The sequence below is a fragment of the Sedimentibacter sp. genome (assembly GCF_038562225.1).
GTDB lineage: Bacteria > Bacillota > Clostridia > Tissierellales > Sedimentibacteraceae > Sedimentibacter.
In genome coordinates this window covers 169,232-630,604 of sequence record NZ_JBCFAS010000001.1, presented here as the reverse complement: position 1 = coordinate 630,604, position 461,373 = coordinate 169,232, and the positions used below count along the sequence as shown (strand labels likewise).

The following is a 461,373-nucleotide window of genomic DNA, read 5'->3' as shown; positions in this document are numbered from 1 at the left end:
CTTGCAAATTAACAAGAATAATGTTAAAATTTTTGAAATTAACAAAAAAAGATGTTTAAAAGTTAAATATAATCTGATATAATCGATTTGTTTGATTATTAAATATTCTTTTATATAACTCTTTTATATAAATTAATAAAAACAAGAGGTGATAATTATGAGCACAAAATTGTTCACATTCAAAGGCGGAGTACATCCCCCTCAAAACAAGATAACGCAAAATGTGCCGATTGAAGATGCAGTTGATCCTAAAATTGTTGTAATCCCATTATCACAGCACATAGGAGCACCATGCGATCCGTTGGTTGCTGTAGGAGATACAGTAAAAGTTGGACAAAAGATAGGCGAATCAAAAGCCTTTGTTTCAGTACCAGTACATTCAAGCGTGTCTGGAACAGTTAAAAAAATTGAACAGCATCAGGTTCCGGGAGGTTCTAAAGTTAATTGCATAATTATAGAATCTGACGGACAGTTCACTGTTCATGAATCCGTACAGCCAAAAGGAAATCCGGATAATCTTACAAAAGAAGAAATTTTGTCAATCATTAAGGAAGCCGGCATGGCTGGTATGGGAGGAGCTGCTTTCCCTACACACGTTAAGCTGAGCCCTCCGAAAGACAAGGTTATCGATGTTCTTCTTGTAAACGGAGCCGAATGCGAGCCTTACCTTACTGCAGACCACAGAATAATGCTCGAAAAACCTGAGTATGTAATTCTGGGAATCAAAGCTGTCAAGAAAGCTCTTGGCGTTGAAAAATGCTACATTGCAATAGAAAAAAACAAGCCTGACGCAATCGAAACGCTGCAGAAATTAACTGCCGGCGAAGAAGGCATAGAGGTTGCTCCCATGGAAGTTAAATATCCTCAGGGAGATGAAAAGAGAATAATCAATGCAATCACAGGAAGAATAGTGCCATCAGGCGGACTTCCAATGGAAGTAGGATGCGTGGTGGAAAATGTCGGAACAGTTGCAACAATCGGTAGTGTGTTTGAGACCGGCATGCCGGCTATACAAAGAGTTGTAACCGTATCCGGAAGCGCAGTTAAGAATCCGAAGAACATTTATGTAAGAATAGGAACTTTGTTCAAGGATGTCATTGAACAGTGCGGCGGTTATTCAGAAGAGCCTGGAAAAATACTGAACGGCGGACCTATGATGGGTATTGCTCAATTTACGGATGAGGTTCCGGTTGTAAAAGGAACATCGGGTATATTGGTCTTCAATAAAAAGGATTCAGAAATTCCTGAACCATCGAACTGCATCATGTGCGGAAGATGCGTTGACGCATGTCCTGTCCATTTGCAGCCATACAAGATAAGCAGATATTCAATTCTCAGAGATTTTGACAATTCAGACAAATATCATGCTGCAGATTGTATCGAGTGCGGCGGTTGTTCGTATGTGTGTCCTTCAAAGAGACCTTTGAAGGAAACCATCAGCGTTGCAAAAAAAGAAATATTAACGAGACGCAAAAAGGCAAAATAGGAGGAATTACAGATGGAAAATATGTTGATTGGTTCATCGTCACCTCATATTAGATCAGATGAAACAACACAAAAGTTAATGCTTGATGTTATAATAGCTTTGACACCTGCTTTGGCAGCAAGTATATTTTATTTTGGATTTAATTCATTGATATTAGTGGTGGCTTCTGTTATATCAGCAGTAGTTACAGAATATGTTTGTGAAAAAATTATGAAAAAGCCTGCTACGGTTACTGATCTCAGTGCTGTGGTTACAGGAATGTTGCTGGCTTTTAACCTTCCTTCAACCGCTCCGTGGTGGTTGGCTGTTATCGGTTCTGCTTTTGCAATAGCAATAGTAAAACAAATTTTTGGCGGAATCGGATTTAACTTCCTGAATCCGGCATTGGCTGGAAGAGCTTTCTTAGTTGCATCATGGTCATTGCACATGACAGGAGGGTTCATAAACCCGGCTACAGATGCAGTTGCTTCAGCAACTCCCTTGGCAATAATGAAAGGTACGGCAACAGGCCAGCTCCCAAGAATAGTGGACATGCTGCTTGGAAATATTCCGGGAGTATTAGGCGAAACTTCAGCATTACTTCTTATCTTAGGCGGTATATATTTAATATACAGAGGAACTATAAAGTGGATTATTCCGGTGTTTTACATTGGTACAGTTGCTGTAATTGCTCTTGTTGTTGACGGAGGAAGCATGTTGTTTTACCACCTGTTCGGAGGCGGATTGATGCTGGGAGCTTTCTTCATGGCTACAGACTATGCCACAAGCCCGGTTACTGACAAAGGCAAAATCATATACGCAGTAGGAGCCGGTGTTTTAACCATGTTGATCAGAAAAATCGGCGGGTATCCGGAAGGGGTAAGTTATTCAATACTTCTTATGAATGTCTTGACTCCATTGATTAATAAATATGTTGCACCTAAAGTATTTGGAGTAGCAGGGGGTGTGAAAAATGAAAAATAATATAGTAAGACTAGGCGGAATATTATGTATAATCTCTGCCGTGGCAGCAGGTGTGCTGGCTTTGGCAAATGATTTTACGAAGGATAAAATAGCTGAAGCTGAAGCAAAAGCTGCAATGGATCCTGCAGTGCTGGAAGCTGTTATGCCGGGTTCAGTGATGTTTGAAGTTTATGATGCTGCTTTGACAGAAACCATAAAATCAGAAAATGCAAAATTTGTTGAGCTGTACAAGGCTGTTGACGGTTCAGGCAATGAGCTTGGATATGTTGTGAGAACTCTCAGTACGGTAGCCGGTTACGGCGGGGACATGGAATTATTTGTGGGTTTCACGTCTGATGCTAAGATTTCCGGTATGAATGTCATAGCACATTCTGAAACTTCAGGTCTTGGTTCGAGAACAACGGAACCGGAATTCCAGAAACAGTTTTTGGGAGCAGATGCAAGTGCTGAAATTACAAGCTTCGATGCAATCGCAGGCGTAACGAAGTCATCAAACTCCTTCGCAAGCGCACTTAACAATGCAATCAAAGTCTTCAATCAGTACGTGAATAAATAGGAGGTAAAAATGGATAAGGTAAAAGTTTTTAAAAACGGTCTTTTAAAAGAAAATCCTATTTTTGTTCAGTTGCTTGGAATGTGTTCTGCCCTTGCCATAACAACATCGGCTTTCAATGGAATAGGAATGGGTGTTGCAGTTACGGTCGTATTGATTGGCTCTAACGTAGTTATTTCTTTATTGAGAAAGGTTATACCGGACGAAGTTCGTATACCTGCATTTATTATAGTAATCGCCACATTTGTTACTATCATAGATTTGTTCATGCATGCTTACACCTTCGAGCTTTACAAGGCTCTGGGAGTTTTTATACCTTTGATTGTTGTTAACTGTATAATTCTTGGAAGAGCAGAGTCGTTTGCTTCAAAAAACGGTATAGTTGATTCAGCTCTTGACGGATTAGGCATGGGACTAGGTTACACATTTGCTATTACTTTATTAAGCTCTATAAGAGAATTCTTAGGTAATGGTACGATTTTCGGCGCCCAGATTATGGGAGAGTCATTCGAGCCTATGATGATAATGGTTCAGCCTCCGGGAGCGTTTATAGCGCTTGGATTGCTGATAGGTCTTGTTAATTACCTGACAAGAAAAAAGAAAGCTTAGGAGGTAGTGTAAATGGAATTGTTCAGTTTATTTATAACTTCGTTTATCGTTAATAACATTATATTTATGCAATTTTTGGGAGTTTGTCCCTTCCTGGGAGTTTCCAAGAAAATTGAGACAGCTGCCGGAATGGGTATAGCGGTTATATTTGTTATCACGTTGTCCGCTATAATCACTTACCTGGTTCAGATAGCTATACTGGTGCCATTAGAACTGGAATATCTTCAAACAATAGCATTTATCCTTATAATTGCTGCATTGGTTCAGTTTGTTGAGATGTTTCTTAAAAAATCAAGCCCTGGATTGTACCAGGCTCTGGGCGTTTATTTGCCGCTGATAACTACAAACTGTGCTGTATTGGGTGTTGCAATAAACAACATTACACTGGAATACAACTTCATCCAGGCTATAATATATTCTGTTGCTACATCTTCAGGATTTTTACTGGCTATAGTTTTGTTTGCAGGTGTAAGGGAAAAAATTGATTCTGCGGATGTTCCGGAAGCATTGAAGGGTTCACCTATTGCTTTAGTTGCTGCAGGTTTGATGTCTATTGCATTCCTTGGCTTCTCAGGATTACAATTATAGAAGGAGGAATAATAAATAATGGTAGTAATAAGCGCAGTAGGCGTGTTAGGCGGAATGGGAATACTGGCAGGTGCTTTGCTTGCAGTTGCTTCCAAAGTCTTCCACGTTGAAGTTGATAAAAAAATCATAGAAATCAGAAATGCACTTCCCGGTGCCAACTGCGGAGCCTGCGGTTTCCCGGGATGTGATGGAATGGCTAACGCCATAGCAGAAGGAAGAGCACCTGCCAACGGATGTCCTGTTGCCAACAGTGATGCTCACGCCAAGATTGCCGAAATAATGGGTGTAAATGCAGAATCTTCAGAAAAGAAAGTAGCACACGTTATGTGCCAGGGCTGTGATTCTGTAGCGAAACAAAAATATGAATACAATGGTGTTCAGGACTGCAAGGCAGCAGCAGCGGTAATGGGCGGAAACAAGTCATGCGACAAAGGCTGTCTGGGATTCGGAAACTGTAAGGTAGTATGTGCTTTTGATGCTATTGAAATAGTCGACGGACTGGCAGTAATAAATAAGGATAAATGTACTTCATGCGGAAAGTGCATCGAAGAATGTCCGAAAGCTGTAATAGAGCTTGTTCCATACAAAAATAACGTGATAGTGGGCTGCCACAACAAGGACTTCGGAAAGGCAGTAAAGGATGTGTGTACAGTAGGATGCATCGGCTGCAAGATCTGCGAAAAGAACTGCGCATTTGATGCAATTCACGTAACAGATAACCTGGCCAAGGTTGATTACGACAAGTGCACGCACTGCATGGTCTGCGTTGAAAAATGTCCTACAAAGGCAATTCAAGGTGACCTTCTTGCCAGAAAGAAAGCCTTCATTGTTGAGGAAGGCTGCATCGGATGTACAATTTGCGCCAAGAACTGTCCTGTAGGAGCAATAGAAGGTGAACTTAAAAAAGCTCACAAGGTTGACCCTGACAAGTGCATAGGCTGCAATGTTTGTGCAGCAAAATGTCCTAAGAAAACAATAGAAATGAAATAGAGAAAAGCTGCACCTGCTTAAGGTGCAGCTTTTTTGCGCTTGTTATTATTTTAATTACTTTGACAAACAACGGAATAAAAACTATAATGTAATTGTTATTTTTTATGATTAATAAGAGGAATGTACGATGGATACTATAAAGAAAATAGAGAACGAATTAATGGGAAAGAGCATTGAACTATCTTCTCTTGATAAGGACAAAACTGTGCTGATTGTTGTGGACATGGTAAACGGTTTCGTTTATTCGGGTCCATTGTCTTCAGACAGGGTTGCTTCGGTTGCAGCCAATATTTCAGCATTGAATGAAAAGACTTCGGGGTGCAGGAAAGTTTTCTTCCTGGACAGCCATGAGGAAGGAGCAAAGGAATTCGGAAGTTTTCCTGTCCATTGCCTGAAGGGAAGTGAGGAAGCCCGTCTCATACCTGAACTGGATACGGATTATTCAAGGGGGCCAGGCATAGTCCACATTGAGAAGAACAGCACAAACGGTTTCAACACGGAGGAATTCAGAAAGTGGCTTGATGAAAACCTTGACAAAACAGACAATTACATTGTAACCGGATGTGTGACCGACATTTGCGTGCTTCAGTTTGCGCTCAGCCTGAAAGCGTACTTCAATCAGGTTAATAAGAACAAGAGAATTGTGGTGCCTTCAAACTGTGTGGAAACATACGATGGCGGTTCCCATGACGGATACCTCATGAATTTATTTGCACTTTACAATATGCACACCAGCGGCATAGAGATAGTTGATAAAATTAACTAAGGAGAATTACAATGTATTATAATAATTTTGGGGACAGGAAATTATCTATGCTTATGGATTTTTACGAATTGACCATGGCAAACGGATATTTTTCAAACGGTATGAAAGACGATATCGTTTATTTTGACATTTTCTTCAGAAAAAATCCGGATGGTGCCGGATTTTCAATTGTGGCAGGACTTGAGCAGGTAATTCAGTACATTAAGGAACTTAAGTTCAACGACCATGACATTGAATATCTCAGAGGCAAAAACTTGTTCAGCGAAGAATTTCTCAGGTATCTGAAGGAATTTAAGTTTTCCGGCGACATATATGCCATTCCGGAAGGTACTCCCGTATTCCCCAATGAACCTCTTGTGACAGTGAGGGCTAAATCCATTGATGCCCAGCTTATTGAAACCATGCTTCTTTTGACAATAAACCACCAAAGTCTAATTGCAACCAAAGCAAACCGTGTGGTCAGGGCGGCAAATGGAAGGCCTGTAATGGAATTCGGAGCAAGAAGGAGCCAGGGTTATGACGGTGCCATTTACGGAGCAAGGGCAGCGTACATCGGCGGAGTTGTGGGAACTGCAACGACATTGGCTGATGAAGCCTTTGGAGTTCCGGCTCTTGGAACCATGGCACACTCCTGGGTGCAGATGTTTGAAAGCGAATATGAAGCTTTCAAGGTTTATGCAGAAAATTATCCGGACAGCTGCACTTTATTAATAGATACCTACAATGTAATCAAGAGCGGAATACCAAATGCCATAAGAATATCAAAGGAAATTCTGGAACCCATGGGAAAGAGACTAAAGGGCGTCAGAATTGACTCGGGCGACATAGCATACCTCAGCAAGAAATGCAGAAAAATGTTAAATGATGCAAATCTTCACGACTGCACAATTGTGGCCTCTAACAGTCTTGATGAGTTCATCATCGAGGACCTGCTGGACCAGGGAGCAAAGGTGGATTCCTTCGGGGTTGGAGAAAGGCTTATAACTGCCAAGTCAGAGCCGGTGTTCGGGTGTGTCTACAAACTTGTGGCCATTGAAAAGGACGGACAGATTATTCCAAAGATCAAGCTTTCTGAAAACGAAGAAAAGATCACAAATCCGGGATATAAAAAGGTCTGGAGGCTTTATGACAGAAAGGCCGACAATCCAATAGCAGACGTGGTGGCACTGTCACACGAAATTATTGATGATACCCAGCCATACACCATTTTCGACGAGATTCACGTCTGGAAGAAGAAAAAGGTTACAAAGTTTTATGCAAAGAACCTTCAGGTGCCTGTATTCATCAACGGTGAATGCGTGTATGAAAGCCCAAGCCTTGATGAAATAAGACACTACTGCAGGCAGGAGGTCGACAAGCTTTGGTGCGAGGTTAAAAGGTTCATAAATCCTCACTCTTACTACGTGGACCTTTCTGCGGAACTATGGAACTGCAAGCAGAATTTAATAAGCCAGTACAGCTTTAAATAAAGGGCAAAGCCCTTTTTTTTTTTGACTTAATCAGGATTTACAATTAATGCTGGACAAATTATGCAATTTTAAATAAAATATCATTACTTCACAACAATAAAAAGACGGAGGACATATGAAGGCGTATATGAATATTCCCAGGATTGGCATGCGAAACATAAAGACTGCCTTGTCGGTTTTTTTGTGTCTTTGGCTGTACCAGTTACTAGGAAGGGAAAACCCGGTGCTGGCGTGTGTGGCTGCGGTAATCTGCATGCAGAACACCATAGTCGATTCCCTGGAGAAGGGGATATCGAGAATTGCGGGTACTGTTATGGGAGGCCTTGTAGGCATATTAGTACTGTTCATTGTCAGCGATGTGTTCGTGGTCAGCGAAGACATGATGTTTTTTGTAATTCCCCTGGGAATAGTACTATTGATCGAACTGTGCGTCGTATTCAATCAGAAGCAGGCCGTTGTCATAAGCTGTGTGGTCTACCTGACCATCCTCATTTCAAAAAACAGAGATGGAGGATATGTGCTGTACACGGTCAACAGGGTGATTGACACCTGCATAGGAATATTTATTGCCCTTTTGGTCAACAAATATATTGTGATGCCCAAATGGCTGAAGAAGTATCTGGAACTTTTCAATACGGGATCATCTGTAAAACCAGAGGCAGAAAATGCTGACGCAGCCAAGGAAAAAGCTGATTACGGAACCGAGGGCTTACATGAAGGCAGAAATGAAAGAAATGATTAGATATTTGGATTAAAATGCGGGATAAAAATATATAATTTATTATTGACAACAACCTTTCATTACTGTAATGTATGTTATTGTTACAAAGCATAAAAACGTGGACGACTTCATAAAATTTATAAACATCGCATTATAATAATATGAGGAGGTTATCCGGGTGGGAGCAAATATTGGAGTGGTGCTGGCTTATTCAGCCGGCATAATGTTGATTTTCATGGTGTCTTGGTTATTTGTAAAGCCCATTAAGTTTTTAGGCAGACTATTATTGAATTCTTTATTGGGAGCATTGGTCTTGATTGTTTTCAACTATTTTGGACAATTTACGGGAGTCTGTATAGGAGTTAATGAAGCAACGGCACTGACCATAGGATTATTAGGCATTCCGGGGTTTATTGCCTTGCTGGTACTCAAAATTCTTGTTTGACTATAAACCACGTATTTTAACGTAATTCAGAAGTTTTTGTTGGACAATGTCCTGACGCTGTTATATAATATGATTGTCACGAGATGGAATTCTGGTGCAGTCATATGAACGGAAGGTGATTGTATGTGGATAGAATACATGTTACTGTTTTCTATTGCAGCGACGGTTTTTTCCATTATGGTTGTATTAACAGTTGAAACAGTGCATACTACAAAAAGAATATCTAGAAAGAGAAACAACACAATCAAATAAACTGCAAAAGCAGTTATATTATAAAAAGAGGAGATGAGCACTAATCCCAATATACAGGCGTAAATACAAATTTATGTGAGTATAAATTATTTTTTAACAAGTAATTTTAACGGGAGATTAACAATGAAGAAACTGAACATTATTTCGGGGATTAAACAGTATCGAAGCGAAGTAGATACAAATTTTCACATGCCTGGTCATAAAGGTAAAACAGGAATATTGGAAGAAATTGGCAATAATTTAAATTTTTATGACATTACAGAAACATTAGGTACAGATAATTTACATTACCCGACAGGATTTTTAAAGGATGCTATGGAATATATCAGAGAGTCCTATGGCGCCAAAAAATCATATATGGTTGTCAACGGAACATCCTGCGGAATCATATCGGCAATAATGGCATGTACTAACCCTGGAGATAAAATTCTTGTGCAGAGAGACTGCCACAAGTCTGTTTATAATGCTTGTATATTAGGAGATTTAAAATTATTTTATTTATATCCTGAATTCAATAAGAAGCATGGTTTAAACTTCAGCATAAGTCTTGAAAAGCTGGAGCAGATGTTGATAGACAACCCTGATATAAAGATGGTTGTACTGACATATCCTACTTTCTACGGAATTTGCTTTGATGTGAAAAAGGCTGCTGAAATTGCTCATAAGTATGGAAAAATACTGATGATCGACGAAGCTCACGGATCACACCTGCATTTCTGCAAGGATTTGCTTCCGCCATCAGCTGAAAGCTCAGGTGCCGACATAGTGACACAAAGCACGCACAAGACTCTGCCATGCATGACTCAGGGATCCATACTTCACATATGCTCAGATAAGGTTGATTTGAACAACATTGAGACAATGCTGAGAATGCTTCAGACAACTTCTCCTTCATACGTTCTTATGGCATCCATAGAAAATTCCGTTCATTGGATGAATGAAAACGGAGAGGAAAGACTTAAGAGAAACATCGAAGTATTCAAGAGAAGAACGCTGGAACTGAGAAACATGGGTATAAATGTATTAGAAGACGACTTCCTTATCGGAGAAGGCTGCTATGACTTTGACGCAACACGTGCGGTAATAAGCATGAGCGAGCTGGGTGTTACCGGAACGGAGCTGCAGGAAATATTAAGGTACAAATACAAGATTCAGATGGAATTTGCAGACCTTATGTACACAGTAGGCTACATCACAGCAACCGATGAACCGGAAGATATCGATAGATTGTTTGATGCTGTTAAGGAAATATATTTTGACAAGAAAAACAGCGATGAAAAAAGAGAAATTGTCCAAATAGAAGCATTCCCTCAGCTTCAGCACGAAAGAAAGATGCGAAAGGCATTCTATGCTGAAAACATGCTGGTAGATTTGGAGGATTCCATAGGTAAGACAGCTGCAGAATTCATTATCCCGTATCCGCCGGGAATACCGCTCGTATGCCCAGGAGAAATAATTGTCAAGGAAACAATCGATTATGTGAATGTAATGCTTGACAACGGAATCAATGTAAACGGCGTAGACAAAAATAAACAGTTGAGAGTTGTTAAATGATAGGAAAATTCATTGTATTAGAAGGTCCGGACGGTTCAGGAAAAAGCACAATGGCTCAAAAAATCGGCCAGTACTTTTCAGAACTGGGAAGAGAAATTGAATTTACAAGAGAACCAGGGGGAACTGACATAAGCGAAAAAATCAGGGAACTCATTCTGGACAGAAATAATACTGAAATGGACTACAGAACAGAAGCTTTGCTCTATGCTGCAGCAAGAGCGCAGCTTGTGAATGAAAAAATTATTCCTTGGCTTGAAGACGGAAAAATAGTCATAAGCGAAAGATATGTCTACTCAAGTCTGGTATACCAAGGTCTCGGAAGAGACCTTGGTATGGAGGAAATTAAGAAAATTAATGATTTCGGAACTTCAGGACTAAAACCGGACATGGTTCTGCTTCTTGACGTGGACCCAGAGAAGGCTCTTAAAAGGAAGCTTTCCATAGACGGGGGAGACAGGCTTGAAAACGAAAACATATCCTTTCACAGGGATGTTTACGAAGGTTACAAGTGTCTTTCCGATTTTTGCCCGGAAGTGAGAACAATAGACGCTGAAAGAACGATTGATGAAATTTTCCAGGAGATAAAGGACATCATAAATTCATTTTAGGAGGGTAATATGAAATTAATAACTGCCATAGTGCAAAATGATGATGCAAACAAATTGATAGCAGCTTTGCGGGAGAACGGTTTTTCATCAACCAAGATGTCGTCAACCGGCGGTTTTCTAAGCTCCGGCAACACCACAATAATATCAGTGGTTGAAGATAACAAGGTTGACGAAGAAATCGAAATTATCAGAAAAATATGCAAAGTTAAAAAGAAAATTACGGCAGCTATTCCTCCAAGTTCATTCAGCACGGTGGGCGGTTACCTGCCTCAGACCATAGAAGTCACTGTGGGAGGCGCTGTTGTGTTCGTTACTCCTATTGAAAGATTCGAAAAGATTTAAGGGGGATGAAATGCTTTACAGCCAGGTGGCAGGACAGGATGAAATAAAGACTTCTTTAATCAATTCCATAAAAAAGGGAAACATATCCCACGGTTATATTTTTGAAGGACCAAAGGGCATGGGCAAATCTGATTTGGCTTTGATATTTGCCCAGTCTTTGTTTTGCACGGATTTTAGCGGCGAGCCATGCAACAGATGCTTTAGCTGCATAAAAATGAATTCATTGAACCATCCTGACTTGCATGTGATGAATCAGGATGATGATACAATCAAAAGGGAAGACATAGAGAAAGTACTGGAATCAGTATACAAAAAGCCTTACGAGGCTGACAGGAAGGTATTCATTATCAGGGATGCCCAAAAAATGACAACACAGGCAGCCAACACATTTTTAAAAACCCTGGAGGAACCTCCGGGAGATTCTGTCATGATACTTCTTACGACAAATGTAAATCTTCTTCTTCCCACCATAGTATCCAGATGTCAGACCATCAAATTCAGAAACATCAGCAAAGAAACAATTAAAAATTATCTTGTACAAAAAATGGGAGCACAGGAAGATAAAGCAGAGCTGGCAGCAAGCTACTCAAGAGGGATTTTGAACATGGCAGTCAACATAGTAAATGGCAAGGACATGATTCTTGAGGAGCGAAAAGCGGTTATTGGACTGTTTGACAGAATTATTAAGGCAGATTCAGAAATAATATATGAAGTTGAAAGTTACTTTGAAGAAAACAAGGATAAAATAGATGAAATAATAGTAATTATGATGATTTGGATAAGGGATGTGAGCTTTGTAAAAAACAGCATGCAAAGTCTTATCATAAACAAGGATTTGACAGCCCTTGCCCAGGAGCACAGCTTAAGGCTTAAGCAGGATTCGGACATAATCGAATATCTGCAGTCTGTAAGCGATAACATAAAGAGCAATGTTAACTATAAGCTTTCCATAGATAATATGCTTTTAAAGATTCAGGAGGTCTTTAAATGATAAAAGTAGTAGGAGTCAGATTCAAGAAAGCCGGGAAGATATACTATTTCGATCCTGACAAAAAGTGGATAAACAACGGTGACTACGTGATAGTTGAAACCATCAGAGGAATAGAATACGGTCAGGTAGTTGTGGGCCCAAAGCTTGTTAAGGAAGAAGATATCGTTCAGCCTCTTAAGAAGGTTTTAAGGCTTGCAACCGAAGAAGACATAAAGCAAAACCAGGAAAACAAAGAAAAGGAAAAACAGGCATTTGAACTGTGCCTTAAGAAAATAGAAGATCACGGATTGGAAATGAAGCTAGTGGATATTGAATACACCTTTGACAATAACAAGGTTATTTTTTATTTCACGGCAGACGGCAGAATAGACTTCAGGGAATTGGTAAAGGACCTGGCTTCCATATTCAGAACGAGAATAGAATTAAGGCAGATAGGCGTCCGTGACGAAGCAAAAATGATAGGAGGCCTGGGACCTTGCGGTAGGCCCATGTGCTGTTCGTCTTTTTTAGGGGAGTTTTATCCCGTTTCAATCAAAATGGCCAAGGAGCAGAAACTGTCACTGAACCCTTCGAAAATATCGGGTATTTGTTCGAGACTCATGTGCTGCCTCAATTACGAGCACCAGGTATATGAGGAGAACATACGCCATCTCCCGGACGTTGGCGACAGGGTTGCGATTGCAGGCACAAAAAAGACAGGTATTGTAATCGACATAAATCCACTGTTCAAGACTGCAAGAGTCAACGTGACAAAGTCTGATGGAACCGTAGAAATAGAAGAATTCAAGGGCGAGGAGCTCAGGGTTGTTGAAGAAGGAGTCCTGAAGCAGAAGCACGAAGATATCAATCTGGCAGAGTTAAAAGAACTTGAAGACTAACAAAAACTCCTTACTGTTCGTTCAGTAGGGAGTCATTTATTTTGGAAATTGCAGTTTTTTGCACAAAGATGTATACTTTTTAAAATATTTAGCAAATTCAGAAAAAAGTACTTTTAAATGTGGACAATTAATGTTAAAATGTTGAATGACAATATTAGGGAGGTGAGATTCAATGGCTTACAAAATTACAGATGCATGCATCAGCTGTGGAGCATGCGAGGCAGAATGCCCAGTTGGCGCTATTTCTGCAGGTGATGACAAATATGTTATCGATGCTGCTACTTGTATTGATTGCGGAGCATGCGCTAGCGTATGTCCAGTAGAAGCTCCTCAACAGGATTAATAATAATCAAACTAAGACATAGACAAATAGGACGGTTCCGCGGAACCGTCCTATTTGTGTTTAACGCTTCATTATTCAAAAATTACATTGCAGGTAATTGAACAGTTATGTTATAATGTGCGTAGTTATAGAAAAGGATGACGAAATGAAGAATATTATAGTAAAAGTATTGAAAAATAGCATTGCTGAGGAGATGGAACTTGAGCCCGGCGATGAGCTTGTTTCTGTAAACGGCGAAAGCATCCGTGATTACATAGATTACAAATATCAGATTTCAGACGACGAGGTTGTCCTTGAGGTGAGGAAGAAGGACGGCGAAGTGTGGGAGCTTGAAATCGAGAAAGATTACGACGAAGACATAGGAATTGTTTTTGAAAATCCTCTCATGGACAACATAAAGGTTTGTTCAAACAAATGCATTTTTTGCTTTATCGACCAGATGCCAAGAGGCATGCGCAAGTCTTTGTACCTTAAGGATGACGACACAAGGCTTTCATTTTTGTACGGGAATTTCATCACGCTCACAAACCTTACGGAAGATGAAATCGATAGAATCGTCAGGTACAGGATAAGCCCCATAAAGGTTTCGGTGCACACGACGGATTCAGAGCTTCGCAAGTACATGATGGGAAACCACAAAGACATTGACATCGTTGAATATCTTAAGAAGCTTATAGATGCAGGAATCACCGTGGATTGCCAGATAGTGCTGGTTAGAGACGTCAATGACAAGGAGCAGCTTGACAAGACCATCAGGGACCTTTCTTCGCTGCATCCGGGGCTTCGAAGCGTTGCTGTGGTTCCGGTAGGACTTACCAAGTTTCGAAAGAATCTTGCTGATCTGAAGCCATTTGACAAGGAAAGCGCAGGTGCGGTGGTATCCCAGGTTACAAAGCTTCAAAAGGAGCTTCTTGAAAAACTGGGAACAAGATTTATTTTCATAGCCGATGAGTTTTACATTCAAAGCGAAACAGATTTTCCGTCCTATGAGGATTACGAGGAATTCGACCAACTTGAAAACGGCATTGGCATGTGCAGGCTATTCAGGCATCAGGTGGAAGAGGAGCTTGAAAAGATTGGAAAAAGAAAGACGGCATTTGATGAAGTCACATTTGTCACCGGCGTTGCTGCTTACGAGCTCATTGACGACATAGCTGGAATGATTATGAGCAAAATGCCCATCAAAATAAATACGGTAAAGATAATAAACAACTTTTTCGGGGACAAAATAACCGTATCGGGACTTACTACAGGAAAAGACATAATTGAACAGCTTAAGGGAAAAGGCTTGAAGAACATAATTCTGCCAAGGAATATGATAAACGACAACCTTGTAATGCTTGACGACATGACTGCCCAGGATTTGGAGAAGGAACTGAATACAAGAGTACAGGTGTGCGAAACTGACGGTAAAGCACTTATAGACCTGATCACCAGATAAACGGAGGAAAAAATGGCAAGACCCATAGTAACCATAGTAGGCAGACCGAATGTCGGAAAGTCTACGCTTTTTAACAGAATAGCCGGCAAGAGAATATCCATAACAGAAGATACGCCGGGAGTAACAAGAGACAGAATTTATGCTGAGTGCGAATGGCTGGATAATTATTTCACCCTTATAGATACAGGAGGAATTGAACCTAACACAACCGACACCATTTTTGCCCAAATGAGGCTTCAGGCTGAAATAGCCATTGATATGGCCGATGTGGTGCTGTTCATGGTGGACGGCAAAGAAGGTGTCACGGCAGCTGATGCTGAAGTTGCCCAGATGCTTCGAAAGGCAAAAAAGGAAATAATTCTTGTAGTGAACAAGATGGATAAGTTTGTTAACAGCAACAACATATACGAGTTTTACAACCTTGGACTGGGAGAACCAGTTTCAATTTCTTCATCGGAAGCACTGGGAATAGGAGATCTTCTTGATCTGGTTATAGAAAAATTTGACGAAAAACTTGACACTGCAGAGGATGACGACAGCATAAAGATTGCCGTAATAGGAAAACCTAATGCAGGCAAGTCTTCAATCATAAACAGAATAATCGGCGAGCAGAGGGTTATAGTCAGCGATATACCGGGTACGACCAGAGACGCGATAGATACCAAGTTTGAAAGAAACGGACAGAAGTATACCATTATAGATACAGCCGGCATAAGAAAAAAGAGCAGGGTCAGCGAAACCGTGGAGAAGTACAGCGTGCTGAGAGCTTTCACGGCGGTGGAAAGAGCCGACATCTGCATTCTGGTCATAGATGCGGACAAAGGCGTTACAGATCAGGATGTGAGGATTGCAGGATATTCACACGACAACAACAAGGGAATGATAATCGTTGTAAACAAGTGGGACCTTCTGGAAAAGGACAACAAGACCTTCAACGAATACCAGGAGGAAATCAGAAAGAACCTTGCCTATGCAACATATGCGCCCATACTGACCGTATCGGCTCTCACCGGACAAAGGGTCAACAAGATACTTGACACTGTGGATGAAGTATTCGGCTTCAGAAACCTTAGAGTTTCCACGGGAGTGCTGAATGACATCATAACAGAGGCTGTTCTCATGAACCAGCCAAGAACCGTGCGCGGCAAGAGGCTTAAAATTTATTACGGTACCCAGGTGGCTGTCAATCCGCCTAAATTCCTTATTTTCGTAAATGACAGCACCATAGTGCACTTTTCATATGTCAGGTATCTGGAGAACAGAATAAGAGAGTCCTTCGAGTACATGGGCACTCCAATAGTCATCGAGTTCAGAAGCAAGGGTGAGCAGGGAAGCAGCAGTAACTAAGAGTTAAAAGTGAAGAATGAAGAATTAAATGTAAAATGAGTTGAAATAATTGCAATGTCATCCTCAGGGATGGCATTGCCACTCTTTAGAGGTGCTTATGAAATACTTATTAATTGCAATAATAGCTTATTTACTAGGAGATATTTCTTTTGCCTACATTCTAGGAAAAATTTTCACAAAAAAAGACGTTCGCGACTATGGAAGCGGGAATGCCGGAGCTACAAACGCTTTAAGAGCATTCGGGAAGAAAATAGGTGCCATGGTTTTTGCGGGAGATGTGCTTAAGGGAGTACTGGCAGTAATCATCGGCAGAGCCATAGCCGGAGTTAACGGCAGCTATCTGGCCGGAGCCTGCGTTATAATCGGACATAACTGGCCGGTGTTTTTAAAATTCAAGGGAGGAAAGGGCGTTGCCACCACCATTGGTGTTATGGCTGTCATAAGTCCCCTCGTTACCACGGTTTGTTTTGTATTGGGAATATTGGCAATTGCTTTAACCAGAACCGTCTCTCTGGGTTCCATATTGGGAATGGCGCTTGCTCCTGCTGCAGCAGGAATCTTTGTAAAGCCATTTGACATGCCGCTGTTCGTTTTTTGCCTGTTCATAGGCAGTATGTCCATTTACAGGCATAAGGATAACATAAAACGACTATTAAGAGGCAAGGAAAACAAATTTTAGGAGAAAATCATGAAGAAGAAAATTACACTGCTTGGCGGAGGAAGCTGGGGAACAGCCCTTTCAAAGCTACTTTCAGAAAACGGCCATGAAGTCACAGTATGGCTAAGGGACGAAAATCAATGCATTGAACTTCGAAATGAAAGAGTTAACAAAAAATATATGCCTGATGTCAAGCTGCCCGATGATATCGTGTTCACATGGGACATAAATGAAGCCGTAAAAGATGCCGAGTACATTTTGATAGTAACACCTACACAAAAAATCAGGTCTGTTTTGAGGCAGATTAAGCCAGAACTCAAGACAGGCAGGATAATCATCAATGCATCAAAGGGAATTGAAATCGGAACCATGAGCCTGGTTTCGGACATTGTTGAGGAGGAAACAGAAAACTGTATTTTTGCAGACCTTACCGGTCCCACCATAGCCAAGGAGGTTGTGGCTAAAATGCCCACAGCCATAACAGTGGCATGCAAGGAAAAAAAGGTTGCAGAAGAAATTCAGGATATGTTTATGACATCATACTTCAGAGTGTATACAAACGATGATGTGATTGGAGCTGAAATAGGAGGAGCGCTGAAAAACATCATAGCACTGGGAGCCGGAATATCCGACGGCATCGGATACGGTGACAACGCAAAGGCAGCTCTCATGAACAGGGGCATTGTCGAGATTGCCCGGCTGGGTACAGCCATGGGAGCAGATGTGAAGACATTTTTCGGTCTTTCGGGAATAGGGGACCTGATGGTCACCTGCATGAGCAAGTTCTCAAGAAACTGGAATGCCGGATATCTTATCGGACAGGGACTTTCAAAGGATGATGCCGTGAAAAAAGTAGGAATGGTTGTAGAAGGAATCTCAACCACCTATGCAGTTTACGAACTGGCAGAAAAACTGGGTGTTGACATGCCCATAGTCAGCGCCATGTACGAAGTGCTGGAAAACAATGCGGATGTAAAGGAAACGGTCAACAAGCTCATGCTGAGAGACAAGAAGGAAGAAAAGCTTTAAAGAGCAATTAATAGTTAAGAGTTAAGAATTAAGAATTGATGTGAGGATTTGCCTTTTGGGCAAATCCTTTATTTTAATTCTTACTCTTCACTCTTCATTCAGATTTAATATGGCAGAAATCGCAGAAATTAAATTTTTAGAGCTATCATGCTTTGTTCAAATACTCTTGCAGTGATGATACAAGTTTTCCGATATGTATTCCATCTACAAAAGAATGATGTACCTGAACAGAGAATGGAAGAATTACTTTTTCATACCGATAAAAGTATTTTCCCCAATCAAACAAGGGAGTTGCGTTATCTCTTTTTCCTGAATTGGTATGTGAAATGTGAGTATAGGATACCCATGGAAAAGGAGAAAATTGAAAAACATCGTTTCCAAGAGGTCCGGTAAAATACTCGTTTTGATTTTCAGCGGTTTCTTTGGCTGTTTTAACATACTCATCAAAATCATCAATCATCTTTACATTTACAACTTTAAATAATTCTTTTTCAGGATTCAGATATGTAAAGGCTGTATCAATCTTATCATACAATACAACCCGTCCGTCAACAAAGCGGTATCGAAATTCTTCAATCTCATTGGCACATTTGGATACAGCATAAATAAACGCCATGGAAAATGAGCAGTTTTTTGACTTTATTTTCGCCAAAAAATTTGTAATATCCAGTTCAAGACTAACACAGTATGAAGGTTCAATGCTATTTCTAAAAACCTGACAGTGTATTGCTCGTTTCCATGTTTGCATATCTACAATATGATAAGTTCCCATATTTTTATATATCCTTTCATTACATGTTTTTTATACCATGAAGGCCGTATGATGTCGAGGGTTGGCATCAGTCTATCAATTTCTTGATATTCCGAAATTATCCATAGCACGTATTATGTGTAGTTTCATAGCTGCTTTGGCTCCATCTGCATCTCTGTTTTTCAAATACTCCATTATGGAGCGATGATCCACTAAAGTATCATCATTAATTTTACATTGCTCTTTTGACAATATGACTCCTTTATAGATGCCTTGACTTATAATCGGCATTAATCTATTGACAAATTCGTTATGAGATGCTTTTGATATTAAGTTATGAAACATTTGTTCTTCATCTGTTCGATCTTCACCATTTAAAATTTTCTGTTCATTTAACTCACCATAATACAATATTTTCTCAATTTCCTTTTCTGTGGCTCTTTTTGCGGCTAAATAAGCTATTTCAGGTTCTATAATCAGTCTGATTTCCATCAAGTCTCTTAAGCCGATTCTTGCCGCCATCGAATTATTTAAACAAAAATCTTCATTTATATTTTCTCTGAAAGTTACGTAAGTACCTTTGCCTCTTCTGATTTCAAGAATATTATTTGCAATTAATATTTTTATAGCTTCTCTTAAAGTTGTCCTGCTCACTTTAAGTTCGGTAGAAAGATCATTTTCATTTGGCAATTTATCGCCTGGTAAATATTTATTATCTACAGTTATCATTTTAAATATTTTTTCAGCAGTCTGTTCGGATAAACTTTTATCTTGCAATATAATCCAATCCTCCTATAAGAAATCTCAAATATATAATACCTTCTTTTAAGACATAATACAAGAGAAAATATATAATTTATGTTATGTTTTATGAAATATAGGGAAAGTATACGATTGCCTGTTGACATAATACAACAAGAGTGGTAATATGATGTCATATGATGTTATCAGAAAAAATTAGGAGGTTATTATGAGAAGTGATTCAGTTACTAAAGGTGTTCAGCAAGCACCTCACCGCTCGCTTTTTAATGCGTTAGGGTATACAAAAGAAGAGTTAAACAAGCCTTTAATAGGCATAGTGAGCTCATATAATGAAATAGTACCGGGACATATGAATTTGGACAAAATTGTAGATGCAGTAAAAATGGGTGTGGCAATGGCAGGAGGAACACCTGTTGTATTTCCGGCTATAGCTGTATGTGACGGAATAGCAATGGGACATGCAGGCATGAAATATTCTCTTGTAACAAGAGAACTGATTGCTGATTCTACAGAAGCTATGGCAATGGCACACTGCTTTGATGCATTGGTAATGGTTCCAAACTGTGACAAAAATGTTCCAGGACTATTGATGGCAGCAGCAAGAGTAAACATACCTACAATATTTGTAAGCGGCGGACCGATGCTTGCCGGAAAAATGAATGGCAAAAGAACATGCCTATCAGACATGTTTGAAGCTGTGGGAGCTTACAACGCAGGTAAAATTTCTCTAGAGGAAGTAGAGCAATACGAAAATAAAGCGTGCCCCTCATGCGGATCATGTTCAGGTATGTATACTGCAAACAGCATGAATTGTCTAACTGAAGCACTAGGAATGGGTTTAAAGGGAAATGGCACTATACCTGCAGTATATTCTGAAAGAATAAAACTTGCTAAACATGCAGGTATGAAAATAATGGAACTGCTAGAAAAAAATATTAGACCAAGAGATATAATGACTGAAGAAGCATTTATGAACGCATTGACAATAGATATGGCACTTGGCTGCAGTACAAACAGTATGCTTCATCTTCCGGCTATTGCTCATGAAGCAGGTGTTGAAATAAATCCTTACATTGTCAATGAAATAAGTGCAAGAACTCCTAACCTTTGCCATCTTGCACCTGCAGGCAATACTTTCATGGAAGACTTAGATGATGCTGGCGGTGTTTATGCTGTAATGAATGAGCTGAATAAAAAAGATTTGTTAATAACGAATTTAATTACATGCACAGGCTTAACGGTTGCAGATAATATTAAAGGATGTGTAAATACAAATCATGATATTATAAGACCGATTGAAAATCCTTACAGCCAAACAGGAGGCATAGCAGTACTAAAGGGTAATCTTGCCCCAGACACATGCGTTGTTAAGCGTTCGGCAGTTTCACCATCAATGATGGTTCACGAAGGTCCCGCAAGAGTTTTTGACTGTGAAGAGGATGCGATCAATGCTATAAACGGCGGAAAAATTGTCGCTGGTGACGTTGTTGTCATCCGATATGAAGGACCAAAAGGCGGACCGGGAATGAGAGAAATGCTAAATCCCACTTCAGCTATTATGGGAAGAGGATTGGGAGAAAGTGTCGCCCTCATAACAGACGGACGTTTCTCAGGAGCAACAAGAGGAGCTTCTATAGGACACGTTTCTCCGGAGGCAGCAGTAGGCGGAAATATTGCACTTGTAGAAGAAGGGGATATTATCAAAATAGATATAAATTCAAACAAAATAGATTTTGTTGTATCTGATGAAGAATTGGAGAATAGGAGAGCAAAGTGGGAGCCTAGAGAGCCGAGAATAACAACAGGGTATTTGGCTAGATATGCGAGGATGGTTGCTTCAGGAAACAGAGGAGCCATTCTGGAATAGAATGAACTATTGGAATATTTAGCAAGCAGTTTCTTGATAATACTGAAAAATTGATTTAATATATGAAATGTAAGTCAATAAAATACAATTGACAAGCTATCCCGTACATGTTAAATTAATATAATATATTAAAACGTTTGCGTGTCAACATTCATGCAAATATATAAAATCATTTAGTAAAAGGGAGGATTAAAAATGAAAAAGTTTAAAAAAATTATGTGTTTGGTTTTAACAATGGTTATGATTGTAAGTTTAGCAGCTTGTTCCGGCAACACTGATAGTAAGCCTGCAGAAACACCTAAAGATCAGGGATCAGCTGAACCGGTAGTATTAAAGTTGGGTACTACTGTAAATGAAGAAGACAGCTTTCAAGTTGCTGCTGTGAAGTTCGCTGAGTTAGTAAAAGAGCGTACGAATGGAGCATACACTATTGAAATATATCCAAACGGCTCTTTAGGCGATGAAAGAACAATGCTTGAAAGTATGCAAATGAATACATTAGACATGGGAATCATCACAAGCGGACCTTTCTCAAACTTTGTTCCGGAAATGGGAGTGTTTGATTTGCCGTTTTTGTTCTCAAGCAATGAAGATGTTTATAAAGTATTAGACGGAGAAGTAGGACAAGAGTTGTTAGGTAAATTGGAAGGTGCAAATCTTAAAGGCCTTGCATATGCTGAAAGAGGATTTCGTAATTTAACTAACAGCAAGAAAAAAGTTGAAACTGCAGCTGATGCTAAAGGTTTAAAAATACGTGTAATGGAAAATGAAGTTTACACAAAAACATTTAACTCATTGGGAGTTAATGCTGTTCCTATGGCATGGACAGAAGCTTTAACAGCGTTGCAGCAAAGTACAATTGACGGACAAGAAAATCCTGTTAATGTAATTTATTCATTTAAATTATGGGAATCTCAAAAATATGTGACCATGACCCGTCATGCATATGCTTCTGCTATAATTACAATGAGTTTGGCAAAATTCAACGAGCTTCCTGCAGATGTACAACAGATATTTAAGGATTCAGCTCAAGAAGCTGCAGAATATGAAAGAGAATGGGTTGCAGCTAATGAAGACAAGCAGATAGCTACACTGAAAGAAAATGGAATGGAAATAGTATTAGAGCCGGATTTGAAAAGTTTCCAGGAGGCTGTGCAGCCAGTATATGATGCTTATCCACAATATTCAGATTATCTTAAAAGAATATCAGAAGCTCTAAAATAAATCTGTCAGTTTTATGTTATGGTTAGAAGGGAGACAAAACTATGTATATATCAAAATCGGTACATAAAGTCAGCGATTTTATAGATAGAATTTGCTGCACAGTTATAATCATTTTGATTGCATTGATGGTTTTGGTGACATCAATGCAAATCATATGCCGTGTATTTTTCAGTGCGCTTTCGTGGAGTGAAGAACTAACGAGGTATTTGTTAGTATATTCAACATTTTTGGGTGCTGGGAGCGTCTATAAGAAAAATGGACACATATCTGTTCTAATTGTGCAGCAATTATTGCCTCCGAAATTTCAGAAATATGTTGCCCTATTCGTAAATGTATTATGTGGAATTTTGTTTGGTATTGCTGCTTTTTATGGATTTAAGTATATGAAATTGCAAGGTAACCAATTGTCAGCTGCATTGCGTGTGCCTATGAAATACATATACATGTCAATACCAATAGGGTTTTCCATAATGATTTTACATGTGATTGATAATATAATTAACACACATGCTGAAGAGGGGGGAGTAAACTAATGGCAGCTTTATTATTTGTGGTATTCATAGGATGTTTGGTAATTGGAGTACCTATAGCCTTTTCAGTTGCAATAGCAGGTGTTGCTGTTTTGCTTAAGGGAGATGTAAATTTACTTATTGTTGTTCAGCGTATGTTTGCTTCAACTGACAGTTTTCCCCTTGTTGCAGTACCATTTTTTATACTGGCAGGAGATTTGTTAGCCAGAGGATCAATTTCGCAAAAGTTAGTAACATTTGCTGAATCAATGTTAGGAATGATAAGAGGTGGACTTTCTATAGTATCAGTTGTTGCAGGAATGTTTTTTGCAGCTATTTCAGGCTCTGGGGCTGCTACAACAGCTGCTGTTGGTGCTACAATGGTTCCTGAACTTAGAAAACGCGGTTACAATGAAAGTTCATCTACAGCCCTTATTGCAGCAGCAGGATGTATAGGAGTTGTAATACCTCCTTCTGTTCCAATGGTTTTATATGCAGTTATAGCAGATCAAAGTGTTACAAGATTGTTTACTAATGGTTTTGCACCGGGATTTTTCATGGGCTTAATGTTAATAGCAATTTCATTAGTGCAAGCAACTAAATATAATTATCCTAGAGGATCTAAATTTGTACTTAAAAATGTTTGGACAACATTTAGACAATCTATCTGGGGACTGCTAATGCCATTAATAATACTTGGTGGAATATTTTCGGGTTATTTTACTCCGTCAGAAGCAGCTGCGGTTGCGGTTGTTTACGCATTGATTGTATCCACCTTTATTTACAAAGACTTAACATTTAAAGAATTTAAGAGCATATTGTTAGGAAGTGCAAAAACATCATCAATTATTATGATAATAATTGCCTGCAGTGGCGTATTTGGATGGTCTTTAGCAAACTGGAAAATACCGGAACAAATAGCACAGGCAGTTTTGGGGGTATCTTCCAATAAATATATTCTTATGTTATTAATTAGCATAATAGTTTTAATTGCTGGCGTTTTTATGGAAACATCATCAGCTGTTATTCTGTTAACACCTGTGTTTTTACCATTAGTAAAGACATTGGGAATAGACCTTGTACATTTTGGTGTTTTGTTTGTAATAGGTATAGCAATAGGTATGATTACTCCGCCGGTAGCTATTAATTTGTTTGTAGGTTCCAGCATCACAGGTTTACCGATAGAAAAAATTGCTAAAGCAGTGGTTCCTTACCTCATAGGTTTAATAATTATATTTTTAATATATGTATATTTGCCGATATTCGTTCCATCAATAATCATTTAGTATTAGTATGGAATACGGTCAACAAGCACATGCTAAGGGACAAGAAGGAAGAAAAGCTTTAAAGAGCAATTAATAATTAAGAGTTAAGAATTAAGAATTGATGTGAGGATTTGCCTTTTTGGGCAAATCCTTTCTTTTAATTCTTCACTCTTCACTCTTAATTCTTCATTCAATATCCTCACTTTAATTCTTCATTTTTAATATTTTTTTACACAAATTTTGGTATAAACGATTTTCAGAAGGCATATAAATAAATTGAATACGATGCATATCAGGAGGAGGGATTGTTATTACTAATTTAGATATATATGAGGATATAGCAAAAAGAACCAAGGGCGAAGTATATCTAGGAGTTGTGGGTCCTGTCAGAACAGGTAAATCCACTTTCATCAGGAAGTTTTCCGAAAATGTAATGCTGCCCAACATTGAGGATGAATACACAAGGGAAAGAGCAAAGGATGAAATGCCTCAAAGCGGTACAGGCAAGACGGTTACAACGACAGAACCGAAATTTGTTCCTGGAAGCGCCGTAAAGGTTACATTCAGCAACAACATCAATGCCAAACTGCGCCTTATTGACTGCGTAGGTTACATGATACCGGGAGCCATAGGCAGCATGGAGGGAGAAATACCAAGGCTCGTGAGCACGCCGTGGAACGAGGATCCAATTCCTTTTGCAGAGGCTGCGGAAATAGGAACGAGGAAGGTTATCAAGGACCATTCCACCATAGGAGTGCTGGTCACCACAGACGGAAGCATAACGGACATTAACAGGGACAACTACATAATGGCGGAAGAAAGAGTTGTAAGGGAACTGAAGGAAATAAACAAACCGTTTGTAATCATACTGAATTCAATGCATCCTGCAAACGAAAACACCCTTGCGCTGGCTTCCCAGCTAAAGGACAAATACGATGCGCCTGTAAGGATTCTGGACTGCATGAACCTTAAGAATGAGGACATCGACAACGTTCTTGAAGACGTTTTGTATGAATTCCCCATAAAGGAAATCAATGTGGAGCTTCCAAGATGGTTTGACGGACTCACTTGCGATTATTCACTTAAAAAGGATTTAATAAGCACACTGAAGGAAGATTTTGACGGCTGCTACAAGCTTAGCGACTTCAATGCAGACAGCATTTTTTCAAGAGAAAATGATTATGTCGAGGACTACTTCGTAAAGGATATCGAGCTTGGAACAGGCTCCATCAACATGAAAATAGACATTGACAACTCATACTACTACAAGGTTATCAGCGAGCTGTCCGGAGAGGAGATCACCGGTGAACATCAGATTCTGAAACTTATTGGAGATTTGTCAAGGTCCAAAGACAGCTACTCAAGGGTTGAGGCTGCCATAAATGATGCAAAAACCAAGGGGTACGGCTATGTTTCACCTGGAATCGGCGATATGATCATAGAAAAACCAGAAGTGTTCAAGGAAGGCAGCAGGTACGGCATCAAAATCAAGGCTCAGGCACCGTCGTTGCACATATTCAATGCAGCCATCAACACAGAGGTATCGCCTGTTATCGGCAGCAAGCTGCAAAGCGAAGATCTCATCAACCACCTGACGGAGCAGATGAAGGATGACCCGCAGTGCATCTGGGAAGCTGAGCTGTTCGGCAAGACGCTTTACAGTCTTGTGGATGAGCAGCTTGAGTCTAAGCTCACTGCAATGCCTGAAAATGCCCGTAAGAAACTTAAGAAGACCATAGAAAAAATAGTAAACGATGGATCGGGAAGCATAATATTCCTTATCATATAAATGGGGGAGACCCCGTTTTTTTTTTGTTTTTTTAAGAAATTTTTGGTAAAGGTATAAATTAATCCGAATATTTGCCGATGTATATTAAATATCGTGAATATTGTCAGAAAATATTGTAATATTAATTGAAAATGAGCATATATAACTTGCAAAAATCGTTAATTTAGTGGTATAATATGATTATTATTCATGGTGAATAACAATGATTAGGAAGTATCGGAGAGAAAATGGCAAGGAAAAACTTTGGTTTGAAAAATTTCTTCTTTTCTTTCGCAACAGTTTGCCTGATTATATATGTTTTTCAGAATATTAACGGTTCCATTGATACAGTGGTGGCAGAAAGCGGAAACCTTGAAGATGTCATTAAGGCTTCGGGAATAGTGATAAAGGACGAAGAGGTATACAGCGCGTCCCTTGACGGCAGTGTAACTTATTACTGCGATGACGGCACAAAGGTAAAGGAAGGGCAGCTTGTGGCGGATTTGAACACGGACACTGATTCTGCCCAGATAAACATTCAAATCAAGGAAGTTCAGACTGCCATAGAGCTTAAGAAAAGCGGCGGCAGTGCAAAAGAAGCAGCCGTAAGTTCCGAAAACCTGTCTTCATACGAAAATGACTTACAGGCAAGCATCCTGAACCAGGATTTGAGCAGCATGTACAACATTGTGGGGCAGGTGGACTCGAGCAGCATAAAGACTTATTCCGGCGGTAAGTATGACGAATATGACATAGCTCAGCTTGAAGATATGAAAAAGAATCTGACAGGAAGCATATCAACGAACAAGATTCCGTACTATTCAGGCAGGGCTGGAATAATAACATATAAAATAGACGGTCTTGAGAGCACTTACAGCTATGAGAATGTCATGGATATGACTCCAAGCTTAACCGCAAGGCTGGACTACACCATGTCCGATAAAAGCCAGCAAGGCACAGTAGCCAAGGATGAAGGCATATACAAGATAATCAAGAATTTTGACTACTACATAGCAGCAACTGTAGACAACGAAAAAGCCAAGCTGTTTGAAGAGAACAAGTACATAAAGACAAGAATTCTGTCCGACGGACAGCAGCACGAAGTATGGGGCTTCATAAAGAAAATTAACTACGGCAGCGAAAGCTCCGTTTTGATATTGTATTTTGACGATTATTTTTACAAGGTATACGACAGGCGGTATGTTGATCTTGAACTTATCACAGACATTCACGACGGGCTTAAAATCAGTTCAGAAGCTCTGGCTGAGAAAGATGGCTGCACAGGAGTTTATGTGGTGGACGCCAGCAACATAATTAAATTTTTTCCTGTGGAGATTCTGGGGCAGGATGAAAGCACCACTGTTGTTTCTGCAGGCGAGTATGCAGGTGAAAGTGAAAGAAGAATAATATACATAGACGAAAAAAAATACTCCACCATAAAGACTTTTGACAAGGTAGTGCTTGAACCTGATAAGGTTTACGAAGGTCAGATAGCAGATTAGGAGGATAAAGTGAGCATAAAGGAAAACATTGACGCAGTGATGGAAAAAGTGGCAGCAGCTGCAAAAAGGTCCGGAAGAGATCCCCGGGACATAACAGTCATCGGTGTTTCTAAGACTGTAGATGCTCAAAGGGCAAGAGAGGCGGTTTTGGGCGGACTAGATAGTTTGGGCGAGAACAGGGTTCAGGAACTTGTGAGCAAGTATGAACAGATGCAGGACCTGAATGTCAAGTGGCACATGATCGGGCATCTGCAGAAAAACAAGGTAAAGTACATAATAGATAAGGTGAGGCTCATACACTCTGTGGAAAGCCCGGAGCTGGCGGAAGAAATTAACAAGAGGGCTTCCCGGCAAAACTTGACGGCACACATACTCATAGAGCTTAACATAGGCCAGGAAGAAAGCAAGTTCGGAATAGATGAAGACACGGTATACGATTTTGTCGGCTCATTGGAGCAGTTTGATAATATAAAGGTTCTAGGTCTCATGACGGTGGCTCCTTACAGCGAAAATGCCGAGGATGTCAGATGGGTATTCAGGAAGATGAAGGAGATTTATGAGCGTATTTCATCCATGAATCTAAAGAACACCGAGATGAAGTATCTGTCCATGGGTATGACAAATGATTTTGAAATAGCTATAGAGGAAGGCTCAAATATGGTAAGGATAGGGACAGCTGTATTTGGAGCGAGAAAATACAAGGAGGATAAATAAATGGGAGTAATGGACAAAGTAAAAGATTTTATCGGCATCACGGATTTGGAAGAAGATTATGAAGAGGAGGAAGTTGTCGCAGAAGGAAAGTTTGAAAGCGGCAAAAATGACAGGATGGAAACTTATACAAAGAAAAACAATGTTATTAAGGTTCATTCCAACACTGACATGAAAGTCTTCATTTGCGAGCCTCAGAAATACGAAGACTGCACCAAGGCTGTAGACGAGCTGAAAAACAGAAAGGTTGTTGTCCTGAACATCGAAGGAATGGAACTGGAAAACCAGAAGCAGGTTTTTGAGTTCATCAAAGGCGCAGTTTATGCACTTGAAGCAAGCATTCAGAAAATTTCAAACGGAATTTTCGTTATAGCTCCTAACAATGTTCAAATAGACGGAAGACTCAGCGAAAGATACGAAAGGAATTATTATTTCAACAAATAAAGGAGCGCATATGTACACAGTAAAAATAGCTCTCGGCATACTATTGAGAATCATGGATTCTTTAATACTAGTCAGAGTTTTGCTTTCTTTCTTCCCAACCCTACATTATTCGAAAGTAACCAACTTTATCTATCAAATGACCGAGCCTATACTGGCTCCCTGCAGGGCAATTTTAGATAGACTGGGATTAGGCATGGGAATGATCGATTTTTCTCCCATACTGGCATTTTTGTTTCTGAACCTGCTTCAGAACCTGGTATATGCCATCTAAGGTGTGAAATGAAAGATTTTGAAAAATATTACGACTTCATAAAAGATGAAGAAACGAAAAATACGGTAAGGAAAATTGCGGACAAAGCTTCATACGTGGAAAAGAATTTCATTACGGCAGTCACGGAGTTCACCAACCCTTACGCTGCAGAGCTTTGCATACCCATAATTAAAAATTATGATGTAAAATTTGAACTTTTCCCCTCATATGAGCACTGTGAGAGGAAAGTTTTCATTTTATACCCTGATTATATGGGGTCCATCGACAGGAACGAATACGTGGCAGCACTGCGCATCATGAACAGGTCAAAGTTCAAGGACTTAAGCCACAAGGATTATCTCGGAAGCATCATGTCTTTGGGAATAGACAGAAACCGGACGGGAGACATCTATGTGCATGAGGATTTTGCAGATGTGGTTATGCACAAGGATATTGCAGAGTATGTGCACTTTTCTCTGGAGCTTATAGGCAGAAACAAAGTGGAGACACAAATACTGAAAGCAGAAGAAACAGCCTTTAAGGAACAGCAGCATGAGCTGATCATGATAAACGCTTCGTCACTAAGGCTTGACAGCCTTGTAAAAAATATTGCCAACAAGTCCAGGGAAGATTCATCGGACATGGTGAAATCAGGTCTTGTTAAGGTAAACTTCAAGGTGGAGGAAAAGCCTTCAGCCGAGGTGAAGGAAGGGGACATGATTTCCATAGCCAAATACGGCCGTTTTAAAATACACAGACTTTCCGGCATCACAAAAAGCGGCAAAAATAAAATTGAAATCAAGCACTACATTTAAAGAGGTAAACATGAACGTTATAGCAGCAATTATATTTATATTCTCCATTTTGTCAGATCAGCTCACAAAACTTTGGGCGGTTGATGTTCTTAAGGACGATGAAAGCATAAAACTAATCGGAAATTTTTTGCGCTTCACCTATGCGGAAAATAAGGGAGCAGCTTTCAGCATACTTCAAAACCAGCTTTGGTTTTTTATTGTAGCAACCGTATTTATGCTGGCGGTTCTTGGAGTTTTGTACTTCAGGACAAAAAACATCACCAATCTTTCGAGGCTTTCCATAGCAATGATAGCCGGCGGCGCAGTTGGAAATTTCATTGACAGGCTGAGGCTGGGGTACGTAGTTGATTTCATTGATGTGAGATTTGGCAGCTTCTACAATTTTCCCATATTCAACATAGCTGATAGCTTTGTTGTTTGCGGCACTTTTTTGATGATAATTCTTATACTGTTGAACAAATTCGAAAAGAGTGAAATAAATGAATGATTTAGATGATTTGTACGATGATCCGGACGCTGAAACCGACGGTTACCAGCCTGAAGAAATAACAATAAATGCGGATGAGGACAATGAACGAATAGACGTATTCATTTCATCAAGACTTGAAGACATGTCCAGAAATTCGGTGCAGAAGCTGGTACAGGACGGCAGGGTAGAAGTTAACGGCAAAAAAGTCAAATCAAACTACAAGCTTAAAAGCATGGATGTAATCAGAATCATATTGCCGCCTCCGGAAATGCTTGACATCAAGGCGGAAGATATACCAATGGACATTGTTTATGAGGACGATGACTTGGCAGTTATAAACAAGCCTCAGGGAATGGTGGTGCATCCGGCTCCGGGACACTACTCCGGAACTCTGGTCAACGGACTTTTGTTCCATCTGAAGAATTTGTCTGCAATCAACGGGGTGCTTCGCCCCGGAATCGTGCACAGGCTTGACAAGAACACCTCGGGACTCATGCTTGTGGCAAAGAACGACAAGTCTCACAACTTTCTGGCTGCTTGCCTTAAAGAACATTCCATAAACAGGATTTACTATGCATTGGTTGAAGGAAACGTGAAGGAAGATTCAGGAACCATAGACGCACCTCTTGGAAGGAGCGAGAAGGACAGGAAAAAATACACCGTCACACGGAAGAACAGCAAAAACGCCGTTACAAACTACCAGGTTGTAAAAAGATTCGGCAAGTATACGCTGCTGAAGCTTAAGCTTGAAACCGGAAGGACGCACCAGATAAGGGTTCACATGAAACACATCGGTCATCCTGTTGTGGGCGACGACGTTTACGGCTCCAGGAAAAACAGGTTTGGACTGTGCGGCCAGCTGCTTCATTCCAAGACAGTGGGATTTGTACATCCCTCAACGGGTGTTTACATGGAATTTGATTCAAATCTGCCGGAATATTTCGATAAGGTTTTAAGAGCATTGGATAAGTGAAAGGAAGAATATATGAAAGCAAAAGCTTTGATTATGGATGAAAAGGCAATCGAGAGAGCTGTTTTTCGAATTGCCCATGAAATTATAGAAAAGAACAAAGGTGTTGAAAATGTGGTTCTTGTTGGAATCAAAACCAGAGGATGGCCCTTGTCGCTGAGGTTTTCAAAAAAGATAGAAGAAATAGAAGGATCTCTGGTTCCGGTCTTTCCTCTTGACATAACGTATTACAGGGACGACTACGAAAAAGACGACATGGCTCCCATGTCCGTTAAAAGCTTTGACTTTGACATAAGAGACAAGACTGTGATATTGGTTGACGATGTCCTTTACACAGGAAGGACCGTCAGGGCGGCGCTGGATGCCATAGTTGACAGGGGAAGGCCTAAGAACGTTGAGCTGGCGGTTTTAATCGACAGAGGCCACAGAGAACTCCCCATACGTGCAGATTTCATAGGCAAGAACGTCCCAACATCCAGAAGCGAAAGAATCAGCGTGCTGCTTGAAGAAACGGACGGAACAAACCAGGTGGTCATAAACGAATAATTGGAATTTCAACGTTTGTTAGTATATGGTGATGAAAAACAGATAACACAAATACTAAACAAAAGTAACAATTTTACTAAACAACAAAGTACGCACTTTATGGTTTAGAACATACTTTAAAACTATTAAAAAAGGAGTAAAGTATGTTCAAAAATTTTAATCAAAAGGATAATAATATTACTTTAGACGATGGCTTTGAAAGGTTCATAAACTTCTGCACTCTTAACAAAAAATCAGAGTACACAATCAAAAATAAAAAGGTGACTTATAAGGACTTCAAAGAATGCATCAAAAATACGGAAATTGTTTATTGTAATCAATTGACAAGTGAATTAATTGAGTTTTATAAGTTGTTTCTTACAAACAAAGGAAATCAAACATCTACAATTAATGAAAAAGTTTGTTCTCTAATGTCAATATTCAATTACTTCTTTGAACATGGCTGGAGCGATAAGATAACCGCAAAATACATTAAACAAGAAGAAACGATGTATGAAGTATATACCGAAGCACAATTAAAAAAATTACTTGATAAACCCGATTTAAAGACATGTAGCTTTGCACATTATCGTGCGTGGGTTATTGAAAATTTTTTATATAGTACAGGTGTACGAAAAAGAACATTGATTAATATAAAAATTGAAGATGTTAATTTTGATGATAATATTATTCTTCTTAGGGTAGTAAAAAATAAGAAACAAATGTATATACCTATGAGCCTGAAGCTTAAAGAAATATTAGAAGAATATATGCTTTATAGGGAAGGGCAGCCAAGTGATTATTTGTTTACTGATAAGTACGGCAACCAATTTACATCTGATGGTATGAGGGGCGCTATATTAAGATATAATGAGCGTAAAGGTGTAGATGTAGAAGGTACACACAGGTTCAGACATTGTTTTGCAACCGATTATATAAAAAATGGCGGTAATATAGTTGATTTACAGCATCTTTTAGGACATTCAAGTTTGGAAGTTACGCAGCAGTATGTAAATTTGCTTATTACTGATTTGAAAGAACACAACAACACTTTTAATCCATTAGATAACTTTGTTAACAAACAAAAAAAGAAAACAACAATCAAAATGAAGAGATAAATCAAGTAGGGGGTTAAATACCCCCTTTATTATGTCTACAATCATATATTTATACAATATAGTGCATATATCTATAACTACTATATATGAATATATATATAAAGCTTTAATTTATTAATATGCAAAGTAATAACTCGTCTATGATAATGGTAATAATGAGCCTTTTAAATGCCATGCAAAAAAGACAATGTAAATATGTTGCGATTATGTTTTCGCGTGTTTAAAAGGCAATTAAAAGCTTCTGCGTTGATATTATAATATAGAGGTATGGCACAGGTGATACAAACTATCGCATTTTATAATCAGCCTTTAAATTGTCCTATAAAAAATTGCAGAGTATTTATACTGCTATTATATTAACGTGCGTTTAAATGGCAAAATATAGCCTGTACGTCGATTATGCGATGTAGGTATGTAGGGGCGGGCGGACAAACCTTTCATCTTTTATAATCATGGTATCTTATTTTAGGTGGTTCTCATATGGCATGGGGTATCTTTCATAATCATAGCATCTTATTGGGTTGTTCCTGCTGCTCCATTGTTTGTTTTTAATAGATGCCTTTCGCGGCAAGCAGCTTTGATATTCATGGTATCTTAATTTCGATGGACTTCCTAAAATATGTTTTTATGAATATGATTCGGAAGTCCTACAATTTTTATTCCTGCTCCGTAAGTTGGTAGATAATAAAAAAGTATCATCCCGTTAACTATCTTGTGAGCGCCTATACTATATAAGATATTACTATTGTTATTTTATTTTTATTCTAGTGTTTTTATTAGTGTCACCGCCTGGTAACATACCCATGTCACCGCCTGGTAACATACCCATGTCACCGCTTGGTAACATACCTCAATCAAAAAAGAAAAACATTTTTATGCATTGCTCACCCATTGGACTATTAACTAGTGCACACATGCACCTATTGAAATATGTAATCGCTGGATTACATACCAATGTCACCTATTCCAAAAAAACGGTAAAAATGTATAGACAAAAGAAATATCAATTACAGCCGGCGGTAAAATCAAACCCTAGCCTATTTATCATTGAAATATCAACGTAAAGTATTTTTTTAGCTATTGTGCAAATGGCTGTAAATTTCGGTATTATATAGGGTGGAAAGAGATAATTAAAACACTTCAATTTTAAAAAATATTTTTTTAACGACTATACAGAATAGGTCAAAAAATAGGTATTATTAATGGTGAAAGAGTAAATAAATTTACTTCACAATGCGGCGCTCATGCGCCGAACATAATCAGAATAGGAGATATTAAAAAATGAATAATTATACTTATGTTTATGACATCAAACAAGCAAACTTTTTTTTACAAGAAGGATTAATAATTAATTATGTAGGAATCCACCGAAGAACGGGAAGAACCTATTTTGCATTTGACAGAAACCAAGAAGGACTTCAAGAAGCCTTTGAAACATGGAAAAACAATAGAATTTATACAATATAGATAATTGAAAGGAATTTAATTGAAGATGAATATTAATGAATATTTGAAACAAACAGCAACCGCAATAACTAAAGAAAACGCAAAAACAATAGGGGCGGCAATAGTACCAAAGTATTTTAAGGCAGGAATCAGAAAAGACAAACGCTTAAAGCCTATGGATAGAGATATTTTATTTACTTTACATGAATTCGTAAACACAGAAACAGGGCATTGTTATCCATCTCAGCAGGAGCTTGCGGATATTCTTGATTATAGCCGTACTAAAGTTGCCGAAGCACTGGGACGCCTTGAAAAAGCAGGATACATACATAGATGCCCTGCTAAGAAACCGACCAAGAACGGCAAATTTACAGAAACATCGGACGAAATAATCATAACACCGTTCAGTAAATTGAATGATAATGAATACCACAGCGCTTTAATTGCTGAAATAGCAAGAATTAAATATGTGGTAGCTGCCTATAACAAGGATTCATCTGCTAGAACCATAATAGCAACAGGGGAAAACACTGAATCACATACAAAGCAGGAAATGACGGAGATAAGAGAAACCAGCCGCAGAAAGGCAGAAACAGAACCAATTATAATAGATATACAAAAGGAGAAAACAGAAAAAATGTATAAACATATTTCAACAAAACAGGAAGATGAAGCACTTGAAGCACTACGCAGACAAGAAGCGATTGAAAGAAAAAAACAGCCGAAGCAGGAGCAGCCACAGCAACCATATAATAAAGCAACAGCAAATGAATATACTGATGCATTTGAATTTATAGATGAAGAAATTGCTGAATTAATGGAACAATCAAAACATAAGCAACCAAAGCCACAACCAAAACTAAAGCAAGAATTTGACATTGATGCTTGGGTAAATCAGCCATATCAATTTACTGGCAGGGGGGCATAAACATATGAATATAAATAATTTATATACTGAATTAAATGATAATTTACTTGCCTTGCAAAATAATTTGGATGAACAGCAGGAGAATATAACAACAATGCAAAACAATGTTGATGAGATGCAGCGGCTTTTAAATTACTTACTATCTTTGATAGATGAGGTGTAAAACATATGGAAGAACAGAAACGAATATACAGTTTAAACAAATTGGCTTATTTAGTAGCAGTAGGCTGTAATATAAAGCTTCTATTTGATGAAGAAGGCAAACTATACGGTACAACTAACGACGAACAAATAACAACTTACTTGTCACAATACTATGAAGATACACTATTGCACGACTTCGTAACAATTTATAGCAAGATGCGCAAGCTGATACACGAAAACAAAATAAAATCATAATAAATCATAAGGAGATAATCAGTATTTTCTGAGATAAAGATATAGACAACGGAATAAGAGGCAACGTTAATGCATGATAATGTAATTAACGATGCAAACATATCAAAACAGAACCCACGAAACATTTAAGCAAACACTTCAAAAAGGCGAACAGGGCGAAGTAGCCTTCATTCAATATTGCGAATCAAAAAATATTCCATTAATAGACGTAAGAAACGACAAAGAATTTCAAAAAATAGACGTTGATTTTATAGTAGGTAACAAAGGTACAAGAGTTGAAATTAAAACAGAATACAGCTACGGCAAATATTCAAAGGACAAACAAAGGTTTTATGTTGAGGACATTTCATCACAAAGTATAAATTCTGATGGCTGGTATCGATATTGCCAAGCTGACATACTAGTTGATTTTGATGCCCTAAATAACATAATGTATTTTTTTAGGTTAGTTGACTTGAAGGAATACATTGAAACTTTTTATGAAAAGGATAAGAAAAAGGTTGACTATGTAAAACTACAAAAGGGTAGCTGCGGCTATGTCGTATACATACAGCCATTTTTACAGTGGTTAAATGACAACAATAAATACAATGAAATCATTGAATAGTAGCAACGGCGGCGGGAGAAATAAACATTACTTTTAATAGTAGTTATAGTAGATACAGAAAGGAGTTGATATTATTTATGGCTAACAATAATAGAGATGATAAGGGTAGGTTTACATTTAATGATGAGTTGACTCCTATTCAATTAGAAGTAATAGCTGAAATAATTAATAATGGTGGGAATAAGACAAAGGCATGTGAAAAATTAGGTGTACCAAGATGCACTTTGTATAAATGGCTAGACAATGAAATGTTTGTCCAGGCATATCGAAAAGCATGCGAAAAAATGTATAAGGAACATTTAGCCGATGCCATCAGAGGTATTGTAGATGTCGCTAAAAATGGTGCTGGCAGGGATAAAGTTAAAGCATGTGAAACTATATTAAAGTTAAATGATTACTTAGACACTAAGGTAGACATTACTGAAAATACCAACAAAATCATTAAAATTGAATTCATAGACAACGATAATACAGATACCAGCGAAAAAGAATAACGTACTAATTACACAAGCAATAATGTTAAAAGGTATGTATTATGTGGATGTATAGAGTATTCAATACTTATAACATAAGTTAGCACTGAAGTATTAATATGACAATAGTTTGTCGCAAAATTAAACCTTTGTACCATACAACAACACACTATATATGCATAATGAAAGGGTAAGAATGTAGCATTTGTAATAGGTTTATCAATTAGGATTTGCTTATTGCATTTGCTACTTCTGCTAATGATTAGATATTCAATATATTTATTGTATATTTTGATTGTTTTCATGCAAGTAAACAGGAAACTAAAGCAAGGAAAACATAAATAATAGTAGGGGCATCCCCCAAAATAAGGCAGACATAATCCCATATTATATATCGTATTTAATCCGCACATAAGAATTATCCTAATTGATTACTACACACACAAATTTTATACCATACATTATCTTAATTGAAATTAAAGGCACTAAGGGAAAGCAAGTAATAACTACTTGTTTTTTTATTTTAAGAAGGTGAAACAATGATTGATTTACAAATAGATAAGCGTATTTTTATTGATGCCCTTTACCCATACTTAAATGATTATAGTCATCGTTATGAAGTTTACAAGGGCGGCGCTGGTTCTGGTAAATCATATTTCATAGCACAGAAATTAGTATTAAAAGCATTAAAAAGCCAACGTAAAATGCTAATAATGCGTAAGGTAGGAGCAACGCTGCGTGATTCAGTTTGGCAGCAATTTATTGACGTACTACAGCAATTTCAAATATACGACAAATGCACAATAAATAAATCAAATTTTACAATAGAATTGCCTAATGACAGTGCTTTTTTATTTCGTGGACTTGACGACAGCGAAAAAATCAAATCAATAACTGGAGTAACAGATGTATTTGTTGAAGAAGCAACTGAATTTGAATTGCAAGACATCATTCAATTAAATTTACGTCTTAGGGCAAATACAAAGCAAAATCAAATGTTATTTGCTTTCAATCCCATTAGCAAAAGTAGTTGGGTATATGAATATTTTCTTTTTGATAATGAAAATGAAACTCAATCAGTACGTGAATATGACAAAACCATTGTTCTAAGCACTACTTTTAAAGACAACAAATTTGCAGCTAAAGAATTTATTCAATCGCTTGAACAAATGAAAAACATTGATTATGTGCAATATCAAATTTATACATTGGGCAAATTCTGTTCATTGGATAAGCTTGTATATACTAACTGGACTAGCCAAGCATTCGACTGGAAAGAAATAAAAAGGAAAGATAATACTACTGCAATTTTTGGAATGGATTTTGGTTATGTGAATGATTCTACAGCTTTTATATGTTCGGTAGTTGATGAAGAAAGAAAAGAAATATATGTATTTGATGAACATTTTGAAAAGTCAATGTTAAATACGGATATTGCTGAAATGATTAAGAAAAAAGGATTTGCAAAAGAAGAAATAGTTGCTGATAGCGCTGAAAGAAAATCAATTGATGAAATAAAACGTTTAGGAATACCTAGAATTAAACCAGCTAAAAAGGGAAAGGGTTCAATTTTACAAGGCATTCAGAAACTACAGCAATATAAAATAATCGTTCATCCATCATGCACAAATATAATAGAAGAATTGCAGAATTATAGCTGGAAAAAAGATAAAAACGGTGAATACATAAATGAACCAGTGGACAAGTTTAATCATGGTTTAGATGCCCTACGGTATAGTATTCAATCAATTAAAAAGAAACCAAAACTAATAAACATTCGCTTATAAAGGAAGTGAGGAAATAAATGTTTTTTTATGAAAATAAAAATGTTGTAATGACAACAGAACGAATTAAAAAACATATAGAAATTTTTCAAACAAGGGACTTGCCGCGATTAGAAAAGCTGAAACGGTATTATGATTCAAAAAACGATACTATAATGAATCGTACTTTTGCAGACACAACAAAACCAAACTACAGAATTAGTAATAGCTGGGGTGATTATATTGCAAATATTTCATCAAATTATTTTATAGGGAAACCTGTTACATATAATGCTTCTGATGCTGAAATGTTAACTGAATTAAATGCAATTTTTAAATTTAACGATGAAATGACTATAAATAATGTACTTGCACTTAATCAATCAATTTATGGTTATAGTACGGAATTATTATATTTAGATGAAAACAGTAATGTTCGTTTTGCTCCTGTAGATGTTAGAAATTTGATTCTAATATTTGAAAACACGATAGAACAAAATTTATTATATGCAATACGCTTTTATAAAGAAGCTGATATTTTAACAGATAAAACTGTACTAAATGTTGAGTTGTATTCAGAAACAGAAATTAAATATTTTGTTGAAATTCAAGGTGTTCTAACGCTTATAGATAGCAAAGAACACTTTTTTAATGGTGTTCCAATTAATGTTTACAGAAATAACGTTGATTGTATGGGCGACTATGAAAAACTATTGCCGTTAATAGATGCTTATGATTTGGCTCAATCAGATAGCAGCAACGAAAGAGAAAGCTTCAACGAAGCGTATCTGGTATTTAGAAATACAAATTTAGATAACTCAGATATTCTGACTATGAAAGAAACCAGAAACATAATCATTGAAGATACCGAAAATGGTATGCAATCAAGCGTTGATTTTCTTGTTAAAAATGGCAATCCAACGGAATCAGAAGCAAACAAAACTAGAATAGCTGACGATATACATAAATTTAGCTATGTTGAAGATATGTCTGGTGCAAATGCTAAAAGCCATACTTCAGCTACTGGAGCAAGGCTGTCAATGCTAGGACTTGAACAAGTAATGGCTAGAAAAGAAGCTAATTTCCGTTTTGCTTTAACAAGAAGAATTGAATTAATTTGTAATTTGCTAAATTTAAAGGGTGCTAGTTATGATTTTAGAAGCATTTCAATTGCATTTGTAAGAAATATTCCTGTAGATAATGTTTTAGTAGCTGACACTATTTCTAAACTACGTGGCTTAGTATCTGATGAAACACTACTGGAACAACTACCTTTTATAACTGACATTGAGCAAGAATTAAAGCGTTTAGAAGCACAAAATAGTTTAAATAGTTATACTAACTTGTTTGGCGGTGTAGAAGATGAGCAACCAGAATAATTATTGGCAAGCGCGACTATCAGATGCAATATTTAAAAAAAATACAAAGGAATTGCAAAAGCAACTAATTAAGTATTACAAACAAGCCAGCAAAACTATAGAAAATGAAATAGCTGAATTGTATGTAAAAATGCTTGCCGATGGTGAAATATCAGCTAATACACTGTATTCATTTAGTAGGTATAGAAATTTACAAGAAGCAATCGAAAAGGAAACTTACAAGCTAGGAAAATTAGAAATTGAATCAACACAATTGACTTTGTTAGACAGCTACAAAGAAATATATTTACAAACCAATGAAAAGTTAGATATAGCTGCTGATTGGACAATTCTAAATGAAAACATTGCAAAAGAAGTTGTTAATGCAAATTTCAAGGGTGCAAAATATTCAGATAGGATTTGGACAAACAAAGCAAAGCTAAAGCAACAAATAGAAAAAAGCATTGTTGATACTGTTATAGCTGGACAAAGCAAAGACAAAGCGGTTATATCCATAACTAATAATTTTGGGGTAGCTTTCAGCGATGCTGACAGGCTGGTTAGAACGGAAACAATGAGGGTTTTAAATGATGGGCAGAAACAAAGTTATTTAAACAATGGATATTCAAAAGTAGAATGGCTGGTTGAAGATGATGACAGGCTATGCGATGAATGCTCACCGCTTGATGGAAAAATATTTGATATTAATGCTGTACCGTCAATAGTGCATCCAAACTGTAGATGCACATTTATTCCAGTTATTGAGTGAATTTTGGTAAAATTTGTTTAATATAAAATGATGGCATGTTATAATTAGTAATATTAAATTATTTCATGGAGAATTTGAAAATGGATGAATTTTTTGATATTCCTAGAACAAATAAGAGAGAAGTATTAAAAAATACGAATTGTAACCAATTATTAAATAATATTAAAAATTTATATTCTTTTTTTGATAATTTTTTGACACTGGCTAATTGTAGGAATTTTTGTATAACTAGAACCAATAAAAAGATAAATTCAATAAATGAAATTACATTTTTAAATCCTAATATTATAATAAATTCTTCATTAAGAACATTATATAGTATTTATAATTGCTGTGAACATGCAAATTTTTCGGATGCATATTGTTTAATAAGAAAATATAGAGATGATTTGTTTTTTTACTTATATATTATTCTTATTAGTAATGAGACAAATATATTTAATGGTAAAGAATTAAGCAAAGAAGAAAATATTATTAACAAATGGTTAGGTGATAAATTGTCGCATTTAAATATTGATGACATATTAACATACATCAGTAAATCAGATATTACAAAAGAAGCAGTTGAAAAATATAAATTCAATGAAACATTTAAGAATATCAGTAAAAAACTCAATAATTATGTTCATGGTAATGGTAAAGGATTTTATAATATGCATCTATGGTCGTACAAAGATGAAAAAATTGCTAATATCACTTGTGATATAATTTATAACCTTCAGTATATTACAACAACATTTATTTTTATATTAACTTTAATTAGTCAAATAAGCATTATGTCAGATGATTATATTGATGCTTTGGATTTTGAAGGTAACCCAGTTGAAGGAACTCAATACTATATCGCCCCTTTTATTAATGAATTTATGAAAAAAAATAAATCATTATTAGATGAAAACTGTATTGAATATTTAATAGAAAAAACTGGGATGTTATTTGAATAATGTATTCTAATAATTAGTTGAAAAATGTAGATGAATATAAAAAAGAAAGAATATTATATAATTTAACTATGCAAAGACATAGTTATTATTTTGTCTTTTTTGTGGGGTTAGACGTTAAAGAAACCGTTCAACTATAATTTTGGGTACTCATAATAGGGTACGTGAAGGAGATAAAAATGTTAGAAAATTTAAAATTACAATTATTTGCTGACGGTGGCGAAGAGGATAACGGCGGTGCTGAAGGCGAACAAAATAAAGATAATAATGAACAAAAGACATTTACACAAGCTGATTTTGACAGAGAAATTTCAAAAATGTATGAAAAATTTGAGGAAAAATTCAACAAGCGTGCAGAACAAACAAAAGCTGAAGCGACTAAATTAGCAAATATGAATGCTGAAGAACGTTTAAAATACGAAATTGAGCAACGGGAAAAAGCTATTAGTGACAAGGAAAGAGAATGGGCTATTAAAGAGAACAAGTATGAATGTTCAAAAATTTTAGCTGAAAAAGGACTTCCAATAAGTTTTGCTGATTACATAGTTGCTGAAGATGCTGAAACAATGCAAAAGAATATTCAGTTGTTTGATGCAGAATTTAAGAAGGCTGTAAAAGTAGAAGTTGAATCAAGGTTAAAAAGTACAATACCTAAAACTTCAACTATTGGCTTAGATGGATCAGTCACAAAAGAACAGTTTAATAAAATGACTTTAGCACAGCAGCAAGAGTTGTACAAAAACAATAAAGAATTATATATGCAATTATCCAGATAACAACTTGAAATGATATACAGTTGTTTTTTTATTGCTAAAACAATTAAAAAATATAAATTAAGGATGGTAAAAAATAATGTCACACACACTATACGATAATTTTATAATTTCAAATAAGGTAGCAAATTTCTTAAACACAAAATTGGAACATTCACCTTTTTATACATTAGATACTTCTTTAACACAAGATGCAGGAATGACTAAGACAGTTAATGTTTATACTGCTTCTGGTAATGTACGAGATGTAGCAGCAGGCGAAGGAAACCTTGATGCTGACGGTGTAGCAGTATCATTTACACCAGTTGATTATGTTGCTAAATATACACAAGGTTTTCTTTCTTATACTGATGAAGATGAAATGAAAGATGCGAATGTTGTAACAGTTGGAACTGAAAAAATGGCTGGAAATATGGCTAACGATTTAACTACTAAGTTTTATACTGAATTAGCAAAAACTACACAAACAGATACATACCCAATAGCTGGACTTGACTATGCGACTATTACAGATGCAATAGCCGTATTAGGCGAAGATGAAACTGGACTGTTTATGCTTATTAATCCAGCACAGAAAGCACAATTAAGAAAATCATTAAAAGATGATTTGAAATATAGCGAAGGATTTTCAAGAACTGGTTATATAGGTTCTGTTAACAATGTTCCTGTTTATGTAAGTGCAGCTGTTCCAGCAGATACTTGCTATATAGCAACAGCAGAAGCTGTTACAGTATTCGTAAAGAAAGACGTTGAAACAGAACAAACACGAGATGCAAACATCAGAACAAATAAAATTTACACAAGAAGATGCAATGTTGTTGCTTTAACTGACAACAGTAAAGCATTGAAATTAACAAAAGCATTATCATAATCGAGGGGGATTCATTCCCCTTCTTTTCTATAAAGGGGGGTAAATTTTGGATGTTTTAACACAAATAAAATTAATCACAGGCAAAACAGATGAAACAATAATAAATTTATTGATAGATAAGACAAAGCAAGAAGTTGCTATATATTGTAAAACTGATTATGTTTCAGCGATGGATAATTTAACCGTTGATATGGTTTGTTATAAGCTTAATACCCTTAATACTGACGGCATTTCATCTCAATCATATAACGGTATTTCTGAATCATATACAAGTGACTACCCTATTTATATTAAAAGTCAACTTAATGCTTTTAGGAAAAGGGTGTATTTTCTATGATTAATGCAAATATGAAAAACGTTGATGTTTATACAATAACTAAAACTTACAACAATTTGGGCATTGAAATTGAATCGGAAACTAAAGTTAAAACAATTCAATGCTTTATTGCATTGAGAAGTACAGAAACTAAAATGTTTGAACAATATTCATATGAATTAGGCGATTATATTGGAATTACAAAAGACACTTCAGTTATAAAAGGTAATGTATTAAAAATTAATAATGAATCCTTTAAAGTAGTTGAGAGTTTAAATATATTGCGCTATAACAACCTTTTATTGAAGAAGGTGAATTAATGGCAGGGGAAGTATATTTAAATTTGCAAAATGTCATTGATAAACTTTTACCTGAAGCATTATCAAAAGGTTTAGAATACGCAGGGCAACTAATAGAAAATGAAGCAAAAAGAAAAGTGCCTGTTGATGATGGTGTTTTGCGTGCGAGTATAACTCATGCAGTAGACAATGAAAATTCAAGTGTTTCTATCGGTACTTCAACGGAATATGCCCCATATGTTGAATTTGGTACAGGGTTATATAATCCAGAAGGACGAAAAACAGCATGGATATATACAACTGCTGACGGTGAAACATATATTAGTCATGGACAAAAGGCACAGCCATTTCTTCAGCCAGCGATTGATGAAAACTTAGACAACATAATTAATAAGTTTGAAAATTTATTAGATAAGGAGTGATTGCAAATTGATATTAACAGATATTTTAAACATTTTAGAAAGTGATTCTGAATTGCAATCACTTTTAGAAGGTACAACAACAGATAAAAAAATATATGGTTTTGGCACAACTGAATTAAATAGCATTGTCTATGATTATGTTGATTTAACATCAAACAAAATTATAGGACAAGCAAGGCTTACCTTAACAATCAATACATTAAAAGTTGATTATGACTTGAATTTGGAAATTGTTAGTAAGGTTAAGCAATTGTTATTAACATTAGCAGATGAAAAACTAAACAATGACATTCTAACAGTTGAACAAAATGGCGGTGGTATGCTTGAAAATCAAGAAACAAGTACCATCCATAACAAAATTATTTTTACGATAAAATATAAAGAAAGGAATTAAAATAAATGAGCGAAAGAATTATTTTAGGTAGTGGAAAGCTTTATGTTGCTGTGTGGGATGGTTCTACAATTCCAACAGATACAATAATTGAAGTTGAAGCCAACTTGTTAGGCCTTATTCAAGGAGGAGCAAGTTTAAGCTATACACCATCGTTCTATGAAGCAAAGGACGACTTAGGACTTGTAAGCAAAAAATTTATAACTGATGAAGTTGCAATATTGAAAAGCGGAATCATGACTTTCAATGCGGCTACATTGAAAAAGTTAGTCTCAACCGGTACTTTAACTGAAACATTGACCGAACGCACGTTAAAAATTGGCGGTGCAATGAATTTTGTTGATGCTAAATATGTTGTTCATTTTGTGCATGAAGATGCAGTAGACGGAGATGTTCGACTTACAATTATAGGCTCAAACAATACGGGCCTTGAATTGGCATTTGCGAAAGACAAGGAAACTGTTATAAATGCGGAATTTAAAGCAGTGCCATTAGATAATACAGGAACTCTGATTATCTATAGAGAAGAGATACCAGCATAAGGAGCTTAAATGCTCCTTTTTAAATGAGGTGATACGATGATAGACTTATCCATTCTTAACAATAAGACATTCGATATAAGGCTAAAGGACGGCACTGAATTGAATATCAGAAAGCCGAGCAAGGAATTGTTTAATGACACATTCAAAATGATAAAACTCATTGAGGCAAACAGTGAGGAAGATAAAATCATAGGAGTATTGTATAATTTCTTGGCCAGAGCGTTCAATAGAAATACAAATGGAATTAAATTAACCCAGCAGCAGGTTGAAGATGAATTAGAATTGGATGTTGCTATGTATGTAACAAAAGAGTATTGGAAATTCGTTCAAGAGGTAATGCAGGATATAAATTTTTAACGATCCCTTATTACCCTGTCAATAGCGAAAATAAGGGATATGAATATGAAATTTATACCGCTGAATTCAAGATAATCAGTGAATATTCCGGATTGAATTTTATAGAAGTTTCGGATTTGGATTTTGATGTCTATAAGCTTTTGTTTAGAGATGCTTATATCTGGAAGTTGCAGCAAACTGAAAGAGGACAAGAGTATATGCAAAATGCTTATATTCTTGAACAAAGTAATCCTGATAGAGAAAAATTAAGGCAGCACTTTCAGAAGGAGAGTGATGATAAATGATTGACCTTGGAAAATTAAAAATAACCATTGAAACAGGCGCCGACCAGGCAAAAAAAGAATTACTTGATGTAGGAGATACAGCAGAAAAGCAAGAAAGTAAATTCAGTAAGTTTGGAAGTGCTCTGAAAACTGGCGCAATGGTAGGCGTGACAGCCGTAACCGGGCTAGCGGCAGGAATGACAAAATTTGCAACTGACACAGCGCAAACAACGGATAGAATAGATAAAATGTCAGCTAAGTTAGGCATAAGCAAAAAGGGTTTTCAGGAATGGGATTATGTACTCGGCCAAAACGGTATGAGTATTGAAACCATGCAATCAGGTATGAAAACACTTGTAAGTCAGATGGATAGTGCAGGACAGGGAACGGCTTCAGCACAAGAAGCTTTTACTGCTCTTGGGTTGACTTGGGATGATGGCACAGGCAAGCTTAAGGACCAGGAAACAATGATGAATGAGGCTATAATGGCTCTTGCAGACATGGAAAACGGTACTGAAAAATCACGTTTAGCTACTGAGTTATTCGGGAAAGCAGGCACGGAATTGATGCCCATGCTTAATAACGGAAGCCAGGCTATAACGGACTTAACACAGCGTTCCCATGATTTGGGACTTGTAATGTCGGACGAGACAGTCACAGCCGGTGTTAAGTTGGGCGACACTATGGATGATGCCAAGAAAAGTTTCGGCATGGTTACAACTGAATTAGGGGCTTCATTCATGCCTATTTTGCAAAAACTTTTGGATTGGGTACTTTCTCATATGCCAGAGATACAAAAGGTAATAACCACAGTTTTCAGCGTCGTTGAAAAAATAGTTATTGCTGTAGGTAAAGCATTTGATGTTATATTGCCAATACTTACCACCTTGTATAATTGGATAGAGCCGTATTTTCCTGTTATACAATCAATAGTTGAAACAACATTTGGGGCAATTGGTTCAGCAGTACAAATTGTCACTGATATATTTTGGGGTGTGGTTGATGCTATTAAATCAGCCATCGAATGGTTGCAATCATGGAACAATACAGAAGCTGATGACAAGGATGTTAGTGGTAGTGGTAATAATAAACCGTATAGAAGTAGCCACGCTTCAGGGCTTGACTATGTACCTTTTAACAATTTTGTAGCCAATTTGCATGAAGGCGAAGCTGTATTAACAGCACAACAGGCTGAAGTATGGAGAAGTGGCAGCACAAGCAATATAAATGTAGTTGTAAATGCTACAGTAAGAGAAGAAGCAGATATACAAAAAATAAGTAGACAAATTCAAAGAGATATAAGAATCAAACAGAGAGGAACGGTGTTAGCTTAATGGCAATAAAATTACATAGGGCAAAAGGTTTTATATTCAATAATGTTGTCGTTAATAATACCGATAACATTTTTTTATTAGATGTAAAAAGAAATGCTACTTCAATAAAAACAAGATACGATTTTATAGTACCAAAGAGGAACGGCAGCAAAACTTATAATAACAGATACGAAGATAATTTTGTTGATGTTGTTATCGGCGTTTATGAAGTAGATATTGAAGCGCGCAGGGCAAAGCAAAGAACATTGCTTCAAAACATGATAAATATTGAAAGTAAATTAATATTTTTAGATGAGCCATCATTATTTTATTATGCTGAAGTAGTAGATGTTATTGAAGTATCAGAAGGCGAAATTTTTACAGAAATTACTATACATTTCAAAGCATCATATTGTAAATATGAGTTGTTAGATGATTTGAATGATTTGATAATTAACACTATGTTTGAAAGTGTCGATGACTTAACTATTTTAGTTAATACATTACAATGGACAAATATTAATGCATTGACTAATAAAACGGTAGTCAATAATGGCAATTTTGAAGCAACCCCTATTATAGAGTTAACAGCAAATACTAATTGTACAAGTATTACAATAAGTAATGGTATAAATGGTTTTACGTTACAAAACTTACTGGCAGGGGAAACAATATATATTGATACTGAAAAAATGGTTGTATATAAAATTGCTAGCGGTGTTAAACAATCAATCATGACACGATTTACAGGGCAATTTATAACTATTCCAACTGGTACAAATACAATTACAATTAATGGACAAAGTTTTAATATTAATATATCCATTGATTATAGAAACACATACATAGTCTAAGGGGGTTACAATATGACTATAGAAAGAATTTTAGGAACAGATACAGGAAAAGAAGCATTTGGCAAAACGGATAGGAATTTTGTTGCGCTAGAAACAGCTTTAAATAATGTTAGTGGCGCAGCTTCGGATATAACTTATGATAATACAGCAAGTCAAATGACAGCTACAAACGTACAAGATGCAATAGATGAAAATAGGACACAAATTAACTCTTTAGAAACCCAGATAGATACATTAGACACAGCAATCATAGCAGCAAACTACAATGCAGTAAACAGCATACCTACAACAGCAAAACGTGGAAAACTCAATGCTAAATTAAAAGGTATGAGTGCTGTAAACTTGCTTGGAACAGATGGAAACTGCGAAAGTCTAACACCTTGGGCAGCATTTCAATGTACTTTAGCACTTGATACTACAAATAAAATATTTGGTAGTAATGCAATAAAAATGACTGCTAGTGGCGGTCATGCTGCATTTTATAAAAATATAACAACAAAAATAGATAAAACAAAGTATTATTTTGCAAGTACTTACTTAAAAAATTATAATTTAACTAATGGTATGTTTGTTCTTTTTAGTGCAACAGGTGGTACAAATTCACAAAGCGAGGCTGTTACAGGAACAGTTGCTAAAAGAGTGGGGGCAAAAGTTTCTCCAACACAACTTTTAAGTGCAACTGCATTTTCTATACAGGTATATTCTTCATCTGCAATAGCAGGGCAATATGGATATGCTGATGGTATCATGGTTCAAGAAATCACAGCAGATGAATACAATAACTTAACCGTCGACCAACTCATGGCTAAGTACCCATATCAGGATGGGCTTCAAGGTGCAACAGGTATTAAGGCTTTAAGCTGTGGGAAGAACTTGTTTGATAAACGTAAAATAGAATTTTTTAAATATATTAATACAAACAATGGTAACGCAGAAGCATCCAGTGTTAGAACGGTAAGTGATTATATTTGTGTTAAAGAAAACACAATATATACTATATCAGGTGTACCGAATGGTGGGTATGTTTCGCAAATTGGTTTTTATGATATAGATAAAAAATTTATATCAGGGACCTATAATACTTATACATTTACAACTCCTGCTAAAACGCTATATTTGAGAATAACTGTAGACCCTCTTGATTTAGATATAGCTCAACTTGAAGAGGGCACAGTTGCAACAGCATATGAGCAATACAAAGGCACAGAAGTCGAGTACAAGACCCTTGACGGAAATGCAGTAACGTTGCACAGGCTCCCAAACGGCACTTATGATGAGTTGCTGGATGATGGAAAAAATGTCAAAAGAATTACTGAAAAGACCCTTGTTGCAAGTGATATTGCTGCACTGTATACAACAAATGTTAATAATGATTATATCTTTACAAATAATATTTTCAATGATAGGGTAAATACAGGTGCGGCGGATACAGTGGGATTATCTATGATAACGTCAATCGGCACAAAACCTAGAAATAACCTTGCTTCTGATGATGTTAATAACATCTGGACACATTCTTTCAATGCTACAAATGCATTGATTATATTTTTCCCAAAAGGCACATATGCAAACTTAGCAGCAGCACAAGCAGCACTTACAGGCACAAAATTGATTTATCAGCTTGCAGTACCTCAAATACTCGACACAAACGCAACACCATTGATTGCTGAGCCAGGTGGTCAAGTGTCTATTGTTTCAACAGCAAGCCCACAACCAAGTGTTGAATTTGAATATCCTGAGAATGCCCGTGCTGTAATTGAGGGTATATTGAACAGTTTTGAGCCTATGTCTGTTTTGTTCTCCGCAATGTCTCCTATGGTATTTAAAGAACGCACTATATTATCCGCAGCTAGCGACGCAGACAAATTAGGCACTTCTGATAAAATGACACTTCAAATTATACAAGGAAACCCTATTGTTTGGGACGACTCTACACAAGGGTTAATGATAACGCATAAAACTGTAAGCGGTGCGTATGGTTCACAAGTGTATGTAAATCAAAACGGTTTGTGGTATAGAGGTTTTATTGCAAGTGTATGGAGTGTATGGGAAAAAATTATAACGGATAAACAAAACGCTTGGATAACAGCAACACTTTCAAATGGTTGGACAGGAACGTTACAATATAGGAAAAATCAACTAGGTCAATTAGAGATAAAAACAAGTACGCATATAACGCCTGGAACACTCACAGCAGGAACTACTTTGGCAACTTTGCCTGTAGGGTATAGACCAGCCATAGACACTCCTATTATGATTCTAAATTATGCAACAAATAGAGTTATTGCATTTTTAAGTATTGCAACAGACGGAAATATCAAAGTAAGTAGTGCTGATACAGGAATTACAGCAGGAAACAATTTACGATTTTCAGCTGTTATGCCAATGTAATAAGGGGGTTAGTTTATGTTAAAACAAGTATATGATATAGACGAATTTGGATATTTAAAAGAAATAAAAGTTGCTGAATTTGATGAACAAGGCAACTGTCTTGATGAACATGCAGAAAACATAATAACAACTGATATTCCGCAAGGTTTATATCGTAAAAAATGGACAGGAACAGAATGGATTGAAGATATGCCACAAGAAGAAATTGATGCTTTGAATAATCAGCCAAAAGAACCAACAGAAAATGAGCAATTAAGGGCAGACGTTGATTACATAGCAATAATGACGGGAGTTGAATTATAATGTTTGAAAAAGTTAAATATTATTATGACAACGGACTTTGGAATATACAGCGCATTTACAATGTAGTAGGTAAAGCAATAAATGAAACAGAGTACATGCAGATAACAGGGTTTATATATCCAGCTATAGAATGATTTAGACAACATTAGTGAATTCGTTTTTTATATATGGAATCATGTTATAATATATGTTAAAATAAGGAAAATATAAAATATATATGGAGCGTGGTACTATGACTAATGAAGAAAAATTCAGCTTTATGCTTTGAATAAAGAAATGTATAATATTTTTATTGAATCATATATAAAATATGTTAATCCAAAAATTTTTAGCAATTTCAGAAAGAAGTTAGGTATATTAAAATTCGATATAAAAAAAATAATTGGTGAAAGTAAAATTAAAAAAGGTAAATAGTTAAGAATGAAGGAACATGCAATATACATGTTCCTTTTATAATACAAAAAAGTTACATCTGAAGGGTTATAGAGATATAGCCCTTTTTATTTTGAAAAAGTAGGTGATTACAATACTTAAAATTATAGATAACAATAAAACCGTATTAGCATATTTGAATAACTTAGAAAGTGGAGTTGTTCGGCAAGTAATAAACGGTGAATATGTAATAAGCTTTACAGCATTAATAGAAGAATTAAAAACTGAATTTCTGCATGATGAAAACAATTTAATTGAATATGACAATGATTATTTTAAAGTTATTTCACTGGAAGAAGAACATAATAGCGACAATATGTTAAAAGTAAGTGTTGAATGTGAGCATATTTCATATGATTTAATTGAGCAAACAAAACTAGCATATACACAAACTGACAGAAGCGCTGTTTATGTAATGAATGACTTATTATTAAACAGTGGTTTTAATTTTATTGGCACGGATGTAACGACTACAGCAAGCATAGATATACAACAAGAAACTGATATAAAAAGTTTATTGTATCAAGTTGCTATTATCTGGGGCGGTGAATTGTCATATTTCCAGAATGACATTGAATTAAAACAACAATTAGGTAGTAATAGGGGCGCCGACTTCCGATTTGGCAAAAATATTCAGAACATCAAACGCTTAATTGATAGAGTTGAAAACACTGTAAGCTATGAAGTTGAAATTGTACAGGGTACAGAATTACAAGAATTAGGATATTTTCAGCTGGGTGATACTATCAGGGTTGTTGATGATATGTTAAAAATTGAAATTGACACCCGTATTATTGAAATAGAAAAAGATATTGTTACAGGCTTAAACAGTAGGGTAGTTTTGGGGCAGCCAATACGGGATTTAAGCACAGGGTTTAGTAATGTTTTCAACACAGTTAAAATAGTTGAAAATAAGGTTAGTAAAGTCATAGATGTGCATGGTAATTTAATAGCTGAAAAACTATCAGGTGCATTAAATACAGCCATTACAAAAGTTGAAAACAGTACGGGACATGTAACCTTTGACGATAGGGGAATTATTACACATAATCAGCCATTAGAAGCTACAAGCACAAAAGCAATACTAATCACTTCTGATGGTATTTTAATTGCTAACGCTAAAAATACAGATGGTACTTGGCGATGGAGAACAGCAATATCAGCCGATGGTATTTCCGCAGATGAAATTAACACAGGAACACTTACAGCTATTAATATCAATGGTGTTAATATAACAGGTTCTAGTATTACTTCTGATGATGCAAACAGTGAAATTAAACTTGACAGTGGAATATTAAGCGTAAAGAAAAAATCAAGTAATCAACAATTTAATGTTAATTATAGGGCAGGACTTCCTACAAATATATTGCAAAGTGAGTTAGAATTTTACAATGAGTTTAAAGCGACAAATCCAAATAAGCCAGCAGAAAATACAATTAGTTTAAATTCTGCTAATAGTCATATGGGGTTAGAGTTTGGGAATGGTGCGGTAAGCTTGGGTAATAATTGGGTTAATATTTCAATGTATGGCGGCACGTTTGATTGGATTGAATCATATCCAGCGTTTGCTGATTGGGAAAGCAAAGGTTATAACCCACCACCAACAAATGCTGAAGGTTCTAAGGTGATTATTGATTGTGCTACATCCGCATGGGAGTTGTGGCATGTTGATGGTTATCCACCAATGGTAGTGTATAGTAGCAGAATGGATTTTAGTATTGGAATTGTTGAATTTTACGGAAATGTTTCAGTTGATGGAAATTTTACAGTTGACGGAACTAAAAATTGCAGAATCAAAACTGAACAATACGGAAACCTTGATTATTCAGCATACGAAACAGCGGAAATATATTTAGGTGACATAGGCGAAAGCGAAGTAATTAACGGGGAATGCATAATTAATTTAGATGAAAAATTGCTTGCTTGTGTTAATACCGATTTACCTTACCAAGTATTTTTACAGGCTTATGGCGATGGAAAAGTATATGTTGCTGAAAGAAACAAAGATAATTTTGTTGTAAAAGGCGATAACATTAAGTTTGCTTGGGAAGTTAAAGCAAAACGCAAAAACTATGAAAACATTAGGTTTGGACAACCTACAGAAAGGACTTAATAAAATGGATATAAATAACATTATTCAAACATTCGGCTTTCCAATTGCTTGTGTAATTGCTTGTGGTTGGTTTATTTATAAAATGTATACTGATAGCACAAATCAAAATGCGGAAAGAGAAGAAAAAAACTATGAAATGTTAGGAAAATTTCAAACAAGCCTTGATAAATTTGCTGATGTGTTATCAGGTTATGAACAGAAATTAAGTGTAATCGAAAAAGATGTAAAGGATATAAAAGATATAGTCAATAAGTAACTGATTCTTTACATATTAAAAATTAGATGGTATACTCTACTTAAATAAAGATGTTCTAAATCATTAAGTATGTACTTGAAGTTTAAATAAAAATGTTCTGTACTATTTTTCATTGAAATTTCAATAAATGTTTTAAGTAAAACTATACACGTTTCATAGGCAAGAACGTCCCAACATCCAGAAGCGAAAGAATCAGCGTGCTGCTTGAAGAAACGGACGGAACAAACCAGGTGATCATAAACGAATAGAGGACGATCCAAGCATTAAAAAACTCCCATTTTGATATGATACTTCCAAAGTAGACAGTCTAATTAATTAAAATTAGATTATCTACTTGGAGGTATTTTTTATGGGCAGAAAACCTAAACATAGCAAAGAAATTAAGATTCAAGTATGTGAGAATTATGAAAAGGGTAAGGGTAGCTTTGAAAGTATTGCGAAATCAATCGAAGCTGATAAAGCGTCTGTACGTCGTTGGTATCTAAGATATAAAGAACATGGACCTAGTGCATTTGAAACATCAAATAGAAACAGTTCATATAGCAAAGAATTTAAATTGTCAGTAGTTGAAGAATATGAAATAGGTAATATTTCAATACCTGATTTAGCAGCAAAATATAATATTGATTATTCTGTTGTGCGAATTTGGATTAATAAGTGGTATAATGGTATAGAAAACAAGGATTATGATCCTAAAGGAGATGTCTATACCATGAAATCCAGAAAAACTACATTTGAAGAGAGAGTAGAAATAGTAAAATATGTTATTGAAAATGATATGAGCTACAAAAATGCAGCTGATAAATATTCAATTACTTATGCACTCGTATATAAATGGACAAGGGCATATATAGACAAAGGACTAGAAGCACTAAAATATGAAAAACGTGGACCAAAGAAAAAGTCCGAAATTAATGAAAGTAATTTAACTGAAATTGATAGATTAAAACTTGAACTTGAAAAAGAAAAAGCATTAAGAAAAAGAAGGGAATTTGAACTTGAAGTTCTTAAAAAAAAAGAGGAATTCGAAAAGGAACTTCGTTTTCGAAAGTAAGACTCCAAACAGACTATAAAACAATAGATTTTCTTAAGGATAAAGGCTATCCAGTAACCAAGATATGTGAAGTACTAAAAGTTTCAAGAAGTGGATACTACAAACATAAAAATAGAGTCAAACCTGAAAAAGAAAAGCAAGACGAATTGTTATGTTCACTAATTAATGAATATCATTCAACATTTGATGGAATTTTAGGGTATAGAAGAATGACTATCTTCATTAACAAACTAAATCACAAATCATTCTCTGAAGGATATATACATAGATTAATGAATATTTCAGGAATTACAGCTAGAATTAGACGAAAGAAAGTTAATCGTAAGAAAGTAAAACCAGAGTATACAAAAGAAAATATTCTATCAAGAGATTTTACTGCTAAGGCTCCTAATGAAAAATGGCTTACTGATGTAACTGAATTCTCTATCCCTGGGGATGATAAAAAGCTTTATTTAAGCCCAATAATGGATCTTTATGATAACTGTATAATAGAATATAATTTATCCTTTAAGAACAATAATCATCTTGTATTTAAAATGTTTGATAAAGCGACACAAAACTATCCTGATGCAAAGCCGATATTTCACAGCGATAGAGGGTTCCAATATACAGGAAATATCTTTAAAAGTAAGATTGAAGAAGCTGGAATGATTCAAAGTATGTCTAGAGTTGGAAAATGCATAGATAATGGACCTATGGAAGGATTTTTGGGCACATTAAAAACTGAAATGTTTTATGGGAAAAGATTCAAAACACTTGAAGAATTAAGTGATAAAATAGTTAAATACATTGAGTTTTACAACGAAAAAAGATTTCAAAAAAGACTAGGATGCATGGCTCCTTTAGAATATCGAAACCATGCATCCATATGTGCATAACATTTTAATTAAATTACCTGTCTACTTGACAAGAGTCAGTTCATTTGAGGGAGTTTATTTTTTTGCAAGCTTTTCCATGGTGGGCTTTGTCAGCATGGAGTAGTTTGTTTCGTAGATTACGAAGCCGGGCTTTGAACCGGCAGGCTTTTTTACGTTAGATTTTTTCGTGTAATCCACCTCAACCAGACCGGAATTCCTGCCCTTGCTGTAATAAGCGGCAACGCCTGCTGCTTCTACATATTCGTCGTCTGAAAGCTCGCTGCCTTCCGCACGCAGGATCACATGTGATCCGGGCATGTTTTTTGCGTGGAACCAGAAATCATCTTTCTTGCCAATTTTAAATGTGAGCATGTCGTTTTGCAGGTTGTTCCTTCCCACAAGAATCTCATGACCGCCGGATGATATGAACGTAAGAAACTCTGCTTTTTGTTCCTTGGTTTTCTTGACCTTGGATTTTTTCTTCATAAAACCTTCTTCAATCAGCTCAGTGTAAATTTCATCCAGGTCGTCGGTTGTTTCGCAGGCTTCTATGGAATACAGTATGTTTTCAAGGTACTCAATTTCCTTCAGAGATGTTTCTATGAGCTTTGTAAGCTCTTCCTCAGCTTTTTTAAGCTTGTTGTACCTTTTGAAGAATTTCTGGCTGTTCTGGGACAAGGTCAGTTTCGGATCCAGGGGTATGACTATTTCCTTCTGCTCAGGATCGTAGTAGTTCACTACGCTAAGCTTGTGGTCTTTTGGGACGGCGTGAAGGTTGGCAAGAATCAGCTCACCGAATATTTTGTATTTCTCCTTGGCCTCAGCATTTAAAAGTTCGGTTCTTTGCTTATCGACCTTTTTTCTGTCCCTGTCAATTTTTGTGTTCAGGCTTCTTATGAGGCTGGACACCCTCTGGTTTATTTTGTTCTTGTTGTCCTGTTCGAAGTAGTAGTCATCAAGCAGATTTCCAGGGTTTTCGTACATTTTTCTTTCATAGTCCTTAAGGCAGGCGACATCCAGGCAATAAAACCCGTACTGCTCTTTGTTTTCGTCAAGATATATGCTATAGGTATACTGCCTTGATTTTACCTTATCCATGATTTTTGAGAAAGCTTCCCAAAGTGAGACTTTTTCTTCGGTTTCCAGTTCTCCGAGACAGGTTCCTTCGTTCAATCCGGCAAGGAAGCAGATTTCCCTGCTGACAAAAGGGCTTAAGCCGGTGAAGCTCTTATAGATGAAATCAAATACGAAAATTCCCTTATTTGTTGCTTCCAGAGATTTAAGAAAAGAGGCTCTGTCCGTTTCCATAGGGTTTGCTTTGATATCGGGAGGAGTGACGTACTTTAGCCCGGGGTAAATCTGCCTTACGCTGCTCATGTTTTCTGCAACTCTTTTTATGGAATCTATGACAATCATGCTTTGAGAGTTAACAAATATTATGTTGCTGTGTTTGCCCATAATCTCGATTATGAGGGACTTGTGCACGGTTGTTTCCAGTTCATCCATGCACTCAAAGGTTATTTCCAGTATGCGGTCAAAGTTGACCTGCCTGATTTGAGTAATATGTGCACCGGACAGGTGCTTTCGAAGAAGCATGCAAAACATGGGGGGCTGTTCCGGATTTTTTCTTGAAACACCGGTAAGATGTACTCTCGGGCTGCTGCTTATGGCAGTCAGGAGAAGCTTGTGGTTTTCTCCGTTGTTTCTCACTAAGATCACTATTTCATTTTTGTCAGGCTGGTAGATCTTATCAACCCTTCCGCCTGTTAATTTATTGCTTAGTTCATAATTTATGCTCTGTAAAAATATACCGTCTAAAGACATTTTAACCTCCGGGTATCTTAAATGAAGAATTAAGAGTTAAGAATTATGGTTAAAATCAAGCAAGCTTGATTTTTTCATTTAATTCTTCACTCATCATTCTTAATTCTTAATTGCTTATAATCTTTATTGTATTAGTATTTTACCGCAAATCGCCTGGTATGTCATTGAATTCTTTTTATTTTTGTTTACTATTTATATTTTAATGTTATAATAGGATTAAATCGGAAGGATTATTCTGGATACTGCAAGAACAAATTATATTATTGGAGATTAAAATGGCTAACATATTAAGCATGACCGGATACGGCAAGGGAGAGCACAACGACGGAAAAAGAGTTATTACTGCAGAAATCAAGACAATCAACAACAGATACAGCGACATAAATATTAAAACACCCAGACATTTGCGCTTTTTCGAGGATAATATAAGAAAAATCTTGAAAAACGGCGTACAAAGGGGTAGAATAGATGTATATATCAATATTGACTACATAAGCGAATCCGACACGGTCATAGTTCCGAACCTTGTTCTGGCAAGGCAGTACAAGGACGCCATCGATGAAATAAGGACGGAGCTTAACATAAGCTCAAGCGTCTCTCTGGATACCATAATAAAGTTTCAGGATGTGCTGGCGGCTAAGGAAGACACTCAGGACGAAGAAGAACTTCGAATCTGCGTAGAGGAAGCAATGCAAAACGCCGTAAGGAACCTCATCCAGATGAGGCTTGTGGAAGGCGTTCAACTTGAAAGCGATATTAGGTCAAGCATGGATAAAATTCTCTGCCTGATTGATAGCATAGCAGGCAATTCCAAGACCATTGTGCAGGATTACAAAACAAAGTTTGAAGCCAGAATAAAGGAGCTTCTCGGAAGCAGCCATGAACTTGATGAAAACAGACTTTACAATGAAATAGTCATTTATGCTGACAAGAGTGACATCAACGAAGAAATAGTTAGGTTTCGCTCCCACATGGGACAGCTTGACAGCGCCCTTGCTGCCGGAGGCCCAATCGGCAGAAAGCTTGACTTTATAATTCAGGAAGCCAACAGGGAAATAAACACTATCGGGTCAAAAATCGGCAACCTGGATATCATACAGATGGTCATAGAAATAAAGAACCTGCTGGAAAAAGTCAGAGAGCAAATACAAAACATAGAATAGGAGATTAGTTTATGTCTAATACTATAAACATAGGATTTGGTAATATAGCATTGTCCAATAGAATAATTGCAATAGTCAGTCCTGAATCAGCGCCCATTAAACGCGTCATCCAGGAGACCAGAGAAAAAGGTAAGCTCATCGATGCCACATACGGCAGGAAGACAAGAGCTGTGATAATAACTGACTGCGAATATGTGATTTTGTCCGCAATTCAGCCGGACACAATGGCTCAGAGGTTTGATAACAACAACCATAACATAAAGTAGCAACGAGGTGTAACAATGGACAATGGATTATTAGTGGTTATATCAGGACCCTCGGGAGCAGGAAAGGGCACCATATGTGCCAGACTCAAGGAGGAATTCAGTGAATTGAAGGTCTCCGTGTCGGCAACCACAAGAAAACCCAGAGAAGGTGAAGTTGAAGGAATAAGCTATTATTTTCTGAAAGAGGAAGATTTCATAAAGAAAATTAACGATGACGAATTTCTTGAATATGCCAAGGTTTACGGAAATTACTACGGCACTCCAAAGCAGGAAGTGTTCAGACAGCTTGAAGAAGGCAACGACATTATTCTTGAAATAGATATTCAGGGAGCACTGCAGGTAAAGAAAAATTACCCAAGAGGAGTTTTCATTTTCATCCTTCCTCCGTCACTTTATGAACTGAACAAAAGAATCGAAGGAAGAGGGACTGACTCCAAGGAAGTCATTATGAAAAGGATGCAGTGCGCATATGATGAATTGAACTATGCGTTTGAGTATGACTACGTGGTGGTTAATGACCAGGTGGAGACTGCAGTCCAGCAGATAAAGCACATCATTCATGCCGAGAAAAGCCGTGCAATCAGAAAAAAAGCAATTATAAATAAAGTCAGAGAGGTGTAATATGAAAAAGATATCGATAGATAAACTGAATGAAATGGTTGACAGCAGGTACTCGCTGGTTACAATCATATCCAAGAGGGCAAGACAAATAATCGACGGTTCAGACATTCTTGTAAGAACTCCGACTATAAAGCCTGTTGGAATTGCCATAGAAGAATTTTATGACAAAAAGTACGAGGCAATTTACGACTACGATCAGTACAAGAAGAATTTGGAGAACAATGAAGCCGGCGACGCCGAAATCGGCGAAGCTGCAGGTTCAGAACAGCAGCCGGAAGAGCAGGAGTAAACCATAATCAGTCAATCGACTGATTTTTTTCTGTAGGCTGAATTTAAACGGGAGAATATATGTACAACATTTGTGTTCAGATCATATTAAACAGCAATTCAAAAAGCACTGACCAGCTTTACACCTACGGAGTTCCTGCTTCGCTTGAGGAAAAGGTTCAGGAAGGGAAGAGGGTTAAGGTCAGCTTTGGAAAAAACAAGCATCTTTTGGACGGCCTAATTGTAAGCGTACTTACTTCCTGGGATATTCCAGACAGCAGATTAAAAGCGATCATAGATGTCATAGACGAAAAACCTGTTGTAAGCAGAGAAATGATACGGCTTGCCGCCTGGATAAGGGAAAGGTATCTGTGCAAGTTTTCGGATGCGGTAAGGCTTATGATTCCCTCTGTAATAAAGTATGAGCACAGCATTACAATAAGCGCCAGGGAAGAGAATTTTGCTGAAATATCATTGAACGAAAAGGAAAAGAGCCTTTACGAAACAATAAAATGCGGTCAGATTGAGCTTGAAAAGCTGAGGAAAAAATATGACGGAAGCGATTTGTACCTGCTGCTTGACAGTCTGAAGGATAAAAATCTTATAGACATAAGCCAGTCAGAAACCGCTGCAAAACGCTCCTATGAAAAGCTTGTAAGCCTTTCGGAATCAACAGGGACTGAGCATTTCGGCATAGGTGGGACAAAAGGTCAGCTTAAGGTTATAGAATACCTGAAACAAAACAAGAAGGTTAATGTGAAGAAGCTCGTATCAGAGCTTGATGTTTCTCCGGCGGTTATTAACAACCTCATCAGGAAGAACATACTTTCAGAGGAGCGAGTTCTGTACGAAAGGGCTGAATCAGAAGAACAATTCCATGACATGGTTCCTCTCAACCAAGAACAGACAAGAGCGTGCGAGAAGATAAACGGTTCCGAAAACAGGATATTTCTTCTTCACGGCGTAACGGGAAGCGGAAAGACTGAAGTGTACATGAGCATCATAGACAGCTTAAGCAAAGCCGGAAAACAGTCCATAGTTCTTGTTCCTGAAATTTCTCTTACTGTTCAGACCATAGAACGTTTCAGGAAGAGGTTCGGAAACAAGATTGCAGTGTTTCACAGCAGGCTTTCAAAAAAAGAAAAATATATTCAGTGGAGCAAGGTATACAACAAAGAAGTTGATGTCATAATAGGTGCAAGGTCAGCAATATTTGCACCGGTGAAGGATTTAGGCGCAATAATCATAGACGAGGAACATGAAGACAGCTACATTTCCGGCACTGCACCCAAGTACGACACCATAGAGGTTGCCATAAAAATGGCGTACATATTCAACTGCAAGGTAATACTCGGTTCAGCCACCCCGTCCGTAAGCACCTACAGCATGGTTCTCAAAAACCAGGTAGAGCTGGTAGAGCTTAAAAACCGCGTGAAAAATGCTGTAATGCCTGAAATTAAAATAATTGACATGTCGGCAGAGCTTGACAAGGGCAATAATACGATCATAAGCGAGGAGCTCTACGAAAGCATGAAGATGTCACTGAGCAGAAAGGAACAGATTATTCTTTTCCTGAACAAAAGAGGATACTCAGGATTCGTGTCCTGCAAGAAGTGCGGCTACGTGGAAAGATGCGACCGCTGCGATGTTTCCATGACATACCACATAAAGGGAAACATGCTGAAGTGCCACTACTGCGGACGCACCAGGCGAATGACTGATGTATGCCCCAAGTGCGGCAGCAACAAGATAGAGCAGTTCTCAGCCGGAACCCAACAGGTGGAAAGGCTGGTGAAAAAGCTGTTTCCAAATGCTTTCACCGCAAGAATGGACATGGACTCAATGACCGGGAAAGACAGCTACGAAAACATATACAATGATTTCAAGCACGGCAGGATTGACATACTCATAGGTACGCAGATGCTTGCCAAGGGATTTGACTTTCCGGAGGTGACCACGGTGGGGGTGCTTTCGGCAGATGCTCTTTTGAACCTTCCTTTCTACAATTCCAGCGAAAGGACGTTCCAGCTGATTACACAGGTAAGCGGAAGGGCAGGCAGAGGTGAGAAGAGCGGCAAGGTGTTCATTCAGACCTATGAACCGGGAAATTTTATCGTCAATGCTGCCGGTAACAACAATTATGAACTTTTTATGAAGGAAGAGCTGAGGCTCAGAAAAGAGTTTGCTTTTCCTCCTTTTATCAATATAATAAATATATGCGTTATATCAAAATATGAGGATGCTGCTGCTAGGACGGCAAATGAAAAATATATAGAGCTTCAAAGTTTGGTCAAAGAAATGATCAATGAAAGAAGCCTGTTATTGTACAGACCCATACCGCACTCCATTTTCAAGCTAAACGATGAATATCGAATGAACCTTTTTATGAAGGTTTCAAACCACAGTCTGCAGGACTTGAAAAACATCCTGAGGGTTGTGTACATGGAGAAGGACATAGAAAACATAAAAATAAGCATCAATATAAATACGGATACAGTCTAGGAGGTTAATATGGCATTGAGGAATCTCAGATATGAGGGAGACGAAATATTAAGGAAAAAAAGCAGGGAAGTGGCAGTGGTTGACAACAAGATAAAGACGCTTCTTGACGACATGGTTGACACCATGTATGAAAATGACGGGGTTGGCCTTGCGGCACCACAGGTGGGAATTTTGAAGAGAGTTGTGACCATAGACGTTGATGACGGAAATGTGTACAGAATGATAAATCCGAGAATAATAAAACAGTCAGGAGAACAAAAGGACCAGGAAGGCTGCCTCAGCGTTCCTGAAAAAAAGGGAATGGTTGCAAGACCCATGAATGTGACGGCGGTTTACACAGATGAGGAAGGAAATGAAGTGGCAGTAGAGGCAGAGGGACTTCTGGCCAGAGCTATCTGTCATGAAGTCGATCATTTGGACGGAATTTTGTTCGTTGACAGAACTTTAGAAGAATAGGTGGCGCCATGAAAGTGATTTTTATGGGAACTCCCGATTTTGCAGTACCGACGCTTAAAAAACTTCATGAAAAGGGCCATGACATCCTGCTGGTTGTCACGCAGCCCGACAAGCCGTCAGGCAGAGGCAAGAAGCTAAAAAAATCCGCAGTAAAGGAAGCGGCAGAGGAACTTGGACTGAAAGTTTTTCAGCCTGACAGGATAAAAAAAGCCGAGAACGCGGAAATATTGAAGAAGCTGCAATCTGATGCCATTGTGGTTGTGGCCTACGGACAGCTTCTCAGCAAAGAGATCCTGAATATCCCAAGACTGGGCTGCATAAACGTGCACGCATCTCTGCTGCCGGAGCTTAGGGGAGCAGCGCCTCTTAACTGGTCCATAATAAACGGCTGTGTTAGGACAGGAGTTACCACAATGATGATGGATGTGGGCCTTGACACGGGAGACATGCTTCTTAAGAAGGAAGTGGAAATAGACAGGTACATGAACGTTGGCCAACTCCACGACCTGCTTATGGAAACAGGAGCAGACCTTTTGACAGAGACGCTTGAGAAGATTGAAGACGGCACAGCCGTAAGAACAAAGCAGGATGACAGATTATCAAGCTATGCGCCCATGCTTGACAAACAAACCCAAACAATCAGGTGGCAGGACAAGGCAAGTAACATCCACAACCTCATTAGAGGGCTTTCACCGTGGCCTGCGGCATTTTTCCATTTGGATGAAAAGATGGTGAAGGTATACAGCTCAGACTTTTCAGAAGAAGCAACAAATCATGAGCCGGGGTTTGTCTTGAAGGCAGACAGTGACGGCATAGTGGTGGCCGCAGGGCAGGGAACGGTCATCTTAAAGGAAATACAGATGCCCGGCAAAACCAGGATGACTGTGGAAGCATTTTTAAGGGGAAATTCATTTCCAATCAGCGTGACCCTGAAATAAAACAAAGCAGTTCGAATTATATAAGGCCAAATGAGGTAACTATGGACGGCTACAGAGCTAAAGCAATTGAAACATTAAAAAAAATATTCAAGGACAAATCATATTCAAACATAGTAATAAACAACGACATAAAAGCCGTGGACGAAAGGCAGCATGCCATATTCAGAAAATCAGTGCTTGGGGTTGTGGAGAACATAATGTTCATTGACTGGATAATAAACCAGGTTTCAAGCACAAAGACAAAAAAGATGGAAACGGACGTGCTTACTGTCCTTCGCCTGGCTGTTTACCAGCTGTTTTTCCTTGACAATTCCCACGAAAACATCGTAGTAAACGAAAGCGTGCAGTATATAAAGGATGCAGGAAACGTAAGAGCTTCAAAGTTTGTCAATGCTGTTTTGAGAAATGCTTCAAGACAGAAGGAAGACATATTGAAAAAGGCTGACGAGCTGCCTCTGGAGGAAAAACTGAGCATAAAGTATTCTTATCCGCCGGAGCTGGTGAGAAGGTGGACAGCACAGTTTGGAAAACATAACATAGAAGAGGTTCTTAAATCGAACAACGATGAAGCAAGACTGGAGGCCAGGGTTAACACACTGAAGGTTTCCAGGGAAAAACTCATTGAAATGCTGGCTTCCAAAGGTATAAACGCAGAAAAGACCAGGTATTCAAAAAAGGGCATAACGATTTTGAACCCCTCAGACATAGACAGGACAGAGGAGTACAGAAGCGGGCTTTTTTCAATTCAAAGCGAAAGCTCCATGCTTGCCGGCGAGGTGCTCAATCCTCTTCCGGGATCGTACTTGGTTGACATGTGTGCGGCTCCCGGAGGCAAGAGCTTAAACGCTGCTGAAATAATGAAGAATACTGGAACTGTTTTAAGCCGGGATATTTATTCTGCCAAGCTTTCACTCATTGAAAGGGAAAGAGACAGGCTGGGAATCACTTGCCTTAAGACTGAAGAATACGATGCGACCAGGCTTGATGAAAGGCTTATAGAAAAGGCTGATTTCGTCATAGCAGACGTGCCGTGCACAGGGCTTGGCATAATAAGAAGAAAGCCTGAGATAAAGTATTCAAAGACCGATTCAGATATGAAAGACATTGTAAAAATTCAATACAGGATTCTGGAAAACGCGTCAAGGTACCTGAAAAAGGGAGGGCACCTTGTTTATTCAACGTGCACCACAAACAGGGAAGAAAACCTTGATCTGGTGAAGAGGTTCATCCAGGAAAACAGAGGTTTTGAGCTTGAGGATTTCTCGGACCTTGTTCATGAAGGCTTTGAAAGCGCAAAGTCCGGATACATGGAAATATACCCGCACGTACACGGAATGGACGGCTTTTTTATTGCTAAAATAACAAGGATATGATATAATTCTTGCAATATGCAGGAACAAGAAGGTAAAAATTATGAAAAAAATAGATGAGTTGAGCTTTGAGGAACTGGAACAGGCAACACTTGAAATCGGTGAGCCCAAATTCAAGTCAAAGCAGATTTTTGACTGGATTCACCAGAAGACTGTAAACAGCTACGACAAAATGACTAACGTAGGCAAGAAGACTAAAGAAGAACTATCAAAACAATACGAGTTCACAAAGGCTTCCATAGAGCTTAAGCTTGAATCAAAAATTGATGAAACAAAAAAATATGTTATAATGTTTGAAGACGGCAATGTGGTTGAGAGCGTGTACCTTAAGTACAAGTTTGGAAACACCGCATGTATTTCATCCCAGGTGGGATGCAAGATGGGCTGTCATTTTTGTGCTTCCACAAAAAACGGATACCTTAGAAATCTCACTGCAGCAGAAATGCTGAGGCAAATATATCTCATACAGGAAGACACGAAAGAAAAAATATCCAACGTGGTCATAATGGGTTCCGGAGAACCTCTTGACAACTACGACAACGTGCTCAGGTTCTTGAGCCTCATAAACGATGAAAGGGGACAAAACATCTCCATGCGTAAAATTACCCTTTCAACCTGCGGAATAGTGCCAAACATCTACAAGCTTGCAGATGAAAACATACCAATCACATTAGCCATATCGCTGCATGCTCCTACCCAGGAAAAGAGGGAGGAGATACTTCCAATAGCAAAGAAATACAAGCTGCCTGATCTTATGAAATCATGCGACTACTACATCAAGACCACCGGAAGAAGACTCACATTCGAATATATTATGATTAAGGGTTTCAACGACAGCCTGGAAGATGCAAACATGCTTTCAAAGCTGTTAAAGAACATGCTGGCCAATGTGAACCTTATACCGTGCAATTATGTCAGGGAAGCCAACATAAAGCCCAGCGGCAACCTTGATGTGGAAAAATTTAAAAAATTGCTGACAGACAACGGAATTAATGCCACGGTTCGAAGAGAGCTTGGCAGCGACATTAATGCTGCATGCGGCCAGCTGAGAAATCAATTTTTGAAAATGTGAGGTGCCTTATGAAGGTGTACTACGAGACGAACAAGGGATTAATGCGGGAAAACAATGAGGACAACTTAATAGTTGAAGAAACGGACAGGTACAACCTCTATGCCGTTGCCGACGGCATGGGGGGACACAAGGCAGGTGAAGTGGCCAGCTCAATAGCCATTGAAACCATAAGAGAATGCTTCAGGAGCGAATTTTCCAGTGAAGATTTCAAAGCCCCTTCTTTTATCATGAAAAGCGTTGACGAAGCAAACAAAAAAATAAGGGAAAAAGCCATGGCCAGCGAAGAATGCTCCGGCATGGGAACCACCATAACCATGGCTGTCATAGATATGGATTTGAAAACAGCGTACATAGGCAATGTGGGAGACAGCAGGGCTTATGTGATTAAGGACAACAGCATCACACAAATAACCGATGATCACACCTACGTTAACGAACTTCTCAAGGACGGCAGGATAACAAGGACAGAAGCCAAGAGCCACCCGAAGAGAAATGTGATAACAAGGGCGGTAGGCAGCGAAGAAACAGTTCAGGCAGACATATTTGAAATTGAAGTGTCAGACAGCGACATAGTCCTGCTCTGCACCGACGGGCTGACCACCCATCTGTCAGATGACAAAATCCTTGAAACCATTATGGAATACGGCACCTCCGAAAGCGTGCAGAAACTTATCAAAATGGCCAATGATAACGGGGGGACCGATAATATTACCATAATTATTGTTGACAATATCGCTAGAGGTGAAATATATGATAGGTAAAATATTAGGAAACAGATATGAAATCTTAGAAAAAATAGGCGGCGGAGGAATGTCCTACGTGTACAAGGCGAGGTGCAACGTCTTAAACCGCTTTGTAGCCATAAAGATTCTCAGGGATGAACTTATTTCAGATCCGGAGTTTGTGGCTAAATTCAAGCAGGAATCTCTTTCCGCAGCAAGTCTTGCTCATCCTAATATTGTTAATATATATGATACCGGAATTGAAGGCGATATATACTACATTGTGATGGAATACGTGAAGGGCGAGACCCTCAAGAAATATATAAACAGAAAGGGAAGGCTTTCAGAACAGGAGACCATAAAAGTCAGCCGTCAGGTTGCTGAGGCGCTGAAGCATGCCCATTCAAACAACATAGTCCACAGGGACATCAAACCTCACAACATTCTGCTGACGGAGGAAGGAATAGCCAAGGTCACAGACTTCGGCATTGCAAGGGCTGCAACAAGTTCCACAATAAACAACACATCCAACGTCATAGGTTCCGTGCACTACTTTTCGCCTGAGCAGGCAAGAGGAGGCTATGTGGATGAAAAATCAGACATATACTCTCTTGGAATAGTCATGTATGAAATGATAACAGGGGTTGTGCCTTTCGATGCAGACAACCATATTTCCGTTGCCATGAAACAGATACAGGAAAAACCGGTTCCACCATCAAAAAAAATTAAAAACATGCAAATCTCCCGGGGATTTGAGGACATAATAATGAAGTGCCTCGAAAAACACCAGAGCTTCAGATTTCAAAATATTGAGGAACTCATAAAGAAGCTTGATTCCTTAAACGGACCGGGAAATGCCAGGACAGAGGAAGAAATAATTGATTCGCCAACCATTGTAATGCCTGCAATAAATCCGACAGAGGAAGGCAAGGTTATTGACATTGACCTGGTTGACGAAAGCTCTGACAAGGCCTTCAGGAGCTTCTTCGGCGAGGATTCAACAGGCAGGGAAAACAACCCCAATAAGGACGAGGAGGCACCGGAGGATCCGGAGCTTAAGAAAAAGAACAGGCGAATAACGGCAGCTGCAATCCTAAGTGCATTGGCGGTTGCTTTAATAGGCGCCGTAATAGCTTTCAAGGCTCTTTTATATGTACCGGAAATTACGGTTCCAAATCTTTTGGGAAGAAGCGAGGAAGAAGCTCAAAAGATTGTTGTGGATCTGGGGCTTAAGTATGATGTGGCCGACAGGAAGTACTCAGATGAATACGACGAAGGTCAGGTTATGGAGCAGAGCGTTGCAGAAGGCACAAAGCTTAAGGAAAATTATCCTCTTCAGGTTGTTGTGAGCATGGGCATCAAGGATATAAGAGTGCCTAATCTTGTAGGCAAGTATGCCATAGAGGCAGGCATAATTCTTGCTGATGCAGGTCTTACAGAAGGAAAAGTGACAGAAGAATACTCTGAAAAGTTTGGCGCAGGACAGATCATGGAACAGTATCCCACAGCCGATAAACCTGCGGATGCAAAGGACGCTGTTGATTATACAGTAAGCCTTGGACCAAAGGTTACTTATGTAAAGATGCCGGATCTTTCTAATCTGGCACTGGAAACAGCAAAACTTCTGATTGTTCAGAACGGTCTGGCAGTTGGAGAAGTTACGGAAGAAGCAAGCGACACCGTAGCGGCAGGTCTGGTAATGAGGCAGAGCGTAACGCCGGGCCAGGAAGTGGAGCAGGGAACATCCATCTGGATGACTGTCAGCAAGGGTAAAGCTGAGGAACCGGGAACCGAACAGCCGGGAACCGAACAACCCGGAACAGATACGGAAACTACGGATGAGGAAGGAACATATCCTCTTACCATAACACTTCCAAAGGGCAAGGATAAGGTTACGGTTGTTGTGCAGAAGGTTTCTGACAGCGGCCGCGAGATAGTTTTTTCGCAGGAAGTTAAAACATCTGAACAAAGCATAATAGTGAACATTAAGGGAACAGGTACCCAGGTGTTTGAAATATACATTGACAATGAACTGTATGAAAGGTCTGAAATCACTTTCGAATAGGAGTTGGTATGATTAACGGAATCATTATAAGAGGCGTAGGCGGAAATTATTACGTTGACACAGGCCGAAGCATTATCGAGTGCAGAGCCAGGGGGTTGTTCAGGCTGAAGAACATAAAACCCATGGTTGGAGACAGGGTTTTAGTTAGAATAACAGAAGAAGATGAAAATTCAGGATATATAGAAGAGATAGAAGAGAGGTCCAACGAAATAAAGAGGCCTCCGGTTGCAAATGTTCAGCAGCTTCTCATATTCTTCGCGGTTACAAATCCGGAACCGAGCTTTCTTCTTCTTGATAAGCTGCTGATTGCAGCGGAGACTAACAGCCTGAAACCGGTAATATGCTTCAATAAGTGCGATCTGGCACAGGATGACCGAAAAAAGGAGCTTGAAAATATTTTTGTGAACACCGGCTACCAGGTGGTGTTCACAAGCAAGCATGATGAAGAATCAATAGAAGCTCTCAAAAATATATTAAAGGATAAACTAAGTGTTTTTTCAGGGCCTTCAGGCGTGGGAAAGTCATCCGTCATGAATGCCGTGCAGCCTGATTTCATGCTGAAGACAGGCGAAATAAGCGAGAAGCTGAAAAGAGGCAAGCATACCACAAGGCATGCCGAAATATACAGGCTTGGCTTCGGAGGATACGTTGTGGACACTCCGGGCTTTTCTTCCTTTGAGCTGGAAGGCGTAACGGAATACCAGCTGAAGGAATTATATCCGGAAATCAAGAAATTTGATTCGGGATGCAGATTTTCGGATTGCCTTCACTACAAGGAGCCCGGATGCGTCATAAAGGAAGCCGTTGAGGAAGGCCTAATCAGCGAAACACGATACAACAACTATGTAAGGCTTTTGGAAGAAATCAAAAAAGCCAAAATATACTGACAAGGAGAAAAATATGAATAAGCTGTCACCATCCATATTGTCAGCTGACTTTTCAAGGCTGGGAGAAGACATAAAACTCGTGGAGAAGGGCGGGGCCGATTACATACACATTGATGTCATGGACGGACATTTCGTGCCGAACATAACCATCGGACCTGACGTTGTTAAGAGTGTAAGAAAGGCAACAGAGCTTGTTTTAGACGTGCATCTAATGATAGAAAACCCAGACGACTTCATCGAGGATTTCTACAATGCGGGAGCCGACATAATAACCGTTCATCAGGAAGCCTGCATTCACCTTCACCGTACAATACAAAAAATAAGATCCTACGGACTGAAGGCAGGAGTTTCAATTAACCCTGCAACACCTGTGTGCACGATAAAGGATATCCTAAGGGATGTTGATATGGTTTTAATCATGAGCGTTAACCCGGGCTTCGGGGGACAAAGCCTCATTGAGAACGTCAAGTACAAGGTTTTTGAACTTAAAAAACTTATTGCGGAATATGATCTCAAGACAGACATTGAAATAGACGGCGGAGTTACTCTTAACAATCTACAGGAGGTCTTAAGCTGGGGCGTAAACGTAATAGTTGCAGGCTCGGCAATCTATAGGGCGAAGGACGTTGTGGAACAAACAAGAAGATTCAAGGAAATTATGGGGGCAGTTTAATGTCAGCTCTAATAATAGCCAACGGCGACGATGTGGATAAAAAAGCCCTAGACGGTCTTAACATAGAATGCGTCATATGCGCAGACGGAGGACTTAAAAAAGCAAAGGCACTGGGCTTAACTCCCGACATCATTGTGGGCGATTTTGATTCCGTTGACCGTGATCTGCTTGAAAAATACAGGTCAATGAATATAGAAACAGTGAAGTTTCCGGTGGAGAAGGATTTTACAGACATGGAGCTTTCTATAGAAATTGCAGCTGACAAAGGCTACAGGGATATAGTGCTTCTTGGTGCCACGGGAGGACCCAGGCTCGACCATTCCATGGCAAACATGATGCTTCTGGAAAAATATTTCAATTCAGGTATCAACATTGAAATAATAGACAACAATAACAGCGTTAAAGTAGTTTCAGACGGCACTGATCTCATGATCGACGGAAAAAAGGATCGTTTCGTGTCCCTCATACCCCTCACAGAAGAAATCAGCGGACTTTCCCTGGTAGGGTTTAAGTACCCTCTGGACCGGGTCAGTGTAAAAAGAGGTTCGACGCTATGTGTCAGCAATGAAATTTCAGAAGAAAAAGGAAGAGTGATCCTTGGGAAGGGAACGGCCCTGCTGTTTGTTTCAAAGGATTGACATACATATTAGGAGGATATATGAAAGCAATGGATTTTAGAGATTTATTCAAATCTCCCGAAATTTACGGCGATAAGGAAGTGGCGCTCGAAGGCTGGATAAGGACCATAAGAGATTCCAAAAATTTCGGTTTCATAGAATTAAACGACGGAACATTCATGAAAAACGTGCAGGTTGTTTTCGAAAACAATCTGGAAAATTTCGACGAGGTGAAGAAGTATTCAACAGGAAGCGCAATTTCAGTTAAAGGAATACTGGTTCTGACTCCCCAGGCAAAGCAGCCCTTTGAGATAAAGGCAACAGAAATAGCTTTGGAAGCTGATTCGGATTCAAGCTATCCTCTTCAAAAGAAAAGACATTCACTGGAGTACTTAAGGACCATTGCACACTTAAGGCCGAGAACAAACACATTTTCAGCAGTGTTCAGGGTAAGGAGCCTTGCAGCATATGCAATCCATAAATTCTTTAACGAAAGAGGCTTTGTTTACGCGCATCCACCCATTATAACGGCAAGCGACGCCGAGGGAGCAGGAGAAATGTTCAGAGTAACATCTCTTGACCTTGACAACATAGAAAAGACAGATGGAAAGTGCGACTATTCTAAGGATTTCTTCGGTAAATCTGCAAACCTTACGGTAAGCGGACAGCTGGAGGCTGAAATTTTTGCGCTTTCATTCAAGAAGACATACACATTCGGCCCAACATTCAGGGCAGAAAATTCAAACACGACAAGGCATGCGGCAGAATTCTGGATGATCGAGCCTGAAATAGCTTTTGCGGACTTAGCAGATGACATGCAGCTGGCTGAGGACATGGTTAAGTATGTTGTCAGCTACGTGCTGGAAAACGGAAAGGAAGAAATGGAGTTTTTCAACAGCTTTGTTGAAAAGGGACTGTTCGAAAAGCTGGATAATGTGGTAAATTCGCAGTTCGGAAGGATTACGTACACAGATGCCATAGAAGTGCTCATGAAAAACAACGACAATTTCGACTACCCTGTTAAGTGGGGAACCGATATTCAGACAGAGCATGAAAGATACCTGTCTGAAGTGATATTCAAGAAGCCTGTGTTCGTTACGGACTATCCGAAGGATATCAAGGCATTCTACATGCGAATGAACGATGACAACAAGACAGTTGCAGCAACAGACCTTCTTGTTCCGGGCATAGGAGAACTCATTGGTGGAAGCCAGAGAGAAGAGCGTCTGGATATGCTGGAAAAGAGAATGGAAGAAATGAGCGTGGGCAAGGAAGACTTGTGGTGGTATCTTGAACTTCGAAAATACGGCGGAGTAAAGCATGCAGGATTCGGTCTGGGCTTTGAAAGACTCATCATGTACCTTACAGGCATGGGAAACATTAGAGACGTAATTCCGTTCCCGAGAACACCGAAGAATGCCGAGTTCTAAGAGCAACAGCCATAAATATATTTGACCTTTAAGGTGTACCTTAATATAAAAAGATACGAAAATTATTTTCGTATCTTTTTTGATGGTTGTGAATAGAATGTATAAAGGAAAAATGTTTTTCTGCGTAGTTAATCTATTGTTGCAGGGGGTATTTATGAATTATTTTAAACACAAAAACAAAGGCTGTTCCGCAGGTAAAAAAATTAAGTTCACAGAAATCCTGGGCATCATGATTGCCGTAATCGGAGCAATCATCGTTGTGCAGATTCTTCCTGTGAAAATATGGCTTTTTGTTCTGGGGCTTCTTCTCATAATTCTGGGAAGCACACTGTTCAGGCTTTTATAATTCAAAAAATAAAAAAATAATGGCGAAAGCCACTATTTATTTATTGCTATATAGCACGTTGTACTTTACCGGATCTCATGCATCTTGTACAAACTGTTTTCTTGGAAACGATTCCGTTTTCAATTACTTTTATTGTTTTAACGTTTGGCTTCCACGTTCTTCTTATTTTTCTATCAGAATGTGTTATGCTGTTTCCTGATATAGTTCCTTTTCCGCAAACTTCACAAAATTTCATTCTTACACCTCCCATATATTTAAACATTCATTATGATTTCTATTTGCTTAAACAGATTCTGTTTAACAATTTTAACTTTATAATTTTAACATTAAAATATAAATATTGCAATATGAATTTTTAATTAGTATAATAAAAATATGTTTTTTTAATACTTGTAAGCTGAACAATCAGTAATTTCTTGTAAAATTTCATTAAAGAGGTTATAATAAGCTTGCCAATCAAATATTATTTAGGAAATTAAAATATAGGAGGGTATTATGTCAGTTAATATGTTAAATGAAAACGGAAACATAACAATAGATGATCAAGTGTTTGCCACATTGGCCGGACTGGCTGCAATGGAGTGCTACGGCGTCGTGGGCATGGCTTCCAAAAACGCAACCGAGGGTATCTTTGAACTGTTAAAAAGAGAACAGCTCACAAAGGGCATAAAGGTTACTGCCGCCGAAGACAAGCTGAACATCGATTTATACATAGTGCTGCAGTACGGTGTCAGGATATCAACCGTGGCAGAAAACATAATCTCAAGAATCAAGTACAGCGTTGAGAATTATTCTGGAGTATTGGTTAATAACGTGAATATTTTTGTGCAGGGTGTCAGAGTGCAAAAATAACTAGGAGGCTAAAATGAATATAAAATATATTGATAATATTACGTTTAAAAAGATGCTTTTAGGTGCTGCTGTCAACCTTGAAAATAACAAGGCGATAGTTGACTCCCTGAACGTATTTCCCGTACCGGACGGAGACACAGGTACAAACATGAACCTTACTGTCCAGTCTGCCATGAAGGAAATTACGAGCCTTTCAGAAAGCACCATAGGACACATGGCTGACGCCGCTGCCAACGGTTCGCTGATGGGAGCAAGAGGCAACTCGGGTGTAATATTATCACAGTTGTTCAGAGGCATGTCAAAAGGCCTTGCAAATGTCAACAGGATTGACTGTAAGACCATTGCCGAATCGTTCAAGTCAGCTTCTGACACTGCATACAAGGCAGTAATGAGACCTGTTGAAGGAACCATACTTACAGTTGCAAGAGAAACAGCAGAAAAAGCCATGGCTTCCTATGCGGAATATGAAAGTGCCGATGAATTTTTGGAAATGCTCATCGAACAGGCAAAAAACACTTTAAACCGTACCCCTGAAATGCTGAAGGTACTTAAGCAGGCCGACGTGGTTGATGCGGGAGGAAAAGGCCTCGTGTTTCTTCTGGAAGGAGCATTGGCTGCTCTGAAAGGCGTTGAGCTGAAGCAGGAGAAATCCGAGCAGAAGGTAACGGATACCGCAGTTGAGCTTGAGGAATTCTCCAGCGAAGATGAGATTATTTTCGCATACTGCACCGAATTTTTCATAAAAAATCCAAAGGGAACCGCCGAAGAATTCCTGAGCAAAATTTATGACAAGGGCGATTCCATTGTTTGCGTTGGCGATGATAATCTGATAAAGACACATATCCACACCAACAATCCCGGACAGATTCTTGCCATAGCCGTAAAGTACGGTGAGCTTTCAAAAATAAAGATTGACAACATGAAGGAGCAGTTCAGGGAAAGGGTTAATTTCCAAAAGAAGAACCATGAAAAGAAAAAGTATGGTTTTGTTTCCATTGGAATGGGAGAAGGAATCAAAAAGGTTTTCACAGATCTGAACGTGGACATATTCCTGTCGGGAGGACAGACAATGAACCCCAGCACTGAGGACATACTTGATGCTGCCGATAAAATCAATGCCGACAACATAATTGTTCTTCCTAACAACTCAAACATAATTCTTGCTGCAACTCAGGCAAAGGAAATTTCAGAGAAAAATATCCACGTGGTTCCCAGCAAGAGCATACCTCAGGGAATAACCGCTCTGCTTGCTTTTAAGGAAGAAAACGACGTGGAAGAAAACATAAGCGCAATGACAGAAGCCGTTAAGGAAGTAAAGACAGGTCAGGTTACGTATGCTGTGAGAGATACGGTGTTCAACGACATGGAGATAAAGAAGGATGAAATAATTGCCCTTTCTGACGGCGACATTGTATCCCACGGAAACAATCCGGAAGATGAGGCTGTTGAGCTTGTGAAGAAAATGGTTGACGAGGACAGCTTCCTTATTACGCTGTTTTACGGAGACAAGGTCGACAAGAAGACTGCCGAAGGCATGAAGGAAAGAATAGAAGAAATAGCTGAGGAATGCGATGTTGAAATAATCTACGGCGGCCAGCCGCTTTACTATTATATAATTTCAGTTGAATAAAAAATAAGAATTAAAAATAATTAAGAATTAAGAGTGAAGAGTGAAGAATTAATGGAAGAATTTGTGCGAAGCACAAATTCCAACTTATAATTCTTAATTCTTAATTCTTAACTTTTAATTAGAATGTAGGGGTGTTTATGCTGGATGTTGATGTTCAGTATTTGAAGGGAGTAGGACCCGCAAGGGCTGAAAGGTTAAAGAAGCTTGACATATTCACGGTGGAGGATCTCTTAAACCACTTTCCTTTAAAGTATGAGGACCGAAGAACGGTAAAAAACATAATAGAAGCACAGGATGGTGCAAAGTGCCTTTTGAAGGTAAGACTTTTTGAAAAGCCAAAAAAATCCAGGCCAAAAAGGAACATGTCTATTATTAAGGCTGTGTGCAAGGATGACACAGGCTTTATTACGCTCACATTCTTCAACCAGGATTTTTTGATGGATAAGCTTGCAGAAGACGTTTGGTACTTCGTTTTCGGAACGGTGAAATCAGCATACGGTAAATTCGAAATGGCAAACCCGGAAATTGAGCTTTGCGAAAAGGACTGGAAGGCAAACAAAATAACGCCCATTTATCCACTTACATTCGGTATTACAAACAACGAACTCACAAAGCTGACCAGGGCAGCTCTGGATTCGTACTATGACAGGATAGATGATGTTATCCCTGACAGCATCCGGCAGGAACATGGTCTGACCTTTAGAAAAGACGCCATCAAAAGTCTGCACTTTCCCGAAAACGGAAGGAAGTATAATCTGGCCAAGAAAACAATGGCCTTTGAAAAGCTCCTGATACTTCAGCTGGGTCTTTTTTCCATAAAGAGCACCCTGAGAGAAGGCGTAAGGGGCAGCTCCATGGTCAGGACCATACTTTCGGACAGGCTGGTCAATTCCATTCCATATGAGCTGACTGGAGCACAGAAAAGGGTAATTGAAGAGATAAAGAAGGACATGGCTTCAACAAGGCCCATGAACAGGCTGGTGCAGGGCGATGTTGGAAGCGGCAAGACAGTTGTTGCAGTTTGGGCACTTCTTGCGGCCGTAAGCTCAGGGTATCAGGCAAGCCTCATGGCTCCCACGGAAATACTTGCGCTTCAGCACTACGAAACCATCAGTGAATACCTGGAGGCAGCCGGCCTAGATGTGAATGTTTCATTTCTTTCAGGTTCCACAAAGCAAAATGAAAAAACGGATATACTAAGAAAGCTTAAAAGCGGCGATACTGACATTGTGGTAGGAACGCACGCTCTCATTGAAAAAGGCGTGGAGTTTGATAACATCGGTCTTGTTGTGACTGATGAACAGCACCGTTTCGGGGTGAGACAAAGAGCCATGCTTTCAAACAAGGGAACCAATCCTCACATACTTGTAATGACTGCAACGCCCATACCGAGAACTTTAGCTCTCATGTTTTACGGAGATCTGGATATATCCATCATAGACGAGATGCCGCCCGGAAGGCAACTGGTTGAAACAGAGGTCATAAAGTCTGCTGACAAGGATAAAGCCTATGAATTCATCAAGAAACAGGTAAACGAAGGGCGTCAGGCATACATTGTAGCACCCCTTGTTGAGGAATCCGAAAATCTGGAGCTTGACTCCGCCACAAAAATCTTCAGTGAGCTTAAGGAAAATCATTTTTCCGATATGAAGCTGGGCCTGCTGCACGGGAAAATGAACAGCAAGGACAAGGAAGAAATCATCACCCGGTTTTACAGGGGAAAAATCAACGTGCTTGTGTCTACCACCGTAATAGAGGTTGGTGTAAATGTGCCTAATTCAGTTATAATGCTTGTATTGAATGCCGAAAGATTCGGCCTTGCACAGCTTCACCAGCTTAGGGGCAGGGTTGGCAGGGGAAGTTATAAGTCCTACTGCATTCTGGTCAACGAAAGCAAGTCAAAGAAGTCTGCAGAAAGGATGAACATAATGAAAAAGACATCCAACGGCTTCCTTATTGCGGAAGAGGACTTGAAAATAAGAGGTCCGGGCGACTTTTTCGGAACAAGGCAGCACGGACTGTCCCGGTATGAGGTTCAAAACATCGTAAATGATGTTGAGGTGGTGCAGACAGTGCAAAAATTGTCGAAAGAAATAATTGAGAAAAATCCATCCCTGCGGGGAGATGATTATAAAAACCTGAAAAGGGAAATAATGAACTTATTCAGGGACGAAGAAATAGTTTTTAATTAAGATTTAAAGTTAACGAGGTCTATTATGAGAATCATATCAGGCATCAACAAGGGAAAGAAGCTTTATGCTCCCGAGGGAATGAGCGTCAGACCCACCAGCGACAAAATAAAGGAAGCATTGTTCAACATAATCGGACCAATCACTGATGATGCCAGGGTTCTTGACCTGTTTGCAGGTTCGGGAAACGTAGGTATTGAATTCCTGGCAAGGGGAGCGAAACAGTGCATCTTTGTTGATTCATCCAACAAAAGTCTTGGATTTGTAAAAAAGAATCTTGAACTTTGCAGTTTTACAGACAGAGCAAGGACAGTGCTGGGCGATTACGAAAAAACAATCAGGAATTTGGCTTCAGGCGGAGAAAAATTCGATTACATATTTGCAGACCCGCCGTACAATTTGAACTGCGGCACAAACATTGCAAGGTTAGTTTTCGAACATAACATCTTAAATCCGGGCGGGATTTTGATAATCGAAACGGATAAATGTGAAACAGTGATGGATGACATGGAAGACATGTTGAAATATAAAGAAAAAATTTATGGCAGGACCAGAATAAGCATCTTGAAATGCTCGGAGGAATAAATGAAGGTATTGTACGCAGGCAGCTTTGACCCCATCACATGCGGCCATCTGGACTTGATAAAAAGGTGTTCTGATATGTTTGACCAGGTTGTTGTGACAGTTTTCAACAACTCTGCAAAAAAATACATGTTCACCTGTGAGGAAAGAGTTGATTATGTTAGGGGAGCTGTAAAGGATTTAAAGAATGTGACAGTGGAAAGCTCTGATGAAATGGTGGCTCAGTACTGCAGGAAAAACGGGATAAAGGTGGTTATAAGAGGGTTAAGGGCAGTGTCGGATTACGAATATGAACTGGGATTGTCATCTTATAATAAATTTTTGAATGAAGATCTGGAAACTTTGTTTATGGTGGCTTCGCCTGAATATTCGTTCATAAGTTCAAGCGGTGTCAAGGAAATTGCAAGATACGACGAGAAATTTAAAGATCTGGTTCCGGAAAATGTTGTGGAACCGCTCAGAAAAAAATTAGGGAGGTAAGTCATGGATATATTAAACTTATTGGAGAGAATTGAAGACATAATCGAAGAAGCTTCCAAGTTTCCGCTGTCAAACAAGGTTATGATAGACAAGGATGAAATTCTGGAAGTGATCAATGAAATCAGACTGAAGCTGCCTGATGAGATAAACAGGGCATCATGGGTTGCAAAGGAACGCCAGCGCATTTTAAACGAAGCACAGGCAGAAGCGGACGAGCTCATTGAAAAAGTTAAAGAAGAGCAAAGAATGCTGGTAGAAGAAAACGAAGTGACAAGGCAGGCTAAAAAGTTCGCTGACCAGATACTGCAGGAAGCTGAAAGAAAGGCAACCGAAATGAAAATAGGCGCTTTCAATTACAGCGATGAAATATTGTCCAAGCTCCAGGAAAAAATAAGAGAAATAAACAACATCATTGAACAAAACAGGGATATACTGAAGAACATGGATTAGATATGCTGGTTTTGCGGTGGTGAAGACCAAGCAGGTAAAAAAAATACGGGATTTCCCGTATTTTTTATATGCGTCTTAAAACAGCTTATCCCTGTAGTTGTCCATGATTTCCGAGAACAACTCACCTGTTGTGGGCGGCGTGAACGTTATGGTGTTGGCACCTGCAGCTATGGTTTCAGATATGTGCTCAGGCTTCGGACCTCCGGTTGCTATTATTGGAAAATTGGGATGCCTTTCCCTGATAAGCCTTACAATTTTCGGCGTGTTTATGCCTCCGGATACGTTAAATATAGCGGCTCCTGCTTTTACCCTGGATTCGAAGTCTTCCTTTTCTGAAACGATTGTTATGATGATGGGGATGTCTAAGCGTTTCTTCATTTCCGATATGAGCTCATTTTTGGTGGGAGCATTCATAACTACGCCGTAAGCTCCTGTAAGCTCTGCATTTATTGCGATGTCCAGGGATCTTTGACCCGAGGTTATTCCTCCGCCCACGCCTACAAACACCGGAGCGCTTGAAAGCTCAATGATGGCCTGATTTATTGCAATCTGAGGAGTAAATGGATAAACGGCAATCACGCCGTCTGCATTGTGATTTTTGACTATAGCCAGGTCGGTGGAAAATATCAGCGACTTGATTCTCTTTCCAAAAATGTTGATTCCGCTGGCGTCGTATATTTCCTTTGGCATCTGTATGGGTTTTTTCTTAAGTACGGATTCAATGGTCGGTATGAATTTTTTGTCTCTTTTTTCGGTGTTGTTTTTTACATCGTTGCTGTAATTGTCTTTTATGTTGCTTTCCATGTAATTGTCCATTGTCCCTCCATCTATTATCTAAGAATATGTCGAATTTAATGCTTCATATTTATTATACATCAAATATCTTAAAGTACAATTAATAAATTTCGACTTAAAAAAGTTGTTTCGAAGCTTCTGTTAAGGGAATAATAGGAAAGAGTATGCTGTTATTTTAAAAAATACTATGCAATTTGTACATAAAATTGTATAATTAACATATGTTGACAAATAATTTAATGATTTAGGTTCTGGAGATAAAGATGCTTAAAGGGGACAATTTAAAACACCTGGGAACCCTGGACCTGGAAACGGAAAGGTTCTTCCTGAGAAAATTTCGGCTTGATGATGTTCACCAGATATTCCAAAACTGGTCAAGCGACCAGGAATCCGCCAGGTACAACGCGTGGAACGTCCACGATAATGAAAATACAACCAGGGAGTATGTGGAGGAATGGATCGCAGGCTATAAGAAACCAAGCTACTACCACTGGGCTATTATTGATAAAAAAAACCTTGAGGTTATAGGTTCAATTTCGGTATCAAGCGTGAAGGACAGGAAAAAATACTGTGAAATAGGATACACGGTGGCTCAAAAAAGATGGAATCAGGGGATTGCCACTGAGGTTTTAATGAGGGTGCTGAGTTTTCTGGCAGACGACGTAGGATTTGAAACGGTACGGGCAATGCATGATGTGAGAAACGCAGCTTCCGGAAGGGTCATGGAAAAATCAGGAATGATTTTTGTAAAGCACAAGACACAAATTTTCCTGAGCGGACAAAATCTTGTAATGAAGTGTTCTGTTTATGAATATAAAAAAGTTGCTCTGCAACTCCGCTAGAAAGAAAACTTTCTTTATTATATAAAAAGTACTAAATTATTCAAAAAACAGCAATAAATTATTGCTTTTCATAAGTGTTGTGGTATAATATAATGGTTAATTATGAAATTCATTAAAATGAAACAATATTGACTGTTTAACATAAAATATTTATCTAGGAGGAAATATGAGCAAAATACTTAAGAAGGAAAAAAATGTAGTAACACTGGAATTTACCGTATCACCTGAGGAATTCGAAAATGCTGTAAATAAAGCTTATCTAAAAATTAAGAATAGCATCAACGTTCAAGGTTTCAGAAAGGGCAAAGCTCCAAGGCATATTATCGAGAAAAAATATGGCAAGAGCATTTTTTATGATGATGCATTGGACTTCGCAGTTCAGGAAGAATATCCAAAGGCTGTTGCCGAGCACAATCTTGACGTTATCGACAGCCCCAAGGTGAATGTGGAAAAGTTCGAAGAAGGCCAGGACATAGTAATTTCTGCAGAAGTTGAAGTAATGCCTGAAGTAGAGCTTTGCGAATACAAGGGAATTGAAGTTGAAAAAACGGAAATAAAAGTTACAGACGAAGACGTAGAAAGAGAACTTAAAGCAATCCAGGAAAAGAATGCAAGGATAGTTGAAGTTTCAGACAGGGCTGTTCAAAACGGAGACTTCCTGACAATTGACTATGCAGGATTTGTGGGTGAAGAGCAGTTTGAAGGCGGCACAGCAGAAAACCAATCTCTTGAAATAGGCTCAAACACATTTATTCCGGGTTTTGAAGAGCAGCTTATCGGAAAGAACAAGGATGAAGAAGCTGAAATAAATGTTACTTTCCCCGAAGAATATCATTCAGAGGAACTGAAGGGCAAGGCAGCCATATTCAAGGTAAAAATTCATGAAATCAAGACAAAGGAGCTTCCTGCCATAGATGATGAATTCGCAAAGGACATAAGCGAATTTGACACACTGGAAGAACTGAAGGCCGACACAAAATCAAATCTTGAAAAGAAAGCTGCAGACCAGGCGAAAATTGCCAACGACAACAATGTAATAACAAAGATCGTTAATGAATCAAAGGTTGATGTTCCTGAAGTGCTCATCACCAGAGAAATAGATTACCTGGGAAGAAACTACGAGCAGCAGTTCCGTCAGCAGGGATTTGCAGGCAAGGAATATGATGACATAATCAAAAATTTTGTTGATCAGTACAAGGAAGGCGCAAGAAGCCAGGCTGAATTCAACGTGAAAGCTGAACTTGTTCTTGAAGCCATTATCAAGAAGGAAGAAATTAAGGTAACTGAAGAAGAAACTGCCGAAGAAGTTGCAAAGGTAGCTGAATCATACCAGGTTGAAGCAGACAGACTCGAAGCTTTCAAACAGAGCATTCTTGAATCAAGCAGAGCATATATCGAAGAAACCCTTCAAAAAAGAAAGGTTATAGATATGCTTGTTGCAGGTGCTGTGTTCGTTGAACCGAAGGTACAGGAAGCTGCTGCAGAAGAAGAAAAATAATTTAAGGTTATATTAAGCTAAATAAGTACAATAATAGTAACAGTTAAATATAATAAATAGGAGGAAACGAAATGGCATTAATTCCATATGTGGTTGAACAAACCGGCAGAGGAGAAAGATCATATGATATATATTCAAGGCTGTTAAAGGACAGAATAATAATATTGAGCGATGAAGTCAACGATGTTACGGCAAGCGTAGTAGTTGCTCAGCTGTTGTTTCTGGAATCGGAAGATCCCGATAAGGACATTCAGCTGTATATAAACTCGCCTGGGGGATCCATAACGGCAGGCATGGCAATTTACGATACTATGCAGTACATCAAACCTGACGTGTCAACAATCTGTATAGGTATGGCTGCAAGTATGGGAGCATTTTTGCTTCTTTCCGGAGCAAAGGGAAAAAGATTTGCACTTCCCAATTCGGAAATAATGATTCACCAGCCGCTGGGAGGCATGAAAGGCCAGGCGTCAGACATCAAGATTCATGCTGACAGAATACTGAAAATAAGAGATACATTAAACGATATCATCAGCGAGAGAACAGGCCAGCCTTTATCAAAGGTTGAAAATGACACTGACAGAGACAACTTCATGACAGCGGAGGAAGCAAAAGCCTATGGCATAATAGATGATATTATTGCCAAAAGAAAATAAGGAGTGTTTTAATGAGCAAAGTCAATGATAAACAAATTAAGTGCTCGTTTTGTGGAAAATCGCAGGAACAGGTCAGAAGGCTCATAGCAGGTCCTGATGTTTATATTTGCGACGAATGCATCGAATTGTGCCACAACATCGTGGACGAGGACGTGGATTTGTTCGAGGAATATGATTTTACCGAGCTTCCCAAGCCAAAGGAAATAAAGGAGAAGCTCGATGAATATGTAATCCAGCAGGATCAGGCTAAAAAAGCGCTGGCGGTTGCGGTGTACAATCACTACAAAAGGATCAACTACAAGGGCAAGGATGACGGAGTTGACATACAAAAAAGCAACATACTCCTTCTGGGGCCTACCGGCAGCGGAAAGACATATCTGGCTCAAACTCTTGCAAAACTGTTGAATGTGCCGTTTGCAATCGCAGATGCCACTTCATTGACGGAAGCAGGATATGTTGGTGAGGATGTTGAAAACATATTGCTGAAACTTCTGCAAGCTTCGGATTTCGAAGTGGAAAGAGCAGAAAAAGGCATTATTTATATTGATGAAATCGACAAGATTTCAAGACGTTCCGAAAATCCTTCCATAACAAGGGATGTAAGCGGAGAAGGCGTGCAGCAGGCACTTCTTAAAATTCTTGAAGGCACTGTGGCCAACGTGCCCCCTCAGGGAGGAAGAAAGCATCCGCACCAGGAATTCATCCAGATCGACACTACGAATATACTGTTCATACTTGGCGGTGCCTTTGACGGAATAGAAAAAATCGTCCAGAAAAGAATAGGCAGGAAGAGTATCGGTTTCGGAGCAGATATTTCGGGAAACACGGCAATTGACACGGATAAGCTTTTAAAGCAGGTGCAGTCACAGGACCTTTTGAAGTTCGGACTCATACCGGAATTTATCGGAAGGCTTCCTGTTGTTGTTGCCTTGGACAAATTAGACAAGAAAGCTTTGATTTCAATTTTGACGGAACCCAAAAATGCGTTGGTCAAACAGTACAAGGAATTGTTCAAGATGGACAACGTGGAGCTTGAAATTGAAAAAGAAGCCTTAGAAGAAATTGCAGACAAAGCTTTGGAAATTAATACAGGTGCAAGAGGTCTCCGCGGTATACTTGAAAGCACCATGACAGATGTCATGTATGAAATACCGTCCAGAAGTGACATAAAGAAATGCGTCATCACAAGAGACACGATTGTAAACAAAAGCGAGCCTAAATTAGTTTTAACGAAAAAGCCTCTATCTGATAATAAAGAAAATGCTTCATAAAACTGCCTGCCTTCGCAGGCAGTTTTTAATAAGGAGAAACGATGATTGAAAATTACAGTACAGAAAACAGAAGACTGCCTTTGATACCCATTAGGGGAATAGGCATTTTTCCGGATACGGTGATTCATTTTGACATTGGCAGGGAAAAGTCAATCAATGCTTTGGAAGAGGCCATGCTTGAGGACTCCGACATTTTCCTGACTGTGCAAAAGGAAGCAGACATAGATTCCCCAAAGGAAGATGATTTCTATGAGGTTGGTGTTATCTGCAAAATAAAGCAGATGATTAAAATGCCCGGAGACAACATAAGGGTGCTGGTGGAAGGAATAAGCAGAGCCAGGATCGTTTCCATAACTCAGGAAGACCCGTTTTTTGAAGTTGTTCTGAATGAATACATCTACTTAAACAATCTGCCGTGGGATGACAGCATGGAAGCAATGGTAAGGCTCACACTGGACAATTTCGAAGAATATTCCCTTGTGTACCCCAAAATTGCGCCTGAGGCCATACTTACCCTTAAGGAAATAAACAATCCTGACAAGCTTGCTGATGTCATGTCTTCATACATTTACTTAAGACCGGATCAGAAGCAGTCGCTGCTTGAGCTGTTCGACCCTTACAGCAGACTTGAATCCATCAATTCATTCCTTGCCAAGGAAATAAAGGTTCTTCAGATTGAAAATGAAATAAGCGAACTTGTTAAGAAGCAGGTCAGCGAATTTCAACGGGATTACTACCTGAAGGAACAGTTAAGGGCAATACAAAAGGAACTGGGCGAAGATGAAGGCGCCGAGTTTGAGGTGGAAGAATACCTTAAAAAAATCGAAGAAGCCCGTATGCCCAAGGAAGTAAGGGAGAAGGCTGAAAAAGAAATTAACAGACTTCTGAAAATATCGCCTTCATCTCCGGATGCAGGCGTCATAAGGACGTATGTGGACTGGCTACTTGACCTGCCATGGAATAAAAGCACCAAGGACAACACAGACCTTAAAAAGGCAAGGAAAGTGCTTTCCGAAGACCACTTCGGGCTGGAGGAAGTTAAGGAAAGAATACTTGAGTATCTTGCCGTTAAACACATCAACAAGGATATGAAGGGACCCATACTTTGCTTTGTGGGACCTCCGGGTGTGGGAAAGACATCCATAGCCAAGTCCATTGCCAGGGCCATGAACCGCAAGTACGTGAGGATATCACTGGGCGGCTTGAGGGATGAAGCTGAAATAAGAGGACACAGAAGGACATATATCGGTGCCATTCCGGGAAGAATAATATCATCCATAGCAAAGGTGAAGGTAAATAACCCTGTATTTCTTCTTGACGAAATCGACAAGCTGTCAGGGGACTTCAAGGGAGACCCGGCATCTGCTTTGCTGGAGGCTCTCGATCCTGAACAGAACAGCACATTCACCGACCATTACATCGAGGCTCCATTTAACCTGGAGCACGTTATGTTCATAACCACAGCAAACAGCACTGCCACAATTCCCGGACCGCTTCTTGACAGGATGGAAGTAATCGAAATATCTGGATATACAGATGTGGAAAAAAATCATATTGCAGAAAAATACCTGGTGAAGAAGCAGGTTGCAGAGCATGGACTAAAGGACAGACAAATAAAGATATCGGCAAATGCCATAAATGAAATAATTGAAAGGTACACCCGGGAGTCAGGGGTGAGAAACCTTGAAAGAAACATAGGAAAAATAGTAAGAAAAGCAGCGGTTCAAATTGCGGAGAAAAAGAAGAAGACCGTTTCAGTGAATAATGCCAATCTCAAAAACTTCCTGGGAATACCCAAGTACGATTACGACATTGCTTACAAGGAAGACCAGGTTGGTGTGGTTACTGGTCTGGCATGGACGCAGGTCGGAGGAGAGACACTGTTCGTGGAGGTCAACACCATGAAAGGCGACGGCAAGCTTCAGCTTACGGGACAGCTGGGGGATGTCATGAAGGAATCTGCCATGGCTGCACTGAGCTTTATCAAGTCCAACGCTGATAAATTCGGCATAGACTATACAGTGTTCAAGGAGACGGACATCCACGTCCATGTTCCGGAAGGAGCTATTCCCAAGGACGGACCGTCAGCGGGAATAACAATGGCAACAGCCATAATTTCGGCACTGACAAAGAAGCCGGTGAGAAGCGATGTGGCTATGACAGGCGAAATCACCATAACCGGAAGGGTGCTTCCCATAGGCGGTCTCAAGGAAAAGCTCCTGGCGGCAAAGAGAGCAGGCATTAAAAAAGTTGTGCTGTGCTCCAAAAACAAGTCTGATGTTTCGAAAATAGACCACAAAATTATCCGTTCCATGGAAATTGTCTTTGCGGACAGGATTGAGGACGTGGTCAGAGAAGCACTGAGAAGCAATGAAGAAGCAATTAAGAATTAAGAATGAAAAATTAATTGAAGGATTTGTGCCTCGGCACAAATCCAACATTTAATTCTTAATTATTAACTCTTAATTCTTAATTAAAAGAAAGGATTACATATGATAATTAGAAAAGCAGAGTTGCTCATTACGGCTGTAAAGAAGGCTCAGTATCCGGAAACCACCGTTCCTGAAATTGCATTTGCAGGCAAATCCAACGTGGGCAAATCATCCATGATAAACGCCCTGGTGAACAGAAAAAGCCTTGCAAGAACCAGCTCACAGCCTGGTAAGACGCAGACCATAAACTTCTACAACGTAAACGACGAGTTGAATCTTGTGGATTTGCCGGGATACGGCTATGCCAAGGTTTCAAAAAGCGAAAAGGACAAATGGGGTTCAATGATAGACACATATCTGAGCAGCAGGGATCAGATAAGGGAAGTTTTTCTGCTAGTGGATATAAGGCATGAGCCAAACCAGAACGATATTCAGATGTACAGCTGGATAAAAGGCTGCGGTTACACAGGTTATGTAATAGCTGCAAAATCCGACAAGCTTTCAAGATCTCAGCAGATTAAAAGCGTGGAGCTCATCAGGAAGACTTTGGACATAAAAGACAAATCCCTTATAATACCTTTTTCATCTTCTTCTAAAGCAGGTGTCGAAGAAGTGTGGAATTTGTTTGAAAGCATCATCAAAACAGAAGAAGTATAATCATCTTTCCGCAATAAATGCTCTTAGTTGATTAAAGCCTAATTTTCAGGGTATATTATTAGCAACGGGAGGAATAGAAATGGATTACAGACTTGAAAAAAAAGTCCATAGCGATTTAAGCGGAGTCAAATACATTGTGGAGGACATCCTTCTTAACATCAGGGACGTGATTAATGAAAATGTCTTTTTCAACACAAAGATAATTTTATACGAGTTGATCATAAACGGCGTAATGCACGGAAATAATGAAGATTTCAAAAAGCTGGTGAACATAAAGGTGTGTATTAACAAAAATTGCATTACGATTGAAGTATCCGACGAAGGGGATGGAATAGCCTATACCCATAAGAACAAAGGTGAATTTGACTTTTCAGAATCAGGAAGAGGCCTGATGCTGGTGGAGGGACTTTCAGACAAGTTTTCCATCGACGGCAACAGGGTTACATGCATACAGTATATAAAATAAGCATTTCAATCCAGCGATTCATTTGATATAATAGACACGAAGGTGTTTATTTTTTTGCGGAACGGAGAAACAATGGATAACATAAAGCTTTCGGTGAGAGAGTTGGTTGAGTTTGTATATAAGAGTGGCGACATAAACGTAAAGAATCTGAGCCCCGACAGGGCTCTGGAAGGAATACGGGCTCACAAGATGCTGCAGACTTCAATGGGAGAAAATTATGAGAAGGAATACTACCTGAAGAACAGCTTCACTGCCGGTGATATTTTATTTTTTGTGGAAGGAAGAGCTGACGGAGTCATAAAGGACGGTAGCGATGTGACAATTGACGAAATAAAGTCAACCTACACGGATCTGGATAAAATCAACGAGGATTACAGCCTGGCACACGTGGCACAGGCCAGGTGCTACGCCTACATGTACGCACTGGAGAACAATATGGGTGAAATTGGAGTTCAGCTTCGATACTTCAACCTGGACAGCGAAAAGACCAAGACATTCAAGCGGAAGCATAGCCTTAAGGAACTTGAAGATTTTTTTCATGGTTTGCTTTCCATGTACCTGGATTGGGCCGAAACAATAATAAATCTAAAGAAGGAAAGAGAACAATCCATTGAAGAACTTGATTTTCCGTTTCCTGAATACAGGCAGGGCCAGAGAAACTTTTCTGTGGCGGTTTTCAGAACAATAAAAGAAGGCAAAAAACTTTTTGTTCAGGCTCCAACCGGTGTCGGAAAGACTATTTCTGCATTGTTTCCTGCCATTAAATCCATGAATGTAAAAAAGAATTCAAAGATATTTTACCTTACTGCCAAGTCTTCTACAAAGACCATAGCCTTCGACACAATAAAAATGCTGATTGGCAAAGGCCTTAAGCTTCGCACCACCGTCATAACAGCCAAGGAAAAAATATGCTTCATGGAAAAGACGGAATGCGACCCGGAATACTGTCCCTATGCAAAAGGGTACTTTGACAGGCTGGGTGTTCCACTGCGGGAATCTTTAAAAAATAGTTGCATGTACGACCGGGATTACATAGAGAACCTGGCAAGACATAACCAGCTTTGCCCCTTTGAGCTGAGTCTGGACTTAAGCTACATGTCAGACGCCGTCATATGCGACTACAACTATTACTTCGACCCCAGGGTTTCCCTTCAGAGAGATGATGTGTTCAAGAACTCCAACGACATACTTCTGGTGGACGAGGCGCACAACCTTGAGGACAGAACCAGAAGCATGTTTTCTCCGGAACTGGTGAAGGAAGAGTTCCACCAGGCGTCAAAGATAATGAAGGAGCGGGACAAAAAAATCAGCAGTCTTCTTCAGAACATAAACAAGAAGTTCATAGAAATAAAGAAAATCTGCAACGAGGAAGCTTCCGTTCTTGGGGAGGAACCCTCAGAGCTTGTAAATTCCCTGCGTAGGTTCACAGCCCATGCAGAGAAGTACATCAACGACAGAAAGAACGATGCTGTTCCCGACGAACTGATGGACGTGTACTTTAAAAGCATCTTTTTCATTAAGATATCAGAAATCGCCGATGACAACTTCTGCTACTATGCGGATTTCCCAGCTCGAAGCACGGTTGTAAAGCTTTTTCTTACAAACCCTTCGGATATCTTGAAGGAAATAGAAAAAAATGCGTGGTCCTGCATATTCTTTTCCGCTACGCTGACACCGCTGAAATATTTCAGATATATCCTGGGGGGCAGCGACGATGACTACATCCTGAGAATCAAATCGCCCTTTCGCAACGAGAATCTCAATCTCATGATAACAAGGGACATATCCATGAAGTATGCTGTCAGGGACTCCAACATAGAAGCTTCATGCCGCTACATCAACGCTGCCATACGAGGCAGGGATGGAAACTACATGGTGTTTTTCCCGTCCTACAGCTTCATGGACAAGGTAGTTGATGTGTACTTAAGCATGTATCCCATGGAAGACATCATAGTCCAGAGCCAGGGAATTGACGAGGAAGAGCAGGGTGAAATTGTAAATAGGTTTAAAAATACAACCGGTGTTGTTCTTTTCACTGTAGTCGGGGGAATTTTTTCAGAAGGTGTGGATTTGCCCCTTGAAAAATTAATTGGTGCGGTTATAATAGGAACAGGTATACCGCAAATATCCTTTGAAAGGAACATCATAAAGGAATTTTTCGACAAGAAATTTGATTCCGGATATGATTTCGCATACAAGTATCCGGGGTTTAACAAGATACTGCAGTCTGCCGGCAGAGTCATCCGCACAGAGGAAGACAGGGGAATTGTTCTTCTGATAGATTCCAGACTGTGCCAGTCAACGTACTTAAGCTTGTTTCCTGAGCACTGGAGACATTTTAAAAAGATGGGAAGCCCACAGCAGGCCGCGGAGGAAATAAATTTATTCTGGAAGGAAGAATCGCATGATTAATATTGTATCAGAAAACAATGTGGCAAACGGAAAAATTGTTTCAAAAAAACAGCTGCAGGAACTTATCCAAAAGGAAAATGCAATTTACGAGGTAATCAGAGTGGTTGAAGGTCGTCCTGTATTCCTTTTTGAACACTTTTGCAGAATGAACAAAAGCATAGAGCTAAGCAGACTGGGACGGGCGCTTGATTTTGAAAAGTTCGGGGAGTCCGTAAAGCTTCTTATAGATTCAAATGAGCTTAGAAACTGTAACATAAGGGTTTCATACAGCCATTCAGAGGAAGACACAGTACTGTTCTATTTTGTGGAAAGCCACTATCCATCTTCCGGACAGTTCAGGGACGGAGTAAAAACCGTTACAGTTAAAATGCACAGAGATAATCCGAATGTAAAGCTGTTTGTGAAGAATTTTAAGGAAGAGGTTCAGAAGGTAATAGACAGTACTAAATCCTTTGAGGCTATCCTCATAAACGATGACGATACTGTTAGTGAAGGAAGCAAGTCAAACATATTCTTCGTCAGGGAAGACACTCTTGTAACTTCCCCTGATTCGGATGTTCTTCTTGGAGTTACCAGAGACAAGGTAGTAGATGTGTGTGAAAAAAGCGGTATCAAGGTTGAGAAGAGGACCGTTTTAAAGGATGAACTTGAACAATTTGACGCAGCTTTCATTACAGGAACCTCTAATGACGTGCTGCCCATTAGGTACATAGACGAGAAGGAATACACATCAGCTGAAAATCCACTGGTGAAAAAAGTTTCCAGACTTTATCTTGAAGAGATGAAAAGAGACATAAGTTAGGCATTCTGTGCGTTTGACCTACCATCCATTCTTGCTTCCCTGCGGTCGCAACAATGGGGTTATGGTTTAGAGGTATATAGCACAGTCTCGTTCACCAATTTATCAGCGTTCGAGCTGAAGCATACAAGATGTTTTAGGTTATTGCGCAGTGGAATGCAACAAATTTGTCTGCTCCTTGCGTCGCACAAATTTGGCATTCTGTGCGTTTGACCTACCAGCAATTTTTTTCTCCCTACGGTCGAAAAAATTGGGTTAGGTCATAAACACAAAAATGGCCTGGTGGCCATTGTTGTGAAGCATTAATATGCATAAAAGGGGTATTGGGAATATATTTCGGTTATCGGGGGGGATAACCACTGCTATTATAGCAAAACTACAGAACTTATGCAAGCTTTTTTTACAAATTTCTCAATCAATAAAAATATTTTATATAATTCTAGAGGTAAATATGGAAGTTTATTTGGATAACAGCGCCACAACCAGGGTGCTGGACGAAGTGATGGATGAAGTAAGATACATGAGCGTCGAATGTTATGGAAACCCTTCATCTGTCCACAGAATGGGGCTGAACACAGAGAAAAAAATTCAGGAAGCCAGGAAAAGTGCAGCCTCAGTCATAAATGCCAGACCTGAGGAGATTTTCTTCACCGGCGGCGGAACAGAAAGCAACAACATAGCAATATTTGGGATTCTAAACGGTGCGGGTGAAAACAAAAATGTGGTGACTACTCAAATAGAGCATCCTTCCGTGTACAATGTGTTCACTCATCTGAAGGACAAGTTTGAAGTAAGGTATGTAAATCTGGATTCTTTGGGAAAGGCCAATGTTGAAAGCTTAACGGAAATGGTTGATGAAAATACTGCCATGGTTTGTATAATGCACGTAAACAACGAACTTGGAATAATTCAGGACATCGAAGAAATAGGAAGCATAGTCAAAAATAAAAACAGGAATGCGAAATTTCATGTTGATGCCGTACAATCCTATGGTAAAATAAAAATAGACACAAAGAAAATTAAAGCAGACACCATAGCCTTCAGCAGCCACAAAATCCACGGGCCAAAGGGCGTAGGAGGACTTTACATAAGATCTGGCTTGAAAATCAGCCCAACAACAATAGGAGGCGGACAGGAGAGAAACATAAGGCCCGGAACAGAGAACACGCCGGGAATTGCAGGTTTTGGAAAGGCCTGCGAAATAGTGGAAAAAAACTTTCATGAAGAGGCAAAAAGGCTGAAAGAACTTAAAAACATTTATGCACAAAGAATAGCCGAAGAAATAGAACATGTAAAAATCAACAGTCCCCTGGATGATGACGGTGCACAGCATATTTTGAGCGTATCGTTTAAAAATGTCAGGGGAGAGGTACTGGTTCACTACCTTGAAATGAAAGGAATATATGTGTCCACAGGCTCTGCCTGCTCCTCAAAGTCAAAGTCCAGCAGAATTCTTGATGCCATAGGTCTTCAGGAAGAATATGTGGACGGCACCATACGCATAAGCCTTGGACACTTTAACCACCTGGGTGAAGTGGATTATGTGATACAAAATCTGAAGGATTCAGTTACAGACATAAGAAAAATAATGAAGTTGTAGAAAGGATAAAACATGTACAATATAGTAGCGGTAAGTTTCGGGGAAATATTCCTGAAGGGAAAGAACAGAGGATCATTCGAGCACAAGCTCATAGAACAGATAAAGTTTGCATTGAAGGAATACAAAGACGTTGTAGTGTACAAGGAGTTTGGAAAGGTGTTCATAGAGACACCTCACCTTGAAGACATGGACAACATAATCGAAAAAACAAGAAAGGTTTTCGGCATTGTGGCAATAAGCCCTTCCATAAAGACTACAACCGATCCGGAAACAATAATCGAGAAAACCATTGAGCTGTTCAAATACTTAACAGAAAAGCAAGACATAAAAACATTTAAGGTAAATACAAAAAGAAGCGATAAAAATTTCCCCATCAGTTCCATGGACTTCAGTGCGGAAGTGGGCGGAAAAATTCTGGCGCAGTTTCAAAGCGTGAAAGTGGACGTTCACAATCCGGATGTTGAAATTTACATAGACATAAAGAAAAACTGCTACATCTCCTCTGAAAAGATAAAGACTGCAGGCGGCCTTCCAATAGGCTCAGGCGGCAGGGCGCTTCTTCTGCTTTCAGGCGGCATAGACAGTCCCGTGGCAGGATACATGATAGCCAAAAGAGGCGTTGAAATAAACGCTTTGTACTTTCACACCTATCCTTTCACCTCCGAAAGAGCCAACGAGAAAGTAAAGAAGCTTAAGGAGATTCTCGAAGAATATTGCGGTAAGTTCAAGCTGTTTTCAATAAACATTCTGGAAGTTCACAAATCAATTAAGGAATTCTGCAGGGAAGACGAGACAACAATCCTGGCAAGGCGGTTCATGATGCGCATAGCCGAAAAAATAGCCCATGAAAACAACATGGATATGCTTATTACAGGAGAAAGCCTTGGGCAGGTTGCAAGCCAGACCATGAAATCCATGGCGGTAATTGAAAATGCCATAGACATGCCGATTTTAAAACCACTGGTAGGCATGGACAAGACGGAAATAATGGAGATATCAAGAGAAATAGGAACATTTGAAACTTCAATTCTTCCATACGACGATTGCTGCTCTGTGTTTGCTCCCAAGCATCCTCTTATAAATCCAAGGCTGGATTCCATTCAGAGGTCAGAAAGCAAATTGAATGTGGAGGAACTGGTGGAGAAGGCTTATTCCACTTTGGAAATTCTGTAAATTCTTAAGCGCCATATTAATCACACAATGGAGGTAATGACATATATTGATAGAAAACAGGTAACTGTTAATAAATCAAAGAGGTGAAATATATGTCAGATGAAGTAAAGGCAACAAATTTCGGATGCTGCGACCGCATAGGCCCTGACAATGACTGGATTGAATGGCTGATTATATTGGGAGTTATTTACTTCCTGCTTTGCGGCAATGGATTCGGAAGAGGCTGCTGCAGATAAACCATGTACTTATTTTAAGGCCAAATGGCTAGCCATTTGGCCTTTTAAAATTATACCTATATTTATTTTATTGCTTCTAAATTCAAACTTTTTACTTGATTTTCGCCTGTGCCGGTTGTATACTAAGCTTTAATAACGTAGAACAAGGAGGATGAAAAATGAATAAAGTAGCACTTTTTTGTAAAATTCCAAAGGATGTGATGAACTTATTCTCTCAGGATAAGTATGATATAATTGAACAGGAAACAAGCGAAGCAGACGGAATAGTAATGCGAAGCATGGACATTCACGACATGAAGTTTTCAAGGCAACTAAAGGCCATAGCCAGGTCCGGCGCCGGAGTAAACAACATACCGGTGGATAGATGCGCAGAAGAAGGAATTGTAGTTTTTAATTCTCCGGGAGCAAATTCAAACGCTGTTTGCGAACTTACATTCCTGGCTCTTCTCATAAGCTCGAGAAAAGTTATCGACTCAATCGATTGGACAAAAAACATAGACAAGGATGTGGTTGAGTCTGTAGAAAGAGGAAAGGCGAAGTTCGTGGGACCGGAGCTGAAGGGAAAGACACTTGGTGTCATAGGTCTTGGCAATGTGGGACATCTTGTGGCTAACCTGGGAATAAAGCTTGGAATGGAAGTAATCGGATACGACCCTTACATTTCCGTGAAGAATGCACTGGGACTTTCATGGGATGTGCAGTACACAAGCGATATAAATGAGCTTTACAGAAGGAGCGATTACATAACGCTGCATGTTCCGTACGGCAACGAAACAAAGAATTATATAAACAAAGATAACATCAAGATGATGAAGGACGGCGTAAAGATTCTGAACCTGGCCAGATCAGGTATCATCAACGAGGATGATCTCATAGAAGCATTGGAAAGCGGCAAGGTGGGATACCACGTTTCCGACCTTCCAAACGAAAAACTGCTGAGCACGAAGAATGTTGTGTGTATACCCCACCTGGGAGGCTCCACATTCGAGGCTGAGGAAAACTGCGCTGAAATGGCTGTTACACAGTTGACTGAATTCCTTGAAAGAGGCAACATCGCCAATTCAGTAAATTTCCCTGACTGTTCCATGGACAGGTATCCTGGAACTGACAGGATTGTTGTTCTGAACAAGAACATCCCGAACATGATCGGTAAGATTACAACCGCTCTTGCAAGCAACAATGTGAACATCATAGGAATGGTTAACAAGAGCAGGGGCGATTACGCATGCAACATCATAGATGTTGTGGGCGAAGTCAACGAGGACCAGCTCAGGGAGCTTGAAGAGCACTATGGAATATTGAGGGTGATGCTCATAAAACAGAAGGCGGAGCAGCAATGAAAAAAGTCAACATCTACTCAGACGGTGCCTGCAGCGGTAATCCGGGTCCCGGAGGTTACGGGGTCATACTTGAGTACAACGGCAGGGAAGCGGAACTTTGTGGTGGAGAACAAAGCACAACAAACAACAGAATGGAGCTAATGGGCGTAATAGCAGGGCTTGAAGCCTTAAAGGAACCCTGTGACGTTACCGTAACAACAGACTCGAAATATGTCACTGATGCTTTCAACAAAGGATGGATTGAGTCCTGGCAGAAAAAAAACTGGAAAAAATCAGACGGAAAACCGGTTCTGAACAAGGAACTCTGGCAGAGGCTGCTTCAGGCTTTAAGCATTCACAAAGTCACATTCGTCCATGTGCTGGGACACAACGGTCACCATTACAATGAACGCTGCGACAAGCTTGCAGTCAGAGAAAGGGATAAATTTTCCCTATAACATTTAGAAACATTCAATGCCTCATGAATATTATAAATTAACAAATTATATTATGAGGTGATTATATAATGATTTATAGACAAAATCAAAATTTGTGTCCCAATAGATATACCATGCCTTATGAAGTTCGACCCGGGGATACCTTGAATTCCATAGCAGCAAGATTTGGTACAAATCTGGTTGGTCTGATTGAGCTTAATCCTACATTGAGGCTGAGGACACTGACGGAAGGAATGTCAATCTGTGTTCCAAGGGTACCTGAAAGACCTTCCTGCGTAAACGGAGCATACTATACAATTGTGGAAGGCGACAGCTTCTACAGTATTGCACTGAGATACCGTATTCCATTGAATCTGCTCCTTGAAGCTAACCCGGAAGCAAATCCGTACGACCTGAAGGTTGGCCAGGAAATCTGCATTCCAAACGTGCCTGCAGGCTGTCCTTTTGGAACGGTTGTTCAGATTCAGGAGGGAACAAGATTAAGCGACATCTTGATAAGTTACAACGTAAGCCTTAACGAACTTCGTGAAGCAAATGCGGAATTTAATCCAAACATTATCGTTCCGGGAACGGATCTTTGCATTCCTCCGGAAAATTACATGGAATGCGATCCGGAAAATGCCAGGGAGTATGTAATAAAACCGGGAGACAGCCTTTCAACTGTTGCCATGAGCTACAACATGTCGCCATCGGCGCTTTTGATTGCCAATCCGAACCTTAGACCTGCCAATTTCCTTATTTCCGGAACAAGAGTATGCATTCCCAATGCATGATGAAATAAAACAATAGGAGAAATTCATGAACAGCAAGAAAAAAGTAGGAATTGCGTTAGAGGGAGGGGGAGCCAAAGGTGCTTACCAGATAGGGGTCTTAAAGGCACTGATGGAGCTGGAAATTGAATATGACTGCGTGGTGGGCACATCAATCGGAGCTCTGAACGGTATTTCCTACGTGCTTAAGGATTATGAAAACAGCGCTGAACTTTGGAAAAAGATAGATTTTTCATATTCTGACAACAGGAAGAAAAGCAAGACGTCTTCTGACATCTTTGAAAAGATTACCAAAAATATAGATAAGTTTGAAAAGAGCTATTTAAGCAGCACAGGAAAGGATCCTGAACCTTTATTTGATTTTTACAGGGAAGTGGTGCGTGAAGATAAAATGCGCGGTTCAAAAATAGAATATGGACTCACCACCTATTGCCTTACAGATAGAAAGCCCTTGAAACTGTTCAAGGAGGATATACCCCAGGGCCTGCTTCACGAATTTGTTTTTGCAAGCTGCTATCTGCCTGTGTTTACCCCCAGGCCAATTGACGGAAAGTACTATCTTGACGGCAGCATGTTTTTAAAGCTGCCTGTAGAAATGGCAGTGGAAAAGGGCTGTGATGTTATTGTAGCGATCAGGTTAAGACCCGAAATTTATGACTACAGCGGGTTTAAAGGTTCCCAGATAATCGACATAGCACCTGATGAGTTTTTAAGCAGTACATTAGAAGCAAGCTCTGACAGAATAATGTGGATGATAGAAAAAGGATACGAGGACGCCATAAGGATATTGACAGAAAAACGCTCGATGTTTTAGCTGGCGGTTATAGAATCAAGTAAAAGATTGTGTGAAAAGCACAATCTTTTTTTACGTTTGCAGCACTTTTTGAGGCAATCATCCGCAGAAATTACCTTACATATTTCCCTAAGAGTTTCACTTGGATATTTTTATGGCATATTCTAATACAAAGGAGGATTTTATATGAAATCTGTTCAAGTAAAAATAATATGCCTGGAGGACAATCTGTACTTCGAGAAACAGCTGCTGCTCCATTATAGGGTGGAGTATCCGCAGTTATACGACCATAGATTCCAGAGAGTCCTAAACAGACTTAACAATATATACAAAAAAAGAGCTTGGGATGTGCTAAAGGAAAGCAAAGATATTTATTTCGCAATAGCAGCAAACTACTACATTTATTCAGTTAGGAGAAATATACCAGTAAGAACCTTTGAAGTGTACTACATTCCTGAAATAACCTTTAATCAAGACTGTGCCTTTAGCCTTTATTACGACAAATACGTCTATACAGGCGGAGCCCACGGACAGACAGTCAGGACTTCCGACACTTGGGATTTAAATGACGGAAAGGAAATATACCTGTGCGACATGTTTGTGAATCATGGATTCAATATGCTGGACTATTTGAGAAGCAGCATAGGGGATCAGATACAGGCGAATCTTGAAGATGAACATATATATTTTGACAATCATATTGAAAATGTGGCTAAGTACCTGTGCGTAAGCAGCTTCTACCTCAAGCCCGAGGGAATAGTAATTTATTTTCAGGAGTACGAAATAGCTCCTTATGCAGCAGGAATACCGGAATTTCTTATTCCATACCGGCAAGGAGTAACTGTAGCTCCAAGCTGCTACGGCATGAAATAAAAAAGTGCGCTCAAATGAAGCGCACGATCTCACTATCTTACTTACTCATTATCTACAGAACCAGTGACGGAGGAGCGTAAACCCTTGTTCCAAGTTCGGAGTTCAGCATGTAAAGCCCCTTTGCATCCGTACCGAAAACATTGTACTTCAAAATCAAATCCTCCGCATTCTTTTCCTCTTCGCCCTGTTCCTTGATGAACCAGTCTAAGAACTGCATTGTTCTGTAATCTTTAATCCTGGATGCTTCATCATAGATGTTGTTAATTGAAGCTGTCACAAACTGTTCGTGCTTCAGGGATTCCTGAAGGGGTGACAAGAAGCTGGTGAATGGAATGTTTGGAGCCGTAATTTCTCCCAGGGTCACCTTTTCTCCGTTGTTTTGCAGGTACTGCAAAAACAGCATTGCATGATCGCGCTCTTCCTGTGCCTGAACCTTAAACCAGTTTCCAAAACCGTCAAGGCCTGATTCAATATAGTAATTAGACATATCAAGATACAGATATGCAGAATAGAATTCTTTGTTTATTTGTTGGTTGATTAAACTTGCTACATTTTCATTTAACATAAATTGTCTCCTTTTTGATAAGTTTAATATTTAATATATTGATACCCAAAATAGATGAAATGAAACATATTTTAATTGTATATTCACTTATTTGTATGTGGTTCATAAACTGTATGGAGGTGATAGCTTTGGTATGTGATGAAAAAATAGCTGCAACAGGAAACAGCAACGGGCGTCTCATGCTTTTTATCATGGAGCTTTCGGATGACGACTATGTGGTAAAAAGAGCCCTTGACCTTGGAGAAGCCGGGAAATGCGCCGTACACAGCATGATATGCAAAGACGGCAGTGTTTATCTTGCGGATTCGTTCAATAACAAAATTTACGGTTATAACAGCTTAAACGGTGAATTTATGGAAACAACCGCAGGCAGGGACCCGCGCCATATGTGCATACTCGGCGAAAGCATGTATGTGGCAAATTTTGAGTCTGACAACATTTCTGTTATTGATTTGTCCTGCTTCATGTTGACAGAATCCATACCTGCCGGCATAAAAACGCACGATGTCATAGCAGATGAAGAAAAAAAAATTCTTTACACATCATGCTACGAAGAAAACATGGTGATTGAATACAGTCTGGAAAATGAAAAAACCAGAAGATTCGAGACTGACGGCAAACCAATGCACCTTAGCCTACAGGGAGACAGTCTTATTGTGATGACATACTTTGTCAACGGAAACGTACATACGAAAATTAACTTTATAGACACAGCAGCCAGTAAGCTTTCTCATGTTGCGGAGATAGACGGTCTTGCATCTGACATGGCTCTGGATGAAAATAAAAACACTCTTTATGTTTTGAACATAGTAGACAAAAGCATGTATGTCATAGACATGAACAGCAAGAAAATAATCAATAAGATTTTTCTGGGCGGCTATCCGGAAAGTCTTGACTTGGGCGAAAAGTACATTTATGTGACAAACTCGAAAAAAAGACAGATTGCAGCCGTTTCAAAGGATAACTTGACTGTTGAAAATATAGTTGACTTAAATTTCGTTCCTTCCTGCATCAAGGTCATTTAAAGTCAGACGTAAGTGTGTTGATAATGCTGCCGAATATTTCCTCAGGATTTGAATCCCATTTTTTGCATATGTTCTTAGCAAGGTTTTCCGCAGGAACATTAATGCTCAGGCTGAAAATGATGGATTCATTTTCCATGACCTGAAGCGTCACTATGTATTCATCATCTGTTCTTTTATAGTAGTGCCCAAGCAATTCCCTCTGCCTCTTTATTTGTTTTTTTAGAAATGAAAAATTTTCTTCCACTTCGTTTATAAAATAGATGGGAAGTTTGTCACCGAACATGTCAAGGGCTGCGATTCCTGCCTCCGATATGGAGTAGTACTCATTGCCGTTTCTTGAGTTAAGAACTATAAACTTGGAATCACACAAATCTGACAACAGCTGCTGCAAGGTAAAATAATCCATGATGTTGTGGTCCAAAATATAATTGGTAAGCTCAATGTTTGTTAGCGGCATATTTATGTAGTTTAGCATGTACAAGAGTTTCAGTTTATCCTGTGCAATTTTGTTACTGTTACTCAATTTCGTCCTCCATGAACACATATTGTAATTCTTGATCAAACTATTACTATTATAACAAATTATAAATCAATAACAACATAAAAAATGAAAATTCTTCATGTGGACTTTATCCCGCTTATGTTATAAGATAGAATATATACTTATAAGGGGTACGTCATGAAAACAAAATTTCTGATTGCTGCCATAGCAGCATCAATGCTTTTATCATCATGTTCAAAGGTGGGAGGAGAGGTTCCGCAATCAACCGCTGTAGTTCAGCAGGAGCCGGTACAGCCGGATACGGATAATGAAGAGCCTGTCGAAGATGAAACAAACAATGAAGATACTGACGGTGAAAACGAAAACAGCGCTGAAGAAGCACAAGATCCTGTTTTCCAAATTGATTTGTCCTTAAAGCCCAATGAGCTTGGCGAAGTAATGATTCTTATGTATCACGGCATCGGTGACCAAGAAAGCGACTGGCAGAGGACGCCTGAAAATTTTCGCAAGGACCTGGAGTACATGTATCAGAACAAGTATCAGATGATAAGCCTTAATGACTATGCCATGGGAGAAATAAGCACAAGAGCCGGGTACACACCGATTATCCTCACTTTTGACGACGGCAGACAGAACAACTTCAACTACATCGAAGAAAACGGAAAACTGGTCATAGATCCGGATTGCGCCGTAGGCATACTTCAGGAGTTCAGGGAAAAGTATCCCGATTTTGATGTGACTGCAAGCTTCTTTCTGGGCACAAACATTTTCGGGCAGAAGGAATACGAAGAGGAAAAGCTAAGGTTTTTGGTTGATAACGGTTATGACATCGGTAATCATACCTACAGCCACAACAAGCTCGAACTTTTGGAAAGTACTGAAATACAAAAGGAAATAGGAGCAGTGAACAACATCATTAACAGACTGGTTCCTGATTATGATGTAGAAACTCTGGCGCTGCCCCACGGAAGCAATCCGAAAGATGAATATGTAAGCAGTATGCTTGAAGGGCAATATGAAAACATCAAGTACAAGATGACTGCGGTGCTTGATGTGGGCTGGAGGCCGGCATTTTCACCCTTTGACTCCATGAACAACTTCAAGAGCCTCTACAGGGTTACGGCCAGCGAAACAAAAGTGGACAACTGCGGCATGTACGATTACTTCAGTCAGTTTGAAGAAAACAAAAGAGAGAGGTTCATCAGCGACGGTAATCCAAACGTGGTAACAATTCCGAAAAAGCATGAGGAATACCTGAACATGGAAATGGTCGGGAACAGGACTGTCAACATCTATGAATGAAATAAAATAACCGCTACATAAGGAGCGGTTTTTATAATTAAAATGTTATGCGGACTCAGATGCTTTTCAGCCAGCGCTTATCATTTTAATGTTTGATGGGTTTATAAATATATTGAGAAGTTTAAGAAAAAATAGTACAATAAGAAAAAACGGCTATGGGGGGAATATGATGAGTGAAATTAAAAATCCGGAAATTTTGCTTAAGACCAGACTGGACAAAAATGACTATGATGCAATTAAGAAGCTGGAAGAAATCTGCATCAGGCACGATGAAACGTCACTGAAGCTGGAGCTTGATTATAAGTTAAGCGTTTCCAGTCCTAAGGCTATGGAAAAAGTTTACATAAATGAATTTATGTTTCGTGAAGAAGGGATTCTTGTAGGATATCTGGGAATATGCGACTTCGGAGGAAGCGAGATTGAACTAAACGGAATGGTGCATCCTGATTACAGAAGAAAAGGAGTGTTCAGTAAGCTTTTCTCGCTTGCAAGTGCTGAATGGCAAAACAGAAACAGCAGCACCATGCTCCTTCTGACAGACAAAAATTCGCAGGCGGGAACAAATTTCATAAAAAGCACAGGGGCATCATACAACCATTCAGAATATGACATGGTTTTAAACATGGACAAAGACATAAAACGCAGGCTGAACACTGTAAGACTGAGAAAGTCAACCGCTGATGATGCAGAGGAAGCCGCCAGGCAAAACCTCATATATTTCAATATGGAATTCACTGAGGAAGACAATGTGGAAACAACAGACGGAAGCTACAGTAATATTACATATATTGCAGAAGAAAACTCAACTTCGGTGGGAAAGGTAAGAACAGAACTGAACAACGGACGGGGTGGAATTTTCGGACTCGGTGTTTTGCCAGAATTCAGAGGAAAAGGTTACGGCCGTGAAATACTTACAATGGCCATAGAGGAACTGAAAAAGAACAAAGCGGGAGAAATTTTCCTTCAGGTGCTGACGGACAACAGCAATGCGTTGAATCTTTACAAGAGCTGCGGCTTTGAAGAAAGATACACCATGGAGTATTATGCAATAAGAAAGAAGGAGGATCTATGAATCCTGAACTTAAAGAATTAATCGATTCGAGCGAAAACATAGTTTTTTTCGGAGGAGCAGGTGTTTCTACAGAAAGCGGCATACCGGACTTTCGAAGTGTCGACGGACTTTATTCTCAAAAGTACAAATATCCCCCGGAGACTATAATTTCTCACAGCTTTTTCATGAGAAACCCGTCGGAATTTTTTGATTTCTACAAAAACAGGATGATATTTGAACATGCAAAGCCCAACAACGCACATAAAAGGCTCGCCCAGCTTGAACAGGAAGGAAGACTGAAGGCTGTCATAACCCAGAATATCGACGGGCTCCATCAGGCTGCAGGAAGCAGGAATGTGCTTGAACTGCATGGTTCTGTCCACAGAAACTACTGCATGAAGTGCGGCAGGTTTTATGGTCTTGAAGCAGTGTTAAACGGCGGCTCGGTTCCTATGTGCCAATGCGGAGGAACCATAAAGCCTGACGTTGTTCTTTACGAGGAGAGCCTTGACGCACACATACTGGACAAGTCCGTTGAATACATTGAAAACGCAGACATGCTCATCGTGGGGGGAACATCGCTGGTGGTGTACCCTGCTGCAGGGCTTATCAATTACTACAAGGGAAAAAAGCTTGTTCTCATAAACAAGTCTTCAACTTCCTATGACCGAAGGGCAAATCTTGTGATCAGCGACTACATAGGGAAGGTTTTTGAATAATACATGAGCAGAAAAATCAATGTTTATAACGCGACTGTTATTTTTGCCCTGGCAGTGGCAGTTCTTTTCATAAAATATGAAATGGGCAACAGGCAGTACCTGACGCAAAATGAAATCCAATGGCTTAACGAACAGGACTCCATAGTATATGCAGCCAATGAAAATGCGCCGCCTCTTCGCTTTGTGGATGATAAAGACAACCAGTACAAAGGTGTGGTTGTGGATTACATGAATCAGCTGTCCCTTGAGCTTGGAGTGGACATTCAGACGGTTCCCATGAAGTGGGAAGACGCCCTTGAGTCCCTTAAGTCAGGTGAAACTCATATATGCGACATGTTTGTAAATGAGGAAAGGAGCAGGTATTATCTGTTCACCGATCCAATTTACAACCTGAGAACCGTGCTGCTGGCAAGAATGACAGCAGGTACTGAAAATAAAGGCATCAGCTCCATGACAATTGCAACCGAGAAGGGCGATTACGCCAATACTTATCTTGAGGAGCACTATCCACAGGCAAATCTGGTCTATACCCGAAACGTCGAGGAAGGCCTTGACTTGTTCATGGAAGGAACCGTGGATGCTGTAGTCGGAGATGAACCTCTGATTACATACCTTCTTGTGGAACGGGGGCAAAACAACAATTCCGAATACAACATTCAGGTAATATACGAGGAGGAAGTGGTGCTGGCTGTTGCCAAGACCAAGCCGGAGCTTGTTTCAATACTTAACAAGGCCATAGGGCAGATAAACAAGAAAGGGCAGCTTGAGAAGATACAGCAAAAATGGTTTGGAATATCCACACCTCTCATTACAAACAGGACTGATGCAGAGCTTGTAGACAACATAATCCTCTCGGTTGCCGCAGCACTGATTGTGTTTACCGTGATTCTGCTGAACAACATGTCCTTGAAGCGGCAGGTTAAAAAAAGGACAAGCGAGCTTGAAGCTAACAGAAACGAACTTAGGACTATCTTTGACGGTATAACGGAATACATGGTGGTTGTTGACGAAAACAAAAAAATATTGAATGCCAACAAAAGCTTCATAGACTTTTTAGGTCTTAGCCGTGAGCTTATTGAAGGAGAGGACTGCACCGGATATCTGGACAGGTTCTGTGAGGACTGTTCCGGCTGCATGGTTGAAGAAACCCTTTCGGGGCAAAAGACCATAAAAAATGAATGCATGTGCGGCAATGAAATCTATGAGATAAGTTTCCAATTGTTAAGAGGAGCTGAAAACGCCGTGCTGATAACCATAAAGAACATAACCATAGAAAAGATCAGCCGCAACCAGATGCTTCAGACAAACAAGATGATTGCAGTTGGACAGCTTGCTGCAGGCATGGCCCATGAAATAAGGAATCCTCTGGGAATAATAAGGACTCAGAGCTACCTTCTGCGGCTTTGCGACAAGATAGACGAGACCATGAGCAAATCGCTGGATTTCATAGACTCCAGCGTCAACAGGGCAGGAACCATCATCGAAAATATACTAAGCTTTTCAAGGCTGTCAGGTAATGAAAAAGAGCTGGTTAACCTGCCTAAAGCAATAGAAAAAATCTTAGAAATGCACAATGATATAATAAAGAAAGAAAACATTAAGGTGTCATTTGTCAGCAGCATTCAGGAGGAGCTTCGTTTAAGCGCAGAAAGCATAGAGCACATTGTTTTGAATCTTGTATCAAATTCCGTGGATGCCATGGAAGAAGGCGGAGAGCTTAATATAAGCGCAGACATAGAGAATAACAGCATTGTTATCAGGGTTTCGGACACTGGCTGCGGCATAGAAGAAGAGAACCTGGGCAACATCTTCAATCCGTTCTTTACCACCAAGGAGCTTGGAAAGGGAACCGGGCTGGGACTTTTCATCGTATATTCTGAAGTGGAGAAAATAGGCGGAAAAATACAGGTTAGCAGCAAAGTCGGACAGGGGACAACATTTGAAATAACAATACCTATGGAAAGGAATGCAGACATTGACGGGACTATTTAAAATATTGATTGTGGATGATGATGATGATTACAGAGAGACTTACAGGATGCTGCTGACAAGAAAAGGATACTGCATAGATGCTGCATCATCAGCAAAAGATGCCCTTGCCATGATGGAAAAGGAATTTTATCCTCTGATTATTACGGACATAATGATGCCCGGCAAGGACGGAGTGAGTTTTCTAAAGGAAGTCAAAGAAATATATGAAAAGAATGTAGAAGTTATAATGGTGACAGGATACGGCAGCATTGAAACTGCTGTGCAGACAATGAAAATAGGTGCGTTCGGATACTTCATAAAAAGCCACAATCCTGAGGAGCTCATCATTGAAATAGAAAAGGTTCAGAAAATATTTTCACTTCAAAACACAAGTAAGATCAACAAGGACAATGAAATGGGCAAGTACCTCTGCATCAGCAAAAATGAAAAGATGCAGAAGGTTTTTGAAATGGTGAACCTGGTTGCTGCCAGCAATTCAAACGTATTGATAACGGGAGAATCTGGAGTGGGCAAGGAAATCGTGGCTCAGCTCATACACGGCAGAAGCAGCAGGGCAAACATGCCCTTCATTCCCATCAACTGCAGGTATTTTTCAAGCAGTCTCATTGAATCCGAGCTGTTCGGGCATGAAAAGGGAGCCTTTACAGGTGCTACCTCAAAGAGAATCGGTCACCTGGAGGAAGCTAACGGCGGAACAATTTTTCTCGATGAGATAGGGGACATGGATGAAGGTACCCAGGTGAAGCTGTTAAGAGTTCTTGAAACTAAAAGAATAGAAAGAATAGGTTCAAACAGGCTCATTGATGTGGACTTCCGGCTTGTGTCGGCAACAAACAAGAATCTGGTCAAGGCTGTTGAATCCGGAAGATTCAGGGAAGACCTGTATTACAGGATCAATACCATAGAAATTGAAGTTCCGCCTCTTAGGGAGCGCAGGGAGGATTTAGAAGACCTAATAAACTTTTTTGTCAACCGCTTCAACAGAGAGACAGGAAAGGGTATTACCGCTATAGATTATGACACAAAAAAATTTCTTCTAAACTATAATTATCCGGGAAACATCAGGGAACTCAAGAACATTATCGAAAGGCTCGTGGTTTTGTCAAGCGGTTGTGTTCTTAAGTCAGAAGCCGGTTCAGGAGCCAGAAAGTCAAGAATCGATGGGGAAGATGAAGAAACGCTCACTTATAAGGAGGCAAAGCAAAACTTCGAGAAGTCATACATAGTAAGAGTTCTGAAAAAATGCGGCAACAACATAACTCATGCGGCCAATGTTATGGAAATAAGCAGAAGGCAGCTCTTTAACAAGATAGTCGAACTTGAGCTAAAGGAATATATAAACGAATCCGACAGATAGGAAAAAAAGTGCCAGGAAAATTTTTTCGCATGGAAAAAAATTTCCTGGCACTTTTTTAAAAAGGTTGCGTGTTTTCAACGATATTTATTTATGAAAAGCTGGCATGCATTTTGCTTATATATTGTTGAATAACAAATTTAGCTTAGGAGGAACAACATGGAATCACAAGGTAAAAAACTCGAGTTTTACGGCGGAGAGTGGATGTCATTCATTCCGTTTCTGGTATTTCTGGTATTGATTATCACCACCACTTTCACATTCGGGTCAATTTCAGACGGTGCCCTATGGGTACCGGCATTCATGGCAATCATCGTAGGATTTTTCTTTGCAAAAAACAAAGCTCATTACGCAAATGCCGTTATAGACGGCATGGCCAGCAAGGAAGCCATCATACCCGTTGTATGCTGGTTGTTTGCAGGTGTATTTTCAAGAATTTTAAGAACTTCAGGGCTTGCTTCAGGCATAGCCGGCGTAGCAGCAGGTATGGGAGTAAGCAGCACCATGTTCGTTGTTGTAACATTCATAGCATCAGCAGTGTTTGCCACTGCTTCAGGAACAGGTTTCGGAACCATCGCTGCAGGCATGGGAGTATTATATCCTGCCGGTGTGGCATTGGGAGCCAACCCGGCTCTTATGGCAGGCGCAATTATGTCAGGCGGAGCCTTCGGCGACAACCTGGCACCGGTTTCTGACACCACAATCTGTTCTGCAACTTCACAGGGAGTGGATGTTCCAGGAGTTGTAAGATCAAGACTTAAATATGCACTGGCAGCAGGTCTTATCACAATTGTGTGCATACTCATATTCGGAGCGGGATCATCATCTGCAGGGACAGCAGCAGAAGCGTACAGCTACAATCCAAGCACCCTCATCATGCTGGTGCCGGTTATTATCACTATAGTAATAGCCGTGAAGACAGGTGATATAATAATTGCCACAACCATAGGTTCAGTTCTTGCAGCTGCCACAGGCGTTGCAGCCGGTTTGTTCGACGTGGTGCAGATAGACGTTGCCGATGCGGTAAAACCTGCTCTTCTGTCTGTTACAGGACAAGGTCTTGACCGTACGGTAGGAGGAGTAATATATGCAGGTCTGAACAGCATGATTCAGGTTTGTATTCTGGCACTGCTGCTTTTCGGTTCAATTTCCGTCATGAGGCAGGGTCAGGGAGACGTTAAGCTTTTAAAGGCTCTAGGCAAGGTTGCCAACACAAGAATAGGAGCAGAACTTACAATTTCTGCCATGGTAATAATTCTTTCAGCTCTCATGGGACTTAATGCACCTGCAATTCTTGCAGTTGGTGCATCATTTGCCAAACCGCTGGGAGACAAACACGGCATAAGCCCGTACAGAGTTGCAAACCTGCTGGATGCTCAGTCAAACACTCTGTGCTACGCACTGCCGTGGACACCAGCTATGATTTATACATTAGGTTTTGCAGCTGACAGCAGCGCACCTCTGGTTGCGACCCAGGTTATGCCTTACGTATTCTATTCCTATGCAATGCTTGCGGTTATGTTTGCTACAGTTATGCTTGGAATCGGACAAAACGACAATATGGGAAAAGTATCAAAACAAAAGAAAGAAGCATAAAGATAATGACTGCCATGCATTTGCATGGCAGTTAAAAATATTATACGAGGAAGTGTTTTAAATGATAAAAAAGGGAGAATGGGTTCTGATTCACAGAAATGTATTGGAACCAACGCAAAGAGCCCCTCAGGTTCCTGATGACACAAAACAGGTGCCGCTGGAACTGTGGGTGAAGGGATATTTGCAGGAAGATGCAAACATAGGGGACGAAGTTACGGTTCTGACAAGAACAAAGCGCGAAGAACGGGGAACGCTGCTGGAAGCTAATCCATATTACAAACATGATTTCGGTAAGTTTGTGCCGGAACTGCTGAGGGTCAGCGAACAAGTAAGAGACATCTTATTTGGAGGTGCAGAAAATGAGTAAAGATATGAGCTACGCTGCAGTCATGGCCAGAAGACCGGAAATCATGAAGAAAGCTGCAGGACTTGATTTTGCGCAGTTTGAAAGCGGTTCAATTGCCTTTGACTATGAAAGAATGATGGCAGAAGCAGGATTCACAATTGCTGAAATTCAAAAAATCCAGTCAGAGCACGGAGTGGGAAACACTCCTGTCATAGAACTTAGAAATCTTTCTGCCCTGGCAAGAAAACTTGCACCAAAAGGCAAGGGAGCAAGAATATTCATAAAAGACGAAGCATCCAACGCATCAGGAAGCTTCAAGGCAAGAAGGGCCTCAACGGCAGTGTACATGGCCAAGAAGCTTGGGTACAAGGGAGTTGTGACTGCCACCAGCGGAAACTACGGAGCAGCAGTTGCATCACAGGCAGCCATGTACGGACTGAAATGCATCGTTGTTCAGGAATGCTACGACTCAAGAGGAGTTGGACAGCCTGAAATAATAGAAAAGGCAAGGGCCTGTGAAGCATTGGGGGCAGAGGTTGTTCAGCTTTCGGTGGGACCTGAACTGTTCTACACGTTTTTAAGGATCCTTGAAGAAACAGGATACTTCAACGCATCACTGTACACACCGTTTGCGGTGGCAGGAGTTGAAACCCTCGGATATGAATTAGCAATGCAGTTCAGAGAAAGATACGGCAAGGACCCTGATTATGTGGTAGCCACAAACGCAGGGGGAGGAAACCTTACGGGAACAGCAAGAGGCTTAAGAAAGGCAGGAGCGCAGTCACACATAGTGGCAGCCAGCGTAAACCTTTCAGGTCTTCACATGGCTTCAGACAATCAGTTTAACAGAAAGTCATTCACAACAGGGCACACAGGCTTCGGTATGCCGTTTACAACATGGCCGGACCGTTCGGACGTACCCCGTTCGGCAGCTAGACCGTTAAGATACATGGAAAGATACCTGACAGTTCATCAGGGAGATGTGTTCTACATGACAGAAGCATTGGCAAGCCTTGAAGGACTTGAAAAAGGACCGGCAGGAAACACAGCTCTTACAGCAGCATTCTCACTGGCACAGGAACTTGATGAAGATCAGATCATAGTAGTTCAGGAAACAGAATACACGGGAGCAGGCAAGCACATTCAGCCGCAGCTGTCATTTGCAAGATCAAACGGCATAGAAATAAAATTCGGAAACCCCAGCGAAGAAGTGCCCGGAAAGAACATAATCCTTCCGTCACATCCATCACTGATAAAGGCAGAAGATGCGGACTTGACACACATGAGAAAGTCACTCATAAAAAATGCAGTGTCAACCTACAATGTTTCACCAACTGATGCTGACATAGAATTCCTTGCGGAAGAAACAAACACAAATGCTGAGTTTGTAAGAAATGTAATAGCAAAATCATAATAGGACAAATATGTTTATAAAGCGGCTGTCAGTTTGTACAGCCGCTTTAATTTATTTAAACGAAAATAATTTACAATACTTTACATTAATAATAATAAATGGTATAATTTATCCAATAGATGCTCCGAGCACCTGAACCTAAAATCATTCATGGTTCCCGTGCCGATAGGGTTTGATTGGAAACGGTCAAGCCTCCTGATGGAAAGGAGAAATTTTTTTGCAGCATTTCCATTGGGGGGATGCTGTTTTTTAATAAAAAAATAACAAATGGAGGAATAATATGTTAAAGAAAACTAAACTTATTTCACTTGTACTGGCAATTGCACTTTTGCTGTCACAGGTGACAGCGATTGCAGCCACAGACAGCTATGCTGTTGAAATAGCAGTGGCTGGAACTTCAACAACGCTTTTGCTCTCACTGGGTGATTTAAAAGAGATGCCTGCAGCAGCCCAAATTGAACAGGAATACATTTACAACAGCAAGACAGGTGAAAAGACGGCACAGGTAAAAGGTGTGAGCCTTGAATACGTTTTGAAGGAAAAGGCAGGCGTAATAGCTGACAATGCTACGGTTATATTTGAAGCATCCGATGGATATGCCATAGAACCACAATCTCTTTCAGATATTTTCAATGATGATCTGGATTACGTCCTTGCTTACGAAGTAAACGGGGAAGCCATAGACAACGACGGAATCGCAGATAACGAAGAAATAACGGTGTACAGAAAGGTTAAGGAAGCAGGCGAATTCGGTACTGTATTTAAGATGGTCAATAAGATAACAGTTGGTGAAGCAACAGCCTCAGATGATGGTAGTGCTGCTTTGACAGGCGGCACAGCACACACTCCTGATTCAGCCAATGAAAAATCATTCACAGACATATCAGATGAATATAAGTATGCAGAAACAGCAATATATGACCTGGAAGGAAGAGGAATCATAGACGGCATAGGAGGAGGCTTGTTTGCTCCCCAAAACGAATTCACGAGAGAACAGTTCTGCAAGATTGCAGTGATGGCTTTGGGACTTGAAAATAAGGAATATTCAGGTGCCTTCAGTGATCTGTCCAAGGACAGATGGTCGGCTCCATACGTGCAGGCTGCTGTTGAAGCCGGTTTGTTCAAAGGCTATGAGGACGGAACGTTCAGGCCAGAAAAAACTATAACAAGGCAGGAAATGGCTGTTGTTGCAGCTAATGCAGCAGTTGCTACCCAAAAAGTCACCAAGGAAAAGCTTGCTAAATTTGTTATGGAAAAGTCAGCATATCTTGATAAGACAGAGGTGGCAGAATGGGCTGCAAATGCTGTAGCATGGCTGGAAGCTCAGGGTGCGTTTATAGGCGTTGCCGGAGACAGCTTTGAACCTGTAAAGGTTGTAAACAGGGCTGAAGCGGCTGTTGTTGTGTTCAACACCTTGTTTGCGCAGTAATTCTTGGCAATGGGCGATAATTGCATCGCTCATTGTTCTAATATGGAGGTAGATATGAGTTGCAAAAGGTCTAGGCTGCTGGCGCTGTTTTTGACAGCATCCATCATGGTTTTTCAGTTATTCGTGTTCGATGTCCCTGCAATGGCTGCGGATTTGGACCTAATTATAACGGGAAGCGGTATTTACGAGGATGTTCGGATTTCTCCAACTGACTGGGAGAAATATTCATTGGTTGAAAAGATTTATTCCACAAACAACAGCCTTGGGTTTCACAAGATTGTAAAAGCCAAAGGGTATGATTTTTTTGAAATCATAGGAGAGAATAATCTCAAGGCTGACAGTGATTATGAAGTTAAATTTACTTGTTCAGACGGATTTGAGTTCACAAAGACAATCAGCGAGCTGAAAAATGCATATAGCTACGACGAATTTACTGAAAATACCAAATCAAAGATTTCACCGATGATTGCAAGATATACAACTGTGCTGGCTGATTTTCCCAAGGATAATTTTGTTCCCCCTGTTACATGGATTGACAAGGCAATTTCAGAAGTAAACCTGGACAAGGATTTTCCGAAACTTGTTTTCGGACAGACTTCTATTGATGACATGAACATGTCAAAATGGGGCAAGGACATTGTCAGGATAACTGTGGGAGATGAAAGACAAGTGGCTGCATCATCACCCTATAGGCACATTGATCAGGATGGAGAACCATACAATGTGGATGCCATTACGGGAGCAACATTCACCATAGAGGGACCGGGCGTTGAAGGCTACAGGGCAATCTCATTGAGGCAGATTGAAGAAGATGCTGCAGGACAGAGCACAGGTGCCTACTATGAAAAAATGTCAGGAAAAGTAGTTGAAAACTCTTACGAAGGAATCAACGTAAAATATCTTATAGACAATTATGTGAAAGCAAGGACAAATGCCGGAAACATTACATTTAAGGATAAGTCCAGAAAAAAAATACTCACTGTTCCTATTTCAGAAGCAGCAAATTACACGGTTGCTTACGGTATAAACCAGGTTCCTCTGGTTTATCTTGATACCGAGGAAGGATACATAAAGGAGAAGAACAACGATAACGGATGCTTTAAGCTTGTATATAAGCAGGGTAAAATAACTGCTGAGGAATTTTCAAACGTTGCTTACATCTATGTTGAAGAAAAGGACGCCAAAAACATTTTCGAGCATTCCTATGCTCCCTACAGTGAATCCAAGTTTACTGATTATGAGCTGATAATTCACGGAGACGGATTAGGCAAGGAAGAAAAATTTACCGTGGCAGACTTAGAATCCATGAAGGACCTGCAGTTTACAGGGGAATACAGCCTTTCAAACAGTGAATACTTCTGGTACTACAACACCTACAAGGGAGTTCCGCTGTGGGATTTGCTGCTTAAGGCAGGAATGGATCCTCACATAGACGAAAACACAAGCGTTCGTTTCATAGCAGCAGACAACTACAACTTTGCTCCCATGACCATCAAGGACATAAAGGACAATTCGAGATACGGCTATTATGAGAAAAGCGCATTGGACAACGGTGACGGAACATTCCCCGGCGAATATGTGAATCCCATATATACAGGAATGCCGGTTTTGGCGGCCTACGGCTTCAACGGTTATCCGTACGTTACAAGACCGTCTGATCAAGGATACAACTCAGGTCTTGGAAATGACGGAGGGCCTGTCAGAATTATATTCGGTAAGACAAACTACAACGATACAAACGGATCCAATCAGGTACAATTTGCCAAAGAAATCATAATTGGAGAAGGAACAAGCCTTCTTGGTACTTCCTTGAATACGGGAGACGGCCAGTCAACAGGGCTTAAGGTAACGGAAGGTGCGTGGAACCACAAGCGTGAAATATATGACCAATACCTTGATACGCCTGTTCTAAGGGTAACAGGGTCCCAGGTGAAGGAACCGGTCACTTTCACATTGAGACAAATAGAGGAAATGGAAGCTGTCAGGGACACATATACCGGAGACGGTGTCCATGATTTTGAAGGAGTTTCCTTGTGGCACATAATATCCGAAGCTGTCGGTCTCAAGGAAGGGGTGGATGTTCCAAGCATCAGGGTTTTCAGCGGACAGAACTACAACCAGATTCTGAGAAGCACCGAACAGGTTCAAAAGGGAGTATTGAATTCGCAGGGAATGGTCAAGGATATAATTCTTGCTTATGCGGTTGATGGCTACCCACTGGTACCAAACGAGGGTGATTCAGGCTATGCAAACAACAACGCCTATGGACCACTGAGGCTCATTATCGAGGAAAGCAAATCCATGTGGGTTAAGTGGGCAGACTGCATAGTTGTTGGTACAGGTGATTATGAAGCACCGGAAATGAAGGATGTTAAATCAGATGCAGCTTTTGAAGATGTTGAAAACCACTGGGCTAAATATGAAATAATGAAAATGGAGTCCATGGGTTACGTGAAGGGAAGCGGCGGGCTGTTCAGACCTGATGACACAATAACAAGGGCAGAATTTGCTTCCATGGTCTCAAGGGTAAAGGGTATTGACAACAAAGAGTATCTTCTCTCCTCATTTGGGGATATCAAGTCCGGTGACTGGTTCTTCAATGATGTTGAAGCGCTTTCCTCCATGGGGCTTATAAAAGGCTACCAGGACGGAAATTTCAGACCGTATTCACCCATAACAAGGCAGGAAATAAGCTTTATAATCGGTTCCATGCTTGGAGAGGACATGACGGATGAAGAGGCTGATTCAATACTGTCGTCCTACAACGACAGAGTCTCAGACTGGGCCCGAATTAAGGTTGCTCTGGCAGTCAAAGCAAATATCATCAAGGGGCTGCCGGGAGGTCTGTTCGGCGGAAGTCAAAATGCCACGAGAGCGCAGGCTGCATCAATGCTTCTGAGGTATCTGGAAAAATAGAGAAGGATAGTCATCCTTCAGCTGTAATCAGGGCAGCATTGCTGCCCTTTTGGAGGAATCATGAAAAGGAATTTGCTTATTGTACTAATACTTTCATTGCTGCTGGCACTTGTGGGATGCGCGCAGCAGGGCGTAAACACAGACGCTTCTTCACAGCAGACTGAGGAATCTGAAAAAAGTAATGATGAGGAATCGAACGCTGCTTCCGAAAAAAGCGAAAGTGACAAGCATGTGCAGGATGAAAACAGGCCAGAAGAAACTTTGAATACAACACCTGAAAAGCCTGAACTGGACAGCGAGCCGGTAAAAACTGAACCGATAGAAAGCTCCATTCAGGAAAAAAATGAAGAGAGAATCGGAGAAGAAAAAGCTTTGCCGGCAAATGAACCTGCAGCAGAGGCAGACGACATGAAGTCAGGTGAAAATGTTCTTAAGGTAGAGGGACTTGCTTCTTACAGCTTTACGCTGGAGGAACTGAAAAAAATGGATGACATAATTTTCGAGGCCGACTTTTACTCGCTTAATTCCTTTGGAACCACCGGTTACACCCACTTTAAGGGAGTCAGGCTGTGGGAGCTTCTGAACAAGACAGGTATGGCAGCCGAAGCTTCCAAGATCACTGTTGTGGCTTTAGACGGATACAAAATGGAGTTCACCATGGAGCAGGTCAAAAAGCAGGATTACATGGATGAGACAAACCCGGATGCGAAATATCCCATGATTATTGCCTGGGAGGAAAACGGAACAGAGTACAACCCTGAGGACGGAGCCCCTTACAAGTTGGTTGTGGGACAGAAGGAAGCCGGAGATGTAAACAAACCTCAGTGGGTTTCCAATGTTGATAAAATAGTAGTTAAATGATGAGGCATGTATGAAAAACAAAAAATTTTATTACGCGGCTGCTGCAGTCATCATATTGGTTGTTGCTGTGATGCTATCTCAAAGAAGCACTGCTTCCGAGGAGGCGCAGGCAGTGCTTTCGTTTTATCCCCATGCAGGGAAGGCAGAACTTGTTAAGGATGTTTCGGACGAGCTGTACATATCGCTGAATTTTCCTGGTGTGAAAAGGGCCTACAAGATTGAAGGCGAAATAAAGGCATATGTGGCAAGTTGCATCGGGTACGGCGGTCCTGTTGATGTGTTGGCAGCCTTTGACACGAATTCAGACAGACTTCTTGGAATCAGGATATTGAACCACAAGGAATCCCTGGACTATGCAGAGCATATTGAAAGGGAATGGTTTCTTGAAAGGTTCAGGGATGTGTCTGCCGACAGGCTTCTAAACCTTGTGGTTCTTGAAAAGGAAAAAGAAGAAGACATCGTACAGGTGACAGGGGCTACCATTAGTTCTCAGGCCGTCGTCAGTGCGGTAAATGCCTGCATTGGAGCATACAATTACCATCACGGCAAATTGGAGATGTCAAGGGTACCGGACGTGGTTCCTCAGGAAATGCTCAGTAAGGATATCAACAGCTTTGCAATCAACTGGGACGGAGGTTCTGTCAGGATCGATACAGATGAAATAAAACAGTACGAACAGCTTGAGATGGATGTAACACTCATAAACACCACCGGCACTGAAACAGACATGCATGTGAAGGGGCCCGCACTTCGGGACGTTCTTAAGAAAGAAGGAATCGACCTTGGTGATTATGCAGGCATAGGAGTGACAGGCAGGGATGGCTATTACACTATGATAGACAAGGAAAAGCTTGATATAAACGACATAGTTTTGTGCTGGGAAGTTGACGGAAAAAGCCTTAAGGATGACGAGAAACCAGTCAGGATTGCGGTGCCTTTGGAGCTGGGACCGTACTGGGTCAAGATGGTTACAAACATAGACCTTTATGATGAAATTTCTCCTAAGGAAATAGAGAAGGTTCACATGTTTGATGCGCTGACCAGGAGCATTGAACCCTACTACTACGAGTATTACGGAAACAGGGACAAATCAATAGAGGTGGGTAAAATACTGAAGAAGTTTGATATGGTTGATGAAAAGGGGTTCTTTACCATGGGTGCCTCTGACGGTCTGGTTAAAAATGAGACTATATCCATGGTAAGGCAGAGGTACTTCATTAAGGTGGAGGGAGAAAATGCCCCCATGAACATTTCACCAAGCTTCAAGCTGGGTATGAACGTGAAAAACATGACTCATTTTTCAACAACAAAGGATGCAGTCATTTTTCCGGAAAAAATGAAAGAGGTTGTAAGGACAAAGGTCATAGGCATTGACGAAGCCTTGCTGCTGGAGGATGTTCTTCTCACTGCAGGAATGAGATGGGAAGAAGGTCAGAATTTTAAGGCTGTTTGTGCGGATACAAGCGTTTGTGACATGACTTACGGCGACATGCTGGACAGCTACATTGTATCAAAGGACGGACAGGTTCATCTTATATGCAATACCAGGGAAATAGTCGATGACCTTCTGAGGATTGAAAAATGAAACTTCACAAAAGAAATGCGCTGCAGCTTTTCTTCATCCTGCTGACAGCTGCAATGAGCATAATTTACTTCCTCTACATACGAGGCCTTATCAACTTCAGAATTCTCTCGCCGGGGGACATGAATCCCTACGGCGGCTGGAGTGCCATTAAATCATATTTCACAGATTTATCATACAGAATCAACGGGGTATCAAGGAGCATGGCGCTGACGGCTGCCGTGACACTGACATCTTTTCTGTTTGGAAGGTTTTTCTGCGGCTTTGTGTGTCCCATAGGTGCTGTGCAGGATTTTTTCAGATTCTTGGGCTCAAGGCTGAACATAAGGGAGTTCAATATAAAATGCGCCAAGAATTTCAAGCCTGAATCCATAAAGTACGCAGTTCTTCTGGCTGTGCTTGTGTTGAGTATTCTTGACAAAGGAAATATGATCTCACCATATTCGCCATGGCTTGCATACGTGAATTTGTTCATGGGATTTAACGTTAACAAGGGTACAGCAGTACTTTTATTGCTGGTTTTTGTTTCTATTTTCTCCAGGAGAATTTTCTGCAGGATGCTGTGTCCTTTTGGCGCTTTTCAAAGCCTGTTGTTTGCCGTTGGATCGACCCGTATTCAAATGGACAAAAGATGCAAGAGCTGCACAAGATGCCTTAAAGACTGTCCTGTGGGAATAGAGGAGCCGGACCATATGGTTCAACCCGAATGCGTTTGCTGCATGGAATGTACTGACAGCAGGTGCGGCAGTGATGCTGGAGGCTTCGAATTAACATTTGCAGGAAGAAAAATTGGCAACAAAAAATATATAACGTACTGCCTTGTTTTATTTGCTGTAGTATACCTTGCGCTTCCTGTCCTAAAGAATGAAGCATCATTAAGGGCAATGGCATCCGTGAACTTTTTCAGTGACGGAACATATCGTGGAAGTGCCTTGGGCTTTGGCGGAGAGTGGGAAGTTGAAGTAGAAATCAGCAACAGCGAAGTCAGGAATATAAAAACCATCAGCTGCATGGAGACAGAAGGTTACTATGAAGAAGTTGAAAAGGAAATGGGCAGGGAAATCATCATCAGCCAAAGCTTAAGCCCTGACACTGTCAGCGGAGCCACGGCTTCAAGCAGAGGATTTTTAGGAGCAGTTAAGGATGCTGTGGGCAAATCCATACAATGAAAGGGTAGCTATGAAACATAGAAGAGCATGTGCAATTATATTCACACTTTCGATACTTGTGCTTGCTTCCTGCTCTCAGGAAAAGACAAGTCTTATGATAAAAAAAGGAAATCAGAAATACGACCTGGAAAAAAGTCAGGTTGCGGACAACGAAAATTGTGTTGCATTTTCTGCAGTGGTCCGAAGCAGCGGCGAAAAGCCTGTTGAAGCCGAATTCAGAGGGCTTGAAATGACAATTCTGTTGACCTCGCTGGGAATAGACATTCATGAAGCTTCAAAGATTACATTCAGCGCTTCGGACGGCTACAGGGTTGCAATGAAGACTGAAGAGGTCATGGAGCCCGGAAATGTGTATATTGCATTTGAAAGGGACGGGGAAGCCATGAGATCCAAAAAGCAGGGAGGAAGCGGACCGTACCAGCTTATAATAAGGAAGGACCCCTTCAGCCAGCGCTGGGTGAAGCATGTGGATGAAATTGTCATCGAATGAGGAGTGTGTATGAAAGATAACAGGTTTTTAAAGAATTATACCTCTTACAACCTTATTCTCATAGCGGTGGTATCGTCTCTCGGTATTGCCACGAAGCCCATAGTGGTGCCGCTTGTTCATGTTGTAACCGGACCTTTGTTCATTCCGGGCGGAGCTATTGCGGGAGGTTTCTACATGTTTTGGATGGTGCTGGGCATGGGGCTGGTCAGAAAAAAAGGAACCTGCATCCTCATAGGCATAGTGCAGAGCATTCTAGTGATTTCCACGGGAACCATGGGCACCCACGGCGTCATGAGCCTTGTAACATATACCGTGCCGGGATTGGCTGCAGAGATTGTATTTTTGTTCTCCAAGAACAATCAATTCAATGTAATGCACTATGTCCTGGGTTGTATGGCAGCCAACACGTCAGGGACGATGATATCGAACATGCTTTTTTTCCGGCTCCCCGCGGTTACCGTTGCCCTGATTCTTTCATGTGCAGCTTTGTCCGGAGCCTTGGGAGGCATAATAGCATCGGGAATCATAAGCGGGCTTGAAAAAATGAATATTTACTTGGGTGAATGATATGGATACCAAAAAGTATGCGGTCAGTAAAATACTGATGGTTGCCGGAGCAGCGCTTCTGATGTGGGGCTGTGCTGTAAAGGCTGCAAATGAAGAGGAATATAAGGGAGTTTATGTTTTTGACATGCATCAGGATATTGCTTCAAATTATCAAGATACGGGAGAACTGTCAAAAATTGAAGGAGTGGCGGCCAGAGGCTACAGCAAGGCTGCAGTTATCCTTGAAAATGGACATACTGTGATAGCGTATGCGGACATTATCATGAAAGGCGATGGAGTTGCAGTTGTTGAAGATAAAGAAATAAGTGGTGTCAAGGGAATATATCTTCATGATGACTTTTGCAGCATAACGGATGCGTACAAAGATGCCAAGGAATTCCTTGATGAAGGAGAAAAAGTTCTGGTTGTGCTTCTGGACGGGCTTTCGCTTAGACAGTACGAAGCTTTCTGCAAAGAAAACAGCGGTTCATTTATAAAAAGCTGTTACAAAACCCAAGCGCTGAGCGTTTTCACTCCCGTCACAAACGCAGGATATGCGGCAATAATAACAGGCCAATGGCCGGACGTAAACGGAGTGTACGACAGAAGCTTTAGAGATTTGAAGGTTGAAAGCATATTCGGGTACTCTTTAAAAAACAATAAAAATACGATTCTGCTGGAAGGGGATGTAAAGATACTTAACACTGAGTCAGAGCCTGTTCTTCACACGGACCTGGACAATGACGGCGACACGGACGACGAAATGTATGACAGTGCCTTAAAGGCATGCGGCGAAGATTATGATTTGATATTCCTGCACTTCCACGGCATCGATGACCGGGGACACAGCTACGGTCCAATGGATGAGGAAACGCTTGATTACATTGAGACTGTTGACGGATACCTTAAGTCTTTAAGCGATGAATGGAATGGAAAAATAATAATGACAGCAGATCACGGCATGCATGAAACAGAGGATGGAGGCGGACATGGCCTTTGCTGTTATTATGATATGGTAGTCCCTTATTTTGTGAGAGAATGATTCTGTTGATTTATGTTTAAAAAAATACAAGGGTGGTATAATCAGAATATATTTAAATTATGAGGAGGAAATATGTACAAAGAAGAACTTTCAATCATATCACAGGCAATCCTGAACGAGGTGGAAGGGTATGAATTTTACAGGATGGCGAGCCAACAATCACAGTCGGAAGGAACCAGGGAAGCATTTTTGGAACTTGCAGACGAGGAAATGAAGCATGCAGAGTACCTTAAAAAGCTCTGGTCACAGTTAAGCGGTGGGTCAGAGGTTGACATCAGTTCCATACTTGATGCTGGAGTGGTAATTCCATCACCTGAAATATACAGGTGGGATAAAGTAGACAAAAGCAGCACATCACTGGCTATGTCGGTTTTTGGAATAGGAATGCAGATGGAGCAAAGCTCTGTCAGGTTCTATGAAGATGCCAGGGAAAAAGTCAAGTCGCAGGCCAGCAAGGATCTGTTTGATGTCCTCATCGGCTGGGAAAAGGTACATCTAATGCAGTTTTCCAATCAGTATGGAATTCTTAAGGAGGACTGGTGGTCGGAACAAGGCTTTGCGCCTTTTTAAAAAAAGAGCAGAGAGCTCTTTTTTTATGATAATGTTTCGTTGTAAAATTCATGAACTTTTAGGATAATACAGAAAGGTTACTAGGAGATAGTATGAGAAGAAAGTTGGCTGTACTTGCAATTATAACCGTTCTTGCTGCCGCTGTGGTGATTTCTTATTCACTGAACAGGACATCAGTTGAAGCTCAAAAACAAATACTTGAAAATGCTCAAATCCTGCTTAAGTGGGAAGACATAGACATTATGCTGTCCCGAAATGACATTGCATCCTGCGGGGAGGAAAATTTCAATGGTGTTTTGGACACCTCCAAAACAGAACCTGCCACACACACCTATACAGGAGTACAGCTTAAAAATATCCTATATTCCTACAACATAAACCTGGACGGAAAGACTTCTGTTATATTGAGCGCAGCTGACGGATTTTCGGTTGCATATGCGGCAGATGAGGTGGAAAAAGAAAACAACGTGTACATAGCTTACATGCAGGACGGTAGTTACCTTGGCAGCATTAGCACAGGAGGCAGAGGACCCTTCGAATCCATAATATTGTCTGATGTATTCAGCAACAGAAGGTGCAAGTGGCTTACAAAAATAGAGGTGAGACAATGAAAGCTGTTGAGGTGAGAAATTTAAGTTTCAGGTACAGGAATTCGAAGGAAAAAGTCCTGGACAATCTTTGTTTATCTGTTGAGGAAGGGGAGACCATAGCCATTTCGGGACAAAGCGGCAGCGGCAAAAGTACTTTGTGCGGCTGTATTTGCGGACTTATTCCAAGGGTTTTGCCGGGAGAATTTTCGGGCGATGTGCATCTGTTCAACAAAGACATTCAGGACATGAACATGGCTGAGGTAGTTTCAACCGTAGGCATAATATTCCAGAATCCTTCTACACAGCTGTTTTCACCTACCATCGAGGATGAGCTTGCTTTCGGTCCTGAAAATCTGCTGGTTGAAAAAGACCAGATAGAAAGGCGCATGGATAGAATCCTCAAGACAATTCAAATGGAAGAGTATAGGTATGAAAACCCCAACAATCTGTCGGGAGGACAGCAACAGCTTATTGCCATAGCATCTGTGCTGATGCATGAACCTAAGATTATAATTTGCGACGAAATAATGTCGTGGATGGATGAAAGAGGAAAACAAATCATTAGAAATCTTTTGAGGAAGCTGAAAGATGAAAAGAAGACAATCATAATAGCAGATCATGACATGGAAAACTTTAAATCGGCAGACAGACTGTTAAAGGTGAAAGATGGACAAATTTATTGAATTGAAAGAAATTTCCTTCAGCTATAAAAAAGGCAGGAATATTTTTGACGGATTATCGATGACACTTGACTGCAAAGAATCAACTGTGATTACCGGAAGCAACGGAAGCGGCAAAACAACGCTTGCTAAGATCATAATGGGAATTTTGAAGATTTCTTCAGGTGAGATCACGATAATGAGGGAAAATGCCGCTCATATGTCTCTGGGGAAAACAGGGGAGCTGATCGGCTATGTGTTTCAGCATCCTGAAAGGCAGCTATTTGCAGCATCTGTTTTTGATGAGCTTACATTCCCGCTTATGATCAAGGGAACAGCAGCCGCTGAAGCATCAGCCAGAGCGCAGGAAATGCTTGATTTGTTTGAGCTTGACAAGGTCAGGGACTCATATCCCCACTTCTTGAGCTACGGAGAAAAAAGAAGGCTAGCCGTTGCAGCGGTACTTATGAACAAGCCAAAGTATATTATTCTGGACGAGCCAACCGCATCACTTGATGCAAAAAGAATCGATACTTTGTCAAGAGTGTTGAAGAAATTGGAAGATGAAAATATTGGCATGCTTATCATAAGCCATGACAGGGAATTTACAAAAAGACACGGACAAAGGATCATTGAGCTTGAGGGAGGAAAAATTTTGAATGATGTCAGATATTAAAATAGACCCTCGCACCAAGCTTGTTTTAGTGCTGTTAATTTCATCCATAGCAATTGCCAGCAGCAAATTGGGCGTGCTTGCTTTTCTTCTTGCAACCTCTCTGACTGTTGCCCTTGTCATGAAAAGCAGCCTGCCGGCTATTCTGGCAAGATATAAAAAACTGCTTGGTGTAATGGCAGCCATTGCTGTAACACAGAGCCTTTTCCAGCATGCGGGAAAGCCATTGGTCACAATAGGCAGTGCAGCAGTTATTACGGATTTCGGGGCAAGAAGAGCGCTGGAATTTATGCTGCGCCTTGGAATTATCATAGCTTCAGCTTCCATCATCACCACGTCAAACAGCAGGGAAATAGTGCAGGGCCTTATTCAGTGGCACTGTCCCTATGAAATTGCATTTATGACAAGCGTAGCAATCAGGTTTCTGCCCATGTTCAAGGAGGAACTGACGGACATGGTAACAGCAATACAGCTGAGGGGCATTGACCTTAAACATATAAGGTTCAGTGAAAAGCTGAAGGTGTACAGATATATGCTGTTTCCAATTGTGATTAATTCCATACTGAGGGCCAGGGAACTTTCTTCAGCTATGGAAATGAGAGGCTTCAGGGCCTATCCCGCAAGGACAAGCTACATGGTTTTAAAGATGAACAGGGCTGACTATGCAATAATCACCTTAAGCATTGCAGCAGCTGCTGCTGCAATAATATGGATCATAGTATAGGAGAATGTAAATGAAGGTATTTTCAGTAATAGGAATTTCAAAGTCAGGTAAAACCACATCCATTGAAAAAATAATACAGGAATTGAAAAGAAGAAACTATTCCGTCGGTACGGTAAAAGAAATTCATTTTCATGATTTTAAGATGGATATGGAAGGAACGAACACAGACAGGCACCGAAAAGCAGGTTCAGAGCTTGTATCTGCCAGGGGAGCCAACGAAACAGACATTATGTTTCAAAGGAAGCTCAGTGTTAATGAAATTCTTGATTTTTATTCACATGATTTTGTCATTCTAGAAGGCGTCAGAGACACGTGTGCTCCGAAAATAGTCACAGCTCACGACATTGAAGGAATAGAGGCCAGGATGGATGAAACGACTTTTGCAATATCAGGCATAATCTCTGAAAGCATCCAGCATTACCGTGGAATTCCGTCTGTTAACGCAATGACGGAAATAGACAAGCTTGTTGATCTTATTGAGGATAAAGTTTTTGACCGGCTTCCTGACATGAAAGACGAATGCTGCCAAAAATGCGGCCACACCTGCAGGGAATTTTGTTCAATGATATTGCAGAAAAAAGCAAAAAGATGTGATTGTGTCCTCAGCCAGCAGGAAGTAATATTGAAGATCAACGGTAAAGAAATTGCAATGGTGCCCTTTGTTCAGAACATATTAAGAAATGCAGTTGAAGCAGTGTCGAAGGAACTGTCCGGCTTTTCAGAAAGCGGTGATATTGAAGTATGCATAAGAAGATAAGGCTTGAAAGCAGGAGAAATGAAGTCAGTGAAATACAGGACAACAAAAGAATCTTCATCGCTAAAAAATTTTCCTGCCAGAAGGATTTTCAAAATGAAAAAAGAGTGCTTGAAATTTTAAAGGGAAAAGGTGTTAAGGTGCCTGAAATACTTGGGGAAAGAAACAGGACTTTATACCTGGAGCATCTGGGCAGCACAACACTTTTGAACTGGTATGAAAAAGCCGAGGCAGAAAATCTAAGCAACTGCACTATGATGATTTCAAAGCTTGCACAGTGGCTTAAGTCTTTTTACGGTGCAATGCTTTCTTCATCAGGCGAGCAGATGATTCTTGATGATGTGAATTTAAGAAATTTTATCATACATGATGATGAAATATACGGAATAGACTTTGAGCTATGCAGTAAAGGCAGAATAGAAAGGGATGCAGGAAGAATTGCAGCATACATTTTGACCTATGAGCCGCCCTTTACCCCCTGGAAGGTTTCCTTCAGAAACATAGCTGTCAAAACGCTGGCAAAGGAGCTTAATTTGGATGTTTTGAATATTTTATCGGAAGAGGACAAAGAAATAAGATCCATGGAAATAAGAAGAAACGTATCTTTTAGATGCTACAGGAATATTGACGTTAAATGATCAGGAGGGGAAAATGAAGAAAATTTCAGTGCTTTTACTGTGCCTTGTATTGGTTTCACAGGCTGTCTTCGGTATTCAGATTGGAGATGACATGAACGCAGCAGGCAGTTGCGACTTTATTGATACTGTTTCATGGCAGGGAGAATATGATGTAATAGTAGTTGGATACGGCGGGGCAGGAGCTGTTGCTAGCATAAGCGCTGCGGACAAAGGTGCCCGTGTCCTGCTGGTTGAAAAAGCGCCAAAAGGTCAGGAAGGGGGCAACACAAGGTATGCCGGACAGGCAGTTCTGGGACTTGAAGAAAAGGACATTGAAAAGGGAACGGAGTATTTCAAGTCTATAAGGGGAAAATATCTGTCGCCCAGCGATTCAGTAATTAATGCTTACCTGACTTCAGCAAGCAAAAGCTATGATTGGCTCATGTCCATTGGAGCAGAATCAGTGGCCGTTTTTCCGTTTTCAGAATACGACTATGACGGAGGAGAGGTGATGAAGGCAATGCTTGTTGATGGAGAAATGTGGACCAGCTCCCTGTACAGGACGCTTCAGGAAGCTGTGGAGGAAAGAAAGGACAAAATCGAGGTATGGTATGAGTCACCAGGAGTAGGGCTTATACAGGATCCTGAAACAAAAATAATCCATGGAGTAAAAGTTGAAAATAACGGGAATGTGATTAACGTAAGGGCAAGAAACGGTGTTGTTCTGTGTACAGGAGGTTTTGAAAACAACCAGCAGATGATTCAGGATTATCTGAACCTTCCGTACGGTTACTCCAAGGCTGCCAGGTACAATACCGGCGACGGAATAAAGATGGCAATGGAAGTCGGCGCAAATCTGTGGCACATGAGCAACACCGCAGGACCAGACCTGAATGTACTGAATCCAGAGACAGGAACCACGTTTGCTTATGCCATCCAAGGCGAGAATGATTTGCTCAGCACGGGATTTGCAACGCAAAATGTAATTTTTGTAGGTTCGGACGGAACACGTTTCACCGATGAATCGACACTTCCCAATCACGGGTATGTCAATTTTCATGGCTCATGGAACAAGCAGAACCTCTCACTTCCCGCATATGCGATTTTTGATGAAACGGCCAGGCTGTCGCAGAAAGTATATGCTTCCTGGAGCGACAACAACAAGGAAGAAATAGATAAAGGCATCATTATAAAAGCACGAACCATAGAAGAGCTGGCAAAGAAAATAGGAGTTGATGAAGCCAATTTAAAGAAGCAGGTAACGGAATACAACAGATACTGCTACAACAAAATGGATCCGATTTTTGGAAGGAAAAAGGAAACATTAAAGTCCATAAAGACCGGTCCGTACTATGCAATGGAATTGGTTCCATCGTTCACCAACACACAGGGAGGACCTCAGCGCAATGAAAACGGCGAAGTAATTGACTTAAGAGGCAATGTGATACCTCACCTGTACAGCGCAGGCGAACTCGGATCAATGTTTTCAAGTATCTACCAGGGAACGGGAAATCTTGGAGAATGCGTTGCTTTTGGAAGAATTTCAGGTGAAAATGCAGCATCGAAAAAAAATGATGTTTCTCTGGATTCCGTAATGGATGGTAAGCTGCCGACAAAAGCCACATGGAAAGAAATCGGTGAAATTGCTGTTGGAAACGAAGAGTATATCGGTACCGACAGAGGAATAGGAGGACCTCTAAAGGTTAAGGTGGCTATGGACGGACCCAGTATAAAAAGTGTTGAGGTTGTTTACCACAATGAAACAAGGGGAGTAAGCCAGAAAGCCATTACAACCATAACAAATTCCATCGTAAAAAATCAGACCGCTGATGTGGATGTTGTAAGCGGTTCAACAGTAACCAGCAGGGGTTTAATAAACGCTGTAAAGGATGCCTTAAAACAGACTGGACGATAACTTTAAAATGTCAGGGCAGTTTATACTGCCTTTTTTCTTGGAATTGATTTAACTGCGTCGGTTTAAGATTTGTAACTTTGATACCTGACGATGAATATATTGATATATGGAAAGGAGGCAGAAATGAGCATTAATGAGCCAATCAACAATTACAGAAACCTGAACCCCTTGGACATTTATGTATTGCCCGGTTACACAATAGAAGTGTTTGCTCAGGGATTAAATTCACCGGTAAGTATGGTATTTGATGAAGACGGAAGTATTATTGTCGGAGAATCCGGAGAAATTGACGGCAATGCAAGAGTCATGCGCCTTGCAAACGGCAGCTATGAAGTGGTGGCAGAGGGTTTCAACGTTCCTCTGTCAGGCGTCAATGTTCTGAACAGACAAAAATACGTATCACATAAAGGCGTGATTACACTGGTGAGAGAAAACGGAACAATGCAAAACCTTATTACGGGACTACCGAGTTATGGGGATTTCGGAAATACACAAGTGGCATTCGGACCTGATGGAAAGATGTATTTCGGACAGGGTTCTGCTACAAATTCAGGGGTTGTGGGACCGGACAACGGCTGGGTTTTTCAACACCCGTATTTTCATGATATGCCGGCAGAAGATATCGAACTGGTGGGTCAGAATTTCATAACCTACAACCTTTTTACACAGTCACCTTATGATTACTCCTTTACAGGGGCCTTTCGTCCCTTTGGCTTTCCAAACAGGTCAAACACGGTGGTGTTGGGAAGTTTAAGGCCTACCAGCTGTATATACAGGGTTGATCTTGATGGTTCTAACCTGGAGGTTTTTGCATGGGGTGTGGTACAGCCCTACTGGATTAAGTTTGATAGATTCAACAGGATGTTCACAACAAACCTGACCTATGATGTCAGAGGAAGCAGGCCTATCAAGGACTGCCCGGATGAATTTCTGATGATAACGCAGGGAATGTGGTACGGATTTCCTGACTACTGTGCAGGATTGCCTGTTACTTTGCCGCAGTTTAGACCTGATGTGGGACCGCAGCCTGATTTTTTGATGGCTAACCACCCCATGCTTCCGCCAAGGCCTATTGCAACAGTTGAACCGCACTCTGGAGTCAGAGGTTTTGACTTTAATTACAACGAGAGTTTCGGACCGTTCGGAGACGCTTATGTTGCACTTTCAGGAAGCATATATCCCGTAACCACAGGAGGTTTTCCGCTTCCGGGAGTTGGACGAAGAATAGTAAGAATCAATATTGATGACGGAAATGTAAGCACCTTTGCTATAAACAGAACCGGTTTGGGTGCATCATTTACCCAGGGAGGAGGATTTGAAAGGCCAATGGACGTAGAGTTCGGACCTGATGGTGCAATGTATATACTGGATTTCAACCTTGCATACCCCATGACTCCCAACCGCTATGTACCAAATACCGGGGTAATATGGAGAATCAGCAAATCTTAGCGGCAGTAACTAAATAGAGCAGACAGTAGTCTGCTTTATTTAGTTTATTCTGAAAACCTCAGTTCTTTATAAATAGCAGACATTTCATTCCATGTCATCTCATCGACTTTGCCGGTGGGCTCAAGCCCAAAGGTCTGCTGAAAGGCAATCACTGCATTTATCGTGTTCTCATCAAAGGTTCCCGTAGCCTCAGCATAAGGTATTGCAGGAATTGTCAATGCAATGTATGACAGCATCTCCTGCACGATGAAAACTCCGGGATTATCTTCTCTCTGCCCTTTCTGAAGAACAATTCCCGGATACCTCAGCGGAGGCAGAAATATTTCTTCCGGTTTCAAAGTGTTGAAAATTCCAAGAATAGACCTGAATATGCGATCCCATGTATCATCGTCCACGATGCCTGTAACAGGCAGATTGAAAAGCTTTTGAAACTCTAAAACCGCATTTCTTGTCTGCGCGTCAAAAATACCAGTGCGGTTCACTCTTGGAATATAGCCGCCGTATAAAGATATAACATCCAGATAGTATTGCAGCAAGTCTACTATAGGCCTGATGTCTCCTTGCAGAAGAATATCTTGTGTATGCTCGACAACTTCCCTGAAAATTGAGTTTTCTACGGTTAGTTCCGAATGTCTCGTGACCGCATTGAATATGTATCTTCCTTTGTACCATGTTCCCTGGTCTATGACACCTGTGACAGGCAGACCGAATATTCTTTGAAATTCTTTGATTGCAGTTTCTGTTGATTCTCCGAAAAATCCGTTCACCGGACGTATTCTTGGTATGGCCGGATAGTTCTTTGCTACCCTGTTCATAGCCAATTGGATGGTAAGGATGTCTATGCTTGAATCCCCCAATTTGATTGGTTCTCCGGGATATATATTTCCGGTCCCACCCACAGGCACATCTGTTGCAATAGATATGTCTCTGCCGTAGTAATACTTTAGAATCTCCAGTGGAGTAAAACCCTCCTGGGCCAGTTCCAAAGAGCCCCATTGATACATGCCGCTGCACTGTGAAACTCTGCCGTCACAAAATTGTGCAAAAAGCGGCGGGGTAAGCTGATTGTTTCTTATTATATACTGGTTGAATATTTTGTCTGTAATAACATTCATCGGCTCATAGATTCCTCTTCCGTGAACGTAAGCCTGGTCGTACTGGGTTGAGTTTGTTATGTCGAAATTGTATCCTTTGCTTCTGTACCATTCGTTAAAAATACGATTCATGGTTACGGACACGATAGCGTGTATGTTGGCTGTTATGGCGTTTTCATGCCACGTTGGATATAGTTCTGAGGATGCCACATTTTTAATATAATCTATGAAGGGTACAGTCACATTAGCTGCCTCTTCATCTGGCTGCCCCAAATGGACGGTTATATCATTAGGTATGCGCACAAAAACAGCGGGAGGACCGCCGGGAATAGCGAATTGTCCATCATCGTCCACATTTACGATTGAGGTGTTTATTTCCGACATATTGCACCTTCTTCACTGTTTTGTGTCCAGCGGGCTTGGGGGAATTATGAACGTCTGTTCTGGTGCAGTACCGGCCTCTCCGGCTATAACCGGAATCATGTCAATCCTGTAGATGGTTTTAACGCCGGGGAAGATTCTAAAATTCAAAACGTTTACGGTATAATAATTTTCTGAGGTAACCCTCAGGTTGTATGTTGTGAAATAATACATTGAAGTTTCAGCAGGGTCTTTTACTACCGGTAATTCAATATCAGGTATTTTTCCGTTGGCATCAGTGGTATATTGCGCAAATAAATTCTCTTCGCTGTCCAATAGACGGTAGACGAATACGACTGCATTTTCAACGGGAAGCGCTCCCAGAGCTGTGGCGACGCTGACAGACAAAGTACCTGTTTCATGCTGTGAAGGTGCTTCCTCCGGTGGTATTGGAGTTTCAGCTGTTCGTACAAGCATATTTCTGGCTGTGTATGGTTTTAAATAATTATATCTGAAATAATTCATACTAATCACTCCATATCATTATTGTTCTTGTTTATAATATGTCGGAATTGTGATTTTGTGTAGGGATGAACTTGAACAACGAAAAGTCTGAATTTTTGTTCATATGTGCATTGAAAAACACTTCGAAATGTAGGATAATAATTACAGATGAAATTCTGACTTTAGGCAGAATAAAATGATTAAGGGAGAATGAAAATGAAAGAACAAACAATTGTTTTAAAAGTTAACGGCAAGGAAATCTCCATGGTTCCTTTTGTCCAGAATATATTAAAGAATGCCGTTGAGGCTGTTGCCAAAGAACTGAACGGCTATACGGAAGATGGAGACATTGAAATCACCATCAGAAGATAGAACGAGTTGTCTGTAAAAATATCAACATAAATATAATATAATCAAGAGGTGAAAGATGTATTCAAAAATATCAGCAGATTTGCTTGAATTCATAAAAAAGTGTCCAAGTGTCTTCCATGCTGTAAGCTCAATTAAAAATGAACTCGAAGCACAAGGCTTCCAGGAGCTTACAGAAGGTAAAAAATGGACTGTAAAAAAAGGAGGAAGATACTTCGTCACAAGAAACTCATCATCAATCATTGCCTTTAAGGTCGGCGGGGATCTGGACGAATACAGTTTCAACATAGTGGCTTCCCACTCCGATTCGCCTACATTCAAAATAAAGGAAGACTATAAGATTGTACAAAACAAAAAATACATACAGCTCAACACTGAAAAATACGGAGGAATGATTTATTCTGCCTGGTTTGACAGGCCCCTTTCGATTGCAGGAAGAGTCATTGTAAAAAATGGAGACAGCCTTGAAACAAGGCTTGTCAACATTGACAAAGACTTGGTGCTCATACCCAATGTGGCCATACACATGAACAGGGAAATGAACTCAAATATGAAGTATAACGAGCAGGTTGACCTTATGCCCCTATATGGCTTATCAGGTGACTGCAGCGATAACTTCAAGGATTCGATAAGCCAGTATGCAAATGTTTCTAAGGAAGATATAATGAGCACGGATTTATTTTTGTATAACCGTACCCAGCCCAGCATATGGGGAGGCAACGGTGAATTTATATCTTCTCCGAAGCTGGACAACCTCCAGTGCGCTTATTCAACGTTGAAGGGTTTCTTAAAGGGCAGCAGCCAGAGGTCAGTAAACGTATATTGCTGTTTCGATAACGAAGAGGTCGGAAGCGGTACCAAGCAGGGAGCAGGCTCCACATTTCTTGAGGATGTGCTGAAAAGAATAAACTTGAATCTCGGAAAGACTGAAGAGGATTATATCTGTGCCCTTGCTTCTTCATTTTTGGTTTCAGCCGACAACGCTCACGCCGTGCATCCCAACCATCCGGAACTGAGCGATCCGACTAACAGGGTATACATGAATGAAGGTATTGTCATAAAATACAATGCAAACCAAAAGTACACAACCGATGCAGTAAGTTCGGCTTTATTCAAGGTTTTGTGCCAAAATGCCAATGTGCCTTGCCAGGGGTATACAAACCGATCGGATGTGGCTGGAGGAAGCACCCTTGGAAACATCGCTTCATCAAAAGTGAGCATTAACATGGTGGATGTGGGACTGGCTCAGCTTTCAATGCATTCGTCCTATGAGACGGCAGGAGTGAAGGATACTCTTTACATGATTAATGCAATTGAAGAATTCTTCAATTCCCATATAGATGCAAAATCACCAGGCGTATTAGAAATGACAAAATAAATCAGGGAATGCACAAAGGTTACAGCTAAGGCATCCCTCAGTAACATTTATAAAGAATAGAAAGTAAAAATAAACCCGGCAAAACCATTTAGCGGTAGTTTTGCCGGGTTTATTTATTCTATTTTGCAGCCTGTCTGCTCAATGCACTGCCTTATGGAGTATTCGTCCGTCTTGTCTCCGAACCCCACCTCTATGGAACCTCTACCTATGTCTATATTAATCATTTTTATGCCCGGCAGGCCGCTGAGCGCATTTTTTACCTGTGTCTTCATTTCTGTATTTTGAAGCCTTGTTACATTGTAATGAACTTTATTCATAATATCCTTTCCTTTATGATTTTTTATTAGTATTGACTGTTGTCAAACAAATTATTATGGTTAATGGCTTTGAAAACGGGGTATATAAAAACAAATCACTCAGGGAGATGAAAATATGCACAAAACAACCCTCCGTGGTCAGATCCTGATTAATTACATTAAATGTCTGAAAGTTCTAAAAACGTACAGTCAGGACTGAAACTATTGAAAAATTATAGCATAAAATGAATGTAACTTACAATTATCATCTCAGGAGGTCTTATGCTTACATCTCTGCTTCGGGTAGTGCTGACCCGATCTCTATATCCTGTCGTTTTTAAAAGTAGGAATGAGAATAAACTGAAGTTTGAATCACTCGAAGATATGAGACTCTATGTGCACATTCCATTTTGCAGGTCGTTAAGCGGCTTCAGCGATTGTACCAAGGAGCTGTACGATAGAAACAAGGCATCATCCTACAAGAAGGCGCTGCTCACAGAGATAGATTTGGTGTGCAGAAATTTAAGTGCAAAAAAACATGCATCCAGCCTGAACTTCGGAGGAGTATCACCCATACTAATGGTCGATGACCTGAATGATATTGTAGAAAAACTGAAAAGTTACTTCATAATTGATGGGGGAATCGGCATTGAGCTCAATCCTGAAGATGCAACGCAAAACAATCTAATTAAGCTAAAGGCAGCAGGAATAACCATGGTAAACATGAAAATAGAGTCATTTGATGAGAATTGCCTCAACAAGCTGGGAAAAAGAGTCGATAACCTTCAGGAAAAAACCAGGCTTGTAAAAAGCACAGGTTTTGATGCTGTCAATTTCGAATTGATTTATGCAGTTCCAGGCCAGATGGACAGAGTTTTGGAGCTTGACATAAAAACAGCCTTTGACTGCGGAGCAACACAGGTTTCCTTGTATCCGTTCGTGGATTTAGCATATGAAGACAGCAAACTGAAACAGCCCTGCGAAAAAAACAAAAAGAGAATATTTAGCAGCCTGGCTGACTACTGCTGGAAAATGGGCGCTGAAAGGACTTCATTGCGGACATTTGCCAAAAAAGGAACCAAAAGATACTCTCATTCAACCAGTGATTATTTTCTGGGTTTCGGAGCTTCTGCCGCCACATTGATTAAGGACACTTTAAAAATTAACACCTTTTCGCTGGATGAATATGAAAAAAGGCTGAAGTATGAAATACTTCCCACATGCCTGACGCTTTACTTCACCAAGAGGCAAAGAGCTGTTTACTATCTCTTTTGGAGTGCATACTCGTTGAAAATAAACATAGAAAAATTTGAAAGGTTCATAGGCGTTTCCCTCGACAAGATGTTTGGTAAGGAGTTTTATGTTGCGGAAAAACTCCATTTGGTCAAAAGAAGCGGCAACTTCTATGTTCTTACAAATAAGGCAGCCTACTACTGCCACTGCCTTGAACAGCTCTACAAAGTAAAGTATTTTGACAGAATTCGGAATAAATTATGCGGGGAAGCCTACCCGGATAAAATAGTCCTGTGGTAAACCAATATAATTTCATTTATTTCATCTGATAGGCATCAACTACCCTGGCTACATAATCATCGAGGCCGGGCTTTGACAAAACCACCAGACTTCTGTTCATGTCGTCTCTTAATCCGGCAACGTATGCTTCAGCTCCGTCCCTGTCAAATGCTTCATTCCTGTTTATTTGTATGTCATTTCTGTTGGCCACGTTGAAGTCGTCCAATATGTCTGCTATTCTGTTTTTCAATTCACCGGTTGGACATTCGACTGTCCTTATTTTTTCAATGGCTTTTTCTATTTTCCACATTGTAGTTCTCCTTATTTTAATGACATTAGTATTTCAATATTCATCATTATAATTATTACAATTTTAAAAATTAATAACCACACCAGAATATGAATGATTTATTTGAGCTGACTTAAGGCAGTTTCCTGTAGGAATACTATGAAACCAGTACTTAAGTCATTTTTATTTTCAGCAAAGTTCAATGACGGATTTAACAATATTTGTTTTACTGAAAAAAACATGAACAATATTTGTATTCAGGTAGAAATTTGTAAATGTTTGTGAATTGTCAATTGAAATTGGAAATATACAGAGAAGATTTGTTGTAATAAAATCTGATTGTATGTTAGCAATTGTATATAGTGCACATTTCGCAGCAACAAATACGGAGGTGAGGCATTAACAGGAAGGATAGGGATTAACGGGAGGTGATGATTGCTCTGATTTAAAGAATGTAGCTTAACAAACAAAAAATTTAAATGGAGGAAGATACTATGTGTAAAAAATTTATGCGTATAATTGCATTAACAATGATTGTTTTTCTATTACCATCAACTGCCTTGGCTGCAGCTCCGTCTCCAAAGGGAGATGAAATTACAAAGGCTGAATTTATCGCAATGATTTCTGATTTCTTTGCGTGGCCCCATCCTACAGAATACAATGACATATGGAAGGCTCCGCTAAAGCAATTCAATGATGTGAAAACATCTGATCAGTATGGCAAGCAAATTGAAACGGCTTATGAGGAAGGTATAATTGAACCGGATTCCAACGGCAACTTTAATCCCGACAGCGGTATCTCCCGTCAGGACGCCGCTGTTATATTCGTTAAGGCCTTTCACATAGCTCTATCAGACACGGAAACTTTTTTTGATGATAAGGATAGTATCAGCAAAGAAGCATTAGGAAGCGTTAACGCTTTAGTAGAATCAGGCTATATGGAAGGCAGAACACAAAAATTATTCATGCCTGATGAATTAATTAAAACAGAAGAAGCTGACAAAATATTCAAGAAGATTACAACCTCTATGGTTGCTCCCGTACAGGCACTACCAAAGAGAACAACGCTGGAAATTGATTTGCCGGAAGATCTGAACATAGCTCCAAGGAGATATATAAAGCTGTATACACCTACAGAAGGCGCTAAGATCTATTACGAAAAAGCTGCTTCATCTGAAGGCTGGCCGGAAGTTGAAGATCCCACCACAGACAGCGATGAATATGTCCTTGCAAAAGATGGGCATATTTCTGAATTGGTAGGTCTAAGGTCAGGAGAATTAGATGCCCCTGATAATTATGTTGTATACAAGGTGATTGCCGTTAAAGATGGTATGGTTAGTCCGGTTCAAACATTCAGATGGCATCTGTACCGTCCCATGGATGGGGAGTTCCAATACAATCAGATTAAGGAAAAAACCGAAAAAAGTCCTGCAGTATATGAAATCTTCAGGGATAACGAATCCGTCCGTGCAATGGCATGGTACATTGAAGGAGAAGACAGCGGAATAGTATTCGATGCATTACAGACTCCTGCAAATGTTAAAAATCTTAAAACTTTTATAGACGATAACTTGGCAACCAAGCCATATGTTTCAATCATAGGCCATGAGCATGGCGACCATGACGCACAAATACCGAACTTCCTGGATGGTGGCGTGGACGTATATCTGAATGAACGAGGATGGGCGTCAGTAGGCACAACAGGATTTGGAGGCGTTGTAACTACCCCGGAAGCACAGGCAAAAATTAAAAACGTTGAGGAAGGAGATTCGTTCGACCTTGGCGGAGGAACTGTATTTGAAGTGTTTGCCCTGCCGGGACATGCAAACGGTAATGTGGCACTGTATGACAGACAAAGCGGATATTTATTCTCTTCAGACTTTTATGGCTGCACACGTGCCGGTTCTGCAGATACAGTAGGTGTATCAGGAGTAAGGGCTGACCTTCTGCTTTCATTTGTACAGCAGGTATACAGCAAGTACACTAAAGACGAAGATGAGGTTAATGCGCTCTTCACAGGACATGACGAGTCTGAGCTTTCGGATAACAACCTGAAACTTTTTGAGGCAGCCTTACAGCAGGTTATAGATAACGGTGAAGCCGGATGTACACCATCTGTAAGAGGAAGCAATAACAGGACTACCATGATTGGTGACATGTATAAGGACGGAACCAATTGGATTGCATTGGAGCTGGGAGGCAAGATGGGTGATGATAGAGAATATCTGTCTTCGACAACAGATCTTAGCGCACTGCCTTACATGTCAGAACCGGAAAATGCCGGGCTTAACTACAATGGTGGCGGATATGTGAAATATTCTGTTCTTTCAAACATAGAAATTGAAGGAGGAGAACTGATCGGAAAGACAGTACAGTGGGCAAAAAATGTGAACCCGTTCCAATGGGCAGGGGAAACAACCACTGCAAATCCTTCCCTGGAAAACAGGTTCAATCCCTGGAGCTATGAATACACAATAATTGTACCGGGAGAAAATGACGAAATTACAATTATACCGACCACTATGTCCACTAAGGTCAAATCAATAAGAATAAACGGCAAGAAGGTGGATTACCGCTCGGAAAATATCCTTAAGGTTTCTGACGGCACAGTTATAACAATAGATATAACTGCACCGGATAAGGTTACTACAAGCACATATACCTTCACTGTTGAAAAAGAGTAACATGTTGTTTTAGTGAGTGCCTTGTATATCAGTTGATAATTGAAAATGAAATCAGCGCTGCTAAGCTGCTGACAGGTGTTGTTACACATCTGTCAGCAGTTTTTTAACTTCACAAGCTTCGTCATGATAAATCTAATTTATTTATTGAAAACGTCCAGGGAAAATGTTAACATAAAAATAATAAATGTACGCAATCATTATTAGTTCGTATTAAAAATAACTATGTTCCTAAAGGGGAAATACTATGACAATATTAATGGAACTGGAGAAAGACGTTAATGAAGTTGCTAAAGCTGTAGCAGCAGTTTTAAATGTAGATGTGGAAATTGTTGATACGGATCTTATTAGGGTAGCAGTTGTCGGAAAACTTGAGTATATGAAAGGAAAGAAGCTGTTTACTTCAGGATTTAATTACAGGCGGTCAATCAATACAGGAGAAAAGTACATTATAGATTTACCTGGAGAAATAAATCTTTGCAGGGGTTGTGAATGGTTTGGGAATTGCATTTACAAAACGGCTGTTTATGCTCCGATAAAAGGAAACAATGAAGTTGTAGGTGTAATATCATTAACGGCGTTTAATGAAGTGCAAGCTGACATTCTTAAAAGCAATATTGATGCCAACCTTTATTTTGTTGATAAGATGGCTAACCTAATTTACAGCAAGGTTATGGAAAAAAGGATGCTCAGGGAGATGATGATTATAAACGACAAGTTAAATCTGGTTATGAATTCTATAGACAGCGGCATCATAGCAACTGATTGTGAAGGAAGAGTTACTCACATTAATCAAATTGGTATGGAAAAACTAAAATTATCAAGTAAAGAAAATATCCTGGGCATTAAATTGGGAAGCATATTTCATTCTCTTCAATATGAAAAATTATTGGATTCCAAGAATGAAACGCAGAAATACCAGGAAGTATGCAGTTTAATTAATTCTAAACAAGATAAATATGTCGTTAACATCGGTAAAATATTCAGCAACAATAAGACGGAGGGTCTGGTTCTGTCTTTTGAAGGTTATAACAACGCAAAAAGCAGTGCATACACACTTGTAAATGGAGAAAAACCAATAAGTGCTGATGATATCATCAGTGTAAGTGAATCTATGAAGCAAGTAAAAAATATGGCACTGAGAGTTTCACAAAGCAACTCATCCGTTATGCTTGTAGGTGAAACGGGAACCGGAAAAGAAGTGTTCTCCAGAGCTATCCACTACCATAGCTTAAGAAAAGACAAGCCTTTTGTTACGATAAATTGCAGCGCCATACCAGACTCATTGATAGAGAGCGAATTATTTGGATACGATAAGGGTGCGTTCACAGGTGCCAATAAACTTGGAAAACCCGGAAAGTTTGAAATTGCCAATGGTGGTACTATATTCCTGGATGAAATTGAAGCGATGCCATTATATATGCAGCCTAAAATACTTAGGGTTATTCAAGAAAAGGAAGTTATAAGAGTTGGATCCAATGAAACTGTGCCTGTTGATGTGAGAATTATTTCTGCGACAAATATTGATTTGGAAAAGTCTATTGCAAAAGGTGAGTTTCGAGCAGATTTGTATCATAGATTGAATGTTATACCGATAATAATTCCGCCTCTGAGAGAACGAAAAGATGATATTATTTTATTGGCCGACCATTTTATTGATAAGATATCAAGGGCAATGGGAAGAAAAATAAATGGTATAGATAAGGAAGTTGAGGAACTTTTTTTAGCTTATGGTTGGCCAGGGAATGTAAGGGAATTAAAAAATGTAGTCGAATTTGCCATAAACCTTGAAGATAGTCAACAAATTACAATCAATAACATTCCATCATATATAAAGGATTTGAATGAGCCTTATGAAAACAATGAAGATAACGAGAAGACGTTAGAAGAAATAGAAAATTATGTGGTTAAAAAAGCATTGGATAAATATGGCTGGAATGAAAGCGGAAGGATTCTTGCAGCAAAAAAATTAGGCATAAGCAGGGCTACAATTTACAGAAAAATAAAGAATTTGTAATTTAAAATGTTAAAATGTCTCTTCAATTCAAGTACATATCAATTTGAGATTCAAGTATCAATTTGAGATATAAAAAATATATTTAAATTCCAATATTTTAATATGAACAATTAATTACAATATATCAACTTGAGATAAAAACTAATTCTTAAATTTCATGAATTAGTTTTTTTGAATATCAGCAAATATGTATTTTATCAATATATATTGAAATTTAAACATTTTTACCTTTTATAACTTATATGTCTTCTTTTTGTACTTATTGGTATAGTATTTGCTACTAATGAGTTATAAGAACCTCTTATAGAGATTTGAGGTAAATATAAGTTATTATGGAGGTATTACTATGAAAGGTAAAAGAACAACTTTTCTCTATTTATCAGAACCGGACATGATCAAAGCAGGAGTGCTTGATGGTAAACAATGTGTTCAGGCAATCGATGACATGTTTAAGGTAGTAGGAGAAGGCGATTATATCATGGGAGGCTTGAGTGGAAATGAGCATGGTCAGAGAATATTCTTTCCGCCTGAAAAACTGTTCCCTAATATGCCTGTTGCAGGTCCTGATCGCCGTTTCATGGCCATGGTAGCATACCTGGGCGGTAAGTTCAATGTTTGTGCAGAAAAGTGGTATGGTTCTAACATTGAAAACAGCAACCGAGGTCTTCCGAGATCCGTCTTGGTTGTTGTATTAAATGATGTTGAAACTGGTGAGCCACTGGCATTCATGTCAGCCAATCTTCTCAGCGCAATGAGAACAGGTGCAGTTCCGGCAGTCGGTGCAAAGTATCTGGCAAGTAAAAATGCTAAAACTGCTGCCTGCATAGGTGCAGGTGTTATAAGCAAGGCTACGATAACCTGTATGAAAGCTGCTCTTCCTGAACTGAACAAAGCTTTAGTTTATGATTTAATCACGGAAAAATCAAAAGCTTTTTGTGAAGAAATGAGTGAAAAGCTGGGATTCCAATTTGAAGTTGCCAATTCCATGGAGGAAGCAGTTAGAGCAGCAGACGTAATTACCATTGCGACAGCTGGAAGCACCAAGCCTATACTAAAAAAAGAATGGGTTAAGCCAAATGCATTTATTGCCACACAAGGCACAGCTGACATTCCTGATGACTTATTTACTTCTTCGCATATTGTATTTGATGAAATGAAAATGCATAAGTCCTGGAAAGAAGAAGAGGAATCAATTCCCGAGGAAAAGGCTTCAATGCGTTTGGGTTTTCCGGGGGCTGGAGTATTTCGCTTATGCGATGAAGGTAAGATTAATATGTCAGATGTTCGAGATCTGAGTAAAATAGCATTTGGAACATCAGAGGGAAGAGCTACTGAAGATGAAAGATTCATATTAATAATAGGCGGAATGCCTGTAGAAGATGCTGCATGGGGTCGCGTTCTTTATGATAATGCCGTTGAAATGGGAATAGGACAAGAATTGGTTCTATGGGACGAACCTCACTGGAGATAGTGCATGTAATGTATTGAAAGAAACTAAACTTCGCATAGATCAAAATGTATGACATTATTTATAAAATTGTAGTTCTTATATTGTTACGGGTACATTCCAAAACGTGCGAAGTTCTTTCTATTGTTGTAATAAGTATGTGAGAAATTTCGAAGGTAGTATAAAATAATTAGGAGGTTTAGAAATGCAAATGAGTTTTTGGACTGTCATCCTTGATTTTGGTTTAATGAGTGGCTTAATTCTAATCGGACAATTATTAAGAGCAAAAATTAAATTTATTCAACAATTATATTTGCCAGCATCTTTAATTGCAGGTTTTATAGGTCTTGTCTTCGGTCCGAACGGACTGAAATTGATACCATTTTCCACATTTTTCGGAAGCTATTCGGGTGTATTGATTGTTCTGGTTTTCGCTACATTGCCCATCGGGCAAGAAAAAGTTGACCTAAAAGAATCAAAAGAAGGAATCGGCAATATGTGGGGATATAGTTTGCTTACCTATGTAGGACAATATCTATTTGCATTACTCTTGGGTATTATTATATTTGTTCCTATATTTAAAACACACCCAGGCTTTGGATATATGTTGCCGGCTGGTTTTGTTGGCGGGCATGGAACTGCAGCAGCAGTAGGTACTGCATTTGCAGGATTAGGATGGGATGAGGCTACATCATTGGGAATGACTTCTGCGACTGTAGGTATTTTATCAGGGCTAATCGTTGGTATCATATTAATCAAGAGAGCAACAAAACGAGGTGATACGAATTATATAGGAGATTTTGAAAGCTTACCAAACAGTTTCAGAACAGGATTATTGCAGGATGAAGAACGACCTGTAATGGGTAAGGAACCGTTCTCAACAATATCAGTTGATCCTCTGGCTATGCATTTTGCCCTGATACTGTTCGTAAGTATATTGGCTAAGTACCTTGCGAATTTTATTCTAAGCATAAATCCGAAAATAAATTTACCGATATTTACGCTGGCTGTTATTGTTGGTTTTATCCTACAGGCAATTCTCAACAAAACCGGTGGCAGTAAGTATGTAGATAAAAGAGTTATTACAAGAATAGGCAGCACATGCACAGATTACCTGGTTGGTTTTGGCGTTGCTTCTATACAATTAGGCATAGTAGTAAAATATGCTATACCTCTAATAATCTTGTTTGCCCTTGGAATAGCATATAATATCTTTATGGTATTGTTTTTGGCACCCAGGATGTTTAAAAAATGTTGGTTTGAAAAAGGCATTTATACCTTTGGATGGGCTTCAGGAGTTACAGCAATAGGGATAACGTTATTGAGAATTACAGATCCGGAATTTAAGAGTAAGACTCTTGATGACTTTTCTTTAGGATATTTGTTTGGAACCATGCCGGCAGAATTGATATTAGTCAGTATAACACCTATATTGATTAATGAGGGGATGACAATCCAATTAATATCAGTATTGGCTGCATTGATAATTATTATATTACTTATCAGCTGGAAACTGAAATGGTTTTATTCAAAGCAGGGAAAACGTTCGAACAAATATGTAGAAAGCTAGATAATATATCTATTATGAATTTTATTGTTAAAAAAGAATCTGTCTCCAGATTCTTTTTTAATGAACTGAAGTCGATAAAATAATAAAACATGTAAGTTTACAGTAATTATAACTTAAAGACTTAAGGGTACTTGTTTTAATTGTATATATTTTGGTATAATAAATTATATGCATGGCGATAGTCAAGTATATAGAAATAATAATTGATTCATAAATAATAACTAGATTATAACATACAGGTAGCACCATAGACTAAATGTTGAGGAATACGTTATTCAATGTATGGGAGGATACAGCATGAAATTTATAAAAAATATCTGCATAGATTTTTTATCAGTATTAAATTATCCCTGTATTTCAAAGGAACTAACAGAAAATTTAAAAGGACCCATATTGCTGCATATAAGCGATACTCCGGTGGATATCTACCGGTATATTTTTAGAATAATTGATATTCTGAAGCCTCAATATATTATTCATACTGGTGATATGGCAGACAATATCAAGCTGGAGATTTACAAGAGCAAAATGGACTTCTACCAAAGAGGCGTTGCAAAGCTGATTAATGGTTTGGAGAAAAATGAACATTCAAAAGTATATTATGTATTGGGTAACCATGATGATTACGAAACTGTCAGCAAGCTGACCAGGAGAGGCATAATCCTTCAGGAGGGCATCCTAAGTATTGATAGCTGCAGCCTCAATGTAAGTCATTACTACAGAGATCATATCAATAATGTGGATTTCAATCTTTACGGCCACAGCTTTGACCCAGGACATCATAAGAAAGATGATACTGTTGGCCTGAATGGATTGTTGAATATCAACATAGTTGATTTATCAAATAAAAGGGTATTCCATCTGGATTATCCTGCAGGAACAAACACATCAAGAGGTATGGAATTAAAAAGAATCGGGTTATAAAGAAAGGGGATACGTATGCTGCTATTCAGGATGGGGGCGCGCTGTTTGTTTATTAGAACTGAAAATGTTGATGAGATAACAAGGTTTTTAAAAGTAAATCTCCACGGGGAAGAGACAGAATTCAAAAAAGGGTTAGGAAGGGCATCTGAGAATAGTTCACTATGCTTTCTAACGGATATTAATCTTGAAAAGACATGTGTTGAGGATGCAAAAAAAATTGTGCATATCAACGATGTTGCTTCGGTGATACTATCTTCGATTATAAACAATCATGTGTGCAATCTTATACAAAAGGTTGACATGGGTCCGTCATCAATAGTCATGCGCATTGCCGGAAATGAACAAAAATTAATAGAAACGCTGAAGGATGCTTTTGCTGGCAGGGAAGTTGACTGGATAGATGGAATCAGGTTAGGAGAAAAGGATGATACTATCATAGCTTTCACGAACAAGACAATCAGCGACTCAGTTGATTCATCTGATTTTCTCGATACAAAGCTTTTAATATCGCAGCCGGCCAAGGAAGTTCAGGGAAGACTCAGAGTGGAAGGGCTCAGGTATATCACTCAGAATTTAAATGATAGTCAGTGGTATGAGCTTCGTATTAACATTTATGATTCTTACGGTAAATATAAGGAGCACTATGATAGGCTTATGTTTGTGCTTTCTAAGCTGGAGATAGGCATGATTCTGGGAGAAAGCTGGACTAAGGATCACGCGGTTATTCTATACTCGGTTCTGACCTACCAGGTGAGGCTGTTTACATTTTTTACGCCTCAGGAAATCAAAACTATTTTGGTGGCGTTGGAATTTACAGCCGAAGGCAAGAGATTGGTAGATTTTGACTTGTACTACAAGAATAAAAAAATATACTGGTATGATGTCAATCAAAACAAGGGAAGAAAAACGAAGTCAGAGGAATCAAAAATCTACAGGCAAAATCTGTATGAAAAACTTAAGCCGGAGGATGTAGAGACATTGGAGCACATGGAAAAATCCATTATACATGCAGATATTACATAAAAATTATGCATCCTCGTAGGCATTGCATGCATGATTGAAAATAGAACTATTTTAAATAGGAGGTAAAATGAAAAAGCTGGTTCCGTCACTATGGTTTGGTGATAATAACTGTGAAGAAGCAATCAATTATTATGTGAGTGTATTCCCTGATTCTGAAATAAGGAGTATCGCAAGGTATCCTGATGAGAAGCTTGATGAACGTTTTAATGGTATGGCCGGTAAAATAATCACTGCTGAGTTTACGCTTAAAGGACAAAAGTTTCTTGCGTTGGACGGAGGTCCATATTTCCATTTCAACGAAGCCATATCAATAACAGTAGAATGTGAAGACCAAAAAGAGATAGACTACTTCTGGGATAAGTTGTCACATGTAAAAGACGCAGAGCAATGCGGATGGGTTAAGGATAAGTTTGGTCTTTCCTGGCAGATAGTCCCTTATAACATGGGAGAGTTGATAAAGACAGATGCACAGACGCAGGCAATGATGAAAATGAAAAAAATAATTATTAAGGAACTTGAGGATGCAGAATAGCATCAGGAGATTAACCAGTCGTTTCTTAAAAGCTGAAAATATTACATACGAAAAAAATTCCTGCCCAGGAGGTTGCCATGCTTTCCAAAATCAAGACATGTGTTTTGTACGGGCTGGAAGGTTATGCGGTTGACGTTGAAACAGATCTTTCAGGAGGCCTTCCAAGCTTCAGCATCGTAGGATTGCCTGATATATCAATAAAAGAATCGAAAGAGAGGGTACGTTCGGCCATTAAGAACAGCGGCTTTAGCTTTCCTGTAAGCCGCATTACCGTAAACCTGGCTCCAGCAAACCTGAAGAAGGAAGGAAGCCAGATTGATTTGCCCATAGCTGTTGGAATCTTATGTGCCAGCAGGACAACTAACTGCGATAACCTTGAAAGCACATGCATCATAGGAGAGCTTTCCCTGGACGGAAAGATTACCGGCGTGGAAGGAGCACTTCCCATGGTTATTTCCATGCGCAACAGCAATTTAGAAAGAATGATAATACCATCTGAGAATAAAAAGGAGTGCGGAGCTGTTGAGGGAATAAAAATAATTCCTGTTGACAGCTTAAATGAACTGGCTGATTACATTGACGGAAGAATTGAAATCCAGCCATACAGCTGCAGGTACGATATTTCTGACCCTGAAGAAACATTTAGGGAGGATTTTTCCGAAATCAAGGGACAGCCTGCCATGAAAAGAGCTGTTGAGATTGCCGCAGCCGGAATGCACAACGTGCTTCTTCTTGGTTCACCGGGCTCAGGCAAGACAATGATAGCCCGAAGAATACCATCAATACTTCCCGATCTTGACTTTGAAGAATCCCTCGAGGTCACCAAAATATACAGCATATCCGGTCTTTTGGCGGACAAGTCCCTCATGCGCAAAAGACCGTTTCGTTCACCACATCATACCTCATCCCGAATCGCCATGGCAGGAGGCGGCCCAAAACCAAGTCCCGGCGAAGTGTCACTGGCCCACTGCGGTGTCTTGTTCCTTGATGAGATTCCAGAATTCCCTAAAAGCGTAATAGAAGTTTTAAGACAGCCCATGGAAGACGGAAAGATATCCATATCCAGGGCCAGCGGTTCATTTACATTTCCTGCAAGTTTCATGATGGTAGCTTCCATGAACCCCTGTCCGTGCGGATACCTGGGAGATCCGACCCATGAATGCACCTGTTCAAGAAGCCAGATAGAAAAATATCTGGGTAAAATATCGGGACCGCTTATAAACCGAATTGACATTCAGGTTGAAGTGTCTCCCGTAAGGTATGATGACTTGAAAAACGCTTCGGCTGAGGAAACATCCTCTGACATTAAAAAAAGGATTGTGAAGGCCAGGGAAGTACAAAAGAGCAGGTACAAGGACATAGGCATTCTCACAAACTCTCAGTTGGGTAGTAAGCATCTGCAAAAATACTGCAGGACAAACAGGGAATCGGACATACTGCTGAAGGATGCTTTTGAAAACCTTGGATTAAGCGCCAGGGCATACAACAAAATATTGAAGGTCGCCAGAACCATAGCAGACCTTGCAGGATCAGAAAACATCCAGACAGGGCACATTGCGGAAGCCATTCAGTACAGAAGCCTTGACAGGAAATACTGGAGGTAGTATGGATAGTCTGAATATCAATCAAAAGGCCATCGCCTGGCTTAATTCGGCAAAGGGAGTTTCCAACGGAAAAATTGGGAAGATACTGGAGTATTTTGGCGGCAGCACCTTGGATCTGTGGGAGAATTTTGAAAAGGAAAAATCAAGACTGAAGCTTGGTGACGAAATCATTAGCTCCTTGTCAATGGCACGTGACGGCTTTGAGGAAATGTTTCTAAAAAGGATGAACCGCGAAAAAGTCAGGGCAGTGACCCTATTTGATGAAGATTATCCTCATAAGCTTAAGGAAACGGCCGGAGCGCCTTTCATTTTGTACTACAAGGGAAAGTTGGATGAAATAAACAACATTAGCATTGCTGTTGTCGGCTCCAGGAAAGCAACGGGCTACGGCAAGTGGGCGTCCGAAAAGTTCACAGGTGAGCTTTCACAGCTTGGGGTCAATATTGTCAGCGGCCTTGCTTACGGAATAGATGCTGTGGCACACAAAACAGCATTAAAGTGCGGCGCCTTGACATTCGGAGTAATAGCTTGCGGCATAGATGTGGTATATCCCAGAGCCAATGAAGGGCTGTACAGGGAGATTGAAGAAAAGGGCGCGGTCATAACAGAATACACTTTCGGCATGCAGCCCATGCCCAATAATTTTCACGACCGTAACCGCATCATAAGCGGCCTGTCGGACGGAGTTCTTGTGGTTGAGGCTCAGGAAAGAAGCGGGACTCTCATCACTGCCGGACATGCTGCAGACCAGGGAAGGGAAATATTTGCAGTTCCGGGCAACATTGACAGCCTTTACAGCAAGGGAACCAATGCTCTCATAAGGGACGGGGCTAAAATAACAACGTGCATAGATGATATAATTGAGGAAATAGTAGAACTGAAGGAAAAGCTTGCTCAAAACAAAAAAACTAAAGACTTCAGTTCCTTAAGCGACGATGAAATGAAAATAATAACCTGCCTTTCATCCGGGGAGAAGTCGCTTTACGAACTGAGTGTTCAGACCGGTCTGGATATACCGCTAATGCTTGGTATCTTGACCTTTCTTGAGATGAAGTGCTTCGTGTGTCAGATGACCGGAAACAGGTTCAGGCTAAGCTGATTAGATGTCAATTTACAGTAATCATCTTGAGATGTACAGTTATTGTTAATTGTGGTATAATTAATCATCATTACATCGTTGGGGGAAAAGCCAATTGCAACTAAACGAATTATCATACAGTAAGACATTCAGAGCTTTATTTCAAAAGGACAGCGCAGCAAGAGCAGCTTCCTCAATAATTTTAATTTCTTCACTGTACCTGCTCAGGTACAATGACTTCCAGATGTTTCACATCGCCGTGGAAATTTTCAGCGCTGTGGTGTCCTTCGGAATTTTCATGTTTTCCATGAATTCATACAGCATTTCAAGTAACGATTACTTTAAGTTCATTGGAGTCGGGTATTTGTTTGTGGGAATGCTGGATATTTTTCACGTTTTTTCCTATGAAAGCATGCAGATATTTCCGAATGCATCGCAAGACATGGTTTCTAGGTTTTGGCTTGCTGCAAGAACATTCGAGGTTGCCACTGTTTTATTGTCCAACTTGTTCTTGACGGGAAAAATCAGGAGGCCAAGATATCCCTTGATTCATTTTTTGTTCCTTTTCTTTTTTGTTATTGTATTTGCTGAAGCTGTGTACCTTAATCTGCTTCCGTCATCCTGGGATAGCGGACAGACAAGGTTCAAGCTATTTAGCGAATATATAATAACTTTGGGATTTACCGCCGGTGTTGTCATGTGCTACAGGTCCAGGCACCTTATGGATAGAGAGTTATTTTACTACATGATGATTTCCCTGGCTCTGAAGGTGGTCTACGAAGTGTGCATCTTTAAATTTATTAATAACAGGGACATGATGTTTGCAGTGGGGCACATTGTTAAGGTCATTTCATTTCTTTTTATGTACCGCGGAATTCTTGTGACCGGTATAAAAAGACCCTATGATAAGCTGGTAAACAACCTTGACGAAGAGGAAAGCTTCCGCAGGAACATGGAGGAAGCGATCCATCTAAGTGACAAGTGCTATGACATACTCATAAATCGTTCGGGCGACGGCATCATAATTCATACAAGAGACACCATAATTTTTGCAAATGATACAGCGGCTAAAACAATCGGTGTAGGGGCGGCCGCAGATATCATAGGAAAGAAAATTTGGGATGTGGTTCACTATGAATGCTCTGAACAAATAATGGATAGATTCATGAAAGTCCGTGAAGAAAAGACAAGCCTTCCTTTCATGAATGTAAAGCTCATAAGTCCTGAGGGTTTAAGCATTGAAGGAGAACAATGCTGCAACTACATAATGTACAGGGGTCAGCCGGCCATACTGACCATTCTCAGAGGATTTAGCTACCAGGAAAAAATAAATTTACTGAAAAAGGATATTGCTGCCAGTGAAAAGAAACTTGAAAAATCCAATGAGTACAACATGCTTCTCACAGAATTCTTTACGAACATATCTCATGAGCTTAAAACACCCCTTAACATAATACTGGGTTCCATACAGCTTTTAGAGCTTCCTTGCAGCGATAAGCTTTCTTATGAATATGAGGAAAAGCATTCAAGATATCTTAAGATAATGAAACAAAACTCCTACAGGCTCATCCGCCTCATAAACAACCTTATAGACATTTCCAAGTATGACACAAATTATCTGAAGCTTGACAGGCGCAACTGCGACATGGTAAGTATTGTAGAGGACATAGTGCTGTCAGTGGTAGACAGCTTCAGGTCAAAGGGTGTTAACGTCATATTTGATACAGACACTGAAGAAAAGATTATGGCTGTGGATGAGGATAAGATTGAAAGGATAATATTGAATCTTCTCTCCAATGCCGTAAAGTTTACTAATGACGGAGGACAAATATTTGTTAATTTTGAGGACCATGAAGATTTTGTAAGAATCATGTTTAAAGACACGGGCATCGGTATTCCGGAAGATAAGCTTGACATCATATTTGACAGGTTCGGACAGGTTGACAGGTCCATGACCCGCAACAGAGAAGGCAGCGGCATAGGTTTATCGCTGGTTAAAGCCATCGTCCAGATGCACGGAGGAACGGTTAGTGTAAAAAGCACAGTGGGAGTTGGCAGTGAGTTTACGGTTGAGCTTCCTGCAGTGCTGGCTGAAGAAGAATATAACACTGAGGCCATTGCCATAACCTGTGACAGCAATATGGACAAGATAGACATAGAGTTCTCGGATATTTACTCCGTGGACTAAATTATATTAATTTTATGAATGAGGGGATTTATATGAAATTTTACATTGTAGATGCATTTGCAGACAAACTGTTTGGAGGAAATCCGGCAGGAGTGGTTCTTATTGATGAAGGTATGGATTTTCCGAGGGATGAAATTATGGTTAGTACGGCTGCAGAGCTTCGTTATTCGGAAACAGCATTTGTGAGACAAACAGATGACAGGGAGTTTGTCATAAGATACTTTACTCCGGAAGCAGAAGTGGACCTTTGCGGTCACGCTACCATCGGTTCCTTTTGCGCTCTTAAGGACATGCAAAAAATTGCGAAAGGAACGTGCAAATGTGTGACAAAGGCTGGAATTCTCAACATCAGCGTGCTGGAAAACGCTGTGCTCATGGATATGGGAACTCCCAAGCTTATTGATAAAATCACAGACGTTAACGGGCTTAAGGAACTTTACGGCATCATGGGAATCGATTATGAACACCAGGGCGACGTTTCTGACGTGCCGGGCATTTTTCTCTTGCCGGAAATGGTTTCCACTGGTCTTCCGGACATCATGATGCCTGTTGGCAGCATCGAGGACCTTCAAAGCATACGACCTGACTTAGAAAAGCTTTCAAAGCTGTCAGAACGCTACGGTGTTGTGGGCGTTCATGCCTTCACCCTGAATGCCGGGGATAATAAAATTCACTGCCGGAACTTTGCCCCTCTTTACGGCATCGACGAGGAGGCTGCAACAGGCACATCCAACGGGGCACTAACATACTACCTGTACAGGAACAATATTATTAATGAAGGAACAAAGAACACGTTCATACAGGGTGAAGCCATGGGAAGACCTTCAAGAATAAGCAGTCTGCTCACAGTTTCAGACAGCCATATGAGAATCCAGGTAGGCGGAGAAGCTGTTGTTCTTGCCAGCGGAGACATCAGGATTTAACTACAGTTAAGGCGGTCAACGGACTTAATAATGAAAAAATGATGATTGTGATAACTTCATTTATTGTACTATATGAAATTTTTCATTATTGATAGACTATTGACAAATAAAAAAATGTATTATATGTTATATTAGAATTGTACGAAATTTGCATAAAATTTGGCGTACGAGGTATTGGAGGAAACATGAATAATTTGTTGATAGTTGAATCTCCCGCTAAGGCAAAGACAATAGGTAAATTTCTAGGGAAAAACTACACGGTCAAAGCTTCTGTCGGACATGTGAGAGATTTGCCAAAAAGTAAGCTTGGCATTGATGTTGAAAATAATTTTGAACCAAATTACATCACCATCAGGGGAAAAGGTGATGTAATAAAGGAACTAAAAAAAGAAGCCAAGAAGGCTGACAATGTGTTTCTGGCAACAGACCCTGACCGTGAAGGCGAAGCCATTTCATGGCATTTGGCGAAAATACTCAACCTTGACGAAAGCAAGGAAATCAGAATAGAATTTAATGAAATTACGAAGGATGCAATAAAGAAGGCAAGCAAGAATCCAAGAAAGATAAACCTGGATCTCGTGGATGCCCAGCAGGCCAGAAGGGTGCTGGACAGACTGGTTGGCTACAACATCAGTCCTCTTTTGTGGAAGAAAATCGAGAAGGGCTTAAGTGCCGGAAGGGTTCAGTCGGTTGCCCTTAAACTTGTTATAGACAGGGAAAGGGAAATAATGGACTTTGTTCCAGAGGAGTACTGGACACTTGAACTTGAGGTAAAGAAGTCCAAGAAGAAATTTTCAGCCAAGTATGTGGGAACATTGATTGAAGACAAGGTCAGCAAGGTTAAGATAAAAAACGAGGAAGAAGTAAATTCCATACTGTCAGTACTGGACAAGAGCAAAATTGCTGTCTACAAAACTGAGAAAACAAAGAGCTATTCCAAGCCAAGCGCTCCTTTTACAACAAGCACCCTGCAGCAGGAAGCCAACAGGCGTCTTAATTTTCCTGCCAAGAAGACAATGATGATTGCCCAACAGCTTTATGAAGGCATCAACATAAAGGGAGAAGGAAGCGTCGGTCTTGTTACTTACATAAGAACAGACTCCTTCAGACTCTCTGATGAAGCAGTGAATAGCGCCAAAGAGTATATTCTGTCCAATTACGGCGAAAAATACTACATGAGCAGGGTTTTCACCAAGTCAAAGAAAAATGAAAACAAGGTTCAGGATGCCCATGAAGCCATAAGGCCAACCTATGTTACAAAAAATCCTGACCACATCAAGGACAGCCTCACTTCTGACCAATACAAGCTATACAGCCTCATTTGGAAACGATTTGTGGCATGCCAGATGGCTGATGCCGAATTCGATGTAACAAAAGCGCTGTTAAACGGCAACGGCAACATTTTCGAATCAAGCGGAAAGTCGCTGGTTTTTGATGGTTATAAAACAGTTTACAAGTATTCGGACGAATCAGAAAGTAAACTTCTGCCGGAACTTGAAAAGGATGAATTGCTTGACATAACAAAAATTGACCCTGAGCAGCACTTCACTCAGCCTCCGGCACGTTACACCGAAGCAAGCCTCATTAAGGATCTTGAGGAGCGCGGCATCGGAAGGCCCAGCACCTACGCACCTACAATCACCACCATCACCAGCAGGGAATACGTTGTGAAGGACAAGGGATATCTGTTTCCAACAGACATGGGATTTCTTGTAACAGAAATGATGGAGAAATATTTCTCCAAAATTATGAATGAGAAATTTACTGCAGACATGGAAAACAACCTTGATGAAATTGCATCGGGAAAAGTTGAATGGCACGATGTAATAAAAGAATTCTACAAGGACTTCAAAACGGAACTTGATGTTGCCGAGAAAGAAATGGAAGAAATAGAAATCAAGGACGAAGTCAGCGATGTAAAATGCGAAAACTGCGGAGAGTTCATGGTTGTAAAAAAGGGAAGGTACGGAAAGTTTCTGGCATGTCCAAATTACCCTGAGTGCAAGAACACGAAGCCGTTAGGCGGAAAGGATGCAGCCGAGGAAACGGATGAGGTGTGCGAATTGTGCGGTTCCAAGATGCTCAAGAGAAAAGGAAGATACGGTGAGTTTCTTGCATGTTCCAATTATCCGTCCTGCAAGAATACAAAGCCCATAATAAAGACCATAGATGTGGACTGTCCGAAGTGCGGTGGAAAGATTGCGGTTAAATACTCCAAGGCAGGAAGGCGGTTCTATGGCTGCACCAATTATCCACAGTGCAACTTCATATCATGGCTTGAACCTTCAGGTCAGAAATGTCCAAAGTGCGGCGAAATTATGGTCGTTAAGGACAACAAGATTGTGTGCACTAATAAAAACTGCAAAAACGAGGGATAATATTTCCGTCTTAAGGAATGCAGCCGGCATGCTCAGTCTGTTTACAATGGAAAGAGACTGAAGATTTTGCTCAGAGACGCATATTTACCGTTAATTAAATAAAATATGCAATAAAATTACAATTTTCATGTTGCAATTGAAAAACTGTTGTGCTATACTTAAGACAATTACGCACAGAAATAGATTATGCATGAGGGGTGCCGAAAGGTCTTTTGCATAAGTTGAAATTTCTGGAGGTAAAACAAAAGGAGGAAATAAAATGGCAATAATTAGCATGAAAAAATTGCTGGAAGCAGGCGTTCACTTCGGTCACCAGACCAGAAGATGGAACCCTAAAATGGCAGAGTACATTTTTACAGAAAGAAACGGTATCTACATTATTGACTTGCAGAAAACAAGCGACAAGGTAGACGAAGCTTACAACTTTGTTAAATCAGTTGTATCAAACGGAGATGAAATTCTGTTCGTAGGAACTAAGAAACAGGCTCAGGAATCAACAAAATCAGAAGCTGCAAGATGCGGAATGCACTTTGTAAGCCAAAGATGGCTGGGCGGAATGCTTACAAACTACTCTACAATCAGAAAGAGAATCGACAAACTCAACGAGCTGAAGAGAATGGAAGAAGACGGAACATTTGCGCTTCTTACAAAGAAAGAAGTTATAAAGCTTAAAAATGAAGCTGAAAGACTTGAAAAGTTCTTAGGCGGAATTAAGAATATGGAAAAACTACCCGGAGCTTTGTTCGTTGTAGACCCAAGAAAAGAAAAAATAGCTGTTCAGGAAGCTAAAATATTGGGAATACCTGTAGTTGCAATAGTTGACACAAACTGTGACCCAGATGAAGTTGATTATGTAATTCCTGGAAACGACGATGCTATCAGAGCCGTAAAGCTGCTGACAGCTACAGTTGCAGACGCTGTTCTTGAAGGAAGACAAGGCGTTCAGTTTGCAGAAGAAGAAACAGAAGAAGACGATCTTTCAGATGAAGAAATTGAAAAAGTTGAAGAAGAAACAGTAGAAGAATAAAAATAAAAATAAAATAAAAAACAAAGTAAGGGGTTAGGAATTTTTTCCTTACGCCTTGCTTTTTTAAATTTTGGAGGTATTTAAATGGAAATTACAGCTTCAATGGTAAAAGAACTAAGAGATAAAACAAATGCAGGAATGATGGACTGCAAGAAAGCATTAAAAGAAACTGACGGAGACATGGAAAAGGCAATTGATTATCTGAGAGAAAAAGGACTTTCACAGGCAGCTAAGAAAGCAGACAGAATAGCAGCAGAAGGTCTTACAACAACTACGATATCTGCTGACGGAAAAACAGGCGTTGTGGTTGAAGTTAACTCTGAAACAGACTTCGTTGCAAAGAACGAAGAGTTCCATAATTTTGTTCAGGATGTGGCAAAGGTTGTTGCTGAGAAGGCTCCTGCAGACGTTGAAGCATTAAAAGCTGCAGAATTAAACGGAAAGACCGTTCAGGAAGTTCTTACTGATAAAATCGCTAAAATAGGCGAAAACATGTCAATCAGAAGATTTGCAGTTGAAAAAGTAAACAACGGAGCAGTTGTAGGATACATCCACGGCGGCGGAAAGATTTCAGTTGTTGTTGCCCTTGAATCCGAAGGAGACAAACAAACGCTGGAAGTTCTGGGAAAAGACCTTGCTATGCAGGTTGCAGCCATGAATCCAAAATACATATCAACTGAAGATGTTGACGCAGAATTCATTGCTCATGAAAGAGAAATACTTATAGCTCAGGCTCTCAATGAAGGAAAACCTCAGAACATAGTTGAAAAGATGGTTGAAGGAAGACTTCAGAAGGAACTTAAGGAAGTATGTCTGTTGGAACAGGCATTTGTTAAGGATTCAGACCTGACAGTTAAGAAAGTAATTGCAAACACTGCAGCAAAAATAGGCAAGGACATTAAAGTTGCCGGAGTACAGAGATTTGAAGTAGGCGAAGGAATAGAAAAGAAATCTGAAAACTTTGCAGAAGAAGTTGCAAAGCAAATGGGTAAATAATCCTGAGGGATAAAATGCAAATGGAGAACTGAAAGGTTCTCCATTAATAAAGATAAAGTCTTCAGGAGGATAAAATGGATTGCAAATATAAAAGAATAGTACTAAAGATAAGCGGAGAAGCATTGTCCGGAAATACAGGTCATGGCATAAACGCTGAAATAGTGTCAAGGATTTCCCAGGTTGTAAAAAACGTTGTTAACATGGGCGTTGAAGTTGCAATTGTCGTAGGAGGCGGAAACTTCTGGAGAGGTGCCAGCGCCAAGGACATGGACAGAACTACATCGGATTATATGGGAATGCTTGGTACAATCATAAACGGCCTGGCACTGCAGGATGCTCTGGAAAAAATAGGCGTTGAAACGAGAGTGCAGACTGCTATAGAAATGAGACAGATTGCAGAGCCTTATATCAGAAGAAGAGCAGTAAGACATCTGGAAAAAGGAAGAGTTGTTATTTTTTCAGGCGGTTCCGGAAATCCATATTTTTCAACTGACACAACAGCAGCGTTGAGGGCGGCTGAAATCAATGCAGATATAATACTCCTTGCTAAAAACGGCGTAGACGGAGTCTACAGCGACGATCCAAATAAAAATCCGGATTCTGTGAAGTATGATGAGCTCAAATACATTGATGTTTTGAATAAAGGCTTGAAAATAATGGATTCTACTGCAACATCGCTATGTATGGACAATAAAATTCCTATTTTGGTGTTTGGCATTGAAAATCCTGAAAGCATCGAAAACATTGTATTGGGAGACAATATAGGAACAATAATCAAGGAGGCGTAACATGTATAAGGAATTAGTTGCAAAAGCAGAAGAAACAATGAAAAAATCAATTGGTTTCCTTAAAGAGGACCTTCAGACCATCAGAGCAGGAAAGGCCAACCCGAAACTGGTTGACAAAATTCAGGTTAGTTACTATGGAACAATGACCCCCATGAACCAGGTTGCCAACATATCCGTACCGGAACCCAGATCAATATTAATACAGCCATGGGATGCCAGCCTGGTAAAAGAAATTGAAAAGGCCATACTAGCTTCAGACCTGGGAATCACCCCTTCAAATGATGGAAAAATCATAAGGCTTGTTATTCCAGCTTTGACTGAAGAAAGAAGAAAAGACCTGTTGAAGGTTGTAAAGAAGGAAACTGAAAATTCCAAGATTGCAGTAAGAAACATAAGAAGAGATGCGATTGAAGAAATAAAGAAGCTTGAGAAGTCCAGCGAAATCACAAAGGATGACCTGAAGAGAGCTGAAGAAGACATGCAGAAAATTACGGACAGGTATGTTAAATTCGTTGATGACATATACAAGGAAAAGGAAAAAGAAATATTAGAGGTTTAGCAATGGAAACTCTCATAGGTTATCCGCTGCTGGATGCTCTTAAGATATTGGAAAAAAATAGAAAAATCATTAACATTAAAAAGGTGACCGGCTCCAACAAAAAGTTCAACGACTTGAACAAACCATACGTCATACGGCAGCACTCAGATGACGGGCAAGTCACACTGTATGTTACTTACTACTAGGCTGAAATACAGGCTTATGATATCATAAGCCTGTTTAGTGTATTTTTTGAAAGAGTGAGGATGATATGAATTTAGAGGAACAAGTTCTAAGCGGTGCTATTCCTGCGCATATTGCAGTAATAATGGACGGAAACAGAAGATGGGCAAAGCAAAAAAATCTGCCTGCAAGAATGGGACACAGAGAAGGAGCCCTGAGGGTTACGGACCTGGTTCAAAATTGTGCAGACTTAGGAATCAAGTATTTATCCGTATACGCTTTTTCAACGGAGAACTGGAGCAGGGATAAGAAGGAAGTCGAATATCTAATGAACCTGCTTGTTGAGTTTGTGGTCAAGGAACTTGACAGACTCCACAAAAACGATGTAAAGATAACCATGATGGGCAACCTTCAGGACCTGCCTGAGAAAACAAGGCAGGAAGTAAAACGCTCCGTGGAACTAACAAAGAACAACAAGACGCTTCATTTAAACATTGCTCTTAGCTACGGCTCAAGAAACGAAATAGTTCAGGCAGTGAAAAATGTGGCAAGAGACTATGAAAATCATATAATTGACATAGATGAAATAAACGAAGATAGCTTTGGAAAGTATCTTTTCACACACGATATGCCTGATCCGGACGTGCTCATCAGAACCAGCGGAGAGATGAGGCTCAGCAATTTTCTGTTGTACCAGCTGGCATATACCGAATTTTATTTTACGGATGTAATGTGGCCTGATTTCGGCAAAGAAGAATTATTGAAAGCAATACTTAACTACCAGAACAGAAAAAGGAGATTCGGAAATTAAGGCGGTGTTGTTATGAGACAAAGATTGTTAACCGGTATTGCAGGAGGAGCATTTATAGCTGCTGTCACGTATTTTGGAGGCACTATTTATGACTTCGTATATTTTGGAATTATATGCATAGGCATTTATGAGCTTTCAAAGGTTTTTTTCGACAATGGATTCGACTACGGAGCTATTGTGAACTATGCGTTTGCAATTGCTTTATTCATAGAGAAATCTACGGAATACCGTCATTATTTTGATTTCTTTTTATTTTTGTACATATCAGTCAATTTCCTGGTTTTTGTTTTTAACAAAAAAACAGATACAAAAAAAATCTCAGAAATTATCTTCATCGGATCATATGTGGTATTTTTCATGTATCATATGATGCTTATGAACGGTTCCGCTTACGTGTGGCTCGTATACATAATTGCATTCGGAACCGACACATTTGCTTATTTTACCGGAAAACTTATGGGCAGAAGGAAGCTTTACCCTGAGGTAAGCCCAAACAAGACCGTTGAAGGAGCCATCGGGGGAATGATCGGAAGCACCATATTGTCGCTTATTTATTTTAATTTTTTAAGCATAAATAAATATATTTACATTATAATATTTAGTGTCAGTGCATCTGTATTTTCAATGGCAGGAGACCTGGCAGCATCAAAAATTAAAAGAGAACACGGAATAAAGGATTTCGGCTATATGCTTCCCGGTCACGGGGGGATATTAGACAGATTTGACAGCGTGCTTTTTGTAGCTCCGGCTGTGTATTACTTTGTTCAGCATTTCTTATAATATGGAGGGAATATATTGTTAACTGTAATATCATCTATACTAGTCTTTTCAGCCATAGTGCTTGTGCATGAGTTCGGACACTACAAGGCTGCAAAAAGTGCAGGTATAAAGGTATATGAATTTGCCGTAGGCATGGGTCCGACAATTTTAAAAAAAGAAAAAAACGGAACCATTTATTCCATAAGGGCTGTTCCCATAGGCGGTTTCGTCCAGATGGAAGGTGAAGAGGAGGACGTCAGAACAGCAACCAGTTTTTCCACTAAGTCGGTGTGGCAAAGGTTCAAAGTAATTGCAGCCGGACCTGTCATGAACTTCGTACTGGCTCTGGCTTTGTTTCTGATTGTGGCTTTTTCATTCGGAGTGTACGGAAACAAGATTGATTACATCGATGAAAATTCAAACGAATATGCAGCAGGCTTAAGGACCGGAGATGAGATAGTTTCCGTAAACAATGACAAATCGTACATCTGGGAAGACATCTATTACGAAATTACAGATCCCGATAATTCGTACTACACGGTAGAATACAAGAGGGACGGCGTTTTAAACGAAACCAGGGTAAACAACAACTACAGAAAAATTGTAGGTGTGACTTCGAAGCTTGTAAACGGTGAGACTACCACAACTGTCTCTCCAACAGATGTGACTTCTCCTGCTTATGTGGCTGGAATCAAGGACGGTGATAAGATTATCGCTATAAACGATACATCTGTAAACACATGGGATGAAGTGATTTCAGGCATTGAAAGTGCCGACGGACATCAGGTTAAGGTCACTGTTGAAAGAAACGGCAAGAACATAGACTTTTACATAGTTCCTCAGACTCAAATCTCTGTGAAGTTCAGCACCCAGCTTGAGCGATCCTTCGGTTCTGCCATTTCCTCATCGGCGTACAAGACGGTATACTATATAAAGCTTATGTTTAAGACAATAGTGCAGCTTGTTACAGGAAAGCTTGGAAGCGATGCTCTTGGTGGACCTGTGATGGTGATTTCAATGGTAGGTGAAGCAGCTGAAAGCGGATTTCTTTCGCTTTTGAATCTGGCAGCTTTCATCAGCATAAACCTTGGCTTCATGAATCTGTTGCCGATACCTGCCCTTGACGGCAGCAAGCTTGTGTTTTTGATGGTCGAAGGAATAAGAGGCAAATCTATTCCGGTTGAAAAGGAAGGCTACATTCATTTCATAGGTTTTGTGGTGCTCATAGGCTTCATGATTTTCATAACATACAAGGACATACTGAGACTTTTTAGAATATAAAAAAAGCAATTAAGAATTAAGAATTAAAAGTTAAGAATTATGGTAGGATTTGTGCGAGCACAAATCCTTTCATTCATTATTAATTCTTCACTCTTAATTCTTAATTGAATTACGGAGGGTATATGGATACAATCACCAGAAGACAAAGCAAGACAGTAATGTGCGGGGATGTGAAGATCGGAGGCAATGCCCCCATACCTGTTCAGTCCATGACAAATACATTCACTAAGGACGTAAAGTCAACCGTCAGGCAGATACTTGGACTGGAACAAGCAGGCTGCGAGATTATAAGAGTTGCTGTTGCCGATACAGAGGATGCTGAGGCAATAAAGGATATAAAAAAGCAAATTCACATTCCCATTGTGGCAGACATACATTTCGACTACCGCCTGGCGTTGAAAAGCATTGAAAACGGCATCGACAAACTAAGAATAAATCCTGGCAACATAGGCAGCAGGGACAGGGTTTTGAAAATCGTGGAGATGGCCAAGCCAAGGAATATTCCCATAAGAATCGGAGTGAATGCAGGAAGCATTCACAAGGAAATATTGAAGAAAAATAACGGGGTACCTACATCCCAGGGAATGGTGGAATCGGCACTGGAGCATGTCAGGATACTGGAGGACCTGGACTATGGCAATATAGTCATATCCATGAAGGGAACGGATATCAAAATGACAATCGACGCTTACAGAATGATGGCAAAAAAGGTTGACTATCCCCTGCATCTGGGAATCACTCATGCTGGAACTCTCTTCGAAGGAAGCATTCGCTCTGCCATCGGAGTTGGAAGTTTATTAGCTGACGGCATCGGCGACACACTTCGAATATCCTTAACCGATGACCCCAGAGAGGAAGTCAAGGTTGCAAGGGAAATATTAAAAAGCCTTAACCTTAGGAATTTCGGCATCAATTACATAACATGTCCCACATGCGGCAGAACTAAAATTCAGCTCATTGAGCTGTCAAAACGCGTTCAGGAAGGTCTAAAGAACGTAGACAAACCAATCACGATTGCAATAATGGGCTGCGCCGTCAACGGACCCGGTGAAGCAAGGCAGGCAGACATCGGCATAGCCGGCGGCATAGGAGAGGCTCTTTTGTTCAGACACGGAGAAATTATCAGGAAGGTCAAAGAAGAAGACATAGTAGATACACTATTAAATGAAATAGAAAAATTATAAATTGTAAAACGCAGCCACCGGCTGCGTTTTAAAGTTCTTCTATGTGTATGAGCCCTTCAAAGGAACTTAATCGCTGGAGCGTATCCACGTGGTTAAGTCTCTTGTCTGCTTCAAGCTGTATTATTGCCACAACAGCTGCTTCGTTGTGGTGAGTGTTCTTGGTTATTTCTATGTCCCTTACCTTGAAGTCTGACTTGTAGCAGTGAAGAATGAACCTGTCAAAGCTTTCAACCGAAGAAAAGGATGTGTACACTGTCAGCGCCCTGTTGGTGGATGTCAGGTAAATATCCAGCTTCTTGAATACGGTTATTATAAGAAACACCATCACAGCAACGATTATGGCTCCGTCGTAAAATCCTATTCCTATAGCAAGCCCCATGCATGCTGAAGCCCATAGTCCTGCCGCTGTGGTAAGTCCCTTAACCTGGCTTCTGCTGGTAACGATTATGGCTCCTGCACCCAGAAAACCAATACCGCTGATCACCTGTGCTCCGAGCCTGGCAATGTCCGTTCCCTCAAAATGGAGGAACATGTATTGGTTTGTCATCATCACCAATGTTGAGCTTAAGGATACTATCATGTATGTTCGAAAACCGGCGGGCCTGCTTTTCCTGCTTCGCTCAAGTCCGATCAATCCTCCGCACAACACTGAGAGAAAAACCCTGAAAATGATGGATGCCGTGTTTAATTCGTGCAGTATTTCCATATTGCTCCTTTGACCTAAATGAAATTTTTATTATTATATCAAATAGCAGGAAAATAGTGTATCAATATTTTACTTTTTTAAAAATTTTCAGATAACGTCAGGAAGCCATGATTGGTTTTCGGAAACCTCTATGGATAGAATTCTCCCCTGGTCTTTTTCATACTTCGTCTGGTGGTATTTGAACAGTATTTTGTTTTCTTCAGTGCTGCCAATTATTTCAATCTTTCCTGTGGGATGGCTCATGGCATACCTAAAGCCCTTGCTGATGCCGTTGAGTTTGGAACGGGCTTCATCAACGATGATGCATGCTCTTTTGAATGGAACCTGAAACTGGTTTTTAACTCCAAAAACAGGCCTGCACTGGAACAAATAGTAGGGTACAACTCCTATTTCCGTAAGTCGGCGCATGAGAACAGCAATCGTGTCAGCGTTGTCGTTAATTCCTTTTAAGAGAACAGTCTGGTTTCTTATTACAATTCCGATTTTCTTCAGGGATTCAATTGCTTTGGTTGATTCTTCAGTTATTTCGTTGGGATGGTTGAAGTGGGTTACTACGTATATTTGTTTGATTTTATTGTAGCTTTCAAGAATTTCAAGAAGCTCTTCATCTTTGTAAATCCTTGAAGGAAGCACCACCGGAGTCCTTGTTCCGAATCGGATGAAAGCCAGGTGGTCTATTTTTGTCAGCTCGTCAAGATAATGCTTTATTTTGCCGTTATTATTCATGAAGGAATCGCCGCCTGATATAAGGACGTTGGTCATTTCCTTGTGTTTTTTTATATAATCTATAATTTCATCAAAATGGCTGTTGATTTCGTCGTCATTTGTTCCCACAAGACGTTTTCTGAAGCAGTGTCTGCAGTACATGGCACATGTGCTTGTTGACAGGATAAGGCCTGTTTGGGGATATTTGTGCTGCAGTCCCTTAACTACAGTATTGCTTTTCTCGCCGCTTGTGTCAAGGCTGCCGCTCATGTCGGTTTCCTTTATGGAAGGTATGCACAGTTTTTTGATGGGATCTTCCGGATCATCTGCATTTATGAGGGACAGGTAGTACTTTGGAACAGACATGGGATATCTGTCTATGATCCGGCTCAATGATTGTTCCTCATCATCGCTTAAGTCCCAGTTCAATGATTGCCTTACCTCTCCTGCAGTTGTGATGCTTTGTTTTAGTTCTTGTTTCCAATCCATTCAGTCATCTCCTTTAATATGAATTTAATTAACCATGCCTCAATTGGGTATGAATTTATTTTTTATGGTTAATTTAATGATGCTTAATTAATGATATACTAGGTAGGGTTGAGACATGAATTAATCAGTGTGGATTTAATGAATGTTAAGTATTTATTATTTTAACACAAATAATGAAATTGGAAAAGCATTTCATTAAAATTTTAGAAATTTTTACTAATCGTAACCATACGAAACGTTATTTGGTGAGAAGGACTTTGCTTTTTTTATTAAAATAATTACATCCAACAGGTATGGATGTTGAACAGCAGTTAATGCACATATAAGAAAAATTAAATTTATGTTTGATTTTTAGTGTGATTTGTGTTATACTACACAAAAGATGATTTTTGACAGAAAGAGTGGGGTATCCCACTCTTTCTGATTGTATACTTACATTACGTGAAAAGGAGAAAATATGAGCAAAAAATCCATTGAAGAATCGGTTCAGAAAATAGTTGAAGAAATAATTGCTTCTTCGGATATGGAACTGGTTGACATTGAATATGTTAAAGAAGGGCCTTTTAAATATCTGAGGGTTTATCTTGACAAACCTGAAGGAATTACGGTTGATGACTGTGCTGACGTAAGCAGGGAATTGAACAAAAAACTTGATGAAGTTGATTTGATCAAGGAGCAGTATTTTTTGGAGGTGTCTTCTCCGGGCGTTGAAAGACCATTTAAGACTGAGGCTGATTTTATGAAAAACATCGGCAATCTTGTGGACGTTAAATTTTACAAGACAATTGACGGCAGAAAATCGGTTGAAGGAATATTGGCAGAAAAACAGGAAAATCACGTAGTTATAAAAGTTGGCGATGAAAACATAACTGTCGAACTTAAGGACATTTCAAAAATAAACAGAGTTCTAGAGGATTTTTAGTGGAGGATATATGAACAAGGAGATTTTGAACGCGTTAAGCGAGCTTGAAAAAGAAAAGGGAATTCGCCAGGACGTGGTATTGGAAGCCATAAGAGCTGCGTTGGAAACAGGTTACAAAAAGAATTTTGCTAAGGCTACGAACTTCAGCATAGACATAGATCAGGAAAACGGCGAATACAAGCTGTTCCAGGATAAGACGGTTGTTGAGGATGTGGAGGATGAAAACCTGGACATAACGCTGGAGGATGCCAGGAAAATAGATTCAAGATATGAAATGGGAGATGTCGTAAAAATCGAGATTAAACCCAAGAAGGACTTCGGCCGTATAGCCGCACAAACGGCAAGACAGGTAATCCTTCAGAAAATCAGAGAAGCTGAAAGAGAATCCATATTCAGCGAATTTTACGGAAGAGAATCTGATATCCTCACAGGAATAGTTCAAAGGGAAAGCAAGGGCAACATTTATGTGGACCTAGGAAAAATCGAAGGAATAATAACGCCCAACGAACAGATACCCGGAGAGGTATACAATCCCGGCGACAGGGTAAAGACTGTAATAGTGGAAGTTAAGAATTCAGGTAAAGGTGCCAGCATCATGCTTTCCAGAAGCCATCCAAATCTTGTTAAAAGGCTTTTTGAACTTGAAGTTCCAGAAATTCACGATGGCATCATAGAAATATACTCCATTTCAAGAGAAGCAGGCTCAAGATCAAAGATAGCCGTGTTCACCAACGACCCTAACGTTGAACCCATCGGTTCATGCGTAGGAAACAAAGGTACAAGGGTTAAGAACATCATCGATGAAATTTGTCAGGAAAAGATAGACATAATAATTTATGACAAGGATCCTGAAAAATTCATTGCAAACAGTCTTGGACCCGCAAAGATCATCAAGGTTACCGCCAATGAGAAGGAAAAAAGTGCTGTTGCGGTTGTGCCTGATAACCAGCTGTCACTTGCAATCGGTAAGGAAGGCCAGAATGTAAGGCTTGCTGCCAAGCTTACCGGATGGAAGATAGACATTATTAGCGAATCGCAGGAAAAGGAAAGAAGCTCTGAGGAGGAAGTATGAAAACCCGTAAGATACCTATGAGAAAATGCATCGGTTGCATGGAAAGCTTTCCTAAGAAGGAATTGTGCAGGATTGTGAAGAACAGCGAAAATGAGATTCATTTTGACGCCTCAGGCAAAATGAACGGCAGAGGTACATACATTTGCAAGAAAGCTGAATGCTTTGAAAAAGCTGTGAAATCCAAGAGACTTTCAAAGTCCCTGGAAGCTGATATACCCGATGAGGTTATTGAGGCCATAAAGACGGAGATTGCCAGGAATGAATAAAATTTATTCCATGCTGGGCATTGCCAACAAAGGCGGCAAAGTCGCAATCGGATACGATGTGACTTGTTTAAATATTGAAAAGAAGAAAAGCGTGCTTGTGCTGATAGCCAGTGATGCATCAGACAAGACAAAAAAAAATATTCAGTTTGTATGCAGCAAGCATGGCTGCAAATATATTGAATACGGTGAAAAAGAACTTCTGGGAAAAAGTCTCGGGAGGAAAATGGTGAGTGTTCTTGCGGTAAACGATGAGAACATTGCATCATACCTATTAAATAACGTATAAACCGGAGGTGGTTGCATGAGAATATACGAACTTGCAAAAGAATTAAATTTGAACAGTAAGGATTTGGTTGTGACAGCTGAACAGGAACTTGGAATCACAATCAAAAATCATATGAGTTCTCTTTCTGACCTTGAGGTGATAAGGCTTAGAAAGGCACTTAACCTTGCAAACAACAACAAGAAGGCAAAGCCTGCTAAAGGCGTAAAACCTGCCGTAATAGATGATGAACCGCTGGTGGACGATCATATCGACCTTAACCAGGCAAAGCTCAAGAAGGTAGATAAGAGTCTTATCCTGCCTGTAAAAAAGACTCCAGTGCAGGCCCAGTCAGCAAACAAGCCGCAGCAAAATCAGCCTAACAAAAATAATTTCAACAAAAATAACCAGAGCAATCAACAGGGACAGAAGAAACCAGGTCAGCAGAAGAACAGGCAGCAGTTCCAGCAGCAAAAACCTGCTGAACCTGAACAAAAATCCCATCAGAATAAGATTAAAAACATAGAAATTGAAGAACCTATAGTAGTGAGGGAATTAGCCGATAAGCTGGGAGTTCCTGTAAATGTTGTTATTTCCAAACTGATACTGCTTGGAATAATGGCAAACATGAACCAAGAAATTGATTTTGACACAGCAGTACTCATTGGAGAGGAACTGGGCGCCAAGGTATCTAAGGTCGAAGTGATTGATGAGCTTCAAAACCTTGAAGATAACATGTTCAAGGGAGATGTGGATGACGAAAAGGATTTGATGCCTCGTCCTCCTATCGTAACTGTAATGGGTCACGTTGACCACGGTAAGACTTCGCTTCTTGACGCCATAAGAAACACATCAGTTACAGAGCACGAAGCAGGCGGCATCACTCAGCATATAGGTGCTTCCCAGGTGGAAATCAACGGAAAGAAAATAACATTTCTGGATACGCCGGGCCATGAAGCCTTCACATCAATGAGAGCCAGAGGAGCCAAGGTTACAGACATCGCCGTTCTGGTGGTGGCTGCAGACGACGGAGTTATGCCTCAGACAATCGAGGCTGTGAACCATGCTAAGGCTGCCGGTGTACCCATAATAGTTGCAGTGAATAAAATCGACAAACCGGCGGCAAATCCGGACAGAGTAAAACAGGAGCTTTCAGAGCAGGGAATTGTATCAGAAGACTGGGGCGGGGACACAATATTCGTTCCGGTTTCTGCCAAAAAACATATAGGCATAGAAGATTTGCTGGAGATGATACTGCTGGTTGCAGAAGTTCAGGAGTTTAAGGCAAATCCTAACAGAAGCGCCAAGGGAACAATCATCGAGGCTAAGCTTGACAAGGGAAGAGGTCCCGTTGCAACTGTTCTGATTGAAAAGGGAACATTGAACAAGGGAGACATAGTCCTTGTAGGAAGCGCTCACGGCAAAGTAAGAGCTATGTTCAACAGCAAGGGAAAAAGAATCAATCAGGCAGGACCTTCCGTTCCGGTTGAAATACTTGGACTTTCCGAGACTCCTCAGGCAGGAGACATCCTGGTTGTAATGGACAGTGAGAAGGATGCAAAGAACATTGCAGAAAAGAGAAAAGATAAGAGACATCTGGAAACAATGAACGCATCATCCAAGGTCTCTCTTGATGATTTGTTTGACAGAATACAAAAGGGAGAGGTTAAGGACCTCAACATCATAATCAAGGCAGACGTAAGCGGGTCTATTGAAGCTGTTAAGCAGTCGCTTCAAAAGCTCAGCATGGATGAGGTTAAAGTAAATCCAATCCACGGCGGCGTTGGCGGTATCAACGAAAACGACGTGCTTCTGGCTTCTGCGTCAAATGCAATAGTAATAGGTTTCAACGTAAGACCGTCGGTTGCAGCCATGGAGCTTGCAAAGAAAGAAAATGTTGATATAAGAACATACAACATAATCTACAACGCAATCGAAGACATACAGCAAGCTGTAAAGGGCATGCTTGCTCCTATCTACAAGGAAGTTGTGCTTGGAAGGGCAGAAGTACGCCAGACATTCAAGGTTCCTAATGTTGGAGTGGTTGCCGGTGTTTATGTGACCAGCGGAAAGATTACAAGAAAATCAAAAATAAGAGTACTGAGAAACGACATAGTTATACACGACGGAGTAATCTCATCGCTGAAGAGATTCAAGGACGATGTATCAGAGCTGAACAACAACTATGAAGGCGGTATAGGCATAGAAAAGTACAACGACATCAGGGAAGGCGACTCATTTGAAGCCTATATAATGGAAGAAATAAAGAGATAGTCAAGAAAGAAGGTATAACATGGCAAACAGAAGAAACGACAGATTGTCAGGTGAGATGAAAAGGGTTATATCTGAAATAATCAGAACCGAGGTAAAGGATCCAAGGCTGTCGGAGCTGGTAAGTGTTACGGATGTCAACGTTACTGAGGATTTGAAGTATGCCAAGGTATATATATCTGTTTACGGAGACATAAAGCAAAACCTTGATGCCCTGCACAGCGCCAGAGGATTCATAAGAAGGGAACTTGGAAAGAGAATAAAAATGCGCATTATTCCGGAACTGCTGTTTGAAAAGGACGACTCCATCGAAAAGGGAATTTACATGAGCAGTCTCATAAACAAGGTAATTGAAGAAGAAGCTGTCAGGAAGGTTGAAGATGAAGCTGATGAAGAATGATGTGCAGGAAATATTAGACATAATCAATAAATCCGAGAACATCTGCATCGCAGGTCACAAGGCTCCTGACGGTGATTGTATAGGGTCTGTAATGGCCCTATACGAGTTTCTAAAACATCAAAACAAGAGCACTGATGTTTATATTGACGGAAAGATTCCTTATAACTACGTGGATTTCATGGATGAAAATGCATTGATGGAAGAAGTGTCACAGAAGGACTACGACGTATTGTTCATTCTAGACTGCAGTGATGCAGACAGGCTGGGGAAATTCGGTGACGTAGTAAGCCGCGTGCAAAAGACCGTGTGCATCGACCACCACAAAACAAACCAGGCATATGCAGACATCAACATAATTGATCCTGATATGAGCTCAACAGGAGAACTTCTTTATGATATTCTCAAGCTTTCAGGACTTGAAATAACAAAAAAGGCTGCGACCCTCATATATGTTGCCATGCTTACGGACACAGGAAGATTTTCATATTCGAATACAAGCGCACAAACCCACAGAAAGGCCGCAGAGCTTATTGAGCTGGGGGTTGATGTTTCAGAAATTGACAACATCATCTACAATTCCAAGCCTGCGAATGTGGTTAAGGCTTTTATAGACTGTACTTCCGGCATTGAACTTCACTTTGGCGGCAAACTGGGCATTGCAGCCATAACCCAGGACATACTTGAAAAAAACAAGGTTGATATGGGAGACATTGACGGAATCGTGGAGTTCATAAGGGAAATTAGGGAAGTTGAAGTATCCTGCGTGCTGAAGGAAACAACAGACAGCTTTACAAAGGTAAGTCTGAGGGCAAAAAATGACATAGACGTATCCGAAGTATCGGTGAAATTCGGCGGAGGCGGCCACAAAAAGGCAGCAGGCTTTGAATTGAATGATACTGTCGAGAATACCAGGAAACTCATGATAGAAACATTTAAAGAGTACTTTGGAGAATAATGAACGGAATATTAAATATTTTAAAACCAACCGGAATGACATCCCATGATGTCGTGAGTTCAGTGAGAAAAATATTGAATACAAAAAAAGTCGGCCATGCGGGGACATTGGATCCCAACGTGGCCGGTGTCCTGGTCATCTGTGTAGGGAAGGGAACAAAGCTGAGCGATTATCTCATGAGCGGAAGCAAGGAGTATGTATGTGAACTGGTTTTAGGCAGAAAAACCGACACCCAGGACAGCTACGGAAAAATTGTAGACATGAAGGAAAACTTCAGCGTAAGTATGGAGGAACTTAAAGGTGTGCTCAAGGAATTTGAGGGAGAACACATGCAGGTTCCGCCTGCCTTTTCGGCAGTCAAGTTAAACGGCAGGAAGCTGTATGAATACGCCAGGCAGAACATTGCAGTGGAAAAACCGGGTAAGCCCGTTGATATAAATGAAATAGAACTGTTGAGGTTTGACGGAAGAAGCGCACTAATGAGGGTGGTGTGCTCAAAAGGCACATATATGCGCACTCTTTGCAATGACATTGGAGACAGTCTGGGCACGCTGGGATATATGGGAGTGCTGGTAAGAACCAAGGCTAAAGGTTTACTTATAGAAAATTCTGTAACTCTGGAGGAACTTAAATTTTTAAACGATACCAACAGCCTTGATAGATGCATCATACCCATAGATGAAATATATCCTCTTGAAAGAGCAGATGCAGACTCCCGATATTATGACAGGCTTGCTGCAGGGAACGAGGTTCCTGCAGATACCAGCAGCATAAAAGGTAGTGAATTTTACATATACTGCAGGGGAGAACTTGTGGGTATGGGAAAAAAGGTGCATGAGAATATAATTAAAGTAGATAAAATGCTATTGTAACCAGGTGGAAAAATGAACATGAAAAACGCAGCATGTGTCGCAATTGGCAATTTCGACGGCATTCACATCGGTCATGACACCTTGATAAGAAGGATGATTGAGCTCAGCCGCGAAACCAATGAAGACAGTATAATAATAACATTCAAATTTGTAAAAAAAGAGCTTAAGAAATCAAGTTTCAACATAAAATACATCAACAGCCCCGAAGCAAAGATGAACATCCTCAGGTCGTACAACGTGACAGATGTGGTGGAAATCGAGCTTGACGAGGTTGTTTCTAAATATTCGCCGGAACAGTTCATAAAGGAAATTCTTGTGGACAGATTCAACGCCAAAAATATAGTAGTGGGCTATAACTTTACATTCGGACACAAGGCAATCGGAAACATAAGCACCCTTAAGGAATTTGCGGACAAGTACAACTATGATGTGGAGGAAATATATCCTGTCAAGTATAACGGTGTTGCCGTAAGCAGCACGCTTGTGAGAAATCTCCTGCAGGAAGGGAAGATTCACGATGCCAATAACCTTCTGGTAGATATGTACACAATCTTTTCAAGCGAGATAGACATGGATTATAGTAAAAACACGGGTTTTGTAGACAATAAAAGCAGCATAATAGTTCCTGCAGACGGAAGATACTGCGTGATGGCAGGAAGCGAAAAGGCGGTGCTAACCATTGTTTCAAACAAGGTAGGATCCGTGTTTATATTTGACAAGACTGTTGAAAAGAACAAAAATATTGTTTTTTTAGAAAAACTATAAAAGCATATAGAAAATATAAGAATTTCTTTAATGGAACAAAATTTTTGTTTACAAAAATTTTGTATTATGGTAGAATTTATTGTGTTTCCATAGCCTAAGTTTTACGAATCCTCAACGTATTGCTTGGATTATGGTGAAATAAAAAATAGAATCACGGAGGTTAACAAAATGACTAAAGAACAAAAAACACAAATTATCGAGCAGTACAGAATCAACGAGAAGGATACAGGTTCTCCTGAAGTTCAAATCGCACTTTTGACTTTCAGAATCAACAACCTTACAGAGCATTTGAAAGACAACAAGAAAGACCATCACTCAAGAAGAGGTCTTCTGCAAATGGTTGGACAAAGAAGAGGTTTTCTTAACTACTTAAAAGAAAATGATATCGAAAGATACAGAAGCATTGTTGCAAGATTAGGATTAAGAAGATAATGTAGGAGCGGGGGAAATCCCGCTCTCTTGTTTATGCCCTAACCCCATATGTACGAGCATCAGCGAAGTACAGATGGCGGTAGGTCAAACACCGAGTTCCCAATTTATGCGACCGTAGGGAGCAGATAAATCGGTGAACGAAACTGTGCTATGCCGCGCAGTTTATGCGTCATGCAGCAGGTCAAACGCAACCATATTTTGCAGCCAATAAGAAACAAATTATAACAACTGCGTTTATGAACCTGCAAACTACATATAATAGTTACGTGATAAAACTACTAAAGAATTGAAAATAAAAGGAGGTACTAATGGAAGAAAAAGTGTTTAAATACATGCTTGCAGGCAGAGAACTGAAAGTTACTGTCGGAAAAATAGCAGAGCTTGCAAACGGTTCATGCCTGGTTCAGTACGGGGACACTGTTATAATGGCTAATGTGGCAGCATCAAAGGAACCGAGACAAGGCATCGACTTTTTCCCGCTGAGTGTTGATTTCGAGGAAAAATTATACTCCGTAGGAAAAATTCCCGGAGGTTTCATTAAAAGAGAAGGAAGACCCGGTGAAAAGGCCATACTTACATCACGTCTGATAGACAGACCTTTGAGACCTTTGTTTCCAAAGGGATACAGAAATGACGTTTCTGTTACGGTTACAGTGCTGTCAGTTGACCAGGACTGTTCACCTGAAATAGCAGGAATGATCGGTTCGTCAATAGCTTTGTCCATATCAGACATACCGTTTGAAGGACCTACAGGAGCAGTAAATATCGGACTTGTGGACGGAAAGTTTACAGTTAATCCGAACAGCAAGGAAAGAGAAATTACTTCACTTAATTTGACTGTTGCAGGAACAAAAGATGCAATCATGATGGTTGAGGCAGGCGCTAACGAAATAAAAGAAGCTGTGATGCTTGATGCCATAATGTATGCTCATGAAGAAATAAAGAAAATTTGTGACTTTATCAGCGAAATTCAAAGTGAAGTAGGTAAAGAAAAATCTGATTATGTAAAATTTGTAGCCGATGTAAATATCGAGCAGGAAATCAGAGAGTATGCCGCACCTATTATTAACGAGGCTATAATTGTTGAAGATAAGCTTGAAAGACAGGACAGAATCGACAATTTCAAGGCAGCTGCCAAGGAAATCTTCCTGGAAAAGTATCCGGAAAACTCAGCAGACATTGAGGATGCGCTGTACAAGATAATTAAGGAAAAAGTAAGAGAAAACATTCTGGTAAGAGGGATAAGACCTGACAACAGAACGATAGATGAAATAAGAAAAATAACATGCGAAGTAGGTCTTCTTCCAAGAACTCACGGCTCTGCACTGTTCACCAGAGGTCAGACTCAGGTTATGACTGTTGCAACTCTTGGAGTATCCAGTGATGAGCAGACATTGGACGGAATTTCCGAAGAAACTTCAAAGCGTTACATGCATCACTACAACTTCCCGTCATACTCTGTAGGCGAAACTAAGCCGTCAAGAGGTCCCGGACGAAGAGAAATTGGTCACGGCGCACTGGCTGAAAGAGCATTGGAACCTGTTATTCCAAGTGAAGATGTATTTCCGTACACCATAAGACTGGTATCTGAAGTTTTGAGTTCTAACGGTTCAACTTCACAAGCCAGCGTATGCGGAAGCACATTGTCCCTTATGGATGCCGGTGTTCCTATTAAAGCCCCTGTAGCAGGCGTTGCAATGGGACTTATCAAAGAAGGCAATGATATAGCGGTTCTTACTGATATTCAGGGAATGGAAGACTTCCTGGGAGACATGGACTTCAAGGTTGCCGGAACGGCAGAAGGTATTACTGCAATCCAAATGGATATGAAGGTTCATGGAATTGACAAGCAGGTATTGACTCAGGCTCTGGAAAAGGCTCTGGTGGGAAGAATGTTCATTCTTGACAAAATGATGGCATGCATCAGTACTCCTAGAGAAGAAGTAAGCAAGTATGCTCCGAAGATAATAAAGATGATGATTAAACCTGACAAGATTAGAGAAGTTATCGGAACAGGCGGAAAGGTAATCAACAAGATTATCGAAGAAACAGGAGTTAAAATAGACATCGAAGATGACGGTACAGTTCTTATTGCCGCTGAAAATGTTGAAAGTGCATACAAGGCTAAGAAAATCATTGAAGGCATCGTAAAAGAAATCGAAGTCGGCGAGATAATTCTGGGCAAGGTTGTAAGAATTACAACTTTCGGAGCTTTTGTTGAACTTACTGACAACAAGGACGGTCTGCTGCACATTTCGCAGATTTCCGACAAGAGAGTTGCAAAGGTTGAGGACGTATTGAACATCGGAGATGAGATACTGGTTAAGGTTATAGAAATCGACCAGCAGGGAAAAGTAAAACTTTCCAGAAAAGAAGCGCTGAAGGAAACCGAAAATAAATAACAATTAAGATAACAATATCATGGCGCAGGCCATTGATTTTGTTATTTTTTATTTGCAAAAAATTATGAATTCTGACAGCAATCGGGTAAAATACATTTGTTTATTTGCTTGGCTGTAACAAAATGGCAATCAAAATCAAAACTTGTTGTAATTTTTGCTGAAATTTGATAATATACAATTAATAAATTAAAATTGGAAATCATAAATATGCCTCTTTGAAATAAATATTATAAGGGGGATTTTTATGAGATTTTTTTTGAATAACACAGCATTTGTAAGAAGGCTGATAATAGTGGTACTGACAGGCGTAATTGTAATTCTGCTGGCAGCTACAAGATGCAGCTCCTTGAGGAACAGAGGCTTCAGCAACCAGCCCGGAGTTATTCTGGCTTTAAACGAATGAAAAAATTGGAGGAAGTATGATCAGAAAACACACTTTAGATAACGGTGTAAGAATAGTAATGGAAAAAATAGATTATGTGAAGTCTGCATCAATAGGCATATGGGTCAACGTTGGTTCAAACAATGAAAATAATGAAACAAACGGATTGTCTCATTTCATAGAACACATGCTCTTCAAGGGAACGAAGAACAGAAAAGCCAATGAAATTGCTGAGGACATAGACAATCTGGGCGGACAGCTCAACGCATTCACCAGCAAGGAGTGCACATGCTTCTATGTGAAAGTTCTTGACGAAAATATAGAGGAAGCCGTTGACATTTTGTCAGACATGTTCTTTAACTCACTGTTTCAGCAGGAAGAGATAGATAAGGAAATATCCGTTGTAATAGAAGAGATTAAAATGTATGAGGACTCTCCGGAAGACATGGTACACGACAAGCTTACTGAACTCATTTTTGCAGACAGTCCAATGGCTTACAACATACTGGGCACCGAAGAAAACCTGAAGACCTTCACAACAGCTAAGGTTGTTGAATACATGAAGAAAAACTACTCTCCTTACAACACGGTGATTGCAGTTGCCGGCAGTTTTGACGAACAAAGCTTCATCGAGATGATAGAAGAAAGGTTCAAGGACTGGCACAATGAAGACGTAAAGCATAAAGACAAGGAAGCAGAATATAAAAGAAGCGTCCTTGGCATCAACAAGGATTTGGAGCAGCTTCACATGTGCATAGGAAATAAGACCATAGGAAGACACGATCCTGATTATTATCCCCTGCTTGTGCTGAACAACCTGTTCGGCGGAACAATGAGCTCCAGAATATTCCAGGAGGTAAGGGAGAAAAAAGGTCTTGTGTACTCCATATATTCATTTGTTTCCAACTATTCCAACACAGGAATTTTCAGCATTTACGCAGGAATGTCATACAGCCAGGTTGAAGATGCCTTAAGGACTATACTGAAGGAAATGGTAAGCATCAAAAATGGAAACATAACGGAAGAAGAATTCACAAGGGCTAAGCAGCAGATAAAAGGAAACTACATTCTTGGACTGGAAAGCACATCTAGCCGCATGTCATCCATTGGAAGAAGAGAGCTTCTTTACGATGAAATTCAATATCCTGAAGAAATAATCGAAAGCATAAACAGCGTAAAAAAAGAAGATGTGCTCAGACTTGCCAACGACCTGTTCGACATAGACAGTTTAAGCATCACATTTACAGGCAACTTAAGCAAGAACAAAGATATCGAAGAAAAAATCTACAAAGTACTGGGAGAAAAACATGAAGGTTAAAATAGTAAAAAACAATCCATTCAATCTGCCTGCATATGAGACCAAAGGTTCTGCAGGAGTTGACCTGCAGGCATATGTTAAGGAGCCTGTTGTCCTTAAGCCCATGGAAAGAGCTCTTGTGCCCACCGGCCTTTTTATAGAGATTCCTGAAGGCTATGAGGCCCAGGTCAGAGCAAGAAGCGGACTTGCCATAAAACACGGCATAAGCCTTGTAAACGGCATCGGAACCATTGATTCCGACTACAGGGGAGAAATAAAGGTTATTCTCATCAACCTTGGAGACAAGGATTTCGTCATCAATTCAGGTGACAGAATAGCCCAGATGGTATTCATAAAGCACGAACAGGCAGATTTTGAAATAGTGGAAGAATTAAACGAAACGGAAAGAGGAACAGGCGGTTTTGGACACACCGGAGTGTAAATTCAATTAATAATTAAGAGTTAACAGGTAAGAATTATTAGTTTTTGAAATCGGTAATAATTTTGATTTTTAAATCATAATATTATTGACTGCAAATATCAAAACTTATAATTCTTAATTCTTCATTCTTAATTCTTAATTAAATAAGGGGGGGATGGTAGCGTGAAGCTCAGCGAACTTTACAGCAAGGAAATCATCAATATTGACACAGGCGAGAATTTGGGGATATTCGGGGACTGCGACCTTGTTATAGAAGAAAAGACAGGGGAGATAGTAAGCTTCATATCAAGCAGCTCTTCGCATTTCGGATTTTTCAAGGAACCGAAGAGAAAAGAGATTTTGTGGAAAAATATCAAAAAAATCGGCAGCGACATGATAATAATTGAAAACGAATGAAGTAATAAATTAATGGCGCAATGAATAAAATATTGAAATCTTCAAAGAATAATCAGGATGGAACCTGATTATTTTTTTGGAGGATATATGGATAACAACAATGTGAACAACATTATGACATTCAATAACATGGATGGAAAAAGAAGTTACATGATCAATAATAACAACAATTCAAACAACAACCAAAACCAGCCGGTTCAGGATGCAAACAGCCGGACAGTAAACTCCGGCAGCAGCCCTGAGCCTGCAAACCCTTTTTTGTTCAGCGGAAGCAACAACAAGAATGAATCTGATGCGGACCAGCAGCTGGAAAATGTCAAGGAGGTTGGAAGCGTAACAGACATAAATCCCGTAAAGGACATTTGCTTTATCAGCATCATAGGCGAAATAGAGGGACACAATTCGCTTCCTCCTCAAAGTAAGACAACTAAGTATGAACACATAATCCCTATGATAATAGGTGCAGAAATGGATCCTCAGATTAAAGGCGTTCTTCTTCTCATCAACACCATCGGCGGTGACGTGGAGGCAGGCCTGGCCATCTCAGAGCTTATTTCAAGCATTACAAAACCTACCGTATCACTGGTGCTGGGAGGCGGTCACAGCATCGGCACGGCACTGGCTGTTTCTGCAAAAAAATCGTTCATAGCTCCTACGGGAACCATGACCATACATCCAATCCGCACAAACGGCTTTGTAATCGGTGTGCCTCAGACGTTCAGGTATTTTCAGAAGATGCAGGAGCGCATTACAAACTTCATCGTAAACAATTCAAACGTCAACAGGGAAGCTTTTCTCCAGTACATGTATGACACTGACGAAATTGCAAATGATGTTGGAACCGTGCTCACTGCCGATGAGGTTGTGGACATAGGATTGATAGATGAAATAGGAGGGTTCAGCTCGGCAATGAATGCCCTTCGCGAATTTATCGACAAGAACGTGCAGTAGTTCAAAGTCAAATAATCGTTGCGGATACGCGGCGTTGTATGATATAATAAAAACTATGAATAAAACAAAGACTAACGTCTTTGCCTCGGATGTTTTTATTGTATCGTTGTGACGAGCGGTTTAGCAATGCATTTATGATATAATAAAATTTAGAGAAGAACAGGGGGACGTTGTATCAAATGGCAAAGGTACAGACCGAAAACAAGAATAAAACAACTGCAAGGAAAAAAGGTACAAGCACAAAATCATTGAAGAACAGCAATGTGGATATGCTTAAAAAAGAGATTACAGGAATTTTTGTGGTTGCATTTGCAGTATTTCTGATTGTAGTCACGTCAAAGGAAAATCAGACGGGCATAGTGGGCAGAACAATCAATCTGTTCACTCATTCGGCCTTTGGAAAGGGGGCTGAAGTGCTTCCGTTTTTCATACTTGTTATCGGTGTTATGAGACTTTTAAACATCATAATATTCAACGACAGCAATCAAGTTGTGGCAATCCTTGGATTTTTCACATGCTACATAATGTATGCCGCGCTTGGAAATTATGAAATATACAACATGCTGACAGGAACGGCACCATTCAGTGAAATGATGAAGGCTTCCATAGACTCCGGAATTTTAAGTTCAGGCGGAGGAATGGCAGGAAATCTGCTGACATTCATATTTTTAAAACTTGTGGGGAAAAACGGAACATATATTGTGCTTGGAGCACTGATGTTTGCTTTTTTCATTCTGCTTACAAATCAGAGCCTTATAGGAATCTGCAAGCTAGCGGCAGAATACATCAAAAAAATCATGAGGGCTGTGTACCATTTTATATTCACCGAGGTTGGCGAAGACAAGAACAAGGCTTCAAAAAAAGACTCAAAGCAAACGAGACAGGAAGAAACGGAAGAGAACATAAAGATCTACGATTATATGAACGCTCCGTCGGAAAGCAAGAAAGCAGAAATAACTCAGCTTAAAATAGATGACTCAAGGAAAGATATGCCCGTAAAAGAAGAAGTGCAGAAAGCTTTTGCAGCTGATTTGAAGGAACCGGTCATACATGACATTCATGATGTGCAAGCAAAGGAAGAAAAGAAGCAGGCTGAAAAGTTTGAATCCAAGGAAATTACAGACGACATAATAAACATCGCCGGAGTGAAGACAGACAGGTACAAACTGCCTTCAACTGCTCTTCTGGATACTGTGCCGCAGCATGCAAAAGGAGACAAGGAGGACCTTAAGAAGGAAGGCGAAAAGCTCATTGAAACACTGAGCAACTTTAATATACCGTGCAACATACTTCAGATAAATAAGGGACCTACTATAACAAGATATGAAATACAGCCTGCACCGGGCATAAAGGTGAGCCGGGTTACGGGACTTTCCAACGACATAGCTCTGGCTCTGGCTACATCTGAGATAAGAATGGAGGCTCCCATACCGGGCAAATCCGCAATTGGAATAGAAGTTCCCAACAAGAACAAGACAAGCGTGTACTTGAGAAGCCTCATTGAATCCAAGGAATACAAATCAGTACCGTCAAACATTCCTTTTGCTCTTGGAAAGGACATAGCCGGCAAGAGTATCATAGCCAGCATCGACAAGATGCCACACCTTCTCATTGCCGGAGCTACCGGTTCAGGAAAGAGCGTGTGCATCAACTCTCTCATCATGAGCATATTGTTCAGGGCAAAGCCTGATGAGGTTAAACTTATACTTGTTGATCCAAAAGTTGTGGAACTGAGTGTTTACAACGGACTGCCGCACCTTTTGATACCTGTCGTGACAGACCCAAGAAAGGCTGCCAACGCCCTTAACTGGGCTGTGGCCGAGATGACCAACCGCTACAAGGTTTTTGCAGCAAACAGTGTAAGGGACATACACACATACAACGAGAAGATGGTAAGAGAAAGCGGCGAGAAAATGCCGCAGATAGTCATAGTTATAGATGAGCTCGCAGACCTGATGATGGTGGCATCTACAGAAGTTGAAGAATATATCACAAGAATTGCGCAGCTTGCAAGAGCCTGCGGCATACATCTTGTTATAGCCACCCAGAGACCTTCGGTTGACGTTATCACCGGAGTAATCAAGGCCAACATACCTTCCCGAATAGCATTTGCAGTTTCATCCCATATAGACTCAAGAACAATCCTTGACACGGGAGGAGCCGAAAAGCTTCTTGGCAAGGGAGACATGCTCTATCATCCCATGGGGCTTCCCAAGCCGGTACGAATTCAGGGAACTTTCATATCGGACGATGAGATAAAGAGAGTTGTGGACAGCATAAGGGAACAGCAGATAGAGATTAAAACCGGAAGACAGACTGAAATAATAGAAGAAATAGAAAAATCCTCCCAGGGTCAGGATGAAGAAGCTGACGAATTTTTAGAGCAGGCCATAGAAATGGTGGTTGCAGACGGCCAGGCTTCCGCATCATACATTCAACGGAAGTTCAAGGTCGGATATGCAAGAGCCGCAAGGATCATCGATCAGCTTGAGGAAAGAGGCATTGTGGGAGGACACGAAGGAAGCAAGCCCCGAAAGGTGCTCATAACAAAAGAAGAATTAGACGAAATGAAAGGAAATTAACAGTTAATGAAGAAAATTTACATGCATTCGCTGGGATGCTCAAAGAATCTTGTGGATTCCGAAAATATGCTCGGGATTCTTAAAAATAAGGGGTACAAGGTGACGGAATACGCCGATAAGGCAGATTACATCATTATCAACACCTGTTCGTTCATAAACGACGCCCAGCAGGAATCGGTCAATGCCATAATTTATGCAGCAGACGTAAAGAACAACGCAAACAAAAATGCCAAGATAGTTGTGACAGGCTGCCTGTCACAAAGATTCGGTGAAGAACTGGCCAAGGAAATTCCTGAGGTTGATGTTATCATAGGAACAAGCGGATTTGAAAAAATCGACCAGTATATAGATGAATACGAAAAGAGCAAATCTCTTGTGGTGGACACAAAGATTCAGCTTGACATAGACAAGGATCTTCCCAGAAACCCGCTGACAGCCAAGTGGTATGCCTATCTCAAGATTGCGGAAGGCTGCTCCAACAACTGCACATACTGCGTTATTCCGCAGCTTCGCGGGCCTTACAAAAGCAGAAAGATAGAAAGCATCGTGGAGGAGGCAAGGTCGCTGGCCAAAAACGGTGCCAAAGAAATTATAATCATCGCACAGGACACAAGCAAGTACGGTTTGGACAATTACGGCGAAAGAAAGCTGCATGAGGTGATAAGAAGAGTTTCTGAAATAGAAGACGTTCAGTGGATAAGAGTTCACTACCTATATCCTGAAGACATCTATGACGAACTCATAAATGAATTCAAGACAAACACCAAGCTGCTGAAGTACTTCGATATTCCCATGCAGCATATAAACGACCGCATACTCAAAAGGATGAACAGAAACACAAGCAGCAAACAGATAAAGGATTTGATTACAAAAATAAGAAGCGAAGTTGAAGGCGCTGTTATAAGGACTTCACTCATAACGGGCTTTCCAGGAGAAACGGATGAGGAACATGAAGAGCTTAAAAGTTTCCTTCAGGAATACAGGCTTGACAGGGTTGGTATATTCAAGTACTCAAGGGAAGAAAACACCCCTGCATACAGACTGCCTGACCAGATTTCTGAAGAGGTCATGGAAGAAAGGCACAATGAGCTTATGGAACTTCAGCTTGGAATATCCTACGAGAACAGCCTTTCAAAAATAGGAAAAACATATGATGTCATTATCGAGGAGAAAGATGTGGAGAACATTTATGTAGGCAGAACCTATATGGATTCCATCGAAATTGACGGCTGCGTATATGTTTCTTCAGACAGGAAACTTACCATCGGCAATATTTACAAAGTTAAAATAAATGATGCATTAGAATATGATTTGATAGGAGATGTACATGATGGATTGGTTTAAAAAATTGAATTTGCCGAACAAGCTGACAGTAATAAGGATTCTTGCAATACCCGTATTTCTGCTGTTCCTTTATGTAAGCAGAGGAATATTCCGTTTCCTACCTCTTCTTATTTTCATAGCAGCTGCAGTGACCGATGCGGTAGACGGATACATAGCAAGAAGAGACAATCTCATTACGGATTTCGGCAAGTTCATGGATCCTCTTGCTGATAAGCTTTTGACTGCTTCAGCCTTTATTGCGTTTGTGGAAATAGGATACATGAGTGCATTGGTGGTTGTAATCATTATTTCCAGAGAGTTTTTGGTTTCCGGTTTCAGGACGCTTGCCGCCTCCAAGGGTGTGAAGATAGCTGCGAATCCCTGGGGCAAGATAAAGACTGTGTTCCAGATGATTCTGATAATAGTCATATTAATGAACTACACAGGATATTTTACGTTTACCACTCTGTGGATATCACCGCTGGCAGCAATAGTTGTTCTTTTAACCATTACATCGGGAGCAACTTATGTTTATGAAAACATGGGAGTAATCAAGTAGAAAATTTGTTCGATTATTTTCAGATTTATATTGACAATGGATGCTGTTTTTTGTATAATACAATAGAACAAATGTTCTGAGAAGGAGTCGTGAGATGGAAAAAGATAAGGCCCTTGAGCTGGCAATTGCTCAAATAGAAAAGCAATTTGGCAAAGGCTCTATTATGAAGCTGGGTGAAAACGCAAAGCTCAACATAGAAGCCATACCAACAGGAGCGCTGCCTCTTGATATAGCAACAGGCATCGGTGGTGTTCCAAAAGGAAGAATAATCGAAATATTCGGACCCGAATCATCAGGTAAGACTACGGTTGCATTACATATAGTGGCTGAAGCACAAAAAAGAGGAGGCATCGCAGCATTTATAGATGCCGAACACGCTCTGGACCCGGGATATGCAAAAAAATTGGGAGTATCAATCGAAGACCTTATAATTTCCCAGCCTGATACCGGCGAGCAGGGATTGGAAATAGCTGAAGCTCTGGTAAGAAGCGGAGCTGTGGATGTAATTGTGGTTGACTCCGTTGCCGCGTTGGTTCCAAAGGCAGAAATAGACGGCGAAATGGGAGATGCCCATGTGGGCCTTCAGGCAAGACTCATGTCACAGGCTTTAAGAAAGCTGGCCGGTGCAATAAACAAGTCAAACACCGTTGCAATCTTTATAAACCAGCTGCGTGAAAAAGTGGGAATAATGTTCGGAAACCCTGAAGTTACTACCGGCGGAAGGGCTCTTAAGTTCTACGCTTCCATGAGGCTTGACGTAAGAAGAATCGAATCCCTTAAAAAGGGCGATGATGTATACGGAAACAGGACAAGGGTTAAGATCGTAAAGAACAAGGTTGCTCCTCCGTTCAAACAGGCAGAATTTGACATCATATACGGCAAGGGAATATCAAAGGAAGGCTGCATACTGGACATGGCAGTTGAAGCAGATGTAGTCAACAAATCAGGTGCCTGGTATTCATACGAAGGAAACAGGATTGGCCAGGGTAGAGAAAATTCAAAAGAGTTCCTGGCAGCCAACCCTGAACTGATGAACCAAATTGAAAACAAGGTAAGAGAAAAGTTTGAGCTGGGAGACATCGTGCTGAACTCAGGCGATGATAACGATAAAAATTCAAATGATTTAGACAATTAATATGCAGGCACTTAAACTCCCGGGCAATGAACCGGGATTTAAGCGCCTTTTATTATGCAAATATACATGCAGCCTATTATTAATCATAATTATTACCAAAACAGATTACCGAAATAAAATTACGTAAACTTAGATTAAATTGCAAAAACGTATGAATTACTTAAAAAATGCAAACTTAAACATTATGTCTTGACATTAAGCGTAAAAAATTATAAAATATATTATATTCAAGTATAAAGAAATAACTTTTACTATTTAAATATATCTTAGAAGATAAACATTTTCTGAGACTATGCAAAAATTTATGCAGAAAATGTATATATTTCGCAGCTTGAAAATTTAATATTGGGAGGTGCTGAATTTTGGAAATGGTTTTTATCGGTATTATCTGCGCAGTTGTAGGTATAATTGTAGGAATTATAGTTCGTAAAAATATATCTGAAAGCAAAATAGGTAGTGCTGAAGAAGAAGCTAAAAGAATAGTTGATGAAGCAACAAAAGAAGCTGAAACAAAGAAAAAAGAAATTCTTGTTGAAGCAAAAGATGAAGCTCACAAAATGAGAAATGAATATGAAAGAGAAAACAAGGAACGAAGAAACGAATTACAAAGATCTGAAAAGAGATTGATCAAAAAGGAAGAAATGCTCGACTCCAAGAGTATGCTTGTTGAAAAGAAAGAGGATACGCTTCAGAAAAAGCTTAAGGAAATCGAAACAAAGCAAAACAAACTAGAAGCAATTCATGAAAAGCAGGTTGAAGAACTTGAAAGAATTTCCGGACTTTCAACAGATGAAGCAAAAAATATGTTGATTGACAACATAAAGAGAGAAGCTGAACAGGAAGCTTCGATTGCCGTAAAAGAAATTGAGAGGGAAGCAAAAGACACTGCAGAAAGAAAAGCACGTGAAATCATTACATATGCTATTCAGAAATGTTCTGCGGACCATGTAGCGGAAACAACTGTATCGGTTGTTGACCTGCCTAACGATGAAATGAAGGGCAGGATAATAGGAAGAGAAGGTAGAAATATCAGAGCTCTTGAGCAGCTTACCGGTATAGATATAATAATAGATGACACGCCAGAAGCGGTAGTAATTTCTGGATTTGATCCTATTAGAAGAGAAGTAGCCAGACTTGCCCTTGAAAAACTCATTGCAGACGGACGAATCCACCCTGCAAGAATTGAAGAGATGGTTGAGAAGGCTAAAAAAGAAGTTGAACAACAAATCAAGGACGAAGGTGAACAGGCAACGCTGGATACCGGAGTTCACGGACTTCACCCGGAACTTGTGAGACTGCTTGGAAGACTTAAATTCAGAACAAGTTACGGTCAAAATGTTTTGAAGCATTCTATAGAAGTATCGTACCTGGCCGGTATAATGGCAGCCGAGCTTGGAGCTGATGTTAAATTAGCCAAGAGAGCAGGTTTGCTGCATGACATAGGCAAGGCAGTGGATCATGAAATAGAAGGCCCTCACGTTACCATAGGCGAAGAGCTTGCCAGAAAGTACAAGGAAAGCAAAGCCGTAATTCATGGAATTGCTGCACACCACGGAGATGTTGAACCTCAGACTGTGGAAGCTGTGTTGGTTCAGGCAGCCGATGCGATATCAGCAGCAAGACCGGGAGCAAGAAGGGAAACTCTCGAAACATACATTAAGAGACTGGAAAAATTAGAAGAAATTTCAAATTCATTCGAAGGCGTTGAGAAATCTTTTGCAATTCAGGCAGGAAGAGAAATACGTATTGTGGTTAAACCGGAAGTTACAACCGATTCAAGCATAATTCTTATAGCAAAGGATATAGTTAAAAAGATTGAAGAGGAAATGGAATATCCAGGACAAATTAAAGTAAATGTTATTAGGGAAACAAGAGCTACTGAATATGCTAAATAAAAAATGAAATCATGGAAGTAAACAAATTATTGTTTACTTCTTTTTAATTTAGTTATAAAATAAATTTATAAAAGCAATTAAAAATTAAGATAGTATAATTAAGAATGAAGAGTGAAGAGTTAAGAATTAAAAGCTGATTCAGGCATAGCCTGAATCTTCAATTAATTCTTAATTCTTAATTCTTAACTCTTAATTTAATTTCAGTAAGGAAAGGGTATGAAATGTCAAGAGATACATATGAAAATCCGTTAATAACGCGTTATGCCAGCAAGGAAATGGGCTACATATTTTCAGACGAAAGCAGGTTTTCCACATGGAGAAAGCTGTGGGTTGCACTTGCCGAAGGTGAAAAGGAGCTTGGCTTAAACATCACAGATGAACAAATAGAAGAAATGAAAGCTAACATCTACAACATCGATTACGACCTTGCAGCAAAAAAAGAAAAAGAATTCAGACATGATGTAATGGCTCACGTTCACACTTTTGGAACCGCATGTCCAAAGGCTATGCCCATAATCCATCTGGGAGCCACAAGCATGTATGTTGTGGACAACACCGATGCAATACTCATGAGAGACGCACTTCTTTTAATCAGAAAGAAACTAATAAACCTTTTGGCAGTGCTGTCTGATTTCTGCATGAAGTACAGGGATATGCCAGCTCTTGGATACACTCACTACCAGCCGGCTCAGCTTACAACCGTGGGCAAGAGGGCAAGCCTGTGGCTGCAGGATCTGTACCTGGATTACGAAGAAATAAACCATGTCATAGAAATGGTTAAATTAAGAGGTGTAAAGGGAACAACCGGAACACAGGCAAGCTTCATGAGTCTCTTTGACAATGATTCTGAAAAGGTGAAGAAACTTGAAGAGCTTGTGGTCGCCAAAATGGGTTTTAAGGAAGCATTCAAGCTGACAGGCCAGACATACACAAGGAAGGTGGATTTTTACGTATTGGCCGCTTTAAGCGGAATAGCACAAAGTCTGCACAAGGCAACCAACGACATAAGAATTCTGCAAAGCCAGAAGGAGATAGAAGAGCCCTTCGAAAAGAACCAGATAGGGTCCTCAGCAATGGCGTACAAGAGAAACCCCATGAGGAGCGAAAGAATAGCTTCACTTGCAAGGTTCATCATGTCAAACGAAGCAAACATGGCGAACACTACTGCCACTCAGTGGCTTGAAAGAACGCTGGACGATTCGGCAATCAAGCGTCTGAGCATACCTCAGGGTTTCCTGGCTGCCGATGCAATCCTTGGAATAGCCATAAATGTTTTCAACGGAATGGTTGTAAATGACAAGGTAATAGAAAAACACATTCTTGAAGAACTTCCGTTCATGGCAACCGAAAATATAATCATGGAAGCTGTAAAACGTGGCGGAAACAGGCAGGAGCTTCATGAGGAAATAAGAGTATTGTCCATGCAGGCAGCAGAGCAGGTTAAAAAATTCGGAAAACAAAATGACCTCATAGAAAGAATGTACAACAGTAAGATCATAAATATGACCAGGGAAGAAATAGATGAAACAATAAATCCTTCCAATTATATAGGAAGGGCACCGCAGCAGGTGGAAGAATTCTACAATGAAACTATCAAACCCATATTGGACAAAAATAAAGAAATGCTTGGTGTGAATGTGGAACTGAACGTTTAGTAATTTGTTGAAAATTTACATTGCTGATTTTGGAGGCTAAGATGAATACTGAATCAATTAAGAATGAAGCAGCAAAGAAGCTCTACAACGCCCTTGCCGAAAGAGAGCCCATAGATGCCATAAGCAGCACATATGCAGGTCTTACAGTTGAGGATGCCTATGAAATCCAACTAATAAATGTAAAAAGGTATATTGGTGAAGGAGAAATCATATCCGGCAGGAAAATCGGGCTTACATCAAAGCCCATGCAGGAGCTTCTCGGAATAAGCGAACCTGATTACGGCCATTTGTACCAGAGCATGAACAAAAAAGACGGCATAGTGTTCATGAAGGATGTAATTGCTCCGAAAGCTGAAGGTGAAATTGCCTTTGTGCTGAAGGAAGACCTTGAGGGACCGAATGTTACCGTGGAGGATGTGTACAGAGCTACGGATTATGTCATGGCTTCCATTGAAATAGTAGACAGCCGTATACAGGATTGGAAGATAAAACTTGTGGATACCGTTGCCGACAACGGTTCAAGCTCCTGTTACGTTCTTTCTGACAAGAAGGTTAAACTTGATGATTTGTCGCTGATTGACATTGAAATGACCGTATACAAAAACGGCGAAAAAATCGATTCTGGCAAAGGTTCCGATGTTCTTGGAAATCCTGCCGTCAGCGTGGCCTGGCTTGCAAACAAACTCTTCGATTACGGCATAACACTTAAAAAAGGTGAATTAATACTTTCAGGAGCAATAACCGCAGCTCCAAAGGCATCTGAAAATGATGTGTTTGAATTTGAATTCAGCCAATTGGGAAGTGTTAAGGTGACATTTAAATAAATCATCCGGGCAATGACTTTCTGAGTTGTTGCCCTTTTTTAAAAGGAGAGGGAAATGAAAGTTGCAGTTGTTTACGGAACTGAGCACAAAGGAAGCACTTATAACATCGTCCAGCTGTTTTTAAAGAAACTTGAAAATGAGGTTTCGGAGGTGAGCGAGTTTTTTCTTCCAAGGGACATGTCGCATTTCTGCAGGGGATGCGCGCAATGTTTCATGAAAAGTGAAAATTCGTGTCCTGATTACGAGCAGGTCAGCAAGATCAGAGAAGGCATGGAAAAGGCAGATCTTCTTATTTTTACAAGCCCTGTCTATGCATATCATGCATCGGGACAGATGAAGACGCTGCTTGATCATTTTGCGTATCAGTGGATGGTTCACAGGCCAAATAAAACAATGTTTAAAAAAATCGGACTGGTCATAACCACTGCTGCAGGAGCAGGCATGAGAAAAACTCACACAGACATTATTGACAGCCTTTCTTACTGGGGAGTGGGAAAAATCTTCAGGCTGGGAAGAGGTGTCGCTTCAATTAACTGGGATGGTGTGAAGAAAGAAAACAAGGAAAAAATCGAAAGGGAAGTAGACAGAATGAGTTCAAAAATCATCAGCGCATCTAAAAATGTCACGCCAGGTCCCAAGGTTAGAATTTTGTTTTATTTAATGAGGTTTGCACAGAGAAAGGGCGGGTTCAACCCGGCAGACAACAATTATTGGAAAGAGCAGGGATGGCTTGAGGGAGTCAGACCATGGTGAAAAATAACTGACAACAAGGAGGAAACATGAACTACAATCCATCGGAATACAAGTACGGTTCAAGAAGAAATGTGGTGTACGGGCATAAGGGAATGGTTGCCACATCGCAGCCCCTAGCAGCCCAGGCAGGGCTTGAGATACTGAAGAAGGGCGGTAACGCGGTTGATGCGGCTATAGCCACTGCAGCCTGCCTGACGGTTGTTGAACCAACGTCCAACGGCATAGGAAGTGATGCCTTTGCTTTGGTTTGGTTCAAGGATAAGCTGCACGGTCTCAATTCAAGCGGTTATTCACCCTACGGCATATCAATTGAAAAACTGAAGGAAAGAGGCTGTACCGAAATCCCGAAATACGGAGTAATACCGGTGAATGTGCCCGGAGCACCTGCTGCATGGGCGGAGCTGTCAAAAAAGTTTGGGAGACTTTCCCTGGAAGAGGTGTTAAAACCGGCCATAGGTTATGCAAGAAACGGTTTTGCTGTTTCAGTGACTGTTAAAAATGCCTGGGACAGAGCCTGCGATATATACAGCCGTGAAAAGGGAGAAGAGTTCAAACACTGGTTTGAAACGTTTACGAAAAACGGCAGGACACCGGGATACGGGGAATTGTTCAAGCTTCCCCATCATGCTGATACCCTGGAATCCATCGGAAGAACAAATGCAGAGTCTTTTTACAGAGGGGCCATTGCAGATAAAATAGGCTATTTCTTTGAAAAATACAACGGATTTTTATCGGCGAAAGATCTCAACGACTACAAACCGCAGTGGGTCCAACCCATCAGCGTAAACTACAGGGGATACGATGTGTGGGAAATTCCTCCAAACGGCCACGGGCTCGTGGCATTGATGGCTCTTAATATACTAAAAGGATATCAGTTTGAAGGAAAAGACAAAAGTGAAACATTCCACAGGCAGATTGAGGCCATGAAACTTGCCTTTGCAGATGGACAGAAATACATCACAGACACAAACCACATGACCAGAGATGTATCGCTGTTCCTGTCTGACAGTTATGCAGAAAAGAGGAGAAACCTGATACATGAAAGTGCCCTTATGCCACAGGCAGGAGACCCGGCCTGCGGTGGAACTGTGTATCTATGCACGGCAGACGGAGACGGCAACATGGTATCCTACATACAAAGCAACTACATGGGCTTTGGATCAGGCATTGTCGTGCCTGAAACCGGTATAGCCCTTAACAACAGGGGACATAATTTTAGTTATGACAACCAGCATGACAACTGCCTGGCTCCACACAAGAAACCTTACCACACAATAATACCCGGATTCCTAACGCACGGCAACAAAGCGGTGGGGCCTTTCGGGGTTATGGGCGGCTTCATGCAGCCGCAGGGCCATGTGCAGGTTGTAATGAACCTTGTGGACTTCCACATGAATCCTCAGGAAGCACTGGATGCTCCGAGGTGGCAGTGGATATATGGCAAGGACGTGGAAATTGAGCATGATGTGCCTGTGCATATAGTAAAGGACCTCATAAAGAGAGGACATGAAATAAAGCTACAGCCGGATGAAACATCCTTTGGAAGAGGGCAGGTTATAGTAAGAACAGAGGAAGGTACATTGTGCGGTGGCACAGAAAAACGTGCCGACGGCCACATTGCAGGCTGGTAGAATCGTACTTCACACATAATATGTAAATAAAAATATAAACAAAAAATATCTGCTTAAGAGCAGGTATTTTTTATGAAGACATATAGATTTTTTTAGTTTATGGAACAAATATGCTTTACATTCGTCTATTGAAACATACATGATATTTAACTTAGTTAGAATATCACAATATATTTTATTTGGGGGAAGGGAAGGTAAGGTATGGATTTTGTAACATTGATTTTCGCAATAGCAGCATTTGTTTTTCTTATGCTCTTAATTTTTCTTTTTTGGAGAAAAGTTCCGGCAGATAAGGCAATGGTTATTACCGGTTTAAAGAAGAGGGTTCTGTCGGGGCGAGGCGGGTTTATGATTCCGTTTTTAGAAACGTCATGCATCATATCGTTGGAAAATATGTCAATGACAACAGATGTTAATGAAGCTCCTTCAAAGCAGGGCATTTTTGTTAATATTGTAGGTACGGCAGTAATTAAGGTAAGAAATGATTCTCAAAGTATTTTTTCAGCTGTGGAGCAATTTTGCAGCGGTGGAGCTAAGAATTCAGTAGGAACCATAAAAAGTATTGTTGAACAAATTCTCGAAGGTAAGCTAAGAGGAATTATATCAACACTTACTGTAGAGCAAATCAATGAAGACAGAGCATCTTTTGAGCAAAGGATAGAGGCTGATATAAGAGCTGAATTAGAATCAATGGGATTGATGCTGGTATCCTATACAATTTTAAAAATAAGCACTCAGGGAGGATATCTTGAAAATCGCGCAATTCCTCAAATAGCTCAGGCAAAGTCAGATGCTGATATTGCAACTGCTGAAAGAAAAAGAGATACGGAAATCAAGACAGCTGATGCCGTGAGAATCGGGCAAAAGGCTCAATTGGAAGCAGACACGGCAATTGCAGAGTCTGAAAGAGACAAATCCATTAAGGTTGAAAGCTATAGAGCGGAACAGGATAGAGCTAAGGCAGATGCTGATATTGCATATAAGTTGAAATCAATTGAAAATGAAAGACAAATAGCAGAACAACAGGCAGAACTGGCCAGAAAAAATGCCATAGTAGTGGAAGAAAGACTAGTGGCTGAAGTAAAAAAACCTGCAGATGCCAAAAAATATGAAGCTGAAGTAAAAGCAGAAGCTGATAAGATTATTACCATAAAGAATGCACAGGCAGAGGCAGAAGCCATTAAAATAAAGGCAGAAGCGGAAGCGGAGGCCATAATAGCAAAAGGAAAAGCAGAAGCCGAAGCAATAAAGGCAAAAGGTCTGGCTGATGCAGAAGCAAAAAGTAAGTTAGCTGAAGCTATGTCTAAATACGAGGAAGCAGCAATTGTGGAGTTAATGATTTCAAGAATGCCTGAAATTATGAAGGAAGTTGCAAGACCAATGGAACAGGTTGAAAAGATTACTATCATAGATAATGGCGGAACTCAGGGAGCATCCAAGGTTTCAAAGATGGTAACAGATGTTACGGCTAACGGGTTCCAGGTATTAAAAGATGTTACAGGTTTAGATGTTGTAGAATTAATTAACAAAGTAGTAAATAAGGAAGACAAAAGCAAAACACTTCAAGCAGAAACAATTGAAGATAAGGTTGAAAAAGAAAACGCATCAAAGATTATAAACGCTTCAGAAATCTATAATGAAGAATAGTGATCTACGACAAAGGAACTCCCTTCAATGATTATGAAGGGAGTTCTCATGCAAGATAAAAATGGAACCGTACTCAAAGAAAATCAGCCGGTTATTAAATCAATTAAAGTAATAAAATAATAAACTTTTTATCTCATCTAATACAGATGGGATTTTTTTTAGAGTTCTCTGCTTAATGGCATAGACTGCTATGGAACAAAATACCATATCAGGTCGTCATATATAATATTTCTAAATTTGAAAATTACAATGCAAAACATCAAATTATTATAAAGGTGGTTTATATGAAAAGGAAAAATATTTTTGTGCTCTGCATTTTTATGACGGCAGTATTTATGGTTTTTTTAAATAAAATCAAAAATAACGAAAAAGGTATTCCTGATAAAACAGGCTCATGGGCTCAAATTAATCAAAATGTGCAAAGAAGCAGTGACTGGCAGCAATTTGTAAAAGACAGTCAATTTCAGCTGGGTGAAAGAAGGGTGAAAGGAAGCTGGAATACGCCAAACGGTAAAGAAGATTACTATGAAATTAAGTTTGGCACATATCCAAGCCTTGACGGCTCAACAGTTGCAATACCAATGGCAGTTGAATTTTCAAGGCAGCACCTTGGTTTTTCAGATGAGGATGCCAATGATTTTGCTTCATTTTCAACAACCCATTATGCATATGAAAATTTAATATTAAGAAAACCTAACACCCTGGGTATGATCAGAACCTCCAATACTTTTTTGGATGAATATCACCCTGTTGATCTAATCATTGTTACAGAACCTTCAGATGAAGAAATTAATTTAGCTAAAGAAAAAGATGTTGAAATGATAATAGAACCTGTTTGCTATGATGCATTTGTTTTCATAACACATAAGAACAATACTGTTGATAATCTCACTATTGAACAAATACAAAAGATATATTCAGGAGAAATTACAAATTGGAAAGAGGTTGGGGGAAATAATCAAGAAATCAAGGCGTATCAAAGAGAACAAAATTCAGGCAGCCAAACTGCTATGGAAAATTTAGTAATGAAAGGTCTACCTATGCTTCCGCCAAATATAATTAAGATTGCAGCAGGAATGGGAATGCTTGTTGATGTCGTCGGAGAATATGAGAACAGTCAGGCAAGCATAGGCTATACATATAAATATTACATAGATACTCTATATAAGAATGAGAACATTAAAGTGCTTAAGGTGAATGGTGTCTCACCTGAAAATGAAAATTTGAAAAACAAAACGTATCCGTTCACTACTAATTATTATGGGGTCGTTCGCAGGGAAGATGAAGAAAATACTGCAGGCAGGTTTTTAAAATGGATGCTTTCGCCGGAAGGACAAAAATGCATTGAACAGGCAGGTTATATACCATTAAATTAAAATTAGGTTAAAAGAAGATATTATCGAAATGTCAAAAAGAGTAAACAGCATATACTGTTCATGTTGAAAAATTCGATGATTATCAAAAGGTATATGAAGAATTCACTTTTGTTTATGAAAAAGAAGGGGAAAGATGGGTATTTACTGAATTTCCTACCTGGTGGTGATACTGTAAACGCAGTTGTATGTCAAGTAAGAAACAGTATGCAACTTTAAACAAGCATTAAAAAGAAATAATCCTCCTTAGTATTGTTACTAGGAGGATTTTATGTTAGGATTAGTTAAGGATGAACATAGGAGAGAGTAAATGGATTTTTTTAAGAAATTACAACTAATAGATAAAAGTAAGGAAAATATTGTCATAACAGTAGTATCTGGAAAAAATATTAATTCAAAGTTACTTTTGTCAAACGGGGAAACAATATATACAAACAATGAAATGTTAAATTGGGATGAGATTATAAAAGCTGTACCTCACAATAATAAAAGCAGGCTGATTATTGTGGGTAATGATAAAGTTTATATTGAATTTTTAAGGCAGAGCTACAACGTGGTTGTATGCGGAGCAGGACATGTTTCAATTCCTGTAATCAGAATGTGCAAGCTTCTTGATTTGCCGGTAACGGTAATTGATGACAGAATAACTTTTGCCGACAATGCACTTAATGCGGGAGCTGACAGAGTAATCTGCGAACCTTTTGATAAGGCACTGGAAGAGATCAGATCTGACAACGGCACTTTTTTCGTCATAGTTACAAGAGGGCATCGATATGATCAGATTTGTCTGCAGAAAATAATCCATAAAGAAAATGCTTATGTCGGGATGATTGGAAGCAGATTGCGTGTTGCAAAGGTTCTGGACTATTTAGAAGAACAAGGCATAGACAGAGAAAAATTAAACAAGGTATATACACCCATCGGGTTAAAGATCGGAGCCGAAACTCCTGCGGAAATTGCAGTATCAATTATGGCTCAAATAGTAGAGGTCAAGAATAAGAAAATCGGAAGCAGCACTTACAGCGATGAATTGATGGAATGCATTTTAGGTGAAAAATACAAGGGCATACCTAAAGCAATGGTAACCATCGTTTCAAGAAAGGGATCTGCCCCCAGAGAAGTTGGTACTAAAATGGCAGTACTGAAGGATGGCACTATGGTCGGCACCATTGGCGGAGGGTGCGTTGAAGCAGATTTAAGGCATCATGCTCTTCTGTGCATGGATAACAATGAAAGTAAACTGGTACAATCTGATATGACCGGCATGGATTCGGAGGAAGAAGGCATGGTTTGCGGAGGAGTATTAGACTTGTTTATTGAACCGCTGGTGAATTCCGAAGCAGGGATGAAAATAAAAGTCGTATCCATGAAGTGCAGAGCGAAAGAACGGTAGATAATATGAAGCTGATCATGTACTTACCCAACTGCGGTTTTTGAAAAAGCTATTAATACTTGCAGTCTCCCGATGCAAATAATGAGATCGGTCCCGCTCTGATATCAGCACAGCGACAATGGTAAAATTTAGAAAGTGATAATACGAGTCATCAAATAGTTTAGGATTTTTTAATTTGAAAATTGATTGGAACACTAATTGTGAAAATATTCATCAGGAAATAGAGAGGATTTGACAAAAATCTTCTCTAAAAAGGCCGTTTATTATGTCGCAAAATAGATATTTTGCGACATAATATATTAACAAAATGGAGGTAGTGGCTAATAATGTTGAAATTACAACGCATTTCAATGATGATATTTTTAGGTCTCTCTCGTTAATTTTCAGCTGTTTTGTGCAGCTATATGTGAATTGTTAATAACTTCTGTAATTTTTTTCTGTTCAATTTTTTATGACGAATATTTCTGATGCCGAATTTAATGTCCGGCTTATATAGCTGTTTTAATTTTAATTCTTTGTCGAACATATGTCCATGCTTGCTGATGGATTTCAGTGCCGAAAAATGAGGCTTCAAAATGCGTTTAAACGAACGATTTTTATGCTCCTAAGTATTTATATACCTTTAGGATTTTTGTTTGCTTCAAAAAATCTGATGTCCAGTCACATTTTGCTTTTAGCGGCCCATTAAAAAATGGGGCTTCAAAATGCGTTTAAACGAAAGATATTTGTACCTGTCGACTGTTTATACCTTTAAACAGTTTCGGTAGCATCTTTTTTGGTTTTAACTGGATGTTCGGCAACATCATCAGGAGATTTACAAAACATTTGATTTTAAGGATGATTTTGTTTATAATAAAATCATAGAATTATTTTGCGACATTTTTGAAAGGAGACATTATGTACATAAATTATAACGACCTGTGCCCTGCTCCCATGAGCAATTTTCTTGAATATCTTTTATCCATCAGGGGCAAGTCGGAAAAAACGGTTAACGAATACTTCCTGGACCTTCGTACATTTTACAGATTTCTGGTCATGCGATTCAGGCTCAGCGACAAGACCGACGTCTTTGAAGATATTGATATCTCCCTGGTAGACATTGACACCCTGAAAAAAATCAAAATCATGGACCTTCACTCCTTCATCGCCTTCATAGACAGGGAAAGAAACAATTCCAACAGGACAAAGGCAAGAAAAATAGCATGCCTGCGTTCTTTTTTCAAGTATCTGAACTCCATTGTGAAGCTCATGCCTGAAAATCCGGCCATAGACCTTGAAACTCCCAAGCGAAACAGCCGTCTGCCAGTGGCTTTGACATTGGATGAATCCAGGAACCTTCTTGCATCCATCGGCGGATCCAATGAAAAGCGCGATTATGCAATCATTACTCTTTTTTTAAACTGCGGACTGCGTTTATCTGAGCTAATAAGCATCAATATTGACAAAATCAAGGGAGATACTCTAACGGTTGTTGGAAAGGGCAACAAGGAAAGGACAATTTATCTCAATGATGTTTGTGTTCAAGCAATTGAAGATTATCTGGAGGTCAGGCCTGATCCTAAGCCTGGGCACGAAAAGGCACTTTTCATCAGCAACAGAAAAAGCCGGTTTTCGCAAAAAGGCGTCCAGCACATGGTTGACAAGTACCTGGCGGAAGCAAATCTTTCAGGCAAGCACTACTCTCCCCACAAACTCCGTCACACAGCTGCAACGCTCATGTATCAGTACGGTCATGTGGATATTCGTACCCTGCAGGAACTTCTTGGCCATGAAAGTGTTTCAACCACACAAATTTACACTCATATAAATAAAGAACAGCTTCGGGATGCAGTTAAATTAAACCCGTTAAATATGGAAGAATCTTAAACTTAAAAGGACTGTTGCATCAAGTGATTCATGTCATGCAACAGTCCCTTTATTACTGCCTTTCTTTTCTCGCTTTCTGCAGTTTTTTAAGTGCTTTTTTTGAACCTCTTGCAATATCCTTTTCTAACTTTCTTTCTGCAAAGCTTGTAAATAAAGAATTCAAATCATAATCTTCCGGGTACAGCTCTGAAGCTTTACATTCCAATTTGATCTGTTTTACATTCACTTCAATGAACTTGTTATCATATAAGACTGTTGCATTGTTGAATTCGTTTTTTGGTTTATAAATCAAGCCGCTTTTTTTGTATTCTGTCAAATAGACTTTATCACCGATTTGGTAATTGTAATTTTCAAATGGAACATTTTCTGTAATCTCTTGTTCGATTCTGATTTTGTTTTTATTTACAAAATTATAGTTGTAATCTTTGTTTTTAATATAATGCTCAGCTCTTTGCACTACATTTTCATCAATACCCATTTTTTTAGAAATCCACAATGCATTGCTCTTTCCTGATTCGCCGATTGACAATCTGTACAATGGTTCTAGGGTATCGCTGTTAAAAAGCATTGCTGCATTTTCAAAGTCGCTGTGTCTTGATGAAAAGTTTTTAATTTCGCCGTAATGTGTTGTTGCAACGGTTATGGCACCTCTATGATATACCTCTTCCAATATGGAAATAGCTAAAGCAGCACCTTCGTTTGGTTCGGTTCCGCTTCCTATTTCATCAAAAAGTAAAAGAGTTGATTTATTTGTTTCCTTTATGATTTCAGCAATATTCTTTATGTGAGAAGAAAATGTGCTCAACGCATTTTCTATGCTCTGATCATCACCTATATCTGCAAAAATGTTACTGAATACTGAAATTACACTTCCTTTTTCACATGGCACATGAAACCCTGATTGCACGGCTAATGTCAATAGTCCCACAGCCTTTAACACAACAGTCTTGCCGCCGGCATTAGGCCCTGTGATAACAAGTGTTCTGTAATCCTTTCCAACTGAAAAGTTCAAGGGTACAACCTTTCCTTTCAGCAATGGATGTCGACCGTTTATTATGTTTATATAGCCGTGATCATTGATGTCCGGCGAAATGCCTCCAATTGATATACTATATTTTGCCTTGGCCAAAATCATGTCATATAAACCTATGACTTCTACATTCGTTTTTAAATCGCTTATATACTCGCGCACCAGGCCTGTTAAATAACATAAAATCTGATATTCTTCATTTGACTCTTCTGCTCTTAGCTGCATTAGTTCTGCTGTCAGTTTGCTCACCATGGATGGTTCAATAAAAACAGTTGAACCTGTAGAAGAAGTGTCTACTAAGGTTCCATCAACCTGATTTTTGTAGGATGACTTAATTGGTATGGTAAATCTTCCGTTTCTTTTTGTCACAAAGAAATCCTGTATTAAAATTTTGTTGTTTGCTGATTTTAAAAATCCATCCAGTTTTTCTTCAATTTTAATTTCTGCGTTTTCAATGAGCCTTCTGATCCTTTTAAGCTCCTTTGTTGCATTGGAGTCAATAACATTATTGTGAATGGAACTGTTGATTTCTTCTTCAACATTTTCAAGCTCTCGTATTGAATAGCTGTAACTCATTAATGTTGGAGCATAAAATTCTTTATCTTTCATGTAAAACTTGATTTTTCTGCATCCTCTTAAAAAGTCAGATACATTACTTAATTGTTCAGGGTTTAGAACACCATCTTTTTCAACATTTATAATAATATTATCAATGTTGACTATGCCTTGCAGCGGAACAGTGCTGCTTTCCAGAAGTATTTTTCCTTCTGATGTTTCAAGAAGTCTTTTTTTGACAGTCTGAATATTTGAAGAAGGCAAGAGCTTTTGGATCATGTTTTTTCCAAGATTGCTTACACAAAAATCTTTTACAATATTTTTTAATTCTTCAAATTGTAATTTTGTTAAGGTTGTATTGTTCATTTTCGTTCCTTTCTTATTTAAATAAATAAGCTATGGAAGTACGAGGTAGATTTATATGGTTGCACAAAAATAGCTGCAGATATACTCCACAGCCATATATTTTCTCAATTTTTATAAGGAAATATAACATTATAAATAATGCTTCAGTAGTGTGATTGTATCTTCCATAGACAATGATAATAAGCAAACTCAAATAAGCGTGACATTTTCGTTATCACAGCTTTTGCTTACTATATATTAACTTAATCTATTGGTTAGATACACTCTCTGACATACAAAATCTCCTGTTGATTACTTAAAATCTACCTTTAAATTTATTATATGCATTGAAAAGATGAATGTCAATAAAAACTTAACTGTATTAATCTACACTCATAGGAACTTTAATCACATCGCCGGGATGGATAGAAGCATTATATATGCTGTTTTCATTGGATATTTCATAAACAAGTTCCCTTATGTCCGTATTGCTGTCAGCAGCATAGCTTGATGCAATTGACCAAAGGGTGTCTCCGTCCTGAACGGTCACCAGGTCAAACTGAGGTATGTCTTTGGAATATGCATTGAAAGTTGCAGTAAATGTAAATACAAGAATACTGATTGATAATATCGATAAAAACATAAATCTTTTAAACTTTTTTATATTGGTTACTTTGTACCTGTTTAATATTATCATAATCCACCTCGAACATATTTTCTGTCTTAATTCTAACAGAACATCTGTTCGATGTCAACATCTATTTGCAATTTTCTCAAACAAATGTTTGATTTATTGCTGGAAGTATGGTAATATAAAGAAAAAACAAAAGAGGTGGATCCATGAATTATGAAGGCTTAAGCGATAAGCAAATCAAAATAGTTCAATACATAAAGAATGAATTGTCACTTAGGGGCTATCCTCCGTCAATCCGCGAAATATGCAAGGCTGTAGGTTTAAGCTCTACTTCTTCTGTACATGCTCACCTGAACACGCTGGAAGAAAAAGGTTATCTGAAGAAAGGCACCAATAAGAGACGGGCTCTCGAATTGATAGACATAGACGACATATGCTGCAATCTTCCCAAGAAGGAAATAGTCAACGTTCCCATCATAGGAACAGTCACTGCCGGCACGCCCATACTTGCCGTTGAAAATGTGGACGACACTCTCCCTATCTCTGTTGACTTTGTAGGCAACAAGGAATCCTACGTTCTCAGAGTAAAGGGTGAAAGCATGATTGAAGCCGGAATATTAAACGGAGACTTCGTAATTGTTAACTCCCAGAACACCGCTAAAAACGGTGACATAGTAGTTGCACTCATAGACGATGAAGCCACGGTCAAGACATTTTACAAGGAAAAGGATCATATACGGCTGCAGCCGCAAAACAGCTCAATGGACCCCATACTTGTAAAGAATCCTTACATTTTAGGTGTTGTAAAGGCTGTCGTAAGAAAATATTGATAATAAAACCTCATGAACTCACTTTTCATTTCACTGTGAAGTTCATGAGGTTTTTATTTATCTCAATTTTCCTTTTATGAACATGTTCATATTTTCATCCACCGCAACCAGATATGTGTCTGAGGCATCTATGAAGACAATGTTTTTCAGGTCCTCCACATTGCACGTACCACTGATGTTCCTCCCCTTTGCCACAACGGTGCCGTTTGACTTTAGTCCAGCCACAAACCCGTCCCCCGCTGCTATTTTCACTATGTCTTTCCATCCGTCCGTTTGGCACTGATTGTAAAAATTGTCCCCTGCTGCAAGAACCCTGCCCTCTGAATCAATTCCATAGGTGTTTTTCTTTCCGGCTGAAATGTAACGTATGTTTTTCCAGCCGTATGTGTCCATCTGCCCGTAAGCGTTGTAGCCTGCAGTGAAAACCCTGCCGTCTGAGTCTAGTGCTGCCAGATGATGGGATCCGCAGTCTATCTGTGTTATATCCTTCCATCCGGAGGTCATGTTTTCAAGAAAATCTGTAACGTATACACTGCCGTCATTTGTCAGACCAGCCGTGAAATTTTCCGATAGAGAAAGACTTTTCACGTTCACCCAGCTCCTTAATATGTTTCTGTTGAAAAGGTTGTGTCCGCTGGCCATTGCATTGCCTCTTATGTCAATTGCAGCTACGTTGCCGCTTCCTGCATAGGCCTTAAGCACATTTTCCCAGTTTGAGGCACCGGCTGTCCCGGAGGTATTGCCGTAAAAATTGATTTTTTTATCATTTACGCTTATTATGCGGCTTTTGCCTGCAGAAACCTTAAAATCCGACGAGTCAAAATTTTCTTGAGATGATGTGTCTTCCCTGCTTTCATAATAGCTTGGCGGTATTCCGGCACTTTTATAAATACTAAGGTATTCTGCAGCTTTTGAAATGTTTACGGCACCGTATCCGCAGCCTTTTTCTTCAAGGGATGCGGCTGTGTCATACAGAGCATACAAAATGTGTTCGTGTTCTATTTGAGGAAATTCGCTTATAAGTTCTGCAATTATGCCGCTTAAAGCACCTGCAGAGAATGAGGTCCCGGTTTTTAAGGCTAGGGTGCTATTTGAAGGAAGCAGCATATTCTCACCCTGAAAAACCAAATCCACTTTATCATTGCTGTTCGAAAAATCACTTTTTCTCCACCGTCCATCCCCGGTCAGAGAACATGAGCCCACTGAAACAACTCCTTCATACGATGCTGGAAAACTGTATGTGCCGTAACCGCTGTTGCCTGCCGCTGATACAAATATCACCCCTTTTTCCATTCCATACCTTATTTCATCATACACACGGGAATTTGGAGCTGTACTTGAAAAGCTCATGTTTATTACATCGGCTCCGCTGTCCACAGCAAAACGTATTGTCTGGCTCAGAATGTACCCGTAATCTGTCTGAGTATCCATTACATCAATCTCAATGGGAAGAATTACAACATCGCTTTTATCCCGCAGGAAAAATTTAGAAGTGATGTCGGCATATTTCAATGCTGCTCCTGCAACGGCTGTACCATGGCACTCCGGATCCTTCGCGTTCTCATCCAGCAAAAAGCTGCTGCCCTTCATGCATCTTCCTTCAAGAAGTTCATGTTCCGAGTCGATGCGGCTGTCTATTACTGCTATTATAGTGTCTTCTTCCTTCATATGCCGGTAGTTTTCGGTCGTGCTGAAGTTTAGAAAAACGCAAAAAGCCAGTGCAGCTATTTTCAGATTCATAAGTCACCTCTATAAATGTATTAAACTTCAATGAAACAGCCGGCAAAATTAAATTGCCGGCATGTACACTACTTCAAAACCTTGATGAGCTGGTAAATCATTACGGCTGTTTCTGTTCTTGTTGCGCTGTTTTGAGGTCTGAAGGTATTGTCGTCGTAGCCCTTGATAACACCAAGCCCAACCAATTTTTGAATTTCTTCTGCAGCCCATGGACTGATGCTCGTGCTGTCGCTGAAATTTCTTGTGCTGTCAGAACCCTTCGCGAGGCTTCTCCCGATCATGGCAGCAATCTCTTCCCTGGTAATGTAATCATCCGGAGCGAAATAATTTTTGCCGTCGATATATTTTCCGTTAACAAGTCCTTTCATCACAGCAGTTTTAATGTAAGGCACCGCCCACTGGGGTATGCTGCTGCTGTCTTCAAACTTAAGCTCAATACCCTGTGCTTTATGCACATCAATGCTGCAGGCCATAACCAGAAGCTTTATAAACTCGGATCTTGTTATGTTTCGTCCCGGTCTGAAAACAGTTTTTCCGTCTGAATCATAGCCGTCAACTATATTAAGGAAGTTCAACCCGTAAATATAATCATATCCCCAGAAGTCGGAAGGCACATCATCAAATATGCTCTGCGTCGCATAGTTCAAAGCTATGTATGTTCCGGGTCTCGTTATGTCAGCAGTAACTGTCCATTTGTCCAGGGACATGGTGCCGCCCTTGCAGATCAAAGCACCAATCTCTTCATCAAAGTAATATACATATGCGCTGTCATAACCGTTCACGGGAAGGGTAAGCTGTGCCGGAACGGCAAAATCAGTAAGAAGGCTTATATAGTAGGGGCTGCTGGCTGCATAGGCCCCTGACGGAACATTCATTTTGCTCAGTATGGCAGGAATGTCGTTGTAAATGTAAATATCTACATTATCCTGATAATAAGGCAAGGCCTTGCTAGGTACATTCAGAATCACTCCGTCATCGGTTTTGATGATGCCGCCGCTTATAGACATGCTGCTTCCTGCCAGCCATGTAAGCTCTTCCTTTGAATAAACCGGAGGATAATACCTGCTGCTTTGCTTCTTGTCTCCGGATACTTCCACTGCAATGCTGTCGCTTAAGGAACAGCTGTCAGTAACATATAATTCTGCCTTAACTATGATTGTTCCGGCATACTTTGTTGTAAGAACCCCACCTGCACTGACATAAGCTATGTCGCTTCCCTGCGTTATGCTGTATTTCACAAGATTGTCAGGTATTTTTTCGCCCATATCTTCGTCTGTGGAAGCATAGGTTGAAAGCTGCTGTGTCATGCCGTTTGCTGCAACTTTGTATTCCGGCACAAGTGTTATGTCTTTAATGTTTATCATGTCATTTAAAACACTTAAATTTTCGCTGGTCACATTGCCTGCCGCGTCCCTGGTTTCAACGGTTATTTCCGAAACAAATGATGTTCCAAGGTCAACCTCACGAGAAAAATTACCGTCTTGGTCAGACGTGCAGTTTACATTGTTTATTGAAACAACGGAGTTAGGTTCCGTGGTGCCTGAAACTGTAACCTTTCCGTTAAGTGCTACATCTCCGTTTTGTGGTTTTGTGATTATGAGAGAAGGTGCTTTGTTGTCCAGCTCAACGGTAAATTCTTCAGTTAACGTGTCACCGCCCTGATTTTCATAGGTTGTTATAAAATAGTTTATTCCCTCTTTCAGAGTCACATTTTTACTGAATGTTGTAACAAATCCGGTTTCAACTGGAAGTTTGTTTCCGTTTTGTTCCACTTTATACAAAACAGGTGTATCAGAGGAGCTGCTTATGACGGCATTTTTTGATTTTGTAACGTACTTGTAGCGCAGCTGGTCTATTCCGTCATTGTCCTTTTCAACATAAGACTGCTGAAACATCTTGTCATCTGCAGATCTTATTTCCGTGTAAACGGAGATTTCCTCCGGAGCTGAAACACTCACATGACCGCAAGAAGGTATGCCGACGGTTACACCGCTTAAGTCTGACGCAGACAAAGAAGCTGCCAGCGCAGTCTTTTTCGTGCCTACGGCCCTTACGTCAAAATAATACGTCACCGTTGACGGATTCATTTCGTCAAGTTCATCTCCGGATACTGTTATCTCAAACCTGTCTTTTCGCTCGCCGTCACTGTTTACCTCATATACAGCATAAGGAGAACCCGTATCGTATTTTTCGCCGGAGCTTTGCTTTCTGTAAATGAAGTACCTGCTCATTGTGTAATCGGCATCCCATGATATTCTTATTCGGTTGTCTCCTATGTCTTCCACCGCGAGCCCCGAAGGTGCATCCGGCGTTGTAGGGTTTAAGATTTCAAGCATGCATACCTTGTAGGCCGAAACAGTGTTTTCCTTTTCTGCTTTTGCATATATATAGTATGTCCCCGTAGGCAGATTCAATTTCTCCGTTGTGAATGTTCCATGTTCGCCGTCCTTTGTAGGCTCGGTGTAAATAACTCCATCCTCAATCTGTACCAGGCCGCCTGTAGCTTGATCGATTTCAGTTTTGTACTTCATTTCCTGACCGTAAAGCAGATTTCCTTTACCCCAAAGATTAGCCGGGCTGTTCAGTTCATCCTTGCCAACCTGATCGGAATTAATGATATACAGTCTGAAGGTGTCCGGTTCGCCGTTTAAAATCCAGTTAGCGGTTATTTTTCCGTCGCTTGCGTATGTTGAATCAAGGCTTGTTATTTCAGGATTTTTCATGGATGAATAAGGCAGAAGCTCCATGCTTCCATTGGTGACTATTGCCCATGGGCCATCTTCAGGCGAAGCCAAGGGTATCGAAACCATGTATTCATATTCCGTATCTGTGAGTTTCACTCTTTGTTTCACTGCAGCAAGGTCGAAGCCTTCATAATCTATGTCGCGGATGTTGCCTTCCGGATCAACCAGGTCTGTATTGTTTATGAATTTCAGCTTCATGATTTCTCCTGCCGGATTGATTATCTTTATGCTGTCCTCATTAAGGTTCTGATACTGTTCTTGTGACATTTTTAGAACCAGTATGGCATTGCTGCTTCTGGTAAGGTTGAGCTCGGTTATGTACTGTGAGTTTTCACCTGAGCTTCTGGTAAACTGAATTGGCACAAAGTTGAATCCGTATTCGGCCACAAAACCGTCGCTGTATTCCACGTCTATTCCGTGATTGGCTCTTTCAAGTTCTTCCTGCAGTTCAAGGAATTCCACATTGTTTGTATAGAAATAGTACTTTATGCCGATGTCCATTCCAAGAGCCTTTGCAGAACCTGCAATGCTGTACTCGGTTATTTCGGTGCCTACTCCTGCAAGCTCAAGGCCTCCGATTATTGGTATGATTTCAGGGACCTTTACCGTAAGTGTCCCTCTGCCCAGGAAACCCTCTCCTTCAAAGTATGATACCATAACATTTCCTTCGAACACATAGTAGATGATGGTACCTTCAACCCTGAGCCCTCTTTTCTCAATGGTCGGATCCAGCGTCCACCAAACAAATTTTGAATTTACATTTCCTATCTTCATCATGTAGACATAAGCAGAGGAATCGGTTATGTAGTGAAACGGAGATACTTCAGCCTCCCCTTCCATTGAAAACAGATTGTAGCTTTGGAATGACATGGCTTCAATGGTGTCGGAAATGGAAAGTCCAAGCACAAAGGTGATTGGGAATGCTCCCTGAAAGCAAGTGTTTTTTATTCCTCCGGAAAGGCCTGATATTCCTATGGGTATGGGAGGTGCAACCTCTATGGCCTGGGGAAAGGAGCCGCTTACGTAATACTCGTCAAACCTGCCGCGCCTGAATCCTATGCGTGTCTTTACGCCTGCTGAAACCGGAAGAAGGTTTCCAACGCTGACGCCTATTTCTACAGCAACATGCTCTTCACGTGTATTCAGTTCAAGAATCGCATCGGTTCCGGAGAACAATGACATTACAAAAGGCATCTGGAAAGAAAATTTTCCGTCTATGTTCAATCCGTCCTGGTCCATGGTTATGGTTCCGAGCTCAGCCTGACAGTAGCCTGTTCCAAGCTCTCCCAGAAGCTTTTCAACTTCTTCGCTTGTTTTATTGTAGTTTGTCATGTAGGTCAAAGGGTTAAGTATGCTCATTGAACCGTTTATGTCTATGCCATAGGTATTGAGTGTGATGCTGTGAAGCTTTATGGGTATGTTTTTATATGAGACGTCGTTTGTGTAATTGGCACCGGGCTTATCCAGGTCATAAACCATCCTTACCTTTGTGTCTTCATCCTCCATGCTGCTGTATGTTTCAAACTTAAAGCCGTATTGCGCTATGATTGCCTGGGTGTATGAATTGCTGTTCTCGTTTGTTATTTCGCACCAAAGGGTGCCGTCATCCGCCCATATGGAAGCATTCAGTGGATTGGTGTTTATTCTTAGCGTTCCGCCTGCAAACTTCAGTGTGCTGTTTATGATTACGGGATTGCTCAAAGTTGCGCCCAGCGACGTGTACGTACCGTCACCGTTGTCTATGAATATGCCTTTAACAGTTATGTTTTCTTCAGGGGTGTTCTTGCCGTCGCCTTTCATGACAACAGGAAGCAAAATTTCCTTAACAAGATTGTGGGAGTAGCTGATGTCATCAGATATGGTGACGGAGCTTTTGAATGTTTTGCTATGACTGCTGTTTCCGGTTGCTGCGGCTGCCGAAATGTACAAATCGTATGTGCCCAAGGGTATGCCGTCAGGCAGTACAACGCTTATGACCGAATCAGAAGTGCAGCTTATGGAATTCATGCCTATGGTGAAGTCTTGATTTCCCTTAATGAGTTTAGCTTCCATAAGCTGACCCGCAGCGCTGCCAAAAAGGCTGAAGCCGCTGCCGTTTACAGATACAGTCCTGTACTTGTCAAGCACATAAAATGGAGCCTTGGGAGCATAATCAAGAAACGTCACTTCCGGCATGGTATTTTCACTGCCTTCCATGATCAGAACCTTCGTTATTCTTTGGGTTGTCATTCCCTCAGCTCTGAAAACAACAGAATAAGCGGACACGGTGAATTTCTCCTGAACCTTTGGATTTATTTTCCAAATGGTTCTGTAAAAATCACCTTTCGTAACGCTGCTTAAGACAATCTTTTGGCTTCCTTCAACCAGCTCAAGTTCATCCGGAAGCTCCAGTTCAATTTGAGCATTCAACAGATTCGAAGAATTGTCAAAATTGTTGTCTATGTTGAATTCAGCGCTGACGTAGTCAACTGTGTAACCGGATTTGTCCTGCTTCATGTTCAGCTTGTCAGTACCCTGAAGGCTGATGCTGTAGCTTGGAGTTCCGTCCTTTTGTGAAGCATCACCGACCCCGTAGGATGTTTTTACGGATTTCTTACCTCCGCTTTCAAGCTTCTGGGGATTGTAGTACAACACTGCGCAGCTATCCTTTACTGAATAGATGACAGTTGAGTTGTCGGGATATGTTCCGTTAGGACCTTCGTACAAAAGTCCGTCAACCAGCACCTGTATAATTGATTTGTCTGGGTCTATGGTGTAGTCCCACTTAGTCTGTGAAACATCTCCCCAGGCAGCAAATTGAAGCTTGTCCGGTTTTGTGAGCCCTTCGCCTGAAACGGTGCCCGTTGCAATTATTTTAGGGCTTAAATATTGATCAAAGGCATACCAGACGGACGGTATTTCATCTGCAGTGAATTCAGCTTCTTTATATATGAATCCCCCTGCGGGTATTGTCAGAGCCGGAGAATCAACTGAACCTAATTTCGTATCCAGAAGAAGCCTCAGTCCCACGGATTTGTCTGTGCTGCTTTTATTGACCATCTCGTATTCCACATATACATTTCCTACGCTTGGCAGTTTTGGATTGCTGACGAGCGATATTTTCTGGGTTATTACTACATCCTTTGCAGACCACTGGCTGATTATACTGTTTGTTTCTGCATCTATGTACGGTGATGTGGTGTAATGGCCCTCAATTCCCATAAAGCCGTAGGAGTTTCCAAATATGAAATCTTCTCCGTCGATTCTGACTGAGGCATAGGATGTTTCCGGACCCTTAAAGCGGTTGGCATAAAGCAGGTCCTGATTGTCATCAGTACCCTTGTTCGGTATTCCGCCTACTGTTTCAGCAATGAAGCGTCCGGTCTGTTTGGCTGCCGTTACCCGAATTATGCCGTTATCTATCTGCACAACCGGTTCATCCCAGCTGTCCTGAGTTTGTGCAAAAGCAGCAGGAGAGGCTGCAACGGAGATAATCATCGATATGCATAATACAAGTGAAGTCAGCTTTTTTGATGTTTTGAACATATTTCTCTCCTTTCTTAAAATATGCAGGTGATCCTATGACCACCTGCACCACATTATAGTTACTTTTCAATAAAGTTAATTTTAAATATGCGGGTGTTTCTTTCCTGATCCTGAACATGGAACGTGTATATGCCCTCGCTGACCGTAATTGTTCCTGATTTTGACAGGTATTTGCCGTTTTGCTTGAAATAGGCATTGTCGTAACAGTTTCCCGAAGAGTCTTTCTCTCCCGCCTGATACTTAGCTGTATAGGAACCTTCTGTTCCGACAAATTCCATATAGATTATCCCGGAGTCAGGAACCGTAACGTTATAAATATTCTGACCGAGCAAATCGACTATGTTATTTTCAATGATGACAACAGCAGAACTTATATCGATTACATGAACTTTTCTGGTTTTACTGCTGGTATTTCCTGCCTTGTCAGTTACAGTGTAAACCACTTCGTAGTAATCACTTCCTGATGCAATTGCTGTGTTAACGCTGTTCTGTACCTTTACGGCGCCTGTAATGTCTTTGTCTCGGTTGTCATAAGCAGTTGCTCCCTGATCATAGTACTTCTCGCCTTTTCTTATGTACACTTCACTTCTTCCGGTGATACTGATTTCAGGAGAAAATGTATCGATGTTTGTAATCGGCACTATGAATGTTGATGTGTTTCCGTACTTAGTGCTTACCGTAAAAATATACCTGCCGTTGTCTGAAACAATGTATGAACCGTCAAGGTCATCCCCGGAGGAAGTAAGCATTATGGGAACCATGCCGCACTTCAGTGACGCACCTTCTGATGAACCGTCCATAACTTTGAAGCTTATTTTTAATGGTTTGTTTGTTAAGCCTGCATCGTAGTCCACTATAACATCTGGCACACTCTTGTCAATCCATGTGACATTTGCTGTCAGGCACCCCTCATCTCCTCCTTCCACAAGGTTTATTTCCCGATAGTTGAAGTCTTTGGTTCCGTTTTCCCTGAACACATAGGTCGGGGAAGCTTGTTTTTCGGAAATTGCCACATTGCCATCTGCATCTATCGTTTCAACGTTTTCGAACCTTTGTACAGCCTTGTTGGCCAGCATGGAAACCACAACATCCCTGTTTGTGTAGTCCATGGTGCTATAGTTCAGCTGAGTAAGAAGAGCTGCTCTGTCTATTTCATCTATGGTGAGCGTGTAGCTCATCCTGTTGCCCAAGGTGTCTTCAAACATCAGGTTTTGTACACTTACAGGCTGAAGGCCGTCAGGACAGTACGCAAACACATACTTGTAGGCGAATTCAGGATTTGATTCAAGCACATAATCCTCATCTGCTATAAAGTCAGCGGAGCCTATTAGTTTCACAGGTCTTGAATCCTGCTGTCCGTATGGAAATATAATTTCTGTGATGATATTTTGTTTTGTCTTGTATCCGGAAGGAATGACTATGTTTTTTTCCCCTTCATCCACCTGCTTGTCGTTGTCCTTGTCGTACCATACATACTTGGTCACCGTGGGTTCGGGACATTTTTTATCAATCCAGTCAACCACCGATACATATTCAACCAGTGCTCCGTTTTCATTTGCTGCGAAGCTGTATCTTCCGTTTGATACAAACATGTATTCGTTTAAACCGCAGTTGTTCAAAGCCTCAAGCATCGAATTAAGGTTTGCCTTTACGCTGCCGGCTGTAAGCAACGGACCCGACGGGTCATATGTTATGGCAGACGGTGAGGTTGAAACGGTCATGGCCGGAACAATGTTTTCATGTATGCAGTCAATAGCAATGCTGTAGTTCGTATGACTGCCGTCAGGAAATTCAACATCAAAGACGTATGTGGCGTTTCTTGACAAATGTGCCGTTGCCTCAACATTTCCTTCATTTGCAACAACATTTGTCATTACGCCGTACATGTCCCTTATCAAAGAGCCATAAGGCATGGTTATTGTTGCTGTTGCATAAGCTGTGACATTATGCTCGTCCGTTTCAGGTACAACGGAAAAATGAATATCGTCAGCCGTATAAACAATGTTATTAATGTCTATGGATTTTGCGTACAGCTTGTCAGCGTTTTTGTATACTATTACATATGTTCCGCTGTTGAAGATTTCAGTGCTGTTACCTGTAAATTCAAAGGATCTTCCGAAGCTGTCATACATTTTGTAGTATTGGTAATCGTAAGGTTCAACAGAGTTGTCAAGTGTTATGGTTCTGTTTGATACGGTGTAATGCAGAGGGCTTCGGGAGGAATCCAAGAATTCTGCTGTATATTCTCCCTTGTCCATACCGTTTACAACTACCCTGCAGCTTATGGCACCGCCGCTTGTTGTGAGGGCTGGTACAAGTCCGAACACCTGGCTGTCTGAAATTTTGTAAACCTTGCTTACGCTTATGGCAGACATGGAAGTGGCGCTGAACTTATCATATACCTCCAGGCTTACTATCTTATCTGCTTGTGCTGTCTGAATCCTGATAGGTATCTCAGGTCCCAGGTATGCGCCGTTTTCTTCTCCTATGGTTATGCTTTGCGTTTCAATGGCCTCTTCAGGTGCAAACCCGTGAACGCAGACACCCGATCTGAAATAATTGTTCCATGCCTTTACAAAAAGGTAACTGCTGCTGTTAAGCAGGTTGCCTTTCGCGCCGGAGGAAATTTCTATTCCGGATGTTCCTGTTGCTGACAGTGTCCATGAGGACGGAAGATCAAGGTTACTATCTGACCAGCCATACTGTATGCTTGTGTTTTCTTGGCTTGAGGAAACATTAAAAGCATGCAGACTGCTGACAGGATTAATTGTCAGGGAGTACTTTCGAAGCGTCTGAACGATGCCAAAGGGCCCCTGTGCTTTTACTATGTTGCCCTTATCTTCTGAATTGTATATTTCAACTTTTGATAGTGTGTATGTGCCTCCCTTGCCTCCGGTGTCCCAAAGCTCAGGGTAATTAACTCTGACCATGGACAAATTAGAAGGTTCATAGCCTTTGCCTGCATTTCTCCGGAAGCTTAAGCTGTATTCCTTGACTACAATGTTGCTGTCATTTTCCGCTTCCTGCCAGGTTACTCTCATGCGGTCAGCCTTTTGCAGCTCCTCTATGAAGTAAAGCCTGTCATCGACAGCCACCAGCGCTTCATTGCCGGCGAGAACCTTATCTGTAACAGTTATTAAAAATCTCTTGTCATTTATGTTTTCATTCAGGACATAAAATGGACCGAATACTTTCTCGGAACTTTTTCCGAATGAATTTTCCGCATAAACCGACAGGTAGTACATCCTGTAAAGCTCGCTGCTTTTTTCTGCTACTTCCGGAATAACCGGTGAAAATTCTATTTTGCCGGTATCGGTGCCCAGTGACACAGAAGTTCCTCCTATGGCTCCGCCTGTGGTCACAAGGGATGTGTTCGCATTGTCTACCCAGCCGTAATTAAGCGTGGAAAGAACTCCAATGGGTTCCTCCGCCACCACCTTTATGGACGGATTTGATGCATCGTTGTAGTCCGAGGCAGTAAGGTATCTGTTTGTTGAAGATGCCGCATCAGACATGGTTATGCTTGGAGGAATTCTCGATTTTTTAATTGTTGCCACGTTGTTGTTAACCACGGTTACATTGTTTGAAGTGACATATTTCAGGTGAACTCTCTTTTCTCCGGACAATGTGACGAAGGAGTCTCCTCCTTTCTCCATGTTGGTCAGTGATGCTCTGAAGCTGGATTTCATAAGCTTTGGATTCGTAGGATCCTGAGTGAATGCAGTTCTTGCAAAAATAGCTTCGCCCCACTCTTCAGTGTTTACAGCAGTTGCGGCGTACATGCTTCCCATGTCAGAGGGTATTTCCTCTGTGAACTGGGTGATGTCCCTTCCGCATACTTCAATGATTATGTCTTTAAGTTCAGCAGAGTCACTGTTGTAAGTCACGCTGAAGTCAAGGTTTTGTGTTTCCTGATTGTAAAGTATGGAGCCTATTCCTATTATAGGACTTTCAATGTTCAGATTCATTTTTTTTATGGTCACGTCCCCGAAGCTTGAATAAAGTGCCGCTGTAACGGTGTAGCTTCCTGAGGTTCCCTTTACCGATGAAATTGGAATGTCATATTTGTTCGTAGAGGTACTTTTTCCTAGGGTGCCGCTTGCCGCCACAGCATTGGTCACTCCGGTCTTGCTTATGGACCACATGATATTGCTGAGATTTGAATTGTCTTCGGGGTTAACATCAAGGCCTATGTCCATGGTGTGGTTTCTTACGGCTCTGTAATGGTCTTCGGCAGTGTTTCCGGCAGGAGTCTGCCCTGTGCAGCTGCATCCTCTGTCTGTAAATGAACCTTTCACCGGGTTGCTTTCAAGCATTTGAATTATGCCTGTTGAAACATCTCCTCCCAGGGCCATGCTGCCTGTCCTGTATGCAGGTGAAGAAATGGAATCGCCCACATAGGGAATCACATATAGGTATCCCTGTTCAAACATGGGTTTAAGGTATTCGGCAGTGCCGTCATCTTCATATGATACGGGGATAGTCAAGGCTTCTGTCTCACAGCTGCCTGTTTTGAATAAAACCTCTTTCCAGCTGCTCTTTTCGTCGCTGAATTTTGACAGCAAAGAATCATCCCTGTTGCTTACCCACCTGTAATATACCTTTGCATTTGTCAGCATGCTGGCAGGAACAACGCTGCTGTTTAGGGATAGAGTCATGGTAGTGAGAGCATCGGTTGTTCCCGGTGAAATGTCTCCGGAGGACAGGTTGAACTTTGCGTTATTTTTGTTGAGAGTCGCTCTTATGGGATCAGAATCCGAGATAAAAAAGAGATTGCTGACTCCGTGATTAATCTGGTTTTTGGCCAGATCCGCAGAAGTTGTCGTGAGGTCATAGATTCCGGTCTTCGTAAATGTTATTTTGCTCAGTTCCATGGGAACTTCTTTTTTTGCAGTGGAAACCGGCTGATTTTCCAGGTCTCCGACTGTCCATCTGTTTCCGATGATGCTTATTGATGTGTTTTTCAGCGTCAGACTGTAAGTAACGCTTGAGAGGCCGAACACATCGGTTATTTTCATATCATTCAAATTGTTTATTTTAGAATCGTATGTGTTTAAGGGCGCCTGGTAGTCCATTCGTTTGCTGCACTCGATTCTGTTAAGGTCTGTGTATGCTTGCTGTAAGGGATTCCCCATGGTGTCATTTGCACTCAGAGTACAAAGTCGTACATTTGTGTAATGGTCACTTCTTCCGCCAGTCATGTTTATTCTGAATTTATAGGTTACCTTGCCTTCGTTGTTGGATATCTCACCTACATAAATCAGGTCAGTTATGTACTCCCTTTCGGCGGTGTTCTTTAGAAAAACCGTGTTGTTCACCCCAAATGTGCAGTCCTCATCCATGGTCACATAGATGGAAGGATCATTCTTGTTAATATCCTGCCTTATGTACTGATTTCCGCTGTTGTCTGTAGCCGGATCGGATATGCTAAGGACCTTGGGACCTGTTTTATCGATGATTTTTCCATAGATGGAATGGACATCGAAGTTCAGGTTCGTGTTAAATGCTCCCCCTCTTCTTTCACCGTACGCGCTGAACACCAGGTAGTATGCATCACTTCTGATGTACGGACTAGTAACTTTAACATCGCCCCAGTTGTTGTTTAAATCATGTTCTGCACTTGCATATTCGGTCAGATAAACTCCTGTGTTGCTGTATGGAATTATGACCGCCTTGCCAAAATCACCGTCCAGGTCATAGTTTCTGGCATTTACGGTGCACTCGGCGTAAAGGTCTCCTTTTTTCACTGCTCCGAGAAGCTTGCTTTTCTTCAGGTCTATGCAGAAGCCGAAGGAACCAGTTGGTCTTTCGCCCGGAGTGACGTAGCCTATTGTCTTATCAATTTTTCTTGTCCAGTACACATCAGCATTGGTAAAAAAAATATCATCGTACAATGGTCCTATTCCTTTTTTTGGCAACGGGGTACTAGAGTCATCGAAGTTATACGATATATCCTGGTAATGGTACTGGATATTTTTGTTCATAGATACATTGTCCATGGCAGGTACGGCAGTTCCCGCATAGGCATAAAAAGGAATAAAGGCTGCAGCTACCATCATAACCGCCAGGACAAATGAAATAGTTTTATTAAACATATTTACCTCCTTCCCATAATTTTATGAAGTTATAATTGGGAACAATCTCTTCAATGTTTAGGTTCACCTGAAATGTTCCCGAGTTCCATTCCAGATGGGTGGGAAAAACTTCGACTTTCTCCCACACCTTTTTATCCTTTAAAGGACTGAAACGAAACTGCACCAATAAGCTGCCTATGGGGAATTCAACATTGCTGCTATCCGAAAATTGAACGCTTAAAGTATTGTCATCCTTAGGAACTGCGCTTATAAAGTAAAGTATCACCATCACCTCCACAAAAAAATATCCCCCTATAATAGTATAGGGGAATAGATGAAAATTTCCATCGGTCAAAAAGGCTTATTTATATGATATTTATCCGGGCGGCTTTTTCCAGAGCCTCACTTTTTCTGCTCACTTCGAGCTTCTGATATATGTTTTGGATGTGGGTTTTAACGGTAGAGGTTGAAATTATAAGTTTTTCTGAAATTTCGCTGCGGCTCATGCCCTTTGACACAAGCTTCAGGATTTCCACTTCGCGCTGTGTCAGTATGGTGTTATTTAAGTTTGAAACTACATCATCATATCGTGAACAAAGTTCAATGATTTTTGAAACATACTCCATGTTAATCCCGTCATTTTCATGTACCCCATGAAGTATTGGAAGCAAATTTGCTCCGTTTTCTGCAAATGGCATCATTATGCCGTCTGCCTGTCCGATTGATAGAGCATTTAGAAGATTAGATTTTGATTTTGAAGCATTGCCTCTTTTATAAGCTGCAATGGACAGATTAAGGCAGTTATGAATAAATCCAAGCTGATTGTTGAATATTTTAAAATAGTTGTTGAAGGTTTCGCACAGTGCTTCAGCTTTTGCCCAGTTTTCAGACAAGATGAGCGATTTACCATACACAACATACGAAAACACAGCTCCCTGCATAAGGAGCGAATTTATAGTCATATCGCCATCACGAATCCATTTTGGAATGTTCTTGTATTCCCCTGCACATGCGTAAATGTAGCCAAGACACAGGTCGTAGGTGTTGAGAAGTATTGACTCAACGTTTGATTCCACATCAACTCCCAGTTCCATGAGCACATGAAGAGCTTCCGTATACCTGTTCTGCAGAATATAAATTCTTGCCAGAGTAAAAACAGCACAAACTGCCATTGATGTCTGATGTGAAGATCTTGCTTCATAGAGAGATTTGATGGCTAAAATTTCTGCGCTGTAAGCATCGCCCGTCTCCAGGCAGTATTCAGCACTGCACAATGCTTCAGAACCTACTCCTGCCCCTCCGGATGCTCTTGCATACTTTTCAAGGGGAGCTTTGGAAATTTTTTTATAGGTTCCTGGCTCCCTGTAATATATGTAACTAAGGTGGGGGCTTCCAAAGGAAAAAGGTCCCTGAAAGCTGGAAATAACAGAAGCTCTTCCTTCAAGAAGCTCCAAAACCGCATCAGTATGGAATATCATCGTGTCCAGATCATTAAATGACAAAAACACCTTTATGAGGTGTATGGCAGCCTTTATTTCTGTCATGTCGCTGTATGTGTAGTGTCTGACCGGCAGCTCTTCTTCAAGCCTTTGCAGCAGGACGGCACCCTTTTTCTTATCGCCCGTAATGATAAACATCAAAACAAATTTAAGATACGCTATAGGGTGATCGTTCAGCTGCTTTTCCGGCAGGAAGTCGAAATAATGGAACATCATTGGTCTGTCTGAGGATTTAACGTAAAGCGCCGGTTTTTCCAGCTCTTTAAGCATGGTATCATAGTCTTCACCTTTGAACAGATAGTAAAATCCCTGATTTATGTGGTTTCTTTCAAGGTGCCAAAGTCCTACCTGTCTGTAGATTTCCTGTGTGTCAATGCCCAAAAGTATGGCTTCCTTAAACAGAAAGCTCCTCAGCACGCTGTGTATGGTATACTTGTTTGTTGTCAAATCAAGGTTTATAAATGCGTTTTCTCTGCATAGCCGTTCAATTTCATATTCAAGTCCAACAATACCCGTGATGCTGGATGCCATGTCGGCCGTGAAATCATCCGGTATGGACAATAAACACAGCAAGTGCCTGGTCTTCGTGTCATAAGCTTCATAGAGAGCTTTTTTCAGAAGGTCGCTTATTTCCGTTATGTTTGCCAGGGGTATGCCCTGAGCAAGCCCGCGGCAGACAATGTAAAGAGCCGCAGCCCAGCCTCCTGTCAATCGTTGGATATGAGAAATTTCATCTTTTGTTATATACATGGACATGTTGGAAAAATAATTTTTTACATCTTCATCATTAAATTTTAAGGTGTTCTGGTCAATTGAACAAACCAGGTTCTTGTCGGTCATTTCATGGAAGTCATATTTGAGAAGGTATCGGCTGATGATTACTATGTGGCAGTTTGGAATGCGGTTTTTCACAGCAGACATCAAAAAATCAGTCAGCATTTCATTTTCTGCAAACTGGTAATCGTCCAGCACCAGAACGAAATCATCATGAGGTGAATTCGTTTTCAGCAGGTTTATGATTCTGGAACACTGCATGCTGTCCCGAGGAAAACCAAGCCCGTCCATGGAATTACCCAGCTTTTCATGGATATCGGAAATTCTTTTTGTGAAGACACTCCAAAAATATCCGGTGTCCCTTGAAGCCTCGTTCAGCGAAATCCAGATGTGTCTCAGACCGCTATTTGTCAGGAATTGCTTCACAGCAGTTGATTTCCCGTAGCCCATGGGTGAAGTGACTATGGTCAAAGGAAATTTGCTTATTTTTGAAAGTTCCCTATTGATCCTAGGTACGTAAATAGTCGAATGCTTTTGCATATTATTCCCTCCCCTGGAAATATATTATCACAAAAACTACAAATTTCAAATATTTTGTAAATATTTCGCAATAAAAAAGTTGCTCCGCAACTCCGCTATGGGGACCTACGTCCCCCTTCGGCGTAAAAACGCTTGCGCATTTTTGACTCCGCACCCCCCCTAACGGCAAGGACGTCCCGTCCTTTGCAATCCTCGTATTTATAAAATAAGAAAGAGAACTTTCTTATTATATAAAAAATCCGTATTTTGACAATACGGATTCCTGCTATATTTTGTTTTTAACTTCTTCAAATTCCATCATCTTCTGAAGGGACAGCATCACACCCAGCTTGCAGTGATCGTAGAACAGTCCGCCTTGGATGTATGCTATGTAGGGCGGTCTCATGGGTGCATCTGCGCTTAGTTCTATGGATGAACCTGAGACGAAGGCTCCGGAAGCCATTATTACCTGGTTTGTGTAACCTGGCATATCCCATGGCACAGGCGCCACGTGGGCATCAACAGGGGATGCTGCCTGCACTGCTTCACATATTTTAACAACCATGTCCCTGTTGTTGAACTTTATGGCCTGCACTATGTCGCTTCTTGAATCATCCAAGGTTGGAGTCACTTCAAATCCCAGGGAACTGTAAACCGCACCGAACAGCATAGCTCCCTTTACAGCCTCGCTTACAACGTGTGGTGCAAAAAACAGCCCCTGCAGCGTGTTTCTGGTGGTACCGAACGTGAGGCCTATTTCCTTTCCAACTCCGGGGGCTGTTAGCCTGTTTGCCACACGGTCTATTATTACTTTTTTGCCTGCCACGTATCCTCCCGATAGGGAGATTCCTCCGCCGGGATTTTTTATGAGAGATCCAACAATTACGTCGGCTCCTATGTCTGAAGGCTCTATTTCTTCTATGAATTCTCCGTAGCAGTTGTCTACCATTATCCAGATATTCGGATAAACTTCTCTGATCTTAGCGATGGCGTTTTTTATTTTCGCCAGTGTCAGAGCCGGTCTGAAGCTGTAGCCTGTGGAACGCTGTATCATAAGAAGCCTTGTCTTAAGCGTTACTGCCTTTATGGCGCTTTCCCAGTCTATGTCGTTGTTGTAAAGCGGTATTTCCTTGTACGTTATTCCTGCTTCCTTCAGGTTGCAGGGTTCGTTTCCTTCTTCACCAAGCACAGTCAGGAGAGTGTCGTATGGTCGCCCTGATATGGCAATCGCTTCATCGCCGTGTTTAAGCAGTGCTGACAGCGTCAGGTACAGAGCGTGGGTTCCGGAAGCTATGGATGGTCTCACGAGGGCATCTTCAGTATGGAAGACGGATGCGAATATTTTTTCAGCCTTTTCCCTTCCTACGTCATCATAGCCGTAGCCGGTGTTCCAGTAAAAATTCGTGTAGTCCAGCCTGTGCTCCTGCATGGCGTGTATTACCTTGTACTGGTTTGCTTCCCTGGTTTTTTCGATTTTTTCAAAGTGCTTTTCTTTTAAATCTTTTTCAATTTTTGTTACATAGTTAAAAACAGTTTCGCTTATGCCAAACTGTTTACATAATATTTCTTCTGTTGACATTTATTACTCCTCGATTATTTCGTTACTGAACAGTCTTACTTGTTTGTAAGGCAGTATTGATGTTATTGCATGTTTGTAAACAAGCTGTTGTCCCTTGTCTGTCTCTATAAAAACCACATAGTTGTCAAAGCCTATAACTGTTCCTGTAAGCTTGTATCCGTTGTTCAGAAAAATGGTTATGGTAATCTTTTCTTTTCTGACGTTGTTTAAAAAAGAGTCTTGCAAATTGATTGTATTCATACGTTTCTCCTCTCTTGTTCTATACATTTAAGTATTCGAATATATTTTCTAAAATATCATCAACTTTATGAACATCTTCAATTTGAAACCACTTCACATTTTCATCCTTCTGAAACCATGTGAACTGTCTTTTGGCGAACCTTCTGGTGTTGCGTTTCAAAATATTCACAGCTTCTTCCAATGACACGTTTCCATCTAGATATTCTATAATCTCTTTATACCCTATTGCCTGCATTGAAATCAGGTTTTTTTCATAGCCTTTGCTTAAAAGCGATTTTACTTCTTCAACGAGGCCGTCGCTGATCATTTTGTCGACTCTTTGATTGATTCTGTCGTAAAGAATCTTTCTGTCCATGGAAAGACCCACCAGGATACAATCATACTTGCTGCTTTTTTTTCTGATGTCGGTGTAGCTTTCGGAAAATTTTCTGCCTGTCAGGTCATAAACCTCCAGGGCTCTTATTACCCGCTTTACATTGTTTTTGTGTATCCTTTCGGCTGAGGCAGGGTCAATTCTTTTCAATTTGTCATAGAGGGCGTCTTCACCGTGTTCCCTGTGATAGTATGTGTAATATTCCCTCAATTTTTCATTGGACTTCGCCTGACCGAAATCAAGGTCATAGATGAGAGAATTGACATACAGGCCGCTTCCTCCAACAATGACCGGTGTCTTGCCCATTGCCAGAAGACCGTCTATTGCTTTTTCAGCTTCATCCTTAAAGTCTGAAACAGAATAGTCTTCATCGGGATTTATCAGGTCGATCATGTGATGTTTTATGCCCTTTTTTTCCTGTTCTGTAATCTTGGCAGTACCTATGTCCATGCCTTTGTATATCTGCATGGAATCTGCGGATACAACTTCAGAATCAATTTTTCTGGCAAGCTCAACCGAGACATAGGTCTTGCCCACCGCCGTCGGTCCAACTATAACAATTATTTTATTTTCCATGATTATTCCTTTAGTCTTGAATTCTTTCAAACATTCTTTCAATTTCATATTTTGTCATCTTGATTATCACCGGTCTTCCGTGAGGGCAGGTGTATGGGTTTTCGGTGTGTCTTAAGCTTTCCAATAAAGCTTTCACCTCTGCTGCATGAAGCTTGTCGCCTGCCTTGACCGACATGACGCAGGCATTTTTTATTATCTTGTCCAGCAGCAGGTTCGTGTTTGTTTTCCCTGCATCCTTCAAAGAATCCAAAATGGTGAAAAATACGTCACGGATGTTTGAGTTTATGAATATTGTCGGTATGTTATTTATAAGTATAGCATTCATTCCAAAGTTTTCAACAGAAAATCCCAAATTTTCGAATATTTCCATATTGGATGAAACTCTTGAGTAATCATCGTAGGATAAATTGATCACTTCGGGTATTAAAAGCTCCTGCCTTTTTATGTTCATGGCGTTGTACTCACTGAGGAACTTTTCGTAGTTTATCCTCTCGTGGGCAGCATGCTGGTCTATCATGAACATTTCAGTTTTATCCATATTCTCACATATTATGTATGTGTCCATGAGAATTCCCACGGTAGAAAGCTCAGGGACCTTGCAACTTGCCTTTTCTTCGGTTTCAAGGAATGTTTCCTGTACCTGCTGTTCAAAATGCTCTATCTGATCATTGAGTTTCCCTGCTTCATGGCTTGAAGGGGCAAGAGATAATACTTCTGTGACGGAGTTTTCAAAACTGCCGCCCGAAATTACCGCACATTCATCGTCCTTTATGGCCTCTTCAAAAATGTTTCTTTGTTCTTCATGAATGGTAACATCCTTAAACCTTATATTCTGAACTGTTTCATCAGACACTGGCGCATCATTGGATATGATGGAACTGCTGTAGCCCTGTGGTTTTTTCTCAAATATAGAAAAAACATCAGTCTCTTTCGTGTCCTTGTATTGGGAGGATGCGACAGTTTCCTTCTTCACTTCCTTCATGATGTTTCTGGAATGAAGAGCCTGAAACACAGCTTTTTTAACCTCGCCAAGAACATAATCCTCATTTTGGAATCTAACCTCTGTCTTTGCCGGATGTACGTTCACGTCAACTTTAGACGGATCAATTTCTATACGGATGAAGCACGCAGGGTACTTGTTCTTGGGAAGAAGTGTGTTGTATGCCGCTTCAATGAAGTAGCTTATCCTTTTGTGCTTGATGTAACGGTCGTTTACAAAAATGACCTGCTGCTTTCTGTTTCCTCTGTAATAGTTCAGATTTGTGGTATAGCCTGTGATTTTCAAATCCTCTGTTTCATGTTCAATCTTAAGAAGCGAGCTGTACAGATCCTTCTCGTAAAGGCTTGAAATGGTGTTTATAAGGTTGTTTGTCTTCGGAGTACGAAAGGCCACGCTGCCGCTGTTAACATACTTGAAGGATATGTTTGGTTTGCTTAAGGCCAGAGAAACAACCACCTCATTGATGCTTAAGCTTTCTGAGGAGTCGCTTTTTAAAAATTTCTTGCGTGCAGGGACGTTGTAAAACAAATCCGACACTGTTATGGTTGTTCCAACGGGGCATCCCACATCTTCCTTAAACTTAATTTCTCCTCCTTCGATGGACATCTTTATGCCGTAATCGTCAAGAGACGTTCTTGTTATGACTTCAACCCTGGCTACGGCTGCTATGCTGGCCAGTGCCTCGCCGCGAAATCCCAGCGTATAAAGGGAGCTTAAATCCTCAGATGTTTCAATTTTGCTGGTGCAGTGCCTTTTAAAGGCATCCTCCACCTGATCCTTTTCAATGCCCTTACCGTTGTCGGTTATTCGTATGAGGCTTTTGCCGCCGTTTTTAATTTCCACCGTTATTTCGTCGGAACCTGCGTCAATGGAGTTTTCTGCAAGTTCCTTCACTATGGATTTAGGGCTTTCAATAACCTCACCTGCTGCTATCTTGTTAATGGTGTCATTGTCCAACAAATGTATTTTAGCCATCATGCACCTTCTTATATGTGTCTTGCCTTTTCGATTATCTCGTTTAACAGCGTGAAAGCCTTAACCGGGGTCACGTTGTTTATGTCAATTTCTTTAATTATCTGAGCCAGTTCTTTATATTCCTTGTTCCTGCCGCTTTCCACCGGGTCCTGCGAAAACATGGAAACCTGGAAGTTGTCAGTTACACGGTCTTTTTTTCTTTTTGCAAAGGGCTTGTTTATGTCGCTTTCGTCAAGCTGCGCAAGGATTTCCTTTGCCCTTGCCACAACTTCTGTAGGAAGTCCGGCCAGGTTCGCTACCTGTATGCCGTAGCTTCGGTCCACGCTTCCTTCAACAATTTTTCTGAGGAATGTTATCCTGTCATTGTCTTCCTTAATGAGAATCCGGTAGTTTTTAACGCTCTTAAGCTTGCTCTCAAGTTCTGAGAGCTCGTGGTAGTGGGTTGCAAACAAAGTCTTGGCCTTTATTTTCTTAGTGATGTACTCCACGACGCTCCACGCAATGCTAAGACCATCATAGGTGCTTGTTCCCCTTCCTATTTCATCAAGTATCAGCAGGCTGTTTTCAGTGGCGTTGTTAAGTATGTTTGAAACCTCGCTCATCTCAACCATGAATGTGCTCTGACCCTGGGACAGGTCGTCGGATGCACCGACTCTGGTGAATATCTTGTCCAGTATGCATATTTCGGCTTCCTTAGCCGGAATAAAGCTGCCTATGTGAGCCATGAGCGCTATGAGTGCAACCTGCCTCATATACGTGGATTTTCCGGCCATGTTCGGACCTGTAATAATGGACATGCGGTGTTCCTTGTTGTCAATAAGCGTATCGTTTGGAACAAACATCTCGCTCTTCATTATTTTTTCTATTACGGGATGCCTTCCGTCAGAAATTTTAATGTAGCCTTTGGAGTTCATCAGTGGACGGGCGTAGTTGTTTTTTACGGATGCGGTTGCCAGCGAGTTCAATGTGTCTATTACTGCCACACTGTATGCAGTCTGCTGAATTCTGACCACCTGGCTTTTTATGCTTTGTCTGATTTCAAGAAACAGTTCATATTCCAGCTTCATCAACTGCTCGTCAGCATTGAGAATCTTAGCCTCCATTTCCTTAAGCTCCGGAGTGACATATCTTTCGCAGTTTGCAAGAGTCTGTTTTCTTATGTAATGCTCCGGAACATTCTTCAGATATGACTGCGTAACCTCCAGGTAGTAACCGAATACCTTTGTGTATCCTATCTTTAGATTCTTGATGCCCGTGGATTCCCTTTCCTTGTTTTGAAGCTCAGAAATCCAGTTCTTGCCGTTTACGGCAATTTCCTTCAGTTCATCAAGCTCATTGTTGCAGCCATGCTTGATGATGCCGCCTTCCTTTACGGAAACAGGAGGCTCGTCTACAATGGATGAATCAACCAGATTGTAAATGTCTCTAAGCTCATCAAAGCTTTCATAAATGTTTTTGAACATGTCGGAGGAAAGGTTTGAAAGCTCGCTTTTCAGGTCAGGCAGGCTGGATACAGACTGCTTCAGGGCGTTTAAGTCCCTGCCGTTGCAGTTTCCGTATACTATACGGCTTATGAGCCTTTCTATGTCGTAGATGTTTTTCAAGCATTCCCTGATGTTGTTTGAAATCATCACATTGTTGTAAAGTTCCTCCACGCTGTCAAGTCTGTTGTTTATGAGAGTCATATTCTTAAGAGGTTCTTCAATCCACTTCCTGAGTTGCCTTCCTCCCATGGCAGTCATGGTGTGATCAAGCACATGGTAGAGCGTGCCGGGACCTTTCCTGCCCCTGACGGTTTCTGTGAGCTCCAGGTTTTTGCGGGTGCTTGAATCAAGGTACAGGTATTCTCCAACCTTGTAAAAATGAAGCTTGTTAATGTGCTCCAGAGTGGTTTTCTGGGTTCTGTACAGGTAATTCAAAAGCATGCCGAGAGCCATGACCGCATAATTGTTGTCAGAAAGTCCGAAGGAGTCAAGGGACACAACTTTGAAATGTTTGAGGATTATGTCCTTGTACTCGTTGTAGCTCAATGTGTCAGCATATGTTATCATGGAATCTACCCAGTCATTTTGTGTCAGTCTGTTTGATATTATTTCAGATGGATTTATCTTGAATATTTCTTCCCTTAGAAGATCATATCTGTTCTCTTTGCCTGCATCGAAATCACTTAAGCTTATGTTTTCCGTCACGTAAAGATCCCCCGTGGAAATGTCGGCGTAGCACATGCCGAAGCCCTTGTCTATGTAGGTGCAGCACAGGTAGTTATTGATTTTTTCATCAAGCATGTTCTGGTCAATGATTGTTCCAGGCGTAATGACCCTGACCACATCGCGCTTCACGATTCCTTTGGCAGCGGCAGGATCTTCCAGCTGCTCGCATATGGCAACCTTGTGCCCGTTTTCAATCAGTCTTGATACGTAGCTGTCAACAGCATGAAAAGGGACGCCGCACATAGGTGCTCTTTCCTCCTGTCCGCAGTCGCGCCCTGTAAGAGCTATCTCAAGAACCTTTGATGCCGTCAAGGCATCATCAAAGAACATCTCATAGAAATCTCCGAGCCTGTACATGAGAATGCAGTCCTTGTACTGCTCCTTTATACTGAAATACTGCTCCATCATGGGTGTATATTTTGCCATTTTAACTCTCCCGTATATCCTGCATATAGTGAAGAATTAAGAGTGAAGAGTGAATAATTAAATGATGGAATTGTGCGTTGCACAATTCCTTCCAATGATTCTTAATTCTTAACTCTTAATTATTAATTGATTATTTCGCCTTCCATATGGAAAGTCTTGACGTTTGTTATCTTAACATTGACAGTGCTGCCTATGAGGTCTTCGCTGCCTTTGAAATGAACAAGTCTGAAATGTTCAGTCCTTCCTGTCAGGAAGTTTTCGCTGGTCTTGCTTGTGGACTCAACCAGGACAGGGTATGTTTTTCCTATGCACTGGCTGTTTCTTTCAAGCACTATGGGGTACAGAACCTCCAGCAGTCTGTCAAACCTTTCATGCTTGACTTCATCAGGTATCTGGTCTACCATGAGAGCTGCCTTTGTTCCTTCCCTCATGGAGTAAAGGAAGGTAAATGCAGAATCGTACTGCACCTTTCTGACAACGTCTACGGTTTCCAGGAAATCTTCCTCCGTTTCCCCCGGGAAGCCCACAATGATGTCTGTTGTTATGGCAATATCGGGAATTTCCTTCTTAAGCTTCTCTATGAGATCAAGGTAATGTTCCCTGGTGTACTTACGGTTCATCTTTCTTAAAACTTCATTGCTTCCTGCCTGAACAGGAAGGTGAATGTGGTTGCACACCTTGCTGCAATCTTTGATTGCGCTGATTAAATCATCCGTCAGATCCTTGGGATGGGAAGTCATGAAACGGATTCTCTCTAATCCTTCTATCTTGTCTATTTCGCGGAGCAGCTGCGCAAATGTAAACCCGATTTCAAGGTTTGAACCGTATGAGTTCACGTTCTGGCCAAGAAGGGTAACTTCCCTGCATCCGTCCTGAGCCAGTGATTTTACTTCGTTTATGATTTCCTCCGGTTCTCTGCTTTTTTCTCTTCCTCTCACATATGGAACCACGCAGTATGTGCAGAAGTTGTTGCAGCCGTATGTTATGTTTACCAAAGCCTTGTACTTGAATTTTCGCTGCTTTGGCATGTTCTCATAAATAAGTTCAGTGTTTTCCACTATATCGATGCTTTTTCTGTTTTTGAACTCAACATTGTAAATAAGCCCCGGCAGCTCGTGAATTGTGTTTGTTCCAAAAACTATATCCACAAAAGAGAACTTTTTAAGAAGCTTTTCTCTTATTTCATCCTTTTGCATCATACAGCCGCATACAGCAACCATCATATCAGGCTTGTTCCTTTTGAGTCCCTTCACCTCTCCGAGCTTTCCGAAGAACTTCAGCTCGGCATTTTCTCTAATGAGACAGGTGTTGAATATTACCAGTTCAGCATCCTTTTCGTCGTCTGTTTCCTCATAGCCGATTGAAGTGAGCATTCCTGATATCTTTTCGGAATCATGCTCGTTCATCTGGCAGCCGTAGGTCAATATGTGGTAGGACTTGCGCCTTCCGTTTAAGATGAAAAACTGTTCATTTTTATTTTTAAGTTCGATAATCTTATCGCTGTCAAAACCAGCATCTATGTTTGTATCTGTAAATTCTCTTTTGCTCATAATTCTCCAACTTTCTAAATCTATATCCTGAGTATTATACCATTTAATAACGATTAGTTCAATAAAAAAAGTTGACACAACTTCCTCAGGGAAGACTATGTTCATGACAGCACAAAAATGCTTATTTAATAAAAAATGCTGCCGTTGCGGGCAGCATTCATATAGGGCTCAATTCGTTTCTCAAAGCCGTTTTATGTTCAATTTGTACTGACATTAAGAATACTGTTCAAGTATCCCTTTCAGGGCGCTGGCGCTGCTGCTGTGGGAACGCGTTATGGCAATGTTGTTCCTTTCGGATTCAGAAACCGCGCAGTTCACCATTTTATGAGATGCTGTGGAAGTGAACAGAATCATCAGGTCAGCGTTTCCTATCTGCTCCTTCAGATTAACCGGCATCTTGGTAAAGATTTTGGCCCTGCAGTTGTACTTCTTGCATATTTCCCTGTAATGAGCTTCCATGCGCTCATGTCCGCCTATTATCACTACGCTCATGATTCCTCCTTTAGCTGGTTAAAGCTAACTCTATGTTATAAATATGTACTTGCCTACTGTTCCTTATAGTTAGTATATGCTAACTGAAACGTAAAGTCAACAACTAAATGATAATTATTATCAATTAGTTGCGACTCTACCCTATATGAAAAAATTAATGAGAACATTATAAAATTCTTGCAGTAAAACGTTGTATCAATTATAATGTACCTGAGTCGCGTTACAGATTCTTAAAGCGCGATGATTTCAAATAAAGTTAACAATGAGGAGAAAAATGGCCACTATAAAGGATGTAGCTAGCTTAGCGGGAGTTTCTGTCTCGACTGTATCTGTTATTATCAACGGTAAGGCCGAAGAAAGAAAAATCTCCGGTCAAACAATTCAAAAGGTGAATTCTGCAATCAGGGAGCTTAACTATCAGCCCAGCGTATCTGCAAGGCGTTTAAGGAGCAATCAGTCAAACGTCTATACAGTAGGCGTCTTTTGGGCGTCGGATTTCAGGATGTCATTATTAAGCAGGTTCATGACGGGTCTTCAATCGGAGCTGATGAAGCTAAACACTGCTGTTGACATAACAATTTGCCCTTACGAATCAGACAAACTGAAAAACGAAAAAAGGCTTTACAGCATCAACAGCTATAACGCAGTTATAATTGCAAACACCAGCGATGAGGACAATGAGTACATAAGCCGGAACCCTATTCCGGTGCCCGTGGTTTTGTTCAACAGGGAATCTGAAATCTATCACACTGTGGGAACTGACAATGCAGCAGCAGGGCGCAAGGCTGCGGAACACCTGATTTCAGCAGGTGCCAGAAGGGTAACCATGCTGTGCCAGAAAACCAGCTACCTGGCAATGACTAAAAGAAGCGATGCTTTCATTAAAACATGTTTGGAAAACAACATAGAGATTACAAAAAAGGATATTGTATATGCAGACGGTTCCATTGCAGGCGGAGCTGAAGCAGGCAATGACCTTTACAGAAAGTACAAACTAACAGATGCAGTTTATTGCGACAATGACAGCATGGCTCAGGGATTTCTTCATGCCATGAACAAAAACAATGTTTCAGTGCCGGATGATGTGCAGGTTATAGCAATCGGACTTGGAAATTATGAGTTCAACAAATTCTTCAACCCTTCCATCACAGTGGTTGATGTGCCAATGGAGATGATGGCCGCCCAGTGCATCAAAACGGTCACTGAAGTAGCATCACATGAACTGACTGCTCCGAGCCGCACCGCCTTTGAATCTGTTCTGCATGTTAGGGGTACAACAAAAAACATATGATGAAATATTATGGCGCCCGCATGCGCTTTATATTTTTGGCATCAAAAAATGCTGAAAAAGAAAAAATAATTATTTTATTTTCTGCTGTTATGATGTAAAATACCATGGATAGATAACGTGATTCTTAGAAAGGACTTTAAATGAATAATATAGATATCATAAACAAAAGACGCATCTTTGGAATAATCTCTCACCCGGATGCAGGGAAAACCACACTGACGGAAAAGCTTCTGCTTCACGGAGGAGCAATACGCGAGGCAGGAACTGTCAGAGCCAGGAAAAACTCCAAGTTTGCCAAATCTGACTGGATGGAAATAGAAAAGCAGCGCGGTATTTCCGTAACCTCATCAGTAATGCAGTTTGAATACAACGACAAGGTCATATCAATAATGGATACTCCCGGTCACAATGATTTCGGCGAGGATACTTACAGAATTCTTACCTCTGTTGACAGCGCAGTGATGGTAATAGATGCTGCAAAAGGTATTGAGGCGCAGACCAAGAAACTTTTCCAGGTCTGCAGCATGCGGGGTATTCCCATATTCACATTCATCAACAAGCTTGACCGTGAAGCAATGGATCCTCTTGAATCCATGCAGGAGCTGGAAGATGTGCTGGGGCTTCCGTCTGTGGCTGTAACATGGCCCATTGGCTGCGGAAAGGAATTTGAAGGAGTATATGACCGCCTTAAAAATACAATCTACCTTTTCAGGAGGAACGAACAGATTCACCTGGATGAGGAAAGGGTGAACTCAAAGAAGCTTGACGGAATATTGAATCCCGCCAACCTTAAGAACTTAAGAAACGCCATGGAGCTTTTGGACGGCGCAGGAAATGAATTTGATCTGGGGCTTGTCAAGCAGGGAAAATTGTCTCCTGTGTTTTTCGGCTCAGCTTTGGCTGACTTTGGCGTTACTGAATTTCTTGAGCACTTTTTACAGATGTCCCCTCCCCCTTCTGCAAGAAAGACTACAAAGGGCATTGTGAATCCCACCGATGAGGAATTCACGGGATTCATATTCAAGATACAGGCTAACATGGATCCAAACCACAGAGACCGCCTGGCTTTCTTGAGAATCTGTTCAGGCACCTTCGTAAGAGGGATGAACGTTACATTGTCCAGAACCGGAAAACTGATGAAGCTAAGCCAGTCCACCCACCTGATGGCCAATGAGCGTGAAACTGTGGATACTGCCTATGCCGGAGATGTAATAGGAATTTACGATTCAGGCAACTTCCAGATTGGAGATACCCTGACAAACGGCAAAGAAAAAATATTTTTTGAACCGCTTCCCACCTTCCCCCCTGAGCTTTTCTGCCGCGTAAGCGCCAAAAACTCCTTAAAGGGAAAGAACTTTCAAAAGGGTGTGGAACAGCTGGCACAGGAAGGTGCCATACAGGTTTACAAGAACGAATACAACGAAGTAATACTGGGTGCTGTGGGAATTCTTCAGTTTGAGGTGTTTGAATACCGCCTTGTGAATGAGTACAACACGGACATCAGAATGGAAAACATAGATTTCACTGTTGCCCGATGGGTAAAAACAGATAACCCGGACAGTTTGAAGAAATATCAGAACTCCCGCTGCATGATGGTATTCGACCATTACGACAGACCGGTGCTGCTTTTCACCAACCAGTATGCCCTAAAGAGCTTCCAGGAAAGAAACGAGGATGTGGAACTGGTGGAAGCCTTGAATGTAACGGACGAGCTTGAATAAGTCAATGCAATAAGATAAAAAAACCAGAATATCTTTTGATAATCTGGTTTTTATTTATTACAGAACGTTATTTTGACGGCTGTTGCGAAGGCAAATCTGAGCTCTTAGGTTTTTCAGACAGGAACTTAACATACCTGTACAGCACATAAATAACCATTAGGACTGCCGCTGCTTCCTGGAACTTCACAATGAATTTAAGCCAAGTCATAGGCTGATTTGTTTTTATAAGAAATCCGTTTGTAAGCTTCATGGCTATGCCGCTTATAACCAGCGGGAATGTGAATGCTGAATAGCTGGGATAAAATTTTAGTCTAAGAAGCTTTACGAGAAAAACAAGTACTGCAACATACATAATCATTGAAAGCACCATCAGGAACCATACAATTGCCATGTTTTTTGCCTCAAATGAGTTCATGTATCCGGCAAGCAAAAGACTGGCAGGAGCAGCGAAAATAACTAGTGAGGGCAATGACGGCTCAGCCATGTCCCCTACTTTTGCAACCCTGTAAATGACTGTGGGAAGCAAGATCAGGTAGGAAACAAGTCCAAACCAGAATGCTGTCTGACCCGCGGCGGTCATTTTATATGCGGGGCCTGTTACGCTTGCCACCGCTATTCCCACATATACGATGAACCAGGACGGAAACACAGTTTTTATCTTAAAGTTTAAAACATACTTCTTTGTAAACAAAACAATCAAAACAACGTGTAATGCTGCGGATGCAGTCCACATTGCATACGCAAATCCGGGTGTGAAGGGCTTTATGTATGTGGAAAGTATCATTGATCCCATGGTTAATGTAGGAAAGACGCTGGCTATGATCGGATTGTCCAGGCTGGTTCTCACATCCGCCGGAAATTTTATCATCTTTGCAAGCATTAGCAGGAACAATACTGCTGCGGCAAGTCCAAACATATTTCTGAAAACCTCTCCATAGGATTGCACAAGATTTCCTGCAGAGGCAAGGCCAAGAATCAGTCCTGTTGCAGGTACAGGATATTTTTTTAATATTGCGTTCATACTATCCTCCAAGTATAATTTCAAGTAATTGATTATAACACATAAGACTGAAAAATAATTATCAATAAAAGTTATGAAGCCCTATCCGGCCATGAAATTAATTCATTGGTAATTTTAAATTGTACAAACTATAATTAGATACATAACAATTTCTGGAGGGTAAAATGACTTTAGTCAATACATTGGAATTCACAAAAGAAGAACTTCTGGACAGGGTACGGGAAGATGCTGAAAATCTGTTTAAAAGCGGTACATACTACTGCAGCGAGGCTGTTCTTCAGACAATAAACGAACTTTTGGGAAAACCATACGATGAAAGCGTAGTTAAGCTGGCAGGAGGATTTCCGATTGGAATGGGCAGAACAGGATGTCTTTGCGGCGCTGTTTCAGGAGGCCAGATGGCTCTCGGAATGGTATACGGAAGGATCGAAGGCGAACCCATGCAGGAAAAGATGTTTGAAATATCAGCGAAGCTGCACAATTACATCAGAGATGAATACAAATCAACTTGCTGCAGAGTAATTACAAAAGAGTGGCAGGGTGACGGGTTTAAAAGTCCTGAAAGAAAACAGCACTGCTACACCATTACAGGCAAGGTTGCCTCATGGGTTGCAAACGAGCTTATTGAAGACGGCAAGGTTCAGGTAAAATAAATGAAAGGATTAACCATGATGGTTAATCCTTTGCTTTTTCTTGTTGAATCCAGCAATATAACAATTGACAGTATCAGATGACGGCAACTTATGCTACAGGTTAAGATATTTTTTGATCAAATCACCCATCTCACTGGTTGAAAATTCTGCAAGTTCTGCGCTTAAGTCTATGGGTCTGATGTTGAAATTGTGTCTGAAATTTTTCCCTGTCTCTTCTAAAACCTTTACTGCTTCAAGTGAAATTTCAGGCCCAATGCCATCTCCTTTAATTAATGCTATATTAAATTCCATTTTTGCTCCTCTCATAGCAATATTATTGCTATTTCCATCAATAAAGTGTATATATTGATGATTATTTGTTGCTTCTTCTCCATATTTTCATCTTTTCCGCTTCCATGATGAGTTCATCCCTAAATATGGGATTGCTTATGGAAATTAATGCTTCTGCCCTCTGCCAAGTGGAGAGGCCCTTTAAATTTACTTTGCCGTATTCTGTTACAACAAAATGAGTATTTGCCCTGGTGTCTGTTACTATTGATCCGTTGGGAACCGTCGGAACAATTCTTGACTTAAGCTGTCCTTCTTTTGTGCTGTAAGTGGATGTAAGGCATATGAAGCTTTTCCCTCCCCTGGACAGGTATGCTCCAAGGACGAAGTCCAACTGACCACCTGCTCCGCTGATGTGTTTTGTTCCCGATGATTCAGCGCAGACTTGTCCGAACAAATCAACCTCAACAGCATTGTTTACTGATATGAAGTTGTCTAGCTGTGTGATGACCCTCGCATCGTTTACATAATCAACCGGAGCACACATTATTCTGGGGTTGTTGTTGATGTATTCATACAGCTTCTCCGAACCAAGGGCAAAAGTGAAGGTTTCTTTGAAGCGGTCTATATTCTTCTTTGAGCCGTTTATTTTGCCCTTTAAGGCAAGTTCAAGGAATCCGTCCACATACATCTCAGAATGAACTCCTAGGTTCCTTATGTCTGTTTCTGCAAGAAGCTTGCCTACGGTATTGGGCATTCCTCCAATGCCAAGCTGAAGACAGGCACCGTTTGGAATTTCATCTATGAGTAGATTTGCAATCTTCAGTTCCTCCGTGCTTGGCTGTGAGCTTCCAAGTACAGGCATCGGAGGGTTTGAGCCTTCAACTATGTAGTCAACCTCTGAAATATGAATCTCCTCTTCAGGTCCTCCGAGACATCTTGGCATATTCTTGTTGACTTCCACAATGATAATCCTTGCCTTTTCACACATGGCCATCATGTAGCTTGAACAGGGACCGAAACTGAAATAACCGTGTTCATCCATTGGGGAAACCTGAAACATGGCAACATCAACTTTCTCAATATTTTCTCTGTAGTATCTTGGCATTTCTGAAAAACGAATGGGAGAATAGAAAACACAGCCGTCGCTTATCCTTTTTCTTTCAATTCCGCCCATGTGCCATGAATTCCATGTGAATACAGGATAACCGTTCTTATCTTTCTTGTTTTTCTTCAAGACTTCCGGATCCCTGGGAGCCAGTGTCGCCCTGATATTGATGTTTTCAAGCTCATCAACCCTGTGTGCGAGTTCTCTGTCCAGATCATAGGGCACTCCAGCCGCTATTCCGTAATCAACCCAATCATTTGATTTTACAAGTTTAACGGCATCTTTGGCAGCAATAAGTTTGTTTTGGTACAAGTTCATAGAATCTCCTTTAATTTCAATTAGTAGAACGTTGTATCTATTATATTTAAATTGTTTTTTCATGTCAATATGAAATTGTAGAATTTAAAAATATCAGTTTTTGTAATATAATATAAGAAAACAGCAGTCTGATATCTCAGAACTGCTGCTGGAAGCTAGTCTCTCGGTACTACGTCAAATTTGGATGGGGGCAGAAGAACTCTTTGTTCCAAATGTATACCAGGTACTGTTATCGGTATGGGATTCAAATTATAAGTCAGAATGGAAGTTACTCCGGGATAAAATCGCAGATTGTTGGTCTGAGCTGAATAGTATCCTACAGCGTCAACCCTCACGTTAAACGTTGTAAAGAATAGCTCTTGCCCTGCTATATAACTGATGTTATACTTGGTCGGAACCCTAAAGTGTGGAGACTTACCTTCTGAATCAGTTAGGCCTATTAGAATTGGAGCTTCACCGGTGAATCTGTCCAAAATATATACAGTGATCAGTGCATCTTCTATTGGCTCTCCGATAGCATTAAACACTGTAACATCTAAAAATCCGATAGGTATAATACTTTCGTTTTCGGGTGATGAATTGCAAATATTTATATAATGTTCTGAAAATTGGGAATTCCAATGAAACAATTTAATATACTCCCTTCTGTCTGCATATTTTTATTCTTTACATTAATATATTCAGGTTAGAAATGAATGACAAAAAGGAATTAACAACTTATCATGTATTAACAGGATATAGTCCTGTTTTTATGCCGGCATATCTTTTGTTTCCTTGGATTCCTTGGACTTATTGCTCCACTTTCCGCATCTGTCTCCGAAGTAACCAAGTACCTTGTTGTTTTCAGAAATTCCGACCACCTCGCACCGGTTGGGACATCCTTCGCAGTCGAAGCTTCGGGACACAATGCTCTCGTCTGCCAGATCGAATCCTCTGAAATTTGTTGAACCGTTTTTTGCAACGGATGCTTTGGCTATAAGTGCGGCGCCTATGGCTCCCATCATTCCGTAGTGCTCAGGAACATATATTTCCATTCCAAGAGCCTTTTCAAAGGATTTTTTCATACCGACGTTTGCGGCAACACCACCCTGAAAGAAAATCTTCTGCTTTATTTGTTTGCCTTTGGCTATGTTGTTAAGGTAATTTCTTACCAGAGCATCGCAAAGGCCAAGTATAATTTCTGTCTGGTTGTAACCAAGCTGCTGTTTGTGTATCATGTCTGACTCTGCAAATACTGCGCATCTTCCTGCTATCCTTACTGACGAGGTTGCTTTCAGTGCATAGCCCCCGAACTCCTCTATGGGAATGCCAAGTCTTTCAGCCTGCCTGTCAAGAAACGAACCTGTGCCTGCAGCGCACACCGTATTCATGGCAAAATCAGAAACTATTCCGCTGTTCAAAAGAATTATCTTAGAATCCTGACCGCCTATTTCAATTATTGTCCTCACATCTTCATCTATTTCTAGAGATGCAGTGGCATGAGCCGTAATTTCGTTTTTGACGGCGTCTGCTCCTATTATGGAGGAAGCTATCATCCTGCCGCTTCCTGTTGTTCCTGCGCCCATAATTTGTTCTTTTGAATACTTGATCTTTAATATTCTAAATCCTTCCTGTATGGCTTTAATAGGATTTCCTTTGGTCCGCAGGTATATTTTTTCAACCACCGCTGAATTTTTATCAAGAAGCACCAGGTCAGTGCTTACAGAACCTACGTCAACACCCAGATAATACATTGTCTCTCCTCCTTTCAAGCAAATCTATGAATGCTTCTATTCTTGTTATGTAGCCTGCTTCTCCGGTCATGTCGTCCACAACCAGCGACATAATTGGAAAGTCCATGTCCTTTGATATTGTAGGAAGTATGGATTTTGATACAATTTCAGGCATGCATCCCATGGGGAATATCTGAATGGCTCCGTCAAACCCTTCCTTTGCGGCAGTTACCGCTTCACCGATGCATTCCACAGCATGGCCGCCTATTCCCATGGGCAGGTATTTCTTAGCGTTTTTCCTTATTTTGACGGAATTTATTTTCAAAGGACTTAACGCTGTGTTTTTAACCCACCAGCTTGGCGTCAATCCTCTTTTGCTTGAAACGCCGTAGTCCATTAGTTTGTCTTCGATGTAAAAGTTGCTGTATGGCTCTATGACCGTGTAAATTTCGCCGATGACCGCTATTTTCAAAGGGTTTTTATTTATATCAGCCGATATGTGTTTTATTTCTTCTCTGAAGAGCTTCAAGTGGCGTATCATTTCCTTTGAAGTTGAACACTTCAGGGCATCTTCCCTGCATTTGTCCAGTGTTTTTTTGCAGTCGCCCCTGTTCCTTTCATATCCGGCGTACATATGAGCCAAACCTTCAATTTCATCCATGAGATTCACGGCTGTAAGAGCATCTCTCAGCGCCATCAGTTTTTGCGTTTTTTTCATGGGACTGTTGGAGGATATTCTCTGAAGCCTTCTCATCAGTTCCCTGATACCTATGTCCTTCGGATAGTCAAGCACGATGAAATCAAGTTCATGGCCGAGGCTTTTCAACAGGTTCATCTGAAGCTCGCAGTATTCGCCGAACCTGCATGGTCCGCAGCTTCCTGTGAGAACTACCGTGTCTGCACCCTGTTCTATTGCCTGGATGTAGTTTCCTATCATTATCTTAAACGGAAGGCAGATTTCTTCCGGTGAATGAAGGGAGCCTATGTCCAGTGAAATCTTGCTGTTTTTTGGAGGAATGACATAATCGATTCCAAGTCCGTCGAACAGTGTCTTAACACCTATGTACACATTACCCATGTGTGGGACTGTTGCCTTCAATGCGAATCCTCCTTTCTAGCATGTCGTGGAAAGCTTCAATCCTCGTGTCAAGGCCGGCTTCTCCCGTATGCTCATCGATTTTCAGCACCAGAAGAGGAAAATCTCCGGCTATGTTTTTAATGAGCTCCACGATTACCGAATCGGTTCCGCAGTTAAAGGATGAAACATAGATAATGCCTTCAACGTTTTTATTTTTAAGGGCACTGGCGGCAAATCCGTAATTTTCTCTGGCATAGGTCCAGAACGGTCTTTTGTAGAGCTGTTCAATCTCAAAATCTATGGAAAGGGACTGGGTATATTCCATGGTTTCAACACCTATACCAAGTTTATTGAGTTTTTTCACAAGATTCATGTTTATAAAGCTGTCGTATATGTTGTAAGGATGACCTGCCAAAGCCACATTTATGCTGTAGCCCTGGTCTATTATGCCTGTATCTGTGCTAAGATGTTCATCATAAGCTTTCATGAACGCATTTTTGATTAAAAATCTGTTGGAAGTTACCTTTTTGCCGGCGGCTTTTGCCCAGCTGTAAAGGCTTTTTTTTGAAAATGCATAAATTGGTTCTGTAATTGCCGGCGGCATGTTGTCGATGCTGTTTATGACCATCTCGGGAAGTCCGCAGAACTTAGGACAGATGTATTCGTTTTTATAAAGCTGCATGATTCTTGGCAATACTATTACATCACACTTGTCCTTGACGGCGCAGACATGACCGTGAAAAATCTTAATGGGCATGCATGCATCGTCAACGCAATATTTAACTCCCTCATCAAGTATGTCCTTGTTGGTGTCCGGTGATGTTACAACCTGAGCACCGAGTTCATAAAAGAATGTTTCTAAAAAATCATTGTACTTGCAGTACAGCAACCCTTTTGGAATTCCAACCTTCATTATTCCTCCATTTCTTCATTAAAAATTTATGCGAATTTCTAAGTCTAACAATAAGATTCCGCATGTTTTCACTGATGTGATGGGAATGTCATCGCAAACATAACAAGAACCTGTCAGATATTCATCTGCCGGATGATTCCTGTAAAAAAAATATCACAAATTACATTATTTCCAGTAATTTGCGATATTATTCCAATTTTTTAAAAGTAACCAGCTGATAAAATATTATGAATTACGTTACTTAAGCTGTATTACCATGTAGTCCTGCATCATAAGGTCAATGAAAAGCATCTTGCCTCTGAGAAGCTCTCCCTTGTTCAGCAGGTACTTTAATGTTTCTGCAACCTCCAGTGAGGCTACTAACGCAGGAGTGAACGCAGGGTTTCCTAATTTCTTCTCTACTCCGGCACCCTGTTTGTCGGTATAAATTAGATCCAGAGTATCATCTCCTGGATATATGAAGCTGACCTGCCCGTACCATCCGCCTATTGACCCGTGAACCATGGGTATGTGCAATTCACTGCAGATTTTTTGTAGCACGAAACGGGTAGGTATGTTATCAACGGCATCTACAACTACATCCACACCTGAAAGCAAGGCGGCTGCATTTTTTTCATCCAGGTATTCAGAATGAAAAGAGTAGTTAACCTTTGAGTTTACTTTCATAAGCCTGTCCCTGGCAGCTAAAGTCTTATCCTGTCCGACTGCTGACTCGGTGGCAAACAGCTGACGGTTAAGGTTGCTTTCATCGACCTTGTCAGTATCAATCAGGACAAGATTTCCTACACCAAGCCTTGCAAGCTGTTCGGAAACATGGCCTCCAAGGCCTCCCAGACCCACAACGGCAACCTTGGAGCCAGCAAGCTTCATTTGCTCCTCATCGCTGATAAGCTCTTTGTTTCTTGTATACCTCAATTCTCCCATCATCGTCCTCCAAACTATTAAAATAAAGGTTCAACAAATATTTCCCTACGTCATCTCCTTTTGAATTAATTATACTACACTGCTGCCTTTTACAACAAGTTTAATTTTGCTCTCCGTTGGCCAGGAAAAATTCTCCCTTCCTGCAATAGTAACAATTGTATAGTATACGCAAATACTAATAAAGACAGGATACATATGTATCCTGCCAGATTTCTTAAATTATAACAAGTTATGTTTGTAAATATCAGTTTTAGTTTTCTTCAGTAGCGGCAACTGCGCCAATGATTGTGCTGGGGTCATCTTCTGCCTTGTATATGAAGAGTCTTAAAAAACCGAACAGCACAACAACAAGCGGCATTGAATAGTTAAATATGGCGTACCTGCCGTATTCCCAAGCTGTTACGCCCAGAACGCCGTAGAGGAAAGCTCCGCATGTGTTCCATGGAATGAGCGACGATGTAACCGTGCCCGCACCTTCCAGCGTACTTGAAAGCTGCTTTGGATGAAGCCCTCTTTCCTTGTATGCATTGTGATACATTCTTCCCGGAAGAACTATTGAAATGTACTGTTCAGGCATGGTTGCATTGCATGCCACACAGGTTAATACTGTTGTAGCAATCAGTCCGCCTGTGGATTTAATGCCTTTTAGAATCGTGTTCACTATTACTTCAAGCTGTTTTGTTTTTTCCATAACTCCGCCGAACATCATGGCTATGATGGTAAGCGAAATCGAATACATCATGTTGCTCAAGCCCCCGGCTGAAAGCAGCTCGTCTATGAGGGCAATTCCTGTTTCTGATGTGAATCCGTCATATGCAGCAGTTAAGAGCGCACCAAGGTCTGCTCCCTGGAATATGGCTCCTTCAGCCGCTCCTATGATTATACCGATAGTGATGCCCGGTATGGCAGGCATCTTGAAAGCCATTGCAAGGATTACCGCCAGCGGAGGAAGCAGGAGCAGCGGAGAAACATTGAAGTTTGCAGCGATGCCTTCTCTGATTGAAACGATTGCACTGACATCCGAACCGCCGCTTGCATACTGAAATCCCATGACAAGGAAAGAAACAAAAGCTATGCCGTAAGCAACCAAAGTTGTTGGAAGCATTGCTTTAACGTGTGTGAACACGTCTGTTCCTGAAACCGCCGGAGCAAGGTTTGTTGTATCTGAAAGCGGAGACATCTTGTCGCCAAAGTAAGCTCCTGATATTATGGCTCCTGCTGCCACAGGGGCAGGAATGCCAAGACCCTTTGAAATACCCATGAGAGCTATGCCAATTGTTCCTGCTGTTCCCCAGCTTGTACCCGTTGCCAATGAAGTAATGGAGCAGATTATCAGAGTTGCTGCAAGGAAAATGGTCGGTTTCAAGATGGCTAGACCGTAGTAAATCATGCTGGGCACAACCCCCGAGATTAGCCATACGCCTATAAGAACACCTATTATTGCAAGTATTATAACAGCCTGCAGAGCCTGATAAATGCCGTCAAACATGGATTTCTCAATTTCATTCCACTTATACCCTATCTTCAGGGCAATCAACACTGCAAACAATGTACCTATAAGCATGGGTATGTGGGGATTAACCTCATATTTTGCAATTCCTACAGCCATGACGAATATCAAAAATCCGAATGACAGCATTGCTTCCCACAGATACGGCTTTCTTACTGTTGTATCTTTCATTGTAACCTCCGAAATCGTATTAGAATTTGAATTACTATTAAGCAATATCCGTACCAACTTGAAAAGATTTTCCTCAAAAAATTTTAACCTTGATTTTTCAATTTGAATTAAGCATGAAAACGATTGACAAAATAATGTCATACTTACCGAAGGTTAAAGTTGGGCAATAAATTTCCATGTCCAGGCAATTTACTGCCTGCATAAAAAAAATTTCCAAAATAATTTGGAAAATTTTTGAGCAGTCCATATGGGCTGGCAATCATTGTTTTATATCATACTCCACCAACTTGTTGAAAAGCTGCCTTCTGCTTATATCCATCATCCTTGCAGCTTCGCTGATGTTGCCGCGGCTTTTCGCAAGAACATGCCTTATATACTTTGCTTCCGCATTCTGCCTCACATCCTTAAGAGACACCATTTCATCCTGTTCGTCCTGATCGTTTTTACTGAACAGTTTCAGATCCGGAAGATCTCCTTTTCTTATGACTCCGTCGTCGCTTAATACCACAAGCCTTTCGATTATGTTCTTAAGCTCCCTTATGTTTCCGGGATAGTCGTAATCAACAAGCACGTCAATAAGTCCGTTCTCCACCTTTTCAATTTTCTTCTTCATATCCTGCTGCATCTGTTTTAAAAAGAAATCTATGAGAATCGGAATGTCTTCCTTTCTTTCGCGAAGGGACGGCACCAGTATTGTAATTGTATTGATTCTATAGAAAAGGTCTTCCCTGAATCTTCCCAGCTTTACCTCTTCGCTGAGTTTTCTGTTCGTGGCTGTCACAAGCCTTATGTTGGTACTGATGCTCTTGTTGCTGCCTATTCTTTCAAATGTTTTGTTTTCTATGGCCCGCAAGAGCTTGACCTGTGTATTAAATGACAGCTCGCCTATTTCATCGAGGAACAGTGTTCCGTTGTCAGCTTCCTCAAACCTGCCAATCCGTCTGTCTATGGCTCCTGTAAATGCTCCCTTTTCATGGCCGAACAGCTCCGATTCCAGGACACCGTCTGAAAATACCTGGCAGTTTACAGCGACGAAGTTTTCATTCTTTCTTTGGCTTCTCTGGTGGATGTACTTTGCTATAACTTCCTTGCCTGTTCCGGATTCTCCAAGTATGAGAATGTTTGAGTTGCTTTGGGCGGCTTTTTCGGAAATCTTTAAAATGCTCTTGAAACGTTCGCTGTTGCTTTCAAGAAGGTAGTTGAAGTTGTTCAGTTTATTCCTTATTGATATGTTGTCCTTCTGAAGGGTCTTAATCTTCACAAGCTTGTCGATTTCCTTAAGAAGCACCTCCGGGTCGTTTCCTTTTATGAAGTAGCCGAAAGCTCCAAGCTTCATGGCGTTTACGGCGCTTTCTATGGTGCCGTAGCCTGTCACCAGCATCACCTCGCAGTCAAGTTTTCTTTCCCTTATAAACCGCAGCAGCTCAAGACCGTTTATTCCTCCCATTTTAAGATCTGTGATCACTAGGTCGAAGTTCTGGCTGCTCAGTATCTCAAGGCACTCCTCCCCTGAAGATGCACAGAGTGTCTCATAGCCCTTGTCTTCAAAGATAATCTTGTAAACTTCCGTGAAACTTGGTTCATCGTCAACAACCAGTATTTTAAAATCAAGCATTTGTACCCTCCTCTGACAAAAACTTCAGGCTGAATTTTGTTCCGGCTCCCAACTGACTTTCAACCTGTATTTCTCCGTTAATCTTTTGAATCTCGCTGTATGCTATATATAGTCCCAGTCCTGTTCCTTCGCCGGTTTTCTTGGTGGTGAAGAATGGATTGAATATATGCTCCAGGTCAGCCGCATCAATTCCTGAGCCGTTGTCCATAAAGTCCATGTAAAGATATTTTCCATCGGAATCACAGTTTATTTCAATGGTTCCTCCTTCAGTAACTGCATCGATTGAATTGGAAAGCAGATTCAGCACAATGTGGGTCAGAATCTCCAGGTCGGTGTAAAAAAACACATCCTCCCTGCAGCCGATTTTAATGTTAATATTCTTTTCAGAAATTTTTTTGCTTTCAAAAGAAATTATTTCCTTAAGTGATTCAAGAAGATTTATATTTCTCCTCTCATGTCCGCTAATCCTTGAAAAGTTAAGAAGGTTATCAACCATCCTGCCTGCCCGAAGAACCGACGACTCAATTATGCTTATGGATTTTTCCATCAGCTGGTCCTGATTTTTAAGCTTGCCCTTAAGGACATAGCTGTAGTTTCTGATCAGCCCCAGAGGATTTCTGATTTCATGAGCAATGCCTGAAGCGAGCTGCCCCACTGCAATCATCTTGTTTTGCTGCAGCATTTGCTGCTGGGTTATGATCTTGTCTGTGTCGTCCTCAATCACAATGAGTACCCTGTTGTCCTCGTATACCAGCGGTGTAATGTAAAGCATGTAGTGACGTCCGTTGTATTTTGCTTCGCTTACATGATTTTCTGAAACATTTATGTCAGCCATACACAAAAGAGGCAGATCCATGCAGCATCTTCCCAAAAGTTCAGTCCGGTTCATGGAAATCCACTGGCAGAAAGACTTGTTTGCATTTTCGACAGTGCCTTCTTTTGAAACAACCACAAGAAAATCAGACATGGCGTCGAAGGTCATCTGAAGATCCTTTCTGCTTTTGTCAAGTTCATGGGTTCTTTTCCTGACCTCAGACCTTAGTGTGTAGCTCCACAAAATCATAACCATGAAGAAAATTATCAAAATAACAATGACAGACATGAAAAACAATAGAAATCTGGCCGACATCCTGTCGTTTTGTATGGGCTCGGACAGACCCAGCCATTTCTGCTGAATTTTTTGAACAAAATCCTTCTGCTTAAGGTTAAGAATTCCCTTGTTCAGGATGGTTAAAAGCTTCTGGTCCGACTTTTTGACTCCCAGGCAAATATCTCTCTCATAAAGAGGAGGATTTAAAATATCTACATCATCCTCTATGCCGAGCTGTCCCATAAAATATGCTACGACGGGCTCATCTCCTATTACTGCGTCTACTTTGCCGTCATTAAGCAGCATGATTGCCTCAAGGACATCCGTGGTGTTCACTACATCCACCCCCGGTACGTTTTCAGCTATGTACTCATTGGCGTAATCGCCTGATTGAATGGCAACTCTATGGCCGGAAAGATTTTTGGCGTATGCTATTTCTGTTTGTCCCTTGAGAGTCAGTATGATTGATCTGAAGGTGTAAATGCTGTTGGAAAATAAAAAGTATTCAGCCCTTTCACTGCTGGGAATAAGTTCGGTCATGTCCGTCTCTCCGGAAATTACGCTTGCTAAGGCTTCATTCCAAACCTTGGGTACAAAGTCCATATCAACTTCAAGCTCAATGGATAGTGCGGATATGTAATCGATTACCAATCCCTTGTACTGTCCGTTATTTTTGTCAAGGAATGTGAAAGGCGGAGCGTTCTTATCCGAAGCGTGGTATATGATGTTCTTCCCGTCCAGGTAAGCCCTTTCGTCATCGGTTATGGCTGCAGTATACTTTAAATATTCGAAAATATTCAAATCGTATATGTTGTTTGTAAACTGGTCAGCAAGAAATATAAACAAGCACAGGGTAATCAGAAGTATTACCTTAATAATTTTCCTATCAAACATGGCATCTCCATATTAATTGAAAAGTAAAATTTTTTGCAGTTTGTTAATTATACTACCCTGCACAGCCAGATTCAACAAAAATAGATTTAATTGGTCAATATTATAAAAGAAGGCCCCTTTTAAGCATCTTACATGCTCAGAAGGAGGCCTTCCCACCATTATAACAGAATTCTTCCGAGCACCATGATGAATATGTCATAAAGTCCATGGGCCATGGCCAGTGACATTACCGAACAGTCCTTGACCCTGTAATAGGAAAAACCGTAATAGGCTCCCAATAAAGCTGTCAAAATCACCTGCATAAAGTCCTGTCCTCCCGGAAAATGCCACAATCCGAAAGTTGCCGAGCTTAGGATTACGGACCAGGCTTTGGAGCCGCATAAAAAATAAAAACGCTCCAGGAAGTATCCCCTGAACAGTATTTCCTCTCCGGTTCCAACAAACAGCATAAAAAATAATGTGTTGTAAATAAATTGATACATGTTTACCACTTTAGGACCTATAAGAAAGCGCCTGTTTTCTCCGGACAAAAGTGACGCCAGGGTGAGAACCACTGCCGTTGAGGCAAAAATCTTTAGTCCTGCTATTGCTTGTCCCTTAAGATTTTCTTTTTTGAAAATAACAGGTTCCATTGAATAGCCTGTTATTTTTCCTGCAATAATGGGAACGACAGCCAGAACCACGTAAAGCATGGGCCTTATGGAAATTATTAAAAGACCGCTTTTTATTTGCCTCAGCAAGTACGGAGCAAAAACAACAACTCCAAAGGAAATCAGGAACACAATCAAGGTTTCCGCTGCTATAAATATTTTTTTTATTTTCATAAACTGATAATTCATAATTTCCCCGCATTGCAATAAATTTTCAATCGTATCCAACTTTATTTAAACATACCAATTTGTTGCAGTCAAGATTGATATTGCATAATGAATTTGCTCTTAAAGCTGTATATAAAACAATCAATTGCAAAAAATAATGACTCAAGAATGAAAAAGAGGTGATTATAATGAAAATGAACAAAACAATGGCTGCCGGCGGAATGCTTTTAGGAGCAGGATTAACAGCTGCAGCAATGTTTAAGGTTGTACCGGCAATAAAGAACATGACTTCAAATATGACATCCAACATGACGAACAGCATGTCAAACAAGAAGGATTCATCAGGCAGCAACGGAAGCAGCAACATGTCAAGAAATTCCATGCTGTAAATTTCACTGAGAAGGCAGGATAAGTAAAAATCCTGCCTTCATTAAATTTAAACTGTATGGTAATTACAACTACCTATATTAAGCCTTGTCCTGCACATATTTTGTTCCTGATTTTATTGCATATTCAGCCAGTGTAAGTTCCTTGCCAAGATACGCCGCGTGGCTCAGCTCTGAAATCCAGCCCTTTTCTATGATTGTCCAATATATGTTTCTTGCGTTGCTGCCTTTGATAACATGCAGCAGCTCATTATCGTTGCTGTAGTGTTCAACCAGTATGATATTTAGGTTAGCTTTCGGCACTATTACAAAGTAACCTTCTTTGTCCAGTCTTACCTTGTTGGGGTCCTTCTCTTCTGCCAAGATGACATCATGTTTTTTAAAATTTGCTCTGCGTACAGCTTCAGCATTCCTTTCGATGCTGCTGTTTGCAGAAGCATCAATTAACAGTTCATCTATTTTGTACACTACTTTATTTAAATCATCGCAGCCAATCATGTCAACTGTAGCTATCTGATTTCTGAAAGCTTCCACTTCTTCGGTTGAAGTGTTCATAAGCACAGGCTTCTTCCCCTTTGAGCCGATTACCTTTTTCTTTTGGTCAATTCCGTTTTTAGCAAGACACAGAAGAGTGTCTCCGCTGAAATGACCTTCAGAGTCCGTTCCGCAAAGCACAAGATATTTGATTGAGGGGACAGCCAAAACATTTTTTATTATTTTCTCAACGCCGATATTTTCAGTTTCAGTCTTGCCGACTATGCTTAACCCGTCAGGCTTTTTTGCAGCAAGCCTGTCAGCAAGCTCAGCGTTGCTAAGTGTAGAAACAGCAATCTGACAACCGCTGTCTAAACCAAGCACATGATACTCCCCTGCAGCAGGCAGTTCATCCGTGCTGCATATGATCTTTTTCTCTATTGAATGTATGTTGTCCAAGTGGGAAAACACAGCATCAAAAGTATTTGTAACCACTGCTGACCAGCATGGATTACATCCAATTCAGGTATACTCGGTCGGCTCGGTTTTGCTGATTGCAGTTTGAATTTCATCTAAAAGCAAAGAACAGTCATCACAATAAGCACCCATGAGTGCACTTTCCATGCTCTGAAGGGATTTCTTCATGCATCCGCACTTTCGGCACTTTGAATGGCTTATGGAGTCTTGTACTGCCTTTACAACTTCTGTAAAATCCTTATTTATGTTCATATGGTATGCTCCGTTTGTCAGATGTTTTTCTACAGCTCTGTTACATTTCCTGAGTAGTTGTGCTTATACTAGCATAATCGGCAGAAAACTTCAAGAAATGTTTTCCTGTAAAAAGGAGAGCATAACTCTCCCTTTACTATTGAGCTTATATGATATGGCAGAAGCTGTCTAAAATATTAATGCTATTTAAAAGTAATGTTGCGGCTGTTATTTAATTTATATTGCGTCTGTGTATTTCTGTTCTTGTTGGTTCAACGATAAAATTGAATACAACATCGTCATAAAATGTGTGTGTAAGATACATTTTGTAAGAAGATAAAATGTTCGGGTAGATTTGAACGTTGAATATGAAGGCGTCATTAAAGCCATAAGCACTGACGGAAATATAGTAATAATCCTTGTTTCCAGGCATCAATTCATTTAATACCGGTAATTCTATGAGCGGTGTTGCCCCATCCTTATCCGTGGTATATTGGGCGATAAATCTTCCTTCAGCCCGTTCGTTGTAGGTCCCATGATATGAGATCTTATAAATTGACACAACTGCGTTTTCTATAACAGTGTTAACCACATTATGAAAAACAGTGATATGCAGAAAACCTGTGGCGGCGTTATTCATATGAATACAGCCGTTCGATCGGAGCGAGCCATTAAAATACATCATATAACAATTTCCTTTCTGTAAAATTTGCTTCTAATCATATGATATGTTTTAATAGCAAATATGTAACATTTTGAAATAATACAGTTTATTTCAATGGTTAGTGCAATTTCAGGTAAATAGTTGAAATAATGACTTTGTTGAGCACAACTGATGAAATGTTCATCTGGAGTAAATTTGTGCTTAGGATAATATCAGGATTATATCAGACACTATATGAAACAATAAATTATCCAGAGGTGATTGTATGAAGATGAACACTGCAGGAAAAATGTTGATGGGAGCCGGAATAAGTGCTGCGATATTCGCTATGGCACCGTCAATACAAAGTATGGTTATGAACAAGGCAAACAACATGTCAATGTTTAACGGCAGCACCAGAAATTCACTTTAGGCAAATGCTCAGTGATTTTTATTGTTGAGTAAAAAGATATGGAGAAATCCATATCTTTTTTTAGCCTAGAATGATAAATGAGGGCGTTCGCCCTCATCTGTCATTGAAATTTGTTGAAAATTCTATAAAGAAATACCGCTGCCTCTGCACGGGTCGTGCTGCCCAGAGGATTTAACTCATTATCAGAGCCGGCAATGAGTTCTTCATTTATTAAAGATGATATGCTTATTGCTGCATACATTGATATTTTATCCCTGTCGTTGAATTTTTCAAGTACACTGTATTCGTTTGATAAGGAAAGTCCTTTGTGCTTTTCCAGGGCTCTCGCAGTTAAAACCATCATATCCTGCCTTGTTATGAACTCTGCCGGATAAAACCTGTTATTTCCGTTACCTGCGGCTATGCCAAGTGCTTTGGCACTTCCTGCAGCCTCGAAGTAATAGCTGCCTTCCTCCACATCATCAAAATTGTCTTCAAAATCAACGTTTAGTTCAAGAGTGTTCATAAGCAGAAGCATGAAGTCTGCCCGTGTTATTTTTGCTGAAGGCGAAAATTCATTTTCTGTTGTTCCGCTTATGATTAATTTTGAAGCAAGGACTTGTATCTGGTTCTTTGCCCATCCGTAATCCGTAAGGTCTTTAAATTCCTTTTCCACATAATCAACTGCAAAGATACTGAAGTGTGTGGTCTTGAAAACAACACAACCGGTTAATTCATTAAATCTTCCATTGGATATGGTTTCCATTTTTCCGTTTTCGTCAACATAGAGCACCGATAAAAACTCTGCATTATGTTCAGTTGATGAAGGTGAATATGGGACAGTAACTTTAACAGGAGCACCATTGTTTTTCCAAGGAACTTTTTCACCATCAATTTTCACATAAATTTCAACCATGGTGTGTTTATCCAGTCTGTCTTTAACATTTTGAGGCAGACTGTCTGAATCAGATTTGCCTATTCCTATTGTTACTGAATCGGATTTTAATACACTTTCAAAAATACTGCACGGAATTGAAACAGAGCCGTATCCTGTAACTATCTCTATACGGTTATTGCTGCCTGGCGAAAATATGCCGGAAGGCAGAGTGATTTCGTACCTTTCAGCATTCTGTACATTGTCAATGAGAATCCTGACTGTCTTAATTCCGTTCACGTCGGCTGAAGTCTTGTCAAATGCCTTAGTCAATGAAATGTTGTCTACTATTACCTCTGCCGTTCCTGAATTTTTGTACAATGTTGTTATATCCGTTGCGACAACAGTATTTTCATTACCGGTTGTTATTTTTACATTGTTTTGTGTGCCGCCTCCAACATCAAACGGTAAAGTCAAATCAAGCGGCAATGACAGATTTTCTGCGCTGTCAGACATATATACCTGGTAGTTTCCATAAGACTTGCCGGTTGCATCCCAAAAGACCTTTGTTTCAGGATGCTCTATGGGTAAGGCTGTGACTTCTGCGGTGCATTCAAGTGCTGCTATGTCTGTATAAGTTGTATCTGACTTAGGTACAATATAAAATGTTCCATATAGACCAAAATCATCAGAATTTAAATATGCGCTTCTTTTTGTTACCGGTGAGACACTAAATGCAGGTGCCGTCATATCAAAATACATTGTTTCTGCTACGTCATGGCTAACGGATGACAATGTAAAATCACCTTTTACTGCTGCATAACCGGGCTTTTCGATTGTATAATCATATGTCTTTAATTCCTCGTAGGGCACAAACTTCCAAAGATAATAATCCGGATTTGTTTTATAGACTTCATCATAACCGCTTAAGGTTAAAGATGCATCTCCTAAAATTGCACCTGACTCATCGGATATCCTGAACAACAGATACGAAAGATTGCTGCCGGTTTCATCCTTAAGCGTGCCGGAGTCTAAAGAATCATCAAACCACAAAACGGACCCTCTGCCAATGTTTTCGGCCCCTTGATCAACCATGCCTATGGCGTTGATTATGGGTGAATTTTTCACAGTTACGCTGCCGCCTGCACCAAATGCTCCGCCTCCGATTCCTGCCGAATTAAATCCTCCTTTGGCAAAAGTTCTGCCTCCGTTTATATTTATTGTGCCGCCATCGCCGTTATAGCCCCCGCCGATACCTGCTCCGCTGGCTCCTCCGTTTGCTTGGACAATTCCGTCTGTAATGGAAAAGTCACCGCCATCAGCAAAGTACCCTCCGCCAATACCTGCAGATCCGAATCCGCCGCTTGCGCTTAAAATACCGCCTTCTATGCGGATGGTTCCTCCAAACCCGTTGTACCCTCCGCCTATTCCTGCTCCTCCTGTGAAGCTGTCGGTGCATAAAGAAGTGACATTTCCTCCGCGTATGATTATAGTTCCACCGTCTCCGTGGTTTCCGCCGCCAATACCTGCTCCGCGAATTGAACTTTTTGCCGTTATGGTACCATCATTTATTATTATTGTTCCATTATCCGCATCAATTCCTCCGCCTATGGCTGCACCGCCAAATGTACTTATTGCTGTTATTGTGCCACCGCTTATGGTTATGTTTTGACCTTGTCCTTCAGAACCACCTCCAATGCCTGATGCCTGAACACCTCCGTCTGCGGTTACAATTCCTCCGCTTATGTTTATTGTTCCGCTTGGCTGGCCCTGATTTCCACCTATGGCTGCAGCATACACACCTCCGGCTGCTTTAACATTACCTCCGCTTATATTGATGGTGGTATTGAATCCTCCTATGCCTGCAAAGCCTGAAATACCTGTAGCAACAATTGTTCCGTCATCAATGTTTACTGTTATATGATTGCTGTTTGAGCTTCCGCCGATGCCTGCTCCGCCCATTGCATCAACTACTCCGCCTGTAATATTTACGTATCCGTCCATATTATCATCGAATCCCTCATAACCGCTACCTATTGCAGCTCCGAGACAACTGGATGCATTGATGATTCCTCCGCTTATATTTATAGTTCCTGATGAACCGCTTTGCCCGCCGCCTATTGCTGCTCCTCCTCCGAAACTTGCGTTTGTTGTAGCTGTTATATTGCCTCCGTTGATATTTATTGTACCGCCGTCACCTTGACCTGAATAATTATCATAGCCTGCCATTCCTCCGCCGATTCCTGCTCCACCATAACCTGCAACTGCTGTTACAGTACCGTTGTTTATGTTTATTGTGCCGCCTGCACCAGCCCAACCGCCGCCGATTCCTGCGCCGTAGACACTCCCTTTTGCAGTTATAATGCCGTTATTTATGGTTGTCACTCCACCTGAGCCATAATAGCCGCCGCCGATTCCTGACGAAAAATTATCGCCCGTTGTTGTTATGGTTCCACCATTTATGGTTACATTGCCGGATGTTTCTGAAATACCGCTGCCGATTCCTGCACTAAACCCGCCTCCAATGACTGTCAGCCTGGATTCATCATCGTTGTAGCCTGATGCCCTGTCAAGTGTAATGGCTGTTCCTTCGGGAACATGTATTCCTGCTCCGTATGTGGATGCAAAGACACAGCTTCCTCCGAATTTAATTGTTTTATTTGTGCTTCCTGTGTCTTGTACGTCCAAACCCGGCATTGAACCTGATTTTACAGAATAATTTATTAGCGTCAGTTCAAGATCCTTAGTCCGTCCGCCTTCGATTATTATGCTGGTTCCTGTGGTTGTGCCTGCAAGGACTGTGTCAGTGTTCACATAAGACAATGATATATAGACATTCTCAGCATCCTTGTCAATTAATATGTAATGAGCTGAGATGGAGTCTGCAGACAAAACTGAATTGTCTTTTAATGTTATGGTACCACCTGCAGCAATAATACCGCTTCCGGTTATTGTACCACCGTTTATTATGTTACCCGAAACATTGATTTGCCCTATGTCTGATATTGTTCCGTAGTTTGTTAAATAATCACTGATATTTATTGCTTTATAATTTGATAAAGAGCTGGTTTCATTAATTTCCAAAGATGCTAAATCTAAAATGGAGTCACCAAAACCATAAACAGGTGATATATCTGTTGCAATAAGAAGTATTAAGATACATAATAAAACTCTTTTGATTTCTTTCATTGTTCTCTCCTTTCTAATTTTTTAATATCCATAAACGTCTGATTTTCATACTAACATAATGTCAGTATTTGTCAAGAAAAAGTTTTCCTGATCAATAAGTTGAGTTCAATCATCACTATCCTTCACATAAACCTGAACAATAAAATATATCAGATATAATATGTAGAATTTATTGCATAAAATAAAAGAACCGTCGAATATGTAACAGACCAAAATTCAACGGTTACTGTATAATAATAACTTATGACATTGTAAATGTGGATTATTCTCTTGCACAGGATGCGTTGGCTAAATTATTTAGAAGAAGCTGTTGCCTTAAGAAGTTTGATGCACTCCATAACATCCTGTTTGTTGAATATTTCCGCAGCAGAGTGAAGGTTACGTGTAGGTATGGAAATAACTCCGCTGGGGACACCTTCCCTTGACAGGTGTATTGGTCCTGCATCTGTTCCGCCGAACTCGAGAACCTCGTACTGGTACTGGATGCTGTTTTCTTCTGATAGTCTTGTAAGAAGATTTTTAACATCAGAGTGTGTTATCATGGATTTATCCATGATCTTGATTGCAGCACCGCCGCCTAATTTCACATCCATTTTGATTCCGTCAAGACTATCTCCTGTTGCAGTTACGTCCAGAGCAACGGCTATGTCAGGATCTATGCTATAACCTGCAGTCTTGGCTCCTCTGGTGCCAACCTCTTCCTGAACAGAAAATACGTAGTAAACATCATTGTCCGTAGCGGGATGGTTTTTTATTGCTTCTATCTGTATGTAGCAGCCTATTCTGTCGTCAGCAGCCCTGCATACTACGCAGTCTTTTGTCTCGTAGTATTCGGATTTGAACACGCACATGTCTCCCACACGAAAGTTATTCTTTACAAATTCAGCATCTGTAGAGGCAACGTCAATGTAAAGCTTGCTCATGGTTATTTTTTCATTGTCCTTTAGTTCCTCGCAGCAGATAACCCCCTGCAGTCCGTTGTCAAATACCATGGTAAGGCCGATTATTTCCTTAGCGTGAATTCCGCCTACGTTTGAAAACCTTAGGAAGCCTTTCTCGTCAACGTGTGTTATTATGAGGCCTATCTGGTCCATGTGTGCTGAAAACAGAACCTTTTTACCTGTTCCCTTTTTTCTGGCTATGAGGTTGCCCAGAGCATCAACTCTTATTTCGTCTATGTAGTCCTTTATTTCCGATATTATCAGTTCCCGCACATTGTTTTCTCTTCCCGAGGGAGAAAAGCAATCCGATAGTTCCTTCATTAATTCGCTGTTAAAATTCATTTTATTCCCCTTTCTGATTTACTAAGATAACTGATTTGGCAAGTTTTACAACACTTTCGTAATCACTTTTACTCGCTACGTTCACCGCCGAATGTATGTACCTGCACGGAACAGATATGGCAACGACCTTGGAGCCTTCCTTTGTTTTGTGAATGGGTCCTGCGTCATTTCCTCCTGCGGCTGATTTCCTGTATTGATGCGGTATATTGTTGTTTTCTGCAATTTCAACAACGCTTCTTACAGTATCAATATCGTAAAGCGTTGAGTTATCCATGAGTGATATTGCAGCTCCACCCCCGACTATTGTGGACTTGGAATGGTCTTCGACTTCAGGCATGTCAGCGCAGACCGTACCTTCAAGCACAATTCCTAAATCCGGTTCAAGCGCAAAAGCAGCTGTCTGGGCTCCCCTGCAGCCGACTTCTTCCATGACAGTAAAAACACCGTAAAAATCAGCATCAAGCTTCATGCTCAGAAGTTCAAGTATGGCGCTGCATCCCGTCCTGTCATCAAGAGCCTTGGCCTTAATCAGGTTGTGTCCGAATTCCACGTAATCGCTTTTAAAGGATACGTAGTCTCCAATGCCAACCAGTTTTTCCGTTTCAGATTTTGAGGATGAGCCTATGTCTATGTACAGTTTGTCTATGGGTATTGTCTTTCCCTTTTCAGCTTCTGTCATCAGATGTACGGCTTTTGAGCCGATTATTCCAGGGATTTTGTTTTCTCCCACAAGTACCTGTTTGGAGTTCAACACTCTGGGGTCTATGCCTCCCACAGCCTGGAACTTTATGAAACCATCCGAGTCAATGTGAGAAACTATGAGTCCCACCTCGTCCATATGGGCTGCAACCATGATTGTCTTTGTTTTAAAGCCCTGGTTGTGGGCGATTATGTTTCCCAGCTTATCCACATGGTACGTGCATCCTATTTCGTCAAGCTTTTTCTTTATGTAATTTCTAACTTCGTATTCGCACCCTGATACGCCGGAAAGTTCAGTCAACTCTTTTAAAAACATAATATTTCCTCCAAATCAGAATTATCAAGCTCGTTGATGAATCGCGCTATTGCTCTGCCGGTATTCTCCACATCCTTTATGTCAATGGTTTCAACAGATGTGTGCATGTAGCGAAGAGGAATGGACAGCAAAATGCAAGGTATCCCTTCCCTGTTTACTTGCAATGCTTCTGTATCTGTTCCGGTCCTGGCAGGTACAGCCTCGTACTGCAGCGGATAGTTATATTTACTGCACACTTCCACAAATTTCTTTGTAAGCTTATGGTTGAGTCGTCCTCCGTAAGCAACAACCGGGCCTTTACCCAGGTGGGGTGTTTCCGGTGGCATGTCGGGAGTCATGCCGAATCCAACATCAAGAACTATACCTATGTCGGGATTTACCTTGTAGCTGGCTGCAGTAGAGCCTCTGTAGCCTGTTTCTTCCTGTGCTGTAGCAGCATAATACACGGTGCTCCTGTGGGACAGCTTTTTCAATTCTTTTGCTGTTTCAAGCATTACAGCAATACATGCCCTGTCGTCGAAGGCCTTGGCTGAAACCATGGTTCCCTGAAGCGACATGGGCTCTCTTTTTATGGTTGCCACATCTCCTACACTTACAACCTTCTCCAGCTCATCCTTGGGAAGTCCAGTATCTATAAAAAGATCCTTAAGCTTCAAGGGCTTGTTTCTTTCTTCCTCGCTTGTTACATGAGGAGGTTTGATTCCTATTACTCCGAATATGTTTTCCCTTCCGTAAACAATTACATCCTGAGCAACCAGCGATGCAGGATTGATTCCGCCTACAGAAGTGAAGCTTAAGAATCCTCCTTCAAGAACCTTTGTAACCATGAGCCCTATTTCATCCAGATGCGCAGCCAGCATTATTTTTTTCCCGTTACTTCCTTCTGACCTGAAAATGTAGCTTCCGACTTTATCCTTTTCATATGAATCGGTGTACGGCTCAAAGTACTTGGTCAGAACCTGGCCGTTTACATGTTCAAAACCTGAAACAAACTGGTTTGAACATATGTCAAACAAAAATTCCTTTATCAATTTACCCCTCCTTATATAAGAAAATGTTAGGCCTTGCGACCTAACATTTATAGTTACTTCAATAAGTCTCCAAGAGCATCGCCTATGGATTCTCCTATAGTGAAGTTTGCTTCTTCTTGTTGATATGCTGCTGATTCGGTATTTTCAAAGTCATCACCTTTATCTTCAAGTATTAATGTCAGGTTCAGGTTTTTTCCTTTCATGTCAACTCCAAGAACTTTAGCTTCCTTCATTTCTCCAACTTTTACAACTTGTGCCGGAGTTCTTAATTTTTCTGCTGAAACCTTGGCTATAGGTATGAAGCAATCGATGTTGCCGTTTACGCTTACATGAATTCCGTCAAGAAGAATTCTTGTAACTTCAACCTGGATGATGTCATCTTTATTAAGGTCTTTAGCGTACTTGTCAAATGGATGTTCAACAAGCTGCTTCATTCCAAGGCTTACTTTTCTGTCTTTTCTTGTTATGTTCAGTATTTTCGCTGTAACTTCCTGTCCTTCGTGAAGTATGTCTGTTACTTTTTCTGTTCTTGCCCAGTCAAGGTCTTTTATGTGAAGCAGGCACTCAACTTCGTCAATCATTACGAACGCCCCGAAGTCAACTATTCTTGTTACAACGCCTGTTACTACATCGCCTTTTTGGTGCTTGTCAAGGAAGAGTGCCCATGGGCTTTTGATTGTAGCTTTGTAGCTTAAGGACAATTTTTTGTTTTCCTTGTCTATGCTCTTAACCTTTACGCTTATTTTATCGCCTGTCTTCAGAACTTCTGAAGGATGCTTGATTCTAGTCCATGCGATTTCATTGATGTGAAGCAGTCCGTCTATTCCATTTATCTCTACAAATGCGCCGTAATCCTGAATGTTCTTAACAACGCCTTCGTAAACTTCGCCTTCTTTGATGTTTTCCCAAGCTTCGTTGTCCTTGGCTTCCTTTTCTGCCTTTTCAATTGCTCTGGCAGTGAGCACAAGCTGTTTTCTTCCTTTGTTGTTCTTTGTTTCAAGAACCTGAACCTTAAGATTTTTTCCCACGTATTCGGATGGATCTGCATTTCTGTTGATTGATATCTGATTTCTTGGTATGAAGCCTTTTATTCCTTTTACTTTTCCGTAAATTCCGAATTGTGAAGCTTCAACTATTACAGTTTCCACAACAGTTCCTGCCTCTCTCATTGCTTCAAGCTCATCCCAGATCTTATGTTCTTCAAGAGGTTTTCTGGTTAAAACCACATTTCCGTCCTGATCAGAAATTTTAAGCACCTGTGCTTCTATTTCGTCTCCTTCTTTAACTACTTGAGTTAAATCTTGAACGTCATTGAGGGAATATTCATCTCTTGTAATGATTCCGTCTGATTTATAATTGATGTTTACAGAAATGGCTTCAGGACTTACATAAATAACAGTTCCCTTAACTCTTTCGCCTGTTCTGATATAAGATACTCCACCGTAATTCTCAAGCAATTCATGCATGCTGCCAGCCTGTTCTGCCTGTTCGTTCTTTTCATTCATGTTGTTTTGGTTTTCCAACATACTAATAACCTCCTCAATGATCCAGTCAGGTGCCGAAGCTCCTGCGGACACTCCCACAATTGTATTTTTATCTATATACTTATAAGGGATTTCCTTATAATTTTCAATTAAGAATGTTTTTGGGCATATATTTTTGCTCAGCTCAAAGAGTTTTTTTGTGTTTGAGCTGCTTTTGCTGCCTATGATGAGCATGACATCACATCGGGATGCCAGTTCAATGCAGCTTTCCTGTCTTTTTCTCGTGGCGTCGCAGATGGTGTTGTTAACAACAATGTTTGACATACCTTTCTTTTCAATAAAGTCGGCAATTTCTCCGAACGTTTTTGAATTGAAAGTGGTCTGGGACACCAGAAGGTATTTTTTTGAAGGATCCAGTTCAAGCTTCTCAAACTCCTCCGCGCTGTCCACAACATCTGCTTCATTGCAGCACCAGCCTTTGATCCCAATTACCTCAGGATGGTATTTGTCTCCTGCAATGATTATATTGTAATCACTATTTTTAAATTCTTCAACTATTTTGTGTATTTTTTTTACTTTTACACATGTTGCATCAATAACTTCAATATTATTTTCTTTAAGGCTTTCAAAAACCTGTTTGCCTGCGCCGTGAGCCCTTATGAGAAGTTTGGCATCCAAACCTTGCAAAACTTCGTCCACAACGGTCAAGCCTTTTTTTTCAAGCTTGTCGATAACATCTTTATTATGTATTATTTCTCCGTAACTGTAAAGCTTTTTTTCTTCATCCAACACTATAAAAGCCTTATCAACTGCTGTCTTTACTCCTGCACAAAAGCCGTTGTACTTAGATTTCTCAATTCTCATTATTCTTACCATCAGCCTGCAGGTTATAAATATCTTTTAAGATTTCCCTGCCTATTTGGGTGTATTCTTCGGTTCTCAATTTTCCTTCATATTTTTCGAAGTAGTCTTTTTCCTCACCAAAAAAGATTTCCAGCCTTCCCCTGAATTTGTATGGCCCTTTTATGAAAACCGGTAATATCTTCGCATTTGCCTTATTGGCGATCATTGCAATCCCAGGCTTTGCGTTGTTTTCGTCATAGCCTGATAAAATCCTTGTCCCTTCCGGATAAATGCCAAGAACTCCACCTTCATTCAAAACGCCTATGGAACTTTTTATGGCTGACAAGGATATTCCCTGCCTGTCTACAGGAAAAGCACCTAAATTTCTGAACAAGAATGAAAGCACCTTGTTGTCAAAAAGTTCCTTCTTACCCATGTAGTGTATCTGACGCTTTGTAGAAACTGCCAGTATAACCGGGTCAATCATGGAAATATGATTTCCGCACACAATGTATCCGCCTTTTGTTTTGTTCAGGTTTTCAGCATTGTGCACTTTAAGGTCAAATATAAGAAAAACCAGTACCTTCAGTACTGCAACCACTATTTTATAAAACATTCTTTCCTCCGACTATATCAGCAATGGTTTTGACAACTTCCCGCACATCCATGTTCGTGGTATCGATGAGCACGGCGTCATCGGCCTTCACAAGCGGCGAAATTTCCCTGGTGGAATCTTTCTCGTCCCTTTTTTTTATGTCCTCAAGAACGTTTTTGTAATTTGTCCTGGCTCCTGTCCGCACAAGCTGGTTGTATCTTCGCCTTGCCCTGGTCTCTGCGGATGCTGTCACGAAAAACTTGAAATCAGCGTCGGGAAAAACCTTTGTACCGATATCTCTGCCGTCTAATATTACATTTTTGTTGCTGGCGATTTTTCTTTGAAGTTCCACCATTTTTTCACGCACGTTTCTCAGCGCTGAAATTTTTGAAGCTCCCTTTGAAATTGCTTCGCTTCTTATGTAACCTTCAACATTTTTGCTGTCAAGAAAAATCTTGTTGTCTGAATAATCGACCGCTGTTGTCTTAAGCATTTCGTCAATCTTGTCTTCTTGTATTTCGATGTTGTTTGTATATGCCTTATATGCAAGAGCGCGGTACATTGCCCCCGTATCAATATATTCAAAACCAAGTTCCCTGCTTAAAAGCTTTGCAACAGTGCTTTTTCCGGCTCCTGACGGTCCGTCTATTGCGATTATCATATATCTTTCCTTTCGAGTATATTTAAACACTTTACTATTATATTACAAATTTTGAAATATAACAACAAAATTTTTTTAAGGCTTTACATAAAATAAATGATTTAAAAAAAGGACAATTATGTCCTTTTAATATTTGTTGTCTTTCTGATGGATGCTGTTGTTGTCAGCCGGATTCATTTCAATAGAATCATAGCTGTTGACCTTATGCTTCTAGAACATTATGATACCTACAATCGCAGCCAGAATAATTGACAATATAGTTCTTTCTACCCAAATGACAACAAGCTCTTTCACAGATACAGGTATTTCAGTTGACAATATGCAAGGAATTGATGCCGAGAAAAACAGTATTGATGATACTGAGCACACTGCAACAACATATTTTGATATGATAGGGCTATTTGCTATGATGCCTGCAGGAAGAAACATTTCGGCAATTCCTACAGCCAAGGCTTTTGCTGTCAGCATTGCTTCAGGCACCTGCATCAAAGCGGTAAAAGGATAAAAAATATATCCTATAATGTCAAATATCGGGGTGTAGATTGCCAAAAGCAAGCCTAAAAGCCCAATAGACATGATTGTTGGCAATATGTTGCTCACCATATTGATACCATCCTTCAGGTTGCTCCATACATTCTGCATGATTAATCCGGAATTTTTAGAAACGATCATGGCTTCATTCCATGCAACACTTAAGCGGTCTTTTGCAACTATTGATTCAGGATCTCCTTTTTCAGTAACATAATCATCGCTTTTTTTACTTATTGGATATATACGCACTGTAACAGCAGTAACCATAAAAGTAATAATCAAAGTAGACCAAAAATATAAATTCCAGTGTTCCATTAATCCCAAGGTTTTTGCAACTATTATCATGAATGTTGCTGATACGGTAGAAAATCCGGTTGCAATGATGACAGCTTCTTTTTTTGTATATTTCCCTTCAAGATAAACTCTGTTTGTGATTAACAGTGCCAATGAATAGCTCCCTACAAATGATGCAACAGCATCTATTGCTGATCTGCCTGGTGTCTTCCATATGGGTCTCATTACAGGCTGCATGAATACTCCTGTGAATTCCATGAGTCCGTAATTGATTAAAAAAGAAAGAAATACTGAACCTACAGGTATCAATATTCCTAAAGGTATTACCAGCTTGTTGAATAAGAAAGGAAATATATCCGGTGCATACAATAATTCCGGACCAAGGTGCAAAACAAACATGAAACCTGTTACAATACCAATTATTTTAAAGAAGGAAAATACAATATCCACTGTGCTTTTATTCCATGTTTTTTTGACAAAAGGCTTCAAACCACCGTAAATCATTATGGCAAGAGCAATATATGATGTGGCTGCACCAAGCAGCTGTTTTAATATTGTTACGATATGATCCAATGGTATTGAGTTTTTCCCATCATACATAATTGGTACAAAAAACATAAATATTCCAACCGCACTACAAAAAATAAATTTAAATTTTTCTTTAAAACTTACTGTTGTTTTTTCTGTCAAATTCATGTTCATACCTCCCTAAACATATTTTTTGTCATTCTACCATGTATTTATGAGCAAACGTTATTTTATATGACATTTATAATTAATGTGTATCAATTATTATTAAATGTACATGAAATATACATAAACCCCAGTTAATTTATGAAAATATTTGTGATATAATAAGAAACATAGGCTAAGGCCTTTGTCCCGATGTATTTATTGTATCGTTGTGAAGCAAATCTGATTTATTTAGGAGAACGTTATTATGCAGCTAAAAAGAAAAATAACTATGAGCATCTGTATAATTGTAATTTTATCTTTAGTTATCATGTGCGCATCGATTTATACAAAATCAGCATCTATTCTTAACGATGAATCAACTAAGCTGACAGAGGTCCAAATATTAAGAGCCCAGGAGAAAATTGATCTGATGGTAAAAAAGGTCCAGGTTGAAACCCTGGCATTTTCAAGGGATGAACATGTTTACAATTTTTTCAGCGGCAAGGAAGATGGAGTTGAAACCAACAACTATTTGATCAGAACAATGGAAAAAATGAATTACGACAGCAATTACTACAAGGATTTGTTCATCGTTGATTTAAAGGGAAGAATAGTTGCCTCAACAATGCCAAACGCCATGTATGTAGATTTATCAAGCAGAAAATATATTCAGGACGGATTTGCTTATGAAACAACAGCCACAAGCGATATATTGCTTGCATTGTCCGACAGAACAAACTTAGTGAATACCGTACACCCCATTTACAACGAAGATGGTAAAGTACTGGGATTATTCGGCATAGCCATAAGGGCAGAAAACTTCGTAGACTTTGTTAAGGATTATAAAATAGGAGATTCAGGATATTTTGTAATCATAGACTCGAACGGTTACATATTATCTCATAAAAATCCGGACATGATTCAAAAGCTGGCATCCGAGACACTGGACGGCTTTAAGAATTTTGATAATAATTCAGATAATATTTACAGCTCATATCATGACGGATTTATTCACTCATACAAGAAGATGAACAGCAATAACTGGATACTGCTCACTGTAATGCCTTCAAGCGAGCTGATGGCAAAATCCGCAAGCCTGCTGAAATACGTGATATTTTATGGAATTATCATCTCAGGTTGTTCAATATTTATCAGCATTTATATGTCTAATAAAATATCTTCTCCCATAATTCACATAAATAACTACATAAACAGCGCAAAAAACAGCAATGATATTTTCGAAAATGCAATCGATAAAACAATAGTCAATGTAAAAGGCGTTTCAAATATTGATAAATATGAAGACTACAGCAGCTACCGAAATGTCTATTCCTTCATGGATACTATAAAAGACAAAATTGATAAGGATTTAAATTTTTTTGAAGAGGATGCTGAGGTGTTGATTAAAAAATCAGAGCATTTAAAAAATTCGCTGGAAATGAAATCTTATTTAACATCTAAATTCCTGATGACCTTATCTCATGACATAAGAACTTCACTAACCTTAATCAAAGGTTATACCCAGGGATTATTGTCAGGTGTCATAACAGATGAGGACACAAAGACAAGATTTGTTCATGAAATATACAACAGCGCAGAGACTCTGGAAAAAATTTCATATGACGTATTAGATTCAACATATGAAGCACAATATATACAGCAGCTTAAAAAGGAGATTATCGATGCCGATGAATTCAGTAATTATCTGTTTACATCTGCAAAGGACTACATCGAAAGTTCTGACAGAATTTTTACGGGCGAATGTATCTGCGGCAGCTGCACGGTGAATATTGATAAGGTAAAGATAATAAGAGTATGGCAGAACATCATCAACAATGCAGTAAAGTACAGCGAAAAATATACCGAGATAAATGTCAGCATTAAAAAGGAAAACAACAGGCTGTTGTTTCAAATCAAAGATAACGGAATCGGGATAAAAGAAAACGACAAGGAATACATATGTGAAATGTTTTACAAGTCAAATCTGGCGGAAAAGAACAGCTATGGATTAGGACTTTATGTATCAAAATTAATTCTAGAATCTCATAATTCTACGCTGCAGTTTGAATCCACCTATAACAAGGGAAGTAAGTTTTGGTTCGGTTTGGATATTTACAGTTAATTGCTCATCCCATATATATTATTTGAACTTTGCTTCGAACATGTAGCCGACACCGCGTATTGACTTTATGTATTTTTCACTGTTGCTGATATCGTCAAGCTTTACACGTATCCTTTTTACATATGTGTTAATAATATTTTCATCGTACAGATCGCTTTGCCAGATATCCTTAAGTATTTTTTGCCTTGTTACGGCATTGAAAGCATTATCAATTAAATATACGAGAAGCCTGAATTCCGTATTTGAAAAGCTTATCTCATTACCGTTTTTTGTAACCTTGTAAGCATTGCGGTAAACTTTAATATCATCAAATTCTATGGGTGTTTCCGGTGTTTTGGATGCTTTATATCGCTCTATGCGGTTTATATGAGCCTTTATTCTTGCAATCAGTTCCAACGGATCGAATGGCTTAACAACATAGTCATCTGCTCCAACGCCCAAAGCCTTTATTTTATCAAATGATGAAGCGTTTGCACTTAGTATGATTATCGGTACATTAGTGTTTTCCCTTATCTTTTGGCACACTTCGATTCCATTGATATCTTCCATGTTTATATCTAATACAATCAAGTCTACGGATTCATCAAAAAAAGCCAATGCATCTCTTCCATTATAAGCAGACACAGTTTTAAATTCATAAAGCTTCATATATTCTTCGAGCATCCTTACAACTCTTCTATCATCATCCACGAGAAGAATTTTCCTTTCCCGGTCCATTGTATCACCTCATTGTATTATTTTTAGCTGCAATCACATCTATAATTATAATGTAATAATTGCTATTTGCATAGGAGATAAAATAAATGAATTCAAAAAAGGACATTAAATGTCCTTTTAATCAGTTTTTGTCGTTCTGATAGATGCTGTTGTTGTCCCAAAGCTCTTCCAGCCTGTTGTAATATTCGACTATGTCATCCTTTTCCTGCAATCCTATGTTTATGATGAGGTTGTTTATCATCGCAAGAGGAACAACCAGTGAATCTATGAATGACACTATGTTGCTTTTGGCAAGCAGCGAAACATCTGCTATGCTGTATACAGGAGAAGCTTCAGTATCCGTTATTGCAACTATTTTAGCCTTGTGTTCCTTTATGAATTTCGTGGCATCTATCGTTATCTTCGAGTATCTGGGGTAACTTATTACAATTAGAACGTCTGATTCCTTTATTCTTATTATTTCTTCATAAAGGGAGTTTACACCGCTGTTGTTCAATACCTTTACGTTGTCAAGTATTACGTCAAGATAAAAACCCAGGTAGTTGGAAAGCGTCGATGATGTACGCAGTCCAAGTATATAAACCTTGTTTGCCTTCATAATGATATCAGTAGCCTTGTCAAGAGCCTCAATGTCAAAGTCCTCAAACATGTAGCGCATGTTGTTCATTTCATTCTTGATGATTTTTTTGTGGAGCTTATCCTTGTCGTTTACAATGTCATCGTCGAGACCGATTCTCTGAACAGTTGTGAGCTTGTTTTTGATCAGGACCTGCAAAGCCTTTTGTAGCTCCGGAAATCCGGAATATCCGATGCTGCTGGCAAAACGAACCACTGTGGACTCGCTCACGTCCACTGTTTCTCCGATTTTGGCAGCAGTCATGAAAGCAGCCTTATCGTAGTGGTCGATGATAAACTGAGCAATTTGTTTTTGGCCTTTGCTGAACTTGTGGTAGTTGCTTTTTATGATACTGATTAAATCATTGGTATTGTTCATTTTTTATCCTCGAATTAGTTTTATTCCTTCTTCGAAAGCATTGATGTTTTTTTCAACAGTCACAGGCGGAACCCTATCAGTAATTGATTTAATCATTACGTCCTTGCTGATTACATCTTCTCCAATAAGTGCATACAACGCACCTACGGAAACTATGTTGGAAACCATGTGAGTACCCAGTTTGTTTTGCGCTGTGTCCAAAATGGGAAGCCTGTGGATGGTATATGGTGCTTCCATGTTAACTTCAACACTTTCATCAACAACTAGTATACCATTTTTGTCTAAAGATGCAATATATTTATCGTAGGAGTTTTGTGTGAGTGCCAATAAAATGTTGGCGTTTGTAACCTTAGGGAACTTTATCTCACCCCTGCTGATTATTACCTCTGCCTTGCTGGAGCCCCCTCTTGCTTCCGGGCCGTAAGACTGAGTCTGTATAGCGTTAATTCCCTGCTCAATTGCGGCGTCTGCCAAAATAATTGCTGCAAGTATTACTCCCTGTCCACCGGAGCCGCTGAGCCTCAATTCTAATTTATCAAACATTTCAGTCTCCTTATTTGTTTTGAAATTTGTCTATTATAACCTGGTAGCTCTCGGTGTACTCAGGTTTCGGGCTGTTGTAAAATTCTCCGATAAGTATTTTGTTTTCTGCCTTTTCGGGACTTTTTTCAGCTACCTTAATATCCACACAGTTGTCCTTCAGAAATGTGTGCATCTTAAGCGCATTTCCCTTCTTGTTCTTTCTGCCGTAGTATGTGGGGCAAAGGCTGAGTCCTTCAATGAACGAGAAGCCTTTGTTCTTCAATCCGTTCTCAATGAGCTTTTGCATTAAAGGAGCATGGTAAGCCGTTCCTCGTCCTACATAAGTTGCACCTGCTCCCTGAGCCAGGTTGCAGAGGTCGAAAGGCTTGTCAATGTTTCCGAAAGGTGCGGTAGTTGCAAAGTCACCAAATGGAGTTGTCGGAGAATACTGTCCTCCGGTCATACCGTATATGTTATTGTTGAACACAATGGTTGTTATATCTATGTTTCTTCTTGCAGCATGTATAAGGTGGTTTCCGCCTATTGCAGAGCTGTCACCGTCTCCCATGATTACAATAACGTGAAGCTTCGGATTTGCGTGTTTTATGCCTGTGGCAAAAGCCAGTGCTCTTCCGTGTGTGGTGTGTAAAGTGTTGAAGTCAAGGTATCCGGGAGCTCTTGAGGAACATCCTATTCCTGAAACCACAACTACTTCGTCCTTGTTGAGGCCGAGCTTTTCTATTGCTCTTACAACCGTGTTCATCAGAGTGCCGTGGCCGCAGCCCGGGCACCAGATGTGAGGAAGTTTGTCTACTCTGAAATATTTCTGTGTCAATTCACTGCAGTTTTTTTCGCTCATTATTCTCTACCTCCCATCACGGCATTGGCTATTTCTTTAGGAGTGATAATCTCTCCATTTATTTTGTTGATCTTCTTCACAGGACATTTTTTGCCTGCAACGCGGTCAACTTCCAGGAAGTACTGACCAAGGTTCATTTCAGCAACGTAAATTTCCTTTACCTTTTCCGAAAGATCTTTAATCTGTTTTTCTAAAAATGGCCAGATTGTTATAGGTCTGAACATGCCGACCTTGACGTTGTTCTTTCTCATTTCATCTATGGCACTTTTTGCTGCTCTGGAAACTCCTCCGAAAGCAATGATTGCTATTTCGGCATCTTCCATTTCATATTCTTCATAGTAAGTCAAGTCATCTATGTTGTTTTCTATTTTGTCAACTATTCTTTGAACAAGACGACCGGAAACTTCATTGTTGTTTGTGGGAAATCCCGTTTCATCATGTGTAAGACCGGTTACATGGTACCTGTATCCTTCTCCGAAGGAAGCCATAGGCGGAATCATGTCGTCATCCGGTTTGTAAGCCTTGTATTCTGAAGGCTTGCAGTTAGGTTTCTTTCTGTTTACCACTTTGATTTCTGAAGGGTCCTTGAAGGCTATTTTTTCTCTCATGTGACCCACTGTTTCATCCATGAGCAATATGACGGGTGTTCTGTATTTTTCAGCAATATTGAAGGCTTCAATAGCATACTCGTATGTTTCCTGAACAGAATTTGGTGTAAGAGCAACTGCCGGATGGTCTCCATGAGTTCCCCACTTTGCCTGCATGATTTCACCTTGTGCCGGGGAAGTAGGCATACCAGTGCTTGGACCTCCTCTTTGAACATTGACTATTACACATGGTATTTCTGTTATTGCGGCGTATCCTAAATTTTCCTGCATGAGCGAGAAGCCCGGTCCGCTGGTGGCAGTCATTGATTTCAGACCTGTAAGAGATCCTCCTATGATGGCAGCCATACTTGCCAGCTCGTCCTCCATCTGAATGAACTTTCCTCCGAATTGAGGCAGCTTCTGAGCGGAAATTTCAGCAATTTCTGTAGACGGAGTTATTGGATATCCTGCAAAAAATCTCATGCCGGCAGCCAATGCACCTTCTACGCATGCTTCATTGCCCTGCAGCAACTTGTATTTCTTTTCACTCATCTTCATTTCCTCCTATGTAAATAGCATTGTCTGGACATCTGAGCTCACATTGTCCGCAATAGATGCAAGCATCCGGATTCGCTATAACGCACTTCTCATTTACAATTTTTAATACCTGCTTTGGACAAAAACCTACGCACACGCCGCAGCCTTTGCACCAGTCTTTGTTCTGCAGAAGACGTTTTGTATCAGACATATTACCCTCCCTTTGGTTCTGTCGTAACTAAATCATAGCACATTTTTTTATTTTTGCAAGAAATATTTCAGAAAAAATATAAAATGCAAGAGGAAATTCATAAAATGCAAAATTGCCTCGTGAAATCGCTTGCCAAAGCTGTTAAACATATATCAGCTAAGAAAAATGCATGATGGCGTTTATGCCTATCATGCATTTTTCTCCACTATAAATAATTCCGGCGGATTATTATCTTTGTTTGTTATTCGTATGTGTATTACGTTGTATTCCTTCTTGTCCAGTGAGCATAAAAAGTCCATAACGTCTTTTATCTCATGGCCAACATCGTGTGTAACATAGCTTGTTATGTATATTCTCCCGTCATCGCCAAGCTGCGGCAAAAGATTTCCGATAGCCCTCACCGTGGTTTCGGGGTCTGTAGTCACAGTTTTGTCAGAGTACGGAAGGTATCCCAGATTGAAAACAGCGGCGTCGATTTTTCCGCTAACATATTTTCCGATAAACTCGTGGGAATCCATTATTACATTAAAGTTATCGTATTTTTTGTTAGCTGAAAGAAGAGACTGAGTCCTGTCTATGGCCTGGGGCTGAATGTCAAAAGATTTAACGCTGCCTCCCGGTCCTGCGGTGTTGCTTAAAAACAATGTGTCGAAGCCGTTTCCGCACGTAGCATCCACAAACTGAAGATTTTCCTTCCCGTTGTAGCTTGTTTTAATAAGCATGTGTACAAAATCAACAATCTTTCCGTATTTTGCGTTATCCATTTTAACCCTCCTGTCCGTTTTTCAAGAAATTTATTTCCTCATCCTTCAAATAAGCCCATGTTCCGGGTTTCAACCCATCAAGGCCTATTTTTCCAAAGGATATTCTTTTCAAGGACTTCACTTTGTGCCCTACGGCATCAAGCATTTTTCGTACCTGTCTGTTTTTTCCTTCATAAATGCTTATCTGCACGGTGGAGACGTATGACGTTCGCCTTATGATTTTCACCTTGGCGGGCGCTGTCTTGTAATCTTCTATTTCAACACCATTTTTAAGTCTGATAATTGCTTCGTCGCTGATTTGTCCTTCCACTTCAGCCAGGTAGGTCTTAAAAATGTGGAATTTAGGATGCAGCAGTTTGTTTGCTGTTTCACCGTCGTTTGTAAGAAGCAAAAGCCCCGATGTGTTGTAGTCAAGCCTGCCGATGGGATATATCCTTTCGTTTATGTCAATAAAGTCAAGAACAGTCTTCCTGCCGAACTGATCCTTCACTGTGGTCACGCAGCCTTCAGGCTTGTATAGCTTTATATAGATGAAGTTGTTCTCTTCTGTAATTCTTTTATTATCAACTGTCACTACGTCGATTGACGGATGAATCTTTGTACCGAGTTCCGTCACAACAATCCCATTGACTTTAACGCTGCCGCCTGCAATAAGCTCCTCTGCTTTTCGCCTTGAAGCCACACCGCATCGTGCCATGTATTTCTGTAATCTTTCTTCTTCCATATATTCCTGCCCCATATAAATTATAGTTCATTATAACACAAATTGACAGCAGTTACAACGCCGTAATGACAATTAAGAGCTCTAATAATTAAGAATTAAGAGTTAAGAATTAAGAATTAAAGGAAAAAAATTTAGGCTCTGCCTAAATTTTTCAATCAATTCTTCACTCTTCATTCTTAATTCTTAATTGTAACCAATCAGTTTTCCTGTGTGTATAACCTCTTCTCCCAGCAGAATTTTGTAGGTTCCGTAAATCGTGCCGCTGTCGCTGTTTAACTTGTGAGGAACACAATATTCTGTCTCGAACCGTACTTTTCCATTTTCATCCTCAGTCAGAAGATAACTGAAATCTTGATCAACAAATACAGGATTACCGTCAGGTGATGTTCCGGCATATTGATTTTTTTCTGCTATAAAATATGATTTATAGTTTTCAAAAGCCCAGTCGAAAATTCTGTAGCTGTCGTTAAACCAGTTCTGGTCATTGAGAACAACCACAATTATTTCCGTACCGTCCTTTTTAGCAGATGCCACCAGGCATCTGCCTGCCGCCTTCGTATATCCTATTTTTATACCGCTTCCGTATTCGTACTCATACACGACCTTGTTCTTGTTGTACAAGACTGTTCCCAGGCTCAGTGCCTTATACTTCACCGTAGAAGCTATTTCTCTGAATACATCATTTTTCATTGCATATCGGCTTATTACGGCCATATCATATGCTGTTGAATAGTGATTATCATCATGAAGTCCGCTGGGATTCATGAAATTTGTGTTGTATGCCCCTACTTCAACGGCCTTCTGGTTCATCATGTCTACAAAACCTTCCTGGCTGTTCCTGCCAGCAAAGGCAGCCAGCGTTTCTGCCGCATCATTACCGGAGCGCAGCATGGTCCCGTATAAAAGGTCTATTACAGACACCATCTGCCTTGGTTTAAGATAAATGCTTGAGCCTTCTATTCCGGCACAGATGGAAGGCACCTCTATTTTTTTGTTAAGGTTTCCGGCATTTTCAATAGCCAGTATTGAAGTCATTATTTTTGTGGTGCTGGCGATGGGAAGCTTCTGGTCTGCGTTCCTTGAACCTATTATTCTTCCGGAATCAGCATCTATTACTATGTATGACTGTGCGGAAACGTCAGGAATGGCTTCAGCAATTGTCATGATGCTTCCGGACTGCAAAATTGCAGCCGTCATTGCAAGCGTTTTTAAAAACTTAAACTTCACAGTCCTTCTTCTCCCTTGCATCCTTTATGAAGGACATGATGTTCATTACTGATGACGTCAAATCCATTGAGTTTGTTTCATTATTGATGTTGATGGTCCTTACATCCTTTGCCGGCGTTTCATAAATCAAAACCTGCGGATTAAGCTGCAGATTTACGTAGGCTGCTCCTGCAAAAGGCTTTAAATCCACTGTCTTGAATTTTTTGTCTATTTCGCTTCCGCCAATGACAAAATTCATGTTTAGCTTTGAAATTGCCAGGTAATTTGTATCATCGTAGGTTATTTTGCTGCTGATAAGCTTTTCGTTTTCTGTAAGGCTGTTGATGTTGTCAAGAGTTGTTCTTATGATGCTTTCAATGTCGTTGCTCATTTTTATCCCCTTTCTGGTATGTTTTAATACAGTATTCCCAAAAATCGGAGAAATATAACATTAACCGTTCAGCAGCGATTTTTTCAATATGTTATTGACAACCACAAATTCGATTGCCAATGTTGAAGAATTTCCAAGGCACTCCGGATAGAACAATATGTTCTTCACAATAAAACGTTTCATTGCTTTTCTTCCGTATTTTCTCACATAATACAAATAGTCGAAATGTGATTTGACCTTTTCAACTGACTTGGTTCGCCTGTATCTGTGAAGAATTTTCCCAATGAAATCGGTATAAACCACCTTCATGCAATAGAAATGTTTTTTCCTGAAAAATATGACGGCAACATCTAACTCTGCATATGAAGCGGCCATATTGACCTTGAAGATAATCTTCAGGTTGAAATACAAAAATATCAGTCCCCCAACTGCAAATAATATAATCCCTATTATCATCGTAAAATAAAAGCAACGTCCTACGTTGCTTTTTTCTCCTCTTCTGATTCTATGCTTAGTGCAGGAAGCTCATTGATTGAATTCAAACCAAAATGCCTCAAAAATTCATCAGTTGTGGAATAAATTGCAGGTCTTCCCGGTTTGTCGAGCCTTCCCACTTCCTTGATAAGGCCTTTGTCAAGAAGGCCTTTTATTACGTTGGAGCATTTAACTCCGCGAATAAGCTCTATTTCAACCTTGGTTACAGGCTGTTTGTAAGCTATTATGGACAAAGTCTCCATGGCAGCGGTAGAAAGGCTCTTGTTCACCGTAGTCTGCAACAGGCTTTGAATGTATTCGTAATTTTCTTTTTTTGTAGTTAACTGATATGAGTTTCCAAACTTCTGTATAGTCAGACCTCTGTCCTCATCTTTTGAAAACTGCTCCATCATTTCATCCAATACGTTTGATATGTTGCCTGACGACATGTTCAGTATCCTTGATATTTCGTTGAGGTTCAAAGGTTCTCCCCAGGCAAAAAGCAAACTTTCCAACACACTTTTAATGTTCATTTGTTCTCCTATGCAGCAATTATTATTATATCGCTGTATGTATCGTTTTGATAAATTTTCATTCCGTGCTTGTTTGACAGCTCCAGCATCGCAAGAAATGTTGTGATGACATACTCCCTGGATAGGTTATGCTTTTCTCTGAATGTTGAAAACAGCGATACGCGTCCGGCAGATTTTATTTTCTTCAAAAGTTCGTCCACGCAGTCCTTCACGCTGTAACTTTCTCTGTACACCTTGAAGCTGTCCTCTGCAACAACCTTTATGTTTTGATTTTTTATCAGCGACAAGAACACATTGTACAGCTCATATATGTTCACTTCATTCAGCGAGAGCTGCTCCACCCTTGCATCGGTTGTTAGAGCCATCTCTTCCTTGGGCTTGGAATAATAATAGCTGCTTTCGTCTTCGTACTTCTTCAGTTTTTCGGAAATATCCTTGAACATTTTGTATTCAAGCAGCTGGTTTACCAGTTCCTGTCTGGGATCTTCGCTTTTTTCCTTCTGCGGCAGCAACATTTGCGATTTGATCTCGATCAGCGTTGAAGCCATCAAGATAAATTCGCTGGCCACATTCATGTTGAATTGCATCATCTGTTCAAGATATTCAATGTATTGGTCTGTTATCTCTGCAATGGGAATATCGTATATGTCGATTTCCTTTTTTTCTATCAGGTGATACAACAAATCGAAGGGCCCTTGAAATACGTTTATGTTTACGGAATATTCCATCTTTTATCCTCTGTTATTTAATTATGTTCTCTAGCACATTGTTCAGATAGAAACTGAAGAAACCTTCCTTGTCGATGTTTTTCTCAGGGTATAAAAGGTATTCTCCAAGGACCTTTCCTTCCTTGTATAAGACCGCCTTACCTATGGGAACTTCAGAACCAAGTGGTGCCTTCAGATTTTCATCTATTTCATATTCTAAAGTAAAATCCTCAACCTTGCAATTACTTTCTGTAAAATAATAGATATTTTCTTTGCTCACCACATTGAAGCTTTCATCTTTTGCACAGTATACAGGAACGGTTGTGACAACATCTCCCCTTGAGTGGAAGATTATGTTTTTATAATTTGCAAATCCTTCGTTTAACAGCTTCTGGATTTCAGCAAATCTGATCTTTGTAGTGTCGCTGCCCAGAACAACAGCAATGAGTGTTGTGTCATTTCTTCTGGCAGCTGCTGAAAGGCAGTACTTTGCCTCGTTGGTAAAACCGGTCTTGCCGCCCAGCAGGCCGTCATAGTTGTTTATGAGCCTGTTTGTGTTTACAAGCACCTGTTCTGAATCCTTTTCTTTTCCTACATAGACGGAATCCATCCATGTTAGCATGTATTTGTTTACATAATCATACTTCAGTAACTCTTTAGTCATTACGGCTATGTCATGAGCCGTTGTCAAATGGTTTGGATCAGGAAGACCTGTCACATTCATAAAGCTTGTGTCGTTCATTCCAAGTTCCCTTGCCCTGTCATTCATTGCTTTAACGCAGCCTTCAACCGAGCCGAACAAAAACTCGGCCATTGCCACTGATGCATCGTTTGCTGAACGCATGGATATAGCCTTTAGCATGTTTTCGACAGTTTGAGTTTCACCTTCTTCAAGATATATCTGACTGCCGCCCATGCCTGCGGCATTCTCGGAAATGGTAAGTTCCTGTTCCAGGGTTATTTCCCCTCTGTCCATCTTCTCTGAAATCAATACCAAGAGCATTATTTTTGTGATGCTGGCAGGAGCCATCTTGTCATTGCTGCTTTTTTCAAACAATACCTGCCCGTCGTCTGCGTTGATGAGTATTGCCGAACGTGACTGAAGGCTTTCCGGTGTTATTGCCAAACCATATACCGGAACCGTTAGGACACTGGCAGCCATGAGCATCAAAAAAAATATGGCTATAAATTTCTTCATAAAAATACCTCCTTTTTATGAATTATGATAACCATATTTCATTGTTATATTCAAAAGTAATGCAATCTTGACAGCTGCCTTCCTATTGATTGGAAATTACTCTAAAAGTTGCATTTTGTCGAAATTGTTTAAATTTAGTCTATTTCCTGGACAATCAAAGGAGAATATTTCCCGTTTCGCTTGAACCTTCAATATCATTTTCGATGCCGAAGAAGTCAAGGATTGTCTTGCCTATGGAAGCATATGTGTCAAGAATATTCAGGTTGTTGCTTTCTTTTATGTGTTTTCCGTAGAATATGAGCGGAATATACTCCCTTGAATGATCCGTGCTTTCGGTCGTGGGATCGCATCCATGGTCGGCTGTGATGATGAGCACATCATCATCCCTGAGGCTTTCAATTATTTCAGGAAGCTTGTCATCAAAGTACTTCAGTGCTTCTGCATAACCTTCTACGTCGTTTCTGTGCCCGTAAATCATGTCAAAATCAACAAGGTTTGTGAATATGAGACCGCTGAAATCTTCTTTCAATGCTTCTATGGTGGCTTTTATTCCCTCGCTGTTGTTCTTTGTATGGTTTGACCTTGTTATTCCTTTATTGACGAATATGTCTTCAATTTTACCTATGGCATATACTTCTCTACCGCTTTTTTTGATGTAGTCAAGCAAAGTATCCTTAGCAGGAACAAGAGAAAAGTCCCTTCTGTTTCCTGTTCTTGTGAAATTGCCTTCGGTCCCTGTGAATGGCCTTGCTATAACTCTACCTACGCCATGTTCTCCCTGCAGAATTTCTCTTGCAATCTCGCATATTTTGTAAAGTTCATCAAGAGGAACAACTTCCTCATGGGCTGCAATCTGAAAAACAGAGTCTGCAGATGTGTACACGATGAGATCACCGGTATTAACATGCTCCTGGCCCAGCTCCTTTATTATTTCGGTGCCTGAGGCCGGATAGTTTCCTATGGTTTTTCTTCCTGTTCTTTTTTCAAATTCATGTATTACTTCATCCGGAAACCCCTTTGGATATGTTGGGAACGGCTTTTCAAGAACCAGACCGCTTATTTCCCAATGCCCGGTTGTTGTATCCTTTCCTTTTGACCTTTCGCTGCATTTTGCAACCGAACCTTTGAATGAAGTGTTTTTTCTTATATCTTCGAAACCGTCTATGTTAAGAAGGCCAAGTTCCTCCAAATTTGGCAGTGAAAAATTTTTAACTTCCCTGTAAATGTTCTTGACTGTATTGCTGCCCACATCGCCGTAATCAGCCGCGTCAGGCAGTTCTCCTATTCCAACGCTGTCAAGCACTATCAATACTGCTCTGTTTATCATATTGTTCTCCTTTATCTATATGTATTTTATTAGGTTAAGCTATAAAAGGACCTCAGGTGAGATCCTTGTCTTGCTCGCTCAGTAGCTGCAAAGCCAAATCAAATATTTGGCATCTGCACTTATATTATACTCTCGGAAATGTCTTTTTAAACACTTCAAGCGACTTAAATTCGACGCTGCTTAAATAGTTCTGGGCTGCTGCAAAACTTGAAAGGCCCATAAGCTCCTGTACGGTTCCAAGATCCGCACCGTGTGACAAAAGATGGACGGCAAATGAGTTTCTTAGTATCTGCGGAGAAAGCTCCTTCTTAAGATTTGCCTTCTTTTCATAAAACTTCAGTATTTTCCATATGCCCTGCCTCGAAATGGGTTCTCCCGTAATGTTCACAAACAAAAATTCCACGTCGTCTTTTACCCTTGTGCTTCTGAAGTTGTTCAGGAAGTTGGTCATTGCGTCTTTGGCATAATGACTCAAAGGCACGATTCTTTCCTTGCTGCCTTCTATGTTTATTAGTCCGGCGCTGAGGTTAATGTCGCAGATTTTTATGCTTATCAGTTCAGTGACTTTTATTCCTGAGGAGTACAAAAGCTCCAGTATGGCACTGTCCCGGCTGCCTTTGAATGTTGTGGCATCGGCCGATTTCATAAGCTGACTTATTTCCTCCTCAGTAAGGACTGAAGGAGTTTTCTTGATCTGCTTAGGACTGTGAATGCTAAGGGCCGGATTGTCTTCAATTAGCTTTTCCTTTTTAAGAAAATCAAAAAAATTCTTCAAGGCGGAAATAGTTCTGGATATGGTAGAAGAACTCTTTCCCTGCTTCTGAAGATTTACCAGATATGTCAATATTTGAGCCTTCCTGGTTTTAATAATGTCAAGGCCGTAGCCGTCGCTCAGATAATCCTTGAAACTGTTAATATCATACATGTATGAGCTCACTGTGTTAGGGCTCAGGTGTCTAGAATCCAGGTACTGCTTGTACGCTTCAATGCAATTTTCCATTATCCCACCAACAATCTGCTTAATATTAGTATGTAATAGCTGTAGCCGAGGCTGTATGCCGTTACAAAAATAATGTATATTAAAGATAGCTTAATATAGCTGTTTACAATTATATCAAATTTGCGGGAAATAGTCTCTATGTTTTTTGTCTTTTTTGTATATTTGGATATGGTGCTTGAAATAAATGTAAAATAAAACAGAAGAGGAAAAAAAACAAAATAGTCCGTGAAGGTCAGAATGAAGTACTTTATATCCATGTTCAGTGTTCTTATGAGATATATTACGGACAGGCCGTAGTAAACGCATGTGAGTCCGAAAATCCCCGCGATGATTTTACTCTGGCCGAATATGGTAAGCAAGATTACTGCAGCAAAGTATACCAGGTTCCTTTTTATGGTCATGAGGAAAATCTCAATCACAGACATGCTGCTTATAGCCTCGTAGTTTATGCTGGCTATGTTTTTCTGCCCCGTGATAACGTATAGAAATGCCGAAAGAAACAATGCTGCAATAAATATGGCCACTAGATACAAGAATCTTTTGTTTTCCGACTGAACCAGTTTTTTCAGTGTATTGTTCATAAAAAAACCTCCTGAAAGCTTTATACAGTATATGCTTGTACAGAAGGTTTAATTCTCTTTTTTAGTTATGAATTCAGCCAGTGAAGCATTCCTACCAGAGTCTTGCTGTCGGTAATCCTTCCTGTTTCCAGCATTTTTCTGGCTTCGTCCCTGTTGACGGAAATGGTCTCTATGCATTCATCTTCATCAAATTTAGTTGAAGTGTATGTAAGGTCCTCTGCCTTGTACAGGTAAATCTTTTCATTGGTAAATCCAGGTGAAGTGAAAAATTCGTAAATCAGTTTTATTTTTTTGGCCTCATAGCCTGTTTCTTCCTTCAGTTCCCTCAAGGCACATTCTTCAGGTTCTTCAGCAATGTTAACGATGCCTGCCGGTACTTCGTAGATGAAATCCTCAATAGCTTTTCTGTATTGTCTTATAAGAAGCATTTCATCTTTTTCATTAACTGCAACAATGGCTGACGCATTTTTGTGTTCAACGATTTCTCTTTTTGCATATTTCTGATTTTCAAGTTCAACTGTGTCGACTCGTAAATTTATTATTCTACCTTCAAAGATTTTCTCGCTCTTTACTGTTATTTCAGTATTCAAAATTGCCTCCCGCAAAAATCTTGCAATTTCAAGTTATCAACGTTGCAAAATATATTTGATTGTTCGCTTAATTTTAATAATAATAAACGTCTTTGTCAAGCTATTTGTGAAATATGCATACAAGTTGCTCCCTGCCGCAGCAAGGAGCATGAAATCATCATAATAATTCCAAAACCATGTCTTTCAAGTATTAAGCATTACATACCTCAGATTTATTGTATCTATGAAACCTTCTGCTCCAGTCGGAGCTTGTCGGCTATCATGGCGATAAACTCTGAATTTGTGGGCTTACCTTTGTTGTTGTGTATTGTGTATCCGAATATGTTGTTTATTGTTTCTATTTTTCCTCTGGTCCATGCTACTTCAATGGCATGTCGAATAGCTCTTTCAACCCTGCTGGGAGTTGTAGTGTACTTCTGGGCAATCATCGGATACAGTTCTTTTGTAATTGCTCCTAAAAGTTCCACGTTGTTCACCACGTCGATTATGGATGTTCTTAAGTACTGGTAACCCTTGATGTGTGCAGGAACCCCCACCTCATGGAGTATTTCAGTGATTTTAACCTCCAGGCTCAGTTCCTCGTTAACTTTTTCATTGTATGCAATTTCTTTGTTCTTGTTTTGAACCTTTGATGTTTCAAGTTCAGAAATCTGGATTAGTCTGTCAGCAAATGACTCAAAATTAAACGGTTTGACTATGTAATACTCAACGCCCATGTTGATGGCTCTCTGAGTAACCTTGTCATGTCCAACCGCTGACAGGATGATAACCTTAGGAAATTTCTTAAGCTCCTTCTTGTGAAGTTTTTCCAATACACCCAATCCGTCAAGATGAGGCATGATGATATCAAGAATCAAGATGTCAGGCTCATACTTTTCCACAGCTTCCAGAGCCTTCAAACCATCATCCGCCATGTCCACCACATCAAAAACGTTTTTGCTTACCAAAAAATCCTTTAATATCAGTCTGAATTCTTTGTTGTCGTCTGCAATAACCACTCTTACTTTCTTTAACATAGCAATCCCCCATTAAAATATATTTCTCATATAAGATATACGCAGATAATCTAAAAAACCCTTTTTTTTTATAAAATTTTTTCTATTTTTTTATAATTTATTTCAATATCCTAAAATACAGGGCTTTTCAATATCTTTACTCTAATTATATTACAATTTTACAAATTTATACCAAATATATTAGAAATTCATTGAATTTTTTATTGGGTGGCTCCGTAAATTTCTTCAAAAATCCATTCGATGTAAATTCCGTATCCCTTTGTAGGGTCATTCATAAAGACATGGGTTACAGCCCCCACTATCTTGTTGTTCTGTATTACCGGACATCCGCTCATTCCCTGTATGATTCCGTTTGTCAGCTGCAGCAGATCATCATCCACGATTTTGATCACGAAACTTTTCTCATCAGGTTTGTTCTGATAAAACACCTTGGTTATTTCTATGTCGTACTTTTGTATCTCGTTATTCACGCAAGAATAAATTTGAGCCGGACCCAGTTTGATTTCCTCTTTTCTGCCCACCTCTAAAAGATTCCTGCTGAAGTATCCCATGCTTTTTTTGTTTATGCTGCCGTATATTCCAAAATCAGTGTTATTTTCAACATAACCGAGGCTGTCTTCGTTCTTTAAGATGTATCCGATGATTTCTCCGGGCTCGCCTTTTTTGCCAAGCTTTATGCTTGTTATGTTTGCCTTTTTGATTGTTCCCGACTTTATGTCAATGAGGTTGCCGGTGTCTGAATCGGATATGCCGTGACCGATGGCGCTGAACTTGCCTGTTTCAGGATCCACAAATGTCACAGTGCCAATTCCGGCGATGTCGTCCCTTGCCCAGAATCCGAACTTTATTTCGCTGCTCTTGTAAATCTGAACAGGGGTAATTGAAACATAAAGAGTCTGACCTTCCCTTTCTATTTTGAAGATGTAAGTTTTTACTCCTTCAATTTCCGTATACCTTATTATGTCTTCTGTGCTTTCCACCAGCAAGGAGTCTATTTCCAGAATCTTGTCGCCAATATGCACGCCGGATAGCTTAGCCGGAGATGTGGATAAGTTTTCTGAATTTACTATGTCGGCAAGTCCTACGACCAGCACTCCTTCGGTTTTAAGTTCAACTCCGATGGTCTGGCCTCCCGGTATGATGTACCTGCCTTCAGATTCTAAAACTGGTTCTTCCAGTTTGGTTAAAACATAAGGATTTGATTTGAGATCAAATCCGAAATAGACTGCGGTCAGAAGAAAGGCAATAAAAAAAATAAAGAATAAAACTCTTCTAGCGAAATTTTTCATCTTGCTCTCCTTAAAGTTTTATCTTTAATTTTTCCACGCGCCTATAAATTTATACGGATGTATTTTACTGACAATAATTTCATAAGGCAAAAGTTTTATGGAATAAGCATAAATGTAAATTTCGCTTGAACAATTAACTAAATTGCAGCACTGTTTGATTCAATGAGTTCTCTTGCGTTGTTCAGGGATTTGTCCGTGATTTTCATGCCGCTTAACAATCTTGCCACTTCCATGATTCTTTTCTCAAGATCAAGCTTTTTAACCGTGCTGAAAGTTTTTGAGTTTTCAACATGCTTTTCTATGAGAAAATGGTTTTGGGATATGGAAGCTATCTGCGGTGAGTGTGTCACGCAGATTACCTGGTGTTTAGTTGAAATAAAGTTCATTTTTATGCCGGACATCTGCGCCGTCCTGCCGCTTATGCCTGCGTCGATTTCATCGAAGACCATTGTCTGTGAACTTTCCTCATCTCCTGATATTTTTTTGAATGCCAGCATAATCCTGGAAGCTTCACCTCCGGACACAACCTTCTGCACAGAATTCAAATCGCTTCCAACGTTTGTTGAAATTAAAAATTCCACCTGGTCCATACCGTCGGAAGAAAAGCTTCCTTTTTTTTCAATCCTGACTTTGAACCTGATGTTTTTCATGTTCAGATCACCAAGTTCTTTGAGAATTTCCCTTTCGAGCCTTGCTGCTGCCTGTTTTCTTATGTTTGACATATAGTCTGCACACTTTGACAGGCTTTTATTAACATCATCCTTTTCCTTCGTCAATGTTCTGAGTCTTGACTCAGCCTGTTTTAGCAGTTCAAGCTCTTCTATGGAAGAATTTCTGTATTCTGCTATTTTTTCTATTGAATATCCGTACTTGCGTTTTAGCCTGTTTATAAGAGACATGCGTTCTTCCACAGAAATGAGCCTGCCTTCATCAACATCGAGTTTTTCCGTGTATGACCTAAGGTCGTGAGCAAAAAACTGAATCTCTTCAAGAAAAAGGTCAAGCCTTGAAAGTAAACTTTCAAGGTTATGGTCATAGCTTTTTACCCTGTTCAGGATGCTGTAAACGTTATTCAGGCCTCCGCTGCTGTCCATGATTCGGTTGGCCTCGTACAGTGAATTTTTTATCTCCTGTATGTTGGAAAGCTTCTTTATTTCCCTTAACAGTTCATCTTCTTCAAATTCTTTTAAGTTTGCCTCGTCTATTTCACTTATTTCGAAGCTGAGCTGTTCTATCTTCGAATCTTTGTTAACGAGCTTATCCCTGATGATGTCTGTTTCACGGCATAATGCTGAATATCTTGAAAAAAGACTGGAATATTCGACAATCAGCGGTGATAATTCCTTTTTGACCAGACTGTCGAGAAGTATTATGTGATTTTCTTTTTTAAAAAGACTTTCATGCCCAAACTGGCCGTAAATATCAACAAGATATTTTCCCACATCCTTAAGCGTGACCAGTGGCACCGTTCTTCCGTTTATCTTATTGATGCTTTTTCCGTTCTCAAGCAGCTCTCTTGAAATAATAAGAAAATCTTCCTGGCTTATTTCAATATTGCTGTCATTCAATAAATTGCTTAAATTCCTGTTGCCTGATATGTCAAAAATTGCTTCGATCAAAGCGCTTTTGCTTCCCTTCCTTATCAAGTCCTTGGAAGCTCGCTCTCCCAGTATAAGCGATATGGCATCGATCAAAACAGATTTTCCGGAGCCTGTTTCTCCGGTAAAAACGTTAAATCCGTTTTCAAAACTTATGGTTTCATTTTCAAACACAGCAAAGTTGCTGATATTTAAGCTAATCAGCATGTTATCACCGCTATCTTATATTTTTCTTGAATTCCTGCAGCACATACTCTACGTTTTCCAGATTTCTTATGGCAACAAACACAGTGTCATCACCGGCAAGGGTTCCGACGATTTCGTCCACTCCCATGTAGTCAATGGCAGATGCGCAGATCTGTGCGGCTCCCGGTATAGTCTTGATTACAACTATGTTCATGGCATTGTCTATGGATACCACGGAATTTTCAAATATTTTGTACAATCTGTCTGTGATGCCTTCCTGGCTCTGACCGATTGTTGCATATTTGTATTTTCCGTTTTTGGACATTACCTTTACAAGTCTTAATTCCTTAATGTCTCTTGAAATAGTAGCTTGTGTTACATCAATGCCCATGGCCTTCAAGCCTTCGGCCAGTTCTTCCTGAGTTTCAACTTCTTTTTTTGAAATCAGCTCAAGAATTTTTGATTGTCTCGTGTACTTTTTCATTTGTCACCTCATAAATTCATTTTTATAGTATTTCAAAGGCCTCATTGATAAGGTCTTTGAAATTGAATGCTTTGTAGTTTTTGTTTCTGCCTGCGCAGGCAAGGTATTCAATGTTGCCGTCGCCTCCCTTTACAGGAGAATAAGTTATGTTTTCCAGATACAGTCCGTTTTCTTCCAGGTAACTTTCAATATTTCTAAGAACTGCCAGATGAACTTTCCTGTCTTTTACTATACCGTTTTTCCCGATATTATCTCTTCCAGCTTCAAACTGGGGTTTGACCAGGGCTACAATTTTAGTCTTATCATGACTTATTTCGACAATTTTAGGAAAAATCAGCTTTAAGGAAATAAAAGAAACGTCAACTGTTACTATGTCGACAGATTCTGTAAAAAGTGAAGAGTCTATGTACCTGAAATTTGTATTTTCAAGATTTATTACACGATTTTCGTTTCTTAAGGACTCATGAAGCTGTCCGTGTCCAACATCAACAGCATATACCTTCCGTGCTCCGTGTTTTAAAAGAAAATCAGTGAAACCTCCGGTAGAGGCTCCCACATCCACTGCAACGGCATTATGTGCATCTATGCTGAAATGGTTTAAAGCCTTTTCAAGCTTAACAGCACCTCTGCCTACATAGGGAAAAATGTTGTCAACCCTGATCACATCATTGTCTGTAACCTTGGTAGATGATTTCGTGACCAACTTGTCATTTAAATGCACACAATTTCCTGAAATCAGCTGTTTTGCTCGTTCACGGCTGCTTGCATAACCTTTAATATGAAGATATACATCAAGCCTATATTCTTCCATTATACCCTACCATTACTTTACATAATTATTCTGCAAAAAAAAACAAATCTAAGAACAATTCAGTAAAAGTATAGCATATGTATTAATAAATATCAATTAATATTTTTAATAATCTTACATTTTATTCATGCAAAAAACTGCATGCCTTATTTTTATTCAAATGTTTCATCAATTATTTTAATTTTCTTCTGCGTATCTTCTAATTTTTTGCTGCAGTAGGAATATGCTTTCATACCCTGCTCGTAATTTTTCAGCATTTCATCTATTGAAAGGTCTTCATTGCTTTCAAAGCTCTGTACAATTTTCTTCAAATCTTCCAAAGCGTTTTCGAAGCTGTCGTATTTATCCTTCATTTTTCACCTCTTCAACCTTTATAGTTTCAGCCGCAACTTTAAAGTCCTTGAACCTTATGTCAAGCATGTGCACATCCTTGGCGTGGTCAATGGTTCTGACAATTCTGCCGCGTTCATCACATACGATTGCAAAGCCCTTTTCAACCTGTGAAAAAATGTTGTGGCTGTTGAGCTTTTCATTTTGAATCTGCAGATTGTAACCAAGTTCCCTGATTTTTCTTTCAGACATGTTTTTGATGGTATTTCTTAAGTTCTCAAGCTCCATTTTCTGCCTGTAGATTTTCTCCGTGGGAAGGTAACTCTTTAATATATATCTGGATGACTTCAGGTCCGCCTTCTTAAGAGCCATTATGTTATGGGTGTTTTGTCTCAGAGTATTAACAAGTATTACCAGTCTGTTTTCCACATCCTTGTAGCCAAAGATTATTCTTTCGGCTGCCGCTGTTGGAGTGTGGCAGTACACATCGGCCGCATAATCAGTCAGGGTGCGGTCTGTTTCATGACCTATGCCTGTAACTACCGGAACTTCCGATTTAAATACCTCCTCAGCTACCTTAAGGTCATTGAACACGTTCAAATCTTCGAAGCTTCCGCCTCCTCTTGAAATCAGAATCACATCTGCCTTTGTCTCGTTGAAGTACTGAAGCCCACGTATGATGTTTTCCTTTGATTTTTCGCCTTGCACCAGCGCATTGTATATTACCACCTCGAAGCTGGATTTTACGCTTTCGAAGGTTTTTAAAACATCCTTTACTGCTGCACCGGATTTTGATGTTATTACTCCTATTTTTGTCGGGTACAGCGGAATATCCCTGCTTCTATCAAACATTCCCTGAGCTTTCAACTTTTCCTTGAGCATCTCCAGATCCAGAAGAATCTTTCCAAGTCCAACGCGCTCAATGTTTCTGACAACAAGCTGGTAGCTTCCCTTTGGCTCGTATACGGAGAGTTCTCCTTCTGCAATGATTTTGTCGCCGTTTTTAGAAATTTCATCAGCAAAAAAAGCAACACAATTTATGCAGGAGGTCTCATCACAAAGAGTGAAATATGTATAACCGGTCTTGCTGGTCCGTATGTTTGATATCTCGCCTTCCACTCTGAGGTTGTTCAAAATTGAGTTGCTCATTAGATATTTTTTTATGTATTGATTTAAAACAGACACCTTAATCGGTTTTAACTTCATGGTACCACCTGTCTATGATAGGAAGAAAGGCCGTTCCAACCGCATTGTCGGATGAGTTTTCTCTTGAAGGCAGGATAATTTCAAAATTCTCCTTCAGTCTGGAAAGTAACGTGGTCCTGATCATGCTGTTGGATGCGACTCCCCCTGCTATGATTATAGTATTGAAATCGTGTTCTTGTTTTAATTCTTCTATGATGATTGTCATGCAGTCGGCAACGTACCCGAACAATGAATAGATAATATCCTCTTTTGAACATCTTTTGTTTTCGTAAAGATTTGCAAAAAAATTTTCCATTCCTGACAGATTGATGAACGCATCTTTTTGTATGGGCGGAGTCTTGACTTTGTTCACGTCTTTGTTTTCAATAAACTTTTCCATGTGAAGTCCGCATGGAAACGGAAATTCCATCAGTGTGCCTATTCTGTCAATAAGCTGGCCGAAGGTTATGTCCTTGCTTCCGCCTACAATTTCAGCAGAATATCCTTTTGGTGATTTTTTTACCATCAGGAACTCGGTTGTGCCGCCGGACATGTGAACGGCAAGAATCCTGTCATTTATATTTTTATACCCATTAATTAAAGAAGCAGCAATATGGTTTTCCTGGTGAGAATACTCAATATAGCTGCAGCTTAAGGTTTTGGCAATTATTTTTCCGAAGTTCTGCCCTACAGTGAAGACCGGCATATATGACCCGTCCACATTTCTGGGGCGTGAACTTACAGCAACCGTTGTGATGTTTTTTAAATCAGCTTCGATTTTGCCGTAAAGTTCATGGAAATTTTTAAGGTGCTGAAATACTGCATCCTGCTGCCTGAGTCCCTTCTGTCCCGGCGGAACTGAAAGAACCTTTCTTAGGTCTGCAACAACTTTTATTTCTTCTGCATCAACCAATGCAATTGATGTGGTGTATGCACTTGTGTCGATGCCAAGCACATATTCTGTCATCTGCCAATGTTCCTCACAACAGTTCCGAGAATTCCGTTGATGAACTTGTGAGAGTCATCGCTGGAGTATTTCTTGCTGATTTCAACTGCTTCGTTTATGGAAACACTGTCGGGTATGCTGTCGTTGTATAGAATCTCTGCCAGAGCAACGCGCAAAACCGCAAGGTCTACCTTTGCAATTCTGTTGATTTTCCAATCTTTTGAATTGTCAGTAATGTTTTTGTCTATTTCATCCGTGTGGTCTATGATGTCTGCTATTGTCTTGTTAAGGTATTCCATATCCACATCATCAAGCTCAAAATGTTCAACATATCTGGTCGGACACATCTTGTCGAATTCCTTGTTCATATCCATGCAGTATGCTATCTTGACAGCTTCTTCTCTTGTTTCTTTTCGTTTCATATTTCCTCCGTTGTAGCTCGTAAGACATACGTATAATGTATGTCAGATAAACAATTATAGATTGACAATTTAAAATTGTCAATCTATTGTTGTATTAGTCTACCACTATGTCAGAATCGGTATTTTCCTTTTCTTTATCCTTGTCTTTCTCTTTTTCCTGAATTATGTTTTGTACATGTACATTTACGGAAGCGACCTGCAAATCAGTCATTGTTTCAATTTCCTTCTTTACTGCCGCCTGAACTTCTCTTGCCACCTCGCTGATATTGTAGCCGTATTCAACATTTATGAAAATGTCCAAAACAACAGTATTTTCATTTATTTCAACTTTAATTCCCTTAGAGTAGTTGTTCTTGGAAAATAAGTTTGAAATACCTTCAGCTACACCGGTGCGGGCGGTACTCACGCCTTTAACGCCGCTGGTTGCTATGCCAGCAATTATAATCACTACATCATCAGAAATTTTAACCTGGCCATATTCAAATGTTTCGTTATCCATATTAGCACCTCCTTAAATAATTATATCAGAAGCTGTAAAATTTTACAAATCAATATTATCAAATTTGACAATTTTTATTTGAGAAGGTTTGTATTCGGTTTCCGATACAATTACATCCAGTATTTTTGTGGCATCAGCCTGTTGGATGTCTTCATTGGTAACCACTTTTACGGCATCTGAATCTACTATTACAACTGTTTCGTTGTAGCCCTTTGACTGAAGCATAAGCTCGATGTCCTGCTCTGTTTCAATGTATGTGTTCTTTTTAACAAGAAGAGCTTCAAACTGGTTCTTGGTTTCCTCAGACAATGTGGCATTGCTCAGATTTTCTTCAAGATGGTCAAGAACGTCCATGTTGGCCTTTTCCTTGTTCAGCTTGAAGTTTGAGAAGCTGGCGCTCAGTGTTCCCAACACTCCGCTTGAAGATGCCTGTGCAGCATTAAGGTCTGTTATGTCTGTTATGTCTCCCAGAATTTCGTAATCAGTACTTCCTGGTTCTTCAGACTGCTCACCTTGGGCAGTTTCTGCTGCTGTTTCTTCAGAAGATGCTTCTTCGCCTTTTGTTTCGCCTTCAACAAATTCTGCTATATCATCTTTGCTGTCGTTTTGAACCTGTGCGTAATCATCAGCATCAAAGGCGTTTTCCGGCGCCATGGTCAGGTTTACATAACCTATAATGAATATTATAGCCAATGATGTTATAAATACCAAAGTTTCTTTTTTCATAATCATAATTACCCCCTTAGTTCCTACCAGATAATATTATTTCTATATCATTCATTTTGATATCCAATAAAGTCTTTACGCTGTCCATGAGGACTGCATAAATGTCTTTACTTCCTTTATAGTTTGCAACCACCAACACTCCGGTTATTTCGGGATACTGGTAGTACTTTTCAACCACCTTGTTGTCGTTTCCCACAATAACCTGACTTTGCCTTGTTTCCTTATTCACCTCTCTTTTGGTTCCGTCGCTGCCGACCTCAACATTAGTTTCGTTGCTGGAGTTTTCGTTCCGAATAGGCTCCATTGACGGAGTGTTTTTTGTATAGATCATGACATCGACGCTTTCCATGTTTTCAATTTTTCCAAGTATTTCTTCCAACCTCTTTTCTAATGATTTCACATAGCTGTCCAAGTCTGAATCTGCTTCGTTCTGATAACTTGCTTTAACCTGGGAGGAACCGCCTGTTATCTTAGAGGTGTCAATGTTCAAAATGATTGAAATGATAACAAGCAACACGAATACGTTCACTGCGTATTTTAAGTTCTTGCTGTCTTTAAACATTTTTAAAAAGTTATTCATAGGTTCCTCCTGTATTCACTTTTATATTATCTGAACTGATCTTGAATATTTCAGCTATGTTTTGCTTTAATTCTTCTTCGCTGTCCATGCCCAGCAGTCTGTTTGTCGACACTTCCGCCCTTATTTCCATGGCATCTGTGAAATTAAGCTCAATGTTGTTTATCACGGTTTCACCTTCATAATAATCCTGGTTTATTTTCCGGATGAATTCCGGATCGATGGTTTTGATGTTCACTTCCCTTTCATAGTCCGATGAAATTGTCGGAAGGTCCAACAGGTTCAAATTGATGCTTCCATTAAGAAATATATTGTCCAGTATATAAATCATGATAAAAATTTTAATGGATATTCTGCAGAATTTCTGAGTCTTTCCCTCAGGGAATATTATCATCACCAGGTTGAACATCAAAATCAGCACAAGTATGTTCACTATTGTATTTTTCATAATCTACCCAAATATGTTGTTCATGTAGTTTAAAAGGATTGAATAATAAACTGTCACAATGATTATCGGCGTTATGAGACATATGAGGTATATGTAAAACAAGTCCGCCATTTCGTAAATAAGCTTGGATATATTTTCATTGAACGGCTCCGTCAGAACTCCCACTGCTTTGTACAGCACCAGTGCCAGGACTATTTTCACAAGGGACCCCCCGAAGGCCGAAAACACGAATATTATTATAACGATTCCCAAGACATCCTTGATCATCAGCAAACTTTTTAAAAAGACTCCGAAGAAATTTGTCACGGCGCTGCCTATGACGGGAACCGCAGAAGGTGACAAAGCCTTTATGGAGCTTATAAAAATATTATCCGTTTTATATAATATATATCCTTGTACCGAAAAATTTATGACTACAATAATCATGTAACCCGATAAAATTAAGAGTGTGCCTTTCTTCAGAACCTGGTAAAGAAGCTTTGCGTTTATGAGCTTGCTCATGTTGTTAATGAGAATAACCGCAATCATGATTACCGTCATTACATCCGTGAAGCTGTAAATGAACTGAGTGGTTATGCCTATGACGTAATTCAGTGAAGTCTGAAAGAACTGCAGCATGCTGAGTTTGCCGAATGTGAGCATTGCAGCCATGAAAACCGCGTTTATTTCCTGCGTTATGGTCCTGAACTTGCCGAAATCGCTTTGCAGAATTTTTTTTATAAGTAGTACATCCTTCAGCACAATTGTGAAGATTATCAACACCGAAAACAGCACCACAATGTCTGAAACACCTTTGCTGTTTACTTCATCCGCAAAGTAATTCAATATTGTAAGAAGCATACAGATGGCAAGTACGTTCACTCCCGTTTTTAAGATATCTTTGTAAAAATCCTGATTGTCCTTCAGCTCATAGCTTATATAATCCTTTAAACTCACGTCAAGTTCTCCCTTAAAGGCCTTCAGGATTAATTCTCTCAGACTGATGTTCTTGTTTCTGAAATATGAGCTTTCTTCGTTTATGTACTCCTCCAGATCATCCAGGGGAACCTGTTCCAGCGCTTCCTCAAGGGTGCCGGCATATGAGAAAACGGTTGATGCAAGGAGAAGCATTATTGTGGCAATTATAATTTTTATCTTCATTTTTTCACCCGTTAACCAGCAGCAATATTTGATCGAGGAATATCTTGATGATGTCTATGGAATAGATGAGAATTATGAGCTTTCCTGCGATTTCAACCTTCTTTCCTATGGATTCATAGCCTAAGTCCTTGCAAAGAAGTGAAATGAAATCACATATGTAGGCAATACCCACGATTTTCAATATGGTGCCGAAATACTTTGTCTGTATATCATACTTTGAGAAAATATCGGCAATTTCCTGAATGTATGTGCTCAGTTCCCGGAAGAGCATGAACAGCACCAATATTCCAAATATGGCAGTTATGTAGACCTTGAATTCCGGATTGAACTTTGAGATTGTGATGCTCAAAATCAACGCCATTACAGCTATAAAAATTATTTTTATAAGCAGCATACTTTTACAATCAATATAAGTTGAATACTGATTTAACCTCCATGAACAAATCATTCATCATTCCGACGATGAGAGTCATTACAACAATGACGCCGGCAAGCGTCACAAACATCGCCTGTTCATCCCTTCCGGTCTTTGCCAGTATTTGATTGAAAACTGCCACAACAATGCCGATAGCACCTACTTTTATAATCAAATCAATATCCATAATACCTCCTAAATCAAGATAACAGCCGCCAGACATCCTGCCAGCAATGAAATCCTGTTGTTTAAATTTTTCTTCTCGCTGTTCGTAGCTTCGTACCGTTTCATTGCTCTTTCCATTTCCTTTATGGTGTATCCAAGCTTTTCATCCAATATGTCAGAATATGTGCTGCCGTAGTAATCAGCTATTTCTGCAAAATGAGAATTAAAGTCATCAGGAGTCATCATTGTGGAGCCAACCATATCAGCCAGGAACCCTCCGCTGTTTTTCAGACTCAGTTCCTCCATCAATTCCTTGCACACCTTTCTTGAATCGTCGCTTCTGAATTCGTACCTGGAATATATGTCTTCGAAAGGCATTTTCATGCGGCATGAGTAAATTCTCAGATACTCCGCAAAATCAACAAGTTCTTTCATCTTTTCAATCCTTTGGTCTCCCCAGTCGTTTATGAATTTGAAAATAAATTTAACCGAAGCAACCGTAAGAACAAACAAAGAAACTTTAAGCCAAGTCACTGTATATCACCTTATTTCTTTGAAAATCGAAAACTTCCCTGACAGAACACGGTCTGCTGCTGTCCTTTAAAATTATTGCCCTGTCAAAAAAATTGTTTTCCAAAATAGACTTCATATATATGTTTTTCCTTACATCATCAAGGCAAAAACCATGAGCAGTGGTAACTATATTCACACCGCTTTTCAGCGCATACTGCACAATTTCAAAATCATCAGCAGAGCCCAGTTCGTCTGAAATAATTGCTTTGGGTGAAAGAGCCCTGATGCTCATGAAGAAACCTTCCCTTTTCATGCAGTAGGACAGCACATCTGTCCGCATCCCTACATACATCTGAGGAATGCCTGCAAAAACTGACGTTATTTCTCCCCTTTCATCGATCACACAAATGTCGTATCCTTCAAAAAAAGGAATCTGAAAACCGTCGCTTAGGTTCACAGCCACATCCCTTATGAAAGTTGTCTTTCCGGACAAAGGAGGTCCGACTATCAGCGTATTGTAAATGCTGTTACTTGTCCTGATGCAAAATTTCATGAAGCTTTTCGAACAGCCAGGATACTCCCTGGCGACTCTTATATTGAGGCTTGTAATATTTTTAAAGCCTCCGAACCTGTCTCCTTCGTAAAAACAGTCTCCTCCGATTCCGATCCTGTGCCCTCCTTCCACTGTTATGAATCCGTTTCTTATTTCCTTTTCAAATGCGTGCATCGAGTTTTTGGTAACTATGGAAACAGTTTCTTCAATGTCCTTTCTGCTTACAACATGCAGGCTGCCCAGGTTTAAGTCCCTGCCCCTTAGTTTGATCAACACAGGGCTGTTGACCCGAAGCCTTATTTCCACCGCCTGTTTTTCTATGATGTCAGAATGCTTGGACACAGTGTTTCTAAGATTGTTTCCCAAAAACTTTAAAATGTTGGTTTTATCGTTCATATCAATCTCCATCCTTGTCCTCTTAATCTATAATATTATGCTTGGACAAAATTATGATAAAATGTATATATAAATTTATATAACAGCAGCTGCTACATTGATAAAATATTTTCAAACTTTTTTTGCAAAAGGTGTTTACAAATGAAATATAAGTGGTATAATTGCTTTGTAAACATCTTCAGGGCAGGGTTAAATTCCCGACCGGCGGTAAAGTCCGCGAGCCGAAAGGTTGACTTGGTGAAATTCCAGGACCGACAGTATAGTCTGGATGGTAGGAGAGATTTACTTGCATAATTTGTGAGCAAATATGAACTATCGAGTTTGGCCTCTGAAGATTTCAGAGGTTTTTTGTATGCCCTAACCCGATTTTTTCGACCGCAAGGGAGAAAAAAATCGTTGGTAGGTCAACCGCAACGAGCACCAAATTTGTGCGACGCAAGGAGCAGACAAATTTGAGATGCGAGACTGTGTATGCCCTAACCCGATTTTTTCGACCGTAAGGGAGAAATATCGTTAGTATACAGGACTTCTGACAATCTTATTCGTGCATGGCACAAGGAGGAAAATATGAAAAGTGAAATTTCAGTAAATCAAAGAGGTAACGCTAAAGTAATAGCAAAGGTAGGAGTCTTGTCAGCAGTTGCAACACTGCTCATGCTGTTTGACTTTCCGCTGTGGTTTGCTCCGAACTTCTATCAGCTGGACTTCAGCGAGGTTCCTGTTCTTTTGGGTACATTTGCATTGGGACCGGCAGCCGGCGTTGCTACCGAACTTGTAAAGATACTTATAAACTTTGTGTTGAACGGAACTGACACAGGCGGAATCGGTGAACTGGCAAACTTTATAATAGGCTGCTCTTTCATCATACCGGCAGGGTTAATCTACAAGCAGAACAAATCTTTTAAAACTGCAATAATAGGACTTCTGGCAGGAACACTGGCTATGGCAGTAGCCGGAGCATTCATGAACTACTATCTTCTTCTTCCTATTTATTCAAAGGTTTACGGTGCTCCCGTACAGGCTTTCGTACAGATGGGAAGCGCATTGAATCCTGCGATTACAGACCTTAAGACCTTTGTTCTTTACGCTGTCGTTCCCTTCAACTTATTCAAGGGTATTGTGGTTTCATCCATGGTACTGCTTATTTACAAAAGAATATCGCCCGTATTGCACAGATAAATATGGTCAAAAAGCCGCACATGTTGAAATGGCGGCTTTTTTATTGTGAATACAACAAGGTTCCCGGGCCCCAACAGCAATCTCCGATTGCGTTTGTTGGGTGGGGTTCTTATTTGTTTATTTTTCTTGACTGCAATGAATCTTTGATATTATAATAGTTGGGGAACGTTATCAGATGCATATATAAAGGGGATAATTATGAAAATCAAAGTTTATTCTGTTCTGTATTTATTGAATTTTTACTTGTCAGGGCTTCTCATTCCGGTTATGAGTCTGCTTCTTATAGACAGGGGTGCCAGCCTAAGCAATCTTTCAATAATCCTTGGTCTTTACGCCTTCACTGTGGTGGTGCTGGAGCTTCCCACAGGAATAATGGCGGATGTTTTCGGAAGGAAAAAAACCTTCTGCCTCTCGCTTTTGATATCATCAATCGGATTTGCAATCATTTACTTTGGAAGAGGATTTCTTGCCATGTGCGCAGGAATCATGTTTTACGGGTTCAGCAGAGCTCTGGCTTCAGGATCGTTTGACGCACTTTTCATAGATTATTACATAGAACATAACGGCAGTGATAAGCTTCACAACATTACAACAAGGCTTGCGGTGCTTGAAGCTCTTGGACTTGCTGCTGGTGCCATATCCGGAGGATTTTTCCCTAAACTTGCCGCAACTTACTTTCCAGTCATGGGAATATATGATATAAACCTTGTATTAAGAATCTTGCTGTCGCTGGTTGTGGCTCTGTTATCGCTCATATTCATAGAAGAACACAAAAAACCTGAAAGCAGCGAAAGAATTACCATAAAACAGCACGTTAAAAACAGCTCTGCTGTCATAGTTGCCAACAACACCGTCATCTGCATCTTCCTGTCGGTTTTCGCAACGGGATTTTTTCTGAGCTCCATAGAAACATACTGGCAGCCTCATTTCATCTCCCTTCTTCCCAGCGATGACATGATGGGTCTTTTGGGAATAATGGCATTTTTATACCTGGCAGCTGCAACTCTTGGCAGTATTGCATCAAACAGGGTCATCAAAAAAAACAGATTCAATCCAAAGAAGCTGTATCTTGGTCTGAGGCTACTTTTATCGTTTGCACTGATGATTACTGCTTTGCAAAATTCTGTTCCCTACTTCATTTTATCTTATTCGGCCATATACCTTACGTTCGGAATGGCAAACGTGCCTGAGGGAGCCATATTAAACGGCGAGGTTCCAAGCGAGGTCAGGGCTTCGGTACTTTCTGTTTATTCTTTCATCTTTCAGGTGGGAGGACTTATAGGATCGGTGGTTTACAGCATTCTTATTAATTACGTTACTATACCGCAGATTTGGCTCATGGCTTCAGCTGTTGTGTTCGTGACTGTCATCATAACAGCAAAAAGGTTTCTGTCCCATGCTTCATCAATATCTCATGCAGAACAGACTCAAAATTAAAATTGAAATGAAATCCTGAAAATAAAAAAGTTGCTCCGCAACTCCGCTAGGGGGACCTACGTCCCCCTTCGGCGTAAAAACGCTTGCGCATTTTTGACTCCGCACCCCCCCTAACGGCAAGGACGTCCGACATGCACTCCTCGTTTTTATATAATAAGAAAGAGAACTTTCTTATTATATAAAAAAACACCTGCTGATTTGATCAACAGGTGTTTAATTTCTTTTTGGTGAGTAAATACATAAGCCGAGTTCTGTATTAAACAGTCATCTATCTACGTCTGCCGTTACCGGCAGCCTCCAGCAACCTACCATCTGGACTGTGACGAGCAGCCACTCCATAGTCCGTTCTTGGTCTTGCTCCAGGTGGGGTTTACATAGCCAATTAGTCGCCTAATTGCTGGTGAGCTCTTACCTCGCCTTTCCATCCTTACCGATTGCTCGGCGGTCTATTTCTGTTGCACTATCCTTGAGGTCACCCTCACTGGGTATTACCCAGCACCCTGCTCTTCGGAGCTCGGACTTTCCTCATACATTTCTGCATGCGACTGTATAATTTACTCTAGGTAATAATACATTATTTATAGTTGTTTGTCAATTGAATTATTAACCATTTCTGACATTTGTTATTTTAAATTTTCCAGTCTCTTAAGCCACAGACTGTATGATGCATCGCTTGGCATCCTCCAGTCACCCCTGGGTGAAAGTGAAACGGATCCAACCTTCACGCCGTCAGGCATGCAGGAACGTTTGAACTGCTGAGTGAAAAATCTTTTATAAAACTTTTTGAGCGTTTCAAGGATTACTTCATCAGAAAACTCACCGTCAAAAGCTTTTTTTGCAAGAAAATAAATTTTCTCGGGCTCGTAGCCGTTTCGCATCATGTTGTACAGGAAAAAATCGTTCAGATCGTAAGAGCCCACTGTTTTTTCGGTAAACTGAGCGATGTTTCCTTCCTTGTCAGGCGGAAGAAGCTCGGGGCTTACCGGTGTTTCACAGACATCCAGCAGCGCTGTTTTTATGTCACCTTTAGTTTCCTCATCAGCATACCACCTGACAATGTAACGAACCAGTGTCTTTGGTATGCTTGAGTTCACTCCGTACATGGACATGTGGTCGCCGTTGTAGGTACACCATCCCAGTGCCAGTTCAGACAGGTCTCCTGTTCCAACCACAATGCCGTTTTCCTTGTTGGCAAGGTCCATGAGAATCTGTGTCCTTTCCCTGGCCTGTGAATTTTCATAGGTTATGTCATGGATTTCTTCAGCGTGCCCGATGTCTTTGAAATGCTGCAAACATGCATCCTTTATAGATATTTCCTTTAGCGTGACTCCCAATTCCCTCATGAGAGTAACAGCATTGTTGTATGTTCTGTCGGTTGTTCCGAAGCCGGGCATTGTGACTGCAATTATACCACTTAGCGGCAGACCGAGCTTTTTAAAGGCTTCAACTGTCACTATTAGTGCCAATGTGCTGTCAAGGCCTCCTGAGATGCCTAAAACCGCTTTTTTAGCTGCGATTTTTCTCATTCTCTGATAGAGTCCCGTGGATTGAATGCTGAGTATCTCCTTGCAGCGTTTGTCTCTTTTATCCTGGTTGGACGGAACAAACGGCCTTGAGTCAACATATCTTTCCAAGTCTTCGTTATCCGAAAATCCAAGATCAAAGTATACGTGCTCGTAATCAATCTTGTTGTTCTTAGTCATGTAGGTATTGAATTTAATTCGGTCGTTTGTGAGCTTTTCAAGATCCACGTCAGCCAAAGCAATGCTGCTGTTTGGAGAAAATCTGTCTTCCATGAGTACTGCTCCGTTTTCTGCAATAATTGCATGTCCCGAGAACACGACGTCTGTTGTGCTTTCAGTCTGACCTGCTGAAGCATAAGCATATGCCGTTATGCACTTGGCGGATTGAACCCTTACCAGATCTCTTCTATAGTCGCTTTTATCAATTGTTTCATTGCTTGCGGACATGTTAAGTATCAGGTTTGCCCCGTACAATGTGTGATATGAACTTGGAGGAATGTTTACCCAAAGATCTTCGCAAACGTCAATTCCTATGCAAAGAGCAGAAAGCCTGTCGCAGAACAATATGTTTTCATTGAACGGTATTTCCTGACCGCAAAGATTGATTCTGTTTCTAATTCTTGAAACTGAAGATGCAAACCATCTCTTTTCATAAAATTCATTGTAGTTGGGTATGTACGTCTTCGGAACAGCTCCCAGAATCTTTCCCCTATTGATCAGTACTGCGCAGTTAAAAAGCTGGTTATCTGCCTTAATGGGCATTCCGACAGCTATGACTGCATTGAGATTTGCAGTTTCATCAAGGATTTGTCTTAATGACTGTTCAGCCCCGTCAATTAATGCTTTCTGGTTGAAAAGGTCTCCGCAGGTGTATCCTGTGATGCAAAGCTCCGGAAACAAAATAACCCCTGCCTTGTTTTCCACGGCAGCCTTTTTTGCAATTGCTGCTATTTCAGCAGCATTACGCTCTGTATCTGCAACCGCCACAACAGGTACTGCAGCCGCAACTCTTAAGTATTCAAAGCTATTCATGTCATCAACCTCTAAATAATTATTTCTTTAACTGTGTTATTGCCGTATATAAGTACATTCAAATCGGTGTTTTTCAAAAGTGCTTCTTTCAATGCAATCAGCGCAGGGCATTCCGTTCCGAAATGTCCGGCATCTATGATGCAAAGATTATTTTTTAAGGCATCCTGCGCCTGATGATACTTTATGTCGCCTGTTATGTAAACATCTGCTTCCAGCAATAAAGCGTCCAATATAAACTCACTGCCGCTTCCGCCGCAAAAGGCTGCCTTATTTACCGTAATGTCTTCGTCCGGAGCATACAGTCTCACGTAATCCAGGTCAAGCGATTTTTTTACCATGAGGGCAAATTCTCTTATATTTGTTTCCTTTACTGTTCCAAAGCCTCCGTATCCGCTGCCGTCATCATTAACTTTGTGCAGCACGAGATAATCTTCTATTCCGAGCTTTTGCGCAATAGCGGTGGTAACTCCTTCTTCGGCCATATCAAGGCTCGTATGCATACTGTACAGGTTCATGCCGCTGTTAATAATCATTTTTACTATGCTTCCGTCATATGAATCAAAGTCGATGGACTTTACTGAACCGAAAAAAAACGGATGGTGGGATATGATTAGATCTGCTTTGTTTTCCAAGGCATATGCAACTGCTCTTTTATCCGCATCTAATGTTAACATAACTGTTTTTATGTCACTATTTAAACTTCCAATCTGCATTCCGCTGTTATCCCAGCTCTCCTGATTCTTTAGCTTCAGTTCATCCTGCAGCACCTTAATAACCGTTTCAAGTTTAATTTGACATCAGCTCCCTTATTTTTTCGTTCTTATTTTGAAGTTCCTTTATTTTTTCATTATATTCCCTGTTTCCTGTTTTTTCAATACTGCTGATGATATTTTCATTGGTTTTTATAACTTTTTTAAGGTACTCCATCATAAGGGGATCCTTTCTTAGGATGAGATGCTGGCTGAACTTATAGTAAATTTCATCTGTTTTGTCTGAATGTCCCGGCACTGCTTTCATAATGAAGTAGTAGTGATGATATTCCTTTACAATTTTTTCGTCTTCTATGACGAACCCGCTTTCAGTCAGGTATTTTCGTAGTTTATCTGCAGCTGTCATAGGCTGAAGAATGAGCTCTTTAGCAGCCAGAGCAATATTTTTTGAAGTTTCGATAATGTCTGCTATAAGGTCTCCGCCCATTCCTGCGATAATTATTGAATCTGCCTCGCCTTCTTCAAGAACCGTAAGGCCGCTGCCAAGCCTGAAGTCGCATCTTTGATCCAAGCTTATTCCTGTCAGGTATTCGGTAGCTCTTTTCAGCGGTCCTTCGTTTAAATCCGTAGCTATGACTCTTTCGCAGATGTTGTCATTCAAAAGCATCTCTGCCACATATCCATGGTCTGTTCCCACATCTGCAGCTGCTGCACATCTGGAAACCATTGATTTTATACATTCCAACCGGTCCATAAAACCTCCGAGTTATTATTTGAAAAATTAAGAATTAAGAATTAAGAGTGAAGAATTAATTGATTTTTTTATTTAAATACAAAACAAATGGAATGTTTACATTCCATTTGCTCCATAATTCTTAATTATTAATTCTTCATTCTTAATTGTATAAATTGCTCTGCAATTTATTCTAAGTAGTCTTTAAGCTTTTTGCTGCGGCTTGGATGTCTCAGTTTCCTTAAAGCCTTTGCCTCAATCTGCCTTATTCTTTCCCTGGTGACATCGAACTCTTTTCCAACTTCCTCAAGAGTTCTGGCTCTTCCGTCATCAAGACCGAATCTGAGCCTTAAAACCTTCTGTTCCCTGTCAGTGAGCGTGAACAATACTGATGAAAGCTGTTCCCTCAAAAGAGTAAACGTAGCCACATCAGATGGTGCCTGAACCTCATCATCCGGAATGAAATCCCCAAGGTGGCTGTCTTCCTCTTCTCCTATTGGGGTTTCCAAAGACACCGGCTCCTGAGCTATTTTTAGTATTTCACGTACTTTGTCAGGCTCCATTTCCATCTCAAGAGCAATTTCTTCAGGTGTTGCGTCACGACCCAGTTCCTGCAGAAGCTGTCTTTTGATTCTTATGAGCTTGTTTATTGTTTCAACCATGTGAACAGGAATCCTTATGGTTCTTGCCTGGTCTGCTATGGCTCTGGTTATGGCCTGGCGAATCCACCAGGTGGCGTAGGTGCTGAACTTGAATCCCTTGGTGTAGTCAAACTTTTCAACAGCTTTTATAAGCCCAAGGTTTCCTTCCTGAATCAGGTCCAGAAACAGCATGCCTCTGCCAACATATCTTTTGGCAATGCTTACAACAAGCCTTAAGTTTGCTTCGGCAAGTCTTTTCTTTGCATCCTCGTCGCCTTCCTGCATGCGTTTTGCAAGGTCGATTTCCTCGTTTGCAGACAAAAGCGGAACCTTGCCAATTTCCTTAAGGTACATTCTTACAGGGTCGTCAATGTTCACACCTTTAAGTATGTCATCATCGGACTGGCTTACAAAAAAATCGGCATCGTCCTTCAAGTCTAAATCTTCGTTGTCATCAACCTTTTCAAGAATCATGTCGTCCTGAAATCCAAGTATTTCAAGATCGTTGTCTTCTGCCTGCTTGTAAAAATCATCTATAAATTCAGGGTTTATATCCAGTTTCTCAAAAGATCTTAAAACTTCCTTGTACGTTATAAAGCCGTTCTTCTTTCCCTTTTCAATAAGTTTATTTTTTATAGAATCAATTTTCTGCAGCATTTCTGCATTTTTTTCGGCATCATCATCTATATTTGTCAAATTTTTATTTTCACTCATCGTTAGTTAACCTCCTCTTTAGTTGATTTAATTTTCTTAGCGAGGCTGAAAATTTCATTCATAATTTCCCTGCTATTTGCTGCGTTTTCAGATTGTTTTAAACTGTCGGTCAATATAGTTTTCTTCTTTTCATAATACTTAATTTTAAGTCTCTTCATACAATCTTTGAAATAAGCCTCTGAATTATCATCAACATCGTCGTTCTGCACAAAAATACTTACATCAACATTATCCATTATAATTTCATTCAGGCTGTCCTTGTCTATCCTTTGATCATTGATTTTGCATTCATACATTCTTTTAAATATTTGATAGTATTCCAAGTCCTTAAAGGTATCTTCATTGACTATTTCTTTCAGTTGATATGCTAAATCATTGTTCATGAGGATGAGTCTGATCAGCTCTTCTTCATGGGATGTAGTTATTTTTACAGCCGCCCTGGTCTTAGCCGGTTCAGGCGGCGCTGCAGACTTCACAAAAGTTCCTTGTTTCGTACTTCTCTTATTGTATTCTTTTACTATAGACTCTTTGGAAACACCTACTTTACCTGATAATTTTTCAAATATGAGTTCCTTTTCGATTTCGCTGCCCACATTGACTATGTTGTCAAAAAATTTATTTATATATTCAACTTTGTTAGAATTTTCAAATAATTCTTTGTAATGGAATTCTAAAAAGCTATAATAATCCAATGAATTTTCGATTAATTTGTCGAAATTTATTTTGCCGAATTTATTTAAGTACTCATCGGGATCCTTGGCATTCGGTATAATTACCACCCGGCCGTCAAGTCCGTTTCTCTTCAGTAGGTTAATGGCCTTGATGGCGGCATTTTGCCCTGCATTGTCCGAATCCAGCGCCAGATAGAAGCTTTTCGAGTACCTTTTCATAAGTTTTATCTGATTTTCCGTAAGTGCTGTACCAAGAGCAGCTACTGCTGTATCATATCCGTGTACATGCATCTTTATTACATCCATGTAGCCTTCAACCAAAATGAAGCTTTTGTCTCTGACGGCTTCTCTTGCAATATTCAAACCGTACATGTTGTAACCCTTGTTGAAAATCAGTGTTTCAGGAGAATTCAGATACTTTGGAAGCGAATCGTCAAGAACCCTTCCTCCGAAACCGATTATCCTGTTCTTTATGTCAAAAATCGGGAACATGACCCTCTTCCTGAATCTGTCATAGTAGCGGTCTTTAGTTTTGTTTTGGATTATGAGTCCGGCCTTTAAGATGTCATCTTCATTGTAGCCCTTTGATGTAAGATATTTTAGCAAATTATCCCATCCGTCACTAGCATATCCAATTCCAAACTTTTTTATTACATTTGCTTCAATTTTCCTGTTTTTTAAGTATGCTGCCACTTCAGGGTATCTTTTCAGGTTACTGTAATAGTATGCGGCGGCGTCCCTGTTTATTTTGTACAGCCTGTCTGACTGCTGTTTGTTTATGCTGTCTTTGGTAGATGCTGTTTCTTCAAGTACTATTCCTGCCCGGCGAGCCAGATACTCAGCAGCTTCCACAAAGGTATAGTTCTTGTACTTTGTGACAAAGCTTATGCTGTCGCCGCTTTCTCCGCATCCGAAACAGTGGAACATTTGCTTGTCCGGTGACACAATAAATGAAGGAGTCTTTTCCTTGTGAAACGGGCAGCACGTATTGTAGTTGGCGCCTGCTTTTTTCAGGGGCAAGAATTCCTCTATTACATCTACAATGTTGTTTTGTTCCAAAATTCTGCTGATTACATCCGAATCTAATCTATAGGGCATAATATCACCATTATGTTTACATTGAAGATAAATTATAACACGACAAAATAAGCTTGTCAACTACAATTTTATTGTCTCCAAGGCTTTGGCATATAAAGGTCTTCGAATATTTTCATGGCATATCTGTCTGTCATTCCGGCTATGTAATCTTTAATTATTTCACTTTTTGTGAAGTTGTTTTCTTTGTAAATATCGGTGTAAAATTTAGGAAGTTTGTCAAAGTTTCTGCTGTAGTATTCATATATTTTCGTTAATATGAAAGTTGCTTTCTCTTCCTCGCTTTTTGCCACCTTGTTGTAATACACGTTTTCAAACAGGAAATCACGTAACTTCCTTGTGAGGTAAGCAACTTCGCTGCTCATGGAAATCGAGTCCTTATCCATACTGTTTTTTATTACGTCAAGTATCATGGTGTTGATTCTCTGCCCGTGGGTGGAGCCCAGATTATCAAGGAATTGCCTTGGTATCTGCCCCGGCTTAATTATGTTCGCTCTCGAGGCATCGTCTATGTCGTGGTTGATGTATGCTATTCTGTCCGACAGGTTCACAATCTCGCCTTCCAATGTTGAAGGTTTATATTCCATCGGGTGGTTTAAGATGCCGTCCCTTACCTCATATGTAAGATTTAATCCGTGCTTATCATTTCTGATTTCAAGAAAATCTACCACTCTGAGGCTTTGCTCGTTGTGTTTGAAGCCGGAGATGCAAAGCTCGTTCAATATTCTCTCTCCCGTGTGTCCAAATGGAGTGTGCCCCAGGTCATGGCCCATGGCAATGGCTTCGGTAAGGTCCTCATTCAATCCCAGGCTCCTGGCAATAGTCCTTGAAATCTGGGAAACTTCCAAGGTGTGAGTGAGTCTTGTTCTGTAGTGGTCTCCCTCCGGAGACAAAAATACCTGAGTTTTATGCTTGAGCCTTCTGAAGGACTTTGAATGCAGAATCCTGTCACGGTCCCTCTGGTAGTCTGTCCTTATTTCACACTTTGGTTCTTCGACAGCCCTTCCTTTTGAAAATTTGGTTTTGGAAGCCCTTTCCGACAGATGCTCAGCTTCAAATTGTTCATATTTTTCCCTAATATTCACCACATCACCCTCTGTAATTTTATTGAAGATACTTTCTATTGCTTATTGCTTTCAGCTATGTAATCAAGTATTATGGATGCCGTTTCTTCAACAGCCTTATCCGTTGTGTCAATAACTTTGCATTTGAGCATTTTCATCACTTTTTCGGAATACTCCAGTTCCTGGAATATTCGTTCCATGTTTGCATAGTTTGCCGTATCCTTCAGACCCATGGCCTTAAGCCTTTCCCTTCGAATCTTGTTAAGATTTTCGACATTAAGGGTGAGACCGATAATCTTTTTGGGCGATATCATTTTCAATTCTTCCGGCGGGCTTACCTCCGGCACCAGCGGAATGTTTGCCACCTTGACGTTCTTGTGTGCCAGGTACATTGACAAGGGCGTCTTTGATGTTCTTGAAACACCAATCAGCACCACATCGGCAAGAAGAATTCCTCTCGTGTCTTTTCCGTCGTCATACTTTACAGCAAATTCAACGGCTTCAACCTTCTTAAAGTATTTCTCATCAAGCTTTCTCAAAAGACCGGGTTCGTTTTTCGGTGACATGCCAAGCTGCTTGACAAGCGGAACAAGTATGGGTGTCATTAAATCCACTGCACCAATGTTGTTTTCCGCAGCTTTTAATGTGATGTAGTCTCTCAGTTCTTCCACTACCAGAGTGAATACTATGAATGAATTTTCTTTTGAGGCCTTATCTATTAAGTTGTCTATGGCCTCTTTGTCGTTTACGTATGATACTCTTTTAATGTCAAAATCCGCAATATCAAACTGCCTTATTACGGCTTTTGCAACTTGCTCGGCAGTTTCCCCTATGGAGTCTGAAACTGCATATATATTGATCTTATCCATGCATATACCTCTTTACTTGGTTATTTCCAGCAATGCTTTAGTTAAATTTGTCTTTGATATTCTTCCCACGGCTTTGATTTTTCCGTTTGAAAGTTCTATAACAATGGGGATGCAGTCAATTTCATTGTCGATGATTTTTTCCGCAGCTTCTACGATGGAGTCTTCTTCAGTGCAGTACACTATTTTAGGCATCCTGGTCATTATGACGCCTACAGGAATGACATTAAGATCCTTTCCGCCCATGGCGGCTTTCAAAAGGTCTTTTCTTGATATGACACCCTTCAGCGCATCATCTTCTACAACAAAAAGGGTCCCGACATTTTCCAAAAATAGCGTAACAATGGCGTCATAGACGCTGGTTGACTCAGTTACATTTATTGGCAGTGATTTAATGTCGGAAACCTTTATTGAGGACAGCTTTTCAAGTATATCCTTGTTGTTTTTCTTGCCTGATATGTAATAGCCTACCTTTGGTTTTGCATCAATTAAACCGCACATAGACAATACAGCCAAATCAGGCCTTAAAGTTGCTCTTGTAAGACCTATCTTTTCAGCGATGGATTCACCTGTAATGGGCTGATGTTTTTCTATTATTTCAATAATAACGTTTTGTCTGTCTGATAGTTTAATACGAATCCCCTCTTTTCATGAGCGCTTGATTTTAAATGCAACATACAGGAGATTCCTGTATGTTGCCAAATAAATAAATCAATTGCTAAAAGTTTATTTTTGCGTTGATGAAGTCAACCAGGTCGTCTATTTTTACTCTTGTCTGTTCCATGGTATCTCTGTCTCTTACTGTCACTGAGTTGTCTTCCAATGAGTCAAAGTCGTATGTTATGCAGTAAGGAGTACCGATTTCATCGTGCCTTCTGTATCTTTTTCCAATGCTTCCCGCATCATCGTAGTCAACGTTGAAGTTTTTCTGAAGCTTGTGGTAAAGTTCAGTTGCCTGTTCGTTTAATTTCTTTGTCAGCGGGAATATTGCCGCCTTGTATGGTGCCAGTGCAGGGTGAAGCTTCATAACAACCCTGTCGGTTCCGTCTTCAAGAATTTCCTCATTGTATGCGTCCAAAAGAAGTGCCAGCATAACGCGGTCAGCACCAAGCGACGGCTCAATGCAGTATGGAACATATTTCTCGTTAGTTACGGGGTCCTGGTATGTCAAATCTTCTCCTGAGGTCGTTATGTGAGCCTTAAGGTCGAAATCCGTACGGTCAGCGATTCCCCAAAGCTCTCCCCAACCGAATGGGAACAGGTATTCTATATCTGAAGTGGCGTTGCTGTAGTGTGACAGCTCTGCTTTTTCGTGGTCTCTGAAACGTACATTTTCTTTTGTCATGCCAAGGCTCAAAAGCCAGTTCATGGCAAATTCCTTCCAGTAATAGAACCATTCCATATCTTCACCGGGTTTGCAGAAAAACTCAAGTTCCATCTGTTCAAACTCTCTGGTTCTGAACGTGAAGTTTCCCGGAGTTATTTCATTTCTAAAGGACTTTCCTATTTGTCCTATACCGAACGGTATTTTTTTTCTGGTGGAGCGTGCCACGTTTTTGAAGTTAACAAATATACCCTGAGCAGTTTCAGGTCTTAAGTATATTTCGGCCTGGGAATCCTCTGTAACGCCCTGGAATGTTTTAAACATAAGGTTGAATTTTCTTATGGAAGTGAAGTTTGACTGACCGCATTCCGGGCAGGCAATCTTGTTTTCAATTATGTATGCTTCCATCTGGGAATTGCTCCAGCCGTCAACAACCTGTACTTCTCCCTTTTCATGCATGTGATCTTCTATAAGTTTGTCTGCACGGAATCTTGCCTTGCATTCCTTGCAGTCCATCAGCGGATCGCTGAATCCTCCAACGTGACCTGAAGCCACCCATGTTGTGGGGTTCATTAGTATTGCAGCATCAAGGCCTACATTGTACGGGCTTTCCTGAATGAATTTTTTCCACCAGGCTCTTTTTACGTTGTTTTTTATTTCAACGCCCAAAGGACCGTAATCCCATGTGTTGGCTAAACCTCCGTATATTTCTGAACCCGGGAATATTATACCCCTTGATTTTGACAGCGAAACAAGTTTCTCCAGCTTGTTTTTTTCATTCTTTGCCATGATTTCCTCCATTTAGAATAAATTTCTCCTAGGACAACAGACACAAAAAAATCTCTCATCCCGTATAGGGACGAAAGATTAATTCCGCGGTTCCACCCTATTTGACAAGGCACAGCCTCGTCCTCTTTAATTTAAACAAAGGACTCAAAAGCTCCCTTCATCCATACCTCAATACCGCTTTCCACCACCGCAGCTCTCTGAAAAATCAATATGGACTACTCTTCTTTATCACAGTCTCAACATTAACTATAATGTAACAAATTAAAGTTTTTATGTCAAGATTTTCTTTTAGAATTCGTCATTATTTTTATTGAACGAATTTGTTATGTCATCCTTTAGATTTTCAGCGCCTTCCTTCATATCCTGCATGGCATCCTTCACAGCATCCATGCCCTGATCCATTTTTTGACCAAGGTCGATTATCTTGCCGTCCTGCTGTGTTATTTCAACGGAGCATTGAGTCAACAGTGCTGCTGTTATGCCGGCTGCTGATAAAAACGGTGCTATAAAGGCTCCGATGAGACCTGCAGTTATGGGCAGGTTAACTATAACCTCGTTGTTTTTCCTGATGGTGAGCTTTGTGGCATTGCCTTTTGTCAGGATGTCCTTTAACTGATTCATCACCTGTTCACCCTTGTTCTGGCCGCCTGAAGTCTTGCTTCTGTTCATGTTTTCAATAAGTATTATTGCTTCCAGCACATCGCCTTCTGCATCCTCAAGAGCCTGCTTTGCAGTTGAATAATCAGTATTGGTGCGTTTCAGGATCTCGTCGATTTTTTGTAAATTGTCATTTTCCATAGCTACCCTTCCTTTTAAATGAGCTTCAATGTAGTGAAATGATCCTTGCCGATGTAGTAGTACAAATAGTCACGGATCAAATTCCTTATTCGGGGATTAACTTCCACTGAGCCTATATTTTCAAATTTTGTCTTCAAAATTCTTTCCAAAGTTAGTATTTCACCATATGTGACATTTATTCCGTTTCCATATTTTACGCAGCCGCTGCACAGCAAACCGCCTTCCTTAATTGAAAACAGCGCATCTTCTCTGATTTGCCTTCCGCAGGAAATGCATTGTCCAAAATCAGGCTTGTACCCCAGCATTGAAACCAGTTTAAGTTCGTATGCGGATACAAGTTTCTCATAATTTTGCGGACAGTCTTCTAAGAATTTTAAAACCGATACAGTCATATCAAATATTTTTCTGTCATACTCGTTCTCCTGAGCAACATAACCGATGAGCTCCAATATGTAGCTTGCATTAAAATAAGCATCCATGCTGTTTTTAAGCCCGTAGAAGTTGTCAATAAGTTCTGCGGACGTTATTATATACATGTCTCTTGAAATTGTCAGAGAGCATCTCGCATGGGCAAAAACCTGCGACACATTGACAAGGTGTGAATTCGGCTTCTTCGCGCCCTTGGAAATGAGCTGAATTTTTCCCATGTTCCTTGAGATGGCATGAAGTATCTTGTCATTTTCCTTATAGCTTACTTCCTTGATAACGAGAATGTCTTCGGTTATCATTTCTGGTTGTATCCGAGGCTTTTCAAAAGATAATTGTTGTCACGCCAGTTTTCGGATATTTTTACAAACAGCTGCAGATTGACCTGACTTCCCAGAAGTTTTTCGATGTCTTCTCTGGCACTTTTGCCTATTCCTTTTATTTTTCTTCCTTCCTTACCTATTATGATGCTCTTGTGAGATTTCTTCTCGCAAAGAATGCTGGCTCTGATATCCACGAGGTTTCTGTTTTTTCTTTCCTTCATTTCTTCAATCTCTATGGCTATGCCGTGGGGAACTTCATCCTGCAGGTACATGAGCGCCTTTTCCCTGATTATTTCTGCCACAACGAAACGTTCCGGTCTGTCTGTGATGTAGTCGTTGGGGAAGTACATGGGTCCGGGCTTCAGGCACTTCTTAATGAGCTGCACTAGTGAATCCACGCCCACATTTTTCAGCGCGGACATGGGCATTATATCGTCAAACACCTTGTACTTGTCAAATTCCTTTGCCATGCGCATGGCAGCTTCCTGGTCGAACATGTCTATCTTGTTTAGTATAAGTATCTTTTTGCCTTTAACTCCCTTTATTTTTTCCATTATGAACTCATCTCCGGGGCCAACCTTGTTGAACTCGTCTGTGAGCATTATGAGTACATCCATTTCTTCAAGTGCAGAGTCAACCTCTTCATTCATGAATTCTCCCAGTTGATTTTTAGGTTTATGGATGCCGGGGGTGTCAAGAAATATTATCTGTGCCTCGTCGTCTGTGTACACAGTCCTTATTTTGTTTCTTGTAGTCTGGGGCTTATCTGACATTATGGATATCTTTTCACCTATCATTGTGTTCATCAATGTAGATTTGCCTACGTTTGGTCTTCCTATTATTGTAACGAATCCTGATTTAAACATATTTTCCTCTCTTCTGTTAATCCAAATCTTCCGGCCCAAAGCTGTTGGGCAGAAGTTCCTCCAATGTGTGAACCTCGTAAGAGTCAATGCTCTTGGCGCATATTATCTTAACGTCACTTCCAAACTCGCGTATCATCTGCCTGCACACCCCGCATGGAAATGAGATTTTTTTGTCGCTTCCTACCACTGCTATTTTTTCGATGTCTTTGTATCCTTCCGACACGCTTTTGGCAATAGCTACCCTTTCGGCGCAGATTGTGGGCGTGTACGACGCTGATTCAATGTTGCAGCCGGTAAATATCTTGCCGCTTTTTGTGTAAACTGCCGCGCCAACCTTAAAGTTGGAGTACGGGCTGTATGATTTTTCTCTTGCTTCCATGGCTATTTTTATCAATAGTTTGTCTTCCATATTTTCCACCTTAATTGCTTATTATTCGGCAGACACGCTTACGCTGTTTATGTTGCTTACAACCTGAATCCAAGTGTTGCCGGGATTAAGAAGTATTTCATTACCATTTGCGTAAAATCTGGTTCTTGACGTTTTTGATGCTTTCTTCCAAGTGATTTGAGTCGATTGCCCTTCAGTCATGTAAAAACCCTTTCCTTCGCCCACGTTTCCAAGATACAGCCTTCCTGCGTTGTCAAGAACACTTTTGGATGTTTCTATCACAATGATGTTCTTCGCACAAAGCTGTTTGTCATCAAGCTCATCTATGTGCATCTCGCCGTCCTTGAACCTTTTGTATGTACCTGAGCTGCTGTCATATTCGTAGTCAGTGCTATTGTCCCTGTTGTATGTGATGCTTATTTTTTTTGCGTATGTAAAGCTTTGGAATACGTCAGAAAGTTTCTTGGTCTCTTCATTGAACTTATACCCTTCAAAACTGCCTTCCGTCCGGTATCCTCGTGACTCTGCTTCGCTTCTTATTGCTTTTAGCGTGGTGTACATGTTGTGGGGAGCAACTTTTCCTGTATCATAATATCTTTGCATAGCACCTGAATACAGACCGTCTATGTCTGGCACAGCAAGAGCTGCAATTTCGTTGAAGGCATCCTGGCTTCCTCCTACATGAACAAAAATTCCGTCATTTTCAAGGGCATAGTAAATGATGTAAGGTCTGGCACTTCGGACAGGTCCCACCATTTCCGGCTCCTTTGCAAGGAATATGCACAGATACCTTGTATATGGATGCTCAACCTCAAACTCATACACTATTTCAGCCTGGCTCAGTCCTGCTTGCCATCTGGCTGACGGATGATTGTCTATGGAAACAGCCACCGGCCGTTTGGAAAGTTCTTCGGGATAGTATTTTAAACCGTCCAGAGGAGATATGACTTTTCTAGAATTATCCTCCGCTTCCTGTTTTTCAGGGTCTTCCTGAGGTATCTCAGGCTCTGTAGATTCGGATTTATTTTCCGTTTCCCCGGATACCGGAGGGGCAATAGTCTGGCTTGAACAGGCCGCAGCCAGCAACATGACAATCAATAAAATAAGCAGCGTTTTTTCTCTCATAATCATTCCTTGATTTTTATTTGAAAATTTGCAGTTCCTTCATTATTTCCTTTTCTCTTTGCCTCATCTGTTCTTTTTCATCACTGTTCATGTGGTCATATCCCAGCAGGTGGAGCATGCTGTGAACAGTCAGGTAAATCATCTCTCTTTCAAGGCTGTGTCCGAATTCATTGGCTTGTTCGATAATTCTCTGTGTGGAAAGGACAATGTCCCCCAATATCACAACACCTTCAAACACATCTTTGTCGTCCATGGGAAATGAAAGCACATCCGTTTCACAGTCCACATTCCTGTAATTTCTGTTCAATTCTCTTATCTCTTCGTTTGTAACAAAAGATACGCTGACCTCGAAGTTTCCTTCTTGTTCTTCAGCTTTCAAAACAGACTCTACAGCCTGTTTTATGGCCATTTCGTTATCTTGTGTTATTTCCATTATATCCTGCCTGTTATCGAACAATACATCAATCATTTCTTTCCCTCATATTTTTCATAAGCCTTTATTATATCCTGAACCAGTTTATGCCTTACCACATCTGAAGTGTGGAAGAACATGAAACCTATGTCGTCAACATCCTTCAGGATGTTGATTACAGTCTTGAGTCCAGATTTCTTGCCTTCCGGAAGGTCAATCTGCGTTATGTCTCCTGTTATTACGGCTTTTGAGCCGTATCCCAGCCTTGTGAGAAACATCTTCATCTGTTCAGTGGTAGTGTTTTGTGCCTCGTCCAGGATTATGAAGGACGAGTCCAGAGTCCTTCCCCTCATGTATGCCAAAGGAGCGACTTCAATGGTTTGTTTCTCAACATTCTTCATGAAGTTTTCAATTCCCATTATGTCAAAGAGAGCATCGTAAAGAGGTCTTAAGTAGGGATCCACCTTATCCTGCAGATCACCGGGAAGAAATCCAAGTTTTTCACCGGCCTCCACTGCAGGTCTGGTAAGGATTATTCTTTCGACTTCCTTCTTTCTGAATGCATTCACAGCAGCAGCAACGGCAAGATATGTCTTCCCTGTTCCGGCAGGACCGATTCCGAATGTTACATCCTTTGAGTTGATCATGTCGATGTATCTTTTCTGTCCTACGGTTTTTGCCTTGATGACCCTTCCTGATGCTGATGTAACGATTACATCCTTCAATATTTCGTTGTAATCTATGTTGTAGTTTGTTTTGTTTGCTTCTATCAGATAAACAACCTTCTGATCGCTTATTTCTCCCTCGTTATCTAAAATATTCATCATATCCCTTAGTATCTTGGCAACCGCTTCTGCTTTTGTTTTGTCTCCTGTAACCTTTATAACGCCGTTTCTTACAAGAATGTTCACATCGAAATAACTTTTTATTATCTTAATGTTCTTGTCATGAATACCCAAAAGCTTTATTAAATTGTCCTCGTTTGCCAGCAGTATGTTTTCTTCAAATAACTCCATTTATCCTCCTAGCTATTCATCAATATCTTTATTTTCTTCAGTCATGGGATAAATTTTCACTGTTTCGCCAATATCCTCCATAACCTCAATTTGAGCCCTTAAATAATAGTAATCATCATCTTGTGTAAAGTTTATGGATGACTTCAATATTTTAGAATCCCTGCTGCACTTTTCCAAAAGGTCGTCGTACATGGCAACCTTCATCCTGTTTTGCGCCGAGTCTTTATCTATCTCTATTTTCTTAACAGTCTCTTCATAGTATACACCTTTGACAACAATAATATCAGTCATTTGGGACAGTATTGGAAAATTAATAGTACTCTCTTTATAATTATAATTTTCATAAGGTTCTTTGTCACCTATTATTTTAACATTGTTTCCATTAATTTTCAAGAAAAACACGGAGCTGGACTTGTTGGTCGGCACTTCAACCTGTCGTATTTTCTCTTCCTTCATCTCAAAGTTGTAATATGTCTTTGCGTACACGATTCCGTCCGAAGGCACCATGACAAATTCATCAGAATTTTTGTTCTTCACTATACCCATTATGAGAGTCTGACCTTCATATACGACATCACCCTGCTTTACAACCGGCTGGCCGCTTTTTGCTATGACCTTGCTTATGATGGCGTTTTTCCTGGAAACAATGCTTGTGGGCTCATTGGTTTTTATCAGGGCAGGTTCAGGATTTTTTTCCTTTACGAATATGATCAGATTTGAGCCTTCAACATAAACCTCCACAAACTTGAAAGTGTCGAAATTCTTGTATATGATGGTCTCAATGCTCTTTGGCTCTATGCTTCCCTGAGACACCGGTACCTTTATTTCATTCTCTTCAAGAATTCCGATGATCTTATCTGCATTGGACTGGCTTGTTCCGATAACCTGTACATTCCATACAAGAGAAGACATCAGGTACAGGCATACCAGAAAAAGGAACACACCGGCAATAAAACCCTTCCGAACTTTAAATTTTCTGAACTTCAGAGCTGCTCCCTTCGCTTTTAGTGGTTCCATTTTCGTTTCTGCTGCAATTTCCGAGTACTTTCTGTAATCGTCGTAGGACATCTTGAACTTAACTTCATTGCCGCTTTTTTCAATGTCCCACATTACGATCCCTTTACGTCTGAGTAAATTAATGATTTTTTCAAAGTTTGCATCAGTAAGCCGGACTACTACGTAGCCTCTTATTAAATACATCAACTTAAATATCAGCATATTTACTCCTTGCTAAAAATGATTTCCTTTATTTCGCCCTTGATTATCACCTTGAAGCTGTTTATTTCCTCTATCTTAAATTTCGATCCCCTTATCAAAATCTTTTGTTCGTTTGTTTTTATACCCACCTCGTCATTTTCGTAGACAACGATTCCCGTGTGGTTTTCGATAATGATCTTTTGGTTGCCGTGCATCCTTAAATCGAAGTTATCCGAAAATGCATCGTTGGGAATTTCAAGATTGTCTGCGATATAGCTTCTGAAATTGTTGAATTTGCCCATACGGTCCTCCCCTCACAATACTCTTACAATAAGGTATGCTTGTTTTAAGGCAACTATGCCATGCACAGTTTTAAACACTAATTTATTGAATGGCATAGCGCAGTCTCGTTCAGGTTAGGGCATAAAAAAACCCTATGCTACTTTGGGTAGCTCAGGGCTTTTACCTACTTTATATATTTAGCCACAATTTCGTTGACATGTTTTCCGTCAGCCTTGCCTTTTACTTTCGGCATAATGAGAGCCATGACTTTACCCAGATCTTTTTTCGTCTGAGCGCCGGTTTCATCAATTGCCTGTTTAACAATTGAATCAAGCTCTTCATCTGACAGTTGAGGCGGTAAATATTCTAATAGTATTTTGATTTCTTCATTGGTAAGATCTATAAGATCTTGTCGATTGCCTTTTTCAAAGTCAGGAATTGAATCTTTTTTCTGTTTGATTTGCTTAGCTATTATATCGACTATATCAGCATCGGCCAATTCAACTCTTTCATCAACTTCCCTTTGCTTAACAGCTGCTCTTACCATAGTAACAACATCTTTTTTGACTTTGCTTTTAGATTTCATGGCTTCCTTAAGGTCTTCCATGAGTTTCTCTTTTAAAGGCATACTTTCACCTCTTATCTTGCTTTTTTGTTTTTCTTTCTACGAGCCGCTTCAGCCTTCTTTTTACGCTTAACGCTTGGTTTTTCATAGTGCTCTCTTTTCCTTACTTCAGACATAACTCCAGTAAGCGCACATTGTCTTTTGAATCTTCTAAGAGCATTATCTATGGACTCGTTTTCTCTAACCTTTACCTCTGTCATCTTGCTACCCTCCCCTCGTCTTCTACTACTGTATGTCCAAGACACCAGCGAGTTTGAAATAGCACTTAGTTATTATATACCATAGAATAAGTAAATGCAAGAAATTTATGATAAAGTTTCTGACAATTTTTTTCCACCAACTAAGTGGAAATGCAGGTGCTTAACAGACTGGCATCCGTCATCTCCGCAATTGCTGATCACTCTGTATCCTGATTCTTTTATTCCTTCCTGCTCTGCAATTTTATTAATGGCTTCAAATATTTCTGCAACTACACTGCTGTTTTCACTTGTAATTTCATTCATTGACGAAATATGCATTTTGGGTACTACAAGTATATGTACAGGAGCCTGGGGATTCAAGTCTCTGAAGGCTACCAGGTTATCATTTTCAAACAAAAATTGTGACGGAATTTCCTTATTTGCTATTTGGCAAAATATGCAACTCATTTCTTCACCTCTCATCAAAAATTTATCTAAACAATAGTATATTCGCCTGCCAAATAATCATTCCTGACATTTTTCGCGCGAACATAAACTATTTTGTTTTTAATATTAATATCACTTTTTAGCAAAACTTTCAAGTAATTTGTTGTATATCCTTCAAATAATTTTTCTTTTTTCTCGGTTTCCACAAGAACGGATAAATCCCTGCCCACAAATTTCTCCATGAACTCACGGGATATTTCTTCACCCAGGTCAATAAGCACCTTGCTTCTTTTAGATTTGACCAAGTCATCAACCTGGTTCTTCATTTCTGCAGCCTTTGTGCCTTCCCTTATGGAATACTTGAAAACATGTATTCTTGAGAAACGAACTTCTTTGACAAACTCAACCGTCTCGATGAACTCCTCATCTGTCTCCCCTGGAAAGCCAACGATTATGTCAGTGGTTATACCGGCATCCGGCATGAACCTTCTAATGAGCTGCACATTGTCCAGGTACTGCTCTATAGTATATTTTCTGTTCATTCTCTTAAGAACAGAGTTGCTTCCGCTTTGAAGGGAAAGATGGAAGTGGTCGCATGATTTTGATAGATCCGAAAAGCGCCTGATGAAGTCTTCTGTTATGAGGTTTGGCTCCAGCGAACCCAGACGTATTCTCTCAATGCCCTCCACCTGGTCTATTTCTTCAATGAGGCGGATCAGAGCATCCTGCTCCTTCACATCCTTGCCATAGGAAGAAATGTGTATTCCATTCAGCACAATTTCCTTGTAACCATTAGCAGCTATGTTTTTCACTTCAGCTACGATGTCTTCATGCTTTCTGCTTCTGATGGGTCCTCTTACATAGGGAATGATGCAGTAGGAGCAAAATTGGCTGCAGCCGTCCTGTATTTTGATGTTTGCTCTTGTCTTGTCGTGAACTGAGCTGATTTTAAGCTCTTCAAAACATTCCTGTCCCATGAAGCCTTCTATTTGGAGACTATGATTTTCATCTTCTGATTTTTCCTGGTCGAGGTCTTGTATTTTTTCCTTCAGAAGCTTTCCTATGTTGCCCTTGTTCTTTGTTCCTATTATAATGTCTGCCGATGTTGACCTGCTAATGTTTTCTCCGTGAAGCTGCACACTGCATCCCACAGCAACCACAATGGCATCCTTGTTTATCCTTTTAGCCTTGTTTATGAACTGTCTGGACTTTCTTTCGCTTTCATTGGTTACGGCGCAGGTATTTATGATGTATATGTCGCTTACCTGACCGGGAGGAAGAACCTGGAAACCTTCATTTTCAAGGATTTCTGACATTGCCTCCGTTTCAAACTGGTTTACCTTACAACCCAGCGTGGTAAATGACACCGTGTATTTTTTGTTTGTATTGCTTTTCAAATTTATTCTCCTGATCGTAATATGCCTTTATAAACTAAAGGGACTTCTAGATAATATCATATTCGATAACTTATTTCAAGCTTGCATCAAAAGCATTTTCAAGATGGTTGATTTTTCTTGAGTCTGCTATAATTTCTATGACATCGAACTGGCAGGATATGTCATCTTGCCCCAAAAGCATCAGATAGTACCTTGCAGCTGTGATTATTCTTCTCTGCTTGTGGACTGTCACTGCTTCCCTTGGATAACCATGGGCTGTATCCTGCCTTCCCTTGACCTCAATAAAATGAATCCTGCCGTTTTTTTCAGCCACAATGTCTATTTCTCCCATGCGGCAGGAAAAATTCATTTCAAGTACCTTGTACCCGCAGTCATGCAGGTAGCTCTGGGCAATTCTTTCATATTCAAATCCTTTGTTCTTGTCGTACATACTTCACAACCTTCTCAATTGATTAGATTTTATTATATGTAGTACATGATGGATTCGCTTCCCTTGCTGTATTCGTTTATTAAATCTTCAAGAGTCATGCTGTCAATTATTTCGTAAAGTTTCCGGTCTATTTTATCCCAAAGATTTCTTTTGATGCAAATCTCCATTTTGTTCAGGCCTTTTGTATCTTCCTTCACAACTGACAAATCGCCTTCCAGCGCCCTAAGAATGGAGCCTATGGATATTTCAGACGGTTTTCCGTTTAACAGATAGCCTCCCTGAGCTCCTTTGACGCTTTTTACTATTCCCGTCTTTCTGAGAGAGGAAAAAACCTGTTCAAGATAGTTCTTGGAAATATTCTGCCTTTCTGCAATGCTAATCAGGGAAACATAATCACCGCTAGAATTGAGACAAAGATCCATGACTGCACGCAGACCGTATCTGCCTTTTGTAGATATTTTCATAATTTTACCCCGTTGCGCTATTTTTTCAATGAGCCCAAAATTCCTCTAATAAGCGACTTCCCAATTTCTCTTCCGATGGCGCTCATGGCTGAACTTGCAGCTCTTTCACCCGGCGACATCCTTGAGGATTTTTTTCTGTTGCTTTTCTGATATGTTGCTCTTTCTTCCTTTTCCTGTTGTTCTCTTCTTTTTTCCTTTTCTATTCTTTCATTTTCAAGCTGTATGTATTCCTGTTGTTTTTTTGTTTCTTCCATCAATTTTTCAAATGCCGACTCCCTGTCTACTTCCCTTGAATACTTATTGTACAGTTTTGAGCCTGCAACTATCTGATTTCTCAATGAATCACCTATTGTTCCGAACTTGCTTTGTGGAGGCAGCACAAATGCCCTTTGAACAATGCCAGGTCTTCCCTTTTCATCAAGCATTGAAATTAAGGCTTCTCCTGTGGCAAGCTCCGTTATTGCCTCTACTGTGCTGAAATTTTCATTTGGACGGAAAGCTTCTGCTGCTGCAGCAACTTTTTTTCTTTCTGCAGGAGTATAAGCCCGAAGTGCATGCTGAATCCTGTTTCCAAGCTGCGCTAAAATGTCATCAGGAAGGTCCGTGGGGCTTTGGGTAACAAAATATACTCCCACTCCCTTGGAGCGTATAAGACGTACCACCTGCTCAATTTTATCGACTAAAATCTTAGGCGCATCCTCAAACAGCAAATGAGCTTCATCAAAGAAAAATACCATCTTGGGCTTTTCCGTGTCACCTTCTTCAGGAAGATTTTCAAAAAGCTCCGACATCATCCACAATAGAAATGTAGAATATAAAGCAGGATTCAAAAACAGCCTTGAGCTGTGCAAGACGTTGATGTATCCAAAGTTGTCCGTGTCAACCTTCATCCAGTCATTGAAATCAAGCTGCGGTTCTCCGAAGAAATATTCTCCTCCCTGATCTTCAAGAGCCATCATGCTTCGCAATATTGCTCCCACGCTTTGAGAAGATATGTTGCCGTAGTCAAGGGTAAACTCTCTTGCGTTGTCTCCGACATATCGAACCATCGCCCTCAAGTCCTTAAGGTCCAGAAGCAGTAGTCCTTTTTCATCTGCAACCCTGAAAACAATGTTCATGACTCCTGTCTGAGTATCGTTCAATCCAAGTATGCGCGACAAAAGCAGTGGGCCCATTTCAGATATTGTTGTTCTTACGGGAAGTCCCCCCTGCCCGAACAAGTCCCAAAACTGAACAGGAAAAGATCTGTAGGTGAAATTATCTAATCCAAAGCGCCTGATTCTTTCCTGCATGTTTTCATTGTCAGTGCCTGCAACAGCAAGGCTTGCCAGATCACCCTTAATGTCTGCAAGAAAAACAGGTACTCCCATTTCGCTGAAAGATTCCGCCAGTACCTTAAGGGTTATTGTCTTTCCTGTTCCGGTGGCTCCCGCAACCAGTCCGTGGCGGTTTGCCATTTTGGGCTCAAGGTAAACACGATTCTCGCTTTTTCCAATCCATACTTTATTGTCAGCAAACATATATTCTCCTTTCAGTTTCAGTATTTTTTAATATTATTTTACCAATATGCATACTATTTTACAACATATATAATAAAAAAATCGCTCCTGAATTCGGTTTGACAGATGACACCATCTTGCCAACAATCTGAACACACTGGCGATTTTTCTGTTTTAAATTATGTTTTACGTCTCCGGTTATTATTCTTTTGAACTGTCACCGTTTATGAGTTTAACTGCTGAGCTTGTTCCAATCCTTGAACAACCTTCGCTTATAAACGCCTCTAAATCTTCAATGGTCCTTATTCCGCCTGCTGCCTTTATCTTGACATTTTCGCCTATGTGCTTTTTGAACAGCCGTATATCTTCTATGGTTGCACCTGAAGAACCGAAGCCTGTGGAAGTTTTTATGTAATCGGCTCCTGCATTTGTTACGGCACAGCACATGGCTGTCTTTTCCTCTTCATCCAGGTAGCAGGTTTCAATTATTACCTTGAGGATTTTGTCGCCCACGGTATTTTTAAGAAGGGCTATTTCTTCTTCAACCTTTTTATATTCTTTGTTTTTTACATCACTGATGTTTATGACCATGTCAATTTCATCGGCCCCGTCCTTGATTGCCTGAAGACATTCTGTTTTTTTTGCTTCTGTGGAGGAGTAACCCAGCGGAAATCCGACGACTGTGCAGATGTTCAGTTTTTCCCGGTACTTGTCGTGTATTCTTTTTATGTAGCAGGGAGGTACGCAAACTGAAGCTGCGTCGTACTGGACGGCTTCGTCACACAAAAGCTGAATGTCCTCCCATGTAGCAAAAGCTTTCAATAGCGTGTGGTCAACATATTTCATTAAATCTCTTCGTTCCATCTTTCTCCTCCATACTGTATTTCTAAACTTCCGGAATTTTCCTTAATTGAAAACTGGAAGTAGATGAAGCGGTATTATTTGCTTTCAAAGAGTTTTGAAAACAAATGATAATACGTTTCGTTTTCCTTCTTCAGGGACATAAGATTTCCTTTTTTGTTTATAAAGCAATGGCTGCTGCTTCCTTCTGCCCTGAGCTTTCCTGTACTTGTGTCTGTCACCCTGTAGGACAGAGAAAAAGTTATGCCGTTGAAACTGTCTATTTTGGTGTGTATGTAAACAGAATCTCCGAACTTCACAGGTGATCTGTACTTGCATTCAACGCCGGTAACAGGGCTTATGATACCGTCACGCTCCATTAAAGAGTAGCTCAGTCCCGATTCTTCCAGGAAGTCAATCCTTGATTCTTCAAACCATCGTATATAGTTTGAATGATGTACGACTCCCATCTGATCTGTTTCATAATACTGTACCTTGTGCAAATATTCTGCCTTTTCCATGACTGCTCCTTATAAGAAATTAAGCTGTTCATCCGTGTTTAAAATCTTTTTCAAAAATGTCATTCTGTGAATGTCGCAGGGACCGTACTCCAACAGTGCGCTTATGTGATCTTTTGTGCCGTAGCCCTTGTTTTGAGCCAAGCCGTAGCACGGATACTTCAAATCAAGTTCATCCATAGTCCTGTCTCTGGTGACCTTTGCTATGATGGATGCGGCTGCAATTCCGTGGCACCTGGCATCCCCGTGGATTATGTTTGATTGGGGAAGATCCAAATCAAGTTTTTCAGCATCAATCAGAAGATAATCAGGTATTACCTGTTCTCCGTCTTTGTCCCTCAAGTTTGCTATTGCCTGTTTCATAGCAAGCTTTGTGGCGTTCTTTATGTTTATGTCATCAACTACACCGCAGTCTATCTCACCTATGCCTATGGCAACGGCAGCTTCCATGATCAGGTCGAACATCTTATCTCTTTTCTTGGCCGTCAGCTTTTTTGAATCGTTCACACCTTCGATGAGAAGATCCATGGGCATTATAACAGCACAAGCCACGACGCTGCCTGCTAGGCAGCCTCTGCCCACTTCGTCAATGCACGCTATGTACTTGAAACCCTTGTCCCAAATTTCCTTTTCTATGTCAAGCATCGCTTCCTCCGAATTACTTCATGAACAATAAATTGAATTTTAATATTTTTCAGACTCAGCGCACATTTTGTGAAATTGTACGAAAACTGAAAAACAGTTTTGGCACATTTAGCGAAGCGGTTTGTGCCTTTGTTTTTCAGATTGAAGTTACAATTCCCAAAATTTTAGCAGGAAGAAAAATATGAATTCAATTTATGATGAATTAAGAATTAATAATGAAGAATTAAGAATTTCGGATAAATCAGGCTCAGCCTGATTTTTTCATTTAATTATAAATTATTAATTCTTAACTCTTAATTCTTATTTGCATTATTTGCATTATCAGGGCTTTCCAATGTTATTCTTCCAAGCTTCCCTGCCCTGAAATCATTGAACAAAAGATTAGCTACCCTGAGATAATCTGTGTCCTTGTTTGGAAGGAAAAATCCCTTCTTTTCTGCAATGTTGTCCAGAATGTCAAGTGCTGTATCGCCTCGTTCAATACCGTATTTTTCCGTTACGGAATTTATTCTGCCGAGCTCAATCATCTTTTCCACGAACTTCAGAGACACTTCTTCGAGAATGAGAACATCGTCCTTAATGGCTCCTGTAAACGAAAGGTTTAAAGCACCCTTTTCATCGTCAAACTTAGGCCACAGGATTCCCGGAGTGTCTAAAAGGTCAATGTTTCCTGACAGGTGAATCCACTGCTTGCCCTTTGTTATGCCGGGCATGTTTCCTGTCTTGGCGCTTTTCCTTTTGCACAGTGAGTTTATGAGTGTCGATTTTCCTACGTTCGGTATTCCCACAATCATTGCCTTTATGGTCTTGTTGAGAAGCCCGCGCTTTTTGTATCTCTCCACAATTTCTTTGGAAGCATCAGCAATTGCTTCCTCAAGCTTCTTAAGTTCCTTGTTGTTTGTGGAGTTGTACAGCACTACGCTCCACCCTTTTTTTCTGTAATAGTCTTCCCACAACTTGTTCATGTTAGGATCCGCCAGATCGTATTTATTGAGCACAATCAGCCTTTTCTTGTCCCTGAACAGTTTATCGAAATCCGGATTCTTGCTGCTTATTGGAATTCTAGCATCAATAACCTCTATTACTATGTTGACCAGCTTTATGTTTTCCTGAAGCAGGTCCTTTGTTTTTTTCATATGTCCCGGATACCAGTTTATATTCATACATACCTCTATTCTAAAAAAAATTGAGGACATCCGCCCTCAATGTATTAATATTGTGTCAATTCCTTAACTTTGGTAGCTTTACCTGTTCTCTGTCTCAAGTAGAACAATTTAGCACGTCTTACTTTACCTTTTCTTGTTACTTCGATCTTGTCGATCTTTGGTGAATGCACAGGGAATGTTCTTTCAACACCAACTCCGTAAGAAATCTTTCTTACTGTGAATGTCTCTCTGTTGCTTCCTCCTTGTTTTCTGATTACTATACCTTCGAAAACCTGGATTCTTTCTCTGTTACCTTCTTTTATTTTAACGTGTACTTTTATAGTATCACCAACGTTAAAAGGTGTAACTTCACCTTTAAGCTGCTCATTTTCAAATGATTTAATTAAGTCCATTTGTATACCTCCCTTCGCCTAAGCGTTCTTGTTTCTAGTACAGAGGACCGCCGTATACTCTAGTGATTATAGCACAATGCTTTTGCACATACAACATTTATTTGAACTTTAGAGATAACTTGTTGTATTTTTCAATTATGCCGCTGTCCCTGATCATATCAGGCCGCCTTTTCAAGGTAATTTCTATGGCCTTGTAAAGACGCCATTCTTCAATATTTTTATGGTGCCCTGACAGTAATATTTCGGGCACTTCCATGTCCATGTATTTTTCCGGTCTGGTGTACTGGGGATACTCCAGAAGATTTCCGCTGTGGGATTCCTCAACGGACGATTCATCGCTGCCCAGCACTCCCGGCAGCAGCCTTCCTACAGCGTCAATAAGCATCAGCGCCGGAAGTTCACCGCTTGTTAGGACATAATCTCCCATAGATATTTCCTCATCCACGTACTTGTCGATAATTCTTTGATCTATGCCTTCATAATGTCCCGCAATGAACACTATATGCTCCTTGCCGGAAAGTTCTCTTGCTTTATTTTGATTAAATAAACTGCCTTTCGGTGATAGATAAATAATATATGAATTGTCTTTTTTTATAGCATCTAGGGCCTTGAACATCGGTTCCGGCTTAATAAGCATTCCGGGTCCGCCGCCGTATGGATAATCATCTACCTTTTTATGCTTGTCTTCGGAGTAATCTCTAAGATTAGCATATCCAATTTCAAACAGTCCGTTTTCCACGGCTCTGCCGATGATTCCGTTGGTTGTATATACATCAATAAGCTCTGGAAATAATGTAACAACGTCAAATCTCATTCCAGCAACCCCTCAATGACTTGTATAACCATTTTCTTTTCTTTTACGTTTACTTCCTTGACAACTTCTTTGACAGCAGGTATGAGCCAGGATTTGTCCTTGAGGGATACTTCGTAAACATCATTTGCTCCGGTCTGGTAGACAACACTGATTTTGCCTATATATTCGCCGTCTGTGGAATATACGTCCATGCCTTCAAGATCAAACAAATAGTATGAATCGTCAGGCAGTTTTTTTAGCTGGTCCTCCAATATGGAAATATACGTGTTTTGAAATGATTCTGCGGTGTCCATATCATCGATATCTTCAAGCTGCAGGTAAACCATACCTTTTCTTTCCCACACATTACTGATTTTTCGCTTTCTTCCGTCTTTTTCTGTAAAGACATGGTCAAGCTCTTCAAATCTTTCCATATCATCAGTCAAGGGTATGCATTTGACACAGCCTTTGACCCCGTGAGTGTTTACTATCTTTCCAACTTTAATGTATTCCTTCATCATTACCTCTGTCTAAAGGGAACTATTGAATAATCTCAACAATAACTCTTTTGTTTTCCTTGGTTGCGGCAGCCTTAACAACGGTTCTTATGGCCTTTGCTATTCTGCCTTGCTTTCCGATTACCTTACCCATGTCATCAGGAGCAACTTTTAGTTCAATTATCAGTGATTGACTGCCTTCAACTTCATTGACTGCTACAAGATCGGGATTATCAACTAGTGATTTTGCTATATACTCTACTAATTCACCCATTTTATCACCTCTTATTTATTCTCGTCTCTTTTTTCATAGATACCGTTAGTCTTGAATAACATGCTAACTGTGTCTGTGGGTTTCGCTCCGTTGTTAAGCCATTTTATTGCGCTTTCGTCGTCGATTTTAACTACCTTTGGTTCAGCTACCGGATTGTAGTATCCGATTTCTTCGATGAAACGGCCGTCTCTTGGAGAACGTGAATCAGCAACTACTATTCTGTAAAAAGGTTTCTTTTTTGAACCCATTCTTTTTAATCTAATTTTAACTGACATATTGTCACCTCCTTATGGTCTTTATATATGAAAAAGGAAAATCCTATTTCTAACTTTTAAAATGGCATCTTGAATCTTCCCATGCCGCCCAGGCCTTTTTTCTTGCCCATGGTTTTTTCCATTGATGAAAATTTCTTCATCATCTTCTTCATTTCGTCATACTGCTTCAAGAGCTGGTTGACTCTTTGCACAGATGTTCCGCTTCCCGCGGCGATTCTTTTTCTTCGGCTTCCGTTTATTATTGTCGGATTCTGCCTTTCCTTCTTGGTCATGGACTGTATTATGGCTTCCGTGAACACAAGTTCCTTTTCATCAACCTTCAGCCCTTTAAGCTTCTTATTACCGCTTAAACCCGGAATCATTTCCAGAAGTTCGTCCAGTGGACCCATGTTTTTCATCTGCTGAAGCTGGGATAAGAAATCTTCCAGGTTGAATTCCTGTTTCTTGAGTTTCTTTTGCAGCTCCACGGCCTGCTTCTCATCAAATGCGCTCTGGGCCTTTTCAATTATTGATAGCACATCGCCCATTCCAAGTATTCTTGAAGCCATTCTATCGGGGTAAAAGGGCTCCAGCTGGTCCATCTTCTCGCCCACTGACAAAAACTTGATTGGTTTATCCACAACGTTTCGTATGGACAGTGCGGCTCCGCCTCTGGCATCACCGTCAACCTTTGTGAGTATGACTCCAGTTACGTCCAGGTACTGGTTGAATGTCTCAGCAACCTTCACGGCATCCTGGCCTGTCATTGCGTCCAGCACCAGTAGTATTTCTTCCGGATTCACAGTCTGTTTTATTTGTACAAGTTCCTCCATGAGAGATTCATCTATATGGAGTCGTCCGGCTGTATCTATGATTACAACGTCATGGCCGTGTTTCATGGCATGTTTCATTGCTTCTTTTGCTATTGTAACGGGGCTTGTTTTGTCGCCCATCTGGAACACGGGAACTCCAACGCTTTCTCCTACCACTTCCAGCTGTTTTATGGCAGCAGGCCTGTAAATGTCGCAGGCTACCAATAGAGGTCTTTTCCCGTCTTTTTTAAGTTTTTTGGCAAGCTTGCCGGTTGCCGTTGTCTTTCCGGCTCCCTGAAGGCCGCTCATCATGAAGTATGTCACGTCGTTTTGGTTGAATTTAAGCCTGCTTTCGCCCTGACCCATTATCTTCACCAGCTCTTCGTGAACTATTTTAACTACCTGTTGTCCGGGCGTCAAACTGTCCATCACTTCAGAGCCCAATGATCTTTCCTTCACATTGCCTATGAATGTTTTAACGACTTTGTAGTTTACATCCGCTTCAAGAAGGGACATCTTGACTTCCTTCATTGCAAGGTCAATGTCTTTTTCTGTAAGTTTGCCCTTGCCTTTTAGCTTTTGCAGCGCGTTTTGCAATTTATCGGATAAATTTTCAAACATTTAGCTTCTACCCTTCATTAATAATTTTTCCGGCTTCTTTTATAATATAGTCCACCGTGTCCTTGTATTTAACGTCATCTATGGTTGAGCACAGCTTAATTATGTTTTCGGCTGCCTTCTGGTATGTGTCGTACTTGTAATGAAGCTTCATTTTGTCTTCATATTCCATCAAGCTTTTCTCAGCCTTCTTCAAGGCGTCATGGACACCCTGCCTGCTGATGTTCATGTCTTCGGCAATCTCCGAGAGGCTTAAGTCCTGATTGTAGTAAAGGTCAATTATGTTGGACTGATTGTCTTTAAGCAAGTCTCCGTAATAATCGTACAGAATGCTGTATATTAAATTCTTCTCCGACATGCAATCACCTACTGTAAAGTATTTTGCTTGACAGTGAATTCTACCTTAATTCGCCGTCTTTGTCAACTGTTTTTCTGAAATTTTTTATTTTTTTTTATTAAAAGATTTAATGGCTTTCCTTTAATGAAGAATTAAGCGTTAAGAATTAAGAATTAAATGAAGAAATCAGGCTATGCCTGATTTCAATCCAATAATTCTTCACTCTTCATTCTTAATTCTTAATTGAATTTTAGGGTTACTCGAAGATTGCGTTCACGAAATTTTCTGCATCGAAATCCTGCAGGTCGTCGATTTTTTCCCCTACGCCCACATACTTGATGGGAATCTTAAGCTCATTCACAATTGGGAATGCAATTCCTCCCTTTGCTGTGCCGTCAAGCTTAGTAAGTATTAGGCCGTTTATTTTGCATGTCTCGCTGAAAAGTTTAGCCTGTATTATGCCGTTTTGTCCGGTCGTGGCGTCAATTACCAGGTACACGTCTACCTTGGCCTCTGCAAATTCCTTTTCTACAATCTTGAAAATTTTACCAAGCTCGTTCATGAGATTTTTCTTGTTGTGAAGCCTTCCTGCTGTGTCGCATATGAGGATGTCGGCCTTTCTTGCCCTGGCTGCCTGAATTGCGTCATATATTACCGCTCCCGGGTCTGAACCCATTTCCGAAGCTATTATTTCAACATCAGCACGCTGGCACCATTCCTTAAGCTGTTCCACCGCTGCAGCCCTGAATGTGTCTGCAGCTGCTACCACCACCTTGTTGCCCTGCTCCTTGAGTCTGTATGCAATCTTACCGATGGATGTGGTCTTTCCAACGCCGTTAACTCCCACAATAAGAACTACTCTTTGCTGTTGTGTTGATCCGTCTTTGTCCTCATGCTCCTTTAGCATTTCCACAAGATATTTTTTTATGACATTCTTGATTTCGGCAGTATCCTCAAGCTTGTTTTTCTTCACTTCCTGCTTGATGTACTCTATTATATCCATGGTTGTTTCAACACCCATGTCGGAGGTTACAAGTACTTCCTCCAGCTCTTCCAGAAATTCATCATCTATTTTTCTGTGCGCAAAAATTATGTTCTCGATTTGTTCCGTAAGATTCTTTTTTGTCTTTGACAGACCTTCCTTCAGCCTGGCAAAAAAACCTTTTTTCTCTTTTTCTTTATCCATGTCTTTCTCCCTTTAATATGTGAGATTTATGCAAAGCATAAATCTCTTCATTAAATTCTTAATTCTCAATTCTTCACTCTTAATTGTTATATGGCGTCTGACAGCTTCATGGAGACAAGCTTTGTCACACCTTTTTCCTCCATTGTGGCACCGTACATGGTGTCTGCGCATTCCATGGTTCCCTTCCTGTGGGTTATCACCATGAACTGTGTCTCTTTAGAAAATTCTTTCAGATACTGAGAAAAGCGGTTTATATTTACATCGTCCAGAGCCGCTTCGATTTCATCCAGAATGCAGAAGGGCGTGGGTTTTGTCTTAAGTATGGCAAACAAGAGAGCTATGGCTGTAAGAGACTTCTCTCCTCCTGAAAGCAGTGAAATCTTGCTCAGTTTCTTTCCTGGCGGCTGAACGGTGATTTCAATGTTGCTGTTAAGGGCGTCATTTTCGTCCTCCAGATAAACGTCGCCGTTTCCACCGTTGAAGAGCTTCTTGAACACTTCGTTAAACTTGACTCTTATGTTTGCAAACTCTTCAGCAAACTTATCCCTCATCTGAATCTCCAGTTCCTTTATTACATCGCTGAGCTGGTCTTTGGCGTCTATAAGATCCTTTTGTTGTGTTTTTAGGAACTCGTACCTTTCGCGGACTTCCTCATATTCCTCTATTGCATCGAGGTTGATGTTTCCCAGGTCCTTTATGGCTTTCTTGCAGGCGCTCACTTCGCTGTAAAGTCTAGACTGGCTTATGCTGTCGTCTTTGTACTTTATGGCCATAGCGTAGTTCAGTTCATAGTCTTCCCAAAGTTTCTCGGAAATTTCCTCAACTTTTGCAATTTCTCTTTCTATTTTCACGTTCATCTTGTTCTCGTCGTCGAGAATTTCAGTGATGGATTTGTTGGCTTCGTTTATTTTGTTCTGATACTCATATATTTCATTCTGGCTGGCATCCAGGCTGTCCTTGTCCTGTCTGAAGCTTTCTGTCAGTCTTGCAATCTCTGTCCGGAGGGTTTCTGCCTTTTCCTTGTACTCACTGATGAAATTCTCAGCCGTTTCAATTTCATCCAAGATGCTTTTGAGGTTTTCTTCCTTCAGTGACTTCAAGGTTATGTTTCTCTGGATTTCCGATTGTATGCTGCTGATTTTTTCTTCCTTGAGCATCATGTCCTGGTTTATCATGGCAACCTGGTCCCTTTGCCTCAGGATGACGCTGTTGTATTCGTCGTACTTTGCCCTGTTGCCTTCATTTTCCGTTGAAATGTCTTCGATGGATTGTTCCTTTTCGTCTATTTGCCTCTTGGTGCTCTCTGTATCAGAAATAATCTTATCCAGATCATTTTGGTACCTTTTTCTTTCCTCCTCTATGTAATTCTTTTCTTCCATATACTTGTTTATTGCAGAAGAGGTTTTTTCATTTTGTTCCTTAAGCATGTTTATCCTTGAAGCATTCATTCCAACAAGGCCGGTCTTATCGCTTATGTCGCCCTTTAATGAAGCCACTTTATCATTAAGATCCCTTATTGACTTTATGGCTTCACCAAGCTTCAGGTTTTTGTTCTTAACAAGCACAGTGTATTTTTCCGTGGCAGCCTTAAGTTCTTCAATTTCTCTCTTTCTTCCAAGAAGATTCTGATTTGCACTTATATGGCCTCCTGTTACGGAACCACCTGAATTTATCACATCTCCTGATAATGTTACAATCTTTATGGAGTTTCCAAGCTTTCTTGAAATTTTAAAACCGTTATCAAGGTTGTCCACCACAAGGATACGGCCCAGCAAAAAACTGATGACACTTTCGAACTCTGGATTTGTGCTTACCAGCATATCAGCAGTGTTAATGACGCTTTTTTCCTTAAGCACTTCCTGCTCCCTGGCACTTAATGCTCTTTCCTGAAGCATGTTTACGGGTAGGAACGTAACACGTCCAATCTTGTTCTTTTTCAGGTACTCTATGATGCTGCCGGCTTCTTGCTCTGTTTTTACTATTATGTTTTGGATAGCGGAACCCAGGGCAATTTCAATTGCTGTCTCGTATTCCTTCTCAGTCTTGATTATGTCAGCCACCGTTCCCAATATGGCTTTAAGAACAGGTTCCTTGTCCTTGTTGTTCATCACTGTCTTGATGCTTTTGTAGTAACCGTCGTAGTACGCTTCCATGTTTGACAGCACGTTCATCTTCGACCTGGCACCGCTTAAGCTTTCCTCAGCTTTTTTGATTTCCAGGTTAAGCTGTTCTTTTTCGCTTTCCTTTTCAACAAGCAGGGCGGCAGACTGTTGCAGCTCAGTTTTCTTTTGGCTTATTAATGCACTTATGTTTTCCTGTTCTTCCAAAAGTGCCTGGATGACTTCCTGTCTGTTCCCTCTTTCCTGTTCTTCCAGTGAAATTTCACCGCTTAAGTGTTCAATTCTTTCCTCGTCGTTTGATATGAAGGACTGGATGGTGCTTTTCTGGCTGTTTAGCTTGTTTACTTCCTTGTGAAGCTCAAAGAGCTCCTGTTTATGTTCCTCGATTTTAGCTGAAACCTGATCGATTTTTGCCTTGTATTCCTGAATTTCGGCATTGGTGGATTCAAATTTTTCGTTGGTTGATTTTAATTCCTCTACCAGCAGAGTTTTTTCCACGGCAATTGAATCGATTGTTTCCCGCAGTTCCTGATTTCTCTTGTCCACGTCATCTATTTCTTTTTGAATGCTCTCGATGTTGCTTTGGTACAAAAGCTTCTTTTCCTTGTGAACCTGTCCTAGACTTAAGAAGCTTTCCAATTCCTTGTTCCTGGACTCCTTCAATGCTTCCTGTTCCCTGGTCCTGGCTTGAAGCTCGCTTATGTTTTCCTTTTGCTTTTCTATGTTCTCGGTAAGCGCATCCCTTTTTTTCTGCAGCCTGACTTTTTCCTCTGTTGCCATGCTTTTCTGGTTTTCCAGAGCCTTGAGCTGTTCGCTGTGCTTTTCGTATTCGTGAGCCAGGTAATTGAGTTCATACTGCTTAAGGTCATTTTTTATATCTATGTATTGTCTGGCTTTGGCGCTCTGCTCCTTCAATGGGCCTATGCGCTCCTCCAGTTCATGGATTATGTCTTCGATCCTGTCCAGGTTGCTGCTGGTTTTATCAAGCTTTCTTTCCGATTCTTCCTTGCGTGCCTTGTACTTCACAATTCCTGATGCTTCCTCGAAAACCTGTCGTCTCGTCTCTGAATTGGGGCTTAGGATGTCTTCTACACGGCCTTGTCCTATGAATGAATAGCCGTCCCTTCCTATTCCTGTGTCCATGAACAGTTCTCTGATATCCTTCAGCCTGCATTGCTGCTTGTTTATGTAGTACTCGCTCTCACCTGTTTTGTAAAGCTTTCTTTTTATGCTTACTTCCTTGTATTCAACGGGTATGATTCCCGATTCATTATCAAAAATGAGGTTCACTTCAGCATAGCCAAGGGGCAGCCTTTTTTCCGTGCCGGCAAAAATAACATCATCCATCTTGCCTCCTCTCAGCGATTTGGCGCTCTGCTCGCCCAGAACCCACTTTATGGCGTCTGAAATGTTGCTTTTACCGCTTCCATTCGGTCCCACAACTGCAGTTATTCCTTTTTCCACTACAATTTCGGTTTTCTCTGCAAAAGATTTAAAACCGTTGACATACACTTTCTTTAAAAACATATTTCCCCCTGTTGCAGATTAAGATAGTCCTGATAGATGCTTTGTTTGTCAAGACTTCCTAATTTTCTGGTTTCTTCGTATATTGCTATTGTGTTCTGGTCCATGGAGCATTTAAAGGAGATGCTTTTCATTGAAAATATTTCCTTCAGCTTCCTAATATTGGATTTCTTTTGCCCTGAAATAAAGCTTATGAGCTTGTCGCTGGTCTCGATGATAATGTGTTTGTCCTTTAAATCCATGTTTTTTAAAAGATCTGCAATTGCACAAACATAAATTCTTTCTTCCACAAGCTGCCTGAAGGCAGGATGAAACGGACCTGCAGCCACATCCTCCTCCTGGTTAATGGTTTCAGTGTTTTGCAGGCCGATTCGAATGACATTTATGTTGTTTGCAGCGTAATGGCTGTATATCAGTGACGTTATTTCAACTGCCTCTTCCAGCGTAAGGGGTTTGTAGCAACCTTTTTCATACATGTATAAAAGTTCTGTGTCTCTTATGGTAAGCGTCGGGTATATTCTCACCATGTCAGGCTTCATGGCAATGGAGTCAAGGCATGTCTTTATGTCCTTTTCCCTGGTGCTTCCGGGAAGCCCAGGCATTATCTGGTGCCCAAGTAAAAAACCGTGCTCTTTAATCAGCCTGCTGGCATTTTCGGAATCCTTCCTGGTGTGACCGCGGTTGGACATTCTTAATACATCATCATCCAGACTTTGAATTCCAAGTTCGATGATGTCCATGCCGTATTTTTTCTGGAGAGATAATATGTCCTCGCTTATGGCATCGGGTCTTGTGGAACACCTTATGCTGTCTACCACGCCCATATCCTTGTAATGCTTTCCGACTTTCAGCAGCTCCTCCTGAAGAGTTATGTCAATTGCAGTGAAAGACCCTCCGAAAAAAGCCAGTTCAGTATAAGTATCTTCATCGATAGTCTTTCTGTATTCTTCAACTATATCTTCAACGTACCTGCCGCTGGCAGACACCGTGCCTTTGCCTGTTATCTTCTTCTGGTTGCAGAACACGCAGTCGTTTGGACAACCCACATGCGGAACGAATACAGGAATAATCTTCATTTTTTTATTCATTGAGCTGACCTTCCGACATCAATGCATTTTTAGCGGCATCCTGTTCGGCAAGTTTCTTGCTTTTTCCGGAACCCTTACCCACAACCTGCTTGTTAACCAGCACATTGACATGGAACATCTTCTCATGGTCCGGACCTTCTTCCCTGGTCACAACATACCTTATCTTGCATGACTGGCTTTTGCTCTGGTAGTATTCCTGCAGGTACGACTTGAAGTCTGTTACAATTTTACCCTTGACAGCCAGCTGAATGTACTTTGTCAGGTTGGCAAGCACAAACTCCTCAGCCTTTCTGTAGCCGCCGTCAATGTAAATGGCAGCAATTATGGCTTCCACTGCATCTGCAAGTATTGATTTTCGTTCTCTCCCGCCTGACGCCTCCTCTCCTTTTCCAAGGAGAAGGTACCTGCCGATGTTAAGGTTAGCGGCCACCATGCTCAACGTATCCTCGCATACAACCTGGGAACGAAGCTTTGTCAGATCTCCTTCCGGATAATCCGGGAACTTGTCAAATATGAAGCGGCTTACGGTAATGCTTAAGACCGCGTCTCCCAAAAACTCCAGTCTTTCATTGTTTACCTTGCTGTAGGTTTTGTCTTCGTTTGAATAGGAGCTGTGTGTAAGGGATTTTTCCAAGGTAGCTATATTGTTGAATTTGTAATTGATTATTTCTTCAAACCCGTTTAATTCCTTAATATCTATAATCACTGTTCCTCCTGTGATTATAATTGTTTATTACATTTATGAATACCTTCATAAAAATAATAAATAATTATAACATTTAATATACAGGACGCATTTCTGCGTCCCTAAATTATGTTCTGATTCATCATAATATAATTAATATAATTAATATAATTACATATTGATGCTTTCTTCTAAGTAATTGACAATATCTCCTACTGTTTTGATTTGCTCAATGCTTTCGTCATCAATTTCCATATCGAATTCATCTTCGATAGCCATAACCAATTCAAACAGTGTTATAGAATCAGCTTCCAAATCATCTGCAAAGGAAGTTTCCATAGTTATGTCTTCAGGATCCACTCCCACTTTTTCTGCTACAAGATCTCTAATTCTTTCAAACACATCAATCACCTCCTTGTTATACTTTCTTCAATCAATTCATTAATATTGCTTTCGCAGCACACCTTAGCCTGACGTATGGCATTTTTAACGGCTTTTTCATCACTGCTTCCGTGAGCTTTTATTACAGGAGCCTTAACGCCTAGAAGCGGCGCTCCGCCGTGCTCTGAATAATCGAATTTGCTTTTGAAATTCATAAGGGCCGGCTTAATAAGCACTGCTCCCAACTTTGTCCTTGCTGACGACATGAGTTCGTTTTTAAGTCCCTTCATAATTTCAATAACGGTTCCTTCAAGAGTCTTTAAAATCATATTTCCCACAAAGCCGTCACAAACTATTATATCCGCTTTTCCCTGAAGTATTTCTCTTGCTTCTATATTGCCGATAAAATTCATGGGCAGTTTTGTGTTTTCAAGCAAATCGTAAGTTTCAACAGTCAACTTGTCGCCCTTTGATTTTTCTGCTCCTATATTGGCTAGAGCAATGCGGGGATTTGGAATATTCATGACTCTCTTGAGATATATGTCTCCCATAATTGCGAAATCATATAGAAATTCAGGCTTTGAATCAACGTTGGCACCGGAATCTATCAAAAGTGCAAATCCGCCGTTCATGTTTGGAATGAGCGAACCTATTGCAGGTCTTTGAATACCTTCAATCCTTCCGATAAGCAAGGTTCCTCCGCTTAATATGGCTCCCGTGCTTCCTGCAGAAACAACAGCATCAGCTTCCTTATTTTTAACAGCGTTCATTGCTTTAACCAGGGATGAATCCTTCTTGCGGCGTATTGCCATAACAGGCTTGTCATCGTTTGTTATAACTTCTTCAGCATTTATAATTTCAATGTTGTTAAAGCTTGATGTATGCTTTTCCAGCATCTGTTTTACTTCATGCTCTTTTCCAGCAAGTATGATTCCCAGGTTGTACTCGTCACGGGCAAGTATGCTTCCTCTGACAACAGCCTCAGGTGCATTGTCGCCACCCATGGCGTCTACTGCGACTTTCATATAACACCTCTAGTTCCTATATTTTTACATAGACTAGTATAACGTAGCGCCATATGTTTTGCAATAAAAAAATAGTGCATTTGCACTACTTTTTACTCAACGCTCATAACTTCTTTGCCGTTATAAAATCCGCAAGCTCCACAAACTCTGTGAGGTAACTTTGCTTCATGACACTGTGGGCATTCTATAGTATTTGGAACTGTTAATCTTGATTTAGCTGTTCTTCTTCTATCTCTTCTAGCTTTGGAAGTTTTTCTCTTAGGTACTGCCATTGTAACACCTCCTTAATCCTTCAACAGGTCTTTTAATTTATTAAATCGCGGATCTGTTAAATTGTTTTCGCATTCGCACTCTTCAAAATTTAAATTAACTCCGCAAGTGGGGCATATACCTTTGCAGTCTTTTTTACATAAAGACTTCATAGGCATGGACAAGTAAATCATCTGTTTGATAATTTCGTCCAATTCAACACATCCGTCCGTTACTATCAACTGAATCTCATCAGTTTCTTCATCTTCGTCCAACCTGGACACAATACTTGCTTCAAAACTTGTTTCGACTGTGTTGTCGAATTCAGCAAGGCATCTTGAGCAAACATCTGCAAAAGTATACCTTATTGTGCCGGTCAGCAAGACACTGTCCTCAACCTTGAAAACCTCTCCGCTGAAATCTATGTCTTTATCCAGATGTGTTTTTGACAAAAAATCCTCGTCATCAATTGCAAATCTCTCATTGAATCTGAAAGACAACGCATCAGACGACAAAAACTTGTTCAATCTAATTAACATAATACCACCCTTTTTATTCGCAGAGTTAATTATAAGAGAAAAAAAATCTTTTGTCAAGCAATTTATTTTACAGTTTTATTTTTTAGCCAGTGCTTTTGTATCCCTTGCAATCATTAACTCTTCATTTGTTGGGATAACAAAGACTTTAACCTTTGCACCGTCTTTTGATATTTCTGCTTCTTTTCCTCTTGTGTTGTTCTTTACATCATCGATTTCAACGCCTAAGAATTCAAGGCCTTCACAAACCTGTTTTCTTGAAGATGCTGAATTTTCACCAAGACCTGCCGTGAATACCAATACGTCCACTCCGCCCATTGCTGCTGCATATGAACCTATGTATTTCTTAACTGTGTAAGCGAATTTGTCCAGTGCCAGCTGAGCTCTTTCATTTCCTTCATCTGCTGCTCCTTCTATGTCTCTGAAGTCGCTGCTTACGCCGGATATTCCCAGAACTCCTGATTTCTTGTTCATGAGATTGTCAACTTCTTCAGCTGTCATGTTCTTTTTGTTCATCAGGAACGTTACTATGGCCGGGTCGATGTCTCCGCATCTTGTTCCCATAACAAGTCCTTCAAGCGGAGTCATTCCCATGCTTGTGTCGAATGATTTTCCGTCTTTAATGGCTGTAAGGCTTGCGCCGTTTCCTAAGTGGCATGTGATTATCTTCATTCCTTCAAGTTCTTTGCCTGTTAAAGCTTCAACTCTTTCAGAAACATATTTGTGAGAAGTTCCGTGGAATCCGTATCTTCTTATTCCAAGTTCCTTGTAAAGTTCATACGGAAGCGGGTATATATAAGAAACAGGAGGCATTGTCTGGTGGAAAGCCGTATCAAATACGCCAACCATTGGAACTGTAGGCAGCAATTCCTTGCATGCTTCTATACCAATGATATTCGGTGGATTGTGAAGAGGAGCAAGGCTTATGCATTCCTTCATTGCGTTTACAACTTCGTCAGTTATGGCAACTGAACCTGCAAATTTTTCTCCGCCGTGTACAACTCTGTGTCCCACTGCCTCTACTTCATCAAGAGATTTCACTGCGCCGTAAACAGGGTCAACCAATGCTGTGAGCACATGGTTTATGGCATCCTTGTGGTCTTTCATAGGTTCCTGGATAACAACTTTATCCATGCCTGTTTTTTCATGCTTCAATACACTGCCTTCAATGCCTATTCTTTCAACAAGACCTTTAGCCAATACGCTTTCATCATTCATGTTGATCAACTGGTATTTCAATGATGAACTTCCGCAGTTAATTACTAATACATTCATTTTATTCCTCCATGAGTTATAATTATATATAAAATCATAAGATTTTAAGACTGGTTGTAATGTTATACCGTGCCTTCGGGACAGCACTTTATTATTGTTTCAATTTTCTTGTTGTTTAATACCAAAATGTCGCAGTTTGATATTTCATATTGCCACAGACTTTTGTCGTCTGCTATGTTAAGGTACAGCATCATGGACTGTATGACGCCGAAGTGAGTGACAACGACGGAATTATCGGGTATGCCATCCACAAAGGCTGACACTCTTTTTATGATGTCTTCGTAGCCTTCACCATTAGGGAATTTATACCTGTGCTGAAGCTGTATCCACTTCTCTGTTTCTTCCATGTGGCTGAGCCTCATTTCATCCCATGTCATGTTTTCGAAAATACCAAAGTTCACTTCAATCAGACTTTTTTCGACAATTATGTTATTCTCGTCGAAGCAGTTTTCCCTTGAAATGATTTTTGCCGTATCAATAGCCCTTTTGAGAGGGCTTGAGAAAATATTCTCAATTTTTTTCCTTTTTAGGTTTACGCCTGCCGCAAATGCCTGTTTCCTGCCCCTTTGTGACAGTTCAACATCCGTGATGCCGCTGTAGCGTCCATCTACATTTGCTGTGGATTCACCGTGCCGAACTAAGTATATCATAATTATCCCTTTAAAAAAAGTACTAAAATCATAAATATTATCTGTGTCATTTCAGTAACAAAGCCGCAGGTGTCACCAGTCATGCCGCCTATCCTTCCTTCAACCCAGCCGGATATGAAAACAGCAGACACAAGAGAAGCAAAGCACGCTGCCGCAAGCACTGCACTGTTGGGTAATACAATAATCAACGCTGCAAGTATCGCCATGTTGGCTGCAACTACTTGCAAGGTCATGGACTCAACGAACAATGTTCCCATTCCCTTTGTTTTTTTTGCGTACTTCTTATTATAGCAGGAAGCCGTAAGACTTGCCCTGCCTACAACTGGCATCATCATACATGCAGACATGTCCGCATATGAAAAGAAAACAAACTGAGAAAGCAATATCATGACAAGGCAGATAACTCCGAATGCTCCAATGTGGGAATCGCTCATTATCTCAAACACCCTGTCCCCTGTCCTTCCGGAAAACAAGCCGTCAGAAGTGTCAGTTGCCCCATCCAGATGTATGCCTCCTGTTACGGCAACATATGCCATGGTCAGAACCAACCCCCTCACAAATGTAATCCTGATATTTGCGAACACCATATATATGAGTGCAAGTATAAGTCCTATCACTGCTCCCATGAGTGTATAAAGGCTCAGCGACTTTTTGAAGTTTTCTTCGCTGTACATGATTTTTCTTCCCACAGGTATACGAGTGAAAAATGAAATCAAAGTTAAAAATCCTGAGGCCATTTGACCATCTCTCCTCTATGCTTGAGTTTTATTGGTATGCCTGAGAATATGAAGTACATGAAATCTGCCGCACTTCCGATTCTGCTGTTTATTCTTCCGCTTATGTCCCTGAAGTAGTTTCCCATGTAGTAGGACGGAACAACTCCCATGCCCGTTTCGTTTGAAACTATAATGAGTTTCTTGCCGAACCGGTTGCATACATCAATGAGTATCATTACCTCGTCAGTTATCTTTTTTTCCAGTTGGTTGACTTCTTCTGCACTGCAGCTGTCAAAATCAAGACCGGAGTCATACATGAAGTTTCCCACAAGGGTGGTTATGCAATCCAGCAGAATGGCATCGGAACTGATGAACTCTTCCTTGTTTGCAAGTTCATCAAAATCGGAATACATTTCAAGGGTCTTCCAGGAACCCGGACGCTGGCTTTTATGTTTTTTAACCCTGTCAGCCATGGCCTGGTCAGTTACCACAGCTGTAGCGAGGTACAGCACATTTTCAGAATATTCTTTTGCTTTGCTTTCGGCAAATGTACTCTTTCCGCTTCTTGCACCGCCAATTACAAATGTTACGCTCATAATATCACCCTCAATTACCATTAACCTATGGTATTATACCATTTATAAAGAAAAAATCAAACAAATTTAAATGTATTTTTACAAAAGTTTTCTAATTTATTTGACTTTGATCAAAATAAAAATTATTATAAGACAAAGGATTTAAAAATTCTCAATACATTAAAATACGGTGGTTTTATGAAAATAACAGGTATTGTTTCAGAATACAATCCATTTCACAAGGGACACGAATATCAGCTGAAAAAAGCCAGGGAACTTTCCGGCTGCGATGCGGTTGTGTGCGTCATGAGCGGTAATTTCGTTCAGCGGGGCGAACCGGCCATAATTGATAAATTCAGACGGGCTGAGGCTGCCGTATGGGGCGGGGCTGACATAGTCATAGAGCTTCCGCTTCCATTTTCGTGTCAAAACGCTGAGATGTTTGCATACGGAGCCATAAGGGAGCTGGGCAAAATTCCTGTGCACGCTTTAAGCTTCGGCTGCGAAAACGACAATGTTGATACGTTGAGGAGGATTGCAGAAGCTCAGCTTGAAAGCATCCAGTACAATAATGTGCTTAGGGATGAAATAAAAAAAGGAATATCCTATCCTGCCGCCATGACAAAGGCACTGAGCAGCCTCATGGGAAATGAGTTCAGTGATTCTGTGGTTTCTCCAAACAACGTGCTGGCAGTTGAATACATAAAAAGCTCCATGAAGCAAAATGTTTGCCTTGAATTTTTTCCGGTAAAAAGAATCGGCAAAAGCCACAACGACCATGAGCTTTCAGGACTTTTCGACAGTGCCACAGCCATAAGAAGCGGGATTTTGTCAGGTTCTGCAAAACATACATTGTCCGTCACATCAAAAAGCATGGAAAGCATAAATGGTTTTTATTCAGACTACGGCAGCTTCAACATGCTTGACAACTACATGGACATTATTAATTACAGGATCATGGAACTTGAAAAGGAAGGCTTAAACGACATATTCGACGTGTCAGAAGGTCTTAACAACAAGATATACCAAAGCCTTTTCATGCACAGGTCATCTCATGAACTAATAATGTCACTGAAGTCAAAGCGTTACACATATTCAAGGCTTCGAAGGATACTTCTTAACATTGCCTTAGACATTACTTATGAAGACATAAAGAAATTTATGTCTACCGAACAATATAAATATATTAAGGTTCTGGCTTTCAACGATACAGGAAGAAAGGTAATAAAGAATGCTCAATCACGCGGAACTGCCGTAATTTGCCGCTACTCAGACTACAAAAAATTCGGCATAAGTGCGGAAGAGCTTCCTTCCTTCAAGCTGACGGCCAAGGCTACCAACCTATACTACCTTCCTTTTGAGAACAGAGAAGCCAATTTGGAATACAAAAAAAACGCTGCTTATATAGCTAAATAAAAAAGCATATTACACTTAAGACACAATAAAATGTGTTATGGGGGTTGTATTATGTTCAGACGAAACTTTATTCCTACGCTTATAATGCTTTTAATATGCTTTTTTATTATCAAGCCTGACATTGTCTCAGAAGGAGCCGTAAATGGCCTTAGGATCTGGGGAACGAACATCGTGCCATTTTTGTTTCCCATGTCAGTGCTTTCCAACATTCTTCTGCAATACAATTTTTTGTACAGCCTGTTTGAAAGGATGTGGCTTGTATCTGTCAAATTGTTCAAAAATAAGTATGCTCTCATCCCCTTCTTCATAAGCTTCATATCCGGCTACCCTTCAGGGGCAATGGCAGTCAACATCATGACTGCAAGCAAGCGAATAAGCAGCGACGAAGCCAATTATCTCACAGTCTTTGCCAATGACTGCAGCTTCCAGTTCATAGCGGGTGCAGTGTCATTTTCCATGCTGGGAAGCTTCAGCCTTTACAAGTACATTGCTGTTCCCCACTTCCTGGGGGCACTGATTTTGGGCATAATGATAAAAAAACAATCAGCAAGGATTGGGCCCAGTGTGCGAAGTCTAAACAAAACCTCCGTGACCTTCAACCAAGCCTTCAGCAATGCAATTTATAAATCCGTCATAAGCATACTGTCGGTCGGCGGAGTCATTGTAATATTTTCTGTATTCTCCAATTTTCTGGATGACAGCTTAAAAAGTCTTACAGCATTCATGGCTGTAAAAAGATATTTAAGCGACATAATTTACTCGCTGCTTGTGGGCTCCCTGGAGCTTACAAACGGCTGCAGCATCATTGCAAAATCAATTTACGTTCCCATGGAGCTAAAACTCATTGTCATCAGTTTTCTCATAAGCTTTTCCGGAATGTCCGTAATCTTTCAGACTCTTGCGGTAATAAACGAGTTTGAGCTGGACATCAAAAACTACATATTCTGCAAGTTTGTCCATGGTGTTCTGTCTGCGTTCATATGCACTGCCATGCTCATGATTGCAGGGAATATGTATTGATAATTTAAGCAATAATATGTATAATGGAATTAGAAAAATTTACAAGAGGATAAAATGATAGAAGTTACTTTAACAGGCACCAGCGGCATGATACCCCTGCCGGGAAGATTCTTATCTTCATGTGTCATCGATTACAACGGAAGAAAAATACTGATTGACTGCGGAGAAGGAACTCAGGTTTCCCTGCACAAGGGAAAAATTTCAATAAGCAAGATAGATGCTATACTAATAACGCATTGCCATGCAGACCATGTGACGGGACTGCCGGGGTTGTTATTGACCATCGGAAACAGCGGCAGAACTGAGCCCCTGCACATTATCGGGCCAAGAGGAAGCACAAGGATTCTCAACACCCTTTTAGTTGTATGCGGATATCTGCCCTACGAAGTGATCATGTCCGAAGTTCACGACAGCAAAGTGTCCACATTCGAGGAAATAGGACTGAACATAACCTCCATTCCATTAAAACACCACATGAACTGTGTAGGCTACAGTATGGAGCTTTCACTGAAGCCGCATTTCAATCCCGACAAGGCTAAAAATCTCAATGTTCCTCTGAATCTCTGGAGGACGCTGCATGACGGCAAAAGTGTGGAGGTTGAGAATGATGTGATAACACCGGACATGGTGCTAGAAGGCGCAAGAAAGCCCATTAAGATCTCCTACGTCACTGATACGCGGCCGGTTCCGCTCATAAAGAAAATAGTCAGTGGTTCGGATTTGTTCATATGTGAAGGTATGTACGGCGAAGACAGCCAGCTTGAAAATGCTGCTGAAAAACTGCACATGACTTATTCTGAAGCAGCAAGAATAGCCTCTGAAGCAAACGTAAAGGAACTGTGGCTCACACACTTCAGTCCGTCCATGAGCAATCCTTCAGAATTCATCGGATACGCAAAGACAATATTTCCCAACACCTATGTGGGTCGGGACCATATGTCGAAAACCTTAAAACCAGAAAACTGACATTAAATTAAGAATTAAGAATTAAAAATGAAGAATTATTGGTTGGAATTGTGCATACGCACAATTCCTTCTTTTAATTCTTCACTCTTAATTCTTAATTGGGTTTAAATTCGTAATTGATTTTTATTTCTTTCCTTTCAGTCTTTTCAGACGGAAGAAGTCTTCCCTCTCCTTCTCCTCCAAAACTTCCTGGATATATTTTACCTGCTCCCTGTACTTGGGTATTTGAACATGCTGCAAAGCATTTGTTCTTTTTTGTGTTTTTTGGATTTCCTTGGCAAGCTTGAACACCGAATTTTCTATTTCAGCCAGTTCATACATCTTAAGCTTTGCCTTTATGAACATCTTTCTTGCTTCGTCAAGGGATGCATTTGTTGAGTAAAAGCCGTAGGTGGGGATTATGTCCTCCTCCTTGTACTTGAGCATTGGAATGTCAACACCCATGACGCTCTTCAGAAGTATGTCGTAATGCTCGTCATCGGGTATGCTGTAGCTTATGTCCTCGACGTTTTTAACACCAAGTGTCATGTTAGCCTTCTGCAGTATGGCGTATGCCTCGGCCATTACATCATAAATTTCGTTTTGCATGCTTCGTGCCTTGTCTACAAATACCATCATTTCCTTAATGAGGATGTTCCTCTTCTTGTCAAGGAGCTCATATCCTTTTTTAGAAAGTTCAAGAGAAGATTTAGCTTTTATGAGGTTAGATTTTGTAGGTGCAACCATCACTGCCATAATTATCTCTCCCTGTTGCGTACGTAGTATTTAGCCAACATTTCAGGTTTAACACGGTCAAGCTCAGTTTCAGGAAGTATTGAAAGCACATGCCATCCAAGATCCAGAGTTTCGTTGATGTTTCTGTTTTCATTCTTATCCTGCGCTATGAATGTTCCTTCAAGCTCACGGCCGAACTGCAGATACAATTTGTCCGTTTCTCCCAGGTCGTCCTCACCTATGATCTGCGACAAGCTTCTGATGTCCTGCACCTTTGAGTAGGATGCATATATCTGGCTCTGAAGATCCGCGTGGTCTTCCCTGGTAAATTCGGCACCAATACCGTCCTTCATCAAACGTGAAAGTGATGGCAGGATGTCTATAGGAGGATAAATACCCTTATGGTTCAATTCCCTGTTAAGAACTATCTGTCCTTCCGTGATGAATCCTGTAAGGTCAGGTATGGGGTGAGTGATATCATCGTTGGGCATTGTCAGTATTGGTATGAGGGTAATGGAACCTTCGCAGCTCTTAAGCATTCCGGCTCTTTCGTAAATTGTTGAAAGGTCCGAATACAAATATCCAGGATATCCCTTACGCGACGGAACCTCTTCCTTGGCAGATGAGATTTCACGAAGCGCTTCAGCATAACTGGTCATGTCAGTCAATATGACAAGCACATGCATGTTGTTCTGGAATGCAAGGTACTCCGCTGCAGTCAATGCGCATCTGGGAGTTGAAATTCTTTCAATTATAGGAGCATCCGCAGTATTGATGTACATTACAACGTGATCCAGAACCCCAGCGGATTCGAAGCTTTTTCTGAAGTAGTCTGCATCGTCATGACGAACGCCCATTGCTCCGAACACAACTGCAAAGTTGTCCTTTGTAGCTCCTTTTATTTTTGCTTGTTTAACTATCTGTGCTGCCAGCTCGTTGTGAGACATACCGTTTCCTGAGAATATAGGAAGCTTTTGACCTCTTATGAGCGTCATCAGTGAATCAATTGCAGAAATACCTGTCTGAATGAAGTTCTTGGGGTATCGTCTTGCTACCGGATTTATAGGCCTTCCGTTTATGTTTTCTTTTATTGGAGAAATAACCTGGTAGGCGTTATCTATGGGCTCGCCCACTCCGTTAAACGTTCTTCCCAGTATTTCCTTTGATACAGGAATGGTAAGCGGTTCCGCAAGGAACTTAACAGAAGAGTTGTCTGTTGAAATTCCTGTTGTTCCTTCAAAAACCTGAGCGATTATCCTATCGCCTTCTATTTTGATTATCTTTCCTTTTCTTGTTTCATTTTCATCAACCTTAATGCTGATTGTTTCGCCATAGGAAGCATCTTCAATGCCGTTAAGTACTATTAACGGACCTGCAATTTTTTGTATTTTCAAATATTCTTTTTTCATATCAACACTCCCTATTCATACTTTAATCTCAAGCTGCCGTATACATCTGCGATTTTATTCATAAGATCTTCGAGCATCTCTAGTTTGTCATTGGGAACCTCATACTTTATCTTAAGTATGTCCTGAATTACAGATTCGCTTCTTATTACGGAAATCGGAATGCCTATCTTAACGCATGCCAGAGCTTCCTCGTAGAATGTGTCTATAACCTTAAGCATCAGGTATTGCTTTTTCAACACAACGTAAGTGTCTTCCGCATGCATGGCGTTTTGCTGCAGGAATCCCTTCTTGATAATTCTTGCTGTTTCAAGAACGAGAGCCTGATCGTTTGGAAGAACATCTTCCCCAACCAGCTGAACAATTTCGTTAAGTTTTTCCTCTTCCTGAAGAAGAACTATCATCTTGTGTCTTAATTCAAGCATGTCCGGAGCCACATTTTCCTCATACCATTCAGACAGCATTCCAACATAACCTGAGTAGCTTGTCAGGTAGTTTATTGCAGGATAGTGCCTTGCATAGGCCAGCTTCTTGTCAAGTCCAAGGAATGCCGATACGAAACGCTTTGTGTTTTCTGTTACCGGTTCTGAGAAGTCTCCTCCCGGAGGTGAAACAGCTCCGATGATTGTGATTGTAGCTTCCTCATCGTTCAAAGTCGTTACACAGCCTGCTCTTTCATAGAACTCTGCAAGCCTGGAAGGCAGGTATGCAGGGTATCCTTCTTCTGCAGGCATCTGCTCAAGACGTCCGGAAATCTCACGAAGCGCCTCGGCCCATCTTGAAGTTGAGTCTGCCATTATGGCTACATCGTATCCCATATCCCGGAAATATTCAGCCATGGTGATTCCTGTATAGATGCTGGCTTCACGGGCAGCAACAGGCATATTTGATGTATTTGCAATAAGGATCGTTCTTTCCATCAACGGTCTGTTTGTTCTCGGATCAATAAGCTTAGGAAACTCTTCCAAAACGTCGGTCATTTCGTTTCCGCGCTCGCCGCATCCTATATATACAATTATGTCCGCATCGCACCACTTGGCCAGCTGGTGCTGAGTAACGGTTTTTCCTGTACCGAAACCTCCGGGAAGTCCTACAGTTCCCCCTTTGGCTATGGGGTAGAAACTGTCTATAACCCTTTGACCTGTTACAAGAGGTTTGTAGATAGGAATTCTTTTATTTATGGGTCTCGCCTTTCTTACAGGCCACTTTGAGGACAGCGTAAGATTCTCAGTGTCTGTGTTTTCCTTTTCCAGCACGACCACTGTGTCGTTTAATTTGTACTTTCCGTTTGGTTTAACTTCCTTTACGGTTCCGCTCACATTTACCGGAACCAGAAGCTTGTGAAGAATTCTTTGAGTTTCCTGGATTGTTGCGTAAACCTGACCAGCTCGAAGTTTGTCGCCCGGCTTAACCGTAATAGTCACATCCCATGGTTTTTCTTCGTCCAGAGTCAGAAGACCGATTCCTTCCGGTATGAAATCCTTTGACATGTTCTGTATCCTGTTTAACGGTCTTTGTATACCGTCAAAGATGTTTCCTATCATTCCGGGACCTAAAGTGACTGAAAGCGGATTTCCAGTGGAATGAATCTTCTCCCCGGCTTTCAATCCTTCTGTTTCTTCGTATACCTGTACAGTGGCAACATCGCCGTCAAGAGATACAACTTCTCCAATTAGCTTCTGGCTTCCCACAGTAACCATTTCGTTAACTTTGAATGAACCCATATTGAGTCCTTTGACAACAGGCCCGTTTATTGAGTTGACAATTCCTTCGTTTCTAATCATTTAAGTCACCTGCCTCCAAAGCCTCAAATATCGTCTGCATGATATACATCTTGTTTTCTTCAAGTACCGCATCAACAGAAAGGTCAATTTTGATGTCCTTGTCGTCAACAACGGCTATAAAACCACCCATGATATCATTGGTTGATTTGAACTCAACGCTTTTGCAGCTTTTACTTTTCTTAAGTTCTTGTTCGATAAATTCAGAGTACTTATTTTTGTCGCTTTCTCTCATAGAAATAACCACGCTGCACTCTTCGTAGCTGTTAATAAGTTTTTCCACAGTAGAAATCAAGCCGGACAGATAAGTCTTGTACATTTCTGATTCAACAAATTCAGATAATCTATTTTTAAATGCTTCCATGAAAGTATAATAATATTTTTCTTTCAATACTATAATTTCTCTCTTTATGATTACCTTTGATCTACTCAGGCTTTCTGTGCGCTTCATTTCAGCTTTTTTCTCAGCTCTTTCCTCTATGGACTTAGCCATATGATCTGTTTCTTCCATGTTTTTCTTGATTTTCAGGTCATATTGCTTTTCAAGTTCCTTTAGTTCCTCATTGAGGCTTTTGTCCATGGAATTATTTATGAGCTTTGAAAACAGTAATAATTTTTGTTCTATCGTAACCATAAATCACCTCATATGTGAATACCGACGGATTCTCTTATGTTGTCCGCCATGGTATTTGATTCCCTTCTGGACCCATGCCTGTCAGGGATTTCTATAATGAGTGGAGTTTTAGATTTAAGCTTCATTTCCGTAACCACATCATTAAGCATATCAACTATTTTCTCAGTCAGGATAAGAATTCCTATTTCCTTATCCTGCATTGCGTTTTTCAAAGATTTGAGTGCCTCGTCCCTGTCATGCACAATCGTTCCGTTTATGCCGGCCAGCCTGAGGCCCACCCAGGTATCCCTGTTATCACTTATTAAAAATGACTTCATGTCAATTCTCTTTTCTTTTGATAATTAAACGAACAGAATCAAGATAGAAATAATCAAACCGTAAATAGCAATACCTTCTGCCATACCAACGAAAATCAAAGTTTTACCAAGAAGTGACGAATCTTCTGAAATTGCTCCTATAGCTGAAGACCCAACTGAACCAACTGCAAGACCTGTAGCAATTGTAGCAATACCTGTGGACAATGCTGCTGACAGATATTTAAGTCCCTCTCCCAAGCCGCCTGCACTTGCTGCAGCAGCTTCTGTAGCTTCAGCAGTTTCTGCAAATGCGTTGCCGCCGAAAATTGTTGATACTATTGCCCCAATCATGATTAATGCAAATGCTGATACTGTTGTCAATATTGCTTTTTTGATATTTCCCTTTTTACCGTTCTTCATTGCTTTTTTTCCGTATACTATAGTTCCTACTGATACTGCTCCAGCAGCTAATAAAAATAAAATTTGCATAATTTTTTACTTCCCTTCTTAATTATTATTGTTTTTATTTTGTTAATTTTAATGGTTTAAATTCCAAACCTTCACCTTTAAAGTACTTGCTGAACATTTCATAGTACTGAAGACGAAGTCCCTGAATGAACACTATTACTCCTTCAAGTGATAGTATTAATATATTTCCTACGACCAAAATAGCTATTTTGGCAATTATATTTTCAACCATCTCCGACATTACCAAAAATGCCATGAACAAACCTGCGTGGTTCAATGCAAAAGCGCCCACACGGACGAATGAAACAGTATTGCTCAGAGCTCCAAGAATTGTCTCTACAGCTTCAAAAATGCTTTCTGTAAAATATGCACCGGCTCCCTCATGGAAAAGTGGCCTGTGATTCATTACCATGTTTGCTAAAGGTTCTTTCAGCACTATTATAACAATGCTTATTAAGAGTGTTGTCATTGGCAGGGCCAAAGGAATATTCACCAACCCGGTCAATGCTATTATGGTTAATACGAAACTCATGAAAAACATGTATCCGAATACTCCATTTTTACCAAAGATGCCTTCTTCTATATTCTTGTTCATCATTGAGTTCACTATACCGTAAATATAAGAAACCGTAAGAGCAAACAGGCCGTAAACTATACCTGCCACAAGAATCATCGGTATGTTGTCAGGACTTAACGGTCCGCCTTCTATAAGGCTTGGAAGCCATGGCAGTTCGTGTTTTTCCAGACCAAACATACTTCCGTAGACAAAACCGAAAGCTATTGAACTTACACCAAGTCTCATTACTATTTCAGCAAATGCACCTATTTTCTTTTTCAAGGCAAGACCCAGCAAAAAGTATACCAGTCCTTGTCCAATGTCTCCAAACATTATACCGAATGCCAGACAGAACGTAACAGCCAAAAACGGTGTCGGATCCAGCTCGTTGTAAGCAGGCAAACTGTACATCTTTACGATTGTTTCAAAAGGTCTCGTAAACCAGTTGTTTTTCAGCTTTGTAGGCGGTATTACCTGTGCTCCCAGCTCCTCCGCAGTTTTCTGGTTAAGCATATATTTCTTTGAAACCTTGGAAATATCATTTTTTACATTTTCCAGCTGGCTTTCCTGCACCCAAACGTCAACTGCAAAAATATTGTTTCCTATTTCGGCTTTGTCAACCACTTCATTTATTCTTTCCTCAAGATTGAATATGTTGAAAAGCCTGTTTATTGAACTGGCGTTTGTTTTCTTTTCTGCTTCTATGGCAGCATTTAATCTGCTAATTTCAGCATTGAGACCGCTCAGCCTTTCATCAATCTCTTTTAACATCTGCTCTGGTGTTCCAGTAATGCCCTCAGGTCTCTCAAGCTTGGTCCAGTTCAAGGACTTTAACAGGTTGTCTGTCTCTCCCTTGAATTGCTTAGGATACATTATCATGTAAATATTTTCGGCTGAAGAGTTTATGATGCCTATTTTCATGACAATGGCGCTGATGTTTTCATAGTTTTTCTTAAGCTTCCACCTTATATCTCTAGAAAGCATTCCTATTTCATATTCGAAATAGTTCAAATCAGACATTTTATCAAGCACAAGAGTCTTGTCTAAAATGCTGTCAACCTTCACCCTGAAATCCTGAAGCACTTTTATCTTTTCTCTGATTAAATTAATTCCACTTATTTTTGAACCTATAGAATCATTTATACCAATCAATTCCTCGTAAGCGTCTTTAATTTTGTATTTATCCGATAATATGTTTTTATCGACAGTAAGTTCTACACCCATGCCTTTTGCAAGGTCATTGACGATGTTCATGCAGTCAATCAGTTTCTCGTCACCATCCCAGGGATTTTCCCTGTTTTGGTTTGATGTTCCCAGAATGTCTGATTCATATTGGTGTATTACATAGTAGTTTGCATATGCATTGCTATGTTCAACATTTAAATTCAAATGCACATTTTCATTTAGTATAAGTTCTTTTATAATTGGATTCATGTCATCTGTTGAACCAACAACCTTTAAAAGAACCATTTTTTCTACGGACATCCTTTAAGTTCCTCCCTTCCTTCTGTCTTACATCCTGTAAGCCAAGTATTCTTTGAGTTTTTCTTTTGGTACATTGTACTTTATACCCTCGACGATCGTGGTAAAATCGTCAACAATGATTCCAATCAGGTAAATATATGAAACAGCAGCTCCGATATTGCGGAATTTCTTTTTTCTAAGATATTCATATGAATATGAGTTTATTGAAAGATCAAAGCCCAGCACATCCATATTGCTGAATATGTCCAGTTTCAAATATGATTTAACCAATTCAAAGAATTCTTCCATCGACTTGCTGTAGCACAATTTTTTCAATTTCTTGTAATCAATTGACTTTCCGCCAACCAGGCTGTAAATCAATATTTCTTCAGGTGAAATTTTATAGTAATTCAATGCCCTGTATATCCACTGCACGTTGAGGAGGTCGATTTTGAGTCCGATTAATTCCAATGCGGCGTCTTTGTCGTCCTTGTCAAGCTTGTTGGCATATTCCATTAAATTTCTGTATAGTTCCACATAAAGCTTCATTTCAATATGAAATTCACGATTGATAGCATCTTCTTTCGTAAGATTTTTCAATCCTGAATAATAGGGTGTACCCTTTAGGTTTTCGGTAAATTGAGCTACGTTTTTAGAAGACATGAGATTATCAAAAGGCAGGGTTTCATGTTTTTTTGAATGAACAAAGCGTTCTTCAATACCTTCGAGGGTTTCTTCCCTGGCTATCCTTCTCAAAATCAAGCTTAAATCCTGCAGTTCGCTAACCAGTAACAAAGATTTTATAAATTCCTTATAGTTTCCGGAAAAATAATGGAGCAAATCTTCAGTTTCTACTGTTTTGAACCTGCCAAGCAGGACTTCCATCCTGTCTCTGTTGATTTCCTCGTTTTTCACTTCATACATCAGTTTGCTTAATTCCTTGTTATCCAGCATGAGTGACTTCACTTGGTCTACCGTCTTGCATTCTAATAATTTTTCCCAATCAAGCTCTCGAATCAAATGACCTTTTTTAGAAATAATCTTGGTTTGAATAGCATAGTATGCCATGTTAGGGTTCATACTATCCCTCCAATACAAACAACTTGTTAAATATTTCTTCTACCAAAGATTTTTCTGCCTTTTTATAGTTTTTGTCTATTTCGCCAGAAATTTTGATAATTTGTTCTTTTTCAGACTTTTCGGTTTCAGCCACATACTTATCAGCTTCATCGGCAAGTATCTGAGCTTTTTTCCTTGCCTCCTCAAGTTTATTGTTTTTATAACTTGAGAGAGCACTTTCGTACTCCTGCTTTTTCTTGAGCAAAAAATCCTCGTTTTTGTTTTTGTTCTCAAAAGCCAAAGAGTCAATCTCGATGATTTGATTAATTATCTCGTTCAAAAAATCACTCCTTGTTTAAATTTATACAGCATTTGTCATTATATCACCCTTTAATATGTTCAGCAAATTCAAAACTTCAACATTTATCGACATTTAATAAATATTTGAAGAAATTATTTGTTCTAACTTTAATTTGCTGTTATAAGCTTCTGATTATTACATATTGCTACGTTTTTCGGTGTTTGTTAAATGAATAACAGTTGAATTATTTTTTTAAATATAAAATCCATAAGGCTAGGGAATTTTATGCCGGATAAAATTTTTGAACATTAAGTAAAAATTAGAAACAGGTACATAATATTCCTTGAAATCGTGGTTTTTTTGATTTAAAATATCTACAATAACAATAAGGGAGGCATTATGAAAAAAGAAACTGTAAAAGAATATATATTTATCGCCTTTGGAACAATGATAGTAGCATTTGGAGTTTACTACTTCCTGGTTCCTGAAAATCTTGCTCCCGGAGGAATATCCGGCTTATCCATTGTTCTAAGCAACTACGTGGCCATCCCTATTTCCTTAATCAACTTCATATTGAACGTGATTCTATTAATAGTTGGCTTTGCTTTTTTAGGGAAGGAATTCGGTGGTAAAACAGTCGTTTCTGTTTTTTTTCTTTCATTTTTCATGTTTGTTATGGAGACGGTCCATCCTGCAACAAAGCCTGTAACCGATGAGATTCTTTTGAACCTCATATGCGGTATAGTGCTTTCTGCCATGGGCCTTTCCATCGTATTTAATCAAAACGCTTCGACCGGAGGAACCGATATCATCGCCAAGATACTTAATAAGTATGCACATTTGGACATAGGCACCGGACTCATGGCAGCAGACGTGTTTGTGGTATTGTCAGCGTTCTTCACCTATGGCATCAAGACAGGAACTGTGGGTGCTTTCGGATGGTTTTTGAACGGTGTTGTTGTCAACTACTTCATTGACGGTTTTTCTGTCAAGAACGAAGTTGTAATCATATCCGACCATCACGAAAAAGTAAAGCAGTATATTTTTGACAGGCTTGACAGGGGTGTGACTGTCTATAAGGCTGAAGGAGGCTACACAAACCAGCAGAAGGAAATTATTGTCACAATTCTTGCCAGGAGGGAATACTTTGTGCTGAAAAATCAACTGAAGCACATTGACCCAAACGTATTTGTAATAGTTCGGACAGTACAGGAAGTGTACGGATCCGGTTTTTCAAAATTTTAAAATTAATCTTCATTTAATAATTTAGGCTTACAATTATGTCAATGGTAAATAAAGCATAAGGAGGTATTTTAATGAATGCTCAAAAATTTACACAAAAATCCTTAGAAGCTGTTCAGAACGCTCACAAGGAAGCAGTTGAAAACTCGAACATGCAGATAGAACAGGAGCATCTCTTGAATGCTCTTGTAAGTCAGGAAGGCGGTCTGATAGTGCAGCTGCTGACCAAGATTAACATTGATGGTCATGACTTCAGAGACGGCGTAAAAAAACTCATAGCTGCAATTCCTCGTGTTACGGGGCCCGGACGGGAAAGCGGAAAAATATATATTGCTCCTGATGTGGATAAAATCCTGGCAGAAGCAGAAAACCAGGCGGACAGGATGAAGGATGAATATGTTTCTGTAGAACACATAATGATTTCTCTTTTGAACTCTCCAAAACAGAGCCTTAAAAATCTTTACAGCCAGTTTGGTTTGAGCACTGACAAATTTTTAAGCGTGCTCTCCTCTGTCAGAGGCAACACCCGGGTTACCAGCGATACTCCAGAGTCAACATACGATGTGCTTGCCAAGTATGGTTCAGACCTGGTAGAGCTTGCAAAGAACAACAAACTTGATCCTGTTATTGGAAGGGACTCAGAAATAAGAAATGTAGTGAGAATACTTTCGAGAAAAACAAAAAACAACCCTGTGCTTATCGGTGAACCAGGCGTTGGCAAGACTGCCATAGCAGAGGGTCTGGCCATACGAATTGTAAGAGGTGATGTTCCTGACAACCTGAAGGAACGAAAAATTTTTTCACTGGACATGAGCTCACTGGTGGCCGGAGCTAAATTCAGAGGTGAATTTGAAGAAAGGCTCAAGTCTGTACTTGAAGAAGTCAAGAAAAGCGACGGTAGAATAATTCTGTTTATAGATGAGCTCCACACAATAGTAGGCGCTGGAAAATCCGAAGGAGCCATGGATGCCGGAAACATGCTAAAACCAATGCTTGCAAGGGGCGAGCTTCACTGCATCGGAGCAACTACCCTTAACGAATACAGACAGTACATTGAAAAGGATGCTGCTCTTGAGAGGCGATTCCAGCCTGTTTTGGTAGATGAGCCTACAGTTGAAGACACAATCTCCATTCTAAGAGGTCTCAAGGAACGCTATGAGGTATTCCATGGTGTAAAGATTCAGGATCAGGCTCTCATTGCGGCTGCAGTTCTCTCCCACCGGTACATTTCCGACCGTTTTCTTCCTGACAAGGCAATCGACCTAATTGATGAAGCCTGTGCCATGATTCGAACGGAGATAGATTCCATGCCCACGGAGCTGGATGAAATATCAAGAAAGATAATGCAGCATGAAATCGAAGAAGCTGCACTTAAAAAGGAGCATGACAAGCTTTCTGAAGAACATCTCAAGGAAATTCAAAAAGAACTTGCAGACATGAGGGCGCAGTTCAAGGAAATGAAGGCAAAATGGGAAAACGAAAAAGACGCCATTTCAAAGGTTCAGGGACTTCGCGAAGAGATTGAAAAAGTCAATGGTGAAATCGAAAGGGCCGAAAGAAACTACGACCTGAACAAGGCGGCAGAGCTTAAGTACGGAAGACTGCCGTCTCTGTTGAAATCCCTTGAAGAAGAAGAACAGATTGCAGAAAGGTCACAGGGTGCAGAATCCCTGTTAAGAGACCGTGTAACTGAAGAAGAAATTGCAAGAATTGTCGGGCGCTGGACAGGAATACCTGTATCCAGACTTATGGAAGGCGAACGTGAGAAACTCTTAAGGCTTGAGGACATACTCCATGAAAGAGTTATCGGACAAAACGAGGCAGTTGAAAAAGTAACAGAAGCCATACTCCGCTCAAGGGCAGGAATACAAGATCCTAACAGACCTATCGGTTCCTTCATGTTCCTGGGTCCTACAGGAGTGGGAAAAACAGAGCTTGCAAAAGCACTGGCAGAGTCTCTTTTTGATGATGAACACAACATAGTTCGAATAGACATGAGTGAATACATGGAAAAGTTTTCGGTGTCAAGACTTATCGGAGCTCCTCCCGGATACGTTGGATATGAGGAAGGAGGTCAGCTCACTGAGGCTGTAAGAAGAAAGCCCTACTCCGTGGTATTGTTTGATGAAGTAGAAAAAGCACACCCTGAGGTGTTCAACATCCTTCTGCAGGTGCTTGACGACGGACGCATAACCGACTCCCAGGGAAGAACTGTCGATTTTAAGAACACCATAATAATCCTTACGTCCAACCTGGGATCCAATTATATTCTGGATGGAATAAGCGGCGGCGGTGAACTTACCGAAGAAGCCAAAAACGAAGTAAACAGCCTGCTGAGGAGACAATTCAGACCCGAGTTTCTGAACAGGCTGGATGAAATAGTGTTCTACAGGCCTTTGAACAAAAGTGAAATCTCTTCCATCATAGACCTGATGTTCAAGGATCTTCAAAGAAGGCTAAAGGATAAACAGCTGACGGTAACTGTCTCGGACAGAGCGAAATCCTACATTGTGGATCAGGGGTATGATCCGGTTTACGGTGCAAGACCTTTGAAGAGGTACATTCAGCGAAATGTGGAAACACTTATAGCTAGGATGATAATACAGCATGACATTCAGCCTGAAACGAACTTAACAGTTGACTATGATGGTGAGAAACTGCAATTAAGAATTAAGAGTTAAGAATGAAGAATTAAAGGTGTGGATTTGCGCAAAACGCAAATCCATTTTTATTTATATCAGGATTTGTGCTGCGCACAAATCCTTTCCATTAATTCTTAACTCTTAATTCTTCATTCTTAATTGGTTTTATTTATTAATTCTTCATTGCTTTTAAGAATATTTGTTTTTTTCAAGGAAAAGATATAACAACTGAAATTTTGCTATAAGGAGATATTAAATGAAAAAATATGAATCTATGGACGGTAACAAGGCGGCAGCATATGCTTCATACGCCTTGACCGAAGTGGCCTCCATCTTCCCCATCACTCCTTCAACGCCGATGGCAGAAGGAGTTGACGAATGGTCTGCCCACGGTATGAAAAATATTTTCGATCAGGAAGTAAAGGTAATTGAAATGCAGTCTGAAGCTGGTGCCGTTGGAACAATGAGAGGAGCTTTACAGGCAGGAAGCCTTGCATCAACTTATACAGCTTCTCAAGGGCTTTTGCTTATGATTCCAAACCTGTACAAAATGGCCGGCGAACTTCTGCCGGGAGTTCTTCATGTGGCTGCCAGAGCTGTAGCTACCCATGCTCTTTCCATATACGGAGACCATCAGGACGTCATGGCATGCCGACAGACGGGTGCTGCCCTGCTTGCATCTGCCAATGTTCAGGAAGTTATGGACCTGGGAGTTGTATCTCACCTTTCCGCAATCAAGTCAAGAATTCCATTCATCCACTTCTTTGACGGCTTTAGGACCTCTCATGAAATACAGAAGGTTGAAAAAATAGACTTTGAAGACATAAAAAAGCTTGTGGATTACCAGGCTATTGAAGATTTCAGAAACAGGGCACTGAATCCCGAACACCCTGTTGTGAGGGGTACGGCCCAGAATCCGGACATTTACTTTCAACAGCGTGAGGGCCAAAATCCGTTTTTCAAGGCTACACCTGAAATCGTACAACAGTACATGGATAAACTTGGAGAGATGACAGGCAGGAAATACAAGCTGTTTGAATACTACGGCGACAAAAATGCAGAACATGTCATTGTTGCCATGGGTTCTGCAACTGAAACTATAAAGGAAACCATAGATTTCTTGATGTCCAAGGCAGAAAAGGTTGGTTTGGTCAAGGTTCATCTTTACAGGCCTTTTTCCGAAAAGCATCTGCTTGAGGCTGTCCCTGCATCAGCTAAAAAAATAGCAGTCCTGGACAGAACCAAGGAACCTGGTTCCACCGGCGAACCTCTTTATCTGGATGTGGTCAAGTGCTACAAGAATTATGAAAATCCTCCGGTCATAGTTGGCGGTCGCTACGGCCTTTCCTCAAAGGACACAAGACCTACACAGATTATTGCAGTATTTGAAAACTTAAAAAAGGATGAACCGAAGGACAATTTCACCATAGGCATTGTGGATGATGTATCCAACACTTCCCTGCCTGAAGCTGAAATAGTTGATACTACTCCTGAAGGAACCATCAGCTGCAGAATCTGGGGACTTGGCTCTGACGGAACCGTAGGAGCCAACAAAACAGCCATAAAGATAATCGGAGACAACACCCCCCTTTATGTTCAGGGTTATTTCTCCTATGACAGCAAGAAATCCGGCGGAACAACAACTTCACATTTAAGGTTCGGAAAGAACCCCATACGCTCGCCATACCTGGTGTTCAACGCCGACTATGTAGCCTGCCACAACAAGTCATTTGTTTATCATTATGATTTATTGAAAGGACTTAAAAAGGGCGGAACGTTTGTCCTTAACTGTCCATGGGAAGAAAAAGAACTTGGTGATAAGCTGCCTGCTTCCATCAAGAAATATATAGCAAAAAACAACATAAACCTGTACATCATAGACGCCTTGGCAATAGCCTCAAAAATAGGTCTTGGCAACAGAATTAACATGGTAATGCAGTCTGTATTCTTCAAGCTTGCCAATGTGATTCCCGTTGATCAGGCTCTTGAGTACCTGAAGCAAAACATTGAAGACATGTATGGTAAAAAAGGTTCAGATATTGTTCAAATGAACCAGAAAGCTGTAGATAAATCCATTGATGCCCTGGCGAAAGTTGAAGTTCCATCCTCCTGGGCAGATGCTGAGGAAGAAGAGCTTCCAGTTAAAGATGAACCTGATTTTATTAAAAACATCCAAAGGCCCATGGCCAGAGACGAAGGTGATGAGCTGCCGGTAAGTGCCTTTGCCGGCATGGAAGACGGTACCTTCCCTTCAGGAACCACTGCATACGAAAAACGCGGCATAGCACCCATGATTCCGGAATGGCAAATCGACAAGTGCATTCAGTGCGGCAGATGCTCCTACGTTTGTCCTCATGCCACCATACGTCCGTTTTTACTGGACGATGAAGAAAACTCGAGAAAACCTGACACATTCAAGACTGCTAAACCAATCGGCAAAGGCTTTGAAAATTACCATTGGAGAATTCAGGTTTCACCCATGGACTGCACCGGCTGCGCCAACTGTGCAGACATCTGTCCGGCAAAGGGAAAGGCTCTCATCATGAAGGCGGCTGAACATGAAATGGAAATGGAATCTGAAAACTGGGAATTTGCCATGACTGTTAGGCCAAAGGAAAATATCATGGACAAAAATACCGTTAAAGGAAGCCAGTTTATGAGACCGCTCATGGAGTTTTCCGGCGCTTGCCCAGGCTGCGGAGAAACACCGTATGTGAAGCTTGTTACTCAGCTTTTCGGCGACAGAATGATAATTTCCAATGCAACAGGCTGTTCATCAATTTGGGGAGCTTCAGCCCCGGCAACCGCATACACGACAAATGCCGAAGGAAGAGGCCCTGCCTGGATCAATCCTCTCTTTGAAGATGCTGCAGAGTTCGGCCTTGGACTGCAGGTAGGTGTTAAGCAGCTTAGAGAAAAGCTTGCTTTGCTTATGAAAGAAGCCATGGCTTCTCCTATAGACAGCAGTCTTAAGGAAGCCTTCACTTACTGGATTGACAATTTCAATGACGGAGAAGAATCAAAGAAAGCCACGAACATGATTCTTGAAGCCTTGAAGAACAACAGTCATCAGGACAATGAGATTGTACAGGAGATCATGAGAAGAAAGGATCAGCTTATAAAGAAATCTGTCTGGTCAGTAGGAGGCGACGGATGGGCTTATGATATTGGCTATGGCGGACTTGACCATGCTCTTGCATCCGGTGAAGACATCAACATGCTTGTAATGGATACAGAGGTTTATTCAAACACCGGAGGCCAGTGTTCAAAGTCCACACCAGCTGCTGCAGTTGCTAAATTTGCTGCTGCAGGCAAAAAAATCAGAAAGAAGGACCTTGGTCTCATTGCCATGACCTACGGCTACATTTACGTTGCTCAGATTGCCATGGGAGCCGATATGAACCAGACTATTAAAGCAATCAAGGAAGCAGAAAGCTACAATGGACCTTCTCTCATCATTGCTTACTCTCCATGCATCAATCACGGAATCAAGACAGGTATGGGCACAAGCATGATGGAGGAAAAAAAGGCTGTTGACTGCGGCTACTGGCACCTGTACAGATACAATCCGGCTCTGGCTGAGCAGGGTCAGAATCCTTTCATCATGGATTCCAAAGAACCTTCCTCGGATTACAGCGAATTCATCAATGGTGAGATACGCTATTCTCAGCTTATGAATGTATTTCCGGAAATTGCAGGAAAAATGTTTGAAATTTCAGGAGAACATGCAGCCGAAAGGTACAGAAGGTACAAACAGCTTTCAGAGCACCATGTTTTATAAAATTAGAAAAAAAAGAAGGAAGATGTCTGTATCTTCCTTCTTTAGCAACTAATCATTTCTGATTTGAATCCACGTATTCCTTAGCGTTTCTCACTTGAATTTCATCAGGTATGTTGACCTTTGAAACAGCCTTCAGCTTACTCTGGTTTGCCCAGGCTGCTGTTTCGTGACTCTCAATAGGTTTTGCCATGTTTTTTTGTTTATAATTATTGTCAGCCATATAATTTCTCCTTTCAATATTTTCATTATTATTATCTAAAATATTTCATTTATTATGCCCCATAGAAACACCAATTTGTTTAGAACATCAAAAGGAATAATCTTCGTGTTTTTGCTAAAAATATAGTAAATCGAGAACAGGAGAAAAATATGAGAACAGCAATTGCATTACTAATGAAATTTGCAGCAACGTTTGCCGCATCATGGGCCGCTTTTTCTTTGATTGACTTAAATCCCATAGGAATGATAACATTGGTGGCTGCGGCAGGCACAATATTGAACTACCTTCTAGGAGACCTGGTAATTCTGCCTTCAATGGGAAGTGTGACAGCATCCATAGGAGATGGTGTTCTTGGGGCAGCGGCAGCTTACGTTATTGACATGTTTTCTTACAACTTCAACGCCAGTGCCTCAGGGTTGATTGTTTTTGCAGCAATAATAGCAGCAGCCGAATATTTCTTCCATATTTACCTAATAAGTGATGAAAAAGTGGCTCCAAATAATTTTCACAGGGAACCTCCCATGGAATGATGAAAGTATGCACAACTAAAGTCATTTAATTTTCATATTTCATATGGTATGTGATGATAAAATCAGATTTAACCACAGAAAAAAAGAGCGGAAAATCCGCTCTCTCTTATATTCAGTAATTTATTAGAAAATTCCCAGACCGAAGAAGTCATCCAGCTGACCCAACAATACGAATAAAATACCGATAGGAACAATGAACTTGAAGCAGAAGTCCCAGAAAGCGTAAGCTTTCATCTTGATACCGTCAGAAGCTTCAACTTCTTCCTTGACAATATTCGTCTTGAGAACCCATCCGATGAGTACTGACATCAGGATAGCGCCCAGCGGCATGAACACACCTTCGGAAATCATGTCATAGAAGTCCAGCCAGCAGTCAAAGGCTACACGAACTTCATCCATACCGAACACAACAGCCGGAATATCAATTGTAGCTCCTCCGGCTACGCCTGAACCCAGTCCATCCAATCCTACAGGTATTCCGATAAGGAAAATTACCAGTCCGACAATTATGGTAATTTTCTTTCTGTTTGCAACCTGACCTTTTTGTACCTTGCTGTCAATGAAGAATGCTGTACAAACTTCAAGCAGCGAAATAGATGATGTTATGGCTGCAATGAAAACTAAAAAGTAAAATACGAATCCAAACAGGTTTCCTATGAAGCCGCCCATACCTACGCTGAATACCTGATGCAGCGTTACAAACAATAGTCCAGGTCCTGCTCCGAAGGATATCCCTTCCACTCCCTGAGACATGAATGCGCCTACAGCGGGCATTACAGCAAGTCCAGCCATCAAAGCAAATATTGTGTCTGCGATAGGAATAATTAGGGCGTTTTTCTCAAGATTTTCCTGCTTGCTTAGGTAAGATCCGTAAGTTATCATACAACCCATACCAAGTGACAATGAGAAGAACATCTGTCCTGCCGCAGTCTTAAGCACCTTCATGAAACCTATTTCTGAGAAAGCAGAAAAGTTTGGAGCAAACATGAAAGCAATTCCTGTCGAAGCGCCTTCCAAAGTAACACTTCGGATAATAACAATAACCAGCATAACCAGCAATGCAGGCATAGCAATTTTAGTAAATTTTTCTATACCGCTGGCAATTCCACCCATAACTATAACGATAGTCAGAGCCATAAAAATTCCGTGGAACAAAAGGTTTGCTCCGCCGTTGATGATGAATGAACCGAAGAATTCGCCGCTTCCCATTCCTCCGAAGCCTGCGCCTTCACTGAACAGCTCCATCAGGAACCCAATAGCATAACGAAGAGTGTATCCTCCCAGTACGCTGTAAAAAGACAAGATAAAGAATCCTGATAGGAAGCCCAGCCAGCCCACCCATGCAAATTTCTTGTTGAGCATCCTGTATGTACCGATAACACCCAATCCTGTTTTTCTACCTAAAGCTAATTCACCCAACATGGTCGCAAATCCAACAAAGATTACTAAAACCAAGTAAACGATTAAGAAAGCAAATCCTCCGTTAGCTCCCATCTTGTAAGGGAATCCCCAGATGTTGCCCAGGCCGACAGCTGAACCAACTGCTGCCATCAAGAAGCCTAAGTTGCTTGCCCATTGGCCTCTGTTGTTTTCATTATTCATTTTTACACATCCCTTCTCAATAATAATATTGATTAGCCTCCAATACAATACATTAAGATCTTATGCCAGGATTTTATTACAATAAAATGATGACAGTCATTCACCTCCGGCTTTAAAAGTCGCTGCGTATGCATTTGTGCCAGCATAGTTCTTGATGTCCTCCCATTTGTTTTGGAAAACGTAATCATGTGTACATTATAGCTTAAAACACAATTTTTGTCTAGCACAAAATATTTGTTATAATTTTATTAATTATATTCTTAATTAAATCCTTATTGGATTCCGATGAATTTAGAACAAGAACATAATGATTTGTAGATAAAAGACATAATTTACAACTCAAGGATAGTTGCATTATTAAACCGTCAAATTTTATCTATGATAAAATTAAGCCTATGGCCATTTTGACAGTATCTCAGTATCGAGTTCATCCTAAGCCATGCCGTTTAGTTCCTTTCTGATTTCTTTCCATTCTGGCAGAAATCTATCCATGTAACCATAAAAACTTTTATTGTGGTAACGTTCAAGAAGGTGTGTAAGTTCATGGACTACTATATATTCAAGGCATCTGGGACCTTTTTTTGCCAGCTCCAGATTTATCCATATTCTTTTTGATTTTATGTTGCAAGTGCCCCATCTGGTTTTCATGAGTTTAACTCCCCACTGGTTGACGGACACTCCTATGACAGTTTCCCACCTTTTTATGCATTCAGGCAGTTTATCTTTTAATAATTCCCGGTACATGTCGTATAAAAGTTTCTCTCTCTTCTCTGCACTGCTGCCTTTTCTTACAAACATATTTATTTTGCCTTCGCATCCTACTTCAGCATACTGCCTGCCGCTGGTCTCGTGAACCTCAAGCATCAGGTCATTTCCATAAAGACTGTGATATTCACCAGTAACAAATCCTTTTTCTGATGACCTTTCCCGGGTCATATACTTGCCCCTTTGTTTCCTGATCCAGGCAATCCTGGAATTGACAAAGCTTTTTAACGATTCATCATTCATCCTTTCAGGTGCTGAAATCCTCACGTCTCCGAATGGTGGGTGCACCGAAAGATTTATGTTTTTTATATTTTTTTTGACTACTTCTATTTCTATGTCTTCTATTATTATTTTGCTCATGAAATCCCCTCTTCTATTCTCTATTTATTATAATCTTAAATCCGACTAAATTCAATGCATGTTTGTATGCATATTAGTCTTGCTGAAATAAATACTATAAGTAATTCATTTTCAGGAGGATTCAATGAAAAACAACAAAAACAGAATGCGCGACAGAGAAAAAAGCAATGCCGAACTTCGTAAAATGGAGCCAAAGGACAACGCTGACGCAGGAATCATAAACGGTCAGATAATCGGAGTTCACGAAAGCCGCCATGAAAAAAGCAGGCCGGAAATAAAAAGCAAAAGAGAGTGATAAATATAAAAAGAAACACCTGGTATACCCGGTGTTCCTTTTTATGAGGGGGGTGAAGAAAATCGTATTATCATCAATCTATATATCCATATCAGAATGGATTACCAGAACCGGGCATGGTGCGTCGGAAATAACCCTTTGCGTCACTGAACCAACGAAAAATCTTTTAATTTTTGAAAAGCCTCTATTTCCCATCACTATCAAATCAAAGTTCTCATTTTTTGCAGTTTCCAGTATTTTTTCGTATGGTTCCCCAATTATTACTTCAGTCTCTGTCTTTATGCCGGCAAAATCAAGTTTCTCTATCAGAGATTTAAGGATTTTGTGAGAACTTGCAGTAATATGTTCTTCAAGGAGTTTAGTTTTCTCGTCGTTTTCGGAAATAATCGAACCGTCCACCTGACTCCATAGTTTTTTGTTTCTCTTATAGCCGGAAATATGATCTATATTCACAACATTGACTATCTTTATTGAAAAGTTTCCGTATTTCTTTGCTATTTCAATTGCCTTTTTCACCGCATTGATTGAAGCGGCAGAACCGTCAACCGGGACCAACATTTTCATAATCGTCACTCCTTTTCATGATTGTTATTTCATATATACCCAACTGTGCAGCATTGAAACTTAAATGAATAAAAAAAGAACCGGAAAATCCGGTCCTGATAGTCAAACTCTATTGACATTCATCTCTTTAGGAGTTATTGCAGATATAAATCTTTAAGTTCAATTCAATCAGTCCTTGTAAGGATCGAACATCATGTTTGTGTCGCCCTTGACGGCGTTGGTGTTGATGCTCTCGCATGTCTGGCATGTCCAGTCTTCACCGTCATAGGTGAAATATGTAAATTTTCCGCAAACAGTGCAGTAAGCTTCCATTGAGTCTTCCATGCAAATCCCTCCTTTCCTGATTTCAACTATTTATTGAAGAGGCAGTACCACTTACAAGAATTTTCATGGTACCTGTTCTCCAATAGTCTATCCTTCTTTTTAAATAATATGGCAGTAATTTCATTATAATGATATTTTATTTTTACCCAACAATGAAAGTTTCAACCTTGCATCAATTAAATAATTATCCTAATGTAAAAAGATTCTGCCGTATCTGACAGAATCTTTCTTATATTGCTGCATTTATTTGGTTTTGATCAGTATTGCATTTTCTTCCTGGTCCCAGGACACGTCAAAGTCCATGGACAAAGCAATATCTCTTAGTTTGAAGTAGTTGCTCCCGTCAATATTGTAGGCAGTTATAGAAACTTTTTTTTCGTTTAGGTAAACTTCCGAACTGGATTCAACTGCGTTCTTTTTCATAATAAAGTTTTGTACTGTCAGTTCTCCTCCTACAGCTTTGTACTTATGGTTTTTCAAAATGCTGATGGCATTTTTGCTGTTGTCCCACACTACATTGAATTCTTTTTTGCTTCCGTCAAGGACCATGGCTATGTCCCTTAGCTTGAAATAGTTGCTGTTCCCAATGTTATAAGCTGTCATGCTTACATGGCTGCCATCCACCAGCACCTTTGAAGAAGTGGGAAGTGCAGTAACCCCAGCAATCTTTTCCTCAACAAATGCAAGACCATTGTTTATCTTCCTTCCGGACATTGAAACATTAGCCTGAGGATAATACAGTGCTACTGAACCACCCCCGTCAAGGCACATGGCATTGACAAGCCCCATCTGTCTGCATACCTCTGCAGCTTCCCGTACCGTGGCAGAACCCATGTTACCGATTATTATGCTTCCATCCGCCTTGGCTCCTATAAAAGACCTTGCTGCTCTGTTCGTATTGATTTTTGCTTCGGTAAACCCTTCAGCAAGGCCATCTGCTGTTATTGTTCCGTTGATAATCAGGCTTGGTCCTGCACCAAGAGCACACACCACATCATTCCATTCCTCTGATTTAGTGTATGTGGTCTTTATTTTTATACTGTAAGAAACTTCATCCCCAGTCTTGAACCGCTCATCCGCAAGATACGCAACCGAAGAATTGTACACAATTGCAAATCCGTCGCTTGGAACCATAAAGTCAGATGATGAGAGTTCGGTTACTTTGCCGCCTTTCACAATCACTGCCCTTGCTCCCGGCTGCAGCTGTACTTCCGTTCCATATTCCGGTGTAAATACGGTGATAGCCTCCGCCTCCGAGCTGGGGTGGTTTATTCTCCATGGAATTGACCTTAGCTTACCGTTTATGTATCCTTCGAATTCAAATGAAAGGATATCCACCAGAAGTCTGCCTTCACTTGTAATGCCTGCAACGCTTTTGCCGTTGCTGACATGCAGGATTTTTCCATTTTTAATTATTGTTCCCCAAGGAACAGGAGTGCCGTTGTATGCCTCAAAGTAAGTTCCGTTTATTGCTGCAAAGGCTCCTGCACTTTTAGCCATGTTTGCAAGAGAATCAGCAGAATTCATCTGATTGCCTGCATTGAGGACCACCGGCTTTATGTTGGAAGTGTTCATGTCTATTTTAATGTAGTTTGTACTTATACCGGCTATGTTCTGGCTTGAAAACGAACCTGCTGCAGCATATGCATGATTCGAGCCAATAAACGCCACTGCGGCAACCGCCGCCAATAAAATCCTATGTAATGTTTTCATCTTTATCCTCTTTTTCTCCAATTCGTGTAGCTTCCGGACTTTATTCTGGCATCTGCAGGCTTTTCAGCTAACTTAGGCAGGGCCCAATCCCTTCCGAATTTTAATGCTCCCTCAATTCTTCCGCTTTCACACAGCGTTTGAATTCGTCTTACCGATATTCCCCAAGATTTTGATGCATCCTTCACTGTCATGTAGTCCATTATTCACCTCTGATAACCTCAACAGCTATTGAACCATTGTACTGCAATAAAAAGGCACTGCCGTTAAATCAAGCAATGCCAACGTGCAACTGGCTGCCATTTTAAAGGCCCTATAGCTTTGCGTCACAGGTTTTCACCTGCTTTGCCAAATATATAATTTGTCATTATTATAATCTTCTTGGCGAACAATGTCAATCAATATTATCCAAAAATACAATTTATATGAATTTATATTATATTTTTCAGCTCATTATCCTTTTTATTTAAAAATTAGCCATACATTGCTTAACATATTTAAACTTTTGAAAGAAATACTATTTATGAAACTATGAAAATTTAGTTTCATAAGCGATTGTTTGCTAACTTAATTAAGTGAGGAGAACAATATGAAAAACAAATTAGTGGCATTGATCTTAGCGTTGGTATTGGCATTGTCGGCATCGCCTGCATATGCATTTTCAAACTTCAACATTTACGACTACTTCAATTTCATAAACCCGTCAGCCGACCCATCGGCCCAACCTTCGCAGACTCCTGCGACAGTTCCTGCGACTTCTGCTTCCTATGAAGAAAGGGTTGCCCAGCTTGTTAACGTGGAAAGGGAGAGAAACGGACTTCCCGCCCTTAACTTCAACAAGAGGATTTCGGATGTTGCCAGGGTTAAATCCAAAGATATGGCTGACAACAATTATTTTTCGCATAATTCTCCAACCTACGGAATGGCAGGAGACATGCTTTTAAAATTTGGTGTCACATGGTCAGCATGGGGTGAGAATATCGCATCAGGACAGAAAACACCTGAAGAGGTTGTTACTGCATGGATGAATTCCCCTGGACACAGAGCAAATATACTTTCGCCTGATTTCATTTATATAGGTGTGGGCTACTGTACGGATTCTAACGGAAAGACTTACTGGACACAGTTGTTTACCGGAGATGACAAATAATCGCTTAAAAACAAAAACTGCGCATCAGCGCAGTTTTTTCTTTATAATGGCATAATTTGTTTTTTGAATTCGTTGTTGATTACCTGCGCCAAAGATGTGTATATTGCAGATGATCCGCAGAAAATTCCAACCCAGCCTGCAGCTATTTTTATGCTGTGCATTCCGGTGAAATCTCCTATTGACAGCATAAAGAACAATACAGCCAGCGATAAAAATACTATTTGAGTTGCACGGTTGTGCTTTAAGGTACCTATAAACATAAATGCCGTGAAGATTCCCCAGAGCAGAAGGTAAAATCCCATGCTTATCTCATCTGCAGGCTTTATGTTTTCAAAAGGATTGATCCAAATGAAAATAAGTGACCACCAGAAGAATCCGTATGCTGTAAATGCTGTTGCTCCGAAAGTGTTGTTTTTAAAAAATTCCATGATTCCTGCAATGATTTGAGCTGCTCCGCCCAATGCAAATCCCATTGCAACTATAACTACCGAAAGTGGAATAATATCTGCATTGTGAAGATTGAGAAGCACTGTTGTCAATCCAAATCCCAATAGGCCTAATGGTGACGGGTTGGCGATTGCCATTTGATTCTCTTTGTTCATGTTTCCTCCAATAAATGTATGTTAATATATTTAAACCGTTAGTATGTTAACATAAGTGCTATTTTATTGCAAGAAAATTGTTTTTGCAAAACAAAAAAATTTTAATTCAAACAAAACTAAAAAGGCGGATTGCTCCACCCTCATTACCAAACCGTAGCTTTGCAGCTTTTAAAGATTTATATCCACCAGATTTATCCCCGTTATGCTATCGGGTGTTACTTCACAATCAAGAGCAAGTATCTTTACTCCCTTATCTCTAACTTTTGACAGAGTTTCAGCAAAAATTCTGTCAGTTTTTGCGTTGGGGGTAAAATGTAAAACATCCTTCATCTGTATTATGAAGACCACATAAGATTCATACCCGTCATCAATGCATGAAGCCAGTTCATTTAAATGCTTCAGTCCCCTTTCTGTTGGAGCATCCGGAAACATCGCCACTCCGTTTTCCTCCAGTGTAACTCCCTTCACTTCCACAAAAATTTTTTTAATTCCATCTTCCATGTAGAAATCAAAACGGGAATTTTTGTACTTCTGTTCCGGTTTTAAAATACGGATGTCCTTAAAAAATCCTTTGTCCCGTGCCCATTCTGCAAACACTTTGTTGGGAACCTGGCTGTCCATGTTGATGAGCCTGTCACCCTTAAAAACCGAAATCAGATCATACTTCGTTCTGCGGCTTAAGCTGTCAAACTCCTGAACAAACAGCTCAGCTCCTGGGAGCAGCAGTTCCTTGCATCTCCCTGTGTTTTTTACGTGGCAAACTTCGTTTCTTCCTTCTATCTCGATATTGGCAATAAACCTGTTTGGCCTGTCAATAAATTTTGCTCTTAGAATATTTTCGTATCGCATAGTTTGTCCTTTCACTTTACTATAGCTTATTATAAACCGCTAAGAGCATTAAATCCACTTAAATCTAATGATCCCTATTCATTGACTCTATGAATTCATAAATCGGCTGTTTTTTCATTCCACCAGGAATGCATCAAACTGCCATGTATCTTCTTCATCAATATTTCCGCCGTTGTATCCTTCGAACAAATTCATGCGATTTTTAAGGGGTGTCCAGTCTATTTCCGTGGATACGAATGTTCCAAGATATATTTTTGCAAATTCAAGAATCTTCTCATGAGGCAAATCATCCGGAACCTTTAAACCTTCCCAGGGATTTTCAATCATCCACAAAATTGCTCCTATCAACGAACAGGCAACCTGCAGCGTCGTTGCATTCTGATGAGGAACAAGACGTCTGGATTCTTCTATATCCAGAATGCTTCCAACCCACCATGATTTGTAGTCGTGTCCCATCAGCAGCACACCCAATTCGTCTTTGCCGCTTATGATTTCATCCGTCATGATTCGCTGCTTTTCCTGCAGCTTAAACTGCCTCATTTCAAGTTCATGAAGTGAGTTAACGGCACAGTCGCAAGGACAGTATGCATAATGGACAGTTGGTCTGTAAACAGGCTTTTGCCCTTCCCATACAGTAAGGCTGTCTGAAATTGTAAATGCTTCCCCATGCCTTATTACCATGCCTATGATTTCCCCGCTTGGAACAAGAGACCTTACCCAGGTTCTTATGCCCATTCTGGCAAGGCATATTTGATTTCCGGGACCATAACCGTGAACGTGTGCATATTTAGGCAGACGCCTTTCATGGGTTCCCCAGCCCATTTCAGCAGGAGCAATTCCCTCTTCGTAAAATCCGGCAATGCTCCACGTGTTGACAAATTCGTTTACTGTCTTTGGCTGGTTTGTTATCTGCGTATCTCTTTCGCTGATGTGCACTGTCTTAAGGTTCATGAGCTGGGCCATTTTAGCGAAATCTCCCGCATCCATGGCTTCCCTCATGCATGCAGCTCTTTTCTCATCCGTGTTTTCCATTATTATCTTGTTTGCTATGTCAATTATGCCTGTCTTTGTAAAATGTGAAACAAGACCGGGATTAGCACCATGGTCCAGCACAGCAGTGGCACCTTTATTCCTCCACCCCTGGACCATTTTTCTTATTTCCATCTGCCTGTGATACAAAGTCCTCTCAGATGGAGAATTTTTATTTTCAATATGAAGGCAGTCCCATGTTTCTATTGCGGCATTTATGTAAAGCACGTTGTTTTTATGGCACCAGTCCAGCATATCTAAAGAATCAATGTTGGTTGACAAATCCATAAGCAAATCTCCTCCGGAAATCAACCCTGTAAGTCTTTCGTTCAGGTTTTCCTTCGTTATGGTGTCTACTATGTAGTTTACCCCTTTTTTTAACGCTTCGCTGACATGCGGTCTGTAGTCGTACATGTCCATAATTGTAATGTTTTGAGGATCAACCTCAATATGCTTCAGCAACAGCGGTATGGTGCATCGTGCTACTACTCCGCAGCCTACTACAAGTATTTTTCCTTTAAACTTCATAATATCACCCCTTAAAAGAATATGCTGATTTTTGCTATTATACCCACTGAGGGAAAAAATTAACATTAGATGTAATTTTAAAGTGACATATATCTAGCCTCTCCATATTTCCTTGCATTTGTTTAAACACATGGGTTTGTGGTATAAGAATATTAGAAATAACGGATGGAGGGACACATGATAGTTGAAAATAAAATCGGAAACAGGGAACTATTCATCATTGCCGGATGCAGCAAACTCGGATCCAACATTGCTTTCATGCTTTCAAAGCACAAAAAATATGTGGTGGTAATTGACGATGACCCCTCTGCATTCAAGAAACTCACTCCCGACTACAGCGGTTATACAGTTACAGGAGATGCATCGGACATAGGCACTCTGGAAAGGGCAGGCATAGAAAATTCCTGTGTACTGATTGCTGCAACCGGCAGCGACAACATTAATGTAATGGCTTCTCAGATTGCAAGAATAGTATTTGATGTTCCAAATGTCTTCGTCCGACTTTATTCTGAGGACCTTGACCCTGTGGCAACCCTAAACGGAATAAATGCCATTTATCCATACAAGCTTTCAATTGAAACAATCGAATATATGCTTGATGAAAGGGGGTGTCTGAAGTGAAAATTGCAATAGCAGGAAGCGGACAAAAGGTCTTACTGCTTTCTGAATCTCTGCTGAGGGAAGATCACCGGCTGGTAATCATAAACAGCATTAAAGAGGAATGTGAAATTCTTTCATTGACAAATGATGCAGTAGTCATATGCGGTGACGGTTCCAAAAAATACATCCTTGACGATGCTGGTATTTACGGTTTTGATTTGATGATAGCAGTCCAGCCGAACGATTCCGATAACCTGGTCACCTGCCTTTTGGCAAAAAACGTATATGGAATAAGCAGGACTTTTGCCAATGTGGTAAATCCAAGAAACCTCAAGGTTTTTAACAGCTTCGATATCAACACTTCAGTAAGCGCCGCATACGAGCTTGCATATATAATAGAACAGGTGACACTTGAGGAGAACAGAATCAGCTTTGTTCCGCTGAATGAGAAAAATATGAATCTGGCAGAAGTAACAATAGCGGATGGTTACAGCTCCTGCGGTAGGAAAATTATGGATCTTTTTATTCCTCAAAATGTGATAATAGGATGCATAATCAGGGAAAGCAAGACTTTGGTTCCAACGGAAAAAACAGTCATAAGCGCCGGTGACAGAATAATGCTTTTTACAGAAACAGATAAGCTTAATGATGTCATCAGATTGTTCACAGGAGGCGAATCATGAGCAGAAAGGAGGGAATGCACTTTTTTATAAAATATATAGGCGTAATGCTTATGTTTGTTTCCGGCATAATTCTTCTGCCTGTAGCTGTGCTTCCATTTTTCCCCGAAGAAAATAAATACTTAATGAGTTTTTTCTTTCCTTTTGCTGCTTCGTTCCTGGTAGGATTCTTAATGAATAAGACAAGGATTTCTGATGATTGCAGGATGACAGTCGCTGATGCATCATTGGTAGTGGTTGCATCCTGGTTTTTTGCCATATTTTTTTCATCATTGCCTTTTGTTTTCGGAAAAATTCTGGATTTCCCTCATGCTTTTTTTGAATCCGCCAGCGGATGGACCACCACCGGCCTTTCTGTAGTTGATGTTGAAAAAATTCCCAGAATTTTTCTTTTGTTTCGTTCATTATCTCAGTTTTTCGGAGGGCTTGGAATAGTGCTGGTGGTAGTTTCTGCATTATCTGAAACTCTTGGAATGACGCTTTTCATGGCAGAGGGGCATACCAACAGGCTGCTGCCAAATCTTGCCTTTTCTGCACGAATGATAATCAAAATATACTTTGGATACTTCATTGCAGGAACTGTGCTTTACATGGTTCTGGGAATGACTGCCTTCGAAGCTGTGAACCATACCATGACTTCCCTTTCCACAGGAGGTTTTTCAACCAGAAGCCCAAGCATCGGATACTACGACAGCATTCCTGTTGAAATCCTGACAATAATACTAATGTTTCTTGGTTCCACCAGCTTCAATGCACACATGCTTCTAATGGGAGGTAAAGTCGGCAAATTTTTCAGGCTGAGCGAATTCAGGCTATCCGCCCTCACGGCTGTATTGTCAATAATAATGTTAACCTGCATAAGCCATTTCTACATGAACAATAGTCTTGAATATTCCATAAGAACTGCTGTATTTAACAGCATGGCTGCTCTTACGACTACAGGCTTTTCCACAACGGCCTTTGACAGATGGCCTGATTCGGCAATGCTTGTTATGGTTGTTCTTATGTCTGCCGGTGGGCAGATAGGCTCAACAGCAGGCGGAATCAAACTTGAAAGGATAAATGTAGTCTTGAAGGAGGCGGCGTGGTCTGTAAGGAGGAAGTTCATGCCGGAATATATGGCTAACAAGCCGCTCATCGTCCGTGCTGAAGGAAGCACACCGGTTACAGCTGAGCTTTTTGCCGAGGCCGCTACCTACGTTATAACTTTTATGGTTTTTCTTTTAATTGGTACACTATCACTTACTGCTTGCGGCTACAGCCTGCGTGATTCACTTTTTGAATTCGCGTCTGCCCTGGGAACAGTGGGACTCTCAACAGGCATTACCAGATTCGACATGCCACCTGCGGCATTGTGGACCTTAACTGTCGGTATGATTCTTGGAAGGCTGGAAATTTATGTGATTTTCTATGCTTTCATGAGAATATTCAAAAAATAGCTGTTCAATTTCAATTAAACTGTACAGAAAATATAATTGGTAATGTTTTACACCAGTTGCCTGCCGGTATTATTTCCTAAAGTTAATCTTCGCATATTAAATATATATTAGGAGGAATTAAATTGAAAAGAATACTTGTTCCAATTGACGGCTCTGCAGCTTCTTTAAATGCAGCACGAAAAGCTGTCGAAGATGCCAAGCTGAACAATGGAGAAATTATTTTTGTGTCTGTCGTTAAGCGATTAGAAATTATGGGAAGCGGTTCTGAAACAGGGTATGGATATTCTGTTAATTTTCAGAATCTGAATGAAGCCATGATTAAAGATCAGACTCTTATGTTGGGAAATATGTTGTCCGCATTGGATTTGTCGGATATAAGTTATGAAAAAAAAGTTCTGGTTGGAAATCCTTCTGAAGAGATTTTAAAATATGCAGAAGACTGCATGTGTGATTTGATTGTTATTGGTAGGAGAGGCTTCTCTAAATTTAAACGTTTTTTCCTGGGTTCAGTAACCCAACGTGTAATTTCAGATGCTCCATGCCCTGTTCTGGTGGTAAATGAAGAAATAACAGAAGAATAAATAAGGCTCCCAAACAGCCTGGACTGTTTGGGAGCTTTGCTTCATTACGTATTTTACTGTGCTTCCAAGGCTGCCTTAACAGCTTCCTTGATTGCATTGCTTGTTATTGTTGCCCCTGATACTCCGTCTACATCAACTGAATCTGCTTCTGCTATTTTTGCTGGAAGCTGCTCGATTGCATTTGAACCTATACCCTGAGTTTCGCTGTCACCCTTTGCAGTAACTGATACTATGTTATCGCCTTCAACTACTACAGTTACTGTAACGTCTCCGCCAAATCCTTTAGCTGTTGCCGTGAGAGCTCCTTCTGTTGCCTCACTGCTTGTACCGGCACTTGCCAATGCTTCTTCAACTGCTTTTTTAATTGCATTGCTTGTTACTGTAGCTCCTGATACTCCGTCAACTTCAGTTGAATCTGCTTCTGCTATCTTAGCAGGAAGCTGGTCGATTGCATTTGAGCCTATACCCTGAGTTTCGCTGTCACCCTTTGCAGTAACTGATACTATGTCATCACCATCAACAACTACATATACTGTAACGTCTCCGCCAAATCCTTTTGCTGTAGCTGTGAGAGCTCCTTCCGGAATAGGTTGTGCAGAAGTTTCCTTAACAGGTTCTTCTGCCGGCTGTTCAGCGCTTTCTATGCCCAATGCAGTCCTAACTGCTTGTTTAATTGCATTACTTGTTAAAGTTGCTCCTGAAACTGAGTCAACATCTGCTGAATCTGCTTCTGCTATTTTTGCTGGAAGCTGGTCAATTGCATTTGAACCAATTCCCTGTGTCTCACTTGGTCCCGCTGCAGTCACAGATACTATATCATCACCGTCTACAATCAATGTGACAGTAACATCACCACCAAAGCCTTTAGCTGTTGCCGTTAATGTTTCTCCTTGTGAAGTTAAATTTGTAGCTACTTGTAAGAAACCGAAAGAAAGCACAAAAACCAACACAATTATTAATCCTTTTTTCATAATCTTCCTCCTAGATAATAAATCACTCTTTCAATAAAATTTAGAGCAACATACGTGGACTGAATCAGATAAAAATATTACCCACTAATTTTTTATTATACTATACTTATCGGATTATGTAAAGTTTCATAACAATAAAAAAATATGATTTTTTATTGCCTATATTAGTAATTATGACTTGTAAAAACAAATTTTCCATTTTAATTCAAAAAAATAACTGGCAGAAAATCTGCCAGAATCCACGATTGAATTGTGCTATAAGAGCCATTCTCCCATAAGTGACCCCATGAGTCCCACTGCTGTTTTGGCAGTCTGGTTGTTATTGTCTATAATGGGGTTTACCTCAACAAATTCAGCGCTCACAAGTTTCCCTGAAAGTGATATCATTTCAAGTGCCAGATGGCTTTCACGGTACGTAAGACCACCAGGAACTCTTGTGCCTGTTCCCTGCGCATAAACAGGATCCATGCTGTCCATATCGAAACTTACATGAATGCCGTCGGTGCCGTCTTCGGCTATCTCAATTGCTTTTTCAATAACAGCAGTCATTCCCATACGGTCAACCTCATGCATGGTAAAAACGGTTATTCCCATTTCTTTAAGCATCTTTCTTTCACCTGCATCCAAATCCCTGCATCCTATGAACACAATTTTGTCTGCCCTAAGCTTTTTATCAGTACCTCCTATGTCAGTCAGACTTTCGTGTCCTAGCCCTAAAAGGACAGCTACGGGCATGCCGTGAATATTACCTGAAGGTGAAGTTTCCTCGGTGTTTATGTCTCCGTGAGCATCAAACCATATGACGCCAAGATTTTTCTTGTGTTGCAATACACCTGCAATAGTTCCTATGGCAATGCTGTGGTCACCGCCCATAACTAGCGGGAACCTGCCTTCATCCATGACTTTGGAAACTGCATTGCATAACTGTGTATTCACCCTCACTACCTCGTCAAGGTTTTTTAGTTTTATTCCATCTGTTACAGGACTCAAAGGCTTATTGGCTGCAATATCCCCTTCATCCCTGACGTTGTACCCTATACCCTCCAGTTTTTCCTGTACTCCGGCATATCTTATTGCATATGGCCCAAGGCTTACTCCAGGAGTCCCTGCCCCCAGGTCTATCGCAACTCCTATAAGGGAAATGTTTGGATTGATGGATGGTTTCATATGTCCTCCTTGTTAATACTGCCTGTGGAATTTAAATGTTCTGCCTCCAGCCAATTCGTTAAAATTCTATGAATTTAGGCGTTATTCCCTCAAGTTCATTAATGTCATTGTATAAATTTTGTATGTCAGAATCGTTGCCGCATAGCTGAAGTATTATGATTCCATCCACCGAGCAATTATCCTCGCCTGTTTCATGAAAGCCTACTCTTGTTGTTATATTGCAGCCGTACTTTGTAAGCACCTCCTGCAGATTCGGAGCCTTAGACATTCTTCCGTTGACTTTAATGGCCATTACTGAGTTCATAATATCCTCCTTATTATTTTTATTGAAACAATGCTTATGAAACTATCATCATTGCTTCTTTATATTATTGCTTGCAAGTTTTAACTTATGCATTCATAGAAATATTGTACATACTGTTTCCGATTCAGATATTAAGTACCCATTTTAGCTCAACTGAAACATTGATGTAAATGCACATGCGAAAAAACAGACGAACTCTCTGTTCGTCTGCTTTTAAGTGTTCTATTTAAAATTCAGTGTCAACAAATCAATGTCCGTTTCAAATTTCGTGAAGCTGACTCCCGCACTGGTAAGCATCCTTTTAGATGCCTTCACTATGTCTGTGTCTTCATACTTGTCGCTCAGGTACACAATTTCCTTGATTCCTGACTGTATTATTGCCTTAGCGCATTCGTTGCAAGGAAATAGTGTGGTGTAAATCCTGCTTCCTTCAAGGTTGGCGCCTCTGCTGTTTAGAATGGCGTTTAGCTCGGCATGGACAACATAGAAGTACTTTGTGTCCATAGATTCGCCTTCTCTGGACCAGGGATACTCGTCATCGGAGCAGTATCTTGGAAATCCGTTGTAGCCTACGCTTAAAATCCTGTTTGTCCTGCTGTCTACAATGCATGCACCAACCTGTGATGACGGATCCTTGCTCCTTTTTGCCGACAAAAGTGCCAGCCCCATAAAGTAATCATCCCATCCTATATAATCATTTCTTTTACTCATACTTTTTCCTTATTATTATTAATTTTTATATTACATCCAGAAGACTCAGCTGGTCGCTTTCCGGAATTCCCTTCAGACATCCGAACTTTTTAAGCAGTTCTATTGCTGCATTTCCAATTTTTGCTCTCTTTTTTAAGTCATCCATGGATTTTATCTCCTCTTCACCGTGCACTGCATTATATATTCCTTCCGCCGCAACACCGCCCATGCCGGATATGCTGTTAAGAGGAGGTCTTATGCCGTCTTCCTCAACAACAAACTTCACCGAATGGGATTTGTAAAGGTCAATGGGAAGAAACCTGAACCCTCTTTCATACATTTCCAATACCAGCTCCAGATCATCGTACATATCCTTGTCCTTATTGGCTGCCTGGTTGCCCAGCTCTTCAATTTCTTTAATTTTTTGCTTAACTACCTCTTTTCCGTTTATCATGAACTCAGCATCGAAGGCCTTTGCTCTTATGGAAAAATATGCAGAGTAGTACGCCATTGGTATGTGAACTTTGAACCAAGCTATTCTGAATGCCATCATAACATATGCGGCAGCATGTGCCTTAGGGAACATGTACTTTATTTTCTTGCATGAATCGATGTACCACTCCGGCACATCATTCTGTCTCATGAGCTCCTCATATTCCGGCCACTTTGAATCCTTCAGAGCTTTTCCCTTACGGACCGTTTCCATTATCTTGAAGGCTGAGTTCGGCGGCAACCCTTTTTTAATAAGGTACACCATGATATCATCTCTTGTGCAGACAGCCTCACTTATGGTGGAAACAGTTCTTGAATCAATGAGATCCTTGGCATTGCCCAGCCACACGTCAGTTCCGTGTGAAAGACCTGATATACATATTAAGTCCATGAATGTCTTTGGCATAGTGTCAAGAAGCATTCCCCTTACGAATTTCGTTCCGAATTCAGGAACTCCGAATGTTCCTACCTTAGAGTTTATCTGCCCTGGCGTAACTCCAAGAGATTTGGTGGATGAAAACAGCGACATGGTCTCCTTGTCATCCATGGGAATGGTCTTCGGATCAACTCCTGTTATATCCTGCAGCATTCTGATTACCGTAGGGTCGTCATGGCCCAGTATATCCAGCTTCAGAAGGTTCTGGTCTATGGAGTGGTAATCGAAATGCGTAGTAATGATGTCAGAATCAGGGTCGTCTGCAGGGTGCTGAACAGGACAAAATTCATAAATTTCCCTTCCCTTGGGCACAACTATTATACCTCCCGGGTGCTGACCGGTTGTTCTTTTTATTCCTGTGCAGCCTTTTGCTATCCTTATGATTTCTGCCTTATTTACAGTTATATTTTTTTCTTCGTAATATTTTTTGACATAACCGAAGGCTGTTTTATCTGCAATGGTGCCTATGGTTCCGGCCTTAAAGGTGGTTCCCTTGCCAAATATAACTTCAGTATACCTGTGTGCCTTCGCCTGATATTCCCCGGAAAAGTTAAGGTCTATATCAGGTTCCTTGTCTCCGTTGAACCCCAGGAACGTTTCAAAGGGTATGTCGATGCCGTCCTTGGTGAGCTTTTCGCCGCATTCCGGGCATATCCTGTCAGGCAGGTCAAATCCTATGTTGTATCCGTAATCAGTAAAATCCGAATATTTGCAGGCTGGACATCTGTAATGGGGCGGCAGGGCATTAACCTCCGTTATTCCCGTCATGTAAGCCACAACGGATGAACCTACGGAGCCTCTTGATCCTACCAGGTATCCATCCTCGTTTGATTTCCAAACCAGCTTCTGAGCTATTATATACATAACGGAAAAGCCGTTTTTTATTATTGAATCCAGTTCCTTATCAAGCCTTTTCTGCACAATTTCCGGCAGAGGATTCCCGTAAAGTTCATGTGCCTTGCTAAAGGCAATATCCTTAATGGTCTGTTCACAGCCCTCAATGTGAGGAGGACATTTTTCCGGTGAAATTGGACTTATCTGTTCGCACATTTCTGCAATCATATTGGTGTTGCTTACCACAACTTCATATGCTTTCTCCTGTCCAAGATATGAAAACTCTCTAAGCATTTCCTCTGTGGTCTTCAGATACAACGGAGCCTGGTAATCAGCATCCTTGAAGCCCTGTCCAGCTTCAAGAATTCTTCTGTAAATTTCATCCTCCGGATCCATGAAGTGCACGTCTCCCGTTGCCACTACAGGCTTATTTAACTTCTCGCCCAGTGAAACAATTTTTCTATTTATGTCCTTAAGGTATTCCCTGTCTGGAACCTGTTCGTTTCTTACAAGGTACTCGTTATTGCCCAGAGGCTGTATTTCAAGGTAGTCGTACTCCTTGGCTATGGACTCTATCTGCTCTTCGGACTTACCCAGCAAAATAGCCTGATAAAGTTCTCCTTCGCTGCATGCACTTCCGATCATCAAGCCATCGGAATGCTTTCTGTAAAGGCTTTTCAATATCTGAGGTTTCTTATGAAAATAATTCAGGTGCGAATAAGAAACCAGCTTGTATAAATTTTTGAGGCCTGTGTAATTTTTGGCCAGTATTATTGCATGATACGTTTTTAATTTTTTAAATTCCTGTTTTTTAGACTCTTCATCGGAAGCGTATAAGTTTATGTCATCCACGCTTATTACTCCCCTTTGTTTGAGCATGTCCAGCATGACATTGAACACCTTTACGGTGGTTTCAACGTCGTCCAGAGCTCTGTGCGCTACATCCACCTTTATTCCCAGATTCTTTGCTATTCTGCCTAGCTTGTATGTCTTGTAGTCAGGGAACAATTCGTGAGCCAGGGACAAAGTGTCAACGTAAGTAAAATCAAAACTATAATTCAGTTCTTTTGCGTTGTGTTTCAAGAAGCCTATGTCAAAGTCGGCGTTGTGAGCTACAAGAACACTCCCTTGAATAAATTCAAGCATTTTAGGAAATACCTTATCAATTGTTTCTGCATCCTTTACCATGTCGTCTGTTATGTTTGTAACTTCAACCACCCTTGCTGGAATAGGCTTCTGTGGATTGACAAAGCAGCTGAACTCGTCAACTACCTTACCTCCCTCCATTTTCATTATGCCGATTTCTGTGATTTTTTCAGTAACCGGAGAAAATCCCGTGGTTTCCAGGTCAAGCACGCAAAAAGTACCGTCAATTATTTGGCCTCTCGGGTTTGTAACTGATGGTTTCTTATCCAGAGCAAGATAAGCCTCAACGCCGTAAATTACCTTCATATCCGGATTGTCCCTTCCAATAAGCTTATGGGCTTCAGGAAAAGACTGCACAACTCCGTGATCTGTGATGGCAATGGATTTCATCCCCCAGCTCATAGCCCTCTTAATAAGATCCGCAGCACCGGTCATGGCATCCATCTGGCTCATCTGAGTGTGCATGTGAAGTTCAACCCTCTTTGTGTCAGAATTGTCCATTCTCTTGCTTTTTTTCAGGCCCTCCGTCTCTGTTATGATGTTGGCCAAAAGCTCAATTTCTCCCGAAAATTTGCTGAAGCTGGAGTTACCGATTACCCTAGCTCCCTTGGCTTTCATGAGCCTTGAGAGAACATCATTGTCTTCGCCTTCCTTGCAGAAAGCTTTACAGGTCATGGAGCTTGAACCGTCGTACAAGTCGAAGGATATGAGAGTCTTTCCGCTTTTTAAGCCCTTTGCCTCAATATTTGATATCTCTCCTTCAATCGCAACTCTTCCCTCATCAGGTGTTATGTCTGCAATTTTGATGATGCTGTCCTTTATTTTGGAGCTTCTACCCATTATAAGTGCAGGGTCATCCTTTTTGCCTTCTGTCTTAGCCTTGGCTTCATATTTTGGTTCTTCTGACTTCTTTGGCGTCCTGGCGGCAGTGTTGGGCGACGCAGACATGTTTTCGTTTTGTATCTGCAGCATTTCTTTCGTGAGAGCTTCTTCCTGCAGCTTGATGAACTCTTCGCTGCTTACCTTGTCAAGAAAATTGATTTGGTAGGAAGAACCGTACATTTTCTTAACTGCATCATGTATTTTCTTGTCGTAGCCCATGCCTTTAAGGAAGTTTGAAACGGCAATATTAAATTTAAAATTGATGGCCTTGTCAGTAATTTCATAGTCACTGTTGTTCAGTACAGCCTTCAGGGCGTGATACTTATCAGTCAGAACGCACAAAATATTCTTAAGTTCATCCTCAAGAAGCTTCATATTGGTTCCGTCATCATAGCTGACAACAATCCTGGAATCTTCCAGGTTGAATCTATTTTTCATGAAATTGTTGAAATTTTCTAATTCCCTGATTTCAATATACCTGTCAGATCTTATTTTCATCTCCAGGGTCTTTGTCTTTTTGCTTAAAACTACCCCTTCTACAAATGCAGTATTTATGTTGTCTCCGGATTGATAATCGCTGAAAACATCTTTAATTCTTTTCATTTCTAACCTTCTTGCAACTATAGTATTAAATTATTATATAACATACTCACGCAATTTGTACATAGTAAAATATGTTCATTCAAAGCAAATGGTGTTTGTTCTATAACAAAGGCACTCAAAATGAGTGCCCCGATAATTAATTAAATTTTTAAACTTCTTTAATTTCTTGGTGTCATATTACATCATTTGCTTAAGCGTTTCCAGAAGGTAATCTGCGAATTCTTCTGCTGTGGCACCGTCCTTATCTGTTGTCACAACCAGCTTTCTTTCTGTTATGGTGCATTTGTCCAGCGCCTTGTCGAGAAGATCCTTTCTGTCTCCGTAACCTATATGTGCAGCAAGCATTCCCACTGCCCTGATTAAGCTGCAGGGATCAGCATAATTGCCTCTTCCGTGTGAAATGAGGAACGGAGCTGTTCCGTGGATGGCTTCAAACATTGCATACTTGTTGCCTATGTTTGATGATGATGCAGTTCCAAGTCCACCCTGAAGTTCAGCAGCTACGTCCGTGACAATATCTCCGTACAAATTTGGAAGAACAAACACCTCACAGCCTTTGGTGAATTCATGGTCCATCATCTTTGCACACATGGCATCAACCAGTTTTTCCTGAATCTCAATTTCAGGGTATTCCAGACCCACCCGACGTACAGCTTTAACGAAATTACCGTCACTTAGCTTTACAATGTTTGATTTTGTAACTACCGTAACATTCTTCTTGTTGTTCTTGCGGGCGTATTCAAAAGCTGCTCTGGCTATCCTTTCACTGCCCTGCTTTGTTTGAACCTTGAAGTCAATGGCCAGGTCTTCGTTAACCTGGATACCCTTGTTGCCCCAGATGTATTCGCCTTCAATGTTCTCTCTGAAGAATGTCCAGTCTATGTTTTTATCAGGTATCTTTATTGGACGCACTGCAGCAAACAATTCCAGCTCTCTTCTGAGCATCGTGTTGGCGCTTATGAGATTCGGCCAGGGATCTCCTTCTCTTGGAGTTACCATTGGCCCCTTCAGCAAAACATTGCACTGTTTTACTTCTTCAAAAACCTCATCTGGAAGACTCTGCAGCTTAGCTGCCCTGTTCTCAATGGTCATTCCTTCAATTATTCGAAGTTCAACTTTTCCGGAAGCAATTTCTTTTTCAAGCAAAACATTCAAAACCTTGATTGCCTCCTTCATGATGATTGGCCCGATGCCGTCTCCCGGCATTATTCCAACCACAATTGTGTTCAGATTTGAAAAATCCGTAATCTCGCTATCTGCTTTCATTCTCTCTATGCGCGTATACTCAGTCTTGATTAGTTCTGCCAGCTTTTCCTGGGCTGTTCTTATGTTTTCCATGCTAATCTCCTTATTTGTTTTTGTTTGCAACATAACACAGCTGTCCGCCTGCTATGATGATGTCTGTTTCTCTGTCGGTCAGGTCAACCTTTGCTTCGAATGAAACATTTTTTGTCATGTTTTTTACTGTGACCTTTCTGCTTCTTATTTGCTCTGCAATGTTTTCAACAACAAGCTCATCCATCATTTCAATGTTGCCATAATCTGAGGGATTCACAAACAACAGCGGAAGAACACCGTGATTTACAAGATTGTTTTTGTGTATTCGGGCCATGGATTTTGCTATGACAGCCTTTACTCCAAGGTACATTGGCGCGATTGCTGCATGCTCCCTGCTGGAACCCTGACCGTAATTTTCTCCGCCGATGATGATGCTTTTTCCCAATTCCTTGCATCTGTCGTGGAATCCCGGATCAATTCGTCCGTAACAGAATTTGCTGATTTCAGGAATGTTTGAACGAAGTGCAGAAAACTGCGCGTTTGCAGGCGTTATATCATCGGTGGTTATGTTGTCGCCGCGAACTGCAGATACTTTAGCCTTCAATGTTTCGGGCAGAGGATCATTGATGGGCATCGGTCTTATATTCGGACCTCTAACTACCTCAACGGTTGATCCGTCTTCGACAGGGGCTATGATCATTCTGTTGTCAACTATGAAGTCATCCGGTTCCTTTATAGTTTCAAGAATTGTAACATCCATGAAATCCCTGGGGTCTGTTATATATCCCCTGATAGCTGAAGCTGCTGCAATTTCCGGGCTTGACAGGTACAAGCTGGCATTCAGGTGACCTCCCCTGCCCTTGAAGTTTCTGTTTGATGTGCGCAGGGATACTCCGTTTGTGCTGGGTGCTTGTCCGATACCGCAGCAGGCTCCGCATCCGCACTCAATGATTCTGGCACCCGAAGCAACAAGCTTGCCTATTATTCCGTCTCTTAAAAGCATCAGATACATCTGACGGCTTCCTGGAGCCACAACAAAACTGACATCCGGATGAGTCATCTTTCCATCCATAATGGCCGCAGCTTTTGCAAAATCTGTATAGGAAGCGTTGGTACAGCTTCCCAGGAAGACCTGGTTTATTTTCACTTCACCTAGATTTCTTGCTTCGGTTACATTGTCCGGCATGTCAGGCATGGCAACCAGCGGTTCAATCTTGTCCAGGTCTATGTGGATTACCTCATCATATTCTGCATCATCGTCTGGTCCGAGGGGTATCCACTCGTGTTCTCTTTGCTCATTGATAAAGAACTGGTGCACTGTTTCATCGCTTGGAAATATTGATGTGGTAGCCCCCATCTCAGCGCCCATGTTTGTTATGGTAGAACGGTCTCTTACATTGATGGCTGCCACACCGTCACCGGTGTATTCATAGACCTTTCCAATGCCTCCCTTAACCGTTTGTTTTCTCAGCATTTCAAGAATGACATCCTTCGTGGACACTCCCGGTCTAAGTCTTCCGTGCAGAATCACGTTAACTACGTAAGGCATCTTAAGGTAAGTTGGTTCTCCGGCCATTGCCAGGGCAACGTCCAGCCCCCCTGCTCCCATTGCCAGTGCACCAACCGCTCCTCCGGTAGGAGTGTGGCTGTCAGAGCCCAACAGAGTGATTCCCGGACGGCTGAAGCGTTCAAAGTGCACTGTATGGCATATTCCGTTGCCTGCCTTTGAAAGGTGAATTCCATACTTATTTGCCACGGTCTGCAGATAAATGTGGTCATCGGGATTTTTGTTGTCTGCATACAGCATGTTATGGTCTATATAACTTACGGAACGCTCAGTCTTCACCTTTGGAATTCCCAGGGTTTCAAAAGACAGATATGCCGGTGTCCCCGTAACATCATGTGTGAGAGTCTGGTCTATTTTTATGGCAACCTCCTCTCCTGCATTCATGCTTCCAAAAACGTAATGGTTTTCAATTATTTTACGCGTCATGTTCTTGCCCATATTTCATCCTCGCTTCATTTGTTTTATTTGTGAGTTGGAATTAATTATTCTTTAATCTGCAAATACCACACACACAGGGCTTTCAGTTTCAATTGTTTTTCCTGTGAATGTGAGACTTCCATTTTCATGGTTTACATGAAAAAAATTTATGGTGTCGCTGTCTTCATTGGCTGCAATCAGCTGTGTGCCTTTTTGGTTAAATGTCATAAACCTAGGGGTTTTTCCAAGAGTTGGCGTGTTGCCGGAAAAACTTAAGAAACCTGTTGATTCATCTATTGCAAATATTGTGATGCTGTCATGAATTCTGTTTGAAACATACAGGAATCTGTCATTGGGATGAACAAGTATGGCGCTGGCCTGCTCCTTTCCCCGGTAGTCTTCCGGCAGTGTGGAATTTGTCTGTTTAGGCTTAAGGCTGCCATTGCTGCCGTTAAATTCATAAAAGGTAACCGAATTTCCTTTTTCATTTACAACATATGCATAGCGATTGCTGCCATTCATAACTGCATGTCTCGGTTCATCATGCTCCCTTGCCTTTTGGCAGTGAACAAGCGTCAGGGAACCATCGTCGTTTGCTTTGAAAACATTGACCTGTGAATAACCTGATCGCCTTCCCTGAGCAGGAACGAGCAAATACTGCATGCTATTATCCCACAGGCATTGGTGGGCGTGAGACACGCTGTCTCTGGACTTACCCGGCAAGTTTGCCTTGAATACAGGATTTGTCAGACTGCCGTCTTCATTTCTCTTCAGTGTGCACACGGCTCCACCCTGCAGCATGGCTGTATAGATGTAGCGGTTGTTTTTGTCCGCAGTAATAAAAACAGGATTCCTTCCTCCTGAATCAACAGTGTTAAGATATTCAAGTTTTCCTGAATCTTTGCAGATTTTAAAGGAGCTTACAGAACTTATGTCTCCGTGTACCGTGTAAAGATACTCCTTGTTCTTGTCAAAACACAGATAGGATGGATTGATAACATTCTCCACCAGCTGAATCTCTTCCCAGTTGTCTTCCTCATCAATGCTGTAGACCTTTAGTCCTCTTCCTCTTGCATTTCTGTCTTTTGTTGTTCTGCAGCCCACATAAGCAAATTTTTTCATTTTACATCCTTATATACAATTTGAGCTATAGCCTGCAACAATCATGAATTTCGCTGCAAACATTTGTGCAAATTCAAATTTTGAAAATTATACTTGTTTCTATGGTGTGATTATATAGTATTTATTGATTTTTGTACAATATCCATATATAATACAGCTATAAATTTTAGCTATAAAGGATGAGTTATGAGACTGAAAGATTTGTTATATGTTTCGACAATTGCGAGACACAAAAGCTTTTCAAAGGCAGCAGCAGAACTTTTTATAAGCCAGCCCACGCTCAGCCAGGCCATCAGCCGCCTTGAATCCGAGCTTGGTGTAAGACTTTTTGACCGTGACAACCTGTCCGTATCTCTGACCTCTGCAGGAAAGGTGTTTCTTGGGGATGCGGATGAAATACTGGATGCTGCCGAAAAGCTCAAAAAAAAGATGCAGAACATTTCCCAGTCCAATTTTGGAACCATACGTGTAGGAACGTCACAATTTTACGGCTCATTTATTTTTCCTGTCCTCATTCCTGCCCTGAAAGAAAACTATCCTGGAATCAAAATTGAGATTACGGAGGAATCATCGGATCACCTGGAAGCCATGGTAGATGGCGGCGATCTTGATTTTGCATTTATTCCGCTGCCCATTACCTCTGACCGTGTTAAAAGCTGTCACATGTTTAACGAAAAGATACTGCTTTGTGTACCAGACAACCCCTATCTCTGCGGCAGACTTAAGCTTTCACCCAACGGACGCTGGCCTTACGTGGAAAATCTTGCAGTGCTTTCAGATGAACCTTTCATGCTGCTTAAACAAAACATGAAGCTTAGAATTAAGGCAGAAGCACTATGCGAAAATGCAGGTTTTTCGCCAAATGTCATAATGGAAAGTCAGAACATGGAAACACTCAGAAACTATGTGGCCCTGGGTATGGGAATAAGTTTTCTTTCGCACATGCTGACTTCTTCTCACAAACCCGGTATCATGTACTATCAGCTTCATGACGACAGTTCTGTACGCGATTTTGTTCTCATATATTCAAAAAAAAATCCGCTGTCTTCACTGGAGAAAGTGTTTATTGAAACTTCAAGGGAAGCACTCTCTTTTTTCGACTGCGGATCGTAATTTTATTGTATATATCCTTAATTGTTATCCTCTGAACTTATGTCTATGAATCTTACTCCCTTTCCCCAGACATTAACTACAGGCAGTACCTTTACGAATGCTGCTCCATCGTTTTGTCTTATGAACTTTTGTATCATCACTGCCTGATTGGGCGAACAAACTGATTCAATCTGAATTTTTTCTTCATTTGTGTAGCATCCCTTTATTTTAAAGAGAGTTACTCCACGTCCCAGCTCCAGCATAATGAATCTGCTGATTTTTTCATACTCGCTGCTGATTATTTCAAGCTTGTACAGCTTTGTGCCAAAGCCAAACATTATGTAGTCGCATACCTTGGTTGTAATAAGCTGGCTTATGATTGAATATAGCGCTATGTTTCTTCCGAAGGCAAAGGCTGCAATTAGTATTACGCAGCCGTCCAGCACAAGCATTATGTAGCTGACATTTATTGACGGGAAAGCCTTCTTATTCAGTAATCTTGCAATGGTGTCAGTGCCGCCAAATGAAAAACCCTTCCTAAGAATCATTCCAACGCCGATTCCGTAAAAAATTGAAAAGTAAATGGATGCAAGAAGCAGGTCATTTTCTACGAACTTGAATTCAAAGTTTTGCATTGCCAGCAGAACCGTGGGATACAAGACAGAAAGAAAAATAATTTTCATGATTTCCTTCTTTCCCAGCAATGCATAGGTTATTAACAATATTACTAGAGTGACTGCATAGTAGATATATGTGTAATTTACATGAAGGTATTTTTCCAGTACAATGGCAAGACCTGTTATGCCGCTGGTAATGAGACCGTTGGGTTTAAGTATATAGTTAACTGAAAATGCGGTGATGAAGCATCCTACAGCCAGGTAAATTGTATCAGAAAATAATTTTTTTATATTGGTATTGAACATGTTTTCTCCTCTGAATTTAAAGCTAATGTTTTTTGCTGATTTTGCATAATTTTCTATATTTTAATAATAACAAAAAAAGCGAAAAATGCAAATTAAATTTCATTTGTATTTCTTGGCTTGCGAATTAATAATATATGTAACAAGTTCAACTATTTTGCTTACTAACATAATTATGTCATTTTAGAATAATCAGGACTTTAAATTTCTTGATGAAAAATCTGATTTTTGGAAAATATATATTATGTTTTTAAATTATTTAACTGTGAGGAGGCAAATATGAGCAAAGGCAACGGAAGGCACAATACCGGAAAAGGTAACGGCATGGACAAATTCAACGGCTCATGCAACGGTATATTTTCTTCAACCGACTCTCGCGTTAATTTCAATCATTTTGTTAACCGCGACAGCAACAATCTGGATGACAGCAAAAAAGACAATCACAACGACAATCAGTTAAAAAAGGAATTTGAAAACAAGAGGTAACAACCAAATAACTCTCAAATTATGTGGCGCTGCCCATTATTATGAGAGTTATTTTTTTAAAGCCCTCCATTAAAATTTTCCATATTTTTATTATCATTTATTAATGCCTGTTTCTTTATATGAATTAGGCTTCCGGCAAGCAATATTTTTCTATCTTAATCCCTTATATATACATAGCCGTCCATTATTCTTCTTGCTGTTCTTGTTACTCCGCCTTTAATCACTGTTTCCCCATTCATTTTAATATCAACTTGAGTTATACCGCTTGAATGTCCGATTCTTATGATATCCTGGTCGCTGTCTAAATTTGCAGCCTCACTCACAATTGTCCCAGGGATTCTTGCAGCAGCTCCGGTCCCGACTGCTACCGTCATGGGATAAGCTTTGTGAATTTTTCCCACAGAAACAGCTCTGCAGCATATATCCATATGTTCTGCCTTTACTTGATTGTTGTCCATGTCTGTATAATCCTGCGGTTTGGATACGATAGAAACTTTAGGGATGGATGTAGATTCTGTCCTTGCCTGTTCCCACTCTTTTACGAATCCGCATTTTTGAGCACCTATGCAGCGTATTCGCTCTATGTGTTCCATAACGTCTTTATTGCTGTTAAGTTCTGTCAGCTCAGTACCTCTTATGCCCAAATCATCGGCTCTTATGAACACAATTGGATTTGAACAATCGATTACTGAAACCTCAATGGGTCCGAAATCCGGTACTTCAAATGTATCTTTTTTGTTTCCGGTCGGAAATAATTTGCTTGTTGCTGCTCCTGCTGGATTTTCAAAATACATATCTATTCTTGAACCAGTGCCTGGCACTCCCTTAATGACTTCATCCCCATGTACCATTGCTTTGCCGTCTTTTACGCGAACATGCTCTTCTATTATCTTATTTGTATTGGTGTTTAGTACACGTACAACTGTTACAGGTTCCACTGCCTTTACCAAACCTTCGTCAATGGCAAAAGGTCCCACAGCCGAAGAAATATTTCCGCAGTTTGCACTGCCGTCTACATTGGGAATTACTATGTCAACTTGCCTGAATGTATAGTTAACGTCAACGCCTTTTACATCCGAAGGTGAAATTATGGCTATTTTGCTGGTTGATGATACAGTTCCGCCCATTCCGTCAATTTGTTTGACATCCGGTGTTCCCATTACCTTTAAAAATATGTCATCCCAAACCTCTTTATCTGCCGGCAAATCCTTTTCATGAAAGAAAACTGCCTTGCTTGTGCCGCCGCGCATATAAACGCACGGATATTTTTTCATATACATGCTTCAACCTCCGTTATTTGCTTGATTAATTATAACCATTGATTAATCCAAAGTAAATAGCATAATGAATATTCTAATATTGAGGAACAGGCAAACATTTTCGAAAATTTGTTTAAAAAAAAATTTCAAATTTATGTTTAAAGATATAACCATCGGGTATACATATCATACAACATCATTTTCTATAGTTCTAACAGAGTCAGCACAATTACCAGTTGTATTGGTTGAATCGTGGTCTAACCCGTTAACAGTTAGATTATATAAAGCGGCTAAACCACACAAGAGTAAAGATGCTGGTAGGGTAGTAATTAATTAAATGAATGTTGAATCATTACCGAGAGGTTTTGAATGGGTATCCAAGAAAATAAGTAGCGCCTGGTATCTCTATATGATATCCAGGCGCTGCTTATTTTTTATCACTTTATATTTTTCATAGCAACTTATATATTACGAGTATTTGCAGATTTTTCTGACAGTATAAATTTCCGGCCATCGTTCAGTTTCATTTTCTATTCTATTTATACTGCTGCTTCAAATAACCGTCAGAAACCAACTACCGTATAATAGTGATTATCATGCTAACCTCATCATAGTCTACTATTGCTCCCAATGTCTCACTGATAAAGCGTAAAGGAACAAAGGTTCTGCCGGGCGGCAGTATTACAGATTCACTGTCAAGGTTAACGCTCTTTCCGTTCACAATAGCTTCTTTTTTGCCTATATTGAGTACCAGCTCCCTATCTCTGTCTGTTATTTTTACCTGTCCGGAATCGTGCAGCCACTGAACATTTGCGCCCAGCGCCTCGCTTACAAAGCGGATACCGATTTGGGTACGGTTAGTACTTGCTTCAATATAAGGCGCGGCATCCAGCGTGTATGGCTGACCATCAATAGTAGCCTGAGTGCTGTTTACAGTAAGAGTAATCAGTGTCTGGTTTGGCCCCAATTTGATTATATGTTTAAATTCCCGGCTGGCGTTTTTTCCTTTGTTGTCTGTAACTGTAATCGTAAATTTGTAAGTACCGGGCAGTATCGGCGTACCGTTGAAGGTGCCGTCCTCCGCCAGGCTTAAACCCTTTGGAAGTGAGCCGCCAGTTACCTTAAACTTATACGGCCGGGTTCCTCCCGACGCTAAGAACTTATGTGAGAATGCCTTCCCGGGAGTACCTTCAGGCAGATTAGACCAGGTAACAGTTAATGGAGTGTAATGACTTCCTCCCCCGCTTGATGAAGGGGTGCTGTCATATACTGTTATAATAAGGTCTTGGTCTGCTCCTTCGCTAAAGTCGAAGGTTAAGGTTATGCTTCCGGTAGCCTGCTGCTCCAGATAGGATTTGTTTATGGTTACTGTGCTTTTGCTTACTGAATAATCTGTTCCATCCACAAGCACTATATCACCGTTTTTGATAGCACTCATTGTAGTGCTTTGTGCAGTTATGGTTACCGCAATATCCTTATAATTAGATGAACCACTGTATTTGTCAAAACTTGCATAAGTGGGATCAATAGTTGAATCTGCTGGTTTTATTACCCATTTGGCATATACAGTTATGTCGTCGTCAACTGTTGTATTAGCTAAAAATGCTGTTCCCCAGCCATCTTCGCCATCCACTCCTATTCCGTCATCTGCAATACCATTGCCGGTCCACCAATCAGCGAAAGTATAATCTGTTCTCGTAGGCTGCTCAGGCAGACTGCCCACTGAAGACGCAGGTTCTTCCACTTCAATCGCAGCCGGAATTGCATCCGTATCACCGCCGTTTTTATTGAAGGTTACAGTATAGCTATATGGTGTGCTGCTATTGCCGGTACTGTTGATGAGAACTAATACATTTCCATTATCACAATTTGTCATAGCTATATCCAACATCCCGTCATCATTAAAATCTCCTGTGGCAAGATTACATGGCTGATTGTTGAGACTAAAATCCTGTTTAGGGAACAGTGTGTGATTCCAGCTATTAGCAAGAATAGAAATGTTTTTGCTGTACCTGTTGGCTGCTGTCAAATCCATATAGCCATCATTATTGAAGTCGCCTGCAACAGAGTCAATTGGTCCGAGATTTAGAAGGAAATTACTCCAACTGCCGCTTGTTGCAAAATTTCCTGTGCCGTCACCAAGCAGTACGGATGCATATTCTTCGTATTCAGAAAAATTCAGCATATCATCAAAATACAGGAACGCTATATCTATATTCCCGTCATCATTGAAATCGGCTGCAGTAGCACCACCGGCTGAATAACGCATGCCCCCTCCGATAATTTCACCGATGTCCATTATTATCCTGGATGGTAGATCTGGAAAATGGCCGGAACCGTCACCAAAACGGATCTCCATGGTACTGACGTCAAAGCGGTCTCCAAAAACAACTATCAAATCCTGTTTTCCATCATTATTGATATCTTCTGCAAAGATTGCCTGAGGATAATTCGATGTGGATATTGACTGTGCTTCAGTGAAGATTCCTTCCCCGTTGTTCGAATAGATAAAAATTTTGTCCTGGTTCCAATCTGTCGTTGCTACATCGTTATCCCCGTCATTGTCAAAATCTCCTACAGCAGAAGAATACCCTGAACCACATGGAATCAATGGAGAAAAATTAAAGTTTCCGATGGATACAAATGCGTAAGTTCCTCCGCTGCCACTGATGACAAGATCATCCAAATTATCCCCGTTCAAATTACAAGCTATAACAGAATGTGGGGAGTAACCGGCAGCTGAAACAACACGAGCTGCAAAAGTCCCATCACCGTTATTGGGCAAAACAGATAAATTGCTCTCATTGGCATTGACAGCGACTATATCAAGATAATCGTCATTGTTAAAATGACCGGTAGCAATGCCCAGTGGTATACCGCCTGAGTAGTACTCATCAGGTGTTTTAAAACTTACAGGTATGGGTGCTGCCATTGTGCCGTAAGCAGAAAAAGCTATTTGAATTTTGTTCTGATCATCAGCCAGACCCATCTCACTGAATGGAATCTTCAGTTCATAAACCTTATGGTCATAATTGGCTCGTTCGGTAGTGATGAAGCCCGGCATACCCCATACTGAATTTAAAAGTGAAACTTTAAAAACCTTAACAACATCATTTGTTTTTATATATACTTTAACATAATCTTCGTTGCCATCCATGGTATTGTCAGGAGTTACATCAAAAGTTACATACAGGTTTTCCTGGTCATTCATCAACCATGCATAAATTGTACCGGCAGGATGTCCGCTGGCAGGAACCACATATTCCGCCATAAAGGATTCTTTGCCGGAAACTTCAGATATATTACCATCAACGCTGACACTGCCGGATACAGAATTAAGTATGTATGTGTAAAATTCTGATTCTGTTGTTATTTCCTTATACATATTTGTTAAAGGAAATTGAAAGGGTGTACGATTGACGGCAGACGAACCTTCGGTTGCTGCAGCAATGACCGGAGATGCAAAAAGCAATAATAAAAGTGTAACTTCAAAAATTTTTAACCAAGAAATTTTTGTTTGTTTCATTTTTTCTCCCTACCTTATAAAATAATTTTTGACAAGCAACTTATTATTTAAGCTGTGAAGTCGCTTTAATGCAAACAATTTTTCGTCCTAGCCTCCTTTCAAAAAGAATATATATAATAAAAAACCGACCTAAATAAACCGGTCGGTTACGCTATTAGCTCCACAAATGAAAAAGCGTCCAAATACTTTCATTTGGTCATTGCTGCCCATATTACTAATTGTATTGTTTTACAACTTATATATGACTGTTTTGGAAATTTCCAAAATATTAACAGTATGATTAAATACCTTATATGGTGTCTTTCTTTGTACTCTAAACTTAGATTAGATTTATGTAATAATTAAAAATGAACAATGAACATTGAACAGTACAAATATGCGGCTAACTTAGCTGTCATATTTAGTTGTTCATTATTCATTGTTCACCGTTCATTGCGGCTCCAGCCGCATTTGCGCAGTCTCGCATACAAATTTATCTGTTCGCTTTCGCTCACATAAATTTGGTGCTCGTTGCGGTTGACCCTACCATCCATCTGTACTTCGCTATCGCTCGTACATATGGGGTTAGTCAATACTTGATGGAGGCGGTGGGAGTCGAACCCACGTCCGAAAATATTTCCACAAGACTTTCTCCGAGTGCAGACGATAATTTTTGTTTCGCCTCTACTATCGCCTATCGTCAGGCTATAGTATCGGCTATCTTCGATTGCTCAACTTAAGGTCGAAGCCCCCTCAAGCAGTTCCCTGATTTAGATGATGCCCCAGTATAGCCTACAGGCCGGCTAAGTGGAACAAGCTAGCAGCTTACGCTGCGAATGCTAAGTTATTGTTTTCTTTTGCGTTTAATTTTAGTTGCCACTTTTTGCGTTGTTTGGCGACAACGACTCGCTTATCTTCCTTCTATATCCCCGTCGAAACCATTTACGCCCCCGTAAATGTCAATCGTCCTGTCTTTGGATTCTTCTTTCTGCATCCTTCTTGGCAATATCCTGACGCTTGTCATAATTTTTCTTGCCTTTGGCTACAGCCAGTTCCATTTTTACACGACCATTTTTGAGATATAAGCTTAACGGTATGAGTGAATATCCTTTCAGTGTTGCAAGCCCAAGCATCTTTCTTATTTCACGTTTGTTCAGCAGAAGTTTTCTGGGCCTTAGCGGGTCAACGTTGTATATGTTTCCCTTTTCGTAAGGGCTTATATGCATGTTGTACACGTAAGCTTCACCATCTTTAATATTCACAAAACTGTCCTTCAGGTTAACCTTGCCCTGTCTTATGGACTTAACCTCAGTTCCCACAAGAACAATCCCTGCTTCATACTTTTCTTCGATGAAATATTCATGATATGCTTTTCTATTGCTTGCAATATTTTTTGTATTTTCAGCCATTTTAATCACCCACCATTAACGTAGGTTGATTATAACATTAATAAATAAAGTTGTCAAATGGCAGTTTTTTGAGACTTAAAATGAACTTTTCCGATATTAATCCAGTTATCCAATTATGGCATATTATAAAATTTGTGCTTGCTTTATTCATAAAATCATTTTTTTGCAGGTAATATAGTCATGAAATGCAGCAATAATATTAAGGAATATAATTAATTATATTTAATTTTTAAACGAAGCGTGTCTTACTGTCGCTAAATTGTGAAAGGATTGATACCATGATAAATCATAATGAAAGAAACAACATTTTTGTCAATGTGATAACACAACCCAACGAAGTCAAGTCAGTTTCAAAGAGGCCTGTAGGCACTGCTGCCGACAATACATTTTGTGTATTCAACAATCAGAGTCATGCTGTGGGTTCTGTAATCAAAAACCAAGACGGAGATTACATCTGCACAGCTGATGGCTCATGGCAGAAAAAGGATTAAGATTATTTACTTTTAGGAGCTGCACGAAGAAAGGTGCAGCTCTTTTTTCAGTTTTGAATCTGACAACTGCTTTCAACTGGAATAAATAACGGTTTTTATGCAAATTTTTACCAAATGCTTAATTTCTTACAATAAAGTACGATAACTTAATTGTTGAAAAACTGGCAAGCAGATAGCAAATATATGGAGGAATTATGTTTATTAGGAGAAATAAAGGAAGTAAAAACCCAGCAGATATTGAAGCTGCAGCAGAAAAAATAAAAGAAGATGAGTCTTGCGACATAATGACGCTTTCTGGCGTTAATGAATTGCTGCAATATATGACAAGTCTTGATTACGTTAAGGAAATGATAGTAGATGCAAACCAGCAAATGGAAATGGTTGAAAGTCTGGCATCAAGCAGCGAGGAACTGAATGCTGCCACAGCAGACATTTCTGAATATGTTCAGAAATCCACCACAACCATGAATAGCACCATAACCAGCACCGAAACAAACCTGGAGATTATAAACTGCACATTCACATCTCTTGAAGAAAGCATTAATCAAACCTACAGAGTAAAGTCAGTGATGGATGAAGTAACCTCCGAAGCAGAAAAAATCAACAAGATTGTAAATGTGATAAATGATGTGGCAAGCCAGACAAATCTTCTGGCCTTGAACGCATCCATCGAAGCTGCCCGAGTAGGCCAGCACGGAAGAGGATTTGCTGTTGTGGCGGATGAAATTAAGAAGCTTGCCGAAAACACAAGACAGCAAGTCGGTCATATACAGGAAATAGTTGATAATTTAAACATCAAGATATCTGACACATCTGCAGAAGTCGACAAGGTTATACATTCCTTCAACACGTCAAAAAAACAGATGGATGATGCTGTTAGCGGCATAAAATCAATCAACAGCGGAATCTGTTCTGTTGGTGACAGCTTTACTAACATTTCCGCCAATGTTGAAGAACAATCTGCGGCCACACAGGAAATGACCAACAGCATTATGGCCATAAACAATAAGTCAATGAATCTGAAAAAAGAAGCAGCAAGGACAGGTAAAGCTTTCTTTGACATATCACAATCGCTGGACAACATAAGGATAAAAGCTTTAAACTCCAGAAAGAAAGTGGACAATGCAGTTATGATTGAGCTATCCAAAACTGACCACCTTATGTGGAAATGGAAAGTATACAACATGATACTTGGAAATATAAATATTGAAATTGAAACGGTAGGAAACCATCACGTATGCAGACTGGGAAAATGGCTTCAGACTTTGGACAAAGAACAAAAAGGGGTGTCTCAGATCCTGACAAAAATTGAAGGACCTCATTCCAAAATTCATGAAGCTGCAAAGGAAGCCATCAAGGCATACAACAGCAGCAACTTTGTTGAAGCTGAGCGTCTTCTTGGTATTTTAGAGGAAAATTCCTCATTGGTTGTGGAACAGCTTAACAAGCTTAAAGAAATCATATAAAACTTAGGCAATCCTCAAATTATTGACCAATTCACCATTGTGTTTTCCAATACATATACTGTACCATACCTTTTAAAGGATGGAGTGAATATGAATAACTACCTCAATGGAAAGAATCAAAAATCAAACGATATTTATAATTCCAACATGTTCTACAGCAGGAACAGCCGGTTATTGAACAACATTCCTGAAAATACAGGCAACACAGTAATTAGCCATAAGGAAATGCAGTATGCGGTGGATGTTCCCATTAACCTTGCAAAGTCTCTGGAAGGTAAGTATTTCCTGGGATACGCAGATTATCTGCCCTTTGGCGAAGGAACCAACACATGGGCTCGCCTTTACAATCCGGAAAATTCCAGTGTGAACCTTCACGTAACCGTTTGGACTGTCAGCGACATTTCACAAACTTCGTATACAGCTCAGATGTGGTTTAACAGTACACCACCCGGCTTAGCTCAGGAATCATCAAATGTAACGCCTGCCAATACGGCAATTGTTCCTCTTCCAGCTCCGCAGGTCAAACTGCAGTACGGCAGCAGCGTCCGTGGATTACCCCTGGGCGGTGTGCTTGCCTTTATCAGGAGAGGACAGCCCGGAGTAACCATGCTTGACGACGAGCAGGGCAAGTTCATATTCCCCCCTGGCGGATCGTTCATGATAATGCTTTCAAACCCGCAGACACCCGCAAGATTAGCTTCAGGAAGCATTGCCTTTGGCTGGTGGGAAGAACCTATATGATACTTAATTCAAAAAGGGATACAGCAAACGTCTATCCCTTTTTGAATTTACAGCACTGCTCTTAATGCTGAGTATTTGTTATAACCCTTAAGAGGTCACTGAAAACTCCATATCCAGTCTGCTGGATTTCAGGATCATGTTCCACGACAGAAATTGTACCCATCAGATCGGTTGTTATGCTTACCACTGAAGTTGTACCAGAAATACCTGCAAACAGAGTTCCCTTAGGAAGCTCCTTAGGACTTACTGATGCTTTAACCTTTCCATTTTCAATTGTTCCTGCACATACAAGTTTTATGACGTTGCCTCTTGCATCCGCTTCCTTTATTTGTTCCAGTGCTATGTCCTCTATTCCTTTTCTTTCAACATCGCACGGTGTTATACCGGCTCCCATCAGAACATTCAGTAAAGCAGCTGTTTTTGCAGCCGCATCCCACCCTTCGATGTCCATGGACGGGTCGGCTTCCACAAATCCTCGTTTCTTTCCTTCGCTTATGACATCATCATAGCTCTTCCCTTTAGCTAGTTCCTCCAGCACAAAATTTGTTGTTGAATTCAATATTCCTTTAACTTCCGTAACTCTGCACAGCTTTAATGTTTCATCAACAAGATTGAATACAGGTGTTCCGTCCATTACGGTCGTTTCAAAATAAAATTTCACTCCCTGTTTTTCGGCCAAATCCTTAAGGCTGTCGTATGCCCAGGCTATGGGTCCTTTGTTGGCACTGATGGTGTGCTTTTTCCTTATTAGAGCTGCTTCAATGTGGTCAATGGCAGGCTGCCCCGAAAAAATCTTAAGCGGTGTCAGTTCCACAAGGACGTCATAATCGACCGTTCTTGCAATTTCCATTGAGTTCATTCTTGAAAAGTCGATGCTTTTTTCATCGAATCGCTGCAACCTTTCCATGTCCATGCATGCCTTTTCCAAATCAATACCGCAGCTGTTCACCAAAGATCCTCTGCTTCCCGTGGAAATAGCAACAACCTTCACACGGCACCCGAACTTATGTATTATTTCTTCCCTTTTTTCCAATAAAAGCTTGGCAAAAGCTTGGCCAACATTGCCAAAGCCCAGTACTGCAAGCTTGAAATCATATTTCTCCATAATACCTCCATCAACGTTTAAATTGAATTCGTTTTCATTTATATTCTATCATTTGCTGTCCCCATTTACAACTGTAATACCATTCAGATATTGAAAAAGCTGAACCTTTTGTATGGGAATTCATGGTTGTCTTAATTTTTCAGTCTTAAACCAAAATATTACTAATTTTTGACGCTAAAGTTAAATGCTTGAATAATTTTCAATATGTTTCAGTCCGGCTTTTAATAGCCAGACGTACAAGTACTTACCATTGATTACTTATTACATTTACATTACAATTTTAACAGCCGAATCTCTCAAAAGAGTACCGGGGATTATTTATCGGGGTGAAGCCTTATGGGCGGGGTACCTCAACCCTAATCCGTCAACTAACCTGGAAGGCTAAGGAGGATGAAATGAATAAGAAAACCATCAAGTCAATTTTGTTGACCACAAGTCTCACTCTTGGCATATCTTTGGGTGTAACCGGTGATGCATATGCAGCAACCTACACAACCGTAAGCGGGGATTCGCTTTACAAGATAAGCCGTCTTTTCGACACAACAGTAGGAAACCTTATGGACTACAACAACCTTAGGACCTACAACCTTAATATAGGACAAGAGCTTTACGTTCCAAGCAAAACCTATACAGTAGTAAAAGGTGATACCTTGTATCTTATTTCCAAAAAGTTCAATATATCGCTGTCTGATCTTAGAAAGGCTAACAACATCTACACAAACTACATAGACATCGGACAGGTTCTGAACATTCCTAAGGTAAAACCCATTGACACAGCCATTGCGGCAGAGCCTGCCGCGGCCGTTGCAAAAGCTCCTGAAACACAATCTGCCGCACCGGTTCCAACATTTCCCCAACCCCAGCCTGTGCAGACAACTGCTCCTTCTTCATCCTATTCCGCAGAGGATTTGGACGTGCTTTCAAGGCTGATAATGGCCGAAGCCCAGGGTCAGCCATATGAAGCGCAGGTTGCTGTGGGAGCAGTGGTAATGAACAGGGTAGAAAGCGACCTTTGGCCAAATACGGTCAAGGAAGTTGTATATCAAAACATTAACGGTTACTATCAGTTCACACCGGTTTTAAACGGCTGGATAAACAATCCTGCAAATGAACAAGCCATACAGGCTGCCAAAGAAGCTCTGAATGGGGCTGACCCCACAAGCGGTGCAATGTTTTACTACGACAATTCAACCACAAATCAATGGATTTTGTCAAAGCAGGTGGCTTTCAGATCGGGAGTAATGGTATACGCATATTAATCCAAACAAAAAAGCAGAAGAAATCTTCTGCTTTTTTATTGTACATCCATGATCAGGATTGTTGCATCATCCATTAGCTTCCTTTGCTGCCCCGTATGCATGAACAGGTTGTCCACTACTGCAGCTTCAAGTTCTTTTCCTGGCATACTGCAATTAAGTCTCAGGAATTCTATCAGGTTCTGCTGCCCGTATATTTCTCCTTCCTGATTTCTTGCCTCAACAAGTCCGTCAGTATAAAACATTACCTTGTCACCAGTTTCAAGCTGAACTTTTTTGTCCTCAAAAAAGGGAGTGTACCAGTCTCCGAGTTTGCAAATTGGAAAACCGCTGGCTTCAAGTTCAAAAACACGGCCGTTTTTCTTTATGACAATAGGAGGAACATTGATGCCGCCTGACGCATATGTGAAGCATCTGCTGTTTGTGTTGAATATGCCGTAAAGCATTACAAGGTAAGCTTCAACTTTGAAATTAGTGTTATTGAAGGCCTTGAACATTTTTTTGAGAACATATCCGGGAGATTCTGCCTCAATTATTTTGGCATCGTCGGCTGCAGCAACAATATTCTGGTTTGCAAATACGGTAAGCATAGCAGCTGATACCCCATGCCCTGATACATCTCCCACGTATATGGCAATGTTGCTCTCATCAAGCTTCTCAACATTGTAAAAATCTCCGCTTAATCTCTCTGCCGGAAAATATGCTGCATTGAATGAAACGTTCATGTCCCGCGGCATTTGAGAAGGTAACAGCGAACGCTGCATTTCCCTTGCATATTCCAGATCCATCAGAAGTATGTCATTAATTTCCTCAAGTTCCCTGGTTCGTTGTTTTACCAGATAATTCAGATTCTCAGAATATTCTTTAAGTTCATTTTTTGTTTTCTTCATTTCCTTGTACGGAATACTTACATTTTCAGCATAAATTACCTTAAATAAAATAAAGTAGGCTATTATCTTGTAAATATGTCCCAGATAGTTGAAGGCATCATATACGCTGCCATAGCTTATGAATGCAAATTCGCTGAATATTGAAATCATGAGAGCAATCATCAACAGATATTCCTGCTGAGACTTTTCTTTTTTGTAGTCCCATGCGTTTTTAACGAACGTGACGCCCATAATGAAAACAATAAGATATTCCATGAATATTTTTTCTCTTGTGAGCCCCAGACCTTCCACGTACATGGCAGGGAAAAAGTCAGGATAATAGGTGACAATTATAAGCAGTCCGACAGACAATAAAATGGTCGGAAAAATGAAAATCCATTTTTTTAGTCTGCACTTAACATCCATGTGAATAGTAACTGCCTCAAGAAAACCGATGCTTCCTATGAATCTGGATAAAACCCAAAATGTTGTGGCCCTGTTTGCACTGTCGTTTGAAACGAAGAAATCAGCCATTCCCTTGTAGCTCAGTGTGTGAAATGTATCCAGGAAGCCCATGGCCATGAACGTGCATCCGAGAACTATCATACGAAGACTTCCGGATTCGTCATAAACGTAGTATGTGACCAGGAATATGGAAAGTGCCGCCAATATACTTGCAAATTCAAACAGGCTGTGCCAGGTGAGATATGTGGCGATAGACATTATTTTTTCAAAAAAAGAATTGAAGTAAGCAGCTGCTGCAAACAAAACAAGCGAAAAAACAAACATGATGATTATTCTGTCATAGCTTTTGATTGAGTTAAGCACTTTTTTGTTATCCATGGCTGCCTCTTCATTAGAAATATTTTGGAACTGATGTAAATATTGTATCCTTTTTTTCGATATTTTTCAACATAAAATATCAAGGTTCGGTTACCAGTGCCCTGCCAACTTAATTAGCAAAAAAAGCAATGACTCCGCCACCCAGAAAGAGCATTGCTATATTCTAACCCTAAATTATTTCAAACCCATAAACATCCAGGTTCTTAAAAATTCCAAACAGACTGCTCAACCTTATATGTATATCTTCTCCCTTAGGCTTAAGATTTTTTGATACATAAACCTTAACAGAATCAGATTCATAAAAATCAAACCCGCTTTTTGTTTCCGGTTCACCTAACCGTACTTTCGGCAAAGCCGCAGACGCTCAGCAGTTTCCGCCTTTGATTTTTTCAATTGTCACAGTGCTGCCGTTTTTTAAAATATATTCCCTTGCATTTAAATCAATTATCACATTTGCCATATTTAGCTCCTTGTTTATATTTTTCAGTATAACATACCCAGTAATTCTAAAATAGAAACTTCAAAATGAAAAAAGTTTTGACTTTAAACAAAGAGTTTGTCTGAAATCTAACACGGATTCAGACAAACTCCCCTAGGAATGTTTTATACAAATTTTGCTATTTTATTTCTTCTCTTGCTTCATATGCTTCTCTCAAAGCTGTTATGAAGTGGGAGTGCGGATCCTGCAGCGACATTGTAGCTGTAGTTGTTACATCAACCAACATGGCAACTTCTTCTTCTGTGAAAGTTGAAGTAACAGCTTTGTCAGCGTCAGTTAGTTTATCAGGATAAGCCATTTTGTACGGTCTTCCATTAGCATCTGTATATTTTGCGAACCAAGCTTCTACTTCATCAACAGTCATGCCTATAAAGAATGCCTCAAAGAAGTCAAGCTGTTCAAACCATTCTTTCTTGGTTAAGTTGTCGGCGGCGCCTTTTGAAATCAGGTGAGTCATGTCATATGCGTAGCCTTCTTCTCTCTTAGTTTCCCAAACGTCATTGATTGATGCTACAAATGCATCCTTAGTTGCCTGATCAGCATTTGGATCTACCCAGCCTGGGAACATTGAATACTTTATTTCAAGCACATCCCAAGTTAAATCCACGATCTTGCCGTTCTGATCAAAGATAACGCTTGCTGTGGTTACATTCAGATTGTCCTTTTGTTCGCCTCTTACCCTGTAGTTAACTGAATTTCCGAATCCATGATAAAGTTTAGTAGACAAAACTGATGTTGCTACAGGGGCAGCAGCTGGAGAAGCAGGAGCAGTACTTGATTTAACAATCAGTTTGTCTCCCACATAAATCATGTTGATATCTTTTACCTGTGGATTCAACTTAGCCAGCTGTTCTATGGTTAAACTGAATTTCTGAGCGATTTTCCAGAAAACATCTCCGCTGGCAACAGTGTAAACGCTGCCTTCCGGTAAGTTTGTAGTGTCAACTTTTGTTGCAGCTGGAGCATATGTAGTTGTTACTGCCGGTGCCGCTGCTTCTTTTGTGGCTGAAGATGTCGCATCTGTAGCAGATGATGTGGCGTCAACATCAGCTGCTGCCGGGAATGTCATAGTTGAAATAATTAATGCTACTAATAATACGATACTTAATATTTTTTTCATATCTGTCCCTCCCTAAATCAAATATTTAACATCTAATCAAAAACATTCCTATGTTAAAATTGTACCACATTAGAAAACGTTTGTACATATCTTTTTATTCTTTTTTATTGCATTTTATGAAATATATTAACGTTTTCATTTTATTATGTTTTCGACAAATGTTAAAAACTCAACAAGTAAAATAGTTTCTCAAATATACAAGCTTTAAAATGGTGTTACAAAGATATGCATATTTCAACAGAAGAAATTAATAGTAAATTTTGCATAACCTTATGAATTATTGATGGAATTTTAATTGCAGCATTATTTCAAAATAAAAATCCCCATGAGTTTACTTAACCTCATGAGGAAAATAAAATGAATTTTCCTATTGGACATCAATATACACATCAACATTGTAGTTTGGTCTTAAAAATGAATCCATGTTTACAATTGATATTTTCACCGGAACCATAGTTTCACCGTTGCTGGAAAATGCCATCTGAGAAATATATGTCACATTTCCCTCATACTCTCTGGCCCTATCGGCAACCGGAACTATCCTGACAGATTCTCCGATCTTTAAGTCCTTAACAAACTCTTCGGATATATTTGCCTCAACAATCAGACTGTCAAGGTTGACAATGGAAAAAGCTTTCTGCTTAGCATCAGTAATGTTTCCGACAGCATATTTTATATCGTAAACCGCTGCATTCTCAAACTCGGAAACGATCTGATCTTCAAGAATATATGGCTTTTTCAGCTTGTTTTCCAAATCGGCCATACTTTGCTCAATCTGTTTTATTCGTTCTGTCTGAATATCTACCTGATTCTGTTCAGCTTCTTTGTTTGCCTGATATTGTTTTGCTTCTCTTTCATTTGTTTCTAAAGCAGCCTTAAGTTCATACTCAAAGTTTTCAACATTGTTTTTTGCTTTTTCCAAATTTATTTTGCACTGTCTGTAAGTATCTTCAGACACCGCACCCTCATTAAACAGCTTTTCCATGGCATCGAACTCTTTAACAGCCTGTTCGAGCATATTTCTCGAATAATCCAAATCATTCTTAAGCTTGTTTATTCCTGACTCGTTATCCTCATAGGACAGTCCCAAAAGGCTGTTAACCGCACGCTGTTTCTCAAGGTATGCTATGTTAAGTTCTATTCTTGAGTTCTGAACCTGTGTATGATAATTTGACAGATCTAGGGTCAGCAAAGGTTCATGGAGTCCCACATGCTGACCTTCCTTCACCAATACATCTGAAATCATGGACGTGAAATCTATGACAACATCCTTTGTTTCTTCAGCCTTTATTATGCCGAAGGCTTCAATTTCTTTTGACTCCTGGGATAAATCAATTTCTTCAGCAGCTGCTGCTTCCTTTTCCCTGCTGCACCCAGCCATGAAAACTAAGCATATAATAGCTGTAATCGAAACAATCTTCCTTAAAATCATAACTACCACACCCTTCCATCCTTTACATTTATTATTCGGTTTCCATACTTCGCTGTTTCCAGTGAGTGACTTACCTGCAAAATCGTCTTCCCTTTTTCCTGATTGATTCTTTGAAAAAGTCTCATTACTTCCTCCGACGTTTTGCTGTCTAGGTTACCCGTAGGTTCGTCTGCCAGTATTATATCAGGTTCATTGATGAGTGCCCTGGCTATTGCAACACGCTGTTGCTGACCTCCGGACAGTTCCCTGGGAGTATGATTTTTCCGATCTGACAACTCCACTATATCAAGAATTTCTTCAAGCTTACTGCTGTATTTGTTTATTTTCTTCCCGTCAAGAAGTATCGGAAGCATTATATTGTCCTCTACCGTCAGGTTGGGAATCAAATTGTAAAATTGAAATACAAAGCCGACTTCCCTTCTTCTCATAACACTTTCTTCCTCATCCGACAAAACTGAAATGTCCTGTCCTTTTATAAGAATTTTTCCGGAGGTTGGTTTATCCAGACCTCCCAGCAAGTACAAAAGCGTACTTTTGCCTGACCCTGAAGGCCCCATTATGGTAATGAATTCTCCTTTGCCAATTGACAGGCTTATGTCTTTTAGAACCTCTACGGCTACAGCACCCAGCATAAATGTTTTATTCAAATCAGTTGCTTCAATAATTTTTTCCATAATACCTCCATCACTCATACTTGATAGCTTCAATTACATTAAGCCTTGATGTCTTCAGAGCAGGACTGACTGACGCCAGCACTGCAATTATTACTCCTCCAACCAGTGCGCTTACAAAAAAACTCAGAGAATAATGTATCTTCAGGGGAACATCAATAGATTGCATCAAGTCGGGAACCGCACACAGCATCAGGGTTCCGCTGATTATTCCCACTATACCTCCTATGCATCCTCCTGTCATGGCTTCAATCAAGATCATTTTGATTGTCTGCCTTTTGCTCAGGCCTACGGAACGCATCATGGCCAGCGAGCGCTTCCTGTCAAGGAAGCTGATCATGTAGTTGTTGAATACTCCAAAAATTCCAATAAGCATGGCTAAGACGGAAAAAGCCTGAAGTATTATCATAAACTGATTGTTTGACTCATAGTTTTTTCTTTCCATGCTGTCAATGGTGTCTCCCCATACCCCGCGTCTCATAAACTTATCCTTGATTGCAGAAAGAACTTCATCCGGGTTTTTTGAAGTCTTGACGAAAAAACTTCCATAGTATGGTTCTTCCATATCCACCTTGTAGAATTTTTGAGAAATTACTGCGTTGCTTCCGTTGCCCATGATTGAATTATAAAATCCGATCACCCTGTAGTCCTTGTTGCCGCTTTTAGTCTCCAGAGTAAGCTTGTCGCCTTCCTTAAGGCCCAGACGTTCCCTTGCCATATTAGCTACCATAATGCTTCTGGATTCATCAAGCTCCCTGAACACTCTGTCATAATCCTTGCTGCCTTCCAGATGAAAAAACACAAAATCCCTGTACTTGTCAATGTCTATTCCCTGAAGATATCTGATGGTATAGTCGCTGTCTGCAACCTTAACTCCATCCCACGTTTCAAAGGCTCCGTACGTGGAGGAAATGCCCTCTGTGCTTCTAAGAATCTGCTCTGCATTTCTGTCAGCTGCGTTAATGCTTACCATTATGTCAAAATTCCAGTCCCTGTACGCATTAAGAACCTCTATCCCTACGCTGCTGCTGATTGTATTGATCATGAGAATAGATGAAATGCCTATGGCAAGAAGTGAAATGTTATTTAATATGTTTTTATTGCCGCTTAAGTTTTTCACCGCGAGAATCCCCTCATTGCCGAAAGTGTAACCGTATATTCTTTCAAATACCTTCAGAAAATAGACGGTAATGAACGGCACACACATAATGACAGCTGCAATAGCAGAAAGAAGGCTGAGAGAATTCACAGCAAGAGCCAAAGATTCAGGAGCAACCTTAGGCAGCAGCACTGAGATGATCAGCATTGATATACCGGCATATTTCTTCCACTTTTTGTTTTTGGTTTCCATATGGAAATTATTAAGAACCAGGTCCTTGATGGGAATTCTAGAAGTCTTGCTTATGGGCAGCCACGAGCTTACCAGGGCAACAACAAGTGCAACAAGAAAAGCTGCAAGCAGGTGTCTTAAGCCGAATTCCATTGATACATTCATTTTGCCGCTGTAGGGATCGGCTGCCATAATTTTTGCTATGAGATACAGTATTCCTATTCCCATGACATCTCCAAAAATGCCGCCCAGCAAGCCGTAGGTAAGACTTTCGCCTATCAGCACCGTGTCAGTCATTTTTTTAGTGGCTCCGATGCTTCGAAAAGTGCCGATGACCGGAAGCCTCTCGGCTGTTATGACCTTGAAAGTGGAATATATAATGAAAATACTTATAAAAAGAACCATGGATGTCATTAAAAATAGCGGTACTACGATAAACTGCATGTATTGATTCAGTTCATCAGCAGAAAACAATTCACTGACGGAATATCTTGGATACATTTTAGCAAGCGTATCCTTGACAGACTGAATATCAGCATCGTCTTGCAGAACCACATAGGCTCTTAGTACCCTTCCTTTAATGTTTAGAAAGGAAGCCAGAGTTTCCATTGGCATTAATGAAGTCATCGAATCAGACTGAGGATTGTGCTGAAAAAGTCCTGTTGGTCTTGAAATGCCCCATACTGTCAATATTTTAACCCTTCCGTTTATTTCAACGTCTATTCGGTCCCCCACTTTAAATCCATACTTGTCTGCAAAAACCTGACTCAAGACTATGCAGTTTCCTTCAAAAGGTTTTCCGACAGCCTTTTGACTGAAGTTAACAGGATTCAGCTTCTGCAGTTCATCTTCCTTAAAGCCACGTATAATAAGAGTTTCTGATTCCGTCTTATTTTTTAATGCATCATCTTCGGACAGTCTGTAAGTGCCTGCAGTTAAAACTTCGCCTGCTGTAAAGGATACACCCTCTGCAGAATCAGTCCTTATTTTAAAAGTGCTGGATGGCGAATCCCTGTCAGCCTGAATTACCAGATCGGCCTTGCCTGTCTGCATTCTGATTTGCGTTTCATACATGCTGCTCATGGTACCGGATAAGCCTATACAGGCAAAAAAAAGAGCCGATGAAATTGCAATGGAAAACACAATGATGAAAGCCCTGAATTTTTTCTCAAAAATGCTCCTTAAAATGAATTTGACGATAATACCCAATGTAATCCTCCGTATCCCAACAAATCAATCAATTTAATAATTATTCCTTACATTGTTGATTATACCATTAATTACTATTTAATAAAGATAAATTTTTAACCAACTGCAAATTAAAACTCCTGATTGCTATTATCAGGAGTTTTGAAAATATTTATGGTTTTATTCCTTTGGATTAGATTCTTTTAAAAAAACTTCATAGGTGAAATCCACCGGATTTTTGTCGTCTGCAGGAGCCGCATATGTTGTAATCATGTAGTTCTTTCCTTCCTGGAACAGCTGCCTCAACGATAGTGCATCCTCTGATGATACATTAAACGGTTCTACAGTAACCACTTTGTAATTTGTCAGTGTGCCTTTTTTAACAGCTATCTCTCTTTCATTTATGAATGTGACTGTATAGTCCACATATTTACCCAACAACTGGTTCATCGAAAAGAAATTATCTGTTGAGCTTCCGTCGTTGGAAAATCCTGTTTCAGGTATCTCAATGTTATCGATGTACCATCCAGCCTCGTATGTTCCCCAGTCTGTCAGGTACCTAAAGGATATCAACACTTTTTGACCGGCATACGGTGTCAGGTTAAAGGTTTCATTTTGCCAGCCTTCATAATACCCGGTAAATCCAGGAAGATTTTCCTTAATCCTCGGATAACCTTCATCCACAATGTCATTTCTGGTATTTTCATTTGAAAGACTTGTCCATGTATTGCCTCCGTCTGTTGAAACCTGCACAACTCCGAAATCCCACTGCTCCTCTATCTGAACATAGTTATCAAAACGAAGTGTGGCCGAATCTACCGCAGTAAGATCTGCTTCAAATAATAAAGCATAATCGGCCTCATCTCCCTCATTGCCCCACAACACCTTATTGGTAGAATTCAACGGGTCAGTTACAGACAGCCATGGCACCGGAAGAAAATCTACGCCGTCAAAACTGATAGTCCTTATTTTATCCTGGAAAGATAGTTCCTTGAAATCTCCTCCCCATGCAGGAACCCCTTCTTTTTCATACTCCATGGCTTTTTCAAAGTCTACAGTCATTCCACGTCTGGTTCCATTTTTATCTACCTCCATATCACGAAGGTTTATGCTGTCGAAATTATATTTGCCGTCACCTGCCCTGTCGCTGTCCATAACAAGTGCTGCAATGAAATTCTGGTACAGTTCGGTGAAACTTAAGCTTGAACCGTGATTACGCAACACTTCATTTATGCTTTCGATGCCATGTTTTGTATTAACAGCCAGATCATGAATGAAATCACGTCCCAATTTATCATTCATGTACAAAGTGAACAGATAAACCTGGCCGTAATCTGCAATTGTTTCGGGACCAGTTGCTGCAGAATAATGGTCATCCCATTTCACCAGTGAATTCTCCGGATGATCCAGGTAAAAGTTAACAGAACCCGAATCATGTCCATATCCCCCAAGATACTCAGAGAATGTTGACATCCCTTCGTTTATCCATGATTCCTCTGCACCGTCATTGTCTGCATGAATCAGGTGCTGCAGTTCATGTATTGTTGTAGGGAAGAATGTTGATTCAAGCCTCGTTCCCCAATCCTTGGTATCGATTGTAATTATATTTCTGTCGATATAGTTTTCCAGCGTCTGCCAGAAAAAGCCTGCAACAAAGAAAGGATATGACTGGTCATAATATTGTTCATCTTTTATGTTGTCAACCAGTATTATTATTTTATCGCTTCCTTCATAGTAGCCCTCAGGGAAATACCCCCAGTCTATCAATGGAGAATTTGAGCCATCCAGAGCATCCGGCATACCGAAAAACTCTGTATCTATCGGATATATGTTTTGGTCAAACTCATCGCGAAGCATGTCTGCCTGTTCCTGGGTTACAACATGAGCAGGCCGTGAATCCGGAAAAGACAAGTCATCTGCTACCCACACTTCCACATTTTCACCGACGCTTCGAAGAGTAAATTCCTTAAAGTCCAATTCGTAGTTTAAAAATAATTTTGTTCCGCCGTCATATGTGAAATTGGTGCTGACAGAAGAATCTGAAGTTGACGCAGCTTCACCTTCATTAGTTTTAGATCCTCTTCCCGAGACCTTTTTTGTATTTTTCAAATCTTCTGTGCCTTTAGGGGCTGAATCGTTGAATTTAAGTTTTTTAGCCTGTTCCTTAATACGATTCTCAGCATTAGCTGTAAATGAATCGTCCTTTGAAATTTTGTCAAGCTTAGCATCAATGTCTACATGGTCTCCATATCTCTCTGCATTCCAGTTTTGATACGGACTTGCTTCCGCTCCCATGGCCACAAGCGGTGCCATTAGAGAAATTAATGTAACCCCCGCAATTAATTTAGATAAAAATCTCCTTTTTATCATGTTACCCCACCCTTCTATTAATATATAATAATGATAGCACTGCTTGTCCTTTCAGTAAACAATGTATTTATATCAACATTTTATGTTATTATGCATATTATAATAATATTCGACAAGATTTCAGTTGCACGTCAAAAAAGCAAGTACCATCTAAGTTGTTTGTAAAATGTAGACTGGCTTTTTTCATTTACTATTCCGGCTATTCAATATATTTTATAATTTAACAGATTCTCGGAAGCATGGTACCTTCCAAGGGTCCGATGATTCTTTTTCCTCCTATGAATGTCTTCATCAACACCATGTTCTTCATGACACTGCCTGAAAAACTTCCTATGACTGCTGCATTTTCACAGCCTTCTATTCTTCGTATGTCTTCAAGCACCTCCATGCATTTTTTTTCTTCAACTACAACAATCATTCTTCCTTCGCATGCCAGGTAAAGAGGATCCATCCCCAACAACTCGTTGACAGACTTAATTTCCTGTTTTATAGGAACTGCTTCCTCATCTATGACGATTCCCATCTTCGCGAATTCTGCTAATTCATTAAGTGCTGTGGCCAATCCTCCTCTTGTGGGATCCTTCATTATTTTAATGCTTTCAAAATGCTTTTTCAGTTTGTCAACAATTCCGTTTAAAGGCATGCAGTCGCTTTGAAACTTTCCGTCAAAATGAATTCCGTACCGCTCAACAGCTATGGTTGTCCCGTGTTCCGCTATACCTCCTGTTATGATTATCCGATCCTCTTCAGCAGTTTGTTTAGGTCTGTATCCCTGCTGCACCTCTCCTATTCCGGAGGTGTTAATATATAATCCGTCAGCAGACCCCTTCTCAACCACCTTTGTGTCTCCTGTAATTATGCTTACCCCTGTTTTTTTGCAGACATCTCCCATGGACTGAGCTATATGAGTCAGTAGATCAATGTCGAAACCTTCCTCTATTATTACCGCACAGCTTAAATACAGCGGCTTGGCTCCTGCAGCAGCTAAGTCATTTACTGTTCCGCAGACTGCCAGCTTACCGATGTCTCCTCCCCTAAACACCAGGGGTTTGACTACAAAAGAATCCGTGGTGAAAGCAAGATTACATTTATCTGCTTTAAAAACAGCAGCATCCATAGAGCTTATAAGCAGTTCGTTGTCAAAATTTCTGTAAAACACTTCTTTTATCAGTGAATCTGTATAGCTTCCGCCGTCTCCGTGCAAAAGCGTCACCGTATTTTTCATCATATTCCCTCCCTATATCTGAATGCGATGCTGCATGAACCTTCCCTGGACACCATGCATGGACCATGGGGATTAGCCGGGCTGCATTGATTTCCAAAAAAACCGCATTCAAACGGAGTTTTGTTTCCAAGCAGAATATCCCTGCATCGGCAGCCAGTACTTGCGTCAGAAAACTTGTTTTTCAGTTTAAAAACATTCATAGCATCAAAATTCTTATACTTTTCATTTATCTGAAGAGAAGAATTTTTAATTTCTCCTATGCCTCTCCACACTCCGTCACCAACCTCAAAGACATGGTTCATAAGGCTGACGGCTGTCCTATTTCCTTCATTTTTTACACTTCTTGGATAAAGATTTTTAAATTCCTTTATTCCTCCCTGCACCGCCTGCTTCACTAAGTATCGTATGCCGGTTAAGATGTCCCACGCTTCAAAACCGCAGACAGCAGCAGAAATTCCATATTCATCCGTAATAAACCGGAAGTAGTCAGAGCCTGTAACTGAAGCCACATGGCCTGGGCAAATCACACCTCTGATTTTATTGTCAGTTTGTCTTCCTATGTAATGAAGTATGGGCGGCATCAGCTTTAGTGATGTGAGAAAGAACAGGTTCTCAATGTTTCTTTCAGCTGCATTTTTAATTGCCAACGCTATGACAGGAGCAGTAGTTTCAAATCCAACTCCCAAAAAAACAAAATTTTTATCCTTGTTCTTTTCTGCCATGTCAATTAATTCCAGAGGTGAGTAGAGTATCCTGACATCCTTTCCTTTGCTTTTTTCTTCAAGAAGGCTGCTTCCGGTTCCCCTTACCCTCATCATATCTCCGAATGTAGCAATGGTCACATTGTCATTGTCTGTTAAATACACTGCATTGTCTATAAAATTTTCCTCCGAAACGCATACGGGACAGCCGGGTCCTGACAAGAGCCTGATATTCGGCGAAAGCAGTGTTCTAAGCCCCATTCTTGATATCATTTGCGTATGAGTGCCGCAAACTTCCATTATTTTTATTTCTTCCACAGTCATGGAGTTTATTTCATCAATTAGACTGCTGACCGCACTTTTATTCATACATGCCTCCGAATCTTTGACTAAATATATCTGTCAGGTCATCAAAATATTCCTTATGGATTTTTTCAATGGCACAGCCTGCGTGAATCAGCACATATTCGCCATTTTTCGGATTTTCAATCAATTGTATGTTAACAGTTGTTTCTACCCCCATTATGTCAACCCTTGCCTTTGTCCACATTATTTCTTTAATCTCCCCCGGAACCGCTATGCACATTTCATCACTTCCTTTCCTGTGCATCTGCTATAGCCGCTTGTCCTGCACAAATTCCGCTGTCGTTGGTTGGAATCTTATGATTGCTATAAACCGTAAAGCCGCGTCTCTTTAACCTATCAGCCAAGTTTAAGAGCAAATGAGAGTTTTCAAAGACACCTCCGCTTAAAACAACTGTTTTCAGGCCACAGTCTTTGCTTATTTTAGTGACCACGTCTGATGATGAACAAACTATTGTATTGTGAAATCTGGCAGATATGACTGATGAAGGTGTTTTTCTTTGTATGTCTTTTATGACGCTCATTAAAATGCTCTTAGAATCAATTTTGTAAATTCCGTTTAATTCTTCAATGCTGCATGGATATTCCTCCTGTACAGAAGGATCAATAATATTTTCGAGTTCTATTGCTGCCTGCCCGTCGTAGGTTATGCATTGACGCACATCCAGAAGCGATGCTGCGCAGTCGAAAAGCCTTCCTACACTTGATGTCTCATAACAGTTCAGGCGGTTTTCAATTGCCTGTTTTACCATGTCAATTCTTCCGTTCCCTATGACAGATTCCATAGGGGTAAAATCATGATTCATGGCATGAAGATAGCTGACAGCAATCCTCCAGGGTTCCCCGACAGCCCTGTCACCCCCCTGGATTGTTGCATAACAAAAGTGTCCTGCCCGAATGAAGCTTTCCCTGTTTCCAACAAGAAATTCGCCTCCCCACATGTTGTTGTCCGCACCGAGACCTGTGCCGTCAAAAATCACGCCTATGACTGGATTGTAAAGATTGTGTTCAACCATGCAGCTGACCATGTGGGCATGATGATGTTGGACCTTTATCGGTCTTAATCCAAGTGTTTTTGCATACTGAGACGATTCATATGAGGAATGCAGGTCATGGGCTACAGCCTCCGGTTCGAATTCAAGCAAACTCTTAAGATTTTTTATGGCCTTGTCATAGTTTACGTATGTATCATAATTCTTCAAGTCCCCTATGTACTGGCTCATGTAAAGATAATTGTTTTTAAGAAAACAAAATGTGCTTTTTTCTTCTGCTCCCAATGCCAGCACATTGAGATTAGATTTCATGGGAAATATAAAAGGGGTATATCCCCTGGCACTTCTCACAACATGTTCCTCATTGCCTGTAATCTTTACAACTGAATCTTCCACCGGAACATTTATGTCTCTGTTGTGTAACATAAAATAATCTGCTGCTATTTTTAGATTCTCTACAGCCTTTTTGTTTTCATACTGAATTGGAGCACTGCTTAAATTTCCACTGGTCATCACAAGGCATGTGAGACCATCCTGAAACAGAAGATGATGAAGAGGTGTATAGGGCAGCATTATACCCAATTTTTTAAGTCCGGGAGCAATTTGATCCGGCAGTCGTAAATCACTCTGCTTTTTGTCCAGAAGAACAATGGGCTTCCTGCTGCCTGATAGTGCCTTTTCCTCCTTTTCATTCATGAAGCAGAGTTTCTTTGCCGTGTCCATATCTCTTACCATCACGGCAAAGGGCTTATGTAATCTGTTTTTTCTTTTTCTTAAAAGAGTGACTGCATCCTTGCTGAAGGCATCACAGACCAGGTGAAATCCTCCGATTCCCTTCACTGCAATTATTTTTCCATCCTTTAAAAATTCAGCTGCCTTTTTTGCCGGATTGCTGCACATAATTTCTTCACCTGCTTTGTTTAATAGGATTAAAACCGGACCGCAGGCAGGGCAGCAATTTGTTTGAGCATGAAATCTTCTGTTGGATGGATCGTTGTATTCTTTCAGGCACTCAGTACACATGCCGAAAAAGTCCATTGTTGTATTTTCCCTGTCATAGGGCAATTCTATGGCCAAAGAGTAACGGGGTCCGCAATTTGTGCAGTTTGTGAAAGCATAACCAAACCTTCGGTTCTGAGGGTCTGAAATTTCCTTAAGACAATCGGGGCATACAGCAACATCTGAACCTATGAACCTAGGACCCCATGCATTTCTTAAACTTTGTATTATTTTAAAATTTTCATATCCTATAATAGTTTCCCGGTTTGCTGTTACTTTTTCCACCCTGGCCAGAGAAGGAGGATTTTTGACTGCTTGAAGCAAAAATTCCTTTATGTTTTTTCTTTTTCCTTCGATATCCATTACAACGGCACTGCCCTGATTGCTTACCCATCCCTTAATATTGTATTCTTCGGCCTGGTTGTAAATGAAAGGCCTAAAGCCCACACCCTGAACAACCCCGTAAATCATCACCTGATATCTTATTTCATCACTATTCATGATTCAAGAGCTCACCCTGTATACTGTGAATAATTGCTGTATGGTCCTCAATATCTTCCCTGACAATATATATTTTAAGTGCACTTCCGATTAATTCTGCATTGTTGTTCTTTAAATGTTCCCTTAGATTTTCTTCATTAATGTGGCTGTTGTGATTTACCGCCAATGTAAACTGATTGATCTTTTCAATCTTGCTTTCAAGACAGATGTCCTTAAGTGACTTTGAAATCTTGTTCAACAAATATGTGTCGTGCATTTTTTTACTCCTTTTTATTATTTATCATTTAATTTTTTAATTTCAAGGCATATGAAATCAAGCACCTCTTCGCATATGTGTGGAAATCTGTTCTTTAATTTGCTGCTCAGTTCCAGGCCAAATTCAATTTTCTCAGCCTCGATTCCGATAATAAAGCCATCTGTTTTTTTTTCGTAGATTTTAAGAAGGTCAATCAAACTCGGCTGATGCTGTGAAAAAAATTGCGGCTTCTTTAAATTGAAATCTCTGATTGAATTAAATGTTACGGTTCCAGGTTCAGCACCAGTATAAGCTGCATCTATTATAAAGAGAAAGTCTCCGTCTTCTATCATTCTTAAGGAATAATCTGCATCTGTCTCACCGAATATGAATATGATCCCTTCCTCTGACATTGTTGATGATAGCTCTTCTGCTGCCCTTACTCCTATTCCATCATCTCCCATTATCCTGTTTCCCATGGCAATACATTTCACAGCCATTTATACAACCCTTATTTCTACCGGCGAAAAACTATCGCTCAGAACATGGGTGGCACAGGAAACGCATGGATCATAGGACCTTACGATTCTTCCGATTTCTACCGGGTTTCTTAAATCAGCAATGGTTGTTCCCATCAGGGCATATTCTATTACTCCCTTTTGACCTGTGGAATCCTCCGGCGAAAGATTCCAAGAGCTTGGTGTAATTATGTCATAATTTTGAATCGTTTGATTTTGAACGTTGATCCAATGACCTAAAGCACCTCTGGTTGTATCCGTCAGTCCTTTGCCGAAGGCTTGGGAAGCAAACCCGTACCCGTTTAAAGGAGCAGTGTCAAAGCTTACTCTCTCCAGCATTTCTTCCATAATTCCAATGATTTTCTCCACCTCAAGGACTCTTGCAATCGTTCGGTCCATGGTGGAGATGCCCCTGCTATAGCTTCCGCTTAGCCACATCCTAGCCAGAGGCCCGCTTTCCATGGGATAGCCGTTGTATCTGGGTGCCTTGATCCAGCTGTAAGCATCAGGCTTTTGTACATCTTCTTCGACTGTTTGCCCCATGGGTTTTTGTTCTTCAACTCGTGAGACGTACCAGGCGCTGTGGATGTTTTCAGTTATGTTGTCGGGGTTGAATTCAAGATGTTCTCCGTTTATCATAATCTGTGGTTCCACAAACACCAGGCTTTTATCTCCATAGCTGTTAAAAAGTCCATAGGTCATCAAATTTTTATATCCTATGCCATTTTGAAAGTAATCGGGATAATATTCTGCAATGGTTAAAACATCAGGTTTCAGTCTGTTTTTTACAAAATCCTTTATTGAAGACAATATAGATTTAAGCTTTATAAGTTTTGCCGAATCCATGTCGACTGTGACACCTCCCACGAACACTCCATGGTTGTGAGGTGCCTTTCCTCCTGTCACAGCTAACATTTCGTGGGCTAATCTGCTGTATTTCAGCGAATCAAAGTAACTGTCTGAAATATCCTTATCTAACTGGTCAGGCAATCTGTAATCATTGTGGACAGCAAATTGCACTGGTTCAAATTTTGCTCCCCGTACAAAATCCGGCATTGTGTACTGATAAAAATGCCTCAGATGGTTCTGAATGAATTCGCACCCGTGCAGAAAGTCTCTAAGCATCTTGTCGTTATGGTTAATTTCAACTCCAAGCACATCCTCAAGTGCCATGGCAGAAGCAATGGAATGAGCAGTAGAACAGATGCCGCATATTCTTTCCGTAAAATAAATGGCATCAAGGGGAGGCCTTCCCCGCAGCATTTTTTCAAAGCCTCTGAACAGCATGCCGCTGCTTTTAGCATTTATGATTACATTGCTTTCAACCTCGACCTGTATTTCTAAAAATCCACTGACTCGCGTAATGGGATTGATGGTGATAATATTTCCCATGATTCCTCCAATCATCATTAAAATCTTATGAAAGGCTCCATTCCGTCCGGAAATCTTTCCCCGGCACAACCGATGCAAGGAGTGTTGTCTTCTATGGGCCAGTTAACATATCCGTTCCACTGCCTTACAGGGCAGTCCGTTCTTGTTACAGGTCCCCTGCATCCCAGTTTGAACATGCACTCAGGGTCTCCGGGCCTTGAAGCAAATATACCTCTGTCAAAAAATGACCTCCTTGTGCACCTGTCATGAATGGTAATTCCATAAAAAATCAAAGGCCTGCCCTGTTCATCCAATTCAGGCATTCCAAAAGCAATAAGATTGGCGATGGTTCCTACAACCCAATCCGGATGACTTGGGCAGCCTGGTACCCTTATGACTTCCCTCTTTAAAAACTGTGGTACGTTCTCGCAAAGAGAGGGGTTAGGCCTTGCTGCGGATATTCCTCCGTATGAAGCGCAGGTGCCGACGGCCAGCACATACTTTGCCCTTTCCCCTGCCATCCTGACTGCTTCCATGGCCGTTACCCAATTGCCGTTATGACGGGCGATTATGTTGCAGCGCCCTTCATACTTTGTAGATACCGCTCCTTCCACGCACAAAATGAATTCTGTATCCAGGGTGTCCAAAAACTGAGAAAATGCTTCTTCACCTTGAGCTTCCATGAGGCTGTTGTTGTACCTTAACGTGACCAGCTGCTGCAAAAGAAAAGCTGCATCCGGATTTTCCGCATTTAGCAATGAAATGATGTTTCCGGAACAACCAGTTGCTTCCAGCCATATGAGGTTAATTCTGTTTTGAGGAGTGTTTCTTATTTCCTCTATGGATAAATCAATTATTTTTCGGGCTGTGATATCTTTTGAGTCCAGTATGGGGCATCGTCTTTGCTTCTTTTTCATACAAGCACACCTACCTGAGGCAAATTTCTTAATACATCTGTCATGCCTCTATGGCATGCATTAAATAAATCAGTAAGATCTTTCCCTGCATATAAACTGAAATGTGTTCCTCCTCCCCAGGTTGCTTCCAGGCTCACGTCATATACCACGTTGTTGACTGCGACATAAGCAGGTCTTCCGCCGGAACCGTCATATTGGGATAATTCTTCAAGAGTGAATTTTTTCTGATCAGGCAGTTCAACTTCAATTTCATTGCTCCGGACATGATTTTGTGCACCGGTTATCCGGCGATACAGTTGATTATACCGATCAATTTCTTTCATCAGGAGATTTTCATACAATGTGATTTGGCGTGGATCACTGCTCAATGCAATCATCCTTTTGCAGTATTCAATATTGTTACAGGTATTCATCATTTGTAGGTATTCGCCGTTATTCATTTCAACCTCCCTATAACTACAACTATTAAATCTTATGCTTGCAATGAGGAAATATTAATGGTTTTAGAATAATTGTCATTAATCCTGCTTTTTTGCAATATATATAATTATTGATATTACTCGAATAATCATTCTTGTCCATTTAATATTATAAAGCTAGGGGGAATTTTTAATGTCTGTTCAGGACGCTTTTTATAATCCCACTGATGAACAAAGACATCAATTGCTGCGAGATTCTTTGATTCGATTCGAAAGACCTGAGGACTATCATAACATTTTGGAATTGCTCAGACCGCCATTGGATATATATCAATATGCGGGTCCTAATTCTTTAAAAGGTTCAAGCATTGGAATAATAGGCGCAGGGCTGGCCGGACTTGCAGCTGCATATGAACTGAGGAAGCTGGGCGCTGAAATTACTGTTTTTGATGCTGAACAAAACAGGATAGGCGGCAGAATATACACTTCTTACTTTGATAACTCCGGGGAATTTTTTGCAGAACTGGGAGCCATGAGAATTCCCGTATCACATGAAACCACGTGGCATTATATTAACCTTTTCAATCTAAACACCGAGTCTTTGTCTTCTCCCAATTCCAACAACTTTATATTTGTAAACAATGTAAGACTAAGACGCGATTTCAGCGGACAAAACATTACAGACAACATTTATCCATATTACAATCTGACACAATGGGAGAGACAAACTCCGTGGAATGAACTGAGTAGTTTCGCCTCCGATGCCATGCTTAACAGTCTGACTCCCGAACTACGAACAGAAATATTAAAAATTCAGCCTTATTATTCCGAAGAATACAAGAACATTACAATGATGAGCAACAGGCAGGTTTTTGAATACCTGGGGCTTAGTCAAAGTGCCATAAACCTCATCAGTGCAGTGGAACCCTTTACAGCAGCTCTAATTAATGTCAGTCACGATGAAACTATGAACGGCAGTTATTCTTTAGATTTTCTCAACACATACAGAATCAAGGGCGGGATGGTCAATCTTCCTTTAGCTTTCTTCAATTCATTAAGCAGCATCAGACCTCCCGAATTTGAATATGATCCCAATATTTTGGGAACAGCGGCCATAAAATTTGGCTATGCAGTAAACGGAATCTCAAAAGAAGCTAGTGATGGCAAAATAAAAATAAGGTATATGGATTCAAACAATGTTGAAAATGCTGATATTTTCGATTTTGTTATATGCGCGGTTCCGTTTTCAGTATTGAGGGAATTTCAGCTGACACCATATTTCAGCGAAGAAAAAATGCAGGCCATAAGAGAACTTAACTACATAGATGCGCATAAAACAGCATTTCTTTGCAAAAAGCGGTTCTGGGAAGAAAATGCACCATACGGCAATATGAACGGAGGAATATCTTTTACTGATCTTCCTATTGAATCAATAGTTTATCCGCCTGATCATATAAGGTGCCTTCGTGAAGGAAAATGCACTTCGGATTCACCTGGTGTCCTTGTGGCCTCCTATAACCTAGGCCAGGATGCCACAAGGCTTGGCGGCATGAACATTTACAGGCGGCTTCAAACTGTAATGCGAAACGTTGAATTGGTTCACGATCTTCCTGACGGATATTTAAACTCATTGGCAGACAGCTACGCGACAGTTCACTGGAACTCAGAACAGTGGTCAAGGGGAGCCTTTGCAGCTGCATATCCCGGTCAGAAGGTAAACTTTTTGTATAACATGCTGCTTCCTGAATATAGCGGCAGGGTATTTTTCGCTGGTGAACATGTTTCAACAAAACCTGGGTGGATGCAGGGTGCATTGTATTCCGGCAAATTTGTCGCAAATCAGATAGCGCTGCAAAGCAGGTTTGTTTAAATATTTCATATGCACCAAACCAACACTTTTCAGCTATTTTGAATAGAACCGACATCATATTTTGTCATTTCTATATAATGTATTTAATCTCATCGTTGCTGAAAAGTTTATTTATATTTTGTTCAAAGAAATGTTTGATTTCATCAATGCTTTCTTTCGGATATACATACTTTCCGTACCCGAATTGTCCGAATTTGAATGTTCGCTCTTCATCGTTCATGGGCAGTGCGCTTTCAGGAAATGATTGAAGAATCCTGTTCTTGGCAGTTGCAGTATAGCGGTGTGATATAACTTCAAATGTAACCGGCTCTTTTAAATCACTTGGAAGTTTATCCCTTAACTCCATGAGCAAGCTGTGATAATCTTCCTTCCAGTTTGGATAAATAAATACGGGAGCAATCAAGTATCCTATGGAATATCCTGCTTTTGCAGCCTTTATGCTTGCCTCTATCCTTTTGTGGCTGGACGCTGTAAAATGTTCATATTCATCTATTACCGAAGATGCATTGATGCTGAACCTGATTTGTGTATGACCGTTGTGATTTAAACCAAGCAATGAATCTATGTCATTATATTTTGTGACAAATCTGAATCTTCCGCTTTCTTCACTGCCAAAGAAGGTTATAGTTTTTTCCAAGGAATGAGTGTAGGGTTCCACCGGCAATGGGTCCGAAGTAGCTGCCCCCTCAAATACAGTTGTGTCCGGCAATCGTTCATCGATGTATTTCCTGGCATGACCAAGAATTTCTTCAACGTTTACGTAAACTTTTACGAAAGGCTTATCTCCTAGCATTGTATTTAAGTAACAATACTCGCATTGCCCCATGCAGCCTGATGCAAGCGGCAGCTGGTAGTGGGCTGATGGTTTGCAGCTTTGAAACTTAAAGCCTTTTTTAGTGCCGACAACTAAAGTTCTTTTTCCTTCCCTGTATTTATCTGCATATTCTTCGCCCGGTATATGCTGCTTCAGTTTATTTGAAGACATATATATTATTTCAACATTTTTGTAATCTTTGAATTTTTCGACAATCTCTTTTGAAACATCATATTTCAAAGCATCTTTCTCAAATATTATTCGTTTGGGTATAAACATATATTGTAAGACGGCAGACAGCCTATCTGTTGCTCCTCTCATTTTGTTTTATTAAAATCCGATGTTGTATTATACTTTCACCAATAATGCTTAATTTATGCGTTTTTAAGGATTAAACCTCAATTATATAAAGACAGTATTTTTTACCGTCCTACTTGTTAAAGTACTTGCCTGCCGATTGGTCCAGCTTTGCCAGTTCAATATATACATCGGTTCCGCCTTCAAGTTTGGATTCTGCCCATACCCTTCCTCCGTGCTTTTCTATAATTTCTCTGGATATGAACAAGCCAAGGCCTGTAGATTCTTCATCACTGCCTTTTTTCACTGCTTTGTAGTACCGGTCAAAAATATGAGGCAAATCCTCCTTTGCTATGCCAATCCCATTGTCATGGATATTGATTACAACTTTCTTACCTTCATCCCATATTATTACATGTATATTTCCGTTTTCATTTGTATACTTTATTGAGTTTTCTATTATGTTATCGATAACCTGCTGAATTCTGTGCTTGTCGCCTTCTATCTTCAGTTCATGGGCGCAGGGCTTAAAAGCAATATTTATATTTTTTCTTGAAGCCCTTTTTTCTGAATCGTTGATTACCTGCTCAATCAATGGAATCAGATCCAGGTCAACCATATTGAATTCAACCTTGTTGTCCTCAAGTCTTGCAACAAGAAACAAGTCTTCAATCAGTCTGCTTAAATATTCTGTCTTGGACTGTATCCTCTTCAGATATCGTGACAAAGCTTCTTCATCCTTGACCAAACCTTCGTTTATTGCCTCCATATAGCCTTTGATAACAAACAACGGGCTTCTCAAATCATGAGATATATTTAAAAGAAGATTATGTCTTTGGCTCTCAAGATTTATAATCTTATTATATGAATCTTTGAGTTCAAAGGTCTTTTCATCAACCATTGCTTCAAGGTTTTTATTCATATATTCAAGCTCTGTTCCCAACTTTTCTGCTTCATCAAATTTTTTGGCAAACTTGTTTGCAACGGTTAATACAACAATAATTGTGAAAATAAGATATGCATATTGTGATGTATTGATGTAAATGCTGACCAGACCAACATCTAAAATACCTGTGTTGACCAGTACCTCGAAAACAAATGCCCCTGCAAACAAAAAACCTCCGCCAAGGGTAAGAGTGCTGCACCTTTCTTGAAGAAAAGCAGATACTATAATAATAAAGTTTACAGGAACAATTATTCTTACAAGGTACAAGCTGAGATTTCCTCTGCTAAGAGTAATCTCCAGAGGAAGCAGCGCTATTATGAAAGCCAGGGAACTTGTAACAGCCAGGAATAATCTCTGCTTTTTTCCTGCCAGTGAACCGTAAAAAAGCTTGTTGCACACCATAAACACAAATATGGGAATAAACAAGGTTGCCAGGTTAATAAGCCTTATCCATCCCTGCGCCCTTATATTGAATATGGGAATAACTGAAAGAATGTTTGAATCCAAGGAATTTGCCAGAATATTGTTTAATGCCAGCAATCCAAGATACAGCAGATATCCCTCGCTTCTTTTTTTCCTGAACAATGAAAAGCTGTAGATTGCCACAAGTATGTAGCAGCCTATGGCAAGAGTATTCAAGACAAGGTTGATGTTTTGAGTATTTGATAAAGCTGAAGAATTACCTATCATTATCTTTATCGGTCTTTCTCTGTAGCTGATTCTGTCCTGAACTTCCAGGACTATTTCTAGTTCATAGCCTTCCGGCGTAACACTGTATTGCTCCTGATCAATCATCACGGTATTCATTCTCTGAATTTTTGCGTTTTTATTGCCAAGCTTGTAATCCATGACTGAGCTTTTGTTGATCCACAGCCTGTATGCGCTGATGTCGGGTATGAGAATACCCAAATCTTCAATCTTATCTGTCAAAATTCTCAATCTGTATGTCCTGTTATGGCTGCCGGGGTCAATGCTGCTTCTGCCGCCTGACGTAAACGTCATTATATGTTTGTAGTTTTCCAGTTCTTCCGGTCCGATGAGCACCCTGTCATACAATTCCCATTGACCGCTCAGCAGATATTTATCACTATCACCCCATTCAATACCTGAAATATCAAGCATGCCCTCATGAGCATACAACCTGCCTGCATTTTTGTTGTATTCAGCTGAAGCATAGAATGCCACCATTGATAATAACAGGAACGCAAATAAAACTGCGGTTCTATTCTTCTTACCCATAATATGTTCCTTTTAATTTCATAGAATTTGTTGTAGAATATTATATATTATTTTTGGAGGATTATCTATGTATAAAATATTGCTTGTTGAAGATGACATAGATATTTGCGAGATTATAAGGATGTATATGTCCCGCACAGATAACCTGATTTACATGGCAAATACTGCCCAGGAAGCTCTACAGATGGTCAATGAAGACAGCTTTGACCTCATACTTTTAGATATCATGCTTCCGGATATAACTGGAATAGACCTTTGCAGCAAACTGAGAAAGGACTTGTTGTGTCCCATAATATTTATCAGCTGCATCGATGATGATGAAACGATAGTGATGGCTCTTGAAATGGGCGGAGACGATTATATAGTCAAGCCGTTCAGCTGCAGTGTGCTCCTTGCCCGCATAGAAGCCAACATGAGGCGTGTTCGGATGGAAACGAAAAATTTGTCTGATAAAAATAAAATAGTGTTGGATGACTTCACCATTGAAAGCAGTGATTACACTGTTGTTAAGGACGGCAACAAGATCAATCTTACACCTATAGAGTTTAAAATCCTAACCTATATGGTTTCAAACCCTGACAGAGTAATAACTCTTGAGGAGCTTTATCAAAATATATGGAACGAACCAAGCTTTGATGATGTGAGAACCGTAAAGGTACACGTTAGCAATCTCAGGAAAAAAGTCGAGGATGACCCGTCAAACCCCAAACATTTTAAGACCGTACGAAAAATAGGATACATATTTCAATAAAAAGACGTTTCACGCCATTAGCAGTGAAACGTCCTGATTTATATTTAGAATTACTTAATTTCCTCTGCAACTGCTTCAGCTGATAATTTTCCTGCAGTCAAAGCCCATGCATTGTTAGCGCCTGACGGCGAATCATCGCCCATTACTCCGCCCACAACTTCACCTGCTGCAAAAAGTCCCGGGATAATTTCATTGCTTGTATTCATAACCTGAAGCTTCGTGTTTATAACCAATCCGCCCATGGTTGATGCGAAACGGGGTTTTTGCTCAACCAGATAGTAAGGACCTTCACCGATTTCTTTCTTAAGATAATCTGCCGGTCTTCCGAAATCAACATCATTTCCCGCCTTCACAAATTCATTGTAGCCTGAAACCGTTGACTGCAGAACTGAAGCATCCATACCTGCTTTTGCTGCAAGCTCTTCTACAGTGTCTGCATGGAAGAAATAAGGTGTTGCTGTTCCATTGTTTTCAAGCCATTCGATCATGCTGCTTTCAGAAATTCCTGCTTCGCTTAATTTTGACCTGAATATATCAAATGTAGATTGATCCATCAAAAGATACAGCATTTGATTTTCTTGGCTTAATTCAACTTCAAGGATATTTCTGTTGCTTGATTTTTCATTTACAACTCTTTTTCCGGCAGTATTTACAAGTATGGCACTTTCATTAAATGCTGCGATATTGCCGGCTATTGTTGATTTTGCAATACCTTCAGAAACTTCTATGCCATTTGGATATCTTTTCCCATATTCCATGAGGCGTGTAGCTGCATCAATGCCCTGTGCTGTAGCCATTATCACCCCGTCACCTGTCGATGATGATGGTCCGTAGTACAGCGCACTATCCATTTCATCCGTAAGAAGATCCTTGTTGTTACCATATCCTCCGGTTGCGATTATAACTGCTTTAGCTGCAATATTATAATTCTTTCCTGTATTGTCCCTGGCAACAACTCCTGTAACAGCTCCGTTTCCGTCTGTAACAAGTTTTTCTGCTCTGGTTTGAAGATATACTTCAACTCCGGACTCTTGGACTTTTTTGCGGGCCTGTTCTGCAAATCCGGGTCCGCCGCCTTCATAGGCAAGCTCACGGTTATGAGAATATTCTGCTAATTTGTGCAGCCCGCCCTTCATATCATATTGGATACCTACGTACTTGTTCAGCCAGTCTGTCGTTTGTCCCACATTTTCCGCAAACAATGCTGTAAGCTCCAGTACATTCTTATTGGCTCCGTTTTTGAGGAAATCCTCAACCATGCTTTCTGCGCTGTCATCAGTTACGCCGGCTTCTTTTTGAAGCTCCGAAAGAGTCACTACCTGATTTCCTCCGCTGACAGCTATGGCTCCGCCAATAAATGACATCTTCTCAAGCAACACCGTCTTCAAACCAAGCTCGTCAGCACGAAGTGACGCTGCAATTCCTGCTGCTCCGCCGCCTATAACAACTACGTCAGTAGTCAGTTCAACAACCTCGTCAGAAGTTCCTGCCTCACCTGCTATTTCAAAATCTGCCGGATTGCCACCTGCCTGCTCTATACAGCTTCTTACGGCTTCAATGATTCCCTCTGATGAATTTGTAGCTCCTGATATAGTATCTACGGCTATAGACTGTCCGTCAACGATTGCTTCTGGTATGCTTTTTATGGCAGCATCGGATAGTCCCGGTGTTTCGGCATGTTCCAAAACTGTTACGGCAGCTATTTTACCGCCTTCAACCTTCATTTCAACCTTAATGTCTCCATTGTTTCCTTTACCGTTTCCCACATAGGTTCCGTCCTTCAATGAACCTTCCTGCTCTGCATTGTTAACTGCAGGTGCACCTGTTGTACATCCTGTAAACATGCCAACCATCATTAATGCAATTAACAGAATCGATAATACCTTTCTCAATTACCTTACCTCCAAAAATGTTTGATATTTTTCTGACATTTGCTATTATAATATAAATTCTGCAAAAGTTCTTTAAAGATATGGTAAAGAATACTTTAGTTGAATAATGTTTAACCTGCGAACGCACGAGTCACAGGCAATAAGAAAAGGTGCTCATTTAATAATGCAGCACCTTTTCTATTCCAAGTTATACTTGTTATTGTGTTTGGACGAATTTGTTTATTGATAATATTGCTTCTCTATTTGCGTTCTGTTTTGCTGTTAAGAAATACCCAGTCGTGCAGTGTTCCGCCATAAATTACATAATCGAAGCCTTCTTTGTTGTACTTGCCATTGGTCAGCGTACCGTCTAACTGATAGGTGTCGCCTGCATTCAGCATTGTATTGTACACAATTTCCCCGTTGATGATTTCAGCATCCGGACCATAATACAGGTTATCAAAGAAGTACCAATAGGTCATCTTGGTTGTGGAGTGGTCGGTTTCACCCCAGTAGTAATATAGTTCTGTCGGGAATCCTGTCAGGCGGATATTTTCAGCTATCCACTCATTGGACCACCCTGCAGACTTATAGCGGTTTATTGCTGCCTTGTACATCTCAATGTTGTTTGTATCCTGTTCACCGTCAAAAGCCCAGATTCTCATGCCATTCTCAGCGGCTGCCTGCCATTCTTTATCCCCCCATACACCTTCAAACATATTCTTGCCTGCGATTCCAGTACCCATTGAGCCGTTATTAAGAACAAGTGTTTTAATCAGTCCTGGGTATGCAGAAGCAATCGTATTGGAAGCTATGGTGCCCCTGGAGTTGCCGCTCAATGTAATTGCATCCGGGTCAGCATCATAATTCTGGATGAAGTATTGGATAACATTGTAATCATCTACCCAGAACTTATAATCATCGCCTCCGCCAGTACTGCGGTCGTGGATATTCAGAACAATGGCCTCGGAATCAATCCAGCGGAAGCCGGAACCATCAAAGTTCAAGCCCGTTCCGAAATTATTGGTACCGTCCGGCAATCGCCAATAAGAAGTACCTCCGCCGGTGATTGTGATTATCATCGGATATTTCTTTGAATTGTTCTTGCTATAATTTTGGGGGAAATAAGCCCATCCCTTTACAAATTCATCCCCATCGGTTGCAGTGGTTGGAACACTGATTCCCAGTTCTTCAAAAGACATGAATCCATTTTTGCCATAGTTGGCGTCTATTGTAGGCAACCATAGTCCGTCTGCGTTATATTTGCCGTCATCGTTAGCCAGGCAGGCAGCATCAGCTTCAGTCTCACCTGTATGATAGAGCTTAAGTTCCAGACATTCACGTGTCTGATAACCTTTCCCAGTGCTGTTGGCCTTGTAGAAATCTGTATCTGCACTGCCAAAATATATCACCCCGTTCACATCGCGGTACCAAGGCCCTGTGGAATACAGGCCGAGTGGGTTCTTGGTTCGGGAGCCTGTGCGGTTGTCACCTGAATATATAATGGCATTGTTTTCAAGTGCAGAGGTATCCATGCTTATATTCAGCGTAACTGTCTTGCCTTTTACATCTGCTGAATCAATGGTAATCTCCGCAAAGTCAGGATTGGCGTAACCTCGGTCCAGCAATGTATATGTATCCGCCGTCACTTTAGACAAATCTACGTTACCATCATACTTTATTTCGACCTTAGTCAGTTTCTGTCCATAGAAGGAAAGGTCGGTATAAGCCTGAATGCTTTTTATGTTATCCACGGAAGGTTCCAGGGTCTTAGCAAAAGATGTTGCAGGGAAAACCATTATCAGCATGCAGACAGCCAATAACAAAGCAAATATTTTCTTTTCCATTTGATATGATTCCTTTCTTTATAAGATTATGTTCGTGGTTCTTATACTCAATAAATATTGGTTACTGCATCTCAGATGCTTCTGTATATATCTGCACCTTGTCTCCGGCATCCTTAAAGCCTGATTCGCTGTAGTAACGTGTTACATTGTTATTTTCATCTGCTTCATAGCTGTAGTGCTCGAGGAAATCCCAAAGCATGGGCATTTCTTCACTCATGCAGTTGTGAGAACGGTACAGACTCAGATGAACTTGCACTAACGGAACATCCTTAGTACCTATTTTTTTTGACCAGGTCCAGATTTTATATCTGTCGCGATTACCGTCGGTTACCACGTTGTCTACGCCGTTTCCAATCTCAAAATTGTTTATTCCCAGATGGTAAGCAGCCCAACTATCCAGCTGGTTAATTACTCCGTCCCAAAGATCACCCTTGAGCATAGATAGGTCCCCTGCGCCGTATCCCAAATAAACAGGAATCATTTTATTGCTGCTTGACGCAGACGGAGTACTGGCTCCAGATGTGGAAGCTACAGCGGCAAAGAACTCAGGATTTGTAATGGCAAAACCTTGACTTGCCATACTCCCGGCCGACTGTCCGGTTGCATAAATTCTTGCAGGGTCTACGTCATAGTTTTTAAGAATTTCTTCCCTCAGCTGCGGATAGAATATGTTGTTGTCCTTATGGCTGACAGCAACTGAGCTATTGTTGTATTGTTCGCAAACTATTGTAAGAACAAAACCTTTTTCCTGCGCTACTTGCCACCACTGTGTTGCATCCAGGAACACCTTGTCTGTCTGGCTGTCACCGGGAAATACCATGAGCACAGGAGCCTTATCTCCCCAAAGTTTTTTTGCTGTTTCAGGCACATACACCATGTACTCACGCACATATCCGTTTACAATCATGTTCTTGATTTCTATGCCAAGCTTATGGTAATCAGCCCTTACAGCAAGAGTGTTGCCATATGCTACGGCATTTTCATAACGGGTGTAGTATGTGAGAAATTCATATATTTTTTTAGTGAAGTTTGTATCATTGATGCTTCCATTATTGTTTAGAACAGCTACCTTGGAAATAGGTCCTGAATAATCAGTCATCCATCTGTCGGAGTCATATTTTTGCTTATATACATCTCCAAGCTTACTGTCACTTACCGGCGCTGCAGCGCAATCGTTTGCACTCATCCAATAGGTTAAACTGTCATTGAAAGTGTTGTCATCAGGATTGATGTACCATGTAGGCAAAACAACTTCATCGTAAGTTATCTTATCAAACCCATCAGGGAATATAATTTCGTTATATGAACCATTGATTCCTCCGAACTCCTTTTCTTCAAATTGGTCGAAATACTCTGCTTCCAAACCCTTAGAATCCACATATGTCTGGCTGATTACCTTTAACGGATTTGCTGCGGCCCATGCTTCAAGAGCAGGCGCACCGTTTCCATAACCTACGAGGTAACTTTCTCCGAAAATTGAAAAGTATTTGTTATTTGGAGCTGAAGCAAGAGGATCAACAGGATTTGCATAGAAGTTCATGGCTGCATTAACGTATTCCTTTTCATCAGCTGCAGTTCCCCAGCCCTTATCTCCGGGCTCAAGTATGAACAGGCATTCATTGTTTTTATCTGCTATGTCTTTCCATCCGCCTTTTTCCAGAAATTCTTCAGTGTCAACTTCGTCCGGGACAGAAATAACGGTAAAATATGAACGGACTGGAGCATCTGAAGAAATATAGATCTTTGCTGAGCGTATGCTGCCATCAGCCATTGTAATTGACTTCTCGAAGTATCCTGTCATAGGAAGTTTATTGGCACGTGTGTAATCATGCTCCGGTACAGAAACACTGCCAAGAGGTATGGCATCTGCATTTTTAAAATTATTATTTGATGCTGCAAAAGATGTAACCGGTAAAACTGATAGTGTCATACATGCTGCAATGGACAGCGATAAGCATTTGTTGATTATTTTTTTCATTTTACTTTCATTCCTTTCATTTTAGTTTTCACAATCTAAGACAAAGTTCATACACAGGGGATGCTCAGCAGTCCCTGTTCTTACGACCACATCACCTCCATACAATAAAAATGCTTGTATATACAACTGAGCCTAAATCAGATTTTATTACAATAATTCTTCGGTGTATATTGACAATATTAATCAGAGATTTTATCGTATGCACATATTTTAACTTCACTTTGAATATTGTTCATGTTTTTATGTTCAGGACAAATTGTGTTAAGTAACATTGGCTTATCCATGTGTTGCTGTATGACAAAAAAGCACATAAATCTGTTAATTTCAACAAATTTATGTGCTTATATCATACGTTGTTAAATTGAATATATAGGAGTGTTAATTTCCAATAGTCATCAAGACTTTCTCATACAGTTCGTCACCATACATGTTTTTCAGATAATCTGAAACTATTGGCTTGACAGTATCCTTCATTTTTTTCATTTCTTCTTCTGGAAGGCCATTGACTTCAACGCCTGCAGCTTCTAACTTTTTATAACCCTCCAGCAAATAAGCTGTTACCTTTGATGTTCCATAATCAATTGCTTCTTCTGCCGCTTTCTCTATGAAAACCTGCTGTTCACGGGAAAGACTGTTGTAAAAATCCAGATTTATGTAAAGCACATCGTTGTTTAACATATGTTTGGTAATAGTCAGATACTTCTGCACTTCAAACAGTCTGTTGCTGGCTATGCTTGGAACCGTATTTTCCTGAGAATCCACAATATTTTGCTGCAGAGCAACATAGACTTGTTCGATATTGAAACTGTCTGTCCGTGCACCCAATGCTTCCCAATATTTTTTGCTTATTCCGTTTGACATCACCCTAATATTAATTTTTGAAAAATCATCTTTTGAGGTAATTTCTTCATTGCTGGTCACCATACGATAAATAAGTGGTGTCATTCCGATTATTTTGCAGTTGTAATTTTTGCATTCCTCATCCACCAGATTCCTTAACTTATGACCTGGCTTTAAGCTGTCATTCAATTCTCCTGTGTCAATTTCTGTCACAGAAGGTATCCATTTAAGAATGCTTATTATTTTTGAAGGACCTGAACCAAGCCTCATTTCTACTGCTCCGTTTGAAAAATATTCAACACCATCCGTTAGGCTGCCAAGAGTATTGTTTGGATATATTTCAACTTCAAATTCATCTGAATGGTCTTTTTCCAATGTTCTTTTAAACCTTAAGGCTATTTCATGCGTTAAACTATTTTCCAGTTCTGAGTGCGTCAGTATAATCACTTTAGGTTCTGACTGTTTTTTTATATCATCAATGCTTTCTTCTTCGAATACAGAAAAGGTTTCTGCTTTTTTCTGGCATCCTCCTAATATAAAAATCCAAAATAACAATATTGATACCAAAATCATCACTTTTCTTACTTTCACTGGTCTCACTCCATTTCAATACCATCGATTAAGTTGTCTTTTCCCATTGAACAGCGTGCTCTGAATTGACCCGGAGTTTCTCCCTGATATTTCTTAAATACACGAATGAAATTCTGAGGTGAATTAAATCCGGTCATGAATCCGATTTCTGCAACAGTGTAATTTGTTGCCAGCATAAGTTTTTTTGCTTGTTCTATTCTATACTTGTTTAAATATTCCACAAAGCCCGAAGGCAGGTAAGTCACAAAAATTCTAGACAAATATGAACTGCTTATGCCGCATACGTCACTTACGGTATTTAAAGACAAAGAACTGTCGCTGTAGTGCAGATCTATATATTTTTTGGCATTTTCAATGTGTCTAAACTGTTCCTTGCTGACATAGTTGCTTATAGCCTGCGTTGTACCTTCATGGAAGCTTATCATTATTTTTTCTCTTTCATCATTTTCCTTTAAGGGTGACAAATCTGCTTCCAGTTGTTTTCTTTGTAGCAGCCACATATCATCAATATCAATCTTTAGATTGCTGAGCTTTTCCAAAATCAAGTCCATGATTGATATATAAACCCTGGGGGCCGACCCTGGAAATTCTTCAGCACTTTTTATGACCTGTTGCAGCTGCTCCAAACCCAGATCCGGGTTTTCCATGATTTCTTCTAATACTCTTTTAGCCTGGACGTTATACAAAGAAACAATGTCCTTACCCTGCTCCTGTTGACCTGCAGCAATATATAGTCGCTGATGCAAATTGCTTTTAGCATCTTTGTATGACAAAGCAATATCAAAAATATGTTTATACACTCGACCTATTCCTACCTCCAGCTGAATAGAAGAGTTATTATATTCTTTTTCTATTCGTTCTACAAATTCCTGAATCATGTGTTTTGATTTTGTTGTTGAAAATTCATGTATGAAATTCAGCACCAATATTTTTTGATCCTTCTTATCATCCAAGCAGCATACATGGCCTTTGTTTTTAAAATAACCTGCACAAATTTTCATAAAGTCAATTTTGGGAAATCCGCTTTTAACATCATTGAAAGTGATTTCCTTTTTGTACGACCATTTAAAAATCATCACCTGGTATTCACCGTCTATTTTAAAAGGTGAATCAATCTGTTTAAGTATAGCTTCGACTCTTTCTTCGTTCATATCTTCCTGATTTAACATTGAATAAAAAAGCCTTTCATTCACTGCTGTCCCTACTTCATGAAGCATATCTCCAAGAATCAGCTTCTGGTTTCTGTTTTCCTTGTAAATTTTTTGGATTAGTTCCAATTCATTATTGGCCGTGGACCATTCATCTTCTTTTTTAAAGCTTATCTGTTCCAGCATATCTAATAGCATACGTTGTATGGGTCTGTAAATATTCCTAACAAGAAATATGCTTGATGCTAATAAAAGCATCACTATGAACAAAACAAACTTTGACATATTTGAAAAGATTGACTGAATCGATGGTACAATATCGTTGCTGTTCAATAGAACAAGTGCTGTCAAACCTGTTGAATCAGATTTATTTGTCAATATAAAAGCTGAATTTGAATCAGCAGCTTCACAAACAGTTTTTTTGCTGTCTATATTGTTTCTGACCGTAATTTGAAGTTTCTCTTCTGATGGATAATGAATCAGTTTTGTAAAAATCGGCTGACCTTTTAAATAAACATATATGTTGTCAGTTCCATTTTGAATGCTGTCCGAGACCAAATTAAACAAAGCATTCTTATCAATAGAAATGCACATTACAGACAAACCTTTTCCTGAAGGGAAATCCTGAAAGAGAAATAATTCATCATCCAGCAGCAATAGATTCGAAGAATCCGTATCCTTGCTGCTGGATTTCAGTTCTTCATAAGCTTTTAAAACATCATTGTGGGCAAAATCAGATCGGGAAACTATTGATTTATCAGAAGAAATAATGCTGTCGCTCTGTTTAATATATATCCAGGCCTCATCAGCATAGGGGCTTCGCTGGGTGAGATTAAAAAGTGATAGTGCTATATTCAACGCATTTGCATTTTGAAATGTTTTTCCGTTTATTGCGATGCTTGTACATTCTGAGTCATGAAGCAAATCCGACATCTGAACTTCCATAGACAGAATTTGTGCATCCATTTCTATAATAACTGCATTTAACATTGAAAACGACGAATATATCATTTTCTCTTTATAATTGTTCTTGTATAAGCTATTTACGAAGTAATAGAATAATATGATTACCACAAAAATTAAAACAAATAATGTAAGCAGTGTTTTCTTAAATATGCTGTTGAACTTCAATGAATAGATTTTATTTTTAATTTTCATTACTTTCCCCATTTCAGCAGTTAATAGTAAAGTAAGCAGCTTAAAAATTCTGTTGTTATCAATGACTATATCTTTGAATTTGCATATGTTTTCATTATATAGCATGCTTTGAAATAATACAACCTTGAAACATTTAGTTTTACGACAAAATAAGACAAGCTCTTTCCCTACTCATTATAACTTTCTTTTGCTTAAATAAAATTTTTGAGGAATACTATATTATCTTTTTAAATAAAGGAGATTCTATGATTGGTATTTTACTTGCTTTGCTGGCCGGATTGTTAATGAGTGTTCAAGGTGTTTTCAATACTCGCATTATGGATTCATCGAATATGTGGGCTACAAATAGTTGGGTACATCTGACAGCATTTGTTACAAGTATAAGCATATGGTTCTTCACCGGCCGTGAGAATTTACTAACTGTATTTAATGTCGGCAACAAGCTGTACTTAACCGGCGGTGTCATCGGTGCATTTATTACATTTACTGTTATTAAAAGCATATCCGGTTTAGGGCCGGCATATGCGACGATGTTAATTTTATTGGCACAGCTTGTTGTCTCTTGTTTAATTGAAGCTGTTGGAATATTCGGCACAGAGAAAATGTGTTTTGGATGGAGCAAAATCATTGGTGTAGCTTTAATGGTAGCAGGGATTATTGTTTTTAAGAAGTAGTATGTAACTCCAGGTGAAGCTTCATATGAATTAATTAGCCTACGGAATTTCATATTAAATTATGACAAGTATTAGAAATTTATAATTACTTATAAGTAAATTAAGAAATGAAATAGAACACTGAACAGTACTAATATGCGGCTGACTTTAACTGTCATATTTAGATGTTCAGTGTTCACTGCTTAACAATCATTGCAGCAATAGCCGCATATTAGCAGAAGCAGACCGTAATAATTTATATTCCCGACTGATGTTCTACTTACATTCATAAACTTAAATTACAAGATTACAATCCCTTTTCAAAATCCTCAACTTTCTTCATGACCAAATCCTCTAATTCCTTCTTATAATTTTCAACTAGATTATATAATTTTTCATCTGAGACCGCCAAAATCTGTGCTGCTAAAATTCCCGCATTCTTTGCTCCATTTATTGCCACAGTTGCAACCGGCACTCCACTTGGCATTTGAACGATTGAATATAAAGAATCTATTCCGCTTAACGTATTGCTTTTGACCGGTACTCCTATTACAGGAAGTGAAGTCAGAGCTGCAGCCATTCCTGGCAGGTGTGCAGAACCACCAGCCCCTGCAATTATTACTTTTATGCCTCTTGCTTTTGCCTCTTTTGAATATTTGAATAATCTGTCCGGTGTTCTGTGTGCAGATACGATTGTTACTTCATGGGGTATCTGAAAATAATTTAAAATTTCAGAAGCCTCCTTCATAACTTGAAAATCTGAATCACTTCCCATTATTATTCCTACAATTGGTGCCATTTTCTATTTTCCTTTCTTGTCACTTTGAAATTATTTTAATTACCTTGCACGCTCTGTCAGCTTTTTCACGTGCTATATCCAAGGTTGATGCCGTAATTGTCATATGTCCCATCTTTCTTTTGGGTTTTGTTTCCTTTTTCCCATAGTTATGAAGCTTCAAGCCTTCAATAGATAAAGCCTCATATGCCCCGACAATAACAGGAATCCCCTTAAAGCCATCTTCTCCCAATATATTTCTCATAACTGTTGGAATTATTAAATCAGTCTTACCCAGAGGCAATCCAACTACTGCCCGTATATGGTTTTCAAACTGAGATGTGGTACATCCCTCTATTGTATAATGACCTGAGTTATGTGGCCTTGGAGCAACTTCATTTACAAGCAGATTGCCACTTTTTGTCACAAACATTTCGACACACAGCATTCCAACACTTCCAAACAATGAATAAACCCTCTTCGCAATTTCTATGGCATTTTTTCTTTGAGTATCACTTATCGTTGCCGGAACTGCAGTTTCATACAGAATGCCGCCCTTATGAATATTTTCTGCCACAGGATATACCACTACTTCACCGTTTGTTGATCCGCAATAAAGTACAGATATCTCCTTAGTAAACGGAATAAACTTTTCAACATAAATTGAAGCAGCGTTGCCTCCCAGCTCCATGAAAGCTTTTTCAATATGTTCTTCACATAAAATTATGCTGTTTCCTTTTCCGTCGTAAGCTCCTTTGGAAGTTTTGAGCATTATAGGATAATCAAATATTTTAGCTGCAGCTTTAATATCTTCAATGCCACTGACCTTCATAAAATCACCTACAGGAATCCCATGTTTTTTAAGTTCCATCTTCTGATTATATTTATCTTGAATTATTTCCAGTTTTTCAGCAGGCGGATAAACTACAAACCCCTCATCTTCCAGGTATTTCAGCACTTCTGTTGATATGTGCTCAAATTCACACGTTAAAACATCCGTCCGTCTGGCTAATTCAAGCAGAGCTGCTCGATCGTCAAAACATGCAACTATTTTTTCATTAGCCAGCGAAACCGCTGAACTATCTTCATCCGGATCAAGCACAATTGTATAAATACCCATTTTGGCAGCTTCGCTCACCAGCATTTTGCCCAATTGTCCCCCTCCTATTATTCCAACTTTTTTTGACATTATATCATGCATTGTGTTTAAAACTCCCTTCAGTCTTTAATTGATTTTAAAGTCAGCAAACAGCCTGTAGCGCTAAGGCCTATCACCAAGTAAAATACATAGTGATAATTCTCAAATATATCTAAAATTAATCCGGAACCTAGTACACCTAAAATAGCTCCTATGCCATAGGCAGTGAATACTACCCCAAAGTTTTGACTATAGTGTTTTTCTCCATAAAACATTTCGGTGGAGGTTGGGGCTATTGCAAGCCATCCACCCAAATTAAACCAAAACATAGAAAATGCAATACCAAACAAAACAATGCTGCCATCATCAGCAAAAGACATCAAAAATGCAGCTGTTATTATAAGTGTATATGAAATTAACATTGCCTTTTTAGATGATAGTTTATCAGTTATCCATCCAAATACAGGTCTTCCAATTCCGTTAAACACTGCGAACAAAGAAATCATAAGTGCAACCGTCTTTTGTGACAATCCTATTAATTGCATGCCAATACTGTTCGTGAGCCCGATAAGCATCAATCCTATCATGGTTCCGATAATAAAATTTATATACAAAACTTTAAAGCTGTCTGTCATAAGCATCTTTTTTGTGTCAATATCTTCCGGTTCATAATCTTTATTTGACACCTTTTTTAATGAGGCAGCTTCAGATTCAGTAGGATATTTAAACGGGCATGAAAGAATAGGAACTATGACACCAAAAGATACACCCAATACAAGAAAAGTTCTCATTACTCCGAATGCATCAATCAATAATCTTGCAATTGGTGCTGTTACCAATGGCGACAATCCAAAGCCCAGCAGTACAAGGCCTATAGCAAGACCCTTTTTATCCGGAAACCACTTTTTTACAATTACCAGAGGAACACCATAAGCAATTCCAACTCCTGCACCGCTAATAACACCGTATGTTATTGTCAAGGCATAAATTGTTGATGAAAATGAAGATAATATCCATCCAAATGATGTCATCAGCGATCCTGTTAAAATAATTGCTCTGGGACTGAATTTATTAAAATATTTTCCCGACAGCATCATAAACAAAGCATAGAATGCCAGGTATGTCATATATGGAAAACCACTTTGAGTTAAACCTATGTTAAAATATTTTTCGACGGGCACCCTGAATACTCCCCACGAATAAACAGTTCCAAAGCACATCATAATAATTGCTCCCAATATTACATACAACCATCTTAAGCGATAGTCCATATTTTTACTTTTATTGTTTCCCATTCATATACCTCTTCTTTTATTGATAATAAACGTGAACCTTCCTTATTAATATTCCCTGCTTAATTAGTTTTAACGGAATATAATGATTGCGCAGAAATTTATAAAAAAAAGCCAACAACAAAAATCCTTAATAGGAAAATTGTTATTGGCTTACTTTATGGCTGGTTTTTCAACCCTTCAATTCGTCTTCCACTTTATTTATAAAAATTCTCAATATTCTGATCTAAAATTACAACAATAACCTTTTCGCCGGTCTTTGTGCTAACATCGGAATAAGTACTTACAATATTAACATCAATAACTGATTTAACAGCTGCTTCAAATTCTTCCCGTGCATTTTCAAACAATGAGCTTCGAACTCTTTTTATAAGCTCAACACCTTCTTTGTTAACGGCTAACTTCTTCTCCGACATGCTTAGGAACCCTTTGAGCCTTATTAAAATTAAATCTTGAATAATAATTGTACGGATTTTCTCAGGACCCCTGCCCATCTGCTCAATTTCAAACTTACTAATTGCTTCACTTAATTTTGATTCAATTTGTCCTTTTGTCATCGAACTCTCTTTGAACATATCCTTTAAACTCCTGTAACAAATATAATTGGTACTATATTTAATCCTGTGTATAATATCACATAAACAAAACGGTGTCAATTGGTACTATGTATTATCCGAATAATTTAGTTCTTTATTGCAATAAAATATGTCTTCGTTCATGGCCTGTATGATAATAGACAAGGCCTTATACTTTTACTTTCTTAATATGAATACTTTAATTTATATGTTTATTATTGTCAACACTTATTTTGTAACTATATTCACTGCGGAGGCATACTAAATCACCTTAAGACAAAAAACAAAATTTAAGCAGCGAATGATATCATAATAAATGATGTTCAGGCACTGCTTATTGGTTGCTATTATCTTAAACTTTAAACATAGTGTTTCATTTTTTTCTGTAGAAAAAATACCTATTAATTTAATAAGCAAATCAGCCATTTTACCATTGTCTTCCTCTACAAGCGCTTCTTCCTTTAAAAATTTATACAATTACAATTCACCAATTTAATATTCTTTATTCCGTCACACATATTACCTACACTCCTTCTGCATATTTTTTTGATTTATATTCTATTAAAGCCTATTTTCCGAAACAAATATTGTATACACTATATATCGCAGCGGAGAATAATACAATTAGATTCGTGTGATGACTCCCGGTGACCATTCCTGCTTTCCGGTGGGCGATAGGATTTTGTCTGCCTCCAGCGATTCCTTTGTTTTTCTGACGCTGCGTACTCCGTCCAGCAAAGTGATTTTTAACAAAACTGGGATTAGTGTCGCCAACGGCAGGAAGCTTATGATTAGCGCTTGCGCTTACTTTTTGTAGTTTCTTATTTTCCATCTTTTTACCTCATTTCTTTCTTTCCAAACTGTGTTACCGCCACTATAAGCACCAACGCAAAGATCAGAGTCGCACAGGGCAGGAACGGAAACAGCTCAAAGACTGCTGTCCCTGCGGTGTTTGTTGTAAATTCGTGCATCGAGCAGGACACCAAATAGCCGCTGTAACAGTACGGGTAGACAATCCAAAGCGGCGTGTTGGCTGCCAAAACTCCGGGAATGACAAGGAGCAGATTCAGACCGACGGACAGCAGCGGCTTTTCAAACAACACCGTAACAGCCCACATGGTTGCCACGCTGGGCAGCATAGTAAGAAACAGTCCCACGCACCACTTGAGCAGGTAGAGGACAGGAAGTGTTTCGGTGATTCCCATGATGTTTGTGGCAACCAATCCGGCAATGACAAATACCGCGAGGAACACCACCATTTCCATGAACAGGTAAAACATCAGCACACAGAACTTTGCCAGCGAAAGAGCATACCGGCTGACCGGCAGAGCCAACATCTTTAAGACGCCATTATTCTGCGTTTCCCGTCCAGCAATCATGACGCAAGCAACGACCATGCTCAGCGGAAGCAGATAGTAAGCATAGACCAAGGCACTTTGAATGAACATGGCTGGCCACGCATTGGTATATTCCGGCGTGAAATAGCTGCTCAAATTTGCAATACCGGACGCTACCACCAAAAGAGGGGCAACAAATATCAAAGGAACAATTTTTGAGCGTTTCACTTTCATAAACTCAATTTTAAGTAGTGCTAAAAAACTCATTTCAATCCCCCCTTATTCATAACGCAGATTCTTTGCCATCCATAGTCCTGCCCCGAGAAAAAGGAATGTTTCGACCAAAGAAACGAGAATAACCGTCCTGTACGGCTGTGCGCTCATGGCAACTGCTGGCTTTAACATCACCACAAAGGGGTGCACCATCAGCAAGGCTGCATTCGAGTTTGCCAAGGCCATCCCGCTTAAAAACCCCGCAACACCGATGCCGAGGGGAACCCACATATTTTCAAAGCGGGAGGAAATACAAAGCATAAAGGACAGCACAGGCATGGCGGTAATGAACGAATAGGCTGCAAACCGCACGAGTGTCCCTATCTCAAAGGTGCCTTGCGGCAGCTCTGTCATGCCAATTTTCATCAGAGCCAGATTTTGCAGCGCAACAGCGATCAGAAGCATCACAGTCAAGAGTAGAAATTTGCAAAAGTACATTCCCGGAACACTCATGGGCAGCATATAAATCTTTTTAATTGCGTTTCCCTTAAACTCCATGTTATAGATCATGCAGGTGGCGACGACGATGCCAAACATATTTAATATCATGATCATGCCGTAGAGCTGAGTCAGCAGAACATCCATCGGTGCCAGCGGAAGGTTCAGTAGGGTATCCTTCCGTACTATGTAGTTGACAAAGCAATAGGCTGCCCCCATAACGCCAACCGCCAGCAACACAGGGATTACTCCTGTACGCTTTTCTTTCCGCAGTTCGATTGCAAGCGCACTCATAGCTCTGCCCTCTGCTTTCTGGCTGCATTGTCCTTTTCGATCATGGAAAGGAACATTTCTTCCAAATTGTCCGAGGCAAAACTGGCCTGTAGCGCACTCTGCCGCAGCTCATCCAAGCTGCCTTCGAATAGCAGGCGGCCATGATTCAGAATGCCGATATCATCCGCCATCAGCTCAATTTCCGACAGCATATGGGATGAAATCAAAACGGTGCAATCGTAAAGCTCCGGCAGGGACTTCACCAGATTGCGTATTTCATGGATGCCGGATGGGTCAAGGCCATTCGTCGGTTCGTCCAAAATGAGGATGGGTGGCCTGCCAAGTAGTGCTCCGGCAAGTCCCAGCCGCTGTTTCATACCCAGCGAATATTTTTTTGCCAGCCTGTCACCAAACTCAGTGAGACCAACCAGTTCCAAGGCATCCTCTACCGAACTTGTCGGCAGCTTTAGAATCCGCCGGATAATATCAAGGTTTTCACGGCCAGTCAGATTGGCATAGAACGAGGGGGATTCGATAAAGGAACCAATCTCTTTCAAAATTGCCAGCCGGTCATCGGGAAAGTGTTTCCCATCAATGGTAAAGCTGCCTTTTGTAGGAGCAGTCAATCCCAATAGCATTTTCATGGTCGTGGATTTCCCAGCACCGTTCGGACCAAGGAAACCGTAAATGCTTCCTTTCCGAATATGGAGCGAAACTTGGTTGACAGCAATAAAATTTATATATTTTTTTGTCAACTGCTCCGTTGTAATCATGTAATCCATAAGAACTTCTCCTTTCGACATTCTTAATGGTACAACGCCAACCTGACATCTACATTCTCGCGTCCTTACTTTTACCTTACTTTTTGCTGAACATCACACAAAACGGACAAGCTTTGGTATAATAGATACAGTTGGAGGTGAAGGAATGAATCAAACATTTTTACACACAAAAAAGCTCCTGCTTGTGGATGACGAGCCGGAGCTGCTTAAAATGGTAACCGCCATTTTAAAGGATGACGGTTTTGAAAATATTGTGTTAGCCGCTTCTGTGAAAGAAGGCACAGCAGCTGCCGAAAATGAAAAGCCTGATTTAGCAATCTTGGATGTCATGCTGCCGGATGGAGACGGCTTTTCCCTGATGGAGCAAATACGCTCTTTTACAGATGTGCCAATCATTTTTTTGACTGCTAAGGACAAGGCTACGGATAAATTGGCTGGTCTTGGACTGGGAGCCGATGATTACATAATAAAGCCTTTTATGGCACAGGAATTGTTGCTGCGCGTTCATGCTGTGTTGCGCCGCTGCTACAAAGAGGACAGCGATCTTCTGAAGCTGGAAGGATGTACGGTTGATTTTAGCCGCGCCGAAGTTCATAAAGCCGGTGGGGTACTTCCTCTGACGGCGAAGGAACACACCCTGCTGGAGACCCTTGCACACAATGAGGGGAAAATTGTATCCATAGATTCGCTTTGCGAAGCCCTTTGGGGTGACAATCCTTTCGGATATGAAAACAGCTTGAATGCCCATGTGCGACGTATTCGTGAAAAAATTGAAACAGATCCGTCAAAACCGGTTTCCCTGATCACCATCAAAGGGCTGGGCTATAAGCTGAACATAAGGAAGTGACGCCATGAAAGCATTTGGAAAATATATCTCGAAGCATCTAGCATCATTTGCCGCTTTTATCCTTGTGTTGGCGCTACTCAATGTACTGGCCTTTGGTATTACGTTTCAGAGCGTTATTATAAACGACTACGGAGATACCTCACCACAAAATATGCTGGAGGAAATTGCTGCCGCTTCAACATTAGAGGGTTTATCGGACGATGCTCGTCAAAAACTGGAGAGCGCTCATATTTGGGCCATGCTCCTAAACCCGTACGGGAAGCGTATATGGGCTGTCGATACACCAGAAGACATTCCCGAAAAATACACCATTCAGGATGTTGCGCTCTTTTCCAAAGGATACTTAAAGGATTATCCCGTTTTTGTCTGGAACACCGAAGATGGCCTGCTGGTATTGGGCTATCCAAAAGACAGTTATACCAAGCTTACCAGCAACTATTTCTCTATCCATGCGATTCAAACTCTTCCACTCTATATTACCGGAATGCTGGCAGCTGATTTTTTGTTTTTGTTTTTGGCCTATTTCTTTTCCAAGAGGAAAATTATTCGAAACACAGAACCGATTATCGATGCGATTGAGACACTTTCCGATGGTAAGCCGGTATCGTTGTCAGTCGGCGGTGATTTATCGGGAGTTGCAGGTAGTATTAACAAGGCATCCCGTATTTTGAGCAGGCAGAACGAAGCAAGAGCCAACTGGATCAGCGGTGTTTCCCATGACATCCGCACACCACTGTCCATGATTTTGGGATACGCCGGACGCATTGCAGACAATAAAGCCATAAACAGCTCTGTAAAGGAGCAGGCTGAAATCGTCCGGCAGCAAAGCATCAGAATCAAAGATTTGGTGCAGGATTTGAACTTGGTGTCACAACTGGAATACGAAATGCAGCCACTCCGTAAGGAACCGTTGCGCATCTCCAAACTTTTGCGATCCTATGCGGTGGAGCTGCTGAACGGCGGGCTTTCTGACAGCTATTTGGTAGAAGTAGAAATCAAGCCCTCCGCTGAAAATGCCATACTGGAATGTGATTCCCGATTGATTTTGCGGGCAATAAGTAATTTAGTGCAAAACAGTATCAAGCACAATCCGCGTGGTTGTGAAATCATGATTACTCTTGATCGTTCGGAAATGGCTATCACCCTTACTGTTTCGGACAACGGCGTAGGGCTTTCGCCTGAAAAACTACGGGAAATGAAAGAAAAGCTCCATTATATGGAAAGCACGGACGATCAGTTAAACTTGCGGCACGGCTTGGGTATCCTATTGGTACGTCAGATTGTGGAAGCACACGGCGGCACAATGAAAGTAGAAAGTGCGGAGGCGCAGGGGTATCAAACGATGTTGTACTTTCGAATGCAGTCCAGTCAAAGCTAATGCTTTTTTGTTTTTAAATTGTTAAATCTGGCAGAAACATCATGTGTTCGCTTTGTAATCACCATGATTCAGCTATGCGGCGAAAAGGAAATCAAAATAGTCGCCGTAATCGTCAAGGCATTACTGGATGCCATATAAGCAAAATCCATCTTCAATCTTCGAGGATGGATTTTCTTCATATCAAAAAGATATGTTGTTCTTTCTCTGTGCTTAAAAATCCTTAGAGTGACACGTTCACTGCACAGGCCATGATGACACATACCATATGCCGCCGATAGGACGCACTGCTCCCTTGACGGCAGGGTATGTGTTTTTTATTTCACCGTAAGCAATAAACTACTCTTGCCGCCGTTTTCCCGCCAGCGCTGTTCCTTTTGAAGATAGCCGGTCTTAGCCAGAATAAAATTACCTTTCGGCTATAGTATTGCGCCAAAAGTGAAAGACCGCCAATGACGAAAAACATCACGGCGGCTACTGCTATGAGGAAATATACTTTGGATGGCATAGGGGAACTCCTTTCTTTTCTGTGATTTTTATAGTAAAATAAATTCATGATAACCAATGAGGTAAATATCATGGAAAATTACACCACTGAAGAATTAACCGAGGCGCTCCGTGCCATCAATTCCATCATTCATAAATGTGAAAAAGCGCAGGAGAAGTTCCCGGAGGGAAAGTCACAGCACACGCTTCTGCTAAATCGATTAAAAGCAATGTATATTGCAAAGGCTCTGATTGCAGAAGCGCTATCTAAAACGGAGAAGGACGCAGAATCACAAACTTTATTTGATGATAACTGCAACTCTGAGTTGCTGCTTTCAAACTTGGATCAGCTGCATACCACGGATTTGGGTACAGAACGTATCCGAAAGAATCTGCGTTTGGACACAGATGATGTGGTCAGCTGGTGTAAAGGGAAAATCAAAGCCGCTCATGCAAGCATCAAACGAAAGGGCAAGAACTGGTACATAGCAGTGGATGACTGCGAAATTACTGTAAATGCCCATAGCTACACCATTATCACTGCACACAGATGGGCATAAAAATAGCATGACTGCCAATGAAAGGGCTGTCATGCTTTTTTATCTCATTACCATAGCGGGTGTGGTCTGATCCTGTAAGCATTATGCTTTCAAATCCTCATTCCAATCCTTGTGTGCCGAAACATCCTAACTATTTAATAATAAACCCATTTGAGGCAAATTTCTTATAATTTCTGTTTTTCCACCATGGCATCCATTAAACTGAGCAGACAATTCCTTTCCTGCATACATGCTGAAATGTGTTCCTCCGCCCCAGGTTGCTTCTAAACTCACATCATATACAATTCCATTCTTTATGAAACCCAAATTCTAAATGCAACTGTTTGAGGCGGAATGCTCATGGTCATAAAATCAGCATGTTCAACTCTTACCATTTGACCAGGTCTTAAATCTCTTAGAGAAATCATGTTACCCCTCCTGTCATAAATTTCTGTCATATTATTTACCACAAAACGCATTTGACTCATAATGTCATTTGGATTTCCTGTATATAGGAAATTATTTCTTGCATCAATTTCCATAACCCTGTCTTCCACTATATTAGGAATATTTGGGTTCGGATTCGGATTAACATTTTCTCTTACTACAGTTATTCTGTATGCTCTTGATTGAGGAGGTATACTTCTTGTCATTGCAGCTGAAAATTCAGCATCCACAACATTTCCAACTCTTAAATCTCTAACAGAAATTCTCATCCCGCATCTGCTTCTTATTATTGTATTACTGTCAACCACTAATGTAACAAGCTCCATGTGAGTCATGTTAAAGTCACCTAAAACTCCATATGAAATTGTTACAAAACTTGTTCTTCTATTGTCATGAAATATTTCCTCTATTACAGCTTCATCAGCAAAAATAACGTTATTTCTACTACGCAAAGTTTCCACTTCATCATTTATATAAAAATCATCCATTTTTTATACCTCTCTTGCATTGATAAATATATACAGCTGTATATATATATATATTCTTAAGTTTTTAATTTGTTCTGCAAGCATAAAATAAAATATGAATAAATAATATTTTGCATCATCCTATTTTAGTTTTCGGGAATTGTCCTGCATGCCTTACTTCACCAAAATTTAATTCTTCATAAGGCAGAATTAAATATATTATTTATTAGTTTGTACAAAAAACATCCACAATCAAAAAATCCTTCAAATTCGAAGGATTTCTCACTGTTTCTTTCAATTTTTTATGGAGGCGGTGGGAGTCGAACCCACGTCCGAAAATATTTCCACAAGACTTTCTCCGAGTGCAGGACATAATTTGAATCTCGCTTTGAGAGCCGCCCATGTCCAGGCTGCAATCTCTGCCAGCTTCAGTTGTTCGGCACCGGGTCGAAGCCCCCCGGCGCTGTTCCCTGATTTAGATGATGCCCCGTTTTAGCCTACAGGCCGGCTAAGCGGAACAAGCAGCTGCAATTAAGCAGCGAATGCTAAATTATTGTTTTCTTTTGCGTTTAATTTTAGTTGCCACTTTTTTCGTTGTTTGGCACAACGACTCGCTTATCTTACTTCTATACCCCCGTCGAAACCATTTACGCCCCCGGTATACAGAGTTTAAGAATAACCTCTGTTGTCATTCTAGAGAATTATTCTTAAACTAAGCTTAACTTTTATTATAATTAAATTTGTTTTGGTATGTTTAAAATTTCCATCCTTCTAAATAAACACGAAATCAATTTCTGCCTTTGCAATGCTTACGTTGGCCACCCTTATTTTTACACGGTCGCCTATCCTGAATGTTTTTCCGCCGCCCTGACCGTAAAGTTCCTTTTTCTCGTTGTCGAAGATGTAGTAATCGTCAACCATGTTGGATATGTGCACAAGGCCTTCTACCGTGTTTTCAAGTTCCACAAACACACCGAAGCTTGTGACTCCGGATATTACGCCTTCATACTCTTCTCCTATTTTGTCGGACATGTATTCGGCTATTTTTATCTTGTCGGTGTCTCTTTCTATTTCATCGGCGATTCTTTCCATCTTGGAAGACTGTTCAGCCACCGCTGCAGTTCTTTCTGTCAGTTTTCGCAGATCTTCCTCTGAAAACTTGCCCTTCAGCTGACCTTTTATTATTCGGTGTATCTGCAGGTCTGGATATCTTCTTATGGGTGATGTGAAGTGGCAGTAGTACTGAGCCGCAAGTCCGAAGTGCGGAGAACTGTCCGGCGAATATATGGCCTTTTTCAAGGATCTCAGCATCATGTTGTTGACTATGGCCTCTTCTTTTGTATCCTTTATCTTCAGCAAAAGCTGCTGCAGTTCCCTTGGATGAACGTCGTTGCTTCCTTTTAGAGTATAGCCGAGATTATGAATGAACTTTGAAAACTCATACATCTTTTCTGAATCAGGGTCTTCATGGATCCTGTACACGAATGGCATGTTCAGCCAGTAATAGTGTTCAGCCACCGTTTCGTTGCATGCCAGCATGAACTCCTCAATCATCTTGTTTGAAACTCGCCTTTCATACTTTGTGACGTCTATGGCCTTGCCCTTGTCATCTGTTATGATTTTAGTTTCAGGGAACTCGAAATCTATGGCTCCCCTTGATTCTCTCTTCCTTCTTAAAACAAGGCTCAGCTCTTCCATTACCTTGAGCATGGGTACAATTTCCTTGTATTTTTCCAAAAGCTCTTCATCATTGTTTTCAAGCATTTCGGAAACATCTGTGTATGTCATGCGGTAGTTGTTGCGGATGATGCTTTCAAATATCTCATAGTCTGTAACCTTGCCATCACCGTTTATGGTCATCTCTACAGACAGCGTCAGCTTATCCTCACCGGGGTTAAGGCTGCATACTCCGTTTGACAGCTCCCTGGGAAGCATGGGTATCACCCTGTCGCTTATGTAGATGCTTGTTGCTCTTTTCAGCGCTTCCTTGTCAAGATTTCTGTCTTCCTTCACGTAGTGTGTTACATCTGCTATGTGAACCCCAAGCCTGTATTCGCTGTCACTGATCTTTTCAGCATACACGGCATCATCCAGGTCCTTTGCGTCAGCTCCGTCAATTGTTATGATAGGAAGGTACCTCAAGTCTCTTCTTCTGGTTAGTTCCTGCTCATGTATTCCTTCAGAGGATACCTTCACTGCTTCCTTTATTACGTCATCCGGGAAAAACTGCCTTACCTTCTTGGCACGCAGAACAGCCTCGATGTGTGTCTTTGTGTCCTCTATGTCTCCTATGATTTCTACAATTCTTCCTTCAGGGTTTTTTCTCTTCTCCGGCCATTCGGTTATTTTAACCGAAACTTTGCTGTTTGGTCTGGCATTGTTGAATTCTTCTTTTGGGACGAATATGTCAAATGCAATTCTTTTGTCGTCAGGCACAACAAAGCCGAAATGCTTGCTGCTTTGAAATGTTCCTATAACAAAAGTGTTGGCCCTTTCGATAATTCTTATTACCTTTCCTTCCGGGCTTTTCACATCCTCCGAAATTTTCATAGGGCGCACAATAACCTTGTCGCCATGCATTGCTCCATTCATATCGACGGGAGAAATGAATATGTCCTTTATGTCCTTGTCGTCAGGTCTTAAAAATGCATACCCCTTCTGGTGCCCTTCAAGCGTTCCTATAACCAGGTTCATCTTTTCGGGTATTCCATATCTTTCGGTTCTTGTGAATATGATTTTGCCTTCGTTCTCCAATTCGTTAAGTGTCTTCAGCAATTCCTTCTTCATGCCGGATTCAATTTCAAAAGCCTGCATGAGCTCATTGAGAGTCAGAGGCTTATAAGCTTCCTCTTTCATGAATGCCAGTATTTTATCTTTAAAGTTCATGATTCATCTCCTCTTCCTTAGCAATGGAAACATTATTTCTTTGCGCCGCTTCCCATCTTGTTCAGCAAATCAATGTCGTAGGATACAATGTTGTTCTTCCGTTGTTCCTGCTGCATTTCAGCAAACTCGATAATCTTTGAGATGAGCTTTGTGAAGTTTACACCTGCACCTTCCCAAAGATAGAATGCGATGGAACCGGGTATAGTATTTATTTCATTTACAAAGATATTATTGCCGTCATAAAGGAAATCTATTCTTGCATTTCCGCAGCAATCCACAGCTTTGAATGAAGATTTTGCGTAATTTTTAACTTTTTCAGTTATGTCATCGGGTATGTCTGCCGGAATCCTTCGTTTTGATTCTGCTGCATCCTTTTTCTTATTGACATACTTGTCTTCATAGGTCAGGAAATCCGTCCAGCCCACAGGTTCCTCGCAGAGTGACGCTGTAAGTTCATTTTCATAACCCATTACAGCACAGTTTATTTCCCTTACATTTTCAATGCATTTTTCTACTATGATTTTTCTGTCGTAAGCCATGGCAACCTCTATGGACGTCAACAGTTCCTGTTTGTTGTTTGCCTTGCTTATGCCGACGCTTGAACCCAGGTTTGCCGGCTTGACAATGAGCGGATATCCTATTTTTTCAATTTCCTCGATAATATTTTCTTTTTCTTTTCCGTAGCTGCTCCTGAAAAACCATGTGTAATCAACCACAGGAAGCTTGTTGCTCTCAAAAACCTGCTTCATGATTACTTTGTCCATGCCCACAGCCGAACTTAGAACAGAACCGAAGGCACATGCAACTCCGTTCATCTGGAATATTCCATGCAAAGCTCCATCCTCCACATTTGTTCCGTGCACTGCAGGAAAAACAACTTCCACTTCTTTTGTGTCGTACTTCTTGCCGAACAGTCCCTGCTTAAGCTCGGGATGCGGATAAAGTACCAGCCTGCCGTCTTTAAATCCCGGCAGGACCTCGTAAGCACCCTCAAAGTTCTTGGTTTTGTAGTTTTTTATGTCATGGAGGCTGCTGCCGATATACCATTTTCCATCCTTTTGGATGTAAATTATCATAGGTTCATAAATGCTTTTATCGATATTATCCATAACCTGAAGTCCCGTTATTATTGAAACTTCATGTTCAACAGATTTTCCTCCGATTATAATGCCAATAGATTTTTTCATAATAACCTCCATTTATTTTTCGTCGTATGTGTCAGGCAGATCATTTTCAAACAACACAACATCGCCCGCCCTTGTGAGCGTGCCCAGAAGTTTGCTTGCCTGGTCCAATGAGTCAACCACATACAAATTGTCTTCACTGAACCCCTTTTTCATTATTCCGTTGTATATTGGAAGAGTTCTTTTTCTGCCTATTAAAATTGCCACATTGCAAACATTCGCAATGAGCTCTCCAAATTTTTCATTTTCCGCTTCTTCTATTTCACCGAGTTCCACCATACCGGGTGTAACTATAATCTTTCTATTGTCGGTGAAGGAGTCCAGAACCTCCAGAGCAGCCTTAACACCATCCGGGTTTGAGTTGAACGCGTCATCGATTACAATAACGCCGGTACCCGGATCAATGAGCTGCAGCCTGTGTTCAACACTTTCGATTTTTGCTATGCCTTGTTTAATTTCGACGAGAGAAAGCCCCAATACCTTTGCAGCAGCTGCTGCTGCCAGAATATTATGTATGTTGTGCTCACCCAAAAGCTTCGTCTCGCAGTCTATGGTACCCAAGCCATCGATGCTCAGTGAGAAAACAGAACCCTTGCTGGATACTCTTATGTTTGTTGCAAATACGTTAGTGTCCTCGATGTTTTCTATGCCGTACAGTATCTTTTCCTTGAACGTTTTGTCAGCAAGTTTTCTTACATGTTCATTGTCATAGTTGAAGATTGCCACTCCGTCATCAGGCAGATTTTCAATAAGCTCGTACTTCGTGCGCATTATGTTGTCTATGGACCTGAATGACTCCAGATGGCATGGACCTATGGAAGTGATGATCCCTATCTGAGGATTTGTAAGTTTTGCCACCTCATCTATGTCTCCCACTTTTGTGGCGCCCAGCTCTGCTATGAAAACATCATAATCATCTGTTAAATCGTTGTTAATAACCTTGCTGATGCCCATTGGAGTGTTGTAGCTTTCGGGAGTGTTCAGTACCTTGAATTTTTCACCGATTATGGTAGCAGCAAAAAACTTTGTGCTGGTCTTTCCGTAGCTTCCCGTTATACCCAGTGACTTCAGTCTTTTCATGTTTTTTATCTTTTGTGATGCCTGTATGTAATATTTTTTGTTTATGTTTTTTTCAATCGGGTTGGCAATGTACAAAGCTCCTGCCGAGTAAAATGCGCACAGAAGATATACAACCGACATCAAGCCTGCCCAAAGAGGAAAAAACCTGGTCAAATCATGGAAAAACAGCTTAACCAAAAACAACACAATCAGAAAATCTGCCAATACCAGCAGCATGGATGTGACATACAGCCTCTTTGCTCTTGACGTAAACACCAGCGGTTTTTTAGACTCATACTTTGTCTTCGTTCCCAGAAGCAAGAAAAACGAAGTAAATATGGAACTTGCCATAGCGTAGGGATACAGGTTCGCTGTGCTGTTTCTCATGACAGCAACGACGAAAAACAAAGCATTTACAGTCATGATCACTGTGTAGATTCTATCCTGCCTGGAGTAAACCCTGTCTTTTCTGCTTTCCATCCACTCCATGTACTTTTTGACATCGTATCCTTCAATTTGAACCATATGTAGACAATACTTCAGTTTGTATGCGCACAGCAAAAACCAGCATGCGGCAAATAAAATTATTAAAGACTGCATCTTCTCTCTCCTACCTTATGAAATCTTCTTTCAAAAAAGAATTTATGACTGCCTTGAACTGGTCATAGGAATCAATGTACGAATAGTGGCCAGCCCCCTTTAAAACAACAAGACCGCTGTCCTTAATCTTCTCCTCCATCATGTTCCCCATGTACAAAGGGGTATCCTGGTCTTCCTCTCCCCAGATAAGAAGAGTCGGAACATTTATGTCCGGAAGAAGTCCGACCAGATTGTCGTTTACCACCTTGACCATGGTCTGCCTCATTATTCCCTGTGATTCCTTGTAGTCTACAGACCCGTACTTTCTGTAAAACTTCTCAAGTTTCTTTTCCCTTGAGTCTTCTGAGGAAAAGGCAGTATAAAGCTTCCTCAGAATCTTAAATGAATAAACCTTCACATAGTATTTTAAGGTTCTCTTTGGAATTATGCCGGCACTGTCTATAAGAACAAGCTTCTTAACCACGCTGTGCATTGACGATAAAATGATAGAAATCCTTCCTCCATGTGAATGACCAAACAATATTATACTCTTCATGCCCAATTTATCAATGACTTTTTTTATACAATCAGCATAATCATATGAATTCCACGGCTTATCCGGCATGCTGCTTTCACCGAAGCCCGGAAGGTCCACTGCAACAACCCTGCACTTATCCTTTAAAACATTGAATATTGGCATCATAGTCTTCGTGCTTCCTCCCCAACCGTGAAGCAGCAAGACATCAGCACCGGTTCCTTCATCTATGTAGTTAATTTTAATTCCGTCAACTTCAATTTGCATAAGATTTCCCTTCATTTAATATTTAATTGCTATTATCATTATATGTAACATATCAAAAATGATTGCATCATAAGTAGAGCTAATGGCTTGCCTCACAACGATACAATTAAAAACATCAGACAAAGGCCCAAGCCTTTGTTTCATAAATTGTTTTTAATTATACCATCTGTTTCACAGTACTGCAACAAAAAAGACTTCCCGCAAGGAGAAGTCCTTCAAATGAATTCTATTAGAATAATTTCAGCAATACTCCGCCGTACTGAGCCAGCATCGGTCCGAATACCAGTGAAACAACTGTCATAAGTTTTATAAGTATGTTGATTGATGGTCCTGAAGTATCTTTGAACGGGTCTCCAACTGTGTCTCCAACAACTGCTGCCTTGTGAGCTGCGCTGCCTTTTCCGCCGTGAGTTCCTGACTCAATATACTTCTTCGCATTGTCCCATGCTCCGCCGGCATTTGACATCATGATTGCCATGAGAACACCTGATACCAATGCTCCTGCCTGCAATCCGCCTAAAGCTTCAGTTCCTAAAAGGAATCCTACCAAAAGTGGAACCAAAACCGCTAAAAGACCTGGAACTATCATTTCTCTTAAAGCTGCTGCAGTGGATATGTCAACACATCTTCTGTAGTCAGGTTTATCTTTTCCTTCCATTATTCCAGGCATTTCTCTGAACTGTCTTCTAACTTCTTCAATCATTGAGAATGCAGCTTTACCAACTGCGCTCATTGTTATTGCAGAGAACAGGAACGGAAGCATACCGCCTATGAACAAACCGGCAATTACTGTTGGTTCAGTCAAGCTTATGGAAGTTATTCCAACAGCCTGAGTGTATGACGCAAACAAGGCCAAAGCTGTTAAAGCTGCTGAACCGATTGCAAATCCTTTACCAATAGCAGCTGTAGTGTTTCCTACTGAGTCAAGCTTGTCAGTGATTTCTCTTACTCCGTGTGGTAATTCGCACATTTCAGCAATACCACCGGCATTGTCTGCAATCGGACCATAAGCATCAACTGCAACTGTCATACCTGTAGTTGAAAGCATACCTACTGCTGCAAGAGCAATACCGTACAGACCTTTTACTGCGTCCAGTCCATTTGGAGTGTAACCTGCGATATAGTATGCACCGATTATACCTACTGCCAAAACAACTATAGGATAGCCTGTTGATCTCATACCTACTGACAGACCGCTGATAATTGTAGTAGCTGCTCCTGTTTCAGACTGGTCAGCTATTTCCTGTACGTATTTGTAATCACCTGAAGTGTAAATTTCAGTAATCTTAGCAATTATAAGACCTACAGCCAAACCAAACACGATGGAACCAAACGGCTGCAAGCTTCCAAGAATAGACTGGCTCAGGAAGAATGCTGCTACAACAACAACCAGTGAGCTCATATATGTACCCATGTTCAATGCTTTTTGTGGGTTAGAACCTTCTTTACCTCTTACAAACAATGTTCCTATTATAGAAGCCAGTATACCAACTGCAGAAATCAACAGCGGGAACATAACTCCGATGCCGCCTTCATAAGCTATAACGCCCAGTGTGATTGATGAAACAATTGCTCCAACATATGATTCAAACAAGTCAGCTCCCATACCTGCAACGTCACCAACATTGTCACCAACGTTATCAGCTATAACTGCAGGGTTTCTTGGGTCGTCTTCAGGTATACCTGCTTCAACCTTACCAACAAGGTCAGCACCAACGTCTGCAGCTTTAGTGTAGATACCGCCGCCCACACGTGCAAACAATGCTACTGAAGAAGCACCTAAGCTGAAGCCTGTAATTATGCTTGCACTTCCGAACATCAGCCAGAATGCGCCTGTTCCTAAAAGACCGAGTCCTACGACAACCATTCCCATTACTGAACCGCCTGAGAAAGCAACATCCAGTGCTTTGTTCATTCCTGAAGTTCTTGCTGCGTTGGCAGTTCTTACATTTGCTTTAGTAGCAACTGTCATTCCGAAATATCCTGCCAATATAGAAAATCCTGATCCAACCGCATAAGCTAACGCAGTTGTCCAACCGATTCCTAATCCAAGAATAACGAACAAAATAATAGCAAAAAGTCCAACTGATTTGTATTCTCTTGCAAGGAATGCCATTGCACCTTCATGAATGAATGAGGAAATCTCTTTCATTCTGTCTGTACCCGGATCAACCTTATTGATGCCTGATGCCTTATAAAAAGCAAAAAGCAAAGCCAAAACCCCGACTATTGGGGCTATTACTAAAGTACCCATTTGTTTCTTTCCTCCGTTGTTTAAATATTAATTTATAAGCTGATATTCCAAATTAGCAATAGAGCTTTTGCAATAGCGCTTACATTTAGGTGCAGAAACGATATTACATCGTTTTCTTCTGCAATAAAAGTGCACGACAAAAGAGCCGGTCACTCATAAACTGTGTTCAAATTCTATTAATATAGAATCCCAGCAATATTATTGCCAAAAAATTACATATTATTACTGAATTGCAACTAATATCAAGGAAGCAATCACGAATATTATTGCTGAAGCTGCTGTTGCTTTTTCAAGTTTGCTTTCATAGCTTCTTCCCTTGTTTTTTCCCCAGATAGACTCAGCTCCTCCGGCTATTTCACCAGACAATCCTGCTGATTTTCCTGACTGAAGCAATATACTTGCAATTAGAATCAAGCTTGCAATAATCAAAAATATTCTTACTACGATTTCCACTGTACACACCTCCCGTTACTACATCTTCGCATAACAGTTGAATTATAACATTAAAAGCATATAAAATCAACTTTTTTTATAAGATTTAAAAATAAATGGTGAGAATTTAAGCAAAGCATTCGGGTTTAGCCCGAATGCCTATTTAATTTTACTTCTTAATATTGTAGAATACTTCAGTTTTTCCGTACTGAGCAGCTTCTCCCAGTATGTCTTCAAGCCTCAGCAGCTGATTGTATTTTGCCACACGGTCTATTCTTGAAGGAGCGCCGGTTTTGATCTGTCCTGCGTTTACAGCTATTACCAGGTCCGCTATTGTGGCATCGTCCGTTTCGCCCGAGCGGTGGGAAACAACTGCAGTGTAGCCGGCTCTTTTTGCCATTTCAATGGCATCCAAAGTCTCTGTTATTGTTCCGATCTGGTTTAATTTAATCAGGATGGAGTTTGCAACCTTAAGGTCTATGCCTTTTTTGAGTCTTTCTGTGTTTGTAACGAACAAGTCGTCTCCAACCAGCTGTACTTTGTCTCCCAGCTTTTCAGTAAGCATCTTCCATCCTTCCCAGTCCTCTTCGTTCATTCCGTCTTCAATGGAGATTATGGGGTATTTTTCTACCAGATTTGCATAGAAATCAACCATTTCCTGCTGAGTGAACGTTCTGCCTTCGCCTTCCCATGTGTATATTTTTGTTTCAGGATTGAAAAGGTCTGTGGCAGCAACGTCAAGCGCAAGCATTACATCCCTGCCGGCAACGTATCCCGCTTTTTCTATAGCTTCAACTATGGTTGCCAGAGCTTCCTCGTTTGATTTCAGGTTAGGGGCAAATCCGCCTTCATCGCCTACCGATGTGTTCAGTCCTTTTCCCTTTAATACACTTTTTAGGCTATGGAATATTTCGGCTCCCATTCTCAGAGCTTCCTTGAAGCAGCATGCACCAACGGGCATTATCATGAATTCCTGAATGTCCACGTTGTTGTCTGCGTGCTGTCCTCCGTTTAATATGTTCATCATAGGAACAGGAAGTGTCTTTGCGTTGACTCCTCCCAGGTACTGGTACAGTGAAAGTCCAAGTGTGTCTGCAGCAGCCTTTGCACAAGCCATTGAAACACCAAGTATTGCATTGGCTCCAAGTTTTCCCTTATTGGAAGTGCCGTCAAGGGAAATCAGAAGTTTGTCTATTGAAACCTGCTCAAGTGAGTCCCTTCCTACAAGCTCAGGAGCTATAATATTGTTTACATTGTCAACTGCTGTTGTTACTCCTTTTCCAAGATATCTGGATTTGTCGCCGTCTCTAAGTTCTACGGCTTCAAATGCTCCGGTTGAAGCTCCTGAAGGAACACCTGCCCTGCCGTATCCTCCGCTTTCAGTCCAAACTTCCACTTCTATTGTTGGATTTCCTCTTGAATCCAGAATCTCTCTTGCATATACATCTGAAATAATAGTCATTAAATAACCTCCCTTTAATTGTGTACTATCAGGCTTTGGCCTGTCATCTCTTTTGGTTTTTCAAGTCCCATAAGCTCGAGCATGGTAGGCGCGATGTCTGCCAATATTCCTTCCTTAAGCTTCATCTTTCTGCTGCCGCTTACAACTATGAACGGTACCTTGTTCGTTGAGTGAGCAGTCAGCTTTGCCATGGTTACCTCATCCAGCATCTCTTCACAGTTGCCGTGGTCGGCTGTAATCAGTGCAGTCCCGTCAGTTCTGATCAGGAAGTTTACGATTTCGCCGAGACACTTGTCAACTGCCTCAACTGCCTTTATGGCTGCCTCGATGTCGCCGGTGTGGCCAACCATGTCAGGATTGGCAAAGTTGATAACCATCACCTGGTACATGTCCTTTTCAAGTTCCTCCATGATCATGTCCTTCAGTTCAAAGGCATTCATTTCGGGCTTCAGGTCATAAGTTGCCACATCCGGAGACGGTATAAGCTTCCTTACTTCATGCTTGAAAGGCTCTTCGATCTCTCCGTTGAAAAAATATGTCACATGAGCATATTTTTCAGTCTCTGCAGCCCTTAGCTGCTTAAGTCCAAGAGTGCTTAAATACTCTCCCAGGGTATTCTTTACAAAATGCGGTTTATAAGCTACATCAACATTTTCAATTGTCTTGTCATACTGGGTCATGCAAACAAACTTTACGTTGACCCTTTTTCTTGGAAAATTGCTGAACTCTTCATCAACAAAGGCCCTTGTAAGCTGTCTTGCTCTGTCGGGTCTGAAGTTGTAGAATATGACGGCGTCGTTGTCCTTTACCGTTCCCAGACCTCCTCCTTGTTTTTCTACAAGAAGAGGCTTTATGAACTCATCAGTCACACCGCTCATATATGAATTCCTGACAGCCTCCAGAGGATCTGAAAATGTTTCGCCTGCTCCGTTCACAAGAGTGTTATATGCAAGCTCAACCCTGTCCCATTGCTTGTTTCTGTCCATGGCATAGTATCTGCCCATGATGGAGGCTATGTGTCCGGTTCCAATACTCTTAATTCTTTTTTGAAGTTCTTTTATGTAATTAGGACTGCTTGTGGGGCTTACGTCCCGTCCGTCGGTTATGCAATGGACCTGTACGTCCTCAACGCCATTTTTCTTTGCAAGCTCAAGCAGGCTGTAAAGGTGAGTATTGTGGCTGTGCACTCCTCCGTCGGATAAAAGCCCGATCAGATGCAGAGTTGAATTGTTTTTCTTAACAAAATCAATGGCACCCTTCAATGCTTCGTTATTTTCGAATTCTCCGTCTTCAATAGATTTTGTTATCCTCGTGAAATCCTGATACACAATTCTTCCTGCCCCTATATTCAGGTGACCGACTTCTGAATTTCCCATCTGCCCTTTCGGAAGACCTACGTCATATCCGCTGGCTGACAGGACAGTATTTGGGTACTTCCTCATCAAGACATCAAAATTGGGTGTCTTTGCCCTCTTTATAGCATTTCCCTCATAGTCTTCACCCAATCCCCAGCCGTCAAGGATAATCAATGCTGTAACTTTGTTCATACTGGACCTTCCTTACTTTGCATAATTGATAATGTTTAAAAATTCTAAAGATTGAAGGCTGGCTCCGCCAACCAGTGCGCCGTCTATGTCCGACTGCGTGAGTATTTCATTTGCATTGTCCTTCTTGACGCTGCCGCCGTATTGAATCAATACATTTTCAGATACTTCGAGGCTGTAGATTTTGGCTATTGACTTCCTTATGAATGCAGCCATCTCATTGGCCTGAACACTCGTTGCGGTCTTGCCTGTTCCTATTGCCCACACAGGCTCGTAGGCAACAGTTATTTTTACTGCATCATCAGCTCCTATTCCTTCAAAAGCCTTCGTAACCTGATTCCTTACGGTTTCCTTTTCAACATTGCCTTCTCTTTGTTCCAAGGTTTCCCCTACGCAGAGTATTGGCTTAAGGCCGTGTTTTAATGCAGCTTTAAGTTTTTTGTTGACAGTTTCATCGTCCTCAAAGAAAAGCTGTCTTCTTTCAGAGTGACCGATAATTACGTACTCTATGCCCATGTTTTTCAGCATAACCGGAGATACCTCACCGGTGTAGGCTCCCTTGTCCTCGTAATGCATGTTTTGAGCGCCTATTTTTATATTTGAACCGCAAAGTTCCTGTTTAACAGAATACAGTGAAGTGAACGCGGGACATATTAAAACTTCCACATCAGCGTCGAATTCACCTGACAATGACTTTATAGATTTTGCAAGCGCTGTGCTTTCAACCACATCGTTGTTCATTTTCCAGTTGCCTGCAACCAATTTTTTCCTCATATCTGACTCCTTTATTTGTTGTCTACAGCATCTATTCCCGGCAAAACCTTACCCTCCAGAAATTCCAGGGAAGCGCCTCCTCCGGTGGATATATGAGTTATCATCTCGCCAAGCCCTACTTTTTCAACAGCTGCTGCGCTGTCTCCTCCGCCGATAATCGAAATGGCATCCTTGTTCATGGCTACGGCTTTTGCTATGGAATTTGTTCCTTTTGCAAAATTGTCCATTTCGAAAACTCCCAACGGTCCGTTCCAGATAATGGTCCTTGACTGACTTATGGTGTTCTCGAACATTTTGATTGTCTTATCTCCTATGTCAAGCCCCATGTAACCTTCAGGAATTTTATCCGCATCTGTTTCAAAAAACTCTGTGTCATTTTTAAATTCCCTTGCCACAACTGTATCTACAGGAAGAAGCAAGTTAACATCTATTTCCTTAGCCTTAGCAATGAGTTCTTTTGCCAGCTCAACCTTGTCTTCCTCAAGAAGAGACGTGCCTATGCCGTATCCCAAAGCCTTAAGGAATGTAAATGTCATCCCTCCGCCTATGAGTATGTTGTCTGCAATGGTCAGAAGATTCTCAATTACTGCAATCTTGTCTGAAACCTTAGCTCCTCCAAGAATAGCTGTAAGCGGTCTTTTGGGGTTTTCAAGGGCATTGCCCATTATTTCTATTTCCTTTTCCACTAAAAATCCAACTGCCGAAGGAAGGTAATCACACAGTCCCACATTTGAAGAATGTGCCCTGTGGGCTGTTCCAAATGCGTCATTTACAAACATGTCTCCCAGGGAAGCCATGTCATTTGCAAAATCTCCTGCATTTTTTTCCTCTTCCTTCCTGAACCTTGTGTTTTGAAGGAGCATCACATCTCCCGGCTGCAAAACTAAAGCATCTGATTTTACCTTTTCATCCACAACCGCATCAGCATCCTCAAACATGACGCTTTTGCCCAGCAGCTCTTCAAGCCTTTTTGCAACAGGCAGCAATGAAAATTCCTTTGAAGGCTGTCCTTTCGGCCTTCCCAGGTGAGACAAAAGAATTACGGAAGCTCCGTTATCCAACAGATAGTTTATGGTTGGAAGAGAACTTGTTATCCTTATATCGTCTGTGATGTTTCCTTCCTTGTCCAGCGGAACATTGAAATCGCATCTTACTATGACTTTCTTACCTTTAACATCTATATCTTTTAAAGTTTTCTTATTCATACATCCTCCAATAACAAACGGCAAGAAAAGCAATAGAACGAAGTGAGATTTCATATGAAAGGTTTTCGTTCCTATTGCTTCTTTTTTGCCGAAGTATGTTTATTTCATTGAACCCCAGTATTTTACAACTCTTACAAGCTGTGATGTGAATGACATTTCATTGTCGTACCATGCAATGAGCTTTACAAGCTGCTTTCCGTCTGATTCAAGGATCTGAGTTGACAGTGCGTCGAAGATGCATGCATAGCTGCTGCCTATTACATCACTTGATACTATTGGATCTTCAGTGTAAGCAAGTGTCTCGTTGGCTGCTTTCTTTACAGCTGAGTTTATTTCTTCAACAGTTGTGTTTCTTCCAAGCTCTACGGTCAGGTCTACTACTGAGCCGGTCAGTGTGGGAACACGAAGTGCTATGCCGTCTAACCTTCCTTTTAGTTCAGGAAGAACAACTCCAACTGTCTTCGCTGCTCCTGTTGAAGCAGGCACTATGTTTGCTGCGGCTGCACGGCCTCTTCTTGCCTTTATTCCGCTCTTGTGTGAATTGTCATGAATGTTCTGGTCGTTTGTATAGGCGTGAACAGTAGTCATAAGTCCCTTAACTATTCCAAACTCATCGTTCAGAACCTTTGCCAAAGGAGCCAGACAGTTTGTTGTGCATGAAGCCGCAGATACAACTGTTTCTGTTCCATCGAGAATGTTGTGGTTTACATTGTAAACAACAGTCTTAACATCTCCCTTTGCCGGTGCTGAAAGAATAACCTTCTTTGCTCCGGCCTTAATATGAGCCTCTGCTTTTTCCCTGTCGTTGAACTTACCTGTGCAGTCGATAACCAAATCGATGTCGAGTTCTTTCCAATTGCAATTTTCAGGTTCTTTGACCCTTGAAGTTATGATATCCTTGCCGTTTACAACCAGTACATCACCTTTGTGGAAAATTTTATCAGTCATGAAGTTTCCGTGAGCCGAGTCATATTTAAGCAAGTATGCCAGTGTTTCAGCATCTGAATTGGTGTTTATGGCCACAACCTGAAACTCATCATCCTGTGCCATCAATCTCAATGCCAATCTTCCTATCCTTCCAAAACCGTTAATTGCTACTCTAACCATGTTATCCTCCTATGATTATATAATTATAATTATTATTAGTGTGATTTATAATTCTAATATCCTTCTGGCGGCTGCTTCATCCGTCACCAGGATAAAATTATTATTGAATTTTGATATTGCATAAATGGCCTCTGCCTTTGACTTTCCTGCGGCAACGCCGATGGAATTCTTGATTTCCTTGAAGTTTTCAAGCGATATTCCCACAGAATTTGTCTGCATCTTCACGTTACCTTCATTGTCGAAAAAATATCCGAAAGCTTCTGCCGTCAGATGGTCATCTTCAATCTTCTCCATGACGTTTTCTCCTGCTTTTCTTCTGGCAGCCATTTCTCTGGCATTACCCAGTCCGAATACAAGCAGGTTTATATTTCGTATGTCTGACAAGACATCCTGTATGAGCTTGTTGTTCTTCAGTACATTCAATTCATTTTCATCCAGATTGTCGGGGATGTGAAGCAATTTATACGGCGCATCTAGCTTTTCTGCCAGGTTTGCAGCTATGGTATTCGCCTGGATTTCAAGCTCCTCGCTTAAACCTCCTCTGGCAGGCAGAACCAACAGGTTTTTTATTCCCTTTTTCCTTTTCATCTGCCTCACTACACAGGCCATGGTCGTTCCACCGGTAATTCCTAATATCGTATCGTTTTTTATAAGATCCAGAATAATTTCAGCAGCCTTCTTGCCCAGATCGTTGAATACGAAACTGTCCTTCTCGGAGTTGCCTGCAACGACTGCAACCTTCTTTAGCTTTAGCTTTTCCATGAGCTTTAATTCCAGATCGGACAAATTTTTTATGTAGTAAAAACTGTTGTGAATTTCCGACAGCACATTCTCCCCTTCCTTTGTGAGTTCCACTCCGGCGGTCTTGATATCAATCAGGTTCATTTCCTTCAGCTTATCAATTTCGGTACGCATTGTTCTTTCGGTTATTCCAAGTTTTGCGGATAGAGATCTTCTTCCGATGGGCTGCTGTGAGCTTATTACTTTCAATATTTCATATCTCTTCATGAACAGCTCGACAGTTTCGGGAACTATTTTGTTTTGAATTTCAAGCAGTTTGTTTTTTTCCATACATCCCTCCGGGATAGTTTGTGTCCCTGTTGTTCGTTTTACGTCCCTAGGTTTATTCTACCATATTTGAACCATATTGCAATAGTATTTTTGAATTTTGGAATTTAATTTTAGATTGGTCATCAGATATGAATTGAGATATGTGTCATACTATTTATTAATAGTGTCGCATTTATATTTTTGATTATATCACAGCATCAAGGTGCTGTACAGTAAAAACCGCAAAAATAAATCAGTAATTTTTGATAAAATTCCTTATTTAATTACACACAAAAAAAGAATATTCAACTTCATTTATTGAATATTCTGTCCTATTGTTAAACTCTTAATTCTTAACTCTTAATTCTTAATTGCTTTTATTAGTATCTTCTTCGCATGGAAGAGGACGGTATCCTCATTTCATCTCTGTACTTGGCCACGGTTCTTCTTGATATGCTGATTCCATCAGAACATAGCATTTCTGCAATCTTTTGATCGCTTAAAGGTTTTTGTGCGTTTTCATCGTTTATAAGCTTCTGAATCTGAGTCTTGACGCTAGTGGAGGATATTCCCTCACCGTCGCTTTCGCTTAAGCTGCTGGCGAAAAAATACTTAAGCTCAAACAAACCTATCGGCGTCTGAACATACTTTCCGTTTGTGGCTCTGCTTACTGTTGATTCATGAACGCCTATGTCGTCGGCAACATCTTTGAGAACCAGAGGCTTCAAGGCAGTCTTTCCTTCATCGAAAAACCTTCTTTGAAATTTAAGGATTGATTCAACAACCTTGTACAATGTCATTCTTCTTTGTTCTATGCTCTTTATGAGCCACATGGACGAATTGAGCTTGTCCGTCAGGAACTTGTTTGCTTCCTTGTCATCCAGGTTGGTGATCATATTCTTGTAATAGCTGCTTATAGTCAAAAGCGGCAGGTTGTTGTCATTAACAATGATGATGTATTCACCGTTTATCTTTTCAATTGTAACGTCCGGTACAATGTATCTGATGGAATCGCTGTCAACAATGAACCCTCTCGAAGGCTTCGGCTCAAGCATCTTTATTATGTCGCAGATGCTTTGCACCCTGGTCACTGTAATGTGCAGGTCCTTGGCTATTTTTTGAATCTTGTTCGTGGCTATTTCTTCAAGATACTTTTCTGCTATGATGTACGCATTTTTGTCCTGTATGCCCTTTTCCTTAAGCTGTATCATGAGGCATTCGCTCAAATTCCTGGCGCCCACGCCTACAGGGTCAAATGTTTGAATGAGTCTTAACACCCTTTCAACTTCCACAACATCCTCGTTCAGCAATAGGCTGATATCCTGAACTGAACATCCCAGATAGCCCTTGTTGTCCAGAGATTCTATGATGAACTCACCGATTCTCTTTTCCTTGTTTGTCTTGACCGACACTCCAAGCTGCACCATCAGGTGGTCCTTCAGGGACATTTTCTTGGATGTGTAGCTTTCAAATGTTTGCTTATCATCGGAATCAGATGACTTTTCATAAGCCTTGTAGCTTAAATCATCATATTTTTCGGTAATTTCCTTCCAATCGATTTCATCCTTGCCGTTATCGTTTTTCGGTTCGAAATCCACCTGCTCCTCACCTGAGACAGATTCCTGACCCTTGTTGTCTACGGATTCAAGAAAAGGATTTACCTCAAGCTGTTTGTATATAAACTCCATCAGTTCTACGTTATTAAATTGCAATATTTGTATAGCTTGTCTTAATTCCGGCGTCATGATAAGCTTTTGAGTCTGAGACAGATTCAATTCAAAGCCCATTTTCATAATATCACTCCTCGCTACCATATATTATAACAAATTTTCTTATAATTTCAACATGATATTGTTTTCTATCATATAACAAAATTTAGATATTATATATAAAACCTGATAAAAATTGTCAACATTATGATTATAACAAAAAAAACTTAACTTTGCTAAAATTTTTTTCAAAAAGAAGTAAATAATTTTCTTGATTTTTATTTCAAACAGGTATATACTAACCCCTAATAATAAATGGATGATGCTGGCGGAAGGCAGTCGACCGCCTGCGGACATGACTCTGGAGAGACTCTTAGGAGCACCGAAGGGGAAAGCTTACGGGCGAAACTCTCAGGTAAAAGGACAGAGACAGTATTTTTGTCGTTCAGAGAGACTGAAAATTTCTGAATTGGCCAAAGCTAGCCTTTGCCGGTTCAGAAAACCAGTCTCTTTTATTTTATGACGCAACTGTGCTATGACCTAACCACATTGTTACGACCGAAGGGAAGCAGAATTCATGACAGGTCAATCGCAATAATTATTTTTTGGAAATGCATATCAAGACTGCAAATACATATTACAACTTGGAGGATGAGATGAAAGGAATCATAACAATCATAGGTAAGGACCGTGTAGGCATAATCTCACAGGTGTCAACGCTTCTGGCCAACAACAACGTAAACATTCTGGATATTAACCAGACAGTAATGAGAGAGTATTTCACCATGATAATGCTTGTTGATTTCGAGCAAATGACGTCAGACTTCGTATCGCTGCAAAAGGATCTTGACACGAAGGCAAAGGAAATAAACATGGACATCAGAATGCAGCGCGAAGACATTTTTGACAAGATGTACGAAATATAGGGGGACGCATGATTAAATCAAAAAATATATTGGAAACCATCAAAATGGTTGACGAACTCAAATTTGACATAAGAACCATCACCATGGGAATATCTCTTCTTGACTGTGCAGACACAGACGGAGAAAAATCCAGAATAAAGATATACGACAAAATAGCTAGGTTATCTGAAAATTTCGTTAAAACAGTTGAGCAGACGGAAAATGAATTCGGCATTCCAATAATAAACAAAAGAATATCCGTTACTCCGATTTCAATAATTGCAGGTTCAAGCGGCGATACGGATTACGTGAAGTATGCTGAAATTCTGGACAAGGCTGCAGACGTTGCAGGGGTAAACTTTCTGGGAGGATTCTCTGCCCTCGTTCACAAGGGCTTCACAAAAGGTGATGAAATACTGCTGCGCTCCATTCCCGAAGCTCTGGCACGAACAAACAAGGTTTGTTCATCCGTTAACGTGGCAACCACAAAAGCCGGAATTAACATGGATGCTGTAAGGATGATGGGCGAAATAATAAAAGAAACCGCATACCTTACGAGAGACAATGACAGCATCGGCTGCGCAAAGCTGGTTATATTCGCCAATGCGGTTGAGGACAACCCCTTCATGGCAGGAGCATTCCATGGAACAGGCGAATCGGAAACATGCTTGAGCGTAGGTGTAAGCGGCCCAGGAGTTGTCAAGTATGCTCTTGAACAGGTTAGAGGAAAAGACTTCACAACCGTATGCGAAACCATAAAGAAAACTGCCTTCAAGATTACAAGAGCAGGAGAAGTTGTGGCTCAGGAGGTTTCCAGGAGAATGAACATACCTTTCGGCATAATGGACTTGTCCCTGGCACCTACTCCAGAGGTGGGTGACAGCGTAGCAAGGATATTGGAAGAAATAGGTCTTGAAGCATGCGGCGCACACGGCACAACAGCCGCCCTGGCACTGTTGAATGATGCCGTTAAAAAAGGCGGAATCATGGCATCTTCAAATGTTGGCGGCTTAAGCGGAGCGTTCATACCCGTAAGTGAGGATGAAGGCATGATCGAAGCTGTAAACAGAGGTTCTCTCAACATTGAAAAGCTTGAAGCCATGACCTGCGTGTGCTCAGTTGGACTTGATATGATTGCAATTCCGGGAGACACAAAAGCCAGCACAATTTCTGCCATAATTGCAGATGAGTGCGCCATAGGAGTCATAAATCAAAAATCCACTGCAGTCAGACTCATCCCGGTTTACGGAAAGACACTGGGAGACACTGCCGAGTTTGGTGGACTCTTGGGAAGAGCACCCATAATGAAGGTAAGCAGCTTCTCAAGCGATGACTTCATTGCCAGAGGCGGAAGAATACCGGCACCGATACACAGCTTCAAAAACTGACAATAAAAAAGCGGCTATTGCCGCTTTCAGATTAATACCTTTGACGTTGTCATTCTGAGGGCGTAGCCTGAAGAATCTCATCATTTCAACATTAGGAGATCCTTCGCTAACGCTCAGGATGACAGCATCTGAATTTGTATACATTCTTAAGCGGCTGTGGCCGCTTTAATTTTTCTTTTTCGTTTTTATTACCTAGCAGCAGGTTTTTTCCTTTGCTATAAACTCGTTGTCCTGCAGTATTTTGATTGCAGCGTCAGTGTTTGCATCGTTTACTAGAATGATGGGTCCAGTGCAGCCCATGCCGCTTTCCGCATACACATTGTTTTTCCATAAAAGCTTCACCGCATCTTCAAGGTCCATTATTTCAATTCCCGAAATCTGAGAAGTTACAACTTCCTTCTTGGGAGCTTTGACTTCTTCTTCATCGGACGATTTCTTAACAGATTTGGCTGACTTTAATATTTCTGCAAGGCCTGCCTTGTTTGCCTTTTCAAACTCTTCCTTTGCCACCTGTTTCAGATTTCCTTTAACAAGGTCAGCAGCAAATTTCATGGCACCTTCCACCAGAGGCTCTCCGGATGCTCTTGAAATTATAAGGATGAGCTTGTCAAAGCCTTCTCCTATTCCCGGTCCGTATCCGTAGCCCAATGATTCGTAACTCCCTCCGGTTGTATAAGATGAGAATATTTTTATCATCAGGTTGCCGGTTAAAGAATCCATTACCATTACGTCGCAGGAACCCATCAAAAGGTCGTTGCCTCTCATTACGGCACCGCCGTCGGCTCTTTGAGATGATGCGAAATTTATGTCATAGCCCTGGCTTTTCAGCTTATTCAAGGCAATTTCAGCCTGTCTGGCTCCATCCACGTTAAGGATACCAACGGTCGGATTTGAAATTCCGCAGGCTTTTGCAGTGATAATACCGTAAATGGCGTTTTTGACCATTCCTTCAACCTTGTCCGTAGAGGATGTTCCGGTGGTGGTGGCAATGAACATTTCTCTGCCTTTTCCGGGTGTCACAATTCTTCCGACAGTCGAAACTCCGATGGGGAAAGGATAGTGCATGGTTACGCATGCATCAATTTCACCTTTGTCCAGAAGCTCCTCCATCTTTTTATGAGCCTGATCTTCGTTATCTACGAAGGCTGTGGTAACTCCCTGAACACTTTTTGAACCGATTACTGTTGATTCCAGTCCGGACTTTGCAGCCTTGGCTGCTGCAGCAAATATGGTGTCTTCACCGTGCTCGCTTCCCATGGCTGTAACTGCAACTCTGGGCTTTTGCCCGTATTCGCCGCTGATCAGCGTATCCGCAAGCTGGTTGAACACTTTTCCAATGATTTGATTCACTTGTTTTTCAGACATATGCCCTCCTATTCTGCCATCAGGTTTGAAGCAAAATTCTTTAGAGCCTGTGCTATAAGTTCTTTTACCTTTTCTTCCGATATTGAGGATTTTTCGTCTTGTTTTCCTTTATTGGCTTCAACTATGAAAGATACTCCATCAAACAGGTTAGTCATTCTTCCCAGGAACAAGCTTCCCTTTCCGACAATCATGGCACTTTTGATCTTTCCGTCCAGAATATCCTGTCTGCAGAATCCAACATATGGCACTCCAGATGGAATGTGACCCTGCGTCGGAGCCCATCCCAGCATTCCGTGCTTCTCCGTGAAATCCTGAAGGTCTTTCTTTTCAATGTCTCCTCTTTTAACAGCCAGGGCACCTATCATCTTGTAGTTTGCCAGTGGCACATCCCCAGCTCCAGCCGGTTTAGTGATATCAGGATTTTGCATTTCAACCGAGTACTTGTCAACGTCCGTGATCTTCAATCCTGCCTTGTCAAGGGATGACACAAGCGATGTTATTACAGCCTGCGGTGAGGAACCTGTTCCGACAGTGTGGCGTCCTATAAGGTCAAGGTTGATTTCTGGATTTATTCCGTCATTTTCGCTTACAAGCACTGCAAATCCGCCAAGAACGTCTTCAAGAACGGGCAGACCTTTCTTAATGTGATCCTTTCCATTCATTCCAAGCTTTGCTGTGCTGCCGCCTGCAGAAACCACAACGTTTTTGTATACTCCGGCCTTTACAAGAGCCGCAGCTTCAATGAGCGCATGTGTAGGTCCTGCACAGAAACCTCTTGTATCTGATCCTGTGGCATTAACAAATCCTGCTACCTCGGCGCATGCTTTCGCAAAGTTTCCTCCGCCTCTTTGGTTCATGTCGCCGCATGCTTCCTCGCAGCAGTCGATTACATAGTCAATTTCTTCTTTGTTAATATTGTTTTTTGCAACAAGATTTAATAAAGCCAAAACGTTAGAAGCCTTCGAAACAAGGTTTTCAACCATAACATGGGAGCTCAGGTTCACGTCTATGTCGTGGGCTCTTTTTACGCATCCTATGAGCTGTCCTTCATTGTACAAAGGCTCTGCATGCTCTTCATCAACATACTTTGAAATCAATGACAGCTCTTCACCTTCGCTTATTCTGCTCAGGAGCGAATCATCAAACAAGGGATGGCTTGCAAGCTTTTCCGTTGCTTGTTCCAGAAAATTGTTTTCAAGTTTTACAAGGTCGAAAACGTCACAAATCTGCATCAAAACCAGGAACTCGTCCTGAGGCATAATTTCACCGTACTTGCCGTACCTTCCGAATCCCACAGCTTCCTTGTCGTACCAAGGCTGTTCGTATTGCGCCAGCTCATCGGGAGTTATGTTTCCTATATATGTCTGGTTAGGCAGATATTTTACCACCTGGTCAAATGTTCTCAGATGGTCCTTTATTTGCTTTAAATACTCCGAATTGGGATTTACCGTTCTTTCGGTGGTTTGTGTGGTTCCGTTGTGAATGACCATATCCGGCGTAAATGCCAGTATATAGCTTGCTCCTCTTATTACACTGTTCATAATAACCTCCGCTATTTATTTGAACCTTAATTTAAAATACAAGGCATAAAGTTTAACTAGGTTTAAACCCTAGACTTTATACTTCAAATTTTCAAAATTTTAAAATTTGCTTCGCATTTCTGCGAAGCAAATTCTGATGACATATTAATTCTATATATAGAAATTAACAAATCGCTATCGATACTACAGATACTTGCAGTAGTCTTCCCTGATAGGAGTCATTTCGCTTATGATGTCATCCACATCCAAAACCATTTCCATCATGCTTATTTGTTCGTCATAAACTGATTCGTCAACTTCATTTTTTATTTCTGGTTCACATACATGATATACACTGAGTCCTAACTGAACTCCTGTCAATGGACCTGCAAATGTTGGGTCTCCGTTAGTTACGGTTTCTGCAGCAAGACCTGCTGCTTCACCTTCAGCTGCTCCAAGTACAACTACTATGTTTTCAGCACCATACTTTTCAGCAAATTCTTTAACCCTTTTTTGATTTTCCAAATCCATTGCGCCTGCGGAAGTTCAGACGAAGCATTCAGTAGATGAAAATACAACTTCAGCTCCGGCAGTCTTAACGCATTCTTCGATTGCCGGTCCCGGTATTCCATCCCTGTCGCCTATTATAATAACTTTCTTGCCATTCAATAAGCTCATTTCATATCCTCCTTTGTTATTTTTTTGTTTGACCTGTTATATGGGGACATTCCTTTTACTTCAAAGACTGTCTCTATACTAAAGGTGTGTCTCCATACTATATATATTTTTGAATCATTGCTTCTATATTTTCAGGAGTGGCATCTTCTTTAATAAGTTCTTCCACTTTTTCTCCATCCTTATACATTGCAATGACAGGCAAACCTAATACTTTTTGTCCAATGGCAACTCTTCTGGCCTTAGTTGTGTTCAATTTAGTAAATTTCAGCTTGTCGCCGTATTTTTCTGACAATTCCATTACATGCGGCATCAAAGCTTCGCATGGTGCGCAACCGTCTCCAAAGAAATCAACCAGTATGTATCCTTGTCCTTGAAGAACTTCTTCATCAAAATTTGTTTTATCCAGTACTAACATATTAATCCTCCAAACTTTCTATATATTTTTCGGCTTGAACGGCTGCAATGGCTCCATCAGCTGCTGCAGTCACTACCTGTCTAAGACTCTTTAATCTGATATCACCTGCGGCATAAACACCCGGAATATTAGTCTGCATGTTTTCATCGGTTACTATGTAGCCTTTGTCAATGTTCAGGATTCCTTCGTATAACTTTGTCTTTGGCTCATATCCTATGAATACGAAAATCCCAAAGGTTCCGTCATCTTCATCGGCTGTTAATTCCGTAAGCTCTCCTGTCTTGACATTTTCCAGTACCATGGAGTTTACAATACCGTCGCCTTTGATTTCCTTCACAACAGAATCCCATATGAAGTTAATCTTCGGATTATCATTAGCTTTTTGTATAATTGACTTAGCAGCTCTCAATTCATTTCTTCTGTGAATGATTGAAACCTTTCTGGCAAACTTAGTCAGATACATGGCTTCTTCTACGGCGGTATCGCCTCCGCCCACTACAAACACCTCAAAGTCTTCAAAGAAAGCTCCATCGCAGGTTGCACAGTAGGATACTCCCTTGCCTGTGAATGTTTTTTCTCCAGGGCAGCCTATCAATTTTGATGAAGCTCCTCCGGCTACTATTACAGTCTTTCCTGTATACTCGCCTTTCTTGCCCACAAGAACCTTTTCTTTGCCCTCGAGTTTCACTTCAACAATTTCATCATATACCTTTTCAGTACCGAAATGCTTTGCCTGATCAGCCATACGGTCAATCAATGTTGGGCCTGATTCTCCTTCTAAACATCCGGGATAGTTTTCAACTTCAGATGTGAGAACTATCTGTCCTCCGTCCTTTTCCTTTTCAATTATCAGCGTGCTTAATCTTGCTCTTCCGGCATATATTCCTGCCGACAACCCTGCAGGACCTGCTCCTATTATTATTACATCATATACTTTGCCCATTCTACACCTCTTTCCTATGAGTCACGTTACCATCATATTTATATAAAATATGATATATAATTATTGAAAATTGTGCAAGCAATATTCAACAATTATATTTGTCCGCGGCTATTTCTGCCGTGAACTTAAACTAACCTAATATGTAATCCGTCGCCAATATGGGACACAGATTTATGATACCCGTGAAACGCCGCTTAAAAACTTTAATCACAGAAAAATATTTTTAAGGCGGCGTTCAGGGTAACCACCGACACCAAACCAAAGATTTGTGGCATCTCGCAGTCTCATTCACCAAATTATTTGCTCGCTTTCGCTCTCATAATTTGGGAAGCGCAGTTTCGTACACATATTTGCTTAATCGCTTTCGCTCATGCAAATCTGGAACTCATTGCGTTTGACTTACCTACAATTTCTTTCTCCCTATCGGTCAAAGAAATTGGGTCAAGTCATAATCGTTGCGAATGACCTACCAGCCATTTTTCAGAAAAAACGTCTGAAAAATGGGGTTAGGGCATCTCGCAGTCTCATTCACCAAATTATTTGCTCGCTTTCGCTCTCATAATTTGGGACTTCGTTGCGAATGACCTACCGCCATTTTTCAGAAAAAACGTCTGAAAAATGGGGTTAGGGCATCTCGCAGTCTCATTCACCAAATTATTTGCTCGCTTTCGCTCTCATAATTTGGGACTTCGTTGCGAATGACCTACCGCC

Annotated in this window: 429 protein-coding genes, 3 other RNA genes, 2 pseudogenes, 6 riboswitches and 1 other annotated feature; of the genes and pseudogenes, 215 read left to right on the top strand and 219 right to left on the bottom strand. The window is 40.3% G+C overall.

Annotated elements, in window-relative coordinates; genetic code table 11:
• The first annotated feature begins 157 nt into the window (after positions 1-157).
• The 20 genes from rsxC (at position 158) to AAGU76_RS02900 (ending at position 18,033) form a co-directional block, all read left to right on the top strand.
• Positions 158-1,486, top strand: coding sequence for an electron transport complex subunit RsxC (gene rsxC, locus AAGU76_RS02995; protein ID WP_342483952.1), 1,329 nt, complete (start codon positions 158-160; stop codon positions 1,484-1,486).
• Between the two features lie 12 nt (positions 1,487-1,498).
• Positions 1,499-2,449 (top strand): RnfABCDGE type electron transport complex subunit D, encoded by a 951-nt coding sequence (locus AAGU76_RS02990; protein ID WP_342483951.1) that lies wholly within the window; start codon positions 1,499-1,501, stop codon positions 2,447-2,449.
• Positions 2,439-3,005, top strand: coding sequence for an FMN-binding protein (locus AAGU76_RS02985; protein ID WP_342483950.1), 567 nt, complete (start codon positions 2,439-2,441; stop codon positions 3,003-3,005). The genes AAGU76_RS02990 and AAGU76_RS02985 overlap by 11 nt, the downstream gene beginning before the upstream one ends.
• Before the next feature lie 9 nt (positions 3,006-3,014).
• Complete coding sequence (locus AAGU76_RS02980; protein WP_342483949.1) at positions 3,015-3,611, top strand: electron transport complex subunit E; 597 nt, start codon at positions 3,015-3,017, stop codon at positions 3,609-3,611.
• A gap of 12 nt (positions 3,612-3,623) precedes the next feature.
• Positions 3,624-4,199, top strand: coding sequence for an electron transport complex subunit RsxA (rsxA, locus tag AAGU76_RS02975; protein ID WP_342483948.1), 576 nt, complete (start codon positions 3,624-3,626; stop codon positions 4,197-4,199).
• Between the two features lie 18 nt (positions 4,200-4,217).
• Positions 4,218-5,189 carry a 4Fe-4S binding protein gene (locus AAGU76_RS02970; protein ID WP_342483947.1) on the top strand — a complete coding sequence of 324 codons (972 nt, stop codon included), beginning with the start codon at positions 4,218-4,220 and terminating at the stop codon, positions 5,187-5,189.
• Positions 5,190-5,316: 127 nt separating this feature from the next.
• Positions 5,317-5,955 (top strand): isochorismatase family cysteine hydrolase, encoded by a 639-nt coding sequence (locus AAGU76_RS02965; RefSeq protein ID WP_342483946.1) that lies wholly within the window; start codon positions 5,317-5,319, stop codon positions 5,953-5,955.
• Between the two features lie 11 nt (positions 5,956-5,966).
• Positions 5,967-7,424, top strand: a complete 1,458-nt coding sequence (locus AAGU76_RS02960) for a nicotinate phosphoribosyltransferase (RefSeq protein WP_342483945.1) — start codon at positions 5,967-5,969, stop codon at positions 7,422-7,424.
• 115 nt (positions 7,425-7,539) lie between these two features.
• Positions 7,540-8,166, top strand: a complete 627-nt coding sequence (locus AAGU76_RS02955; protein WP_342483944.1) for an aromatic acid exporter family protein — start codon at positions 7,540-7,542, stop codon at positions 8,164-8,166.
• A gap of 157 nt (positions 8,167-8,323) precedes the next feature.
• On the top strand, positions 8,324-8,590 hold the full coding sequence (locus AAGU76_RS02950; RefSeq protein WP_342483943.1) for a pro-sigmaK processing inhibitor BofA family protein: 267 nt from the start codon (positions 8,324-8,326) through the stop codon (positions 8,588-8,590).
• A 375-nt stretch (positions 8,591-8,965) separates the two neighbouring features.
• A complete protein-coding gene (locus AAGU76_RS02945) occupies positions 8,966-10,396 on the top strand; it encodes an aminotransferase class I/II-fold pyridoxal phosphate-dependent enzyme (protein WP_342483942.1) in 1,431 nt (476 codons plus the stop codon).
• The gene (gene tmk / locus AAGU76_RS02940) at positions 10,393-11,004 is read left to right on the top strand and encodes a dTMP kinase (RefSeq protein ID WP_342483941.1); all 612 of its coding nucleotides are present in this window, start codon (positions 10,393-10,395) and stop codon (positions 11,002-11,004) included. Before AAGU76_RS02945 ends, tmk begins: the two co-directional genes overlap by 4 nt.
• 9 nt (positions 11,005-11,013) lie before the next feature.
• Positions 11,014-11,346 carry a cyclic-di-AMP receptor gene (locus AAGU76_RS02935; protein WP_342483940.1) on the top strand — a complete coding sequence of 111 codons (333 nt, stop codon included), beginning with the start codon at positions 11,014-11,016 and terminating at the stop codon, positions 11,344-11,346.
• Positions 11,347-11,356: 10 nt separating this feature from the next.
• Positions 11,357-12,337 carry a DNA polymerase III subunit delta' gene (holB, locus tag AAGU76_RS02930; RefSeq protein WP_342483939.1) on the top strand — a complete coding sequence of 327 codons (981 nt, stop codon included), beginning with the start codon at positions 11,357-11,359 and terminating at the stop codon, positions 12,335-12,337.
• On the top strand, positions 12,334-13,215 hold the full coding sequence (locus AAGU76_RS02925) for a stage 0 sporulation family protein (protein ID WP_342483938.1): 882 nt from the start codon (positions 12,334-12,336) through the stop codon (positions 13,213-13,215). Before holB ends, AAGU76_RS02925 begins: the two co-directional genes overlap by 4 nt.
• Positions 13,216-13,387: 172 nt before the next feature.
• Positions 13,388-13,558, top strand: coding sequence for a 4Fe-4S binding protein (locus AAGU76_RS02920; RefSeq protein WP_019228534.1), 171 nt, complete (start codon positions 13,388-13,390; stop codon positions 13,556-13,558).
• 145 nt (positions 13,559-13,703) lie between these two features.
• A complete protein-coding gene (locus tag AAGU76_RS02915; RefSeq protein WP_342483937.1) occupies positions 13,704-14,999 on the top strand; it encodes a DUF512 domain-containing protein in 1,296 nt (431 codons plus the stop codon).
• 12 nt (positions 15,000-15,011) lie between these two features.
• The gene (gene der, locus AAGU76_RS02910; protein ID WP_342483936.1) at positions 15,012-16,346 is read left to right on the top strand and encodes a ribosome biogenesis GTPase Der; all 1,335 of its coding nucleotides are present in this window, start codon (positions 15,012-15,014) and stop codon (positions 16,344-16,346) included.
• 97 nt (positions 16,347-16,443) lie between these two features.
• Positions 16,444-17,025, top strand: coding sequence for a glycerol-3-phosphate 1-O-acyltransferase PlsY (plsY, locus tag AAGU76_RS02905; protein WP_342483935.1), 582 nt, complete (start codon positions 16,444-16,446; stop codon positions 17,023-17,025).
• 9 nt (positions 17,026-17,034) lie between these two features.
• Positions 17,035-18,033 (top strand): NAD(P)H-dependent glycerol-3-phosphate dehydrogenase, encoded by a 999-nt coding sequence (locus tag AAGU76_RS02900; RefSeq protein WP_342483934.1) that lies wholly within the window; start codon positions 17,035-17,037, stop codon positions 18,031-18,033.
• A gap of 145 nt (positions 18,034-18,178) precedes the next feature.
• On the opposite strand, the gene AAGU76_RS02895 is transcribed toward AAGU76_RS02900, so the two are convergent.
• Both AAGU76_RS02895 and AAGU76_RS02890 read right to left on the bottom strand, forming a co-directional pair.
• Complete coding sequence (locus tag AAGU76_RS02895) at positions 18,179-18,805, bottom strand: CatA-like O-acetyltransferase (RefSeq protein WP_342483933.1); 627 nt, start codon at positions 18,803-18,805, stop codon at positions 18,179-18,181.
• A gap of 75 nt (positions 18,806-18,880) precedes the next feature.
• Positions 18,881-19,567 carry a FadR/GntR family transcriptional regulator gene (locus tag AAGU76_RS02890; RefSeq protein ID WP_342484676.1) on the bottom strand — a complete coding sequence of 229 codons (687 nt, stop codon included), beginning with the start codon at positions 19,565-19,567 and terminating at the stop codon, positions 18,881-18,883.
• A gap of 187 nt (positions 19,568-19,754) precedes the next feature.
• Between AAGU76_RS02890 and ilvD the strand changes: the two genes are divergently transcribed.
• The 41 genes from ilvD (at position 19,755) to AAGU76_RS02685 (ending at position 55,495) form a co-directional block, all read left to right on the top strand.
• Positions 19,755-21,413, top strand: a complete 1,659-nt coding sequence (gene ilvD, locus AAGU76_RS02885) for a dihydroxy-acid dehydratase (protein ID WP_342483932.1) — start codon at positions 19,755-19,757, stop codon at positions 21,411-21,413.
• A gap of 195 nt (positions 21,414-21,608) precedes the next feature.
• On the top strand, positions 21,609-22,637 hold the full coding sequence (locus AAGU76_RS02880; RefSeq protein ID WP_342483931.1) for a TRAP transporter substrate-binding protein: 1,029 nt from the start codon (positions 21,609-21,611) through the stop codon (positions 22,635-22,637).
• 41 nt (positions 22,638-22,678) lie between these two features.
• Positions 22,679-23,170, top strand: coding sequence for a TRAP transporter small permease (locus AAGU76_RS02875; protein WP_342483930.1), 492 nt, complete (start codon positions 22,679-22,681; stop codon positions 23,168-23,170).
• Positions 23,170-24,432, top strand: coding sequence for a TRAP transporter large permease (locus tag AAGU76_RS02870; protein WP_342483929.1), 1,263 nt, complete (start codon positions 23,170-23,172; stop codon positions 24,430-24,432). The genes AAGU76_RS02875 and AAGU76_RS02870 overlap by 1 nt, the downstream gene beginning before the upstream one ends.
• 259 nt (positions 24,433-24,691) lie before the next feature.
• Positions 24,692-26,200, top strand: a complete 1,509-nt coding sequence (gene spoIVA / locus AAGU76_RS02865; RefSeq protein WP_342484675.1) for a stage IV sporulation protein A — start codon at positions 24,692-24,694, stop codon at positions 26,198-26,200.
• A 227-nt stretch (positions 26,201-26,427) separates the two neighbouring features.
• A complete protein-coding gene (locus AAGU76_RS02860) occupies positions 26,428-27,681 on the top strand; it encodes an HlyD family efflux transporter periplasmic adaptor subunit (protein WP_342483928.1) in 1,254 nt (417 codons plus the stop codon).
• Between the two features lie 9 nt (positions 27,682-27,690).
• Positions 27,691-28,395 carry a YggS family pyridoxal phosphate-dependent enzyme gene (locus tag AAGU76_RS02855; protein WP_342483927.1) on the top strand — a complete coding sequence of 235 codons (705 nt, stop codon included), beginning with the start codon at positions 27,691-27,693 and terminating at the stop codon, positions 28,393-28,395.
• Complete coding sequence (locus tag AAGU76_RS02850) at positions 28,396-28,836, top strand: cell division protein SepF (RefSeq protein ID WP_342483926.1); 441 nt, start codon at positions 28,396-28,398, stop codon at positions 28,834-28,836.
• A 10-nt stretch (positions 28,837-28,846) separates the two neighbouring features.
• The gene (locus AAGU76_RS02845; RefSeq protein ID WP_342483925.1) at positions 28,847-29,107 is read left to right on the top strand and encodes a YggT family protein; all 261 of its coding nucleotides are present in this window, start codon (positions 28,847-28,849) and stop codon (positions 29,105-29,107) included.
• A gap of 8 nt (positions 29,108-29,115) precedes the next feature.
• Positions 29,116-29,901 carry a YlmH/Sll1252 family protein gene (locus tag AAGU76_RS02840; protein ID WP_342483924.1) on the top strand — a complete coding sequence of 262 codons (786 nt, stop codon included), beginning with the start codon at positions 29,116-29,118 and terminating at the stop codon, positions 29,899-29,901.
• A 10-nt stretch (positions 29,902-29,911) separates the two neighbouring features.
• Positions 29,912-30,388, top strand: a complete 477-nt coding sequence (gene lspA / locus AAGU76_RS02835; protein ID WP_342483923.1) for a signal peptidase II — start codon at positions 29,912-29,914, stop codon at positions 30,386-30,388.
• Positions 30,381-31,343, top strand: a complete 963-nt coding sequence (locus tag AAGU76_RS02830; protein WP_342483922.1) for an RluA family pseudouridine synthase — start codon at positions 30,381-30,383, stop codon at positions 31,341-31,343. The genes lspA and AAGU76_RS02830 overlap by 8 nt, the downstream gene beginning before the upstream one ends.
• A gap of 12 nt (positions 31,344-31,355) precedes the next feature.
• Positions 31,356-31,886, top strand: coding sequence for a bifunctional pyr operon transcriptional regulator/uracil phosphoribosyltransferase PyrR (gene pyrR / locus AAGU76_RS02825; RefSeq protein WP_342483921.1), 531 nt, complete (start codon positions 31,356-31,358; stop codon positions 31,884-31,886).
• 143 nt (positions 31,887-32,029) lie between these two features.
• A complete protein-coding gene (locus AAGU76_RS02820) occupies positions 32,030-32,983 on the top strand; it encodes a site-specific integrase (RefSeq protein WP_342483920.1) in 954 nt (317 codons plus the stop codon).
• Between the two features lie 1,281 nt (positions 32,984-34,264).
• Positions 34,265-34,450, top strand: a complete 186-nt coding sequence (locus tag AAGU76_RS02815; protein WP_342483919.1) for a hypothetical protein — start codon at positions 34,265-34,267, stop codon at positions 34,448-34,450.
• Positions 34,451-34,475: 25 nt separating this feature from the next.
• Positions 34,476-35,357 carry a helix-turn-helix domain-containing protein gene (locus tag AAGU76_RS02810; protein WP_342483918.1) on the top strand — a complete coding sequence of 294 codons (882 nt, stop codon included), beginning with the start codon at positions 34,476-34,478 and terminating at the stop codon, positions 35,355-35,357.
• Positions 35,358-35,361: 4 nt separating this feature from the next.
• On the top strand, positions 35,362-35,520 hold the full coding sequence (locus tag AAGU76_RS02805; protein ID WP_342483917.1) for a hypothetical protein: 159 nt from the start codon (positions 35,362-35,364) through the stop codon (positions 35,518-35,520).
• A 327-nt stretch (positions 35,521-35,847) separates the two neighbouring features.
• Positions 35,848-36,363: a hypothetical protein gene (locus tag AAGU76_RS02800; protein WP_342483916.1), complete on the top strand. Its 516-nt coding sequence runs from the start codon at positions 35,848-35,850 to the stop codon at positions 36,361-36,363.
• 77 nt (positions 36,364-36,440) lie between these two features.
• Entirely contained in the window at positions 36,441-36,857 is a 417-nt protein-coding gene (locus tag AAGU76_RS02795; RefSeq protein ID WP_342483915.1) for a phBC6A51 family helix-turn-helix protein, read from the top strand.
• 518 nt (positions 36,858-37,375) lie between these two features.
• Positions 37,376-38,623 carry a PBSX family phage terminase large subunit gene (locus AAGU76_RS02790; protein ID WP_342483914.1) on the top strand — a complete coding sequence of 416 codons (1,248 nt, stop codon included), beginning with the start codon at positions 37,376-37,378 and terminating at the stop codon, positions 38,621-38,623.
• A gap of 17 nt (positions 38,624-38,640) precedes the next feature.
• Positions 38,641-39,978, top strand: a complete 1,338-nt coding sequence (locus tag AAGU76_RS02785) for a phage portal protein (RefSeq protein WP_342483913.1) — start codon at positions 38,641-38,643, stop codon at positions 39,976-39,978.
• Entirely contained in the window at positions 39,962-40,726 is a 765-nt protein-coding gene (locus AAGU76_RS02780; RefSeq protein ID WP_342483912.1) for a minor capsid protein, read from the top strand. The genes AAGU76_RS02785 and AAGU76_RS02780 overlap by 17 nt, the downstream gene beginning before the upstream one ends.
• 80 nt (positions 40,727-40,806) lie before the next feature.
• Positions 40,807-41,670, top strand: a complete 864-nt coding sequence (locus tag AAGU76_RS02775) for a hypothetical protein (protein WP_342483911.1) — start codon at positions 40,807-40,809, stop codon at positions 41,668-41,670.
• 176 nt (positions 41,671-41,846) lie between these two features.
• Positions 41,847-42,443, top strand: a complete 597-nt coding sequence (locus AAGU76_RS02770; protein WP_342483910.1) for a DUF4355 domain-containing protein — start codon at positions 41,847-41,849, stop codon at positions 42,441-42,443.
• 76 nt (positions 42,444-42,519) lie between these two features.
• The gene (locus AAGU76_RS02765) at positions 42,520-43,311 is read left to right on the top strand and encodes a hypothetical protein (RefSeq protein WP_342483909.1); all 792 of its coding nucleotides are present in this window, start codon (positions 42,520-42,522) and stop codon (positions 43,309-43,311) included.
• A gap of 46 nt (positions 43,312-43,357) precedes the next feature.
• Complete coding sequence (locus AAGU76_RS02760; protein ID WP_342483908.1) at positions 43,358-43,648, top strand: hypothetical protein; 291 nt, start codon at positions 43,358-43,360, stop codon at positions 43,646-43,648.
• On the top strand, positions 43,645-43,947 hold the full coding sequence (locus tag AAGU76_RS02755; protein WP_342483907.1) for a hypothetical protein: 303 nt from the start codon (positions 43,645-43,647) through the stop codon (positions 43,945-43,947). The genes AAGU76_RS02760 and AAGU76_RS02755 overlap by 4 nt, the downstream gene beginning before the upstream one ends.
• Positions 43,947-44,348: an HK97-gp10 family putative phage morphogenesis protein gene (locus AAGU76_RS02750; RefSeq protein ID WP_342483906.1), complete on the top strand. Its 402-nt coding sequence runs from the start codon at positions 43,947-43,949 to the stop codon at positions 44,346-44,348. The genes AAGU76_RS02755 and AAGU76_RS02750 overlap by 1 nt, the downstream gene beginning before the upstream one ends.
• Positions 44,349-44,355: 7 nt before the next feature.
• Positions 44,356-44,742, top strand: a complete 387-nt coding sequence (locus AAGU76_RS02745; protein ID WP_342483905.1) for a hypothetical protein — start codon at positions 44,356-44,358, stop codon at positions 44,740-44,742.
• Positions 44,743-44,747: 5 nt separating this feature from the next.
• Positions 44,748-45,281, top strand: a complete 534-nt coding sequence (locus tag AAGU76_RS02740) for a hypothetical protein (RefSeq protein WP_342483904.1) — start codon at positions 44,748-44,750, stop codon at positions 45,279-45,281.
• Positions 45,282-45,317: 36 nt separating this feature from the next.
• Positions 45,318-45,638, top strand: a complete 321-nt coding sequence (locus AAGU76_RS02735; RefSeq protein WP_342483903.1) for a hypothetical protein — start codon at positions 45,318-45,320, stop codon at positions 45,636-45,638.
• On the top strand, positions 45,596-45,922 hold the full coding sequence (locus AAGU76_RS02730) for a hypothetical protein (RefSeq protein ID WP_342483902.1): 327 nt from the start codon (positions 45,596-45,598) through the stop codon (positions 45,920-45,922). The genes AAGU76_RS02735 and AAGU76_RS02730 overlap by 43 nt, the downstream gene beginning before the upstream one ends.
• Positions 45,919-47,235 carry a hypothetical protein gene (locus AAGU76_RS02725; protein WP_342483901.1) on the top strand — a complete coding sequence of 439 codons (1,317 nt, stop codon included), beginning with the start codon at positions 45,919-45,921 and terminating at the stop codon, positions 47,233-47,235. The genes AAGU76_RS02730 and AAGU76_RS02725 overlap by 4 nt, the downstream gene beginning before the upstream one ends.
• Complete coding sequence (locus tag AAGU76_RS02720) at positions 47,235-48,068, top strand: distal tail protein Dit (RefSeq protein ID WP_342483900.1); 834 nt, start codon at positions 47,235-47,237, stop codon at positions 48,066-48,068. The genes AAGU76_RS02725 and AAGU76_RS02720 overlap by 1 nt, the downstream gene beginning before the upstream one ends.
• 12 nt (positions 48,069-48,080) lie before the next feature.
• Positions 48,081-50,459, top strand: coding sequence for a hypothetical protein (locus AAGU76_RS02715; RefSeq protein ID WP_342483899.1), 2,379 nt, complete (start codon positions 48,081-48,083; stop codon positions 50,457-50,459).
• Between the two features lie 15 nt (positions 50,460-50,474).
• The gene (locus AAGU76_RS02710) at positions 50,475-50,762 is read left to right on the top strand and encodes a hypothetical protein (protein WP_342483898.1); all 288 of its coding nucleotides are present in this window, start codon (positions 50,475-50,477) and stop codon (positions 50,760-50,762) included.
• A complete protein-coding gene (locus tag AAGU76_RS02705; protein ID WP_342483897.1) occupies positions 50,762-50,896 on the top strand; it encodes an XkdX family protein in 135 nt (44 codons plus the stop codon). Before AAGU76_RS02710 ends, AAGU76_RS02705 begins: the two co-directional genes overlap by 1 nt.
• Before the next feature lie 383 nt (positions 50,897-51,279).
• The gene (locus tag AAGU76_RS02700) at positions 51,280-53,307 is read left to right on the top strand and encodes a prophage endopeptidase tail family protein (RefSeq protein WP_342483896.1); all 2,028 of its coding nucleotides are present in this window, start codon (positions 51,280-51,282) and stop codon (positions 53,305-53,307) included.
• A gap of 4 nt (positions 53,308-53,311) precedes the next feature.
• Complete coding sequence (locus tag AAGU76_RS02695) at positions 53,312-53,563, top strand: hypothetical protein (RefSeq protein WP_342483895.1); 252 nt, start codon at positions 53,312-53,314, stop codon at positions 53,561-53,563.
• 349 nt (positions 53,564-53,912) lie between these two features.
• Positions 53,913-54,617: a transposase gene (locus AAGU76_RS02690; protein ID WP_342483894.1), complete on the top strand. Its 705-nt coding sequence runs from the start codon at positions 53,913-53,915 to the stop codon at positions 54,615-54,617.
• Positions 54,587-55,495 (top strand): IS3 family transposase, encoded by a 909-nt coding sequence (locus tag AAGU76_RS02685; protein ID WP_342484674.1) that lies wholly within the window; start codon positions 54,587-54,589, stop codon positions 55,493-55,495. The genes AAGU76_RS02690 and AAGU76_RS02685 overlap by 31 nt, the downstream gene beginning before the upstream one ends.
• 54 nt (positions 55,496-55,549) lie before the next feature.
• Here the strand turns inward: AAGU76_RS02685 and AAGU76_RS02680 are convergent, their stop codons facing one another.
• On the bottom strand, positions 55,550-57,298 hold the full coding sequence (locus AAGU76_RS02680; RefSeq protein WP_342483893.1) for an NFACT RNA binding domain-containing protein: 1,749 nt from the start codon (positions 57,296-57,298) through the stop codon (positions 55,550-55,552).
• Between the two features lie 275 nt (positions 57,299-57,573).
• Here AAGU76_RS02680 and AAGU76_RS02675 point away from each other — a divergent pair, with 275 nt between their 5' ends.
• The 16 genes and pseudogenes from AAGU76_RS02675 to AAGU76_RS02600 all read left to right on the top strand — a co-directional run bounded on the left by AAGU76_RS02675 (position 57,574) and on the right by AAGU76_RS02600 (position 72,693).
• A complete protein-coding gene (locus tag AAGU76_RS02675; RefSeq protein WP_342483892.1) occupies positions 57,574-58,461 on the top strand; it encodes a YicC/YloC family endoribonuclease in 888 nt (295 codons plus the stop codon).
• An 11-nt stretch (positions 58,462-58,472) separates the two neighbouring features.
• On the top strand, positions 58,473-58,727 hold the full coding sequence (locus AAGU76_RS02670; RefSeq protein ID WP_342483891.1) for a DUF370 domain-containing protein: 255 nt from the start codon (positions 58,473-58,475) through the stop codon (positions 58,725-58,727).
• A 15-nt stretch (positions 58,728-58,742) separates the two neighbouring features.
• Complete coding sequence (gmk, locus tag AAGU76_RS02665; RefSeq protein WP_342483890.1) at positions 58,743-59,348, top strand: guanylate kinase; 606 nt, start codon at positions 58,743-58,745, stop codon at positions 59,346-59,348.
• Between the two features lies 1 nt (position 59,349).
• Positions 59,350-59,520: pseudogene (gene rpoZ / locus AAGU76_RS02660) on the top strand (DNA-directed RNA polymerase subunit omega); the annotation flags it as partial.
• A 176-nt stretch (positions 59,521-59,696) separates the two neighbouring features.
• Positions 59,697-62,117, top strand: a complete 2,421-nt coding sequence (gene priA, locus AAGU76_RS02655; RefSeq protein WP_342483889.1) for a primosomal protein N' — start codon at positions 59,697-59,699, stop codon at positions 62,115-62,117.
• Between the two features lie 9 nt (positions 62,118-62,126).
• Positions 62,127-62,573 (top strand): peptide deformylase, encoded by a 447-nt coding sequence (def, locus tag AAGU76_RS02650; protein WP_342483888.1) that lies wholly within the window; start codon positions 62,127-62,129, stop codon positions 62,571-62,573.
• Between the two features lie 8 nt (positions 62,574-62,581).
• Positions 62,582-63,511: a methionyl-tRNA formyltransferase gene (gene fmt / locus AAGU76_RS02645; protein WP_342483887.1), complete on the top strand. Its 930-nt coding sequence runs from the start codon at positions 62,582-62,584 to the stop codon at positions 63,509-63,511.
• A gap of 41 nt (positions 63,512-63,552) precedes the next feature.
• Complete coding sequence (gene rsmB / locus AAGU76_RS02640; protein WP_342483886.1) at positions 63,553-64,884, top strand: 16S rRNA (cytosine(967)-C(5))-methyltransferase RsmB; 1,332 nt, start codon at positions 63,553-63,555, stop codon at positions 64,882-64,884.
• A 40-nt stretch (positions 64,885-64,924) separates the two neighbouring features.
• The gene (gene rlmN, locus AAGU76_RS02635; RefSeq protein WP_342483885.1) at positions 64,925-65,953 is read left to right on the top strand and encodes a 23S rRNA (adenine(2503)-C(2))-methyltransferase RlmN; all 1,029 of its coding nucleotides are present in this window, start codon (positions 64,925-64,927) and stop codon (positions 65,951-65,953) included.
• Between the two features lie 8 nt (positions 65,954-65,961).
• Positions 65,962-66,714: a Stp1/IreP family PP2C-type Ser/Thr phosphatase gene (locus AAGU76_RS02630; protein WP_342483884.1), complete on the top strand. Its 753-nt coding sequence runs from the start codon at positions 65,962-65,964 to the stop codon at positions 66,712-66,714.
• Positions 66,704-68,740: a Stk1 family PASTA domain-containing Ser/Thr kinase gene (gene pknB / locus AAGU76_RS02625; protein ID WP_342483883.1), complete on the top strand. Its 2,037-nt coding sequence runs from the start codon at positions 66,704-66,706 to the stop codon at positions 68,738-68,740. Before AAGU76_RS02630 ends, pknB begins: the two co-directional genes overlap by 11 nt.
• Before the next feature lie 8 nt (positions 68,741-68,748).
• Positions 68,749-69,627 (top strand): ribosome small subunit-dependent GTPase A, encoded by an 879-nt coding sequence (gene rsgA / locus AAGU76_RS02620; RefSeq protein WP_342483882.1) that lies wholly within the window; start codon positions 68,749-68,751, stop codon positions 69,625-69,627.
• A gap of 13 nt (positions 69,628-69,640) precedes the next feature.
• Positions 69,641-70,300 (top strand): ribulose-phosphate 3-epimerase, encoded by a 660-nt coding sequence (gene rpe / locus AAGU76_RS02615; protein ID WP_342483881.1) that lies wholly within the window; start codon positions 69,641-69,643, stop codon positions 70,298-70,300.
• Positions 70,300-70,938 carry a thiamine diphosphokinase gene (locus AAGU76_RS02610; RefSeq protein WP_342483880.1) on the top strand — a complete coding sequence of 213 codons (639 nt, stop codon included), beginning with the start codon at positions 70,300-70,302 and terminating at the stop codon, positions 70,936-70,938. Before rpe ends, AAGU76_RS02610 begins: the two co-directional genes overlap by 1 nt.
• Before the next feature lie 29 nt (positions 70,939-70,967).
• The gene (gene asnS / locus AAGU76_RS02605; protein ID WP_342484673.1) at positions 70,968-72,347 is read left to right on the top strand and encodes an asparagine--tRNA ligase; all 1,380 of its coding nucleotides are present in this window, start codon (positions 70,968-70,970) and stop codon (positions 72,345-72,347) included.
• Positions 72,348-72,501: 154 nt separating this feature from the next.
• Positions 72,502-72,693 carry a hypothetical protein gene (locus AAGU76_RS02600; RefSeq protein ID WP_342483879.1) on the top strand — a complete coding sequence of 64 codons (192 nt, stop codon included), beginning with the start codon at positions 72,502-72,504 and terminating at the stop codon, positions 72,691-72,693.
• Between the two features lie 46 nt (positions 72,694-72,739).
• On the opposite strand, the gene rpmB is transcribed toward AAGU76_RS02600, so the two are convergent.
• Positions 72,740-72,928 (bottom strand): 50S ribosomal protein L28, encoded by a 189-nt coding sequence (gene rpmB, locus AAGU76_RS02595; RefSeq protein ID WP_342483878.1) that lies wholly within the window; start codon positions 72,926-72,928, stop codon positions 72,740-72,742.
• Between the two features lie 260 nt (positions 72,929-73,188).
• Between rpmB and AAGU76_RS02590 the strand changes: the two genes are divergently transcribed.
• The 6 genes from AAGU76_RS02590 (at position 73,189) to AAGU76_RS02565 (ending at position 78,876) form a co-directional block, all read left to right on the top strand.
• Positions 73,189-73,545 carry an Asp23/Gls24 family envelope stress response protein gene (locus AAGU76_RS02590; protein ID WP_342483877.1) on the top strand — a complete coding sequence of 119 codons (357 nt, stop codon included), beginning with the start codon at positions 73,189-73,191 and terminating at the stop codon, positions 73,543-73,545.
• A gap of 13 nt (positions 73,546-73,558) precedes the next feature.
• Positions 73,559-75,175 (top strand): DAK2 domain-containing protein, encoded by a 1,617-nt coding sequence (locus AAGU76_RS02585; protein WP_342483876.1) that lies wholly within the window; start codon positions 73,559-73,561, stop codon positions 75,173-75,175.
• A gap of 137 nt (positions 75,176-75,312) precedes the next feature.
• Positions 75,313-77,367, top strand: coding sequence for an ATP-dependent DNA helicase RecG (recG, locus tag AAGU76_RS02580; RefSeq protein WP_342483875.1), 2,055 nt, complete (start codon positions 75,313-75,315; stop codon positions 77,365-77,367).
• Between the two features lie 24 nt (positions 77,368-77,391).
• On the top strand, positions 77,392-77,949 hold the full coding sequence (gene rsmD, locus AAGU76_RS02575; protein ID WP_342483874.1) for a 16S rRNA (guanine(966)-N(2))-methyltransferase RsmD: 558 nt from the start codon (positions 77,392-77,394) through the stop codon (positions 77,947-77,949).
• Positions 77,950-78,426, top strand: a complete 477-nt coding sequence (gene coaD / locus AAGU76_RS02570; protein WP_342483873.1) for a pantetheine-phosphate adenylyltransferase — start codon at positions 77,950-77,952, stop codon at positions 78,424-78,426.
• Positions 78,427-78,429: 3 nt separating this feature from the next.
• Positions 78,430-78,876 (top strand): ATPase, encoded by a 447-nt coding sequence (locus AAGU76_RS02565; RefSeq protein ID WP_342483872.1) that lies wholly within the window; start codon positions 78,430-78,432, stop codon positions 78,874-78,876.
• 75 nt (positions 78,877-78,951) lie between these two features.
• On the opposite strand, the gene AAGU76_RS02560 is transcribed toward AAGU76_RS02565, so the two are convergent.
• A complete protein-coding gene (locus AAGU76_RS02560) occupies positions 78,952-79,692 on the bottom strand; it encodes a hydrolase (protein WP_342483871.1) in 741 nt (246 codons plus the stop codon).
• A gap of 242 nt (positions 79,693-79,934) precedes the next feature.
• On the opposite strand from AAGU76_RS02560, the gene AAGU76_RS02555 reads away from it, so the two are divergent.
• The 17 genes from AAGU76_RS02555 to AAGU76_RS02475 all read left to right on the top strand — a co-directional run bounded on the left by AAGU76_RS02555 (position 79,935) and on the right by AAGU76_RS02475 (position 97,926).
• Positions 79,935-80,513 (top strand): GNAT family N-acetyltransferase, encoded by a 579-nt coding sequence (locus AAGU76_RS02555; RefSeq protein WP_342483870.1) that lies wholly within the window; start codon positions 79,935-79,937, stop codon positions 80,511-80,513.
• A gap of 166 nt (positions 80,514-80,679) precedes the next feature.
• Positions 80,680-82,011 (top strand): trigger factor, encoded by a 1,332-nt coding sequence (tig, locus tag AAGU76_RS02550; RefSeq protein WP_342483869.1) that lies wholly within the window; start codon positions 80,680-80,682, stop codon positions 82,009-82,011.
• A gap of 71 nt (positions 82,012-82,082) precedes the next feature.
• Positions 82,083-82,667: an ATP-dependent Clp endopeptidase proteolytic subunit ClpP gene (gene clpP, locus AAGU76_RS02545; protein WP_342483868.1), complete on the top strand. Its 585-nt coding sequence runs from the start codon at positions 82,083-82,085 to the stop codon at positions 82,665-82,667.
• A gap of 11 nt (positions 82,668-82,678) precedes the next feature.
• Positions 82,679-83,938 carry an ATP-dependent protease ATP-binding subunit ClpX gene (gene clpX / locus AAGU76_RS02540; RefSeq protein ID WP_342483867.1) on the top strand — a complete coding sequence of 420 codons (1,260 nt, stop codon included), beginning with the start codon at positions 82,679-82,681 and terminating at the stop codon, positions 83,936-83,938.
• 41 nt (positions 83,939-83,979) lie between these two features.
• The gene (gene lon, locus AAGU76_RS02535; protein ID WP_342483866.1) at positions 83,980-86,331 is read left to right on the top strand and encodes an endopeptidase La; all 2,352 of its coding nucleotides are present in this window, start codon (positions 83,980-83,982) and stop codon (positions 86,329-86,331) included.
• A gap of 99 nt (positions 86,332-86,430) precedes the next feature.
• Positions 86,431-87,027: a ribosome biogenesis GTP-binding protein YihA/YsxC gene (gene yihA, locus AAGU76_RS02530; protein WP_342483865.1), complete on the top strand. Its 597-nt coding sequence runs from the start codon at positions 86,431-86,433 to the stop codon at positions 87,025-87,027.
• Positions 87,028-87,106: 79 nt separating this feature from the next.
• Entirely contained in the window at positions 87,107-87,493 is a 387-nt protein-coding gene (locus AAGU76_RS02525) for an ATP-binding protein (RefSeq protein WP_342483864.1), read from the top strand.
• A 72-nt stretch (positions 87,494-87,565) separates the two neighbouring features.
• Complete coding sequence (locus tag AAGU76_RS02520; protein WP_342483863.1) at positions 87,566-89,905, top strand: helicase C-terminal domain-containing protein; 2,340 nt, start codon at positions 87,566-87,568, stop codon at positions 89,903-89,905.
• Positions 89,898-90,707 (top strand): aminotransferase class IV, encoded by an 810-nt coding sequence (locus AAGU76_RS02515; protein WP_342483862.1) that lies wholly within the window; start codon positions 89,898-89,900, stop codon positions 90,705-90,707. The genes AAGU76_RS02520 and AAGU76_RS02515 overlap by 8 nt, the downstream gene beginning before the upstream one ends.
• Before the next feature lie 448 nt (positions 90,708-91,155).
• Positions 91,156-92,304, top strand: a complete 1,149-nt coding sequence (locus tag AAGU76_RS02510; protein WP_342483861.1) for a cysteine desulfurase family protein — start codon at positions 91,156-91,158, stop codon at positions 92,302-92,304.
• A gap of 12 nt (positions 92,305-92,316) precedes the next feature.
• The gene (gene thiI, locus AAGU76_RS02505; protein ID WP_342483860.1) at positions 92,317-93,477 is read left to right on the top strand and encodes a tRNA uracil 4-sulfurtransferase ThiI; all 1,161 of its coding nucleotides are present in this window, start codon (positions 92,317-92,319) and stop codon (positions 93,475-93,477) included.
• A gap of 92 nt (positions 93,478-93,569) precedes the next feature.
• Complete coding sequence (locus AAGU76_RS02500) at positions 93,570-93,713, top strand: hypothetical protein (protein WP_342483859.1); 144 nt, start codon at positions 93,570-93,572, stop codon at positions 93,711-93,713.
• A 158-nt stretch (positions 93,714-93,871) separates the two neighbouring features.
• Positions 93,872-95,053: a 3-phosphoglycerate dehydrogenase family protein gene (locus tag AAGU76_RS02495; protein ID WP_342483858.1), complete on the top strand. Its 1,182-nt coding sequence runs from the start codon at positions 93,872-93,874 to the stop codon at positions 95,051-95,053.
• Positions 95,050-95,490, top strand: a complete 441-nt coding sequence (gene rnhA / locus AAGU76_RS02490) for a ribonuclease HI (RefSeq protein ID WP_342483857.1) — start codon at positions 95,050-95,052, stop codon at positions 95,488-95,490. Before AAGU76_RS02495 ends, rnhA begins: the two co-directional genes overlap by 4 nt.
• 68 nt (positions 95,491-95,558) lie before the next feature.
• Positions 95,559-96,263 carry a LysM domain-containing protein gene (locus tag AAGU76_RS02485; protein ID WP_342483856.1) on the top strand — a complete coding sequence of 235 codons (705 nt, stop codon included), beginning with the start codon at positions 95,559-95,561 and terminating at the stop codon, positions 96,261-96,263.
• 25 nt (positions 96,264-96,288) lie between these two features.
• Positions 96,289-97,074 (top strand): patatin-like phospholipase family protein, encoded by a 786-nt coding sequence (locus AAGU76_RS02480; protein ID WP_342483855.1) that lies wholly within the window; start codon positions 96,289-96,291, stop codon positions 97,072-97,074.
• A gap of 165 nt (positions 97,075-97,239) precedes the next feature.
• Positions 97,240-97,926, top strand: a complete 687-nt coding sequence (locus AAGU76_RS02475) for a DUF3298 and DUF4163 domain-containing protein (protein WP_342483854.1) — start codon at positions 97,240-97,242, stop codon at positions 97,924-97,926.
• Positions 97,927-97,978: 52 nt separating this feature from the next.
• Here AAGU76_RS02475 and AAGU76_RS02470 read toward each other — a convergent pair whose 3' ends face one another.
• Positions 97,979-98,491: a ferritin gene (locus AAGU76_RS02470; protein WP_342483853.1), complete on the bottom strand. Its 513-nt coding sequence runs from the start codon at positions 98,489-98,491 to the stop codon at positions 97,979-97,981.
• A gap of 128 nt (positions 98,492-98,619) precedes the next feature.
• Between AAGU76_RS02470 and AAGU76_RS02465 the strand changes: the two genes are divergently transcribed.
• Positions 98,620-99,516, top strand: a complete 897-nt coding sequence (locus AAGU76_RS02465; RefSeq protein WP_342483852.1) for a hypothetical protein — start codon at positions 98,620-98,622, stop codon at positions 99,514-99,516.
• Here the strand turns inward: AAGU76_RS02465 and AAGU76_RS02460 are convergent.
• Positions 99,509-100,039, bottom strand: a complete 531-nt coding sequence (locus AAGU76_RS02460; protein WP_342483851.1) for a DUF4364 family protein — start codon at positions 100,037-100,039, stop codon at positions 99,509-99,511. The genes AAGU76_RS02465 and AAGU76_RS02460 overlap by 8 nt on opposite strands.
• Positions 100,040-100,195: 156 nt before the next feature.
• Here AAGU76_RS02460 and AAGU76_RS02455 point away from each other — a divergent pair, with 156 nt between their 5' ends.
• The 25 genes from AAGU76_RS02455 (at position 100,196) to AAGU76_RS02335 (ending at position 127,778) form a co-directional block, all read left to right on the top strand.
• Positions 100,196-101,320 carry a polysaccharide deacetylase family protein gene (locus AAGU76_RS02455; RefSeq protein ID WP_342483850.1) on the top strand — a complete coding sequence of 375 codons (1,125 nt, stop codon included), beginning with the start codon at positions 100,196-100,198 and terminating at the stop codon, positions 101,318-101,320.
• Between the two features lie 169 nt (positions 101,321-101,489).
• The gene (locus AAGU76_RS02450) at positions 101,490-102,392 is read left to right on the top strand and encodes a GNAT family N-acetyltransferase (protein ID WP_342483849.1); all 903 of its coding nucleotides are present in this window, start codon (positions 101,490-101,492) and stop codon (positions 102,390-102,392) included.
• The gene (locus tag AAGU76_RS02445; protein ID WP_342483848.1) at positions 102,389-103,090 is read left to right on the top strand and encodes an NAD-dependent protein deacylase; all 702 of its coding nucleotides are present in this window, start codon (positions 102,389-102,391) and stop codon (positions 103,088-103,090) included. The genes AAGU76_RS02450 and AAGU76_RS02445 overlap by 4 nt, the downstream gene beginning before the upstream one ends.
• Positions 103,091-103,093: 3 nt before the next feature.
• Positions 103,094-105,082, top strand: a complete 1,989-nt coding sequence (locus tag AAGU76_RS02440; RefSeq protein WP_342483847.1) for a transporter substrate-binding domain-containing protein — start codon at positions 103,094-103,096, stop codon at positions 105,080-105,082.
• Entirely contained in the window at positions 105,066-106,439 is a 1,374-nt protein-coding gene (locus tag AAGU76_RS02435) for a sigma-54 dependent transcriptional regulator (protein ID WP_342483846.1), read from the top strand. Before AAGU76_RS02440 ends, AAGU76_RS02435 begins: the two co-directional genes overlap by 17 nt.
• Positions 106,440-106,595: 156 nt before the next feature.
• Entirely contained in the window at positions 106,596-108,032 is a 1,437-nt protein-coding gene (locus AAGU76_RS02430; RefSeq protein ID WP_342483845.1) for a Na+/H+ antiporter NhaC family protein, read from the top strand.
• Positions 108,033-108,093: 61 nt separating this feature from the next.
• Positions 108,094-108,399: a 2-amino-4-oxopentanoate thiolase subunit OrtA gene (ortA, locus tag AAGU76_RS02425; protein WP_342483844.1), complete on the top strand. Its 306-nt coding sequence runs from the start codon at positions 108,094-108,096 to the stop codon at positions 108,397-108,399.
• On the top strand, positions 108,392-109,792 hold the full coding sequence (gene ortB / locus AAGU76_RS02420; protein ID WP_342483843.1) for a 2-amino-4-oxopentanoate thiolase subunit OrtB: 1,401 nt from the start codon (positions 108,392-108,394) through the stop codon (positions 109,790-109,792). The genes ortA and ortB overlap by 8 nt, the downstream gene beginning before the upstream one ends.
• A 110-nt stretch (positions 109,793-109,902) precedes the next feature.
• Positions 109,903-110,018: riboswitch (molybdenum cofactor riboswitch) on the top strand.
• A gap of 54 nt (positions 110,019-110,072) precedes the next feature.
• On the top strand, positions 110,073-111,221 hold the full coding sequence (locus tag AAGU76_RS02415; RefSeq protein ID WP_342483842.1) for an S-layer homology domain-containing protein: 1,149 nt from the start codon (positions 110,073-110,075) through the stop codon (positions 111,219-111,221).
• 54 nt (positions 111,222-111,275) lie between these two features.
• Positions 111,276-114,137 (top strand): S-layer homology domain-containing protein, encoded by a 2,862-nt coding sequence (locus AAGU76_RS02410; protein ID WP_342483841.1) that lies wholly within the window; start codon positions 111,276-111,278, stop codon positions 114,135-114,137.
• A 60-nt stretch (positions 114,138-114,197) separates the two neighbouring features.
• Positions 114,198-114,998, top strand: coding sequence for a molybdopterin-dependent oxidoreductase (locus tag AAGU76_RS02405; protein WP_342483840.1), 801 nt, complete (start codon positions 114,198-114,200; stop codon positions 114,996-114,998).
• Between the two features lie 10 nt (positions 114,999-115,008).
• A complete protein-coding gene (locus AAGU76_RS02400; RefSeq protein WP_342483839.1) occupies positions 115,009-116,583 on the top strand; it encodes an FMN-binding protein in 1,575 nt (524 codons plus the stop codon).
• Entirely contained in the window at positions 116,580-117,749 is a 1,170-nt protein-coding gene (locus AAGU76_RS02395) for a 4Fe-4S binding protein (RefSeq protein ID WP_342483838.1), read from the top strand. The genes AAGU76_RS02400 and AAGU76_RS02395 overlap by 4 nt, the downstream gene beginning before the upstream one ends.
• Positions 117,724-118,239: a molybdopterin-dependent oxidoreductase gene (locus tag AAGU76_RS02390; protein ID WP_342483837.1), complete on the top strand. Its 516-nt coding sequence runs from the start codon at positions 117,724-117,726 to the stop codon at positions 118,237-118,239. The genes AAGU76_RS02395 and AAGU76_RS02390 overlap by 26 nt, the downstream gene beginning before the upstream one ends.
• A 9-nt stretch (positions 118,240-118,248) precedes the next feature.
• Positions 118,249-118,806: an ECF transporter S component gene (locus AAGU76_RS02385; protein ID WP_342483836.1), complete on the top strand. Its 558-nt coding sequence runs from the start codon at positions 118,249-118,251 to the stop codon at positions 118,804-118,806.
• Position 118,807: 1 nt separating this feature from the next.
• Positions 118,808-119,827: an alkaline phosphatase family protein gene (locus AAGU76_RS02380; RefSeq protein ID WP_342483835.1), complete on the top strand. Its 1,020-nt coding sequence runs from the start codon at positions 118,808-118,810 to the stop codon at positions 119,825-119,827.
• Positions 119,828-119,899: 72 nt separating this feature from the next.
• The gene (locus AAGU76_RS02375) at positions 119,900-120,397 is read left to right on the top strand and encodes a ferritin family protein (protein WP_342483834.1); all 498 of its coding nucleotides are present in this window, start codon (positions 119,900-119,902) and stop codon (positions 120,395-120,397) included.
• A 92-nt stretch (positions 120,398-120,489) separates the two neighbouring features.
• Entirely contained in the window at positions 120,490-121,008 is a 519-nt protein-coding gene (locus AAGU76_RS02370) for a molybdopterin-dependent oxidoreductase (RefSeq protein WP_342483833.1), read from the top strand.
• A complete protein-coding gene (locus AAGU76_RS02365; RefSeq protein WP_342483832.1) occupies positions 120,978-121,670 on the top strand; it encodes an ABC transporter ATP-binding protein in 693 nt (230 codons plus the stop codon). Before AAGU76_RS02370 ends, AAGU76_RS02365 begins: the two co-directional genes overlap by 31 nt.
• Positions 121,654-122,322 carry an ABC transporter ATP-binding protein gene (locus AAGU76_RS02360; RefSeq protein WP_342483831.1) on the top strand — a complete coding sequence of 223 codons (669 nt, stop codon included), beginning with the start codon at positions 121,654-121,656 and terminating at the stop codon, positions 122,320-122,322. The genes AAGU76_RS02365 and AAGU76_RS02360 overlap by 17 nt, the downstream gene beginning before the upstream one ends.
• The gene (locus AAGU76_RS02355; RefSeq protein WP_342483830.1) at positions 122,306-123,043 is read left to right on the top strand and encodes an energy-coupling factor transporter transmembrane component T; all 738 of its coding nucleotides are present in this window, start codon (positions 122,306-122,308) and stop codon (positions 123,041-123,043) included. The genes AAGU76_RS02360 and AAGU76_RS02355 overlap by 17 nt, the downstream gene beginning before the upstream one ends.
• A 10-nt stretch (positions 123,044-123,053) precedes the next feature.
• Positions 123,054-123,800, top strand: a complete 747-nt coding sequence (mobB, locus tag AAGU76_RS02350; protein ID WP_342483829.1) for a molybdopterin-guanine dinucleotide biosynthesis protein B — start codon at positions 123,054-123,056, stop codon at positions 123,798-123,800.
• The gene (locus AAGU76_RS02345) at positions 123,785-124,435 is read left to right on the top strand and encodes a hypothetical protein (RefSeq protein ID WP_342483828.1); all 651 of its coding nucleotides are present in this window, start codon (positions 123,785-123,787) and stop codon (positions 124,433-124,435) included. The genes mobB and AAGU76_RS02345 overlap by 16 nt, the downstream gene beginning before the upstream one ends.
• A 13-nt stretch (positions 124,436-124,448) precedes the next feature.
• The gene (locus AAGU76_RS02340; RefSeq protein WP_342483827.1) at positions 124,449-126,329 is read left to right on the top strand and encodes an FAD-binding protein; all 1,881 of its coding nucleotides are present in this window, start codon (positions 124,449-124,451) and stop codon (positions 126,327-126,329) included.
• 123 nt (positions 126,330-126,452) lie between these two features.
• The gene (locus AAGU76_RS02335; RefSeq protein WP_342483826.1) at positions 126,453-127,778 is read left to right on the top strand and encodes a hypothetical protein; all 1,326 of its coding nucleotides are present in this window, start codon (positions 126,453-126,455) and stop codon (positions 127,776-127,778) included.
• A 44-nt stretch (positions 127,779-127,822) separates the two neighbouring features.
• Here the strand turns inward: AAGU76_RS02335 and AAGU76_RS02330 are convergent, their stop codons facing one another.
• Both AAGU76_RS02330 and AAGU76_RS02325 read right to left on the bottom strand, forming a co-directional pair.
• Complete coding sequence (locus AAGU76_RS02330) at positions 127,823-129,256, bottom strand: peptidoglycan-binding protein (RefSeq protein WP_342483825.1); 1,434 nt, start codon at positions 129,254-129,256, stop codon at positions 127,823-127,825.
• Positions 129,257-129,268: 12 nt separating this feature from the next.
• Entirely contained in the window at positions 129,269-129,757 is a 489-nt protein-coding gene (locus AAGU76_RS02325) for a hypothetical protein (protein ID WP_342483824.1), read from the bottom strand.
• 195 nt (positions 129,758-129,952) lie between these two features.
• On the opposite strand from AAGU76_RS02325, the gene AAGU76_RS02320 reads away from it, so the two are divergent.
• The gene (locus tag AAGU76_RS02320; RefSeq protein ID WP_342483823.1) at positions 129,953-130,108 is read left to right on the top strand and encodes a hypothetical protein; all 156 of its coding nucleotides are present in this window, start codon (positions 129,953-129,955) and stop codon (positions 130,106-130,108) included.
• 55 nt (positions 130,109-130,163) lie between these two features.
• Positions 130,164-131,483 (top strand): M18 family aminopeptidase, encoded by a 1,320-nt coding sequence (locus AAGU76_RS02315; protein ID WP_342483822.1) that lies wholly within the window; start codon positions 130,164-130,166, stop codon positions 131,481-131,483.
• A 113-nt stretch (positions 131,484-131,596) separates the two neighbouring features.
• Here the strand turns inward: AAGU76_RS02315 and AAGU76_RS02310 are convergent, their stop codons facing one another.
• Positions 131,597-131,800, bottom strand: coding sequence for a heavy metal transporter (locus AAGU76_RS02310; RefSeq protein WP_342483821.1), 204 nt, complete (start codon positions 131,798-131,800; stop codon positions 131,597-131,599).
• A 261-nt stretch (positions 131,801-132,061) separates the two neighbouring features.
• Between AAGU76_RS02310 and AAGU76_RS02305 the strand changes: the two genes are divergently transcribed.
• A complete protein-coding gene (locus tag AAGU76_RS02305; protein ID WP_342483820.1) occupies positions 132,062-133,312 on the top strand; it encodes a coproporphyrinogen III oxidase in 1,251 nt (416 codons plus the stop codon).
• Positions 133,313-133,328: 16 nt separating this feature from the next.
• Here AAGU76_RS02305 and AAGU76_RS02300 read toward each other — a convergent pair whose 3' ends face one another.
• Positions 133,329-133,601, bottom strand: a complete 273-nt coding sequence (locus AAGU76_RS02300) for a hypothetical protein (protein ID WP_342483819.1) — start codon at positions 133,599-133,601, stop codon at positions 133,329-133,331.
• A gap of 473 nt (positions 133,602-134,074) precedes the next feature.
• Here AAGU76_RS02300 and AAGU76_RS02295 point away from each other — a divergent pair, with 473 nt between their 5' ends.
• The 21 genes from AAGU76_RS02295 to ispG all read left to right on the top strand — a co-directional run bounded on the left by AAGU76_RS02295 (position 134,075) and on the right by ispG (position 159,512).
• Positions 134,075-136,264 carry an S-layer homology domain-containing protein gene (locus tag AAGU76_RS02295; protein WP_342483818.1) on the top strand — a complete coding sequence of 730 codons (2,190 nt, stop codon included), beginning with the start codon at positions 134,075-134,077 and terminating at the stop codon, positions 136,262-136,264.
• A gap of 244 nt (positions 136,265-136,508) precedes the next feature.
• Entirely contained in the window at positions 136,509-138,278 is a 1,770-nt protein-coding gene (locus AAGU76_RS02290) for a sigma 54-interacting transcriptional regulator (protein WP_342483817.1), read from the top strand.
• Positions 138,279-138,624: 346 nt separating this feature from the next.
• Positions 138,625-139,749, top strand: a complete 1,125-nt coding sequence (locus AAGU76_RS02285) for a tyramine oxidase subunit B (protein ID WP_342483816.1) — start codon at positions 138,625-138,627, stop codon at positions 139,747-139,749.
• Between the two features lie 181 nt (positions 139,750-139,930).
• Entirely contained in the window at positions 139,931-141,295 is a 1,365-nt protein-coding gene (locus AAGU76_RS02280; protein WP_342483815.1) for a sodium/glutamate symporter, read from the top strand.
• A 297-nt stretch (positions 141,296-141,592) separates the two neighbouring features.
• Positions 141,593-142,219: a metallophosphoesterase gene (locus AAGU76_RS02275; protein WP_342483814.1), complete on the top strand. Its 627-nt coding sequence runs from the start codon at positions 141,593-141,595 to the stop codon at positions 142,217-142,219.
• A 45-nt stretch (positions 142,220-142,264) separates the two neighbouring features.
• Entirely contained in the window at positions 142,265-143,242 is a 978-nt protein-coding gene (locus AAGU76_RS02270) for a hypothetical protein (protein ID WP_342483813.1), read from the top strand.
• 67 nt (positions 143,243-143,309) lie between these two features.
• Positions 143,310-143,774 carry a VOC family protein gene (locus tag AAGU76_RS02265; RefSeq protein WP_342483812.1) on the top strand — a complete coding sequence of 155 codons (465 nt, stop codon included), beginning with the start codon at positions 143,310-143,312 and terminating at the stop codon, positions 143,772-143,774.
• A gap of 77 nt (positions 143,775-143,851) precedes the next feature.
• Positions 143,852-145,378 carry a YifB family Mg chelatase-like AAA ATPase gene (locus AAGU76_RS02260; RefSeq protein WP_342483811.1) on the top strand — a complete coding sequence of 509 codons (1,527 nt, stop codon included), beginning with the start codon at positions 143,852-143,854 and terminating at the stop codon, positions 145,376-145,378.
• 1 nt (position 145,379) lies between these two features.
• Positions 145,380-146,477 (top strand): DNA-processing protein DprA, encoded by a 1,098-nt coding sequence (gene dprA, locus AAGU76_RS02255; RefSeq protein ID WP_342483810.1) that lies wholly within the window; start codon positions 145,380-145,382, stop codon positions 146,475-146,477.
• Positions 146,478-146,571: 94 nt separating this feature from the next.
• Positions 146,572-148,644: an MASE3 domain-containing protein gene (locus tag AAGU76_RS02250; protein ID WP_342483809.1), complete on the top strand. Its 2,073-nt coding sequence runs from the start codon at positions 146,572-146,574 to the stop codon at positions 148,642-148,644.
• Between the two features lie 32 nt (positions 148,645-148,676).
• A complete protein-coding gene (locus AAGU76_RS02245; protein WP_342483808.1) occupies positions 148,677-149,567 on the top strand; it encodes a PhzF family phenazine biosynthesis protein in 891 nt (296 codons plus the stop codon).
• A 185-nt stretch (positions 149,568-149,752) separates the two neighbouring features.
• On the top strand, positions 149,753-151,945 hold the full coding sequence (gene topA / locus AAGU76_RS02240; protein ID WP_342483807.1) for a type I DNA topoisomerase: 2,193 nt from the start codon (positions 149,753-149,755) through the stop codon (positions 151,943-151,945).
• Positions 151,946-152,204: 259 nt separating this feature from the next.
• Entirely contained in the window at positions 152,205-152,972 is a 768-nt protein-coding gene (gene rpsB / locus AAGU76_RS02235; protein ID WP_342483806.1) for a 30S ribosomal protein S2, read from the top strand.
• Between the two features lie 84 nt (positions 152,973-153,056).
• Positions 153,057-153,968 carry a translation elongation factor Ts gene (gene tsf / locus AAGU76_RS02230; protein WP_342483805.1) on the top strand — a complete coding sequence of 304 codons (912 nt, stop codon included), beginning with the start codon at positions 153,057-153,059 and terminating at the stop codon, positions 153,966-153,968.
• 74 nt (positions 153,969-154,042) lie between these two features.
• On the top strand, positions 154,043-154,756 hold the full coding sequence (gene pyrH / locus AAGU76_RS02225) for a UMP kinase (protein ID WP_342483804.1): 714 nt from the start codon (positions 154,043-154,045) through the stop codon (positions 154,754-154,756).
• A gap of 1 nt (position 154,757) precedes the next feature.
• Entirely contained in the window at positions 154,758-155,315 is a 558-nt protein-coding gene (gene frr, locus AAGU76_RS02220; protein ID WP_342483803.1) for a ribosome recycling factor, read from the top strand.
• Between the two features lie 2 nt (positions 155,316-155,317).
• On the top strand, positions 155,318-155,500 hold the full coding sequence (locus tag AAGU76_RS02215) for a hypothetical protein (protein ID WP_342483802.1): 183 nt from the start codon (positions 155,318-155,320) through the stop codon (positions 155,498-155,500).
• A 65-nt stretch (positions 155,501-155,565) separates the two neighbouring features.
• On the top strand, positions 155,566-156,288 hold the full coding sequence (locus tag AAGU76_RS02210) for an isoprenyl transferase (RefSeq protein ID WP_342483801.1): 723 nt from the start codon (positions 155,566-155,568) through the stop codon (positions 156,286-156,288).
• Between the two features lie 12 nt (positions 156,289-156,300).
• The gene (locus AAGU76_RS02205) at positions 156,301-157,068 is read left to right on the top strand and encodes a phosphatidate cytidylyltransferase (RefSeq protein ID WP_342483800.1); all 768 of its coding nucleotides are present in this window, start codon (positions 156,301-156,303) and stop codon (positions 157,066-157,068) included.
• Between the two features lie 15 nt (positions 157,069-157,083).
• Positions 157,084-158,328, top strand: a complete 1,245-nt coding sequence (gene rseP, locus AAGU76_RS02200; RefSeq protein ID WP_342483799.1) for an RIP metalloprotease RseP — start codon at positions 157,084-157,086, stop codon at positions 158,326-158,328.
• Between the two features lie 122 nt (positions 158,329-158,450).
• A complete protein-coding gene (gene ispG / locus AAGU76_RS02195) occupies positions 158,451-159,512 on the top strand; it encodes a flavodoxin-dependent (E)-4-hydroxy-3-methylbut-2-enyl-diphosphate synthase (protein ID WP_342483798.1) in 1,062 nt (353 codons plus the stop codon).
• A 28-nt stretch (positions 159,513-159,540) separates the two neighbouring features.
• On the opposite strand, the gene AAGU76_RS02190 is transcribed toward ispG, so the two are convergent.
• Positions 159,541-160,218: an MgtC/SapB family protein gene (locus tag AAGU76_RS02190; RefSeq protein ID WP_342483797.1), complete on the bottom strand. Its 678-nt coding sequence runs from the start codon at positions 160,216-160,218 to the stop codon at positions 159,541-159,543.
• Positions 160,219-160,305: 87 nt separating this feature from the next.
• Positions 160,306-161,412 (bottom strand): KamA family radical SAM protein, encoded by a 1,107-nt coding sequence (locus AAGU76_RS02185; protein WP_342483796.1) that lies wholly within the window; start codon positions 161,410-161,412, stop codon positions 160,306-160,308.
• Between the two features lie 457 nt (positions 161,413-161,869).
• On the opposite strand from AAGU76_RS02185, the gene rimP reads away from it, so the two are divergent.
• The 29 genes from rimP to AAGU76_RS02040 all read left to right on the top strand — a co-directional run bounded on the left by rimP (position 161,870) and on the right by AAGU76_RS02040 (position 194,135).
• A complete protein-coding gene (gene rimP, locus AAGU76_RS02180) occupies positions 161,870-162,334 on the top strand; it encodes a ribosome maturation factor RimP (protein ID WP_342483795.1) in 465 nt (154 codons plus the stop codon).
• Between the two features lie 10 nt (positions 162,335-162,344).
• Entirely contained in the window at positions 162,345-163,406 is a 1,062-nt protein-coding gene (gene nusA, locus AAGU76_RS02175) for a transcription termination factor NusA (protein ID WP_342483794.1), read from the top strand.
• Entirely contained in the window at positions 163,403-163,672 is a 270-nt protein-coding gene (locus AAGU76_RS02170) for a YlxR family protein (protein ID WP_342483793.1), read from the top strand. The genes nusA and AAGU76_RS02170 overlap by 4 nt, the downstream gene beginning before the upstream one ends.
• Entirely contained in the window at positions 163,665-163,958 is a 294-nt protein-coding gene (locus tag AAGU76_RS02165) for a ribosomal L7Ae/L30e/S12e/Gadd45 family protein (RefSeq protein ID WP_342483792.1), read from the top strand. The genes AAGU76_RS02170 and AAGU76_RS02165 overlap by 8 nt, the downstream gene beginning before the upstream one ends.
• Before the next feature lie 15 nt (positions 163,959-163,973).
• A complete protein-coding gene (infB, locus tag AAGU76_RS02160) occupies positions 163,974-166,208 on the top strand; it encodes a translation initiation factor IF-2 (RefSeq protein ID WP_342483791.1) in 2,235 nt (744 codons plus the stop codon).
• 19 nt (positions 166,209-166,227) lie between these two features.
• Positions 166,228-166,605 carry a 30S ribosome-binding factor RbfA gene (gene rbfA / locus AAGU76_RS02155; protein WP_342483790.1) on the top strand — a complete coding sequence of 126 codons (378 nt, stop codon included), beginning with the start codon at positions 166,228-166,230 and terminating at the stop codon, positions 166,603-166,605.
• Entirely contained in the window at positions 166,586-167,560 is a 975-nt protein-coding gene (locus tag AAGU76_RS02150) for a bifunctional oligoribonuclease/PAP phosphatase NrnA (protein WP_342483789.1), read from the top strand. Before rbfA ends, AAGU76_RS02150 begins: the two co-directional genes overlap by 20 nt.
• The gene (gene truB, locus AAGU76_RS02145) at positions 167,560-168,432 is read left to right on the top strand and encodes a tRNA pseudouridine(55) synthase TruB (protein ID WP_342483788.1); all 873 of its coding nucleotides are present in this window, start codon (positions 167,560-167,562) and stop codon (positions 168,430-168,432) included. The genes AAGU76_RS02150 and truB overlap by 1 nt, the downstream gene beginning before the upstream one ends.
• 12 nt (positions 168,433-168,444) lie before the next feature.
• Positions 168,445-169,197, top strand: a complete 753-nt coding sequence (locus tag AAGU76_RS02140; protein WP_342483787.1) for an FAD synthetase family protein — start codon at positions 168,445-168,447, stop codon at positions 169,195-169,197.
• Positions 169,198-169,365: 168 nt separating this feature from the next.
• Positions 169,366-169,629, top strand: a complete 264-nt coding sequence (rpsO, locus tag AAGU76_RS02135) for a 30S ribosomal protein S15 (RefSeq protein WP_342483786.1) — start codon at positions 169,366-169,368, stop codon at positions 169,627-169,629.
• Between the two features lie 308 nt (positions 169,630-169,937).
• Positions 169,938-172,031 carry a polyribonucleotide nucleotidyltransferase gene (locus AAGU76_RS02130; RefSeq protein ID WP_342483785.1) on the top strand — a complete coding sequence of 698 codons (2,094 nt, stop codon included), beginning with the start codon at positions 169,938-169,940 and terminating at the stop codon, positions 172,029-172,031.
• Positions 172,032-172,275: 244 nt separating this feature from the next.
• Positions 172,276-172,434: a hypothetical protein gene (locus AAGU76_RS02125; protein ID WP_342483784.1), complete on the top strand. Its 159-nt coding sequence runs from the start codon at positions 172,276-172,278 to the stop codon at positions 172,432-172,434.
• A 16-nt stretch (positions 172,435-172,450) separates the two neighbouring features.
• Entirely contained in the window at positions 172,451-173,731 is a 1,281-nt protein-coding gene (locus AAGU76_RS02120) for a pitrilysin family protein (protein WP_342483783.1), read from the top strand.
• Entirely contained in the window at positions 173,721-174,152 is a 432-nt protein-coding gene (gene dut, locus AAGU76_RS02115; protein WP_342483782.1) for a dUTP diphosphatase, read from the top strand. The genes AAGU76_RS02120 and dut overlap by 11 nt, the downstream gene beginning before the upstream one ends.
• A gap of 162 nt (positions 174,153-174,314) precedes the next feature.
• Entirely contained in the window at positions 174,315-174,548 is a 234-nt protein-coding gene (locus tag AAGU76_RS02110; RefSeq protein ID WP_342483781.1) for a YlmC/YmxH family sporulation protein, read from the top strand.
• Between the two features lie 87 nt (positions 174,549-174,635).
• Positions 174,636-175,499: an ATP-dependent Clp protease proteolytic subunit gene (locus AAGU76_RS02105; RefSeq protein ID WP_342483780.1), complete on the top strand. Its 864-nt coding sequence runs from the start codon at positions 174,636-174,638 to the stop codon at positions 175,497-175,499.
• 179 nt (positions 175,500-175,678) lie between these two features.
• On the top strand, positions 175,679-178,081 hold the full coding sequence (locus AAGU76_RS02100) for a DNA translocase FtsK (RefSeq protein WP_342483779.1): 2,403 nt from the start codon (positions 175,679-175,681) through the stop codon (positions 178,079-178,081).
• A 6-nt stretch (positions 178,082-178,087) separates the two neighbouring features.
• Positions 178,088-179,425, top strand: a complete 1,338-nt coding sequence (gene rimO / locus AAGU76_RS02095) for a 30S ribosomal protein S12 methylthiotransferase RimO (RefSeq protein WP_342483778.1) — start codon at positions 178,088-178,090, stop codon at positions 179,423-179,425.
• Positions 179,412-179,963 carry a CDP-diacylglycerol--glycerol-3-phosphate 3-phosphatidyltransferase gene (gene pgsA, locus AAGU76_RS02090; protein ID WP_342484672.1) on the top strand — a complete coding sequence of 184 codons (552 nt, stop codon included), beginning with the start codon at positions 179,412-179,414 and terminating at the stop codon, positions 179,961-179,963. The genes rimO and pgsA overlap by 14 nt, the downstream gene beginning before the upstream one ends.
• Positions 179,964-180,057: 94 nt before the next feature.
• Positions 180,058-181,098 (top strand): recombinase RecA, encoded by a 1,041-nt coding sequence (gene recA, locus AAGU76_RS02085; protein WP_342483777.1) that lies wholly within the window; start codon positions 180,058-180,060, stop codon positions 181,096-181,098.
• Positions 181,099-181,466: 368 nt separating this feature from the next.
• Entirely contained in the window at positions 181,467-182,993 is a 1,527-nt protein-coding gene (rny, locus tag AAGU76_RS02080) for a ribonuclease Y (protein WP_342484671.1), read from the top strand.
• A gap of 221 nt (positions 182,994-183,214) precedes the next feature.
• Positions 183,215-184,648 (top strand): adenylosuccinate lyase, encoded by a 1,434-nt coding sequence (purB, locus tag AAGU76_RS02075; RefSeq protein WP_342483776.1) that lies wholly within the window; start codon positions 183,215-183,217, stop codon positions 184,646-184,648.
• A 41-nt stretch (positions 184,649-184,689) separates the two neighbouring features.
• The gene (locus AAGU76_RS02070; protein ID WP_342483775.1) at positions 184,690-185,472 is read left to right on the top strand and encodes a 2-keto-4-pentenoate hydratase; all 783 of its coding nucleotides are present in this window, start codon (positions 184,690-184,692) and stop codon (positions 185,470-185,472) included.
• A 54-nt stretch (positions 185,473-185,526) separates the two neighbouring features.
• On the top strand, positions 185,527-186,225 hold the full coding sequence (locus AAGU76_RS02065) for an NAD(P)H-dependent oxidoreductase (RefSeq protein WP_342483774.1): 699 nt from the start codon (positions 185,527-185,529) through the stop codon (positions 186,223-186,225).
• 26 nt (positions 186,226-186,251) lie between these two features.
• Positions 186,252-187,856 (top strand): gamma-glutamyltransferase family protein, encoded by a 1,605-nt coding sequence (locus AAGU76_RS02060; protein WP_342483773.1) that lies wholly within the window; start codon positions 186,252-186,254, stop codon positions 187,854-187,856.
• A gap of 201 nt (positions 187,857-188,057) precedes the next feature.
• Complete coding sequence (locus tag AAGU76_RS02055; protein WP_342483772.1) at positions 188,058-189,503, top strand: SPFH domain-containing protein; 1,446 nt, start codon at positions 188,058-188,060, stop codon at positions 189,501-189,503.
• Between the two features lie 335 nt (positions 189,504-189,838).
• Positions 189,839-190,879 (top strand): substrate-binding domain-containing protein, encoded by a 1,041-nt coding sequence (locus AAGU76_RS02050; RefSeq protein WP_342483771.1) that lies wholly within the window; start codon positions 189,839-189,841, stop codon positions 190,877-190,879.
• 307 nt (positions 190,880-191,186) lie between these two features.
• Positions 191,187-192,269, top strand: coding sequence for an XdhC/CoxI family protein (locus tag AAGU76_RS02045; protein WP_342483770.1), 1,083 nt, complete (start codon positions 191,187-191,189; stop codon positions 192,267-192,269).
• 897 nt (positions 192,270-193,166) lie between these two features.
• A complete protein-coding gene (locus AAGU76_RS02040; RefSeq protein ID WP_342483769.1) occupies positions 193,167-194,135 on the top strand; it encodes a tyrosine recombinase XerC in 969 nt (322 codons plus the stop codon).
• A gap of 52 nt (positions 194,136-194,187) precedes the next feature.
• Here AAGU76_RS02040 and AAGU76_RS02035 read toward each other — a convergent pair whose 3' ends face one another.
• Both AAGU76_RS02035 and AAGU76_RS02030 read right to left on the bottom strand, forming a co-directional pair.
• The gene (locus tag AAGU76_RS02035; RefSeq protein WP_342483768.1) at positions 194,188-196,086 is read right to left on the bottom strand and encodes an endonuclease MutS2; all 1,899 of its coding nucleotides are present in this window, start codon (positions 196,084-196,086) and stop codon (positions 194,188-194,190) included.
• Between the two features lie 361 nt (positions 196,087-196,447).
• The gene (locus AAGU76_RS02030) at positions 196,448-196,762 is read right to left on the bottom strand and encodes a LysM peptidoglycan-binding domain-containing protein (protein ID WP_342483767.1); all 315 of its coding nucleotides are present in this window, start codon (positions 196,760-196,762) and stop codon (positions 196,448-196,450) included.
• A 143-nt stretch (positions 196,763-196,905) separates the two neighbouring features.
• Between AAGU76_RS02030 and lexA the strand changes: the two genes are divergently transcribed.
• On the top strand, positions 196,906-197,529 hold the full coding sequence (lexA, locus tag AAGU76_RS02025) for a transcriptional repressor LexA (RefSeq protein WP_342483766.1): 624 nt from the start codon (positions 196,906-196,908) through the stop codon (positions 197,527-197,529).
• Positions 197,530-197,586: 57 nt separating this feature from the next.
• Here lexA and AAGU76_RS02020 read toward each other — a convergent pair whose 3' ends face one another.
• The 12 genes from AAGU76_RS02020 to AAGU76_RS01965 all read right to left on the bottom strand — a co-directional run bounded on the left by AAGU76_RS02020 (position 197,587) and on the right by AAGU76_RS01965 (position 223,825).
• Positions 197,587-199,269 carry a S8 family serine peptidase gene (locus AAGU76_RS02020; RefSeq protein WP_342483765.1) on the bottom strand — a complete coding sequence of 561 codons (1,683 nt, stop codon included), beginning with the start codon at positions 199,267-199,269 and terminating at the stop codon, positions 197,587-197,589.
• A 68-nt stretch (positions 199,270-199,337) separates the two neighbouring features.
• The gene (locus AAGU76_RS02015) at positions 199,338-205,538 is read right to left on the bottom strand and encodes an S-layer homology domain-containing protein (RefSeq protein WP_342483764.1); all 6,201 of its coding nucleotides are present in this window, start codon (positions 205,536-205,538) and stop codon (positions 199,338-199,340) included.
• A gap of 59 nt (positions 205,539-205,597) precedes the next feature.
• Positions 205,598-211,633, bottom strand: a complete 6,036-nt coding sequence (locus tag AAGU76_RS02010) for a DUF5011 domain-containing protein (protein WP_342483763.1) — start codon at positions 211,631-211,633, stop codon at positions 205,598-205,600.
• Positions 211,626-211,898 carry a hypothetical protein gene (locus AAGU76_RS02005; protein ID WP_342483762.1) on the bottom strand — a complete coding sequence of 91 codons (273 nt, stop codon included), beginning with the start codon at positions 211,896-211,898 and terminating at the stop codon, positions 211,626-211,628. The genes AAGU76_RS02010 and AAGU76_RS02005 overlap by 8 nt, the downstream gene beginning before the upstream one ends.
• A gap of 79 nt (positions 211,899-211,977) precedes the next feature.
• Complete coding sequence (locus AAGU76_RS02000; protein ID WP_342483761.1) at positions 211,978-214,425, bottom strand: LuxR C-terminal-related transcriptional regulator; 2,448 nt, start codon at positions 214,423-214,425, stop codon at positions 211,978-211,980.
• 265 nt (positions 214,426-214,690) lie between these two features.
• Positions 214,691-215,983: a methionine gamma-lyase family protein gene (locus AAGU76_RS01995; protein WP_342483760.1), complete on the bottom strand. Its 1,293-nt coding sequence runs from the start codon at positions 215,981-215,983 to the stop codon at positions 214,691-214,693.
• A gap of 3 nt (positions 215,984-215,986) precedes the next feature.
• A complete protein-coding gene (gene hfq, locus AAGU76_RS01990) occupies positions 215,987-216,223 on the bottom strand; it encodes an RNA chaperone Hfq (protein WP_342483759.1) in 237 nt (78 codons plus the stop codon).
• 19 nt (positions 216,224-216,242) lie between these two features.
• Positions 216,243-217,220, bottom strand: coding sequence for a tRNA (adenosine(37)-N6)-dimethylallyltransferase MiaA (gene miaA / locus AAGU76_RS01985; RefSeq protein ID WP_342483758.1), 978 nt, complete (start codon positions 217,218-217,220; stop codon positions 216,243-216,245).
• A complete protein-coding gene (mutL, locus tag AAGU76_RS01980) occupies positions 217,183-219,147 on the bottom strand; it encodes a DNA mismatch repair endonuclease MutL (RefSeq protein ID WP_342483757.1) in 1,965 nt (654 codons plus the stop codon). The genes miaA and mutL overlap by 38 nt, the downstream gene beginning before the upstream one ends.
• Before the next feature lie 11 nt (positions 219,148-219,158).
• A complete protein-coding gene (gene mutS, locus AAGU76_RS01975; protein ID WP_342483756.1) occupies positions 219,159-221,783 on the bottom strand; it encodes a DNA mismatch repair protein MutS in 2,625 nt (874 codons plus the stop codon).
• 122 nt (positions 221,784-221,905) lie between these two features.
• Positions 221,906-223,333 (bottom strand): tRNA (N6-isopentenyl adenosine(37)-C2)-methylthiotransferase MiaB, encoded by a 1,428-nt coding sequence (gene miaB, locus AAGU76_RS01970; protein ID WP_342483755.1) that lies wholly within the window; start codon positions 223,331-223,333, stop codon positions 221,906-221,908.
• 213 nt (positions 223,334-223,546) lie between these two features.
• Positions 223,547-223,825: a DUF2325 domain-containing protein gene (locus tag AAGU76_RS01965; RefSeq protein ID WP_342483754.1), complete on the bottom strand. Its 279-nt coding sequence runs from the start codon at positions 223,823-223,825 to the stop codon at positions 223,547-223,549.
• A gap of 274 nt (positions 223,826-224,099) precedes the next feature.
• Between AAGU76_RS01965 and AAGU76_RS01960 the strand changes: the two genes are divergently transcribed.
• Complete coding sequence (locus AAGU76_RS01960; RefSeq protein WP_342483753.1) at positions 224,100-225,116, top strand: LacI family DNA-binding transcriptional regulator; 1,017 nt, start codon at positions 224,100-224,102, stop codon at positions 225,114-225,116.
• Between the two features lie 140 nt (positions 225,117-225,256).
• Positions 225,257-226,837, top strand: coding sequence for a peptide chain release factor 3 (locus AAGU76_RS01955; protein ID WP_342483752.1), 1,581 nt, complete (start codon positions 225,257-225,259; stop codon positions 226,835-226,837).
• Positions 226,838-226,904: 67 nt separating this feature from the next.
• Here AAGU76_RS01955 and AAGU76_RS01950 read toward each other — a convergent pair whose 3' ends face one another.
• Positions 226,905-227,858 (bottom strand): TDT family transporter, encoded by a 954-nt coding sequence (locus AAGU76_RS01950; protein ID WP_342483751.1) that lies wholly within the window; start codon positions 227,856-227,858, stop codon positions 226,905-226,907.
• Between the two features lie 164 nt (positions 227,859-228,022).
• Here AAGU76_RS01950 and AAGU76_RS01945 point away from each other — a divergent pair, with 164 nt between their 5' ends.
• A complete protein-coding gene (locus AAGU76_RS01945) occupies positions 228,023-228,511 on the top strand; it encodes a C-GCAxxG-C-C family protein (RefSeq protein WP_342483750.1) in 489 nt (162 codons plus the stop codon).
• A 93-nt stretch (positions 228,512-228,604) separates the two neighbouring features.
• On the opposite strand, the gene AAGU76_RS01940 is transcribed toward AAGU76_RS01945, so the two are convergent.
• The 11 genes from AAGU76_RS01940 to AAGU76_RS01890 form a co-directional block, all read right to left on the bottom strand.
• Positions 228,605-228,802, bottom strand: a complete 198-nt coding sequence (locus AAGU76_RS01940; RefSeq protein WP_342483749.1) for an isocitrate/isopropylmalate family dehydrogenase — start codon at positions 228,800-228,802, stop codon at positions 228,605-228,607.
• A gap of 61 nt (positions 228,803-228,863) precedes the next feature.
• The gene (locus AAGU76_RS01935; protein ID WP_342483748.1) at positions 228,864-230,204 is read right to left on the bottom strand and encodes a butyryl-CoA:acetate CoA-transferase; all 1,341 of its coding nucleotides are present in this window, start codon (positions 230,202-230,204) and stop codon (positions 228,864-228,866) included.
• Positions 230,205-230,359: 155 nt separating this feature from the next.
• On the bottom strand, positions 230,360-230,833 hold the full coding sequence (locus tag AAGU76_RS01930; RefSeq protein ID WP_342483747.1) for a hypothetical protein: 474 nt from the start codon (positions 230,831-230,833) through the stop codon (positions 230,360-230,362).
• A gap of 120 nt (positions 230,834-230,953) precedes the next feature.
• Positions 230,954-231,937 (bottom strand): acyl-CoA dehydratase activase, encoded by a 984-nt coding sequence (locus AAGU76_RS01925; protein ID WP_342483746.1) that lies wholly within the window; start codon positions 231,935-231,937, stop codon positions 230,954-230,956.
• A complete protein-coding gene (locus AAGU76_RS01920) occupies positions 231,918-233,015 on the bottom strand; it encodes a 2-hydroxyglutaryl-CoA dehydratase (protein WP_342483745.1) in 1,098 nt (365 codons plus the stop codon). Before AAGU76_RS01920 ends, AAGU76_RS01925 begins: the two co-directional genes overlap by 20 nt.
• Entirely contained in the window at positions 232,987-233,907 is a 921-nt protein-coding gene (locus tag AAGU76_RS01915) for an acyl-CoA dehydratase activase-related protein (protein ID WP_342483744.1), read from the bottom strand. The genes AAGU76_RS01920 and AAGU76_RS01915 overlap by 29 nt, the downstream gene beginning before the upstream one ends.
• Before the next feature lie 237 nt (positions 233,908-234,144).
• Positions 234,145-234,831, bottom strand: coding sequence for a ThiF family adenylyltransferase (locus tag AAGU76_RS01910; protein WP_342483743.1), 687 nt, complete (start codon positions 234,829-234,831; stop codon positions 234,145-234,147).
• Positions 234,832-235,081: 250 nt separating this feature from the next.
• The gene (gene nhaC / locus AAGU76_RS01905) at positions 235,082-236,512 is read right to left on the bottom strand and encodes a Na+/H+ antiporter NhaC (protein WP_342483742.1); all 1,431 of its coding nucleotides are present in this window, start codon (positions 236,510-236,512) and stop codon (positions 235,082-235,084) included.
• A 259-nt stretch (positions 236,513-236,771) separates the two neighbouring features.
• On the bottom strand, positions 236,772-238,127 hold the full coding sequence (locus AAGU76_RS01900; protein WP_342483741.1) for a sigma-54 dependent transcriptional regulator: 1,356 nt from the start codon (positions 238,125-238,127) through the stop codon (positions 236,772-236,774).
• A complete protein-coding gene (locus AAGU76_RS01895) occupies positions 238,120-240,111 on the bottom strand; it encodes a transporter substrate-binding domain-containing protein (RefSeq protein WP_342483740.1) in 1,992 nt (663 codons plus the stop codon). Before AAGU76_RS01895 ends, AAGU76_RS01900 begins: the two co-directional genes overlap by 8 nt.
• Positions 240,112-240,269: 158 nt before the next feature.
• Positions 240,270-240,950, bottom strand: a complete 681-nt coding sequence (locus tag AAGU76_RS01890; RefSeq protein ID WP_342483739.1) for a CPBP family intramembrane glutamic endopeptidase — start codon at positions 240,948-240,950, stop codon at positions 240,270-240,272.
• A 167-nt stretch (positions 240,951-241,117) separates the two neighbouring features.
• On the opposite strand from AAGU76_RS01890, the gene AAGU76_RS01885 reads away from it, so the two are divergent.
• Positions 241,118-241,318, top strand: coding sequence for a hypothetical protein (locus AAGU76_RS01885; protein ID WP_342483738.1), 201 nt, complete (start codon positions 241,118-241,120; stop codon positions 241,316-241,318).
• Positions 241,319-241,396: 78 nt separating this feature from the next.
• Here the strand turns inward: AAGU76_RS01885 and AAGU76_RS01880 are convergent, their stop codons facing one another.
• The 3 genes from AAGU76_RS01880 to AAGU76_RS01870 all read right to left on the bottom strand — a co-directional run bounded on the left by AAGU76_RS01880 (position 241,397) and on the right by AAGU76_RS01870 (position 243,182).
• The gene (locus tag AAGU76_RS01880) at positions 241,397-242,284 is read right to left on the bottom strand and encodes a DUF4346 domain-containing protein (protein ID WP_342483737.1); all 888 of its coding nucleotides are present in this window, start codon (positions 242,282-242,284) and stop codon (positions 241,397-241,399) included.
• A 27-nt stretch (positions 242,285-242,311) separates the two neighbouring features.
• Complete coding sequence (locus AAGU76_RS01875) at positions 242,312-242,518, bottom strand: hypothetical protein (RefSeq protein ID WP_342483736.1); 207 nt, start codon at positions 242,516-242,518, stop codon at positions 242,312-242,314.
• 211 nt (positions 242,519-242,729) lie between these two features.
• Positions 242,730-243,182, bottom strand: coding sequence for a hypothetical protein (locus tag AAGU76_RS01870; protein ID WP_342483735.1), 453 nt, complete (start codon positions 243,180-243,182; stop codon positions 242,730-242,732).
• A gap of 244 nt (positions 243,183-243,426) precedes the next feature.
• Between AAGU76_RS01870 and AAGU76_RS01865 the strand changes: the two genes are divergently transcribed.
• Entirely contained in the window at positions 243,427-243,573 is a 147-nt protein-coding gene (locus AAGU76_RS01865) for a hypothetical protein (protein WP_342483734.1), read from the top strand.
• A 100-nt stretch (positions 243,574-243,673) separates the two neighbouring features.
• On the opposite strand, the gene AAGU76_RS01860 is transcribed toward AAGU76_RS01865, so the two are convergent.
• The 8 genes from AAGU76_RS01860 to AAGU76_RS01825 form a co-directional block, all read right to left on the bottom strand.
• On the bottom strand, positions 243,674-247,615 hold the full coding sequence (locus tag AAGU76_RS01860) for an S-layer homology domain-containing protein (protein WP_342483733.1): 3,942 nt from the start codon (positions 247,613-247,615) through the stop codon (positions 243,674-243,676).
• A 293-nt stretch (positions 247,616-247,908) separates the two neighbouring features.
• Complete coding sequence (locus tag AAGU76_RS01855) at positions 247,909-248,898, bottom strand: M42 family metallopeptidase (RefSeq protein ID WP_342483732.1); 990 nt, start codon at positions 248,896-248,898, stop codon at positions 247,909-247,911.
• Between the two features lies 1 nt (position 248,899).
• Positions 248,900-249,913, bottom strand: a complete 1,014-nt coding sequence (locus AAGU76_RS01850) for a M42 family metallopeptidase (RefSeq protein WP_342483731.1) — start codon at positions 249,911-249,913, stop codon at positions 248,900-248,902.
• Complete coding sequence (locus AAGU76_RS01845; RefSeq protein ID WP_342483730.1) at positions 249,904-250,944, bottom strand: M20/M25/M40 family metallo-hydrolase; 1,041 nt, start codon at positions 250,942-250,944, stop codon at positions 249,904-249,906. Before AAGU76_RS01845 ends, AAGU76_RS01850 begins: the two co-directional genes overlap by 10 nt.
• Positions 250,945-250,997: 53 nt before the next feature.
• On the bottom strand, positions 250,998-253,304 hold the full coding sequence (ispH, locus tag AAGU76_RS01840) for a 4-hydroxy-3-methylbut-2-enyl diphosphate reductase (RefSeq protein WP_342483729.1): 2,307 nt from the start codon (positions 253,302-253,304) through the stop codon (positions 250,998-251,000).
• On the bottom strand, positions 253,282-253,887 hold the full coding sequence (locus AAGU76_RS01835) for a lysophospholipid acyltransferase family protein (RefSeq protein WP_342483728.1): 606 nt from the start codon (positions 253,885-253,887) through the stop codon (positions 253,282-253,284). The genes ispH and AAGU76_RS01835 overlap by 23 nt, the downstream gene beginning before the upstream one ends.
• Entirely contained in the window at positions 253,877-254,527 is a 651-nt protein-coding gene (gene cmk, locus AAGU76_RS01830; RefSeq protein ID WP_342483727.1) for a (d)CMP kinase, read from the bottom strand. Before cmk ends, AAGU76_RS01835 begins: the two co-directional genes overlap by 11 nt.
• 210 nt (positions 254,528-254,737) lie before the next feature.
• Positions 254,738-256,048 carry a YjiH family protein gene (locus AAGU76_RS01825; protein WP_342483726.1) on the bottom strand — a complete coding sequence of 437 codons (1,311 nt, stop codon included), beginning with the start codon at positions 256,046-256,048 and terminating at the stop codon, positions 254,738-254,740.
• Between the two features lie 244 nt (positions 256,049-256,292).
• On the opposite strand from AAGU76_RS01825, the gene AAGU76_RS01820 reads away from it, so the two are divergent.
• Positions 256,293-258,149 (top strand): sensor histidine kinase, encoded by a 1,857-nt coding sequence (locus tag AAGU76_RS01820; protein ID WP_342483725.1) that lies wholly within the window; start codon positions 256,293-256,295, stop codon positions 258,147-258,149.
• Positions 258,150-258,167: 18 nt separating this feature from the next.
• Here AAGU76_RS01820 and AAGU76_RS01815 read toward each other — a convergent pair whose 3' ends face one another.
• The 36 genes from AAGU76_RS01815 to spoIIIAA all read right to left on the bottom strand — a co-directional run bounded on the left by AAGU76_RS01815 (position 258,168) and on the right by spoIIIAA (position 285,770).
• Positions 258,168-258,866, bottom strand: coding sequence for a response regulator transcription factor (locus AAGU76_RS01815; RefSeq protein ID WP_342483724.1), 699 nt, complete (start codon positions 258,864-258,866; stop codon positions 258,168-258,170).
• Positions 258,867-258,987: 121 nt separating this feature from the next.
• On the bottom strand, positions 258,988-259,860 hold the full coding sequence (locus AAGU76_RS01810; protein ID WP_342483723.1) for a MurR/RpiR family transcriptional regulator: 873 nt from the start codon (positions 259,858-259,860) through the stop codon (positions 258,988-258,990).
• A gap of 3 nt (positions 259,861-259,863) precedes the next feature.
• Positions 259,864-260,403, bottom strand: coding sequence for a 2-oxoacid:acceptor oxidoreductase family protein (locus AAGU76_RS01805; protein WP_342483722.1), 540 nt, complete (start codon positions 260,401-260,403; stop codon positions 259,864-259,866).
• A gap of 10 nt (positions 260,404-260,413) precedes the next feature.
• Positions 260,414-261,241, bottom strand: coding sequence for a 2-oxoacid:ferredoxin oxidoreductase subunit beta (locus tag AAGU76_RS01800; RefSeq protein ID WP_342483721.1), 828 nt, complete (start codon positions 261,239-261,241; stop codon positions 260,414-260,416).
• Positions 261,241-262,380, bottom strand: coding sequence for a 2-oxoacid:acceptor oxidoreductase subunit alpha (locus tag AAGU76_RS01795; RefSeq protein WP_342483720.1), 1,140 nt, complete (start codon positions 262,378-262,380; stop codon positions 261,241-261,243). The genes AAGU76_RS01800 and AAGU76_RS01795 overlap by 1 nt, the downstream gene beginning before the upstream one ends.
• Positions 262,373-262,576: a 4Fe-4S binding protein gene (locus AAGU76_RS01790; protein ID WP_342483719.1), complete on the bottom strand. Its 204-nt coding sequence runs from the start codon at positions 262,574-262,576 to the stop codon at positions 262,373-262,375. Before AAGU76_RS01790 ends, AAGU76_RS01795 begins: the two co-directional genes overlap by 8 nt.
• Positions 262,577-262,764: 188 nt before the next feature.
• Complete coding sequence (locus tag AAGU76_RS01785; protein ID WP_342483718.1) at positions 262,765-263,340, bottom strand: class I SAM-dependent methyltransferase; 576 nt, start codon at positions 263,338-263,340, stop codon at positions 262,765-262,767.
• A gap of 1 nt (position 263,341) precedes the next feature.
• Entirely contained in the window at positions 263,342-264,064 is a 723-nt protein-coding gene (locus AAGU76_RS01780) for a pseudouridine synthase (protein WP_342483717.1), read from the bottom strand.
• A 183-nt stretch (positions 264,065-264,247) separates the two neighbouring features.
• The gene (locus tag AAGU76_RS01775) at positions 264,248-265,291 is read right to left on the bottom strand and encodes a D-alanyl-D-alanine carboxypeptidase family protein (RefSeq protein WP_342483716.1); all 1,044 of its coding nucleotides are present in this window, start codon (positions 265,289-265,291) and stop codon (positions 264,248-264,250) included.
• On the bottom strand, positions 265,281-265,661 hold the full coding sequence (locus AAGU76_RS01770) for a hypothetical protein (RefSeq protein WP_342483715.1): 381 nt from the start codon (positions 265,659-265,661) through the stop codon (positions 265,281-265,283). Before AAGU76_RS01770 ends, AAGU76_RS01775 begins: the two co-directional genes overlap by 11 nt.
• Before the next feature lie 60 nt (positions 265,662-265,721).
• Entirely contained in the window at positions 265,722-266,072 is a 351-nt protein-coding gene (locus tag AAGU76_RS01765) for a hypothetical protein (RefSeq protein WP_342483714.1), read from the bottom strand.
• 65 nt (positions 266,073-266,137) lie between these two features.
• Positions 266,138-266,668, bottom strand: coding sequence for an SMC-Scp complex subunit ScpB (scpB, locus tag AAGU76_RS01760; RefSeq protein WP_342483713.1), 531 nt, complete (start codon positions 266,666-266,668; stop codon positions 266,138-266,140).
• Positions 266,669-266,676: 8 nt separating this feature from the next.
• Positions 266,677-267,396: a segregation/condensation protein A gene (locus AAGU76_RS01755; protein WP_342483712.1), complete on the bottom strand. Its 720-nt coding sequence runs from the start codon at positions 267,394-267,396 to the stop codon at positions 266,677-266,679.
• Positions 267,397-267,409: 13 nt separating this feature from the next.
• Complete coding sequence (locus AAGU76_RS01750) at positions 267,410-268,573, bottom strand: D-alanyl-D-alanine carboxypeptidase family protein (RefSeq protein ID WP_342483711.1); 1,164 nt, start codon at positions 268,571-268,573, stop codon at positions 267,410-267,412.
• A 154-nt stretch (positions 268,574-268,727) separates the two neighbouring features.
• Complete coding sequence (locus tag AAGU76_RS01745; RefSeq protein ID WP_342483710.1) at positions 268,728-269,900, bottom strand: phosphopentomutase; 1,173 nt, start codon at positions 269,898-269,900, stop codon at positions 268,728-268,730.
• A gap of 124 nt (positions 269,901-270,024) precedes the next feature.
• Entirely contained in the window at positions 270,025-270,900 is an 876-nt protein-coding gene (locus AAGU76_RS01740) for a tyrosine-type recombinase/integrase (protein ID WP_342483709.1), read from the bottom strand.
• On the bottom strand, positions 270,900-271,481 hold the full coding sequence (locus AAGU76_RS01735) for a hypothetical protein (RefSeq protein ID WP_342483708.1): 582 nt from the start codon (positions 271,479-271,481) through the stop codon (positions 270,900-270,902). Before AAGU76_RS01735 ends, AAGU76_RS01740 begins: the two co-directional genes overlap by 1 nt.
• A gap of 65 nt (positions 271,482-271,546) precedes the next feature.
• A complete protein-coding gene (locus tag AAGU76_RS01730) occupies positions 271,547-272,071 on the bottom strand; it encodes an NUDIX hydrolase (protein ID WP_342483707.1) in 525 nt (174 codons plus the stop codon).
• Between the two features lie 221 nt (positions 272,072-272,292).
• Complete coding sequence (spo0A, locus tag AAGU76_RS01725) at positions 272,293-273,087, bottom strand: sporulation transcription factor Spo0A (RefSeq protein ID WP_342483706.1); 795 nt, start codon at positions 273,085-273,087, stop codon at positions 272,293-272,295.
• A 200-nt stretch (positions 273,088-273,287) separates the two neighbouring features.
• The gene (spoIVB, locus tag AAGU76_RS01720; protein ID WP_342483705.1) at positions 273,288-274,376 is read right to left on the bottom strand and encodes a SpoIVB peptidase; all 1,089 of its coding nucleotides are present in this window, start codon (positions 274,374-274,376) and stop codon (positions 273,288-273,290) included.
• A 137-nt stretch (positions 274,377-274,513) separates the two neighbouring features.
• On the bottom strand, positions 274,514-276,181 hold the full coding sequence (gene recN, locus AAGU76_RS01715; RefSeq protein WP_342483704.1) for a DNA repair protein RecN: 1,668 nt from the start codon (positions 276,179-276,181) through the stop codon (positions 274,514-274,516).
• 10 nt (positions 276,182-276,191) lie between these two features.
• Positions 276,192-276,644, bottom strand: coding sequence for an arginine repressor (locus tag AAGU76_RS01710; protein ID WP_342483703.1), 453 nt, complete (start codon positions 276,642-276,644; stop codon positions 276,192-276,194).
• A 22-nt stretch (positions 276,645-276,666) separates the two neighbouring features.
• Entirely contained in the window at positions 276,667-277,455 is a 789-nt protein-coding gene (locus AAGU76_RS01705) for a TlyA family RNA methyltransferase (protein ID WP_342483702.1), read from the bottom strand.
• Positions 277,456-277,607: 152 nt separating this feature from the next.
• Positions 277,608-277,808, bottom strand: a complete 201-nt coding sequence (gene xseB / locus AAGU76_RS01700; protein WP_342483701.1) for an exodeoxyribonuclease VII small subunit — start codon at positions 277,806-277,808, stop codon at positions 277,608-277,610.
• Positions 277,798-278,991, bottom strand: a complete 1,194-nt coding sequence (xseA, locus tag AAGU76_RS01695) for an exodeoxyribonuclease VII large subunit (protein ID WP_342483700.1) — start codon at positions 278,989-278,991, stop codon at positions 277,798-277,800. The genes xseB and xseA overlap by 11 nt, the downstream gene beginning before the upstream one ends.
• Positions 278,972-279,937, bottom strand: coding sequence for a hypothetical protein (locus AAGU76_RS01690; RefSeq protein ID WP_342483699.1), 966 nt, complete (start codon positions 279,935-279,937; stop codon positions 278,972-278,974). The genes xseA and AAGU76_RS01690 overlap by 20 nt, the downstream gene beginning before the upstream one ends.
• On the bottom strand, positions 279,934-280,338 hold the full coding sequence (nusB, locus tag AAGU76_RS01685) for a transcription antitermination factor NusB (protein ID WP_342483698.1): 405 nt from the start codon (positions 280,336-280,338) through the stop codon (positions 279,934-279,936). Before nusB ends, AAGU76_RS01690 begins: the two co-directional genes overlap by 4 nt.
• Positions 280,339-280,432: 94 nt before the next feature.
• Positions 280,433-280,837: an Asp23/Gls24 family envelope stress response protein gene (locus AAGU76_RS01680; RefSeq protein WP_342483697.1), complete on the bottom strand. Its 405-nt coding sequence runs from the start codon at positions 280,835-280,837 to the stop codon at positions 280,433-280,435.
• Positions 280,838-280,879: 42 nt separating this feature from the next.
• A complete protein-coding gene (locus AAGU76_RS01675; protein WP_342483696.1) occupies positions 280,880-281,569 on the bottom strand; it encodes a SpoIIIAH-like family protein in 690 nt (229 codons plus the stop codon).
• A 10-nt stretch (positions 281,570-281,579) separates the two neighbouring features.
• The gene (locus tag AAGU76_RS01670) at positions 281,580-282,143 is read right to left on the bottom strand and encodes a hypothetical protein (protein WP_342483695.1); all 564 of its coding nucleotides are present in this window, start codon (positions 282,141-282,143) and stop codon (positions 281,580-281,582) included.
• The gene (locus AAGU76_RS01665) at positions 282,136-282,588 is read right to left on the bottom strand and encodes a hypothetical protein (protein ID WP_342483694.1); all 453 of its coding nucleotides are present in this window, start codon (positions 282,586-282,588) and stop codon (positions 282,136-282,138) included. The genes AAGU76_RS01670 and AAGU76_RS01665 overlap by 8 nt, the downstream gene beginning before the upstream one ends.
• Positions 282,589-282,591: 3 nt before the next feature.
• Entirely contained in the window at positions 282,592-283,728 is a 1,137-nt protein-coding gene (locus AAGU76_RS01660) for a hypothetical protein (RefSeq protein WP_342483693.1), read from the bottom strand.
• Positions 283,729-283,732: 4 nt separating this feature from the next.
• Positions 283,733-284,077: a SpoIIIAC/SpoIIIAD family protein gene (locus tag AAGU76_RS01655; protein ID WP_342483692.1), complete on the bottom strand. Its 345-nt coding sequence runs from the start codon at positions 284,075-284,077 to the stop codon at positions 283,733-283,735.
• Positions 284,078-284,132: 55 nt separating this feature from the next.
• A complete protein-coding gene (gene spoIIIAC, locus AAGU76_RS01650; RefSeq protein ID WP_342483691.1) occupies positions 284,133-284,330 on the bottom strand; it encodes a stage III sporulation protein AC in 198 nt (65 codons plus the stop codon).
• An 8-nt stretch (positions 284,331-284,338) separates the two neighbouring features.
• A complete protein-coding gene (locus AAGU76_RS01645; RefSeq protein ID WP_342483690.1) occupies positions 284,339-284,842 on the bottom strand; it encodes a hypothetical protein in 504 nt (167 codons plus the stop codon).
• Complete coding sequence (spoIIIAA, locus tag AAGU76_RS01640) at positions 284,829-285,770, bottom strand: stage III sporulation protein AA (protein WP_342483689.1); 942 nt, start codon at positions 285,768-285,770, stop codon at positions 284,829-284,831. Before spoIIIAA ends, AAGU76_RS01645 begins: the two co-directional genes overlap by 14 nt.
• 170 nt (positions 285,771-285,940) lie before the next feature.
• A riboswitch (FMN riboswitch) is annotated at positions 285,941-286,054 on the top strand.
• A 283-nt stretch (positions 286,055-286,337) separates the two neighbouring features.
• Between spoIIIAA and AAGU76_RS01635 the strand changes: the two genes are divergently transcribed.
• Both AAGU76_RS01635 and AAGU76_RS01630 read left to right on the top strand, forming a co-directional pair.
• Positions 286,338-286,949 carry an ECF transporter S component gene (locus tag AAGU76_RS01635; RefSeq protein ID WP_342483688.1) on the top strand — a complete coding sequence of 204 codons (612 nt, stop codon included), beginning with the start codon at positions 286,338-286,340 and terminating at the stop codon, positions 286,947-286,949.
• A gap of 198 nt (positions 286,950-287,147) precedes the next feature.
• A complete protein-coding gene (locus AAGU76_RS01630) occupies positions 287,148-288,386 on the top strand; it encodes an MFS transporter (protein ID WP_342483687.1) in 1,239 nt (412 codons plus the stop codon).
• A gap of 224 nt (positions 288,387-288,610) precedes the next feature.
• Here the strand turns inward: AAGU76_RS01630 and rnpB are convergent.
• From rnpB to cobU, 49 genes are all read right to left on the bottom strand, one after another.
• An RNA gene (rnpB, locus tag AAGU76_RS01625) (RNase P RNA component class A) lies at positions 288,611-288,947 on the bottom strand.
• Positions 288,948-289,009: 62 nt separating this feature from the next.
• Positions 289,010-290,941, bottom strand: a complete 1,932-nt coding sequence (locus tag AAGU76_RS01620) for an NAD(+) synthase (RefSeq protein WP_342483686.1) — start codon at positions 290,939-290,941, stop codon at positions 289,010-289,012.
• Between the two features lie 11 nt (positions 290,942-290,952).
• Positions 290,953-291,732 (bottom strand): Nif3-like dinuclear metal center hexameric protein, encoded by a 780-nt coding sequence (locus tag AAGU76_RS01615; RefSeq protein WP_342484670.1) that lies wholly within the window; start codon positions 291,730-291,732, stop codon positions 290,953-290,955.
• Entirely contained in the window at positions 291,728-292,405 is a 678-nt protein-coding gene (locus AAGU76_RS01610; RefSeq protein WP_342483685.1) for a class I SAM-dependent methyltransferase, read from the bottom strand. Before AAGU76_RS01610 ends, AAGU76_RS01615 begins: the two co-directional genes overlap by 5 nt.
• 167 nt (positions 292,406-292,572) lie before the next feature.
• The gene (rpoD, locus tag AAGU76_RS01605) at positions 292,573-293,739 is read right to left on the bottom strand and encodes an RNA polymerase sigma factor RpoD (protein ID WP_342483684.1); all 1,167 of its coding nucleotides are present in this window, start codon (positions 293,737-293,739) and stop codon (positions 292,573-292,575) included.
• Positions 293,740-293,741: 2 nt separating this feature from the next.
• Positions 293,742-295,508: a DNA primase gene (gene dnaG / locus AAGU76_RS01600; RefSeq protein WP_342483683.1), complete on the bottom strand. Its 1,767-nt coding sequence runs from the start codon at positions 295,506-295,508 to the stop codon at positions 293,742-293,744.
• Positions 295,509-295,576: 68 nt separating this feature from the next.
• Entirely contained in the window at positions 295,577-296,590 is a 1,014-nt protein-coding gene (locus tag AAGU76_RS01595) for a deoxyguanosinetriphosphate triphosphohydrolase (protein WP_342484669.1), read from the bottom strand.
• 35 nt (positions 296,591-296,625) lie between these two features.
• Complete coding sequence (locus tag AAGU76_RS01590; protein ID WP_342483682.1) at positions 296,626-297,438, bottom strand: pyruvate, water dikinase regulatory protein; 813 nt, start codon at positions 297,436-297,438, stop codon at positions 296,626-296,628.
• A gap of 12 nt (positions 297,439-297,450) precedes the next feature.
• On the bottom strand, positions 297,451-298,041 hold the full coding sequence (locus tag AAGU76_RS01585) for a helix-turn-helix transcriptional regulator (RefSeq protein ID WP_342484668.1): 591 nt from the start codon (positions 298,039-298,041) through the stop codon (positions 297,451-297,453).
• Between the two features lie 112 nt (positions 298,042-298,153).
• Complete coding sequence (locus AAGU76_RS01580; RefSeq protein WP_342483681.1) at positions 298,154-299,548, bottom strand: glycine--tRNA ligase; 1,395 nt, start codon at positions 299,546-299,548, stop codon at positions 298,154-298,156.
• Positions 299,549-299,611: 63 nt separating this feature from the next.
• Positions 299,612-299,789 (bottom strand) — a binding site (T-box leader).
• Between the two features lie 47 nt (positions 299,790-299,836).
• Positions 299,837-300,346 carry a DUF4342 domain-containing protein gene (locus AAGU76_RS01575; RefSeq protein WP_342483680.1) on the bottom strand — a complete coding sequence of 170 codons (510 nt, stop codon included), beginning with the start codon at positions 300,344-300,346 and terminating at the stop codon, positions 299,837-299,839.
• A 14-nt stretch (positions 300,347-300,360) separates the two neighbouring features.
• Complete coding sequence (gene recO, locus AAGU76_RS01570; RefSeq protein WP_342483679.1) at positions 300,361-301,074, bottom strand: DNA repair protein RecO; 714 nt, start codon at positions 301,072-301,074, stop codon at positions 300,361-300,363.
• The gene (era, locus tag AAGU76_RS01565; protein ID WP_342483678.1) at positions 301,071-301,961 is read right to left on the bottom strand and encodes a GTPase Era; all 891 of its coding nucleotides are present in this window, start codon (positions 301,959-301,961) and stop codon (positions 301,071-301,073) included. Before era ends, recO begins: the two co-directional genes overlap by 4 nt.
• Positions 301,962-301,977: 16 nt before the next feature.
• A complete protein-coding gene (gene cdd / locus AAGU76_RS01560; RefSeq protein ID WP_342483677.1) occupies positions 301,978-302,370 on the bottom strand; it encodes a cytidine deaminase in 393 nt (130 codons plus the stop codon).
• 21 nt (positions 302,371-302,391) lie between these two features.
• A complete protein-coding gene (locus AAGU76_RS01555; protein ID WP_342483676.1) occupies positions 302,392-303,474 on the bottom strand; it encodes a DUF3048 domain-containing protein in 1,083 nt (360 codons plus the stop codon).
• A gap of 16 nt (positions 303,475-303,490) precedes the next feature.
• Positions 303,491-303,943 carry an rRNA maturation RNase YbeY gene (gene ybeY, locus AAGU76_RS01550; protein WP_342483675.1) on the bottom strand — a complete coding sequence of 151 codons (453 nt, stop codon included), beginning with the start codon at positions 303,941-303,943 and terminating at the stop codon, positions 303,491-303,493.
• The gene (locus AAGU76_RS01545; RefSeq protein ID WP_342483674.1) at positions 303,940-304,902 is read right to left on the bottom strand and encodes a PhoH family protein; all 963 of its coding nucleotides are present in this window, start codon (positions 304,900-304,902) and stop codon (positions 303,940-303,942) included. The genes ybeY and AAGU76_RS01545 overlap by 4 nt, the downstream gene beginning before the upstream one ends.
• 12 nt (positions 304,903-304,914) lie before the next feature.
• Positions 304,915-306,120, bottom strand: a complete 1,206-nt coding sequence (locus AAGU76_RS01540) for a sporulation protein YqfD (RefSeq protein WP_342483673.1) — start codon at positions 306,118-306,120, stop codon at positions 304,915-304,917.
• A gap of 2 nt (positions 306,121-306,122) precedes the next feature.
• Positions 306,123-306,401, bottom strand: coding sequence for a YabP/YqfC family sporulation protein (locus AAGU76_RS01535; protein ID WP_342483672.1), 279 nt, complete (start codon positions 306,399-306,401; stop codon positions 306,123-306,125).
• A gap of 164 nt (positions 306,402-306,565) precedes the next feature.
• Positions 306,566-307,009 carry a GatB/YqeY domain-containing protein gene (locus tag AAGU76_RS01530; protein ID WP_342483671.1) on the bottom strand — a complete coding sequence of 148 codons (444 nt, stop codon included), beginning with the start codon at positions 307,007-307,009 and terminating at the stop codon, positions 306,566-306,568.
• A gap of 11 nt (positions 307,010-307,020) precedes the next feature.
• The gene (gene rpsU, locus AAGU76_RS01525) at positions 307,021-307,206 is read right to left on the bottom strand and encodes a 30S ribosomal protein S21 (protein ID WP_019227108.1); all 186 of its coding nucleotides are present in this window, start codon (positions 307,204-307,206) and stop codon (positions 307,021-307,023) included.
• Between the two features lie 105 nt (positions 307,207-307,311).
• Positions 307,312-307,653: a histidine triad nucleotide-binding protein gene (locus AAGU76_RS01520; RefSeq protein ID WP_342483670.1), complete on the bottom strand. Its 342-nt coding sequence runs from the start codon at positions 307,651-307,653 to the stop codon at positions 307,312-307,314.
• Positions 307,654-307,679: 26 nt separating this feature from the next.
• Positions 307,680-309,029, bottom strand: a complete 1,350-nt coding sequence (mtaB, locus tag AAGU76_RS01515; RefSeq protein ID WP_342483669.1) for a tRNA (N(6)-L-threonylcarbamoyladenosine(37)-C(2))-methylthiotransferase MtaB — start codon at positions 309,027-309,029, stop codon at positions 307,680-307,682.
• Positions 309,030-309,099: 70 nt separating this feature from the next.
• Complete coding sequence (locus AAGU76_RS01510; protein ID WP_342483668.1) at positions 309,100-309,459, bottom strand: YraN family protein; 360 nt, start codon at positions 309,457-309,459, stop codon at positions 309,100-309,102.
• A gap of 32 nt (positions 309,460-309,491) precedes the next feature.
• Positions 309,492-309,923 carry an Rrf2 family transcriptional regulator gene (locus tag AAGU76_RS01505; RefSeq protein WP_342483667.1) on the bottom strand — a complete coding sequence of 144 codons (432 nt, stop codon included), beginning with the start codon at positions 309,921-309,923 and terminating at the stop codon, positions 309,492-309,494.
• 17 nt (positions 309,924-309,940) lie between these two features.
• On the bottom strand, positions 309,941-311,443 hold the full coding sequence (locus AAGU76_RS01500) for a helicase HerA-like domain-containing protein (protein WP_342483666.1): 1,503 nt from the start codon (positions 311,441-311,443) through the stop codon (positions 309,941-309,943).
• Between the two features lie 180 nt (positions 311,444-311,623).
• Positions 311,624-312,286 carry a deoxyribose-phosphate aldolase gene (gene deoC, locus AAGU76_RS01495; RefSeq protein ID WP_342483665.1) on the bottom strand — a complete coding sequence of 221 codons (663 nt, stop codon included), beginning with the start codon at positions 312,284-312,286 and terminating at the stop codon, positions 311,624-311,626.
• A 74-nt stretch (positions 312,287-312,360) separates the two neighbouring features.
• A complete protein-coding gene (locus AAGU76_RS01490) occupies positions 312,361-312,783 on the bottom strand; it encodes an acyl-CoA thioesterase (protein ID WP_342483664.1) in 423 nt (140 codons plus the stop codon).
• A gap of 9 nt (positions 312,784-312,792) precedes the next feature.
• Positions 312,793-313,425, bottom strand: a complete 633-nt coding sequence (locus AAGU76_RS01485; RefSeq protein WP_342483663.1) for a ribonuclease HII — start codon at positions 313,423-313,425, stop codon at positions 312,793-312,795.
• Positions 313,426-313,718: 293 nt separating this feature from the next.
• Positions 313,719-314,588 carry a ribosome biogenesis GTPase YlqF gene (ylqF, locus tag AAGU76_RS01480; RefSeq protein ID WP_342483662.1) on the bottom strand — a complete coding sequence of 290 codons (870 nt, stop codon included), beginning with the start codon at positions 314,586-314,588 and terminating at the stop codon, positions 313,719-313,721.
• Between the two features lie 47 nt (positions 314,589-314,635).
• A complete protein-coding gene (rplS, locus tag AAGU76_RS01475) occupies positions 314,636-314,983 on the bottom strand; it encodes a 50S ribosomal protein L19 (protein ID WP_342483661.1) in 348 nt (115 codons plus the stop codon).
• Positions 314,984-315,080: 97 nt separating this feature from the next.
• The gene (trmD, locus tag AAGU76_RS01470; protein WP_342483660.1) at positions 315,081-315,797 is read right to left on the bottom strand and encodes a tRNA (guanosine(37)-N1)-methyltransferase TrmD; all 717 of its coding nucleotides are present in this window, start codon (positions 315,795-315,797) and stop codon (positions 315,081-315,083) included.
• A complete protein-coding gene (gene rimM / locus AAGU76_RS01465; protein ID WP_342483659.1) occupies positions 315,794-316,294 on the bottom strand; it encodes a ribosome maturation factor RimM in 501 nt (166 codons plus the stop codon). The genes trmD and rimM overlap by 4 nt, the downstream gene beginning before the upstream one ends.
• Positions 316,295-316,316: 22 nt before the next feature.
• Positions 316,317-316,547 (bottom strand): KH domain-containing protein, encoded by a 231-nt coding sequence (locus AAGU76_RS01460; protein ID WP_342483658.1) that lies wholly within the window; start codon positions 316,545-316,547, stop codon positions 316,317-316,319.
• 11 nt (positions 316,548-316,558) lie between these two features.
• Positions 316,559-316,822: a 30S ribosomal protein S16 gene (rpsP, locus tag AAGU76_RS01455; protein WP_342483657.1), complete on the bottom strand. Its 264-nt coding sequence runs from the start codon at positions 316,820-316,822 to the stop codon at positions 316,559-316,561.
• Between the two features lie 56 nt (positions 316,823-316,878).
• Complete coding sequence (gene ffh, locus AAGU76_RS01450) at positions 316,879-318,234, bottom strand: signal recognition particle protein (protein ID WP_342483656.1); 1,356 nt, start codon at positions 318,232-318,234, stop codon at positions 316,879-316,881.
• A gap of 7 nt (positions 318,235-318,241) precedes the next feature.
• On the bottom strand, positions 318,242-318,589 hold the full coding sequence (gene ylxM, locus AAGU76_RS01445; RefSeq protein ID WP_342483655.1) for a YlxM family DNA-binding protein: 348 nt from the start codon (positions 318,587-318,589) through the stop codon (positions 318,242-318,244).
• A 235-nt stretch (positions 318,590-318,824) separates the two neighbouring features.
• Positions 318,825-319,754 carry a signal recognition particle-docking protein FtsY gene (gene ftsY / locus AAGU76_RS01440; RefSeq protein WP_342483654.1) on the bottom strand — a complete coding sequence of 310 codons (930 nt, stop codon included), beginning with the start codon at positions 319,752-319,754 and terminating at the stop codon, positions 318,825-318,827.
• An 86-nt stretch (positions 319,755-319,840) separates the two neighbouring features.
• Complete coding sequence (smc, locus tag AAGU76_RS01435) at positions 319,841-323,401, bottom strand: chromosome segregation protein SMC (protein WP_342483653.1); 3,561 nt, start codon at positions 323,399-323,401, stop codon at positions 319,841-319,843.
• Positions 323,392-324,486 carry a radical SAM protein gene (locus AAGU76_RS01430; protein WP_342483652.1) on the bottom strand — a complete coding sequence of 365 codons (1,095 nt, stop codon included), beginning with the start codon at positions 324,484-324,486 and terminating at the stop codon, positions 323,392-323,394. The genes smc and AAGU76_RS01430 overlap by 10 nt, the downstream gene beginning before the upstream one ends.
• The gene (rnc, locus tag AAGU76_RS01425) at positions 324,479-325,192 is read right to left on the bottom strand and encodes a ribonuclease III (RefSeq protein ID WP_342483651.1); all 714 of its coding nucleotides are present in this window, start codon (positions 325,190-325,192) and stop codon (positions 324,479-324,481) included. The genes AAGU76_RS01430 and rnc overlap by 8 nt, the downstream gene beginning before the upstream one ends.
• 150 nt (positions 325,193-325,342) lie before the next feature.
• On the bottom strand, positions 325,343-325,582 hold the full coding sequence (acpP, locus tag AAGU76_RS01420) for an acyl carrier protein (protein WP_342483650.1): 240 nt from the start codon (positions 325,580-325,582) through the stop codon (positions 325,343-325,345).
• Positions 325,579-326,577, bottom strand: a complete 999-nt coding sequence (gene plsX, locus AAGU76_RS01415; protein ID WP_342483649.1) for a phosphate acyltransferase PlsX — start codon at positions 326,575-326,577, stop codon at positions 325,579-325,581. Before plsX ends, acpP begins: the two co-directional genes overlap by 4 nt.
• Positions 326,578-326,669: 92 nt before the next feature.
• Positions 326,670-326,849, bottom strand: a complete 180-nt coding sequence (rpmF, locus tag AAGU76_RS01410) for a 50S ribosomal protein L32 (RefSeq protein WP_342483648.1) — start codon at positions 326,847-326,849, stop codon at positions 326,670-326,672.
• Between the two features lie 12 nt (positions 326,850-326,861).
• Positions 326,862-327,365: a DUF177 domain-containing protein gene (locus tag AAGU76_RS01405; RefSeq protein ID WP_342483647.1), complete on the bottom strand. Its 504-nt coding sequence runs from the start codon at positions 327,363-327,365 to the stop codon at positions 326,862-326,864.
• 75 nt (positions 327,366-327,440) lie between these two features.
• The gene (locus tag AAGU76_RS01400) at positions 327,441-328,637 is read right to left on the bottom strand and encodes an acetate kinase (protein WP_342483646.1); all 1,197 of its coding nucleotides are present in this window, start codon (positions 328,635-328,637) and stop codon (positions 327,441-327,443) included.
• Between the two features lie 62 nt (positions 328,638-328,699).
• Positions 328,700-329,287, bottom strand: coding sequence for a histidine phosphatase family protein (locus AAGU76_RS01395; protein WP_342483645.1), 588 nt, complete (start codon positions 329,285-329,287; stop codon positions 328,700-328,702).
• A 2-nt stretch (positions 329,288-329,289) separates the two neighbouring features.
• On the bottom strand, positions 329,290-330,024 hold the full coding sequence (cobS, locus tag AAGU76_RS01390) for an adenosylcobinamide-GDP ribazoletransferase (RefSeq protein ID WP_342483644.1): 735 nt from the start codon (positions 330,022-330,024) through the stop codon (positions 329,290-329,292).
• Positions 330,006-330,599: a bifunctional adenosylcobinamide kinase/adenosylcobinamide-phosphate guanylyltransferase gene (gene cobU / locus AAGU76_RS01385; protein ID WP_342483643.1), complete on the bottom strand. Its 594-nt coding sequence runs from the start codon at positions 330,597-330,599 to the stop codon at positions 330,006-330,008. The genes cobS and cobU overlap by 19 nt, the downstream gene beginning before the upstream one ends.
• A 177-nt stretch (positions 330,600-330,776) precedes the next feature.
• Between cobU and AAGU76_RS01380 the strand changes: the two genes are divergently transcribed.
• Genes AAGU76_RS01380 through AAGU76_RS01370 form a run of 3 tightly spaced genes read left to right on the top strand, consistent with a single transcriptional unit; the run spans position 330,777 to position 333,980 of the window.
• Positions 330,777-331,994: a nucleotidyltransferase gene (locus AAGU76_RS01380; RefSeq protein WP_342483642.1), complete on the top strand. Its 1,218-nt coding sequence runs from the start codon at positions 330,777-330,779 to the stop codon at positions 331,992-331,994.
• Between the two features lie 51 nt (positions 331,995-332,045).
• Positions 332,046-333,014 (top strand): hypothetical protein, encoded by a 969-nt coding sequence (locus tag AAGU76_RS01375; RefSeq protein ID WP_342483641.1) that lies wholly within the window; start codon positions 332,046-332,048, stop codon positions 333,012-333,014.
• Between the two features lie 54 nt (positions 333,015-333,068).
• Positions 333,069-333,980 (top strand): ribonuclease Z, encoded by a 912-nt coding sequence (locus AAGU76_RS01370; RefSeq protein WP_342483640.1) that lies wholly within the window; start codon positions 333,069-333,071, stop codon positions 333,978-333,980.
• A gap of 123 nt (positions 333,981-334,103) precedes the next feature.
• On the opposite strand, the gene AAGU76_RS01365 is transcribed toward AAGU76_RS01370, so the two are convergent.
• Genes AAGU76_RS01365 through AAGU76_RS01325 form a run of 9 tightly spaced genes read right to left on the bottom strand, consistent with a single transcriptional unit; the run spans position 334,104 to position 342,698 of the window.
• A complete protein-coding gene (locus AAGU76_RS01365) occupies positions 334,104-334,715 on the bottom strand; it encodes a V-type ATP synthase subunit D (protein WP_342483639.1) in 612 nt (203 codons plus the stop codon).
• Between the two features lie 2 nt (positions 334,716-334,717).
• A complete protein-coding gene (locus tag AAGU76_RS01360) occupies positions 334,718-336,103 on the bottom strand; it encodes a V-type ATP synthase subunit B (RefSeq protein ID WP_342483638.1) in 1,386 nt (461 codons plus the stop codon).
• Positions 336,104-336,114: 11 nt separating this feature from the next.
• Positions 336,115-337,884, bottom strand: a complete 1,770-nt coding sequence (locus tag AAGU76_RS01355; RefSeq protein WP_342483637.1) for a V-type ATP synthase subunit A — start codon at positions 337,882-337,884, stop codon at positions 336,115-336,117.
• Positions 337,877-338,515, bottom strand: a complete 639-nt coding sequence (locus tag AAGU76_RS01350; protein WP_342483636.1) for a V-type ATP synthase subunit E family protein — start codon at positions 338,513-338,515, stop codon at positions 337,877-337,879. Before AAGU76_RS01350 ends, AAGU76_RS01355 begins: the two co-directional genes overlap by 8 nt.
• 8 nt (positions 338,516-338,523) lie before the next feature.
• A complete protein-coding gene (locus AAGU76_RS01345; protein WP_342483635.1) occupies positions 338,524-338,832 on the bottom strand; it encodes a V-type ATP synthase subunit F in 309 nt (102 codons plus the stop codon).
• 24 nt (positions 338,833-338,856) lie between these two features.
• Positions 338,857-339,300 carry an ATP synthase subunit C gene (locus tag AAGU76_RS01340; RefSeq protein WP_342483634.1) on the bottom strand — a complete coding sequence of 148 codons (444 nt, stop codon included), beginning with the start codon at positions 339,298-339,300 and terminating at the stop codon, positions 338,857-338,859.
• Positions 339,301-339,334: 34 nt separating this feature from the next.
• Positions 339,335-341,320 (bottom strand): V-type ATPase 116kDa subunit family protein, encoded by a 1,986-nt coding sequence (locus AAGU76_RS01335; RefSeq protein ID WP_342483633.1) that lies wholly within the window; start codon positions 341,318-341,320, stop codon positions 339,335-339,337.
• Between the two features lie 27 nt (positions 341,321-341,347).
• Positions 341,348-342,379, bottom strand: a complete 1,032-nt coding sequence (locus AAGU76_RS01330) for a V-type ATPase subunit (RefSeq protein WP_342483632.1) — start codon at positions 342,377-342,379, stop codon at positions 341,348-341,350.
• A 1-nt stretch (position 342,380) separates the two neighbouring features.
• Positions 342,381-342,698 carry a hypothetical protein gene (locus tag AAGU76_RS01325; protein ID WP_342483631.1) on the bottom strand — a complete coding sequence of 106 codons (318 nt, stop codon included), beginning with the start codon at positions 342,696-342,698 and terminating at the stop codon, positions 342,381-342,383.
• Positions 342,699-343,058: 360 nt separating this feature from the next.
• On the opposite strand from AAGU76_RS01325, the gene AAGU76_RS01320 reads away from it, so the two are divergent.
• The 3 genes from AAGU76_RS01320 (at position 343,059) to nifJ (ending at position 350,324) form a co-directional block, all read left to right on the top strand.
• Positions 343,059-343,904 carry a YitT family protein gene (locus AAGU76_RS01320; RefSeq protein WP_342483630.1) on the top strand — a complete coding sequence of 282 codons (846 nt, stop codon included), beginning with the start codon at positions 343,059-343,061 and terminating at the stop codon, positions 343,902-343,904.
• Between the two features lie 71 nt (positions 343,905-343,975).
• The gene (gene clpB / locus AAGU76_RS01315) at positions 343,976-346,582 is read left to right on the top strand and encodes an ATP-dependent chaperone ClpB (RefSeq protein ID WP_342483629.1); all 2,607 of its coding nucleotides are present in this window, start codon (positions 343,976-343,978) and stop codon (positions 346,580-346,582) included.
• A 217-nt stretch (positions 346,583-346,799) separates the two neighbouring features.
• Positions 346,800-350,324: a pyruvate:ferredoxin (flavodoxin) oxidoreductase gene (nifJ, locus tag AAGU76_RS01310; protein WP_342483628.1), complete on the top strand. Its 3,525-nt coding sequence runs from the start codon at positions 346,800-346,802 to the stop codon at positions 350,322-350,324.
• Positions 350,325-350,376: 52 nt separating this feature from the next.
• On the opposite strand, the gene AAGU76_RS01305 is transcribed toward nifJ, so the two are convergent.
• The gene (locus AAGU76_RS01305; RefSeq protein ID WP_342483627.1) at positions 350,377-350,544 is read right to left on the bottom strand and encodes a DUF3787 domain-containing protein; all 168 of its coding nucleotides are present in this window, start codon (positions 350,542-350,544) and stop codon (positions 350,377-350,379) included.
• A 149-nt stretch (positions 350,545-350,693) separates the two neighbouring features.
• On the opposite strand from AAGU76_RS01305, the gene AAGU76_RS01300 reads away from it, so the two are divergent.
• Positions 350,694-351,074, top strand: coding sequence for a DUF2512 family protein (locus tag AAGU76_RS01300; protein ID WP_342483626.1), 381 nt, complete (start codon positions 350,694-350,696; stop codon positions 351,072-351,074).
• 123 nt (positions 351,075-351,197) lie between these two features.
• Here AAGU76_RS01300 and AAGU76_RS01295 read toward each other — a convergent pair whose 3' ends face one another.
• Together AAGU76_RS01295 and AAGU76_RS01290 are read right to left on the bottom strand one after the other, a co-directional pair.
• Entirely contained in the window at positions 351,198-352,676 is a 1,479-nt protein-coding gene (locus tag AAGU76_RS01295) for a sodium-dependent transporter (RefSeq protein ID WP_342483625.1), read from the bottom strand.
• 432 nt (positions 352,677-353,108) lie between these two features.
• Entirely contained in the window at positions 353,109-353,801 is a 693-nt protein-coding gene (locus AAGU76_RS01290; RefSeq protein WP_342483624.1) for a SprT family zinc-dependent metalloprotease, read from the bottom strand.
• 124 nt (positions 353,802-353,925) lie between these two features.
• On the opposite strand from AAGU76_RS01290, the gene AAGU76_RS01285 reads away from it, so the two are divergent.
• Positions 353,926-354,096, top strand: a complete 171-nt coding sequence (locus AAGU76_RS01285) for a hypothetical protein (RefSeq protein ID WP_342483623.1) — start codon at positions 353,926-353,928, stop codon at positions 354,094-354,096.
• Positions 354,097-354,174: 78 nt separating this feature from the next.
• Here the strand turns inward: AAGU76_RS01285 and AAGU76_RS01280 are convergent, their stop codons facing one another.
• The 4 genes from AAGU76_RS01280 to AAGU76_RS01265 form a co-directional block, all read right to left on the bottom strand.
• Positions 354,175-354,660: a universal stress protein gene (locus AAGU76_RS01280; RefSeq protein ID WP_342483622.1), complete on the bottom strand. Its 486-nt coding sequence runs from the start codon at positions 354,658-354,660 to the stop codon at positions 354,175-354,177.
• Positions 354,661-354,828: 168 nt separating this feature from the next.
• On the bottom strand, positions 354,829-354,984 hold the full coding sequence (locus tag AAGU76_RS01275; RefSeq protein WP_342483621.1) for a hypothetical protein: 156 nt from the start codon (positions 354,982-354,984) through the stop codon (positions 354,829-354,831).
• A 243-nt stretch (positions 354,985-355,227) separates the two neighbouring features.
• Complete coding sequence (locus AAGU76_RS01270) at positions 355,228-356,697, bottom strand: phosphodiester glycosidase family protein (RefSeq protein WP_342483620.1); 1,470 nt, start codon at positions 356,695-356,697, stop codon at positions 355,228-355,230.
• Positions 356,698-356,699: 2 nt separating this feature from the next.
• Positions 356,700-356,897 (bottom strand): helix-turn-helix domain-containing protein, encoded by a 198-nt coding sequence (locus AAGU76_RS01265; protein WP_342483619.1) that lies wholly within the window; start codon positions 356,895-356,897, stop codon positions 356,700-356,702.
• An 81-nt stretch (positions 356,898-356,978) separates the two neighbouring features.
• Positions 356,979-357,054: riboswitch (cyclic di-GMP riboswitch) on the bottom strand.
• A gap of 229 nt (positions 357,055-357,283) precedes the next feature.
• Here AAGU76_RS01265 and AAGU76_RS01260 point away from each other — a divergent pair.
• Complete coding sequence (locus AAGU76_RS01260; protein ID WP_342483618.1) at positions 357,284-357,844, top strand: CAP domain-containing protein; 561 nt, start codon at positions 357,284-357,286, stop codon at positions 357,842-357,844.
• Positions 357,845-357,885: 41 nt separating this feature from the next.
• On the opposite strand, the gene AAGU76_RS01255 is transcribed toward AAGU76_RS01260, so the two are convergent.
• The 3 genes from AAGU76_RS01255 to AAGU76_RS01245 all read right to left on the bottom strand — a co-directional run bounded on the left by AAGU76_RS01255 (position 357,886) and on the right by AAGU76_RS01245 (position 360,852).
• Positions 357,886-358,446: an acetate uptake transporter gene (locus AAGU76_RS01255; RefSeq protein WP_342483617.1), complete on the bottom strand. Its 561-nt coding sequence runs from the start codon at positions 358,444-358,446 to the stop codon at positions 357,886-357,888.
• 168 nt (positions 358,447-358,614) lie between these two features.
• Positions 358,615-359,295 (bottom strand): DNA/RNA nuclease SfsA, encoded by a 681-nt coding sequence (gene sfsA, locus AAGU76_RS01250; protein ID WP_342483616.1) that lies wholly within the window; start codon positions 359,293-359,295, stop codon positions 358,615-358,617.
• Positions 359,296-359,409: 114 nt separating this feature from the next.
• Positions 359,410-360,852 carry a saccharopine dehydrogenase NADP-binding domain-containing protein gene (locus AAGU76_RS01245; RefSeq protein WP_342483615.1) on the bottom strand — a complete coding sequence of 481 codons (1,443 nt, stop codon included), beginning with the start codon at positions 360,850-360,852 and terminating at the stop codon, positions 359,410-359,412.
• Between the two features lie 177 nt (positions 360,853-361,029).
• Here AAGU76_RS01245 and AAGU76_RS01240 point away from each other — a divergent pair, with 177 nt between their 5' ends.
• From AAGU76_RS01240 to AAGU76_RS01225, 4 genes are all read left to right on the top strand, one after another.
• Entirely contained in the window at positions 361,030-361,473 is a 444-nt protein-coding gene (locus AAGU76_RS01240) for a TrkA family potassium uptake protein (RefSeq protein WP_342483614.1), read from the top strand.
• Entirely contained in the window at positions 361,470-362,135 is a 666-nt protein-coding gene (locus tag AAGU76_RS01235; RefSeq protein WP_342483613.1) for an NAD-binding protein, read from the top strand. Before AAGU76_RS01240 ends, AAGU76_RS01235 begins: the two co-directional genes overlap by 4 nt.
• Positions 362,132-363,571, top strand: coding sequence for a TrkH family potassium uptake protein (locus AAGU76_RS01230; RefSeq protein WP_342483612.1), 1,440 nt, complete (start codon positions 362,132-362,134; stop codon positions 363,569-363,571). Before AAGU76_RS01235 ends, AAGU76_RS01230 begins: the two co-directional genes overlap by 4 nt.
• 122 nt (positions 363,572-363,693) lie before the next feature.
• The gene (locus AAGU76_RS01225) at positions 363,694-364,152 is read left to right on the top strand and encodes a universal stress protein (protein ID WP_342483611.1); all 459 of its coding nucleotides are present in this window, start codon (positions 363,694-363,696) and stop codon (positions 364,150-364,152) included.
• 53 nt (positions 364,153-364,205) lie between these two features.
• Here the strand turns inward: AAGU76_RS01225 and AAGU76_RS01220 are convergent, their stop codons facing one another.
• The 8 genes from AAGU76_RS01220 to AAGU76_RS01185 all read right to left on the bottom strand — a co-directional run bounded on the left by AAGU76_RS01220 (position 364,206) and on the right by AAGU76_RS01185 (position 376,061).
• Positions 364,206-365,123: an FMN-binding protein gene (locus AAGU76_RS01220; protein WP_342483610.1), complete on the bottom strand. Its 918-nt coding sequence runs from the start codon at positions 365,121-365,123 to the stop codon at positions 364,206-364,208.
• 255 nt (positions 365,124-365,378) lie between these two features.
• Positions 365,379-366,290, bottom strand: a complete 912-nt coding sequence (gene rocF, locus AAGU76_RS01215; protein ID WP_342483609.1) for an arginase — start codon at positions 366,288-366,290, stop codon at positions 365,379-365,381.
• Between the two features lie 58 nt (positions 366,291-366,348).
• Positions 366,349-366,594 carry a hypothetical protein gene (locus AAGU76_RS01210; RefSeq protein ID WP_342483608.1) on the bottom strand — a complete coding sequence of 82 codons (246 nt, stop codon included), beginning with the start codon at positions 366,592-366,594 and terminating at the stop codon, positions 366,349-366,351.
• Positions 366,595-366,816: 222 nt separating this feature from the next.
• Complete coding sequence (locus AAGU76_RS01205; protein WP_342483607.1) at positions 366,817-367,305, bottom strand: dCMP deaminase family protein; 489 nt, start codon at positions 367,303-367,305, stop codon at positions 366,817-366,819.
• A 25-nt stretch (positions 367,306-367,330) separates the two neighbouring features.
• The gene (polC, locus tag AAGU76_RS01200) at positions 367,331-371,677 is read right to left on the bottom strand and encodes a DNA polymerase III subunit alpha (protein ID WP_342483606.1); all 4,347 of its coding nucleotides are present in this window, start codon (positions 371,675-371,677) and stop codon (positions 367,331-367,333) included.
• A 177-nt stretch (positions 371,678-371,854) separates the two neighbouring features.
• Positions 371,855-373,015, bottom strand: coding sequence for an isocitrate/isopropylmalate family dehydrogenase (locus tag AAGU76_RS01195; protein WP_342483605.1), 1,161 nt, complete (start codon positions 373,013-373,015; stop codon positions 371,855-371,857).
• A 10-nt stretch (positions 373,016-373,025) separates the two neighbouring features.
• Positions 373,026-374,960 carry an aconitate hydratase gene (locus AAGU76_RS01190; RefSeq protein WP_342483604.1) on the bottom strand — a complete coding sequence of 645 codons (1,935 nt, stop codon included), beginning with the start codon at positions 374,958-374,960 and terminating at the stop codon, positions 373,026-373,028.
• Between the two features lie 51 nt (positions 374,961-375,011).
• Positions 375,012-376,061 carry a lactonase family protein gene (locus tag AAGU76_RS01185; RefSeq protein WP_342483603.1) on the bottom strand — a complete coding sequence of 350 codons (1,050 nt, stop codon included), beginning with the start codon at positions 376,059-376,061 and terminating at the stop codon, positions 375,012-375,014.
• 186 nt (positions 376,062-376,247) lie between these two features.
• Between AAGU76_RS01185 and AAGU76_RS01180 the strand changes: the two genes are divergently transcribed.
• Positions 376,248-377,174: a LysR family transcriptional regulator gene (locus tag AAGU76_RS01180; RefSeq protein WP_342483602.1), complete on the top strand. Its 927-nt coding sequence runs from the start codon at positions 376,248-376,250 to the stop codon at positions 377,172-377,174.
• Between the two features lie 17 nt (positions 377,175-377,191).
• On the opposite strand, the gene AAGU76_RS01175 is transcribed toward AAGU76_RS01180, so the two are convergent.
• Complete coding sequence (locus AAGU76_RS01175) at positions 377,192-378,076, bottom strand: YitT family protein (protein ID WP_342483601.1); 885 nt, start codon at positions 378,074-378,076, stop codon at positions 377,192-377,194.
• Between the two features lie 276 nt (positions 378,077-378,352).
• Between AAGU76_RS01175 and AAGU76_RS01170 the strand changes: the two genes are divergently transcribed.
• Entirely contained in the window at positions 378,353-378,559 is a 207-nt protein-coding gene (locus AAGU76_RS01170; RefSeq protein WP_342483600.1) for a hypothetical protein, read from the top strand.
• 155 nt (positions 378,560-378,714) lie between these two features.
• On the opposite strand, the gene AAGU76_RS01165 is transcribed toward AAGU76_RS01170, so the two are convergent.
• From AAGU76_RS01165 to smpB, 4 genes are all read right to left on the bottom strand, one after another.
• Entirely contained in the window at positions 378,715-379,839 is a 1,125-nt protein-coding gene (locus AAGU76_RS01165) for a PrpF domain-containing protein (RefSeq protein ID WP_342483599.1), read from the bottom strand.
• A gap of 553 nt (positions 379,840-380,392) precedes the next feature.
• Entirely contained in the window at positions 380,393-383,344 is a 2,952-nt protein-coding gene (locus AAGU76_RS01160; RefSeq protein ID WP_342483598.1) for an FG-GAP-like repeat-containing protein, read from the bottom strand.
• 131 nt (positions 383,345-383,475) lie between these two features.
• Positions 383,476-383,560: riboswitch (cyclic di-GMP riboswitch) on the bottom strand.
• A gap of 360 nt (positions 383,561-383,920) precedes the next feature.
• Positions 383,921-384,275, bottom strand: a transfer-messenger RNA (tmRNA) gene (gene ssrA / locus AAGU76_RS01155).
• Between the two features lie 7 nt (positions 384,276-384,282).
• Positions 384,283-384,732 (bottom strand): SsrA-binding protein SmpB, encoded by a 450-nt coding sequence (smpB, locus tag AAGU76_RS01150; RefSeq protein WP_342483597.1) that lies wholly within the window; start codon positions 384,730-384,732, stop codon positions 384,283-384,285.
• A gap of 278 nt (positions 384,733-385,010) precedes the next feature.
• On the opposite strand from smpB, the gene AAGU76_RS01145 reads away from it, so the two are divergent.
• The 3 genes from AAGU76_RS01145 (at position 385,011) to AAGU76_RS01135 (ending at position 387,430) form a co-directional block, all read left to right on the top strand.
• A complete protein-coding gene (locus AAGU76_RS01145) occupies positions 385,011-385,223 on the top strand; it encodes a hypothetical protein (protein WP_342483596.1) in 213 nt (70 codons plus the stop codon).
• Positions 385,224-385,417: 194 nt separating this feature from the next.
• The gene (locus AAGU76_RS01140) at positions 385,418-386,689 is read left to right on the top strand and encodes a methyl-accepting chemotaxis protein (RefSeq protein WP_342483595.1); all 1,272 of its coding nucleotides are present in this window, start codon (positions 385,418-385,420) and stop codon (positions 386,687-386,689) included.
• A 90-nt stretch (positions 386,690-386,779) separates the two neighbouring features.
• On the top strand, positions 386,780-387,430 hold the full coding sequence (locus AAGU76_RS01135; protein ID WP_342483594.1) for a DUF6143 family protein: 651 nt from the start codon (positions 386,780-386,782) through the stop codon (positions 387,428-387,430).
• A 61-nt stretch (positions 387,431-387,491) separates the two neighbouring features.
• Here AAGU76_RS01135 and AAGU76_RS01130 read toward each other — a convergent pair whose 3' ends face one another.
• Positions 387,492-388,535: a hypothetical protein gene (locus AAGU76_RS01130; RefSeq protein WP_342483593.1), complete on the bottom strand. Its 1,044-nt coding sequence runs from the start codon at positions 388,533-388,535 to the stop codon at positions 387,492-387,494.
• Between the two features lie 275 nt (positions 388,536-388,810).
• Positions 388,811-388,933: riboswitch (cyclic di-AMP (ydaO/yuaA leader) on the top strand.
• Here AAGU76_RS01130 and AAGU76_RS01125 point away from each other — a divergent pair.
• A complete protein-coding gene (locus tag AAGU76_RS01125; RefSeq protein ID WP_342483592.1) occupies positions 388,931-389,794 on the top strand; it encodes a LysM peptidoglycan-binding domain-containing protein in 864 nt (287 codons plus the stop codon). Its footprint overlaps the riboswitch before it by 3 nt.
• 35 nt (positions 389,795-389,829) lie before the next feature.
• On the opposite strand, the gene AAGU76_RS01120 is transcribed toward AAGU76_RS01125, so the two are convergent.
• From AAGU76_RS01120 to AAGU76_RS01050, 15 genes are all read right to left on the bottom strand, one after another.
• Positions 389,830-391,503, bottom strand: a complete 1,674-nt coding sequence (locus tag AAGU76_RS01120) for an MASE3 domain-containing protein (protein ID WP_342483591.1) — start codon at positions 391,501-391,503, stop codon at positions 389,830-389,832.
• 617 nt (positions 391,504-392,120) lie between these two features.
• Positions 392,121-393,122: a LysM peptidoglycan-binding domain-containing protein gene (locus tag AAGU76_RS01115; protein ID WP_342483590.1), complete on the bottom strand. Its 1,002-nt coding sequence runs from the start codon at positions 393,120-393,122 to the stop codon at positions 392,121-392,123.
• A gap of 367 nt (positions 393,123-393,489) precedes the next feature.
• Positions 393,490-394,554 (bottom strand): efflux RND transporter periplasmic adaptor subunit, encoded by a 1,065-nt coding sequence (locus AAGU76_RS01110; RefSeq protein WP_342484667.1) that lies wholly within the window; start codon positions 394,552-394,554, stop codon positions 393,490-393,492.
• 2 nt (positions 394,555-394,556) lie between these two features.
• Positions 394,557-395,228 (bottom strand): ABC transporter ATP-binding protein, encoded by a 672-nt coding sequence (locus AAGU76_RS01105; RefSeq protein ID WP_342483589.1) that lies wholly within the window; start codon positions 395,226-395,228, stop codon positions 394,557-394,559.
• 10 nt (positions 395,229-395,238) lie between these two features.
• Positions 395,239-397,764: an FtsX-like permease family protein gene (locus AAGU76_RS01100; RefSeq protein ID WP_342483588.1), complete on the bottom strand. Its 2,526-nt coding sequence runs from the start codon at positions 397,762-397,764 to the stop codon at positions 395,239-395,241.
• A gap of 159 nt (positions 397,765-397,923) precedes the next feature.
• Positions 397,924-400,113 (bottom strand): choice-of-anchor J domain-containing protein, encoded by a 2,190-nt coding sequence (locus tag AAGU76_RS01095; protein WP_342483587.1) that lies wholly within the window; start codon positions 400,111-400,113, stop codon positions 397,924-397,926.
• 220 nt (positions 400,114-400,333) lie between these two features.
• Positions 400,334-401,338, bottom strand: coding sequence for a hydrogenase expression/formation protein HypE (gene hypE / locus AAGU76_RS01090; protein ID WP_342484666.1), 1,005 nt, complete (start codon positions 401,336-401,338; stop codon positions 400,334-400,336).
• Positions 401,338-402,408, bottom strand: coding sequence for a hydrogenase formation protein HypD (gene hypD, locus AAGU76_RS01085; protein WP_342483586.1), 1,071 nt, complete (start codon positions 402,406-402,408; stop codon positions 401,338-401,340). Before hypD ends, hypE begins: the two co-directional genes overlap by 1 nt.
• The gene (locus AAGU76_RS01080; protein WP_342483585.1) at positions 402,401-402,625 is read right to left on the bottom strand and encodes a HypC/HybG/HupF family hydrogenase formation chaperone; all 225 of its coding nucleotides are present in this window, start codon (positions 402,623-402,625) and stop codon (positions 402,401-402,403) included. Before AAGU76_RS01080 ends, hypD begins: the two co-directional genes overlap by 8 nt.
• Positions 402,626-402,629: 4 nt before the next feature.
• Positions 402,630-404,894 carry a carbamoyltransferase HypF gene (gene hypF, locus AAGU76_RS01075; protein WP_342483584.1) on the bottom strand — a complete coding sequence of 755 codons (2,265 nt, stop codon included), beginning with the start codon at positions 404,892-404,894 and terminating at the stop codon, positions 402,630-402,632.
• Positions 404,887-405,150: a hypothetical protein gene (locus AAGU76_RS01070; protein ID WP_342483583.1), complete on the bottom strand. Its 264-nt coding sequence runs from the start codon at positions 405,148-405,150 to the stop codon at positions 404,887-404,889. Before AAGU76_RS01070 ends, hypF begins: the two co-directional genes overlap by 8 nt.
• A gap of 17 nt (positions 405,151-405,167) precedes the next feature.
• Positions 405,168-405,629, bottom strand: coding sequence for a hydrogenase maturation protease (locus AAGU76_RS01065; protein WP_342483582.1), 462 nt, complete (start codon positions 405,627-405,629; stop codon positions 405,168-405,170).
• Complete coding sequence (locus AAGU76_RS01060) at positions 405,630-407,039, bottom strand: nickel-dependent hydrogenase large subunit (protein WP_342483581.1); 1,410 nt, start codon at positions 407,037-407,039, stop codon at positions 405,630-405,632.
• A 17-nt stretch (positions 407,040-407,056) separates the two neighbouring features.
• Entirely contained in the window at positions 407,057-407,935 is an 879-nt protein-coding gene (locus AAGU76_RS01055; protein ID WP_342483580.1) for a hydrogenase small subunit, read from the bottom strand.
• On the bottom strand, positions 407,932-408,375 hold the full coding sequence (locus tag AAGU76_RS01050) for a cytochrome b5 domain-containing protein (RefSeq protein WP_342483579.1): 444 nt from the start codon (positions 408,373-408,375) through the stop codon (positions 407,932-407,934). Before AAGU76_RS01050 ends, AAGU76_RS01055 begins: the two co-directional genes overlap by 4 nt.
• A gap of 172 nt (positions 408,376-408,547) precedes the next feature.
• Here AAGU76_RS01050 and AAGU76_RS01045 point away from each other — a divergent pair, with 172 nt between their 5' ends.
• Positions 408,548-410,224 (top strand): FAD-dependent oxidoreductase, encoded by a 1,677-nt coding sequence (locus AAGU76_RS01045; protein WP_342483578.1) that lies wholly within the window; start codon positions 408,548-408,550, stop codon positions 410,222-410,224.
• A 70-nt stretch (positions 410,225-410,294) separates the two neighbouring features.
• Here AAGU76_RS01045 and splB read toward each other — a convergent pair whose 3' ends face one another.
• The gene (gene splB, locus AAGU76_RS01040) at positions 410,295-411,317 is read right to left on the bottom strand and encodes a spore photoproduct lyase (RefSeq protein WP_342484665.1); all 1,023 of its coding nucleotides are present in this window, start codon (positions 411,315-411,317) and stop codon (positions 410,295-410,297) included.
• 151 nt (positions 411,318-411,468) lie between these two features.
• Positions 411,469-413,520 (bottom strand): HAMP domain-containing sensor histidine kinase, encoded by a 2,052-nt coding sequence (locus AAGU76_RS01035; protein WP_342483577.1) that lies wholly within the window; start codon positions 413,518-413,520, stop codon positions 411,469-411,471.
• 67 nt (positions 413,521-413,587) lie between these two features.
• Between AAGU76_RS01035 and AAGU76_RS01030 the strand changes: the two genes are divergently transcribed.
• The gene (locus AAGU76_RS01030; RefSeq protein ID WP_342483576.1) at positions 413,588-414,271 is read left to right on the top strand and encodes a response regulator transcription factor; all 684 of its coding nucleotides are present in this window, start codon (positions 413,588-413,590) and stop codon (positions 414,269-414,271) included.
• 50 nt (positions 414,272-414,321) lie between these two features.
• On the opposite strand, the gene AAGU76_RS01025 is transcribed toward AAGU76_RS01030, so the two are convergent.
• From AAGU76_RS01025 to AAGU76_RS01005, 5 genes are all read right to left on the bottom strand, one after another.
• Positions 414,322-416,163 carry an FAD-dependent oxidoreductase gene (locus AAGU76_RS01025; RefSeq protein ID WP_342483575.1) on the bottom strand — a complete coding sequence of 614 codons (1,842 nt, stop codon included), beginning with the start codon at positions 416,161-416,163 and terminating at the stop codon, positions 414,322-414,324.
• A gap of 239 nt (positions 416,164-416,402) precedes the next feature.
• Positions 416,403-417,989, bottom strand: a complete 1,587-nt coding sequence (locus AAGU76_RS01020) for a hypothetical protein (protein ID WP_342483574.1) — start codon at positions 417,987-417,989, stop codon at positions 416,403-416,405.
• Between the two features lie 61 nt (positions 417,990-418,050).
• Positions 418,051-419,967: a hypothetical protein gene (locus AAGU76_RS01015; protein WP_342483573.1), complete on the bottom strand. Its 1,917-nt coding sequence runs from the start codon at positions 419,965-419,967 to the stop codon at positions 418,051-418,053.
• Between the two features lie 378 nt (positions 419,968-420,345).
• The gene (locus AAGU76_RS01010) at positions 420,346-421,398 is read right to left on the bottom strand and encodes a TRAP transporter substrate-binding protein (protein WP_342483572.1); all 1,053 of its coding nucleotides are present in this window, start codon (positions 421,396-421,398) and stop codon (positions 420,346-420,348) included.
• Positions 421,399-421,403: 5 nt separating this feature from the next.
• On the bottom strand, positions 421,404-423,704 hold the full coding sequence (locus AAGU76_RS01005) for an AraC family transcriptional regulator (protein WP_342483571.1): 2,301 nt from the start codon (positions 423,702-423,704) through the stop codon (positions 421,404-421,406).
• 245 nt (positions 423,705-423,949) lie between these two features.
• On the opposite strand from AAGU76_RS01005, the gene AAGU76_RS01000 reads away from it, so the two are divergent.
• Positions 423,950-424,378, top strand: a complete 429-nt coding sequence (locus AAGU76_RS01000) for a DMT family transporter (RefSeq protein ID WP_342483570.1) — start codon at positions 423,950-423,952, stop codon at positions 424,376-424,378.
• A 286-nt stretch (positions 424,379-424,664) separates the two neighbouring features.
• Here the strand turns inward: AAGU76_RS01000 and purE are convergent, their stop codons facing one another.
• The 8 genes from purE to AAGU76_RS00960 form a co-directional block, all read right to left on the bottom strand.
• Positions 424,665-425,156 (bottom strand): 5-(carboxyamino)imidazole ribonucleotide mutase, encoded by a 492-nt coding sequence (gene purE, locus AAGU76_RS00995; RefSeq protein WP_342483569.1) that lies wholly within the window; start codon positions 425,154-425,156, stop codon positions 424,665-424,667.
• A 19-nt stretch (positions 425,157-425,175) separates the two neighbouring features.
• Entirely contained in the window at positions 425,176-426,321 is a 1,146-nt protein-coding gene (gene purK, locus AAGU76_RS00990; protein WP_342484664.1) for a 5-(carboxyamino)imidazole ribonucleotide synthase, read from the bottom strand.
• 29 nt (positions 426,322-426,350) lie between these two features.
• Positions 426,351-427,565, bottom strand: a complete 1,215-nt coding sequence (locus tag AAGU76_RS00985) for an OFA family MFS transporter (protein WP_342483568.1) — start codon at positions 427,563-427,565, stop codon at positions 426,351-426,353.
• A gap of 194 nt (positions 427,566-427,759) precedes the next feature.
• The gene (locus AAGU76_RS00980; RefSeq protein WP_342483567.1) at positions 427,760-428,119 is read right to left on the bottom strand and encodes a DUF2294 domain-containing protein; all 360 of its coding nucleotides are present in this window, start codon (positions 428,117-428,119) and stop codon (positions 427,760-427,762) included.
• Positions 428,120-428,761: 642 nt separating this feature from the next.
• Complete coding sequence (locus tag AAGU76_RS00975) at positions 428,762-428,890, bottom strand: hypothetical protein (RefSeq protein WP_342483566.1); 129 nt, start codon at positions 428,888-428,890, stop codon at positions 428,762-428,764.
• Between the two features lie 83 nt (positions 428,891-428,973).
• Positions 428,974-429,741, bottom strand: a complete 768-nt coding sequence (locus tag AAGU76_RS00970) for an ABC transporter permease (protein WP_342483565.1) — start codon at positions 429,739-429,741, stop codon at positions 428,974-428,976.
• Between the two features lie 12 nt (positions 429,742-429,753).
• Positions 429,754-430,479, bottom strand: a complete 726-nt coding sequence (locus tag AAGU76_RS00965; RefSeq protein ID WP_342483564.1) for an ABC transporter permease — start codon at positions 430,477-430,479, stop codon at positions 429,754-429,756.
• Positions 430,476-431,240 carry an ABC transporter ATP-binding protein gene (locus AAGU76_RS00960; RefSeq protein ID WP_342483563.1) on the bottom strand — a complete coding sequence of 255 codons (765 nt, stop codon included), beginning with the start codon at positions 431,238-431,240 and terminating at the stop codon, positions 430,476-430,478. The genes AAGU76_RS00965 and AAGU76_RS00960 overlap by 4 nt, the downstream gene beginning before the upstream one ends.
• Before the next feature lie 145 nt (positions 431,241-431,385).
• Between AAGU76_RS00960 and AAGU76_RS00955 the strand changes: the two genes are divergently transcribed.
• Both AAGU76_RS00955 and AAGU76_RS00950 read left to right on the top strand, forming a co-directional pair.
• Entirely contained in the window at positions 431,386-432,087 is a 702-nt protein-coding gene (locus tag AAGU76_RS00955) for a response regulator transcription factor (protein ID WP_342483562.1), read from the top strand.
• A 4-nt stretch (positions 432,088-432,091) separates the two neighbouring features.
• On the top strand, positions 432,092-433,465 hold the full coding sequence (locus tag AAGU76_RS00950) for a HAMP domain-containing sensor histidine kinase (RefSeq protein WP_342483561.1): 1,374 nt from the start codon (positions 432,092-432,094) through the stop codon (positions 433,463-433,465).
• Between the two features lie 314 nt (positions 433,466-433,779).
• Here AAGU76_RS00950 and AAGU76_RS00945 read toward each other — a convergent pair.
• A pseudogene (locus tag AAGU76_RS00945) lies at positions 433,780-433,863 on the bottom strand (helix-turn-helix domain-containing protein); the annotation flags it as partial.
• Between the two features lie 411 nt (positions 433,864-434,274).
• On the opposite strand from AAGU76_RS00945, the gene AAGU76_RS00940 reads away from it, so the two are divergent.
• A complete protein-coding gene (locus tag AAGU76_RS00940) occupies positions 434,275-434,508 on the top strand; it encodes a DUF3781 domain-containing protein (RefSeq protein WP_342484663.1) in 234 nt (77 codons plus the stop codon).
• Positions 434,509-434,801: 293 nt separating this feature from the next.
• Here the strand turns inward: AAGU76_RS00940 and AAGU76_RS00935 are convergent, their stop codons facing one another.
• The 15 genes from AAGU76_RS00935 to rpoN all read right to left on the bottom strand — a co-directional run bounded on the left by AAGU76_RS00935 (position 434,802) and on the right by rpoN (position 453,532).
• A complete protein-coding gene (locus tag AAGU76_RS00935; protein WP_342483560.1) occupies positions 434,802-435,422 on the bottom strand; it encodes a hypothetical protein in 621 nt (206 codons plus the stop codon).
• A gap of 281 nt (positions 435,423-435,703) precedes the next feature.
• Positions 435,704-436,058, bottom strand: a transfer-messenger RNA (tmRNA) gene (gene ssrA / locus AAGU76_RS00930).
• Between the two features lie 114 nt (positions 436,059-436,172).
• Complete coding sequence (rnr, locus tag AAGU76_RS00925) at positions 436,173-438,287, bottom strand: ribonuclease R (protein WP_342483559.1); 2,115 nt, start codon at positions 438,285-438,287, stop codon at positions 436,173-436,175.
• 32 nt (positions 438,288-438,319) lie between these two features.
• On the bottom strand, positions 438,320-439,474 hold the full coding sequence (locus tag AAGU76_RS00920) for a D-alanine--D-alanine ligase family protein (protein WP_342483558.1): 1,155 nt from the start codon (positions 439,472-439,474) through the stop codon (positions 438,320-438,322).
• Positions 439,475-439,486: 12 nt separating this feature from the next.
• Positions 439,487-441,130, bottom strand: coding sequence for a UDP-N-acetylmuramoyl-tripeptide--D-alanyl-D-alanine ligase (gene murF / locus AAGU76_RS00915; RefSeq protein ID WP_342483557.1), 1,644 nt, complete (start codon positions 441,128-441,130; stop codon positions 439,487-439,489).
• Between the two features lie 10 nt (positions 441,131-441,140).
• The gene (locus AAGU76_RS00910; RefSeq protein ID WP_342483556.1) at positions 441,141-441,911 is read right to left on the bottom strand and encodes an alpha/beta hydrolase; all 771 of its coding nucleotides are present in this window, start codon (positions 441,909-441,911) and stop codon (positions 441,141-441,143) included.
• 229 nt (positions 441,912-442,140) lie between these two features.
• On the bottom strand, positions 442,141-444,165 hold the full coding sequence (locus AAGU76_RS00905; RefSeq protein WP_342483555.1) for a sodium-translocating pyrophosphatase: 2,025 nt from the start codon (positions 444,163-444,165) through the stop codon (positions 442,141-442,143).
• Between the two features lie 222 nt (positions 444,166-444,387).
• Entirely contained in the window at positions 444,388-444,618 is a 231-nt protein-coding gene (secG, locus tag AAGU76_RS00900; protein ID WP_342483554.1) for a preprotein translocase subunit SecG, read from the bottom strand.
• A gap of 148 nt (positions 444,619-444,766) precedes the next feature.
• Positions 444,767-446,059, bottom strand: coding sequence for a phosphopyruvate hydratase (gene eno / locus AAGU76_RS00895; RefSeq protein ID WP_342483553.1), 1,293 nt, complete (start codon positions 446,057-446,059; stop codon positions 444,767-444,769).
• 14 nt (positions 446,060-446,073) lie between these two features.
• Positions 446,074-447,606: a 2,3-bisphosphoglycerate-independent phosphoglycerate mutase gene (gpmI, locus tag AAGU76_RS00890; protein WP_342483552.1), complete on the bottom strand. Its 1,533-nt coding sequence runs from the start codon at positions 447,604-447,606 to the stop codon at positions 446,074-446,076.
• Positions 447,607-447,618: 12 nt separating this feature from the next.
• Entirely contained in the window at positions 447,619-448,377 is a 759-nt protein-coding gene (tpiA, locus tag AAGU76_RS00885) for a triose-phosphate isomerase (RefSeq protein ID WP_342483551.1), read from the bottom strand.
• An 11-nt stretch (positions 448,378-448,388) separates the two neighbouring features.
• Positions 448,389-449,582 (bottom strand): phosphoglycerate kinase, encoded by a 1,194-nt coding sequence (gene pgk / locus AAGU76_RS00880; protein WP_342483550.1) that lies wholly within the window; start codon positions 449,580-449,582, stop codon positions 448,389-448,391.
• Positions 449,583-449,681: 99 nt separating this feature from the next.
• The gene (gene gap / locus AAGU76_RS00875) at positions 449,682-450,689 is read right to left on the bottom strand and encodes a type I glyceraldehyde-3-phosphate dehydrogenase (RefSeq protein ID WP_342483549.1); all 1,008 of its coding nucleotides are present in this window, start codon (positions 450,687-450,689) and stop codon (positions 449,682-449,684) included.
• A gap of 45 nt (positions 450,690-450,734) precedes the next feature.
• Positions 450,735-451,760 (bottom strand): sugar-binding domain-containing protein, encoded by a 1,026-nt coding sequence (locus AAGU76_RS00870; RefSeq protein WP_342483548.1) that lies wholly within the window; start codon positions 451,758-451,760, stop codon positions 450,735-450,737.
• A gap of 359 nt (positions 451,761-452,119) precedes the next feature.
• Positions 452,120-453,532 (bottom strand): RNA polymerase factor sigma-54, encoded by a 1,413-nt coding sequence (gene rpoN, locus AAGU76_RS00865; protein WP_342483547.1) that lies wholly within the window; start codon positions 453,530-453,532, stop codon positions 452,120-452,122.
• Positions 453,533-453,799: 267 nt separating this feature from the next.
• A riboswitch (glycine riboswitch) is annotated at positions 453,800-453,885 on the top strand.
• A 219-nt stretch (positions 453,886-454,104) separates the two neighbouring features.
• Here rpoN and AAGU76_RS00860 point away from each other — a divergent pair.
• Positions 454,105-454,374: an ACT domain-containing protein gene (locus tag AAGU76_RS00860; protein ID WP_342483546.1), complete on the top strand. Its 270-nt coding sequence runs from the start codon at positions 454,105-454,107 to the stop codon at positions 454,372-454,374.
• Positions 454,375-454,382: 8 nt separating this feature from the next.
• Positions 454,383-455,741, top strand: a complete 1,359-nt coding sequence (locus AAGU76_RS00855) for a PFL family protein (RefSeq protein ID WP_342483545.1) — start codon at positions 454,383-454,385, stop codon at positions 455,739-455,741.
• 192 nt (positions 455,742-455,933) lie between these two features.
• Here the strand turns inward: AAGU76_RS00855 and grdD are convergent, their stop codons facing one another.
• The 5 genes from grdD to trxB form a co-directional block, all read right to left on the bottom strand.
• Entirely contained in the window at positions 455,934-457,106 is a 1,173-nt protein-coding gene (grdD, locus tag AAGU76_RS00850) for a glycine/sarcosine/betaine reductase complex component C subunit alpha (protein WP_342483544.1), read from the bottom strand.
• A gap of 8 nt (positions 457,107-457,114) precedes the next feature.
• Positions 457,115-458,647 (bottom strand): glycine/sarcosine/betaine reductase complex component C subunit beta, encoded by a 1,533-nt coding sequence (grdC, locus tag AAGU76_RS00845; RefSeq protein ID WP_342483543.1) that lies wholly within the window; start codon positions 458,645-458,647, stop codon positions 457,115-457,117.
• Positions 458,648-458,830: 183 nt separating this feature from the next.
• Positions 458,831-459,304, bottom strand: a complete 474-nt coding sequence (grdA, locus tag AAGU76_RS00840) for a glycine/sarcosine/betaine reductase complex selenoprotein A (protein WP_342483542.1) — start codon at positions 459,302-459,304, stop codon at positions 458,831-458,833.
• Positions 459,305-459,401: 97 nt separating this feature from the next.
• Positions 459,402-459,719: a thioredoxin domain-containing protein gene (locus AAGU76_RS00835; RefSeq protein ID WP_019227782.1), complete on the bottom strand. Its 318-nt coding sequence runs from the start codon at positions 459,717-459,719 to the stop codon at positions 459,402-459,404.
• Between the two features lies 1 nt (position 459,720).
• Entirely contained in the window at positions 459,721-460,662 is a 942-nt protein-coding gene (gene trxB, locus AAGU76_RS00830; protein ID WP_342483541.1) for a thioredoxin-disulfide reductase, read from the bottom strand.
• Positions 460,663-461,373: the final 711 nt, after the last annotated feature.

Excerpts from the sequence above, each read along its gene's own strand:
- AAGU76_RS02800 (WP_342483916.1), top strand. The coding sequence starts at position 35,848 with ATGCAAACATATCAAAACAGAACCCACGAAACATTTAAGCAAACACTT.
- AAGU76_RS01130 (WP_342483593.1), bottom strand. The coding sequence starts at position 388,535 with ATGGAGAAATATGATTTCAAGCTTGCAGTACTGGGCTTTGGCAATGTT.
- AAGU76_RS02675 (WP_342483892.1), top strand. The coding sequence starts at position 57,574 with ATGGCTAACATATTAAGCATGACCGGATACGGCAAGGGAGAGCACAAC.
- AAGU76_RS02820 (WP_342483920.1), top strand. The coding sequence starts at position 32,030 with ATGTTCAAAAATTTTAATCAAAAGGATAATAATATTACTTTAGACGAT.
- rplS (WP_342483661.1), bottom strand. The coding sequence starts at position 314,983 with ATGGACTTAATTAAATCATTTGAAAATGAGCAGCTTAAAGGTGAAGTT.
- AAGU76_RS02045 (WP_342483770.1), top strand. The coding sequence starts at position 191,187 with ATGGATTTTTTTAAGAAATTACAACTAATAGATAAAAGTAAGGAAAAT.
- AAGU76_RS02380 (WP_342483835.1), top strand. The coding sequence starts at position 118,808 with ATGGATACCAAAAAGTATGCGGTCAGTAAAATACTGATGGTTGCCGGA.
- AAGU76_RS01070 (WP_342483583.1), bottom strand. The coding sequence starts at position 405,150 with ATGCACGACACATATTTGTTGAACAAGATTTCAAAGTCACTTAAGGAC.
- AAGU76_RS02875 (WP_342483930.1), top strand. The coding sequence starts at position 22,679 with ATGTATATATCAAAATCGGTACATAAAGTCAGCGATTTTATAGATAGA.
- AAGU76_RS01065 (WP_342483582.1), bottom strand. The coding sequence starts at position 405,629 with ATGGCTGTGAAATGTATTGCCATGGGAAACAGGATAATGGGAGATGAT.
- AAGU76_RS01265 (WP_342483619.1), bottom strand. The coding sequence starts at position 356,897 with ATGGACTACATGACAGTGAAGGATGCATCAAAATCTTGGGGAATATCG.
- AAGU76_RS02715 (WP_342483899.1), top strand. The coding sequence starts at position 48,081 with ATGACTATAGAAAGAATTTTAGGAACAGATACAGGAAAAGAAGCATTT.
- rpoD (WP_342483684.1), bottom strand. The coding sequence starts at position 293,739 with ATGAGTGAAAATAAAAATTTGACAAATATAGATGATGATGCCGAAAAA.
- AAGU76_RS01805 (WP_342483722.1), bottom strand. The coding sequence starts at position 260,403 with ATGTTTGATAAATTAGAATTGAGGCTCAGCGGCTCCGGTGGACAGGGA.
- smpB (WP_342483597.1), bottom strand. The coding sequence starts at position 384,732 with ATGGCTGAAAATACAAAAAATATTGCAAGCAATAGAAAAGCATATCAT.
- clpX (WP_342483867.1), top strand. The coding sequence starts at position 82,679 with ATGAGCAAAGTCAATGATAAACAAATTAAGTGCTCGTTTTGTGGAAAA.
- AAGU76_RS02815 (WP_342483919.1), top strand. The coding sequence starts at position 34,265 with ATGAATAATTATACTTATGTTTATGACATCAAACAAGCAAACTTTTTT.
- AAGU76_RS01330 (WP_342483632.1), bottom strand. The coding sequence starts at position 342,379 with ATGAACCCTAACATGGCATACTATGCTATTCAAACCAAGATTATTTCT.
- AAGU76_RS01800 (WP_342483721.1), bottom strand. The coding sequence starts at position 261,241 with ATGAGCGAAAAAAACTGCAGTGAATTGACACAGAAATATTTCAGAGTA.
- AAGU76_RS02720 (WP_342483900.1), top strand. The coding sequence starts at position 47,235 with ATGGCAATAAAATTACATAGGGCAAAAGGTTTTATATTCAATAATGTT.
- AAGU76_RS02305 (WP_342483820.1), top strand. The coding sequence starts at position 132,062 with ATGCTTACATCTCTGCTTCGGGTAGTGCTGACCCGATCTCTATATCCT.
- ybeY (WP_342483675.1), bottom strand. The coding sequence starts at position 303,943 with ATGATTGATGTATTGTTCGATAACAGGCAGGATATAATGGAAATAACA.
- AAGU76_RS01580 (WP_342483681.1), bottom strand. The coding sequence starts at position 299,548 with ATGGCAAAGAATGAAAAAAACAAGCTGGAGAAACTTGTTTCGCTGTCA.
- xseB (WP_342483701.1), bottom strand. The coding sequence starts at position 277,808 with ATGAAGGATAAATACGACAGCTTCGAAAACGCTTTGGAAGATTTGAAG.
- AAGU76_RS01850 (WP_342483731.1), bottom strand. The coding sequence starts at position 249,913 with ATGTTTTTAAAAGAGTTGACTGAACTTTCCGGCGTATCAGGGTGCGAA.
- AAGU76_RS01785 (WP_342483718.1), bottom strand. The coding sequence starts at position 263,340 with ATGGATAACGCAAAATACGGAAAGATTGTTGATTTTGTACACATGCTT.
- AAGU76_RS02895 (WP_342483933.1), bottom strand. The coding sequence starts at position 18,805 with ATGGGAACTTATCATATTGTAGATATGCAAACATGGAAACGAGCAATA.
- AAGU76_RS01320 (WP_342483630.1), top strand. The coding sequence starts at position 343,059 with ATGAAAAAAGAAACTGTAAAAGAATATATATTTATCGCCTTTGGAACA.
- AAGU76_RS02495 (WP_342483858.1), top strand. The coding sequence starts at position 93,872 with ATGAATAAAGTAGCACTTTTTTGTAAAATTCCAAAGGATGTGATGAAC.
- xseA (WP_342483700.1), bottom strand. The coding sequence starts at position 278,991 with ATGAAGTTAAAACCGATTAAGGTGTCTGTTTTAAATCAATACATAAAA.
- def (WP_342483888.1), top strand. The coding sequence starts at position 62,127 with ATGGCATTGAGGAATCTCAGATATGAGGGAGACGAAATATTAAGGAAA.
- AAGU76_RS01890 (WP_342483739.1), bottom strand. The coding sequence starts at position 240,950 with ATGAATTATCAGTTTATGAAAATAAAAAAAATATTTATAGCAGCGGAA.
- AAGU76_RS01020 (WP_342483574.1), bottom strand. The coding sequence starts at position 417,989 with ATGGAAAAGAAAATATTTGCTTTGTTATTGGCTGTCTGCATGCTGATA.
- AAGU76_RS01295 (WP_342483625.1), bottom strand. The coding sequence starts at position 352,676 with ATGAATAATGAAAACAACAGAGGCCAATGGGCAAGCAACTTAGGCTTC.
- AAGU76_RS01245 (WP_342483615.1), bottom strand. The coding sequence starts at position 360,852 with ATGAAGTTTAAAGGAAAAATACTTGTAGTAGGCTGCGGAGTAGTAGCA.
- AAGU76_RS02965 (WP_342483946.1), top strand. The coding sequence starts at position 5,317 with ATGGATACTATAAAGAAAATAGAGAACGAATTAATGGGAAAGAGCATT.
- AAGU76_RS02100 (WP_342483779.1), top strand. The coding sequence starts at position 175,679 with ATGGCAAAGGTACAGACCGAAAACAAGAATAAAACAACTGCAAGGAAA.
- AAGU76_RS01355 (WP_342483637.1), bottom strand. The coding sequence starts at position 337,884 with ATGATTAGAAACGAAGGAATTGTCAACTCAATAAACGGGCCTGTTGTC.
- AAGU76_RS01270 (WP_342483620.1), bottom strand. The coding sequence starts at position 356,697 with ATGAAAACATTACATAGGATTTTATTGGCGGCGGTTGCCGCAGTGGCG.
- AAGU76_RS02790 (WP_342483914.1), top strand. The coding sequence starts at position 37,376 with ATGATTGATTTACAAATAGATAAGCGTATTTTTATTGATGCCCTTTAC.
- AAGU76_RS01365 (WP_342483639.1), bottom strand. The coding sequence starts at position 334,715 with ATGGCAGTGATGGTTGCACCTACAAAATCTAACCTCATAAAAGCTAAA.
- AAGU76_RS02360 (WP_342483831.1), top strand. The coding sequence starts at position 121,654 with ATGGACAAATTTATTGAATTGAAAGAAATTTCCTTCAGCTATAAAAAA.
- AAGU76_RS01340 (WP_342483634.1), bottom strand. The coding sequence starts at position 339,300 with ATGCAAATTTTATTTTTATTAGCTGCTGGAGCAGTATCAGTAGGAACT.
- AAGU76_RS01925 (WP_342483746.1), bottom strand. The coding sequence starts at position 231,937 with ATGTATTATCTGGGTGTTGACGTAGGTTCTGTAAGCACTGACCTGGTG.
- hypF (WP_342483584.1), bottom strand. The coding sequence starts at position 404,894 with ATGAATAGTGATGAAATAAGATATCAGGTGATGATTTACGGGGTTGTT.
- trxB (WP_342483541.1), bottom strand. The coding sequence starts at position 460,662 with ATGGGCAAAGTATATGATGTAATAATAATAGGAGCAGGTCCTGCAGGG.
- rpsP (WP_342483657.1), bottom strand. The coding sequence starts at position 316,822 with ATGTCAGTTAAAATTAGATTAAAAAGAATGGGTTCAAAAAAGAAACCT.
- AAGU76_RS01705 (WP_342483702.1), bottom strand. The coding sequence starts at position 277,455 with ATGGAAGAATATAGGCTTGATGTATATCTTCATATTAAAGGTTATGCA.
- eno (WP_342483553.1), bottom strand. The coding sequence starts at position 446,059 with ATGACTATTATTTCAGATGTATATGCAAGAGAGATTCTGGATTCAAGA.
- mobB (WP_342483829.1), top strand. The coding sequence starts at position 123,054 with ATGAAGGTATTTTCAGTAATAGGAATTTCAAAGTCAGGTAAAACCACA.
- AAGU76_RS02370 (WP_342483833.1), top strand. The coding sequence starts at position 120,490 with ATGAGAAGAAAGTTGGCTGTACTTGCAATTATAACCGTTCTTGCTGCC.
- AAGU76_RS02485 (WP_342483856.1), top strand. The coding sequence starts at position 95,559 with ATGATTTATAGACAAAATCAAAATTTGTGTCCCAATAGATATACCATG.
- AAGU76_RS02840 (WP_342483924.1), top strand. The coding sequence starts at position 29,116 with ATGAAAGATTTTGAAAAATATTACGACTTCATAAAAGATGAAGAAACG.
- mutL (WP_342483757.1), bottom strand. The coding sequence starts at position 219,147 with ATGGCTAAAATACATTTGTTGGACAATGACACCATTAACAAGATAGCA.
- AAGU76_RS01490 (WP_342483664.1), bottom strand. The coding sequence starts at position 312,783 with ATGGAAAAGGCAGAATATTTGCACAAGGTACAGTATTATGAAACAGAT.
- AAGU76_RS01005 (WP_342483571.1), bottom strand. The coding sequence starts at position 423,704 with ATGAAAATTAAAAATAAAATCTATTCATTGAAGTTCAACAGCATATTT.
- frr (WP_342483803.1), top strand. The coding sequence starts at position 154,758 with ATGTATAAGGAATTAGTTGCAAAAGCAGAAGAAACAATGAAAAAATCA.
- AAGU76_RS01545 (WP_342483674.1), bottom strand. The coding sequence starts at position 304,902 with ATGGAGTTATTTGAAGAAAACATACTGCTGGCAAACGAGGACAATTTA.
- AAGU76_RS02735 (WP_342483903.1), top strand. The coding sequence starts at position 45,318 with ATGATAGACTTATCCATTCTTAACAATAAGACATTCGATATAAGGCTA.
- pyrH (WP_342483804.1), top strand. The coding sequence starts at position 154,043 with ATGGATTGCAAATATAAAAGAATAGTACTAAAGATAAGCGGAGAAGCA.
- AAGU76_RS02565 (WP_342483872.1), top strand. The coding sequence starts at position 78,430 with ATGGATATATTAAACTTATTGGAGAGAATTGAAGACATAATCGAAGAA.
- AAGU76_RS01460 (WP_342483658.1), bottom strand. The coding sequence starts at position 316,547 with ATGGGTGAATTAGTAGAGTATATAGCAAAATCACTAGTTGATAATCCC.
- rpsO (WP_342483786.1), top strand. The coding sequence starts at position 169,366 with ATGACTAAAGAACAAAAAACACAAATTATCGAGCAGTACAGAATCAAC.
- dnaG (WP_342483683.1), bottom strand. The coding sequence starts at position 295,508 with ATGCCCTATAGATTAGATTCGGATGTAATCAGCAGAATTTTGGAACAA.
- AAGU76_RS02060 (WP_342483773.1), top strand. The coding sequence starts at position 186,252 with ATGAACTACAATCCATCGGAATACAAGTACGGTTCAAGAAGAAATGTG.
- AAGU76_RS01960 (WP_342483753.1), top strand. The coding sequence starts at position 224,100 with ATGGCCACTATAAAGGATGTAGCTAGCTTAGCGGGAGTTTCTGTCTCG.
- AAGU76_RS00910 (WP_342483556.1), bottom strand. The coding sequence starts at position 441,911 with ATGCAAATTGAAGTTGACGGAATTAAAATTAACTACATAGATGAAGGA.
- AAGU76_RS01395 (WP_342483645.1), bottom strand. The coding sequence starts at position 329,287 with ATGATATACTTAGTTCGGCACGGTGAATCCACAGCAAATGTAGATGGA.
- AAGU76_RS02275 (WP_342483814.1), top strand. The coding sequence starts at position 141,593 with ATGAAATTTATAAAAAATATCTGCATAGATTTTTTATCAGTATTAAAT.
- AAGU76_RS01590 (WP_342483682.1), bottom strand. The coding sequence starts at position 297,438 with ATGGATAAGATCAATATATATGCAGTTTCAGACTCCATAGGGGAAACT.
- pgsA (WP_342484672.1), top strand. The coding sequence starts at position 179,412 with ATGGATTGGTTTAAAAAATTGAATTTGCCGAACAAGCTGACAGTAATA.
- AAGU76_RS02070 (WP_342483775.1), top strand. The coding sequence starts at position 184,690 with ATGAATACTGAATCAATTAAGAATGAAGCAGCAAAGAAGCTCTACAAC.
- AAGU76_RS02920 (WP_019228534.1), top strand. The coding sequence starts at position 13,388 with ATGGCTTACAAAATTACAGATGCATGCATCAGCTGTGGAGCATGCGAG.
- AAGU76_RS02765 (WP_342483909.1), top strand. The coding sequence starts at position 42,520 with ATGTCACACACACTATACGATAATTTTATAATTTCAAATAAGGTAGCA.
- AAGU76_RS01670 (WP_342483695.1), bottom strand. The coding sequence starts at position 282,143 with ATGAATAACTTTTTAAAAATGTTTAAAGACAGCAAGAACTTAAAATAC.
- AAGU76_RS00955 (WP_342483562.1), top strand. The coding sequence starts at position 431,386 with ATGAATCAAACATTTTTACACACAAAAAAGCTCCTGCTTGTGGATGAC.
- AAGU76_RS01940 (WP_342483749.1), bottom strand. The coding sequence starts at position 228,802 with ATGGAATTTAATATAGCATTAATTAAAGGAGATGGCATTGGGCCTGAA.
- purB (WP_342483776.1), top strand. The coding sequence starts at position 183,215 with ATGTCAAGAGATACATATGAAAATCCGTTAATAACGCGTTATGCCAGC.
- smc (WP_342483653.1), bottom strand. The coding sequence starts at position 323,401 with ATGTTTTTAAAGAAAGTGTATGTCAACGGTTTTAAATCTTTTGCAGAG.
- AAGU76_RS02345 (WP_342483828.1), top strand. The coding sequence starts at position 123,785 with ATGCATAAGAAGATAAGGCTTGAAAGCAGGAGAAATGAAGTCAGTGAA.
- AAGU76_RS01255 (WP_342483617.1), bottom strand. The coding sequence starts at position 358,446 with ATGAACAAAGAGAATCAAATGGCAATCGCCAACCCGTCACCATTAGGC.
- rsxA (WP_342483948.1), top strand. The coding sequence starts at position 3,624 with ATGGAATTGTTCAGTTTATTTATAACTTCGTTTATCGTTAATAACATT.
- AAGU76_RS02440 (WP_342483847.1), top strand. The coding sequence starts at position 103,094 with ATGAGCAGAAAAATCAATGTTTATAACGCGACTGTTATTTTTGCCCTG.
- AAGU76_RS02960 (WP_342483945.1), top strand. The coding sequence starts at position 5,967 with ATGTATTATAATAATTTTGGGGACAGGAAATTATCTATGCTTATGGAT.
- AAGU76_RS02980 (WP_342483949.1), top strand. The coding sequence starts at position 3,015 with ATGGATAAGGTAAAAGTTTTTAAAAACGGTCTTTTAAAAGAAAATCCT.
- AAGU76_RS01260 (WP_342483618.1), top strand. The coding sequence starts at position 357,284 with ATGAAAAACAAATTAGTGGCATTGATCTTAGCGTTGGTATTGGCATTG.
- AAGU76_RS01080 (WP_342483585.1), bottom strand. The coding sequence starts at position 402,625 with ATGTGCATAGCGGTTCCGGGGGAGATTAAAGAAATAATGTGGACAAAG.
- AAGU76_RS02400 (WP_342483839.1), top strand. The coding sequence starts at position 115,009 with ATGAAAAACAAAAAATTTTATTACGCGGCTGCTGCAGTCATCATATTG.
- AAGU76_RS01035 (WP_342483577.1), bottom strand. The coding sequence starts at position 413,520 with ATGGGTAAGAAGAATAGAACCGCAGTTTTATTTGCGTTCCTGTTATTA.
- AAGU76_RS01865 (WP_342483734.1), top strand. The coding sequence starts at position 243,427 with ATGAAGATGAACACTGCAGGAAAAATGTTGATGGGAGCCGGAATAAGT.
- AAGU76_RS01095 (WP_342483587.1), bottom strand. The coding sequence starts at position 400,113 with ATGATAAAAAGGAGATTTTTATCTAAATTAATTGCGGGGGTTACATTA.
- AAGU76_RS01275 (WP_342483621.1), bottom strand. The coding sequence starts at position 354,984 with ATGGAAGACTCAATGGAAGCTTACTGCACTGTTTGCGGAAAATTTACA.
- AAGU76_RS00835 (WP_019227782.1), bottom strand. The coding sequence starts at position 459,719 with ATGTTAGTACTGGATAAAACAAATTTTGATGAAGAAGTTCTTCAAGGA.
- AAGU76_RS02560 (WP_342483871.1), bottom strand. The coding sequence starts at position 79,692 with ATGGACAATTACATGGAAAGCAACATAAAAGACAATTACAGCAACGAT.
- rocF (WP_342483609.1), bottom strand. The coding sequence starts at position 366,290 with ATGAAACCATCCATCAATCCAAACATTTCCCTTATAGGAGTTGCGATA.
- AAGU76_RS01135 (WP_342483594.1), top strand. The coding sequence starts at position 386,780 with ATGAATAACTACCTCAATGGAAAGAATCAAAAATCAAACGATATTTAT.
- AAGU76_RS02130 (WP_342483785.1), top strand. The coding sequence starts at position 169,938 with ATGGAAGAAAAAGTGTTTAAATACATGCTTGCAGGCAGAGAACTGAAA.
- rsmD (WP_342483874.1), top strand. The coding sequence starts at position 77,392 with ATGAGAATCATATCAGGCATCAACAAGGGAAAGAAGCTTTATGCTCCC.
- gmk (WP_342483890.1), top strand. The coding sequence starts at position 58,743 with ATGGACAATGGATTATTAGTGGTTATATCAGGACCCTCGGGAGCAGGA.
- mutS (WP_342483756.1), bottom strand. The coding sequence starts at position 221,783 with ATGGCAAAATATACACCCATGATGGAGCAGTATTTCAGTATAAAGGAG.
- lexA (WP_342483766.1), top strand. The coding sequence starts at position 196,906 with ATGAATTATGAAGGCTTAAGCGATAAGCAAATCAAAATAGTTCAATAC.
- AAGU76_RS01740 (WP_342483709.1), bottom strand. The coding sequence starts at position 270,900 with ATGGAAAATTGCATTGAAGCGTACAAGCAGTACCTGGATTCTAGACAC.
- AAGU76_RS02310 (WP_342483821.1), bottom strand. The coding sequence starts at position 131,800 with ATGAATAAAGTTCATTACAATGTAACAAGGCTTCAAAATACAGAAATG.
- AAGU76_RS02970 (WP_342483947.1), top strand. The coding sequence starts at position 4,218 with ATGGTAGTAATAAGCGCAGTAGGCGTGTTAGGCGGAATGGGAATACTG.
- AAGU76_RS02810 (WP_342483918.1), top strand. The coding sequence starts at position 34,476 with ATGAATATTAATGAATATTTGAAACAAACAGCAACCGCAATAACTAAA.
- AAGU76_RS02325 (WP_342483824.1), bottom strand. The coding sequence starts at position 129,757 with ATGAATTATTTCAGATATAATTATTTAAAACCATACACAGCCAGAAAT.
- AAGU76_RS00965 (WP_342483564.1), bottom strand. The coding sequence starts at position 430,479 with ATGAGTGCGCTTGCAATCGAACTGCGGAAAGAAAAGCGTACAGGAGTA.
- spoIIIAC (WP_342483691.1), bottom strand. The coding sequence starts at position 284,330 with ATGGATATTGATTTGATTATAAAAGTAGGTGCTATCGGCATTGTTGTG.
- AAGU76_RS01675 (WP_342483696.1), bottom strand. The coding sequence starts at position 281,569 with ATGATTATGAAAAAAGAAACTTTGGTATTTATAACATCATTGGCTATA.
- AAGU76_RS01180 (WP_342483602.1), top strand. The coding sequence starts at position 376,248 with ATGAGACTGAAAGATTTGTTATATGTTTCGACAATTGCGAGACACAAA.
- AAGU76_RS02265 (WP_342483812.1), top strand. The coding sequence starts at position 143,310 with ATGAAAAAGCTGGTTCCGTCACTATGGTTTGGTGATAATAACTGTGAA.
- AAGU76_RS01630 (WP_342483687.1), top strand. The coding sequence starts at position 287,148 with ATGAAAATCAAAGTTTATTCTGTTCTGTATTTATTGAATTTTTACTTG.
- AAGU76_RS02915 (WP_342483937.1), top strand. The coding sequence starts at position 13,704 with ATGAAGAATATTATAGTAAAAGTATTGAAAAATAGCATTGCTGAGGAG.
- AAGU76_RS02320 (WP_342483823.1), top strand. The coding sequence starts at position 129,953 with ATGAAAGAACAAACAATTGTTTTAAAAGTTAACGGCAAGGAAATCTCC.
- AAGU76_RS01190 (WP_342483604.1), bottom strand. The coding sequence starts at position 374,960 with ATGGGCAAGAACATGACGCGTAAAATAATTGAAAACCATTACGTTTTT.
- AAGU76_RS02285 (WP_342483816.1), top strand. The coding sequence starts at position 138,625 with ATGAAAGGTAAAAGAACAACTTTTCTCTATTTATCAGAACCGGACATG.
- ylxM (WP_342483655.1), bottom strand. The coding sequence starts at position 318,589 with ATGTCGGAGAAGAATTTAATATACAGCATTCTGTACGATTATTACGGA.
- AAGU76_RS02335 (WP_342483826.1), top strand. The coding sequence starts at position 126,453 with ATGAGCATTAATGAGCCAATCAACAATTACAGAAACCTGAACCCCTTG.
- AAGU76_RS02520 (WP_342483863.1), top strand. The coding sequence starts at position 87,566 with ATGGATAACATAAAGCTTTCGGTGAGAGAGTTGGTTGAGTTTGTATAT.
- rpsU (WP_019227108.1), bottom strand. The coding sequence starts at position 307,206 with ATGACAGAGGTAAAGGTTAGAGAAAACGAGTCCATAGATAATGCTCTT.
- AAGU76_RS02795 (WP_342483915.1), top strand. The coding sequence starts at position 36,441 with ATGGCTAACAATAATAGAGATGATAAGGGTAGGTTTACATTTAATGAT.
- rimO (WP_342483778.1), top strand. The coding sequence starts at position 178,088 with ATGAAGAAAATTTACATGCATTCGCTGGGATGCTCAAAGAATCTTGTG.
- tmk (WP_342483941.1), top strand. The coding sequence starts at position 10,393 with ATGATAGGAAAATTCATTGTATTAGAAGGTCCGGACGGTTCAGGAAAA.
- AAGU76_RS02415 (WP_342483842.1), top strand. The coding sequence starts at position 110,073 with ATGTTAAAGAAAACTAAACTTATTTCACTTGTACTGGCAATTGCACTT.
- ispH (WP_342483729.1), bottom strand. The coding sequence starts at position 253,304 with ATGGTAAGAATAATGAGAATTGAGAAATCTAAGTACAACGGCTTTTGT.
- AAGU76_RS01635 (WP_342483688.1), top strand. The coding sequence starts at position 286,338 with ATGAAAAGTGAAATTTCAGTAAATCAAAGAGGTAACGCTAAAGTAATA.
- AAGU76_RS02260 (WP_342483811.1), top strand. The coding sequence starts at position 143,852 with ATGCTTTCCAAAATCAAGACATGTGTTTTGTACGGGCTGGAAGGTTAT.
- tig (WP_342483869.1), top strand. The coding sequence starts at position 80,680 with ATGAGCAAAATACTTAAGAAGGAAAAAAATGTAGTAACACTGGAATTT.
- recA (WP_342483777.1), top strand. The coding sequence starts at position 180,058 with ATGGAAAAAGATAAGGCCCTTGAGCTGGCAATTGCTCAAATAGAAAAG.
- splB (WP_342484665.1), bottom strand. The coding sequence starts at position 411,317 with ATGTTTATACCCAAACGAATAATATTTGAGAAAGATGCTTTGAAATAT.
- AAGU76_RS02955 (WP_342483944.1), top strand. The coding sequence starts at position 7,540 with ATGAAGGCGTATATGAATATTCCCAGGATTGGCATGCGAAACATAAAG.
- AAGU76_RS02705 (WP_342483897.1), top strand. The coding sequence starts at position 50,762 with ATGTTTGAAAAAGTTAAATATTATTATGACAACGGACTTTGGAATATA.
- AAGU76_RS01175 (WP_342483601.1), bottom strand. The coding sequence starts at position 378,076 with ATGTTCAATACCAATATAAAAAAATTATTTTCTGATACAATTTACCTG.
- AAGU76_RS01735 (WP_342483708.1), bottom strand. The coding sequence starts at position 271,481 with ATGAACAATACACTGAAAAAACTGGTTCAGTCGGAAAACAAAAGATTC.
- deoC (WP_342483665.1), bottom strand. The coding sequence starts at position 312,286 with ATGGAACGAAGAGATTTAATGAAATATGTTGACCACACGCTATTGAAA.
- AAGU76_RS01240 (WP_342483614.1), top strand. The coding sequence starts at position 361,030 with ATGATAGTTGAAAATAAAATCGGAAACAGGGAACTATTCATCATTGCC.
- AAGU76_RS01230 (WP_342483612.1), top strand. The coding sequence starts at position 362,132 with ATGAGCAGAAAGGAGGGAATGCACTTTTTTATAAAATATATAGGCGTA.
- AAGU76_RS02430 (WP_342483845.1), top strand. The coding sequence starts at position 106,596 with ATGGAATCACAAGGTAAAAAACTCGAGTTTTACGGCGGAGAGTGGATG.
- pgk (WP_342483550.1), bottom strand. The coding sequence starts at position 449,582 with ATGAATAAGAAAACTTTAAAAGATATAGATGTTAAAGGTAAGAAAGTC.
- rsxC (WP_342483952.1), top strand. The coding sequence starts at position 158 with ATGAGCACAAAATTGTTCACATTCAAAGGCGGAGTACATCCCCCTCAA.
- AAGU76_RS01375 (WP_342483641.1), top strand. The coding sequence starts at position 332,046 with ATGTTCAGACGAAACTTTATTCCTACGCTTATAATGCTTTTAATATGC.
- AAGU76_RS02500 (WP_342483859.1), top strand. The coding sequence starts at position 93,570 with ATGTCAGATGAAGTAAAGGCAACAAATTTCGGATGCTGCGACCGCATA.
- AAGU76_RS02600 (WP_342483879.1), top strand. The coding sequence starts at position 72,502 with ATGAATTATTTTAAACACAAAAACAAAGGCTGTTCCGCAGGTAAAAAA.
- tsf (WP_342483805.1), top strand. The coding sequence starts at position 153,057 with ATGGAAATTACAGCTTCAATGGTAAAAGAACTAAGAGATAAAACAAAT.
- AAGU76_RS02845 (WP_342483925.1), top strand. The coding sequence starts at position 28,847 with ATGTACACAGTAAAAATAGCTCTCGGCATACTATTGAGAATCATGGAT.
- AAGU76_RS00870 (WP_342483548.1), bottom strand. The coding sequence starts at position 451,760 with ATGGAAAAAAACAAACTGCTTGAAATTCAAAACAAAATAGTTCCCGAA.
- AAGU76_RS02925 (WP_342483938.1), top strand. The coding sequence starts at position 12,334 with ATGATAAAAGTAGTAGGAGTCAGATTCAAGAAAGCCGGGAAGATATAC.
- AAGU76_RS02185 (WP_342483796.1), bottom strand. The coding sequence starts at position 161,412 with ATGGATTGGAAACAAGAACTAAAACAAAGCATCACAACTGCAGGAGAG.
- rpmB (WP_342483878.1), bottom strand. The coding sequence starts at position 72,928 with ATGAAATTTTGTGAAGTTTGCGGAAAAGGAACTATATCAGGAAACAGC.
- AAGU76_RS02035 (WP_342483768.1), bottom strand. The coding sequence starts at position 196,086 with ATGAACAATACAACCTTAACAAAATTACAATTTGAAGAATTAAAAAAT.
- AAGU76_RS01110 (WP_342484667.1), bottom strand. The coding sequence starts at position 394,554 with ATGATTTTAAGGAAGATTGTTTCGATTACAGCTATTATATGCTTAGTT.
- AAGU76_RS02850 (WP_342483926.1), top strand. The coding sequence starts at position 28,396 with ATGGGAGTAATGGACAAAGTAAAAGATTTTATCGGCATCACGGATTTG.
- cdd (WP_342483677.1), bottom strand. The coding sequence starts at position 302,370 with ATGGAAGACAAACTATTGATAAAAATAGCCATGGAAGCAAGAGAAAAA.
- AAGU76_RS02170 (WP_342483793.1), top strand. The coding sequence starts at position 163,403 with ATGAAAACCCGTAAGATACCTATGAGAAAATGCATCGGTTGCATGGAA.
- AAGU76_RS01165 (WP_342483599.1), bottom strand. The coding sequence starts at position 379,839 with ATGTATATGAAAAAATATCCGTGCGTTTATATGCGCGGCGGCACAAGC.
- AAGU76_RS02710 (WP_342483898.1), top strand. The coding sequence starts at position 50,475 with ATGTTAAAACAAGTATATGATATAGACGAATTTGGATATTTAAAAGAA.
- ilvD (WP_342483932.1), top strand. The coding sequence starts at position 19,755 with ATGAGAAGTGATTCAGTTACTAAAGGTGTTCAGCAAGCACCTCACCGC.
- AAGU76_RS02385 (WP_342483836.1), top strand. The coding sequence starts at position 118,249 with ATGAAAGATAACAGGTTTTTAAAGAATTATACCTCTTACAACCTTATT.
- pyrR (WP_342483921.1), top strand. The coding sequence starts at position 31,356 with ATGAAAGCAAAAGCTTTGATTATGGATGAAAAGGCAATCGAGAGAGCT.
- AAGU76_RS01500 (WP_342483666.1), bottom strand. The coding sequence starts at position 311,443 with ATGTTTGCTGACAATAAAGTATGGATTGGAAAAAGCGAGAATCGTGTT.
- era (WP_342483678.1), bottom strand. The coding sequence starts at position 301,961 with ATGTTTAAATCAGGATTCGTTACAATAATAGGAAGACCAAACGTAGGC.
- AAGU76_RS01195 (WP_342483605.1), bottom strand. The coding sequence starts at position 373,015 with ATGGAAAACATAAGAACAGCCCAGGAAAAGCTGGCAGAACTAATCAAG.
- purK (WP_342484664.1), bottom strand. The coding sequence starts at position 426,321 with ATGTCAAAAAAAGTTGGAATAATAGGAGGGGGACAATTGGGCAAAATG.
- AAGU76_RS01350 (WP_342483636.1), bottom strand. The coding sequence starts at position 338,515 with ATGGTTACGATAGAACAAAAATTATTACTGTTTTCAAAGCTCATAAAT.
- AAGU76_RS01620 (WP_342483686.1), bottom strand. The coding sequence starts at position 290,941 with ATGAATAGCTTTGAATACTTAAGAGTTGCGGCTGCAGTACCTGTTGTG.
- AAGU76_RS02330 (WP_342483825.1), bottom strand. The coding sequence starts at position 129,256 with ATGTCGGAAATAAACACCTCAATCGTAAATGTGGACGATGATGGACAA.
- AAGU76_RS01875 (WP_342483736.1), bottom strand. The coding sequence starts at position 242,518 with ATGAACATAAATAAGGATTTTACAGAAGTTGTAAAGGCAGTACAAGAC.
- AAGU76_RS01825 (WP_342483726.1), bottom strand. The coding sequence starts at position 256,048 with ATGAATTTGACAGAAAAAACAACAGTAAGTTTTAAAGAAAAATTTAAA.
- AAGU76_RS02315 (WP_342483822.1), top strand. The coding sequence starts at position 130,164 with ATGTATTCAAAAATATCAGCAGATTTGCTTGAATTCATAAAAAAGTGT.
- AAGU76_RS01120 (WP_342483591.1), bottom strand. The coding sequence starts at position 391,503 with ATGGATAACAAAAAAGTGCTTAACTCAATCAAAAGCTATGACAGAATA.
- AAGU76_RS01710 (WP_342483703.1), bottom strand. The coding sequence starts at position 276,644 with ATGAAAAAGTACACGAGACAATCAAAAATTCTTGAGCTGATTTCAAAA.
- rimP (WP_342483795.1), top strand. The coding sequence starts at position 161,870 with ATGAGCAAAAAATCCATTGAAGAATCGGTTCAGAAAATAGTTGAAGAA.
- AAGU76_RS02515 (WP_342483862.1), top strand. The coding sequence starts at position 89,898 with ATGATTAATATTGTATCAGAAAACAATGTGGCAAACGGAAAAATTGTT.
- AAGU76_RS02140 (WP_342483787.1), top strand. The coding sequence starts at position 168,445 with ATGAACATGAAAAACGCAGCATGTGTCGCAATTGGCAATTTCGACGGC.
- AAGU76_RS02290 (WP_342483817.1), top strand. The coding sequence starts at position 136,509 with ATGACAATATTAATGGAACTGGAGAAAGACGTTAATGAAGTTGCTAAA.
- hypE (WP_342484666.1), bottom strand. The coding sequence starts at position 401,338 with ATGAAAAATACGGTGACGCTTTTGCACGGAGACGGCGGAAGCTATACA.
- AAGU76_RS01345 (WP_342483635.1), bottom strand. The coding sequence starts at position 338,832 with ATGAAGTCATTTTTAATAAGTGATAACAGGGATACCTGGGTGGGCCTC.
- hypD (WP_342483586.1), bottom strand. The coding sequence starts at position 402,408 with ATGAATAAAAGTGCGGTCAGCAGTCTAATTGATGAAATAAACTCCATG.
- AAGU76_RS01815 (WP_342483724.1), bottom strand. The coding sequence starts at position 258,866 with ATGGACCGGGAAAGGAAAATTCTTCTCGTGGATGATGATAGAAGAGTT.
- AAGU76_RS01055 (WP_342483580.1), bottom strand. The coding sequence starts at position 407,935 with ATGAAAAAGAAGCAAAGACGATGCCCCATACTGGACTCAAAAGATATC.
- AAGU76_RS01910 (WP_342483743.1), bottom strand. The coding sequence starts at position 234,831 with ATGGGAGAATTGAGGTATACAAGAAACAAAGAGCTTATCAGCGATGAG.
- AAGU76_RS02030 (WP_342483767.1), bottom strand. The coding sequence starts at position 196,762 with ATGATAATATTAAACAGGTACAAAGTAACCAATATAAAAAAGTTTAAA.
- AAGU76_RS01770 (WP_342483715.1), bottom strand. The coding sequence starts at position 265,661 with ATGAGCAACGACATTGAAAGCATCATAAGAACAACTCTTGACAACATC.
- AAGU76_RS02410 (WP_342483841.1), top strand. The coding sequence starts at position 111,276 with ATGAGTTGCAAAAGGTCTAGGCTGCTGGCGCTGTTTTTGACAGCATCC.
- AAGU76_RS02750 (WP_342483906.1), top strand. The coding sequence starts at position 43,947 with ATGGCAGGGGAAGTATATTTAAATTTGCAAAATGTCATTGATAAACTT.
- AAGU76_RS02610 (WP_342483880.1), top strand. The coding sequence starts at position 70,300 with ATGTCAGCTCTAATAATAGCCAACGGCGACGATGTGGATAAAAAAGCC.
- truB (WP_342483788.1), top strand. The coding sequence starts at position 167,560 with ATGAACGGAATATTAAATATTTTAAAACCAACCGGAATGACATCCCAT.
- AAGU76_RS02880 (WP_342483931.1), top strand. The coding sequence starts at position 21,609 with ATGAAAAAGTTTAAAAAAATTATGTGTTTGGTTTTAACAATGGTTATG.
- AAGU76_RS02900 (WP_342483934.1), top strand. The coding sequence starts at position 17,035 with ATGAAGAAGAAAATTACACTGCTTGGCGGAGGAAGCTGGGGAACAGCC.
- AAGU76_RS01030 (WP_342483576.1), top strand. The coding sequence starts at position 413,588 with ATGTATAAAATATTGCTTGTTGAAGATGACATAGATATTTGCGAGATT.
- AAGU76_RS01380 (WP_342483642.1), top strand. The coding sequence starts at position 330,777 with ATGAAAATAACAGGTATTGTTTCAGAATACAATCCATTTCACAAGGGA.
- AAGU76_RS02040 (WP_342483769.1), top strand. The coding sequence starts at position 193,167 with ATGTACATAAATTATAACGACCTGTGCCCTGCTCCCATGAGCAATTTT.
- AAGU76_RS01300 (WP_342483626.1), top strand. The coding sequence starts at position 350,694 with ATGAGAACAGCAATTGCATTACTAATGAAATTTGCAGCAACGTTTGCC.
- AAGU76_RS01555 (WP_342483676.1), bottom strand. The coding sequence starts at position 303,474 with ATGAGAGAAAAAACGCTGCTTATTTTATTGATTGTCATGTTGCTGGCT.
- tpiA (WP_342483551.1), bottom strand. The coding sequence starts at position 448,377 with ATGAGGAAAAAATTGGTTGCAGGCAACTGGAAAATGAACAACGATGTG.
- AAGU76_RS02210 (WP_342483801.1), top strand. The coding sequence starts at position 155,566 with ATGAATTTAGAGGAACAAGTTCTAAGCGGTGCTATTCCTGCGCATATT.
- AAGU76_RS02165 (WP_342483792.1), top strand. The coding sequence starts at position 163,665 with ATGAATAAAATTTATTCCATGCTGGGCATTGCCAACAAAGGCGGCAAA.
- AAGU76_RS02050 (WP_342483771.1), top strand. The coding sequence starts at position 189,839 with ATGGTTTTTTTAAATAAAATCAAAAATAACGAAAAAGGTATTCCTGAT.
- AAGU76_RS01790 (WP_342483719.1), bottom strand. The coding sequence starts at position 262,576 with ATGTCTGATACAAAACGTCTTCTGCAGAACAAAGACTGGTGCAAAGGC.
- AAGU76_RS02770 (WP_342483910.1), top strand. The coding sequence starts at position 41,847 with ATGTTAGAAAATTTAAAATTACAATTATTTGCTGACGGTGGCGAAGAG.
- AAGU76_RS01820 (WP_342483725.1), top strand. The coding sequence starts at position 256,293 with ATGCAGCTAAAAAGAAAAATAACTATGAGCATCTGTATAATTGTAATT.
- rpsB (WP_342483806.1), top strand. The coding sequence starts at position 152,205 with ATGGCAATAATTAGCATGAAAAAATTGCTGGAAGCAGGCGTTCACTTC.
- AAGU76_RS02450 (WP_342483849.1), top strand. The coding sequence starts at position 101,490 with ATGAGTGAAATTAAAAATCCGGAAATTTTGCTTAAGACCAGACTGGAC.
- AAGU76_RS01000 (WP_342483570.1), top strand. The coding sequence starts at position 423,950 with ATGATTGGTATTTTACTTGCTTTGCTGGCCGGATTGTTAATGAGTGTT.
- AAGU76_RS01660 (WP_342483693.1), bottom strand. The coding sequence starts at position 283,728 with ATGAAGATAAAAATTATAATTGCCACAATAATGCTTCTCCTTGCATCA.
- spo0A (WP_342483706.1), bottom strand. The coding sequence starts at position 273,087 with ATGTTAAAGAAAGTAAGAGTGGTTATTGCAGACGACAACAAAGAATTC.
- AAGU76_RS01955 (WP_342483752.1), top strand. The coding sequence starts at position 225,257 with ATGAATAATATAGATATCATAAACAAAAGACGCATCTTTGGAATAATC.
- AAGU76_RS00905 (WP_342483555.1), bottom strand. The coding sequence starts at position 444,165 with ATGGGTACTTTAGTAATAGCCCCAATAGTCGGGGTTTTGGCTTTGCTT.
- AAGU76_RS01060 (WP_342483581.1), bottom strand. The coding sequence starts at position 407,039 with ATGGGAAATATTATCACCATCAATCCCATTACGCGAGTCAGTGGATTT.
- AAGU76_RS01285 (WP_342483623.1), top strand. The coding sequence starts at position 353,926 with ATGAAAAACAACAAAAACAGAATGCGCGACAGAGAAAAAAGCAATGCC.
- AAGU76_RS01810 (WP_342483723.1), bottom strand. The coding sequence starts at position 259,860 with ATGAACAATACCAATGATTTAATCAGTATCATAAAAAGCAACTACCAC.
- AAGU76_RS01520 (WP_342483670.1), bottom strand. The coding sequence starts at position 307,653 with ATGAGTTGCATATTTTGCCAAATAGCAAATAAGGAAATTCCGTCACAA.
- AAGU76_RS01115 (WP_342483590.1), bottom strand. The coding sequence starts at position 393,122 with ATGAAAAAAATATTAAGTATCGTATTATTAGTAGCATTAATTATTTCA.
- AAGU76_RS01885 (WP_342483738.1), top strand. The coding sequence starts at position 241,118 with ATGAAAATGAACAAAACAATGGCTGCCGGCGGAATGCTTTTAGGAGCA.
- pknB (WP_342483883.1), top strand. The coding sequence starts at position 66,704 with ATGATAGGTAAAATATTAGGAAACAGATATGAAATCTTAGAAAAAATA.
- AAGU76_RS02215 (WP_342483802.1), top strand. The coding sequence starts at position 155,318 with ATGGAAACTCTCATAGGTTATCCGCTGCTGGATGCTCTTAAGATATTG.
- nusB (WP_342483698.1), bottom strand. The coding sequence starts at position 280,338 with ATGAAACGAAAAGAAACAAGAGAAGAAGCTGTCAAGATAGCATACTGC.
- AAGU76_RS01540 (WP_342483673.1), bottom strand. The coding sequence starts at position 306,120 with ATGCTGATATTTAAGTTGATGTATTTAATAAGAGGCTACGTAGTAGTC.
- AAGU76_RS01950 (WP_342483751.1), bottom strand. The coding sequence starts at position 227,858 with ATGAACGCAATATTAAAAAAATATCCTGTACCTGCAACAGGACTGATT.
- topA (WP_342483807.1), top strand. The coding sequence starts at position 149,753 with ATGAATAATTTGTTGATAGTTGAATCTCCCGCTAAGGCAAAGACAATA.
- AAGU76_RS01665 (WP_342483694.1), bottom strand. The coding sequence starts at position 282,588 with ATGAAAAATACAATAGTGAACATACTTGTGCTGATTTTGATGTTCAAC.
- trmD (WP_342483660.1), bottom strand. The coding sequence starts at position 315,797 with ATGAGATTTGACGTTGTTACATTATTTCCAGAGCTTATTGATGTATAT.
- rimM (WP_342483659.1), bottom strand. The coding sequence starts at position 316,294 with ATGAAGGAATACATTAAAGTTGGAAAGATAGTAAACACTCACGGGGTC.
- nifJ (WP_342483628.1), top strand. The coding sequence starts at position 346,800 with ATGAAAAAATATGAATCTATGGACGGTAACAAGGCGGCAGCATATGCT.
- AAGU76_RS02775 (WP_342483911.1), top strand. The coding sequence starts at position 40,807 with ATGGATGAATTTTTTGATATTCCTAGAACAAATAAGAGAGAAGTATTA.
- AAGU76_RS02670 (WP_342483891.1), top strand. The coding sequence starts at position 58,473 with ATGTCTAATACTATAAACATAGGATTTGGTAATATAGCATTGTCCAAT.
- AAGU76_RS01895 (WP_342483740.1), bottom strand. The coding sequence starts at position 240,111 with ATGTTTGATAGGAAAATTATTAAGGTAATACTTCTGATTACCCTGTGC.
- AAGU76_RS01900 (WP_342483741.1), bottom strand. The coding sequence starts at position 238,127 with ATGCTTGATTTTAAAATACTGGTTGTTGACGATGAACCAAGTTTCACG.
- AAGU76_RS01835 (WP_342483728.1), bottom strand. The coding sequence starts at position 253,887 with ATGTTTTATAAAATAGTGGTTGCAGTACTGAAGGTACTGGTTTTTCTT.
- AAGU76_RS00855 (WP_342483545.1), top strand. The coding sequence starts at position 454,383 with ATGATTAAATCAAAAAATATATTGGAAACCATCAAAATGGTTGACGAA.
- gpmI (WP_342483552.1), bottom strand. The coding sequence starts at position 447,606 with ATGAACAAAGTTACAGCATTGATTATCCTTGACGGCTGGGGATTGGGT.
- AAGU76_RS02390 (WP_342483837.1), top strand. The coding sequence starts at position 117,724 with ATGCTGTGGGCAAATCCATACAATGAAAGGGTAGCTATGAAACATAGA.
- AAGU76_RS01485 (WP_342483663.1), bottom strand. The coding sequence starts at position 313,425 with ATGCTTGACATAGAAAAGGAAATTTGGGACAAGGGTTTCAAGTACATA.
- AAGU76_RS02590 (WP_342483877.1), top strand. The coding sequence starts at position 73,189 with ATGTCAGTTAATATGTTAAATGAAAACGGAAACATAACAATAGATGAT.
- AAGU76_RS02680 (WP_342483893.1), bottom strand. The coding sequence starts at position 57,298 with ATGTCTTTAGACGGTATATTTTTACAGAGCATAAATTATGAACTAAGC.
- AAGU76_RS02120 (WP_342483783.1), top strand. The coding sequence starts at position 172,451 with ATGATCAGAAAACACACTTTAGATAACGGTGTAAGAATAGTAATGGAA.
- AAGU76_RS02990 (WP_342483951.1), top strand. The coding sequence starts at position 1,499 with ATGGAAAATATGTTGATTGGTTCATCGTCACCTCATATTAGATCAGAT.
- AAGU76_RS01360 (WP_342483638.1), bottom strand. The coding sequence starts at position 336,103 with ATGAAAAAAGAATATTTGAAAATACAAAAAATTGCAGGTCCGTTAATA.
- priA (WP_342483889.1), top strand. The coding sequence starts at position 59,697 with ATGTACAACATTTGTGTTCAGATCATATTAAACAGCAATTCAAAAAGC.
- AAGU76_RS00980 (WP_342483567.1), bottom strand. The coding sequence starts at position 428,119 with ATGACAAAAGGACAAATTGAATCAAAATTAAGTGAAGCAATTAGTAAG.
- AAGU76_RS00970 (WP_342483565.1), bottom strand. The coding sequence starts at position 429,741 with ATGAGTTTTTTAGCACTACTTAAAATTGAGTTTATGAAAGTGAAACGC.
- AAGU76_RS02555 (WP_342483870.1), top strand. The coding sequence starts at position 79,935 with ATGCTTAAAGGGGACAATTTAAAACACCTGGGAACCCTGGACCTGGAA.
- thiI (WP_342483860.1), top strand. The coding sequence starts at position 92,317 with ATGTACAATATAGTAGCGGTAAGTTTCGGGGAAATATTCCTGAAGGGA.
- cobS (WP_342483644.1), bottom strand. The coding sequence starts at position 330,024 with ATGGCCTCAGGATTTTTAACTTTGATTTCATTTTTCACTCGTATACCT.
- AAGU76_RS02190 (WP_342483797.1), bottom strand. The coding sequence starts at position 160,218 with ATGGAAATACTGCACGAATTAAACACGGCATCCATCATTTTCAGGGTT.
- AAGU76_RS01855 (WP_342483732.1), bottom strand. The coding sequence starts at position 248,898 with ATGAATTTTAACAGCGAATTAATGAAGGAACTATCGGATTGCTTTTCT.
- AAGU76_RS00920 (WP_342483558.1), bottom strand. The coding sequence starts at position 439,474 with ATGAAAAAATCTATTGGCATTATAATCGGAGGAAAATCTGTTGAACAT.
- ffh (WP_342483656.1), bottom strand. The coding sequence starts at position 318,234 with ATGTTTGAAAATTTATCCGATAAATTGCAAAACGCGCTGCAAAAGCTA.
- AAGU76_RS01965 (WP_342483754.1), bottom strand. The coding sequence starts at position 223,825 with ATGAGCGTAGTGATAATAGGCGGACATGAGCGCATGGAAGCTCATTAC.
- AAGU76_RS02125 (WP_342483784.1), top strand. The coding sequence starts at position 172,276 with ATGAGATTTTTTTTGAATAACACAGCATTTGTAAGAAGGCTGATAATA.
- AAGU76_RS01510 (WP_342483668.1), bottom strand. The coding sequence starts at position 309,459 with ATGTACGACAAGAACAAAGGATTTGAATATGAAAGAATTGCCCAGAGC.
- AAGU76_RS02280 (WP_342483815.1), top strand. The coding sequence starts at position 139,931 with ATGCAAATGAGTTTTTGGACTGTCATCCTTGATTTTGGTTTAATGAGT.
- clpP (WP_342483868.1), top strand. The coding sequence starts at position 82,083 with ATGGCATTAATTCCATATGTGGTTGAACAAACCGGCAGAGGAGAAAGA.
- AAGU76_RS00935 (WP_342483560.1), bottom strand. The coding sequence starts at position 435,422 with ATGGATGATTTTTATATAAATGATGAAGTGGAAACTTTGCGTAGTAGA.
- AAGU76_RS01050 (WP_342483579.1), bottom strand. The coding sequence starts at position 408,375 with ATGAATAACGGCGAATACCTACAAATGATGAATACCTGTAACAATATT.
- AAGU76_RS01750 (WP_342483711.1), bottom strand. The coding sequence starts at position 268,573 with ATGAAGAAATTTATAGCCATATTTTTTTTGATGCTCATGGCTGCCAGT.
- der (WP_342483936.1), top strand. The coding sequence starts at position 15,012 with ATGGCAAGACCCATAGTAACCATAGTAGGCAGACCGAATGTCGGAAAG.
- AAGU76_RS01535 (WP_342483672.1), bottom strand. The coding sequence starts at position 306,401 with ATGGGCAAATTCAACAATTTCAGAAGCTATATCGCAGACAATCTTGAA.
- ortA (WP_342483844.1), top strand. The coding sequence starts at position 108,094 with ATGATAAAAAAGGGAGAATGGGTTCTGATTCACAGAAATGTATTGGAA.
- dut (WP_342483782.1), top strand. The coding sequence starts at position 173,721 with ATGAAGGTTAAAATAGTAAAAAACAATCCATTCAATCTGCCTGCATAT.
- plsY (WP_342483935.1), top strand. The coding sequence starts at position 16,444 with ATGAAATACTTATTAATTGCAATAATAGCTTATTTACTAGGAGATATT.
- AAGU76_RS02020 (WP_342483765.1), bottom strand. The coding sequence starts at position 199,269 with ATGAATCTGAAAATAGCTGCACTGGCTTTTTGCGTTTTTCTAAACTTC.
- plsX (WP_342483649.1), bottom strand. The coding sequence starts at position 326,577 with ATGAAAGTCGCAGTAGACGCCATGGGTGGCGACAATGCACCTGAGGCT.
- AAGU76_RS02985 (WP_342483950.1), top strand. The coding sequence starts at position 2,439 with ATGAAAAATAATATAGTAAGACTAGGCGGAATATTATGTATAATCTCT.
- AAGU76_RS01915 (WP_342483744.1), bottom strand. The coding sequence starts at position 233,907 with ATGAAGGTTGGAATTCCAAAAGGGTTGCTGTACTGCAAGTACAATGAT.
- purE (WP_342483569.1), bottom strand. The coding sequence starts at position 425,156 with ATGGCACCAATTGTAGGAATAATAATGGGAAGTGATTCAGATTTTCAA.
- AAGU76_RS02690 (WP_342483894.1), top strand. The coding sequence starts at position 53,913 with ATGGGCAGAAAACCTAAACATAGCAAAGAAATTAAGATTCAAGTATGT.
- AAGU76_RS01780 (WP_342483717.1), bottom strand. The coding sequence starts at position 264,064 with ATGGAAGAAGAAAGATTACAGAAATACATGGCACGATGCGGTGTGGCT.
- AAGU76_RS02395 (WP_342483838.1), top strand. The coding sequence starts at position 116,580 with ATGAAACTTCACAAAAGAAATGCGCTGCAGCTTTTCTTCATCCTGCTG.
- AAGU76_RS01745 (WP_342483710.1), bottom strand. The coding sequence starts at position 269,900 with ATGATAAACAGAGCAGTATTGATAGTGCTTGACAGCGTTGGAATAGGA.
- AAGU76_RS00960 (WP_342483563.1), bottom strand. The coding sequence starts at position 431,240 with ATGGATTACATGATTACAACGGAGCAGTTGACAAAAAAATATATAAAT.
- AAGU76_RS02785 (WP_342483913.1), top strand. The coding sequence starts at position 38,641 with ATGTTTTTTTATGAAAATAAAAATGTTGTAATGACAACAGAACGAATT.
- AAGU76_RS01205 (WP_342483607.1), bottom strand. The coding sequence starts at position 367,305 with ATGAGTAAAAGAAATGATTATATAGGATGGGATGATTACTTTATGGGG.
- AAGU76_RS02945 (WP_342483942.1), top strand. The coding sequence starts at position 8,966 with ATGAAGAAACTGAACATTATTTCGGGGATTAAACAGTATCGAAGCGAA.
- infB (WP_342483791.1), top strand. The coding sequence starts at position 163,974 with ATGAGAATATACGAACTTGCAAAAGAATTAAATTTGAACAGTAAGGAT.
- hfq (WP_342483759.1), bottom strand. The coding sequence starts at position 216,223 with ATGAATACAATCAATTTGCAAGACTCTTTTTTAAACAACGTCAGAAAA.
- lon (WP_342483866.1), top strand. The coding sequence starts at position 83,980 with ATGATTGAAAATTACAGTACAGAAAACAGAAGACTGCCTTTGATACCC.
- AAGU76_RS02150 (WP_342483789.1), top strand. The coding sequence starts at position 166,586 with ATGAAGCTGATGAAGAATGATGTGCAGGAAATATTAGACATAATCAAT.
- AAGU76_RS02245 (WP_342483808.1), top strand. The coding sequence starts at position 148,677 with ATGAAATTTTACATTGTAGATGCATTTGCAGACAAACTGTTTGGAGGA.
- AAGU76_RS02375 (WP_342483834.1), top strand. The coding sequence starts at position 119,900 with ATGTACAAAGAAGAACTTTCAATCATATCACAGGCAATCCTGAACGAG.
- AAGU76_RS02510 (WP_342483861.1), top strand. The coding sequence starts at position 91,156 with ATGGAAGTTTATTTGGATAACAGCGCCACAACCAGGGTGCTGGACGAA.
- fmt (WP_342483887.1), top strand. The coding sequence starts at position 62,582 with ATGAAAGTGATTTTTATGGGAACTCCCGATTTTGCAGTACCGACGCTT.
- ftsY (WP_342483654.1), bottom strand. The coding sequence starts at position 319,754 with ATGGATAAAGAAAAAGAGAAAAAAGGTTTTTTTGCCAGGCTGAAGGAA.
- AAGU76_RS01160 (WP_342483598.1), bottom strand. The coding sequence starts at position 383,344 with ATGAAACAAACAAAAATTTCTTGGTTAAAAATTTTTGAAGTTACACTT.
- rny (WP_342484671.1), top strand. The coding sequence starts at position 181,467 with ATGGTTTTTATCGGTATTATCTGCGCAGTTGTAGGTATAATTGTAGGA.
- AAGU76_RS02780 (WP_342483912.1), top strand. The coding sequence starts at position 39,962 with ATGAGCAACCAGAATAATTATTGGCAAGCGCGACTATCAGATGCAATA.
- rpe (WP_342483881.1), top strand. The coding sequence starts at position 69,641 with ATGAATAAGCTGTCACCATCCATATTGTCAGCTGACTTTTCAAGGCTG.
- spoIIIAA (WP_342483689.1), bottom strand. The coding sequence starts at position 285,770 with ATGAACGATAAAACCAACATTTTAAAGTTTTTGGGAAACAATCTTAGA.
- ispG (WP_342483798.1), top strand. The coding sequence starts at position 158,451 with ATGGATACAATCACCAGAAGACAAAGCAAGACAGTAATGTGCGGGGAT.
- cmk (WP_342483727.1), bottom strand. The coding sequence starts at position 254,527 with ATGATAATCGCAATAGACGGACCGTCAGGAGCCGGAAAAAGCACTGTT.
- AAGU76_RS01045 (WP_342483578.1), top strand. The coding sequence starts at position 408,548 with ATGTCTGTTCAGGACGCTTTTTATAATCCCACTGATGAACAAAGACAT.
- nusA (WP_342483794.1), top strand. The coding sequence starts at position 162,345 with ATGAACAAGGAGATTTTGAACGCGTTAAGCGAGCTTGAAAAAGAAAAG.
- AAGU76_RS02470 (WP_342483853.1), bottom strand. The coding sequence starts at position 98,491 with ATGTTAAATGAAAATGTAGCAAGTTTAATCAACCAACAAATAAACAAA.
- cobU (WP_342483643.1), bottom strand. The coding sequence starts at position 330,599 with ATGAGCGTAACATTTGTAATTGGCGGTGCAAGAAGCGGAAAGAGTACA.
- ylqF (WP_342483662.1), bottom strand. The coding sequence starts at position 314,588 with ATGAATATAAACTGGTATCCGGGACATATGAAAAAAACAAAGGACCTG.
- AAGU76_RS00950 (WP_342483561.1), top strand. The coding sequence starts at position 432,092 with ATGAAAGCATTTGGAAAATATATCTCGAAGCATCTAGCATCATTTGCC.
- recG (WP_342483875.1), top strand. The coding sequence starts at position 75,313 with ATGCTGGATGTTGATGTTCAGTATTTGAAGGGAGTAGGACCCGCAAGG.
- AAGU76_RS02300 (WP_342483819.1), bottom strand. The coding sequence starts at position 133,601 with ATGTGGAAAATAGAAAAAGCCATTGAAAAAATAAGGACAGTCGAATGT.
- ortB (WP_342483843.1), top strand. The coding sequence starts at position 108,392 with ATGAGTAAAGATATGAGCTACGCTGCAGTCATGGCCAGAAGACCGGAA.
- AAGU76_RS01290 (WP_342483624.1), bottom strand. The coding sequence starts at position 353,801 with ATGAGCAAAATAATAATAGAAGACATAGAAATAGAAGTAGTCAAAAAA.
- gap (WP_342483549.1), bottom strand. The coding sequence starts at position 450,689 with ATGGTTAGAGTAGCAATTAACGGTTTTGGAAGGATAGGAAGATTGGCA.
- AAGU76_RS02630 (WP_342483884.1), top strand. The coding sequence starts at position 65,962 with ATGAAGGTGTACTACGAGACGAACAAGGGATTAATGCGGGAAAACAAT.
- AAGU76_RS01610 (WP_342483685.1), bottom strand. The coding sequence starts at position 292,405 with ATGGACCGGTTGGAATGTATAAAATCAATGGTTTCCAGATGTGCAGCA.
- AAGU76_RS01105 (WP_342483589.1), bottom strand. The coding sequence starts at position 395,228 with ATGGAAAAAATTATTGAAGCAACTGATTTGAATAAAACATTTATGCTG.
- AAGU76_RS01530 (WP_342483671.1), bottom strand. The coding sequence starts at position 307,009 with ATGCCTTTAAAAGAGAAACTCATGGAAGACCTTAAGGAAGCCATGAAA.
- nhaC (WP_342483742.1), bottom strand. The coding sequence starts at position 236,512 with ATGAAAGATACAACAGTAAGAAAGCCGTATCTGTGGGAAGCAATGCTG.
- AAGU76_RS02455 (WP_342483850.1), top strand. The coding sequence starts at position 100,196 with ATGAAAACAAAATTTCTGATTGCTGCCATAGCAGCATCAATGCTTTTA.
- AAGU76_RS02205 (WP_342483800.1), top strand. The coding sequence starts at position 156,301 with ATGAGACAAAGATTGTTAACCGGTATTGCAGGAGGAGCATTTATAGCT.
- AAGU76_RS01210 (WP_342483608.1), bottom strand. The coding sequence starts at position 366,594 with ATGAACTCAGTAATGGCCATTAAAGTCAACGGAAGAATGTCTAAGGCT.
- AAGU76_RS01305 (WP_342483627.1), bottom strand. The coding sequence starts at position 350,544 with ATGGCTGACAATAATTATAAACAAAAAAACATGGCAAAACCTATTGAG.
- AAGU76_RS01015 (WP_342483573.1), bottom strand. The coding sequence starts at position 419,967 with ATGAAAAAAATAATCAACAAATGCTTATCGCTGTCCATTGCAGCATGT.
- AAGU76_RS02480 (WP_342483855.1), top strand. The coding sequence starts at position 96,289 with ATGAACAGCAAGAAAAAAGTAGGAATTGCGTTAGAGGGAGGGGGAGCC.
- AAGU76_RS01575 (WP_342483680.1), bottom strand. The coding sequence starts at position 300,346 with ATGGAAAATGACAATTTACAAAAAATCGACGAGATCCTGAAACGCACC.
- dprA (WP_342483810.1), top strand. The coding sequence starts at position 145,380 with ATGGATAGTCTGAATATCAATCAAAAGGCCATCGCCTGGCTTAATTCG.
- AAGU76_RS01430 (WP_342483652.1), bottom strand. The coding sequence starts at position 324,486 with ATGAATAAAAAAATGAAGATTATTCCTGTATTCGTTCCGCATGTGGGT.
- rnhA (WP_342483857.1), top strand. The coding sequence starts at position 95,050 with ATGAAAAAAGTCAACATCTACTCAGACGGTGCCTGCAGCGGTAATCCG.
- AAGU76_RS02065 (WP_342483774.1), top strand. The coding sequence starts at position 185,527 with ATGAAAGTTGCAGTTGTTTACGGAACTGAGCACAAAGGAAGCACTTAT.
- AAGU76_RS01400 (WP_342483646.1), bottom strand. The coding sequence starts at position 328,637 with ATGAATGTATTAGTAATTAACTGCGGAAGTTCATCATTGAAATACCAG.
- recN (WP_342483704.1), bottom strand. The coding sequence starts at position 276,181 with ATGCTGATTAGCTTAAATATCAGCAACTTTGCTGTGTTTGAAAATGAA.
- spoIVB (WP_342483705.1), bottom strand. The coding sequence starts at position 274,376 with ATGAAAAATTTCGCTAGAAGAGTTTTATTCTTTATTTTTTTTATTGCC.
- AAGU76_RS01995 (WP_342483760.1), bottom strand. The coding sequence starts at position 215,983 with ATGTCAACAGAAGAAATATTATGTAAACAGTTTGGCATAAGCGAAACT.
- AAGU76_RS01755 (WP_342483712.1), bottom strand. The coding sequence starts at position 267,396 with ATGGAATATTCCGTAAACATAAACGTATTTCAAGGGCCCTTCGATTTG.
- AAGU76_RS01185 (WP_342483603.1), bottom strand. The coding sequence starts at position 376,061 with ATGAAAAAATTTGCTTATGTGGGCTGCAGAACAACAAAAGACAGAAAT.
- miaB (WP_342483755.1), bottom strand. The coding sequence starts at position 223,333 with ATGAGCAAAAGAGAATTTACAGATACAAACATAGATGCTGGTTTTGAC.
- AAGU76_RS01220 (WP_342483610.1), bottom strand. The coding sequence starts at position 365,123 with ATGAAAAAAGGATTAATAATTGTGTTGGTTTTTGTGCTTTCTTTCGGT.
- coaD (WP_342483873.1), top strand. The coding sequence starts at position 77,950 with ATGAAGGTATTGTACGCAGGCAGCTTTGACCCCATCACATGCGGCCAT.
- sfsA (WP_342483616.1), bottom strand. The coding sequence starts at position 359,295 with ATGCGATACGAAAATATTCTAAGAGCAAAATTTATTGACAGGCCAAAC.
- AAGU76_RS01140 (WP_342483595.1), top strand. The coding sequence starts at position 385,418 with ATGTTTATTAGGAGAAATAAAGGAAGTAAAAACCCAGCAGATATTGAA.
- AAGU76_RS02445 (WP_342483848.1), top strand. The coding sequence starts at position 102,389 with ATGAATCCTGAACTTAAAGAATTAATCGATTCGAGCGAAAACATAGTT.
- AAGU76_RS02695 (WP_342483895.1), top strand. The coding sequence starts at position 53,312 with ATGGATATAAATAACATTATTCAAACATTCGGCTTTCCAATTGCTTGT.
- AAGU76_RS02525 (WP_342483864.1), top strand. The coding sequence starts at position 87,107 with ATGGATTACAGACTTGAAAAAAAAGTCCATAGCGATTTAAGCGGAGTC.
- rnr (WP_342483559.1), bottom strand. The coding sequence starts at position 438,287 with ATGAACTTTAAAGATAAAATACTGGCATTCATGAAAGAGGAAGCTTAT.
- AAGU76_RS02870 (WP_342483929.1), top strand. The coding sequence starts at position 23,170 with ATGGCAGCTTTATTATTTGTGGTATTCATAGGATGTTTGGTAATTGGA.
- AAGU76_RS02295 (WP_342483818.1), top strand. The coding sequence starts at position 134,075 with ATGTGTAAAAAATTTATGCGTATAATTGCATTAACAATGATTGTTTTT.
- AAGU76_RS00985 (WP_342483568.1), bottom strand. The coding sequence starts at position 427,565 with ATGGGAAACAATAAAAGTAAAAATATGGACTATCGCTTAAGATGGTTG.
- rlmN (WP_342483885.1), top strand. The coding sequence starts at position 64,925 with ATGAAAAAAATAGATGAGTTGAGCTTTGAGGAACTGGAACAGGCAACA.
- AAGU76_RS01690 (WP_342483699.1), bottom strand. The coding sequence starts at position 279,937 with ATGACAGAATATGTGCTTGGCATCGACACAAGTGCATACACCACATCA.
- AAGU76_RS01795 (WP_342483720.1), bottom strand. The coding sequence starts at position 262,380 with ATGAGTGAAAAGAAATACAAGTTGCTGCAGGGCAATGAAGCATGCGTA.
- AAGU76_RS02475 (WP_342483854.1), top strand. The coding sequence starts at position 97,240 with ATGAAATCTGTTCAAGTAAAAATAATATGCCTGGAGGACAATCTGTAC.
- AAGU76_RS02105 (WP_342483780.1), top strand. The coding sequence starts at position 174,636 with ATGGATAACAACAATGTGAACAACATTATGACATTCAATAACATGGAT.
- AAGU76_RS02585 (WP_342483876.1), top strand. The coding sequence starts at position 73,559 with ATGAATATAAAATATATTGATAATATTACGTTTAAAAAGATGCTTTTA.
- miaA (WP_342483758.1), bottom strand. The coding sequence starts at position 217,220 with ATGAAATTGAAAGAATGTTTGAAAGAATTCAAGACTAAAGGAATAATC.
- AAGU76_RS02405 (WP_342483840.1), top strand. The coding sequence starts at position 114,198 with ATGAAAAGGAATTTGCTTATTGTACTAATACTTTCATTGCTGCTGGCA.
- AAGU76_RS00860 (WP_342483546.1), top strand. The coding sequence starts at position 454,105 with ATGAAAGGAATCATAACAATCATAGGTAAGGACCGTGTAGGCATAATC.
- AAGU76_RS02725 (WP_342483901.1), top strand. The coding sequence starts at position 45,919 with ATGATTGACCTTGGAAAATTAAAAATAACCATTGAAACAGGCGCCGAC.
- AAGU76_RS01405 (WP_342483647.1), bottom strand. The coding sequence starts at position 327,365 with ATGTTAATTAGATTGAACAAGTTTTTGTCGTCTGATGCGTTGTCTTTC.
- grdC (WP_342483543.1), bottom strand. The coding sequence starts at position 458,647 with ATGAACAGTGTAATAAGAGGAGCAAGCTATATACTGGCATTTACGCCG.
- AAGU76_RS01370 (WP_342483640.1), top strand. The coding sequence starts at position 333,069 with ATGATAGAAGTTACTTTAACAGGCACCAGCGGCATGATACCCCTGCCG.
- holB (WP_342483939.1), top strand. The coding sequence starts at position 11,357 with ATGCTTTACAGCCAGGTGGCAGGACAGGATGAAATAAAGACTTCTTTA.
- rbfA (WP_342483790.1), top strand. The coding sequence starts at position 166,228 with ATGGCAAACAGAAGAAACGACAGATTGTCAGGTGAGATGAAAAGGGTT.
- lspA (WP_342483923.1), top strand. The coding sequence starts at position 29,912 with ATGAACGTTATAGCAGCAATTATATTTATATTCTCCATTTTGTCAGAT.
- yihA (WP_342483865.1), top strand. The coding sequence starts at position 86,431 with ATGATAATTAGAAAAGCAGAGTTGCTCATTACGGCTGTAAAGAAGGCT.
- polC (WP_342483606.1), bottom strand. The coding sequence starts at position 371,677 with ATGAAAAGAATTAAAGATGTTTTCAGCGATTATCAATCCGGAGACAAC.
- AAGU76_RS02010 (WP_342483763.1), bottom strand. The coding sequence starts at position 211,633 with ATGTTTAATAAAACTATTTCATTTGTCCTGGCGGTTATGATGGTAGCT.
- AAGU76_RS01170 (WP_342483600.1), top strand. The coding sequence starts at position 378,353 with ATGAGCAAAGGCAACGGAAGGCACAATACCGGAAAAGGTAACGGCATG.
- AAGU76_RS02830 (WP_342483922.1), top strand. The coding sequence starts at position 30,381 with ATGAATGATTTAGATGATTTGTACGATGATCCGGACGCTGAAACCGAC.
- rpoN (WP_342483547.1), bottom strand. The coding sequence starts at position 453,532 with ATGAAAATGGGCTTTGAATTGAATCTGTCTCAGACTCAAAAGCTTATC.
- AAGU76_RS02935 (WP_342483940.1), top strand. The coding sequence starts at position 11,014 with ATGAAATTAATAACTGCCATAGTGCAAAATGATGATGCAAACAAATTG.
- AAGU76_RS01680 (WP_342483697.1), bottom strand. The coding sequence starts at position 280,837 with ATGGATAACGAAACATTTGAATATGGCCAGGTTAAAATTTCTGATGAT.
- rsgA (WP_342483882.1), top strand. The coding sequence starts at position 68,749 with ATGATTAACGGAATCATTATAAGAGGCGTAGGCGGAAATTATTACGTT.
- AAGU76_RS02740 (WP_342483904.1), top strand. The coding sequence starts at position 44,748 with ATGAGCGAAAGAATTATTTTAGGTAGTGGAAAGCTTTATGTTGCTGTG.
- asnS (WP_342484673.1), top strand. The coding sequence starts at position 70,968 with ATGGATTTTAGAGATTTATTCAAATCTCCCGAAATTTACGGCGATAAG.
- AAGU76_RS01935 (WP_342483748.1), bottom strand. The coding sequence starts at position 230,204 with ATGAACTTGTACCAAAACAAACTTATTGCTGCCAAAGATGCCGTTAAA.
- AAGU76_RS01280 (WP_342483622.1), bottom strand. The coding sequence starts at position 354,660 with ATGAAAATGTTGGTCCCGGTTGACGGTTCTGCCGCTTCAATCAATGCG.
- AAGU76_RS01945 (WP_342483750.1), top strand. The coding sequence starts at position 228,023 with ATGACTTTAGTCAATACATTGGAATTCACAAAAGAAGAACTTCTGGAC.
- AAGU76_RS02000 (WP_342483761.1), bottom strand. The coding sequence starts at position 214,425 with ATGCAAAAGCATTCGACTATTTACGTACCTAGGATCAATAGGGAACTT.
- rsmB (WP_342483886.1), top strand. The coding sequence starts at position 63,553 with ATGGACGGCTACAGAGCTAAAGCAATTGAAACATTAAAAAAAATATTC.
- rpmF (WP_342483648.1), bottom strand. The coding sequence starts at position 326,849 with ATGGCAGTACCTAAGAGAAAAACTTCCAAAGCTAGAAGAGATAGAAGA.
- recO (WP_342483679.1), bottom strand. The coding sequence starts at position 301,074 with ATGATAACCGAAGACATTCTCGTTATCAAGGAAGTAAGCTATAAGGAA.
- AAGU76_RS01505 (WP_342483667.1), bottom strand. The coding sequence starts at position 309,923 with ATGAAAATATCTACAAAAGGCAGATACGGTCTGCGTGCAGTCATGGAT.
- AAGU76_RS02805 (WP_342483917.1), top strand. The coding sequence starts at position 35,362 with ATGAATATAAATAATTTATATACTGAATTAAATGATAATTTACTTGCC.
- murF (WP_342483557.1), bottom strand. The coding sequence starts at position 441,130 with ATGCAGTCTTTAATAATTTTATTTGCCGCATGCTGGTTTTTGCTGTGC.
- AAGU76_RS02860 (WP_342483928.1), top strand. The coding sequence starts at position 26,428 with ATGGCAAGGAAAAACTTTGGTTTGAAAAATTTCTTCTTTTCTTTCGCA.
- AAGU76_RS01145 (WP_342483596.1), top strand. The coding sequence starts at position 385,011 with ATGATAAATCATAATGAAAGAAACAACATTTTTGTCAATGTGATAACA.
- AAGU76_RS02355 (WP_342483830.1), top strand. The coding sequence starts at position 122,306 with ATGATGTCAGATATTAAAATAGACCCTCGCACCAAGCTTGTTTTAGTG.
- AAGU76_RS02755 (WP_342483907.1), top strand. The coding sequence starts at position 43,645 with ATGATTAATGCAAATATGAAAAACGTTGATGTTTATACAATAACTAAA.
- AAGU76_RS02055 (WP_342483772.1), top strand. The coding sequence starts at position 188,058 with ATGGATTTTGTAACATTGATTTTCGCAATAGCAGCATTTGTTTTTCTT.
- AAGU76_RS01125 (WP_342483592.1), top strand. The coding sequence starts at position 388,931 with ATGAATAAGAAAACCATCAAGTCAATTTTGTTGACCACAAGTCTCACT.
- AAGU76_RS01335 (WP_342483633.1), bottom strand. The coding sequence starts at position 341,320 with ATGTCCGTAGAAAAAATGGTTCTTTTAAAGGTTGTTGGTTCAACAGAT.
- AAGU76_RS02340 (WP_342483827.1), top strand. The coding sequence starts at position 124,449 with ATGAAGAAAATTTCAGTGCTTTTACTGTGCCTTGTATTGGTTTCACAG.
- scpB (WP_342483713.1), bottom strand. The coding sequence starts at position 266,668 with ATGAACATTAAAAGTGTGTTGGAAAGTTTGCTTTTTGCCTGGGGAGAA.
- clpB (WP_342483629.1), top strand. The coding sequence starts at position 343,976 with ATGAATGCTCAAAAATTTACACAAAAATCCTTAGAAGCTGTTCAGAAC.
- AAGU76_RS02015 (WP_342483764.1), bottom strand. The coding sequence starts at position 205,538 with ATGTTCAAAACATCAAAAAAGCTGACTTCACTTGTATTATGCATATCG.
- AAGU76_RS01860 (WP_342483733.1), bottom strand. The coding sequence starts at position 247,615 with ATGAAAGAAATCAAAAGAGTTTTATTATGTATCTTAATACTTCTTATT.
- AAGU76_RS01870 (WP_342483735.1), bottom strand. The coding sequence starts at position 243,182 with ATGATGTATTTTAATGGCTCGCTCCGATCGAACGGCTGTATTCATATG.
- grdD (WP_342483544.1), bottom strand. The coding sequence starts at position 457,106 with ATGTCTGAAAAACAAGTGAATCAAATCATTGGAAAAGTGTTCAACCAG.